This is a genomic window from Acinetobacter sp. Marseille-Q1618 (genome assembly GCF_902809855.1).
In the GTDB taxonomy this organism is placed as follows: domain Bacteria; phylum Pseudomonadota; class Gammaproteobacteria; order Pseudomonadales; family Moraxellaceae; genus Acinetobacter.
In genome coordinates this window covers 403,701-865,073 of record NZ_CADDWJ010000002.1, presented here as the reverse complement: position 1 = coordinate 865,073, position 461,373 = coordinate 403,701, and the positions used below count along the sequence as shown (strand labels likewise).

The window sequence follows — 461,373 nt, the reverse complement described above, 5'->3', positions numbered from 1 at the left end:
ATAGAGAATAAATTTTCAATCCAGCCTAAGTTTTTCACAGTATTTATAAATGAAATGATCCCACTCATTAGTCCTGATAAAAATAAAGGTAAAATCCAAGCTGCATATTTGCCTGGAAGTTTAGGAATATTGCCAATAATCATAGGTTTGTTCTGGTTCATCATGTTATCTTTTTAGTGAGTAAGAACATTATACAATAATTGAAAGTATTTAACTTTTGAATACTTTTAAGCATTTATTATATTTTAAACAAAAGCTTTACTTGATCTTTTGATATTTCCGTACAAATGGTTTTACCTAAAGACTCGGAAATTTGCTATATTTGCTGTTTTTCTGCGACATTTATTTCTCGATAGATTATGAATACGGCAATACAAGCAGCTCTTGATCATGCAGTGCAATCCCTAAAAGCTGAAGGGACCCTTCCATCTGACTGGAACAATACCAGCGTGTTAACGCGAACCAAAGACCGAAGCCATGGTGACTTTGCGTCAAATATTGCCATGATGGGTGCAAAAGTTGCAGGTATGAAGCCACGTGATCTTGCAGAAAAAATCTTGGCAAATTTACCCGAAGTTGCTGACATCAGTAAAGCTGAAATCGCAGGGCCTGGATTTATTAATTTCTTTTTAAATGCAGATCAGCGTTTTGCCGTGTTAGATCGTATCGAAGCGCAAAAAGCAGATTATGGTAAAACCCAAGCCAATGCCGCTAAAAAAGTTCAAGTTGAATTTGTTTCTGCAAATCCAACTTCAAGTCTGCATGTGGGTCATGGTCGTGGGGCTGCGTATGGGATGACTGTTGCAAACTTGCTTGAAGCCACAGGTGCTACAGTTGACCGTGAATACTATGTCAATGATGCTGGTCGTCAAATGGACATTTTGGCAACTTCAACGTATTTACGTTATTTAGAACTGACTGGACAAACTTTAGTTTTCCCTAAAAATGCTTATCAAGGCGATTATGTAAAAGAAATCGCACAAAGCATTATCGACAAAGATGGCGATGCTCATGTACGCGCTGTTGCAGACATTTATAAAGATGTCCCTGAAGATGTGCAATACGCCGAAGAACTTGATGCTGAAGGCAACAAAGTCGTACTTTCAGGCGATAAAGAAAAACATATTGATGGTTTAATTCACAACTCTCAAAACCATTTAGGCACAGCATATCGTGTTTTCCATCAAGCGGCTTTGCATGCCATTTTAGATGATATCCAAGATGATCTTGGTGAGTTTGGTGTGACTTTTGATCAATGGTTCAGTGAAGCGACATTAACTGAAAAAATTGATGAAGCCTTACAAACTTTAGATCAACGTGGCTTTCTTTATGAAAAAGATGGCAATATTTGGTTTAAATCAACTGAATTTGGTGATGAAAAAGACCGTGTAGTGAAACGCCGTAATGGTCAAACCACGTATTTTGCTTCTGACATTGCATATCATTTAAATAAATTACAACGTGGTTATACCGATATCATTGATATCTGGGGTTCAGACCATCATGGCTATATTGCACGTGTCAAAGCAGCGATTGATGCAATGGGTTATGACTCTAAAAAACTAACAGTGCTTTTAGTCCAGTTTGTAAGCTTATGGCGTGGCGGTCAGATGGTGCAAATGTCATCTCGTTCAGGTCAGTTTGTGACTCTGCGTGATCTGCGTAAAGAAGTCGGTAACGATGCTGCTCGTTTCTACTATGTAATGCGTAAATCTGAACAGCACATCGACTTCGATTTAGACCTTGCTGTATCACAAAGTAAGGACAATGCAGTGTATTACATCCAATATGCACATGCGCGTATTTGTCGTATGCTTGAAAAAGCCGCAGCAACTGGTATCAATTTTGATACAGTAAATGCACGTCAGTTTGCTGCAAAATTAGAACTTGATGCAGAAACAGAAATTTTAGCAAAACTCGCAGCTTATCCAGAAATTGTGGTACGTGCTGCGAATAATTATGAACCACATCAAGTGGGGAATTATTTAAAAGAGTTGGCTGCTTTATTCCATGGTTGGTACAACGAACATAAAGTACTGAGTGACGATGCTGAATTAACCCAAGCACGTTTATTACTCTCTAAAAATGTTCAACAAGTAGTACGCAATGGCTTAGAGTTGCTTGGTGTTTCTGCACCAGAGGCAATGTAATAAGGTATACACTTTAAATACTGTAAAAATCTATTGAGTATTGCCCACCGTGACGGTACTCAAAGACGTTGTCATATATAACGTTGTTTATTAGTAAGAGGAATTCCACGTGTTTGGAAAAACGCAACGCGGCGTGTCTGAACGACCAAACAAACCCCAAAAACCATTGATTCCAAAATGGTTAGGGATGCTTGTTGTCATTTTAATCATCCTCAGTTTTGCTGTAGCTTTGCTACTTTGGAAACCATGGGCTCCCGTAACAACACGTAGCAATGAAGTCACTTCGGATCATTATCAAGAAGATACCAATAAAGACTACCGTTTTTACGACCTCTTACCAAATCAACAAGTGACACCCATTCCTGAACAAGCTGTACCTGAAACACAAACCCAATCTCAACCTGTGATTGTGGAAGCTCCAGCGACACCACGTGATGAAGAAGTTGATGTGGGTTTAGATGTATCTGAACAAGTCGCTGCGCCTGTACAACCTGAATATATTTTACAAGTACGCAGTTATCCTGACCCTGACAGTGCCGATGCACGTCGTGCTGAAATTATTTTAAATGGTCTATCTGCAGATGTAGTGAAAACTACGGAAGGTGGACAAACATGGTATCGTGTAATTTCTGGCCCTTATGATTCACAAAATGCAGCCGTGATTGCACAACAAACATTACAACACAGTGGTATTGATTCAATCGTAGTGAAGCGTTAATTATTATTTTTTAATCCTCCCCCATCCCTCCTTTTTCAAAGGAGGGATGAGTAGCACTGCTAAGCAAGATTACTAAAAATTACTTTAGTTACTGAAAGTTCCCCTCTTTTTCAAAGATGAGCAGCAATGCTGCGCAAGAGGGGAGATTTTTAGGAATCTATCCAATTATTTGGCTTAACTAATCAGCATGAGTCTAAAACAGGCTGCTTTTTATGTTTAAGCAACTTTGCCTTTATGTAAAAGTTGTCGTAACCACTGCGGTTGTTTAAATAAAATATAATTACCCAATAAAATAAAAATCACACCCAAATATGAGCCCAAATGCCATTGGTAGTTTTCCCAAATGGTTGAAATAACTAAAGCTACCAAGGGAAATAACAATGTGCTATATGCGGCCTGCCCTGCCCCAATACGCTTAATCAAGATAAAATATGCACTAAAACCAACGATTGACCCCACGACTGCCAAATAAATCAATGCACCCAAAGCATGTGTACTCATCATGGTTGGTAAAAATGAATCTGCACGAACATAGCCAATGATTGCCATCAATGCTGCGCCATACAGCATGCCATAAGCATTGGTGGTAAATACATCTAGCTTTTTCTTTTGATGACGAATACTGATCATATTTCCCAAAGAAAAACCATACGTTCCAAGCATACATAAACCAATCGCAAATAAAGTTTGCCATTGCACTTGAGTACTCACCACATCATGCCAAAACAACGCCACAATACCAAAAAAGCCCAAACTGGCTGCAGGCAGAAAATAAGCGGAGATCTTTTGTGAAAAGAAGATTCGGCTATTAATGGCATTAAATAAAACCGCCATGGAAAATATCACCGACTCCAAACCACTGTTGATATATGCAATCGCGGTATAGAAACAGATGAAGTTAAACCCAAAAATACACAGTCCTTGTAACGCACAAAATACATGGTCTTGAATATCGAGCTTTTTTAAACGCCCTGTACACAGTAAAAATAAAAACAACAATCCTGCTGCAATCACAAAACGCCAAAACACTGCAATGACAGGACTAAATAAACCATGCTGTGCCGTAATGGCAATCCATGTGGTTCCCCAAATTAATACAACCGCCAAATAAAGTACGCCATTCACGCTATATGCTCTGTCAAACTTAATGAGCTCAGTATGTAAATTTTTCTAAATTTTAGCGTCCATATTCTTGGGCTGACTTATATATTCTTGCGCTTTTTTATCAAAAATATTTTGTCTGAAATATATTCATGGTTACACTCAAGTCAAAACCTTTCTCTTTGTTCAGTCAAATGAAATATAAAACCATTGAGCAACTACAACAGCATAAAACCCAACTCTTAGATACTGTGACGCTCGGTTCAGGTATGCAAATAGCCGCTTGGAGCAATCGCCATGACACGGTAAGCGTATGTAGTAATCATCACACCTTGAGTTTATATGTGCGTGGTGGTTATGAAAGCTATCGCAAAACCCAGTCGGGTTGGAAAAATGGTGGTGCGCCTGATCGTTTTTGCTTGATGCCAAAAGGACAAGAGTCGGTTTGGGATATTCGAGGCGATTTAGATTTCGTACATTTATATTATACCGACCAACATCTGCGTAATATTGCGCTAAACGTGTGGGACAAAGAGCCTTCTCAGATCCAATTGAATGAACAAAACTTTGCCCAAGACCCGATGATTAGTACGGCTTATCGACATTTTTTATTGGGCTGTGACTGGCAAGAAAGCAGCAATCAACTACAACTGAGCAGTGCTGCAAATCTTTTACTCAACCATTTATTACAACATTATAGTAATGTGCAATGGGCATTACCGCGTATTACAGGCGGCATTGCACCGCACCAACTAAAACGTTTGAAAGATTGGATTGAACAATCGCTGCATTTACCCTTAACCATTGCTGATCTCGCTAAGCAAGTTGAACTGAGTGAATATCATTTTGCACATATGTTCAAACAATCCATGCACATTTCACCGCACCAGTACGTTTTACAACAACGTTTAAAACGTGCGCATGACTTGGTGTTACATAGCTCGCAAGACTTGATTGAGATTGCTTTAAGCTGTGGATTTAGTTCAGCAAGCCATTTTAGCGCACGATTTAAGCAATATTTTGGTTATGCCCCATCTCATTTACGCAAATAAAAACCAGTCTAAACGACTGGTTTTGACAGTATAAGATGACAGCTAAACTTTTTTCTCTTCGATGTTGAGCGCACTGATCGCCAATACCGCTTGGGTACGATTTTGCACGCCCAATTTACGGAAAATTGCAGTAACATGCGCTTTAATCGTTGCCTCAGACACTTCTAACTCATAAGCAATTTGTTTGTTGAGCAAACCTTCTGCCACCATCATCAACACACGGAACTGTTGTGGAGTAAGAGATTGAATACGTTCTGCCAAAGCAGCTTCATCGGCTGCACGAGGGTCAAAATTCATATTGGCAGGTAAGTTTGGTGGCAACCAAATATCACCTTCTAACACCTGACGAATCGCTTCACCAATATGACTTGGATGCGCTGATTTTGGAATATAGCCCATTGCACCATGTGCAATTGCACGTTGGATAATCGAGGCTTCTTCATGTGCCGAAACCACGATAATCGGCAATGATGGATATTGCGCACGCACATGAACCAATGCAGAAAACCCAGATGCACCCGGTAAATTTAAATCTAACAGAACTAAATCAGGTTCAGGACCATTCTCTAAACGCTCATAAAATTCATTCACTGCTGCAGTTTCATGAATTTGAGCTTGGGGTAAACTATAACGCACCGCTTGAATTAAGGCATGGCGAAACAGTGGATGATCATCAACGATTAAAATATTCATAAGCGAAGTGAGAGCTCTCTAGCACAGTCTTTCATTTTAACCGTACTATTGCTGTTAAAGATAATTAAATATAACGAATTTTTAATAATTTTGTCGCTTTAAATATAAAATCCCTACACATTTTATGTTATTTATCATTTTATATTTCATTATCATTTTTAAATATAAATTTTAGCTGGATCAGCGAATTACTTATTCCCATTAAAACTATACAAATATATCAATCGCTTAAAAATAAAAATGCCAATAAAATTTTTATTTTTCACTTATATCTAAAAATCTGATAATTAATCTGTTTTTGCTTATTTTACAGAATATATTGAATATTGATTAATAAATGTCATTACGAAATTCAAATTTTAGGTTAATGACATGTCATTTATTCAACACAAGCCTTTAAATATTGTTGCTGTGTCAGGCGGTTTAAATCATCCATCAAAAACAGAAGCATTAGTACAAGCGATTTTAGATGAATTGGGCGAAGCAACCCCGATCAATGTACATTTCATTAAATTTAGCGAAATTGGACAGTTGTTAGGCGGTGCAATTTACCGTAATCAATTGCCACAACGTGTGCAAGATGACTTAGCCGCGGTAGAAGCGGCAGATGCTTTGATTGTGGGTACGCCTGTTTATCGTGCGTCATTTACAGGATTATTCAAACATTTCTTTGACTTTGTTGAACAGACGGCATTGGTCGATGTCCCTGTTTTACTCGCAGCTTCAGGTGGCTCAGACCGTCATGCTTTAGTGCTTGAACATCAATTACGTCCTTTATTTAGCTTTTTCCAAGCACAAACTTTACCGATCGGCGTATATGCGACAGATCGTGATTTTACGCCTGAATACACCATTCAGAGTGAATTGTTACGTGACCGTATCACGCTGGCTGTTGCACGTGCGCTACCAATTTTGGAATGGGCACCTGCCAAAGGTCAACGTGCTGATGTGATCAAAGAAAAGTCACAACAAGCTTCGCAGAACTTAGGTATTAACAAACAAATCGAGCAAGAGGAAGTTTTACCGTCTGCTGCAGTACCAAGCCTAGATGCAGCAGAAGCACGTATACATCATAAAAAGCCGAAAACACACGTGGCTTAATCATTTATCATTCTGAGGATCTGCTTATGTCACAACATGATAAAAACATTACATTTGCCTATTGGGTACCCAATGTCAGTGGCGGTTTGGTGGTCAGTGAAATTGAACAACGTACAGATTGGAGTTATGACTACAATGTACGCCTTGCTCAAGCCGCTGAAAAAAATGGCTTTGAATATGCCCTAACCCAAATTCGTTTTACTGCGGGATATAATGCAGAAAATCAGCATGAGTCCGTCAGTTTTAGTCATGGTATTTTAGCGAAAACTGAAAAACTAAAAGTCATTGCTGCCATCTTGCCTGGTCCTTGGAAACCTGCACTGGCTGCAAAACAGCTTGCAACCATTGATCATTTAACCCATGGACGTATTGCAATCAATGTGGTCAGTGGTTGGTTTAGAGGTGAGTTTGATGCCATAGGTGAGGAATGGCCTGAACACGATCAACGCTATGCACGTTCTGAAGAGTTTATACGCAGTTTAAAAGGCATTTGGACACAAGATAATTTTAGTTTTAATGGGAAATATTACCAGTTTAAAGGCTACACATTAAGTCCTAAGCCTGTACAAAAACCGCATATTGAAATCTTCCAAGGCGGTAGTTCTCGTGCAGCACGTGACATGGCATCTCGTGTCTCAGATTGGTATTTTACCAATGGCAACACCCCTGCTGAGCTGAAAAAGCAAATTGATGATATCCGTGAAAAAGCCAAAGCCAATAATCATCAAGTGAAGATTGGAGTAAATGCTTTTATTATCGCACGAGATACCGAAGAAGAAGCGCAAGCAGTGCTGCAAGAAATTATTGACAAAGCCAATATCGAAGCCGTCAATGCTTTTGGTGATGCCACACGTGAAGCAGGTGCAGCCACAGCCGAAGGTGAAGGCAACTGGGCGAAATCAACTTTTGAGGATTTAGTACAGTACAACGATGGTTTTAAAACCAACCTGATAGGAACACCGCAACAAATCGCTGAACGTATTATTGAACTTAAACATGTCGGTGTCGATTTAGTACTTTCAGGTTTTCTACACTTTATCGAAGAAGTTGAATATTTTGGTGAAAAGGTTCTACCTTTAGTTCGTAAATTAGAGGAGGCAGAAAATAATCAAATCAACGCAAAATCAGCTTAATTTTGATGTTAAAACAACAATAAATAATCAAAAAGTTGTGGAACTTTTCCCTCTTGACTCGGCTTGAGGGATTTTTTTATTTCCAACGCAGAAGTGTTTACGCTCCTACAATTATAAACTCTTGTGTTTATTCACACTAGAAAGCCACTTCTATAGTAAGTGTGTCTTTATATGTACCTACAACTGAAGGATTGCTTCCATCATCGATAATTTTAGCAGTATACGCATAGCCTTGAGCAGCAGAACCATCATACTTACCTGGGTTTAATGTGGCATCTGCACTAGACCAACGTTCAGTGCCTAAATGCCCCCAGCGATCAGTTGTAGTATTCTTATAAATTTCATAAGGTAAATAACCACTGCCTGTTGTGTTTAGCATACGTCTGGTTTGATCAAAGTTTTGTCCATCACTCAACCCAACACTATAAGGCGTTTCTGCTGAACAAGTGATCTGTACTGTACCTGTCACAGGGTCAAACTTTGAAACTAGGGGAGCCTTACCAAAATTAATATTTTGTGCATTAATATTACAGTCTTTTTCTACGATTAATTGAAGTGGAACGTTAGAATCTTCACCCGTACCCCATCGCACCAATCCTGCAAGAGGCAACCATAAAGTACCAGGACTATGATAGGTCCAAAGGTTAACACCACCAATCCCAATAGCACCAATGTGGTAATACCACTTCATTTTTAAGACACCTTTATAAACTCCAGGTTTCAAATTCGTTGTTTCATTAACAGTGATTTTAAAAGGAATACTATTATCAGGTCCCCCAAATATAGAAAGCCAATCCCATTCGCTGAGATCTTTTTCAAAATCATTGCTTAAAATAGTATTTTGAGAATCTCTAATGATAATCTTTGCCTGATTTATTCCGTTCTCATGAATCAAAGCTGCAGGAATATCCATAACTTTATATTTTATATATTGTGTTGAAAGGAGATTCGCTATAATCTCGCAGGATAATCCTCCTGACATGATTTGTTCTCCTATAGAAGGGACTTGAAAAGAGCTCACAGGTCCCAAAAGTGCGCCAGATGTATAAGTTGAACAGCCTAGTGCAAATACTTGTTGTGCAGGTAAACCTAAGAATCCCACAGCCAACAAAGAAAGTAATTTATTCTTCATCCCTCATCTCCTACCTACACACAACATCTGAAATGGTAATGATCTGTTCTTGATCTAACTCTGCGGCAAACTGGGCTGTACAGGACTGCCCATACCCCAAATCTACTTTTAAAATATTTTGTTTTTCCAATTCTTCAATATAAACAATACTGTCTAGACCCACATAGGTAGGTTGACGACCTTCTTGATAAACCACAGCGCCTGCAGGTAAGGGCTCACCATTTTCACGCTTTAAGTAAATACTACCTGCTTGTACTTTTTTAACTGGGAAATCAACCACGATTCCTGTACCTAACTTGGCAGCTGTACGATGCTCTACCACAGGCGTTGCATAGTTTGAAGAAAGATTGAGTGGGTCGATAGAATATTTAGCACTGTAATAAGGCGTGACATTTGGAACAAATAAATATCCCTTTTTATTGGTTTCACCAATCAAGTTATTTTCATAACGAATCGGGATATTGGCATGTCCATTGGTACTGATAAGAGAAAATGATTCTCCAAGTCGATTGGCTGCAAAAACAGTGTTCTTCATCCAAATCAAAGAACCTGCTAAACCATACCATTGATCATAATCATCATCTCCAGAAATACCCGCTTGAAGGTTAAAATAACGGTTACGATAATTGACTTGAGCCTGATTATAACCATCTGAGCCTTCGTTATAACGATGTGTTAGGTTGACACCAAAACCACCTTCTGTAGGCATCTGATAATTATAATTTACATAAGCAGAGTTACGCCCATCTTGCTGATATTGATAGCCTGTATTTAAATAACTTCGTGTTTGTCCCCAAGGTATGGTCAGTTGAACACCTGCATTCCAAGTATCTTGCTTTAAATCTCGATTGGCAGATAAAGACAAAGTTGCACCTTTTAACTCACTTGGCAACACAGGCGCCCACGATAAACTTAATAACTCTGAGTCATCAAAACCATCACGTTTAATGCCAAAATAACCAATACCAAACGCACCAGATTTTTTGGTGGAAAAGTGCATATTGGCAACAGTACTTTCTTGTGCATTAATCGAAATCAAACCATCTGTATAATAGTTGGCAACTGTTTTAAAGTTTTCACTTTGTTTGGAATGCAATGCATTAAAACCAAAATGAGGTTGTTGATATTGATAACCAACCGTCCACTGATGCCCACTGACATCACGTTCTAAATTTTGCTGATTGGCGTTGGCTTGACTATATGAATAAGAGGTATTCAAAATACCAAAATTGTAAAGTTTGAACACTTGTCCAAACCCCATATTCCATACATCGTTATTCCCTTCAGCATGTGCTTCTGCGGTCAACCAAGGAGTGATCCCATAACGCCCATCAAAACTTGCAATAAGATCACCATAATCAAAGTTTTTTATGCCGTAATTTTCACGCAATTTCCCTGCTGAAATAGAATAATCAAAAAGTTTAGGTTGAAGTAAATCACCTGAAACATAAAAAGGAACCGTGGTTGAAACTTGTCGTCCAACCGCATCCGTCGTCACGACAACCGCCTCACCACGACCATTAATAAAGGGGACACTGTTTAAAACATATGGTCCCGGCTGAATATGATCGGTTGAACTTTTTAAACCATTAATAAATAAATCCACTGTACTGGGTAAGGCTGATTCACCTGTAAACTGTGGTAAAGGATAAGTAATTAAATCTGGACGAATACTATAATTTCGCCTCAACTGAATTCCACCAAGACGTACAGATTGCGTCCAACTGTTTTTCCTTGCAGAATAAATATCACCTATTTCTAGGGTTGCAATATTATCTTCGCTGTCAAATTGCCAATGTGTATCGTAACGAATGTAATCATTTTCGGTCTTTTGATTGAGCGAATTTTTAAAGGATCTAAAGTTACCTGTATTTTTTAAAGAACCGTAGCGACTAAAAAAACGCTGCTCAGTAAAAATATGATATGACGTTGATTGATCATGTGGTTTCTGCACATAAATATCATAGTTATTTAACAGCCCCATTCCACTTTGTGCCGTTGTACGCTTATACCAATAGTCTTTACCTAATTGTTGCTCAGGTAACCAATTTGATGGGAACTCCAATAAAATTTGTTGCTGACTTGCGTTATAAGCGGTTTTGATTTCTGGTTGCTGATCAAGTTGCACCCATTCATCAGGCTGAGAATTAATCCCAAGATGAAGTAAATCTTCACTTTTCAGCGCTTGCTGCGTATGAAAATGCTCAGGATTAATATCCAAGTCATGCAATACCATCTTTTGTAAATAGTAATGATCATCAACCGCGATGATAGTGACAACTTTTTGAGTTGAATAGGAGTTAATCACCAAATCCAAGTATAACTTGATCGGTGGAATTTCTTGGATGGTTTGAACTGCATCTGGAATTTCTGAAAAAGTTTCAGCATGCAAATGAAAACTTGGTGCACAAAAAATAATGATGATACATTGGGCAAGCGTACTTCGCTTAAAACTCACATAATCTTTCATTTGGCAAACACCTATTGTTTTTCAATAGTCACCGTCTCTTTCTTTGAACCCACTACAGCTTCTAAGACATTATTTTTTAAAAGTTGATTTTTTAGATCAGCATTTAAATTAAAATAAATTTTGCTATTAGGCAGAACATAGCCATAGGCATTATTTGCTGCCTGTGCTTTAAAAGACTGACCTGCGCTTTTAAACTCAGTAATTCTTGCGACCATCGCCCCAGAATTACTCACTTCAAGAACTTCCTTAGCCTCATGCTGCGCCAAATTCCATTTTAAAATAGGTTTTGCCAATGGATTTCTTGCATTTTGCTTGTGAGTTTCTTGATTTGAACCACTCCCCATCCCTTGACCATAGGTAAATAATGGAATGGAGTAGCGCATTTTAAAATTCACACTACTGGCTTTATTTTGGTCATCCGTTGCGACAGGAAGCTCATCTACAATGACGCGATAAGCATTTTCTTTCAGTTCAGGCGTCGCCACTGCCTGCGTCAAACGAATCATTTGCTTCGTCCCTGCAGGAATTTTTACGATTGGGGGACTTGGGATAATTTCTTGTTGGGTTGAGAATTGTTCTTTGTGTTGATCTTGACTCCACTTAAATACTCTGACTTGAACCGTTGCAGGACTATCTCCGACATTTTCTAACCATACAGCGACTGCTTTTTGATTATTTTCAATTACAGGATAAATCGGCCAAATGAGAAAATTTGCTTGGCTGTATGCCACAGCAGGACTCAACATCGCAGCAACAGCGACAACGTGTGTCGATAATCGGTGAATAGAAGAGTTTTGTTTAAAAAAGTTTTTCATAAATCTCACCATGTAATCGTAATTAAAACGTCATCGGTATATTGACCAGGCATTTTGTTTACTGCGCCTTGACTCAAATCGACCACACCATAAATCTGGAAGTCGAGTAATAAATTTTGTGCTGTGCTTTGCTTGGTTAAAGTATTGGTAGTTGTGGTACCTATGGGTTGGCTTAAATTGGCATCTTGGTACAACATATAATCCAGATAGTGCTCTGCAGAAACATGCTTAAGTCGCCGATTTTGTGTATTGCTATTTATACTTTTGCCATTTCCAAAAGTGATATTGACAGGTGTGTTCGGCGTACACTCGATTTTCCATGTTTCCTGTGTATTACTTATATTTGCTGTAACTGCGCTTTCTTGAGAGGTTGAGGCATGTATCCCAAAATTCAGTCCTATGGGTGACTGTTGAAAAACACAACCTGCCTCAATTTCAGCACTGACTTCAATCGTGGCTGATGTTTCAGCAACACATGCGACTGAATAAACTAATAAAAAAATAGGCGTTGTTATTTTTAATAGCTGTTTAAACATAGACATCTACCCTACTATTAAAAATTAGTCGTTAAAAATTAACAGTAATCGTGATTTGATCGCTATATTCACCCTTCGAAAGCAACTGTAAATTTACAGCTTCTGCATAAATACGAAAGACATATTCAGCACCTCCTAAAAACTCGAGCGATGCTTCGGGTGTAAGGACTCTTCCAGCTTTATTATTTTCATAAATCTGATATGCAATATATTCTCCAGCCCCATTTGCCATTGCACGTTGATATTCAGCAGCAAACTGAGGAGGAACTTGAGTTGCATTTAATCCTGCATTAAAAGCGACTTTTACCAGACTCCCTTCAGGACATAAAATAGAGATCGCATTATTGGATTCATTACTTAAAATTGCTGATGCATGGGTGAAACCTGAACCTTGTTCACCAAAATCCAACTGCCCCAGTTGAGAAATATCCTCACCTTGCAAAGTGCTGTTTTGGTTAATCAGGCAGGCAGGTTCTAGAGTAATTTCACTGGTTAAGTTCACACTTCCAGAACCTGCATACACAAGATTGGTATGTAAAAAAACACATCCACTCAAGCAGAGGGTTTTGAGTACCGTGCTTTTAAACATGCCAAACTCCTCACCATTCTTTGATTAGAAAGAAACAGTTACAAGCAAAGTATCTTTATAATCCCCTTCTGAAACAGTAGTCGCATTTGCTGGTACTGCACCAAACATTGGGACTTTTACTGGTGTATTATTAGCGCCTACAGGGAATGGTACATTTTGATCAATGACGTAGAGTTGAGTACGTCCCGCATCTTGATAAACATTATAGTTAACGGTATCTGCCGCATTTGATAATGTGCGATTACTACGTTCACCACCATTTACGCTCACGTTAAATTGTCCAACACTCTCATCACATATAACGGTTAAGTCGCCACCATCACCTGCAGAGGCAAGTTCAGCCGTCAGTACGTTAGACCAAGTTGATGATGTTTGACCAAAATCTAGTACACCAAATTTGTTCATTGCGCCTTCAACTTCAGAGTTTTCTACAACACAACCTGCAGAAACTTTTAATTTTACATCTACTTGCCCTGTAATCGCTGCCATCGCAGGCGCTGCAAGTAATGAAGAAGCGATGAATAATCCAGAAGCCAAAATATGAGTTTTTTTCATAAAATCACCTGTAGTTAGGTAAAAAATGTGTTATCTGTATAGTATTATTTTGTGGTTGTGTGACGTATTTCAATATGATTAACATTAGATAACATTTTATTCATATAAAATATGTATAAAAAATAATCTACAATATTTTATATCTTTATGTTTTCAAGTAATTAAAATGTAAATAAATATTATTTATTAATAATATATAAATTTATGATATAAAAATAGTCTAAGTTTAACAAAAAAATTAGAATAATATTTTAAAAACCAATTGTTATATAAATTTTCACATAATTATGCTGTTAATTTAAAATTGATAGGATTCTAATAATCCCCAAGTCATTAACGCTAGTTCCTCTTTAAACTGACTAGGCTGGGACTTGGTTTGTCCAAGCAACCATGTTTTCGCATAATGTTCGGTTACACCCAAAATAAGAGAAGGAATCAACTCTCTAGGCACATGTTGCACATCTTGTATATTTTGAGGAATAGAAAACCAATTAATCAGTCGTTTTCTATACATACTTTTTCTTTTTTTAAACCTTTCAGCATGTTCACTATGCATAATATCCAATTCGCGTGTCAGCATAATTTCAGCGAAATGGGGATGATCCTCAATCCAATCAATATAGCTAAAAATAACGGCAATCACACTTTCCTTAGAGTTTTGAGATTGAATCAGTTGTTGCTCTCTCAGATGATTGAGATCATCAATCGCAGCAAAAAATAATGCAGCCAAAATGCCTTCTTTGTTTTTAAAATGATGATAAATCGAACCAATACTCATATTAGATTGTTGTTTGATCATTTCAATCGTGGTGCTATCTGCACCAAATTGAGTAAAACATTTCAGTGCATCATAAAGTATCGCTCTTTTGACCTCGTGTTTTTTACTGGGAAATATTCGCTCTAATAAAGCTTGTTCTTTCATTTATTCCTCATCTTTCATGCTCAGAGACTATTTTTACTTGAAATAAATGGCACTTTTCACGCACATTTGATTATAACAATATATTATTTTTCTTTTTAAACTTGAATTTTTTGTAGGTCAATTTAAAAGACATTTGTTCATTTTTATGAGACTATCTTTATTATCTAATAAAATAATTCTATGCAAAAATGAAAATTTAAAAAAATTATGATGTTATATAAATTTTTGTAAACGTATGAAATTCCGACTAGTTTTGTCTGATTTTAAAATATTAAAATTTAAACAAGATATTACATCAGTACAAAAACAAACATTGGCTGTTGTGTAAGTTACATCCTGTATTTTTCTTAGTAATTTATTTAAATAGTTGTGTGATTTTTACAAAAAATTAAATCAATGATACACGTATCTAAAACTGGTGTGATCTTGAGCTATGTTCCACCTCTAAAATTATAAAATATGCTATAAAAAAATACCGCTAGAAATGCTCTAACGGTATTCAACACAGATTTAAACTTTAAAATTATGGATGTGCTTGTACTTCTTTTATTAATTGGTCTACCACATTTGGATCAGCCAAAGTCGAAGTATCGCCTAAACTGTCTAGCTCATTGGCTGCAATTTTACGCAGAATACGACGCATGATCTTGCCTGAACGAGTTTTAGGCAGTGCAGGTGCCCAATAGATCGCATCAGGTGTTGCCACAGGTCCTAAAACTTTACGTACCCAATCCACCAGCTCTTTACGCAACTCATCAGTTTCGGTCGCATCAGCTTGTAAAGTTACATACGCAGCAATACCCTGACCTTTAATATCATGCGGTATACCAACCACAGCCGACTCCGCAACCAACGCATGCGCAACCAACGCACTTTCTATTTCTGCTGTACCCAAGCGATGCCCAGATACATTCAGTACATCATCTACTCGTCCTGTGATCCAGTAATAACCATCTTTGTCACGGCGTGCGCCATCACCTGTAAAGTAATTTCCCGGATAAGTAGAAAAATATGCTTCAATAAAACGCTCAGGATCCCCCCAAATGGTCCGCATTTGCCCCGGCCAAGAATCTTTAATAATTAAATTCCCTTCCGCTTCGCCGTCAAGCTCAACACCATCAGCATCCACCAAAGCAGGTTGGACACCAAAGAATGGACGTGTCGCAGAACCCGGTTTGAGTGCAGTTGCACCCGGTAAAGGTGAAATGAGAATACCCCCTGTTTCCGTTTGCCACCATGTATCCACAATCGGACAGCGGCTTTCTCCCACCACCGTATAGTACCAATTCCATGCTTCTGGATTGATCGGCTCTCCTACCGAACCCAGTAAACGTAAGCTACTCCGATCACTTTCACGAATATATGCATCCCCCTCACGCATCATTGCGCGAATGGCTGTTGGTGCAGTATATAAAATAGTGACATGATGTTTATCGACAATATGCCCTGTACGTGCCCATGTTGGATATTGTGGTACACCTTCAGAAATTAAAGTAGTTGTCCCATTAGAAAGCGGTCCATACAGCACATAGGAATGTCCTGTAATCCATCCCACATCAGCAGTACACCAAAACACATCATCTTGTTTGATATCGAAAATTTCACGGAAGGTACAATTTACATAAGTCAGATAACCACCCGTAGTGTGTAATACACCTTTGGGTTTACCTGTTGAGCCTGATGTATACAGAATAAATAACGGATCTTCAGCATTCATCGGTTCAGGTGGACAGTCATCGGTCACTGTCATGATTTCCATGTGATACCACAAATCACGCCCTTCTTTCATCTCGATTGGCTCACCTGTGCGATATACCGTCAACACCGTTTCAACCGATTCCGTTCCTTTTAAATTCAAAGCGGCATTCACATTTTCTTTGATCGGAATAGGCTTACCACCACGCAGTCCTGAGTCCGCAGTAATAATTAATTTTGCCTGACTGTCTTCAATTCGACTTGCCAATGAATCTGGTGAAAAACCACCAAATACCACGCAATGCACTGCCCCAATCCGTGTACATGCCAACATTGCAATGGTCGTTTCAGGTACCATTGGCATATACAACACGACACGATCACCTTTTTTAACTCCATGTTTTTTTAAGACATTGGCAAAACGACACACTTCATCGTGCAATTCTTCAAAAGAAATAATTTTATGTCGTGAAGGATGGTCGCCCTCCCAAATAATAGCGGGTTTCAGTGGGTGTTCTTTTAAATGACGATCCAAGCAGTTTGCACTGACATTGAGCTGTCCATCCGCAAACCATTCAATTTTAAAATTATCTTGATCATAACTGGTGTTTTTGACTTTGGTAAATGGTTTGATCCAATCCAGTTTTTTTGCAGCTTCTGCCCAAAACGTATCAGGATCATCAATAGACTGTTGATAACGTTCAAAATACTGCTGTTCATTGGTTCTTGCTGTTTTTACAAATTGTTCTGGTACAGGATAGATCTCTTTCATATTCTACTTCCTTCCTTGATATTGTCATCCCATCACGGGATGTATGCCTACGTTATTGGTTTTATTTGCTGCATGTTTTCAGTATTACGATAGTATATTTTGCATAGCAATTGTGCTTTGGTCGTAGATGGGGTGTCCACTTTAATCATCGGAAATTGCTGCGTCATTTGCAAAAACATCCGAATTTTCAATATCTCTGGTACTTTTTTGATCTTATAATTTAGCGCTATTCGTGTGTACCCGCGAATTGTTATGTTTTTTTACTCAACTGTGCTTTGAAGACGTTTTATTATGCCCTCTCAAAATTCTGCACCATTTTTTTCTCGACAGCAAAATGCGCCTGTAGATCGCCCCTTTTCTGTAAATGGTCGCTTTAATCGCTTAAGTTATATTGCATGGTATGGCTTATTGCATTTTATTTTTATGACAATGCTGTTGCTGCTCAGCTTAATTTTGGGAATTTTTAACGTTAATAGTTTGGCATTCAATGCAAATCATTTCAATGCCTTAACCAGTTTAGCTGGGCTAGGATATTGGGCTATATTGCTCCTATACATCTATTTCAATTTTGTGATCATCATTCGTCGATTACATGATCGAAATCATTCAGGTTGGTTGTGTTTGTTGTTATTTTTACCTGTGGTGAATTTCTTTTTTGCGCTGTATTTACTGTTTGTATCAGGTGATCCAAATGATAATCGCTATGGACATCCACGTCCTTCATCTGGGATTGAAAAACTGATTGCTTGGCTGCTGATTTTAGTCAGTCTCTTGAGTATTTTAGCGATAGGCAGTGCCATTTCTTATTTTATTGGCACGGGTGAACTTGAGAACCCGAGTGAAATCATTCAACAAGGCACAGCGTATTTTTAACGAAACACAACAGTTATTCGACTGATTGTCAAAACTCCCCTTGTTACAGTTTATTTTGTCAAAATTTAAGACAGAATAATTTAACCTTCTTATTGGATTTTATAGTGGCTGAAGAATCAACCAAGTTAAGTGAAGTCGCCCAAGACACTACGCAACTGCTACATGATGCAGGTGAAAAAACTGCTGCAACGGTCATTAAACATACCGCAAAATATAATGATGCCTATACCACCATCGACAAGATTATGGATGGTTTTTGGGAGCGTGTGCCTTATTTCTGCATTGCGTTTGTGGTACTGATTATTTTCTGGTTACTTTCAAAAGTATTTAAATTTTTTGTGCGCAAAACTTTAGAAAATCGCTCTTATACTCGACAAAATTTAGTATTGGTACTGAATCGGGTCGGTAGTACCTTTATCATTTTCTTTGGTTTTCTGATCGCCATGGTGATTGCCATTCCTGGTTTTACCCCCGGTCAATTAATGAGTGCTTTGGGAATTGGTTCAGTTGCGATTGGTTTTGCCTTCAAAGACATTTTCCAAAACATGTTGTCAGGTATTTTGATCTTACTAGGTGAACCTTTTAAAATTGGCGATACCATCGTGGTCAATAACATGGAAGGGACGGTTGAAGATATTCAGATTCGTGCGACTTTTTTACAATCTCCCGATGGTCGCCGTATCGTGATTCCAAATGCAACGGTTTATACCAGTGCTGTTATTGTGAATACCGCCTATGCACGTCGTCGCTGTGAATTTGTGGTCGGCATCGGCTATGAAGATAATGTTCAAGAAGCCAAAGACATTATCCTGAAAATTTTGGATCATGACCAAACCATTCTTAGCCAGCCTGTATTTAGTGTCAATGTCACGGCTTTGGCAGATTTTTCAGTAAATCTAAAAGTACAATGGTGGGTGAATACCACTGAAACCACGACCTCTGCATCCGTAAGCAAAGTACAAGAGGAAGTGGTTCGCTCTTTTGCAGAGCATAATATTTCAATTCCTTATCCTGTTCAGGAAGTCAAAGTCTATCGTGGTGAAACGGATCAAGATGATGATTCAGGTCGTGCCAAACAAACGCCCTAACACATAAGCAATCACAGTTTCAGTACGGAGAATACGGCTGCCTAAGCTCACAGCTTGGCAGCCATTTTTAATCAGTAAATCAATCTCATATGGAATAAAACCACCCTCAGGTCCAATGATGATCGTGCATGCATGATCAATTGCACTAGGCATTTTTTCTGTGACATAAGGATGCGCCACAAAAGCAGGTTTTTCCTGAGTTATTAAAGTTGGTAGAATATCTTCGACAAAAGGTTTAAAGCGTTTATGCAGTTCAATTTGCGGTGCTGTGGTATCGCCTGCTTGCTCTAGACCTAAAGTTACATAATGCTCAAGTTGTTGTAAAAATGGCGTTTGCCAATAACTTTTGTCCACCCGATAACTATGTAGGAGAATGATTTTTTCTACACCTAAGGTCACAGCATCCATGATCAAACGGCGCAAAACTTTGGGTCTAGGCATTGCCACAATCAAAGTTACAGGTAATTTAGCAGGAACACTTTGCTGTTCAATCGGTTTAATTTTAATAGTGTTTTCTGAAATATTTACAATCTCAGTTAAATAACGTTTCCCTTCACAAATACCAACTTTTAAAGTATCTCCAACCTGAACCCCAACATGTGTATGTAAATGCTCAAGTTGTCTTTTTGAGGTGATCGTCCATGTTTCAGACTGCGTTTGTCGTGGGTCTAATAAGACGATATTCATAAATAGGTATCGATCACTGCAATATGCTTGTGCAAAGAACCTTTATTTTGATTCAACACACGATCTGCATGCTGAGTGAGTTGTTGTGCAAACGCTGGCTCATCGACACAACGCAAAAGTACAGCTACTACATCTTCAACAGACGCTGCAACTTTGACCGCATCTGCCTGTAAAAACTCATCAACAATGACTTGAAAATTAAAATAATTTTCGCCTATCACAGTCGGCACATGTAGCGCCATCGGCTCTAAAATATTATGCCCTCCACCCGGCTCATTCAAAGAACCACCGACAAAACAGGCTTGACTTAAAGCATACCATTGCCATAACTCACCCATACTGTCTGCCAAATACACTTGCGTATTGGTTTGAATCTTCTCATGTAAACTACGACGTTGTGTGACTAAATCCAAACTTTGTGCAACTGCAAAAACTTCATCAAAACGTTCAGGATGACGAGGCACGACCACACACACTAATTCAGGTCGTTGTTGTAAATATGGCTTTAAAGCTGTAAGTATTTTTTGTTCTTCAGGTGCATGGGTACTGGCGAGGGTGATCATTTTACGTGAATTTAAATTCCACTCTTGCTGTAACTGCTGTGCTTTTTCAATAAAAATATCAGGTGCTGAAATATCAAATTTAATACTGCCGACGACATTGGCAACATTCTCAGATAAACCTAAGGCAATAAAACGCTGTACCGTTGCTGCATCTTGTGCCAATACACGATCTAACTTTTGCAGCATTGGACGGATCAAACTCGGGACTTTGCCATAGCCTTTGGCTGATTTCTCAGAAAGTCGAGCGTTGACGAGTAAACATGGCACAGCAAATTGTTTGGCTTGATCAATCAAATTTGGCCAAAGTTCTGTTTCTACTAAAATTAATAATTTCGGTTGATATTTTTGATAAAAATCAACGATTAGATATTTTTGATCTGCAGGTAAATAGACAGCCTGAAATAATGATTCAAAAGGTGGTTTTAAAAATAAGGATTTAGCACGTGCCTGACCTGTTTTGGTGGTATTGGTGACCAAAACAGCATGTCCTTGTTTTAAATAATGCTCAATCAAGGGTTGTGCTGCGTTGGTTTCGCCCACTGATACGCAATGAAACCAGATTGCTTGGGTATTTTTTACTGTTTGAAAAGGACCAAAACGCTCAAGATATTCCTGTTGGTATGCTGCCAAATCTGTTGCACGTTTTTTGATGCGCCATTGATACAAAGGTTTGACGATCGCAAGCGCTGTGTTATACCAAAAAGGAGTAGCCAAGCAAAATTTCTCACATAAAGATCAAGGGGCAAATATAACAGAGCATTATTCAATTGTTAATCTATTCACCTAAGTTGATACAATATAGATCATTTTTAACTCAATCAGTTTAGAGATTAAGCCACCATTTTCTGTTGTATATAATAATCCAACAAGGCAAAAAAAGTGGTCATATTGGGAATCTCAGATACTGCAATTTTAAAAAAATTACCTCGCACAGCTTTTTTCCGTATATAGAAAAAGCCATTCTCAATGCCGAAATCTTCTATTTCACTATAGGTTAACATCTTATTTTTATAGGCAACGCCTGAGGCTGAAACTTTTAACGCACCAAAAGTTAGACTACTTTTTTCCTGTAGGGATTTTTCAATTTGCGGTTGTAAATTTTTCAACTCGATTTGGATCAAACGTTCTCTCAAGTCCTCCACATCTTTAATATTACTGTTGGCTTTGACCTGTTGATGACCATTTTTCACAGTAATATAAGTATGCTGACCTGTAGGAATACCTTGTATATTCACTTGTACAAATTTATAAAAATATTCAGTTCGTGCATTTAATGGTACAGAAATACTGCCAAATAAACTCTCTTTACGCAGTTCATGGGGTGACAAAATAATTTTTTCTTTAAAACCCCACAGCCAAACCAATATAAGACTCAACATACTCACTCCCACAACCAGTGTTTCTGATGACCCTAAAAAAGCGATGAACAACAATATACTCGTTGCCATAATTCTTAAAATAAAGGTTTGTCTATATTTTACAGTGATTCGATTTCGCATTATTTTCCCCAAGTTTTAATCATTTCTCTAAATTTTTACAACATTATTAATCTAGTTGTTGCAATAGTCAGCAAATAAAAATTTTATATGAGTTAAATATTTATATCGTTTTTTTGGTTAAACAATAGAGCTTTTTAGAATAATAAAATCAATTACAGACTTTCTTTTAAAGCTTCATTCATCCAAGTCTGTACGGCGGGTACATTTAAAATCGTTTGCATATAGTGTTGACTACTTTCACTAACAGGTAAGCCATAACTTTTAAAACGCATGACTACGGGTGCATAAAAAGCATCTGCAATGCTAAATTCATTGCCACATAAAAAACCATTTTCATTTGGACGTTGTGACCACATCTCATCAATACGTTTGATCTCTGCTTGTAAATCTACATTTGCATGAAAAAGTTGTTGCCCAAGCCCACTTAAATCTTGCGCAATATTCATTGGGCAAAAGTTACGTAAGGTCATAAAACCACTATGCATTTCCGCACAAATCGCACGTGCATAAGCACGCATTTTAAAATCATCCACCCACAAATGCCGTTCAGGAAATCGTTCTGCTAAATATTCACAAATCGCCAACGTGTCCCAAATGATCAAATCCTCATGCTTTAAGACAGGAACTTTACCTACAGGTGTGATTTTCGCTAAGGTTTGTTTGAAATTTTGTTCAGGTAAAAAATCATCATAAGGAACAACATGTTCAGTAAATGGGATTTTAAAATGTTTGAGTACCAACCACGCTCGCATCGACCAAGTCGAGTAGTTTTTATTTCCAATATATAAATCCATCTTATTTTCCTATATTTTATTTTTGATATTTTTAGATAAATAAAAAGAGCAACATCATGCTGCTCTGTTTAAATTTGCATTGCAAGTGCTTATTTAGAACAAGAATGAAACACCAAATCCTGCATTATAACTACGATCTTGACCGTCTAAATCCACTCCGATGCTACCATCAAGTTGAGTACGATCATTCAACGTATAAATCAGACCTGAAGCCAAACCATATTGGTAATCTTCGCTCTCACCTTTACGGTAAATAAACTCAGAAAAACCTGATAAATTTCCTGCAATTTTATAACCAATTGTTGGAATCGCAGTCACAGACCAGTCACTATCTTGTACAGCATAGTTCATGGTAATACCTGTAGTGACTAAGTCGTTATATTTATAGTCGAGTGAAGTACCTACACTATAAATATCATCTTCGTTGCTAAAACCGTCATTGCCTGTTGCGATGATCGCTTGCGCTAAGACAGCCATAGACAGTTTGTCATCGTCTAAATCAATCGCTTTCTTTAAACCGATGCTGACATCACCCAAACCATCATCATCAATTTTTTCACCTTTATACTTAGTTTGTGTCCATGCAGGTCCTGCCCAACCCAATTGGAGCTCTAAACCTGATGCCAAACCTGTACGCAGTAACATATCGCCATTTAAGGTTACCGTTTTTGCCTTTGCGCCATCTATCGTAGTTTCTGTATAGCTTGCAGTCGGTAAGCCCTGTTCCCAAGCCACTTGGCCGACTGGGGTGATGCCTGTGCTAAAACCAGCACCAGGACGGTCAAATGAAAACTCTGCAGCAAAGCTACTCATGCTCACACTTGCTGCAAGCATCATGATGATTTTATTAGGTATTGTCATACTGTTACTCAGTTAAGCTAATTCTTTAGACATTTTGGCGCCGTGGCTACGCAATAACTCTAAAGTTTCTTTCTCTTCAGGTAAAGCCTGTGACCAATCAATTTGATCAAAATCTTGATCAAAAAATAAATCACAAATCGAAGTAAGAATCGTTTTTCCCTCTTCATCTTTGCTATTTACATCAACTTTGAGTTCTAGCAAGCGTTTCACCGCAGGAACACATGCAGCACTTGCAGCATCCCAAAGTGGACCATAACACTCTTCTGCGTCCCAAAGATGAAAATTAGCTTTCGCTTGAATGAGTTGCTCTAAAATATCTAAATGAACTTGTAACTGTGCTTGTTTTTGCTCTGCGCTTAATGGTTGACCTGCTTCATAAGCCTCGCATACAACTTCCCACCATTGAAATAAACCATCTGACCAAACGGATACTGCTGGCCCTTTCTCAGGTTCAATAAAATTAGGGTCTAAACCCTCTGCCAAGAGTCGCTTTACTTGTTCAAGGTCTAATGCTTCTATAGCCTGTAAAAAGTTTTGTTGTGGCGCAGTCAGCATATGCTTATCTCATTTTGGGTTTCAATATATGACTATTATGCCGAAAAATAAAAAGGATAGTTCAAGTAATTATTAGCCTGCTGATTTTGTAAAATTTTATGCCATTTTTTGTTGCTTTATGACCAAAACTTTTAATTCAGCCATAAAAAAAGCCCCTTTCGGGGCTTCTTCACTAAGCTTCACCAGCTTCTAAATCAGAATCACTAAATTCAAGTTTTCCACCACGAGGGTTCTCTTTTTTCTCAAGCACATGTTCAATGCTACGTTTAATACGATCAATCGCACCATGTAATGCAAGATCAATATTTTTAGCTTTATGTGTAACAACAACAGGTTTTAAGCCAGCAGCTTTCGCTTCGATCATGCAACGAATATCGTCATCACCGCCTTTGTCCCCATTTTCATCACTGATATGAACCGAAAATTGTGTAATACGCTCACTATGACGTTGAAATTCTTGATTTAACTCGTCGCGCACATATGTAATTAAACGATCACTATTTTGAATATTTTTATCTGTACGGATTTCAATGTTCATAAATATCAACCTCTTCTAACAATTTTATATTTTCAATAAATTTAAAAAATCATTTATGTGTATGTGCAAAACTTTCTTATGTTGGCACGTTGGGTTCTTGCTGATCTTTCAGCTTTGAGTACATCTTCATTTGAATTTTGGTCGCAACCTCCATCATGAATGATGAACACTTTGGAGAAATTTCCGTGTCCTTATATCTTCAATATCGGGCTATATTGAAAAATATGCAAGGGGATTTTGAAAATATTTATGAAAACAATATGAAAAATGACAAGTTGTTACTTTATTTTCTAATTTAATGATTTAATTATCTTTTTTACTTTATAGTTTTACACTTCTCACACATTTAAAAATCGTTTAAAAAACATACTTGCGCAGTTTAACAGGTATTAATATCCGAGTAATATTCTCCTTTTTTAGGGCTTTTTAAAAGCTCGAAAATTACATAATAATTCACTTTTTCGAGCATTTCGGCTTTATTTTTGCTTAAGAATCTGTATCCTTGTTACGCTTTCTTGGGGGAAGATATTTTCATGAAATTTACACACTTTGCTGCGCTATGCGCACTGGCTTCAACTGCAACTTTGGCTCAGGCTAATCCTATTGTATGGCAAGATTTCAGCTTAACTGGTCTTTATGGTGAAAACTATGAAGTAGGTACTGGAGATCGTACAACGGTTACGGCTGAATACGCAGCAAAATTGAAATATGCTGATGTATTTTTCTTCGTAGATCACCAACTCGATGGCGATGATGAACAAAATACCTATTTTGAATTATCACCTCGTTTAAGTTTGGGTGAAGTAACAGGTCAAAAAATGTCTTTTGGTCCAGTCAAAGATGTACTCATCGCAACGACTTGGGAACATAACGCAGGCTACGACCTTAACCAAGAATTCAACAACTTCTTATATGGTGTTGGTTTTGACCTTGCTATTCCTTATACACAGTTTGCTAGCATTAACTTCTATAAAGCTGACAATGACAAACAAGATGATGATTATCAAATGACCATCACCTATGGCGTGCCATTTAAATTAGGTTCAGAAGACTTCATTGTTGATGGCTTCCTAGACTGGTCAACTGCTGAAGATGATCATGCCAGCGAACTCAACTGGACAACGCAGTGGAAATGGAATGCAGGTAAACACATTTCACCTAAAACCAAACTTTATGTTGGTATCGAACATTCTGTTTGGAATAACAAATACGGTATCAAAGGCGTTGACCAAAATGACGTAAGTGCCTTAGTGAAATATCATTTCTAATTCACACAATATTCTGATTTAAAAGCAAGATTTCGATCTTGCTTTTTTATTTTCAAAAGCGTAAAAATCTTTGAATCCCTTATTTTTTTATTGTTCTCATTTGCTATGAATTTTCAAATTCGCCCAGCCCAAGCACACGATTTAATTCATATTATGCAAATTTATAATCAAGAAATCGCGACAGGCTTAGCGACATGGAACAGTCAAGAGAAAAGTCTAGAGGATTATCAAAACTGGTGGAATGAATTACAAAGCCAAAATTTTCCTATTTTTGTTGCGGAAGAAATTTCAACTCAACGTATTGCAGGCTATTCAGATTATGCCAGTTTTCGAGCAATTCACGGCTATAAACAAACAGTTGAGCATTCAGTTTATATTGACCCACAATTTGCACGACAAGGTTTAGGCAAACTGTTATTAAAAAAGCTAATCGAACATGCGCAGCAAAACCATATTCACGTCATGATCGCAGCAATCGACCATAAAAATGTCGCGTCTATTCAACTGCATCAAACTTTAGGCTTTCAACAAACAGGTTATATGCCGCAAGTTGGACAAAAATTTGGACAATGGCGTGATTTAGTTTTAATGCAACTCGTATTAGATACTGAAATGATTTGATTTTTTAAATTCAGCAAAGCATGAAAATAAAAAAAATCACTTTCAGCAATTGCTGAATTATTTTTTAGAGAATTGTCTTATATAAAATATAAGCTACTGATTTTTATTAAATAACATTTATGGCATGTTTCTTGACTATCTAAACGTACAACGATAAGGAATCCATCGTTGTTTTTTGATATTCATGGAGATGACAATGAAAAAATGTATCTTACTCTGCCTAGGATTAACTGCATTTTCCAATACTTATGCTGAAATAGACCTGAGTAAATTTAAAGCACGTTTAGGGGTGACGCTGATTGAGCCAAAAGACCACCCAGGCAATTTATACGATGGTACAGCCACCAGTATTTCGCGAAGTTATGCGTTAACTGCATCTAATTTGTATTTTGTCACCCCCAATGTCGCTGTAGATCTCTTGGTTGGAACTGCACCAAAGCATCGTATCTATGGCAATGGTGAAAAAATTGGTTATACCCGTTATTTACCACCAACCTTGAGCGTGCAATATAACTTCAATCCAGATGGAAAATTCAATCCTTATGTCGGTGCTGGGGTCAATTATACCTATTACTTCAATGAAAAATTGATCAGCAATGACAAGCTCAATATCAGTAATTCTTTTGGCTATGCCGCAACGCTGGGTATGGATTATAACATCAATAAAAATATAAGCTTAGGTACAGAAATTCGCTATATTGATGTCAATTCTGATATTGAAATTAATGGTACTAAGGTCGGTAGTGGCGATGTTAATCCAATGCTCTATACACTGACACTCGGTTATAAATTTTAAAATTTTTAGGCTGTAACTTTCCCCACAATGAAGTCTAAGGGCTTCATTGTCTTTTCAAATTTTGACAGTATAAGCTCAGATATTTTGCTATAAATAATCAATTTAAAATTTTTAATGTTGAATAAAAATGCAAAAAATCATTATTTTTTCGAGTGCTATATTCTCTTTTTCTGTCCTGCAAAATGCACATGCTGAATCTTCCTCTTTTCAACAAGACTTACAGCAAGGATGCCAAGCAGTAAAGACTGAAGCAGCATTAGGCAAAAAATTATATGACCAAAAAAATTATAAAAAAGCCTTAGAACATTTTCAAACCCAAGCAGCGTGGACATCTTTTTGTCTGAGTAATGCAGATGAAACCTCTGTTAAATTTTCTGAAAATAATGTGATTACGGCACAAAATAATGTGGCACTGACGTATGCCAAATTAGGAAAACCCATGTGGGCAAGAACATGGCTAATGATCAACAAAAATGCAAAGTCCAATCAGTTTAATTTAAAAAATCTTGTGAAACCTAAAATTTCAAATGATTTATCAGGGGAATATGTCAGTTATGCAGGTTTTGGTGAATGGGATCATATTACAGTTGAACGTGGCAAAAAAGGCTACAACGTAAGCTATTCGGGCGTATATATGGGGTTAAGAAGTCTTATTTATGGCCCAAATATGGGTGAGTTTGATACGACTTTTGCTTTAAATCAAAAACGTGCGATCTATAAATATGAAGATTGTACAATTCAGCTTGATTTTAAAGCAGATAAAAATTTAGGGAATTATATTGAAGTTAAACAGGTTGATGGTGAGTCAGGTTGTGGTTTTGGACATAATGTTTATGCAGGTGGTACATACTATAAAGTGGAGAAATAAATTTAAATCCATTGCCCTATAAGTGAATCCCCAGAAAATATGCTTTAATTGCAACATAATAATTTAAAATTGCAGGGGGATACACATGGCAAAGTTTTTAAATACCAGTGCGACCAATTTCTTCTTAGAAGAATTGATTAAAAATGCAAAAGAACGCTTAATTTTAATCAGTCCATATTTACGTTTAAATGATCGAATTAAAGAACTTTTAGAAGATAAAAATCGTTTAAAAATTGATATTCGTATCGTTTATGGCAAAAGTGATTTACATCCTGATGAAATAAAGTGGATGCAACAACTTGATTATATTCGAGTTAGTTTTTGCAAAAATCTTCATGCGAAATGCTATTTAAATGAAGATAGTTGTATTATTTCTAGTCTAAACTTATATGAATTTAGCCAAGTAAATAACAATGAAATGGGTATTCTTATTAAAAAAGACGATGATATTGATGTATACAAAGATGCTTATGAAGAAGCACAGCGTATTATTCGAATCAGTGATGAAGTCCGCATTTCATTGGATGAAGTGAAAACAGAAAAAGTTGAAGAGTCGCCAAACTCAAATACTCCAAGTGAAAATATAGGTAAATTAACCTCTTCCAAACTTGCAGCAAAACATAAAATTAAAACCAATGAGCTTTTAGATAAATTTGTTGAACTTGGTTTTCTGACATTGAATGAAAATGGTAAACACTATTTAACAGATCAAGGTAAAAATATTGGTGGAGAATTTAGATCAAGCCAATATGGTGGCTATTTTTTATGGTCTGAAAACATGGATATTTAGAAAAAGCCCTTTCGGGCTTTTTCAATTTTAAACGGCTAAATCCGCTAAATTACCTTTCTGTTCTAACCAATGCTTACGATCCGCAGAACGTTTTTTCGCAAGGAGTTTATCCAACAAGCCTGCAGTAAACTGACTATCATCCAAATCTAACTGCACCAAACGGCGAGTATTTGGATCCATCGTAGTTTCACGAAGTTGGCTCGCATTCATCTCACCCAAACCTTTAAATCGCGTGATTTGTGGGTTTTTAGATTTTACTTTCTTTAAGATCGTTTCTAACTCATCCTCATCAAGTGCATAATGCACATCTTTGGCATCATCAATACGGAACAATGGTGGCATGGCGACAAACAAATGCCCTTCTTCCACCAAACTTGGAAAATGTCTAACAAATAAGGCACATAACAAAGTCGCAATATGTAAGCCATCCGAGTCAGCATCGGCAAGGATACAAATTTTGCCATAACGCAATTCTGATAAATCATCACTGCCTGGGTCTACACCGATGGCAATCGCAATATCATGCACTTCCTGAGAAGCCAAAACTTCATCCGAAGATACTTCCCATGTATTTAAAATCTTGCCTCGAATCGGCATGATCGCTTGGAAATTTTTATCACGTGCTTGTTTGGCTGAACCACCCGCAGAGTCACCTTCCACAATAAACAATTCAGACTCTTCTAAAGTATGCCCGACACAATCCGCCAATTTCCCTGGTAAAGCAGGCCCTGAAACGATTTTTTTACGTTCAACTTTTTTCGCTGCTTTTAAACGACGACCTGCTTTGGCAATCGCCATTTCAGCCAGTTGTGTTGCTGTTTCTGAGTTTTGATTGAGCCATAAAGTAAAGGCATCTTTGGCAATATTTAATACAATATTCGATGCTTCACGGCTCGACAGACGTTCTTTAGTTTGCCCTGAAAATTGCGGTTCTTGCAATTTCAACGACAGAATATAATTGACACCATCCCACACATCTTCAGCAGACAGCTTCATATTACGGGGTAATAAATTACGCAATTCACAAAACTCACGTAATGCTTCAGTGACACCTGAACGCAAGCCATTCACATGCGTACCGCCTTGTGCAGTAGGAATCAAGTTTACATAGCTTTCTTGAATTTGCTCGCCACCATCTACATTCCAACAAATTGCAAACTCAGCACTGGCACGTTCTGCTTCACCATTGGCGACAAAAGCAGGATTTGGCAAAATCTCACGGTCTTGGACTTCATCCATCAAATAGTCGACTAAACCATTTTCAAATTGCCATTGAATTTTTTCATCATTGATTTGGTCAACATAATTGATTTCTAAACCAGCAGCTAATACAGCTTTGGCTTTTAAATTATGTTTTAAAGCTTTCAGTGCAAATTTCGGTGAATCAAAATATTTTGCTTCAGGCCAAAAACGAACAATTGTACCTGATGCACGTTTAGGCGCTTTGCCTTCTAAAACTTCAAGTGCCGCGACAGGTTCACCATGTTCGAACGCCATTTTATAGAGATTGCCCTGACGTTGAACTTCTACTTCGACACGATCAGATAGAGCATTTACAACTGAAATACCCACCCCATGTAAACCGCCTGAAAATTGGTAATTATCGGTACTAAATTTACCGCCTGCATGCAGTTTGGTGAGGATAATTTCAATTCCGCTTTGTCCATATTCTGGATGAATATCAACTGGCATCCCGCGTCCATTGTCTTCTACGGACAATGATCCATCTTTATAAACGGTAACCGTAATTTTATTGGCGTGCCCTGCAAGTGCTTCGTCCACAGCATTATCAATAACTTCTTGTGCCAAATGGTTTGGACGTGTGGTATCGGTATACATTCCCGGACGGCGGCGTACAGGATCTAAACCCGATAAAACTTCAAGAGATTGGGCTGTATATTGCGTCACGTTGCAAGTTTCCCTTTTTCAAATTCAATAAAATAGTATAGGGCGTACAGTATCGTATTTTTACTAAAAAAACAGCCTTGATTGTTATCTTCGTTGCTTAATACGACAGTCAGTGACGTAATAACAGTCCAACTAAGCCTATATTTTCTAGAATTAACTTTGATAAAAACCAGACAAAAACTCGATCAGCATCGGGATTTTTTCTGCAAAATCCTCCATGGCATGGTTGCCTTGCATTTCTGTAATCACAAAAGCATTTGGTCTATAAAAAGCTTGTGCTTCACGATAATCTAAAACTTCATCACCTTGTTGTAATAACACTAAAAAATTTTCAGAATGTTGTAATTTTTTTATCGCCGTCTGCTCTAAGAAATTAAGCTGTGTATTATCTAAAGTCCATTTTTCATTGACTTGATAAGGTAACTGCTCTATTCCAAATAATTTTCTAAATAATACCCAAGGCTGTACAGCAGGATTGATCAATACCGCAGGAATATTAAATTTTTCAGCGAGTTGTGTTGCATAAAAACCACCTAAACTGCTCCCGACCAAAGCAACGTCATCCAGCTCCTCAATCATTTTAGAGACAAAATTTGTCACTTGATTGGGAGGGTAATTTAAATCTGGTAAATGCACCTGACATTGACTAAGGTATTGACTATATTCATAAAGCTGTTGCCCCTTTATAGAAAGGGGGCTACTTTGGAAACCGTGTAAATAGATAATATTCATCTAAAACCATTTGCAAATCTAAAAAAGCTCATATAATTTCTAATGTGACATGAGTCACAAAATGTTATAAATTATGTAACGCTGTTTTTATTGTCCGACAAAAAAACGTTGCGTTATAACTTGAAACAGTATCCTAGATAGGTTTCAAGATGATTAATAGAATGACATCATAAGGATATAAGCCTTGATCTCACGCATGCTTTTTATGGGTTTGATCGTATGGAGGATAACAAAATATGGCAAGTTTAACACCACTACACGAAACATATTGTAAATGGGATCGCTCTCCTCCGAGCCAAGCGGATGTATTAGAAGGTTTGGCGCAATTGGTAAGCACCCCTGTAAATGGCGTTGTACAAGATTTGATTCAATCCTTGCAACGTGAAGTTTTACTGAGTGTTTTTGGTTTAAGCAAGCAAAAGGCAAAGCGTTTTCAAGCACGCCCTTATGTTGAGAAAATCTATCAATTTGGTTTTAATTCATTACAAAATTATGGTCATTATTTTTTAGCGCCTAGTTTGCGTAAGGTCATTGAACATTTTCCAAAATTACATAATAAACCTTTAACGCCAACACTCACTTTTTTAGTCAGTGCCTTAAATGGTGTCTTAGGTGACTATCTACTTGCAACCCACAACCCCTTAGCCTTATCTACTGTGTTATATGACCATTATGGTGCGGTGCAACAAGGTGACTTAGCAGGTCGTATGGTGATTTTTACGCATGGTTTATGCATGAATCATTTAGACTGGAGTAGTCGTGGGAATGGCGGAATTGGTGAAAAATTACTTGCTCAACGCGACAATAACACCATGCTGTATGTGCACTACAATACAGGTCGCCGTATTTCTGCCAATGGTCGTTCTTTAGCCAACATGCTTGAGGATTTGGTTAAAAATAATCCACGTATTACCAGTATTGATCTGATCGGACACAGTATGGGCGGCTTAGTTTCTCGTAGTGCATTGTTCTATGGTAAACAAAACATGCACCAATGGATTCATATGGTTGAAAACTTGGTCTGTTTAGGTTCGCCACATCATGGTGCGGTCTTGGAACGTTTTGGTTTTGCATTACAAGATAAAATTGGACATTTCCCCTTAGTCAAACTAGTCAGTCATGTGGTCAATATTCGCAGTAATGGGATTTTAGATTTGCGTTTTGGTAGTGTCCGTGATGATGATTGGGAGCATAATCACGCACGAATCGGCTTGATGGATGACAACCGTAAACCTGCACCGTTACCTTCTTATATCAATACTTTTTTAATCGCAGGTACGCTTGAGTTTGAAAATCGTAAGAATCGTACCTTAAAAGTGATTGGCGATTATTTAGTCAGTGTCAAAAGTGCGCTAGGCGAACATCCAAACCCAAAATTTCAATTGAAATTGCCTGAATCCCACAAAGCTGTCTTCTATGGTCTAAATCATTTTGAATTGCAGTATCATCCGCATGTGGCTGAACAAATTGCCAAATGGTTCTATCCACATCATGATGAGATTGCAGAAGAACAGATTCGTAAATATTTAATTAAATTGGAAAGTTTACAAGGAATCGTGGAAACTTAAGCCAAATTCATAACAGCACAATATCAATAAAAAATGCCAACATTGACGTTGGCATTTTTTATTTTACGCAGGATATTTTCTAAACAATTGCCACAAACTGATCAGTGCCAACACACTAAAAAATGTCAGCGACCATACAGGTAAAGATTGTCCTAAAAATGTCCAATCTATCAAGGCACATTCACCAGAACCTTTCAGGACATTTTCAAACACTGCTTTAAGCGGTAATGTTTCTACCCAATAGTCCAAGCCAGGACCACAGCTAGGGACTTGGTCAGGTGGCAAATTTTGCAACCATACATGACGTCCTGCGATGGCAACTGACCAGCCGATTGCAGCCAAGCCTAAAAAAGCATAAATACGCTTGAGAACATTACTTTTAGGGTTATGTAAAAATGCGATGAGGGAAATTAAGCCCAAACCAATCAAACCAATCCGTTGGAATACACATAAAGGACATGGCTCTAAACCTTGTACATGCTCTAAATACAAAGCAAATGCCATTCCGATCACACTTGCTAAAAATAAAAAACCACTCACGAAGCGATAACGATGCCATTGCATGGCTGTTCCTCTAATTTTTTGATTTCATTCACATCATCTAAACTTGGCTAGATAATCATCAAAACTCAAATCAGTTTCTTGCTCAAGTTGCTGTTGTTGTTGCAATGATGATGTCGCAAGCTCTTCAAAATACGCTAAAGTTTCAGGACTTAATACATGTTGTTGGTAATTTTCTACATGCTGATGTGCCATAGCACTACCAAAACTCCATGTACCCCCATGTCGTAAGGTATCCTCAATCACTTGTGCAGACAAGGTCGCATCTACATTTTGCACACGTTCCTGCATGACCTTTAAAGCATCGGAATACAATGTAGTTGCATAAGTTTGATTGAGCATATCCGCTAAAGCGAACATTTCTTGAAGATGATGCTCTGCCCATTGTGCTAATGGATAATCTTGCCCACCTTCTTGGATGGTTGCATTTGGCGCACGTCCACGATTGACCACTTCATTTTGATTATGTTCAAGCAGGTCTTGCTCTTCTTCCCAAAGCTCAGGACTATCTTTCAGTAGACAATAGAGCGCCAATACTTCCAAGAAACCTGCTGTGGTTTCATTAATCCCGATTGCTACATAAGGGTTTACATCTACCGCACGTAATTCAACATAACCAATACCACGATTTGCCAAAGCTTCAGAAGGTGTTTCCCCTGCTTGAGGAACTTGTTTTGGACGAACCAAGCTATAGTATTCATTTTCAATCTGAAGCACATGGTCATTGATCTGAATCGGCTTACCATCTTCATCATTTAAACCCAAATGGCTAAATTGTGCATACGGGGTATGTACTGCTTTTTGCAACTCAGCAACATAACATTCAAGATTGTTATAATGAATACCCAGTTGTTTTTGTGCAGAATTTTGATAACCAAAACGCCCCATACGCAAGGCAGTCGCATACGGCGTAAACAAGGTGCCTTTGATCAATGGCAATAAATGATGCTCACGCCCAGTCATAAAACATTTACAAACAGATGGACTTGCACCGACCAAATACGTGACCAATGGCGTAAGACGAATAAAGTTACGAATTAAACCCAAATAACGATGACTACGATAATCCTGTAAGTTGAGAGCTTTTAATTTTTCATCTGTTTCATGTTGTTGTAATTGTTCAAATAAATGATCTGGAAATGACACATTATAATGCACACCCGAAATGGTTTGCATACGGCGACCATATCGAATCCCTAAACCATGACGATATAAAGTTTTAAACTGACCAATATTTGATGAACCATATTGTGCCAAACGAATATTTTCTTCTTGTTCATCCAACATGCAAGGCATCGACAAAGGCCATAATTTTTCGCCATTTTCTAAATGACGATGCACCACCGCATGAATATCTGCCAAATAATTTAACGCTTCAGGAATACTCGCTTTCGGTGGCGTGATAAATTCCATCAATGCTTCTGAATAATCAGTCGTAATATGTGGATGCGTCAACGCAGAACCCAAAGCTTTGGGATGATCTGCCTGAGATAAGAAGCCATTGCTTTGCATACGCAAACTTTCACGCTCAATGCCACGTAACATGCCTTGAAATAATTCAGCATTTACCCAAGTTGGCAGAATGGCTTGAGAATTGGCTTCAGATTGACTCATCATTTACTCGCTTATCTTAAAAACGTTTTTAAAATAAAATATTTTTGATGGCGGCAAGTATAACGTGAATTATCGATATACATGCATACTCAAAGTATTTTTAGAAGGAATATTCATTTTTCGGCAATTTTTTATCACAAACTTAGACTTTTAGACATGTGAAATTTGTGATTTGATGAAAGAATTATTGTTAAGAATATGAATCTTTATGAAATATCAAGAAATACTCGATTTTTGGTTTAACCCAGAAACACAACCGTTTTGGTTTGCAAAAAGTGATGACTTTGATCAACAACTTCGAACACGTTTTACAGATATTTTACAACAAGCCAAACAAGCTGAACTTTATACTTGGCGTAAAAATGCTGAAGGACGTTTGGCTGAAATCATTGTTCTTGATCAGTTTTCTCGAAATATTTACCGTGATCAAGCGGCTGCTTTTGCTCAGGATGCACAAGCTTTAACCCTTGCACAAGAAGCGATTCGTTTAGGTTTAGACCAAGATTTACGTCCTGAACAACGCTCATTTTTATATATGCCGTATATGCACAGCGAGTCTAAACTGATTCATGTACAAGCTCTTCAACTTTTTGAAGATTTGGCAAATCCTGTTAATCTTGATTTTGAACAAAAACATAAAGTCATCATTGACCGTTTTGGACGTTATCCGCACCGCAATGCGATCTTAGGGCGAGAATCTACTGCGCAAGAAATTGAGTTTTTAAAACAACCCAATAGTGGTTTTTAAGATAGAGCCATTGCTTAATCGGACACACCAAGATGGAGGGAAATACTTCCATCTTGACTTTGATCTGCTGTATTTAAATTAATAATTTGAAAGCTATCATCATGATTCGTCTTGGTATTGAGCAATGTAAATGTATCTAAAATGCCAGCCAAATGCCCCAATTCAAAATCAATATTTTTCATTTTATTCTGTTCAGTTTCTCTGTTATTTAAAATGATTATACCTCAAATGGATTTAACAAAAATCTGCTTGAAATACATCATTTATCTACCCATTTCAGGCAATATAGAAGACCAAGATTTATTGAGCCATACAAAGGAGCGAAACATGAAAAAGACGCTCATCGGTTTAACGATGGTGGCAATATTAACAATGACAGGTTGTGCCTCTACCCCATCAAAACCGCGTACATTTGATCAACTTGGGCAGTTTTCAACATTACCCCTAAATGCAAATACCTTTAGAATCGGATTTGAAACACGTAACATGAGCTATGGGACTGCTGAAGAAATTACTCTACTTAAAGCAGCGCAAACTACAGTACAAAACGGGTTTCAATTTTTTAAAGTGGTTGATGATCCAAGTAATCGAACACAGCAACCACCACGTAAAGCCGTAGTTTATCCAACACCAAACTATTATCCATATGGTTATCGACGTCATGGTGCTTTCTTTGACCCATTTTATGATATGCCACAAGTCGTCACACTCGATCCAACACAAGTTGCATACACCATTGAATGTTATAAAGACAAAAAATCAGCACCGAATGATGCTTTTGATGCGCGTCTGATTTTACAATCCTTAGGGCAAAAATATGGTGTTAGTCCGACGGGACAAGTATTACAACCACAACCGACTGATGTATCATCAAACAAATAATAATTTTCAGGGTGTTGCATGCGCCAAACCGAAGAAGTGAATGTACCGAGTCTGAATCGCAGTAAACGCTTTGCCACGATTGCTTTAGTTGTAGCAGTCGTGATTTGGATTGCGCTAATTATTTCAGCCAAACTCTTACCTGAATATGTTTGGTTCATTCACATCTTGATGTTGGGTGCAGAAGCAGGCGTCGTTGGTGGCTTAGCGGATTGGTATGCCATTACCGTACTGTTTCGTAATCCTTTTGGCAAAATTCCCATTCCAAAATTTTTACGTGACCACACTGAAATTATCCCTCGCAATAAAGCCCGTATTGCTGAATCAATGGGTAAATTTGTACAGGAAAATTTTCTTTCTCCACAAATTGTGGAAAAAAGTCTACAAAAAACCGATCTCACTTTAGCTGTTGGACAATGGCTTGCTCATCCTAAAAATAACAGCCAAGTCACCGATGTGATTCAACAAACCGTACCGAAAATTTTTGATTTTGTGGGACAGCAGCAGATTGGGAAATTTATTCAAAATAACAGTGTGCAATGGGTAAAAAATACCCGTATCAATCACTTAGCCAGTGAAATGTTACGTGCTGTTTTAGAAAATGATTTCCATCAAGATGTGCTACAACGCGGTTTAGACATGGCACATGAGTGGATGATCAATCATCCTGAACAAACGGAAGATTTAACGCGTCGTTTATTTAAGGAACTGGGGGTTTGGAAACTGGCTAAAGGTGCGAGTTGGATTGGGATTGATGTTCAGCAAAGAACGATTGATTCATTATTAGAAAAAGTTGAAGCCATTTTGGCTGACCCTGAACATCCATTTCGTAAAAAACTTGAAGAAGTAGCCCATGATTTAATGTTGCAATTGGCTGACAATCAAAGTGCTGTCAGTATCCGCTTAAATGAAACTAAAAATGCGTTATTAGACAGTGAATCTGTACTCAATTTCATCACAGGTGCAGTTGTGATTTTATGTGATGCGATCAAAGCTGACTTGACCAAAGAAGACTCTGGCATTGCGATGAATTTACGTGTTGCTATTCAACAAGTTGGTGAAAATTTAATTGAAAATCAGTCTGTCCGCCAGTTATTAAATGAGCGTATGAGTGAAATGGCGATTAATTTAAGTGATCAATACAGTGAAAAAGTAATCAAGTTTATCAGTGAGCGTATCCATGAATGGGACTCTCGCGAAATGATTGATAAGATCGAAAGTGAAGTCGGTGGTGACTTGCACATGATTCGAGTCAATGGCGTTGTAGTTGGTGCATTCATTGGTCTGACTTTGGGTGTGATTCGAGCGGTGATTGATTATTTGATTTGAGCTTTGAATAGTGCTAATTAATTTTTGTGGAACATTGTTTATTTTATAAATGTGGAATGTGAATATTGATTTAAAAAGCTATTCTAGTGGTTTAGGTCTAGAACAAACTTGAATAAGATATTGATGATTATGAGAAAATTTTAATGAATTCTAATAAAATCATTTCGCATAAGGCGTATGATGTTAATTTTAGAACACTTTAATAATAAGGAAAATCTGTATGACTGTTGGTGCAGGGGGGGGCAGTTTTTTTTTACTACTATTTTTATTGATACCTATAGTCTGGCTTTTTTCTATCCTAATAATTAACTCTAAGCGTCTTATTTTTAATTTAATTTTCACTTTAAATCTATTTTTATATGTTCCATCTGTAGCAATAATTGATAGTGTTTTTAATTATTTAAACGAAATTTTATTTCAGAAAGAACTACATGATTTTGAAATGGCAAATATTGTATTTATTTTGACTGGAATAATTCTATCTCTAATTTTAATTAGAGTAGTCAAAATAATATTTAAAAATCAATTACAACAAAATCATATGAAATATATTTATATTTTTGCATTTTATCCTACTGCTTTTTTTATCCTATTTCGTTGGATTTCCTTGGGATATCTGACTTGGTAAATAATAAAAACCCTCTATTTAACATAATGGGCATTATGTTAAGTCTCTTTTAAAAAATTATTTTTCAATAGTTTATAGTTAATTATGTCAGTCAGTGCTCCCTAAAACACCCCACCGATACATCTTGAACGCTTTTTAAACAAATTTGTCACTTTTTGCCTATGATTTTGGTTAAAAAACAGTAAAAATCATAATTACATATAAAAAATAAGTATTTCAGCGAAAATTTTATCCCCATTTTCTGCGGACAACTATTACGATAAATCTTATTTAGTCTTGTACGCTTTGGCGCACAATGATTTAGGGTTTTGCCGAATAGGCAGATTCTGAATAATTTCCTATCATAAATCTATAGCGAGCAGGATGCTCCAAACAATAAAAAAACGCAACAACAAGGAATGTTAAAGGTACGACAGGAGTTATACCTCAAGCATCAAATACGAAAACCTCGACAGGATGTCGAGGTTTTTTTATTCTTGGTCATAGAACCATTTATTCAAGAACCAAAAAATATAACTATTTAGCTCGCAAAAATGACCTGATACACTCACTGAAATACATTAGAAATTCACAGCATCATGATCAAAATCCATTCCAAACTCCCTGCCCAAGGTGTCACGATTTTCAGTACCATGAGTGCAATGGCACAACGCTTAAATGCCCTCAACTTATCTCAAGGCTTTCCAGACTTTGCAGCACCCCCTGAACTCCTGCAAGCCCTGAGTCAAGCGACGTTAGAAGGCAACAATCAATACGCTGCAGGTGATGGTTTACTGGCATTAAGGGAACAAGTTGCACAACAATTTTTAAAAAGAGATCAACTTCAACTCGATCCAATGACTGAAATCACCATCACACCTGGAGCAACCATTGGAATATTTTCAGCGATTCAAGCCATCGTCCACGCAGGCGATGAAGTGATTATTTTCGATCCAAGTTATGACAGCTATGCGCCAAGTGTTCAGCTTGTAGAGGCTAAAGTAATTCATATCCCTTTAACAACACCTGATTTTTCAGTAGATTGGGATCAAGTCAAAGCTGCGATTACGAATAAAACTCGCATGATTATTGTTAATACACCACATAATCCAACAGGAGCGATTTGGTCAAAACAAGATTGGTTAAATTTAATCGAATTAATTCAAGATAAAAATATTGTGGTGCTGTCCGATGAAGTGTATGAACACTTGGTCTTTGATGGACAACAACACTATTCTGCACTGTCATTTCCTGAACTGAGAGAACGTAGTTTTGTGATCGGCTCTTTTGGTAAGACTTTTCATGTCACAGGTTGGAAAACAGGTTATTGCGTGGCTGCGCCTGAGCTGATGAAAGTCTTTCGTCAAGTCTATCAATTTGCCAATTTCTGTGGCGTGACACCGATACAAATCGCTCTTGCCAACTTTATGCAACAACATCCTGAACATATTGAAAATTTAGCCAGTTTTTATCAGCAAAAACGAGATTTCTTTCATCTCGGTTTAGCGCAATCTCGTTTTAAATTTACGCCCTCACAAGGCACATATTTTCAAAATGTAGATTATGCTGAGATTCGCCCTGATTTAAATGATGTTGAAATGTGTAAGTTTTTAGCGGAACAGCATAAAATTGTCGCCATTCCTGTATCGGTTTTTTATCAACAAGCACCTGAAAATCTACGCTTAATTCGGTTTTGTTTTGCCAAAAAACAAGAAACGCTGACTCATGCTTGTGAGATTCTAAATCAGGTTTAAAAAATATCTCAAATTTTAAATTTGTAGCCTTAGTTACTTAAAAGCTAAGGCTTTTTTCTATAATTATGATATTTTGAAGAATAAAACAATTTCAATGGATTGGACAAAATAGTAAAAATGTCAGCAAAAGATAATTTATTGCATCATCAAAAGTTTTGGAAAGGATTTTTAATCTTCTTAGTGCCGTTGATTGCGACCAATATTCTACAAAACCTTTCAGGCACGATTAATACGATCTTTGTCGGACAGATGATGGGTGTGAATGCGATTGCTGCAATTTCAGTATTTTTTCCGATTTTGTTTTTCTTATTGGCTTTTGTGATTGGGCTTTCCGCAGGTGCAACTGTTTTAGTGGGACAGGCGTGGGGAGCAAAAAACCTTGAAAAAGTCAAAATGGTGGTGGGTTCGACGCTGTTTATGACCCTCATCGGTGGTTGTATTATTGCTTTACTGGGTGTGGTTTTCGCCAAACAAATTTTATTACTTTTGGGCATTGATCCCGATGTGATGCATTTATCTTTGCCTTATGTGCAATGGATGCTTGCAGGTAGCCCGCTGCTGTTTATTTATATTATTTATACTTCGATTTTACGTGGTGTAGGTGACAGCACCACCCCTTTGATTGCATCAAGCATGACGATTCTTATTGGGGTGATCGTCACGCCCATTTTAATTGCAGGTTATTTTGGTTTTCCTAAGCTTGGTATTATTGCACCTGCCATCGCTACCAGTATTGGTTATTTAGCAGTTTTAGGATTTTTAGCTTTTTATTTAAATTATAGAGATCATGCTTTAAAGCCTGACATGGCATTGCTACGCCATATTAGATATCATCCTGAACTCACCAAAATTATTTTACGTTTGGGAATTCCAACAGGCATCCAAATGGTCACCACTTCTGCCGCAGGTTTAGTGATCATTGGACTTGTAAATCATTATGGTTCACATGCCACAGCTGCCTATGGCGCAGTCAATCAAGTGTTAAATTATATTCAGTTTCCAGCCTTGTCGATTTCAATCGCGGCTTCGATCTTTGCTGCACAAGCCATTGGTGCAGGTAAATCAGAACTCTTGGCAAAGGTCACTCGTACCTCACTCAGCATGAATATTGTGATCACAGGCAGTTTGGTGATTTTAGGTTATTTATTTTCTAAATATTTAATGGCGATGTTTATTACAGATCCAACTGTGATTGAGCTTGGGCAAAATTTATTGTTCATTGTACTATGGTCGATTATTTTCTTTGGCGCAGGTTCTATTTTTGCTTCGATCATGCGTGCCAGTGGGACTGTCACTGTCCCTATGATTTTAAATGTTTCAGCCATTTTAGTGATCGAAGTGCCTGCGGCTTATTTATTTAGTGAGTGGTGGGGCTTGAAAGGTATTTGGTATGCCTATGCGCTGGCTTTTGTATCTTTATGTTTGATGCAAGCAGCTTATTATCAATTTTTCTGGAAGAAAAAAACCATTAAGGTCTTGATCTAATGACTAAAAAACCAAGTAAAAATGAAAGCCTGAGAGGTATTTTCACTTAATACATAATTTTTATAAGGATTTAATTTAATCATATTTTTCATTGGCTTTTTACCTTGTTATAAACATTTTTATAGATTAAATAAAACAAGGTAAAGTTCATGACGAAAAGACAAATTAAACTCGGTGCATTTATTCCCACCACTTCCCAACATGCAGCAGGCTGGCGTCATTCTGAATCTCGCCCACAAGACCATCTCAGTGTCGACTATGCCATTGAACTCGCAAAAACTGCAGAAAAGGGCTTATTTGATGCCTATTTTTTAGCAGATGGTCTGTCGGTTAATTGGAGTCACGGCGCATCAAAAAATAAAAATACTTTAGGTTTAAGTGATAAATCCGTAGGTTTTGAACCCATTACCCTATTTGCTGCAATTTCGGCAGTGACCCAGCATATTGGCTTTATTGCGACTGCATCAACAACCTATGAAGAGCCTTATCTTTTAGCACGTAAATTTGCCTCTTTAGACCATATTTCAAAAGGTCGGGCTGCATGGAATGTCGTCACTACTTCTTCCGCAGATACTGCACGAAATTTTAATTTTACTGCACACCCTGATGCGAAAACACGTTATGCACGCGCAGATGAATTTATTGAAGTCACACAAAAACTGTGGGACTCATGGGAAGATGATGCCTTTGTCCATGATAAAAATTCTGGAAAATTTTTTGAATCAAACAAACTTCATGAACCTTTACATCAAGGACAGTTTTTTAATGTTCAAGGTGCCTTAAATATACCTCGCCCACCACAAGGCTATCCTGTGATTGTGCAAGCTGGACAATCAGAAGATGGGCGAGAATTGGCGGCAAAATATGCTGAAGTGATTTTTACTGCACAGCAAGATTTAAATGATGCACAGGCATTTTATCGTGATGTGAAATCACGCTTAGCCAAATATTCACGTCATCCTGACGATGTAAAAATCATGCCAGGTGTCTCTATTTTTGTTGCACCAACCCAACAACAAGCCATTGAAAAATATCAACAACTGAATGCGTTGCTGCATCCTGAAGTTGGGTTAGGTTTATTAACAGGTTTATCGGGAGGTATTGATTTATCACAGTATGATTTGGATGCGCCATTTCCGAAACTGAAAGATTTAGAAATTAATTTTTCTAGTCGCCAGCAAATGATGATCGAAATTGCAGAAAAAAATCAGTTTAGTATCCGTCAGCTTTATGAACACATTGCCTCGGCACGTGGTCATTGGACTTTGATTGGGACACCTACACAAGTCGTTGATCAGTTACAACAGTGGTTTGAAAATGAAGCAGCTGATGGTTTTAATATTTTACCCCCTACAACACCAGCAGGATTAAATGATTTTGTAGATTTAATCGTTCCTGAATTACAAGCACGTGGCTTATTTAGAACAGCTTATGAAGGCAAAACCTTAAGAGAAAATTTAGGTTTAACTCGCCCTGAAAATCAGCATGTTTTACGAAAAAACTCTCAACAAGCCTCTTAGATTCAACACAAAAAAATAAGATATAAAAAAAGCCCCTGTAGGGTAACGCTGATCAGTTAAGTCATCTTGGATACACATCTAGAAACTCTTAACTGACAGACATTTACCTTTCATGGGCTTTTTTAAGAGAGATCACCAAGTTAATCCATAATGTTCTAATTCATGCGGTTTAACAATCACTTTTTGATCTTTAAAATCTTGTAAAATATCATTTTTTATTGCAGTCAAACGATAGTCTTCGCGCTTGCGTGGGCGTTCCAGCTCAACAGGTACAATACGTTTAATCCGACCGGGATTTGGCTGCATCACCACAATACGATCCCCCAAAAGTACCGCTTCTTCAACATCATGCGTCACCAAAATCGTGGTAACTTTTTCAGAAGACAAGATGTGTTGTAACTCTTGTTGTAAGTTTGCCCGAGTCAATGCATCCAGCGCACCAAAAGGCTCATCTAATAACAAAATTTGTGGACGATTAACCAAGCTTCGTGCAATTGCTACACGTTGGCTCATGCCACCTGAAAGTTGGCTTGGATATGCGTGTTTAAAAGCACTGAGTTTGACTAGATCTAGATGGTAATCAATCAGTTCTTGCTTCTCTGCTTTGGACAATGGGCTTTTTTCCAATGCTAAAGCAATATTTTGTTCGACATTGAGCCACGGGAACAAACGATGATCTTGAAAAACAATACCTCGATCTAAACTTGTGCCTTGGATTGGTTGCTGATTAATGTGAATTGAGCCTTCAAAATCAGCATCCAAACCCACCAACAAACGCAGTAAAGTGGATTTACCACAACCACTGTTTCCAACAATACTGATAAATTCACCTGAAGCAATGTCTAAATTGATCTGATCTAAGACATGCAAAGGCTGAGTTTGCGAAGCAAAATATTTATTTAAGTTTTGAATACTCACTTGCCCATGAGTATGGATTTTTTCATTCATTTTATAACCTATTTTCAATTATTTATGTGAACCTTGACGCCAACGCAAATTGTAATTTTCAAAATAATGTGCAGCTTTTGAGAAAGCTAAACCAACCAAGGCAATAATCGCCATGCCATATAAAACAATTTCCATCTTAAATAGGTTTTGCCCATCTAAAATAGGATTCACCACGCCTGGGGCAGCAACGAAGAAATATTCTGCGCCAATGGTTGCAACCCATGAAAAAACTAAAGCAATATTCAGCCCTGCAAAGATACTTGGTGCAGCAGAGGGTAAAATGACTTTGAAAAATGTTCCCCATGCGCCAAGCTGAAAGATTTTGGCAACTTCTTTATTTTTTTCAGACACATTTTTTACCCCATCATAGGTATTAAAAAACACAGGATAAAACACCACCAAAGCGATAAAGATAATTTTCGACAACTCGCCATTGCCAAACCACATGATCATTAAAGGAATCCATGCAAATACAGCAACATGTTTAATTGCATTTAATGTCGGTGATAAAAAACGATCAGCCCATAGATTGAGTCCTAATAACAATCCCAAAGCAGCACCGATCACACCGCCCGCAACAAAACCTGTGATATTACGTGCCAGACTATAGGCAATATTTTCAAATAACTCCTTAGACTGCCAACTTTCCATAAACACGTTCCAAACATCACGGGGTGGTGGTAAAAGTGCATGATCTACCCAATGTCTTTCACTGACCACTGTCCACAACAGCAAAAGTACAAGCGGAATCGCCCAACCTCTCAAATCTAATTTTTTCATGTCTATTCCTGTTATTTTTGTGTATTCCAAGCGCCAAATCTTTTTTGAATCAGCCGAATAATCACATCAAAGAAGAAACCAACAACACCGATCACAATCACAATGGCCATCACCACATCTAATTGGAAAATTTGTCTGCCATAGACCATGAGGTAACCAATCCCTTCACTGGATGCTAACAATTCCACAGCGACCAAAGCTCCCCAAGCACTGGCAAGTGATAAGCGCAAGCCACCGATAAAACTCATAAATGCACCAGGCAAAACCAAATTTTTAAATCTTGACCAAGTACTTAATTGGTAGACGTTCGCAACCTCTGTTAAAGCTGTCGGAATATTACGCACACCCTTAAAGATATTAATGGTCATCGGTACCAATGCTGATTTTGCAATTAATATAATTTTCAGTGCTTCATCAATTCCCACCAATAAAATCAGTAAAGGAATCCAGCCCACGACAGGAACAAGATTGATCACTTTAAAAGTTGGCCAAACATAGGCTTCCACACGACGAGAAAGTCCCATGGATAAACCTAAAACGATGGCAAGGCTAATGCCAATACTGAAACCATAAGCAATTCGTGTCAGGCTGACGCTCAGATTGCTCCACAACTCACCACTAGCATATAAATCTTTCAATGCTACCCAGACCAAATCAGGTGCGGGTAATAACAAGGGATTTACCCAATTTTTTTCGACAGAAACATGCCAAAGAAACAGTAAAATAAGTGGAAAAATCACACCAATACATCCTGTCAATCGCACATGATTTTTAATAAATTGACTTATCGCAGTAGCTTTGATGGACTGACTGAATGTTTTGGTTTCTGAAGTCTGTTCAACAATAATTTCCTGTGCCATCTCTAAATCTCCTCTCAGTTAAGATCAGGACTTATTTGCCACTGGCATTTAATGGCTTCCAAAAACCTTGTAAATTCAGTGTCTTTAAAGCGTTATTGACATATTTTGGTTCAATCCATTGATCCACATCGATATTGCCCCGAATTAACTTTAAGTCTTGCCCTGCTTTCAGTTTTTGTTTGATCAAACTGACGTTATAGGCATCAAAAATTGGCGCACTATGTCGTTTTAAATCCACACCTGCATAGGCTTTATTAAAGTTGGCATAAGGCAAACCTGATTTTGACCAAATTTTAAATAACTCGTTCTTATTGGCTGGGTTACTTTCCCAAGCGGCCTGTTTTACCAATACATTGACGACACGTTGTACGACTTCTGGATATTTTTGCTCAAATTTTGAATTGACCAAGACATAACCTGAAAGTTGGTTCGCAGTCGGTTCTTGTTTAGTACTGTAAATAATTTTTGCGATTCCACGATCAACCACAGGAAATAAAGTTTGGTTACTCCAAATCGCATCTAAGTCGCCGCTCGCTAAAGCAGCATAGCCGACTGCGCCATCAGTATTTACAAAACGGAAGTCTTTTTCAGATAAACCTTGTCTTTTTAGCGTACTAATAATCGATAGATGTAAATTTGTCCCTTTGAAAAAACCAATTCGTTTACCTTTTAAATCTGCAAATGACTTTGCGGTTGAACTGGTCGGAACAGCCAAGTAAGCATTATCATTGGTTCCAGCAATTGCGACTAAACGTGTATCTAAACGGCTAGATTTACCAATCAAGGCAGGTAAATCACCGATCCATGTGATATCAACCAATCCGTTGGCAAATGACTCATTAATTGCAGGCCCTGCACCTTTAAAGTTGTTCCATTGAATCTTAATACCATCTTTTTGGAATTCTTTTTCAATCAAACCCAATGTTTGCGTGGTTGAATAATAATTACTATAGCCGACAGGTCGATTACCTGTTCCCACATAAGGCGTTGAAAAACGAATAATTGTTGGTTTTGCTTCTGCTGCAATGACTTGTACAGTTGAAAATAAACTGGCTGTGCTGACTAAGCTTGTCAGCAAAAATTTTGACCATGAAGACATAAATATTTCCTCTTTAAATTTTAAAAATTGCGTTAAAAGCCGTATTGGAACTGTGCAACCAGTTCGTTATATTTCTGATGAATAATCTCGTTGTTGACGTGATTAAAATTGAGCTGAAATTTAGTGGTTTCAGCAAAGAAAGCATTTAAACCTAAGCTATGGATATCAATTTTTTGATTGTCTTTGCTTGTATCTCGGTCAATGCTGTCGTAACGATAGAAACTTTGATAAGACTTAGGCCACCAGTCGTCATAGCGTCCTTGATTACGGAAACCTTTGACAAATTGTTCACCAAAATTCCAAAATAATGTGCCAGTATGTGACTCACTTTTGCGGTTGTAGACCGTATCTGTCGCTTGTACAAAAGTATCGTCTTCACCTTGCACATATTCATAAGTCACACCGAAAGGATGGTGGTTATAGTAAATATCGAAACCTTTACGTAGCACATCACCTTTGCCTGCAAATGAGGCTTGTGCACCATTTAAATCAAATAAATTGCTCTTGCCTTGATACCAAGACAAACCAAAACTGAGCTCACGTAGCCATGAGTTGTATTCCGCAGGTAAGGTATAGCGCACACGTCCGATAAAATTTTTGTCATCATTGTCATCTGACTTGTTAGCACCATTGCCATTAACCAAACCAAAGGCATAACTGAGCATCGGAGAACGGTAGTTATAGCCATAATCTACGGTTGGGAAAGCATCACCACGAACAATTAAGCCTACTTCTCGTAACGCCAAACCATAGCCATAACCAGGTAAGCTAAATAAAGCATTGTTAATGGTTGGTTTTAAATCTTCAGTCGCTTGTACTTCTTGACCAAATGGCAACAATTGTTGACCTAAGGTGACCGATAGTCGCCCTTTATCTAAACTTAAAGTTGGCAATACGTTATAAATCAACTGGGCATCAAGTAAGTTTAAATAACTGTTATTGGTGCCTGATTGCGGTGAAGTACCAAAACGTAAATTAAAATCAAGGTTCCGCCCCTGATCATAGTCTTTATACAAATTGCCATTAAAACCAATTTGTACTGCGCCAAGATCAAAAGAAGAATGGCGATCATTCACTGCGGTATTGGTATTAGTACCATTTGGAATGCTGCGTTGTGCTTCATCAATATAAGAAGCTTTGGCTTGTACCACACCATTAATCAATAATTGGCGAGTAGACAACGCTGTTTTGGTATCTCGCTCACGTTGAACTTGATATTTGTAATTCTCCAAGTCACTTTGCATACCTTGAAATTCAGCTTGGGTGACATAGCTTTCATCAGGATTATTTTCATTACTCTCTGCGTTTAAATCCTGATCTTGCACCGATGCAGTATCATTTGAGCTGGTGTCTATTTCATGTGAACTTTGCTGTGCTTTGAGTCTTGAAAGCTCACCTTTGACCAGTTTTAAAGACTGCTCCAACGCAGAAATCTGTTGCTGTAATTGATTAACATCTGTATCTGCATGACTGAGTGAAATACTTGCACTCAGCAAACTCACGGTAGCAAATACGTATTTAAAATTTTGCTTCATAAAACATCTACACCTACAGCTTAGCAAGTGAGACATCAGTTGATTTAATCAGCACAATCACTTGACTGCCGATTTGTAAATCAAGCTGTTCCACAGAACGCGTGGTAATTACCGAGGTAAAAATACCAGAAGCGGTAACTACATCGACTTCAGATACAACATCTCCACGGATGATGTCCTGAATAGTGCCTTTTAACTGATTTCGAACATTGATAGATTGAATCGTCATTATTAATCTCTGTGTGTATTTTTAAAATAATATGTAATATTTTTTTCACATTAAAAAATAATATAAAACGATTTAAATATCTTTTTTACTAAAATAAAAAACAATCAATTAAATATCATTTAAAACTCGTTTAAAATACTCAATATCTTTAACAATAATGTTTTCATACTGCCATTCAATAACATTTAAATTCACCAATTTTTTAACCTCCTTATTTACTGTTTGTCTTGATGAAGATAATAAATCTGCCAAATCGTGCTGAGATATCTTTAGTAATATTTCTATCCCTTGTGCATGATGGATGCCATATTGCTTCGACAAACTCAGCAAAGTTTTACAAATTTTTTGATGTAAATTAGCAATATGCAAAAATTTCACCTCTTCAATAAGATGATGCATCCGAAAGGCAACAATATCTAGCAAGTCTTCATTTAACTTATTGTTATCATTTAATTCTTGATGAAAAATATGCTTTGGAATGATCAATACACGAACTTGATTAAAGGCATAATAATCATAATCAATGACATGACCCTTTAAACAAGGTAATAGATTAATCAGGTTTTTTTCTGAGAAGAAATTAAAAGCATGAAAACGTCCAGACGTACTTAAATACCCAATGTGAATAATCCCATCGAGCAATATATATAATGCATCCGAACATGTACCTTTATTTAAGATTAGTTCATTTTTATTAAACTTTTTAATTATTGATTGATTTAAAATATATTCAATTCTATCCAAAGATAAACTTTTAAATATATTCTTTAAGACATAATGATTTGATGTGTAATTTAAATCATAATATTGCATAATAAATCCATCTAATATTTTTAAATAAATATTAGATGGATAATATCGTTAGAGCTAATGATTTATTCTGCAAAACTTTTAAGCTTTTATGCATAGTTTTATCGAAAAACCAATTTTCTTATGAAACTTTTTCATATATACCTGTTTCAGTCTGACGATAGTCTTTGATATCAAATTTTTCTTCTTTGTGTTGAGTCAAACTCGGACGACCATCCACCCCTACTGGAATATCACCTTCTAAAGTAACACGGCGCACGATACGGCGCTGATCACCATAGTCATTGATGGCACGGTGTTGTGTTGCACGATTATCCCAAATCGCGACATCACCAGCTTCCCAACGCCAACGCACAATATTTTCTTGCTTTACGATGTGACTTTGGAATAAATCAAACAGTTTTTTGGAATCGGTGCTGTTAAATCCAACAAAACGCTTAAAGAAATGTCCAAGTAATAAAGTTTTTTCGCCCGTTTCTGGATGAACACGCACCAATGGATGCTCAGTTTCATATTCGGTAGATTTGAAGAAATTACGATACTTCGCCAAAGTTTCTTTATTGATGGTCAGATCAGTATTGGCATAATCAAAATCATTGCTATGCACTGTACGTAATTTATCTGCCAAAGCCTTAAGTGGTTCAGGTAAACTGTCATAAGCAGAAGTGGTGTTTGCCCAAGCCGTATCCCCACCTGCTGCTGGGGCAACGATACTGCGTAAGATTGAAGCTTTAGGATAAGCATCCAAGAAGGTAATATCCGTATGCCATGAATCTGCACGTACGCCATGAGAAGAATCAAGTTCTAAAATATGTTTAGAGCCATTTTTCACAGGAACAGTTGGATGATTTAAGGGTGTTCCTAAACGTGCTGCAAATGCTTCTTGCTCCACATCATCCAAATGATGCTGAGCCTTAAAGAAAATGGCTTTGTATTGTAATAATGCTTGATTGATTTCATAGATCACCTGCTCATCAAGCTTTGATGACAGCTCTACACCTTCAATTTCTGCACCAATGCGCCCTGTAATTGGTTTTACCTGAATATGTTTATAGCTATAGCTCATGTTTATTTCCTCAATATTGTTATTTGTAAATATCTGAATCAAAGCATTTCTGCTGATGGAGCTATATTGTCAAATTCACTTATTCCAATCTGTCAAATAAGTGACATTTTTATTCTCTATTTTAGATAAGAAAGAAACTTAAAATGCTTTAGCCAATAAAAATATATAACTATTCAATAAAAAATAGCCTTCATTTACTTTCTTCCTTGCATGGTTTAAGACAAAGAAAAATAAATAAAAAACTATCAATTCAATTTATTATAAGAAAATATCCACAATAAATTTTTAACCTGTAGGTCATCTAAGTAATTCAATTTAAAAGTATTAAGCAATAAAAAACCGCCATAAATGACGGTTTTATTGTGTATTGTATAAAACAATTATTTTGGTTCAAAACGCTTGGTTAATTTGGTCAAACCTGTTGCCAATTTTTGATAACCTGCAGGTAATAAACGTTGTGCCAAATCAACAATCACCGCATCACCACCAATCAATAAACGACGTTTGTCTGCAAGGACTGCATCCAAAATTTCTTGTGCCGCTTCTACCGCAGGTTTACGTAATAGTTTATTAAATGCTTTTGCAGATTTATCAGGATTCATACCCAAAGATTTTAAGCTGTCATTCATGCGTGCATCGTTTGCGATGTTAGTACGAATACCACCTGGGTGTACACAAAGTGCGCTAACACCACAATTTTCAATATCAAGTTCTTGACGTAATGATTCAGTAAAACCACGTACCGCAAATTTAGTCGCATTATAGCCAGACTGCGTTGGTTGCGCAGTTAAACCAAAGATACTTGAGGTATTGATGATGTGACCATCACCTGTTTTCTTAATATATGGTAAAAATTCTTTGGTGCCGTAAACCACGCCCCAGAAGTTAATGCCAACGATCCATTCAAGCTCTTCATAACTTTCACCTTCTACTGTTGCACCGAGTGCTACACCAGCGTTATTGAAAATCATATTTACAGAGCCATGATTTTGAACAGTTTCTTCTGCCCAAGCTTTCATTTCTTCTTGTTTTGCAACGTTTACTTTTTTAGACGTTACACGTACATCATAAGGTTTTACCAATTCTACAGTTTCAGCCAAACCTTTTTCATTTACATCACTAATCGATAAATGACAGCCTTGTTTTGCCAATAAAATTGCCAATTGCTGCCCCATACCTGAGCCTGCACCCGTAATCGCTGCGACTTTATTTTTAAAATTTTTCATTGAGTTTCCTTGTTTGAATTCTTTACGTATGCATTTTATATACATACACTCACTGCTACACTATAATTTTGACAATGACTATTGTCAATATAATATGTTAAGCTTTTCAATGTTGATGAGTTGCTCAGAAGTATGACGTAAATTTCAACTATTTTTATTGATCAAATATTGCTATTTGCACACTTAATTTGGCACAAATTCATATGACTAAAGACTTTTTAAATGATCCCAACCCACAACAGCAACAACAAAATGCATCTAAAAAATTGGTGAAAGAAAGACAATTTAAAGGCATGTCCCTGTCTGAGCGAAAGTTGGCTCGTCGTGAAAAACTGATTGAGGCAGGAATTGAAGCCTACGGTACACAAGGCTTTTTCTCTGTGACTGTGAAAGATGTTTGTAATGAAGCAAAACTCACTGAACGTTATTTTTATGAATCTTTTAAGAAAAGCGAGGAACTATTCCAAACCATATTTTTACAGCTGATTGATCAGCTACAACAAACTGTGATGCAAGGCGTGATGCAAGCATCTCCTGATCCTAAAAAAATGATTCATTCAGGTTTATTTGCATTATTTTCGATGCTAAAAGCGGATCCTCGCATGGCACGGATTATTTATGTAGATGCGATGTTGGTGCAAGAACTCCATAATCAAGCGACAATTCACGAAACTATGGGACGTTTTGATCGCATGATTCATGCTTTTGTCATGCTTATGATGCCGCGGATTAACTACAGTGAACAGGAAATTTCTTTGGTGTCGACAGGGCTAAATGGGTATGTGACACAAATTGCAGTCCGCTGGGTAATGGGTGGATTTAAACTTTCAGTAGAACAAGTGGTTTTTGCTTGTGAAGCAGTTTTTTTATCGTTATTAGATTCTTTTTCTGAAAAACAAAGTGCTTAAATATACCGAAATTTGTATGTACTGTTATTTTTTAATCAAATCGTAAAAATAAAAGATCATGCTTATTTCATTGATTGTTCATATAACTTCACAAGTTTTGTCACAAAGTTTTGCAAAAAATAGCCGATATCTTTTTTTTGCAATGATACTGTCATAATTAATCTTTGTAATAAGCCTGTCATAAATAATAAAACGGTACACCGTTCATACATAGGATATTGCGTTGTGAAAGATGACTATATTTTAATCGTCGATGACGAACTTCCGATTCGAGAGATGATCCATACATCATTAGATATGGCTGGCTTTCAATGCTTACAAGCTGAAGATGCCAAACAAGCGCATCAAATGATCGTAGACCAACGACCGGCACTGATCCTATTGGATTGGATGATGCCAGGTGGTGTAAGTGGCGTAGACTTATGTCGTCGCTTAAAACGTGATGAAAATCTTGCAGAAATTCCTGTGATTATGCTCACTGCACGCGGTGAAGAAGATCATAAAGTACAAGGCTTAGATGCTGGTGCTGATGATTATATGACCAAACCATTTTCAACCCGTGAATTGGTTTCTCGTATTAAAGCTGTTTTACGCCGTGCCAATGCACTGAGCGGTGAAAAATCAATTGATGCCAATGGCTTAATTTTAGATCCTGTTAGCCAACGGGTGAGTTTTGGCGATAGCATTTTAGAAATGGGGCCAACTGAATACCGTCTTTTGGCATTCTTTATGACGCACCCAGAACGTGCTTATACACGTGCTCAGCTACTTGACCAAGTTTGGGGTGGTAATGTGTATATTGAAGACCGTACCATTGATGTGCATATTCGCCGTTTGCGTAAAGTGTTAGAACCGTACGGTGCTGACCGTTATGTACAAACTGTTCGTGGTACAGGTTATCGTTTTTCTACACGTGCAGATGTTGCCTTAGGTTAGTTAGGTCAATTTTTTTATGTATGAACCCTATCCCGTCCCTGATCTTGCTCGTGACCATAAAAAGTTTCGCTACAGCAGTTTGTGGACATTTGCCAAACAAGATTTACGCCTACTTGCATTTCTTCTAGTCATCGGATGTTTTATAGGTTTTGGGATTGGGTATTTTTGGATCTGCATTTCACTGGCATTTGCGATCTTTTTTATCTTCCAACTGCGTTCTTTGTATTTGGTCAATGAATGGATTTCCAATCGCCCATACGATGTTCCCCCAAATTTAAGTGGAATATGGGGTGCATTACTGTTCAATGTCTATCGGGCGCAGCGTCAAGAACGTGTTGTACAAGCAGAAATGGTCGGTTTAATTGACCGAGCACAATCCTCCTTGGTGGCATTAGCAGAAGCTGTTGTTTTAACTGATGAATTACATCAAATTGAATGGTGGAATCCTGCTGCCGAAAAATTACTTGGCATCCAAATGTCAGATCGTGGTCGCAATATTTTAACCATTCTTCGTCAGCCGAGTTTTATTGAGTATTTTAATAATATTGATCAGTCACCCGATGGTATTAAAATAAAATCAACGGTTTATGATGAGCATTATGTACAAATCAAACTGACGCGTTTTGGTAGCGAAAGCCGTTTATTGGTCGCTTACGATGTCACACGTGTGCATAATTTAGAACAAATGCGTAAAGATTTTGTGGATAATATTTCACACGAATTACGCACACCGCTGACAGTGTTAAGTGGTTATATCGAAACATTTACCGACCAAGAAGACTTAAATCCTCGTTGGAAACGTGCGTTTGATCAGATGCACTCGCAAACTCGACGTATGAATGCGCTCGTCAATGATTTGTTACTCTTGTCACGACTTGAGGGCAATAAACAAATTGCCAAAAATCAAATTATTGAAATGCCAAGTCTAATGAATCAATTGTTTGACGATGCCCAAGCTTATAATGTGGATTATGGGCATACTTTAAATTTGGATATCGATAGCCATTGTGATCTCATCGGCTCAGACACTGAACTTGCCAGTGCTTTTAGTAACTTAATTACCAATGCGATTAAATATACGCCTAAAGGTGGTTCAGTGACTATGGGTTGGCATGATGATGGTCAACATGGCTATTTTACAGTACAAGACACAGGTATTGGCATTGACCCAAAACATTTACCACGTTTAACTGAGCGTTTTTATCGTGTCGACAGCGCACGCAGTCGTCAAACAGGCGGTACAGGTTTAGGCTTGGCGATTGTGAAGCATGTATTGATGCAGCATAATGCTTATTTAGAAATTGATTCTATTGAAAATCAAGGTTCTACCTTTAGAGTGGTATTTCCCAAAGAACGTTTATATAAACCTGAATAATTTTTGTGTTTGATTTTAAATCTTAAAATAAAAGGTGAAGAATATGACTTCCTTCACCTTTACTCAAACATACTGTTTGTTAAATGCTTATAAGGTATGCCCTAAAGCCTCGCCCATGACTACAACTGAGTTCGCTTTAAATTGCGCATCCCAATTCATTTTATCTTGTTCAAATAAAACGATCGCAGTTGAACCCAAATAAAAACGTCCTAATTCATCACCTTTTTCAAGTTTTAAGTCATGGTGGTTGAGTTCTAAGCGACCCGATGGTTTCACTTTACCTGTTGCGACAGTTTCGATCCCTGCCACAATCATTGCACCCACTAAAACGACTGCCATACGACCGAGTTCAGTATCAAATAGACAAACCATACGTTCATTACGGGCAAATAAACCCGGTACATTTTCTGCAGTAGTTTGATTTACAGAAAATAGTTCACCTGGAATATACAGGGTTTCAGTCAAAGTACCTGCAAAAGGCATATGCACACGGTGATAATCACGTGGTGACAAGTAAACTGTGGCAAATTGACCATTTTTAAATGGTGCTGCAAGCTGTGGATCACCAATCAATTTTTCAACTGAAAAACTTTGACCTTTGGCTTGAAATACATCACCTTCTTTTACTTGACCTAATTGTGAAATTGCCCCATCCGCAGGTGATACGATGCTATTTGTATCTGCATCAATTTCTCGTACCCCTTGTTTTAAAGCACGAGTAAAAAAATCATTAAACGATTTATATTTTAACGCATCGGTTTGCTGTGCAATCGACATATCAATACCATATTGTGCTTTAAAGGCTTGAATAACGACATTTTTAACCAATGGATTTTCACTGGCAGCAAGTTTGCCTACCACACGGCTAAGTTGTTGCTGTGGTACTAAATTTTGAGCACGAATAAAAAGTTGTTTTTTTAAGTTTGAGGTCAGACTCACGAAGGTGATTCTCCACTAATAATAGGACTGTCGAGGCGGTTGCCCCATTCGCTCCACGCACCATCATAAGCTTGAATGTTCCAACCGAGTAATCGACCTAAGATATATGCCAATCCTGAACGATGATGTGATTGACAATACACCACCACAGGTTGATCCAAATGAAAGCCCAATTGTTCTAAACGTTGTTGCGTGCGTTCTAAAGGATGCAATTTTAAATGATTTTGACGATTAATTGCAGTACTCCATTCAAAATGTAAGGCATTTGGAATATGACCGCCACGTCTTGCGGCTAAACGCTGTCCTGTATATTCTTCTGTGGTACGGCAATCCCAAACTTGTATCGCATTTTGTTGTACTTTTTCTAACAATTCATTATATTTTATTCTATATTTTTCAATATTTTGAAGATTTATTTCAACTAAGTTCTTCACTTTTTTAAATTCTTCGACTTCCGATGAAGTAGGTAATCCTGCGCCCAACCATGCATGTATCCCACCATTAAGCAAACTGACATTTTCAAAGCCCAAACAGTGTAAATTCCAGATCAAACGCCCTGCCCATGCCCCACCTTCATCATCATAAACCACCACATGATGCTCAGGAGAGATGTTTAAGTATTCAATGAATGCCTTCAAACCTTGCTCATCAGGTAATAAACCTGATGCTTGTTCTTCTTGTTGAACCAAAAGCTGTGGTTTTAAATGTAAAGCATGCGGTAAATGTAATTGTTCATAGACTGAACTTCGACTCAAATCAACAATGCGTAATTGTTCATGTCCTAGATAAGGAACTAATTGTTCAGCTTCGATCAACAAATCAAAATTAAAAGGTGAGGCAGTCATAAGCTTTTTTGAATTTTAACAGGTCTATAAGAATGATCTTAGCATAGTCTTTTTTACAGTTTTGCTGATTTTCTGCTTTTCTTTAGCAAAAAATCAGCTATAGATTTTCTACTCAACGCTTGGTTCTTGAATTTCAAAAACTTGGCGTAAATATGCAAGGAAAGTGTCATTGTCTGTCATGGTTTTTCCAGGACTATCTGAAATTTTTGCCACCGACTGACCATTACACTCGACTAATTTTAAAACAATATTCAGCGGCGTTTGTCCCATGTCATTGGTTAAGTTGGTACCGATACCAAAACTAACTTGAAAACGGTCTTTAAAATATTGATACAGCGCCCAAGCACGTTCTAAATCTAAACCATCACTAAATGTCAGCATCTTGGTTTTGGTATCAATTTTGAGTTTACGATAGTGCTGATAAGCTTTATCTCCCCATTCAAATGGATCACCACTATCATGACGCAAGCCATCAAATAACTTCGCAAAATATAAATCAAAATCACGTAAAAAAGCATCCATTCCCACCACATCGGTGAGTGCGATGCCTAAATCACCACGATATTCTTGCACCCAAGTTTCAAGTGCTGATTTTTGGAAATCTCTTAGTCGGACATCTAAGGCTTGAAACGCTTGTAAAAACTCATGTGCCATTGTGCCGATCGGGAAAATTTTTAATTCTTTTGCGATCAATACGTTACTGGTACCACGAAACACATTTGGTACAGCATCATGGAAAGTTTGGATGACATGGCGTTGCCACGCTAAACTGTAGCGACGACGTGTACCAAAATCTGATACCAAAAATGGTGGATCATTTGGTTGCATTTCTGCTTCATATTTCTTCATCAACGCAACTTTAGCTTGTAAACGGCGCTCACCTTCTGCCAAAACTGCGTCAGAACGAATACGATGGAAATACAGTTCATTCACAATTGCCAATACAAAAATTTCAAACATCATCGCTTGTACCATTGGACCTTCCACCCAAATGTCCAAACGACCTTGTTCATCGATTCCTGCTTTAATAAAACGGCGTTTTAATTGGAATAATTCTAAATAATCAACAAAATCACTTTTGATAAAACGCAAGCTGCGTAAATATTGTAATTCATCTTCTTTAAAGTTCAGCTGACAAAGATAATCTAGCTGTTCATTCAGATCATCTAAAATATCCGTCAATGGATACACGGTATCTTGCAAATTTCGGCAACGGAAATGATATACGCTGTGTGTTTGTGGGAATTTATGAAGTACCACTTGCAACATTGTAAACTTGTACAAATCCGTATCAAGCAATGACTGAATGATGGGTTGCATATTTGATCCAATTAATCTGTATGCTCTCACTATAAAAACTAAATCTAAACTTGCAAATCAAAAAATAGATTATTGACTGTTTTTTTTACAAAAATCTGACGACTTCGCTGACAAGTTTCATCCAAGTTTATTTTTAAATTATTAACATTTTATTATAATTAAATATTATTTAATAAATTAAAATTAATATTTATTGAAATAAAAAAGTTTTTTAATTAACATTTAATACGATATAAATGTATTTTAAAAAATACTAAAAAATACTTTTTATATTTCAAAATACAATGGGAAAGTTTAGGAAGTCTATTATGGCAAAACTTAATTTAGATGCATTAAATGAAATTGATGGTGTAGTTGCAGCAGCTTTAGTTGATAGTTCAAGTGGTTTAGCACTTGCTGCGATTGGATCAGGTTTAGATTTAGAACTTGCAGCGGCAGGAAATACAGAAGTTATTCGTGCAAAACGTAAAGTGGCAAATGCATTAAAACTAAATGATAAAATTGAAGATGTATTAATTACTTTAGGTAAGCAATATCATTTATTACGTCCATTAGATCGTAATGATGAGTTATTCTTATATTTGGTTTTAGATCGTCAAAAATCAAACTTAGCTATGGCTCGCCATGAGTTACGTGCATTTGAAAAAGAACTTGATTTTTCATAATGTTATGAATACTGCCAGCACTTCACAATGCTGGCAGTATTTTTTATGTCTGCTATTAATTCAAACTATTTCCACCTTATTATTCATTTTTGCCCGCAGTATTGTTTTTCAATTTAGTGGCATATTCAACACCATGCGCTTGTAAATATTCACGAATCAATTGTCGCACCACTTGTGAGGGTGTAATATCTTGTTGATTACATAATTCTTCAAAAGCCTTTTTCTTGACTGGGTCAATTAAAATTGTTAATCGTGCAGTTTTATTTTCCACAACAGTTCCTTATTGGAGTTTATTATCATGGAATTATAATTAAACTATTATAAAAATTCATCAAAAATTATTAGTTTTGAGTAAATAGTAAACACAATATACTCTACTACATAATATAATTACAATATATTAAATAAACTAAACTATACAGACCATTTTAGTTGAAATTTTATTACACTTATTTTAAATAATGCATTATTAAATCAGCTTTTATATTTATCAAAACCACTTTATTGGTTTTTAATTTTACTTTTCTCTGTATTATTCACATTTTTATAAGCCTGATCATTTTATATCTCGTATCATATGATCAACCGATAGCAAATACCATCTTCTTCCTAAATCAAACCATGTAATTTAAGTCAGCATCGTAAGATCATTTAAAGTACATGCTCAGCATATCCATACATAAGTTTGCTAGAATTCGAATATTTAGAAAATATCAAATGGTTATGTTATGCGTGCGTTGTTACAACGGGTTTTAGAGGCAAAAGTTGTCGTTGAAGGTGAAGTAACAGGTCAAATTGAAAAAGGAATGTTAGTTTTTTTAGGTCTTGGCAAAGAAGATAACCTTGAAAAAGGTAAAAAGCTGATCGATAAAATTTTAAAATATCGTTTTTTTGATGATGAACAAGGCAAAATGGGCTGGAATGTCAGCCAAGCAGGTGGCGAAATTTTATTGGTTTCTCAATTTACCTTAATGGCACAAACTCAAAAAGGTTTACGTCCCGATTTTGGCCCTGCCATGCCGCCTGCGGAAGCTCAAGCACTCTATGAACAATTGGTTGAATATGCTCGCTCTCAATTTAATCATGTGCAAACAGGTATTTTTGCGGCAGATATGAAGGTGCATTTGGTTAATGACGGTCCTGTGACCTTTAGTTTAGAGGTGGAATAAGCTGTTTATTCACTCAGCATTATTCTTGTTAAAGCTTCTACGGGTAGTAATGTCTAGCTAAGAACCACTCCTTAGAACAATGTAAAAATAATTTAATTTAACGAGTAGTTTTGCGCTTAGAAAACTTAAATTATCGCATCCTTTGCTCGCTCATAAAAACTGATGTTGAAGATCAACATCAGTTTTAATTTTTTTAAAATGAGCGACCTGTCTTTTCTTTTAAGAATTGTCGTGCTGAAGCAATCTTTTCTTTTACAGGTTTTGGTACTTTTGGTGGAATCAATTTCGCAACTTGGTTAAACCATACCAACAAGCTGAAATCACCTTCCATTTTGATGCTACCGTTTTGCATACCTGTCATAAATGCACTTGGATCACCTTTAACTAAGGTTTTGACACCTTGTTCGCTATCAGCAAATTGCAAAATAAAATCTGCTTTCTCTGCATCACCTGAAACTGATTCGATTTGACCGTTATTGACAATAATTTGACGAGCCACGCCTAGATCAGTACCAATTTGGATACGGAATTGACGATCATGGGTCAATTCAATAAATTTCGGACTAGTACGTGCCAGTTGTTTCATACGCAATGCTAAGCCCAGTACCAATAGATCTAAAGGATCAGTACTTGCATCAACAATAGGTAACTTTACAACGGGTATTGAAGAAAGTTTCATGACATTTTAGCCTGTTGTTTTAATATAAAAAATTTACTCATCATCCTAGCATAACTTGGTATTTGTAATACAAGGTTGCTAACAAAACGATACGCAGAAAAAGGTATATCATTCGATATACCTTGAAAATGTCTTTTTTGGTTATTTTATTGAACGCTTAAGTCAGTTATTCGTATGAAATATCATTTTTTATTCATCTTCATAAACAGGTGTATGTTCAATATATTGGCGATTTTGGAGTGCCTTTTGTGCCATTTTATCAGCACGCAATAGCAAAACAATCAACCCACTCATTGACACAATAATTGCCGTTAAATAACTATAAGGAACCGATAAATCAAAAAAATTCTGTACGTTAAACCGTATCGTCTCTAATATGCCCCAGAAAGCCATCCCAGCTAACATAAATCCTAACCAATGACGATAAGGAGAGAAGAACACAGCAGTCAACGCTACGGCAATCAGACTAAATCCAATCAATGTTGCCCATGTCGCTGTTAGCATAAAAACCTCCGTCAAAATGAAGTCCTCACCTTTGAAAAAGGGAGCACACCACAATTTTCATCAAGCCAATATTTTTTCTTTACAATCTTACTAACGCTTATGTTGTGCATTATGGCGATTTTTTTTAAGAATAAAATACCTGTTTTTAGGTAAAGCGACACACTTTGTCGTTATATTCTTTTGTCATTACATTTTTTTATTTTTAAATTTTAGTAGTTTCTAATCCGCATCAGTCTTTGCTTGTCATTACAAAAAAATACACTGCCATTTTTATACAAAAACAACTTTTTTCGATCTCTTTAATCTATAAAGCGAATACCTACCTTCTTCACTTCGAAAAGATAAAAAATATTATTTATCAAGCAAAAAAGAGCAACACAAAGCCACTCTTTTTCATCTAACTGACATCTTTTAATGTTGAATTTCAAGCACGATTTAAGTCTTTATCATGCACCCCTAAAAGATACAAAACACCATCTAAACCGACACTCGAAATCGCCTGATTGGCATTTTGGCGCACTAGGGGTTTCGCACGGAACGCCACACCTAGACCTGCAATAGACAGCATCGGTAAATCATTTGCACCATCGCCTACAGCAATTGCTTGTTCTAATGAAATACCCATTTTTTCAGCAAGTTCGGTCAGTAATAATGCCTTACGTGCACCATCCACAATATGACCTTTGACTTCACCTGTTACTACACCATTTTCGACATCGAGAACATTGGCATGAACTTCATCAATGCCTAATCTTGCTTGTAAATATTCAGCAAAATATTGGAAACCACCTGATAAAATTGCAGTTTTATAACCCAGTGATTTTAAGGTTCTGATCAAACGCTCAGCGCCCTCTGTTACCGTTAAGCGTTCTGCAATTTTAGGTAAAACTGCTGCATCTAAACCTTTGAGTAATGCTACACGAGCACGGAAACTTTGTTGAAAATCAAGCTCACCTTGCATGGCGCGCTCAGTAATTTCAGCCACTTGGTCACCCACACCTGCCTCAATCGCCAGTTCATCAATGACTTCTTGTTCGATTAGGGTTGAGTCCATATCAAAACAAACCAGACGGCGATTACGACGGTAAGCATTGTCCTCTTGCACTGCAACATCAATACTTGACTCAGCAGACAAACGCAGACAGGCAGCACGCATGGCTTGTGCATCTAACATTTGCCCGCTTAAACCAAACTGGACACATGAACGTTTTGGTTCATTTTCCAGTCCATTTCGGTCTGGTCGACCTGAAAGTCGGGTTACTGTTTCAATGTTAAAACCCTGGCTGGACACAATATTTGTTACTGCTTGTAAATGTGCAGCCGTCAGCTCAGGTGCTAAAGCCGTTACAATATAACGGGTTCTACCTCCTTCGCCGACCCATTGATCATATTCCGCACCTGTGATCGGTTTAAAACGAACGGTTAATCCGATATCGTGTGCTAAAATAAGGATATCTTTCATGGCTAATGCCGTGGCGGTTTGGTCATCTGACGAAACCACAATCCCTAAAGTCAATTGGTTATGAATGACTGCCTGCCCTACATCTAATATTTGCAAAGAATGTACGGACAACACTTGCATTAATCGAGTAAACTGATTGGGTTGGTCAGGTCCTAAAAATGATATAAGAATGATTTCTCGCATGAATTGACTCGGGTCTGAGCTACAACTATTGTTAGAATCATAATCGAAATCGAATATTTTTTCTTTGGAAGTTTACGTTGAATGCGCCAAGACAAGGGCTATTTGCTAGCCTACTGATTATAAGTTTTGCTTTACATACCTTTTTGTTGGTAATTGCAACAACTCATCAACTCAATGAGAACCGTGCAAGCCAAGGTCAACTCATGACCAGTCAATTGGTTGCGGACAGCCTTTCTGAACTTGAACCAGCCAATACAGTGTCACTGGCATTGCTAGCAAATCGCTATGCGACCAATCCAAGTGTGGCATCTATTCGTATTTTAGATGCTCAAAAACAAGTACTTGCAACAGGTGGCTTAGCCAAAACTCGTCAAGGCGAAGTTTTTGTTCGTGATGCACTGCAAAATGAGAAAAAAGTCGGTAGTATCGAAATTACCCTTATTAAACCAAGTATTGGTGAAATTTTAAGAACCCAATGGTTGGCAATTTTAGTTTCATTCATCATTCATGCTCTGGTTTGGTTAGCATATCGTGCCATTGCCCGCCCAACACGTAGTGAATTACTTGCACGTTTAAATAAAGAAGCACGATTAAAACATGAAATTCAACAACTCATGGAAGCTTTAGAAGCGGAAAAAGCGGATAAAACTTTGGCAATCGCACAAATCAAACAACAAGCCAATAAGCCAAAACCATTAAAAGTTGAGCGACCAGTTGAATTTGACCAAGAACAAGCAGCGCTTGCGTTAAATATTCAGTATTACGATCCAAAACAATTGATGAATACAGTCAGTCAATCTGTGTCTGTGCCGTATTTTAATTTATGCCAAATTTTCTTAAATAAAAGCATCGAACTCTCAGCACAACACTTCAAGCTGAACTCTAAAGATTTTATTGTTCATCAAGAATTTAATCAACAAGGTGCATTGGTGACCATTGCAGCAGACAAACCGAATGCTGCGCATTGTATTTTAATGATTGGCTCAGTTTTTCAACTGTTATCAGATGTTTTGTATAAGCGTTATCGTGAAGACAAACGTTTTGTACTACAGACTCGCTGTGCAGTGACCACTGAAGTAGAAGCCATGCAACTTGACGCGATGCAAGCTGCTGATCGTTTAACCCATCATTTGATTGCTAAAGAAATGGCGTTGTATTTGAGTAATGATTTACTCAAGCAAATTGGTGAAAATTATCAGTTGGTGTCGATGCCAAACCCAACCAATGTTCTGACTCGACATGCCTTTATGATCAATGGCATGAATGCAGAATCTGCTGAACTTGCACAAAATCTACGTACTGAAATTTTAAAAGGTAAAAAGAAAAATACAGCATCTAATGATGATAATCGTGTTTCAGTTTCATAAATCCGTGTAAGTCCAAACTTAAAAAGCACTTTTAAATAAAAGTGCTTTTTTTATAGATATATATTTTTGCGATGTTAAATGGTGAAATTTTGCTAAACATCTGTTGAACAATTAAGCGAAATTGCCATAAAAATACAAGTGCGTGGTTTCCATTTAGCTGTAGCCTTGTGTATAACTATGTTTCTCAAAGGAATATGATAAGCATAGGCAAACGACCATAAAACACGGTAGACTATGCCCAATGAATTAAATGAAAATGTCACATAGACAGAACAAAAAGGTGAAGCTTGATGCCGCTCAATACTGTTGAAGAGCTTGTAGCAGATATCCGTGCAGGAAAAATGGTTATCCTGATGGATGATGAAGATCGTGAAAATGAAGGCGATCTGGTCATTGCTGCAACCCATGTACGCCCTGAAGACATCAACTTTATGATTACCCACGCACGTGGGCTGGTTTGTCTAACTTTAAGTCGTGATCGTTGTAAGCAATTAGATCTACCTTTAATGGTGGATAGCAATGGCGCACAACACGGTACCAATTTTACCTTGTCGATTGAAGCAGCTGATGGTATTACCACAGGAATTTCTGCTGCAGAACGTGCGCATACCATTCAAACGGCTGTTGCTGCTCATGCAAAACCAGCAGACATTGTTCAACCAGGTCATATTTTCCCATTGATGGCACAACCAGGCGGTGTACTGCATCGTGCAGGACATACTGAAGCAGGTTGTGATTTAGCACGTTTGGCAGGACTTGAACCAGCCTCTGTAATTTGTGAAATTATCAATGAAGATGGTACGATGGCTCGTCGTCCTGATCTTGAAGTATTTGCCGAAAAACATGGCATCAAAATAGGTACGATTGCGGATCTAATTCATTATCGTATGACCAATGAACAAACCGTTGAGCATTTAGACCAACAAGAGATTGAAACAGAGTACGGTACTTTCAATTTGCATCGTTATCGTGAAATTGGGAATCCAGACATTCATCTTGCTTTGGTTAAAGGTGAACCGAAAGACGGTGTAACTACTGTGCGTGTACATGGTTTCAATCCTGCACGTGACTTATTGAAACTCAATAAAAAAGATGGTGAAGCTGCGTGGAATTTAGACAAAGCACTGAAAACCATTGCCAAAAGTGAGCGTGGCGTTTTGGTGTGGATCGGTCAACGTCATTTGTCTGACTTAGGTCCTGCGCTAGAAGCATTAAGTAAACCAAAACCGACCAAATCCAATGCTGCTCTTTCACAACAATATCAAACTATTGGTGTGGGCGCACAAATTTTACGTGATCTCGGTGTTGAGAAAATGAAACTCCTCAGCTCGCCATTACGTTTTAATGCATTATCAGGTTTTAACTTAGAAGTGGTAGAATACGTTACCGCTGATCAAGCCTAAAACCCTGCTTGTTTAGAATATTTATCTGTTAAATCATCGAGGTTGCTATGGCGATTCGCCGAATTGAAGGTTTATTACATCTCGCAAGCGAAGACCGTTATGCGATTTTAGTTGGTCGTTTTAACAGCTTTGTTGTTGAACATTTATTAGAAGGTGCAATTGATACATTGCATCGTCATGGTGTTAGCGACGATAATATCACTGTCGTTCATGCACCTGGCGCATGGGAGCTTCCTGTGGTTGCTAAAAAACTCGCTGCTTCTGGTAAATTCGATGCAGTCATTGCACTTGGCGCAGTGATTCGTGGTAGTACACCACACTTTGACTTTGTTGCAGGTGAATGTGCCAAAGGTTTAGGTGTGGTTGGTTTAGATACGGGCTTACCTGTGATCAACGGTGTATTGACTACGGACAGTATTGAACAAGCGATTGAACGCTCTGGTACAAAAGCAGGGAATAAAGGCGGTGAAGCTGCCCTTACTGCAATTGAAATGGTTAACCTGTTAAAGGCAATTTAAAGCATGTCGCAAACACTCCAAGCTACTTATGCAGCAAAACGTAAAGCACGTCGTTTTGCTGTACAAGGGATTTATGAATGGCAAATGAGCCACAACCCTGTGCATGAAATTGAAGCACGTACGCGTGCCGATAATGCCATGCATAAAGTGGATCTCGGCTATTATCATGAGTTACTGACTCAAGTGATTGCCAACCATGAAGCATTGGATGCTCTACTTATTCCTGTTCTTGATCGTGAGATCGAAGCACTCGATGGTGTTGAACTTGCAACTTTGCGTTTAGGCGCGTACGAACTCAAAGACCATCTTGAAGTTCCATATCGTGTGGTTTTAGATGAAGCAATTGAGCTTGCAAAACACTTTGGCGGTGCTGACAGCCATAAATACATCAATGGTGTATTAGACCGTTTAGCAAATAGCCTGCGTGAAGCAGAAAAGCAACAAGCGAAATAACTTGCGGCGATGGCTGAATTTTCAATTATCGACACCTATTTTAAACGTCAATCTGCTGATGTAGATCTAGGTGTCGGTGATGATTCAGCCCTGCTCAGTCCTCCCCCCAATCATCAGTTGGTGATTTGTACAGATACACTGGTTGCAGGTCGACATTTCCCTTTAGAAACTTCCCCTTATGCGATTGGTTGGAAGTCAGTTGCTGTTAATTTGTCTGATATTGCAGCAATGGGCGCTAAACCACAGAGTATTTTACTTGCGTTAAGTCTACCCCAAATTAATCATGACTGGCTCAAAGGCTTTAGTCAGGGTCTATATGATTGTTGCGATCAATTTGGTGTAGCTTTAATCGGTGGTGATACCACACAAAGCCCACATTTGACCCTTAGTGTTACGGCACTCGGCTGGATTGAAACTGGTCAAGCCATTGCTCGCTCAGGTGCAAAAGTTAACGACCTGATTGTGGTGAGTGGCACTGTGGGTGATGCAGCATTTGCTTTAGCGCATTTAGGTCATCCGTTACAACAGCGTTTGGATTATCCAACACCACGCTGTGAGCTTGGACAGACATTAAAAGGCTTAGCCTCAAGCATGATTGATGTATCAGATGGTTTAGCCCAAGACTTAGGACATATTTTAAAAGCATCGGCTGTTGGTGCGGTCATCAATCTTGATCAACTGCCAATCAGCGAACCACTTCGCCATTTAACTTTAGAAAAACAATGGCAATATGCACTTTCAGGTGGCGATGACTACGAGTTATGCTTTACAATAAGCCAGCAAAATTACCAAAAACTTTTGCAATTACAACCCAATGTTCAAACTACAATCATCGGGAAAATTAACACACAACACGGACTAACTTTTGAAAAAGATGGCTTAGATCATCCTCTTCACATTCATGGGTATCAACACTTTGCATAAACCTCCGATTATCTTTAACCAGATGACATGGTCTGAACGCTTCATTGTGTTCTGTGGTGTTGGTTTTGGCTCAGGTTTAGCACCTAAAGCCCCTGGAACATTCGGCTCAGCATTTGCATTATTATTTATTCCACTTTGGCTCGCACTTGGCTTTTATGCTTCTGTAGCGGCAATTCTTGTCATGTCATTGATTGGCATTTGGATTTGTGGAAAAACTGCTGAAATTATTCATGTACACGATGATGGGCGTATTGTTTGGGATGAATTTGCAGGTCAATCTATTACCTTTCTTCCACTGATTTATTTAGGACAAATGAATTGGCTGTGGGCATTGATTGGTTTTGCATTATTCCGTTTATTTGATGTGTGGAAACCTTGGCCGATTCGTGTCATTGATCGACGAGTAGATGGCGGCTTTGGCATCATGTTTGATGATATCATTGCAGGCTTATGGGCTGCGTTGTGTATTTTGATTTACTTTTATTTTAAATGATTTAAATTCATATCAGGTGTTATATGTCTACGACTGTAATCATTCTTGCTGCAGGTAAAGGAACCCGAATGCGTTCTCGCTTACCCAAAGTATTACAACCTTTAGCAGGACATCCATTACTTGGCCATGTGATTGAAACAGCAAAACAATTACAAGCAAAAAATATAATTACAATTTTTGGACACGGCGGTGATTTAGTCCAAGATGCATTTACTACAGAAAATATCCAATGGGTTGAGCAAACTGAACAACTCGGCACAGGACATGCGGTCAAAGTTACTTTACCTGTACTTCCACAACAAGGCATGTCTTTAATTTTGTCAGGTGATGTACCTTGCGTTCAACAAAGTACCCTACAAAAATTAATCGATGCCTCAAATACGACAGGCATTGGTTTGGCAACTTTAACCTTAGACGACGCTACAGGTTATGGGCGTATCGTGCGTAAAGATGGAAAAATCCAAGCCATCGTTGAACATAAAGATGCCACTGAAGAACAACGTCAAATCAAAGAAATTAACACAGGGATTTACTGTGTTAGCAATGCAAAACTACATGAATGGTTACCAAAACTCAGCAATGATAATGCACAAGGTGAATATTACCTAACTGATATCGTTGCAATGGCTTTGGCAGATGGTTTAGAGATTGCTTCGATACAACCTGAATTGGCTTTTGAGGTTGAAGGGGTGAATGATCGCGTACAACTGGCTGCGTTAGAACGTGAATTTCAAAACTATCAAGCCAAGCAATTGATGCAACAAGGTGTGCATTTGATTGATCCTGCACGTTTTGATTTGCGTGGCAAATTGACGGTAGGCAATGACGTTCGTATTGATATCAATGTCATTATCGAAGGTGACTGTGCGTTTGGTGACAATGTAGAAATTGGTGCAGGTTGTATTATTAAAAATACTAAGATTGCGGCAGGCACAAAAGTTCAACCTTATAGCGTTTTTGATAATGCCATTGTTGGTGAAAATGTACAAATTGGACCATTCGCACGTTTACGCCCAGGTGCAAAACTAAGCAATGACGTCCATATTGGCAACTTTGTCGAAGTTAAAAATACCTCAATCGGTTTTGCATCAAAAGCCAATCATTTTGCTTACTTAGGCGATGCTGAAATCGGTGCAGAATCGAATATTGGTGCAGGAACCATTACTTGTAATTATGATGGTGCCAACAAACATAAAACCATTATCGGTGACAATGCCTTTGTAGGCACCAACAACTCATTGGTTGCTCCCGTGAAAATTGGCAATGGCGCAACCACTGGTGCAGGTTCAGTCATTACCCATGATGTTGCAGATAATGCGCTTGCATTTGAACGTGCGAAACAAGTATCTAAAGAAAATTATCAACGTCCCCAAAAGGTCAATAAATAAGAGGATATAACTATGTGTGGTATTGTTGGTGGCGTTGCTGAACGTAGCATTACAAATATTTTAATCGAAGGCTTAAAGCGTCTAGAATATCGTGGTTATGACTCAGCTGGTGTCGCACTGGTTGATCGTGGTCAGATTTTACGTGAACGTCGTGTAGGTAAAGTTGCAAACCTTGAGCAAGCCGTGACTGAAGCAGATATTATCGGTTCACTTGGGATTGCACATACACGTTGGGCGACACATGGTAAACCGACTGAAAATAATGCACATCCGCATATTTCAGGTGATGTTGCCGTGGTTCACAATGGTATTATTGAAAATTATCAAGAACTTAAAGAACAACTACAAGCTTTAGGTTATGTATTTACTTCACAGACTGATACGGAAGTGGTTGCTCATTTAGTCCATGAAGCTTTAAAAACCACACCAGATCTATTAAAAGCCGTAGAAAGTATTGTACCGCAGCTTAAAGGTGCCTATGCACTTGGCATTGTACACACTGCACACCCTGATGAACTAATTACAGTCCGTGAAGGCTCTCCTCTTGTGATCGGGGTGGGAATTGGTGAAAACTTTATCAGTTCTGACCAATTGGCTCTTCTTCCAATTACCAATCGCTTTATGTACCTTGAAGAAGGTGATATTGCACGCTTAACACGTGACAGTATTGAAGTTTTTGTGAATGGTCAATTGGTTGAACGCCCTGTCAAAGAGCTTGATGCAGCCGTCAGCAATGCCTCTAAAGGTGAATATAAGCACTACATGCTCAAAGAAATCTATGAGCAACCTGAAGCGATTCAACAAACCATTTCTCAAGCACTGAATGGCAATGCTTTACGTGATGATTTCTTAAAAAGTGCGGAAGCAGATTTTAATACCATTCAACAAGTCCAAATCATTGCGTGTGGTACCAGTTACCACGCAGGCATGATCGCTAAATATTGGTTTGAACAACTGATTGATTTGCCTTGCCAAGTTGAAATTGCCAGTGAGTTCCGTTATCGCTCCCCTGTGATCGTAGGCAATACACTTTATGTCTGTATTTCACAATCTGGTGAAACTGCGGATACTTTGGCAGCATTACGTGATACCCAAAAACGTGCGGCTGCTAAAAACTTAACAATCAGCACCATGACTATTTGTAACGTTGCAACATCGTCTATGGTACGTGAAACAGATCATCATTTATTGACTCTTGCGGGTCCTGAGATTGGCGTTGCCTCAACCAAAGCATTTACCACTCAACTTGCTGCATTGATGTTATTAATTTTAAAAGTAGGACAAATTAAACAAACGCTTTCTGCTGAGAATCTGGCTGAAATTACTACTGCTTTATGGCATACACCAAAAGTAATTTTAGATACCTTACAAGGTGATAAGGCTATTTTACGTTTGTCTGAACTGTTCAAAGAAAAACAGCATTGTTTATTCTTAGGTCGTGGCACAGAGTTTCCGATCGCACTTGAAGGCGCTTTAAAACTGAAAGAAATTTCATATATTCATGCAGAAGGTTATGCGGCTGGTGAGCTTAAGCATGGACCATTAGCGCTAGTTGATAATGATATGCCGGTTGTTATTCTTGCACCGAATGATGACATGTTGGATAAGTTAAAATCGAATATGGAAGAAGTTCAAGCACGTGGTGGTGAGCTCTTCGTTTTTGCTGATGAAAATAGCGGTATCTCAGAAAAAGACCGCCAACATGTGGTACATATTCCAACCACAAATAACTGGTTAGCACCAATTGTGTATAGTATTCCTGTACAACTCTTGTCTTACCATGTTGCAGTACTACGTGGTACAGATGTAGACCAACCACGTAACTTGGCAAAATCAGTAACTGTGGAATAATTGAGAAATACTGAAAAATTACTCTGATACAGGCTGGGCGTACACCAGCCTTTTCTTTATCAAATGAGAGAAAATATGAGCCAACTTACTTGCTTCAAAGCCTATGATATTCGTGGCAAACTTGGTACAGAACTCAATAATGATATTGCTTATAAAATTGGTCGTGCCTATGGACAAATATATCAACCTAAAACCGTTGTGGTAGGTTGTGATGTCCGATTAACCAGTGAGGAACTTAAACAAGCCACTATTCGTGGCTTAAATGATGCTGGTGTGAATGTGCTTGATTTGGGTATGACAGGTACAGAAGAGGTTTACTTCGGTGCTTTTCATTTAGATGTACAAGGTGGCATTGAAGTCACTGCCAGCCATAACCCAATGGATTATAATGGCATGAAATTGGTTCGTGAAAATGCACGCCCAATCAGTGCAGATACAGGCTTAAAAGACATTCAAGCCTTAGTCGAAACAGCACAATTTCTAGAAGTGACCAAAAAAGGCTCAACGCAAAAATATAATATATTGCCTGAATTTATCGAACACTTAATGACATACATTGATCCAAGCAAAATTCGTCCATTAAAGTTGGTGATGAATGCTGGGAATGGTGCTGCGGGTCATGTGGTTGATGCCATTGAAGATAAATTTAAACAGCTCAATATTCCTGTTGAATTCATCAAAATCCATAACAACCCAGATGGTACTTTCCCTAACGGGATTCCTAACCCGATCTTGATCGAAAATCGTGATAGTACGCGTGATGCCGTACTTGAACACCAAGCCGATATGGGAATTGCGTGGGATGGCGACTTTGACCGTTGCTTCTTATTTGATGAAAAAGGTCAATTTATCGAAGGTTATTACATCGTTGGTCTACTTGCTCAAGCATTTTTACTCAAGCAGTCTGGTGAGAAAATTGTGCATGATCCACGTTTAGTGTGGAATACTTTTGATATTGTTGAAAAATATCAAGGCACAGCGATTCAATCTAAATCTGGACATGCCTTTATTAAAGATGTGATGCGTGAACATAATGCTGTTTATGGCGGTGAAATGAGCGCCCACCATTATTTCCGTGATTTTGCCTATTGTGATAGTGGCATGATTCCTTGGCTATTGGCAATTTCAGTCGTTTCTGAAACTGGACAGTCTTTATCAACTCTCGTTGAAGATATGATTGAAAAATTCCCATGCAGTGGTGAAATTAATTTTAAAGTTGCAGATACACAGCAAACCATTCAAAAAATCTTTGATCATTTTGCAGATCAAAAACCTGCTATTGATCAAACTGATGGTGTGAGTTTGGACTTTGGTGCATGGCGTTTGAATGTACGTGCTTCAAATACTGAGCCATTATTACGTTTAAACATCGAGAGCCGTAAGGATAAAGATCCTAAACCCATGCAAGATTATGTCGATGAGTTAATACATTTAATTAAAGGCTAAAACCTATACAATATATTGAGTTTTAACAATCTGATCTCTTTTTAACGTGAATTCGGGATAAGAAAGCTGTAAAAGAATAGGCATTTAAGTCACAATTTAATCACGACAAAAAAAATGAATGATCTCAAATGCCTATCGATACACAGCTTACAACACTTTTTGTTTAATTGATGATTTTTTAATGATATTAGCAACGAGATTGAACAATATATGCTTTCTTATGGGCGAAGTAAAATTCGTGCATCAGAAGTAATCACTTTATTGTTGTAGTTTCATTTAACAGGTAGTCGAAACTTCAAGACTTTTTATCTTTATTGGACAAAACCTTTTCTTTGCTCTTATTTCCCAAATCTACCTAGCTACAGTCGATTCATCAAATTAAAAGCCAAATATATAATGTATTTTTTTGCGCTCATTGAAAGCTTAAAAGTGCGGTCATCGGGAATAGCTTTCATTGATTCAACTAAACTTGCTGTATACCACAATAAACGTATTCAGCAACATCGTGTATTTGCAGACAGTGCAAGTCGAGGAAAAACTTCAGTAGATTGGTTTTATGGCTTTAAAATTCATTTAATTTGCGATCATATTGGTCGTTTAGTTTCTTATTGTATAACAACAGGTAATGTTGATGATCGAAAGGTATTACCTGAGTGAATAGAACATTCAAAACTCAAAGGTAAGTTGTTTGGGGATCGTGGCTATATTGGTAAGAATTGGAAAGCTCGCCTTGCAGAAGTAGGTGTTCAACTGATTACACGTGTAAAAAGAAATATGAAACCACAATTTTTAGACCCATTTGATCATGCCGTATTAAAAAACGTGGAATTATTGAAGCCCCTTTCAATTTGATGAAAAGTCAATTTGATCTTGAACATACTCGTCACAGATCAAAAATAGGATTACTGACTACAATATTTTCGGCTATCACTCTATATACTTTGGTACTCGTGAATGGATATAATTCAGGAATTCAACAGATTTTAAAACCTATTGAATTAAAATCTGCTTAAGCCAAATTCAAGTTTTTTAATTGCTCAAATGGAAGTAGAATTAAGCGAGATCAGAAATTATTTTAATTTCAGACTAACTGGATAATTAATATAATAATTAGGTTTCATTGGCTTAATTTTTGAATAATCAAAATTATAAATAGCCTTTACATCCTTATTCGTATGAATATTTTTTATATAAACACCTTTATATTTTCGAGTGGAATTATCCAACATATACATTGTAATATCCTTTTCAACTGTTAAGTTATTTATAATAAACTTAAAATTTTCTTGATTTAAAGCAAAATTTGGTGAAAAGTGACTCCCTTTGATATTTAAATCATCAATTATAATACGACCTTTAGTACTTTTAGACTCTTTCGTTTTATCATATAAAAAAATTACAGCACTTGATTCACTATCTAATAATTTGGTTTTACCAATAAAATTAACATCGATAAACCGTCCCATTTTGCTTACATTCACTTGAATAGGAGATCTTACTCTAACTGTTGTTAATGAATCAATTATACAATTTTTTAAAGTTGATGGAGTTGATTTTTGATATTCTTCTGGCTCTATATCAATAGCTGCTGACGGTGCAACACTATTATATTTTAAAGATACATCAGTTATTAGTGGTTTTATTATCTTAACATTTTCACCGGCAGATAATGTAATACCATTTCGTCTAACACGCTCTATTGTAGCAGAGATAATATCAACATTTTTAGGATGAGAAGTATTTTTACTTCCCCATTCTCTACCAATATATATGCCATCACCTGTCATATCTTGGATAATAGGATTTATGATTTTTATATTCTTAATACCATCATATAATGCTATCCCATACCCCCACTCATGTGTACTACCTGAAGTATATGTATGCTTCACTCGATCACCGACTAGTTTTGCATTTAAAACTTGTACATTAAATACATTCCTAGCAACTAAAACATTATAATTTGTATAATTATTATCTATAACTTTAAGTTTTGCATTTGGAGAAAACTTTAAAATAGAATCCGATCGCAGTATTAATGCTGTCTTTTCATTTTGAACTGAATCAAATTGTTGATCACGCCCCCCTACAAAAAACTCACCATCAATAATAAAAGGTTTTTTCTTTAAAGTCGCATAATCATAACCTTTTTGCAAATTAATAGCTTGTGAAGAAACACTATAAGGTGATGCAAACCATGATGCTTTATAGCTTTCTGGCGTATCCATTACCCAATTACCAATCACAGTTACACCATTGTCAGGTTCTTTATTATTTGATTGAAATGTAAAATTTTGCTGATATTTTTTCACATAGACTTTTTGAGAAGGTGCCGGCTTAATCATTTTTAAATTTTGAACATCCTCTACAGTAATAACTGCAAAATCATCTATATTTTTATTGTAGTCCATTAGCACCCCCATCTTTCTAAATCATCTAATCTTTAAATGAAAATTTTATATTACTATCTTAAGAGGATAATATATAAAATTATTGAGTTTGATAAATACTACCTAATAATCTTGCACTATTTTTATCAGAAATTTTGAATGCAACATTTCCAGCAACTGTGGTATTTGCATCGACATCTTTTAAGACTATACTCCCAGCCCCAATCACAGCACCATCCCCTATATTAATTTTACTACTAATAACAACATTCGGACCAATCCATACACAATTACCTATTTTTGCAGCTTCACTACTTATTGAGCCAATAGTTGTAAATTGAGATACATTACAATTATTACCTATAATAACCTTTGGGTGTACAATAAGCGGTCCACCATGACCAATATAAAATCCATATCCAACTTTCACACTTTTAGGATTCATATGAATTTGAAATTTACGATTTTTCAAAAAACATATTGGATAAGCTAATGTACTTATTAATTTATTGGGTGATTGCGATAGGCGAAACCAAAACATAAAAATAAAACCGCGATTTGTTAAAAAGTTAATTAGAAAACTTCTTAGATTTATGACAGCACTATGTCTATAAAGATCACTTTTTATTAATTCAATTGTTTTCATTAATTTTATATCCTTCAGGATTTTGCTTTTGCCAATTCCAACTGTCTGTAAGCATATCTTCAAGTGTGTATTGTGGCTTCCAACCTAACTCTGCAACTGCACGCGCATTGTCTGCAAAAGAAGTTGCAACATCCCCTTCACGACGTGGTGCAAATTCAAATGCAACAGCCACACCATTGACTTGTTCAAAAGTATTTTTCACTTCTAGTACAGACGAACCATTACCTGTACCAATATTCCATGCACGGCAACCTACAGCCTCTAAGCGATTATTCAAAGCACATAAATGTGCATTCGCCAAATCCACTACATGAATATAATCCCGTACACCTGTACCATCGACTGTATCGTAATCTTGACCGAAAATAGACAATTTTTCACGACGACCTACAGCCACTTGTGTTACATAAGGCATTAAATTGTTTGGAATACCTTGTGGATCTTCGCCGATACGACCACTCTTATGTGCACCCACTGGATTAAAATATCGCAACAAAGCAATTGACCAACGTGCATCTGCAATCGCTAATTTTTGCAACATTTGCTCAACGATGAGTTTGGTATACCCATAATTATTACTTGGCATACCGGTAGGCATATCTTCATTGAGTGGTGAAATATTGGCTTCATCATAAACCGTTGCAGATGAACTAAAGACTAAATTAAAAACGTTGGCACGCTGCATCGCTTGTACCAAGCTAATTGAACCTGCAATATTATTATCAAAATAAACCAATGGAATTTGCTGGCTTTCACCTACTGCCTTTAAACCCGCAAAGTGAATCACAGCATCAATCTGATGTGCCGCAAAAGCTTGATCTAAGGCATTCGCATCACGAATATCACCCTTAACAAAAGTTAAACTTTTTGCCGTAAGTGCTTGAACGCGTACCAATGCTTCTTCTGAACTATTGGATAAATTATCAAATACCACAACGGAATGGCCCGCATTGAGTAATTCCACACATGTATGTGAACCGATATACCCTGCACCGCCTGTCACTAAAATATTTGCCATAATGAAAACTCTATTATTTTTGAAGAAGAATTTTAATCAAGCCCTGTGTTGATGCATCTAAGGCAGATAAATCATGCTGTTGCTGATTTAAAATTGGCAGTAATTGATTGGCAATTTCCTTACCTTTTTCCACACCCCACTGATCAAATGGATTAATATTCCACATCACAGACTGAACAAAAACTTTATGTTCATATAACGCAATCAGCATCCCTAAACTATAAGGACTTAATTCTTTCATGAGTAGCGTAGTACTCGGCTGATTGCCTTCATATTGTTTGTATTTTGGTAAATCCGACAGCTCTTCTTGATTAAGTGCCTGATTCCCAAAAGCCAATAAACGAGATTGCGCTAAACAATTAGAAAGTGCCAAATGATGCTGTTCAACCAATGCATCCGCATTTTCCGCATAGGTAAATTGATTAGCATTGTAACGATTGACAGGAGCAATAAAATCACAACTGACCGAGTGCGTTCCCTGATGTAATAACTGATAAAATGCATGCTGTGCATTTGGACCCACTTCACCCCAAAGAATTGGACAAGTGTCGTATTCCACTTTTTCATTATTGCGCTGAATGGATTTACCATTCGATTCCATTTCTAATTGTTGTAGATAAGCAGCAAAATATTTTAAGCGCCCATCATAAGGAAGTACGGCATGCGTTTGAATATTTAAAAAATTATTATTCCACACACCTAGCATAGCCATAAGCACAGGTAAATTTTCTGAAAAATCAGCCTGCTGAAAGTGCTCATCCATCGCATAAGCACCTGCCAACAATTGCTTAAATCCACTTACTCCAATGGTCAAAGCAATCGGCAAACCAATACAAGACCAGAGTGAATAGCGACCACCGACCCAATCCCAAAGTAAAAATTGATTGTCAGGCGCAATGCCCCACGCTGACATTTTCTCAGGTTTGGTCGACACACCAATGAAATGATTTTTTAAAATCCCTTCACATTGTCCCAAAGCTTTCTCAAGCCACTGACGTACTGTTTGGGCATTCGACAATGTGTCAATCGTACCAAAAGACTTTGATGAAATAATAAAGAGTGTGGTTTCAGGACGTAACTGATGTAATAGTTCTGAAAGCTGGCTACCATCCATCGTAGACACAAAATGCACATTTAAAGGCTTTGCAGTATGCACTTTATAGTCTGAAAGCGCATGTGTCACCATAAGGGGACCTAAATCTGAACCACCAACCCCGATATTGACCACATCTTGAATGACTTCACCTGTCACACCACGATATTGCCCTGCATGGATTTTTTCAACCAAAGCATACATTCGCTCTAGTTGTTCATGTACCGCTTTCACAACATGATGATGATTTTGTATCGGCTGACGTAACGCCCAATGCATCGCTGCACGTTGTTCCGTATAGTTAATCTGTTCTTCGGAGAATAAACGTTCGATCCATTGACCTAAATCTTTAGATTTCGCAAATTGAATCAGCGTCTGAAGTACAGCTTGATCAATACGATGTTTACTAAAATCAAAGGTGAGATCTTGACATTGTACGGAATACTGTTCAAAACGATTCTTTTCACTTGCAAATAACTCATTCAAGTGAATATTTTTTTGTAACGCAGCCAATAGCTTTAATTGCTGTCCAACATCTGCTTGCAAAGGAAATTGCTCAATATTACTCATGAACGACCCACTCCTTGATATGCAAAACCTTGAGCTTTGACATATACGGGATCGTAAATATTACGACCATCTAAAATTAAAGGATGCCGCATTTTCTGCTTAAGTTGTGCATAATCTGGACTCCAGTATTGCGCCCATGCTGTCATCAAACAAAGTGCATCCGCATTTTCAACGGCTTGATATTGATCACGACATAAAATTAAATCAGCGCGAGTTCCATATATATTTTCAATTTCTTTTAAGGCTTGGGGGTCATGTAATTGCACAGTAACACCTTGCGCCCATAAAGCTTGTAGCATCACATGAATCGGTGCATTTTGAATACTTGAAGTATTTTCTTTAAAAGAAGCACCCCAAATCGCCACAGTTTTACCTTTTAAATGACTATGATAATAATTCCATAACTTTCTAAATAAAACTTCTTTTTGCTGCTCATTAATATTCCACACTTGTTCTAACAAATGACTACGTACACCTGTATCAGACACCGTATTGGATAAAGTCAAAATATCATGTGAAAAGTTTTCACCACCAAAGCCTGTACCTGGGGATAAATAAGTTGCACCAATCCGACTATCAGCAGCTAAACCCTGACGCACATTACTAATATCTATACCTAATTTTTCTGAAACAGCAGCCAAATCATTCATAAAACTAATGCGTGTCGCCAACATACCCGAGATGCTTAGTTTGGTAAATTCTGCATCTAAAATTGGCATAAACAAGAATTGATGTTTAGCTTGAAAAATTGGACGTAGTAATTCGCTCATCAATTGTTGTGTTTCAATTTGATCTACGCCGACAATGACCTGTTTAAGTGCGGTAAAGCTTTGGACTGCATTGCCTTCTTGAATCACATCAGGTAAATACGCCCAATGGTCATTCAATAAAATGTTTTTTAATTGTTGAGTGCCCTGCAAGCCAAATGTTGAACCATTAATCATCAACTTAGGATGAATTAGTGCTGAAAGATGGATCTTTTTTGCAATTTCTAAAGCAATATCTACTTCTGTAGGAGTAAATGAAAATAAATAAACATCTTGATCTAGACTAAGTTGGTCAAACGCAAGTATTCTTAAAAAACCAAGTTGAACTTGGCATTCGATCAATTGATTGACTTGCTCATCCTGATAATTCAGTGTTTTTTGTGAGTTTAAGCACCACGAAACTTGATGTCCAAATTCCGCCATCAAACCTGCCAGTACGCCTGCTTGTAAAGTCGTACCAAAAACACTAATTTTCATTGCTCACCTGAGTTTTTAAATATTTATAGCTTTAATTCTTGAATCAGCTGTTTAAATTCAGCACCTAACTTTGGATGTTCCACACCATAATGTAAAACTGCTTTTAAATAGCCAATTTTGCTACCGCAGTCAAAAGTTTGACCTTTCATACGATAGGCTTCAACGGTTGCTGTATTTTGTAATGCAGCAATTGCATCTGTCAGCTGAATTTCATTACCTGCACCTTTTGGTGTATTTTCTAAAAGCTGCATAATCTCAGCAGGCAAAACATAACGACCTACAACAGATAAATTTGAAGGTGCAGTGCCTACCGCAGGTTTCTCAACAATCCCTTGCATTACAATGCTTTCACCTTCATTGGGTGATTGAGCAACATCTACAATTCCGTATTGATCTACTAAATGATCGGGCACTGCTTCAACCATAATTTGCGCAGCATGAGAGGCTTCAAAACGTTGAATCATTAAAGATAAATCATTTTTATCGTCTGTATCTTTTACCAATACATCAGGTAGCAATACCGCAAAAGCTTCATTTCCAACAATATTTTTAGCACACAGTACTGCATGCCCTAAACCTAGCGGTTGAGGTTGCCGTACACTCACCACACTGACATTTTTAGGTAAGATATCTGTAATTTCTTTAAGTAAATCATATTTTTTTTTGTTTTCTAAAGTGGTTTCTAACTCAAAATTACGGTCAAAATAATTTTCAATAGACGCTTTTGATGAATGTGTTACCAAAATAATTTGTTCGATCCCAGCAGCAACTGCCTCTTTGACCACATATTCTATGGCTGGACGATCAACTACTGTCACCATTTCTTTAGGAATAGATTTGCTTGCAGGTAAAAAACGCGTACCTAAACCTGCCACAGGAAGAATTGCTTTTTTGATCATAACTTAATTTACTGACACTTGAACTTATTGGTGAGAATGCGGTTTTGAATTTGAAGAACTATTACTACCAGAAAAACGTTCAGCACCCACTTGCTGATCAGGTGCATTAATTCCCTCTTTCTTCAGCATAACTTCTACTGTTTTAAACATAATTTTAAAATCCAATAATGTTGACTGCCTCTCTACATACTCAACATCTAGATCAAACTTTTCTTCCCAAGATAAGTTATTTCGCCCACTCACTTGTGCCAATCCAGTCATTCCAGGTTTTACTTCATGGCGACGCATTTGATGTGGTGTATAGTGATCTAAAAACTCTTTCATTTGTGGGCGCGGACCAACAATACTCATATCACCTTTTAAAACATTAATGAGCTGCGGCATCTCATCCAAACTCGTTGAGCGTAGTTTCTGTCCAAAAGGCGTAATGCGTTGATCATCAGGTAAGGGATTACCATCTTTATCAAATGCATCTTTCATGGAGCGGAATTTAATCATTTTAAATAATTTCCCATTTCTACCTGGACGTTCTTGATAGAAAAAGATAGGAGAACCTAAGTTCTGACGAACTTTATTTGCAACCAATAAAAAAATAGGTGACAAAATGATTAATGCCATCAAAGAAATAATAATATCAATTAGTCTTTTCATTTGGTTCCTTTAAACCCATAATCTCTATAAGTTTGGAATTTACTTTATCTGCATCAAATTTTTCTTGAGCTATTTTATAACTCTCTAAACCCATTATATTTACCTGATCAGGGTTTTCTATAAAATAACACATTTTTTCTGCTAATGCTTCCGCATCCCATCTCGGAATAAGAAAACCGTTGACACCATCTAATACAGTTTCACGACAACCAGGTACGTCTGTTGTAATGACTGGGCGACCTATTGCCATTGCTTCTTGCGTACTACGTGGTACTCCTTCTCTATATGATGGCAACACAAATACACTAGAGTCTGTTATCCATTGATTTACATTTGTTACATAACCAGGATATTCAAATAGTTTTTCTTTAATGAAGTGATCTAATTGTTCTTGTTTTAAGGCACCCATATTTTCATGATCAATTGAACCTAAAATAGTAAAATGAGCTTTAGGATATTTTTGCTTTACAATTCGAATTGCTTGAATAAGTTCAAATACCCCTTTTTCTTTCAACAATCGACCAATGAATAAAAATCGAATCGGGTCATTTTTTGCAACAACATACTGATAGTCTTTTAGATTCAGACCTATTCCACCTAAAATATGTACTTGTGGAACTTCTATTCTATATTTTTGAATTAGGTCCTTCTGGTCATCTGGATTTAGAAAAATCATTTTATCCAAATGGGAAACTGAGATTTTATAAAGTAAAATTTGTATGTTTTTAATAATTTTAGTTTTGGTTGTTTGTCCCTCAGGTTGGTCTGTAAATGTATACCCCAAACCTTCAAGCATCCCTATACTTATTGGTATTTTTGCAGCTTTTGCAGCTAATGCACCATAAATCACAGGTTTTGCAAAGTATGAAAAAACCACATCAGGTTGTAACTCTTTGAGTATACGCTTGAGTTGCAAAAATGAGGCAATATCAGCAAAAGGATTTAAACCGCCACGACTAAGTTGATAAGTAATCGGTGTTGCACCTAAAGCTTTAATTTTCTCTAAGCATTGATCTGTATATTCGGATGTTAAAGCATAAACTGTGTGTCCTTGTGCAACTAAAGTTTTAATTAAATCTGCTCTAAATCCATAAAAACTTGAACCTGTCGTACCAACGAATGCAATTTTTTTATTATTTTTCATAAACTTCAATCCATTGGTTTAAAATTTTATCTAATGCATAAGTAGATTTAACATAATCTAATGCCTTTGTATTATTTATAATTAACTCTTCTGTATCTTTATTTAACGCTCCAACAATGGCTTTTCTTAATTCTTCAGAATTTTCCGGTGGAACCAAAATTCCGTATCCCCCCATAACCTCTTTCACTCCACCACAATCTGTTGCAATAACAAAACAATTACAAGCCATCGCTTCAGCTACAACTAAGCCAAAGCCTTCAAATTTAGAAGATAAAACGAAAATATCTGCAGCTGACATTAAAGTCGGAATATCATCACGGCGACCTAATAATTTAACATGATTAAACAACTGAAGTTTTTCAATTAAATTTTCTACTATTGGACGAAGTTCACCATCTCCAGCAATAACTAAATAAGGTATTTCTTTAATATTGTTATTATTTATTAATAATTGAAATGCCTTCAATAAGTTAGGATAATCTTTCGCCTCGTGAAATCGCCCTACAGCTAAAATCAAAGGATGCTCTATTTCAATATTTAATTCGTGATATAAAGATTGTTTTGCATATTCATCATACTTAAATCGATTTAAATCAATCCCATTATAAATAGTTTGCATTTGTCCTTGTGGAACAGCACCTAATTGCTCAAAACTCTTAACAGCAGATGTACTTACATTTGTTGTAAGGTCTGCTAGATGATGTGTAAATTTATAAGCCAGCATTCTTAACTTCCCTCCCTCATTATTACTATGAGCTGTACAAATTAGCTTTGGAACAGAGAAAAATTTTCGTGAAATACGTGCAAAAATATTTGCATGTACCATATGTGCATGCACAACATCAGGCTGAAATACTTGAATAAGCTTTTTATAATTTTTGTATGCTTTTTTAATATTTTTTATTGATTCAAACTCTAAATAAACTAGATCAATTGCCTTATTTTGTGGAATTACGACTACCTCTCCTTTTAAATAGGCAATTTTTACTTGATGTCCACATTTAAGCATCTGATCAGCGAGATCAACAACTACTTTTTCAGCACCACCACCACCAAGACCTGTAATCAGATATAAAATTTTCATAAACTAAAGAAATCTCTACAATATTCTAAAAACTCTTCTTTTGCTTCCAACTCATGTATAACCAATAAATCATTATAAGAGCCATTTAAAAATAAGAATAAAAAAACTATTAAAACAATAGAAACCATTAAATAATCTTGTAACCTAGCACGACTTATTAATAAAAATAAAACAAAAGGAATAATAGTATTAAATAAACGACCAGAAATAGGGGTTAAAAAATAGGCTGTTAAAAACATCACCAATCCAATTAAGGAAAACTCATATAACTTTTTATTTTTTTTCTCACCAAATAAATATAAATATATAGCTAAAACAAAGAAAAGTAAAAAAGCGCCTCCGCCTCGACTTACCTCCATGTTTTGTTGATATTCATCCCCCTGCCTTAAACCAAAAAACTGTGCTAATAAAATTGAAAATATTGATACTGTAGCCATTAAAATAAAATTTAGGGATAATTTAACTTTAAAATCAATTTTCGAAAAAAATATGAAGTTAAGAATAAAAAATATAAAAAATATAAAAAATATAGAGTGAATAAAAGCTAAGAAAAACAAAACTGCTGCTATAATTTTATCATTTTTCACTAGAAGAAATGAAATTATAAATATACCTGTAGCCATTCCTTGTCTTAATACAACAAGCTCACTTTGCAACATATATGGAATAAGTATTGATAAAATCAAGCCTAAAAAAAACATTAATATATTTTTTGAATAATAAGCCAAACCAATGAAAAAAGAAAACACTAAAAAAAAAGAAAAAATATGTGGTATTATCTCCACATCAAAATACAATGATAGCTTATCATTTATTAATAAAAAAATTGGCTCATTAAAATATAACGATATACCCTCATACTTATCTTTAATAATACTGGCCATATTTGCATAGATAAGATAATTATCTCTATCTCTAAACCAATCATTTGGCATTAATGTAATAAAAGGAATATACAATATGCCAACCAGTGAAATAATCAGAAAATTAATCACTTGAAGATAGGTAAACTTCCAATTATTATCAATCTTCAATTACTTTACTCCAATGCTGGATAATATTTTTAATATTAAAACCATCACTTTTTTCAAATGAAGCCTGAATAAAGCTTTCAAAATAATCTGTATGGACTAAACTTACAATGCTTTCTGTAAGTGACCTAATATCTTCTTTCTTAGTCAAAAAACCATTTTTACTATTTACAATAACTTCAGCAGGTCCAGTATCACAATCAAATGCTACAATTGGCAAGCCATAGCTTTGCGCTTCCAACAAGACCATTGGCAATCCTTCAAACCGAGAACTCATACAGAAAAAAGAAGCTTTTCTATAAAACTGATCCATATTCTTTTGTTGTCCAACAAAATCAATAGATTGATCTACCTTGTAGTCAATCGCCATCTGTTTAAGCATTTCTTCATCTTCACCAGTGCCCACAATCGTAATTTTCCAACCCACTAACGTATCAGCAATCTTGGCCCAAGCAGGAATAAGCAGATCAAAACCTTTTTGATAAGTCAGCCGTCCTACACATAAAATATTTTTATACTCTAATGATGGTACATTATCTTGTAGTGAGAAGGGGCTAGGATTAGCGATCGCAATGACTTTATTCGTAGACGTCAACCCAAAATTTTCATCCCAAAAGCTCTTATCACGCTCTGTTAATGTAACGATTTTATCACACCACTTCGATGCCATCCAACGTCCTAAATCGCGAAACTTAGAACCTAAATTTACTTTTAAATTAAAATGTTCCCAACAGATATGCTTTATGTTCAGCCCTAACAATGCAGGAACAGTAAAAACACAAGAAATACTATCTACAACAATTAAGGTATCTATTTTATTATTGATACAAAATTGGCGTATTTTTGAAACTGCTGAAAAAAAATTTTTCCGCATTGAAATTTGCTGTGGAAATAGTGAGGTAACGTTAATTTTACTATCTAAAACAAAGAAAGATTGATCGCCATCCCATAAGCTCAGAATAGAAACCTCATAATTAGCTTTCGCTAGTTCGTTTGCAATTAAAGTGGTGACTCTTTCTGTACCGCCTGAATGATTTATACTACCAATTAAAAAAGCTATGCTAGACATTTAATTTAACTCTTTAAAATAATTCAAAAGGGATACAATACTTTGAGAATAATACCTTTAAATTTTCATCTAAACTTTCAGAGTCATTATAATCTAAAATATAACTAGGAATATTAATTAAAGCATTCGCCAAAAGTGAACTTGTAGAGTTCTTAGAAATTAAGGATATAATAGGATACTTCACTATATATTCCTCCAACATCCCATCAAATTCTAAAACCTCAAATCCATTACTTTCATAATCAAACATATGTTCCGCAGGATGTTTTTTTATTAATAAAGAATAACCTTTATCTTCTACTTTACTTTTTATTGAAGTTAAAGATTTTTTTAAATCAATTTCACTAACTTTATTTAGCTCTAAAAAAGGTTGTGAACAATACAAAACCACATTTTCCTTTTTCAAAAACCTCTCTTCATCAGGTATTCTTTTTAAAACATTCACAAACGCATTCTTAAAATCAATATTGACTATATAGTCTTCTTTATTAAAAAAGTTTAATTTTTTAATTCTGCCAAAAAAAAATATTTCAAAAAAAATACTAAGAAAAAACTTAACAAAATAATTTCTATAATAGACAAAATTTTTTTCAATTTTATTTATTTTAATTAAATGTTTTTTAGTTGAGTATGTTGATATTCCTTCATCAATAAAATAAATATTTCTTATATTATATAGTTTTTTTAATACTGCTTTAAAAGCATATGCATTAATAAAAACAAAATCAAATTTCATTTTTTTATTATTCAATAGAATACTATCTATATCACTAATTTCAAAAAAGGTAACACCCTGCTTTCTACAAAAATCTAAATATCTTTCTGGTACATTCCTAGACTTTAAAAAACCTGAAAGCCCAACGTAAGCCGATCCATATGAATCTCTATTAGCCATATAAATAGTCATGAAATTCATTAAATGTAAAGGACTTATAATTGAAAAACCTAAAAGTATTATTTTTTCTTTATTACATATTTCCATAACATCACAACCATTAAAAGATTTGATAAGATTAGCGCATAAGGAATATATTCTATAGAATACTGTCCTAAAACAATCATTAGAACCACATAGAATATTGAACTTATAAAAGTAACGCTAGCAATTAACTTATTTTTAGCATGAAAAAACAAATAATTAACTAGCATTAGATAAGGTAAATTCGCACCATAACCTAACAAATACATTACCACGTAATACTTTGATTCTACATACTTTTCACCCAAAAACCATACATAAAAACTTTCGGGTAACACAAAACCAATTAAGGCAGGAATTATACACAATGGCATACAAAGAAGTGTGTATTTCTTGATAGTTTGTATAGATAATTTTTTTTCTTTTAAATTTTGATAATAATATGGCACTATTGCTTTATTTAGAGCCATTAATACAATAGGTAGCACAGCAGCCACTTGCACTCCCGCCGAGAAAATTCCCAACTCAGCTTTCGAGTAGTGTTCATAAATAAACAAACGATCCAACTGTCCTTTTATAAAAAAGCTCGATTGATGCAAAATCAGCGGCACACCAAAAGAAAACAAATACAAAACACTGAGTTTTAGTCGGTTTACTGTCAGTTTATTTTCAGTAGAAAATAAATTTCCTAGCACAACGCTAGCAATAAAGAATGTTAATGCATTTGCAACAACAATTGCTAAAATTCGATAGGCAACTAAGTCTTCACTAAATAGCTCTAAAGCAGCCACCGTAAAAACAACATTAGTAAGGGAAAGTATGATTTGGATTGTTATATATTTGAAAGGTTGTTTTTGGCACTGACGCAAGGCCAACTGTACATTAACAAAAGACTGAAACATGGTTGCGAGTACAATATATGCCATAATTTCAGCTTGGAAAAACCAACAGCCTAAAAGTAGTATTGCTGAAATCACAACATTGTATAAATAACCTGCTGTAACTACAGTATTTAAAGCTTTTTCACCATAAAAGTAAAAATAACGAGTAACCGCCCCTTCCTGACTTAGCCCAATAAAAATTCCAAATAAAGCCAACCAAGTAAGATAATAAGATAACTCACCAAAGCCTTCAGGTCCCAATTTTCGGGTTAAATAAGGCAACATGAGAAAAGGGAGACTTTTTGCAAAAAGCTCCCCCGCTAAATAAATAAAACTGTCTTTTAAAATACGCATTATTATTTAAATAAATCTAAACGTGTCGCAGTATTTTTTTCTACATCTTGCACTAAAGTTTTACCTAAAATTTCATCATAAGACTTAGGGGCTAAGCCAAAGCCAGGACGGACACTACGAATGCTAGATTCATCAACAACTTCCCCAGCTTTCATATCTTTTACAAAATAAAGAGAACGTCGGAACTGTGCATTGCCTTGCTCACTTGATTTACGACCATAATCTACTTTACCTAGCGCTTGCCATGCTGTTTTTGAACCTGTGCATAGTTGCTTCAGCTCACCAGGCTCCAGTGAAAAACTATCATCTGGTCCACCACCATTACGATCCAAAGTAAAATGCTTTTCTATTACACAAGCACCTAACACGACAGAAGCAATGGCAGTTGTATTATCTAAAGTATGGTCAGATAGACCAACTGGCACATCAAAACGCTTTGCCATATCTTGCAATGTCAACAAATTATAATCTTCTGCAGGAGCAGGATAACCACTCACACAATGTAAAACGACAAGTTCTTTACAACCACCATCATAAGCAGCTTGAATTGCTTCTGAAATTTCTGCCTCATCAGCCATACCCGTTGAAATAATCATAGGTTTGCCTGTCGATGCAACATATTTAATCAAAGGCAAATCAATTGCTTCAAAAGATGCAATTTTATAAGCAGGCGCATTTAAATCCTCTAATAAGTCCACTGCTGTACGATCAAAAGGTGAACTAAACATCGTAATATCTAATTTACGTGCATAATCAAATAAAGGTTTGTGCCATTCCCAAGGCATATGTGCTTTTTCATAAAGCTCAAATAATGATTGCCCATCCCAGAGACCGCCTCGAATCATGAACTCTTCATTACGACTGTCTAAAGTAATAGTGTCTGCTTTATATGTTTGTAGTTTGATCGCATCTGCACCACAAAGTTTGGCTTGTTCAATAATTTTTAGAGCAGTCTCTAAACTACCATTGTGGTTTGCAGATAGCTCAGCAATGATATATGGAGGAAAATCAACTCCAATATCTCGTCCATTAATCTGAATTTTTTTATTCATCTTTATCTCTCTAACCATTCTGATTTCAATAGCCCGAATTGAAAAATATCAAACTCTCCACGACTATCTTTAAAATGTTGTCTAAGCAAACCTTCTTGTTTAAATCCCAACTTCAAATGAAAAGAAACTGATCTTTCATTAAAAGCTAGAACCTGCCCAAATATTTTCTGAACACCCAAAATATCAAATGCATATTGAATTGCTGTTTGTCCCAATATCATACCCACACCCTTCCTAGCATTAGGTTTAATATAAAACCCCCATTCGCAAAAGTGTTTATCAAGATGAAATGAAACAAATCCCATTGGCTCATTATTATAATAAAAAATGAAACCTAATTGCTGTTGAGATGTACTTAAGTCATTATACCATTTTATATGCTGATCTAAACTTATTTCTTGTGAAGAATACATCCATTTTCTAACACTTACATCATTTCGCCAACTCAATAGCATTTCTAAATCATTTAATTCTATTTTTTTAAGTTCAGCTTTCATCTATATAACAACTCTATAGCAGATAAAATTCTATTTGCACCCTGACCATCAATCAACTGAAGACAACGCTGACTCATTTCTCGTAATCGCATACTTGATAATTCCTGTATCTTTAAAATCAATCCTTCTTCTAAATTTTCACTTTTAAGCATTTTTGCAACACCCAATTGATCAAGGTCATTTGCTAATTGAATTTGATTTTGTGCAATACATATTAAAACTGTAGGTAAACCTAAACAACATCGCTCCCATGAGGTACTTCCAGCAGCACCAATTGCTATATCTGCATTTAGCATGAATTCATGAATATTACTTACTCCTACATGAATATTTATTTTGTTTTTCATATTTTTTGTCATTTTTTGTATGCTTTCAATCCAAGGGGAAGTAGTACCCAAAATTACGTCAAAAATCACATCTTTTTTATTATAGTCATTTTCCAAAATCTGAAGTATTTTTGAAGTCAAATTATCTTTATCCACCCCACCTAAGTTAATTAAAATTTTTTTAATATCATTTGGATTTCTTATTTTAGTTGCTAGTTTATGAAAACATGTAAACTCTGGACGTAAGGGTACAAACTTTACACCTATTAACAACTGACATGTTTCATTAACCAAGCCATCATAATCTTTATCTTTACGAGATAGCCCACTATCTATTAATAATTCAACATGATGTTTTCTATCTGCCAAATCATCAATTGCTATCATTTTATGCGAAACAGAACGTATAATATTTTCCCAAGATTGGGATAAAGCATAATGATCCACTATTACAATATTATTGTCTCTATCGCTTCCCTGAATAAATCTTAGACATTGTTTTGCATCATATTCTTGCGTACTTTGCAACCAACTTGAATGATAAAATTCATTATTTTGAAAATTTATTTCGGGTTCAATTACATCTACATCATAACCACTTCTTTTTATAAATTGAATCAAATTTCCATCCAAATTTTTACAGAGAAATCTACATGATTCACCTTTATTTTTCAATAGGTTAGCAAGAGTCAAACATCTCATTACATGCCCACTTCCTATACTGATCGAAGCATCACATCTAAAAAAAAAATTCATTTTTAACCCTAATATTAAATTTTAAGCTATATTAACATTTTCTAGTTTAATTAAAGATTTCAAATACAAATGAATGACATTACTTTAAAACCTTTATCTGCCTCAGATTTAGAACTGGTAAGAAATTGGCGAAACTCATCAGATGTTTCCAAGTATATGTATACTGATACTTATATTACTGAAGAAAATCAAAAAAAATGGTTCAATAAGGTTAAAGATGATCCTACTTCTAAATACTGGATTATTGAGTATCAAGAAAAGCCCTTAGGTTTGGCAAGTATTTCAGAAATCAATAGAAACTTAAGTAGTTGTTTTTGGGCTTTTTACTTAGGTGATACATCTGTACGCGGAGCTGGAATTGGTTCAAAAGTTGAGTTTAATATTATTGAGTATGTGTTTAATGAACTTAATTTAAATAAATTAAGATGTGAAGTTTTCTCTTTTAATGGAAAAGTCATTGCAATGCATGAAAAATTTGGCTTTGTTAAAGAGGCTTTTTTTAGAGAACATTGTATTAAAAATGGAGAAAAAATTGATGTTGTTGGGCTAGGACTCATCAAAAGTGATTGGGAAAAATGTAAACAGCAATTAAAAGAGAAAATTTATGGATAACCTATTAAATTATCAATACCGTGAAGATTTCCATTTTACTCAAGAGCATGTAATCCTTTTTTCCGAGGCTTCTGGAGACACAAACCCTATTCATTTAGATGATAAATATGCATCTAATACTATTTTTAAACAAAAAATTATTCATGGTTTTCTAGGTGGTAGTATTTTTTCTAAAATTTTAGGAACTAACTTTCCAGGCGAAGGCACTATTTATTTAAAACAAACTCTTTCATTTAAAAGACCAATGTATATCAACACAACTTATACAGCAATAGTAGATGTACTTGAAATTGATGAAAATAAAAGTCGTGCAAAAATATCTACCAATATTTTAGACACTAATGGAAATATAGTCATTACAGGCGAAGCTCTTGTGCAACACACAATTTTTAAAAAGAATAAGGTATAACCTTATTCTTTTAACAACGCCTGACCAATTAACTCTGCCCTTTTCCAGTCTTCTAGAGTATCAATATCTTGTACTCTAAATCTAGGAAGCTCAATGATCATTGATTTATTAGAGAATACAGTAGATTTACTCAGCCAAGCCTCTGCTGTTCCCCAATAAAACTGTCCAGCATCATGCCAAGCTTCTTGTAAATCTTGCGAACGTGTATTGAAATACTCAGGTGAAAACATTTCAACACGATCATTTTCCGTCAACTTTATTGCACGTTGAATTGGAAAAGGAAAAGTCGTAGCACTAAATACATAATCAACTTTTTCAGACTGAATAAGATTCAAGCCACTCAACAAGTCTTGCTGGATAACAAATGGAGCTGTAGCGTATAAACAACATACATAATCTGGGCAAACTTGCTTTTCTTCTTCAAAAAACTTTACAGCATGCTGCATAACATCAGCAGTAGTTGCAAAGTCATCTGATAACTCATCTGGCCTTAAAAATGGAACTTTCGCACCGTACTCCTGCGCGACTTGTGCAATTTCAGCATCATCAGTAGACACCCATACCTCATCGAAACAATTACTTTCTAATGCGGCTTCTATAGACCAAGCAATCATTGGTTTCCCATGAAATAGCTTAATATTTTTACGAGGAATGCGCTTACTTCCGCCTCGCGCAGGAATAACAGCGAGTTGCATTTTAGACCAATACCTCTTTCAAAGTTTGGTAAATATAATCAATTTGCTCTTGAGTTAAATCTGGATACATTGGCAAACTAATTGCTGAAGCATAATATGATTCTGCTTCAGGGAAATCACCCTGCTTAAATCCAAGGCTTTCATAATATGGCTGAGTATGCACAGGAATATAATGTACATTTACACCAATGCCTTTCTCACGTAATTGCTCAAATACTTCTTTACGTGTTTTACTTATTTCATTAAGCTTCAATCGTATTACATATAAATGTAATCCTGAATATGTTTCAGGCAATTGATATGGCAAAATAACAGGTAAATCTTTCAAAATTTGATTATATATTTTTGCTATCTCATGACGCTTAGCAACAAATTGTTCTAAGCGATGCATCTGAGAAACACCCAATGCAGCCTGCAGTTCAGTCATACGGTAGTTAAAACCAAGATCAACTTGCTGATAATACCAAGGACCTTCAGGTGCTTTACTCATTAATTCTTGATTACGTGTTACACCATGGCTTCTAAATAAATCCATTTTTTGAGCAAGTTCAGCATTATTTGTTAATGCCATACCGCCTTCTGCTGTAGTAATAATTTTTACAGGATGAAAACTAAAAATAGTAATATCAGAATATTGTCCTGCACCTACATAAGACTCCTGGTATTTACCACCAATCGCATGTGATGCATCTTCAATTATTTTAAAACCATATTCTTGTGAAAGTGCATAAATTTCTGCCATATCACAAGGTTGACCACATAAGTGCACTGGTACAACAATTTTAGGTAATTTATTGTCTTTTTGTGCTTGTTCTAATTTCAGCTTTAAAGCAGTTACAGATATGTTATATGTTTGAGGATCAATATCCACAAAATCAACATCAGCATTACAATATAATGCACAGTTTGATGAAGCCACAAAAGTAATAGGAGATGTCCACAGGATATCTCCCTTACCCAATCCCAACGCCAAACAAGCAATATGTAAAGCAGACGTTGCACTATTAACCGCTAAAGCATGTTTTGCCCCAACTAATTGTGCCACTGACTTTTCAAATGTAGGCACTTGAGGACCTTGTGTTAAAAAGTCAGATTGTAAGACATCGACCACAGCATCTATATCTGCCTGACTAATATTTTGTTTGCCGTATGGGATAAACATTTTTAGATATTTCCTATTTTTTCAGCGTTTGCAACTAACCATTTTTGAAGATCATCTGAACTCATCCAATCTACATTGTTATCGCTTGAATAATGGAAACCTTCTGGTACTTTTTTACCATCTTTAATACGTTCTGCTGACTCAGCCCAATCATTAATTACTGGTAAAATTTTATAATGTTCAGGATATTCAAATGTATAGTATGAATCTTCCACACTAATCATTTGTTCATGAAGTTTTTCACCTGGACGAATACCTACAACTTCTTGCGTAGCCTCTGGTGCAACAGTTGATGCTAGATCTGTTACTTTCATAGACGGGATTTTTTTCACATAAATCTCACCACCGACCATATCATCAAAAGCATGCCAAACCAACTCAACACCCTGCTCTAAAGAAATCATAAAACGTGTCATGCGATCATCAGTAATTGGTAATACACCTTTATCTTTAATAGACATAAAGAATGGAATTACTGAGCCACGAGATCCCATTACATTTCCGTAACGAACAACTGAGAATTTCGTACCATGTTCGCCAGAATAAGCATTACCTGCAACAAAAAGCTTATCTGATGCAAGCTTAGTTGCACCATATAAATTAATTGGACTACTTGCTTTATCAGTTGAAAGTGCAACAACACCTTTTACTTTTTTATCAATACATGCATCAATCAAATTCATAGCACCATTGATATTTGTTTTGATGCATTCAAAAGGATTATATTCAGCAGTTGGTACAATTTTTGTTGCCGCAGCATGTACAACATAATCCACGCCATCTAAAGCACGATATAGACGTTCTTTATCACGTACATCGCCAATAAAAAAACGAACACGTGGATCATCTTTAAATTTTTTAGCCATTTCCCATTGTTTCATCTCATCACGAGAAAAAATTATAATTTTTTTAGGATTATATTTTTCCAATGTCATAGGTACAAATGTATTACCAAAAGATCCTGTACCACCTGTTACTAATATTGTTGAGCCTTCTAGCATTTTTTCCTCTAGCTTTGTTTCAAATTAAAAAAGTTATATAAATTAAAGCCTAATATTAGACTCATCTTTCTGCAATATATATTTCAAATCATACAACACATGCTTTTCTTTTCCTAAAGCATGAAATTCTTGAATTGGCATTGCCTTAAATTGCTCATGTGCAACTGCGATCACAATAGCATCATAACTTGAAGCATCTAAAGCCTGAATTGGGGCAAGACCATATTCATGCTCAGCCTCTGCTACATCTACCCATGGATCATAAATATCGATATCTAGATCATATTCTTTTAGCGCTTTGACCATATCTACAATTTTGGTATTACGAATATCTGGGCAATTTTCTTTAAAACTTAAACCCATCACTAAAATTTTAGAATCAACCACTTGAATACGTTGCTTCACCATTTCTTTAATTAATTGAGTCGCAACATATTCACCCATACGATCATTTAAACGTCGGGCAGCAAGTATGATTTCTGGATGTAAGCCTATAGATTGCGCTTTATGTGTTAAGTAATAAGGATCGACACCAATACAATGCCCCCCTACTAGGCCTGGTCGAAATGGTAAAAAGTTCCATTTTGTACCTGCAGCTTTTAGGACGTCCTCAGTATCAATTCCCATTTTATTAAAAATAAGAGCCAACTCATTAATTAAAGCAATATTTACATCACGTTGTGTATTCTCTATCACTTTAGCAGCTTCTGCCACTTTTATATTTGGTGCTTGATAAGTGCCCGCTTTAATAATCAGGTTATAAACCTGATCTACATAATCAGCAATTTCAGACGTAGACCCTGAAGTAATTTTTAAAATATTAGTGACATGACGGTTTTTATCACCAGGATTAATGCGCTCTGGACTATAACCGACAAAAAAGTCTATATTAAATTTAAGCCCTGATTCTTTTTCTAATACAGGGATACATATCTCTTCTGTAGCACCAGGATAAACTGTAGACTCATAGACAATAACATCTCCTTTTTTCAACACTTTACCAATAGTCATTGAAGCTTTAATTAAAGGAGTTAAATCTGGTTGTTTAAAATCATCAATCGGTGTTGGAACTGTTACGATATAAAAATTAGCACTATTTAAATCTTCTAAATCAGAACTATAGGTTAAAAACTCTGCTTTTTTTAATTCCTCAGGACTAACTTCTAAAGTATGGTCTTGCCCACTTTTCAACTCGTCAATTCGCTTCTGATAAATATCAAATCCAACAACAGCTACTTTTTTACCAAATTCAACTGCTAAAGGCAAACCGACATAGCCTAATCCAATAATTGCTATTTGAAGTTGTTCAAGTTGAATCATGCTTTAAAGTCCAATACTGATATATTCAGTTCGTTATAATATATAAAACAATACTGTATTCTAAATGAAAACCTTATAAACTTTAACCCAAGTTACATGTTTTTAACTAAAAACCTTAAGATTTATGTATTAATTATATTTATCATAATTAAGTCTAGTAGGAATTTAAGCTGTAATAGAATACAATTCATTCCATAAGGTAATTCTAAGTTACAATTTAATACAATTAAGGGTTTTGAATGTGAAGTATCCTCGCACCTCACTATTTTTAGCAGTTTCGTTTTTATTTACTGGTTGCGCAATGACTTCTGGTCTGCAGACTTATGATGTGCCAGAACAAGGACAATATCAAACGGATCAAGGTGCAGAACTGAATGTTGTTCAACTTACGCAACAAACCTTACCAAGTACTTTAACGAATAGCGATATTCAATCCCAAAATTTATATTCCTTATTTCAGAATCAAAATAAAGCTTATCGTTTAAGTGCAGGGGATATCTTATCTATTCAGCTTTGGGCATATCCAGAAATTACCCCACCCGTTACACAGATGACCAATGATACTTCTGTACTCGCCAATGGTTATCGTATTGATCAAAATGGGTATATTCAGGCACCTCTCATTGGTACTTACCGCGCTGAAGGTAAAACCTTATCGCAAATCAATAAAGAAATGCGTGGATTATTTGCTAAATATCTTAAAACACCTGATGTGGTTGTGCGTGTTTTATCTTATGAAGGAAAGCGTTATTTTGTGAATGGTCAAGTCATGAAAAGTGGGCAATATACTTTAAATGATCAACCCATCAGTATTTATACAGCGCTAGGTCAAGCAGGTGGTATTAATTCACAAACAGGTGACAATACCAATATCCAACTGATCCGTAATGGTCAAACTTATAATCTAAATACCATTGCGCTGGAAAAACAAGGCCTATCTTTACATAACCTGCTCATTCAGCCGAATGACACTTTATTTGTAAATACTAAACAAGATCAAAAACTTTATGTTCTTGGTGAATCAAGCCGCACCCAAGCCATTAACTTACGAGATCAAGGCATGACCTTGAGTGATGTACTAGGTGAAAGTGGCGGGATTAATCCAAACTCTGCCAGTGCGGCGCGAATTTATGTAATGCGTACCGACCTTAATACTAAAGGTTCTACAGTCTATCAACTTGACTTAAGTAGTTTTGGTAATTTTGCTTTAGCAAATCAGTTTGCGATGCAAAAAAATGATATTGTTTATGTCGATGCGACAGGTTTAACACGCTGGCAACGTGTAATCAATCAAATTATTCCTTTCTCTAATGCTTTATATAATATTGATCGGTTAGGACAATAATGCAAATTCAAAATATTCTTGTCGTATGTGTGGGTAATATTTGCAGAAGTCCAATGGCAGAGTATTTTTTAAAAAATGCTCGCCCTGACTTACATGTTGAGTCAGCAGGTTTGTCTGCAATGGTAGGACACCAAGCTGATGATAAAGCTATTGCGTGTATGGACAATAAAAATATAGACATGCGTGCGCATATCGCCAAACAAATCAACGCTGAACTGATTAAAAAGTCTGATTTGATCTTAGTCATGAGTCATAATCAACAAAAACATATTGAACAAACTTGGCCATTTGCAAAAGGTAAAGTTTTTATGCTCGGGCACTGGCAGAACATTAATGTGCCTGATCCTTATAAGCATGATCAAGCATTTTTCATTGAGACATGCGATAATATTCAACGTTATGTCATTGATTGGCAATCACATCTTTAAATTTTAATTAGTTGTAGTCATATGAACCAAAATTCAAAAACGAATGATGATACGATCGACTTAAAAGAGCTATTTTTTTCCTTAATTGCTCAATGGAAAGTGATTGCCCTTTGTGTCATTTTAAGCTTGATTTGTGCCTTGCTCTATTTACGGATCACACCAAACACTTACTCTACTGATGCTATGGTTCAAGTAGAGGAAAGTAAAGGCGCTGGTGCTGCTGCGCTGCTAGGTGATTTATCCTCTGTGGTTGAGCAAAAATCTCCAGCTCAAGCAGAGATTGAAATCCTAAAGTCCCGCATGGTCTTGGGGACTGTCATTCAAGATTTAAATCTTAATATTAAAATCCAAGATGATGAGGATGGTAAATTACATCGTCTTTTAACCAAAGATGATATTTTATTAGATTATCGAAAAGATGGTGTTTTTTATCAAAAAAATCAGTCTAATTTTTTAATTAAAGAGTTTAATATTCCTACCGCTTTTCAAAATAAAGCGCTTACTTTAGATTTAACAATACCGAATCAATTTAAACTCATTGACATAAAAAATGAGCAAGTTGTTTTTACAGGTAAATTGAATCAAGCCAATCAAAATATAGATCGTTATGGAACTTGGTCAGTTTTTATTGAGAGCAAAGCACCATTTAAACAAACCTTTACTCTAGTTAAACAGTCTTTACCTGCTGCTGTTAGCTCTTTAAATGCTGATTATTCTGTAGCAGAAAAAGGCAAACTTACTGGCGTTATTGGTCTCGCTTATCAAGGACAAGATAAACAACATATTACTGAAGTCCTCAACAGTATTCTTCATGTTTATCATGCACAAAATATTGAGCGTAAGACGTTAGAATCTAAACAAACTTTAAAATTTTTAGACAAGCAATTACCTGAGCTTAAAAAACAGCTTGAAGAGTCTGAAATTAAGTTCAATAAATTCCGTGAGCAGTTCAATACCATTGATGTTACGCAAGAGTCAGAGCTCATGCTCAAACAAAATGTTGAACTTGAAAAAACCCGCATCGAACTCAAACAAAAACAAGCTGAACTTTCTGCTAAATATACCTCTAGCCACCCACTTATGGCTGAAATTAATGCACAGTTAGCGACCATTGATAAAAAAGCCAATGAGTTAAATCAAGCCTTAAAACGTTTACCTGAAACTCAACGTTTGTATTTACAATTGTATCGTGATGTTAAAGTAAATAGCGAACTCTACACTTCACTGCTTAATAATTACCAACAATTAAAGATTGCGGAAGCAGGTGAAATTGGTAATGTCCGTATTATTGATACGGCAGCTGAACCTATTGAACCAATTAAACCACGAAAATTGATTATTTTGATTCTCTCGATTTTTGTTGGTGGTTTTGTTGGTGTACTCATCGCCTTATTGCGTAACTTGATGCATACAGGTATTAAGGACTCAACTCAAATTGAAAATGAGTTGGACCTCCCAGTATATGCGACAGTACCTCGTTCACCTATTCAAGAAAGTCGTATTCAAATTCTTAAGAAAAAGAAATCTATTCCTATTCTTGCGGTAAAAAATAATAATGATATTGCGATTGAAAGTTTACGTAGTATTCGTACGACCATTCACTTCTCATTGGCAAATGCCAAAAATAATATTATTGCGATCTCAGGTCCTGCACCAGAAGTAGGTAAGTCGTTTATCTCTGCAAACCTTGCTACGATTTTTGCACAAAGTAATAAACGTGTGTTATTGATTGATGCCGATATTCGTCGTGGTTATTTACATAAATATTTCAATCGTGAAACCACACCAGGTTTAACTGAACTTTTAAGTAATCAAAGCTCTGTTGAACAAACGATTTTTAAAACTGAAGTAGCGAATTTGGACTTTATCGCACGTGGTAAAAATCAAAGCAATCCCTCTGAGATGTTGGCTTCAGCACAGTTTAAACAATTGTTAGAGCAACTTTCTCAGCAATATGATCATATTATTTTGGATACGCCACCTGTACTAGCTGTCACTGATGGTATTATTATTTCACAATATGCTGGTGTAAACCTCGTCGTTGCACGCTATGCCAAGACACAAATCAAAGAGCTTGAGTTAACAGTCAACCGTTTTGAACAAGCAGGGACTAAAGTCAACGGTATTATCCTCAATGATATTAACCGTGCATCAGGTGGTTATAGTTATGGTTATAATTATGCGTATAATTATACTGCCCATAAAGATGACTAAGCTTTTTTAGTATATAAATCCAGATCAAATGATCTGGTTTTTTTTTTCTCAATCCCTGTATATTTTTCGTTGATTTCATTGAATATGTATATCGTTTCAACCAAAGAAGTTATATGCTTTCACAATTCAAGCTATAATTTAGCCATTCGCTCTTTGCAAGATAAAAATTTTAGGAAATATCATGAGTAAAGCCTTACCCATCGCTGTTGCTGTAATTTTAGGCGGTGCTGCACTTGTTCCTGTTTACTATGCAACTCAACATCCTGCTGACGTAAATTCAAGTTCTATTTCAAAAACAGCAAAACCTGTCGAAAAAATTAGCTATGCTTTAGGCTATGAAGTCGCAAGCCAAACACCACCTGAAGTTGATGTAGATACATTTATTACAGGGATTCGTGATGCACATGCCAAAAAAGAGCGCATATTTACAGATGAAGAATTACAAGCGGCTTATATGGAATTTCAAAAAGAAATGCAAAAAAAGCAACTTGCTGATAGCCAAGCAGCTGTATCTAAAAATGATAATTTCTTAACTGAAAATGCGAAAAAAGCAGACATTAAAACCACAGCTTCAGGTCTTCAATATAAAATAATTAAAGAAGGCACTGGTAAAGCCCCTACAGCAACATCTGTGGTTACTGTACATTACAAAGGTCAGTTATTAGACGGCAAAGTATTTGATAGTTCATACGATCGTGGTGAACCAATCGAATTCCCACTCAACCAAGTGATTCCTGGTTGGACTGAAGGTTTGCAACTCATGAAAGAAGGTGGAAAAGCAACTTTATATATTCCATCTAAATTGGCTTATGGTGAACAAGGCGTGCCTGGTACCATTCCTCCTAACAGTACCTTAATTTTTGATGTTGAATTAATTAAAGTAAAATAATGAATAAAGGAGAGCATCTGCTCTCCTTTTTGGATTTTGACGATGAAAAAAAAGATTTTATGCCTGAGTGTAATGATGACGGTTGCGACAAGTCAGGCAGCAACCATTCACAATAAAAGCCCACAAAAAGATCAGCTTGGTTATAGTTATGGCTATGTCATGGGTAAAAATAATGCCGAAACCTTAAAAGACATCGACCTAGATGCATTTATTCAAGGATTAAAACAAGGTGCAGCAGGACAAAAAGCCAGCTTAACTGACGAAGAAATGGCAAAAGCATTAACACAATACAAACAACGCAATGAAGCCAAGCAACTGATAGAATTTCAAAAAACTGCCCAAGAAAATGCCAAATTAGGTGAAACTTTTTTAGCTGAAAATGCAAAAAAATCTGGTGTAATCATGACCAAATCTGGCTTACAGTATCAAGTTTTACAAGCGGGTCAAGGCAATAAGCCACGTGCAACATCGAAAGTTTCAGTTAACTATGAAGGTCGTTTACTGGATGGCACCGTGTTTGATAGCTCTATCGCCCGTGGACAAGCAGTTGATTTTCAAGTCAGCCAAGTGATTGCTGGATGGACTGAAGGTTTACAACTCATGCAAGAAGGTGCCAAATATCGCTTCTTTATTCCAGCAAAACTCGCTTATGGTGAAATTGGCGCAGGTGATGCGATTGGCCCAAACAGTACTTTAATTTTTGATGTCGAATTATTAAAAGTTTTGCCTTAATAAAAATAAAACCATTCAAAATAAAAAACATCGCAATTTAGCGATGTTTTTTATGGACTATCACTGTATTTAATGCTTTAAATGACGTGGTCTAAAACCACTTGCCAATAAGCCAATGCCATAAGCCAAAACACCTGCAACACACAAACCCACCACTTTAAGAATACGAAGCCATTGAGCCAATGACTCATCGTACCAAGTCAACGCATACCAAAGTACAGCAATCATACTGATATTCGCAATCAGGAACTGTATAAACAACTTTTTCCAATGTGCGCCAAAGCGAAAAATATTACGTTTATGTAAATAAAAATACAGCATGCCGGCATTGACCAAGGCAGAACCAGATGATGCAATCGCAAGCGCCATATGTTCTGCTTGCCAGTCAATCAGCTTAAAAATTCCGATAAAGACCACGTTCAAAATGGCATTGGCTGCAACCGCCATTAAACCGACACGTACAGGAGTTTTGGTATCTTGGATTGCATAAAAACCAGGGGCAAAAACTTTGATCAACATAAATGCCAACACCCCAGCACTCATACATTGCAAAGCCATTGCGGTCATTTGTGTATCACGTGCATCAAAAGCACCATGTTGAAAAAGTGCTTCGATAATAGGCGTAGATAACATAAATAATGCAATACTTGCAGGCACACCGACCAGTACAATTACACGTGCCGCCCAGTCCAACATTTTTTTAAATTTTTCTTGATCTTGTTCTGCCTTACTTGCAGACAAGGACGGTAAAATCACCGTACCAATCGCGACACCAATTAACCCCAAAGGCAATTCCGTCATACGTTCAGCACTATATAACCAAGACACTGAACCATCCTGCATGAACGATGCCCAAATCGTATTTAGCAATAAATTAATCTGGGTCACCGATACACCAAACAATGCAGGCAACATTAATTTTAAAATGCGTTCTACACCTTCATGTTTAAAATCAACTTTTGGCGGAATCAGTAACTTTTTACGCCATAACTCAGGAATTTGAATCGCAAGTTGTAAAATACCCGCTGCAACCACCGCCCAACCCAGTGCCATAATCGGCTCAGCCATATGAGGTGCAAGCCACCATGCACCTGCAATCATTGCCACATTTAATAGCACAGGTGAAAATGCAGGAGATGCAAAGGAACCATAACTATTTAAAATACTGCTGGCAAAAGCCGTCAGCGACATAAACATTAGATAGGGAATGGTTAAACGGAACATATCAACCGCTAAATCAAATTTAGCTGGATCGTTATGGAAACCGGGCGCATAAACATACAAAATCACTGGCGCAGCGATCATACAAAATAAAGTCAGCAAGGACATCACTGTCAACAAACAGCCAAACACCCGACTAATCAAAATCTGCACTTCAGCATGTAATTTTGTGGTTTTATATTCAGTTAAAATCGGAATAAACGCTTGCGAAAAAGCCCCTTCAGCAAATAGCCGCCGAAAGAAGTTGGGAATACGAAATGCAACAACAAAAGTATCGAAGTCTTTACCTGCACCAAAGACATTTAACAACACCATATCTCGTACCAGTCCTAAGACCCGTGACAACATGGTCATCGAACTGACAATAAAGGTGGATCGCCACAGCGCCATTGCATTCACCCAGTTAAAATAAAGTCGCTATTGTAAATAAACTCAAAACAAATATCGTTGTAAAATCATAAATGACTTATTGTTTTTGCTTATGGAGTCGTGTTCTAAAATCGTCCCATCGAAAATGTGGGCCTGGATCGGTTTTCCGATGTGGCGCAATATCAGAATGCCCAGCGAGATGTTGGCTAGTTTTGGGATAGGCTTTTTGTAATGTTGCAACCACTTGAGCAAGCACATCATATTGCACGTGTTCAAACTCTCGATCATCACTGCCCTCTAACTCAATCCCGATCGAATAATCATTACATTCCACCTTACCTAAATAACTTGAACGTCCTGCATGCCAAGCCCGATCTTTAAAATTGACAAATTGCAATACTTCACCTGTTCTTAAAATTAGTAAATGTGTCGAAACCTGCATGCCTTCTATAGTTTTAAAATAAGGATGCGCTGACCAATCTAGTTGATTTTGAAAAAATTGTTCAATATATCCTCCACCAAACTGTGAAGGCGGCAAACTAATATTATGAATGACGATCAGTTGAATTTCTGTATTTTCAGGACGTTGGTTAAAATTTGGAGAAGCGACTTGTCGAGCACCCAAGAGCTGCCCATCTACAACTTGAAACTGTGGTGCTACCTGCATAATTTTTTCCTATAACATCATTCAAGTATGGGTTTGAATTGTGTGGGATAGTTTACTCCGATCAAACTTAAAATAAAAACTTCTCCAAACATTCAGGGACAATGTTAATATATCGCTCAATTTTAAGAGCGAATATATAGGGAATTTATGAGTATACCTCAGTCTTTGCTTGAACAATCTATTCTTATCAATATACAACAAGCACTACAAGAAGATGTGGGTGATGCCGATATCACTGCCCTATTAACCCCTGAAGATGAGCAAGCAACCGCAACCATCATCACACGTGAAGATATGATTTTGGCAGGTCAACCGTGGGTGAATGCTTTAATTCAAGCTTATGATCCAAGCGTACAAATTACATGGCTTAAACAGGATGGTGACTTGGTCAAAGCCAATGAAACCATTTACAAACTTGCAGGTTCAGCCCGTAGCTTACTCACTGTAGAACGCCCAGCTTTAAACTTTGTACAAACCTTGTCGGCTGTGGCGACCAAAACAGCAGACTATGTCAAACAGCTGGAAGGTTTAAATACCAAACTGCTCGATACCCGTAAGACCTTACCGGGTTTACGCATCGCACAAAAATATGCTGTGGCTGTGGGTGGTGGTCAAAACCATCGTTTAGGTTTGTTTGATGCCTTTTTAATTAAAGAAAATCACATCATGGCAGCAGGTGGAATCGCACAAGCCATTGCCAAAGCACATCAAATCGCACCGAATAAACCTGTCGAAGTTGAAGTTGAAACGTGGGATGAGCTCAATCAAGCCATCGAAGCCAAAGCAGACATTGTCATGTTAGATAATTTCAGTCAACAACAAATGATTGATGCGGTTAAGCATGTTGCAGGGCGTTGTAAATTAGAAGCATCAGGCAATATTACCATTGAAAATTTACGTGAAGTGGCAAGCACAGGCGTAGATTATATTTCGATGGGTGTGCTAACTAAAGATGTCAAAGCCGTTGATTTGTCTATGCGTTTTAATGCATAAAACCTTTTTAAAGTATGATTAATTTCTCTTTGGAACTAGATGTAACCAAGGAGAAATAATCATTGCATTTTGATTACAATTTAATCCATTTAATACTTTGAAAGCCTAATCCATCGGCTTATAATTGCGATCCTGCTAAACTCAAACTTCTCTCTGCAAATGAAGACTTTAAGACAACAAGTACTTTTTTTACTTGTGGCTTTTGTATCCGTATTGGCTTTTTTTCTGTATCAAGAAAATATTCAACATTTCTTGAACTTGCCTGAGGCTTATCGAAAGTTACGTCTATTTAAATATGGTTTTTCAGTACTCTTAAATTATGCTTTGATTAGTTTGATCTATGTAGTTTTAAGACGTACTTTTGCCACGATTTTAGTCAGTCAAGTGCTGATTTTTGTTTTAACTTTGATCAATATCAAAAAAGAACAATACCTGTCTGCAAGTTTGATTCCGAGTGATTTTTTACTACTAAAAGAAACCTTAATTGCATCTCCAATGCTCTTAAAGCTGGCTTTTTTTGCAGGACTGATCATCTGTATCGCACTAATGTGGTGGCTATATAAAAAAGAACGTGCAGAAAAAAATACATTACTTTGGGTAAATGCAGTTTTATCTTTGTCGATTTTAGGTTTTTTTGTCACAGCCAATTTTCAAAATAATTTTAGTGAAATCTGTTCAGGTGAAAATAAACCAAGTCTATGTAAATACAATATTTATTTACCAAACACGCATAGTGATTGGGTCGGCGATCATATGAATATTCGCCAACTTGGTTTTAGTGCATTTTTCTTTTCTAAAACTGTAGATGGCATTAAAGCCAAAGTCTCCAATACTGCAAATATTCCTGAAACAAAAATTCAAGCGATATTAGCACCATCAGCAGTAGAGCTAACACCTGAAAATAATAAAATTTCTGATGAAAAACTATTGCCTAATATCATTTTTGTCATGAGTGAATCGCATTGGGATGCAACCAAACTTGATCAATCAATTCCTAGAAACATCACCCCAACCATTAAAACAAATCAGGTCAGTCAGTTATTGTCGCCAAGTTTTGGTGGCGGTACTGCCAATGTCGAATTTGAAGTATTGACCAGTTTAAACACCCATTTAAATCAAAATCAGTTGGCATACGTAGCGAAATTAAAACGTCCAACCTATTCATTGGCGATGTATCTAAATAGTTTGGGTTATAACACCACTGCTATGCATAACAATGGTAAATATTTTTACAATCGCAGCAGCGTTTACCAAAACTTAGGTTTTAACCAATTTACCTCGATTGAAAATATGGTTAGCGCTGCACAGCGTGCAAAATATATCAACCAAGCAGGTTGGGCGAATGACGAGTTGATTTACAACAGTATTCAACAACAACTCAAACAGCAGGATCAACCACAATTTATTTATGCCATCAGTGTCGAAAATCATCCGATGTATAATGATGACCGTTTTGGCGCAAATAATTTTAAAATTACCAAGTCTGGTATTAGTGATCGATCAAAACGTGCTTTAAATACCTATTTATCAGGTATGCAACGTGCTGATCAACACTTAAAAGCCTTACTTGATTCTGCCAAACAGTTAGAACGTCCAACCCTTGTGATTTTCTTTGGCGATCATTTACCTAACTTACAAAACGTCTATGATGAGTATGGCTTTTGGGGCTCTGAACAAGCCAAAACTGAAAAAAATGATGTCCGTTTTTATGAAACACCTTTGGCGATTTGGAGCAATTTCCCACTAGATAAAAAGCAATGGACTGAACCGTTTATTTCAGCGCATTTTCTTGCACCACGCGTATTACAAGCAGCTCATGTGCCACTGTCACCATACTATCAATTTATTCAAAAAGTGAATACGTGTTATGCAGCAATCCATAAAACAGGCAATCACACCACTAAAAATTGTGATGGACATGCAGCACAGTTATTAAATGATTATAAAACTCTCAATCTTGATGTTTTAGATGGGAAAAACTTGAGTTATCAGATGATGCGTCCGAGTTTAGAAAAACATACAGCAGCATTATAAAAATATTTTGCGATTAAGCTTCAGAATTCTTAGTTGGATTTTCAGAAGCTTTTTGCTGTTGTTGTTTTGATACTTTGATTTGTTGAGAAGAATGTTGCTGTCCAGATATTTGTTCAAAGTCTTGCTCAGAACGCGGCGCTGTAGCCAGTAAAACAAATGTCGCCACCATCAATGCAATAATTAATAAATTCATAGTCCCTCACCTTGTCATTTCTAAAGGCAACTAGTCTAAAAATAAAGCATGCTGATTTTTTTGAGAAAAAGTTACATCAACCGTATTTTTATGAGGGGAAATGTAAATCTTAAACATTTTTAACTCACTCAACAAAAATAAGGTGCCGTAGCACCTTATTGAATTATATAGATTTTAAAGATGAATCCCCATATATGGGTCTGAAATCGAATCCTTATTATTTTCAATACGACCTGCAAAACGACGACTAAAAGATGGATCATTCTGCATGCTCACAGTGAAATCATACCAACCGCCAAATTCAGTCATGTCTAAAACTAAAGATTGCTCAGTTGCATTGGTTTCAATTTCCCATGTTTTATTCACTAAATACGCATTGGCTTTCACGATGAGTTTGGCAGTTTTAGCGGCATCATTACGCACTTTTAAAGTAAGTTTATAACTGCACTCTTCTACACAAATACGAATTTCAGGTAGGCTTTCTTGCTGATGTTTTTCAGTTAAATCACCCGTAAAACTACGATGAAAACCATTTGGCCCCAACACCCATAAATCATATTTATCGTTTAATCTCGTCCATACATCATCCAGTTGTTTGCCTGCCTCGACCATATAACGCTTTGGAATCGCACTTAGGTTTAAACGATCATAAACATGAAATACAGCAGCTTGTGTGCCTGTATTTGAAAACATCAATTTAACGTTTTGTGTTGCTGCATCAACTTTGGCACTGGTATGTAAAATATAAGGCAATGCTTTAGATGGACGTACTCCTATTTCTTGTTCAGGGAAAATCACCGAATTTGGTCGAGCCACCTGTGGTAAAACTGCTTGTGCCTGACGAATTGCATCTGCTTGATCTTTGGTTTTTTGACCCGCTAAGGTAGGTAGAGCCGATGTATTTGGTGTTTTAAAATTAAATGCCGTGGTCAAATCACCGCAAACCGCACGACGATAGGGACTAATATTCGGTTCATTGATTCCAAAACGTTGTTCTAAGAAACGAATCACGGAAGTATGGTCAAACACTTGAGAGTTGACCCATCCACCACGACTCCAAGGCGAAATCACATACATAGGTACTCGAACCCCAGGCCCATACACACGACCATCGGGTTGAGGTTGAGATTTAGATCCAGCCACTGCAACATGATCAAAATATTCAAACGCCAATTGGCTATTGCTTAATGTGGTTTTACCCTGAAGATTACCCTTTTCATCACGAGATGGTGCACTTGGCGATGGAATATGATCAAAGAATCCATCATTTTCATCAAAATTCACCAAAAGTACGGTTTGGCTCCATACTTCTGGATTGGCAGTCAATGCATTTAATAATTCTTGAATATACCACGCCCCTTGTACTGGGCTTGATGGTCCAGGATGTTCACTATAAGTTGCGGGTGCAACGATCCAACTCACTTGTGGTAATTTCTTTTGTGCAATATCGTCTTTTAAGGCTTGTAAAAAACCACCATCTGGCATGGTATTAGCAATGCCTTTATATAACGGCTGAGTCACATCAATTTTTTCATCATAAGCTGGGCTTTTCACATCATCATGACTCACAGGTTGACCTGATAACTCATTCGCACGACGGTATTGTTTAAAACCTGCCAACGGGTTGTCGGTAAAATTATCCGGCATAGCTTGATAAACTTTCCATGTCACACCCGCTTGTTGTAAACGTTCAGGATAGGTCATCCAATCATAGCCAACTGTAGATGCGCCAATTGCATCAAACTCATTCACGACACTTGCAACATTTGCACCTGTTGGGCCATTTGTTCCTGTCCAAATGAATTTTCGATTCGGGTTAGTACCTGCATGCATTGCGCAGTGATAGGCATCACAAATGGTAAACGCATTGGCAAGCGCAAATTGATATTCTAATTCGACTTGTTTGTAATATCCCATCGATTGTGGTTGCTTATGTTCCACCCAATTGCCCATACGTCCTGCATCCCACGCATCTTGACCATCTTTCCAAGAATGTGGCGTTCCACTGACACGTTGTGCATTACCTAATTTACTATCTAAGTGATAAGGCAGAATTTTATTTTTGTTTTTATCGTATTGTTCCCAAACTTTACGCCCATTTGACAATGGAATGGTAAAACGGTCACCAAACCCACGAACACCTTTTAGTGTACCGAAATAATTATCAAAAGAACGATTTTCTTGAGTCAAAATCACCACATGTTTAACATCTTGAATTGTGCCTGTTTCAACTTTGGCATCAATCGCTAAAGCTTTTTGAATACTGGCAGGGAAGCTTGCAAGTGCAGCAGCACCAAACATAGTTTTGGTGGAATTAATTAAAAAATCACGACGATTCATCTGAGTTACCTTAGTTATTTTTATGGTGCACAGTGTGCTTTACAGGTGGATGGTTTTGGTGGCTGAGGTGTTGTCGAATGATCGTCATTATCATCATTACATGCACTGAGTAACATGCTCATACTTGTAATTAACACGAGAAAGATATTTCGCATTTGTCTATCCATGAATTAAAGATAGGCATAGTCAATAGGACAGCAATGACAATAGGGTGAAACTTTAATGTCAGTTTTATGAAGTTGTTTTTTCATTCCGCAAATAAAAAACGCATCCGAAGATGCGTTCATTTTCAAGCGAATGAAATTACCAACCTAATGCTTCTTGTTGTTTTTTCACGAGTTCTGCAATACCTTTTTCCGCCATTTCGAGCATGGCATTTGATTGTGCACGGGTGAAGGGTTTTTCTTCAGCAGTCCCTTGAATTTCAATAAACTCACCTGCTTGGGTCATCACCACATTTAAGTCTGTTTGGCAATTCGAGTCTTCTTCGTAGCAAAGATCAAGTAGGACTTCGTCCTTATAAACCCCAACAGATATTGCCGCAACCAAACCTTTTAAAGGATCTTGTTTAATTTTTTTCTTTTCAAGCAATACGTTCATGGCATCAATCAAAGCCACTGCTGCGCCTGTAATTGATGCTGTACGTGTGCCACCATCGGCTTGGATCACATCACAGTCGATGGTAATGGTATTTTCGCCCAGTTTTTTAAGGTCAACCATCGCACGTAAGCTACGACCAATCAAACGTTGGATTTCTTGCGTACGTCCAGATTGTTTACCACGTGCAGCTTCACGGTCACTACGGGTATGAGTCGAGCGTGGTAGCATGCCGTATTCTGCAGTTACCCAACCTTGTCCTTGTCCTTTAAGGAAACGTGGTACTGAGTTGTCAATACTCGCAGTACACAGCACTTTTGTATGACCAAATTCAACCAATACAGAACCTTCTGCATAACGTGTGTAGTTACGGGTGATTTTGACATCACGTAATTGGTCTAATGCACGTTGGTCAAGACGCATAGTAAATCCTTCGTTTACTGAAAAATAATGCGACATAGTATAGCAGATGATAAGGAGATGGTTTTGTTACAAGATGGTGTTTTTGGCATGGGGAAATAAAAATACAGTTTATCTAAAATTTCTCAGACAAAGATACAGTATAAAACTTATGCCTTAGGTAACATGTGATAAAGATTAATAATTAAATTTCGCATAAGCGCCATTATGTTAATTTTAGAATTTCTAATATGTAAGAGTATAATGATATGCAAACTATAAAGGTCTGCGGATTAACATATAATTGGACTACTTATAAAACTTTAAACTTCAAAGAAATACATGGATTAAATTTTGATAATGATGAAATTGAAGTTCTAGAAATTTAAAGTCCAGATTGTGATTTTCATATTGTTATTCGTATAGATACACATAAATATCTAAGATTATCAGAAAACTATAATTGGCTTAAAAAAATCCTAAGATGTCCGAAACATCACTCTATTTATATTCGTTATTTGATGAGCATGCTCATTCTCGGAACGTATTTTTCTAAAAAATATCATATCGCTCAAGTTGGAATAAGATTGTATCTTGCTCGACATAGGGTTCGTCAAATTGGTGAGGGAGAAATCGAAAATAAACATGTTGAAAAACTTATACAATTTATCAATAGTGACCGCTTTAAACCATACATAACAAATTCTAGTGGAACAGCTATTTTAAGAGAAGCATCTGAAAATGAAGTAATTGAAATACCCTCCATTTAACATAATACACCTTATGCGAAATAATTTTAATTTTTTATAAATCCTAGCCTTATGGCGCATTTAAAAAGTCCAAATCTACTAATCTGAGTTTTTTTATGGATTATTCATGTTCCACGCGTACTTGTAACTTAAATCTTCAAAGCATTTTTAAGATAGTTAAACTAAGCAAATATCCCTTCACTTTTTGCACTGACTGCATGATTTTAGAACGCATGTCATCTAGCAAAGAGCACTTGGCTAAACGCACCCAAACACTTCAGTACTGTTGAAAGAAATTTGCTTCATTATAATAGTTGATACCATATTCTATACATAGAGTCGGAATCTTTGGTGCGAGCTATGCATAGCAATTAACAGGCATATCTGGGAACAAATGATGCCCAATTTGATGGATTAAATGACCACTTAAAATATGCAACCACTCATATTCCATTAAAAAGACGATTACTCATTATTATATGGACAATAACAATGACGAGAATATTTCTACTGGCATTCCTCATTGGGCTTTTGAGCGCTTGTCATAAGCCTTCATCAGCCGATCAGTTAAAGATGCAAGAATTACAAGCGATGTCGTTTAGTGAGGAGACCTTGGCGCAATTTTCTTGGCAATTGGTCGAGGCAACAGATGCGAATGGTCAACGTATAAATGCGTTATTTTTGACTTCAAAACCAGACCAATCCATCACACTAAAATTTGCAAATAAGACGCTGTATATTGATCATTTGTTTTGTAATATAAATTCGATTGGTATTCATTTTAAGGACAATCATTTATATGTTGGACAACCGATTATTGCCACAATGATGGGTTGTCCTGATGATATCACCTTACGTGAAACTACGATGATAGATATTCTGGTGAATGATCCTACATTGTATCTTCAATCTCGTAAGAGACAGGTACAACTCATTATCGAAACACCAAAAAAAGATAAACTGATTTTTAACGGTGTTCAGATCGAAAAGTAATCTAAATCTGTGCAGTATACTGATGAAAATCATACGGTAAAGTTCAATATCAGGAAACCCAACGGAATGTTAGGTTTCTTTGTTTCGTTTAGACAAATGTTAAAGCTATTAAAGCATTAGGTGACATTCTAAATTGGGTTCTGACGCATGTATGTGAAATAAATAGCATAAATTTAAATCAATCAATATATTGAGACCCTATAAAAAGCCCAGTTTAGTTAAACTAGGCTTTTTCCTATCTTTTTCACGTTCCACGCATATTTGTAACTTAAATTTTCAAAGTATTCTTAAGCGAAACTAAGCAAAAATACCCTTCACCTTCGCAAAAGACTGTGTAATTTTAGTCGTCATATTATTTGGCAAAGAACACTTGGCTAAACGCATCCAAACACTCCAAAACTGCTGAAAGAAATTTGCTTCATTATAGTGAATACCATATTCAGCACATAAAGCCTTGATCTTCGGTGCAACTTCCACATAACGGTTGGCAGGCATATCAGGGAATAAATGATGCTCAATTTGATGACTCAAATTCCCACTTAAAATATGTAACCACTCTGCCCCGCTAAAATTACTTGAACCACGAATCTGACGTAAATACCACTCGGCACGTGTTTCATTTTCAGTATTATCAGACTCAAATGTTTCTGCATCTTCAGTAAAATGCCCATTAAAAATCACTGCTGATGCCCATAAACTGCGGATGATATTTGCGACTACATTTCCTGCAAAAACTGGAATTGCATTTGGTCCCGCAATTACAGGAAAAAACACATAATCTTTTAAAATTTGACGGCGAGCTTTTTTGCGAAATTTTGCAGCATCCGCCCACACTTGCTTCCAAGTCTTGGTCTTATAAACCAAAACATCTTCCAAATGCAGATTTTGCACCCCCACATACCACTCAAAAAACACCATGAGTTGAATCGCTAAAGGAATATTAAATAAAAAGCGTGGTTCCCATTTTTGCGACTCACTCACACGCAGTAAACCATAACCCACATCATGATCCATACCGACAATATTGGTATAGGTGTGATGCACATAATTATGCGTATATTTCCAGTCATCCCCTGTCGCCATGGTGTCCCAGTCATAATTTGCACCATTCAAACTTGGATCATTGAGCCAATCAAACTGACCATGCATCACGTTATGACCAAGCTCCATATTTTCCACGATTTTGGAAATACCCAATAAGCCTGTGCCAATTACCCACACAGGGGGTAACCAACCTGCAAACATCAACATGCCACGTGAAGCAATTTCACTATAACGGACAAAATTACGGATTTTATAAATATATTGCGCATCTTGTTCACCTAAACTATCCATCACTTCACGGCGAATCTCATCGACACGTTGACCAAACTCAATGATTTGTTCAGGGTTTAAGTGTTTAGATTTAGAGGAATTTTCAAAATTTACGGACATATTCATTGTTTTTCTCCCGATTTTTTAAATACTGCGATAAATTGATTAAAGGTTAATGACCACTGGACTCAGTGCTTGGCTAATACACAACTTGATTTGGGTATTGGCAGCATGGTCGATTTCACCTGTGAGCATATTTTTCGTTGAACCACTGACTTTGGTACAGGTACAGGTATTACACATCCCCATGCGGCAACCATGTGTAGGTTTTAAGCCTGCTTGTTCAGCACTTTCAAGTAGATTGGTTTTGGCTAAAAATTGTTGTTGTGAGCGCAAGAAAGTCACGGATTGTTCGGCTAAGCTTTCATCTGCAAGCACTTGAAAATATTCTTGTTTGAGCTGATTTTGTATTTTTAAATCAGTATAAATCTGCTGAAGACTTTGCATCATACTGTTTGCACCACAAGCATAGGTTTGACGCTGTTTAAAATCAGCAACGTATTGTTCAAGCAGTTCAACATTTAAATGTTGTTGGGTTTTTAAGGTATTAAAATGTTGATAGCTGAGCTGGGGATATTGTGTCGCCAGTTGTTGTAATTCTGAATGAAATGCCTCATCTCGACTAAAATACAACATCGAAATTTCACACTTTGACTGCTTTAAAGCGACCTGTAAGAGTGAATAAATTGCGCTAATACCACTGCCTGAAGCAATCAATAATAATGCGGTATGATCTTGGCTTAGCGTGAATTCACCTTGTGCTTGTGAAATTTCTACAATGCTGCCAAATGCAAGCTCAGAAAGCGCTTTGGACACTTTTCCTTGACGTTTCACTGCCAAAATAATGTCACCATTGGCTAAAATTTTGACGATGGAATAATGACGTTGCTGACGTACACCTTCAATCACCACTGTGACTAAAACACTTTGCCCTGCTTGTAATTGTTGATATTTAAAATTACGGTTTGGACGTAGCTCAATTTGATAAAAATCAGGACTAAGTGCCCGAGTTTTGACGATGGAAGCTTTGACTTTTTTCCACGCCCAAAGCGGATTGATCTTTGCTGCGATAAAATCAACGAAATCTTCACGCACCCATTCAGGTTGATATGACATCGCTTGCATTGCTATTGGTTTACTCATGTTGCGTTCCTCTTTATGCTGGCTATTTATTGAGTGAACATACGTTCTTTTAGTGAACAGTCGTAAACTATACTTATTTTTAAATTCAGTCAACACCTGTTCACTGACATTCGTCGTTTAATTTGTAGCTTTATTTGCTAAACTCTTGTCATCGCAAAAATGAAGGTGAAACAATGTCAATTCGGGATGAACGCAAACAGCAAAGTCGTCAGGCTTTACTTGATGCTGCGCTTAGCTTAAGCACATCAGGTCGTTCATTTGCGAGTATCAGCTTGCGTGAAGTAGCACGTGAAGTGGGTTTAGTGCCTACAGCGTTTTATCGACATTTCCAAGACATGGAAGAACTAGGCAAAGAGTTGGTCGACCAAGTGGCGTTGTATTTAAAAAATGTTTTGCATCAACTTGCCCAAGGTTTGGCTTTGCCTGAAGCTAAAACCCAAACCACGATGGATTTATTTTTTGAAGCGGTTGAACAACATCCGCAACAGTGGATTTTTATGATTGCAGAACGTTGGGGCGGTTCAGAGGCTGTACGACATGCGATTGAGCGAGAAATTCATTATCTCAATGATGACCTCAGCAGCAATTTAAAAAAATTAGAAATTTTTGAACATTTCCAAAACGAAGATGACCTACATGTTTTCACCAGTTTACTGATCAACTCTTCTTTTACATGGGCAATGTCATGGCTCAGCTTAAGTCGACAATATTCTGGAATTGAGTTGGAATTACAAAAAATGGTGTTTAAGAAGCAGTCTGTGACTCAAATCCGCTTTATTTTTAGAGGTATTTTAAATTGGGAAAGCGCTAAAAGGAGCTAATGCGAAGCTTCAATTTCCCAATCATAAAAATAAACCCGCTTGTTGCGGGTTTATTGGTTTTTTAAACCCTTATTTACGTTCTTTATTGATTAAGTATTCAACCACTTGCACGACTTTTTGGTCTTCACCTTGTACCACATATTTACCATTCACTACGACTGCTGGGACACCGCTAAGCTGATATTGCTGCGCCAGTTTGTTCGCTTGTGATACTTTGGCAGTGATCGCAAATGAATTATAAGTGCTGTTAAATTTCGCTTCAGGAATACCATATTTGGTAAAGAACTTAGCAAATTGATCTTTTTGTAGAATTTGCTGACCCGTACCATTGGCATGGAATAATGGTAAATGGGTACGTTTACGCACGCCAAGTGCTTCAGAAACAAAGTATGCACGAGCGCCTTGTTCCCAAAGTGGATTCATAGAAGCAGGTGTACGCACAAAGTTTACATCTTTAGGAATTTTTTTCAGCCATGCTTGCATATATGGTTCTAATTTAAAGCAGTGTGGGCAACCGTACCAAAAGAATTCACGCACTTCGATTTTGCCAGGCACATCGACTTTGCCAGGATTTTGCACCACGGTATAATCTTTTCCAGCAACAAAATCGGCCGCCATAGCATTTACAGAAAATGCCATCAGCATGGTCGTCATACTACTTAAAATTAACTTTTTCATTTCAGTTTTTGTCCTCTAATATCATTTTGTCTAGCTTATGCAGTAACTATAAAACAAATATGGGAAAATCGTTTTCCTTCTGTGAACTTTTTTACACGATTCATCGCTTTTTTCAGAATTATGGGTACACTAGCATAGTTAAACTTAATTTTTTATTAAAACAAATGACCCAGAGGTGGCTCCCATGTCGCAACTCAATGTTGATCCACAAGAAATTGCAAAATTCGAAGCACTTGCAGCCTTATGGTGGGATCAGCACGCAGAGTTCCGCCCATTACACCAAATTAATCCACTGCGTTTAAACTGGATTGATGAACATGCGGGCGGTTTAACAGGTAAAAAAATTCTTGATGTCGGCTGTGGCGGTGGTATTTTGGCTGAAAGCATGGCACGTCGTGGTGCAGATGTACTTGGTATCGATATGGGCGCTGCGCCTTTGAATGTCGCTCGTTTACACGCAGAACAAGAAAATGTACAGAATATCGAATATCGCCAAATCCCTGTAGAACAACTCGCTGAAGAACAAGCAGGTCAATATGACATCGTGACTTGTATGGAAATGTTGGAGCATGTGCCTGATCCAGCATCGATCATTCAAGCATGTCAAAAACTGGTCAAACCGAATGGTCATGTGTTCTTCTCGACCATTAACCGTAATCCAAAATCTTATTTATTTGCCATTGTTGGTGCAGAGTATGTTTTACGTTTACTTAAACGTGGCACACATGATTATCATAAATTCATTAAGCCTTCTGAGCTTGCACATGACATCCGTGATGCAGGTTTACAACTCAAAGATATGACAGGTTTACACTACAACCCATTGACCAAACATTATTGGTTAGCACCAAATGTGGATGTCAACTATATGGTGTATACGATCAATGAGTCTGCTCAATGAAAGCAGTACTGTTTGACCTAGATGGAACTTTGATTGATACCGCAGCCGATTTTATTCGCATTATTCAAAATATGTGTTATGAAAAAGGCTGTGAGATTGCTGATGCTGCCTTGATCCGCACGCAAGTGTCTGAAGGCGCACGAGCAATGGTGAAACTGGTTTATCCTGAACTAGAAGTGGATGACCCTGTATTTTTAGCTCATCGTCAACGCTTTTTAGATATTTATGGCGCAGATATTGCAGTAGATACTGACTTATTTGCAGGCATGTATCCGTTGTTAGAGGATTTGGAGCAACATCAAATTCCGTGGGGTATTGTCACCAATAAACCGCGTTGGCTCAGTGAAACATTGCTAAAAGCTTTAAATTTAACTGAGCGTTGTGCAGTGTTGGTATGTCCTGAAGATGTCAAACATACCAAACCTGATCCAGAGCCGATGTATTTAGCTGCAAAGCACTTGAAGATTGATGCGAAACAGATTATTTATGTAGGTGATCATCCACGAGATATTGATGCAGGTCGTAATGCCCAGATGTACACCATTTTAGCGGCTTATGGGTATTTACCTTTGCAACATAAAGACGATTTAAATGCATGGCACGCTGATGATATTGTCAATAATGTCACTGAGCTACATCATGCCATCAATACCTTAGTAGGTATCGAACGGAATGCAAAAATATAATGACAGCATAACAACTATAGGAGGTCTCCCATGAAATATTCTGAATATCAACCTCGCCCAGATTTACTCAAGGATAAAATTATTCTGATTACGGGTGCGGGAGACGGTATTGGACGTGCCGCAGCACTGAGTTATGCCCTACATGGGGCAACCGTGGTTTTACATGGTCGCACGCTCAACAAACTCGAAGTGATTTATGATGAAATCGAATCTTTAGGCGCGCCACAACCTGCAATTTTACCTTTACAGCTCTCGACCGCATCACCTCGAGATTATGAACTGCTGGTACAGACCTTAGAGCAACAGTTTGGTCGTTTAGATGGTATTTTGCATAATGCTGGTATTTTAGGCGAACGTGTACAACTGGCGCATTATCCAGAAGAAGTTTGGGATGATGTGATGGCTGTGAATTTACGTGCGCCTTTTATTTTGACCCAAGAATTAATGCCGCTTTTAGAAAAATCTGAAAATGCCTCTGTCGTTTTTGCAAGTTCTGGTGTGGGACGTGAAGCACGTGCTGAATGGGGTGCTTATTCTGTCTCAAAAATTGCCATTGAGGCTGTCAGCCAAATTTTTGCAAAAGAACGCACTTATCCAAATATTCGTTTTAATTGTATTAATCCAGGTGGCACACGGACAGCAATGCGTGCCAAAGCCTACCCAGCAGAAGATCCGAAAACTTTACCAACACCTGAAAACATCATGCCGGCTTATTTATATTTGATGGGTGAAGACAGTATTCATATGAATGGTCAAAGTATTGATGCACAAGATTAAAAGCCAATTCTTTTAAATCATCCGAACACTCGCTATTTTAGAAATGGTGGGTGTTTTTATTTAAAATCTATTTTCCCAATCATAAATATAAAATTATTCGGTTTTTCAAATTAATCAAATGTTCTTATCATCAATCATCTTTTAAATATTTAGAGATGAGGTCATCTTATGGCAGATCAAAAACGTAAAGTAGAATTAATCCAACGTATCGAACAATTTCAGCTTCCTTGTCATCTCATTTTGGCTTTGGATGATGCTGAGCAAGCCGCGCTGGTGATTGAAGCAGTACAATGTTTAGAAGATATGTCAGCACAATGGTATTAAAAATATGTTATCTAACATTTGAAGCCTAAAATCTATTTTGTTTGATCTGTTATAGATACACTCGACATATTTTTTTAAAACTTGTCGACTAAAAACAGGATTGAACATAGGCGTAAGCCGTCTTTTTATTATATGATGCTCGGAAATAATCTTATTTGTTCTTATTATCTCTGTATTTTTAAAGGAATAGTCAATTTTTCTTCACAGTTTCTCTTCAATTTTCTTGTAGAGTAATCAGAGTAAAAATAACGATATTCAAGAGGGCTTATCATGAAAAAGATGTTGACTGCATTAGCAATTTCTTTCAGTGTTTTGGCTACAACAACGACAATGACGCATGCAGGTCCACATCGTGATGGTTATGAACAACGTGGTCAAGGTCATAAAAAAGGATTTCGTGATTTTCAACAGGATGAAGACCAAGTCAGAGAACAACGTCGTGAACGTGAAGAACGAGGTGTTCGTCGTTTACAACAGCATAAATGGCAAACAGGTTATGTGATGCCGCAGCATTATCGTGGTAATAGTTATAAAGTCGATTATAAAGACAATAACCTTCCAAAGCCTTCTCGTAATCAACAATGGTATAAGGTTAACAATGATTATATTTTAGTCGATTCTGAGAATAATAATATTGTCGGTATTCGTGGTATGTAGTTGTTATTTTTACTCTTTTGCTCAAGTCTATGCTTGGGCTTTTTTGTTTTTTGAGAGTCCTAAATAACACACCCAAAATTATTTTGGATGGATTAACTTAAGATCTACGCAAGCACAATCATACTCTTCATCAAATCTTCATACATTTCACAATTCAACTAAATCTCCCTCACCATTTATCTCCAATTTTTTCGTACTTTTATTTCATCGAAATAAATCTAAATGAAATGGAGTATCTCATGAACAAAGTATTTACCAGCATCGCTTTATCGATCAGTGCCTTGATTGCGACCTCAGCAATTGCTGCACCCCATGACCATCAAAACAATTATCGCTATGCCCAGCAAGCAAAATGGGATCAAAAACATGATCACCGTTGGAATCAAAACAACCACCATGATCGCTATGAGCGTAATCAACGCGTAAATCCAAGTCGTGAATGGCGCTCAGGGCAGTATTTACCAAGCCAGTTCAGCTCATCACGTTATCAAGTAAATTATAAAAACTATCGCCATTTGTCTAAACCAGGCAAATATCAACAATGGTACAAAGTGAATGGTGATTATGTATTAGTGAATGAGCGCAATAACCGTATTATTCGTATTATTGGCTAATCTGCGTATTATCAAAATTACATCAAGTAAAGCCCAATTATTTGGGCTTTGTTACACATAGAGAGTCTTAAAAGTCACAGATCACAAAACTGTCAAACTTATCCGCTAATTTAAAATACTCTCCCAACACCTTATGTTTTTCCCAAAGAACATAAGGTGTTTTTTTATCAGGCTATGCCGAGCCTGCATTTTTTGTTTAGAATTGTCGATTGAACATGACACATTGAGATAGGCAACATGCAACCTGAACATTCTGAAATCACTCACGGCACAACACCACAATATGTGCATTGGTTTCGCCATTCAGCGCCCTATATCAATGCTCATCGTGGTAAAACTTTTGTGCTGATGTTTGGTGGTGAAGCAGTTCAACATGAAAATTTCCAACATATTATTCATGATATTGCCCTTCTGCACTCACTCGGAATTCGTTTAATTTTAGTGCATGGCGCACGCCCACAAATCACACAAAATTTACAAGAAAAAGGTATTCAAAGCCCGATTCATCTCAATCGCCGTGTAACCACACGTGAATCGTTAGCCTCTGTAATGAATGCAGTTGGTTCTATTCGCTTGCAAATCGAAGCATTGTTGTCGATGGGATTGGCTAACTCACCCATGTTTGGCGCACGGATCGATGTAGTCTCTGGTAATTTTGTCACCGCAAAACCCTATGGCATTCGTGATGGGGTGGATTTTCAACTTACAGGCGAAGTGCGTAGCATCGACACGGAAGCAATTCAACGTCATTTAGCAAACCATAATATCGTGGTTCTAGGTCCAACAGGTTATTCCACCACAGGCGAAGTTTTTAATTTATTGGCAGAAGAAGTTGCCACCAAAACAGCCATTCATTTAAAAGCAGATAAACTGATTTTCTTGGGCAACCAGCAAGGTTTGTTGGATGAACAGGGACAATTATTACGTGAAATCACGCCACACCAGCTTGATCAACATATTTTGAAATACCAAAATTCAAATGATGAAATTGCTTTGCATTTACAAAATGCCAAAGAAGCCTCGCTTAAAGGCGTTCATCGTGTGCATTTGCTGTCTTATGCTTATGATGGCGCATTGATTGAAGAACTATTTACTCGTGATGGACATGGCACCATGATCACCGATGCGCATTATGAAGAAGTGCGTATGGCAAATATTGCTGATGTAGGTGGTTTGATCAACTTGCTACGACCACTCGAAGAAGAAGGAATTTTGGTCTATCGTTCCCGTGAACGTTTAGAGAACGAAATCGGACAGTTTGCTGTGATTGAGCGAGATGGAACAATTTTGGCTTGTGCTGCACTGTATCCAATTCCATCGTCAGCAAATGAAATAAAATCTGCTGAAATCGCTTGTGTTGCAGTCCATCCAAGCTATCGCAAATCTAATCGTGGAAGTCAAATTCTGCATTTCTTAGAAGAAAAAGCCAAACAAATGCAAATTCAGCAGTTATTTGTGTTAACCACACGCACAGCACATTGGTTTTTAGAGCATGGCTTTGCTGCTGCCAATGTTGATGAATTACCTGAAGCACGCCAAGCTTTATATAATTATCAACGTAATTCAATGGTGTTTAATAAACGGATTTAAGCCTAAAACATTGGGTTTTTATCTTCATTTTTGCTAAGGATATTCATTTAAGACTATAAAATGGCTGATTTTATCCTTAGCAAATCTGCGAATGTGTATATATTTTTATTTCATAAAATTATTTAAATTATTATTTTCAATAACTTATAAAAATAATTTAAATTTTAAATTTGTTTTTTATTTGCATAATTTTAGATAACTTTTCCATTTTTATTTTTATCTTTTTTTTTCATGTCTAATCATCGAAATCTTATTTTTTTGAAAATACGATTTTCTCTAAGCTGATGCTCATTCACTTTTTTACGATTTAAAGTTTTAGGAGCATCTCGTTCATGGCGCATATTTTTCAACCTTCTTGGAAAAAAATCACCATTCTCGGTAGTAGTCTTGCTGCGATCATGATGCTCTCTGCATGTTCAAAACAACAGGAAACCACGACTTTAAATATTGGTTATCAAAAATATGGTTTGTTACCGATCATCAAAGCACGTGGTGACTTAGACAAGGCCTTGAAAGAAAAAGGCGTTAATGTGAAATGGGTCGAATTCCCTGCGGGCCCACAACTGCTTGAAGGTTTAAATGTCGGTAGCGTGTCTTTTGGTGAAGCAGGTGAAGCGCCACCAATCTTTGCACAAGCGGCAAACTCAAACTTGGTTTATATCGCCAATCAACCTGCTGCACCCAAAGCAGAAGCGTTGATCGTTCCAAAAGATTCAGCGATTAAAACTGTACAAGACTTAAAAGGCAAAAGAGTTGTTTTAAATAAAGGCTCTAACGTGCATTACTTACTGTTAAAAGTTTTAGAAGCCAATAACTTAAAACTTGAAGACATTGAAGTGGTGTACCTACCTCCTGCCGATGCACGTGCTGCTTTTGAAAAAGGTGCAGTCGATGCTTGGGTAATCTGGGATCCATTCTTTGCAGCAGCAGAACAACAACTCGGTGCGCAAGTTTTGGCAACGGGAGAAAATCTTGTCAGCAACCATCAATTCTATCTCGCAGACCGTAAGTTTGCCGAGCAGCATCCTGAGATTTTAAAAGCTGTGGTCAATGAATTAAATACCACCACGCAATGGGTTTCTCAGCATCAAGTCGATGCAGCCAAGCTCTTAGAAAAACCAACAGGTTTACCCCTAGATGTGTTGAATACTTCGATTTCTCGTATGGGTTTTGGCGTGAAACCAATTTCCAATGACGTTGCAAAAGAACAACAGTTTGTCGCGGATGCTTTTTATCAACAAAAACTCATTCCAAACAAAATCAATATCCAAGCTGCCATTTTGGCAAATTAAATTCATGTGAAATAACATTTATAGAGGATACACCCATGACCCAACATCAAAAAAATACACACGCAACATCATGGTTAAACGCTTCAGGTCATGGCATGACCGCCATGTTACTTGCCTGTGCGATGTTGGGTTCAACAGCCGTTTGGGCAGTTGATCCAAGCGTGCAACAATTACGCATCGGTTTTCAAAAAAGCTCGATTAATTTTGCCGTTGCCAAACAGCAAAAACTGTATGAAAAAGAATTTCCAAATGCCAAAATTTCTTGGAATGAATTTCCCGCAGGCCCACAGATTTTAGAAGCTTTGGCAGTAGGTTCAATCGATGTGGGCGTAACAGGTGACACACCACCTGTTTATGCACAAGCTGCCAATAAACCTTTGTATTATATCGCCTATGAAGCAGCAAAGCCTTTGGCTTCAGCCATTTTAGTGCCTAAGGATTCAAAACTCACCCAGTTAAGTGATTTAAAGGGCAAACGTATAGGCTTACAAAAAGGCTCTAGTGCGCATTATTTACTGGTACAAGCCGTTCGCAAAGCTGGCTTGCAATGGACAGATATTCAACCGATCTGGCTGACACCAGCTGATGCACGTGCAGCATTCCAAAAAGGTGCAATTGATGCTTGGGCGATCTGGGATCCCTATTTTGCTTCTGCGCAACTAGAAGACCAAGCCAAAGTTCTGGTTTCAGGTAAAGGTTTAAGTCCAAATTATACCTTTTATTTGGCATCTACCTCTTTTGTTAAACAACATCCTCAGGCAGTAAAAGGCATTATTCAACAAATCAATACTGCCGATAAATGGGTACAAGCAAATCGAAGTGCAACAGCACAATTGATCGGACAAAGCACAGGTTTAAAACCAAATGTAAGTCAGGTTTTTATTGACCGCCGCCCACGACCTTCTGCTGCTGCACCTTTGACAGCCAAAGTCATTGCAGATCAGCAACAGTTAGCGAACCGCTTTGCTGAACTCAAGATTATTCCCAAACCGATCAACATTAAGCTAGCCGTTTGGACTGGCAAATAATTTAAAAGGATTCAAGTCATGAAAATTTTTTGGTTTATTCCAACGCACGGTGATAGTCGTTATTTAGGTACAAGTAAAGGTGCGCGCCAAGTTGACCATGCTTATATGAAGCAAATCGCTGTTGCAGTCGATAATCTCGGTTATGAAGGTGTTCTTATTCCTACAGGCCGTTCTTGTGAAGACCCTTGGATTACAGCAGCGAGTTTGATTGATGCGACAAAAAATTTAAAATTCTTGGTGGCGCTACGTCCAGGTGTGACCACACCCGCCCTTGCAGCACGCATGGCGGCAACTTTTGATCGTTTATCGAATGGGCGTATTCGACTTAACCTTGTCACAGGTGGTGATGAACAAGAACTTAAAGGCGATGGTTTATATGAAGACCACGCTACTCGCTACAAAACTGCTGCCGAATATACCACCATTTGGCGTGAAATTTTAAAACGCTCCCATACTGGTGAAGCATTTACCTTTCATGGTGAACAGTTAAGTGTAGATGATGCAAAATTGCTTTATCCGCCAATACAAAAACCGTATCCACCATTATGGTTTGGTGGTTCTTCTGAGGATGCCATTGAACTTGCAGCAGAACAAGTTGACACCTATCTCACTTGGGGTGAGCCACCTGCTGCAGTCAAAGAAAAAATTGCGGCTGTCAAAGCTAAGGCAGATGCTAAAGGTCGCACGCTCAACTACGGTATTCGTTTACATGTCATCGTACGTGAAACCAATGAACAAGCATGGCAAGCTGCTGAAGAGCTCATTCAATATGTCGATGATGCCACCATTGCTGCTGCACAGAAAAAATTCAAAGAAATGGATTCAGTGGGTCAGCGCCGTATGGCTGAGCTGCATAATGGTGACCGCACAAAACTTGAAGTATCGCCTAACCTATGGGCAGGTGTCGGCTTAGTGCGTGGTGGTGCAGGAACGGCTTTGGTGGGTGATCCACAAACTGTTGCCGATCGTATCCAAGAATATGCTGATCTGGGTATCAGTACCTTTATTTTCTCAGGTTATCCGCATTTGGAAGAATCCATTCGTTTTGCTGAGTTGGTTTTCCCATTGTTGCCATTAGAAACACGTGAAAAACTTGCTCAACCGAATTTAACAGGTCCTTTTGGTGAAATCGTGGCAAATAACTATGTTCCCGAAGAAACTAAACATAAAAAACCTGAAAAGGAGCTTGCATGACTGCCTTAACTCAAAATAAGCGCAATGCAGTTTCACGTGGAACACAACAATTCGGGCAGCGTTTGCTGCCTTGGATTGTGCCAATTCTACTGATTATTGTTTGGCAAGTTGCTTCAAAAACAGGACTGCTCGAAAGCCGTGTGCTACCAGCACCCAGTGCGGTGGTGAGCGCATTTTGGACGCTACTGGTAAGTGGCGAGCTTTGGCAACATGTCAAAGTCAGTGCTGGTCGTGCATTACTCGGTTTGTTAGTAGGTGGTGGTTTGGGCTTATTGCTTGGGCTACTCAATGGATCATCTAAAGTCGCTTCAAATCTACTGGATACTACTCTACAAATGATCCGAAATATTCCTGCCTTAGCATTGATTCCTTTAGTGATTCTTTGGTTCGGAATTGATGAATCAGCCAAATTATTTTTGGTGGCTGTAGGGGTGTTTTTCCCGATTTATATTAATACTTATCATGGCATCCGTTCCGTTGATCCACAGCTGATCGAAATGGGTAAAAGTTATGGTCTGACACGTTGGCAACTGTATAAAGATATTATCTTACCTGGTGCTATGCCCTCTATTTTGGTCGGACTTCGCTTCGCCTTAGGTTTAGTTTGGGTTCTTCTGATCGTTGCTGAAACCATTTCCGCACAGTCAGGCATTGGTTATATGACCATGAATGCACGAGAGTTTTTACAAACAGATATCGTTTTAGTCGGCATATTACTCTATGCGCTACTAGGAAAATTAGCCGATGTATTGGCGCAATTATTAGAACGTTATTTATTACGTTGGCATTCAGGTTATCAAAAATAAGGAACAAGATCATGACGGATTTAAGTATCAGCCAATATGTAAATGATTTAAATATCACAGAACAGACCCAACCAAGCCCAGCGAAAACAGGTGCAGAAATTCAGATCGAACAACTGCACAAATTTTATGATGAAGTTAAAGTCTTACAAGACCTTGATCTCAATATCGAAGCTGGGGAGTTTGTGGCTATTGTAGGGCGTAGTGGCTGTGGTAAAAGTACATTATTACGACTCATTGCAGATTTAGAACAGCCAAGTTATGGCGAAATCAAGTTTAAATCTTTGCAAAATTTTCGTGAAGGCATTACCTCTGATGATATTCGTGTGATGTTCCAAGACCCTCGCCTTTTACCGTGGAAAAATATTTTAGATAATGTGCAACTCGGATTAGACAAAACACAGCATGACAAAGCCGAACAGCTCTTAGAAAAAGTCGGCTTAAAAGAAAAAGCCAAACTTTGGCCTTCACAACTTTCAGGTGGACAGCGTCAACGTAGTGCCTTAGCACGTGCTTTGTCCCATACACCTCGTGTTCTATTGTTGGATGAACCTTTGGGCGCACTAGATGCACTCACCCGCTTAGACATGCAAAATCTCATTGAAAAATTATGGCTTGAACAAGGTTTTACCACAATCTTAGTCACGCATGATGTCAGTGAAGCAGTTCAACTCGCTGACCGCATCATTTTGCTAGATCAGGGACATATTGCACAACAATTCAAGGTGGATTTACCGCGCCCTCGTCAAAAAGGTGCTCAATTTGCTGAACTTGAGCAACAAATCTTACAGGCTGTATTGTCGACTTAATTACAAAGCAACAACTTAAATTGAGCATCAAGTTGTTGCTTGTCTATGCTTAAAATTTGTTAAATTCTCTTAATAGTGTTAAATGCTTCAAAAAAATTAAAATTAAAATAATCTTAAAAAAATACAATTGCTTGATTAAATCGTGCAATAATTTAGTTTTACTTTCCTGAATATAAATTTAAAAAATGTACTTATATTATTACATAATAAAACTTTATAATAAAAACCAAGAATATTTAAAAATAGTCGACCAGACCTGTGCACAAATCAGACATTTTACCGTACAATTTAGACGTTATTTTTTTGACTCAGTGATGCGATGGAACAAAAAAAGAGTGCGCAAAAAAGACAGCAGTTACTCAATGCAGCATTAGACGTATTTTCAATCTACGGATTTAATGGTGCAAGTCTTGAGGAAATTGCTCAGCTTGCCGAAATGCACAAATCCAATATTTTCTATTATTATGAAAATAAAGAAGCCTTGTATGTTGAAGTTTTGACAACTGTCATGCAAAAGTGGCTTGCACCTTTACAAATGTTAGAAGCAGATTTAGAACCTGTTGAAGCATTAAGTCATTATTTGATGACGAAAATTGAAATTTCTCGTACACAGCCAAAAGCCTCTAAACTTTTTGCCTTAGAGATTATTCAAGGTGCGCCTCATATTTTACCGATTTTGAAAGGTCCACTGAAAAAATTATTTAAGCGTAAAGCAAAAGTAATTTCGACTTGGCAAGAGCAAGGTAAAATCTCCGATCAAATTGATCCTGAACTGCTGATTATTAATATTTGGGGTTTAACTCAAAATTATGCAGATTTTGCTACGCAAATGGAGATGGTGACAGGTAAGACTTTAAGAAATAAAAGTATGTGTCAACGAGCGATTGAACACACAATTCATATGATTTTATATGGTGTTATTCCACGCTAATTTTAGACTGCAAGCGAAACTTTGTTTTGGCATACGACCATAGAATGCTATGGTCGCCAGAATCTTTATATTTTAAATACTTTGATATAAGCCTAATAGTTTTTGTGCACCTAACAATAGATTGTCTTCCCAATCTAAATGTGCGGTTTCATTGGCACCATCCGTAATATATTTCACAGAAATCAAACGAACGCCTAATTTTTTACAAACTTTTGCCAAAGCATAGCCTTCCATATCGACTAAGTTACAAGCTACTTTAGGTAAATTAACCTCAAAATTATCACCTGTACCACAAATACCTTTAGGTAAATCTTGAAAATAAGGTTCTAACTGAATCGCACTCGGAAAATGTTCATCCATTGGCGTTACGCCGACTTCAAAACCTAAAGGCGAAACATCCATATCCCGTTGCACAAAGGTCGTGACTTCTACCAATTCATGCGCATTAAATACTGAACTGCCTGCTGTGCCTAAGTTAAGCAGAGTTTTACACTGGGTTTGTTGAATAATTTCAAATGCTTTAAATGCTGCATTCACTTTACCAATACCGCTATAGTGCACAGCAATATTTTCCTGTTCAAATAAGCCCTTCGACTCACTCGCCAATGCCATGACTAAGGCTAAATCTTGTTTCATACTTTTACATCAATACTTTATCAGTGGAATAAAAAACTTACATATAAAAAAGCCAACTTTAAATAAAGCTGGCTTTTTCTTGTTTATCCGTTATTTTAGTCAAATAAACGATCAAAGAATGATTTTTTCTTAGGCGATGATTTATTGTCATCACCATCCATTGTGGTTTGTAACTCTTTCAATAACTCACGTTGACGTGCTGTTAAATTCACAGGTGTTTCAACCACGATACGACACAGTAAATCGCCTTGCATATTATGGCGAACTGGTTTCACCCCTTTACCACGTAAGCGGAACATTTTACCTGTTTGTGTGCCTTCAGGAATTTTCAAACTGACACGACCTTCTAAAGTCGGAATTTCAATTTCTTTACCTAAAGCGGCATCTGCAATGCTTACAGGCACATCCATATACAAGTCTGCACCGTCACGTTGGAAGATTTCATGCTCACGCACCACAACTTCAACGTATAAATCGCCTGCTTGACCATCACGAATCGCTTCACCTTTACCTGTTAAGCGAACGCGATCGCCATTGTCCACACCCGCTGGAATGGTAACTTCAAGCGTTTGCTGACGGTCTTTGACACCTGAGCCATGACATGAATTACATGGATTCTTAATGATTTTACCTTGTCCACGACAAGTGCTACAGGTTTGCTGTACAGAGAAGAAACCTTGTTGCATACGGACTTGACCCGTACCATGACACGTTTTACAGGTTTCAACATCATTTGGATTTTTAGAACCTTTACCATCACAAACTTCACATGGTGCAGGTGCGGTAAAAGTAATGGTTTTTTTCACCCCTTTTACTGCTTCTTCTAAAGTAAGCTCCATCACATAGCGTAAGTCCGAGCCTCGGCGTTGACGTTGTTGGCTACGACCACCGCCACCAAAAGCGCCACCGAAAATATCACCGAACTGACTAAAAATATCTTCTGCGCTAAAACCGCCACCGAAGCCACCGCCACCCATGCCGCCTTCAAAGGCTTGATGCCCCATACGGTCATACATGCTGCGTTTTTCACTGTCAGATAACACTTCATAGGCTTCAGCAGCTTCTTTAAACTTTTCTTCTGCTTCAGCGTTGTCTGGGTTACGGTCTGGATGATATTTCATCGCCAACTTACGGTAGGCTTTTTTAATTTCATCATCACTAGCGGTTTTAGAAACGCTTAAAACCTCATAATAATCACGTTTAGCCATGATTGGCGATGCTCCACAAAATTTGATAAATCTTTACTGCCAAGTAGAATGGGGACGACCATCCACTTTTACAAGCGTACTGAAAGAAAAAATTAGAATGCGGCTTTACTTTTTAAGTATTTACTAAAACCTTTGAGCCATGCATTGAGTAGATATAACCATGAAATAAGACTAAAAATGACCCCAATAACGGTACATGCTTTTACCCAAAGCATAGAATCCCAATAAAAGAAAATCAAAGGAATAAACCACAACGCAGCAAATGCAGCCAAGATCAAAAAAATCACCACACTACGCATGACCCATAGGGCTTGTGCATGAATCCATACTTCAGCATGTTCAGCCATAGCAACTTTTCGGGCTAAAAAATACGAGAAAATAGCGCTAATGATGGTAAATAATGCGAGAAACATAAAGACGTAAGAAATCGTCATATAACGACGATGTTGTTTGAGATTGTCTTGCCCCATAGGTGATTTTTATACCTCAATCCATCACATTATTTTTACATGTCTAGTGTGGAAACGTCTAATGCGACTTACTGTAAAAGATTAGGTGCTACTATATTGAATTTTTCAAAATTTCGCACCTAAATTTCACACATTTCTAAGAAGATTTTGCGTGTTTTTGGACTTTAAACCATGCAGCATAAAGCGCTGGTAGAAAAAATAATGTTAAAAGTGTCGCAATTATTAAACCACCCATAATCGCCACTGCCATTGGCCCAAAGAAAATACTTCGAGATAATGGAATCATTGCCAAAACCGCAGCCAGTGCCGTGAGGATAATCGGTCTAAAACGACGCACTGTGGCATCCAAAATTGCATTCCACTGATCTTGTCCTGAACGGATATCCTGTTCGATCTGATCAATCAAAATCAGCGAATTACGCATGATCATGCCTGACAAGGCAATGGTACCGAGCATCGCCACAAAACCAAACGGTTTATTTAATAACAGTAAGAATAGCACCACGCCAATTAAACCCAATGGCGCAGTTAAAAATACGATGAATGAACGTGCCATACTCTTGAGCTGAATCATCAGCAAAGTAAACACCACCGCCAAGAATAATGGCATTCCCGCATTCACCGAGTTTTGTCCTTTGGCAGACTCTTCCACCGTACCCCCGACTTCAACCAAATAACCATTCGGTAACTCGGCACGCAGTTGATCCATTTTTTCAGAAAGTTCATTCACCACCGTTGCAGGTTGTAATTTCGTACGAATATCCGCACGTACCGTAATGGTTGGTAAACGATTGCGATGCCAAATCAGACCATCTTCAAATTTATATTGAATATTGGCAATTTGTGATAACGGTACAGAACCGCCATTCGTCGTAGGTACTGCTAAATTTGCCAATGCACCAACTTCAATGCGTTCTGCTTGATCTCCCCGTAAGCGAATATCAATCAATTCTCGTTTTTCACGATATTGATGAATGGCTACACCACTGATTGAGCTATTTAAGAAATTAGCAATATCAACAGTGCTCACACCCATTTGACGGGCACGATCTTGGTCGATCTGTAAAGAAATAATTTTACTTGGTTCACCCCAATCTAAATGTACGTTGGTGGTATTTGGGTTTTGCCCAACAATAGCTGATACTTGGTGTGCAAGTTGACGTACTGTATTTAAATCCTCACCTGAAACACGATATTGGATCGGATAACCTACGGGCGGGCCATTTTCCAATAAAGACACACGGGTACGCACTTGAGGTAATAATTGACGAATTTGCGTATCTAAAGACTTACGAATCTCATCTCGATCATCCAATGAAGATGCCAAAACCACAAACTGTGCAAAACTCGCTTGTGGTAACTGTTGGTCTAAAGGTAAATAAAAGCGTGGCGAACCTGTACCCACATATGCCACGTAATTATCAATACCCTTTTGTTTCGCTAAGAATGCCTCAACTTTCTTCACCGCTTGTTCAGTTGCCAGCAAAGAAGCACCTTCTTCCAATTTTAAATCCACCAAAATTTCAGCACGATTGGATGGCGGAAAGAATTGTTGTGGCACGAGTTTAAACATCATCACAGACAAAACAAATACAGCGGTTGTAATGGCGATCACGGTTTTACGATAGGTCACACACCAATTCACTAGCTTTCTAAAACTTTGATAAAACTTGGTTTGGTAAGGATCATAATGCTCACCCACATGATGCACGATTGCTTGTGGCTCAGGCTGTTTGCGCCAACGTGCCCATAAACGTTGATACCACGGTGCTTTTTGTGCTTCCTTAGTAAAATCAGGTAAAAGTTTATCACCCAAATACGGCACAAATACCACTGCCGCCACCCAAGACACAATCAAAGCAATGGTCACGACTTGGAAAATCGAACGGGTGTATTCCCCTGTACTGGATGCTGCGGTTGCAATCGGTAAAAAGCCTGCCGCAGTAATCAACGTGCCTGTCAGCATTGGAAATGCGGTACTTGTCCAAGCATAGCCTGCGGCTTTGATCCTGCTATAGCCTTGTTCCATTTTGATTGCCATCATTTCAACCGCAATAATAGCATCATCGACCAACAAACCTAAGGCGAGAATCAACGCTCCTAAGGAGATTTTATGCAGTCCAACATCAAACAGATTCATGCCTGCAAAAGTCATGGCAAGAACTAATGGAATGGAGAATGCCACCACCAAACCTGTACGGAAACCCAGTGAAAAGAAACTCACCAGCAATACGATAATGACTGCTTCAGCCAAGACTTTGATAAATTCTTGAATACTGCGCTGTACCGCCACAGGTTGATCCGATACTTTTTGCAGTTGCATGCCGAGCGGTAAAGTTTTTTGTAAATGCTTAAACTCCGCTTCAAGATTTTTCCCTAAGGCAATGATGTCACCGCCTTTGCGCATAGATACTGAGATGCCAATACCATTTTCGCCATTAAAGCGCATACGAGGTTGGGCAGGTTCACTAAACCCACGATAAACCTCTGCCACATCTGCCAATTGAATGGTTTTATTACCCACCAAAAGTGGCATTTGTTTGAGATCATCAACGGATTTTAAAGCACCACCAACACGCACTTGGATACGGTCTGAACCTGTTTCAAAAAAGCCTGCACTCGCCATGCTATTTTGTTTTTGTAAAGCATCTTGAATGGCAGTGATAGGAATACCCAGTTGTGCAGCTTTGGTATTGGACAGTTCAATCCAGATTTTTTGATCTTGTAAGCCGACAAGTTCAACTTTGCCTACATCTTTGACCCGTTGTAGTTGTAGCTGCAAACGGTCCGCATATTCTTTTAAAGTGGCATAGTCAAAATCTTTACCTGTTAAAACGTAAATATTACCGAAGGTGTCACCAAATTCATCATTAAAAAATGGACCTTGTACACCATTCGGCAGTTGATGTTGGATATCACCTACTTTTTTTCGGACTTGATACCAAGCGTCAGGAATTTGATTGGACTTTAAAGAATCTTTGGCAACAAAAGTCACCATCGACTCTCCTGGACGAGAGTAAGCAGCAATACGGTCATATAGTCCCGTACTCATCAATTGTTTTTCGATCCGATCGGTAACTTGCAAAGACACTTCTTCTGCAGTTGCCCCCGGCCAATAGGTTTGTACCACCATCACTTTAAAGGTAAATGGGGGGTCTTCACTTTGAGAAAGTTTAGAATAAGAAAATATGCCGACAATCCCGAGTAGGATCATAAAATAAAGAACTAAGCCTTTATTTCTGAGCGCCCATTCAGACAGGTTAAACTTCATGCTTTGGCTCATTACTTCGCTCCTGCTTGAAGATTAACCGCACGATTTTCACGATCGACTGGTTTTATTTTTTGTTTTTCACGCAGTAAATGCACACCGCCAATCACCACCCAATCATTTGCATTCAAACCTGTTAAAATTGGTACGCTGTCCCGCCCATATGCACCGAGTTGCACAGCTACTTTACGAATGGTTTGGTTGTTATTGACCACCCAAACATAAGGCTGATCATTATTTGCTGAAACACTGGATAACGGCACACTCAGGACATTACCTACATTTTGATTAAAAAATACCCGCGCACTTTGCCCAAGTTGAATCATCGATTGTGCTTCTTTAAGTGCTACTTTGACACTGAAAGTACGAGATTGATCTGCCGCAGGTGATATTTCACGGACATAGGCTGCAAATTTATCTTGCGGTTTTGACCATAAGGTCACCCATGCATCTTGTCCAACTTTGATTTGCCCAATCGCTTGCTCAGGAACCCCAATCACCACATCACGCTCACCATCAATCGCCAATTGATAAGCTGCCTGCCCTGCTGCAACGACTTGACCCACTTCAATATTACGCTGGGTAATCACCCCATTTTTATTGGCAAGTAATTGGTTATATTGGGTTTGATTTGCAGCCACTTGATAGTTGGCTTGTGCTTGTTTCAATGTTGATGCAGCAGCGTCATATTGATTTTTGACTGCATCATATTGTGAACGACTGACTGCATTGCTTGGTAGAAGTTGTTGAAAACGTTTAAATTCATCGCCTGCGATTTTGACTGAAGATTGTGCATTTTCCAGTTGAGCTTTGGCTGAGTTAAGCTGTAATTGCGCATCTTTCACATCCAGTCTAGCCAAAGTCTGCCCGACTTTGACCCGATCTCCAACATCGACATAACGTTCTGTAATTTGTCCACCTACCCGAAAAGCCAATGCGGTACTCTGGCGTGCTTGCACATCACCCGCATAACTTTTTTGCTCTTCATGCGAGGTGATCGGTTGAGTCACCATAACAAAAGGGACTTGTTCTGCTTCGGGTTCAGGCTTTTGACATCCCACCAAAACTACACTACAGATCACTATCATACTGATAATGCTTGACTTTAAAATACTCATACGCAAGGCTCTTATTGAAACGTTTTTTTTCGGGCAGAATAGAGATGAGGCAAATGAATGTTTTATCTATCTCGTGATTGGTCACATAGCGATGAACGTTCAATTACACACATAAAGTGTTCACTTTTTAATTAATATACCGCAAGGTACATTAATTAAAAATAACAACAAAAGTAAATGACCTATTTGACTTTTTTTTGGAAAATTTAGTGCAAGCACATGTTGGTCGTCCAAAGGACTTAGAAAAGCGAAAACTGATTTTAGAAGCAGCTAAGGCTTTGTTTTTATTACATGGTTATCATGGTTCAAGCATGAACCAAATCGCCAAAGCTGCAGGTGTGACTAAATTAACGGTTTATAATCATTTTCAAGACAAAGAAAATTTATTTACCTGTGCCATTGAAGAAACCTGCGAACAATCCATTAATGCCCGACCATTAGGTCTAAACGCACACAGTGATTTTAAAGCCTGTTTTTATCAAGCCTGTGAATTGGCAATGAATATTATCTATTTACCTGAAGCGATTAAACTCGATCATTTATTGTTAGAACTGGCTGCCGAAAAAAATCCGCTGGCACTACAATTTTATAATGTCTCGCACCAACGCATGTGCAGTGTTTGGCAAGACTTTTTTCAACAAGCCACTACGTTTAAATTTATTCGCGCTGATGTTATCGAGAAACAAACTGATCTCATCTTGTCTTTGTTATTGGGAGTGCGTCATCATGAAGTTTTACTCGGTATTCGCCCTTCGCCTGATCAACATGAAAAACAGCTGATCATTCAAGACAGTATCGATTTATTCCTTTTACGCTATAGCTTTGTGTAAATGTATTGTATTTCTAAATAATACTTCTGGTTTTTTTACGGCATACTGTTTTTAACGATATAAATTGTTGTTGAAATAGCCGACCGCTTTTCTACTTTTGTAGGGGTGTCGTTGGAATGTCAGCATAGCGCGTTATAGTCATAAGGATAAGAACTGGAGAATAGCAATGATTCAACAAATTAATGCTCCACTGCGTGAGGATGTACGTTTACTCGGTAATCTTTTAGGGGAAACTTTAAAAGAACAAGCAGGACAAGATTTGTTTAATCAAATTGAACAAATTCGTGCCTTAGCCAAAGGCGCACGTGATGGTCAAATTGAAGCAGAAAAACAACTCGAACAATTGTTTCTTCATCTCAAAGATGATGAGATTTTGCCACTGACCCGTGCATTTTCACATTTCTTAAACTTTTCTAATATTGCTGAACAGTACCATGTGGTGCGTAGTCGTCGCCAAAGTGAATTTGATGAAAATGCGCCTTCACCCAATGTTCTGGTGCCTTTATTTGAACAATTTAAAAATAAAAATATCAGCGCAGCACAACTCTACCAACAAGTTTGTGAACTCAGTATTGAATTGGTGCTTACCGCACATCCAACAGAAGTCAGTCGCCGTACGCTGATTCAAAAATATGATGGCATTAATAACTGTTTATCCAAGTTTGACCAACAAAAACTTACGCCTAAACAACGTGCAGAAGTTCTAGCAGACTTAAAACAATTGATTTGTTCTGCATGGCAAACCGATGAAATCCGTCAACATCGTCCAACGCCTGTCGATGAGGCAAAATGGGGTTTCACTACGATTGAACAGACTTTATGGAATGCTGTACCAAAATTCATCCGTGAATTGGATGATTTAGTTCAAGAAAATTGTGACAAAGCTTTGCCTTTGGATATTTCGCCAATTCGCTTTGCTTCGTGGATGGGCGGTGACCGTGACGGCAATCCAAACGTGACACATAACATTACCCAAGAAGTGTTGTGGCTCTCTCGTTGGAAAGCAACCGATTTATATGTTCGAGACATCGAAGACTTACGTTGGGAGTTGTCCATAGCAGCATGTTCAGATGAACTTAAACACGCTTTAGGTGGTGAACATCCTGAACCTTATCGTGAGTATTTACGTGCAACACGCACACGCTTAAAAGCAACGCGTCAATGGCTCGCCAATAAACTGCAAGGGCAACACTCAGATGTAGACCGCAGTTTGATCATTCGTCATAAAGATGAATTATTACAACCACTTCTGCTTTGCTATCGTTCATTGATCGACAGTAATTTACCTGAAATTGCCAATGGTAAATTGCTCGATTTTATTTATCGGGTCAATTGTTTCGGGATTGAGTTACTCAAATTGGATATTCGCCAAGAATCAGGTCGTCATCGTCAAGCCATTTCAGCGATTACTGAATATTTAGGTTTGGGTAATTTTGAAACGTGGACAGAACAAGCACGCCAAAATTTCTTATTGCAAGAGTTACAAAGCAAACGTCCGTTGCTACCAAAGCATTTAAATGAACCTACCGATAGTTTGATTGAACATCCCGATGTGCAAGAAGTTTTTGCCACCATGCGGACTTTGGCAGAACAACCGAAAGAAAGTTTAGGTGCTTACATCATTTCTATGGCGGAATATCCAAGTGATGTGTTGGCAGTGCTGTTATTACAAAAAGAAGCAGGTATTGAACATCCATTACGGGTTGTACCGTTATTTGAAACACTCAAAGACTTGGATGGTGCAGCCAAAACCATGAATACTTTGTTCAATATGCATTGGTACAAACAGCATATTCAAGGCAAACATGAAGTGATGATTGGCTACTCTGACTCTGCCAAAGATGCAGGCTTTATGTCAGCCAATTGGGCACAGTATCGAGCACAAGAAGAACTCACCGCAGTTGCGCAGCAGCATAGTGTACAACTAACGCTGTTTCATGGACGTGGGGGTTCGATCAGTCGTGGTGGCGCACCAACCCAGCAAGCATTATTCTCACAACCGCCAGGTTCTATTTCGGGTGCAATCCGTGTCACAGAACAAGGCGAAATGATCCGCTTTAAGTTCGGTTTAGAAGAAATTGCTTTGCAAAATCTAGAAATCTATGCGGCTGCAACACTTGAAGCAACCCTACTTCCGCCACCTGTTCCAAAACCAGAATGGCGTGAATTGATGCATAGCATGACCGATTTGTCGGTGCAGGTATATCGTCAAACAGTACGGGAAAATCCACATTTTGTGAAATACTTACGTACGGTCACGCCTGAGCTTGAGTTGCAAATGCTTCCGCTCGGTTCACGCCCTGCTAAACGTAAAGTCACTGGTGGTATCGAATCTCTACGTGCCATTCCTTGGGTATTTGCTTGGACACAAATTCGTTTAATGTTGCCCGCATGGCTCGGAACGGGGGCTGCGATTAACCAAGTCATTGATCAAGGGCAAAAAGCACAGTTAGATGAAATGTTAGCAGAATGGCCATATTTCCAAACCTTGATTGATATGCTAGAAATGGTGCTCTCCAAAGCAGATCAAAATATTGCCTTATACTATGAATCACATCTAACCGATGATGAAGACCTAAAAGTTTTAGGTGCAGAGCTACGTCAACGCTTACATGATGCCGTACAAACATTGTTGGCACTCAAAGGGGAGTCAGAACTTTTAAGCTCAAATGATGTCTTAGATCAAGCCATGAAAGTACGTAAACCATATTTATTACCGCTGCATTTACTACAAGCAGAGTTAATGAAACGCCGTCGTACCTATTTGGCAGAAAAACACGCAGAACATACCCCTGTTGATCATGCGCTCATGGTGAGTATTGCAGGGATTGCAGCGGGTTTACGTAATACAGGCTAATTTTTTCAATACCCATTTTTAAGGAGGTGTTCGCATCTCCTTTTTTATTCAAAAATAAATGCAATTGCAAAATACACTATTTTCATGAGTAAAAATAAATGACTTAGTTAATATATTGATTTTGTTTATTTACAAAATACCAATTTTTTACCAATTGGTATAAATAAAAATAAAGCTGAATAATAGCAAACCCTTAATTTTACTTAATAGATGAAACTTCAATAAAAGAAAGCGTATGATATGCACAATTTGATTTTTGAGCGCTCATTTTATGTCCAATTGGTTTCCCAAATGGCGTCCTTATACTGGCAGCATTGATGCTCGTCCTGTCGGCACCAATGAATATCTCCCTCCTGCCCAAAGTGTTGTCTTAGGCATTCAACATGCGTTTGCCATGTTTGGTGCCACTGTTCTTGCCCCCTTTTTAATGGGTTTTGATCCAAATCTTGCGATTTTAATGTCAGGGATTTGTACGATTCTGTTTTTTATCATTACAGGTGGTCGCGTTCCAAGTTATTTAGGTTCGAGCTTTGCATTTATCGGTGTGGTGATTGCCGCAACAGGTTATGCCGCTTCTGGTACAGGTGCGCCGAATATCAATATCGCGAATGCTGCGGGCGGAATCATGGCATGCGGAATTTTATATGCCATTTTCGGTTTTATTGTGATGGCAACAGGTACCAAATGGATTGAGAAACTCATGCCACCTGTAGTCACAGGTGCGGTAGTGATGATCATCGGTCTCAACCTTGCCCCCGTAACGGTGAAAGGCGTTGCAGGCAATAACTTTAATATGTGGATGGCGTTGGTGACTGTACTATGTATGGGTTCAATCGCCGTATTTACCAAAGGTTTATTGCAACGTTTATTGCTTTTGGTGGGTTTATTATCTGCATATTTGATCTATTTTATCGTTGCTAATGTCATGGGCAATGGTACACCGATTAACTTCACACCGATTCAACAAGCAGCTTGGTTTGGTACACCAACTTTCCATGCACCTGTTTTTGATGTCAATGCGATGCTCATCATTGCGCCAATTGCGTTAATTTTAGTGGCTGAGAACTTAGGTCATATCAAAGCCGTGAGTGCCATGACTGGTGAAAATCTTGATCCGCATATTGGTAAGGCCTTTGTTGCGGATGGAATCGCAACCACACTTTCTGGTGGTGTCGGTGCGCCAGGTATGACGACCTATGGTGAAAATATTGGTGTGATGGCTGTTACCCGTGTTTACTCCACCATTATCTTTGTGATTGCAGGTGTTTTTGCGATTTTCTTAGGTTTTTCGCCTAAGTTTGGAGCGATTATTCATACCATTCCTACTGCGATCTTAACAGGTGCATCCATTGTAGTATTTGGTTTGATTACCATTGCTGGGGCGAAGATTTGGATCGAAAACAAAGTTGATTTTTCTAAAAATAAAAACTTAATGGTGGCTGCGGTTACGATTATTTTAGGTACGGGTGACTTCGCCTTACAGTTCGGTGATTTCAACTTAGGTGGTATCGGTACTGCAACGTTTGCTGCGTTGATTTTAAATTGGTTCTTTAGTTTAAACGATCCATCAGAATAATAAATTTAAGATATTTGAAGCAGTTGAAAGACTGCTTTTTATTTTAATAATCAATGATTAGCAGCATATATACAGTCTATTTGTTATAGTAAGCAGTAAAATGTTCTAAAAATACTTATTCAAAACTACTCCACCTCAAAAAGCTTCATGAATATCAATTTTCTATATACTTATCCCTATTTATCACTCTTAAATCTTATTCTTAAACCATTTAAAAGCGCATAATTATTCTCATTTAAGAATAAAAATTCATTTTTATAAAATATTTTTGGATAAAAACGCAACAACAAAGACGAAACTGTGAGATTATGGCAATATATACCTTTCAAATTTTAAGCTTATTTTGAAATCATGCAGCTGTTACGTCTAAATGCTCTCGCACCGAATTTTCAATTGCCTCAAACCGCAGTGACGATTGGCAATTTTGATGGTGTCCATTTGGGACATCAAGCAATGGTTTCTCAGCTCCAAGAAGTTGCTCAAACCAAACAATTAAAAACTTTAGTGATGATTTTTGAGCCACAGCCTTTAGAATTTTTTAAAGGTTATGAAGCACCTCCACGCATTACCTCGCTCAGAGAAAAAGTAGAATATCTCACAGCACTGGGCGTGGACTATATTGCTATTGCCAAGTTTGATGATCATTTTCGTAATTTAAGTGCTGAAGAATTTGCAGATTTATTAAAAAATAAACTTAATGCTCAAAGTCTTGTGTTAGGCGATGATTTTCATTTTGGTAAAAATCGTCAAGGCAATAGCGACTTTTTAAAACAATATGGCTTTGAAGTTACCAATTTAAATACCGTTGAATTTGATGGTGAACGTGTCAGTTCAACACGTATTCGCCAAGTCTTACAAGCAGGTGATTTAGCACTGGCGGCCAAACTGCTCGGACGCCCATATAGCATGATTGGTCGTGTACAATATGGCGATCAGATTGGACGTACACTGAATTTCCCAACCATTAATGTCCGTGTAGGTCGACATCGACCTTGTTTAAGTGGCATATATAGTGTTGAAGTGATTTGTGAAAGTACATCACTGACTGAAAAAGTTAAAGCTGAAAATCCTGCCAAAACAGGTATTTTAGGTTATCAAACCGATGCATTATTTGGTGCCGGGCATGTGGGGACACGACCAGCAATCCAACAAGAACATCCCGAATGGCGATTAGAAGTTCATTTTCCTGATGTTTCTGCTAATCTGTATGGCTTGTTAATGCGGGTGACTTTTTTGCACTATTTACATGGTGAAAAGAATTATTCGTCACTTGAAGCACTTCAAGCAGGGATTGATAATGATGTGGTGGAACTCCTTGAGTTTCGGCAAAACACCCCCAAGTTCCCCTTTTAAACTCAACTTTTTATGTAAAACGCGTCAGCCAAATACGGCTGATAGAATTGGATGACAACTTGCATGAGCGATAAGCAAACTCCTGAAAATGCTGTGGATTATAAAGCCACGCTAAACCTCCCAGGTACTGAATTTGCGATGAAAGCAAATCTCGCAGTACGTGAAGCAAAATGGTTAGAAGAGTGGTATGCGGACAACATTTATCAGCAGATTCGTGCATCGCGTATTGGCAAGAAAAAATATGTCCTTCATGACGGCCCTCCATATGCCAATGGTCAGATCCATTTAGGACATGCGGTCAATAAGGTCCTCAAAGACATCATTATCAAAAGTCGTGTGATGGATGGCTTTGATGCACCTTATGTTCCGGGTTGGGACTGTCATGGTCTACCGATTGAACTGAAAGTAGAAGAAAAAGTCGGCAAAGTGGGCGTGAAAGTCGATGCCTCTACATTCCGTAAAGCATGCCGTGAATATGCCAATACACAAATCGAATTACAGAAAAAAGATTTTGTGCGTATGGGTGTGTTTGGTGATTGGGACAATCCATATCTCACCATGAACTTCCAACAAGAAGCCGATATCGTGCGTTCACTGGGTGAAATTGCCAAAGCAGGTCATATCGAACCAGGACTTAAACCAGTGAACTGGTGTTTAGACTGTGGTTCTGCACTGGCAGAAGCTGAAGTCGACTATAAAGACAAAAAGTCCGATGCGATTGATGTTGGTTTTGGTGTGGTCGATCTTGCGGATTTATCAGCAAAAGTCGGTGCTACGGTATCAAATCCTACAGATATCGTGATCTGGACGACGACTCCTTGGACGCTTCCTGCTAACCAAGCTGTTGCACTCCATGCTGAAATTGAATATCAATTGGTTGAAGTTCAAACTGAACGTGGTACACAAAATCTGATCTTAGCTAAAGATTTGGTGGCGTCAGCTTGTGAACGTTATAAACTTGAAAATCCAAAAGTTTTAGCAGACTTTGTCGGTGCTAAACTTGAAGGTTTAAAATTACAACATCCACTAATTACTGATCGTCAAGTACCTGTAATTTTAGGTGAGCACGTCATTGCAACCAGTGGTACAGGTGCGGTACATACTGCACCCGGTCATGGTGTAGACGACTACAAAGTAGGTTTACAGTACAATTTAAAAGTGGACAATCCTGTAGGTGGAAATGGTGTGTATTTATCCACTGCACCGATTTTTGCAGGTGAGCACATTTATAAAGCCAACCCTCAAATCATTGAAAATTTAGGCGCTTCAGGCAAACTTTGGGCGCATGTACCAATCGTACACAGCTATCCACATTGCTGGCGTCATAAAACACCGATTATCTTCCGTGCCACACCGCAGTGGTTCATTAGCATGGATGCCAAAGGTTTACGTCAAGATGCGTTGAATGCAATTGAAAATGACATCAGCTTTGTACCAGATTGGGGTAAAAACCGTATTGAAGCGATGATCGAAGGTCGTCCAGACTGGTGTATTTCGCGTCAGCGTACTTGGGGTGTGCCAATTCCATTCTTCGTACATAAAGACACCAACGAATTACATCCTCGCACACCAGAGTTGATCGAAGAAGTTGCAAAACTGATCGAAAAAGAAGGGATTGATGGTTGGTATAACCGTGATGCAAGCGACTTCATCGGTGCAGATGCAGAGCAATACAATGCAGTACGTGACACCTTAGACGTTTGGTTCGACTCTGGTACAACCCATTATGCAGTGCTTCGCCAACGTGAAGAACTCACTGACCCAGCAGATTTGTACCTTGAAGGTTCAGACCAACATCGTGGTTGGTTCCAATCTTCATTGTTGACCTCGATTGCCATCAATAAACGTGCGCCATATAAAGGCTTGCTTACTCACGGTTTTGTCGTGGATGAGAAAGGTCGTAAGATGTCTAAATCGATTGGGAATATCATTACCCCTCAAGACATCATCAAAGATATGGGTGCAGACGGGTTACGTTTCTGGATTGCATCTGCCGACTACCGTTATGAAATGACAGCAGGTAAAGAGATCTTCAGTCGTGCGTCTGATGGTTACCGTCGTATCCGTAATACTTTACGTTTCTTGCTTGCGAATTTAAATGGTTTCAAACCATCGACAGATGCACTTCCTGTTGATCAATTGATCGCACTTGATCAATACATCTTGCAGCGTGCAACAGATGTACAAAAAACCATTCAGCAAGCCTATGAAGATATGAATTTCCATATCGTGACCAATGCATTGACGAACTTCTGTATCAATGACTTGGGTGGTTTCTATTTAGACATCATCAAAGATCGTCAGTACACCACCAAAGCAGACTCTCAAGCACGTCGTTCTGCACAAACTGCACTGTATCATTTGGTACAAGCATTTGTACGTTGGATGTCACCAATCTTAAGCTTTACTGCACAAGAAGCGTGGCCACTGATTCCTGAACAGTCTGAAAAATATGTCTTTACGGCTGAATGGTATAACATCCCTGTCGCATCGACTGCAAACTTAATCTCTGAAACTGATTGGCAAACGTTGATCACTGTTAAATCAGCAGTGAATAAGCAAATCGAAGCGGCACGAAATGCCAAACTGATCGGTTCTAACTTGTCTGCCAAAGTTGAGCTTTGGGCAAATCCTGAACTGAAAACAGTATTAGACCAACTGGGTGATGAACTGCGTTTTGTTTTGATTACTTCTCAAGTGGCTGTCAATAACTTTGATGAAGCACAAGGTGAAGCGAGTGATCTAGAAGGTTTACGTGTCAAAGTTTCTGCAGCTGAAGGTGAAAAATGTGCACGTTGTTGGCATGTTCTTCCTGATGTAAATACACACTCAGAACATCCAGGCCTTTGTTCTCGTTGTATTATTAACCTTCCTACAGGTCAAGGCGAAGAGAGAAAATATGCCTAATCCACAAAATAAAAAGGGCTTATTCCAGTTTTATCCGCATAACGTGATGTGGCTTGGACTTTCTGTGCTTGCCATCATCATTGACCAGTGGACTAAGCATATTGCAAGTACACATCTGACCTATGCAGATCCTGTACCTGTGTTGTCCTTTTTAAATTGGACATTGCTGCATAACTATGGTGCAGCCTTTAGCTTTTTGTCCGATGCAGGTGGATGGCAACACTATTTATTTACAGGTCTTGCAGGCATCGTTTCAATTATCTTTATTTTTTGGCTGTTACGCATGCCAAAAACAGTGGTGATTTTACCGATGGCGATTGCACTGATCTTAGGTGGTGCAATTGGTAATCTAATTGATCGAGTCAGCTTAGGTTATGTAGTTGACTTTATTCATGTATTTTACCAAAATCATCACTTCCCTGCATTTAACATTGCAGACAGTGCGATTACGCTAGGCACTATTTTATTGTTAATTGATACCTTCTTTTTAGAAAAGCAGCGTATTCAACGTGCGGAAAATGCAAAATGAATGAAGAAATAATTAATCCCAATGAAGAAACCCGTATTGCGGATGGATCAAAGGTAGACCTGCATTTTTCAGTTGCCATTGAAAGTGGTGTGGAAATTGACAACACGCGTAGCCGTGAGGCACCTGTCAGTTTAGTCATCGGAGATGGTAGTTTACTGCCTGGTTTTGAAAAAGCTTTATTTGGTTTGCGTGCAGGTGATCGCCGTACAGTGAGTCTTCCGCCAGAAGATGCTTTCGGTCCGTGGAACCCTGAAAATGTTCAAAAATTCGATACAGTGAAATTTGAACAACGTCCTGTTGAAGGTCACATGATCGAGTTTGAAGACAAAGCCAAACAAAGTTTATTTGGTGTGGTTAAAACGGTGGGTGATGACATCACTGAAGTTGACTTTAACCATCCGTTGGCAGGTAAAAACATTACTTTTGAAGTGGAAATTTTCAAAGTTACCCCTGCGGGTCAGCAAGGCGTAAAATTGATGTAATGCTTCATCATATCTAATCCTAAAATACATTGAAAAAGCTCCTGAGGGAGCTTTTTATTTTTCTACACTCAAATATAAAAATAATGGAAAATATACAAAAGCCCTCTATGCAAATAGCTGACATCGCTTTAATTTAATAGAACATAAAAAACAAAGGCTTAATTATGAAAATCTATATCGTTGTTGGCAGTGTACGTGAAGGACGCACAGCAATTAAAATTGCACGCTGGGCTGAGAAAACAATTAAAAATTTTGATTACAGTACGGTTCAAACTGAAATTGTGGATTTAAAAGAATGGGATTTACCACTTTTTGCAGGTGCGCATCCGCCACTTTCAGGTATTTATGACCAACCCAAACAACAAGAATGGGCAGATAAAATTGCACAAGCCAATGCCTTTATTTTCATTAGCCCTGAATACAATCATGGCTATAGCCCTGCATTAAAGAATGCGTTGGATTATATTGGCAAAGAATGGCGTGCTAAACCTGCGGCATATGTGAGTTATGGTTCAACCAATGGTTCACGTTCAATCGATCAAATTCGTCAAGTATGTACACAATTAGGAATGATCGATAGCAACGCAATCATCGAAATTCGCGATATTTCCAAGCGTTGTCAAGCAGAAGAGTTTGAAAGCAACGAATTTGATGAAAAAGCCTTAAAAACCAGCTTTGATAAATTAATTCAATATAGCAATGTCTAATTGTACGTCAAAGCGTACAAAAAATGCGGTTATTGACGCATTTTCAAGATAGGGAAATTATCCTATTCTACATACATAGGGAACAGGAAGTTTCCAGAACATAAAACAAAAATAATCAAGTTCTCGCATCAGGACGTGAGGTAAGACAGGAGTTATACCTAAACAACCGATACAAAACAGCTCAATCAGGATGATTGGGCTGTTTTTTATTGCTTCTTACATTCTTTTGCAAAACTTAAGTTATTCAACATTGACTCTTATTACAACGCTACCTAACATCATTTATAAATATTTTTCATATTGGTCGTATTTTGTTGATTCCTCGTTATTTTCCGAAAATGTTTAAAAGTTTATTAGGATCTTATTCAAGTACTTTAAAAGTTGCATTAGTGATTAGTACTATCGTGATAACAGGTTGTTCCACCCTTGGTGGCGGTTCTATTGAGAAACGGTCAGCCAAATTAGCGCAAGGTATTCAAAAAGCGTATTCGGTAGAAAGTAATACTGCAGCACGTATTGCACCCATGATTGTACAAAATGCAGAACAATATCGTGTAGACCCTTTACTTTTAGCTGCAATGATTCGCCAAGAATCGAGCTATCGCAGTTATGTTATTTCACCTGCAGGTGCGGTTGGACTAACCCAAATCATTCCACGCTATTGGCAACAGAGCTGCCAAGGTGATTTATTGGATGAAAATACCAATATTCATTGTGGTACCTATATTTTAGCCAAATATAACCAATCCGCAGGCAGTTGGAAAAAAGCATTAGCTTATTATAACGTTGGCCCAACAGGCTATCAGTCCAGTTGGAAAATGAAACGACAAGGCAAAAAATATGCAAGAGAAGTAAAAAAACATCGTAGCCATCTAAAAGATGCATTATAAAGTGCAATAAAAAACCTTGGCTAAATAAACTGTCCCAGATTTGAGGTTTAGCTTATTAACCAAGGTTTTAAAATGAATTATGTTAATTCGTGGAAATAGCAGCAGCTTTCACTTCTATTTTACTTTCTGCTTTTTTGATACGGATAAATGAAATCGCAATTGCACCAATAATCCCAGGGATGGCAACCGCAATAAAGTTCCATTTATGAGGTAACTCTAAACCAAGCAAATAACCAATTAAAATTGGTCCTACAATCGCACCAGTACGTCCAATCGCTGATGCCCAACCAATCCCTGTAGAACGCACTGCAACAGGATAATATTGCGCAACATAGCTATATAATAAGATACTGCAACCAATAGAGGATGCACCTGCCAAGCTTACCAATAGATAAATAATAGGTTGAGGTGAATTAAAACCCAGCCCAACCAACGAGAAGATCCCCACGATCAACATGCTAATCAGTACAGGTTTAAAATCAAATCGATCTGCTAAAATTCCCCCGCCAACAGTTCCGATCACTGCACCAATATTCAATGCCATTAAGAACATTAAGCTACTACCGAGTGAATATCCTGCTGCCATCATTAATTTTGGTAACCAACTGCCTAAAGCATAAAGCATCAGTAAGCACATGAAAAAAGCTAACCAGAACAATAATGTACCAACAGCACGGTTTTCAGTAAATAAAGCTTTTACAGAAGCATTTTGGGTTTGATCATCCGTTGATAAAACCAATTGTGTATCAGCTGTTACTTGTGCTGTAGGTTCAACTTGCTTTAAAAAATGACGTGCTTGATCCATTTTCTGAGCTTTTACTAAAAAGGTTAAAGACTCTGGTAAAAACTTCCAAAATAAAGGTACAAAAAGTAAAGGAATACCAGCAATATAGAACATGATTTGCCAGCCATAGTCTGCTGCAAACCATGAACCACACAATGCCGCCATAATGCCACCTACGGCATAACCACTAAACATGGTGGTAACTAAAGTACTTTTTAAACGTTGCGGTGCATATTCTGCAGTTAAAGCCACTAAGTTTGGTAATACTCCACCAATTCCTAAACCAGCGATAAAACGTAAAATTGCAAATTCAGTCGGATTTGAAGCAAAACCACCAATAAAAGTAAAAAAGCTAAATAATGAAACGCAAATTAAAATAACTTTTTTACGTCCAATTTTATCTGCAAGCATCCCAAATGACATTGCACCAAACATCATACCTGCGAGTGCTGTACTTGCCAGCATACCTGCTTGCACTGCAGTCATGCCCCACTCTTTCATCAATAAAGGTAAAACCACCCCATTGATTGCTAAATCATATCCATCAAATAAGACGATGAATAAACACCAAAGAATAATATTGACGTGGAAGGGCTTAAACTTCGCACGATCTACTACAGCATTTACATTCATTGTTTGCGCTGTCATTTTACTCACCTCCAATTGTGAGACTTATATTTCAACATACAATGAATGGCTGTTCATTTTTTGTCTAAAACCTTATCAGCATAAATATATACCTTAAGAGTATAGAAATTAATTTTTGGTATAAAATGCCACCTATTATTGATATAAAATATCAATAGGCTATAGGTTTTGTTAAAAAAGAGTAATTTTATAAATAAACAAAGTTATAAATAACAATTACTTAAATAATTTTATCTAGTTTATTAGACTTTAGTTAGCTTGCAAAATAAAAAATACAAAAATAATTGGTCGATCTTTAGTCTAATACTCGACAATTTTCTACTGATTTATGTGAATTGATCAAGTAAATAGATATAAATTTTAAACTTTCTAATTTTATCTTTCTCTTTTGCATAAAAAAATCCCCCTGCGCTATAAGCATCAGAGGGATTTGAATAATGAGCTGGCGATGACTTACTCTCACATGGGTAACCCCACACTACCATCAGCGCTAAGAGGTTTCACTTCTGAGTTCGGGAAGGGATCAGGTGGTTCACTCTTGCTATTGTCGCCAGCACAACTGTTTATGGATACTTGCTTAGTCTTACTTGTTTGCTAAGGTTTTTTCCAAAAGAGTTATTAACAGAATTTAATTTGAGCGAAATTGTATGTTCAAGCGTTATCTGAATCAAGTATTTTTAGATCATTTGATCTTTAATGAATCAATTAAGCTTTATACAACAACTGTTTGGGTGTTGTATAGTCAAGCCTCACGATCAATTAGTATTGGTCAGCTTCATACGTCGCCGTACTTCCACATCCAACCTATCAACGTCCTAGTCTTGAACGGATCTTTAGAGGACATAAAGTCCTAGGGAAATCTTATCTTGAGGTAGGCTTCCCGCTTAGATGCTTTCAGCGGTTATCCCTTCCGAACATAGCTACCCGGCGATGCGACTGGCGTCACAACCGGTACACCAGAGGTTCGTCCACTCTGGTCCTCTCGTACTAGGAGCAGATCCTCTCAAATTTCCAGCGCCCACGGTAGATAGGGACCGAACTGTCTCACGACGTTCTAAACCCAGCTCGCGTACCTCTTTAAATGGCGAACAGCCATACCCTTGGGACCTGCTTCAGCCCCAGGATGAGATGAGCCGACATCGAGGTGCCAAACACCGCCGTCGATATGAACTCTTGGGCGGTATCAGCCTGTTATCCCCAGAGTACCTTTTATCCGTTGAGCGATGGCCCTTCCATACAGAACCACCGGATCACTAAGACCTACTTTCGTACCTGCTCGACTTGTGGGTCTCGCAGTTAAGCGCGCTTTTGCCTTTATACTCTACGCGTGATTTCCGACCACGCTGAGCGCACCTTCGTACTCCTCCGTTACTCTTTAGGAGGAGACCGCCCCAGTCAAACTACCCACCAGACATGGTCCTCGCTCCAGATTATGGAGCAGAGTTAGAACCTCAATATTACCAGGGTGGTATTTCAAGATTGGCTCCACCGAAACTAGCGTCTCGGTTTCAAAGCCTCCCACCTATCCTACACAAGTAAGATCAAAGTTCAATGTCAAGCTGCAGTAAAGGTTCACGGGGTCTTTCCGTCTAGCCGCGGGTACACCGCATCTTCACGGCGATTTCGATTTCACTGAGCCTCTGCTGGAGACAGCGCCCCCATCATTATGCCATTCGTGCAGGTCGGAACTTACCCGACAAGGAATTTCGCTACCTTAGGACCGTTATAGTTACGGCCGCCGTTTACTGGGGCTTCGATCAAGAGCTTCGCTTACGCTAACCCCATCAATTAACCTTCCAGCACCGGGCAGGCATCACACCCTATACGTCCACTTTCGTGTTTGCAGAGTGCTATGTTTTTAATAAACAGTTGCAGGGGCCTAGTTTCTGTGGCTGCCAACAGCTCATCCCGCGAGGGGAATCACCACCGGCAGCGTACCTTCTCCCGAAGTTACGGTACCATTTTGCCTAGTTCCTTCAGCAGAGTTCTCTCAAGCGCTTTGGTCTACTCGACCTGACCACCTGTGTCGGTTTCGGGTACGATTCCTGTGTAACTGAAGCTTAGAGACTTTTCTTGGAAGTATGGTATCAGCCACTTTACTGTACAAGTACAGCTTGATATCAGTTCTCAGCATAGAGTACCCCGGATTTGCCTAAGATACATGCCTACAACCTTTCACCTGGACAACCAACGCCAGGCTGACTTAACCTTCTCCGTCCTCTCATCGCATTACACAGAAGTATTGGAATATTAACCAATTTCCCATCGACTACGCCTCTCGGCCTCGCCTTAGGGGTCGACTCACCCAGCCCCGATTAACGTTGGACTGGAACCCTTGGTCTTTCAGCGAACGGGTTTTTCACCCGTTTTGTCGTTACTCACGTCAGCATTCGCACTTCTGATACCTCCAGCAGACTTCTCAATCCACCTTCATCGGCTTACAGAACGCTCCCCTACCACGTATACATTGTATACATCCGCAGCTTCGGCATATAGTTTTAGCCCCGTTACATCTTCCGCGCAGGCCGACTCGACTAGTGAGCTATTACGCTTTCTTTAAAGGGTGGCTGCTTCTAAGCCAACCTCCTAGCTGTCTATGCCTTCCCACATCGTTTCCCACTTAACTATAATTTTGGGGCCTTAGCTGGCGGTCTGGATTGTTTTCCTCTTGACTACGGACGTTAGCACCCGCAGTCTGTCTCCCGGATAGTACTCATTGGTATTCGGAGTTTGCATCGGTTTGGTAAGTCGGGATGACCCCCTAGCCGAAACAGTGCTCTACCCCCAATGGTATTCGTCCGAGGCGCTACCTAAATAGCTTTCGGGGAGAACCAGCTATCACCGAGTTTGATTAGCCTTTCACCCCTATCCACAAGTCATCCCCTGGCTTTTCAACGACAGTGGGTTCGGTCCTCCAGTTAGTGTTACCCAACCTTCAACCTGCTCATGGATAGATCACCCGGTTTCGGGTCTATACCCAGCAACTATGCGCCCTATTAAGACTCGATTTCTCTACGGCTCCCCTATTCGGTTAACCTTGCTACTGAATATAAGTCGCTGACCCATTATACAAAAGGTACGCAGTCACCAAACAAGTTGGCTCCCACTGCTTGTATGCATGCGGTTTCAGGATCTATTTCACTCCCCTCACAGGGGTTCTTTTCGCCTTTCCCTCACGGTACTGGTTCACTATCGGTCAGTCAGGAGTATTTAGCCTTGGAGGATGGTCCCCCCATATTCAGACAAGGTTTCACGTGCCTCGCCCTACTCGTCATCATTATATGTGCCCTTTCGTGTACGGGACTATCACCCTCTACGGTCGCACTTCCCAGAGCATTCCGCTAAAACACATATAACTTAATGGGCTGATCCCCGTTCGCTCGCCGCTACTGAGGGAATCTCAATTGATTTCTTTTCCTAAGGGTACTGAGATGTTTCACTTCCCCTCGTTCGCCTCATATGACTATGTATTCATCATATGATACCTACCTTATGGTAAGTGGGTTTCCCCATTCAGAAATCTCCGGATCACAGGATATTTGCCGCCTCCCCGAAGCTTATCGCAGGCTATTACGTCTTTCATCGCCTCTGACTGCCAAGGCATCCACCACATGCACTTAATTACTTGACTATACAACCCCAAACAGTCGTTAACCCCTACAAGTAGGATTAAGACAATTAAGTAAATAATAAATTATTTATTTAATTTACAGTTCGAAGTACTGTGTATCTAAACACTGTACAGCTTCAATTAGATTCATATACCAAAACGCTTGATTCAGTTTTATCGCTAGTTACTCATTTCATTTAACTTTCACAATTGCTTGCTAAGTTAACTAAAACGAGTATGAACAATTTATTTCAACTCAAATATATTCTGTTAATGATTAACTACCGCCTCGTCAGCAAGTAGTAAACTGTGATAAATCACAGAAATTAATCAATTCAATTTTCATCAAATTCATTAATTTCTATAATCTATTATTTAGCCCGTACTCTTTAAAGTACATGGTGGAGACTAGGAGAGTCGAACTCCTGACCTCCTGCGTGCAAAGCAGGCGCTCTACCAACTAAGCTAAGTCCCCAGTTAAGATCTTAATGTATTCTGCTTTTCTGCACTCTTATCAGTAGTGGTGGGTCTGACAAGACTTGAACTTGTGACCCCACGCTTATCAAGCGTGTGCTCTAACCAACTGAGCTACAGACCCTCAGATACATCAATGAAGAACAACTTGTTGTGGATTCTTACCAATCGTCAATCTTTCGTTAAGGAGGTGATCCAGCCGCAGGTTCCCCTACGGCTACCTTGTTACGACTTCACCCCAGTCGTCGACCACACCGTGGTAAGCGTCCTCCTTGCGGTTAGACTACCTACTTCTGGTGCAATAAACTCCCATGGTGTGACGGGCGGTGTGTACAAGGCCCGGGAACGTATTCACCGCGGCATTCTGATCCGCGATTACTAGCGATTCCGACTTCATGGAGTCGAGTTGCAGACTCCAATCCGGACTACGATCGGCTTTTTGAGATTAGCATCCTATCGCTAGGTAGCAACCCTTTGTACCGACCATTGTAGCACGTGTGTAGCCCTGGTCGTAAGGGCCATGATGACTTGACGTCGTCCCCGCCTTCCTCCAGTTTGTCACTGGCAGTATCCTTAAAGTTCCCATCCGAAATGCTGGCAAGTAAGGAAAAGGGTTGCGCTCGTTGCGGGACTTAACCCAACATCTCACGACACGAGCTGACGACAGCCATGCAGCACCTGTATGTAGATTCCCGAAGGCACCAATCCATCTCTGGAAAGTTTCTACTATGTCAAGACCAGGTAAGGTTCTTCGCGTTGCATCGAATTAAACCACATGCTCCACCGCTTGTGCGGGCCCCCGTCAATTCATTTGAGTTTTAGTCTTGCGACCGTACTCCCCAGGCGGTCTACTTATCGCGTTAGCTGCGCCACTAAAGCCTCAAAGGCCCCAACGGCTAGTAGACATCGTTTACGGCATGGACTACCAGGGTATCTAATCCTGTTTGCTCCCCATGCTTTCGTACCTCAGCGTCAGTATTAGGCCAGATGGCTGCCTTCGCCATCGGTATTCCTCCAGATCTCTACGCATTTCACCGCTACACCTGGAATTCTACCATCCTCTCCCATACTCTAGCTTCCCAGTATCGAATGCAATTCCCAAGTTAAGCTCGGGGATTTCACATCCGACTTAAAAAGCCGCCTACGTACGCTTTACGCCCAGTAAATCCGATTAACGCTCGCACCCTCTGTATTACCGCGGCTGCTGGCACAGAGTTAGCCGGTGCTTATTCTGCGAGTAACGTCCACTCATCTTGGGTATTAACCAAAAGAGCCTCCTCCTCGCTTAAAGTGCTTTACAACCATAAGGCCTTCTTCACACACGCGGCATGGCTGGATCAGGGTTCCCCCCATTGTCCAATATTCCCCACTGCTGCCTCCCGTAGGAGTCTGGGCCGTGTCTCAGTCCCAGTGTGGCGGATCATCCTCTCAGACCCGCTACAGATCGTCGCCTTGGTAGGCCTTTACCCCACCAACTAGCTAATCCGACTTAGGCTCATCTATTAGCGCAAGGTCACAAGTGATCCCCTGCTTTCCCCCGTAGGGCGTATGCGGTATTAGCATCCCTTTCGGAATGTTGTCCCCCACTAATAGGCAGATTCCTAAGTATTACTCACCCGTCCGCCGCTAGGTCAGTTACCGAAGCAACTCACCCCGCTCGACTTGCATGTGTTAAGCCTGCCGCCAGCGTTCAATCTGAGCCATGATCAAACTCTTCAGTTAAAATCATTTGTGCCTTTATTAAAGAATAAGACACCAATTCTGGCTCATCAATTACTGACAAATTCTCTCAAATAAACTTCGAGTAATTTAAACCAATCAATCAATGATAATTATTTCGATTAATCAATCAGTAAAAATCCACACAAGTTGTTCTTCATATTCTCTTAATGATCTTCTCAATGCTTCGTCAGCATCAAGCTAGGTCGGCTATATTACTCTCTTAAATCAGAAAGTCAACTGATAATGAAAACTATTTTTAATCCTCCCTGCTAAAACCCAACTCAACTATTTCATGCTAAGCTACTGTTTTATCAGAAGTTTTAATCTTCATCACCGCCGATGGATGTGCATTCTACAGTATTTCTAAGCAGGTGCAACCCCTTTTTTAAAGCTTTTTGCTCATGTGGGCATTATTTCGACTAAAACACTCAAAAAAAGGTTTTTTTATCTATTTTTTAAGCATTTTTATAAAAAAATCCCGCACAAATGCGAGATTTTTTATTGTTGAACTCATTTTCAGAAAACTTAGAAACCCATTTTTCCTGATATTTTGTATTTCACAGACATTTCTTCTTCTAAATGCTGTAAAACTGCATTGACATGTTCAAAGGGTTTGAAACATGCTTGACGAATAATCACTGCAAAATCGCCCGCGCTCAGTTTATTTAAACTATGTAGCTGGTTTTTCACCTGTGCTTCATTCACTTCAAGATGAAGTTGCTCGCAAACATTTTCTAATAATGTCAAACGCTGTGCATAACTTAAGAAATCAAAATGCATTTTAAAGTCAAAACGGCGTAAAGCAGCTTGGTCTAATTCTTCAAAGCGATTTGTCGTTGCTACAACAATGCCATTAAAGCTTTCCATCTGTACCAAGAACTCGTTGACTTGAGAAATTTCCCAAGATTTTGTTGCTTGTCGTCGATCTTGTAACAAACCATCGACTTCATCTAGCAATAAAACTGCTTGTTGTTCCTCTGCATCACTAAAGGCTTTTGCTAAGTTTTGTTCGGTTTGTCCAACCCAAGGTGAAATCAAATCTGAACCACGTTTTACCAGAAGCGGTTGATCCAAGTATTCCGCCAACCAACGTGCAAATGCGGTTTTTCCCGTACCTGATGCACCATATAAGCACAAACGACCAAAACCATGTTGCTGTATCCCTTTCACAATCTGTTGGAGATCAGCTTTGGTATTGATGTAATTTAGATCGTAAAATTTAGGCAAAGCATTGCTGTCTTGCAATTTTACCGCCTGAAATCCTTGTGCTTTCAGCGTATTGGAAATAAGTTTGCGCATACTACCTTGTACCACCAACGTTTCATTTTGGATTTTTGCCATTTTTGCTACTTTATAGCTACGATTTAGAATCGCAGGCGAAAGTTGCTCAACATTGGCAAATGCTTCTTGATACAGGGGTTCAACGTCATCAGTAGTACATTGTTTGGCAATAAATTGCAGTCGTTGTTTTTTCGGAGGCACTTTGATTTCAAGTACCAGATCAAAACGACGTATAAATGCAGGATCAAGTTGATCGGAATTTGAAACCCAAATCGTTGGTGTACGATTCTGCTCTAAGATACGGTTGACCCAAGCTTTACGACTTTGCGCCGTGCTTTTCATGCCCATGCCATTTTCAGTGTCATTAAAAACATCTTCGATTTCATCAAACATCAATAAAGCCGACTGACTGTCAAAAATACACTGTGCCGCACGATAGGCACATAAACGTCCTGTCGCAGAAATGGCATCCCCGTCTTCATCTTCATAAGAAATTTCAAACAGTTGTACAGCAAGTTGCTTAGCGATCACTTTGCATAACTGGGTTTTTCCTGTACCAGAACTGCCGTATAGGAAAATATTAACCCCTTTTTGTTTGTTATTTTTGACTTGTTTTAAGTAGGCTAATAACAAACTTAAATCTTTTTCAAGATGAGGATAATCCTGTAATGTCAACTCAGCAGCATCACTTTTATTGATCGTACCAGCAAATAAATCCATCACATCATTGGCTTGAACCAATAATTTATCCACCAGTTGGTTAGAAACCAGACTTAGTTTGCCACGTAAATAATTACGATAATGCTGTTGTACGCTAATCAAACCACTTCGATGCAGACGTCCTTGTACAGACAAAGCTTGGCGAATGTCATCATAAGGCACTTTCAACACCACAGTCATAGCACGCAAAGTTTTAGATGCCGTTAACTCACCAATGGTATCGGCAATATCATCAAGTAATTGTTCACTATTCAACAACACCACAAAAGCCAATATCAAACACTCAACATCGTTCAAATCTAGCAATTGCTGTAAAAGTTTTAAGTTAAATTGCAATTCAGCACTGAGCTGAAATGGTTTTGTTAAATGTTGTTGCTCAATATTTTGATAGAGTTGATTTAACTCTTGATGTGCCAATAGCTCATTAAACTGGTCTGTGCATAAGCCTTATGAAAAACCTAACTGTTTTGCAATCCATTGATGACTAAAACAATTATCACAAATAAACTCTTTTGCACCACCCAATTCCACTAAAAAACGCAAAGCCCACAGCTTCGCCAGTGGATGAGTTTCAGCAAAATTCTCCACCTCACCTTGTTGCATATCTTCTGCAAAAGGTTGATTAATATATGTATTCATATGTTCACTAACAATTTTCAAATGTGAGTACATTGCAGTTTTTCTAGACAATACAATGTACTGAAGACATTTATACTCTTTCAAAGTTTTTAAGTTTTTCGCGCAATTTAGCGCATTTAGTTTTATATGGTTTTATCGCAAACCAGCATAGATTACTTGAATAAACAACATGATTTCTCTCCCGAATACTCCAAATAGACACATGCTTTTGGATCAATAAAAAGGCGGGTTAAATCAAGATATTATGGTCATCCTGCAACCAGTAAAGTGGAGATCGCGATCTTGTCAAAGGCAACGTTACAAGATCAATAACAGTCAGTGTGCAATTAAAATTGGAATCATTATTGATTTTAAGCCACCATGGCTTAATTTTGGGCGTTATATTAATTGCTCATTTTTCAAACCGCAAGTCATTTTCTGTATAAAAAACAAAAATCCTGACAAGCAGGATTTTTGTAAAGTTAAATCTATTTAGTTTGAGTTTTAGCTACATCTACAAACTGTTGTGTACTGTATGCTTCAGTTGGCAATTTATTAATTTTCTTTTGTCCCACTTGCCCTGCCAAGCCTTGCGTGTATTTCAAAAAGGCTTCTGCATAATCCAAACCTACATTGGAACGGCGATCTCCTGTGATACTGCTTAAAGTGGTATAACCATCTTTACCATTTGCCAAGAAATCAATCGTCACGATTTTATAGGTTTTATTTGAATCTAAAGCATCATATTTACCGTCTTTATTGCGGACTTGGAGCTGGGTTAAACGCTGACCTTTATTTTTGCTAAAATCAACATTCCAACGTAAACCGCCTGTATATGGATAACTGCCTGTATTATTAGCAATTACACTGTCGATCGCATCTTCTAAGGTTGCTTTCACTTCTGCACCTGTCAGATGCAGTTCAACCAAAGTATTTTTAAAAGGTAAAACACTGTAAATCTTACCAACTGTGACATTGCCTTGTGCAACATCCTCTCGTACACCACCACCATTTTGAATGGAAATATCTGCACCAAAGAATGCCTTACCTTGTTGCAAGAAAGCTTCAGCAATGATCTGTTGAATATCACCGCCATGTTGATCGACATGGATATTTTTATTACATACATCACCCAAAGTCGAACGTCCCACATCACGTTGAGTACCCGGCACACGACGTGAACAAAGATTATCTGTCGCTTGTCCAACCACTTCTTCTGCAAACTTTTGTTTTTGGGTTTGATACGGTTTCAGCACAGTTAAAGTTTTTGGATCAGGCTGAATAAAATTAAATGGCACTTGATCTGCTTTAATTTGATTTAAAATCATATCTTTTTCAGCCGCACTGATGTTTGGAATCTCATTGCGATTATAGACTTTTTGCTGTGCTGGACTTTTACCTGTATTAAATTGCATTAAGTCCGCATTATATTTTTTAATGTCTGCGGTACGTTTAATATCATCACCTAGAAGTAGATGTGGTGTCCCTGTACAACTGGCAATTTTACCCTCTTTGTCAAATTTCACATTTAACTCACCGACAATATTGCTGTATTCCCAAGCTTGCGCAACACAAACTGCGTCACCATTTTTATTTTTGAGTTGGGTTGGATAAGCGCCCTCAGGACTTAAACTATATTTTTCTAAACTTTTTGGTCCAAGTAAGGTATGTGAATCTCCACCTACAATCACATCCACATCGGTCAAAGCAGTCGCTAATTTTTGGTCGAGGTCATAACCAACATGCGTTTGTAAAATAATATTTTTAATGCCTTGTGCTTTTAACTGATCAATTTCTTTTTGTGCAGTCACAATCTCATCTGCGAAAGTCGTGTCTGAATTTGGCTGTGATGAATTTTTAGTTTTCCCTGCAATGGTCAAACCAATCACCGCAAATTTCACTCCATCTTTCTCAAAAACTTGTGATTTTTGAATACGATTAGTTTTGTATAATGGTGAAGATGCGCCAAAACTGACATTGGCAGATAAAATTTTAGTTTTTTCCTTACAACTTCCTTGGTCTAAAAAATCTATAAATTTTTTCAAGCCAAAATCGGTCGAATCGAACTCGTGATTACCTAACGTAAAGGTATCAAAACATAGCGTATTCATGGCATCAGCATCTGCTTTACCATTAGTTAAGTTGTAATATAAATCGCCTGTAATCGCATCGCCTGCATGCATTTTAAAGACATTTTTCTTTTCAGCAGAAAGTTGATTAATCATCGCAGTGACACGCGCAAAACCGCCTTTGCCTGCATTAAAATCCTCATCCCCTTTACCTACATTGGCTTTTAAAGCAAAACCATCCTTGTCTTCATCTAAATGTGAATGGTGATCATTGATATGTAAGATATTTAATTCTAAGCTTTTATTTTCAACAGGTGGTTGAACAACTACAACATCTTTGTCGTCATTACATGCGGTAAAAATCACACATAATGGTAAAATTCCCCATACTTTTTTCTTATATAAATGTTGCATAATTCACTCTAGACTATTTAATATTTGGATTTAGTGTGCAGCGCAAATATTTAGCTTTTATGAATGTAATTTGAACATTTATTTAAATTTTGAATTTCAAATAAAATTTTTTAATTAAATTAAGTTTTTGTATTTTAAAAATTAATTACAATTAATTGTTTTAAAGCCAATACAATTTAGATTTTTTTAAAAGGACGATTTTATTTTCATCTAAATTTTTAAGCTGAACTTCATACTACCACTTAGCGCATATTATTTGATCACTGTCGTACTCTATGTTAAAACACATAAAAATGTGTGAATTCAGATGGATAAAACGCTAAGGAAATAAAAATGAAAAATAAATTATTTTTGATATGTAGTTTAGGTATATTCATATCGCCTTTGGCACAAGCAAAGCAAAATGTTTGTGTTTTTGACTTACTCGGAAAAGCTGGCGAATCCTATAAAATTATGGAAGAGTGGGCATTGGCTGCTAAAAGTTGGGGTGCGGATGTCAATCTGATTGCCTATAAATCAGAAGAACAAGCAGATAGTGATTTTAAGACCAATAAATGTGATGCTGTAGCAATGACGACTATGCGCTCACGTGAATATAATAAATTTGGCGGTTCATTAGATGCTGTTGGCAGTGTGCCAACCTATGCAATTGCAGAAAAAGCCATTACTTATGCATTAGATAAACGCAATGCTAGACGATTAGTTTCAGTTAAAAATGGGGTGAAATATGAACTTGTAGGGATTAGTCCTTTAGGTATGGCTTATATTTTTGTCCGTGATCGTAAAATTGACTCATTTGAAAAAGCCAAAGGCATTAAGTTTGCCTATTTACATTATGATATTGCTCAAAAAGCTGCTGTAGAGCGAGTAGGTGCGGTTGGCGTTCCTTCAGATATTTCTAATTTCGTTAAAAGATTTAACTCTGGGGAAGTTGATTCAGTTCCATCTCCAGCATACGCTTTTAAACCACTCGAAATTCATCGAGGACTAGGCAGTAAAGGTGCAATGTTTACTTATCCCGTTATGCATGTCACCGCTGATATTATTATTAAACCTGATCAATTTCCGCTAGGTTTTGGCGAAAAATCACGTGCTTGGTCTTTAAAAAGACTTCCTCAAACATTTAAATTAATTCAACGTTTAGAGGCAGAAATTCCAGCCAAATATAAGCTTAATATCTCCAAAGAAGATGAAGTTAAATATCAAAAATTACTCAGAGAAGTCCGCATCGATTTAACTCAACGCGGTGTTTATGATGCAACCATGATGTCGGTATTGAAAAGAGCACGTTGTACAATTGACCGTACCAATTTTGAATGTTCATTGGCGGGTGAATAATTTTATACTTAAAACATTTAAAATGTAGACATAATCGTAAAATCAGTCATAAAAGTCCCTACTTTTTTGACTGATTTTACAGACATATCCTGTAAGCCAAAAAAACTTTTTATGTCATCAAAAATAAACTGTTACGTTCATTTTATTTTTGACTTACGCCTTTTAAAATAAATTTTTATAAAATAATCATTTTTATAAAATAATTTATAAGAATGAAATCATAATCTTAAATATATTTTTAAATCGTTTAATACATTTTTGCTAACGTAAAAATAAAATAATGCAATGGTTCAAAATATACAAAAAAATGGAGTAAAAGCTCTATTTTTTTTAAATAAAGTTGATTAAGATTGCGGTTAAAAGAAACTCCAATTATGGATGTATAATTGACAAGGACCAAAATATGAAAAAAATAGCTTTAGCTGCGGCGACAATCTTAGGTTTAAGTACAACAGCTGCAAATGCTGCGATTAATGTTTGTGTATTTGATTTATTAGGTAAATCTGGTGAATCTTTCCAAATGGCACAAGAATGGGCATTAGCTGCAAAAGGTTGGGGTGCTGATGTTACTTTAATTCCAAAACAAGACGAAGCTGTTGCAGATAACGATTTTAAAGCAGGCAAATGTGACGGCGTATTCATGACAGCAATGCGTGCTCGTCAATATAACAAATTTGTGGGTTCTATCGACTCTTTAGGTGGCGTACCAAGTAATGCGATCGCACAAAAAGCAATTACTTTTGCTTTAGATGCACGTAATGCAAGCAAAATGGTGTCTAACCTTGGCGGTAAAAAATACGAAGTTGCAGGTGTTGCACCTTTAGGTTCTGCATTTATTTTTGTGCGCGACAAAAATATCAACTCAATTGAAAAAGCGGCTGGTAAAAAATTCGCAGTTTTAGGCTATGACCAAGCACAGAAAGTGATTGTTCAACGTGTAGGTGCGCAAGCCGTTATTTCAGATATTTCTAACTTTGCTGCGAAATTTAACAACGGTCAAGTGGATATGATTGGTGCGCCAGCATATGCATACAAGCCATTGGAATTAAACAAAGGTTTGGGTTCAAATGGTGCGGTATTCAACTTCCCTGTAATGCAAATTACAGCTGACTTCTTGATTCGCCCAGAAAAATTCCCTGCTGGTTTTGGTCAAAAATCGCGTGATTATTTTGTGAAGAACTTGCCAAAAAGCTTTGCAATGATCAATCGTTTAGAAGCATCAATTCCTGCGAAATACAAAGTAAACTTAACTGCAGACGACAAATTAAAATATCAAAAAATGATGCGTGATGGTCGTTTAGAGTTAACTAAAATGGGCGTATATGATGCTGGTATGATGTCTGTACTTAAAAAAGCACGTTGTTCTGTCGACAAAGCGAATTTTGAATGTAGCTTAGCTGGCGAATAATGTTGATTTAAAAGGAAAAACCCAGAATAAATTCTGGGTTTTTTTCTATTTTCAATTTGTCATTTAAGTCATTGTTATATAAATCATTAACACTTAATCTTATACGGTCTGCCTGAGCAAGAAAAAATTCTTTACGCAGTGCATATTAAAAAAATAATTTGATCATGGAATGGAAAAATAAAATGAAATACTCCAAGACCCTGTTAGTCGCTGCAGGTTTATGTGCAGCTGTCTCTACCGTACAAGCCAAACAAGTCATGTGTGTATTTGACCTAGTAGGTAAAAATGGTGATGTTTTTAATCTGATGAAAGATTATCAACTCGCTGCAAAATCTTGGGGCGCTGATATAGAGCTCAAAGTCAATCAAAATGAAGCAGTGATTGCAGAAGACTTTAAAGCTGGAAAATGCGATGGGATCAGCGTTACAGGTATGCGTGGTCGTCAGTTCAATAATTTTACAGGCTCTTTAGATGCAATTGGAGCTATTCCTGATCTAAATCTTGCAGTAAAGGTTATGCAAGGTTTGACCTCACCGAATTTTGCAAAGCATATGACCAATGGACAATATGAAGTTGTCGGTGTCATTCCTGTAGGTGATGCCTTCTTAATGGTGAATGACCGCAATATTAATACGGTTGCTAAAGCTGCTGGTAAAAAAATAGCAGTACTCGACTATGACCAAGCACAAAAAATCATGGTGCAACAAATCGGTGCGCAAGCAGTGAGCGCAGATGTCACTAACTTTGGTGCAAAATTCAATAACGGACAAGTGGATATTATTGGTGCGCCTGCTGCGGTATTTAAACCTTTAGAATTGCATAAGGGCTTAGGTAGCAAAGGAGCTATTGTAAATTATCCAATTTTACAAGTCACAGGTAACTTGATTATCCGTAAAGATAAGTTTCCAGAAGGATTTGGACAAAAATCACGAGATTGGGTGAAAGGACAACTGCCACGCGCTTTTACGATTCTTGGAAAAATGAAAGCTGACATTCCTGCAAAATATTGGATGCAAGTCCCTGCGGGGGACAAACCTGGCTATCAAAAGCTGATGCGTGAATCTCGTATCAGTTTGACCAAGCAAGGTGTTTATAATAAACAAATGATGAAATTATTATGGCAATTCCGCTGTAAAAATGACCCTAAAAACTTTGAATGTGCTTTACAAGATGAAAACTACAAGTAATTTGAGTTAATACCCAACAAAATTACTCAGAATTCACTTTAAAGTTCACAGACTGACCATATATTGAGTATACTATATATGGTCTTTTTATTTGAAAGACACTATTCAAACTCGTTTGAGGAATATCCCCCATGAATGCCCAAGCTCTTGAACTAACTGATAATGCAGCGAATAAAGTTCGTCAACTTCGTGATAGTGAAGGTAATCAAGAACTTATGTTACGTGTATATGTAACAGGTGGTGGCTGCTCAGGATTTTCTTATGGTTTTAATTTCGCAGAAAGCATGAATGACGACGATGCTGAATTTAGCAATGGTGATGTCAAAGTATTGGTAGACTCACTTAGTTATCAATATTTAGTAGGTTCAAAAGTCGACTATATCGAAGGTTTGGAAGGTTCACGTTTTATTGTTGATAATCCAAATGCAACAACGACTTGTGGTTGTGGTTCTTCATTCTCGATTTAATTGACAAAAAATTTTTATAATGCCCTCAAATCTGGGGGCATTTTTATTTTAAAAGCAATCTTTTAAACAATCGTATCTAAAATATATTGGCTTAATGCTTTGGCATTTTGCACAGGAATCCAATGAGTTGCATCCATAATAATTTCTTTATAAGGTGCATCTACATAATTTTTATTCAATTCCACACTTTTATAACCTATTGCCACATCATGTTTCCCCCAAATAAATAGGGTAGGCACTGTCACAGGTTTCAACAATGTTTTATTGGAACTAAAAGGTAGACCACGATACCAATTTAATGCAAAGGTTAATCTTTTTTCGTCAACAATTTGTTTTTGAAAATCATCTAATTGCTGCTGAGTCATTCCTGAGTTTTTGAGTAACCCTAATCCTATTTTTGGAAATTTCTCAAATAAAATCTCAGGAATTTTAGGCAGTTGGAATAAACCCATATAATAGGATTTAAACAACTGATTACTTTTCAGCATCGCTTGCATAAACGCTGCTTTATGCGGTACTGAAACGGCAATGAGATGCTTTATTTTTTCAGGATAACGTTGCGCAACATCCCATGCCACCACTGCGCCCCAGTCATGTCCAACCAAATAAACAGGTTGTTGAATGAGATCAAGCAAAGTCTTTACGTCTTCAACTAAGGCTGAACCACGATAATCGCGACGTTTTGTCGGTTGTGCCGCCAAACTATAACCACGTTGATTCACGGCTAAAGTTCGATAGCCATGATGATTCAATATTTCTGAAGTTTCATGCCAACTTTTATTGGTTTCAGGAAAACCGTGTAATAACACGAATATTTGCCCATCCAATGGTCCTGTATCAATCACATCAAAACTTAGATCGTCTCGTTGAAATGATGTGATACGTTGTTTTGAAATATCCATTTTTACTTCTTATTTGCAGATAAATATTATTTTTAACACACCTACCGCTAAGCAAAGGTCAAAATTGTTCAACAACATTGACCTTAAGAATGAGATTTAAAAATCATACTGCTGTGATCGTACCTAAAATACGATAGCCATGTGCACCTGTGACAGCAGGTAGATTACCACTAAGCTGCTGATCAAAACGCATTGCCAACCAAGCAAAAGCTGCCGCTTCCACCCAAGTCGGTGCTAAACCTAAGGCAGATGTGGTTTGTACTGACCAATTATGTTTACGCAAACGCCAACGCAATTGTTCTAATAAATGCGAGTTATATGCCCCACCACCACAAACATAGACTTCACCTGTGTCTAATGGTGAGCGATAAATGGCTTTTTTGATCGCACGTGTGGTCAGTTTCATTAAGGTTGCTTGAATATTTTCAGGTGTATCTTCCAACTCATCATATTCAATATCATTACGCCAATCCAAAATTTGTTCATCTAACCACTCTAAATTAAAGTCTTCTCGCCCTGTGCTTTTCGGTGGTTCTTTTGAAAAATACTCATGCGCTTGTAAACGGTCTAATAAAGTACGAATCGGTTGCCCATAGGCTGCCCAATTGCCATTTTCATCATAAGGCTGACCTGTATAACGATGGCACCAAGCATCCATCAAGATATTGGCAGGTCCTGTATCGAAGCCATAAACACCTTCTGGATTGCCTGCAGGCAATAAGCTGACATTGGCAATACCCCCCAAGTTTAAGATCACACGGTGAATGGTTGGATGTTGAAACAACGCTTGATGAAAGGCTGGAACTAATGGTGCGCCTTGTCCGCCTGCTGCCATATCACGGCGGCGAAAATCTGAAATCACAGGAATCTGCGTAATTTCAGTAATAATATTTGGATCACCGATTTGTAAAGTAAAACCATGTTCAGGACGATGACGAATGGTTTGCCCATGTGAACCAATGGCTTTGATGGCTTTTTTATCTAAGTTATTTTCTTGTATGAGTTGGTTAATAGCATTTCCAATCATGGTTGCAAGCGCAACATCTGCTTTACCCATTCGATCAATTTCATTATCACTCGGTAAAGTCAATGCCATTAATTCATCACGTAAATCAGGATCAAATGGCACAGTCAAAGTGGCATGAATCTGTAGAGGATCGAATGAAGCGGCAACAAAATCGACGCCGTCCATGCTGGTTCCAGTCATTACGCCAATATAGATTGTTGTCATGAGATATTCTTCGCCTGCATTTTGCTGAAAAAATGTTAGTATATCGCACAAATGAGATAACTGATGTATTGGATTTTGTGATGTCTAATTTCCTTCCTGCGGAAGAACAACTCGCCCTCATCCAACGAGGCACCCATGAAATTATTTCTGAAGAGGATCTATTAAAGAAACTTAAAGAAAATCGCCCTTTAAAAATTAAAGCAGGCTTTGACCCGACAGCACCAGACTTGCATTTTGGTCATACTGTATTGATCAATAAATTAAAAGTATTCCAAGATCTAGGTCATGAAGTTACTTTCTTGATCGGTGACTATACCGCAATGATCGGCGATCCATCAGGTAAAAGTGCAACTCGTCCACCACTTTCTCGTGAGCAAGTTGAAGCCAACGCAAAAACTTATCAAGAACAAGTCTTTAAAATTCTTGATCCAAATAAAACCAAAGTGCGTTTTAACTCTGAATGGTTTAATCAACGTACTGCAGCAGATTTGATTCAATTGGCATCTCAACAAACTGTTGCCCGAATGTTAGAACGTGATGACTTCACTAAGCGTTATAACAATCAACAGCCGATTGCAATTCATGAGTTTTTATATCCATTGGTTCAAGGTTATGACTCTATTGCACTTGAAGCTGACGTAGAAATGGGCGGTACTGACCAAACCTTTAACTTACTTATGGGACGCACCTTACAAGGTCGTTATGGTCAAGAATCTCAAGTGTGCATCACAGTGCCTATTCTTGAAGGTTTAGATGGCGTGAATAAAATGTCTAAATCTTTAGGTAACTATATTGGTGTGTTTGATGCACCAGGTGCGATGTACCAAAAAGTATTGTCGATGCCAGACAGCTTGATTGAACGTTATTTTGAATTATTAAGCTTTAAGTCTTTAGACGAGATCGCAGTATTATTAAAAGAAATGGCAGAAGGTCGTAACCCGCAAGATATTAAGAAAATTCTTGCGCTTGAGTTAGTTGAACGTTTTCACGGAAGCGAAGCTGCTGAACATGCACATAAAGGTGCGGGTAATTTAATTACTGAAGGCGAGTTACCTGAAGGTACACCTGAAATCACCATTTCTCGTGCTGAGTTTGGCGGTGAGGTTTCTATTATTTCTATCCTTCGTGCAGCAGGTTTGACCAAAAATTCTGCACAATCGAAAGATGCTGTTTCACGTGGAGCCGTTAAAGTAGATTGGGAAGTGGTAGATGCGAGTTATATGGTCAAAGAAAATGTGACTTTGATTATCCAAGCCAGCAAAAAAGCCATTGCAAAAGTCACATTTGTTGATTAATTCAGTTTGAGTATTGATTTAAATACTTAAAATAAAATCCCCAATAAAAATATTGGGGATTTTATTTTAAATGTCAGAACTATACAAATATTAAAATATTTTAAAATACAATTTTATTCACCTGTTAGTGAGCATTCGAAATTGGTACGATCCACTGTACAACGTGCTCTTTTCAATACTGACATCATATCTGCATCATACACACCACGCTTAGTCAGTTCGATCCGCCCATCACGTAACAGCTTTTGATACGTGATTTGATCTTCTTTAGAAATAGAGAGTTTATATTTAGCAGGAATATCTGCTTCCATTCGTTGAATTTTCTTAAACATTTTTGGCAATTGTTGGACTGACCATGCACGTGATTTTTCCCCAAAACCCAGTGGAAATTGGTCAGGCTTGATAATTAAATCTGCAGTCACATTCACCACAGGAAAAGTGAACATTGCGCCTTTATCACCCAAACCTTTATAAATTTCCAAAGGTCTAAACGCATAAACAGGTGCTGCAATTGCATCCACTTGTCCGTCATTAAACTTTTTCACAAAATTAGAAATATCTGAAGGAACACCTACGGAGCCGACTTGTTGAACAGCCATTTTTTGGGCATCATCATAATGTAAATAAGCAAATTTTTTGCCTTTGGCTTTTTGAAGTGTATTCACAGCACGATCACGAACAAAAATATACGCAATTCCTAAAGGGCTAATCCCTACAAGTTCGTATTTCACACCATTTTGGCTAGACACCAAACGCTTAGCATTACGTTTATCTAAAGCATAAATGATAGCTTTATTGGCAATCTCATTTGATGGAACTCCCCCAAGCGCATCAATTGATCCACCAAATTTATTATATTTTCGTGAACGCATAGAGGTCATTGCCACAGCATCACACTTATCAGTTCTGAAATCTTTATCTGCTTGGTCTTCTGATCTATAGGCAATCAGATTAACATTTGCCCCCCACCCTTTTGCAGCCAATGCCCATTCTTCCATGAGTTTATAAGACTCGCCTGCTTTTCCAAGTAAATCAAACACACACACGTTTTGTTTGGCTTGCGCTAAACTTGGTAGCGCCAACATGCAGGTTAAAAGTGTCGCTGAGTACAAAGTTTTTATTTTAAACACAGACGATTTCTCCTTTTTAAATTTTCATCCCGTTTTAACCAAGACTTGTATCACAAAAAAATTAATTTATGTATATTTATCTAAGTTTTTAGACGAAAGCAGTAAAATCCTTGCTACTTTTCTCACTAAATATCCAGTAAAAGTTTTATTGCTTTGGTACAAGCTGATTTATCCATTAAAATAGCACATCTATTTACCAGTATAGTTTTTATTCATGATTCAGTTAGAACAACTTTCATTACGCCGTGGCGGACGTGTTTTATTCCAAAAAGCATCGATGCAACTTCATCCAGGTTGGAAAATTGGTTTAACTGGGGTCAATGGTGCAGGTAAATCAACACTCTTTTCTGCATTATTAGGTGGAATAGAATCTGACAGTGGTCGTCTTACACGTCCAAATGTGTGGACAGTGGCGCACATGGCTCAAGAAATCAAAGCCTTAGATATGAAAGCGATTGATTTTGTACTGTCTGGTGATGAGGAATACTGGCAAATTCAACATAAACTCAATGATCCTAAAGATTTGAGTGATACTGATTTAGCTCATTTATATAGTCGTTTTGATGAAATTCATGGCTATTCTGCCCCATCCAAAGCATCACAACTGATGGCTGGTTTAGGCTTTTTTGAGCATCAATCTGAACTTTTGGTATCGAGTTTTTCAGGTGGATGGCGTATGCGCCTCAATCTGGCACGTACCTTGATGAGCCGTTCAGATTTACTCTTGCTTGATGAACCGACTAACCATTTGGATTTAGATGCTATTTTATGGTTAGAAGATTGGTTAAAAGCCTATGAAGGTACTTTGATTTTAATTTCACATGACCGCGATTTTTTAGATGCGATTACTGACCATATTTTGCATATTGAAAATCAAGAATTAACCTTATATACAGGTAATTATTCAACTTTTGAAATTACACGTGCAGAACGCTTAGCACAACAACAACAAGCATTTGAAAAACAAGAAGAAGCCAAAGCACATTTACAAAAATTTATTGATCGTTTTAAAGCCAAAGCCACCAAAGCCCGTCAAGCACAAAGCCGAATTAAACAACTTGAGCGTATGCAAGAACTTGCACCTGCGCATGTAGATACACCATTTACCTTTAGTTTCCGTGAGCCAAGTAAAATGAGCTCACCTTTATTGACATTAGAACATGCCGATATTGGCTATGGCGACAAACTCATTGTGACCAATGTTAATTTACAAATTACTCCAAGCAGTCGCATTGGTTTATTGGGAATGAATGGTGCTGGTAAATCAACTTTAATTAAATCTCTAGTTGGTGATTTGGCTTTAATCCAAGGGATCCGCAAGCCTTCAGAATTATTGAATATTGGCTATTTTGCACAGCATCAAATGGATGCACTCGATGGTAACGCTAGCCCAATGCTGCAATTGGCACGTATTGCTGATCCTAAAATTAGTGAAGCAACTTTACGTTCATTCTTAGGGAGTTTTGGTTTTAGCGGTGAACGCATGGATACACCAAGTGAAAGTTTTTCAGGCGGTGAACGTGCGCGTTTAGCTTTGGCACTGATTGTTTGGTTAAGACCCAATGTGCTGATCCTAGATGAGCCAACTAACCATTTAGACTTAGACATGCGTCATGCTTTAACGATGGCATTGCAAGATTTTGAAGGTGCTGTGGTTCTAGTGTCACACGAACGTCAATTGATCGCATCTGTCTGTGATGAACTCATCTTAGTCCACAATGGTCAAAGCAAAGAATTTGATGGTGACTTGCAAGATTATGCAGTTTGGTTACGTCAAGCACGTGCTGAAATGATGAAAAATGGTCAGCAAGCTGCTGCTCCTTTGCAATCACAAGTTGAAGTAAAGCCCCAAGTTTCCAAAGTCGATAAAGAGGCTCAACGCAAATTAGCAGCTCAACGCCGTGAACAAACCCGCCCTATTCGTAAAAATATCGAGAAAATAGAAGCTCAAATCGGTAAAATTCAGCCACGTTTAGCAGAAATTGAAACATCTCTTGCAGATACAGCACTGTATGATGCCAGTCGTAAAGATGATTTACTTAAACTGATGAATGAACAGACTGAGCTAAAAAATAAACTTGAGCAATCAGAAGAACAAATGCTTGAACTAATGATGGAACTCGAAGAACTAGAAAGCTCTTTTGATGACTAATCTTTTATAAATAGTTATTTATCTAGAGAAAGTATTTTTGAACTGCTTTCTCTTTTTATTTTCCAAGTATTAGGATTTACTCTAAAAAATAATTTATTTTCTATGTATTTCAATACTATAAATCTTGTTGAAATTATAAAAACCCAATACATAACTTTTAGTTATGTTTTAATTTTAAATCCGTGGAACATATTTAAAATACCAATATAGAAAATATTTCGTTTATTGATAAAACATATTAATAAAAACCACTTATCCTTTCCTTCAATTTAAATTTATTAATTTTATCCACAAGCAACCATCACATATTTTTAAATTCAAAATATTACTACTTAAAACTTACAATTACCCGATATACTTACAGAAGAAAAAGTTCATTTTTTTAGATTTTTGCTTAATGATTTTGTTCATTTTTGGCTATTTTAACTAGATATTTTAAAGTTATCCACAGTTTATTTCAGATTTTTTGATTATTTTTAAATCAATTTACTATTGTTTTTAAGTCTTATTTTCAACAAAAAAGCACCTTAAAAATTCCATTTAAGGTGCTGTTTTGACTATGCTCAATATCATGATCTGGCACTATTTTCCATTTCACAAAATCTTAATTCAGTAATTTTCCAATCTTCTTGAAATATCCATTTTTCTTGAATAACTGTACTTTCATCTTCTAAATGAATTTGTACCAAACATGCAGTTTGATCACGATTAAACTCATAATCTTCACTTTGAACATTGGGTTTTTGCGGTTTCCACACGCCATTTTTGACAGCATGTGCAATCTTCTCATAGCGGGTAAAATTACTTTCTACACGCCCTTCTTGCTCATAAATCACCTTAAAATGCTCATCTTCATACTGAGTCAAGACTTCATAATTACCTGTAAAAAAGGCATTTACCCAAATATCACGGGTATGTTCCAACTGATTATCCATAATTCTAGCCTCTTGATTTATATACTATTATCTAAAAAACAATAGTGACATAAAAATAAGTCATTTTTATAAAAAAATCATGAATATACAAAGATTCTAAAGATAGATACAAAAGATAAAAAAATCCCTTTGAATATTAATATTCAAAGGGATATAAAACTTCAATACAAAGAAATTAATTAAGCATCAATATCTGCATTTAAAGCATTTTCTTCAATAAATGCACGGCGAGGTTCAACATCATCCCCCATTAAACATGCAAACATACGATCTGCTTCGATTGCATCATCCACAGTCACTTGCAGCATATTACGGTTTTCAGGATCCATAGTGGTCTCCCAAAGCTGTTCCGCATTCATTTCACCCAAACCTTTATAGCGTTGGATCATCATGCCACGGCGTGAATCAGAAAGAATATGTTGCCAAACTTGGTGGAAGTTGGATACATTAATTTTGCGCTCACCTTTTTGTAAATAAGCACCATCTTCAAGCAAGGTAAACCAACTTTTCGAGTTTTTCAGCAAACGAATATATTCACCTGAACCTAATAAACCAGCATCAAGTAAATAATGATGTGGCAAATTATGCACATAAATAGTCATACGTGGGAAATAAACCGTTGAGCGAATACCTTCTGGATCTTCACGATCAAAACTTTCAAGGCTAAATTCTGGACGTAAACTTGGTTGTGCAGTTTCAATCGCTACACGTAATTTTTCCGCCCATTCTTTCACATAATTTTGATCGTTATTTTGATCAAGCTTAAATGCATCCAAGCCCAATAAACCATCCAATAAAGTTGCAGGATAACGTACGGTCAAACGCTGCAAACTCTTTTGAGAAGTTTGATAATCTGCAATCACATTTGCCAACGCTTCACCACGAATTGCAGGGGCGTCTGCACTGATATGTAACTCTAATTCATCAATCGCATTTGAAATGAGGAAAGTTTCCAATGCCTCATTGTCTTTGATGTACTGTTCCTGTTTACCTTTTTTCAACTTGTATAATGGTGGTTGTGCAATATAAATATGACCACGCTCTACAAGCTCAGGCATTTGACGGAAGAAGAAGGTCAATAATAACGTACGAATATGTGAACCATCCACGTCCGCATCGGTCATGATAATGATTTTGTGATAACGCAATTTATCAGGATTGTATTCTTCACGCCCAATACCACAACCTAATGCTGTGATCAAAGTACCGACTTCTTGCGAAGAAATCATCTTGTCAAAACGTGCGCGTTCTACGTTAAGGATTTTACCTTTCAACGGCAAAATCGCTTGCATCTTACGGTTACGACCTTGTTTTGCAGAACCGCCCGCAGAGTCACCCTCGACTAAGTAAAGTTCAGATAATGCTGGATCTTTCTCTTGGCAATCTGCCAATTTACCCGGTAAGCCTGCAATATCTAAAGCACTTTTACGACGTGTCATTTCACGTGCTTTACGCGCTGCATCACGGGCACGCGCTGCATCAATGATTTTACCTGCAATCGATTTAGCAGCTTGTGGATTTTCCAATAAATATTCAGAGAATGATTTATTCATCGCCTGCTCAACTGCAGGTTTTACTTCACTCGATACCAACTTTTCTTTGGTTTGAGATGAGAATTTTGGATCAGGCACTTTCACAGATACAATTGCAGTCAAGCCTTCACGTGCATCATCACCTGTGACCGCAACTTTTTCTTTCTTAAGAATATTTTCACTTTCAAGATATTGGTTCAAACCACGTGTTAATGCCGCACGGAAACCAGCTAAATGCGTACCACCATCTTTTTGTGGAATATTATTGGTAAAACAACGCACATTTTCTTGATAGCTGTCATTCCACTGCAAAGCCACTTCAACAGTAATCCCCGACTCTGGAATTTGTGATGTGAAATGAAAAATATCATTGAGATGGGTTTTACCTTGGTTAATATATTTTACAAACTCAGATAAACCACCTTCAAAATCAAAAATATGCTCAGCATGGATACGCTCATCACGTAAAATGATACGCACACCCGCATTTAAGAATGAAAGTTCACGCAAACGGCGCGCTAAAATATCAACATTAAAAATCGTTTGGCTGAATGTTTCCGCACTTGGCCAAAAACGTACAGTGGTTCCTGTCAGTTCTGTATCACCAATAATTTTTAATGGATAAACGGGATCACCATGTTTATATTCTTGTTGGTGAATATGTCCTGCACGTTGAATGGTCAGTTCTAATTTGCTCGATAAAGCATTGACTACTGAAACACCAACACCATGCAAACCGCCCGACACTTTATAACTGTTATCATCAAACTTACCGCCTGCATGCAGAATGGTTAAAATCACTTCTGCCGCAGATACCCCCTCTTCAGGGTGAATATCTGTTGGAATACCACGTCCATTGTCTGACACACTGACAGATTCATCTTCATGAATGGTTACGACAATTTCATCACAGTGACCTGCTAAAGCTTCATCAATGGCGTTATCAACGACTTCAAACACCATATGGTGCAAGCCTGAACCATCATCTGTATCACCAATATACATTCCGGGACGCTTACGAACTGCGTCTAGACCACGTAATACTTTGATACTAGAGGAATCATAAGCCTTTTCAGTGGTTGGATCTGTTTGAGAAGCGATTTGATCTTCTGAACTCATGGTTTCTCCCTAGTGAAAAATAGGTCTAAATGAATTAGCGTAAAATAAAAAATCATGGCACAACACGTTGAACTTGACCGTTATCAACATTGAATAATTGGTAGGAAATAGACAAATCATGTAAATGTTTTTTTACTGAATCTTGATCCAAAGTCGTCAAAAAAACCTGACTTCCAAGTTGGCTTAATCGTTCAATTAAACGCTGTTGTGCAGTTAAATCTAATTCTGCTGTCACATCATCTAATAATACCACAGTTTCCTTATTACAGGCATGTAACATGGCAATTTGTGACAGTTTTAATGCCATGATGAGTAACTTCTTTTGTCCTCTAGACAACACTACATCTGCATCCCCTGTTGGGGTTTTTAAACGCAAGTCTGCCCGATGCGGACCATACTCGGTATAGCGCCGCTCTACATCTTTTTGATGGTATTGAATCAAGTCCTGAGCCAAACCATGTTCCACATGGAACCCTGCGCTATATTCCATTTCTATACATAAGTTTGGCAATAGCATTGCCAAATCTTCAGCCAAATAGGTTTTCCATTGTTCAACGATTTCTATGCGCTGTGAATGTAAAATTTCACCGTATTCGCTCAGCATTTTATTCCATGGTTCTAGATCACTTAAACTCAGGTTACGCTGTGTTTTTAGTAAACTATTTCGCTGTTTTAAAGCTCGTGAATAATATTGCCACGCATGATAAAAATCAGGTTCCACGTGAAACATAAGCCAATCGAGCAATTGCCGTCTAGGTTTTGCCCCATGATCAATAATATCGGTACTTAAAGGATCGATAAGTTGCAAAGGTAGAATTTTAGCCAACTGTCCTTGGGTGGCGACCGAGTCACCATTGACCTTAATCACTTGTTCACCACTGAGTAGTTTTTGCATCCCGATCTTTTCAGTTGTAGATTGTGCAAAAACCAAAGCATCAGCAGTTTCATTTTGAATGTAATGTTTTGGCATATGCGTTCGGAACGAGCGCCCTGTCGCCAGTAAATGAATCGCCTCTAAAACAGAAGTTTTACCTGAACCATTTTTGCCATAAAAGACATTAAACGGCTGCAACTCATGGAGTGCAACCGTTTTTAGATTTCGAACACGCTGTATATTAAGCCGTATAATGTGCATGATATTAAACGTTGTACGTTATTAGACACGCATTGGCATGACAACATAAGTTTGGTTGTCTTGGGTTGGATCTTGTACCAATACGGACTGGTTTGCTTCCGTCATGGTCATCGACACATCATCACCATCTAAAACACCCAATACCTCTAAAATATATTGCGCATTAAAGGACATTTCCATCGGTGTGTTGTTGTATTGGATCGCCAAATCTTCAACTGCTTCATCTTGCTCTGGGTTATTGGCACGTAATTGCAAAGAATCCGCATTGAAATTTAAGAATACACCACGTAATTTTTCATTACTTAGAATCGCCACACGCTGTAAAGATTGTTTAAATACATCATGTGCAATCAACACATTTTTGTCACCACCACGTGGAATCACACGGCGATAATCTGGAAATTTTCCATCAATGAGTTTGGTGGTGAAACGTACTGTGATATCACCTTGCTCTTTGTCACGGCTTGGTGCTTGAATCGTCACATTTAACAATTCACGACCAATCAATAACGTCAATTGATCATCTTCAATACTGAGTAAACGTTGTAATTCAGCAACTGCCTTACGTGGCACAATTGCTTGTACCAATTGCGTTGCAGTAGATTCAGCCAATGTTTCACACATTGCCAAACGATGACCATCTGTAGTCACTGCACGTAATTGATTTTGATCAATTTCAAGTAAAGTACCCGTTAAATAAAAACGTACATCTTGTACTGCCATTGCAAAAGCAGTTTTTTCAAATAAACGCTTTAACTCTCGTTCAGTCACTTGAACTTGCGTACCTTGACTATTTTCTGTGGTCAATAATGGATAATCTTCAGCAGGTAAAGTCCCTAAGACAAAGCGACTATTGCCAGATTTTAGGATACAACGCTGATCTTCAGTGATTTGTAAATCAATTAGTGCTGCTGTAGGCAAAGATTTACAAATATCCATAAGCTTACGTGCAGGCACAGTGGTTTGTCCTGCTTGAATACAAGCCCCTTCAGCAAGGGTGGTACTTGCAACCAACTCCACTTCCAAGTCTGAACCAGTAATCGTCAAAGCTTGCTCAGTTGCTTGGATTTTAACGTTTGAAAGAATGTTTAAAGTATGGCGGCGTTCAACTGCGCCAACCACATTCGATAAAACATTGAGTAAGCTCTCTTTCGCGATTTTCAAACGCACGGTGGAATTCCTCTAAACTCTAAAATTGAAGATGGGTAAATAATAATATAGTTTTTAGCCCTGTACTATGCGGTAGATTATACCGCATTGCAAGAACAGAGTTTGATCAAAAATTAACTTTGAAGTAAGCGCATGAGGTTTTTATAATCCTCATTAAAAATCGGGTCTTCATTACACAAGCTTTGCACTTTTTCACACGCATGCATCACCGTGCTATGGTCACGCCCACCAAATGCCATGCCGATCTCAGGAAAGCTATCTCCTGTCAGTTCACGTGCCAAGCCCATTGCCAACTGACGAGGACGTGCATAGATTCGTGTGCGTTTTGGTCCTACCAATTCTTTGAGTGGAATACGGAAATATTCACTGACCACACGCTGAATATTTTCAGTGCTGATGGTGCGCGCACGAATAGCGAGTACATCTTTTAACGATTCACGTACCACATCCAAATCAATCGCTGAACCTTTAAAACGTGAAATTGCTACAACTTTGTTTAAAGCACCTTCCAACTCTCGCACGTTAGCAACCACTTGTTGAGCGATAAATAAAGCACAATTTCTTGGTAAATCAATGCCATTGCTTTCGGCTTTTTTCAGTAAAATTTCGATACGAGTTTCAATGTCTGGTGGTTCAACCCCAACCGATAAGCCCCAAGAAAAACGAGAAACTAAACGAGGATCTAGCTCTGTAAGTTCTTTAGGATAACGATCCGAAGTCAAAATAATTTGTTTTGATTCATCTAATAAAGCATTGAAAGTATAGAAAAACTCTACCAAACTCGCTTCTTTACCTGCCAATAAGTGAATATCATCCACCAAAAGCAAATCTAAGGAACGACAATTTTTCTTAAATTCTTCAACTTTGCCTTTTTGTAACGAACTGACAAAATCTTGGACAAAACTTTCAGCAGTCATGTACATGACACGCGCATTCGGTTTTGCTTGCAATAATGCATTGCCAACTGCTTGCATCAAATGGGTTTTACCTAGACCTGTAGGCCCATATAAAAATAATGGATTATGTTGTGATTCACCGAGTTGCGTAAGCACTTTACGACAGGTTTCTGCCGCCATTTGGTTAGATCGCCCTTCCACAAACAATGCAAAAGTAAACAATGGGTTTAATAATTTCTTTTTCGCACTTTTCGTTGCAACAAGTTCTGACTCTTTGTCTTTTTTAGATTTAGTACTTGTATTTACGACAGGTGTACTCTCTAACGCAGCAGTTGTCGTGGCAGGCTGCTCAGCTGCCGACAAAATAGCACCCGGACGGGAATCGACCAAAATTTCAACTTTACGAATACGCCCTTCAGAAAGTTGCTCCGCCAGAATGGTGATCAGTTCCAGATGATGCTCTTGGATATAGCGTGTCCAATAAGGATTGGGTGCATATAGCTTTAACGTATCGTCTGTCTCATCTGCAACCAAAGGACGAATCCACATGGCAAAGACATTATCAGAGAGCTCTTGTCGCAAGCGATTTAAGCAGTCTGTCCAAAGCATGTGAAACTCCTTTATTTAAATTTAAAAAAGATGACCCAGCGATATGGGGGTCGCCATTCTAACCAAGTTATCCACATCTGTCATGACTAATTCAAAGCAAATCGTTTAAAAAAAAGACTTTCCGCAAATAAATTTAAATTTAAACGTCTTGTGGATAAGTTTTACCACAAGCTGTGGATAAAATAAACCTTAAACTTATCCACAATCTATCAATACTTAAAAACCAAAGTTATTCACAATGTAAGTTTATATTTTTAAAAATTAAAAATGAGTTTTCCTCAAGAAAATAGCGTACTAATAATAATAAATTTAAATTTATAAATTTGAATTTATTTATAAGGTCGACTCAAGATGTGGATAACCGCAATTTATGAATTTAAATTCAAAACTACAAGGTTATAAATTTAAAAACAAGCCTTCATATGGATAAAGTTGTGGATATGATTGTTTATAATTTTTATTACATTATAAAATAATAACTTAAATTGTGAATACTTATTTAGTGAAAATTTAATATATTTTTTTCTTAAATCTAGAGGTCGCCAAAAATATAAAAAAATGCAGAGAAAAGCCTATATTCATTGACAGAACAAACAATGCACAATACAATCGCGAACCTTTAGAGAAAGATCAACATTGGAGTTTCAACATGAAACGTACATTCCAACCATCTGAATTAAAGCGCAAACGCGTTCATGGTTTCCGTGCTCGTATGGCTACTAAAGCTGGTCGTCAAGTATTAGCTCGCCGTCGTGCAAAAGGTCGTCATAGCTTAACTGTTTAATTTTATAAACAGTCAAGTTATACGATTTGGGTGTTATGTCACTTTATAGTTTCAGTCCAGCGGTGAGAATCCACTGTGCTGCAGATTACAAAAGTGTATTTGATGGTGCGCTTTTTAAAGTGCATCAACCCCATTTCTTATTTTTAGCAAAAGTAACCGAACAGCCTAAAAGCCGTTTGGGTATCGTTGTTGCTAAGAAAAAAGTGCGCCGTGCACATGAAAGAAATCGAATAAAACGTTTGGCGCGTGAAAGTTTTCGCCTAAATCAGCAAAATATTGACTTATTAGATATTGTTGTTATGCCTAAAGTTGGTATAGAAGCAATCCCTAATGCTGAATTACATCAGCAGTTACAGTTTGCATGGCAGAAATTGCAACGTCTTGTTAAAAAGCACCATAAAATAGCAATTTCTTCTCCTCAAAATTAGAGAAAGCCAATGGTTCGTATATTGCATTGGTTGATACGTTTCTATCAAATTGCGATTAGTCCTCTCATTGGACCTCGTTGTCGTTATATTCCAACTTGTTCTCAATATTCGTTAGAAGCGATCCATATTCATGGTGCCTTTAAAGGGAGTTGGCTTGCGACGAAACGCATTTGCCGCTGTCACCCTTGGGGAGGATTTGGTTATGATCCTGTGCCTAAAAAAGCAATTCGTTTTATTTCATTTCAGCAAATAGATTCTCAAACGTTTCATGTTGCTGTACCCTTGCGTGAACGTTTTACGAACCAACATCACTCTAACCACTTGGGGTAATAGATATGCAACAATGGGCCAGGTTTGCAATTCTCGGGGCCATGTTTGTCGTCGCATATTTGCTCATTTTGGCTTGGCAAAAAGATTATGGTCATGCAGATACTACCAAAACGCAGCCTGCGGCTGTGGTAGCGCATGATGTTTCTGCCGATTTGCCAAATGGTCAAACGACTGCGGCTTCTAGCGATGTTCCGCAAGCAAATATTGCTGCTGCACAACAACCGACAACTGCACCAGCAACCGCAAATCAACAACTGATTTCAGTACAAACTGACCTTTATCATCTTTGGATTAGCCCTAAAGGTGGTGATATTGTGCGTATTGAATTACTCAATCATGATCAAAGCAAAAACAGCGATGAGCCGTTTGTCATGCTTGAAAGTGATAGCAAACGTACCTATGTCGCACAATCAGGCTTAATTGGCTTAAATGGTCCAGACAGTAGTCGTGCTGGTCGTCCAAATTATGAGTTTGAAAAGACTGCATATACTTTAGCAGACTTAAAAGATGTTAAAGATAAAGATGGTAAAACTGCGAAAGTTTTAACGGTACCAATGGTTTTCAAGACTGCTGATGGTGTGGAAATCATTAAAAGCTTTAACTTTAAGCAAGGTAATTACCCAATTGAAGTGAGCTATCAGGTAGTCAACCGCAGCGCACAAAATTGGCAAGGTCAAATGTTTGGTCAACTCAAACGTGACAACTCAGAAGACCCAGGTAAGTCTGACCAAGGTATTTTCACTTTAGGTACATTCTTAGGTGGTGCTTGGGGAACGCCTGACGAACATTATAACAAGCTTAAATTTGCCAACTTCACTGAAGAAAAGCTTGATCAACAAGCCAAAGGCGGTTGGGTGGCGATGGTTCAGCACTATTTTGTGAGTGCTTGGATTCCAGGTCATTTTGGCGGTCAAGAATACACTGCAAAATTAGAGTCACGTAAATCAGCAGATGGTATGAATATCATCGGGTTTACCTCTCCAACTATTAATGTTCCTGCTGGTAAAGCGATGAGCATTGATGCAACCTTCTATGCAGGACCAAAAATTCAGTCTGAATTGAAGGACTTAGCCGTAGGTTTGAACCAAACTGTAGATTATGGTTGGTTGTGGCCGATTGCGAAACTCTTGTTCATGGGCTTACAAATGTTCCATAACGTTGTAGGCAACTGGGGTTGGTCAATTATTTTACTCACCATTTTAGTAAAATTGATTCTTTGGCCGTTGTCGTCTAAGAGCTATCGCTCTATGGCGAAAATGCGTGTGATCGCACCTGAAATGCAACGCATGAAAGAAGAATTTGGTGAAGACCGTATGCGTTTCTCGCAAGAAATGATGGCGCTTTACAAACGTGAACAAGTCAACCCACTTTCTGGTTGTTTACCGCTATTGCTACAAATGCCAATTTTCTTAGCATTGTATTGGGTATTGATGGAGTCTGTAGAACTTCGCCATGCACCGTGGATGCTCTGGATTCAAGATTTGTCAGCGATGGATCCTTGGTTCATCTTGCCATTGATCATGGGCGTGACGATGTTTGTTCAACAAAGTTTGAACCCACAACCTGCTGATCCAATGCAAGCCAAAGTATTTAAGATCATGCCGATCATGTTTACAGTATTTATGCTGTTCTTCCCTGCTGGTCTTGTGCTTTACTGGATTGTGAACAACTCGATCACGATTTTACAACAATGGTTTATCAACAAATCTGTTGAAAAAGATCGTTTAAAACGAGAAGCAGCTTAAGTTTAAAAAATTAAGCAATAGCTGATTAAATCCGCTTAAGATGGTAATCTTAGGCGGATTTTTTTATTGATTAGATAATAGAGACTTTACATGACGAATGTAGTATCCCAAAGCACCATTGCAGCAATCGCAACGCCTCCTGGACGTGGTGGTGTGGGGGTCATTCGTCTGTCTGGTCCGAAAGCATATGCCATTGCTGAAGCATTAACAGGCAAAACTTTGCCGAAAGCACGTTTTGCAGGTTTTCGTCAGTTTATGGACGAAAAAAATGAAGTCATGGATGAAGGCTTGGTGATTTGCTTCCCAAATCCGCACTCATTTACAGGTGAGGATGTTGTTGAGTTACAAGGACATGGTGGGCCAGTCATTCAAAATGCCTTGCTTGCTCGTTTGTTGGAACTTGGTGCAACGGCTGCTAAAGCAGGCGAATTTTCCATGCGTGCCTTTGAAAATGGCAAAATGGATTTGGTACAAGCCGAAGCGATTGCCGATTTGATTGATGCAACGTCACAAGCCGCTGCGCGCTCTGCGGTGCGTTCTTTGCAAGGTGCATTTTCTAACAAAGTGAATGCTGTTTTACAAAACTTGATTCATTTACGTTTGCATGTGGAAGCGGCAATTGATTTTCCTGAAGAGGAAATCGACTTTTTGGCAGATGGCAAAATTTTAGCATTGCTTGAAGGGGTGCAGGCATCGGTGACAGAAGTCCAAACTTCTGCACGTCAGGGGCAACTCTTGCGTGAAGGTTTACAAGTGGTCATCGCTGGTAAGCCGAATGCAGGTAAATCCTCTTTATTGAATGCTTTGGCGGGTATTGAGCGTGCTATTGTGACCGACATTGCAGGGACAACCCGTGATGTTTTACATGAAAAAATTACTTTAAATGGTTTACCGATCACTTTAACCGATACCGCAGGTTTACGTGAAACTGGCGATGTCGTGGAAAAAGAAGGTATTCGTCGTGCTATCAAAGAGATCGAGCAAGCAGATTTATTGCTTTTGGTCTATGACTTGAGTCAAGGAGAAAATCCTTTGGCTTTGGCACAGGAATATTTTGCTGATCATTTAGAACCGAAACGTTTGATGTTGATTGGAAATAAATGTGATTTGACCAATCAAACTGCTGAATTGAGCGATTTTGAAGGTTTTCGTCATATCACAGTATCTGCCAAACAAGAAACAGGCGTTCAAGCGCTCATAGATGCGATTACAGCACATGCAGGCTTTCAACCTGAAGAAGATGCCTTTATCGCACGAACTCGTCATTTGGACGCAATGAAGCGCACTCAGCAGTATTTGGCAGAGGCACATGAGCAACTTGTGGTGTATCAGGCTGGAGAGTTGGTCGCTGAGTCTTTGCGTTTGGCGCAAAATGCTTTGGGTGAGATCACAGGTGACTTTAGTGCAGATGATTTGTTAGGTGTGATTTTTGGATCGTTTTGTATCGGGAAATGATGTTTTAAAAACATAAATCATAATTATTTTGAATAAAAAGTATTAAATTTTAATAGCTTAATGCTTTTTATTTTAATAGTAATTCATTAATGTAACAATTAGACTTAAAGAAGATAAATTGTAATTAATTGTAAGCTTTTAAGTTAATAACAGCACTATTAATTCGTACTAAATTTATTCATTTTTGAATAAAATGTTCAGTAAAGTGAACAACTTATATAGAATTTTCTATATTTTTTTAGTAATTAAGTCAAAAACTTGGATAAATAAGAGTATTTATTTTAGTTTGAAATATAAACATTCAAATTTGAATAACAATATTATTAAAAGTGTTTGAATTGATGATAGTGCTCGACAACATTTAACGCACTTGTTCTTAAGATGGCTTGTCGCTCCGTAAATTTTACCGTAAAGTTGCAGAAAGTTCATTGAGTTGTATAAATGCAAAAGCAATCAATGAGTATAAAGAGCCAAGTAAATTCGACCTTACTTGACCCTCTTTATGGAACTAGTGGCTTTGGGAATCTTCGACCTTTCCTATTGCCAATCCTTTTAAACCGCCGTGACAGGCACAAACCTAAAGGAACTTTAGAAATGTATAACAGCTTAAAAACAAGTTTTATATGACTAATTAAAATTAGTCTATAGGTAGAACTATAGTGAACCTTTGGTTTAAAGTAAACATCTTGTTTACTTACAAATACGCTTCCTTGTGTCTTACTGAACGTATTGAATAGTGCTGTAAACTCTATCCCACTGATAAAACTTAGTTTAAAAACTTAAACATTCTAATTTTTCTATTTTTGTGTCTAGGCATTTCCATAATTGGAGAATGTTTAGATGACGATATCTAAAACTAAGCAAAACACAAATTCACTTTTGATTTGTCAAAAACAAGTGCAACAAAGAACCGGGCTGAATACTTCAGAAATAAAAATCCTGATGGCACATGATTTATTTCCAAAAAGTATCAAGATTTCTAAACGATTACTTTGGATCGAGGAAGAAATTCATCAATGGATTAGCATGTTGACGTTTCCGTTAGTGGAACTTAATTTCGATTTATCTAGCCGATTAAATCTATTATGTCGACAGTTTAATCAGGCTTCTGATTGTGCAAGTTTAGCAAGCCGTAATTTGATTTATTATGGAAAAGTAGTCAAACCGCACTTGAGAAAACAAATCCAAGACATCAAAGATCAGCTACAACCAAAATTGATCTAATCTTATAGGAAGCTGACTGAATGTCAGCTTTCTTTATCAAAACTTAGTTTTATGTAAGCTCATTTTACAGCGACAAATGATTACTTTAAGCTGATGAACGAATATTTAGAGATGAGTATCAAACATGAAAAAATCTTCTTTTCTTTTTTCTGTCATCGTTATGGCATTAACTGCAAATGTTTGGGCAAGTAGTGATGATCAACGCATTATTGATGCTGCACAAAAGCATCCGATCACAATTGCCGAAGCATTACAAACTGCTGATGAAACTGCAGTCATGTTAACTGGAACAATTCAGCGCCAAGTCAAAGACGAACATTATGAGTTAAAAGATGCTACGGGGAGTATTACCGTTGAAATTGATAAAAAACTCGCATCTGCAGCACAACTTAAACAAGGGACTGTGGTGAAAGTCTTAGGTGAAGTAGACACACATCGTTATAAACCAACAGATATTGATGTGGTCAAAGTTGAATTTGTAAAATAACAAGGTAGGCATTTCGCCTACCTATTTGTTTAAAATGTTTTTATTTTTAAATGTGAAATTAATAAATAAATACAGAGTAAGCCGACACTTACACAAAAGGAAAGTACGCCTGTAGTGAACCCAAAATGATCAGACACATATCCAGCGCCAATGATTGGCACAATCGTTCCTAAGTACGCTAAAAATAAATATGTGGACACCACCGCAGCACGATTTTCCACTTTGGTCATGTGGTGAATCAAAGCAAAAGCACCCAATAAACTCATGCCATGCCCCATTCCCACAAAAATGACACTGACAAAAAATAATACACTCCAATGCATAAGCATACAGACAGCTAAAACCACATAACTGATGATGAGCATGCTCAAACCAAGATTTAATGCTTTATGCATCGGCATAGATTTCACGATAAATTGTGCAGCAGCAGACACCAATAAAATACTGGCAATGGTTGCGCCACTCATCATTGGACCATGCCAAGGAATCACATCTTTAATAAACGAAGGCGCAAGCGAGGCAAATAAGCTAAAAGAACCAAAGGCACAAAATGCGCTAAAACTGGTGATATAAAATAGTTTTTTAAACTGTGGCTCTGGTAATTCCAGATGCGGTGCCATGTTAAATTTTTGTTTTGCCGTATTTACTGTTTTTAAACTAAATAAACTGATTAAGCTGAGTATTGCAGCAACGATCACAGGCAAATAAGGCGTGACTAAGGGATATTTGGAAAATTGGGCAATTGTGCCACCAATAAATGGACCTAAACCAAAACCTAAGACTGTAATAATTGAGCTCAGTTGTGCCGCAGAGGCTTTATGTGAGTCAGGGATGGTATAGATCAAACCCAACATTGCCGAGGTGCTAATCAACCCAGATGCAATCCCAATGATAAAACGACCTAAACCTAAGATATAGGCATGAGCGGCAAAAACAGAAATACTTAAACCCAAAATGGCAAAAAATAGACCGATTTGTAAGGTGCGAATATAACCAAAACTATTACTGCTACGTCCTAGAAAAAGTAAAGTGGTTAAACAACCAAACATATATGCCACAAAAATATAGGTAATATGGCTGGGTAGCAGTTGCCATAATTGCTGATAGATCGGGTAAAGTGGGCTAGCTAAAGCTGTCCCAATTGTTCCAATACACAAAGCTAGGCTAACCATTAAAAATGGTCGCCATGATTGTTGATTCATAAATAAAAGACTTTTTATGAGAGGAAAAAATGCCAATCCGAACTGAAAACAGTGATTGGCATGGAAGAAATTGAGTATGTGAAATAGATTAAAACTTAATCAATTTAAGGTCAATATCCAACATCGTATTATTCAAAAATTTCAGTGAAATTAGCCATAACGTTTCAGTAATTTTAGAAACTCTTGTAATTCTTGCTCGTTGACAGCTTCCGTATCAGTTAAGACATGATGGCGTAAATGATTTTCGATAAGCTCATTCATCAAACCATTGACTGCTCCTTTGATAGCGGCAACTTGCTGTAACACATCAATACAGGATAATTCTGGTTGATTCAAAGCATCTTCTACGGCATGAATTTGTCCCTTTAGTCTTTTGACCCTATTTAAAACTTTTTTGTCATGTTGTAAGTGACTCATGGGCATTTCTCATAAAAATATACTCCCTTATAGTATATTTAAAAACTTGATCATATACTAAGGGGGAGTATATTTGAGTGTTTCATGATGCAATTTAAACCCATTCAGCGCCAACATTCCCATCAGTTTGATCAAGGAAATCCTTTAGCACAAAAGAAAATTTTAATTGCAACCTTACTCACGGGTGCAATGATGATTTTTGAGATCGTTGGCGGTTGGATTTTTAACTCTATGGCACTGTTAGCTGATGGTTGGCATATGAGTTCGCATATGTTAGCGCTTGGTTTGGCGTATATGGCATATCGAGCAGCGCGACATTATGCCCAAGATACACGCTTTAGTTTTGGAACATGGAAAATTGAAATTTTGGCAGGCTATAGCAGCGCAATATTGCTGATGGTTGTTGCTTTATTTATGGCTTTTCAATCCGTTGAACGATTATTTCACCCTGTCCAGATCCATTATAATGAAGCGATACCGATTGCTATTTTAGGTTTAGTGATCAATTTAGTTTGCGCTTGGTTATTACATGATGATGCTGACCATCACCATCACCATCACCATCACCATCACCATTCACATGAATCAGATCACCATCATGAGCATGATTTAAATCAAAAAGCGGCATTTCTACATGTGGTCGCAGATGCGGTGACTTCTGTTCTTGCAATTGTGGCTTTATGTGCAGGTAAATATTTTGGATGGGATTTTTTAGATGCTGTTTTAGGGATCGTGGGGGCAATTTTAGTTGGAAAATGGTCTTTGGGACTGATTCAAGAAACAGGCAAAACTTTGTTGGATGCTGAAATGGATCATCCTGTTGTGGATGAAGTTCGTGACGTGATTGCGAGTTTAAATGTATCCGTCAATATTACCGATTTGCATGTTTGGAAAGTTGCACGTGGTAAATTTTCTGTAATTTTGGTCTTAGAAAGTCGTGATAAGGCTTTAACTGCGGATCAAGTTCGACACGCTTTATCTGTTCATGAGGAATTGGTACATATCACGGTAGAAATCAATCAAGCTGCGAGTTTTAGTTTTGTTCCACGTGAAACCAAAAGAATGCTTTAATTTCAACTGAACTTCAACACAAATAGATTTTGGGTATGTTTAAATCTGTGCTGTGAATGTAGGTTTTGGTTAGGTATTTATGTTTAAAAAAAGTATGATGTTGGGGCTAAGTTTATTACTTAGCCAATTTAGTTTTGCAGATGTTGATGCAGTCAAAGCCAAGCTTGAAAAAAACTATCCCAATGTAAAAATAGGAAATATACAAACCACTGAAATGCAAGGTTTGTATAGTGGTACGTTGGATCAGCAAATCGTCTATATCAATGAAGATGCACAACATTTGTTGGTGGGCAGTATGATTCGCTTAAAGGATCAACATAACCTTACCAAAGATTTGGCTTTAAAAGATCAGCAGGTTGATTTTAAAAAATTACCTTTAAATGATGCCATTAAAACAGTAAGGGGGAATGGTAAGCGTCAGCTTGCGATCTTTTCTGACCCAAATTGCCCATATTGCAAGAGTCTTGAAAAGAATTTAACCCAGCTCAACAATGTGACGATTTATACTTTTATATATCCTATTAAAAATCAGTCAATTATTCCATCTAAGAAAGTTTGGTGTTCCAGTAACCCAGCCTTTGCGTGGAAAAACTTACTTCAAAATAGTATATCACCGAGTGCTGCTGCAAACTGTGAAACTCCCATTGAGCGTAACTTAGCCCTGGGGAAAAAATTAGGTCTACAGGGAACGCCTGCAATTATTTTTTCTAATGGAACAAAAGTCATGGGCGCTTATCCTGCCAAAGAAATTGAAAAAATCTGGTCAGAATTGGGTTTATAACATACAAAAAAGCATCTCAGATGAGATGCTTTAAATGAATTTGCGTAAATCAGTACTAGGCTTTTTTACTCACCATATTGTAGATAAACAATACAATGATTGCCCCGATGACGGATGCAATAAAGCCTGCGGATGAACCCTCAGGATAAAGTCCAAGCATACGTCCACCATAAGTTGCAACCAATGAACCCACGATACCGAGTAATGTTGTAACAATAAAACCAGCTTTATCATTGCCAGGATGAATGGCACGTGCGATTAAGCCAGCTAAAAAACCAATAATGATTGCCCCGATCAGTGACATCATAATCTCTCTCCTTGTTTTTTGGTTTTATCTAAAGTGAAGGAATCAACTGTATGTATTTTATAATTAAATATTCCATCACAGAGTTAAAGGCAGACTTTGCTACAAGTTGTTGCATTTTTGTTTACTTATCCACGAATAATGAGCAATAAAAAAGCGACCGAAGTCGCTTAAATCAGTGTTAATTTTGAGATGACTTATAAACCAATTTCACCAATAAATGGAATATGGCGATATTTTTGATCATAGTCCAAGCCATAACCCACGATGAATTTATCTTCGACTTCAAAACCTAAAAATTTCACATCGAGTTCAATTTCACGGCGTGAAGGTTTACTAATTAAAGTGCACAGTTCAATTGAGTTCGGTTGACGCGTTTGTAGAATTTCAAGCACTTTGCTCAAGGTATTACCTGAGTCGATAATGTCCTCAACGACCAGTACGTCTTTATTTCGAATTTCACCATCTAAATCTTTTAAGATTTTCACATCACGGCTCGAGGTTGTCCCACCGCCATAACTTGAAACGGTCATGAAGTCGAGTTCATGTTCTTTGCTAATCGCACGACATAAATCCGCCATGAAGATGACTGAACCACGTAATAAGCCGATCAAAACCAATTCTTTGTCACTATTGGCATAATGTGCATCAATTTTTTTACCAAGTTCTTGAACTTTCGCTTGAATTTCTTCAGTCGAAATCATCACTTTCATTTCAATGGTCATGGGAAATACCTAAAGCATCAATATCGCAAAATAAAAAAGGCGTTGACGAGCAACACCTAAAAGATGCGTTAATTTTAAAACATATCAGACCAAGATGCATCTTTTTTGACGATTTGATATGTAAAACGGTAGATTTTGTTAATGTGCATCACGTTTGAGTAGTAATGCACACGCCACAAAAAATACCCCAATCAGCACGATTTTCTTTTTGGAACGAGGCGCTTTGTGAGTTTGCTGCTGTGAATTAGTGGGTTTGTTCATAGGCTTTATTCCCATAAATATAAGTCGCTTGAATATTGCGGTCATCTCCCAGAGTCAATAAGGCAAATAACGCATCTTCAATACTTTTAGCACGTTCTTGGCGAAGTTTTTGTAAAGCTGTAGCGTGTAAATTTAACACTACAAAGTCAGCTTCTTTACCTACATTAAAATTACCCAATTTGTCCTCTAGATCAAGTGCCTTAGCACCGCCTAAGGTTGCATGATAGAGTGACTCAAATGCAGACAGTTTATCACCTTGTAACTGTTGTACCTTATAAGCCTCATTCAAAGTTTGTAATTGGCAGAAAGATGTGCCCGCACCAATGTCCGTACCTAAACCAACTTTGACATTTTTTTCCCATGTTTTTTGTAATGGAAATAAACCACTACCGAGGAACAGATTTGAGGTTGGGCAAAATGCGATTGCAGAATTAGTGGCGTGCATACAATCCCATTCATGTTCTTCTAAATGCACACAATGCGCAAAAACCGACTTCTGCCCTGTCAAACCATAATGATGATACACATCCAAATAGCCGTTTTGCTCTGGAAATAAATCTTTGACCCATGCGATTTCATTTTTATTTTCACTTAAATGGGTATGCACATAAACATCAGGATATTCAGCTTTGAGCTGCCCTGCACGTGCTAACTGTTCAGGCGTTGAGGTTGGCGCAAAGCGCGGTGTGATGGCATATAGATTGCGCCCTTTGCCATGCCATTTTTCAATCAAAGCTTTGGAGTCAGTATAAGCACTTTCTGCTGTATCCGTCAGAGCCTCAGGTGCATGACGATCCATCATGACTTTGCCTGCGATGAGACGCATTTGGTGACGTTCTGCTGCTTCAAATAATGCGTCAACGGACTGTGGATGCACTGTACAAAACACCAGTGCTGTCGTGGTGCCATTTTTAAGTAATTCATTGACAAAAAAATGCGCAATTTGATCAGCATATGATTTATCTTGAAATTGAATCTCGGTTGGGAAGGTATAAGTGTTTAACCACTCTAATAATTGTTCACCATATGCACCTACCATTTCTGTTTGTGGGAAATGAATATGCGTATCAATAAATCCTGGAACAATCAATTGATTTGGATAATGTTCAACTCGTTGGTTTTCAGTCAGTTGAGCCTGCCCTTCTGTCCAAGAACCAAACCAACTAATTTTACCTTGTTGAATTAAAAGTAAACCATCTTCTACATATCGCACTTGGTCGTGAATGTCACGTGCTTGGGCAACTGTATTCTGAATATCAAGGAAGCGACCACGAATCGCTGTCGTTGTAACTACAGAAGACATTTTGAACCTGCATTTTGAATTTTTTCGATTGATTGTAGCTGATTTAACTACATGCTTCTGTATTTTGTGTAAACGTTTAAGAAGCTATTTTTTAAAGTCTGATTTTTAGGGTTTTAGATTTCCAATAAAATATATAAATCTTTTCGAAGAAAAAGTATTAAATCTTTCAAAATAATGAAATAAGAGATACAAATAGAACCCTGTATAATGTGTATATATTGAAAATTTACAGTGATGATTTTACTAAAACTTTTATCTAATCCTTATTAAAATTATGCAATTATTGGACATTTACGAAACAAAATTATATCAAGAGCTAAAGCAAATCGTTTTTGCTGAACAGGCTTTAATGCAAAGATTGATCTATTTAAAGCAGATTCATGTTGAAGCATATTTAAGTGCAGGTGTGATTCGGAATCTGGTCTGGTCGAGTTTACATCAGCAACAATATCAAATTAAAAACACCGAAATAGATGTAATTTTCTTCGATGAGAATGAACAGAATCAAAACATCACACAAGAAATTTATGGAAAATTAACACAAAAATTTCCTGAAAATGATTGGGATGTAGTTAATCAAGCTTTGGTACATACATGGTATACAACCGAAAAAAATCAAGCGATTTCAGCTTATTTGTCCTTATATGAGGCTTTAAGTACTTGGCCAGAAACAGCAACTGCGATTGCAGTACGTTTAATTGAACATGATGATATGGAGATCATTGCACCCTTTGGACTAAGTGATTTATTTGAATTAAAACTACGTTGGAATGATCGTTTGGTGAGTCATGATGTGTTTATACAAAGGCTGAGTTCAAAAAGATTTTTACAGAGATGGGAAAAACTCAAAATTATAGATTAAACATAGGCAAAGCTATTTTGTAGACTAATGATTAGAATGGATGTTTTTAAATCCTTCACAACCCTCCTCTTTTACAAAAGGAGGGTGTTTTTATCACGGAAAATTAAGGATTCAGTGTTTGCTTTTTATTATGTCGAATCGACAACCACGCTGTGATCGCCAATACAATGACAATAAATCCAAGTGAAATCCAAATCGGCATATGGAACACATCCAACATTAACATTTTAAAACCGATAAACACTAAAATAATGCCTAAACCATACGGGAGATAATGCATCTTAGACGCTGAACCTGCCAATAAAAAGAACATAGCACGTAAGCCTAAAATCGCCATTAAGTTTGCTGTAAGTACAATAAAAGGATCATTGGTCACTGCAAAAATTGCTGGAATAGAATCCACCGCAAAGATCACATCCGATGCTTCAACAAGGATTAAAACTAAAAATAGTGGTGTTGCCCATAACAGACCATTTTGACGTACAAAGAATTTTGCCCCTTCTAGCTGCGGCGTGATACGCATATGCTTGCGTAACCATTTGAGCATCGCCATATCTTCGATATTGTTATCTTCTTCATCTTGTCCTTTGAGGAATTTAAAGCCTGTATAAACAAGGAACGCACCGAAAATATATAAAATCCAAGAGAATTCTTGAACGAACCAAGCCCCAATAAAAATGAAAATAGTACGTAAAATAATCGCACCGAGTACGCCATAGAGTAAAATTTTACGTTGTAACGCAGGAGGGATCGCAAATGCAGCAAAAATCATCAGCCACACAAAAACATTATCTATCGCAAGTGATTTTTCCAGTAAATAACCTGCAAAATATTCCATAGTTTTGGCATTGGCGATACTCATACCTACAGTCTGTTGTAGATAAAGCCATAAACCAGCACCAAATAAGGTCGCTACACTGACCCAAGCAATACTCCAGTATGCAGCAGTTTTGAGTTGAACTTCTTGCCCTTCTTTTTGCCTGAAACCAAGAAAGTCGATGAGAAGCATGACTGCAACAATCGCAAAAAATGCGAGATACAGCCAAGGATTGCCGATGGATTCCATAAAATTCTCCAAATCTGGCAATCAATCAGGCATAAAAAAAGACCATGACCAGTTGCCAGATGATTAAACATCTGAATCAACATGATCAAGGTCTTGCCTACATCACCGCATCTTGTACTGCACTGTGGTGATGTTCAGTTACCGGCTTTTTTACTTCTACAAATAAAAATGCGTAATGACGATAAGCTGATGGGAGGCTACTCCCCTTGTTCAACGAATAGGTTTAAAGAAATAATTTTTTGATCAATTATTTCTTAATATTTGCAAAGAATCTCACATTTATTTTGCTTTTGCAAATAGTTTGGCTAAACTTTCTTCGGATTAAAATCGTGTCGTTGTACTAAAAATAAGGCAAAAAGTGTACCGAATACCGCCAATACACCACCGATGACGCCAATATGATTTAAGCCATAATGCGTCGTGACTATGCCACCAAGTAACGCACCGCCCCCGATACCGACATTGTACAGTCCTGAATAAATAGCCATGGCAACATCTGTTGCATCAGAGGCGAGGTTTAGAGTTTTAGCTTGTTGCGCTAGACTAAAACAGATAATTGCCATTCCCCAAAATAAACTCAGAATACTAAAACTGATGAAATCTGTCGAAAGTGGCATCAACAAGAACATAGACAGTGCTAATACTGCACTACTTAACGGAATCGGTAATTTGGGATAGCTTTGGGCAAACTTTCCAAATAAATAAGAGCCTAAAAAGCCCGCAGCACCATAAATCAACAATAATGTCGTGGTTTGTGCTGAACTAAAGTGGGCAATATTGAGCGCAAAAGGTTCAATATAGCTATAAGCTGTGAACTGTGCAGTAATCACAATAATGGTTAATGCAAATACCATCATCAAAGCTGGGCGTTTGAAGAACACTTTTAAACTACTCAATGAACCTGAGTTGATACTTGGTAGTTTGGGTAAAGTCTTGGCTAAAATAAGGCAGACAATTGCAGCACCTATCGCGATTAAGGCAAAGGTGTTGCGCCATCCGTAAGCTTCACCAATCATTCTGCCAAAAGGAATACCTAAAACCATTGCTAAGGCTGTACCTGTGGCAAGAAGTCCTAATGCTTGAAACTCTTTGCCTTTAGGGGCAACACGCACCGCTAAAGATGCAGTGATTGACCAAAATAAAGCATGTGCAAAGGCGATCCCAATCCGACTTGCTAACAGAATTTCAAAACTCCAAGCAAAATAAGACACCGTATGACTGAGAATAAATACCAAAAATAATGCGATTAATAAAAATCGTCGTTCAAAATTTTTGGTCAATAGCATGATCGGCAAGGAAATCGGTGCAACTACCCATGCATAGATGGTAATCATGATGCCTACATCGGTCGCAGGCATCGCAAAGCTTTTGCCAATATCGCTGAGCAAAGCCACTGGAATAAATTCTGTGGTATTAAAAATAAAAGCAGCGAAAGCGAGACTAATTACACTAATCCATTGCTGTGTTTCGTTGGACGTAGAGGCTGGAACTGGGGTTTGGGGAGAACTTGACATAGTCAATGAGTAAAAAGATATATGCTAAATTTTAGGCTGATTTGGCAAACTTGTTAAGTAAATAAAATGTATAGATTCTAGATCGGACAAATTTATAACGTGTTATTCATCATAATTTGGTGAGGTTTTAAAATTTAAATTCTAAAATACAATTTAAATATCAATAAATTATCTTGATTTAATTTGTTTGATATTCAGCATATTTTTAATTATTTGATGAGAATGATTTTGTCACAAAAAATGAGTTACTCAATAGGCTAATTTATTCCTGCAACACAGGTAAAGACATTCATTTGTATGGTAGGAACACGATAAAATTGATCTAAAAAATCATTTCATACATTATCTTAGAATTGATGATGATATTTGTATTCACTTTGCATTTTTTACTGATGATTTGAAATTGATAAAAAAAATAACAGAAATTGTGTAAAATCTGTGGCATGTTGCAAAATAATTGTTTTTTATAAAGAGTAATAAAAATGTTAGAAATCAAACATAAAGATGATGGTAAAAAAGGCGAATTTTATATTGGTGAAGAAGGTCATCATTTGGCTGAAATGGCCTATACATGGGCGGGTGAAGATAAGTTGATTATTGACCATACCACTGTAGAAGATGAGCTGCGTGGTGAAGGTGTGGGACGTAAGTTATTGAATAATTTAGTTGAATTTGCACGTAAAAAGAAGATTGCTGTCATTCCGCTTTGTCCTTTTGCAAAATCTGTTTTTGATAAAGATGCTTCTATTCGTGATGTGTTATTCTCATAATTTAGCGTATTTTTAGTCGAATTTTATGTTATGTAGACTTTGCTAAATTAAACTTTAATTCAAGCATTGATGAGGTAAGCACATGCAATTTCAACATATTGATAACTCGAATAAAGGTGAGTTCTTTTTAGACAATGAGCAAGGTCAACGCATTGCTGAAATCAGCTATGTGTGGCGTGGTGAAGATAAAATTATTGCTGATCATACTTGGGTAGATGATTCTTTACGTGGACAAGGGATAGCACGTCAATTGTTAGATACTTTGGTTGATTTTGCACGTGAAAAACAGCTTAAAATTGTGCCTACTTGTTCTTATGTAGATGTGATGTTTAAACGTGAGCCAAGCTTTGCCGATGTGATCGCATAAAATATTGATCAATAATGATGAGTTTCAATGTGGATGAAGCTCATATTGTTTTTTCGTACCATAACTTGATTTAAATTGCGCTAAAGTTAGTGCCAAGAAATAACAACTCAGCATCACCGCAAGCAGCAGATAACTATTTAAAAATATAAATAATGCACCAAGTCCGATTAAACATATTATTTTAAAAAGCCAAGTATCTAGAAAATAATGACTGCATATGCCCAATACAAAAGACATACTTGCAATATTGATAAAATCATTTAGTCCGAGTTTGTTTAAAAAAAGCACTAGACCTAAATAAAAAATTTGTAAGATGAGGCTTAGAATTAAATTTTTAGTCATTATTATCTCTAAAAATTATTCAAATTAAAAAAAAGCCCCTAACTATTGAGTTAATTAAGGGCAAAACCGAAGTATGAAGTATTGTGTTAATTATTGCCTATTTTATAAATTTTGTTGAGTCATCAAAATCTATAATTTATGTGAGAAAAGAATTACAAATGTTTAATTTTTAAGCGATAATAATGTTAAATTTATCACATTAAAAGAACTTCTGATGATCCGATTATGTTATGCCAGTGTACGTGTAGAAAATGAAAATGATTTATTACTTGATTTGAGTGACATCTTAGTGACCGCACGCGAGTTTAATGCACAGCATGGCATTGTGGGAGTGTTGTATTATGCAGAAGGTTCATTTTTTCAATGTTTAGAAGGAGAAAATGATCAAGTTTTAGCATTATTTGAATCTATTCAACGAGATAATCGTCATACTCATGTGCATCAATTTAAAATAACCTCAATTGCTGAACTGAATTTTAAGCAATGGTCAATGAAATATGTAAATCCTAATACCCAAATTTCGGATTATTTTAAAAATATCGGCTTAAATAAGTTTGAACCTAATTTATTAAGTGCTGAACAAATCGGTGGATTTTTAGAAATTTTATTAAATACTGCGAATGTCGAAAAACCAACAAAAAATCATGTTGGTTATCAAAATCGTGGCTATCAACATTATTTTTGATGGTATTTTAACAATCCAAAATAGGAAAAATATGCTTAAAAAAATTGGTGTATTGGGAATAGGGATCTTATTTTCAAATCTAAGTTTTGCAGTAAATTGCGAAATAATTGAAAAGTTAGCCTCCAAAACAGAAGCACATCTGATACCGCGTTGGGGAATGTCTGTCATCAGCCCACACAGGGTATATTTTCATTCAGCACCGAATGACGCTTGTAAAATGAAAGATGTATTTATTATAAAAAATGATCATGTAACTGCATATACAGTCTATAATGATGGTCGACAAGATTGGGTTTCGGTGATGTATTTCAGCCAGCGTTTAGGAGATACAGTACAAGGTTGGGCAAAATTTAACGCTTTTAAGAAGACAGGCACAATGTCACCTGAACAATAAAAAATAAACCCACATTATGTGATGTGGGTTTATTTAAATCTTATATCGCTTATTTTGCTTTTAATGCCGTAAGCAATTTTTGATGCAAACCGCCAAAACCGCCATTTGACATAATTACTACAGCATCGCCCTCACCTGCTTCTGCCACGACAGTTTGGATAATCTCATCTAAGGTACGTGCAATAACGGCTTTATTTGGCGCAGCCTCAATCACAGGCTGTAAATCCCAATCCAAACCTTCAGGCTGATACCAAATCACTTCATCTGCCAAACGTGCAGAATGCGCCAAGCCATCTTTGTGTGACCCCATGCGCATGGTGTTTGAACGTGGTTCAATGATCGCCCAAAGTTTACGCTCGCCTAAGCGTTTACGTGCGCCTTCAAGCGTGGTATCAATCGCCGTTGGATGATGGGCAAAGTCATCATAAACTTCGATGCCATTGATAGTATCCAAAAGCTCCATTCGGCGTTTTACACCCCCAAAATTCGACAATGCTTCGCATGATTGTTCAATTGAAACACCCACATGTTCAGCAGCAGCAATGGTCGCTAGCGCATTGGCAACACTGTGCTGCCCTGTCATGCTCCATTGAACGATGCCTTTTACAACACCATGTTGCAGTACTTTAAAATGCGAACCATCTGCAGAGAGCTGTTCTGCATAGACTTCAGCATTGTCATTTGCTTCAAGTGACGTACGCACTACAGGTGTCCAGCAGCCCATTTCTAAAACTTCATCAATATTGCTTTCCGTAATTGGGGCAATGATGCGCCCTTCACTTGGAATGGTACGCACTAAATGATGGAATTGTTTTTGGATCGCAGCCAAGTCATCGAAAATGTCAGCATGGTCAAATTCAAGGTTATTTAAAATCGCTGTTTTAGGATGGTAATGCACGAACTTAGAACGCTTGTCGAAGAATGCAGAATCGTATTCATCCGCTTCAACACAGAAATATTTACCACCACCTAAGCGTGCGCTTTCACTAAAACCTAAAGGTACACCACCGATCAAGAAACCAGGATTTAAGCCTGCTTGATCAAGTACCCATGCCAGCATGGTCGTGGTTGTCGTTTTACCATGAGTTCCTGCAACACCTAATACATGTTTGCCTTGTAAAACGTGATCTGCAAGGAATTGTGGGCCTGAAATATATGGTAAGCCTTCATTGAGCATATATTCTACCGCATCAATGCCACGTTTCATGGCATTACCTACGATCACAAGATCAGGATGAGGTTGTAAATGGCTACGATCATAGCCTTGCATTAGAGTAATGCCTGCATTTTCTAATTGGGTCGACATGGGTGGATAAACGTTCTGATCTGAACCTGTCACCTTATGTCCTAGATCACGTGCCAATAATGCCAATGAACCCATAAAGGTGCCACAAATACCCAAGATATGCAGATGCATTCGTTCTAACTCCACTGCTTTTTGACACATCACGTTGTTGTTGTGCTGTTGTCGTGATTAATTCGATTTGAAAGCAACGATAGCAAGGGTTTAGGGAAAATGATAGTTTTTCTTGTTGTGTTTTAATGATCTATTCTTCCTTATCCCAATCCAAAAAGTATCCGATTGAATTTGGTCGCCAAAAAACAATATTTGCACTCAATGCTGTTAAGTATTCTTTATATCCTACAACACCTGTTAGTTCTAATTCATCAGTGGTATTTAATGGATGAGTAAAATTAAGAATTAATTCAGCGGTATGAAAAATTCGAAAAAAATCTCCTTGAATGAGAATAGTTTTACGATCTTTTTCCCAATTTATTTTATGTGCTTCGATTTCATCCTGACCTGAGGTTTGAATAAATTCTAATTTTTGCTTGTTTTGATATAAAGCATCCAGATATGAATAGATTTTAGTAAATGAATATTCTATTTTTTCTATATTTATATCAAAATGATAAAATGCTATAGGTTTAATAATGATTTGATCAATAAAAGAATTTTTATGCTTTAAATGAAGTGTAATCGTTTGTTGTTTAAACAGGGCAAGATATAAGTAAAATGCAAATAACATGTAATTATATGGCGATGCTGCTACATCTAGTGCATCTATTTTTCTCCAGTCAACATACATTTGCTCTTTAGAACGGATGGCAAATTCATCCAGCTCGAATGAATTTGAGGTATTTTGAAAGTGATCATGATGAAAGTAAATTGATTGTGCATATTCAGTATTTCCTTCAATTAAACTTTTCTTGAATAAGGCTTGAATTTCTGAATATTGAGGAGTTTCGTGTGAAAAATCTAATTGAGAATTTATAAGATCAAGCTCTACTTTCATAAGTCTATTTCCAGTAAAAATTTATAAATAATAACTTTCTTTTTTGTTCATATTTTTGTGTAATTTAGCATCATTATAATGTGTTTAAAATAACATGCTGCTCCCCCTTGTACTCCTCATCCTTGCCAACTGTTTTATGACGCTTGCATGGTACGGACATTTAAAATTTTTACCGCATGATGCACCTCTTTGGCAGGCGATTTTATTCAGTTGGGTGATTGCGTTGTTTGAATATAGTTTGATGATTCCCGCAACCAAACTTTTAGCGCAACAAGGTTTTGCTGTTGGACAAATGAAAATCACGCAGGAAGTAGTGACTTTATTGGTCTTTGTCCCTTTTATGATTTTTCTATTTAAGCAACCGTTTAAGTTAGATTATTTATGGGCAGGGTTATGTTTATTGGGCTGTGTTTATTTTGTTTTTAGAAATCAATAAAGGCATACATTTCGATAATTTTCATATTCTCCTAAAAAATAATGAAAATATCGCCCTACTACGTCCGTTAAATTTTATTGAGATGAAAAATCAGTCTATAATATGGGGCTCTTATTAAAGCTTGGCTCTCTCGTCGAGATTTATCTCTACTTTTTTAATCTCTGGAAAATTTGCAATGAATGCGGCCGCAGCACAAGACGCTCAACCTCTAGTTGGAATTATCATGGGTTCTCAGTCAGATTGGGCAACCTTAGAAAACACTGCCAATATGCTCAAGCAACTTGGTGTTCCTTTTGAAGCGGAAGTTGTTTCTGCACACCGTACCCCAGATCGCTTGTTCGAATATGCCGAAACTGCACGTGAACGTGGCATTCAAGTGATTATTGCAGGTGCAGGTGGTGCAGCGCATTTACCAGGTATGTGTGCGGCAAAAACGGATCTTCCTGTACTGGGTGTTCCTGTAAAATCGTCTATTTTAAATGGCGTAGATTCATTGCTTTCGATCGTGCAAATGCCTGCGGGAATTGCAGTCGGAACATTGGCAATTGGTCCTGCGGGTGCTACCAATGCAGCGATTATGGCAGCGCAAATCTTGGGTTTAACACGTCCAGAAATTGCAAAAAATGTTGCAGATTTTCGTGCTGCGCAAACTGAAAAAGTAGCAAGCAAAAACATTCCAGGTCAAATCTAAAGCCAAGCTGAAAACGGGACACAGATTATGAATAAAACCATCGGTATTTTTGGTGGTGGTCAATTGGGTCGTATGATGGCGCAAGCTGCCCTACCGCTCAACATTCAATGCACTTTCTTTGAAGCCAATACAAACTGTCCTTCTGCGGCATTAGGTCAAGTATTTTCAAGTAAAGCGGCAAATGGCTTGCAAGATTTTATTGCCAGCGCGGATGTTTTTAGCCTTGAGTTTGAAAATACGCCGTTGATTGATGTGGATGTATTGACCAAACAAAAAGATTTACATCCGCCACGCCAAGCATTGGCGATTGCACAGCATCGTTTGTCAGAAAAAGCACTCTTTGATGAATTAGAAATTCCAGTTGCACCCTATAAAGCGGTGACTTCGCTGGATGAGTTGAACAATGCTGTAGCGGAGCTTGGTTTACCAATCGTGCTCAAAACCTCACGTGGTGGATATGATGGTAAAGGTCAGTTTGTATTGCGTACAGCAGATCAAATCGAGCAAGCTTGGGCAGAACTCGGTCCTGCTGGTGAACTCATTGCGGAAAGTTTTGTAACCTTCTCACGTGAAGTTTCAATTATTGCGGTACGTGGTATTGAGGGTGATGTAAAAACTTGGCCTTTGGCGGAAAATCATCATCACAACGGTATTCTTTCCCATTCGATTGTTCCTGCGCCAAACAGTACAGATTTACAACCTGTGGCACAAGATTACATTACTCGCCTGCTCAATCATTTAAATTATGTCGGCGTGTTGACGCTTGAGCTGTTTGTGACAGATAAAGGCTTATATGCCAATGAGATGGCACCACGTGTGCACAACTCTGGACATTGGTCGATTGAAGGTGCAATCTGCTCACAGTTTGAAAATCACATTCGTGCAGTTGCAGGTTTACCACTTGGTTCAACTGAAGTGGTTCGCCCAACGGTAATGATCAATATCATTGGACAATATCCAAAGTCTGAAGATGTTTTGGCGTTAAATGGTGCACATTTACATCTTTATAATAAGACTGAGCGTGAAGGTCGTAAAATTGGTCACATCACTTTGATGCCAAATGACAGTGCTGAACTAACGACTTTATGCCGTCAATTGGCGAAGATCTTGCCTAATCCTTTGGCTTTAAGCGAAGATATGAGCATTTAAATCTAAATTTGCATGTAAAAAAAGCGATCAATAGTTTGGTCGCTTTTTTATTTTTTTAATTTCAGTATGATGCTCAGCTTTCATTTTCATCCTCATAGAATAGTTTGGCTATAACCCTGTATTTTCAAAAATAAGCACATCAATCACTTTAAATTCAAATATATGTTTTAAATTTAAAACAAAAATTTCATGTTTGAATTTAAAACTGAAAGGATGAATTTAAAAGCTATGAATTTAAAAGCGTTGTTTTAAATTCATAACTTTTTCTCCTTGGATTTATAGAGATAATTTTTAATTTAAAATAAATATTATGTAAATAAATCACTTAAAAGATATTGTTCAACCTTTAAATTTAAAAAATGTGGATAAGTTTTATTGCTATTTTAAAATTTAAAAGTCTAATTCTATTTTTGAATTTAAATTTTGAGAGGGTTTGTTTGTGGATAACTTGTTTTAAATTTAAAAATAAAATATGAATTTAAAACTGAAAAATGAATTCAAAATTTACGTTTTGTTTCTGTCATTTTATCCACAGAATGGTATGTTAATAACATAATTTTAATGAACAAAGATTTTGTGGATCGTATGCGTAGCTTATCTTTTTTATGTGGTACGGCTTTTTTAGCCATGACACAGGCAAATGCCGAACTGGTGATTAATGGTCAGCCAGCACCTGTTAGCTCAACAACTGTCATTTCAAATACAACTTCAGATTATTCACCAGCGCGTGATTTTCAGGGCTGCCTAGCCAATTTGCGTTCAAGAGCTATTGCTTCTGGAGTCAGTGGCACGACTTATGATCGTTATACACAAAACTTAACGCCTGATTATTCAGTGATCGCTAAACTCAACTATCAACCTGAATTTTCTACTCCGATTTGGGATTATCTTTCAGGTTTGGTGGACGAAGAACGAGTACAAAAAGGGCGTGAGATGTTAGTGCAACATCGTGATACTTTAAACCGAGTTGCAGCAGCTTATGGTGTACCTGCTGAAACAGTAGTGGCGGTTTGGGGGGTAGAGAGTAATTTTGGTGATATTTCTGGTAAATATCCATTATTACAGGCTTTGGGTACGTTAAGCTGTGAAGGGCGTCGCCAAGATTATTTCCGAGGTGAGTTTTTTGCCACCATGCGTATTTTACAACGTGGTGATTTACGTGAAGAGCAACTCAAAGGTTCATGGGCAGGGGCGTTTGGTCATACGCAGTTTATGCCATCTACTTATGAAGAATTAGCTGTAGATTTTGATGGTGATGGTCGCCGCGACTTGGTTTCCAGCACGGCTGATGCTTTAGCTTCAACCGCAAATTTCCTGAAAAAACGCGGTTGGCAAACAGGTATGCCGTGGGGCTTTGAAGTGCGAATTCCTGACAGTGCTTCAGTGGGTGGTGAAAGTCGTCGTAATAAAAAATCTTTAAGTTCTTGGGAAAGTCGTGGTTTTACCCGTGTGGATGGTTCGCCGATTATTCAAGGAAATTTATCAAGTACATCACAGGCAGGTTTGATGATGCCTGCAGGCGCAAGTGGTCCAGCATTCTTGGTATTTAAAAACTTTGATGCAATTTATGGGTATAACGCAGCAGAAAGTTATGCTTTGGCGATTGCACATTTGTCTGATCGTTTACAAGGTAAAGGTGCTTTCCAAACAGCGTGGCCAACGGATGATGCAGGAACTTCTCGTGCGGAACGCCGTGAAATCCAAAATTATTTGTTGAAAAAAGGTTACGACATTGGTGAAGCGGATGGTTTGATTGGAGATAAAACTCGTCAAGCGATTCGCCAAGAACAAGCACGTTTGGGCTTGAATCAATCGGGTCGGGCAGGGCAACAGATTTTAAAAGAATTTCGTAATGAAGCTGCAAAAAGTATGATGCAATAGCGTGTATGTTCTTTAAATTTTAAAAAACAAAAGTCTGCATGTGCAGACTTTTGTATATTTTGGGATTTATGTATTTAAAAATTACTCAATATCAGTTTGATCAATCTTCACAGCTTCTAATAAATCTAAAATCACTGCTGTCACATCTTGTGTATGATCCCGATCATTAAAAATTTCATATGCCGTAATGGTTACATCGGTATCACTTGGTAGTTGTTTTTGTTCTTCTTCAATTAAGTGCTGAATTGGCAATAACGTTTGTTTGATTTCGATATGTAAAATATCCTCAAACTCGATATTTTCATCTTCGAGTTCGATTTGTTGCTCATTGAAATAAGGCAATAAAATAGAATGGAGATACGGTTGAAGTTCAGTAATATCAAAAATCTCAATATCACGTGTTTGTTCAATCGTGCTGATATGATCATTTACTTCAAGAATAATATGATAATAACTCACAGGAATCTCCTTTAAATATCTATTGTCACAATAGCATGATTTGCACAAAATAAAATTAATACTTATTTACAATATGGATTTAAAATCAACATCAAACGATTTGTTAACGTGAGTTTAACATTGCTAAATCCGCAGCGGTTAATCTAAAGTTTTGCAAATCTTGTTCTTTCATCATTGGATACATGAGTGCTTTGGGATCAGTGTTATGTAATAGCCCAAGCGCATGACCGAGTTCATGTGCGATGGTTACTCTCAAGTCTGCATCAGATTGAAATTCATAAATATTAATACTTTTGCCATTAAATACGCCTTTATCAAACTGGCGAGGTTGAAAGCGTGCATTAAACTGATCGACTGAATGATTAAATTGTTGGTTATTTGAATTTAAAATATCGACCTGTTGGTTAAGTCGCTCAACTTTTTGATTATGCGAAGCAAGCCTTTGACTTAAATTAAATTTTTCTGTTTCTAATTGATCTTTTAATTGTTGCAACTGGGCTTGTACTGAAGGGTGTATAGCTTGATTAGATTGGTTAATGCTCTCTACAAACTGATTGTATTGGTTGACTTTGGTTTCATAATTAACTTTATAGATGTCTATTTCACGATTGGACTGATCTAATTCAGCACGTAATTTTTCTATATTGCTTCTTTCACTATTTTGATATTGTTGCGTATTTTCTAAAATATTTAATTCTTGTTGGCGAGCTGTAGACTCGGCTTGACGCTCATCATAAATTAAATTGATCGTTAATTTTGCATTAGGATCATAGACAAATAAGCTTTTCATCGTGCCTTGATGCCAAATATCTGCGGCTTGTTGTGCCAAAAGTTCTAAATGTTGTTGGCTGATCTGAAAACGTGGATCAACATCACCGATGCGGTAACGTAAGCGCGTATCAAGAGGATGAGAAATACGGTCAATCGCAGAATTATGATTCAGCTGAGGGTGTAAATAGCGTTGTATAGAAAAATAAACAGTAAAAACAATGATGGAAACAATTAACCAGAAGCGCATTTTTTATATTTGAAAGTTGCAATATGAATAATTTAACTTAAATTACGAAATGCGCAAGTCTATGTTTTAAAATTATGCATTAAAAAGTAATTGAATATCAAAGAATAATAAAATAAACGCAAGCATGCTGAGTAGGTAGTTTAAATATTTAGACTTTTCTAGATAATCTGTTGCTGTGTAAAGATGTAAAAACTCTTTTGGGTGCAACAAGATATAGCTGATCTTTTGTTTGTATGTAGCATTAAACGATTGTTTTTGATTTTGTTTTATCAAAGTAGATTGGATAATCAAGGCATTGAGCCACCACAGGATCAATACAATAAAACTGGTAAAAGCAAAAGCCCAGAAGTAACGAATAAATGGATTTATCTCATAAAATATTTTTTCAGTATAAACATGATTTAATAATACAATACTTATCAAAAGCATGATTCTGTAAAAAATATCTCGAATAAAAACCAAGTCTTGCCTATGTTCTATCCCTTGTTTTAGCGCAGATTTTTTGAAAATCCAAGATACATAGTATGCAAAAGTATGACACAGTAATTCTAAACAAAGATAAAGCGCAACAGTTAGGGTGACAACTTTGAGCATTATTGGTCTTCAAATAGCGGTTCATACAAAGTAGGAATTGCTAAAATAGTCAGTAAAATACCTGAACAAACAAATGCGAGATCACTGAAAATGGCAGCAAAACTGCTCATATAGATCCAATGCATATAAGGTAGAAAATAGAGTAGAAAAGCTGGAAAAAAGGTATATAAATAGGCTTTTCTTGCCCAGTTTTTTCGAAAAAATAAACCAATGGTGATGACTAATACGATAATGAATGCACCACAAATAATGAATGTTTCTAAAGTCTGTGGTTCGGTATATAAAGTTTTGTCTAGTAATGCAAGTTCAGGTTGCGGGCTGAATATATCTACCAATGCAGAAATCAGTGGCAAAATAAATTGAGCAATGATCAAACTATAAAATACAGGTAAAGAGATAGCAGGGGATTTGTGCATTCTTGTCATTCTCATTTTATGATTCTGATCAATATAAAATAAATTGTGGCATAAAAAAACCGCTCAATTGCTTGAGCGGTTTATTTAGACATTCAATAACGAATTATTTTTTGTCATCTTTTACTTCAGTAAACTCAGCATCTACAACGCCATCGTCCGCTTTTTGCTGTTGTTGACCAGCATCACCACCGAACTGATTAGGATCGAAACCTTGCGCTCCGCCCTGACCTTGTGCAGCTTCATAAGCACGTTGTGTGATCGGCATGATGATGTTTTGTAAAGCTTCAGTTTTCGCTTTGATTGCATCAACATCATTTTCTTTCGCAGTCGCTTCTAACTCAGAAACAGCAGCATCGATTGCAGATTTTTCATCAGCAGTCACTTGCTCACCAAGATCTTTTACTGCTTTTTGAGCAGAAGATACGAGTGCATCCGCTTCGTTACGTGCTTTTGCAAGCTCTTCGAACTTACGATCTTCTTCAGCATTTGCTTCAGCATCTTTGATCATCGCTTCAATTTCAGCATCACTCAAACCAGAGTTTGCTTTAATTTGAATCGATTGCTCTTTACCAGTGCTCTTATCTTTTGCAGATACTTTCAAGATACCATCAGCGTTAATGTCAAATGATACTTCGATTTGTGGCACACCACGTGGCGCAGGTGGAATGTCGCCTAATTGGAAGTTACCCAACAATTTGTTTTGTTGAGCCATTTTACGTTCACCTTGGTAAACTGAAATGTCTACAGCAGGTTGGTTGTCCGCAGCAGTTGAGAACACTTGAGATTTCTTCGCAGGAATCGTGGTGTTTTTCTCAATGATCGGTGTTAATACGCCGCCCATGGTTTCAATACCAAGTGTCAACGGTGTTACGTCAAGTAAAAGCACGTCAGTTTTGTCACCTGAAAGTACCGCACCTTGAATCGCCGCACCAATTGCTACCGCTTCGTCAGGGTTCACGTCTTTACGTGGCTCTTTACCGAAGAACTCTTGTACTTTTTGTTGTACAAGTGGCATACGTGACTGACCACCTACCAAGATCACATCAGAGATGTCACTTGTTGACAGACCAGCGTCTTTAAGTGCAACTTTACATGGCTCAATAGTACGCGCTACTAAGTCAGCAACTAAACCTTCAAGTTTCGCACGTGTTACATTGATCACTAAGTGTTTAGGACCAGTTGCATCAGCCGTGATGTATGGAAGGTTGATTTCAGTTGAGTTCGATGAAGAAAGCTCAATTTTTGCTTTTTCAGCAGCTTCTTTTAAACGCTGTAACGCTAAAGGATCTTGTTTCAAGTTGAAGTTTTGTTCTTTTTTGAACTCTTCAACCAAGTAATCGATTAATGCATTATCAAAGTCTTCACCACCAAGGAATGTATCACCGTTAGTAGACAATACTTCAATTTGTTGGTCGCCATCTAAGTCAGCAATTTCAATGATTGATACGTCAAAAGTACCACCACCTAAGTCATATACTGCAACTTTACGATCGCCTTCTTTTTTATCCATACCGAACGCAAGTGCCGCAGCAGTTGGTTCGTTGATAATACGTTTAACGTCTAAACCAGCGATTTTACCCGCATCTTTGGTTGCTTGACGTTGTGCATCGTTAAAGTATGCAGGTACTGTAATAACCGCTTCTGTTACTGTTTCACCCAAATAATCTTCAGCAGTTTTTTTCATTTTTTTCAAAATTTCTGCTGAAACTTGTTGTGGTGCAAGTTTTTTGTCGTTGACTTCAACCCAAGCATCACCATTGTCAGCTTTTACAATTTTGAAAGGTACAAGACCGATGTCTTTTTGTACTGCTTGGTCTTCGTATTTACGACCGATCAAACGTTTGATTGCATACAATGTATTTTTAGGGTTAGTCACTGCTTGACGTTTTGCAGATTGACCGACCAACGTTTCGCCATCTTTATACGCAACGATAGATGGTGTTGTACGTGCGCCTTCAGCGTTTTCGATAACTTTAACTTTATCGCCTTCAAGTACAGCAACACATGAGTTTGTTGTACCTAAGTCAATACCGATAATTTTAGCCATTAATGTGTTCCTCTAAATTCTTTTTACAAATATGTTTATGCTTGTTATCCGATATGAGAGCCATTCAAAAATTTTCAAGTTATTTTTCAGAAAATATTTTTAAAAAGCTCAAATATTTTTGACCTTATTGACCTACCATAACCATTGCAGGGCGGAGCAAACGACCATTTAAGGTGTAGCCTTTTTGCAATACATTACCAATTTCATTGGCTTTGGCATTTGGATCTATACCCACTGCTTGATGTAAATCTGCGTTGAAACCTTGAGTGGTATCTGCTTCAACCACACCAAATTTTTCTAGTGTTGTTAGAAGTGACTTAAGTGTAAGTTTTACACCTTCAACCACAGCATTGTCTTCACCTGCTGCTTGAATAGCACGTTCAAGGTTATCCACCGACTCTAATAACTCTTTTGCAAACTTTTCAAGTACGGTGTCTTTATGCTTTTCTGACTCACGCTGAATACGTTCTACGCTTTTTTGCGCTTCATACACCGCATTGGCAGTACGTGCTTTTTCAAGCTTTAAGTTTTCTTCTAAATTGGTGATTTGCGCTTGTAAATCTTCAACTGAAACTTCAGCTTGCTCGTTTTCAGCTTGAGTTTGCTGTTCCGCTTGCTCTTGTTGAAGATCTTGAGCGTCTTGGTTTTGCTCAGTCGCCATTGATTTACTCCGTTTAAATGGGTTTTTAAACATGTACAGTCCTTTTCGGCATCAGTGTTCACTGTGTTCAGTTGAACTGCCATGAGTGTTTAATTTCTTAATACTCAAGAAGTGTGGGCATCAACAAAAAATTCAAGCGATTAGCGTGATTATTTGCTGTTATTTCGCATTTTTTTACAATTTCATAAAATATTTTAAGAAATTATTGTATGAGAAGCCTTTTATTGGGAGTTAAATTGAATCTAAGTCAAATTTTTAAATAAAAAATAAATGATAAAAATCAAACAAAACTATAGAAATATGAGTGAGGATGTACTATTTGGCATTTATATATAAAAGCAATAATTCCATTAAAATAAAATCTTTTTATTTCTGTTAGCAAAGCAGTATCCTTTGTGGTGTAGTTAATCCTGTAATTGTTTAGAAAATACTTTTTCGATGCGTATCCAACCCTCTTGGATACGCTTTTTTTTGCCTAAATTAGAAATTTTACAATGTAAGGTAAATCGTGTTTTGTATTGCGATATTTAACTGAAAATCGTTAAATCATCGCTAATTTCATATGAAAACTGCAATAATTTTGATTATAAAACAGCAGATTATTTAGTTTCATTTCACTGTATTTAAGCCTATTTAAAAATTAATAAAACATCTACAACCTGTTACTGGATCAGCTTAAAAGTCTAACCAAGAACACACGCAAAGCAGGGAAATATCGGGAATCATAAGCAGCACAAAGAATCAGACTCTTTGTGAAGTTTATAGTGTTTTAGAAAGGAAGTATTTTTAATGAAAAATTTAGGTTTAATTTCACTATTATTGGTAGGCGTATCTTTCGCTGCCGTTGGATGTACCTCAACAGAATCAACTAGTGCACCTGAAACAGCTGCAACCCAACAAGCACCACAAACAGATAGTTTTGCGCAAGCTGCAAGTGTAGATCATTCATCTCAAACAGGTGTAGCAGTACAAGCTGATCCGACATTACAACAATCCGCACCTGCGCAAGTCAATCCAGAAGCAGATGTCGTAGAACAATCTGCGGTACAATAATATCGCTAAAGACCCTATAAACAACAGTTTGGATGCCGTTGTTGTTTATAGAATCTAAATAAAAAAACCTGAGTTCGCTCAGGTTTTTAGTTTGTGAAAATAGCTATACATCTATTTTTATTTTAATCTTTTTCGTTTTCACCACGACGACGATCACGTTTTTTATCATTGTCTCTGCGTTGTTCATGACGCTCCCAATTACGGCTTTTAGACTCCCAAGGCTTCATACGATTTTCAAAAATAGTGCCTTGCTGTTGACGTTGCTGCCAAGTGTGTCTTTGGATTTGCTGTAAACGATTCTGTTCACGTTCTCTACGTTGACGATCTAAATGCTCTTGTTTTGTGCGATGTTGCCAATCACGCTGGCGACGATCACGATCAGCTTGTTGTTGACGGCGTTGTTGTTCTAGTCGTGCTTGTTGTAAGCGATATGCACGTTCTCTTTCCCAGCGATCACGGTCGTTATTACGTTCATAACGGCGATCATAACCACTATAGCCACCATAACCTCCACTATAGTAACCGCCTTGACGATATACGCCATCTTCAGGAAAAGCGACACAACCAACAGCCAATATTGCAGTTGTTATAGATACAATCATCGTCTTCATTATCATGACTGTCTCCTTGATTGGATAAATACGAATAGCATAAAAATTTAGATTTCAAGCGGAAAAGCGAATGACAAACGCTATAAAGTCAGATTAGCGTATCTAAGTTTTATATTTGTATATACATTGCTAGACTTATATACGAATATAGTCAGCTGAAGTCTGATCGTGTAGAAAATATGAAGAATCAAGTAAACAGAAGGACGAACTATGGTCGCTTTTAACAACAACATCCAAGAATTAATAGAAAAGGCACAAGGTCCTGCAGCACGTTCTTTGGATCGTTTACCGAAATTTGCACAAGAGTCATTGGCAAAACTATTAGGTTATCCTTATCAATACCCACAATTAGATAGTTTTACCAAATGCATGATGGCTGCCCAAATCAAGCAAGGAAAAATAGGTTTCATTGGTGCAGATGTTGAATATTCACGTAAACAATTTGAAATGCAAATGCAATCTATCTTGAATAGACCGACTTCAGTTCAATTTGTAGAAGATATTCGTTTGCCTTTACAAAGCGGCAGTATTTATGCTCGCCATTATCATCCTGCACCAAGTAAAAAATTACCTATGCTAGTTTTTTATCATGGTGGTGGCTTTGTAGTGGGTAGTGTAGATACCCATGACGAAGTGTGTCGACTCATTGCAACACACGCCAAAGTACAAGTGCTTAGTATTGAATATCCATTAGCGCCTGAAGTAGGACCTTATGATCTCATCCAATCATGTGAAGATGCACTGGCATGGGTTTATCAAAATCGACGTCAATTTAAAATTTTAAAAAATCGCATTGCTATCGCAGGAGATAGTGCTGGTGGGAATATCTGTGCAGTCTTGGCACAACGCACCGTTAATAAAACCTACGCACCTGAAGTCCAATTTTTAATTTATCCTGTAGTTGATTTTAAAAGTCGTCATCCTTCATTTTTTGCGTATAAAGACGGTTTAGTTTTGACAAATTCTGACATTGATCATGTCACTGAATATTATGCGACAAAATTTAATGTACCTTTGGATGCAACTATCATTTCACCGACTTATGGAAACTTAAAGAAATTAGCACCTGCATATATTATTACGGCAGGGCATGACGTATTGCATGATGAAGGTAAGATTTATGCTTACAAACTACGTCAAAATAATGTGAAAGTTCATTATCATGATTATGAAGATCAAACCCATGGTTTCATTAACTTAACGCCGATTTCTCGTAAGGCAAAAAGAAATGTGATTGATATGAGTAAGGATTTCAGAAAGTTTTGGGATAAATATAAATAATGAGTTAAATGCTGCTGGTGAGTTTTGGTTTCACGTGAAACCAAAGCTCACTTTACTAATAAGTGTTGCTTTATCGCTTCTGGAAAAATAAGTTCAAAGTTTGGTGCATAAAAGCCTTTTAAAAAGCGTGCTTTTGAAAAATCTGGGAAAATATCTTGGGTATTCTTCCAATGTGCTTGAGAAATAAGCCCTAAAGTTCCACAAAACTGAGGTTGAAAATCATATTGAACATGATCATGGTATTGTCGAATATTCAACAATGTATCAGGTATAAATTTTGAAGAAATTGCACGAGAGAAATTATTTTTAGAAAATTTAAGATGTAAGGAAAGCTCTTGGTCTTGATGAGAAATATAACAAAATAATTGATGATTATGACGGCGCCATTCAAATTGAGCCAGTTCTTTGGGAATACCCCAATGATGACGACCTTCATCTACAGATATTTGGTTAGAAACATAAATTTTAGGAATAGTAGATAAGTGATTTATATTTTTAAGCGGATGATCCAAAATCAATAACTCATCATAAGGGCCAACAGGAGAGTTATGATAACGAACTAATATCACTTGCACTAAACGACCAAAAGTTGTCGGTAAAATTCCCATTTTTGAATATTTGTGGGTAAATTGAGGACTAATCCAATAATTAAGAATAAAGCCTTCGCCATTTAAATGCCAAGGTAGTGAAGTGTGCTTTACATTTTCCATGTCAATCATCCCTTACTATTCTATTAATAAATGTTAATTTTTTATTTATAAATACTACACTAATATAAGTTTCTATGAATGAAAAGCCTAAATCTAAATCAGGAAAATATGTAATGAAAAAACTCAGTCTATCTTTTTTGCTTCTAGCAGCATCTAGTCAGCTTTTTGCAAATACGCAAATGCAAATTAAAACGAATCAGGGTGATATTGAAATTGAGCTATATGATCAACAAGCACCAATTTCCGTAAAAAATTTTAAAAATTATGTTAATAGTCAATTTTATAATGGAACGATTTTTCACCGTGTGATTCCAGGCTTCATGATTCAAGGCGGTGGCTTTAATAGCAATATGCAAGAAAAGCCAACACAAGCGGCTATTAAAAATGAAGCAAGTAATGGCTTAAAAAATGCTAGAGGTACATTGGCGATGGCAAGAACCAATGATCCAAACTCAGCAACCAGTCAGTTTTTTATTAATGTTGCTAATAATGACTTCTTAAATAAAGCCACAGGAAATCCTGGTTATGCAGTATTTGGAAAAGTTACTCAAGGAATGAATATTGTAGATAAAATCGTGAATGTTCCGACGCAAAATGTTGGTCCATACCAAAATGTACCGACACAAGCGGTAAAAATTATTAGTATTCAAACAAAAGTAAATACTGCAAAAAAATAAATCTAAAAATAAAGCAGAAATATTTTATTAATATTTCTGCTTTATAATTAAAAACTTATGTTTAAAATAGTATGAAATTGCATCATATTGGTGCATAAAAAAAAGACACTCAATAAAACAATCAGTTAAAAGCACTTGCATAGGTAAGAAATTGCCCTATAATGAGCTCATCCCAACGCGATACAGCAAACGAACTTAGCTTAACGGGTTAAGTTGTTAAATGTTTATTGCGTTTTATTTATCACTGACGAGGTGATAAATAATTCATTAAGAGAATATGAAGAACAACTTGTGTGGATTTTTACTGATTGATTAATCGAAATAATTATCATTGATTGATTGGTTTAAATTACTCGAAGTTTATTTGAGAGAATTTGTCAGTAATTGATGAGCCAGAATTGGTGTCTTATTCTTTAATAAAGGCACAAATGATTTTAACTGAAGAGTTTGATCATGGCTCAGATTGAACGCTGGCGGCAGGCTTAACACATGCAAGTCGAGCGGGGTGAGTTGCTTCGGTAACTGACCTAGCGGCGGACGGGTGAGTAATACTTAGGAATCTGCCTATTAGTGGGGGACAACATTCCGAAAGGGATGCTAATACCGCATACGCCCTACGGGGGAAAGCAGGGGATCACTTGTGACCTTGCGCTAATAGATGAGCCTAAGTCGGATTAGCTAGTTGGTGGGGTAAAGGCCTACCAAGGCGACGATCTGTAGCGGGTCTGAGAGGATGATCCGCCACACTGGGACTGAGACACGGCCCAGACTCCTACGGGAGGCAGCAGTGGGGAATATTGGACAATGGGGGGAACCCTGATCCAGCCATGCCGCGTGTGTGAAGAAGGCCTTATGGTTGTAAAGCACTTTAAGCGAGGAGGAGGCTCTTTTGGTTAATACCCAAGATGAGTGGACGTTACTCGCAGAATAAGCACCGGCTAACTCTGTGCCAGCAGCCGCGGTAATACAGAGGGTGCGAGCGTTAATCGGATTTACTGGGCGTAAAGCGTACGTAGGCGGCTTTTTAAGTCGGATGTGAAATCCCCGAGCTTAACTTGGGAATTGCATTCGATACTGGGAAGCTAGAGTATGGGAGAGGATGGTAGAATTCCAGGTGTAGCGGTGAAATGCGTAGAGATCTGGAGGAATACCGATGGCGAAGGCAGCCATCTGGCCTAATACTGACGCTGAGGTACGAAAGCATGGGGAGCAAACAGGATTAGATACCCTGGTAGTCCATGCCGTAAACGATGTCTACTAGCCGTTGGGGCCTTTGAGGCTTTAGTGGCGCAGCTAACGCGATAAGTAGACCGCCTGGGGAGTACGGTCGCAAGACTAAAACTCAAATGAATTGACGGGGGCCCGCACAAGCGGTGGAGCATGTGGTTTAATTCGATGCAACGCGAAGAACCTTACCTGGTCTTGACATAGTAGAAACTTTCCAGAGATGGATTGGTGCCTTCGGGAATCTACATACAGGTGCTGCATGGCTGTCGTCAGCTCGTGTCGTGAGATGTTGGGTTAAGTCCCGCAACGAGCGCAACCCTTTTCCTTACTTGCCAGCATTTCGGATGGGAACTTTAAGGATACTGCCAGTGACAAACTGGAGGAAGGCGGGGACGACGTCAAGTCATCATGGCCCTTACGACCAGGGCTACACACGTGCTACAATGGTCGGTACAAAGGGTTGCTACCTAGCGATAGGATGCTAATCTCAAAAAGCCGATCGTAGTCCGGATTGGAGTCTGCAACTCGACTCCATGAAGTCGGAATCGCTAGTAATCGCGGATCAGAATGCCGCGGTGAATACGTTCCCGGGCCTTGTACACACCGCCCGTCACACCATGGGAGTTTATTGCACCAGAAGTAGGTAGTCTAACCGCAAGGAGGACGCTTACCACGGTGTGGTCGACGACTGGGGTGAAGTCGTAACAAGGTAGCCGTAGGGGAACCTGCGGCTGGATCACCTCCTTAACGAAAGATTGACGATTGGTAAGAATCCACAACAAGTTGTTCTTCATTGATGTATCTGAGGGTCTGTAGCTCAGTTGGTTAGAGCACACGCTTGATAAGCGTGGGGTCACAAGTTCAAGTCTTGTCAGACCCACCACTACTGATAAGAGTGCAGAAAAGCAGAATACATTAAGATCTTAACTGGGGACTTAGCTTAGTTGGTAGAGCGCCTGCTTTGCACGCAGGAGGTCAGGAGTTCGACTCTCCTAGTCTCCACCATGTACTTTAAAGAGTACGGGCTAAATAATAGATTATAGAAATTAATGAATTTGATGAAAATTGAATTGATTAATTTCTGTGATTTATCACAGTTTACTACTTGCTGACGAGGCGGTAGTTAATCATTAACAGAATATATTTGAGTTGAAATAAATTGTTCATACTCGTTTTAGTTAACTTAGCAAGCAATTGTGAAAGTTAAATGAAATGAGTAACTAGCGATAAAACTGAATCAAGCGTTTTGGTATATGAATCTAATTGAAGCTGTACAGTGTTTAGATACACAGTACTTCGAACTGTAAATTAAATAAATAATTTATTATTTACTTAATTGTCTTAATCCTACTTGTAGGGGTTAACGACTGTTTGGGGTTGTATAGTCAAGTAATTAAGTGCATGTGGTGGATGCCTTGGCAGTCAGAGGCGATGAAAGACGTAATAGCCTGCGATAAGCTTCGGGGAGGCGGCAAATATCCTGTGATCCGGAGATTTCTGAATGGGGAAACCCACTTACCATAAGGTAGGTATCATATGATGAATACATAGTCATATGAGGCGAACGAGGGGAAGTGAAACATCTCAGTACCCTTAGGAAAAGAAATCAATTGAGATTCCCTCAGTAGCGGCGAGCGAACGGGGATCAGCCCATTAAGTTATATGTGTTTTAGCGGAATGCTCTGGGAAGTGCGACCGTAGAGGGTGATAGTCCCGTACACGAAAGGGCACATATAATGATGACGAGTAGGGCGAGGCACGTGAAACCTTGTCTGAATATGGGGGGACCATCCTCCAAGGCTAAATACTCCTGACTGACCGATAGTGAACCAGTACCGTGAGGGAAAGGCGAAAAGAACCCCTGTGAGGGGAGTGAAATAGATCCTGAAACCGCATGCATACAAGCAGTGGGAGCCAACTTGTTTGGTGACTGCGTACCTTTTGTATAATGGGTCAGCGACTTATATTCAGTAGCAAGGTTAACCGAATAGGGGAGCCGTAGAGAAATCGAGTCTTAATAGGGCGCATAGTTGCTGGGTATAGACCCGAAACCGGGTGATCTATCCATGAGCAGGTTGAAGGTTGGGTAACACTAACTGGAGGACCGAACCCACTGTCGTTGAAAAGCCAGGGGATGACTTGTGGATAGGGGTGAAAGGCTAATCAAACTCGGTGATAGCTGGTTCTCCCCGAAAGCTATTTAGGTAGCGCCTCGGACGAATACCATTGGGGGTAGAGCACTGTTTCGGCTAGGGGGTCATCCCGACTTACCAAACCGATGCAAACTCCGAATACCAATGAGTACTATCCGGGAGACAGACTGCGGGTGCTAACGTCCGTAGTCAAGAGGAAAACAATCCAGACCGCCAGCTAAGGCCCCAAAATTATAGTTAAGTGGGAAACGATGTGGGAAGGCATAGACAGCTAGGAGGTTGGCTTAGAAGCAGCCACCCTTTAAAGAAAGCGTAATAGCTCACTAGTCGAGTCGGCCTGCGCGGAAGATGTAACGGGGCTAAAACTATATGCCGAAGCTGCGGATGTATACAATGTATACGTGGTAGGGGAGCGTTCTGTAAGCCGATGAAGGTGGATTGAGAAGTCTGCTGGAGGTATCAGAAGTGCGAATGCTGACGTGAGTAACGACAAAACGGGTGAAAAACCCGTTCGCTGAAAGACCAAGGGTTCCAGTCCAACGTTAATCGGGGCTGGGTGAGTCGACCCCTAAGGCGAGGCCGAGAGGCGTAGTCGATGGGAAATTGGTTAATATTCCAATACTTCTGTGTAATGCGATGAGAGGACGGAGAAGGTTAAGTCAGCCTGGCGTTGGTTGTCCAGGTGAAAGGTTGTAGGCATGTATCTTAGGCAAATCCGGGGTACTCTATGCTGAGAACTGATATCAAGCTGTACTTGTACAGTAAAGTGGCTGATACCATACTTCCAAGAAAAGTCTCTAAGCTTCAGTTACACAGGAATCGTACCCGAAACCGACACAGGTGGTCAGGTCGAGTAGACCAAAGCGCTTGAGAGAACTCTGCTGAAGGAACTAGGCAAAATGGTACCGTAACTTCGGGAGAAGGTACGCTGCCGGTGGTGATTCCCCTCGCGGGATGAGCTGTTGGCAGCCACAGAAACTAGGCCCCTGCAACTGTTTATTAAAAACATAGCACTCTGCAAACACGAAAGTGGACGTATAGGGTGTGATGCCTGCCCGGTGCTGGAAGGTTAATTGATGGGGTTAGCGTAAGCGAAGCTCTTGATCGAAGCCCCAGTAAACGGCGGCCGTAACTATAACGGTCCTAAGGTAGCGAAATTCCTTGTCGGGTAAGTTCCGACCTGCACGAATGGCATAATGATGGGGGCGCTGTCTCCAGCAGAGGCTCAGTGAAATCGAAATCGCCGTGAAGATGCGGTGTACCCGCGGCTAGACGGAAAGACCCCGTGAACCTTTACTGCAGCTTGACATTGAACTTTGATCTTACTTGTGTAGGATAGGTGGGAGGCTTTGAAACCGAGACGCTAGTTTCGGTGGAGCCAATCTTGAAATACCACCCTGGTAATATTGAGGTTCTAACTCTGCTCCATAATCTGGAGCGAGGACCATGTCTGGTGGGTAGTTTGACTGGGGCGGTCTCCTCCTAAAGAGTAACGGAGGAGTACGAAGGTGCGCTCAGCGTGGTCGGAAATCACGCGTAGAGTATAAAGGCAAAAGCGCGCTTAACTGCGAGACCCACAAGTCGAGCAGGTACGAAAGTAGGTCTTAGTGATCCGGTGGTTCTGTATGGAAGGGCCATCGCTCAACGGATAAAAGGTACTCTGGGGATAACAGGCTGATACCGCCCAAGAGTTCATATCGACGGCGGTGTTTGGCACCTCGATGTCGGCTCATCTCATCCTGGGGCTGAAGCAGGTCCCAAGGGTATGGCTGTTCGCCATTTAAAGAGGTACGCGAGCTGGGTTTAGAACGTCGTGAGACAGTTCGGTCCCTATCTACCGTGGGCGCTGGAAATTTGAGAGGATCTGCTCCTAGTACGAGAGGACCAGAGTGGACGAACCTCTGGTGTACCGGTTGTGACGCCAGTCGCATCGCCGGGTAGCTATGTTCGGAAGGGATAACCGCTGAAAGCATCTAAGCGGGAAGCCTACCTCAAGATAAGATTTCCCTAGGACTTTATGTCCTCTAAAGATCCGTTCAAGACTAGGACGTTGATAGGTTGGATGTGGAAGTACGGCGACGTATGAAGCTGACCAATACTAATTGATCGTGAGGCTTGACTATACAACACCCAAACAGTTGTTGTATAAAGCTTAATTGATTCATTAAAGATCAAATGATCTAAAAATACTTGATTCAGATAACGCTTGAACATACAATTTCGCTCAAATTAAATTCTGTTAATAACTCTTTTGGAAAAAACCTTAGCAAACAAGTAAGACTAAGCAAGTATCCATAAACAGTTGTGCTGGCGACAATAGCAAGAGTGAACCACCTGATCCCTTCCCGAACTCAGAAGTGAAACCTCTTAGCGCTGATGGTAGTGTGGGGTTACCCATGTGAGAGTAAGTCATCGCCAGCTCATTATTCAAATCCCTCTGATGCTTATAGCGCAGGGGGATTTTTTTATGCAAAAGAGAAAGATAAAATTAGAAAAATAGAGTAAAAAGTTAGAGAAAATAATAGATAAATATTATAGAAATAAATCAAATATGAAGTTAGTTAAGAATAAAAATAGAAAATCTCTAACTGATTTTAACTAATCTATATATTCAAAATTAAATATTAAAATCATTTATTTATGTATTTTATATGTCTATAAAATTTTATTATCCCTATGTCTAATTGTCCATAAAAATAGGCTTATGTATATTTCGCCAACTTTGAATTTTACTAAAAAATTCATGTGAAATTTTGGACAAGTACTCATGGGAGATGAGAACGATGACAATGGAAAACGTAGATATTAATTCTGTAGTCGATAAGGCGAAATTCACCTCGTTTCACTTCAATGTAGTGGCTTGGTGCTTATTGATTATTTTATTTGATGGCTATGATTTAGCAATTAATGGGGTGGTGTTACCTCTTTTAATGCAAGATTGGGGATTATCTGCAGTACAAGCAGGTATGCTGGCAAGTACAGCACTTGCAGGTATGATGTTTGGTGCGATGTTTTTTGGCTCTTTGGCTGATAAAATCGGTCGTAAAAAAGTCATTATGATTTGTATTGTGTTATTTAGTGGTCTTACTTTTGCGGGTGGTTTTGCTTCTAATCCGACTGAATTTGCAATTTTACGCTTTTTAGCAGGTTTAGGAATTGGTGGGGTAATGCCGAACCTCGTTGCGCTAACTTCTGAATATGCCCCGATGAAAATGCGTAGCACATTAGTTACTACTATGTTTAGTGGCTATGCTGTGGGTGGGGTCATGGCTGCATTATTGGGTGCATGGTTTACTCCAAGTTTTGGTTGGCAAATCATGTTTTTTATTGCAGGCATTCCTTTATTTTTATTGCCTGTGATTTGGAAATTTTTACCTGAATCTTTGGCATTTATAGTGAAAGAAAATAAACAGGAAAAAGCCAGAACTATTGTACGTCGTTTGGCTCCAAACTTAACCTTAACAGAAAATACAACTTTTACTTTACCTAAAGTTGAAGTACCTGAAGCGGCAAATGTGGTGAGTTTGTTCCGTCGTGGGCGAGCAACAAATACGCTTTTATTTTGGTTAGCATTTTTCACATGTTTATTAACCATGTATGCATTAAGTAGTTGGTTGCCGAAATTAATGATGGCAGCAGGTTATTCAATGGATAACAGCCTCATGTTTATGATGGTCATGAATGTTGGTGCGGTTGTAGGCATTGTGGGTGGTGGCGTTTTAGCAGATCGTTTTCATTTAAAACCTGTTTTAATGTGTTTAGGTATTGTAGGCGCGATTGTAATGAGCTTAATGGGCTTCCAATCAAATCAATTCCTGTTATACATTTTAGTATTTTTGGCAGGTGCAGCGTCGATTGGCTCACAAATGTTGCTATATAGTTATGTTGCGCAATATTATCCACTTGCGATTCGCTCAACAGGGATTGGCTGGTCTTCAGCGATTGGTCGTATGGGCGCAATTGTTGGACCAATTTTAATTGGTGGTTTGTTGGGAATGAACCTACCTGCGCATTTTAATTTTATTGCAGTTGGATTACCTGTGTTAATTACAGCTATCGCTGTGGCTTTAATTATGAATGATGATGAATCTGAAAAAATAGGTGCAAGTTCAGGTGTTGCTGCAAAAGCTTAATTGAGCTGACCTTTAGAGCCTCCATATATTGGAGGCTTTTTAATTTTTAGATTTGGTTTTAGAGAATTTAAAAAATAGTTTTTTATTTATAAGATGTTTTATAGATTGAATTTTTACAGAATCTTAGAGTTGCAACAAAATTTTAATGTTGATCTGAGTTTAACAAATACATAATATAAAAAATCTTATCATTGAGTTGCCATAATGGAATTAAATTCATTTTCCCAAATCCCTGAAGATGATGAAGAATTACATCTTCCTGAACTTGTTTATTGGTCATCTTTAGGTGATTTGGAGCAAGTCAAAAAGTGTCTTGCTGGTGGTGCAGATGCAAATACCACAGATGAAGAAGGTTATAGCGCATTGCAAGCTGCTGCTGAAAATGATCATTTAGATGTTGTAAAACTCTTAATTGAGCAAGGTGCAGATCTCCACTATAAATCACAATATACTGCTTTGGCGCTTGCAGAAATGGCTGAAAATCAAGAGATAGTTGCGTATTTAAAAACTCTATTATGATAAAAAAGATAAAAAGAAACCCCATCATCCTGACGGGGTTGCTTTGTATTGGTTAGTTAGATTTGACTCCTGTCTAATCTCACGTTCCTGATGCTCAGACCGATTATTGTTGTTTTGTGTCTGGGAAACTTCCTGTTCCCTATGTCTATAGAATAGGCAATTTTTAAAAACTTCACTAGACGATATTTCCTGTAATTTATGTAGGTTATTTCCTACAAAGTGTCATAAAAAAGCAGACCATAAGATCTGCTTTTATTTTGCTTTAGTATATGAAACGCTTAGAAATGTGCATCTAAACCGATATATGGACCTTTGAACTCAAACTTCATATCTCGTTTATCTATGTCATCTAGTTCAATATTCATAACACGATAACCAACTTTTGCGCCCAAATCTAATAACATGCTTTGTACGAAGTTATATTGTACTTCTGCTTGAGCATCTGTGATTTTGACATCATTGACATTGGTATAAGTCGCTTCAGCTTTTGCGCTTAAGCCTGTAAATGGTAGCTTTCCACCAACTTCTGCATAAATAATAGGTGAATATTCATCTACATCCACAGATGTACCAAATTGTTTTACATCACCATTTAAACGGGTCGCACCCACACCAATATCTGCTTTGATGATATTGTCCAAAATTTCATAATATAAAATGAGATCTGTATGATCTAAATTTATATCTGTTTTGCTTAATTCATTACGATCTGTCTCTGTGTCTAGATTTGTATATTTCACTTTGACATTTGGAAGAATTGGAACAGGGTGTTCAAAAGCAGCAGAAACTTGCACAGTACCTTTACGATCTAAATCTTGGTCTGCTAAATTTTTTTCATCAATATTTGCTTTGCCATCCACATTCCAATAGCTGATATCACCTTTTAAGCCGATAAAGTCGGCTTGGGCAAATGAGCTTAATCCTAATATAGCAACAAAAATAGGTAATTGTTTTAACTTCATATGATCCTCTGGCTGAAAATATGTATTTTGGGGCAGATTGTTACTTAAATACATTTCATAGTTGTGCGAACTGAGGGCATGATATAGAGGTTTAAATGATTTTGCATTATCAGAATAAATGAAAGGGGATAAATGATGGCAGTGTTGGAATTTCCATTATATGTAGCGGGTAAAGCCACAAAAACACAGCAGTGGCTTGAAGTTGAAAATAAGTTTACAGGTGAAGTTTATGCCAAAGTTGCCTTGGCAGATGCAAAAACCTTAGAGAAAGCGATCAGCTCAGCAGTTAAGGCTGAACAGGAAATGGCAGCATTAAAACCATTTCAAAAGCAAAAAATACTCTTGCATTGTGTGAAGCGTTTTAATGAACTTCGAGAAGAATTAACCACACTTTTGATTATTGAAGGTGGAAAACCGAAAAATGCAGCAGCAGCAGAAGTTGAGCGTTTAATTAATACCTTCCAGATTGCAGCAGATGCAGTGACACAGTTGGATGATGGTCGTTTGATGTCCTTGGCGGTGACACCTGCGGCAGCGGCATATCGAAGTATGATTCAGCATGTACCGATTGGTGCAGTATCATTGATCAGTCCTTTTAATTTTCCATTAAATTTAACCGCACATAAAATCGCACCTGCGATTGCCGCAGGTTGTCCATTTGTATTGAAACCTGCGAGCTTAACGCCTATTTCTGCTTTAAAAATTGCTGAAGTTTTGGCAGAAACGGATTTACCTAAAGCGGCTTTTTCAGTTTTGCCATGTCCACGTGAACATGCTGATGTGTTAGTGACAGATGATCGTTTTAAATTATTAAGTTTCACAGGCTCAGATGTGGTCGGTTGGGACATGAAAGCACGTGCAGGACGTAAAAAAGTCACTTTAGAATTGGGTGGCAATGCTGCGGTGTTGATCGAGCCTGATACCGAAATTACCGATGCATTGGTCGATCGTTTGATCGGTGGGGCGTATGGACATGCAGGGCAAGTGTGTATCAGTGTGCAACGTATTTTGGCACATGCTGATATTTATGCAGAGCTGAAAAAGAAGTTGCTTGCGAAATTGAAAAAAATTCGAGCAGCCGATCCAACTTTAGATACGACTTTGGTTGGGCCGATGATCAAAGAGTCAGAAGCACAACGTCTGAAAAAATGGGTCGATAAAGCTGAGAAAAAAGGCGCAAAAATTCTCTGTGGCGGTAGTTTAAACGGTGTGTTATTTGAACCGACTTTACTGGAAAATGTCGATGAATCTTTAGACATTTATCAAAATGAAGCCTTTGGCCCTGTAGCGATTTTAGAAAAATATAAAGATTTTGAGAAAGGCATTGCCATCATCAATAAGAGTCGTTTTGGCTTACAGGCAGGTGTCTATACACAAAACCTGAATAAAATGTTATATGCATGGGATCATTTGCATGTTGGCGGTGTGATTATCAACGATATTCCAACTTTCCGTGTCGATAATATGCCTTATGGCGGTGTGAAGGATTCTGGTTTAGGACGAGAAGGCATTCAGTCTGCGATTCGTGATATGCAAGAAGAACGGTTATTGGTGATTAAGCAATAAAATTCATTTGAGATAAAGAAATCATTATTTCTTTATCTCTTTCGGTGTATGAAAAGAATGAAAAAATTAATTTTAAAAGCTTTCACGTTACTTTGTTTGTTGAGCTTTTCAACATGGCTGTGGGCATTTCAACCGCAAAAACTGGTACAAGATGCACGCTCTCAGATTTGGAAAACGCTGTATTACGATCCTGCCTATACCCAATTGAAATATCCAATGGGAGATGTCCCCATAATCAAAGGCGTTTGCACTGATGTGGTCATTCGTGCGTTACGCCACCAAGGCATTGATTTACAGCAACGTATTCATGAGGACATGAAAGCTAATTTCTCCAAGTATCCAAAAAAATGGGGTTTAAAAGCTACCGATAAAAATATTGATCATCGCCGAGTGCCGAACATCATGACGTATTTTCAACGTCAAGGTTATGCAGTCCAAGACCAAAATTATCGGGCAGGGGATATTGTCACATGGGACTTGGGCAAAGGTCTGGTGCATATCGGGATAGTGTCTGATAAAACCACACTCATCTCCAAAACGCCATTAATTATTCATAATATTGGGCAAGGCACTCGAGAAAATGATATTTTGCATGAATATAAAATTACAGGGCATTATCGCATTCCGAACCATGTAAAGTGAAACCGATGCATTGCCATGGACGAGGATAAAAAAGGAGGAAAAGGGATAAAAAAATAATCAATTAATAAAAAAAGTTCATTATCAAGTTAAATTTTGTGTAGAAATTACAGTAAAAGGCAAGGAAAACAGGTATTGTTGCGCCATTAAACAACATTTTTTAAGATTTACTTTAAGCAAGGAATCGCGACAAAGTGTTGGTTTGAGATAACAACAAAGTGCTCACAAGGTGCTGTTTTATTCAAACAACAAAGAATTTAGGAATTGGACTCTTTTTTGCAAGCACACGATAAAGACAATATGCGGCAATGGAGAGCCCACGAATTTTAGGTATTTTTTATGTCAGATCATCGTGAAAGCTGGTCAGCACGATCAGGCTTTATCTTAGCGGCTATTGGTTCAGCCGTAGGTTTGGGGAATATTTGGCGATTCCCTTATGTTGCTTATGAAAATGGTGGTGGTGCGTTTTTAGTGCCTTACTTGGTTGCAATTTTTGCAGCAGGTTTACCACTTTTGTTTTTAGACTATGCAGTAGGTCATAAATACCGCAAAGCACCACCGACCGCATATAAAAAATTAATGAATACTGAATCACTGGGTTGGTGGCAAGTGATGGTGACTTTGGTCATTGGGATTTATTATGCCAGTGTCTTGTCATGGGCAGGCAGTTATATGTTCTACTCCATTGGTCAACAATGGGGAGCAGATACTGAAGGCTTTTTCTTTAAAAGCTATTTACAAAATGGCGATGGCTTAGCGTTTGGTTTTGTACCTACTTTATTTTTTGGTTTAGTGATTGTCTGGGCAGTGGTAATGTTCATTCTCTATGGCGGTGTGCGTCGTGGGGTTGAACTTGCCAATAAAATCTTTATGCCTTTACTGGTGATTTTATTCTCGATTTTGGTAATTCAAGCAATACGCTTACCAGGTGCAGCAGAAGGTTTAAATGCATTCTTTACGCCTAACTGGGAAGCAATGACAAACTATAAAGTATGGTTAGCTGCCTTTGGTCATATTTTCTTTTCTTTGTCTGTGGGCTTTGGGATCATGCTCACCTATGCATCGTATTTAAATAAAAAAGCCAATATGACAGGTTCAGGCGTTGTGGTGGCATTAGCTAACTCATCATTTGAAATCTTGGCGGGAATTGGGGTATTTGCAGCGCTTGGATTCATGGCGCAAAGCTCAGGTGTTCCTGTAAAAGACGTAGTATCTGGCGGGATCGGTTTAGCCTTTATTGCCTTCCCGAAAATCATTTCGAGTATGGGTGCAGGTGGTGATTTATTTGGTTTCTTATTCTTTGCTTCATTGGTTGTAGCAGGGATCACCTCTATGGTGAGTATTTTACAAGTACCGATTGCTGCATTCCAAGATAAGTTTGGTTGGTCTAAAAATAAAGCCGTCAGTATCATTGGTGGTGGTTCAGCGATAATTTCAACAATTATATTCTCAACACACAGTGCGATTACTTTCGTAGACATCATTGACTACTTTGCCAATAACATTGGTATTGTGGGCGGTGGTTTGTTGTCGATCATCTTGGTGTCTTGGTTCCGTCGTCCATTGATGAAACAGCTTCAAGAGCATGTAAACCGTTACTCAAGTATTAAACTGGGTACAGGTTGGAACTTCTTACTGACTGTCATCACACCATTATCTTTATTAGTAGCATTATTGCTCACGATTAAAGCAGTCATTACTGAAGGTTATGGCGGTTATCCTGCATCAACTTTATGGTTGATTGGTGGTGCGGTATTGGTATTCTTTGTTCTGGGTTCAATACTATTTAGCATGATGAAAGACAAAGTATCAGAGGAGAAATAAGATGAATACTTCTGCAATTATGATGATGATTTTGTCGATTGTGTTGTTGTGGGGTGGTTTGATTCTCGCAACCATTCATCTGGTTAAAAATCCTGATGAAGCTGAAGATTAAATTATTGATTAAATAAATATAAAAAATGCCCAATCATGTGATTGGGCATTTTTTATGATGTTTTCAAAATAAAATTTTAAGTCAGTAACTCATTGTGCAATTTTTTGGATTTTACAATAATAAAAACCATCACCAAAACCAGTTTCAGGTAATAGTTGACGACCATGAATTTGACTTAAACCCCATTTTGCTTCAATTTTAATTTCTTGAGCATCGGTATGTTCGGCAAAGAAATTCACCATTTGCTGTTCATTTTCAGCCTTTAAAATCGAGCAAGTGATATACAGCAAAGTGCCTCCAACTTTGAGTTGCTGCCACATCTGATTTAAAATTTGTTTTTGCAAATCGACAGTTTGTTGGATGTCACTTGACTGGCGTAGTAAACGGATATCGGGATTGCGGCGCATCACCCCAATCGCTGAACATGGTGCATCCAACACGATACAGTCCACCGCTTCGGGTGCAGTCCATGTGGTAGCATCCGCAGTTAAAATTTCCACTTCACTGATAGTGTTAAGTTGTAAACGCTCTAAATTTTCTGACACACGGACTAAACGTTTGGTATCATGATCAAGAGCAATCAGTTTTTTGGGTTGGAATTTTTCCAAAATGTGTGCAATTTTTCCACCGGGTGCAGCGCAAGCATCGACCACGATTTTACCATCTAAGTTGGGAAGCAATGTTGCACAGAGTTGCGCATGCTCATCCTGAACAGAAAAGCCACCTTCTGCAAAACCAGGTAAATGAGTGATGTTGGTATTTTGCTCAAGTACAATACCAACATTGGATAAATCACAGGCATGTGCGTTGATCCCAGCCTCATCCAAAATATCTAGATACTCATCACGACTGACTTGACGTTCATTGATGCGTAGCGTGAGTGATGCAGTTTGTTTTAAGTTATGACACAGCTCATCTGCATACTCAGACCAATCTTTCTTTAAACGTTTAAATAACCAACTTGGCAAGCCATGTGCTTGATCCAGCGCAGTTTGGAATTCTGAGGTTTCACGTGAAACACGACGTAGAATCGCATTTACCACGCCGCCCATAGCTTCATAACCTAATTGCTTCGTTGCAGTCACGGTTTCAGAAATCGCTGCATGCGCAGGAATACGTGTACAGAGCAACTGATATAAACCGAGATACAAGCACGTTTCGATCGAAGCATTATTTAATGGTTTATTCAGTAAAGGTAAAGTAATGGCTTTCAGTGCATACCATTGACGTAGAGTTCCTAATACTAACTCATGAAATAAAGCACGATCACGTTCAGCTACATTTTCCAAATTTTGATGAAGAAAGCTATTTAAAGACTTGCCATCTTGCACAGAAAGTAAAGTACGAACCACTTGCGCACGTAAATTCACTGTTGGTTTTGCAGTGGGATGTTTTTGGCTCATGCGAAGATTTGTCCTACAGTTAATTTTTGAGTTTGGTTAATTTGTACGGCATTTAGCGCTTTACCACCTGGCCATTGTAAGTTTGTGATGCAGATGGCTTTCTGATCGCCACATGCCACATGTACGCCATTTTTGTCTAATGCAATGATTTCACCAGCTTGTTTATTGCTCGCATCCAAAGGTGAAAGAACAGAATTCCATACCCGTAAGTTATGATTTTCATCGATTGGGGTAAATGCCACAGGCCAAGGATTAAAGGCACGAATATTACGATCAATCTCCACCGCTGCAAGCGACCAGTCGATGTGTGCTTCAGCTTTAGACAGTTTAGTGGCATAGACTGTTAGGGCCTCATCTTGTACTTCTCGCTCTGCTAAATATTTTTGTAAACTTTGCTCAGAAGCCAGTACCGTACAAATTGCTTCCGCTCCTTGTAGTGCCAATTTGTCATACAAAGTCGCAGAAGTATCAGTCGCTTCAATTGGGCAAATGGTTTTGAACATCATATCGCCCGTGTCTAAGCCCGCTGCCATTTTCATGATGGTGACACCTGTTTCATTGTCACCCGTAGCAATAGCACGTTGGATTGGTGCTGCACCTCGCCAACGTGGTAAGAGTGAGCCATGAATATTTAAGCAGCCATATTTTGGTGTATCTAAAACGGCTTGTGGGAGGATCAAGCCATAAGCTGCAACTACCATCACATCTGCATCTAAATTTGCCAAAGCGTGCTGAGCGGCTAAACCCTCTTCAGTCGATGCTTTAAAATTTAAAGGTTGATAAACAGGTAGATCGTGTTCTAAAGCCAATTGTTTAACTGCAGACGCTGTCAGTTTTTGTCCACGACCTGCTTTACGGTCTGGTTGAGTATAAACTGCCACAATTTCATGATTTGTTTTTAACAGTGCTGCAAGCGCATGTGCTGCAAATTCAGGTGTTCCTGCAAATATGATTTTCAAAGCTTAGACTCATAGACAAAATTTGCATAATTATAGCAAAGCTAGATCAAATCAGACTTTTTTCAGCGATTTTAGTTCGAATTAGAAAGTTAAAAGATAATAAAAAACAAGTTATGTTAATTTTAATAAAATCAAATTCTAACTTTATAATAATTAAAATATTTATTTATTACAATAAGTTAATTTTTCTGCATAAAAACAACTAAACTTTTAATTATTCTTAACTATATGAATAATAGTTATTTTTATAAAATTATGGTTAAATAATAAACTGGCAAGAAGCGGTTTGGAATAACATCATAAAAATATAAAAAAGTGCAAACAAAGTCACATAATTATATTGCTTTTTGATGTGGTTCGTTATTTAATTGTAATTAATTTTGTGTGATTTATAGACGCTTTTGTAAGAGTTCTAAAGTAGGCTCTCAGCGTCACCCTAGAGGAATATCTAATGAATAAGATTTATAAAGTGATTTGGAATGCAACCTTGGGTACTTGGGTGGCGGTTTCTGAGCTTGCAAAAGGCAAAACCAAGTCTTCTAAAGTGACTAAAATCGTTGGTGCTGCAACGGTAAGTTTAATGGTGACCTTTAGTGCAGATGTTTCTGCGGCGTGGGTTGCTGGTACAAATGGTACAGGTGGAACGGCAACAGGTTCTGCATCTGGAACAGGCATTGCAATCGGTAGTGGAACAGCAGTAGCAGATAGAGCAAATGCTTCAGGTGACTATTCTATTGCAATGGGGGCAGGGAGTAATTCAGCAGGTTCACGGTCAACTGCAATAGGTAAAAATACATACGCTGCAAGTAGTGGCTCTATTGCAATTGGTGGGGGACAAAACGATGCAATGGCTGTAGGTGATACAGGTGGCAGAACACCAGGTTCAAGAACCTTAAATATTACAACAAATACAACTTCAAGATTAACAGGTACTACTGGGGGTTCAACTGGTACTTTTAATTTTGATTTTCAAAATGTGAGTGGTGCTATGATAGGTACCATTACAACTTCTAGTGGAAAAGTCATTAATCTTACAGGGAATGCTGCTCAAGCAGCTTATCAAAGTTTAATGACAGGTGCTGCTGGAACAGGTGGTACACAAGGAATTGCATTAGGATCTTCTGCATTATCTTTGCAAGGACAATCGGTTGCGATTGGCGCTGACTCACAAGCACTTGGTGACCAGTCTACAGCATTAGGTGCGAATACTCGTGCTCATGGTGATGCCTCGGTAGCAATTGGTGGGGATGACATTACAGGTATTACAAACGATGTGAATATGAAGGGTCAGTTCACAGCTTTGACTGGTAATAATTTATCAGGTGCTTACGTTTCCACAGAAAGTTCAGGTGGTGGTGCTGTTGCTATTGGTGCAACAGCAACAGCGAAAGGGAACTTTTCAACAGCCATTGGTATGACTGCTAATGCAAATGGTGCTGGTGGTGTGGCGATTGGGGCAACATCTAAAGCAGTTGGTGATGGTTCTATGGCAATGGGGCTAAATGCTCAAGCAAATGGAAAACAATCTCAGGCTTTAGGAACAGGAGCAACAACAAGCCTTGCTGCTGAAAATGGTACAGCTTTAGGTACGAAAGCTAATTCATCAAGCTTAGATACCGTAGCGATTGGTGTCGGCTCTGTTGCTGGATTGGATGATACTACGGGAGCTGAAGCTGTTGCGATTGGTAGTCGAGCAAAAGCACAAGCAACTGGGTCGATTGCTTTAGGTGGTGATGCAACAATTTCTACTGCAGGTACAAATTCTGTTGCGATTGGTAATAATATTCAAATTAGCAATGCAAACAGTGTGGTACTTGGTGCAGACTCTGTTGATAAAGCAAAACACCAATGGTTTAATCAGACTGTTAATGGAGTTACGTATAATTTTGCTGGTACCTCGGTGGGTGTTGTGAGTATTGGTAGTACAGGTAAAGAGCGTCAAATTGTTAACGTTGCGCCTGGGGAAGTTTCAGCAAGCAGTACAGATGCAATTAATGGTTCGCAGTTGTACCAAACAAATACGGCATTAGAACAAACAACAAAAAAACTTGCAGATGCTTTTGGTGCGCCAGTTGATCCAACGACAGGTAAATTAATAACTCCTGTATATACGGTGAATGGGAAAACGTATAATGATGTTAAATCCACAGTTGCTGCATTAGATGCAGGTTGGAATTTATCAAGTTCTAATGGAACAACATCTACAACACCAAATCTTGCAAGTAAAGCTATCAAAGCAGGTGATAGTGTTGATATTGGTTTAACTTCTACTGAAAATAATTTAGATGTATCAACAGCACAAGTTACTGATGCAAATGGTAAAACAAAAACAACTATTGATTTTGCTTTAAAGAAACAACTAGACCTTGGTGCAGCGGGTAGTGTTACAACAGGTAATACTGTTATTAACAATACGGGTGTAACTACACCGAAAGTGACGATTGGCGATGCGACCAACAGCACAGTATTGACCAGCACAACGAATGGTTTAGATGTAGGTGGTGATAAGATCACCAATGTAGCAAAAGGTGACTTAACAGCGACATCGACAGATGCGGTGAATGGTAGCCAATTATTTGCTACTAACGAAAATGTTGCGACCAATACCACTAACATCACCAAAAATGCGGGTGACATCACCAACTTGCAAAACCAAACATGGAAATTGCAAGCGAATGGAGATACTGCTTCAGCAGTTAAAGCCAGTGATACAGTTCAATTCAAAGATGGCGACAACATTAAGATTACACGTAGTGGTAATGACCTCACTGTAGCCACTGCGAAAGAAGTTAACTTTGATAAAGTGACAGTGGATGGCACTGTAATTGATGGCGGAAAAATCACAGGTCTCAGTGCAGGTACAGTATCCAAAACTTCAACTGATGCGATTAATGGTAGTCAGTTAAATGCGCAAGGCGAAGGTGTTAAAAACATCATCGGTGGTACAACTGCATATAATCCGACGACAGGTACATTGACCAATACAAATATCGGCGGTACAGGCCAAAGCACGATTGATGATGCGATTAAGAACATCAATACGGCAGCGAATGCTGGCTTTAATGTGACAGGTTCGGGCACTGACCAAGCTAACGTTGGACCGAATGGCAAACTGGATGTAAAAGGTACCAATGGCAACATTACTGTAAAACAAACAGGTGCGGATGACGATGCAAAACTAGAAATTGCATTGGCAGACAAACTTGATCTTGGTGCAGTGGGTAGTGTTACAACAGGTAATACTGTTATTAACAATACGGGTGTAACTACACCGAAAGTGACGATTGGCGATGCGACCAACAGCACAGTATTGACCAGCACAACGAATGGTTTAGATGTAGGTGGTGATAAGATCACCAATGTAGCAAAAGGTGACTTAACAGCGACATCGACAGATGCGGTGAATGGTAGCCAATTATTTGCTACTAACGAAAATGTTGCGACCAATACCACTAACATCACCAAAAATGCGGGTGACATCACCAACTTGCAAAACCAAACATGGAAATTGCAAGCGAATGGAGATACTGCTTCAGCAGTTAAAGCCAGTGATACAGTTCAATTCAAAGATGGCGACAACATTAAGATTACACGTAGTGGTAATGACCTCACTGTAGCCACTGCGAAAGAAGTTAACTTTGATAAAGTGACAGTGGATGGCACTGTAATTGATGGCGGAAAAATCACAGGTCTCAGTGCAGGTACAGTATCCAAAACTTCAACTGATGCGATTAATGGTAGTCAGTTAAATGCGCAAGGCGAAGGTGTTAAAAACATCATCGGTGGTACAACTGCATATAATCCGACGACAGGTACATTGACCAATACAAATATCGGCGGTACAGGCCAAAGCACGATTGATGATGCGATTAAGAACATCAATACGGCAGCGAATGCTGGCTTTAATGTGACAGGTTCGGGCACTGACCAAGCTAACGTTGGACCGAATGGCAAACTGGATGTAAAAGGTACCAATGGCAACATTACTGTAAAACAAACAGGTGCGGATGACGATGCAAAACTAGAAATTGCATTGGCAGACAAACTTGATCTTGGTGCAGCGGGTAGTGTTACAACAGGTAATACTGTTATTAACAATACGGGTGTAACTACACCGAAAGTGACGATTGGCGATGCGACCAACAGCACAGTATTGACCAGCACAACGAATGGTTTAGATGTAGGTGGTGATAAGATCACCAATGTAGCAAAAGGTGACTTAACAGCGACATCGACAGATGCGGTGAATGGTAGCCAATTATTTGCTACTAACGAAAATGTTGCGACCAATACCACTAACATCACCAAAAATGCGGGTGACATCACCAACTTGCAAAACCAAACATGGAAATTGCAAGCGAATGGAGATACTGCTTCAGCAGTTAAAGCCAGTGATACAGTTCAATTCAAAGATGGCGACAACATTAAGATTACACGTAGTGGTAATGACCTCACTGTAGCCACTGCGAAAGAAGTTAACTTTGATAAAGTGACAGTGGATGGCACTGTAATTGATGGCGGAAAAATCACAGGTCTCAGTGCAGGTACAGTATCCAAAACTTCAACTGATGCGATTAATGGTAGTCAGTTAAATGCGCAAGGCGAAGGTGTTAAAAACATCATCGGTGGTACAACTGCATATAATCCGACGACAGGTACATTGACCAATACAAATATCGGCGGTACAGGCCAAAGCACGATTGATGATGCGATTAAGAACATCAATACGGCAGCGAATGCTGGCTTTAATGTGACAGGTTCGGGCACTGACCAAGCTAACGTTGGACCGAATGGCAAACTGGATGTAAAAGGTACCAATGGCAACATTACTGTAAAACAAACAGGTGCGGATGACGATGCAAAACTAGAAATTGCATTGGCAGACAAACTTGATCTTGGTGCAGTGGGTAGTGTTACAACAGGTAATACTGTTATTAACAATACGGGTGTAACTACACCGAAAGTGACGATTGGCGATGCGACCAACAGCACAGTATTGACCAGCACAACGAATGGTTTAGATGTAGGTGGTGATAAGATCACCAATGTAGCAAAAGGTGACTTAACAGCGACATCGACAGATGCGGTGAATGGTAGCCAATTATTTGCTACTAACGAAAATGTTGCGACCAATACCACTAACATCACCAAAAATGCGGGTGACATCACCAACTTGCAAAACCAAACATGGAAATTGCAAGCGAATGGAGATACTGCTTCAGCAGTTAAAGCCAGTGATACAGTTCAATTCAAAGATGGCGACAACATTAAGATTACACGTAGTGGTAATGACCTCACTGTAGCCACTGCGAAAGAAGTTAACTTTGATAAAGTGACAGTGGATGGCACTGTAATTGATGGCGGAAAAATCACAGGTCTCAGTGCAGGTACAGTATCCAAAACTTCAACTGATGCGATTAATGGTAGTCAGTTAAATGCGCAAGGCGAAGGTGTTAAAAACATCATCGGTGGTACAACTGCATATAATCCGACGACAGGTACATTGACCAATACAAATATCGGCGGTACAGGCCAAAGCACGATTGATGATGCGATTAAGAACATCAATACGGCAGCGAATGCTGGCTTTAATGTGACAGGTTCGGGCACTGACCAAGCTAACGTTGGACCGAATGGCAAACTGGATGTAAAAGGTACCAATGGCAACATTACTGTAAAACAAACAGGTGCGGATGACGATGCAAAACTAGAAATTGCATTGGCAGACAAACTTGATCTTGGTGCAGTGGGTAGTGTTACAACAGGTAATACTGTTATTAACAATACGGGTGTAACTACACCGAAAGTGACGATTGGCGATGCGACCAACAGCACAGTATTGACCAGCACAACGAATGGTTTAGATGTAGGTGGTGATAAGATCACCAATGTAGCAAAAGGTGACTTAACAGCGACATCGACAGATGCGGTGAATGGTAGCCAATTATTTGCTACTAACGAAAATGTTGCGACCAATACCACTAACATCACCAAAAATGCGGGTGACATCACCAACTTGCAAAACCAAACATGGAAATTGCAAGCGAATGGAGATACTGCTTCAGCAGTTAAAGCCAGTGATACAGTTCAATTCAAAGATGGCGACAACATTAAGATTACACGTAGTGGTAATGACCTCACTGTAGCCACTGCGAAAGAAGTTAACTTTGATAAAGTGACAGTGGATGGCACTGTAATTGATGGCGGAAAAATCACAGGTCTCAGTGCAGGTACAGTATCCAAAACTTCAACTGATGCGATTAATGGTAGTCAGTTAAATGCGCAAGGCGAAGGTGTTAAAAACATCATCGGTGGTACAACTGCATATAATCCGACGACAGGTACATTGACCAATACAAATATCGGCGGTACAGGCCAAAGCACGATTGATGATGCGATTAAGAACATCAATACGGCAGCGAATGCTGGCTTTAATGTGACAGGTTCGGGCACTGACCAAGCTAACGTTGGACCGAATGGCAAACTGGATGTAAAAGGTACCAATGGCAACATTACTGTAAAACAAACAGGTGCGGATGACGATGCAAAACTAGAAATTGCATTGGCAGACAAACTTGATCTTGGTGCAGTGGGTAGTGTTACAACAGGTAATACTGTTATTAACAATACGGGTGTAACTACACCGAAAGTGACGATTGGCGATGCGACCAACAGCACAGTATTGACCAGCACAACGAATGGTTTAGATGTAGGTGGTGATAAGATCACCAATGTAGCAAAAGGTGACTTAACAGCGACATCGACAGATGCGGTGAATGGTAGCCAATTATTTGCTACTAACGAAAATGTTGCGACCAATACCACTAACATCACCAAAAATGCGGGTGACATCACCAACTTGCAAAACCAAACATGGAAATTGCAAGCGAATGGAGATACTGCTTCAGCAGTTAAAGCCAGTGATACAGTTCAATTCAAAGATGGCGACAACATTAAGATTACACGTAGTGGTAATGACCTCACTGTAGCCACTGCGAAAGAAGTTAACTTTGATAAAGTGACAGTGGATGGCACTGTAATTGATGGCGGAAAAATCACAGGTCTCAGTGCAGGTACAGTATCCAAAACTTCAACTGATGCGATTAATGGTAGTCAGTTAAATGCGCAAGGCGAAGGTGTTAAAAACATCATCGGTGGTACAACTGCATATAATCCGACGACAGGTACATTGACCAATACAAATATCGGCGGTACAGGCCAAAGCACGATTGATGATGCGATTAAGAACATCAATACGGCAGCGAATGCTGGCTTTAATGTGACAGGTTCGGGCACTGACCAAGCTAACGTTGGACCGAATGGCAAACTGGATGTAAAAGGTACCAATGGCAACATTACTGTAAAACAAACAGGTGCGGATGACGATGCAAAACTAGAAATTGCATTGGCAGACAAACTTGATCTTGGTGCAGCGGGTAGTGTTACAACAGGTAATACTGTTATTAACAATACGGGTGTAACTACACCGAAAGTGACGATTGGCGATGCGACCAACAGCACAGTATTGACCAGCACAACGAATGGTTTAGATGTAGGTGGTGATAAGATCACCAATGTAGCAAAAGGTGACTTAACAGCGACATCGACAGATGCGGTGAATGGTAGCCAATTATTTGCTACTAACGAAAATGTTGCGACCAATACCACTAACATCACCAAAAATGCGGGTGACATCACCAACTTGCAAAACCAAACATGGAAATTGCAAGCGAATGGAGATACTGCTTCAGCAGTTAAAGCCAGTGATACAGTTCAATTCAAAGATGGCGACAACATTAAGATTACACGTAGTGGTAATGACCTCACTGTAGCCACTGCGAAAGAAGTTAACTTTGATAAAGTGACAGTGGATGGCACTGTAATTGATGGCGGAAAAATCACAGGTCTCAGTGCAGGTACAGTATCCAAAACTTCAACTGATGCGATTAATGGTAGTCAGTTAAATGCGCAAGGCGAAGGTGTTAAAAACATCATCGGTGGTACAACTGCATATAATCCGACGACAGGTACATTGACCAATACAAATATCGGCGGTACAGGCCAAAGCACGATTGATGATGCGATTAAGAACATCAATACGGCAGCGAATGCTGGCTTTAATGTGACAGGTTCGGGCACTGACCAAGCTAACGTTGGACCGAATGGCAAACTGGATGTAAAAGGTACCAATGGCAACATTACTGTAAAACAAACAGGTGCGGATGACGATGCAAAACTAGAAATTGCATTGGCAGACAAACTTGATCTTGGTGCAGCGGGTAGTGTTACAACAGGTAATACTGTTATTAACAATACGGGTGTAACTACACCGAAAGTGACGATTGGCGATGCGACCAACAGCACAGTATTGACCAGCACAACGAATGGTTTAGATGTAGGTGGTGATAAGATCACCAATGTAGCAAAAGGTGACTTAACAGCGACATCGACAGATGCGGTGAATGGTAGCCAATTATTTGCTACTAACGAAAATGTTGCGACCAATACCACTAACATCACCAAAAATGCGGGTGACATCACCAACTTGCAAAACCAAACATGGAAATTGCAAGCGAATGGAGATACTGCTTCAGCAGTTAAAGCCAGTGATACAGTTCAATTCAAAGATGGCGACAACATTAAGATTACACGTAGTGGTAATGACCTCACTGTAGCCACTGCGAAAGAAGTTAACTTTGATAAAGTGACAGTGGATGGCACTGTAATTGATGGCGGAAAAATCACAGGTCTCAGTGCAGGTACAGTATCCAAAACTTCAACTGATGCGATTAATGGTAGTCAGTTAAATGCGCAAGGCGAAGGTGTTAAAAACATCATCGGTGGTACAACTGCATATAATCCGACGACAGGTACATTGACCAATACAAATATCGGCGGTACAGGCCAAAGCACGATTGATGATGCGATTAAGAACATCAATACGGCAGCGAATGCTGGCTTTAATGTGACAGGTTCGGGCACTGACCAAGCTAACGTTGGACCGAATGGCAAACTGGATGTAAAAGGTACCAATGGCAACATTACTGTAAAACAAACAGGTGCGGATGACGATGCAAAACTAGAAATTGCATTGGCAGACAAACTTGATCTTGGTGCAGCGGGTAGTGTTACAACAGGTAATACTGTTATTAACAATACGGGTGTAACTACACCGAAAGTGACGATTGGCGATGCGACCAACAGCACAGTATTGACCAGCACAACGAATGGTTTAGATGTAGGTGGTGATAAGATCACCAATGTAGCAAAAGGTGACTTAACAGCGACATCGACAGATGCGGTGAATGGTAGCCAATTATTTGCTACTAACGAAAATGTTGCGACCAATACCACTAACATCACCAAAAATGCGGGTGACATCACCAACTTGCAAAACCAAACATGGAAATTGCAAGCGAATGGAGATACTGCTTCAGCAGTTAAAGCCAGTGATACAGTTCAATTCAAAGATGGCGACAACATTAAGATTACACGTAGTGGTAATGACCTCACTGTAGCCACTGCGAAAGAAGTTAACTTTGATAAAGTGACAGTGGATGGCACTGTAATTGATGGCGGAAAAATCACAGGTCTCAGTGCAGGTACAGTATCCAAAACTTCAACTGATGCGATTAATGGTAGTCAGTTAAATGCGCAAGGCGAAGGTGTTAAAAACATCATCGGTGGTACAACTGCATATAATCCGACGACAGGTACATTGACCAATACAAATATCGGCGGTACAGGCCAAAGCACGATTGATGATGCGATTAAGAACATCAATACGGCAGCGAATGCTGGCTTTAATGTGACAGGTTCGGGCACTGACCAAGCTAACGTTGGACCGAATGGCAAACTGGATGTAAAAGGTACCAATGGCAACATTACTGTAAAACAAACAGGTGCGGATGACGATGCAAAACTAGAAATTGCATTGGCAGACAAACTTGATCTTGGTGCAGTGGGTAGTGTTACAACAGGTAATACTGTTATTAACAATACGGGTGTAACTACACCGAAAGTGACGATTGGCGATGCGACCAACAGCACAGTATTGACCAGCACAACGAATGGTTTAGATGTAGGTGGTGATAAGATCACCAATGTAGCAAAAGGTGACTTAACAGCGACATCGACAGATGCGGTGAATGGTAGCCAATTATTTGCTACTAACGAAAATGTTGCGACCAATACCACTAACATCACCAAAAATGCGGGTGACATCACCAACTTGCAAAACCAAACATGGAAATTGCAAGCGAATGGAGATACTGCTTCAGCAGTTAAAGCCAGTGATACAGTTCAATTCAAAGATGGCGACAACATTAAGATTACACGTAGTGGTAATGACCTCACTGTAGCCACTGCGAAAGAAGTTAACTTTGATAAAGTGACAGTGGATGGCACTGTAATTGATGGCGGAAAAATCACAGGTCTCAGTGCAGGTACAGTATCCAAAACTTCAACTGATGCGATTAATGGTAGTCAGTTAAATGCGCAAGGCGAAGGTGTTAAAAACATCATCGGTGGTACAACTGCATATAATCCGACGACAGGTACATTGACCAATACAAATATCGGCGGTACAGGCCAAAGCACGATTGATGATGCGATTAAGAACATCAATACGGCAGCGAATGCTGGCTTTAATGTGACAGGTTCGGGCACTGACCAAGCTAACGTTGGACCGAATGGCAAACTGGATGTAAAAGGTACCAATGGCAACATTACTGTAAAACAAACAGGTGCGGATGACGATGCAAAACTAGAAATTGCATTGGCAGACAAACTTGATCTTGGTGCAGTGGGTAGTGTTACAACAGGTAATACTGTTATTAACAATACGGGTGTAACTACACCGAAAGTGACGATTGGCGATGCGACCAACAGCACAGTATTGACCAGCACAACGAATGGTTTAGATGTAGGTGGTGATAAGATCACCAATGTAGCAAAAGGTGACTTAACAGCGACATCGACAGATGCGGTGAATGGTAGCCAATTATTTGCTACTAACGAAAATGTTGCGACCAATACCACTAACATCACCAAAAATGCGGGTGACATCACCAACTTGCAAAACCAAACATGGAAATTGCAAGCGAATGGAGATACTGCTTCAGCAGTTAAAGCCAGTGATACAGTTCAATTCAAAGATGGCGACAACATTAAGATTACACGTAGTGGTAATGACCTCACTGTAGCCACTGCGAAAGAAGTTAACTTTGATAAAGTGACAGTGGATGGCACTGTAATTGATGGCGGAAAAATCACAGGTCTCAGTGCAGGTACAGTATCCAAAACTTCAACTGATGCGATTAATGGTAGTCAGTTAAATGCGCAAGGCGAAGGTGTTAAAAACATCATCGGTGGTACAACTGCATATAATCCGACGACAGGTACATTGACCAATACAAATATCGGCGGTACAGGCCAAAGCACGATTGATGATGCGATTAAGAACATCAATACGGCAGCGAATGCTGGCTTTAATGTGACAGGTTCGGGCACTGACCAAGCTAACGTTGGACCGAATGGCAAACTGGATGTAAAAGGTACCAATGGCAACATTACTGTAAAACAAACAGGTGCGGATGACGATGCAAAACTAGAAATTGCATTGGCAGACAAACTTGATCTTGGTGCAGTGGGTAGTGTTACAACAGGTAATACTGTTATTAACAATACGGGTGTAACTACACCGAAAGTGACGATTGGCGATGCGACCAACAGCACAGTATTGACCAGCACAACGAATGGTTTAGATGTAGGTGGTGATAAGATCACCAATGTAGCAAAAGGTGACTTAACAGCGACATCGACAGATGCGGTGAATGGTAGCCAATTATTTGCTACTAACGAAAATGTTGCGACCAATACCACTAACATCACCAAAAATGCGGGTGACATCACCAACTTGCAAAACCAAACATGGAAATTGCAAGCGAATGGAGATACTGCTTCAGCAGTTAAAGCCAGTGATACAGTTCAATTCAAAGATGGCGACAACATTAAGATTACACGTAGTGGTAATGACCTCACTGTAGCCACTGCGAAAGAAGTTAAATTTGATAAAGTCACTGTAGGCAATGTTGTAACCGATGCGACGACGAATAAGATCAGTGGCTTAGCTGATGGTACGGTTGCAAAAGGCTCAACTGAAGCGATCACAGGTAACCAGTTAAATACAGCACAAGACAGCATCAAAAATATCATTGGTGGTGGTGTAACCAACAAAGCAGGCAACATCACGGGTCCATTCACAACCAATGGTGGCAGCTACAATACGATTGCAGAAGCGATAGAAGACCAAGCGAAGAAATCGAAAACAACAGTAAGCGAAGGCGACAACATTACTGTGACTTCGACAACCAATGCAGATGGTTCAACCGACTACAACGTAGCTACCAAGAAAGATGTGAAATTTGACAAAGTGACGGTCGGTAATGTTGTTACAGATAGCAAAACCAATACCATTACGGGTGTTGAAGCAGGCTCAATTGGTGCAGGTTCGAAAGATGTTGTGAATGGTAGCCAGATTCATGATTTGGTTGGTAAAGATGCATATGTAGACAACAAAGGCAACGTAACCAACACTGTTCAAAACATTGGTGGAACAGGTGCGACCAACATTGATGATGCGATCAAAAATGTAAATACCACTGCGAAAGCTGCGAAGACTGAAGTTAAACAAGGTGATAACATCACTGTTTCAGAAGCAAAAGGTAAAGATGGACAATCGATCTATACCGTTGCAACAGCGAAAGACGTTAACTTTGATAAAGTCACTGTAGGCAATGTTGTAACCGATGCGACGACGAATAAGATCAGTGGCTTAGCTGATGGTACGGTTGCAAAAGGCTCAACTGAAGCGATCACAGGTAACCAGTTAAATACAGCACAAGACAGCATCAAAAATATCATTGGTGGTGGTGTAACCAACAAAGCAGGCAACATCACGGGTCCATTCACAACCAATGGTGGCAGCTACAATACGATTGCAGAAGCGATAGAAGACCAAGCGAAGAAATCGAAAACAACAGTAAGCGAAGGCGACAACATTACTGTGACTTCGACAACCAATGCAGATGGTTCAACCGACTACAACGTAGCTACCAAGAAAGATGTGAAATTTGACAAAGTGACGGTCGGTAATGTTGTTACAGACAGCAAAACCAATACCATTACGGGTGTTGAAGCAGGCTCAATTGGTGCAGGTTCGAAAGATGTTGTGAATGGTAGCCAGATTCATGATTTGGTTGGTAAAGATGCGTATGTAGACAACAAAGGCAACGTGACCAACACTGTTCAAAACATTGGTGGAACAGGTGCGACCAACATTGATGATGCGATCAAAAATGTAAATACCACTGCGAAAGCTGCGAAGACTGAAGTTAAACAAGGTGACAACATCACTGTTTCAGAAGTAAAAGGTAAAGATGGACAATCGATCTATACCGTTGCAACAGCGAAAGACGTTAACTTTGATAAAGTCACTGTAGGCAATGTTGTAACCGATGCGACGACGAACAAGATCAGTGGCTTAGCTGATGGTACGGTTGCAAAAGGCTCAACTGAAGCGATCACAGGTAACCAGTTAAATACAGCACAAGACAGCACCAAAAATATTATTGGTGGTGGTGTAACCAACAATGCAGGCAACATCACAGGTCCATTCACAACCAATGGTGGCAGCTACAATACGATTGCAGAAGCGATAGCAGACCAAGCGAAGAAATCGAAAACAACAGTAAGCGAAGGCGACAACATTACTGTGACTTCGACAACCAATGCAGATGGTTCAACCGACTACAACGTAGCTACCAAGAAAGATGTGAAATTTGACAAGGTAACGGTTGGTAATGTTGTTACAGACAGCAAAACCAATACCATTACGGGTGTTGAAGCAGGCTCAATTGGTGCCGGTTCGAAAGATGTTGTGAATGGTAGTCAGATTCATGATCTGGTCGGTAAAGATGCGTATGTAGACAACAAAGGTAACGTGACCAACATTGTTCAAAACATTGGTGGAACAGGTGCGACCAACATCGATGATGCGATTAAGAATGTAAATACTGCTGCGAACAAAGCCAAAACAACTGTAACAGCAGGTGATAATATTACCGTGACAAGCGGTACGAACGCTGATGGCTCAACGAACTATGCGGTTGCTACTGCGAAAAATGTAAACTTTGATCAAGTGAAGGTCGGAAACGTTTCAATATCAAATAAAGGTATTGATGCTGGAAACACTCAGATCAAGAATGTTGCAGCTGGTACAGCTGATACTGATGCTGTGAATGTGAACCAATTAAATAAAGTCTTAAATCAAAAAATTGAAAATGATGTGACGAATATTATTGGTACCACAGATGGCAAGCCAAGTCAGTTGTTTGAAACATATAATGTATCAGGACAAAATACGACAGATCGTCGTAATATTGCTGAAACAGTAACTAATATTAATACTAAAGGTGCTAAGTATTTCCATACCAATGCAGTGGATGAACAAGTTGAAGGTGGTGTAATTGGTCAAACCAATGACTCAAGTGCTGCAGGTAAAAACTCTACCGCAATTGGTGTAAATGCTATTATTGCTGATGGAGCAACAAGTACTGTCGCTGTTGGTCATAATACCCAAGCTTCTGCTCAAGCTACAGATTCGGTAGTTTTAGGCTCTGGTTCTAAAGTCGGTGGAATATCAACGATTGCAATTGGTCATGGTGCACAAGCGCTAGGCAATCAGTCTATTAGTATTGGTACTGGCAATATTGTCAAAGGAAACAACTCTGGTGCATTGGGTGACCCAAGCACAGTTGATGGTAATAATAGTTACTCTGTAGGTAATAATAATACTGTTAAGACAGACAATACTTTTGTACTGGGTAATGATGTAACACAAACTGTTGAAGGATCAGTAGTTCTTGGTAACAAGTCTGCTGCAACTACAGGGGCAAATGTTGCAGGTTATGCATTGGCTCAGGCAACAGCTGATGATCGCGATGCAATTAAGAAAACCACAAGTACAACAGGTGCTGTCGCAGTTGGTGATGCAAGTAAAGGCATTTACCGTCAAATCACTGGTGTTGCAGCGGGTACAGCGAATTCAGATGCTGTAAACGTTGCACAGTTGAAAGCTGTAGATCATCAAGTGACAACTACACAACAGAGCTTAGTAAACAGTTTAGGTGGTGGTGCTAAAGTTGACCAACAAAATGGTACGATTACAGGACCAACTTATAATGTTGGTGGCGGTACTCAAAGCAATGTTGGTGATGCATTAGATGCGCTTAATAAGGCTGTTACTAATGTAGATACGACTGCTAATGCAGGCTGGACAGTGAAAGCAGGTGATCAATCACAAACCATTAAACCAAAAGCATCTGTTGAGTTTGTGGGGGATAATAATGTCACTGTGAAGCAAACCAATGACAAAGACGGTAATGCGAAGCTAGCTGTTCAATTGAACAAGAAATTGGACATTGAACAATTAAAAGCTGGTGATACGATTATTAATACTGGCGGTGTATCTATTGGTCAAGCCGTTCAACTTGGTGGTACTGGGCTTGTGATTAAAAATGGTCCAAGTGTAACAACAGCAGGTATTAATGCAGGTAATAAAGTCATTACGAATGTTGCTGCAGGTCAAAAAGACAATGATGCTGTGAACAAAGGTCAATTAGACAATGCAATTACCAACATTAACAATAAAGTTGACCAAGCCAATAACAATGCTGTGCAGTATGATAAAAATACTGATGGTACTGTAAATAAAGGCAGTGTCACTTTAGGTGGTGGTGATAAAGGCACGACATTAACCAATGTTGCTGATGGTAAAGTTGCACAAGGTTCTAAAGATGCTGTAAATGGCGGTCAATTGTGGAATGTTGAACAGAAAGTTAATCAAAACACGACTGATATTAGTAATATCAAAAATGAGATTAACAATGGCTCACTTGGTTTAGTACAACAAACAGGTGGCTCAAAAGCAGACATCACTGTAGGTAAGAACACAGGTGGTACAACGGTTAACATGGCTGGTAAAGATGGCGATCGTGTGATCACTGGTGTGAAAGATGGTGCGATTAATGCAACTTCAAAAGATGCGATTAATGGTTCACAGCTTCATGCACAAAAAGTCGAAACAAACCAAAAAGTTGTTGAATACTTAGGTGGTGGTGCAGCAATTGACAATATTACAGGCAGCTTTACACAAGCACCTTCTTATACGGTTGGTGACAGCAAGTATAACAATGTAGGTGGTGCAATTGATGCTCTAAATAAAGCAGATCAAGAGCTAGGTAACAAAATCAATCAGGTAAGTAATAATTTAGAACAAGCGTTCTATTCAACGAACCAACGTATTGATGATGTTGAAAAACGTGCAAATGCGGGTATTGCAGCAGCAATGTCATTAGAAAATGCACCGTATATTCCTGGTAAATATACCTATGCGGCAGGTGCTGCTTACCATGGTGGACAAAGCGCTGTAGGTGTGACCTTACGTAAAACTGCTGATAATGGTCGCTGGTCATTAACTGGTGGTATTGCAGCAGGTACTGAAGGTGATCCAAGTGTTCGTATCGGTATCAGCGGTGTAATTGACTAATTTCACTAGACGAGGAAGTTCTTCGGATCTTCCTCTATTTTCCCTATACTCAGAGAGATAAATAAATGAAAACATTAAACACAATTTTGATGTTCAGTGTGCTTAGTGGTCTAGTGACAAACCTGACTTATGCAGCTGAAATTGATCCACAAAACACACCAGAAGAAATCACTTTTCCTGAAGTGAAAGACAGTTATTTAAAACAAGTACATCGTTATGAATATGATGAAGTCGCTCGTTTAGATAAAGGATTAACTAAGGATCAAATCCGTTTTATTTTAGGTAATCCTCAATTTAATGAAGGCTTATTCTTTGTAAAAACATGGAATTATGTTTTAGATATTCGTCAGCCAAATAGCAATCAATATAAGCGTTGCCAATTACGTATAGATTTTAATAAAGATAAATTATCTGAAAATTTATATTGGAAAGGTGAAGAATGTCAGGGTTTGATGGTTTATGGTGCAAATAACCAAGTGCCACCACAAACAGTTTATCCTGTTGATAAACAGCGTAAAAATGCTAATGTATTATTTGCATTTGACCGTCATGATCCACAAGCGATTGATCAAGGTTATAGTTCAGTATACAGCATTGCTGAACAAATCAAGGCAGACAATCCACAACGTGTAGAAGTTTCGGGTTATGCAGACCGTTTAGGTAAATATGCTTATAATCAACAACTATCTGCCAATCGTGCAAATACTGTTGCTCAACTGTTGGTACAACAAGGGGTAAACCCAGACATTATTTCTTTACAAGGAAATGGTTCAACCACGATTTACCAACAATGCCAAGTAGGTGCAAAAACAGCAGGCTTAATTCAGTGCTTAGCACCGAATCGCCGTGTAAATGTGCAGTGGTAATTTGATAAGACAAAGTGATAAGGAGGAGAAAGATGCGATTAATGGTGGTTTTGGGTTTAATGTTCATGAGTTCAGTCAGTTTTGCTGAATTAACACAATCTCCCTCCTTATCCTCTTTGTTGTCTTCAACTTCTTGGGGATTAATTCGATCTGATACAACATGTATTGAGCATTATAAGTTTTCAGATGATGGTGCAGTGGAAATCAAGGGCAATCAAGAAGTGATTACAGGGCGTTATAGTGTACTCACTTCTGAAAAAACTTTTGAATTACCAGCTGTTGCGATTCAGTTTGAAACAGATAATCAAAAAGCAGATTGTTCAGGTAGTACTGAGAATCAAGCAGGAACGTCGACATTAAATTTTTTAAAGAAACAATCAAATGAAAAAATTTACTTTTGTGTAGATTCATTGGGAAAAAATTGTCCCGTTTATCTGCGTCCTGAAAAACCGTAATTTGCTATGCAGTTATCAAAGTTCTTCATGAACTTTGATAACTAATAATTATAAAAAAATTAAAAATTATTCATGAAAGTTTGGTATTTAATTTATCTGTATAGCGTTATATTAACTTTAAACTCATATTTTCTTAAATCATTCAAGATGAAAATACATCATTGTCCTGAAATGCTGGATCTGCTCATGGGTTCATGACAGAGCTGTAGTATAATGCTCCAAATTTCAACAGATTTAAGCTCACATATTTATATTATTTAGCCAGAGTAAGTTTAGATACTCTACTCAAGCATAAACTTCATTGGAAATAGAACATGCCTGATTATCGTTCAAAAACATCAACACACGGAAGAAACATGGCGGGTGCACGTGGCTTATGGCGTGCGACTGGGATGAAAGATGAAGATTTTGGTAAACCAATTATTGCGGTGGTGAACTCATTTACTCAATTTGTACCAGGTCATGTACATTTAAAAGATTTAGGTCAACTTGTTGCACGCCAAATCGAAGCATCAGGTGGGGTTGCAAAAGAATTCAACACCATTGCTGTGGATGATGGTATTGCGATGGGGCATGATGGGATGCTGTATTCATTGCCATCACGTGATTTAATTGCCGATTCTGTTGAGTACATGGTGAGTGCACACTGCGCCGATGCGATGGTTTGTATTTCGAACTGTGACAAAATCACACCGGGCATGTTAATGGCAGCGATGCGTTTAAACATTCCAGTGGTGTTTGTGTCTGGTGGTCCAATGGAAGCGGGTAAAGTTAAAATCCGTGGTAATGATAAAGCCATTGACCTGATTGATGCGATGATTGTTGCTGCAGACGATAATTATACTGATGAAGAAGTTGCAGAGTACGAACGCTCAGCATGTCCAACGTGTGGCTCATGTTCGGGAATGTTTACTGCAAACTCAATGAACTGCTTAACTGAAGCTTTAGGTTTATCCCTTCCTGGCAATGGTTCAACTTTGGCAACACATGCCAACCGTAAAAAACTATTTGAACGTGCAGGTTCATTGATTGTTGAATTGGCAAAACGTCATTATGAACAAGATGACTATAGTGTTTTACCACGTGAAATGGTGACCAAAGCATCGTATGAAAATGCCATGACTTTGGACATTGCGATGGGCGGTTCTACCAATACTGTATTGCACTTGCTCGCTGCTGCAAACGAAGCAGGCGTTGACTTTACTATGGATGACATTGACCGCTTATCTCGTAAAGTTCCTGTATTGTGTAAAGTTGCACCTGCAAAAAATGATGTGCATATGGAAGATGTACATCGTGCAGGTGGGATCATGTCGATCTTAGGTGAGCTTGATCGTGCTGGTTTACTTGATACTTCTGTGGGTACAGTGCATGAAAAATCGCTAAAAGATGCTTTAGACAAATGGGATATCATCCGTACTGAAAATGAAGAGGTGTATAATTTCTTCCGTTCAGCACCAGGTGGTGTACCGACTCAAACAGCATTCTCACAAGATCGCTATTATTCAAAATTAGATGGTGACCGTGAAAATGGTGTGATCCGTAATGCAGAACATGCTTTCTCTAAAGACGGTGGTTTAGCAGTACTTTATGGCAACATTGCACTGGATGGTTGTATCGTTAAAACGGCTGGTGTTGATGATTCAATCTTAAAATTTAACGGTACAGCACGTGTATTTGAAAGCCAAGATTCAGCAGTAGATGCGATTTTAGGTAATGAAATCAAAGCAGGTGATGTGGTTGTGATTCGTTACGAAGGTCCACGTGGCGGTCCTGGTATGCAAGAAATGTTGTATCCAACCAGTTACTTAAAATCCAAAGGTTTAGGTAAAGAATGTGCCTTGCTTACCGATGGTCGTTTCTCAGGTGGTTCATCAGGTCTTTCAATTGGTCATGTTTCACCGGAAGCGGCTGAAGGTGGTGCGATTGGTTTGGTTGAAGATGGCGATTTGATCGAAATTGATATTCCAAATCGTAGCATCAACCTAGCTGTGGATGAAGTGACAATGGCAGCACGCCGTGAAGCACAAGAAGCCAAAGGCTGGCATCCTGTTGAAGAACGTCCACGTAAAATTTCAAAAGCGTTAAAAGCGTATGCAATGCATACCACCAGTGCTGCAAAAGGCGCAGTACGTGAAATTTAAGTCATTTTTATAACATCGAAAAGCACTCAAAACATGAGTGCTTTTTTATTGGTAAATGCAAGCACTTATACGACTCATTTTAAGCGATATATTGCGGTCTGGTTTCAGACGCAAATATTTTCTCATAGGAAGCAGGTTTTAGAACATACGTGAAGAACTGTATTACACTGTTTTAATTCTATACAATAAAAGCAAAAGACTTTGTTGAAAATTAAATGTCGAAAATTAAAGACAGCCATCGCTAAGGAATAACAATGAGTAAAGACAACCTCCGAGAACATTCAGCCGCTGTTTATGAAGGGATTGAAAATGCACCAGCACGTTCGATGATGCGTGCTACAGGCTTTAAAGATGAAGATTTTACCCGACCATTTATTGGAATTGCTTCAACTTGGGCAAATGTCACACCTTGTAATATGCATATTGATGGCTTAGCACGAGAAGTTGAAAAAGGTGTCAATGCAGCTCAAGGCAAAGGCATTATTTTTAATACCATTACCATTTCTGATGGCATTTCCAATGGTACAGAAGGCATGAAATATTCATTGCTCAGCCGTGAAATTATTGCCGATTCGATTGAGGCAGTAGTGGGTTGTCAGGCATATGATGGTGTGATTGCCATTGGGGGCTGCGATAAAAATATGCCAGGTTGTATTATGGGCTTGGCACGTTTAAATCGTCCGGGATTGTTTATCTATGGAGGAACGATTAAACCGGGTGCAGGACATACTGATATGATTTCGGTGTTTGAAGCGGTTGGACAGCATGCCAAAGGTGAAATCAATGCGATTCAGGTCAAGCAAATTGAAGAAGTTGCATTACCAGGTCCGGGTTCATGTGGTGGAATGTATACTGCAAACTCCATGGCTTCGGCAATTGAAGCTTTGGGCATGAGTTTGCCGGGGTCTTCAGCACAAGAAGCTGTATCCGAAGATAAAAAAATAGACTGCCAACGAGCAGGCGAAGCAGTGATGAATTTGTTGCGTTTGGATATTAAACCACGTGACATTATGACCAAAGCTGCCTTTGAAAATGCCATTAAAGTTCTGATCGCTTTGGGCGGTTCAACCAATGGCGTGTTGCATTTATTGGCAATGGCGCATACTGCAGGTGTTGAATTGTCATTAGATGATTTTACCCGAATTGGTCAGGACATTCCTGTGGTCGCAGACGTCCGTCCATCTGGGAAATATTTAATGTCTGAATTGATTGCGATTGGTGGCATTCAACCTTTGATGAAACGCATGCTCAATGCAGGTATGTTAGATGGTTCATGTTTAACCGTGACAGGTAAAACTTTGGCTGAAAATCTGGCAGATGTTGAGGATTATCCTGAAGGTCAGCAAATTATTTTACCGTTTGATGCACCGATTAAAAAAGACTCTCATCTGGTTGTGCTAAAAGGGAATTTGTCACCTACAGGTGCAGTTGCAAAAATTACAGGAAAAGAAGGGCTGTATTTTGAAGGAGCTGCCCGTGTGTTTGAAGGTGAAATCGGCGCAATGCGTGGCATTTTAGATGGGCAAGTACAAGAAGGCGAAGTGGTGGTGATTCGTGGTGAAGGTCCGAAAGGTGGGCCGGGTATGCCTGAAATGTTAAAGCCAACCTCTGCGATTATTGGTAAAGGTTTAGGAAAATCTGTGGCGCTGATTACCGATGGACGTTTTTCAGGGGGTAGCCATGGTTTTGTGATTGGACATGTGACGCCTGAAGCCTATGAAGGTGGCCCGATTGGTTTGGTTAAAAATGGCGATAAAATCTCGATTAATGCTGAAACACGTGAGATGACTTTACATATTTCGGATGAAGAACTGACAGCACGCAAAGCGGCATGGGTCAAGCCAAAAGCCAATTATCAATATGGTGCTTTGGCGAAGTTTGCTAAATTAACCACAGGTGCAGAGAAAGGTGCAGTGACCGATTTGAACCTAGAGCTTTAAGCAAACGGGCATTGAACATTTGAGCTTGAATTGTTATAAATTTCGCAGCAGGCTTATTTCATTTTAAAAAGCATCTCATTGTAATGAGTGTTATTCTTGTATGCGTTTCAAGCAGACACATTGAAACGCATATGGTTTTTATTTTCTGAGGCTATTCTCATGTCACTGTTACGCCGTTGGTTTGATCCGATCCGATCGAGTTGGTTTTATGAAAAACCGACCCGTCAAGAGGTGTTACCTACGGAACAAGGGCTACGCATTTATTTGCGTTTAGATGATGTATATAGCTATTTGGCTGTGCAACAGTTAACGCAATTGGATGATATTTTAAGTGATGCACTGAAACCCCTGAAAATTATTATTTCAGATACTACAGCAGAACCGCCGAATGGCATGAGCATCGAAGAATGGCGAAATTACAGCTTAAATGATGCCAAGATTTTAGCCAATCAGCACCGCTTTAGTTATGATGAAGAAAAACCAGAACAACCTACACAAGAAGCCTTACAACAAGCCGAAACCATTCTTAGAAATACACCCTTAACAGGTCAAAACTTTCTATATTTGCTTGAAGACGTGTTTCACATGCTATGGCAACAACAGTACGGTAAATTACGCATGTTGTTTGTGATGGCAAGTAAACAGCAAAAACCACAAAATTTTCCAGAAAGAATTTTTGATCACACGCCTGTTTTAGAAAGTTATTTTGAATTTGGTGGGCGTAAATATCATGCGGTAGATGATCTATTACGTTTAACACGTCGTTTAAAACAACAAAAGCTATTGATTGATAATCCTATTTTCCTGATTAATCACATTGAATGGCGTGAACACCTCATGAGTGATGCAGAGGAACTTACAGAAATTCAAGCCATGCATCCTGAGCTAAATTTGTATATTGCGCTCGAAGATCCCATCAGTTGGTTATTATTGGCTTATATCAAAGAAGAATTAGCAGATTACTATAATATTCAGTTGCATGTTTTCCCCTTAAGTTATCATGGGCGTGACTTTTTTGATTGGAGTTTGGCAACGCGTTTGTCCAAGCGGACTGAGGTTAAATTTACACCATTTTGTCGTCCAACCGCAGATGGTATTTTAAAAATGGCACAGCTTTTTTATAGCGTTGTGGAAGAACACCGTATTGAAGCGATGTATACGATTTTGGAAGCGGTATGGACGAAGGGCAAAGACTTGTCTTTTAAAGAGCATTTGCAACACATCCAGCAAGAGCTCGGCATTGAAGACTTAGCGGAGTTGGACGTGATGGCGTTATTACAAGAAAATGATCAACGCTGTGCAGAGAAGCATCAACCCGATTTTCCTGTATTAGAATTAGAAATTGAAGGGAAGCGTTACGTATTTAATAGTTTATATCGCGTTTGGATGATTGAAAGTATTTTCAGTAATGTGTTAGAACAGAAGTACAAAAGTGATAATGATGCAGAGCTAAAAGATGCAGAACACCTCAGCGATGAAAAAACAAAAATGTGAATCACTTGAACAAGCCCGAGTGCATATTGATGAAATTGATCAGGCTTTAATTGAAATGATAGCGGTACGTCAGTTCTATGTTGATCAAGCCACACGCTTTAAACGTACTGCCGAAGATGTGCAATCCCCTGAACGTGTGCAACAGGTGATTAATAAAGTTCGTGAAAAAGCCAGTGAACTACACACCGATCCAGATTTAGTTGAAAAAATTTATCGTGAAATGATTCAGCATTTTATTCAACGTGAGTTAAAAGAAATTCGACCTTAAAACACAAGCTTGCCTCAGAAAAATACCTGATGTTAGGTGTGAAAAATCGAGGGTAAAAGAGAAAGAAGTACAATAGGAAACAATAAGTGACTTTCACGTCAAGAAATCAATGCAATTAAACGAGCGATTGAAATTGAAAATTCAATCGTAAAAAGAGCAGGTGAAAAAGTTCAACCTGCTCAAATTTTTCGTTTTCATTGCGGTTGTAATTGTTTTTCAATCAATGCCTTATAGCAGCTTCTATAAAAGTTTATCAATATATTGATCTAAATTTATACCATTCTTTGAAAATAACATAATATAAGTGGTTTTTTGACGGAGTCTTACATCTAAAGTTTGTATTTAGGGACTAGCCTTCGGCTCGACCTACTTTTGTTTCGACAAAATGAGCAGTGAAACTGCGCAAGGAAACCATCTTGCGAAGCTTTGCTTCTCACCGCAAAACTCGACAAATACCGCAAATTGATTGACGTATTGCAAAAACATGATCAATCATTGGTAGTCCTGCCTCAGACAATTGCGAATGACGTTTTCGAGTCTCAATTTATGATTGGAAGCAGAAAAAATCATTCTAAAGATATATTATAAAACTTTTATTGATTGGTATTAGATAGCAGCTTTTGCTTGCCTCAACTTTTGCTTGAGGCTGACTTCTAAAAAATGTGATTTTTCATCAAATAAATTTTCTATAGCATGGCTTGAAATATTGAAAGAGACATGCAAATGATTGGATTTGTTATTGCTGTATTTGCGATTGCAGGCATGATCAAAGGGACTATTGGGTTGGGACTGCCTGCGGTTTCTATGGGACTGTTGACTTTAGTGATTAGCCCATTTCAAGCAGCGACTTTATTGATTATTCCTTCATTGGTAACCAATATTTGGCAGCTTTTTGCTGAAGGTCATGTATGGCGTTTGATCTGTCGTTTTTATCCTTTACTTTTGGGCATTATTTTAGGTTCAATTTGGAGTATTTTTCCAACTTTAGGACACAGTAATAGCCATTTTCACAGTGAAGCTTTATTGGGAGCAATGCTAGCACTATATGGCATATATGGTTTATTTTCCAAAAATATGCCCAATCTTGCACCGTATGAAAAATGGTTATCTCCACTGGTTGGATATTTAGGTGGAGCTTTAACCGTTGCAACAGGCGTGGTGGTGATTCCTGTTGTGCCTTATTTACAATCACTCCAATTGAAACGTGATGATTTGGTGCAGTCTTTAGGACTCGCTTTTACAGTATCTACATTTTGCTTGGCTGCATTTTTATATTTTAATCCAGTTGATGATCATACCCAGATCAATTATCAACTTTCATTTATCGCTTTGATTCCAGCTTTAATTGGTATGTGGTTTGGGACAAAGATCCGTTACCGAATTCCTGAGCAAAAATTTCGTAAGGTTTTCTTTTGTGGTTTAGTGGTTTTTGGACTCTATGCGGTATTGCATCAGTTGGGCGTGATTTAAAAAGATCAGACTAATCCATGAGAAACTTATTTTTTTGTGAGATCAGGAATTGGGCAAAGTGCTGATACGCAGTTGGAAGTGCATCAAACTGTTGCGCTGCCAAAAGTAATTTACGATTTGCCCAAGCACCTGTCAGTTGTATTTGGTGAAATTTATATAATTTATTTAAATGTTGCGCGGCACGTTTTGGCATGATCGCAATACCGACACCATCGGCAACCACTTGGGCAATGGCAGCAAAATTAGGCAAGCGTAAGCGGTATTGCATGGCACAATTCAGCAATTTGGCTTGTGTTTCAATGGATTGTTGTAATGAATGATGTTGCATTAAACCCACAAAAGGATAGTTTAAAACCTCTGATAAATTTAACGTTTTTTCTTGAGTGAGGATGTGTTGCTGAGGACAAATTAAAACCAAAGGGTCATTGCAAAAAGCGAGCGTATTTAAGCTGTTCGAATCAAAAAAGCTCGAAATCAGCCCCAATTGCGCTGTTCCTTTTTCAATTGCCTGAATAATATCACGGCTTTCTGCTTCTTTGAGTTCAATTTGAATATGTGGGTTTTCAACCAAATATTGCGGTAAAAGTATCGGTAAATATTCACTTTGTGCAGAAGAATTACACCATAAAGTCACCTGAGAGGCTAAGCCTTGTGCAAAGGGTGACATCGCTTGTTGAAGCTGTTGTTCTTGTTGAATCAGTTGTTGTGCCTGTTCAGTAAACACTTGTCCTGCAACAGTTAATTTCACACCCATAGCATGACGAGTAAAAAGTGGCGTGTTAAATTGTTGTTCGAGTTTTTTAATACGTTCGCTGGTGGCTTGTAATGAAATCGCAGAACGTTCAGCGCCTTTGGTCAGACTGCCCGTATCCACAATATTCAAAAATAAATGTAAGTCAAAAAAGTCGAGACGCATAAGCAAGATAAAAAATTGAGCCTTGAATATATTAAACTGAATCTTATCCAAATAGGGCAGCGTGATTACAACTCAACAGCAATAAAAGAATTCTTGTGATATTTAAACAAAGAACATCGAAATGCTCTTTGTCGTAGATGAGGGAGTGAATAGCAGTTTTTAAAAGATTTAAAGATGCTTATTCAGCTGCATCGTCAATAACAGGTGCATCAATCGCTGTAGTATCCGTTGTGTCCTCTATTGTAGGTGCTTCTGTACTCGTTGCATCATTTGCTGCTGCAACCGCTTCGTCTGCCGCAGCAACAGCCGCATCAACTGCGTCATCTGCCCAAGCGCTTGACATAATGCTGGTAAGGAAAAGTGTGAATGCAATTTTTTTAAAATTCATGGAGAATTCCTAGATATTTATTTTGATTGTGAAGTTTTCATTTTGTCTATAATTTAAACTTCGACAAAAATATAGAAGAACCCATATAAATTTACAAGCAGGTTCGAGCTAAAAACATACATATTTGAAGGCTATTTATTTTTATGGAGTATTCAAATATTTTTGCTGGATTTTGAATAACCTGACTTAGCCTAATCGCAGAGTTTTGTTATAGTAGATAAAATTTTAAACATCGATTTAGGAAGATCAACATGTCAGCTACTCCACGCATTGGTATTTTGGGTGCAGGCGGTCGTATGGGTCGTACATTGATCCAAGCCGTACAACTTGCAGGTTATCAATTAGCAGCAGCGGTTGAACGCCCAGAAAGTTCATTAATTGGTGCAGATGCAGGTGAGCTTGCTGGCATTGGAGCAGTGGGTGTCAAGGTGGTTGGCAGCTTAGAAGAAGTACTTAAAGACGTGGATGTAGTCATTGATTTTACTGCACCTGGGGCAACTGAAAATAACTTAAAACTCTGCCGTGAAGCAGGCGTCGCGATGGTGATTGGTACTACGGGTTTTTCAGATGAGCAAAAACAAATTTTAAATGAATCTGCGACTAAAATACCTGTGGTTTATGCGGCAAACTATTCTGTAGGTGTCAATGTTTCGATTAAATTGTTAGAGCTTGCTGCAAAAGTATTTGGTGACACGGTTGATATTGAAATCATTGAAGCACATCACCGTCATAAAGTTGATGCACCATCAGGTACAGCCTTGATGATGGGTGAAGCAGTTGCGGATACTTTAGGTCGTGACTTGAAAAAAGTAGCAGTCTATGGGCGTGAAGGGCATACAGGCCCACGTGATCGTGAAACCATTGGTTTTGAAACCATTCGTGGGGGGGATATCGTGGGTGAGCATACCGTGATGTTTATCGGTGAAGGTGAGCGTGTTGAAGTAACACACAAAGCAACCAGTCGTATGAACTTTGCTTCAGGTGCGGTTCGTGCTGCTGCTTGGGTTGTGGGTAAAGATGCAAAAAAATACGATATGAAAGATGTTTTGGGCTTAAATGATCTTCAAGCTTAATGCACAATCCGTTATGATCTAAAACAAGCAAATTAATTTGAATAAAAAAATGAAAAAAACAGTGATGTTTCTTGCAGGTGTAGTCAGTGCTATGAGCCTGACTGCACAAGCAGCTTTGCCAAATAATGCAAAACTGACGCTCGACAAAAACAATATCAGAGTATGGACATTTAAAGACCCTAAAAATACGGTCATGTCTTATAAAGCTGAAACGACTTTTGATGTTCCGATTGAGCGAGCAGTGGCATTGGTCTTAGATGTGAATAATGCCCCGAAATGGGTACCAAATGTCGCCAAAGCTGAAGTACTCTCTCGTGATGATCAGAAAGGAGAGTTTACTTTATATATGGTTTTAGATTTTCCATTTCCTTTAAAAGACCGAGATATGGTGGTCAAAGGTAAAATATCTAAAGACAGCAATGGCATTATTAGCATTAAAAATAAAGCAATTACACAAGGCAAAGCTGTCGATGCTAACTTTGTGCGCTTAAAAAATTATGAGGGTGATTGGACTTTCCAAAAAATTTCAGCCAATAAAGTCAAAGTCAGTACCACAGGATTTGCTGACCCTGAAGGTTCTATTCCGCAAAGTGTGACCAATATGTTGGTTGAACAACAGCCTTATCAAATGTTGCAAAAAATGAAAGCGGAGCTTGCAAAAAATAAATCACTGCCTGCTTTACCTGAAGTTTTGAAATAATTTTTAAGTCAAAATAGATAAAAAATCCCATAATATGTTTAATATGATGGGATTTTTGATGCAAATTAGCACAGTTGTTCATTTGCTGTTTGCTTTGACATTTTCATTTGCACAAAGACTAAAAGTAAAGCCAAAGCAGTTAAAACTGCACCTGTAATCGAGACGGCTGCATAGCTCATTCCCATACTCAAGACAGCACCACCTGCAGCTGCACCAACAGCATTGCCCAAATTAAATGCGCCAATATTGACTGATGACGCCAGCCCAGGTGCTTCATGTGCAACGGACATGACTCGCATTTGTAGTGGTGGTACAACGGCAAACGCTGCTGCACCCCAGACAATCAGTGCCAAGGCTGCACCAATTTTAGTTTGTGCAAGGATTGGAAATAACAGCATGGATGCCATTAACAACAGTAAAAAGCCTATCAGGGTTTTGGTCAGTGATAGATCGGCAAACTTACCACCTAAATGATTCCCGATAGAAAAACCTATACCAATCAGTACCAACATCAAGGTAATAAAGCTAGGGCTGGCATGGGTGATGCTCTGTAATGTAGGGGCAATGTAGGTATATAAAGTAAACATTGCGCCTGCGCTCATCACTGTAGTAAGCAAGGCGAGCACCACAGGTTTACGAGTTAATATTTTTAGTTCAGCTTTAACATTTGGACGTTGTCCAACAGCGCCTTCAGGTAAGGCTTTCCAGAGAGCCAACATGGTGATGACACCGAGTAGTGCAATGGCTGCAAATGCCATGCGCCAGCCAATATTTTGTCCAACCCATGTTGCAAGTGGTACACCACCGATATTGGCAATGGTTAAGCCCATAAACATCATGGCAACAGCACTGGCTTGTTTATCTTTTGCGACTACACTGGTCGCAACAATAGAACCAATCCCAAAGAAAACACCATGATTTAAACTGGTGAGTATTCTTGCACCCATTAAGCCCCAATAACTCGGTGCGATTGCCGCCAAGATATTACCAACAGTAAAAATACTCATGGCAAGGATCAAGGCTTTTCGTCGTGAAAAGTGCCCAAACCATAAGGTCATGATCGGTGCACCAATCATGACACCCAACGCATATGCAGTGATCAACATTCCTGCAGTAGGAATGGAAATATTCAAATTTTCTGCAATTTGGGGCAAAAAGCCCATTGGAGAAAACTCAGTGGTTCCTATTGCAAAAGCACCAATGGCTAAAGCGAGGAGAGGAAGGTTAATTTTCATTTTAAATTAGTCCCAAAGTGGTGCTAAACCTTCAGGATCAACTTCACGACCATTACGTTCTAAGTGTGCAATCATTTGCATTTCTTCCGCAGACAATTGGATATCCTGCGCTTTAAGATTGGCAATTAAATTTTCACGTTTGGTTGATGATGGAATCACAGAGAAACCTTTTTGTATCGCCCAAGCCAAAGCGATTTGTGCTGTAGATGCTTGATGATGATTGGCTATTTCAAGCAAAACAGGATCATTGAGGACTTTGCCGTATGCCAAAGTCATATAAGAAGTCGCATCAATCTGCTGTGCTTGTAAAAATTCAACAAGTTTCTGATTTTGTAAATATGGACTCAGTTCAATTTGGTTGGTGGCAATATTTTCTACTCCAACCGCAGCAATCGCTTGTTGAGTAAGCTCAATATTAAAGTTTGAAATACCGATATGTTTGGTCAAACCTTGCTGTTTTGCCGCTAATAGATTGTGCAGCATTTCACTGACAGAAATGCCTGTACTTGGTGCAGGCCAATGGATGAGCGTTAAATCAACTGCATCAGTTCTGAGTTTTTGCAAACTGTCTTTTAGACTGGGAATTAATTTATCTGCTGCATAATGATCTGTCCAAATCTTGGTGGTGATGAACACCTCATTGCGGTTGACTTGACTTTCAGCGATCGCTTGTCCAACTTCTGCTTCATTGCCGTAGATTTGTGCGGTATCGACAGCTCGATAGCCAACATCCAACGCATTTTTTACAGAATCAATCACAGTTTGACCTGTTAAACGGAATGTGCCTACACCGAATTGGGGAACGATTTTGCGCATAAGAATTTCACTTTGTATTTAAATTTGCTGTATTGTGCAAGAATTATTGTTGTGGAAAAATATAATATTCTGCAAAATATTATTGATTTTTATTCAATAATAAATTGTGATGAGTGGATATGAAATCAACATTAGATGAGTTACAAGCATTTATTCATATCGTCGATAGTGGTTCTATTGTGGGTGCGGCTGAGCATTTACAGCAAACGACCTCGGGTGTGAGTCGTACTTTACAACGTCTTGAAAATAAACTGAATGTAACCTTGTTAGAGCGTACGACACGTAAGTTGAAACTCACGCAAGAAGGGCAGTTATTTTTAGATAAAGCTCGAAAAATTGTGCATGATTTGAATGAAGCAGAAGAAGCCTTGCTCAAGTCTGACAATGATACATCGGGTTTGATTCGAGTGGATTCGGCAACCCCTTTTGTGTTGCATGTGATTGCGCCACTAATTCCTGAATTTATCACGCTATATCCAAATATTCAGATTGAACTGAACAGTAATGATCAAATTATTGATTTATTGGAACACAAAACCGATGTTGCAATTCGCTTTGGGGAACTTAGTGATTCGAGTTTGCATGCACGTTTGCTATGTAAAAGCCGTTTGTATATCGTGGCAAGCCCTGAATATTTAGAAAAAAATGGTTATCCTGAAAAGCCACAAGATATTTTAAAGCATTGTTTAATTGGTTTTAGCAAAGTTGCCCATTTGAATACATGGCCAATCTATGTGGATGGTGAAAAGTTGACTGTTCAACCTAAAATTAAAGCATCCAATGGAGAAACAGTACGCTCAATGGCATTACAAGGTCTAGGGATTACCTGTTTATCTGCTTTTTTAATACATCAAGATATTCAACAAAAACGTTTAATTCCTTTATTTGAAGATCAAATCCAGATCTATAATCAGAGCATCCATGCCGTGTATTATCAGCAAGAACATTTGCCGAAACGTGTCCGTTTATTTATTGAGTTTTTAGCGCAAAAGCTGTCAAAGTATCGATAGTTTTTTGTGAGGGTAAATTTAAACTCAATAAGTTTTGTGCTGTACCTTGTTTCTGATCGATCAGTTGAACATTAAAATGTTGAGCTGATTTTTGCTGACATTCAAAATTTAAGTTTTGCTGTTTCGGTATGTTAATGCGCATGTTGACATCACTGCTAACACGATAAGTATAGACTCTGCTCGCAGCCGTATGTTGTAAAGTCGGTTGCAAATGATCGAGTTGATATTCACCCAAATGTTGTGTTTTTAAAAAACCTTCGATCAGCGATTTACAGATAAAATGTTGTTGTTGCGCTGCTTGATTCACTGTTTGTGGTTGGCAAGCACTCAGTAAAAATACAGTTGCTAATAACACGGTTATTCTCATTTTTTCTCTCCTTTTCTGATGATTTCGCTGCAAAGAAAAGATAAATCTGTTAGTTTAATAGGTACAGATACAAGAAATATTAAAAAATAGGCACAGATATGACGTTTCAATATCAAAGCTTGGCGCAGCAAATTGCTCAAAAAATTTATCAAGGTGAATTGGTTGCAGAACAACGACTAAGCTCACTCCGCCAATTTTCCAAACAGCAAAACATTAGTTTGAATACTGCCAAAAGTTGCTATGAACTTTTAGAAGCGCAGGGTTTGATTTATGCCAAAGAAAAGTCTGGATATTTTGTAAAAATCCAACAAAAAATACAGAAAGTTGCCTTACCTAATCATCCAGATTTTCAGTCACAGCCACGAAAAGTCTCTAATTTGGAACTGCAAATGCAGATTCATGAAGCTGCGATTAATAATGATTTGATCCACTTAGGCTCAGTACAACTTTCACCCAATTTAGTGCCTGTTGAAGCTTTGCGTCGTTCTATTCAGCGTGCGTTAAAACATACCAAGCCTGAAGACTTTTTATATAGTGATCGGCAAGGCAATGTGCAGTTGCGAGAAGCGTTTTCAGCACATTGGGCAGAAGATGGTTTTTATATTGCCAAGGACGATATTTATATCAGCAATGGTTGTATGCCAGCTTTGTCGGTGATTATTCAAAATATTAGTCAAGTGGGAGATAGCATCATTTTACCCACACCAAATTTTAATGGTCAGTTGCAATTGTTGGCTTTACTGAAAAGAAAAATTATTGAAATTCCAGCCAATACTGAAGGTTTTGATTTGGCGCGTTTGGAACAAGCCATGCAAAATTCAGGTGCGAAAGTTTGTTTGCTGACTGCAAATTTTCAAAATCCTTTGGGTTTTTGTTTGAATAATGCAGACAAGGAAAAGATCGCACAATTGGCAGCAAAATATCAGTGTTATGTGATCGAAGATGATATTTATGCAGAATGTAGTTTTGATGTGCAGCGACCTTTGCCGATTAAATATTGGGATCAAGCTGGCTATGTGATTTATTGTGGTTCAGTTTCAAAATCCTTGTCAGCATCTTATCGGGTAGGGTGGTTTTGCATTCCACAAAGTTTAAAACATTTGCATGCAGCTTTGATGACTCAAAATGTTGCAGTGAATACACCTTTACAATTGGGCTTGGTTGATTTGATTTATAGTCGTGCATATCGGCAGCATTTAACAGAATTACGTCCAAAATTGATGTTACAAGTCGAACAATATCGTCAATTTTTGATTGAAGCTTTTTATGATGTCGATATGCGCTTGAGTCATCCGCAAGGGGGCTATGCGTTATGGTTACAATTTCCTGAACAGATTGATGGCTTGGCAATGTATTACTTTGCACAGCAACACAGTATCAATATTGTGCCGGGTTTGGTATTTGGTGAAGAAGGGCGTTATAACAACTGTATTCGTTTAAATGCAGGGCATGAATTATCGCAAGAAATTCGGAATGCAATCATGCTGTTGGCGGATTGGGTGAGAGCGCAATTGTCTGAAAATAAAGTGGCTTAGGATTCATACATTTTTTAATCCCTTTCAACCACCCTTTTTCAAAGGCAGGAGCCTTGCAAATCATATATATCAGATACACAAGATTCCCCCTCTTTGAAAAGAGGGGGTAGGGGAGACTATTAAAAATCCGCCTTCAACACAATCCGATAACGCGCTTGTCCTGAATGTAAACGCTCAATCGCATCATTAATTTTTGACATCGGATACAACTCAATCTGTGGTGCAATATTCTTACGTGCAGCGAACTGTAAAAGCTGCCGCAAGGCAAATGGTGAACCTGTTGGAGAACCAGTTACAGATTTTGCCCCACTGATCAGTGTTCCCGCAGGAATTGGCATCGGCTCAAGAACCATACCGAGCATGTGAATCGTGCCATTTGGTGCAAGCGTATTTAAATAGGCTTTCCAATCTAAACTCACATTTACGGTACATAGCAATAAATCAAATTTACCATGTTGTGATTTTAGTGTATTGGCATCACGACTATTCACCACATGGTCTGCGCCCATCGCTTTTAGTTCTTCAGTCTTATCCAAACTTGAGGTAAATGCAGTGATTTCACAGCCCCATGCTTTGAGTAATTTGATCGCCATATGACCTAAACCACCGATTCCAATCACACCCACATGGTGTATGGCTTGGACTTGATGTTTTAAAATGGGATCAAAAACAGTGATACCGCCACAGAGTAAGGGGCCTGCAGTTTCAGGATCTAAGTCTTCAGGAAGAGGAATAATCCATTGCCAACCTGCACGTACTTTGTCAGCGAAACCACCTGCATGTCCTACAATGGTCGCTGTTTTTCCACCTGTGCAAAGCACTTGTTGTCCACTGACACAAGGATCACAGTGTTGACAGCTTTCCGCCGTCCAGCCGATACCGACACGTTGCCCAACTTTTAAGCCTTTGGCTTCTGCGCCGAGTTGCGTGATTGTTCCAATAATCTCATGACCACCTACGACAGGATAAACTGCATTGCCCCATTCATTATTAATCACTGAAACATCAGAATGGCACAGTCCACAATACTCAACTTTAACTTCAACCTGATGCGCCTGTAACTCGCCTGCATCAAATGCATAGGGAGTAAGAGCTGCGCCTGCTTCTAGGGCAGCATAGCTATGAATAGTATTTTCTGACATGAATCCGTCCTTATTTTTAAGTATCAATATTTAGCGAAATGTACAGTGATTTTCATGATCATTGATCATCCCCACCGCTTGCATAAAGGCATAAATAGTGGTTGGCCCTACAAATTTAAAACCATTTTTCTTTAATAGTTTTGAAAGTTTTAAACTCACTTCTGTCTGCGCAGGTGCAAGTTTATAGTCAGGTACATCATTGACTTGCACGGTTTGATCAACAAAATCCCATAGCCAATTGACCATGTCGATACCTTGCGATTGCATATTTTGCCATGCGATAGCATTGTCTCGAATAGCAGTCAGCTTACCAATATGCCGAATCAGTCCAGCATCTTTACATTTTTCAGCCAAATCATTATCTGTAAATTCAGCAATGTCCTGAATGGAATGATTAAAAAAATGTTCACGATAACATTCACGTTTTTTTAAGACCGTAATCCATGATAAACCCGCTTGTTGACCTTCTAAACAAAGCATTTCAAATAAATGTTGTTCATCTCGATTGGGTTTCCCCCATTCATGGTCATGGTAGGCGATATAAATTGGGTCATCGGAGCACCAACCACAACGTTTATTTGTCATTTTAAAATGCTCCTGAAGCTATTTTCTAAAGTTTAAATTCGATCCATTGGTCATTTTTATTGTCCCAATACCATAACTCTGCTTGAGTTAAATCAGTGAATTTTACCCAAATATCTTTGCCTGTTTTGTCGGCAAAGCCTGTACTGATCAGTAAAGCTTCGTCACTAATTTCCATGATCCAGCCTTGATAGACTTGCCCATTTAAAGCAATTTTTTGCTGATTGCCTGATTCTGCAAACTCAACTAAACGCTCAATCAACGCTTCTGACATGAAATTTTCCTAAACTTTTTTCTGAATAATTAACGTAAATATGGATAAGGATTTACCGCACCACGACCTTTTCCATTCAGGTACAAACCATAGTGCAAATGTGGTGCAGTATGACGTGCATTTCCTGTATTCCCAACATAACCGATTAAAGCACCTTTGCGAATATAGTCGCCTTCTTTTAAGCCACGTTTATGTGCATTTAAGTGTGCATAATAATGCCAAGCACCACTTGGGCCAATTAGCCAAATCACTGTGCCCCCCAAGTTGTTACTTTTTAAACTGGCAATCACACCTTCAGTCGTACTATATACCTTTGTTCCACGTGGAGCTAAAATATCGATACCTTCATGGGTACGTCCTGAGCTACGTGATGCACCCCAAGTATCTGTAAGATTTTTGGCTCTAACGCCTTCCACAGGAACAGGTAGGCGGTTTGGCATGGGCATAGATTTTAATTTTAAAATAATATTTTGTGGCAATGGCGTTGGTTTTTTAGGCGCTGTGGTACAAGCATTAAGTACCAGTGCAAAACACAGAATCAAGCAATATCGAAAATAAATAGCCACGAGAAATCCTTACAATGAATTTTTCAAGTTTAAACGCATAGATTAAAAATGAAGATTTGAAGCGAATACCCGTGTCTGACTATGTCATATCTCTAGCACAGAGATCAATTTTTTCATGGCTGTGGGAATACCCAATTGTGTAGCTTTTTGTGGTGTGAGCCATTCACCGCCTAATTCAGCTAGAAGATGCTCTTTTTGATCAGTATCTACATGCACAATATGGGCGGTTAAAATCCATGTAAAATGGGTGAAATGGTGCGTGATTTGAGCAGTTTTTGGGATTGGATTGAGTTTGAATTCTTGGCACTTTTGTCTAAATACCATGTCATTTTCAAAAATAGGCAAGCTCCACAACCCTCCCCACAACCCTGTATTGGGACGTTGCTGCCATAGCCATTCTCCAGCATTCTCAAGCAATAACACTGTACCTGTTTTTATTGGAACTGGCTTTTTGGGTTTTTTATAAGGTAATTCAGTTTCTAAACCTTGCTGATGTGCTTGGCAATGTTGCTGCATCGGACAGTATAAACACAGTGGTTTTTTAGGAGTACAAATGGTTGCGCCCAAATCCATAATGGCTTGAGTATAGTCATGATTACGTTCAGTTGGACATAAACTTTCTGCAAGTTGCCACATTGCTCGTTCATGCACAGGTTTTGATAAATCATCTTCGATGGCAAAAAAACGTGCCAAAACCCGCTTCACATTCCCATCCATGATCACGCCATATTGACGTAGGCCCAAAGACATCAGCGCACCACCTGTGGAACGTCCGATCCCTGAAAGCTGCATCCATTCTTCTAAAGTTGCTGGAAAATGTCCTTGCTGACTGACCACAGCCGCTGCTTTGTGCAGGTTGCGGGCACGTGCATAATAACCTAAACCCGCCCAGTACGGTGCAACCTCATCCCAAGAGGCTTTGCCTAAATCATCTACCGTTGGAAAGCGTTGAATAAAGCGATCAAAATATTGTAAAACCGTCTTAACTTGGGTTTGTTGCAACATAATTTCAGACACCCACACCTTATAGGGATCATCTGCGACTTGCCAAGGTAAATCATGACGACCATGTTGATCAAACCAAGTCAGGAGAGCATCTGAAAATGAAAATTGCGACATACTAGCTTCGATTTTAAAAGAGGGGATTAGTATACCCAATCTTGCCAACTTTCACGTGAGGGAATGTAAGAATAAAAAAGACGCCGTAGCGTCTTTCATACTTTATGGTAAAGAACAGTATTATTTTTCAGAAAGCACACCCCAACGTTTATCTAAAATCAACGCTTGATCTTTATAACGTGGAATAATGTGAATATGAAAATGTTCAGTATGCTCATCACCAAAGACATCACCATCATTAAATGCGATATGGAAACCTTCAGGTTGATGGCGAATTTTGAGTTCATTTCGAGCCAGTTCTAATAGTGATGATAAGCTTTTGCGCTCTTTATTAGAAACATCAAAAAAAGAAGTGACATGACGTAGAGGAATGACAACTGAATGTCCTTTAGACAGAGGATCAAGCTCAGGTAAAATTACACCGAAATCATTTTTATCAATGATATCGTATTCGTCAAAATTACAATATGGGCAGTTAAGTTCAGTCATGTGAGTATCCTCTTAAAATCATCTGATCTCTTTATCTCTATAGAGTTAATGTCCGAGTTGACGTTCTAATAATGCATACATGGCAGCTAAGCTTTGTTGTTCTGCTTCGGGGTTATATCCCAAATCAACATCATATTCTTTAGCTCTTTGATCTGCCAAGACATTACTAAAACCATGTTTAGCATCTTTAAAAACAATCACTTCATGTTTGATCTGTGCAGCGGTCATTTCTTGTTTAAAACTTTCAATTGCGTCTAAAGACAACATGCTGTCTTTTTCACCATGCAAAATAAGTAATTCTGCTTGAATATTTTCAGCATCATTTTCCACACGAGGAGAAACGTTGGCAGCATGAAAAGTTGCAACTGCTCTTAATGGTGCACCTGTACGCGCAAGGTCTAAAACGACTTTGCCGCCATAACAAAAGCCAATCGCTGCTAAACGATTTTCATCCACTTCAGCTTGTGTCGCTAATGTTGCTAAAGCGGCTTGCGCACGATCAACGATAGTATTAGCATTTTGAAATGTTTGCGTCATCCATTCATTTGCTTGAGGAACGTTCGTGGTGGTTTTTTTATCACCATACATATCAATAGCAAATGCAGCATAACCGTGTTCTGCAAGCTCACGTGCACGTTGCTCTGTATATGCATTACGTCCCCACCATTCAGGGGCAACGATCACACCTGCGACTGGTGCATCAGAAACAGGACTTGCAAAATAACCAATCAATGTTGTTCCGTCTTTGGCTTGATAAGAAATTTCACGTGTTGTAATCGCCATTGTCATGCCATAAATCCTTATATAATTATGAGAATGCTTTGATTAAAGCATAGTTTTTTTATTTTAAAATGACTTTAGCCACAATAATTTGCATAGAAATGTGAGAAATTATTATTCTTAATACTCAGCAGTATAGATAGATTTTATTGCTGGAATAATCACATGATCGTGATTCGTATCAAAGAGTTTCAGCGTTGCAAAAAATGTAAATAAAAAATTTTATAAAAAGCCTGCAAATTAGCAATAAAAAAAGAAGGAATATTCCTTCTTTTTCTACAATATTACATAGAATAATCTAGGCTCGTCCACGTGAGATAAATCCCACGATTGCCAAAATAACAGCAACAACAAGTAAGATCACTGCGAAGTCTTTTGAGAGTCCTGCAACACCACCGAAACCTAAAAGACTTGCGATAAGTGCGATGACTGCAAAGATGATAGCCCAACGAAACATATTATTTTCTCCATGTTTTTATATTGTTCGGTTATCAGTATAGGAATATACAAATTGTTGGAATAGCTGCATTTTGTTGCAGAGGTATAAAATGTTATTAGTTTAAGTAAATGATTTGTAATTTAAAAATGTAAAATAATTCTCATTTAAAAATGTTATGATTCATCTGAAAATCACAGTTTAACGATAAATATGCCTGATCAATTACGTCCTGAATTTTGGAAAAAATATACATTAAGCGAGCTGAATCCTAGTGAATGGGAAGCATTATGTGATGGCTGCGGTTTATGTTGTTTGATCAAATTAGAAGATGATGAAACCAATGAAGTGGCGTATACCAAAGTGGCGTGTAAGCTACTCGATTGTCAGACTGCACAATGTTCCGACTATCCCAATCGTATGCAGCATGTTCCTGATTGTATTCAACTTACCCCTGAAAAATTAGAACACATTTATTGGTTGCCTTCGAGTTGTGCTTATCAACGTTTGAAAGAAGGTAAAAAACTACCTGCTTGGCATTATTTAAATACAGGTTCAAGACAGAACATTATAAAAGCGAAAAAATCTGCGGCTGGGCGTTGTATCTCAGAAACTGAAGTGGATGAGGAAGAAATTGATGAATATATTGTACGTTGGGTAAGATAGTTATTGATAATGATTATTAAACTCAATTAAAATAAAAGCATTATACCGATGAGTTTTGCAGATGTTCAGCTTATATGATCAGAAAAAAATTCTAAGAATTGGTTTACTTTTTAGTCTTATTTTTACTGCAAATGTAGCGCTGTATGCTCAGCCAAACTTACAGCCATTGGGTGAAAATATTGCAGATCAAGGTTCAGCATATTATCAATTTAAAATTAAAAAGTTTTATTCTACAGATCAAAAAACAACCTATAAAGTCTGGCTTGGTATTCCTAAACAGCTGACCTCGAAAGCATATGCTGCCATTTTTATGTTAGATGGTAATACTGTTATGGCACGTTTAAATGATGATATTTTGAAAGATTTATCACATGATCATGCACCTGTTTTGGTGGCGATAGGTTATGACACCCATTTACCTTTTGAAACGAAAGCGAGAGCATTGGATTATACGCCTGCACATAGAACAGGAAAGATACAGCCCGATCCACGGAATCCTGAACGTTTGACAGGTGGCAGTACACAGTTTCGTGAGCTAATTTTAAAACAAATAAAACCTTGGGTGAGTCAACAAATTCAAATAGATTCTCAACGGACAGCATTGTGGGGTCATTCATATGGTGGTTTATTTGTTCTAGATAGTTTTATACAGGACGCTGCCTTTAGTCATTATTTTGCAGCCAGTCCTTCACTGTCTTGGGCAGAGCAACGTATCTTAAAAAGCTTAGAACAAACACCTAGTCATATACTAAAAAATAAAAAATTAGTGATCATGGAAGGCGATATTTCAACAGAAATAGGGCAAAAGCAAAGTCAGAATTTTGATGTCAATATGATTGAAAATAACCGCCAACTAACTCGAATGTTGGATAGGAAAAAAGCCCAAACGAAATTAATACTTTATCCAAATCTTAGTCATGGAGAAGTTTTTCAAGCATCCTTGATGGATGTGTTATATAACCGTTTATTTTAAAATAAAGTATTTATAATCAAAATAAGTCATCTACTTTTTGTATTTGGGTAAAATATGCACCGATAAAATATGTATGATTTTATAATTTAAAACAGAAGATCATATAAGTTACCATCATCATTTTTTGTAGCCCAATTTGAATTTTATCGACAATCTATTAATCCATAGTAGACTATAGACAGTGCTTATTTTGTAAAAACAACTATGTCAGACACCCATATTCCTTTACCTGAACGCCTTCGTCCTCGTGATTTGTCTGAAATTATTGGACAAGATCATTTATTGGGAGAACAAGCACCTTTACGCCAAATGATTGATCAGGGACACTTGCCTTCAATTATTTTTTGGGGACCGCCAGGTGTTGGGAAAACTACGATTGCATTGTTGTTGGCGCAAGCGGTAGATCGACCTTTTGTCAGTTTATCTGCATTAAATACTGGAGTGAAAGAGCTGCGTGATGTGATTGCACAAAGTGGTGATTTACTTACTCCTGTGGTTTTTATTGATGAGATTCATCGTTTTAATAAATCTCAGCAGGATGCATTACTGAATGCAGTTGAAAAAGGCAAAATTACTTTAATTGGTGCAACGACTGAAAATCCCTCTTTTGAGGTAAATAGCGCACTGCTGTCACGCTGCCAAGTCTATACCTTAAATGCGTTAAGCGATGAAGCGATTCAAACTTTAATCAAAAATGCGCTTCAACAAGATCAATTTTTAAAAGACCGTTATATTCAAATCGAAGAATATGATGCTTTGATTCAGTTTGCAGCAGGCGATGCACGTAAGGCACTCAATTTAATCGATTTAGTGGCAAGTACCTTTGAGCCTGAAGTTGAAAATTTTGTTAATAATGCTGTTGTGGTGAAAGTTGCGCAGCAAAATATTGCCCGTTATGACAAATCAGGTGAGCAACATTATGATTTAGTTTCGGCTTTTATTAAGTCGATCCGGGGCAGTGATCCTGATGCAACACTGTACTGGATGGCTCGTATGCTTAAAGGTGGTGAAGACCCCGTATTTATTGCACGTCGTATGCTAATAGCTGCATCTGAAGATATTGGAAATTCAAACCCAAATGCATTATTGCTTGCTGGTGAATGTTTTCGTTCAGTACAAGCTGTGGGCATGCCAGAATGTCGAATTATTTTGGGGCAATGTGCAGTTTATTTAGCGACCAGTGCCAAGAGTAATAGTACTTATTTAGCGATTAATAAAGCACTTGAACTCGCTGAAAAAACGTCAAACTTAGCTGTGCCTTTACATTTAAGAAATGCACCAACCAAGCTGATGAAAGAACAAGGTTATGGCGTAGATTATCTGTATCCGCATAATTATCCTGAGCATTTTGTGTTACAAGACTATATGCCGCCTGAGCTAAAAGGTACAAAATTATATGAATCTGCACGTAATAAGCGTGAAGTCGAAGGTGAGCGTTTACAACAAAGACGTTGGCAGCAAAATCAGCAACAACAGTGATGGTTTTTGGAATTTGATGAGTTAAATTTGATAATTTCCCATTAAATTATTATAAAAAATTCTAACTTATGGAAAGTTCGGTAAAATAAGATGGTTTTTGTGGTAGGTATATTTTAGAAGACATCGCAACTTTGATCGGCATACACAAAAAAGAATATTTAATCTCTTGTGCTGTTCGGAATAAAAGATGATAGTAACTAGTATTTAAATTATAAAAAAGATGTTTTTATAATTTAAATTTGTTTGTTTAGCTTATTGATGGTTTGTATTTTGAGTAAATATGATATTTAAGCAATTGATTAAATAAAACTTTGGATAAGTAATGTCTAAAATAAAAATTACACAAATCAACCTAGAACCTTTTGAATATTTAGAATATTTCACTATTCCTCATGCTATTTTAACTGCACAAAAATTTCAGCTTCCGATTTATCAAGGCGAAGTTGAAGGCTTGTCTCATTCGATTGATTCAATGGTTGTAACTTCAGATTTGCAAGGAATTTGTCATTTTGAACATCAACATTCAGAGCTTTTAGGTGTAGTTTTAGCTGAAATTTTGCCCTCAATGTATGACATTTATTTCCCTGATTTAAAGATTCAAAAATCATGGGCATTTTTATGTGGTGATTTATATGCCAATCTTGAAAAACGAGGGAGCAGTGGTAATCCAATACAAGTCTGGCAGGATTTTTCGAAACATTTTCAACATGTGATTGGAATCGCAGGGAATCATGATGATTTTGGGCAAGATTTAGATCAGCTTCAAAAGATTGAAAATATACATTTTTTAGAGAGCGACATTATCCAATTAGATGGGATCAAAATCGCTGGATTAAGTGGCGTCATTGGACGTATAGATAAAAATTTTCGACGTTCAGAGTCTGATTATTTAAAAATATTGGAAAGATTTCTAAAACAAAAGCCTGATATTACTTTAACCCATTTATCCCCATATTTTGAAGAATATAATTTTTTAGGTGAAGTTCAGCTTACAAATTTATTGGAAAAATACAGTGAAAATTTATTATTTTGTGGGCATTCGCACTGGGAGACATCACAGGCGATTACTTTAAAAAATGCAACACAGGTTTTAAATGTTGATACTAAGGTATTTATTTTAATCAATAAAAATAGGAACTATCAAAAATGAATGAAAAAACAAATTTGTATTTAACGATTTACCAAGATATTCAAGACGCTTGTGCAGAACTCAAACAAGAGATATTAGGGCAACATTTACAAATAATTGGGCTGGGCTTAGTTGAGGATTTATGCGGTTATTTTGTGGTGGGGATGACGCTCGAAGAATTTAGTCAATTTGATCAAGAACTGATTTGGTTTATTTCTGAATGGAGTATAGGGGCTAGTCCAAATAATCATGTCCATCAACAAATTCAAAGATTATATGAACAATTGGGTGAGGAATATACGGAAGAACAGTATATTGAGCTTCGACAACATTACCAAAATACAATTATGCAAGTATTACAAGATTTAAGAAAAGAAGGAAAACTACAAAATCAGCAAGGCGATGAAATGATTTTTATCCTTCAATATGCAGATGCTTTTGATGAAGATTTTGAAGATGTTAGTTTTGAACAAATCAATTTAAAAGAATATGTACCGTTATTTGCAAATCGATTTAAACGAGAATCTCGTGAAAATTTATATGATTATTTATTGGAAAAATTCAGAACAATCAAAAATTGAAACATAAAAAACCGAGCATTCAAACTCGGTTTTTTTGAAGAATTAGAATCTAAAAATTAGATATCCGAAAGGTCTACACCGATACGTGCAGCAACTTCTTCATAAGCTTCAACCACACCACCTAAACCTTGACGGAAACGGTCTTTGTCGAGTTTTTTCTTGGTGTCTTTATCCCATAAACGGCAACCGTCTGGAGAGAATTCATCGCCAAGTACGATGCGGTCATGGAACACACCAAATTCAAGTTTAAAGTCAACAAGTAGCATGTTGCCTTGTGCAAACAAATCTTTAAGCACGACATTCACTTTTTGAGTGAGTTCTTTCATTTGTGCCAATTGCTCAGCAGTCGCCCAACCTAAAGCAATCGCTTGAGATTCGTTCACCATTGGATCGCCTAAACCATCATCTTTGAAGAACAATTCAAAAGTTGGTGGAACAAGCTCTAAACCTTCTTCAACACCTAAACGGCGACATAATGAACCCGCTGCATAGTTACGTATTACGCATTCTACAGGGATCATTTTTAATTTTTTAACCAAAACTTCAGTTGGTGAAAGCAATTTTTCAAAATGCGTTTCAATACCAGCTGCAGCCAATTTTTCCATGATAAAGGCGTTAAAACGGTTATTCACCTTACCTTTACGATCTAGTTGCTCTATTTTTTCACCGTTGAATGCCGACGCATCATCACGGAAAACTAGAATTAGATGATCTGCGCTATCTGTTTCATAAACGGATTTCGCTTTACCAGTATAGAGCAAGGTTTGTTTTAACATGGGGGAACCTTTTGCAAAAAAAAATTGCCTAGAACGACTAGGCTGGCCAGTTTTGATATATCTGGGTCAATACTTCAGCAGCTTTCTCTTTGTCTGCAAAAGTATTGTTTGCATTAAACAAAGCAATGGTATTGCTTGAACCCACTGAGTTAAGTTTTAAAACATAGGTGGTATTGTCAAGTTTGAATGTCACCTCAGTCACATTTTTACTTTCACCCACAACGTTGTAATTTAAACTACTCAATGTGGCTAATGCATACTGCCAAATTATAGCAGAATCTCCATCAACTTTGAGCAATGGATTGCCATTTCCATCGGTTAAAAGTTGTGGGCGACCTGCGCTTGCAGATGCATTATTATTACTTTGTTGAACAGAATTTGCTTGCGTAGACTCTGGACGAGGTACGTCATAGCGGTTGCCACGCTTATTTTCAAATTTAGGTGCATGTTGAATCGCAAGCGGGTCAACCACAGGAGCAGGATATAATGGCGTTGCTGGTCTAACAGTTGCGCCTTCAGGATATTTAAGCTGCTCTACATCAGTTGTATTTTTATAATCCAAAGAACCATTTTTGATTCCAAGTGAACTACAACCCGCTAAGCTCAAAGCTGAAAGGGCAAGGGTTAAACCAAAACGTAATCGCATAATACTAAGCTCTTATTAAATGACACCCGCTGCTTTGAGTTCTTCACGCAGAGGAGTGCGGTATTGTTCTGCAAGCGGAGTTAATGGTAGGCGGATACCTGTACCAATTAATCCCATTTCATGTAATGCCCATTTCACTGGAATTGGGTTCGATTCACAAAATAGAATATTGTTTAATTTTGCAACTTGTGTATCTTTTGCTTTTGCTTCGTCCATCTGACCTGCAATTGCAGCAGCACACAATTCGCTCATGATTTTTGGTGCAACATTGGCTGTAACAGAGATATTACCTTTTGCACCTACTGCAATAAGGTCACATGCTGTTGCGTCATCACCTGAATACACCACCATGTCTTTGCCTTGTAGACCATCAATCAGTTCTTTACCACGAGGGACATCACCAGTTGCGTCTTTAATCGCCACAATATGCGGAATATCCGCTAAACGAATCACAGTTTCATTTTGCATATCTACACCTGTACGACCTGGTACATTATACAAAATAATAGGTAAATCAACAGCTTCAGCTACAGCTTTGTAATGTTGATATAAGCCTTCTTGTGTGGGTTTATTATAATAAGGCGTCACTAACAGGGCTGCATCTGCACCGAGTTGTTTTGCTTCTTTGGTGAGCTCAATCGCTTCGTGTGTTGAGTTTGCACCAGTACCGGCAATAATGGGGATACGTTTATTGGCAACACGGATAATTTCTTTAATTACTTCTGTGTGTTCTGCCATGCTAAGAGTAGAGGCTTCGCCAGTTGTACCAACTGCCACAATACTATTAGTGCCTTGTTCTATGTGCCACTCAACGAGCTTCTCGAGACCCTTCCAATCTACGCTGCCATCTTCTAACATTGGGGTGACGATTGCGACAATTGAGCCTTGAATCTGTGCTTGCTGAGTCATTTTGAAAAAATATCCTATGTGTCCACCCGCATATACTGATTTAAAAATAAGATCGGGATGGTTGCAGTATTTTGATTTGAGCAAAATACAATCATGCTTTGAGATTGAGTAATGCTTATGCAAATTATGACTGATTCAGCGATTGAGAACAATATGCTTTAGTCAAAGCAATGAAAAACTTTATAAAAAGCAACAAATACAACACATGTGAGTTTGTCATTGTTGCATGTTTAAAATGATGCCGTTTTTTATCATTTATACATATTATAAAAAACTAAAAAATTCAATTTGAAAACGACATGAGGAGTAAATGTTGTGATTGAGGTTGTATTTTAAGATGAAATACTGATTGTATAAGATGATTTTTGACTTAAACCTGCTTTTAAAAAGATTATAACTACGTCTAATGCAGACTGTGAGTGATCGTTTTCAGCTATAGATTATGTATAGGTGGGTTATTACCACATGAGAATCTATTAAAAATTATGCAGTAATTCTTGAGTGAAATAGTTGGTTTTTTAATCAAGTTATTGTTTTTATGACTATATAAGTTTTTAAATAAAGCAGACTATTTAAAATTTTTAGTTTGTTGCTACTGCATTTTCTAACACTTATTGCTAGTTATTGCATCTGTGCTTGTAGGGGATGATGCGATCTTCATGATCCAGCAGCATCTATACAAGGATTTTCAAAGATGGATATATCGGTTAGGCAACAGGATAAAAAACATTCGACAGTTACGGTACTGATTTGTTTTTTAATTGCAGTAATTGAGGGTTTAGATATTCAGGCAGCAGGGATTGCGGCAGCAGGGATTCGTGAGCATTTTGGCTTAGACAGCTCTCAGTTGGGCGTGTTTTTTAGTGCAGGCATTTTGGGACTATTGCCCGGTGCTTTAATGGGTGGTCGTTTTGCTGATCGGATTGGTCGCAAAAAAGTCCTGATCTGGTCAACGGCTGTATTTGCGATTTTTACTTTATGTACGGTATGGGTGAATAGCTTTCAAAGTTTATTGGTCGTGCGCTTTTTAGCGGGTGCAGGCTTAGGTGCTGCAATGCCGATTTTGATCACTTTAGCATCAGAAGCGGTTTCACCTGCAAATCGTGGTCGAGCAGTGGGTTTGATGTATTGTGGTATGCCCGTGGGTGCAGCGATTTTGTCTTTGGTGGCAAGTACCAGTTTTGGTGCTGAATGGAAAAATATTTTTTATTTGGGTGGTTTGTTGCCTATCATTGTTATTCCAATCATGGTTTTATTTTTACCAGAGTCTAAGGAATATTTAAAAGCACAAGAAAAAGTAGGTACAACTGCCACAGAACCACAAGCATCCTTTAAAGATTTATTTAATACACAAAACCTAGCACGTACGGTGCTGATCTGGGTGAGTTACTTCTTTACCTTGATGGTGGTTTACATCATGTTGAGTTGGTTACCTTCACTATTTACTGAACTAGGTTTCACTCGTAAAGAAGGCGCAACGGCACAGTTTTATTTCATGGTAAGTGCAACTGTTGGTACAGTGATTTTAGGGATGTTAACGGATCGTTGGAAAAAAGCCTATGTCATTATTTTAATGTATGGGGGTATTTTAGCCGGTTTATTTGCACTCAATATGGCAAGTTCACTCACACAAATGTACTTGGCTTCTGCATTGGTGGGTGCTTTCGTGATCGGTTGTCAAGGCGTGTTATATGCTTTTGGAAGTATCGTCTATCCAACTGAAGTACGTGGGACGGGTGTGGGTATGGCTTCGGCAGTTGGGCGTATTGGTGCGATGTTAGGGCCAACCATAGCAGGTCAGTTACTCGCAGCAGGCTTTGGTGCAGCAGGGGTAATTTCAGCAGCGATTCCATGCATTGTGATTTCAGCAATTTTTATGTTGATTTTAATTCGTCGTTTACAAACTGCTTAATTAAAATGATGCTTTGATCTGAATAAAACTCGCAGTCATGCGAGTTTTTTTTATTGATCAATGTTGTCGGATATACTTCTAAAATTTCCCTCTTTTAAAAAAGGTGAGGAACATGTTCCGTAAGGGGAAGGATTTAAAAATATCAGTTATTTGCTGAGCACAGCCCTATTTTATTGAAAATTTAAATGAATTTGCATAGGCAATGTCTTTGGTGTTCACTAAATACAGAATGTTATATGCTCATTTTCAAGAATAAGCTTATTTTACAGCTTGGTTTAAATTGCTTAAAAATGTGGTGGGATTGCAATACACGCTCATTTTGACGATATGTTAAAGTGGCATGAAACAGGATTTTTAAGATAACGATGATGCAAAAAAATTCAGTACTGATTGTGGTTGATGTACAAAATGGGTTCACTACGGGTGGAAACCTTGCTGTTGCCAATGCTGAACAAATTATTCCTTTGATTAATCAACTTATTTTAAAGTTTAAGAATGTGGTTTTGACACAAGATTGGCATCCTCATAATCATATTTCTTTTGCTGAAAATCATGTCAATAAAAAAGCCTATGACACCATCCAAGTGGATTATGGCACACAAGTTTTATGGCCAAGTCATTGTGTACAAGGCACACAGGATGCAGATTTTCATCCTGATTTAGATATTACGACTGCCCAATTGATTATCCGCAAAGGTGTTGACTCTCAGATTGATAGTTATTCTGCTTTTATGGAAGCAGATGGTAAAACAACAACAGGTTTGGCAGGTTATTTAAAAGAGCGTGGTATTGAGACGGTTTATATCGTGGGTATTGCAACTGATTTTTGTGTGGCATGGTCGGCAATAGATGCTGCAAAATTAGGTTTTGACACTTATGTAATTTCGGATGCAACCAAAGCGATTGATTTACATGGCTCATTGCAACATGCATGGCAAGAGATGTTGGCGAATGGGGTAAAGCGGACAGTAGCTTCACATATTTTACAGACTAAACAAGATTAAAACTGAAAAATTATTAATTCCATTTTTACGATAAAGTGCGATGATGCGTTGTTGCTGACGGCGTTCAATATTTTTTTATTGAATCTGTTGGCTTGGCAGTTGAAAAGACCATGAATTAGGGATGATTTTGATGACAGCATTTTTGCGCTTTACCCAATTTATTCAAAAAACTTTTGCCTTATGGGTGGTGCTTTTTGCAGGTATTGCGATGTTGGCACCTGACGCTTTTGTTTGGTTAAAAGCCTATATCACATGGATGCTTGGCATCATCATGTTTGGTATGGGCATGACCATGACTGTCAATGATTTCAAAGGGGTATTACAAAGTCCCAAAGCAGTCGGCATCGGTGTGTTGGCTCAGTTTATCGTGATGCCGAGTTTGGCTTATATCTTATGTAAACTTTTTCAGTTACCTGCTGAAATTGCCATTGGGGTGATTTTAGTTGGATGTTGTCCAGGTGGTACGGCTTCTAATGTGATTACCTACATGGCAAAAGGCAATACGGCTTTGTCTGTGGCATGTACCTCAGTATCGACTTTGCTTGCACCTGTATTAACACCTGCAATCTTTTATCTATTGGCAAGTCAATGGTTACAGATCGATGCTGCATCCATGTTTATATCTATTTTACAAGTGGTGTTAGTTCCGATCATTTTAGGGCTTATTACACGTTCATTATTAAAACAAAAAGTAGAGCAATATATCCAAGTGATGCCTTTGATTTCTGTGGTAGCGATTGTGGCAATCGTGGCAGCAATTATTGCGGGCAGTAAAGCTGCGATTTTAGAATCTGGGGCTTTGATTTTAGCGGTAGTGATTTTACATAATGGTTTGGGATATTTGCTCGGTTTTTGGGCAAGTCGCTTCTTTCAACTGCCTTATGCAGACAGTAAAGCCGTTGCAATCGAAGTAGGAATGCAAAATTCTGGTTTAGGTGTTGCACTGGCTGCAGTACATTTTGCTGCATCACCCGTTACGGCTGTGCCAAGTGCGATTTTTAGTTTATGGCACAATATTTCAGGTCCAGCTTTGGCAAGCTATTGGGCTGCCAAAGCCGATAAAACACTATCAATAAAAAATTAGTTAGAGCCTGAACACTGTGATTTTAAGCGTGAATTTTAAAGTAAAAAACTGATCCTTACTCGAAAAACATATTAAATATCAATGTTTACCCCAAGCTGAAAACCTCGACCTGGTAAGGGCGCAATGTATTTTAACATTGAGTTTTGTGGTCGGGCTTCTTCATTTAGTAAGTTGCTCCCATTTAAGAAAAAGTTAACATTGGCATTTTGTAGTTTGACTTTTTTACTTAATGAAAGATCCATTAAATTGTAAGCAGGTAACGGCTCTTCAGGGTTGATATTTTTACCCAAATATTGCGCTTTTGCATAATAAATGTTGGATAATCTTGCGGACCAATCGGCATGGTTCCACTCTAGATTTGCGCCATAACGGTTGGTGGGCATATTGGAAAAATAGAGACCATCATTGTTTGAGTGTTCCGCAGATTTGTCGATATGGTTTTTAACCAAATCTGCAAAGGCATTCATTTTTAATTTTCCAAACTTTTCTAAATCCCAAACATAGCTTGCATCAATCTCAAAGCCATTGATTTGTGTATTATTTTCTGTCCAATATTTTAAAGGAATACGATTACCAGAAGTAGTAATCCCTGAATTAGTTAAGTATTTAAAATCATCAAATTTGGTTTGATAAATTGTCCCTGTTAGCTGTGCTTGAGCAATATGAAAAATAGTTGATAATTCTATGTTTTTTGCACGTTCTTTGTTAAGGTTTTGATTACCTTCTTCTTGTAACATTTCTGAATAATGAATGTTACTGGCATATAATTCATTAATATCAGGTGCACGCTCTGAGTCACTATATTTTAGAACAACATCTAAATATTCAGTCGGACGTAAGCTTAAACTTGCAAAATAGCTATTTAAATCAAAATCATGATCTTGTAGCTGAGTGTTTTTAGCATTACGTGAAAGTTTAAACTTGTCTGCATTGACTTGATGATCTACGGTTTCAAAACGATAACCTGCATTGATTCCCCAACGATCAAAATTTAAATCCTGCATTAAAAAAATCGCTGTTCGATCCGTTTGAACATCTGGTAAATAACGTTGTGAACCTGAGCCTATGATATCACGTTGATTAAAGTTAAAACCTAGCGTTCCTTTAAGATGCTGCGAGGCAGAATGATGCAACAATAACTCTGCGGCATTGCTCTCAAACTTATAGGTATTCACTTTAGATGCACCTAAAAACTCACTTGAACTGTAATTTTGTTTAGATGCACTGAACTGCACATCATCTAAAATCGAAAAATTTACAGGTAAATTTGCCATAAGTGTATATTTATTTTGTTCATTTTCAACACTGACGGGTTTGGTTTTATAAACATTTTGAAAAGTCAAATTATCTAATGAAAAGCCCGGTACGCCATAATCTACGGTTTTTCGGTCAAAACTTATGCCGATTGCACCGCCATTGTCTAAGAAATACGTTGTACCAATGGCTAAATTGTCATTATTTAAATGACTATTCCCAAGCTTTTTATCATAATTTGGGGTGACATCTTTACTGATTTTATCTTCTACAAACTCTGCTGTGTTGGGTTTGTAATCTGGATTAGGGGTATTGTGGTAAGTTTTTCCTCGCTTATTAGTGGTAGCTTCATGTGTATATTTAAACTGTTCTAAGCCATCATAATTATCCCAAAAAATGGAAGGGTCTTGTTCTATTTGTGCTAAAACATAATTATTCATATAAGGTTGATGCGATTTATTATAATTTTTTTCCACTCGCGCTTCTTTTTGACAGCTGTCTGCTAAAGAACTGTTAATCCCACCTGTTGGATAAAAAATTCCTGTTTCACAAATACCGGCTTTACTTCGCCCCGGAATCTTATAAGAAGACATTTCTTGACGAGAAAATTGAATATTGGTACTTAAATTTTTCTGATTATTAAAATTAAGCTTAATGCCTTTTACATCAGGCATATTAAAGCCCTTTTTATAAGCGAGTTGTAAATTATGATCTTTTTCTTCTAATTTTTGAGACAGAATACCTGTATCAATATCGACACTTCCACCCAAAGCATGTCCACCATAACGTACGGCATTTGAAGATTTATGAATGGTGATTTTTTCTGTGAAAAGGGGACTGAAAGGTGTGCTGATATTGCCACTAAAACTATTCATACCATTGAGCTGTTGTCCATTTTCATAAATACCAACTCGGTTACCACTCAAACTTCGAATGACAGGATTTCCTGCATTTGGACCAAAAGCGCTGCTTTGCACACCTGAAACGTGTTGGAGGGCATCGCCAATCGTTGTGGCAGATTGGATATGTTGTTGTCCCACTTCAGCCGTGTTTGCTGATAATTTTTTTTGAGTTGCACTTAAAACGACAGGTTCTAACGTCGTGACCTGATTTTCATTGGCAAATACAGTAGGAATAGACATGATCAGCGCAATACACAGGCTTAGCTTTTTGCGGTTCATATATTTTATTACTCAATTAAATGTAATGTTATAACATTTCATATGTTATGTGTATAAATGTGAATTTTCAATGAAAAATTCTTGATATAATTTTCCAAATCCGATTTTATTTTGAAATTATAGATATTAATTAAAAATAATTTATTGACTTATATGTTTAAAATTTATAAAAAGCTGCTGTATTTTTATTGAGTGTTTGTAGAAAGTTGTTGAATAAACTGCTGTTCGGTCATCACCTCAAAACCATGTTGTTGTAACAAAGCGGTCGTGACACCCATACCTTGAATTTTTTCTCCCGTAAATGAGCCATCATAAATAAAATCTGAACCACAAGAAGGGCTATTTGATTTTAAAATAACATGGCTAACTTGGTGATGTTGTGCCAATGCCAAAGTACACTGAGCGCCGCATATAAATTCTGCACTGACATCTTGCCCGAGCGAAGTGATGACTTGAGCCTTTCCAGCCAAAACATCAAAACCGTTACCACCTCGAATTTCTGCGGCTAAACGTGGTGTGGATAAACCGCCTGAAACCTCAGGACAAATACAAACAGCATGTCGTTGTTCGATTAGTTGTTTTAAGGCGAGATGCAAACAGTTTTTTGCATCATAACGGACATTTTCACCCACTAGACAGGCACTGATTAAGTATTTCATAGAGTATTTATTATATTTCACTTAAAAATAAAAGTTAATAATAGAGATCGCAATACTATTCATTTTATTGCAAAAAATATTGGTTATATTTTAATGAGAAATATTTAAAAGAAACAACTATATTATTTCTAAAAACAGTTTTTAGAAATAATAAAATCTAGATATTTTAATAAATCTGATCAGAAACTATTAATAGTTTTTAATTTATACGTTTTAATTTATTTAAAAACCTTACTTTTAGTTATAAAATATTCATTAGGTGTAATTAATAAACATATGTTTTTTATGATCTTTATCACATTTTTTATAATAAGTGAATATTGGTTTTATAAAGTCTAATAAATATTTAAACTTTGGGTTTTATTTTAATCAATTTATGATTTAATCGGTGAGATTTTACTGAATTTATTTTTAAATTGATAATTATGATATTGATTTGGATGTGAGTGCTTGTCAGCTAAACTGTTTGCAACATTGCGCTGTAATCAGAAAAGTATTTTTATTTTTAGATGAGTATGCAATATGACATCGAAAAATTTTGATTAAGTATTACAGAGAATCCAATATTATTTCTAGGTACAGTTTACACATGTGTAAAGCGAAATATTTCACATTTTCTCTTAAAAAAATGAGTATTTATATTGGGCTAAGTCTGAGTTTAAACAGTATCGTTTATGCAGAAACTCAGTCGGGTTATTTCAAAGATATTCAACAAAATATTGGCAATCTAATTCGTCCTAAAACCGATGAATCTTTTAGTAAGGTGCAATTCAGTCAGTTGTCTAATTTCCAAGTTCAGCCTGATCCGCTTTATCAGCAATTACCTGTAGTTGGTGTAAGTTCTGATGCTGAGAATGTTGGTTTAAATAGCTCTTATTATTTAACTGAAGTGCATAGCCGCTTAAGTTTACAAGAAGCAGTACAGATTGCAGTGAAACGTAATCCTACTATTTCTCAGGTATTGGCAAATTTAGCGGCACAAAATGCCAATATTGATGTAGCGAAAGCACAGTATTATCCGCAGTTAAAAGCAGGTTTAAATACAGGTGACTTTACTTCGAGTGATCGGGGGCGTCAGTTATATACCATTGAAGCCAACCAGTTACTTTATGATTTTGGTAAAGTAAAATCGAGCGTTGATACACAGAAAAATAAATTAGAAGCTGAACAAGCCAATGTTTTGTTAAATATTGATGAGATTGCAACGCAAACCGCACGTTCGATTATCGCTGTATTACGCTATCGGGTATTGTTGAATATTGCACAAGATCAGGTTAAAGGTGTAAGCCGTTTACATGAAATTGCTCGTTTGCGTTCGGATGCAGGAATTAGTAGCTATGCCGATCCTGTGCAAGCACAAAGTTATGTCGAATATGCAAAAACCTATTTATTAACACAGCAAAATAAATTGCGCCAAGAAGAACAAAAATTAAAAACTTTATTAGGTTTTGATGTCAGTCGTACAGATTTTATTATTCATGATGAATTTTTAAAGAAATCAGATCTTTATAATGCTCCACAGTTAAATACTATTCCTAGTATGATTGCAGCACAAGCTGAAATTGAAATTGCCAAAAGTCAGAAAAAACAAACAGAACTCAGTCGTTATCCAACGGTTTCATTAACTGCCTCTTTAAATCAGGCATTGAATGGTAAAAATCCAAGCACAGGAAAACAAGACGATACCGATAGTTCGATTGGTATCTCGATGACGAGTAATTTTTATCAAGGAGGAGCTGTCAGCTCTCAGATTCGTTCTGCTGCTTATGCAGAGCAAGCTGCTCGTTCTAAGCTGAATGCAACTTATTTAAATATTATGGATTCTAGCCAAATTGCGCGTGAAAATATTGAAAATATGGACAAGCAAATTTGGGTGTTAATTGACCGTGAACGTTCAACAGCAAAAACTCGTGAGCTATATGAAGAACAATACAAATTGGGCAAACGTTCGATTTTAGATTTGTTGAGTTCTGAACAGTCTTTCCATAGTTCTCGGGCTGAACGTGAATCTGCTCGCTACGATATTTATGACACACTTGCAATGTATATCAATGTGATGGGTAAGAGTCGAGATATTTACCAACTTAATAATACGAAAATTCAAGGGTTTGAAGTACAGCAATGAACCAGACACTCAATTATCAACCTTGGCTACAAGCCCTATTAACGGTTGCCCAACATTATCGTATTCAGCCCTCAGAAGAGCAGATACGCCTACAATTGGATTGGAATAAGTATCAGAATATTGATGATTTATTGCAAATCGTCACCAAACAATTGGGTTTAAATTATCGCCGTGCTGATTTTTCAAAAGATGTACTGAATCCTTGGCGTTTACCTGTGGTCATTGAGTTTAAAGATGGTCAAGTCGCTGTGATTGAAAAGGTCGATCAGCGAGGTAATGCTAGTTTACAACTTAGTGGTGATCAAGGTTTATCTCAGACATTTACGTTAAAAGCACTACAGGAAAATGCGAAACAGATTTTTATTTTTCGCCCTGAAAGTTCCATTCCTGATGCTCGTGTAGATGAGTACATTAAACCTTATGAGCAAAGTTGGTTTTGGAACATCGTATTAAAAGATTGGAAGCGTTATACCGATATTATGGTGGCTTCCATGGTCGCAAATATTTTGGCGTTAGCGACTATTGTCTTTTCGATGCAAGTATATGACCGTGTAGTGCCTTCGCAGTCGATTCCAACTTTATGGGTATTGGCAGGTGGTGTACTGATTGCGGCTATTTTCGAATTTACCTTGCGTGTTGCACGCGTGTATTTATCGGACATTATTGGTAAACGTGCTGATTTAAAAATTTCAGATCGGGTTTTTGGGCATGCCTTACGTATTCGGAATAAAGATCGTTCTAAATCTACGGGTTCTTTTATTTCACAGATTCGTGAATTAGAAGGTGTGCGTGAGTTGGTGACTTCGACCACCATCAGTGCAATGGCAGATTTACCTTTCTTCTTCTTGTTCCTTGCAATTTTTTGGATTATCGGCGGTAACCTATTTTGGGTTATGTTATTTGTCGTTCCTCTCATGATTATTCCAGGTTTTATGGCGCAGAAAAAGCTTGCACAACTTGCACAAGAAGGTATGCGTGAAGGTGCTATTCGAAATGCAATTTTAGTTGAAGCGGTACAAGGGATTGAAGATATTAAATTATTACGTGCCGAAGCAAGATTTCAAAATCAGTGGAATCACATGAATGAAGTGTCTGCTGACATTAGTATGCGTCAACGTAAAATCACAGGTTGGCTCAATGCGTGGACGCAGAAAATTCAAGGTTTAGCCTATGCGATTGTAGTATTGGTTGGCTGTTTTGCGGTGATGAAAGGGGATATGACCACTGGTGCATTGGTGGCATGTTCAATTTTATCATCACGTATGCTTGCCCCGATTGCACAAATTACAGGGGTGTTAGGACGTTGGCAGCAAGCCAAAGTGGCAAAACAGGGTTTGGATGAACTCATGAAAAAACCTGTTGATCGACCTGATCGTGCGCAACTGATTCATCGTAAAGTGATTTTAGGTGATTATGAGTTTAAAGGGGTTATGTTTAAATATACTGAAGATGATGCTCGTCCATTTTTGGTGATTCCTCAGCTCAAAATCAATGCAGGTGAGAAAATTGCGATTTTAGGTCGTAATGGTGCAGGGAAATCAACTTTATTGCAGCTGTTAGCGGGTATGCAAATTCCTGAGCAAGGCAAAATCAGCCTTGATGGGATAGATCAATCGTTGATTGATCCTGATGATATTCGCCGTGATATGACGTTGTTGAATCAAAATGCGAAACTTTTTTACGGTACGATTCGTGAAAACTTAACTTTGGGCGCACCATTAGCCACTGATCAAGACATCCTAAATGCTTTAAAAATTACCAATGCACTCGACATTGTAGAACAGAAAAAAGAAGGTTTAGATCATATTGTCCTAGAAGGTGGAACAGGCTTTTCAGGTGGCCAACGCCAGTCTTTGCTATTAACCCGTTCTATTTTACGTAATCCAAATATTTTATTGCTTGATGAGCCTACAGCAGCATTGGATGATGTGTCTGAACGTAGTTTGATTGAACATTTAAAACAATGGGCAGCACATCGTACTTTGATTGTGGCGACCCATCGTCCTGCTGTATTGCAGTTGGTCGATCGTATTATTGTGATTCATGATGGAAAAATTGTGAAAGATGGACCTCGTGATGAAATTTTGAATCTTCGTCAAAATAATGCAGGAGGAACTTCAGCATGAGTTCACCACAATTGCCTGAAAAATCAGAACAAGAAACCCTTAATCCGTTAAAACGATCAAGTAATCCCTCAGCTTTGAGATTTTCAGAACCACCTTTGCCAAAAGTAAGTTTTGTGATTTGGATTGTGGCGATAGGCTTGGCTGCTTTTATTGTTTGGGCATGTATGTTTAAACTCGAAGAAGTTTCAACAGGTACAGGTAAAGTAATCCCCTCATCGAAAGAGCAAACTATTCAATCTTTGGATGGTGGTGTAGTAACCAAGCTTGAAGTCAAAGAAGGTGATATTGTTGAAAAAGGGCAAATTCTTGCCCAAATTGACCCCACCCGTTTTGAATCACAAGTTGGCGAAAGTCTAAGTAAATTACGTGCGATGCAGGCAACGGCAGCACGTTTAGAAGCTGAAGTGAACGGCACACGTCTTAGTTTTCCAAAAGAAGTGCGTGATATTCCAAACTTAGTCAGTGAAGAAACAGCACTCTATACCTCTAGACGTTCAAATTTAGAGGAGTCGATTGCAGGCTTAGGTCATGCTTTGTCTTTGGTAAAAAATGAATTACAGATGACAGAACCTTTGGTTGCAAAAGGTGCAGCATCAGAAGTGGAAGTATTGCGCTTAAAACGTGATATTAATAATTTTGAAAATCAAATCAATGACAAGCGTAATGATTATTACGTGAAAGCTCGTGAAGAGCTTGCTAAAGCTAATGCTGATATTAAGTCATTACAGCAAGTGGTGACAGGACGTAATGACTCGGTGAAACGTTCAGTGTTCTATGCACCTGTGCGTGGTGTGGTGAAAGAGCTTGCTATTACCACCATCGGTGGAGTCATTCCACAAAATGGTAAACTCATGACCTTAGTTCCTTTAGATGAAAAATTACTGATTGAAGCTCGTATTTCACCACGTGATATCGCCTTTATCCATCCTGGACAAGCAGCACTCGTGAAAATCACAGCTTATGATTATTCAATTTATGGTGGGTTAGATGGAAAAGTGGTGGTAATTTCTCCTGATACGATTCGTGATGAAGTCAAACAAGATCAATTTTATTATAGAGTGTATATTCGTACTGATGCAGATAAATTGGTCAATAAAGCAAGACAAAATTTTGCTATTACACCAGGTATGGTGGCAACCGTTGATATTCGTACAGGTCAAAAAACGATTATGGAATATTTGTTAAAACCATTTAATAAAGCCCAAGAAGCGCTTAGAGAAAGATAAATAGAGTATTTTATTGGAATTAAAAGCCAGTATTTAATACTGGCTTTTTTTGATTTATTCAATATATGGCTTAAATAGAAAATGCAATTTAAATTATATTCATTATAATTAAAGAATCACACAATAGTAAATATGATTGTTTTAATTTTATTTTTGTAAATTTGTGATTTGTTTCATGTATTTATTTTAGGAGAATAAATGTAAAAATTGCAAAAATAATATTTAGTATTATTTTTAAGAGTTTTTAATTAATCTAATAGTATTGATTTTATAAGGGTTTATGTGGTGTTAATATATTGATAATAAAAAGATTAATTAATAATAATGTTTGTTTTTAAGTTTTTAATATATAAAGTTTTTTTAAAAAAAATTAATATTAATTTTTTTTTAATTGTTTATTAATTTTTATTAAATCAGTATTTTTTTTGTGTGATTTTAAAATAAAAATATTGTGCTAGTATTTTAAATAATTTTTTTAATCAGTGCTTGGCTGATAACGGTGATTATAAAATGATGAATATATCAATGGTATCTAAACATACATGGAATTCAATTGATGTTGTAAATCCAAGTTTTTCTATAAATGAGTCTTCTGTAATTGTATTAAAATATCGTAAAGAAGAAATACAGAATATCGAAAAAAATGGTAATCATTTAATTGTTACTTTAAAAAACGGTGAAGTAATTCAAATTGAAAACTTCTTTGTTTTAGATAATAGTTTAGTTCTAGAAAATAATAATGAGTTACTTTGGGTACAATTTAATGATTTAAATCATGTTGCATTAGATACTATTAATTATGTTGGTCTTGAGCACATTGAACCTTTGCTATACGAGGATGCAACAGGAGTGTTGCCTTTTGCAGCAGGTGTGGCTGGTGCAATTGCTACAGGAGCATGGATTACAAACAACTTTTTAGATCATGAGAAAAATTATAACAATCAAGATACGACTGCTCCAGATGCACCCAAAGATGTGGTGATCAGTGCAGACGGCACAACGGTGACAGGAAAAGCTGAAGTAGGCGCTATAGTTGAGATCAAAGACAAAGATGGAAATGTTCTAGGTTTAGGCACAGCCGATCAAGATGGTAACTTTACTGTCGAATTAGATCACCCCCTCACCAATGGTGAAAAGGTAGATGTTACAGCTAAAGACCCCTCAGGTAATGTATCGGATAAAACAGAAGTTACAGCACCTGACACGACAGCCCCAGATGCACCAACAGATGTGGTGATCAGCGAAGATGGTTCAAGTGTGGTAGGTAAAGCAGAAGCGGGCGCTACAGTTGAAATTAAAGACAAAGATGGGAATGTTCTAGGCTCAGCTATAGCCGATCAAGATGGTAATTTTACTGTCGAATTAGATAATCCCCTCACCAATGGTGAAAAGGTAGATGTTACAGCTAAAGACCCCTCAGGTAATGTATCGGATAAAATAGAAGTTACAGCACCTGATGTGAATGGTTCAACCGGTGAAACTGGCGCTACCGGTGAAACGGGATCAACCGGTGAAACTGGCGCTACAGGCGAGACGGGATCAACTGGTGAAACAGGATCTACCGGTGAAACTGGCGCTACAGGCGAGACGGGATCAACTGGTGAAACAGGATCTACCGGTGAAACGGGATCTACCGGCGAGACTGGATCAACTGGTGAAACGGGATCTACCGGCGAGACTGGATCAACTGGTGAAACGGGATCAACTGGTGAAACTGGCGCTACAGGCGAGACTGGATCAACTGGTGAAACAGGATCAACTGGTGAAACTGGCGCTACCGGCGAGACTGGCGCTACAGGCGAAACGGGATCTACTGGTGAAACTGGCGCTATAGGCGAGACGGGATCTACTGGTGAAACTGGATCAACTGGTGAAACTGGATCAACTGGTGAAACTGGATCAACTGGTGAAACGGGATCAACTGGTGAAACTGGAGCTACTGGTGAAACTGGATCTACTGGTGAAACTGGAGCTACTGGTGAAACTGGATCAACTGGTGAAACTGGATCTACTGGTGAAACGGGATCAACTGGTGAAACTGGAGCTACTGGTGAAACTGGATCAACCGGCGAAACTGGCGCTACCGGCGAAACGGGATCTACCGGTGAAACAGGATCAACCGGCGAAACGGGATCAACCGGCGAAACGGGATCAACTGGTGAAACGGGATCAACTGGTGAAACTGGATCTACTGGTGAAACTGGATCAACTGGTGAAACGGGATCAACTGGTGAAACTGGAGCTACTGGTGAAACTGGATCAACTGGTGAAACTGGATCTACTGGTGAAACGGGATCAACTGGTGAAACTGGAGCTACTGGTGAAACTGGATCAACTGGTGAAACTGGAGCTACTGGTGAAACTGGATCTACTGGTGAAACGGGATCAACTGGTGAAACTGGAGCTACTGGTGAAACTGGATCTACTGGTGAAACTGGAGCTACCGGCGAAACGGGATCTACCGGTGAAACAGGATCTACAGGTGAAACTGGATCTACAGGCGAAACGGGATCAACTGGCGAGACTGGAGCTACTGGTGAAACTGGATCTACAGGTGAAACTGGATCTACAGGTGAAACTGGATCTACAGGCGAGACTGGATCTACTGGTGAAACTGGATCAACTGGTGAAACTGGATCTACTGGTGAAACGGGATCAACTGGTGAAACAGGATCAACCGGCGAAACGGGATCAACCGGCGAAACGGGATCAACTGGTGAAACTGGATCAACTGGTGAAACTGGATCTACTGGTGAAACTGGAGCTACTGGTGAAACTGGATCAACCGGCGAAACTGGCGCTACCGGCGAAACGGGATTTACCGGTGAAACAGGATCTACAGGTGAAACTGGATCTACAGGCGAAACGGGATCTACAGGCGAAACTGGATCTACCGGTGAAACCGGATTTACTGGTGAAACTGGATCTACTGGCGAGACTGGATCTACTGGTGAAACAGGATCTACAGGTGAAACGGGATCTACAGGCGAAACTGGATCTACTGGTGAAACTGGAGCTACTGGTGAAACGGGATCAACTGGTGAAACTGGAGCTACTGGCGAAACTGGATCTACTGGTGAGACTGGATCTACAGGTGAAACCGGATCTACTGGTGAAACGGGATCAACTGGCGAGACTGGATCTACTGGTGAAACAGGATCTACAGGTGAAACGGGATCTACAGGCGAAACTGGATCTACTGGTGAAACTGGATCAACCGGCGAAACTGGCGCTACCGGTGAAACTGGAGCTACTGGTGAAACGGGATCAACTGGTGAAACTGGAGCTACTGGCGAAACTGGATCTACTGGTGAGACTGGATCTACAGGTGAAACTGGATCTACCGGTGAAACAGGATCTACCGGTGAAACGGGATCAACAAGTGATGTAATTGATCATATAGCTTTGGCACAAGGCGAAGACAGCAACACTGATGGTAAAATCAATAAAGAAGAACTTGGCACAGATCAAAGTGTCAAAGTTGATATTGCTTTAGGTACAGATGCCAAAGTGGGGGATGTGATCACCGTCAATGGCAAAGATCACAGCTTAACGCAAGCAGAACTTGATGCAGGCAAACTCAGCGTTGATGTCGTTGTAAAAGAAGGCAAAAACACGATTCAAGTCAGCCACACCGATGCAGAAGGTAATGTTAATGAAAGCAGCTTAACTGTCACGGTAGATACGATTGCAGCAAATGTTGTTGCAGATGTGAGCTTGGCACAAGGCGAAGACAGCAACACTGATGGCAAGATCAATAAAGAAGAACTTGGCACAGATCAAAGTGTCAAAGTTGATATTGCTTTAGGTACAGATGCCAAAGTGGGGGATGTGATCACCGTCAATGGCAAAGATCACAGCTTAACGCAAGCAGAACTTGATGCAGGCAAACTCAGCGTTGATGTCGTTGTACAAGAAGGCAAAAACACGATTCAAGTCAGCCACACCGATGCAGAAGGTAATGTTAATCAAAGCAGCTTAACTGTCACGGTAGATACGATTGCAGCAAATGTTGTTGCAGATGTGAGCTTGGCACAAGGCGAAGACAGCAACACTGATGGCAAGATCAATAAAGAAGAACTTGGCACAGATCAAAGTGTCAAAGTTGATATTGCTTTAGGTACAGATGCCAAAGTGGGGGATGTGATCACCGTCAATGGCAAAGATCACAACTTAACGCAAACAGAACTTGATGCAGGCAAACTCAGCGTTGATGTCGTTGTACAAGAAGGCAAAAACACGGTTCAAGTCAGCCACACCGATGCAGAAGGTAATGTTAATGAAAGCAGCTTAACTGTCACGGTAGATACGATTGCAGCAAATGTTGTTGCAGATGTGAGCTTGGCACAAGGCGAAGACAGCAACACTGATGGCAAGATCAATAAAGAAGAACTTGGCACAGATCAAAGTGTCAAAGTTGATATTGCTTTAGGTACAGATGCCAAAGTGGGGGATGTGATCACCGTCAATGGCAAAGATCATAGCTTAACGCAAGCAGAACTTGATGCAGGCAAACTCAGCGTTGATGTCGTTGTAAAAGAAGGCGAAAACACGATTCAAGTCAGCCACACCGATGCAGAAGGTAATGTTAATCAAAGCAGCTTAACTGTCACGGTAGATACGATTGCAGCAAATGTTGTTGCAGATGTGAGCTTGGCACAAGGCGAAGACAGCAACACTGATGGCAAGATCAATAAAGAAGAACTTGGCACAGATCAAAGTGTCAAAGTTGATATTGCTTTAGGTACAGATGCCAAAGAGGGGGATGTGATCACCGTCAATGGCAAAGATCATAGCTTAACACAAGCAGAACTTGATGCAGGCAAACTCAGCGTTGATGTCGTTGTAAAAGAAGGCGAAAACACGATTCAAGTCAGCCACACCGATGCAGAAGGTAATGTTAATCAAAGCAGCTTAACTGTCACGGTAGATACGATTGCAGCAAATGTTGTTGCAGATGTGAGCTTGGCACAAGGCGAAGACAGCAACACTGATGGCAAGATCAATAAAGAAGAACTTGGCACAGATCAAAGTGTCAAAGTTGATATTGCTTTAGGTACAGATGCCAAAGAGGGGGATGTGATCACCGTCAATGGCAAAGATCACAACTTAACGCAAACAGAACTTGATGCAGGCAAACTCAGCGTTGATGTCGTTGTACAAGAAGGCAAAAACACGGTTCAAGTCAGCCACACTGATGCAGAAGGTAATGTTAATGAAAGCAGCTTAACTGTCACGGTAGATACGATTGCAGCAAATGTTGTTGCAGATGTGAGCTTGGCACAAGGCGAAGACAGCAACACTGATGGCAAGATCAACAAAGAAGAACTTGGCACAGATCAAAGTGTCAAAGTTGATATTGCTTTAGGTACAGATGCCAAAGAGGGTGATGTGATCACCGTCAATGGCAAAGATCACAGCTTAACGCAAACAGAACTTGATGCAGGCAAACTCAGCGTTGATGTCGTTGTACAAGAAGGCAAAAACACGGTTCAAGTCAGCCACACTGATGCAGAAGGTAATGTTAATGAAAGCAGCTTAACTGTCACGGTAGATACGATTGCAGCAAATGTTGTTGCAGATGTGAGCTTGGCACAAGGCGAAGACAGCAACACTGATGGCAAGATCAACAAAGAAGAACTTGGCACAGATCAAAGTGTCAAAGTTGATATTGCTTTAGGTACAGATGCCAAAGAGGGTGATGTGATCACCGTCAATGGCAAAGATCACAGCTTAACGCAAACAGAACTTGATGCAGGCAAACTCAGCGTTGATGTCGTTGTAAAAGAAGGCAAAAACACGGTTCAAGTCAGCCACACCGATGCAGAAGGTAATGTTAATGAAAGCAGCTTAACGGTGAGAGTCGATAGCATTGCACCAACATTAACGATCAGTGCAAATCCAACAACAGTGACGGAAGGTGGAGTAACAGAAATTACCTTTAATTTCAATGAAAATGTGAATGGTTTTGAAGAGGCTGATGTTATTGTCGTTGGTGGTAAATTATCTAACTTTATCAAAGTTGATGAGAACACTTGGACTGCTACATTTACCCAAGAAGGCTCTGAGGCTCCAAGTATTGAGATTGCTGGTTCTAGTTATTCAGACCTTGTAGGGAATGCAGGGACAGCAAGTCAATTGGATGCTAACCATGGTTTTGGTCTATCACGTCCAATCAAACTCATTGCTGTATTGGATAATGTGGAATCTGTAGGTCAAAACCCTGAATATGACAGTAGTTCTGCCAATAATGAAATGATCGTCAGTGGCGGTATCAGTAATGATAAATCACCAACATTTATTGGAACAGGTGAATTTGGTACAAAGATTACTGTGGTTATTCAAAATGCTTCTGGTGTTCTCCATAGTATTGAAGTGCCTGTGAATGCGGATGGAACATGGGTACTTGATTTAGCAAAAGCACCTGCAATTGAGTTAGCAGATGGTTCATTTGAAATTGTGGTCAATGGTCAAACTTTTGAAATTGAAATTGATACACAAATTACATCACCAACATTTGAATTAGATAGTGATACATTTGCGACTATTGGTTCTAATAGCGTTGGTACTAACAATGATGGTATTACGTCAAATCCGCAGGTGAATGTTAAAGATGTTGATCTAGATGCAACATGGTCTTATTCAACCAATGCTGGAAAAGATTGGACGTTAGGTACAGGCACGAGCTTTAATTTAAAAGATGGCACGTATGCACTGGGTTCAATTATTGTTAAAGTTGAAGATGTCGCTGGTAATACCAGTGAAACCAGTAATACGCAAGCCATTACAATTGATACCTCTACACCACGTCAATTGACAGAAAATTTAGTCGATACAGGTATTTCAAATAAAGACCGCTATACCAACGATGCAACAATCAGCGTGTCAGGTATAGAATCAGGTACTCAACAATTCTACTCTTTAGATGCTGGTGTGACATGGACTGCATTTACAGGTGGTCATTTTGAATTGACAGATGTTTCGAAAACATTTGCCAAAGATGATGTACAAATTATGCAAGTCGATGCTGCAGGCAATAGCAGTATTCATAAACTTGAAGCAATGACTATTGATTTGACACCACCAGATGCACCTACAGCAGTTTTAGGTGCGGGTAAAGACAATAATCAGCTCATAGTCAGTGGCTTAGAGTCAGAGTTGAGTTCTTGGGAATACTCACTTGATGGTGGACGTACTTGGATTTTAGGTGATGCTCGAAATGTCATTCCTTTAGCTGATGGTTTATATAACAAAGAAGATATTGTCTTACGTCAAACTGACAAAGCGGGTAATGTGAGTGAGGAGCGATCAATTGGTACTGGTTCATTTGAAGTAGATACTGTTGCACCTACTGCGCCAGTAATTATCAATGCTCAAGATAATAATGAAATACAGCTGATTAACTTGAGTAATGGTGCATTTACCAATGACACAACACCGATTATAAATGGGTCAGCTGTTGATGCAAAAGAAGTCATTCTCTCAATTAATGGTGAAGAATACATTGTCGCTGTGACAAATGGTCAATGGTCATTTGAAATACCGAATGATAAAGCTTTAACAGATGGACAGTATATTATTAATGCAATTGCTGTCGATGCGGCAGGTAATCAATCACTCCAATCAAATGATTTTGTACTCAATGTAGATACTCAAGTGCCTACAGCACCAACGATTAATACCGTTGCGGGTGATAATAAAGTTTCATCTGCTGAGGCTGTTGATGGTGAGGCCGTGACAGGTACTGCTGAGCCGTATTCAACAGTGACTGTAAAATGGGGTAATACAGAAAAGATTGTAACAACAGATGCTTCTGGTCAATGGAATGCTTTGTTTACGCAAAGTGAAATACCATCATTCCCATCTTCAGGTTCAACATCAACGAGTATTACTGCATTTACAACAGACCGTGCTGGAAATAAATCAGGCAGTACCACTCATAATGTCGATTTAGTGAGAGGGGAGTCCATCGCAATAGCTCCAGTCACTGGTGACGATATTATTAATATTGCTGAAAAAGCTTCAAACGCAGTGTCCATTCATGGGACATTTGCTGATAAGTCTTTCTTAGATAATTATTCATATCTTTATATTAAAGATAGTTTGGGTCAGAAAATTAAGCTCGGTGGAGTTGTTGATTATTTACATGTAACAAATAATACAAATTGGTCAGTTGATTTACCAAATTCATTTATTTCTACTTTGGAGCACGGCAAAACTTACACCATAGAAGTTTATGATGAATTAATTTCGGGAAGTCCATTAACGACTCGAACATTTACCGCAGATTTAATCGCTCCAAATCAACCGACTGATATTGTGGTTATTGACAACATTAATGAGTTGGGTGAGCTTGATGTAGGCAAACCATTAAGCTCACAATATACCAATGACAACTTACCAAGTATTTCTGGCAAAGGTCACGAAGTTGGTAACATCATAAGTATTCAAGATGCGCAAGGTAATCTGATCGCGACAACTGTTGTGAAGGCGGATGGTACATGGAGTGTAGATTTGACTACACCTTTGGCTGATGGCGCATATAACTTGAAAGTTGTTGAAACCGATAAAGCTGGTAACCCATCGACTGCAGCAACAGTTGATTTGGTTATCGATACTGTTGCACCAGTGGTGAAACTGGATCTGATTGCAGGAAATGATGTACTAGATGCAGTAGAAGCACGTTCAGATTTGACTATTTCGGGTACAGTTTCAGTCGAAGATCCAATGCCAACATTGGTTCTAACGTTTAATGGTCAAGATTATCCAGTTGATCCTGCGAACATTGGTACAGATGGCAAATGGACATTGACCATTCCACAAGCGGACTTAAATGGTTTAGGCTCAGATAAATATCCAATTGAAGTGAATGCTACAGATGCTGCGGGTAATCTCACAACAGTCGGGAAAGACTTAATCGTTGATTTATCACAGACAGCAGAATTAAAAGAAGCCGATTATAAAGTTGAATTGGTGGATTTATTGGATAGTAATGGCGATCCAGTCAAAGATATCAATGGAAATATTATCCAACAATTAGTGACAACTTATCCAACCGTGCAAGGTCAGTTAGCGATTGGTGCAGGTACAGAAGTCAAGTTACTTGAACCAACCAATTCAACAACGAAGTTCGCTGGTGAAGATTTAGTGTGGACGGTGTCTGCAGATGGTCAAACATTAACAGGAACAGTTGTAGGTGAGTCGCAAGCAACCTTAGAAGTAAAAATAGATCGTATGACAGGTGTTTACACAGTCACGATGACCAAAGGAGCAGACCATTTTATTGAAAATCTTGAAACGATTGAGATTCCTTTTGAGTTAACCCATGCGAATGGCACAAGTAATGGTAAGTTAAATGTCGTCATTCATGATGACGTACCTGTGGTGTCTGCACCAATGACAGTTGATTTAACTGAAGTGGAGGTAGTGCAAGGTCAATTGGTTGAAAGTTTTGGTATAGATGGTGGGCATTTACAAGCAGTAACGATTGAAGGGAATACCTATGTCTTTAATGCTGCAACGAATACTGTTCAGCAATATGGTAATGCAGAGAATATCTATGCTTATAGTTATTCACAGAGCACAAAACTTCTTACTGTAACAACAGTGCATGGCAATACAGTGACGGTAGACATGCAAACAGGTGCGTATGAAGTTGCTGCAAATGGTATAACCGTAACACCTGAGCAAAACGAAAAACCAGTTGCAAGTTTAGGCAATAAAGGTGGCTTGCTTGGTACTGCTAATCTCAATGTTGCAGGTCTAATCGATTTAAGTAGTAGTCAGCTTTATACCGTGAATGATGTTAATAACAACATTACCAAAGTCGTGATTAATAAGGCTGCATTACTGAATTTAGACTTGGGTTTACATTATGAATATTCTAAAGCTTTAGCAGCAGAGTTTGGGTTTGAGATCAAAACCATCGCAGCGGTACTGATTACGCCAGCGCAAATTACCATTACTTCTAAAAATGGTGTGATGGATCTAGATCGTTTAAATGAGTTCTTGGGAACAGTGAAACTTGTTTCTGGATTAGGACAAATTTTAGATGTTAAGTTACTTGCTGGTGAAGGTATCACTGCAACAGATCAAAATGGTTTACAAGGTTCTGATACCACTGTAAATGTTGCAGATGTAGGTGTACTTGCTGGTTTGGGTGAGTTAGTAAAATTACAAACTTCAGGCATTCTACAAGAAGGTACATCAGCAGATAATGTAATTTCTGGAGATCAAAGTGAGTTATCAAAAGATGACCGTTTATATGGTTATGCAGGCAATGACACTTTATATGGTTTAACTGGCAATGATTTATTACGTGGAGGAGCAGGTACTGATCGACTTGAAGGTGGAATCGGTCGAGATATCTTAATTGGCGGTCGAGGTAATGACATACTCGTGGGGGATGATCTTGCTAATCCTACTCAGCAATTCAGTGACGTATTTAAGTGGGAAGCGGATGACCATATCCCTGAGCAAGGTCAGGTGGGTATTAGTAAAGATACAGTACTTGATTTTAATACATCTGCGATTCGTTCAGGTGGTGATATTTTAGATCTATCTGGTTTACTCAAAGGCGAAGGGCGTATTGGTTCAAGCATAGGTAACTTAACTAACTATTTACACTTTATGTTAGTTTCAAATGCAGATGGAACTGTCAGTACAGAAATTCATATCAGTACAGCAGGGAACTATATCGGTGGCTATAATGATTCGTTGGTTGGTCAAACAGACCAAGTTATTGTGTTAGAAGGTGTAGACCTTATTTCTAAATTTGCCAATGATCAACAGATTATTAGTCATTTATTAAATACAGGTAAACTGATTGTAGATTCTGCTGAGTTTGATGCAAGTGCATTAACAGATCAGAACATTAACATTTCGGCAGAAGTTGTAGATGGTGATGGTGATGTGGTGCATACAGGGGAATCTTCGATTGAGACCTCAAATATTCCAGACCAAACTTTTGATCCGAATAATGTAGCACCTGTGACTCAAGCAAAGGTTGGTAGTTTACTGGGCTTAATTAATTTGGATGCTTTGGGATTGATCAATTTAAGTAATCAATACCTGACAGCTTATGATGAGAACAGCAACTTAGAAAAAGTTGAAGTGAAATATCAGCCGATCTTGACCGTTAGCTTAACACCTTTAGAACTACATGCTTCTGAAACACTTGCAGCAGAACTTGGACTGAAAGTTGTATTGAAAAATGATGACGGTGTTTTAGGTTTAATTGCACCAAGTTCAACTTTAACCATTACCGCAATTGACGGTGGTAAAATTGATAACCTTGCAGTGAATGAATTATTAAGCAGTATTTATCTGACAGCACAAGGTGGTACATTGCTGACAGGTAGTCTGCTGAATCTTGATGTTATTAATAGCATTCAAATCACTGCAACGGATATACAAGGTGCTTCAAATTCGAGTGATGTTGCACAATTGTTAGGCTTAAATCTTTTCGATGCACAGTCATTTAATAGTGCTGCGAAAAATATTATTGAAGGTGATCAACAAGCAAATACGCTTGACCATTCACTTTCAACAGAAAGTTTGCGTATCTATGGGATGGATGGCAATGACATCATTAAATCAGGTTCAGGTGATGACTTGATCCGAGGAGGAAATGGCGATGATGTCATTGAGGCAGGTGCAGGTGATGATCTTATTCTTGCTGGTGCGGGTAATGATCAAATTTTAGGTGGTGAGGGGCATGATCTTCTGATTTTTGAATTATTGGAAAGTCTTGATGCTACAGGTGGTAATGGTAAAGATACATGGGCAGATTTCCATGTTGGTGATGTGAAAACTGATGTTGATGCAGATATGATCAATATCAGTGCCTTATTATCAGGTAGTAGTACTGATTTGAAAGATTACATTAGTGTGAAAGATGATGGTAAGGGCAATACGATTCTCTCTATTGACCGTGATGGTTCAGCGACAGATATGACTTATAACCCAACAGAACTTCTTGTTTTACAAGGTGTCACGAAAACTGATGAGTTATTAGATCAATTGATTAATAACGGTCAATTATTTTAATTCATAACTAAAAAGAAAAGAGGATCAAAAGATCCTCTTTTTCTATTTTATAAAGGATTGATCAGGGAAGAAGTATGCCAACCATTTGCCTCAATATGATCGTTAAGAATGAAAGTCATATTATTGCTAAAACATTAGAAAATATTTGCCAGCATATAGCGCTTGATTATTGGGTGATTTCAGACACAGGATCAACAGATAATACCATTGAAATTATTGAGCATTTTTTTAAACAAAAAAATATTCAAGGTGAAATTCAGCATCAAGCTTGGGTGAATTTTGGTCATAATCGAGATGCAGCTTTGCAGGCATGTGTCGGTAAAAGTGATTATATTTTATTTTTTGATGCAGACGACCATTTTATAGGTAATTTTAAATTACCTGCTTTGCAAAAAGACAGCTATTTTTTCAAGATGACCAATGAAGGGGGGAGTACAAAATATCTCCGAAAACTCATTATTAAAAACAATGGTCAGTTTTTTTGGAAAGGCGTGTTACATGAGTTTTTATCGAGTAAAGCTGATTATTCTACAGGCACGGTGGAAGGAGATTATGCAGTTGTTTCAGGTCGTAAAGGCAATAGAAGTTTAGATCCCAATAAATACTTAAAAGATGCTCAACTACTTGAACAAGCAATCATAGATCAAGTAGATCCTGATTTAGAGGCACGTTATAGCTTTTATTGTGCACAGTCTTATCAGGATGCAGGTCAAACCGAAACGGCAATAGAATGGTATCAAAAACGTACGGAACTGGGCGATTGGAAAGAAGAAGTCTATGTCAGTTTTATGCGTTTAGGTTCTTTATTTGAAGCAAAAAAACAGACCATGCAAGCATTATATTATTGGCAATGTGGTGTTTCAGTGGTTCCTGAGCGAGCTGAATGTTGGTATCACCTTGCACGCCGTAATAATTGGGATAAAAATTATGATTTGGCGCTGTGCTATGCCGAACGTGCACAAAAATTAGCTTTACCAACAGGAAATAAATTGTTTTTAAATCAGGATATTTATAAGTTCTGGTGTCATTACGAGTTGTGTATTAATGCATTTCAATTGGGTTATAAAGAACAAGCTTATACGGCCTTTAAAGCACTCGTCCAAAATGCCTCACAAGGCTTGGTTCAGCGTGTGATTCATCAACTCGATCATTATCAAGATTTGATTAAAAAAGACCACTACCTAGAGGTCAAAAACTTGATTCAGAATTTACAAAAATTGGAGTTTATGGAGCAAGCCGATACGATTTTAAATATACAGAAATCATAGACGATTTTAGTTTTTCGCTATTTACTTTATGGGTGAAATAAACATGGTTTTAAATGCTTTATTAAATAAATTACGAGAAAATTTTTTATATATGCAATATGTTGAACGTGTTGAAATATATAAAAATAGTAGTGTATATTGATATCAAAACCGAAAATTTATTTTTTGCATTGGATGTCAATGAACACCATGAAATATTTTTAGTGTGCCGAAATGTAGAAACACAGAAATTTTTATCCCAATATTTTCATTGTTTTATCGACTTTAAATTAAAAATTTATGCTGAAAACACGCTATTCGTGCATTTTTTAAATATTGCACAAGAGCAAGATCAAGTTATTGAAAAAGTTATAGAAAAAATTATACAACAATTGCTCGACTATACGAAAAATCAAAGCTATTTACTCAATACACTGAGTGAACAAGTAATACAGTTAAATCAACAGCTTAAAGCCACAAAAATCAATGATATTTATTTAGATATGGCAAATACTTTAAGTGATAAGTTTTTAACGATTCGAGAAACATTAATACAGATTAAAGAAAAACAACTCAGCTTAGCACGTTTTGGGGATGGCGAAATTCGTTGTATGGTGACCACAGGCGGATGTATTTTTCAAAAGCATGATTGGAAATTAATGCAGGAATTAAGAGATATTAGTCGCGATGATATGGGCTTGATGGTGTGTTACCCGAGTTTATTAATTGAAGATTCATTTTGGAATAAGTTTTGGCTCGAGTTTTGGGCAAAATGTAAATTTTATTTAAAACGGCCACAGTTAGGTGATGCCATGATCACACGACCTGAAGCATTTTACTTTTATGGTAATGAGATTGTGGATTTATGGAAAGCGATTTGGGAAGGTAAAAAAGTCTGTTTTATTACAGGAAAAAACTCCCGTTTAAATGCAACGCATACTATTTTTTCTAATATCGCATGCGCTAGCTATATTTATTCTAAAAATCAAGATGCCTACGCAGAGATTGATCATGTGATGCAACAATGTATGGAGCAAAAACAGGTCGATTTATTTTTAATTGCTCTAGGACCAACAGGAACAGCGTTAGCGGCAAGATTACATCATCGTGGTTTTAGGGCTTTAGACATTGGGCATTTGAACAATAGCTATGATACAGTATTTTTAAATCAACCCCGTCCAGAGCAAATCTAGGTCGGTTGATCAAAGGTTTAATATGTTATGTTCGATATTTGAGAAGAGTTAATTAAAATTTAAAAAACTAATTTTTGTGAAAATAGGGGCAAGATAACAATTCACGATCAATCTATCATCATGATTCAAAATGTTGAAAATGCATTCATACATCCTCAAAAAATAGAATTTTAAGGCTTATATGATCAGATGCAATGGTTACTAACAAGTTATAGTGAGGCTGATCCATTTTATATTATGACACAAGAAACTCCTGAACAACTTATACATCTTAGAAAGCAGACTACTCAAATATTAATGGAATCGACTCGTAACCTTACTCCAGATTTTTTTAAATTTGCCAAACATAAAAATAGACTCACCTTTTTATAATTGAAACGATAATACATGCATTTATTTACTATTTAATACTGACTTTCATGACACGTACTGCTAGGATTTGTACACGATTTAGCTTAGCTTTTATTTCATGAATCTCATTGATTTTATTTTGCATGTTGACCAACATTTATTTGAATTTATAACAAATTACGGTTATTGGGTTTACGGAATTTTATTCCTGATTATTTTTGTTGAAACAGGCTTAGTGGTCATGCCATTTTTGCCGGGTGACAGCTTACTTTTTGCCGCAGGTGCGCTAGCTGCTTCAACAGGTGCGATGGATCCTGTGTTATTGGTTATTTTATTGTTTATTGCAGCGGTACTGGGCGATACTTTAAATTATCATATTGGAAAATATATCGGGCCGCGTGTTTTTGAAATTGACTCTCGATTTATTAACAAAGAACATTTAATCAAAACTTCACAATTTTTTGAAAAACATGGTGGAAAAACCATTATTTTTGCACGTTTTATTCCTTTTGCGCGTACCTTTGCACCATTTGTTGCAGGTGCAGGCAGTATGAATTATAAATACTTCCTGACTTATAATGTGGTGGGTGCGATTTGTTGGGTGGGTTCATTTATTACTTTGGGCTATTTATTTGGCGCACATCCATTGGTCAAAGATAACTTCACACATTTGGTATTTGGTATCATTTTCCTAAGTATTTTACCGGGCTTGATCGGTTTTATTCGCCATAAATTTTTCAATAAAGAAAAAGCTTAGAAAAATCGAACCACGACAGGCAACATACATAAAATTAGAAATAGTGCCGATCCTTTATATAAACGGTCGGCACTTACACCCTTTAAATTTCCTGCCAAAACTGTACGTCCCCAATAGATCCAAAATAACGCACACGGGATTAAGCACAAGCTAAATATGCCGATCACTATAAAATAATGTAAATATGAATCCCAAGTTTCTATAGGGAAAATACCTGCTGCAAATAGTATGGTTTTTGGGTTTTTTAATGTTGAAATAAATAATTGCGAAGGGCTTAAAGTTTTATGCAATTGGCTATGATTTTGTAAATGTGATGCTTTCCATAAATGAAATGCTAACCATAAAACATAGGCCATACTGGCGATATGTAGAATATCAATCAATAAAGGCCAAATCGGTAAACTTAAATGAATGAGCAATGCCCAAATACTGATGCCATACACATAACCAAAAAGTTGTGCAGGAACCAAAGCGAATGTTTTAAAGACACCTTGATGATGTGCTGAGCTGGCTAATAATGCATTAGTTGGTCCGGGAATCAGAAGCACAGCCAACATTGCTGCAATAAATAGCCAATTTTCAATCATATAGTGTTTTGAATCAGTTAATCAGGCGCACACCTTAAACGAAAATATAAAACCATGACAAGTGATGAGTGGCTATTTTATCTCATTTGAATGCGATTAATTTGAATTTTTTAAATATAAATAATTGTTTTTATTTAAATTAGTTTTGTAATATTTTGCTAAACATTAAAGTGGATGTGGAGTCAAATTTGGCTTCACATCCAGCATATTCTACTTTTTCACTTCTTGACGTTTAGGGACATAAGGGCAGTTTTTAAATTGGGCAGCCTGAGAAATAGCATCTTGCTGACCATATAAATTGGCAAGTTCAGTATTTTTGGTATTGGAGGATTGCCCCATATTTACCGAAATACTTGGACCAAAGCCCCACCCGAAACCGCCACTGCCCCAGCCACCACCGAGCCCAACACCAACGCCCACACCAGTACGTTTCGCAGGTTGTACGCCATTGTTGATGTATTGTTGAATACGTTGAAACTCCGATGCCAGTTGCGCACAATTCATAGCCTGATATTGGGTTGGCGAAACATAATTCGGTTTTACCGTAGTCGCACATGCGGTTAAAAGCGGTAAACCTAGAATTAAGGCAGCCCATTTGAAACCGTTTAAAAGAGTTAGCTTCATGTTACATCTCGATCTTATTTTTGCTCAATCTCATTGAACAATGATTGATATGCCTGCGTCAATTTATGATCTGTAGCAAAATAGATGAGCGGTAAGTTTTTATGATGTGACTCTTTCATGATCACTGATGGCGGCAACATATTTTCTAATACTGGCAAATTTTCATCTTTCAATTGTTGGACGACTTCACGGGGTAATTTCGCTTGTGCTTGGAATTGATTGACAATAATTCCTTCGATTTCTAAATGATCATTATGATCATCTTGGGTTTCGATGACATTTTCAATCAAGGTTTGCAAGGCACGTTTAGAAAATACATCGCAATCAAATGGAATCAGTACACGATCTGCACTGATCAACGCCGATAAAGTAAAGAAATTAAATGCAGGTGGTGTATCAATATAAATACGTTCATATTGCCCAGCAAGAGTTTGAATCGAATCACGTAATTTATAGATTTTATGTTTGGCTTCTAAAGCATGCTCTAAACTGCCTAAAGTCGGGCTAGCAGGCAACACATCTAAATTGGCAAAAGGCGAGTGATGAATATACTGATCGAAGCCTTTATTTTTAGACTTTAAAATAGAGCCTAGCGCATTGCCCAATAAGCCTTTTTGTTGGTTATTTCCTAAAACATCTTGGAAAAAATTTTCAATATTAGGCTCAAGTGCTGTTTTGTCCGCAGAATAGGTCGCATCATCACCCAAAAGATATTGGCTAGAATTGGCTTGTGGGTCTAAGTCAATCACTAAGGTTTTTAAACCTGCATGTGCGCTCATCGCTGCCAAATTTACGGTAATACTCGACTTACCTACGCCACCTTTTTGGTTAAATACCACTCGTGTCAGCATAATTTCCCTCAAATGCATTATTTTTTGACTTGTATGCAGTTTAACCTAGACTCCATACAAGTAGGAAATAAATGTTTAACAATTAACCAAAAACGGGTTTAATCAAGATAAGCGAAAAAATGGCAATAAAAACGATTGCACCAATCACTAAACCTGCGCGGCGCTGTGCTAATAAAATTTGATCATCCTTTTTATAGGCTTTGATTTGAGAAGAAAGCAGCACTAAAAATAAAAGAATTTTGGCATAGAACCACGGTTCTACTTGGAATTGATTGATGATCAATAATGCTACACCCGTAAGAACCAACACAGTATAAGATAGATGCTGTACAGCAACAAAAGCCACACGACCTTTAGGGTTTGGTTGTTGGTTTTGTGTGCCTACAAATAAAGTGAATGCTCTTAATGCAAAAACCAACAATGCCAATACTGCACTGACTATATGTACAGTTTGCATAAGTAAAAGTGTATCCATAACTTATTTTATACCTTTGGTGCGTGGGCACATTCTGGACTTGCAGGTGCTTGATCTTGCCATTCTGTTGGCAAATAAGCATGGATGGCTAAAGCATGAATTTTACCTGGACTGAGTAAATCTTTAGCTTCAGCATAAACTTTTTGATGGCGTTGTACTAAACGCAGTCCAGCAAATACCTCACTCACAATAATCACTTTAAAATGAGATTCTTTTCCTGGAAAATATCCACCATGTCCTGCGGACTCATTGATCACTTCTAAATGGGTTGGATTTAAAGCTTTTAATTGTTCAATTAACTGCTGTTCAAGACTCATCTTACAGTTCCTCGAGTATTTAATTTGAACTGAGTATAGCGGATTATATTTTTTGTCCCTAATCTCCTTTGAAAACCAAAGAAAAGCATTTTTATTTTGAGTAATGAACAGTAGGCAGAGGAGTGATTTAGCAAAAAATTAAGTCATCTGTGTTAATTTTATGCAAATAAGCGGTTTTATAACAAAAAATTGTTGACCCTAATTTATCTTAATGTATTATAAGCCCCATGCGGGAATAGCTCAGTTGGTAGAGCATAACCTTGCCAAGGTTGGGGTCGGGAGTTCGAGTCTCCTTTCCCGCTCAAAATTTTTTCATTCGGTTTTTTATTTAAAAAATTGGACAGACTCCGCGGGAATAGCTCAGTTGGTAGAGCATAACCTTGCCAAGGTTGGGGTCGGGAGTTCGAGTCTCCTTTCCCGCTCCAAAAATTTTTTCATTCGGTTTTTTATTTAAAAAATTGGACAGACTCCGCGGGAATAGCTCAGTTGGTAGAGCATAACCTTGCCAAGGTTGGGGTCGGGAGTTCGAGTCTCCTTTCCCGCTCCAGATTCAAAAAGCCCTCATCGAAAGATGGGGGTTTTTATTGTTGGTTTTATTTATATTTTTCTAGCTGGTTCAAATTGTTTACTAGAGCCTAATTATAAATTTTATTAGCCGTCCCTATGTTCGGTGACCAAAATGTGACCATTGTTTACCATGCTCTGTATAAAGTACTTTAAATGATCTCAAATTTCACTCAATCACTTGTACTTTTTAGATCATCTAAAGCTAAAAAACTGGGTCTATAAAATAGAATTATATTCCCAGTTTTAACTTATTTTTAGAATTTGTGACTAATCACTTTTCTAAAGTGACCATCGGTGACCAAAATTTTTCCCTAAAAAAGCTCATTTTGAGATATTCATCTAGGTTCTAAATAAAGCAATTCAAATTTTATAGATAAATTTTAACGATCGTTCAAATTTAATGTCTGCTTTTGTGACCAATCACGATTTCAAAGTGACCATCGGTGACCAAGATACTCTTTATTTATTTGATTAGTAAAATTTTTTTCAAAAACAAATAAATCACCTACTTGAATGTCTAAATATTCACAAATACGGTCAATCGTTTCTAAGTCGATGCGAGTTAAGTCACCGTTGTATAGCTTACGCAAAGTCATTTTATTAATGCTTGTCCTTCGAATCAGATCAGCAACTCTTATTTTTCTTTCAGCTATTAATATTTGGTAAGGCTCTACAATAACAGAATAGTCATGTTGGTTTAGAGTCTTGATAAAACGGAAGATCTATTTATGTTCTTTTTATAGTTTTAATCACCATCCTCAAGCGGTGGTACCCAACTCAGTAACTGCGCGATTTGATGTTGATATTCAGCAAAATCAAAAACCACATGCCCCATGTTTGTAAAAGTTTCAATCATGGGATCATTGGGATTAAGTAAAATAATTTTAGGAAAATCAGCATGTAACTGGTTTTGATCAAGCTGATCTACGTCAGGATAATATAAACCATAACCAAACCAATGTCTTACCGTATTTTCTAAGACAAATTGATTTTCAGTTGGGTGCTCAGCCATCAGTATTGTTTCATGAGGATTAGGTGCTTGTAGCAAACGTTGAATTAGCGTTTGAACATCGTCTGTTGCAAGACTAATTTGGTGTTGTTGAATTTCAGTCCCGCCTGTCGCAAGTGGAATGCTATTAAAAATTTTCATAAGGCTATCTACTTATTATTCATGCTAAATCAAAATACTCAGGCACAGTTTATTTGTATTTAAAAAATAAAAACTTATATCAAACCTGCAAATAGTGTTGCTTCATCTTGCTTAAACTTTTCAATGGCGTGATGTAACTGTACAAATTGTTGCTCATCTAATTTTAAATATTGTTGAGAGGTTGAAGGATATTTTTCCCAAATATTGGGTAGATTGATCAATTGATCTGTTTGTTTAAATGCTAGACGTGCCACCACAGCATAATCCAAAGGCAACTCTAGATAACATTCATCTGCTTTCCATAACAATTCAATGTTTTCAATTCTAAAAATAGGTAATTGTTCTAAAAAAGGCATAAAACTGAACGGAAAATGAATATTTTTTGGTGCATTGAGAAAAAGTGGCGCAATTTGATCAACATGATATTTTGCAAAACCACAACCAATTTCCGTCATCATAAATTGCAAATGTGCATGTTGTACAGCATATTTTTTGAAGTTTTCAATATAATTTTCAATGGCATTGAGATCTAAAACTTGACCATTTTCAGCAATGGTTGGAATGCCATAAGACTGCCCTTGACGGCCTTCACCTTGACCTAGTACAGCACCAAAATGATGTAAAGCAGTCTGTGTATAACCTGAATAATGCTTGCCTAATTCATGGCACCCAAACACTAAAATTTGATGATCTGAAAAATGATAATCTTTAATTTCATGAAAATATTGATAATACATAAGCACCTAAATTTTTTAAATAGAATAAAGCTTATTGGTCAGTGTTGAAGATTTTTTGGCATAAAAGCCGATTTAGGTTTACATCAAAAATAGGAGATAAAACCTATTAAAAAGTTTGAAATTTCTATTAAACCCTAGCATGTAAAAATACAAATAAAAGTGGGGGATTTATAGAAAGCGACATTATTTGTCGTTAAAAGATGTACGTATCTTGTTTGTAAATGCCTAATATCCTAAATTAATTATTGAGAAAAAGATTGAATAAAACAGCATGCTTTAAATGTATGCTTGAGTGAGAAAAATAATGAGTCAAAAATTAGGTGATGATTTTAATTTAATAGGTGCATGGATTTTAGATGCTGAGTTAAATGAAACAGCAAGTATTTATATGATGCCTATTTTGCAGCAAAAGATAGATGTTGCTGCTGCATTATTTGCTTTAAATTATCCATTTAAACAATTGGTTTTGACGGATTTAAATACGCTATCTCTTCCATCATCAAGTATCCAACAATTATTGTTTTGGGTTATACAACCCAAAAATGTAATACCTGAACAGTTTAAACAAAATCTTGTCCAGATTTGTCGATATGTACATATAGAAATATCTTGTTGTTTTGAACTTATGAATACTCATGTGAATGTTCAGGTTTTAAAATCATCTACCGTAATCCAAAAATCACTGAAGAAAGATCAAGTAGCTCCTTACTTGAGCGCATATTTTGGAAAACATTTTAGTGTTGATAATGCTCAGATCGGATTTATCTGCGCAGAACAGCAACTTGTTGTCAATGAACCCCAAACGAATTTTGCACGATTGGCACGGCAGCTCAAAGGCAAAGTGATATTACAGGCATTAAATTTATCCTAATCAGGCTCTAGGAGGTAGAGTGGTTATTAAAGAAGACCTATATATTGATAACTTACATTATATTCTTTAATTTAATCATTACAGTTTTTCCTTTTATCTAAATCGACCTGCACGTGCAAAACTCAATATAAACTATCGTAAAAATCCAGAACTGGTACTGTTTCGTGATGATCCGATTTATGAAGATTTAGATTTAAAACTCCCAGCATTAAAAATTTTAAGACACATCAGTCAACGGATAGAAAAAATCATTTATAAATATAAAATTCAATATTGGACATTTCATGCAACGTCTACCAAAAAAGCACATGTATATGAAAGACTTTTGGAGCGTTGGATTGCAGAGCGTGCATTGCCATTTCGCTATGATCGTTTAGGCAATGAATTTTTTGTTTATGTTGAAAAATAATTTTTTATTCAACTCTAGCTCAGCAGAATGGTATGCGTCTAGCTTTTAAAAATGCTAGAATATGGCGCTTATATTCGTTTGCCAGCATAGTTGTAGACCCATGACGACCAATACCCAAATTACTGAAGATCGTATCCTCATCTTGGATTTCGGTTCTCAATATAGCCAGTTGATTGCACGCCGTGTTCGTGAAGCTGGTGTATATTCTGAAATGTATGCTTTTGATATGTCTGAAGAAGACATTCGTGCATTTAATCCTAACGGGATTATCTTATCAGGTGGTCCTGAAAGTGTGCATGAAGAAGGCAGTCCACGTGCGCCAGAATGCGTATTTACATTGGGTGTTCCTGTATTGGGTATTTGCTATGGATTGCAAACCATGTCAGAGCAACTTGGTGGTAAAGTTGAACCGGGCACAGTGCATGAGTTTGGTTATGCGGCTGTTGATGTATTGATTCGTGATCAATTGCTTGGCGATTTAAATGATGCTGATTTTGGAAGTGATAGTCATAAACTAAATGTTTGGATGAGTCACGGTGACAAAGTTTCTGCGATTCCAGCAGGCTTCCAAGTGACTGCAAGTACACCAAGTTGTCCATTTGCTGCTGTAAGTGATGAACAACGCCGTTTCTATGGTGTGCAATTTCACCCAGAAGTGACACACACTGCAAAAGGTGCAGAGTTATTGTCTAACTTTGTCCATGGTATTTGTGGTTGCCGTAATTTATGGAACTCTGAAAATATTATCGACTTACGTGTAGAGCAATTACGTGAACAAATCGGTGATCAAAAAGTTCTTTTAGGTCTTTCTGGTGGTGTTGATTCTTCTGTTGTTGCTGCACTTTTACATAAAGCGATTGGTGATCAATTGACCTGTGTATTTGTTGACAATGGTTTACTTCGTTTGAACGAAGGTCAGCAAGTGATGGATATGTTTGCCAAAAATATGGGCATCCGTGTGATTCGTGCTGATGCTGAAAATCGTTTCTTGTCTGCACTTGCTGGTGAAGTTGATCCAGAGAAAAAGCGTAAAATTATCGGTCGTGAATTCATCGAAGTATTTGCTGAAGAAGCCCGTAAGCTTGATGGGGTAAACTTCCTTGCTCAAGGGACGATTTATCCTGATGTGATCGAATCTGCTGCAACAAAAAATGGTAAAGCACACGTCATTAAATCACACCATAACGTGGGTGGTTTACCTGAAGATTTGGCTTTTGAATTGGTTGAGCCAATCCGTGATTTGTTTAAAGATGAAGTACGTCGTTTAGGGACGACTTTAGGCTTGCCACATGAAATGCTTTATCGTCATCCATTCCCAGGTCCTGGTTTGGGTGTGCGTATTTTGGGTGAAGTGAAAAAAGAATATGCTGACATTTTACGTTTAGCTGATGACATCTTTATGCAAGAGCTTCGTGCGAGTGGTTGGTATGATAAAACTGCGCAAGCGTTTGCTGTGTTCCAACCTGTGAAATCTGTGGGTGTAGTTGGTGATGGTCGTCGTTATGCGTGGGTGATTGCGCTTCGTGCGGTTGAAACTGTTGACTTTATGACTGCACGTTTTGCACATCTTCCTTATGAGTTGGTTGATAAAATCTCAACACGTATCATGAATGAGATCAAAGACGTTTCTCGTGTGGTGTATGACGTTTCTTCTAAACCACCAGCGACGATTGAGTGGGAGTAAAATCAGGGTTTCAAAATACACCGCATTTTGCTGATTTTATGCTGAAAGCTATGCTTGAAGTCATTTATAGATTTCAATACATGAAAATTCTATAAATAGTTGTAGTGGTTATGATTGAAAACCTTGAGTAAATAGTCTGAATATTCAATAGAAAAAGAGCACTTAGGTGCTCTTTTTGATTTATACTTTTATAAAATTAGTAATTTATTTTATAAAAATGACTTTTCCTACCTATGATCAATTGATGTTGCCCTTAATGAAATTGCTTTCGGAACAAAAGCAAGCAATGAAGTTAAGCGATGTTGCTAAAATTTTAGCTGAACGGTCAGGCTTGGATGCTAATGATTTAAATAAAATGTTATCCAGTGGAACAAAAACCGTTTTTTATGATCGAGTAGGTTGGGCTAAAACATATTTAGTGAAAGCAGGGTTGATAAGTCAACCTAAGCGCGGTTTTTGTGAGTTAAGTGATATTGGTCGGAACATAGATTTGTCAAACATGGCAAATATAACGATCGAATATTTAATGCAATTTGATAGCTTTGCAAATTATAAGTTGGGAATATCTAAAGAAAGTCAGAAATATCAAAGAGAGTCGAATGATGATTTAACTGCTATTCAAAAAATAGAAGAAACTCGAACTCCTGATGAAATTATTATAGAAACAACAGATTTATTAAAAGAATCACTCAAAAAAGATTTACTAAAATTAATTAAAGAAAATAGTCCAGCTTTTTTTGAAAGACTGGTTGTCGATCTTCTTGTTGCTATGGGCTATGGTGGTTCTCATCATGATGCTGCTCAAGCAATTGGTAAAACTAACGATGGCGGAATTGACGGTGTTATTAGTGAAGACCGTTTAGGATTGGATAAAATTTATATTCAAGCCAAGCGTTGGGAAAATACGGTGAGTCGTCCTGAAATCCAACAATTTAAAGGTGCTTTGGCAGATCAAGTTGCTAAAAAAGGTGTATTTATCACTACTTCAAATTTCAGTAAAGAGGCTCGTGAATCAGCTAAAAAATCAGGAATTGTTTTAATTGATGGGGATAAGTTAACCTCACTAATGATTGAGTTTGGTTTAGGAGTCCAAGTGCAACAAAGTATTCATATTTATAAAATAGATCAAGATCGTTTTGATGAAAATATTTTTTAAATATGCTTGATCTTTAAGGGTAAAAAGAGCGCATTAAAAAGCAGCAATATGCCATTGTGGATACCTTGTATTTTTGCTGTTTATGTTTTGATTTAAAATAAATATTTTTCTATGGATCAGCGTATAACGCATTAATACGGTCACACTCTTTACATTCTAACATCATCCCAATTTTTTCTTTTCGTCCTTCTTCCGTCATGACCCACGGGCGATTTTGCCAAGGTGGCGTATGCCGAACATGTTGCGTATGACCGCATGCAAGATCAGCCACCCAATGATCTTCAATATCCAAATAAAAACCAACAATCGCTTGTTGCATCCTATTCTCCAAAACATTCAGCACAATATCATCTAAGGTTTACTAAAAATCAGGGAAATGCAAGAAAAATCTCCGCTATACTAAAACCAATTTGAAAATTGAAAAAGAGCATCAATATGCGTGTACTTGTAGTGATGGACCCGATTGAAAATGTAAATCTCAAAAAAGATTCAACCATGGCCATGTTATGGGCAGCATCACGACGTGGGCATGAATTAGGTTACGCCCTACAACAAGATTTATATATCGATCAAGGTAAAGCATTTGGCTTAATTTCGCCTTTAAAAGTATTTGAAGATTATGATCATTACTATGAGTTGGGCGAAAAACAAAAAGAATCCATCGCAGCATACGATGTGGTGTTGATGCGTAAAGACCCACCTTTTGACATGAACTTTGTTTATAGCACGTATATCTTGGAGCAAGCAGAGCGAGAAGGCGCGTGGATTATTAACAAACCACAAAGTCTACGTGACTGTAATGAAAAGCTTTTTGCAACGCAATTTCCTGAGTTACAAGTGCCGACTTTGGTGACTTCACAACAAAGCTTAATCCGTGAGTTTTTACAAGAACATGGCGATGTGATCGTAAAACCATTGGATGGTATGGGCGGAATGGGGATTTTCCGTTTGTATCAAGATGGGGTAAATATTGGTTCAACCATTGAAATTTTAACTGAAAATGGCACACAACCGATTATGGCACAACGTTATATCCCTGAGATTGTCGATGGTGATAAACGTATTCTTATGATCAATGGTGAGCCTGTTCCTTACTGCTTAGCGCGTATTCCACAAAATGGTGAAGTGCGTGGCAACTTAGCCGCAGGCGGTTTAGGCGAAGCTCGTCCACTTACTGAAAATGACAAGGCGATTGCAGCCAAAGTTGGACCATTTTTAAAAGAAAAAGGTTTGGTTTTTGTCGGTCTAGATGTGATTGGTCAATATGTCACTGAAATTAATGTGACCAGTCCAACGTGTATCCGTGAGATTGATACACAATTTGGTACGTCTATTGCGGATGATTTATTCGCTGTGCTAGAAGCAGGTCGCGGATAGTTTTTAATCTAAGCATGTCCAAAACACCAACAATTTTGTTGGTGTTTTTTATTTGAAAAATAAAATATATTTAAAACAGTTTAGCTTTCTATTTAAATACAGGATTGTTGTATTTAAATATATAAATCGTACAAAAATCAGCATTTTCTGATAGATTAATAACAAAACTAGTTTAAACTTTCAAATCAGTAGAAAAAAACAATGATGCCAAAGGTGAAAAAAAGTAAATAAACTTTTCCCTCTCATTGTTTGTGATTACAATTGTCTGCTTAAGACTCGTTTATTTTTATTTTCGGTATTGAAGAATTAGATTGTGACCAGACCTCAACAAAGTGCTCCTAAACACGTCATGATGATGGCGGCAGGTACAGGTGGGCATGTATTTCCAGCATTGGCAGTAGCAAAAGAATTGCAACAACAAGGCTGCCAAGTGTCTTGGTTAGCGACCCCGACAGGGATGGAAAACCGTTTATTAAAACAACATGATATTCCTTTATATCAAATTGATATTCAAGGTGTTCGCGGTAATGGCGTGATTCGTAAAATTGCCGCACCTTTCAAAATCTTAAGGGCGACTTTAAGCGCAATGCGCTATATGAAACAACTTAAAGTTGATGCAGTTGCAGGCTTTGGTGGTTATGTTGCAGGCCCAGGCGGGTTGGCTGCTCGTGTATTGGGTATTCCTGTGATTATTCATGAGCAAAACGCTGTGGCAGGTTTTACCAATACACAGTTATCACGTGTAGCCAAAAAAGTTTGTCAGGCATTTCCAGATACTTTTCCTGCCAGTGAAAAAGTAGTGACGACAGGCAATCCTGTACGTGCAGAAATTACCGCCATTTATAATCCGACCTATCGTTATAAAGAGCGTGAAAATTCAAATGAACCATTACATATTTTAATTGTGGGAGGGTCTTTAGGCGCACAAGCGTTAAATGAATGTGTTCCTCAAGCCTTAAAACGGTTAAATGTTCCATTAAAAATTTTCCACCAGTGTGGTCAAAACAAGCAAGAAGCTACGCAACAGTTTTATGCCAACTCACCTGCAAATTTACAGGTGGAAGTACAGCCTTTTATTGAGGATATGGCACACGCTTATAGCAATGCTGATTTAATCATTTGTCGTGCAGGTGCATTGACTGTGACTGAGGTGGCGACAGCAGGCGTGGCAGCAGTATTTGTACCCTTACCAAGTGCTGTGGATGATCATCAAACTGCCAATGCCAGATTTTTGGAAAAAACAGGTGCTGCAAAAATTTGCCCACAAGCCAGCATGACACCTGATTCTTTAAAGGATTTACTCACGCCATTAATGAACCGTCAAATATTGATGGAAATGGCCGTGAAAGCCCGTCAACAAGCACAACCAGATGCAACACAACGTGTGGTTGGTTTAATTCAAGATTTGTAAGTTAGAGTTGATTATGTCTCCAACAAGCCCTGCTGATAAAGCAAAAAACCTGATTAAAGTTCCTGAAATGCGCCGTATTAAACATATCCACTTTGTGGGAATCGGTGGTGCAGGGATGTGCGGTATCGCAGAAGTGTTGAAAAACCAAGGCTATAAAGTTTCTGGTTCAGACATTAAAGCTTCAAAAACCACTGCGCAGCTTGAAGAAAATGGCATTAAAGTTTATATCGGACATGCTGCTGAAAATATTCAAGATGCAAACGTATTGGTGGTTTCAACTGCAATCGACCATGAAAATTTAGAAATCAAAGCTGCAATTGAAAACCGTATTCCTGTCGTTCGTCGTGCAGAAATGCTCGGTGAACTCATGCGTTATCGTCACGGTATTGCAGTTGCAGGGACACATGGTAAAACTACAACCACAAGCCTTGTCACCTGTATGCTGGCAGAAGAAAACATGGATCCAACCTATGTGATCGGTGGTTTATTGAATCGTACAGGCGTGAATGCTGCTCTAGGTGCAAGTCGTTATATCGTGGCGGAAGCGGATGAGTCCGATGCATCATTTCTCTATCTAGAGCCAATGGCTGCGATTGTGACCAATATTGATGCAGACCATATGGACACTTATGGCGGTAGTTTCGACAACTTAAAAGATACTTTCGTAAAATTTTTACAAAAACTACCATTTTACGGTTTGGCTGTAGTCTGCGGTGATGATGAAGATATTCGTGAAATTATGCCACGTATTGGTCGTCCTGTTTTAACCTATGGTTTTAATGAAGACAATGATATTCGTGCAGTAGAGATTGAACAAACAGGCATGCAGTCACATTTTACTGTGCTACGTAAAGATCGTGAGCCTTTGCGTTTAACGATCAATTTGCCAGGTCTGCATAATATTTTAAATGCTTTGGCTGCGATTGGTATTGCAACTGATGAAGGTGTTTCAGATGCTGCGATTGCACGTGCTTTAGAGAGCTTCAGTGGTGTCGGTCGTCGTTTCCAAGTGCAAGGTGAATATGCACTAGGTGAAGGCAATGTAAAATTGGTGGATGATTATGGTCACCATCCAAAAGAAGTTGAAGCAACAATTAAAGCGGCTCGTGCCAGCCATCCTGATCGTCGTTTGGTGATGATGTTCCAGCCGCATCGTTTCAGTCGTACCCGTGACTGTTTTGATGATTTTGTCGATGTGTTGTCGCAAGTGGATCAATTGCTTTTACTAGAAGTATATTCAGCAGGTGAAAAGCCGATTGTAGGCGCAGATAGTCGTTCCTTGGCACGTAGTATTCGTTTACGTGGCGAAGTTGAGCCGATCTTGATTGATCCTGTCGAAGGCAATTTGCAGAATGTCATACAAAAAGTGTTACAAGCAAATGACTTGTTATTAACACAAGGTGCGGGTAACGTGGGTGCAATTTCGGTAGAATTGGCTCAGAACCAACTTTATTTAAAATAATTTACAATGTTGGGTTTGATTGTTTGACATAAAAGCAGTGAAACCCAGTATTTTAATTTAAATTGACTAACATATAAGTTTAAGGATTTAAACGTGTCAAATGCTTCTAAATTCGGCAAAGTAGCGGTGTTGCTTGGTGGTAAATCTGCTGAGCGTGAGGTGTCATTAGATAGTGGTAAAGCTGTATTAGAAGCATTATTACGTTCAGGGGTAAATGCTGAAGGCTTTGACCCGCAAGAACGTAGTGTGACGGAACTGGTAAACTATGATCGTGCCTTTATTGTGTTGCATGGTCGTGGTGGTGAAGATGGTCAGATTCAAGGTGTTTTGGAATGGTTAAATATTCCTTATACAGGGACTGGCGTTCAAGGTTCTGCGATTGGCATGGACAAAGTCAAAACCAAACAAATTTGGCAAGGTTCTGAATTACCGACTGCACCTTATCGTATTATCAATAAAGATTCAGACTTAAAAGAAGTCGTTGAAAGTCTAGGTTTACCTTTAATTATCAAACCTGTGCATGAAGGTTCAAGTGTTGGTATGAGTAAGGTTGAAAAAGCCGAAGACCTTGCTACAGCCATAGAAAAAGCGACTGTGCATGATGCAGTAGTGATGGCTGAAAAGTGGATTACAGGACGAGAATACACTATTGCCTTCTTAAACGGGCAGGCTTTACCTGTGATTCGTCTGCAACCGCCTGCTGATGTTGCTTTCTATGACTATGAAGCAAAATACAATCGTAACGATGTGGAATATGGTATTCCGTGTGGTTTGAGTGAAACTGAAGAAAAACAACTACAAGAACTTTGTTCACGTGCTTTCCAAGCTGTTGGTGCAAGTGGTTGGGGACGTATTGATGCAATGTTAGATGAACAAGGCAATTTCTGGTTGCTTGAAGTCAATACTGTGCCGGGAATGACCAGCCATTCATTGGTGCCAAAAGCTGCAAATGCTGTAGGTTATAGTTTTGATCAACTCTGCGTAGCGATTTTAGAACAAACTTTGGGCGATACACACTAATTTATGGCTCAATTACCTGCTTCCATGCGCCGTAAACGCGCGGCGATTACATCAATCCATGATAAGCCACCGACTCGCAAAGAAAAGTTAATCAATGCGGGTGGTTGGCTACTAATGCTTGTTGCTGTCTTGGTATTGATTGTGGGTTTTTTTGGCTTATATAAACTGGTCACAGATGCCAAAGTGGCGACTTTGCAAGTGGTAGGAACAAATTCAGCACTAGAAAATCAAGTTTTGTCCCAGCATTTAGCGCCTGTGGTGAAGGATAATTACTTCACTTCTGACTTAGAAAAAATTCGAGATCGAACTTTGGAAGTATCATGGGTGGATCGAGTTGTTGTATCACGTGCATGGCCAAATGGTATCCGTGTTCGAGTGATGCCTCGTCATGCGATTGCACGTTGGGGTACAGGGCGTTTGCTGAGCGACAGTGGTGATGTGTATAGCGAAGTACAAATACGAAATCATAACAATTTACCACTTTTACATGGCCCACTGAGCCAATCTAAAGTGATGATGCGTCGTTATAATGAAATTAATCAACTTTTTCATCCTGCCAATCTTCGGTTAAAAGAACTTTATTTAACAGAACGAATGACATGGTTTATGCAGTTTGATTCAGGTCTGCGAATTATTGTTGATCAAGACCAAACCATGAGTAAGTTACAACGTTTAAGTCATTTGGCACAAACAGATTTAAAACAGGTTTGGCCAAATATTTCAGCGATTGATTTACGCTATAGAAATGGTCTTGCGATTCAATGGAAAGGTTCCAAAGCACCACAAATTTTAAATGGTGAATTTGTTGTAACCAACAATGACCTAAACGTTGCAGATGCAAGTGGAGTACAGCCATAATAGATGGCTTTATAAGAGGCGCTAAGCCAAAGATAAACAATGAAGATAATGGTAGTGAAGTGATGAGTGAAGCTGTTCCCTCAGTTGTTGCGATAGACATTGGGACACATAAAGTTTCAGTTCTAATAGGTAAAGTACATGCCCCTGATAATATTCAGGTTATTGGCATGGCAAGTGCACGCAATAAAGGCATGAATAAAGGCAAAATAGTCAGCCTAGATAAAGTAATTACTGCCATTAAACAAGCAGTGCAAGAAGCAGAAGATATGGCAGAATGTCGTGTGCATTCAGCATGGGTATCTATCCCAAGTACAGAATTACAAAGCTATTATGCGATAGGTCGTACCCCAATTGCCAATCCAGATCGAATTATTACCACCTCTGAAGTTGTTCGTGCCTTAGAGTTAGCCAAAGCCAGTCATATGACGGCAGACCATTATTTGGCAACAGCTGTACCGCTTGGCTTTGAGTTAGATGACTCAACAGAGTGGGTGCAAAATCCGATTAATCTCACGGCACACAGCATGACAGCACATTATCAATTGATGATGATGCCAATTGCGACCATGCAAAATTTAGACCGTGCGATGAAAGGCGCAAATATTTCTGTAGAAAAAATGGTGGTGTCTTGTTTGGCAACGTCTGAAGGCAGTTTGCTGAAAGATGAAAAAGAGTATGGCGTATGCTTGCTGGATATTGGTGCAGGAACAACCAACATTGCGGTTTATATTGAAGGGCATTTGGTGCTTGCACATACCATACAACGTGGTGGTGAAAATGTCACACGAGATATTGCAGCTGTATTACAAACCACTACAGAAGAAGCAGAGCGAATTAAGTTACTCTATGGGTGTGTAGATATTCATCAGGTGAAGCCTGAACACATGATTCAGTTTGAAGCGATTGATGGACCACAGACGATTAGTCGAATTGAGCTTGCTGAGATTATCATCGCGCGTTATGAAGAAATTTTAAGCTTGGTTCGTCATGAGTTAGAACAACGTGGTGCATTACAAAGTTTATATCACGGTGTGGTACTGACTGGGGATGTATGTCAAATTGAAGGTATGGTAACGTTAGCACGTAGAATGTTGGGAGTTTCTGCCCATTTAGGCAATCCAACAGTGAATGTTTATGCTGATGACCAACATCTATCTGCTTTACGTCGCTCTATGTATGCCACTGCATCGGGCTTATTGTTATTTAGTCAAGGTGACATGCAAGATGCTGTAGAAGAACCAGAAGTCAATAAACAACGCTCGATGTGGGAGCGTATAGCCAATGGTTGGACTGCAATGAATAACAAATTGAAAGGTATTTTTTAGGTGTGGTTTTTTGGGAATATTGTTAAAAAGTTGTAAGCGTATCGTCCTATACTTGACAAGTTTAACAATGCGCATCATCCTAAAAACAAATTTTTTTATTGAAGATCAAGGCAGTATACGGGCTTAAGTGACTGCCACACATTAAGTAGGAAATCTAAAGGTCATGGCCTCATTCGAATTTTTAGAAGATGAACAAACCGATAGTAACGGTCAAGCCCGTTTTACTGTTTTTGGTGTAGGTGGTGGCGGTGGTAATGCCGTGCAACACATGGTGCAATCGGACATTAAAGGCGTAAAATTTGTTTGTGCAAATACAGATAAACAAGCTTTAGACCGTATGAATGCACCTTTTAAAATCCAACTTGGTGAACAAAGCACACGTGGTTTGGGTGCTGGTGCAAATCCAGATGTAGGTCAAATTGCTGCTGAAGAAAGTCGAGAGTTGATCCGTCAGCACCTTGAAGGTGCGGATATGGTCTTTGTGACTGCGGGTATGGGCGGTGGTACAGGTACAGGTGCTGCACCTGTTGTTGCTGAAATTGCACAAGAAATGGGTATTTTGACTGTTGGTGTGGTCACAACGCCATTTAACTTTGAAGGTCGTCGTCGCCAACGTTCAGCAGAAAAAGGCATTGAAGCTTTAGAGCAACATGTAGACTCTTTAATTATTATTCCAAACCAACGCTTACTCAGTGTTTATGGTGACATCTCTATGCAAGATGCCTATCGTAAAGCTGATGACGTTTTGCTCAATGCGGTACGTAGTATTTTTGATCTAGTGGTTCGTCCAGGTCACATTAACCTTGACTTTGCCGATTTGAAAACTGCGATGAGTACACGTGGTTATGCAATGATGGGTGAAGGTAAGAGCAGTGGTCCAGATCGTGCTGAAGAAGCTGCACGTTTGGCAATTCGTAGCCCATTACTAGACAATGTAAATATCATGAATGCCAAAGGCGTCTTGATTAATATCACTGGTGGTGCGGATGTTACTTTGCGTGAAACAGAAATCATCACGGATGTTGTCAACCAAATCGTAGACCTTGACGAAGGTGAAGTATTCTTTGGTACAGTGTTTGATCCAGACGCACGTGATGAGATTCGTGTGACGGTGATTGCAACAGGTTTAACACGCAATGCCAATGAAGCAGAAGTAAAACGTCGTACACCTGTAAATGTTGCTGCAAATGTTCAACAATCTACTCAAAATCCTGTAGATGAAGATGATATTCCAGCGATCAGCAAGCGTCAAAATAATGATGTTCCTGCTGCAAGCTCGAGTGCATCACCTCGTTCTACGCCAATGAGTATTCAGGATTATTTGAAGAATCAACAACGTAAGTAATTGATTATTTAGATAAAGAATAAGTATTATCGAAAAAGGTAGTCATTTTCACTGCCTTTTTTGTTTTTTATCAATGGCTAAATGTGCTAACGTATAGCGGATTTGAGAATGAAGACCGAATTAGCATGTTGAAACAACGGACCCTGAAACGTGTCGTGAAAGCGAGTGGCATCGGACTGCATAGTGGACAAAAAGTCATAATTAACTTTTTGCCACATGTTGCTGATGGGGGTATTGTGTTTCGTCGTATTGATCTAAATCCACCTGTAGAAATTCGTGCCGATGCAATGTTGGTACAAGAAGCTTTTATGTGCTCAAACTTAGTGGAAAATGATGCCAAAGTCGGCACGATTGAGCATGTAACCAGTGCAATTGCAGGTTTAGGTATTGATAATTTAATTATTGAAGTGTCTGCTTCTGAAATTCCAATCATGGATGGTAGTGCAGGTCCATTTATTTACCTGCTCATGCAAGGCGGTCTAGTTGAACAGGATGCACCGAAGAAGTTCATTCGTCTGCTTAAACCAGTTTCAGCTTTCATTGATGATAAAAAAGCGATCTTTTCACCGCATGACGGTTTCCAAATCAACTTTGAAATTGATTTTGATCATCCAGCCTTTGCCAAAGAGTTCCAGTCAGCGACCATTGATTTTTCTACAGAAACATTTGTTTATGAAGTCAGTGGTGCACGAACTTTCGGCTTTATGAAAGATTTGGATTATCTGAAATCTCATAATCTTGCTTTAGGCGCGAGTTTGGATAATGCCGTAGGCTTAGATGATACAGGTGTCGTAAATGAAGAAGGCTTACGCTTTGCCGATGAGTTTGTGCGCCATAAAATTTTAGATGCAGTGGGTGACTTATATTTGCTCGGACATCAAATTATTGCCAAATTTGATGGTTATAAATCAGGGCATGCTTTAAATAATCAGCTTTTACGCAATGTTAAAAATGATCCAAGCAGCTATGAAATTGTAACATTTGATGACATGAAGTCTTGTCCTATTCAATATGTCCAAGTCTTATAAGTCATTGCTTTCAGGAAGTAATGTTATAAGATAACATTTAAAAATGTGACTTGGTTGACTTTTTGTAAATGCAATATTTGGTTTTTTATTTTCTTGTTTACTTTTTATTGCTTGCCAAACGCAATAAAGCTTGGCTAAGCTTAGCATCGTCTACAAAACTCGCAGCGTGTTGTAACATTTCCTGCGTTGCTGGGTCGAGAGATTGAACAGGTTTATAAGAAGTTTGAGTTTGCTTTGTTTTATCACGCAGTCGAATTTGTAGCTTTTGTAAATCTTTAAATTCCTCTAATTGTGACAATTGAGAAATATATTGTTTTTGAAGGTAGCCGAGTTGACTAATCATGGCTTGATTTTCACCGGTAATCGTCAAAATACCATATTGATAACAGACGACCTGCCATACTTCGGGTTGAGGTAATAAGGGTTGAATTAATTTAGTAAGTCTTTGCCATTCGGCAACTTGCTTTTTAAGAAACGATAAGTTTCCTGTTTTTATGTGTTGTCTTGTTTGATAAAAGAGATTTTTAGGTTCAGACATACATTGTTCCTACATAGTTATGTCTTATCTTAAGCCCTCGTTTCAGTAGATATCAAGGACGAGATCACTCAAGGAACTTGACTAAGAACAGTTAAAAGAGGTTTTTATGCATTCGCGACGTATTTTATTGGCATTTTCTTTGGCAGCTTCTGCTGCATCGGTTGCATTCGCAGATTTAGTTCAATTAGATGCTTCTCATACTTCAGCTCCAGATCGTTTAGAGCAACTTTCAAAAACATTATCTCAACCGACAACGGTATCTCAAGGTTCTTATACTCATCCAGATGATATGGACATTCCAGGAAGTTTGACTTTCCAACCACATCTGCGTAGTCAAGACAAACCAATTGAGCTCAACAATGCCACAATTGCTAAAAAATACGGTTCAGCATCGGTCTCTTCTGCAAACACTACATCTACAGCATCTCGCTATTCAGCAGGTTCTCCATATTCATGGTTAGTGGCACATCCATTACCTGACATGAAACGTGTAAGTTCCGACTTTGGTGGTCGTACTATGGGTGGTCGTGCTGAGCATCATTCAGGTTTAGATCTTTCTGCGCCAAGTGGTACACCAATCTATGCAACAGGTTCTGGCATCGTGACCAAATCAGGTTGGGGTACAGGTTATGGTCAATATGTAGAAATTAACCATGGTAATGGCTATATCACACGCTATGCGCATGCATCACGTCTAATTGCACGTGTCGGCGATCAAGTGCAAGCAGGTGAACATATTGCCAATGTTGGCTGTACAGGCCGTTGTACAGGTCCTCATTTGCATTATGAAGTTGTAAAAGATGGCCAACGTAAAAATCCATCAACTTATTTAGCAATGTTGCCATAATAAATATTTAGCGAATTCAATTTATTGGCATCAACAATAACGCTTGTATGATGTTCATCGCTAACAGTTGATTTGAATACACTATCATTAAATAAAATTTTAAATGTATAAAAAACCGCCATTATTGGCGGTTTTTTGTTGCTTTGTGTAAGCTTTGGTCAATGTGTATTTAGTTACTAAATAATACGACATGCCTACATTCATCTGTAACGATAACTTAACACCCTTAAAACATGATACATATAAGATATAGAAAATTAGTCTAAGGAGTAGGTGAAACATGGCGTATTATGGTGATACTGATGCTCAGGAAACACAAGAATGGCAAGATGCCTTTGATTCTGTGTTACAGCATATGGGAACTGATCGTGCTGCTTTTTTGCTCGAAAAACTATACCAACAAGCAATTGCAAAGCATGTGTCTATTCAGAGACTAAATACTCCCTACTTAAATACGATTCCTGTTGAAGAACAACCTGCTATGCCGGGCGATGCAGACATGGAACGCCGTATCCGTGCACTCATCCGTTGGAATGCTTTAGCGATGGTGCTACGTGCCAATAAAACAGGGGACGACTTAGGCGGTCACTTAGCAAGTTTTGCATCTTCAGCAACATTGTATGATGTAGGTTTTAACCATTTCTTCCGTGCCAATAGTGATCACTTCGGTGGCGACATGATCTATTATCAAGGTCACTGTGCACCGGGGATTTATGCGCGTTCTTATTTAGAAGGGCGTTTGACTGAAGATCAACTGAATAATTTCCGTCGTGAAGTCGGTGGTCAAGGTCTTTCAAGCTATCCACATCCTTATTTAATGCCTGATTACTGGCAGTTCCCAACCGTGTCGATGGGTCTAGGTCCGATCATGTCGATCTATCAAGCGCACATTCAAAAATATTTGATGAATCGTGGTTTGATCAAAGAAGAAGATCGTAAAGTCTGGGCATATCTTGGCGATGGTGAGATGGATGAGCCAGAGAGCTTGGGGGCGATTTCTCTAGCAGGGCGTGAAAAACTAGACAATTTGATCTGGGTGATTAACTGTAACTTACAGCGTTTAGATGGCCCTGTTCGTGGTAATGGTAAAATTATCCAAGAACTAGAATCATTATTTCGTGGTGCAGGTTGGCGAGTCATTAAAGTGGTTTGGGGACGTCATTGGGACCCACTACTAGATAAAGATACTTCTGGCGCATTAAAAGCACGTATGGATGAAGCGCTAGATGGTGATTATCAGCGTTATCAGGTGAAAGGTGGTGCATATACCCGTGAGCATTTCTTTGGTAAATATCCTGAAGCTGAAGAATTAGTTAAAACCTTGAGTGATGAAGATATTGATAATCTCAATCGTGGTGGACACGATCCATACAAGGTTTATGCTGCATATGCTGCTGCCATGACCAGTAATGGTCAACCAACTGTAATTTTGGCGAAAACAGTTAAAGGTTATGGTTTATCTGATGAAATTGAAGCGGTGAATAAAACCCACCAAATCAAAAAAATGCATTTGGAATCATTAAAATATTTCCGTAATCGCTTTAATCTTCCATTCAAAGATGAAGATCTGGAAGAATTACCTTTCTATCGTCCAGGTGAAAATTCTCCTGAATTGAAATATATGAAAGCACGCCGTGAAGCACTTGGTGGCTATTTACCTGCACGTCGTAAAGAAAGTGAAGCTTTGCAAATTCCAGAGCTTTCTGTCTTTGATAGCGTCTTAAAAGGCAGTGGTGGCAAAGAGCAATCCACTACGATGGTTATGGTGCGTTTGATTGCAGCTTTATTGAAAGAAAATGCGATTAAAGACCGTGTTGTGCCAATTGTTCCAGATGAAGCGCGTACTTTTGGTTTAGAAGGGATGTTCCGTCAACTGGGCATTTATGCGGCGCATGGGCAAAACTATACGCCAGAAGACCAAGAGCAACTCATGAATTATCGTGAAGCAAAAGATGGTCATATGCTTCAAGAAGGGATCAACGAAGCTGGTGCAATGAGTGCGTGGTCTGCATTAGGGACAAGTTATTCAACCAATAACTTACCAATGATTCCAATGTATATGTATTACTCGATGTTTGGTTTCCAACGTATTGGTGATATTGCATGGGCGGCAGGTGATTCGCAGGCACAAGGTTTCTTGTTTGGTGCAACTGCAGGTCGTACCACATTAAATGGTGAAGGTTTACAACACCAAGATGGTCATTCACATGTCTTGGCAAATACCATTCCTAACTGTGTGGCGTATGATCCTTGTTTTGGCTATGAGTTGGCGGTAATCATTCATGATGGTTTACAACGTATGTATGTAAATCAGGAGCGTGTGTTCTATTATTTAACTCTGATGAATGAAAATTATGATCAGCCTGCCTTGCCACAAGAAGCCATTGAGGGCATTAAAAAAGGTCTGTATTTATTTGAAAAAGATGACAAAGCAACCGTTCAGTTGATTGGTTCAGGCGTGATCTTGCGTGAAGTGATTAAAGCTGCACAAATCTTAAAAGATGAATATCAAATTCATGCCAATATTTGGAGTGCGACAAGTTTTAATGAGCTTGCACGTGATGGTATGGCGGTTGAGGAATATAACCGTTTACACCCACTGGAAGATGGTAAAGAGTCTTGGGTATCAAAACAACTTCGTGGTACAGATGGTATCGTGGTTGCGGCAACGGATCATATCCGCGCTTATAGTGAACAAATCCGTGCATATTTACCAGACAGCCGTCCTTATGTAACTTTGGGTACAGATGGTTATGGTCGTTCAGATACGCGTGGTAATTTGCGTAGTTTCTTTGGTGTAGATGCGGCACACATTGTGGTTGCAACTTTGAAAAAACTAGCAGATGAAGGCGAAGTTGATGCACGTTTAGTTAAAGATGCGATTTCTACCTTTGAACTTGATGTTGATCGTCCCGTTGCATGGTTGCCACAAGCTCATCCATCCGTACAAGATGTTGCGGCTTATACTGAATCAAGCGAGGAGAATAAATAATGCAAATTAAAACTCCTGATATTGGTGTAGAAAAAGCCACTGTCGCTGAAATTTTGGTTAAAGTGGGTGACACGATCGCAATCGATGACAGCATCGTGTTGCTTGAGTCAGATAAAGCCTCTGTCGAAGTACCTAGCACTTCGGTGGGTGTAGTGAAAAGTATTGCTGTATCTGAAGGTGATGAGGTTGCTGAAGGTGCGGTATTGATTGAAGTTGAAGCAGATGCTGCACAAGCTGAAACTAGTGAATCAGAACCTGCCCAAAGTGAAGAAAAAGCACAAGCAGAATCAACCCAAGAACACGTTAGCACTGAACAGCCAAAAGCTGAGAATACAAATGCAGCAGCAACATCCTCAGAAATAGTTGAAGTGAAAGTACCTGACATTGGTGTGGAAAAAGCACTGGTCGGTGAAGTTTTAGTGAAAGCGGGCGATGAAATTGCTGTTGACGATAGTATCGTGGTGGTTGAGTCCGACAAAGCAACAGTTGAAGTCCCAAGCACAGTTGCTGGTACGATTGAAAATATTGTTGTGAAAGAAGGCGACAGTGTTAAAGAAGGTGTGGTCTTAATTACTGTAAAAACTACTTCTGTGGCTCAAGAAAAATCTTCAAGCACTGAAAATAAACAAACTGCTCCAACAGCGTCAACAGCTACTGAATCACCTAAAGCTGAGTCTAAACCTGTTCAATCTGGCTCAGTCGAAATTGCTGTACCTGATTTGGGTGTAGACAAAGCCTCTGTTTCTGAAATCTTGGTTAGTGTTGGCGATCGTGTTGAGAAAGATCAAAGTTTGGTTGTGGTTGAATCAGACAAAGCATCGGTTGAAGTACCAAGCACAGTTTCAGGTACGATTAAAGCGATTCATGTTAGTGATAACCAAGAAGTCAAACAAGGTATGCCTTTGGTGACGATTGATGGGATTGCTGATGTGCAGCCTTCAGAAGTTGCCAAAGAAAAAGCCACGAATGCACCGCAAGCTGCTGAAACCAAAACACAGCCTAAAACTGAAAAAATAGCAGTTGAAGAACCAAAAGCGCATGTGGCAAATACTTCAGATAAACTCAGCAAAGAACAACAAGCTGAAAATGCCAAAGTCTATGCAGGACCAGCAGTACGGAAACTTGCACGTGAGCTTGGCGTATTACTTGCGCAAGTTGAATCTTCTGGACCTCATGATCGTGTCATGAAAGAAGACGTCTTTGCTTATGTGAAGCAGCGACTGACTGCATCACAAGCTGCGCCGCAAGCAACTGTTGCACAGGCGGCTTCGGGTTTGCCTGCCTTACCTGACTTTAGTGCATTCGGTGGTAGTGAAGTTGCAACAATGACCCGTTTGCAGCAAGTGTCTGTACCTCAGTTGTCATTAAATAACTTTATTCCACAAGTGACGCAGTTTGATTTGGCGGATATTACCGAGCTTGAAGCTTGGCGTGGTGAATTGAAAGCTAAATTTAAACAAGACGGCATTAGCCTCACGATTTTAGCATTTATTGCTAAAGCGGTAGCGTTCTTACTCAAAGAAGAGCCTTATTTTGCAAGTCATTTAGCAGATGATCAAAAGTCTGTAGTACTGCGTAATGAGATTCACATGGGTATTGCAGTAGCGACACCAGATGGTTTAACAGTTCCTGTATTACGCAATCCTGACCAAAAGTCGATTAAACAAATCGCGATTGAATTGGGTGAGCTGAGTCAAAAAGCCCGTGACAAAAAACTTTCTCCGAAAGACTTACAAGGTGCGAATTTTACCATTACTAGTTTAGGTTCTATTGGTGGTACTGCATTTACACCACTCGTGAACTGGCCGCAAGTGGCGATTTTGGGTATTTCTCCTGCAACCATGCAACCTGTATGGAATGGTGAAGGTTTTGATCCAAAACTGATGTTGCCATTGTCATTGTCCTATGATCATCGTGTGATCAATGGTGCAGACGCAGCGCGTTTTACCAATAAACTCACCAAACTTTTAGCAGATATCCGTAATATTTTGCTCTAAGTTAAGGTCATCAAGATCAATCGAAACCTCGCTACGGCGGGGTTTTTTATGTATTAAACTTTAATCAAATATGTTTATCAAAAAGCTTCAGATGAATTTCATTGAAAATAAACATGAAGCCCATTAAGATAGACGCACACTTCATTGGGGAGTAGCCGCTATTCACAATCAACTTGATCTGTGAATAGGTGATGGTCAACATAATTGTTCAACAGAACATGGTCATCATAGCAAAGAACCAATTTGCTTATTTTAAGCATTTCTTTTGTTGGCAAGACCTTTGATTTATCACTCCGCATTGAATAGGCGACTATTCATATAGGCTAGCAGGAGGGGTAAGTCATTGGTAAATATTGCTAGCCAGAGAAAATGACATGTTACATGCCTTCTTGATCTCACTTGTGGTGGTTGCCCTATCTGAAATGGGTGATAAAACCCAACTTCTTGCTTTATTACTTGCTGCAAAATTTCGAAAACCTGTCCCTATTCTGATTGCTATTTTTTTGGCAACCGTTGTCAATCATGGTGTTTCAGCTTTACTTGGACAATGGATTACTACAGTTTTAAGTCCTACCGTTCTATTATGGATTGTATCCCTCGGTTTTATTGCAATGGCTGGGTGGATGTTGATCCCAGATGAATTAGATGACGAGTCCGAAAGTATTAATAAATGGCAAAAGTATGGGGTGTTTGGTGCAACTTTTGTCTTATTTTTTCTTGCGGAAATTGGTGATAAAACTCAAATCGCCACAGTTGCTCTCGCTGCTCGTTTTGACAGTATTGGCTGGGTCACTTTAGGTACAACACTCGGCATCATGTTGGTGAATGCACCTGCGGTATTTATTGGTAATAAATTAGCAGAAAAATTACCGATTTCACTGATTCATAAAATTGGCGCACTGATTTTCTTGATCATTGGTGTAGCTGCTTTAGTACAACATTACTTTTTCTAAGCTTCATTTTGAAAGTGCATTTGCCTGTTTTATGGGGGAGATGCGCTTTACTTGGCATATAAGTGAAATTTTCGATAAGTTATATTGGGTTTTAATTGTAATTTGGTTTGAATCCTTATAGATTATAAGGAATAAAAAGTATGTTTTTCACATTCTTTCATTGGATTTTTTTATCTATAATTTTGTACAGGAAATTTCGATATAAAAATGTCGTGTGTTTTGTAGAGAAATGAAAGAAGCGATATAGATGAATATTTTGTAGGGGTTGGGGTATGGCTTTAGATCGCACCACATCGCAGGTACTGTTCGATAATGGTACACATAAATGTATTAGTTTTACGAGTTTAGTTAAAGGTGAAGGTGTACAAGCCAATCAGTTTTTAATTCTTGATCATGACCGAGCGGCAGTATTAGACCCGGGTGGCGACTTAACCTATGTGCCATTGACCATGGAGTTAAACAAATATACACGTTTACAAAATCTTGATTATGTCATGGCATCACATCAAGACCCTGACATTATTACCTCTATGCCACGTTGGTTAGTATATACCGATGCCAAGGTTGTTGCCTCAAAGTTATGGGCACGCTTTTTACCCCATTTAAACTCTGCGTTTATGAGTGATCGCATGAAAGGTGGATGGTTGGAGCGTTTGATTGAACTTCCTGATCAAGGTGCAGCGATTACTTTAGGTGACAGTAAAATTATTGCTGTACCTGCGCACTTTTTACACTCTGTTGGGAATTTCCAATTTTACGATCCTATTGCGAAAATTTTATTCTCAGGGGATATGGGTGCTTCAATGGTGAAAGATGCTGCTCGCCCAATCAGTAGCTTTGCAGAGCATATTCCAACCATGAAAGGCTTTCATCAGCGTTATATGTGTTCAAATCGTGTGATTCGCCTTTGGGTGAAAATGGTACGACAAATGGATGTGGAAATGATCGTGCCGCAACATGGAACACCTTTTGTTGGCAAAGAGATGATTAATGAGTTTTTAGACTGGATTGAAAACTTACAATGCGGAATCGATTTAATGGATGAAATGGTGTTTACGTGCCCACAATAAATGAACAAAAAAATTAGAAAAAAAGATTGAGTTGAATAAAAAATATTTTTAAGATTTGAGTCGCCAAAATCTACTTTAAACCTCTTTCACTGCGTCAAAGTGAAAGAGGTTTTTTTGACCACGAGAATTTTAAAAATATGTTGTCTCAAATCCCTGCACAAGATGCGTGCTTAAGCTGTGGAGCATGCTGCGCCTTTTTTAGAGTGTCTTTTTATTGGGCAGAAGGCGAAATCATGCCGAACGATGTAGTTGAAGAATTAACCCCAGTTTATTCATGCATGAAAGGAACCAATCAGAAAAATCCACGTTGTGTGATGTTGTCAGGTGAGATCGGACAGCAAGTAAGTTGCACGATGTATGAACAGCGCAGCTCAAGTTGTAAAGAGGTTCAAGCAGGCGATGCACAGTGCAATAAAGCCCGTACTGCTCATGGCCTGATCCCATTCATTGAAATTGAGCCTGTACTGCCAAGTAATGATGAAGATTTTGATCAAGTTTGCTAAAGCACTACTTGAAGTGTGAACTGGTATAAACTTTTATATTACATAAGGTTGTAACAAATATTTAAAACCATATTTTTTATATGTGATTATTCGTTATACTGAAATTGCGTAAAAAATAAAGCTAACGCAAGATAATGAATAAAAGGATTAAAAAATATGTCAAAGACGACATCATATGTATTGTTTGATAATGGGGTACATAAATGTATTGTATTCACCAGTTTGGTAAAAGGTGAAGGCATACAAGCCAATCAATTTTTGATCATTAATGGGGCGGAAGGTGCAATTATTGACCCAGGTGGGGATTTGACCTATACCCCTTTAACGATAGAGTTATTTAAATACATTCGTTTGGAAAATATTAAATATGTATTTGGGTCACACCAAGACCCCGATATTATTACATCTATGCCACGTTGGTTGATGCATACCAAAGCGCAAATTGTTGCATCAAAACTATGGGCAAGATTTTTACCTCATCTTAACTCTGCCTTTACCTCAAACAAAATGGAAGGAGAATGGTTTGACCGTTTGATTGAGTTACCTGATGAAGGAATGAGTTTAAGATTGGGAAATAGTGAGTTATATAGTATTCCTGCACATTTCTTGCATTCTGTAGGAAATTTTCAATTTTATGATCCTATTTCTAAGGTGCTGTTTTCAGGAGATTTGGGGGCATCCATCGTAGGGAATCCTGAAGAGCCTGTTAAAAATATGCAAGCACATCTCACCAGTATGCGAGGATTTCATCAACGCTATATGTGCTCCAATAAAATTTTACGTTATTGGGTCGATATGGTGAAAGATATGGATATTGAGATGATCGTTCCGCAACATGGCGCACCTTTTGTAGGACGTGAAGCCATTGATCAGTTTTTAGATTGGCTATGGGATTTGCCTTGTGGTGTAGATTTGATGGAGAAACGAGTATTTCGTTGTCCAGAACCTGCACTGATGTATGGATAGTCAGTTTTAAGGTTCATCAATATTTTTATATTGAAATAAAACCAATATAACAATGCCTTGTATTGGTTTTATCCCCAATTAAACTGCTTTATTTAGAATAAAAATGAAATTTAAACTGAAATTTGTATATAATGGCTCACGGAAATTACCAGCGAGACTGTTATGTTGACCATCGTTCAAGAAGCCCTTACCTTCGATGATGTCTTATTACTCCCTGCCTATTCTACTGTCCTTCCAAAAGATGTCTCCCTAAAGACACGCCTTACCCGCGGCATTCAACTGAATATTCCTTTAGTTTCAGCAGCAATGGATACTGTGACTGAGTCACGTATGGCGATTGCAATGGCACAAAATGGTGGTATCGGTATTTTACATAAAAATATGGATATTGCTGCGCAAGCTGCTGAAGTACGCCGTGTGAAAAAATTTGAAGCAGGCATGGTGAAAGACCCTATTACTGTGACACCAGAAACCACAGTACGTGAATTGATTGCAATTACTCAAGCAAACAATATTAGTGGTGTACCAGTTGTCAAAGACGGTAAAGTGGTCGGGATCGTAACAGGACGTGATACACGTTTCGAAACCAACCTTGAACAGCCTGTAAGTAATATCATGACAGGTCAAGATCGTCTTGTGACGGTTCGTGAAAATGAATCTAAAGAACACATTCAAGCGCTCTTACAACAACATCGTATTGAAAAAGTGATCGTTGTCGGTGAAAGCAATGAATTAAAAGGCTTAATTACGGTAACTGACTTCCGTAAAGCTGAGCTTTATCCAAACAGTTGTAAAGATGATTTAGGTCGTTTACGTGTAGGTGCTGCTGTAGGCACAGGAATTGAAACACCAAGCCGTGTAGAAGCATTGGTTGATGCTGGTGTTGATGCCATTGTTGTAGATACTGCACATGGTCATTCAGCAGGTGTGATTGAGCGTGTACGTTGGGTTAAGGCCAATTATCCTCAAGTCCAAGTGATTGGCGGTAATATTGCAACAGGTGATGCTGCATTGGCATTGTTAGATGCAGGTGCAGATGCGGTGAAAGTAGGGATCGGACCAGGTTCAATCTGTACCACGCGTATTGTTGCAGGTATCGGTATGCCACAAATTTCTGCGATTGACAGTGTGGCTAATGCACTTAAAGAACAAATTCCTTTAATTGCAGATGGTGGTATTCGTTTCTCAGGCGACATGGCAAAAGCGATTGGCGCAGGTGCAAGTACCATCATGGTTGGCTCATTGATGGCAGGTACCGAAGAAGCACCTGGCGAAGTTGAATTTTTCCAAGGACGTTACTACAAAGCGTATCGTGGTATGGGTTCATTGGGTGCAATGGCGGGTGCAACAGGTTCTGCGGATCGTTATTTCCAAGACTCTAAAGCCGGCGCTGAAAAACTGGTACCAGAAGGCATCGAAGGTCGTGTACCGTACAAAGGACCTATGGGTAATATCGTACACCAAATGATGGGCGGTTTACGTTCATCTATGGGTTATACAGGTTCTGCAACTATTGATGATCTTCGCCAAAATGCGAAATTTGTAAAAATTACTGCAGCAGGTATGCAAGAGTCACATGTGCATGATGTTACGATTACGAAAGAAGCGCCGAACTATCGTGTAGGTTAATTCTTTCGTTGTAATTTTGCATTTAAAAACCGTCATTTCATGACGGTTTTTTTATTTTGGTGTAAAGTAATGTGATTGAAAACTAACTGTTAAACAACACGATAAATAAGTGGGTAAAAAATGAGTTATTTTGGTACAGATGGGATTCGTGGAAAATTTGGTGAACTCCCAATTACCCCAGAATTTGCATTAAAACTAGGTTTTGCGGCAGGTAAAGTATTAAAGCAATTAAGCCCAAAAACTAAGCCAATTGTGGTTTTAGGTAAAGATACGCGCCTTTCAGGTTATATTTTAGAAGCAGCCTTGCAAGCGGGTTTAAACGCGGCAGGGGTGTATGTACATTTACTTGGTCCTTTGCCAACACCAGCAATTGCGCATTTAACCCGAGCATTACACGCCAATTTAGGCATTGTCATTTCAGCATCGCATAATCCATATTTTGATAATGGGATTAAATTTTTCTCAGATGAAGGTAAAAAATTGCCCGATGCGATTCAAGAAGCGATTAATCAAGAATTAGAAAATGATATCGTCATTGAAGACAATGCAAATCTAGGTAAGAGTGTGCGTGTCAAAGATGCCAATGGTCGTTATATCGAATTTTGTAAATCGACATTCCCCTACCATTTTAACTTACGTCATTTAAAAATTGTGGTGGATTGTGCACATGGTGCAGCCTATAGCGTAGGTCCTGCGGTATTTCGTGAATTAGGTGCAAAAGTCATCGCACTTTATAACGAGCCAACAGGTTTAAACATCAATGAAAATTGTGGTTCAACCCATCCTGAAAATCTACAAAAAGCTGTTGTCGCGCATCAAGCGGATTTAGGGATCGCTTTTGATGGTGATGCTGACCGTGTTGTATTGGTTGATCGTCACGGTAATTTGGTAGATGGCGATGCGATTTTATATATCTTGGCAACCCAAGCATCGACAAAACCTGCTGGTATCGTGGGTACGGTGATGAGCAATATGGCATTAGAACTTGCACTTGAACAAGCGCAGGTTCCATTTGTGCGTGCCAAAGTTGGTGACCGTTATGTATTACAGGCCCTTGAAGATAATAATTGGGTAATCGGTGGTGAGCCTTCAGGTCATATTTTGACTTTAGATAAAAGTACAACGGGTGATGCAATCATTGCAGCTTTGCAAGTGTTGACGGTGATGGTTGAACAAGATAAAGCGCTTGATGAGTTAATCACTGACTTTAAACTTTTACCGAATGTTTTGGTGAATGTACGTTTAGAAGAAATGTACGATCCATTTGCAGTGCCTGCGTTGGTGGCGGAGTTTGATAAGGCAGAAGCGCAACTCAAAGGTCGTGGGCGAATTTTGATTCGTAAATCGGGTACAGAGCCCGTGATTCGTGTTATGGTTGAAGGTAATAATCAACAAGAAGTGGCTGATCTTGCAAACTATTTGGCCGATCAAGTTCGTCAAAATGCCAACGCTTAATCCGTAAGGGGAAGGTTCATGAGTGATGTAATTAAAGATTTAAGTGAGCTACGTCTGACTTATGAAAAAGGTGAACTACATGAAGATCAGGTGGATCTTAATCCACATGAGCAGTTCTTAAATTGGTTCAATCTGGCTTTAACAACGAAATTACATGAACCTTATACCATGTCTTTGGCGACCGCAGATGCGCAGGGTCGCCCACATGTACGCACCGTGTTATTACGTGGTGCAACTGAAACAGGCTATGATTTTTATACCAATTATGACAGCCAAAAAGGTTTGGATTTAGCGGTTAATCCTTATGCTGAAATTTTATTTTATTGGTCAGAGCTAGAGCGTCAAGTACGTATTTCAGGACATGTCACGAAAATTTCTGTAGACGAGTCAACGGATTATTATCATAAGCGCCCACGTGATAGTCAAATTGCTGCACATATCAGCACCCCGCAAAGTGGGGTGATTGAAAGCCGTGAATTGCTACAACAACGTTTTCAGGAATTACATGATCGTGTTGAGCAGCAAACAGAGTTGAGCAAGCCAGAGTTTTGGGGGGGGTATCGTTTAGAACCTCATTATTATGAATTTTGGCAAGGTCGTCCAAATCGCTTACATGATCGTTTGACCTATGAAAAAATTGATTCAGCTTGGCAAATACAACGTTTGATGCCTTAGAAATATGATTAAAATAAATGTCTTATTAAACTCTGTGCGTTGATAAAAAGAGATCTGTTATGATCTCTTTTTATTTTTGGTTTTTTAATCTTTTAAATAGACAATGTTTTGAGTTTCATAAATTTTTTGTCCTGAATAAGGATTATCGACCAACTTAAGTGTGACACGTGCTTTACGTCCATTTAATTCATATTCTTGATACTCATCTTCAGCGACATTTTTCATCATGTTTTCATAAGCTGAATAGTATTGGCTACAATATTTGCGGTCACCACAAAAAGTAGAAAGTTGGATATTATCAACCTGAGCAATGTCCATAGACAAATAGCAGCTATCACCACCGCAAACGAATGATTTTAAATAGACTTCTTCAGTCAATGTAGCAGGTAAAGCATGTGCATATTGCAGGCTGCATAGTCCTAATGCAAAAAGAATTTTTTTCATAGTGTCCCCGTCATAAAAAGTCTGATTGATTATTGCGAATAAATTTTTTGATACTTTACTCTAAATATCTGAATTATTTAGTATCTAAAGGAAAAATAACCAGTATATTTCGCTATTTGGTTGTCTGTAAAAATCCTGTGCTTGCTGAATGAAAATAGAACTCTTTATAATCTTGTGTAATTGAAATGATATGTGAATGTAGTGAATAAAATTATAATTCGACAACGCCCCTTACTAAGCTCTCCTCGTGTTTTTTCGCAACTACCTAATTTTGCAGCTGAAATTTTAGCAAGACGAGGGGTACAGTCAGAGCAAGAGTTAGATTTAAAACTTAAATACTTACTTGCACCGACATTGAAAGGTTTGCAACGGGCGATAGAGATCATTGATCAATGTATTGATGAAAATAAAAAAATTGTGATCGTGGGCGATTATGATGCCGATGGTGCAACCAGTACCACTTTAATGATGCTGGCACTGACTGAAATGGGTGCGGATGTGCATTATCTGGTACCTGATCGTTTTAAATATGGTTATGGCTTAACGCCTGCAATTGCTGATTTAGCATTTGTAAGCTATACCCCAGATCTGTTAATTACTGTAGATAATGGCATTTCTAGTCATGCCGGCGTAGATCAAGCACAACAACATGGTATGCAGGTGATTATTACCGATCACCATTTAACCACCAAAGCAACGCCTGAAGCAGAAGCTGTCGTCAATCCAAATCAGTTAGGTTGTGAATTTCCAAGCAAAGCTTTGGCGGGTGTAGGGGTTGCATTCTATTTACTTGCAAATTTAAGTAGTTATCGTGCTCAACAAGGTAAGTCGACTGCGAAAATGACACAGTATTTAGACTTAGTCGCATTGGGAACCTATGCAGATGTCGCAAGTCTAGATTATAACAACCGTATTTTGGTTGATGCAGGTTTAAAACGCATTCAACAAAATCAATGTCGAGTCGGCATCAGTGCATTACTTGATATTGCAGGACGTAATCCTGCCGAATTAAAAGCCTCAGATTTAGGTTTTGTGCTTGGCCCTCGTATTAATGCAGCAGGGCGCATGGATACTATGGACATCGGAATAGAGTGTTTATTGGCAACCGATGTACAAAAAGCCTATGCCTTAGCACGCCAACTCAATGATTTAAACTTAGAACGTCGTCAGGTTGAGTCGCAAATGAAGCACGATGCTTTAGTTGAGATGGAAAAATTACAATTTGATCAGAACAATTTACCCGCAGCTTTGGTCATGTTTGATGAGAATTGGCATCAAGGCGTTATTGGAATTGTAGCTGGACGTTTAAAAGAACAATTTCATCGACCAAGTATCGTCTTTGCAGCGGATAAAGATGGTATTCATATCAAAGGTTCTGCACGTTCAATTGAAGGTGTGCATATTCGAGACAGCATTGAAAAAGTAGCTGAGCAGTATCCACATTTGGTGAGTTTTTTCGGTGGACATGCAGCAGCAGCAGGTTTAACCCTAAAAAAGGAAAATTTTGAGGAATTTAAACAAGTTTTTAATCAATTGATTGCTGAATCTGATGATGAATTATTTCAGGCAACACTATGGACGGATGGCGAGTTGCCTATGGATGCTATTCAGTTGCAAACAGTTGATATTATTGAGAATTTAGGGCCTTGGGGGCAAAAATTTCCAACGCCTGTGTTTGAAGGACACTTTAAAGTTTTAGAATATCGTTGGCTCAAGGAAGCACATTTAAAACTCAAATTGGCACTGGAAAATGGGCAATCTGTAGATGCAATTGCTTTTAATGTTGCAGATCAGTTTGAGTTTGATCCAAGCAAAGAACATGTCCATCTTGTTTATGAACTGGATAAAAATCAATTTAATGGCAATGTCAGTGTGCAATTAAGAATGTTGCATCTACGACAATAAATATTGAGTTTAAATCAAAAAACCGCTCAAAGATGAGCGGTTTTTATTTCTAAGTTCGGTTGAGCTTAGAAACGATAGCCTGCACGTACGCCATAAGTATTGTAGTCATCACCGAAACCGACACGACCTTCAACACTCACGTTTTGATTTAAGAATTTCTTCGCAGAAATACCAAACTCATCACGCTCAGTGAGATCATTGTTGTAGTAGTCTGCACCAACACTTAAAGTTTTGTCTAAATACAAATCACCACGTACTTTATATTCATCTAAGTCACCAAATGCGCCATATGCTTCAAAGTTCGCATCATATTGACCGACTTGAGTGACATATTTTGCACGCACAGTTGGGTCTACACCATCGTCACCATGTTTAGCATCATAACCTGTTAAACCTAGTGCAAGTAATAAACCTGGTGCAGGTAAATAACCAACTTCAGCACCATAAGTTGTAACTTTTGAATCAATGTTCGTATTATCTACTTCAAGTTCATCACGACCAACACGACCACTTACATAAAAGTCACTGCCTGGCACGAAGTATTCAACGCCTGCACCGTATTGTGAGTCTTTTACGCCATCATTGTCTGCATAATTCACATGTGCTTTTACGTTACTTGCACGATCAAGGAATGCTGCTTCATTTAATGGTGAGTTACGTGTTTGTACTGGGTTGAAATAATAAGTTCCATCTACACCAAATTGATGTGTTGCATCAAAATCATCCCAATCAGTATAAGTATAAGAACCACCAACTTCTGCTTGATAAGCATTTGCAGTGCCTGAAACTGCGATCGCTGATAATGCGATTGCTGAAGCAATTGCTAATTTTTTCATGGATTCTTCTCCCCGCTGAAAATGTGATTTCATTGTGCCTTACATTTTTTGTTACATCTTCAGTCTAGGGAAAATTAAAATATCGTCAATCACCCTAAAGTAATAGAACTGTAATATTAGTAATGTTGTGTAATTTTTATTAATTAAGTAATTGATTTATAGTATTTAAAAACTATGTTTTGTTTTATTAAAATTATGTAGAGAGTATGTAGAAACTTAAAAATTGCTTTATAAATAAACAAAAAATGTAACAAAAAAGCATTTTAGGAATGACAAGCTTGTCTATTTTTTAAAAATCTGACCTTAGAAATGATAGCTTGCACTGACATTGAGTAGTTTCAGATTTTTATTGCAATTAAGCTCTATGGTTTTGAATTAAATGCGTTGACTACCATTAAAAATAAAGTGAAGTAGTCAAAAACTTTCACCAATAAAAGCACTTACTCAAGTCTATAGGCTCTGTGATAGAATGCCTTCGAATAAATTGTGATACATAGGATAAGGCTCGTGGAAATAAATCCATTTCTAAACCAATTAAAAGACTTAAGTGACCGTGGTCTAACACTACGGGGGTATCTTTGACTACGATCTAAAGAAAGAGCGTTTAGAAGAGGTTCTCCGTGAGTTAGAAGACCCTGCGATTTGGAATGATCAAAACCGTGCACAAGCAATGGCAAAAGAAAAAGGCGAACTCGAAAACGTCATTAACGTTTTGGAAGGTTTAGCAAATCAGCTTGAAGATGCCAAAGCAATGCTTGATTTGGCGGTTGAAGCAGATGATGAAAGTTTGCTTGTCGATGTTCAATCAGAGCTTGATTCGGCTGAAGAAGAATTAGCAAAACTTGAATTCCGCCGTATGTTCAGCAACCCAATGGATCCAAACCCATGTTATGTGGAAATTCAAGCGGGTTCTGGCGGTACAGAGGCACAAGATTGGGCATCTATGTTACTGCGCATGTATATGCGTTGGATCGAACGTCATGGTTTCAAAGCAGAATTGATGGAAGAGTCGGACGGCGATGTGGCAGGAATCAAGTCTGCAACCATTCGTGTTGAAGGTGAATATGCCTATGGTTGGTTGCGTACTGAGTCAGGTGTACATCGTTTAGTGCGTAAATCACCTTTTGACTCAGGTAACCGTCGTCATACGTCATTCTCAGCAGTGTTCGTGTCACCTGAAGTAGACGACAATATTGAAATTGATATTAATCCAGCCGATGTACGTACCGATACTTACCGTGCATCTGGTGCAGGTGGTCAGCACATTAACAAAACTGACTCTGCGGTACGTTTAACCCATGCGCCAACGGGGATTGTGGTCGCATGTCAGAACCAACGTTCACAACATGCTAACCGTGATCATGCATGGAAACAGTTGCGTGCAAAACTGTATGAATTGGAAATGAGTAAGCGTAATGAAGCAGCGCAAGCACTTGAAGACTCTAAGTCTGATATTGGTTGGGGCAGTCAGATTCGCTCATACGTACTCGATGATTCACGTATTAAGGACTTACGCACAGGTGTAGAAAACTCCAACACAGGTGCAGTACTTGATGGTGATTTAGATAAATTTATTGAAGCAAGCTTGAAACAAGGGCTTTAATTTAAAAATTTAATCAAAGCAAAGTCTTGATCATTTTTTACAATATATCTAAAAAAATCGATATTAAAATCGTAAAAATACGATATATTGCTTTTGAAGATGCTGAATCAAGCTTTGCTTTGAATTGAATATGTCTGATGAGTTGTAGGTATGGATATTGATTTAATTTCTAAAGCATTGGCAAATCCGACTCGCCGACAAATATTGCAATGGTTGAAAGCACCACAAAAATATTTGTCGGAAGAGCAGTGCGGAGGCTTTGCGCGTGGTGTATGTGCAGGAAATATTGAAAAACTTGGTAATGTTTCCCAATCAACCATGTCAAATCATTTATCTGTCTTGCAACAAGCAGGCTTAATTCAAGCGGAAAAATATGGGCAATGGTCTTATTTTTCTCGCAATGAAGCTTTAATTCAGCAATATATTGAATATCTAACTCACTCACTTTAACTTCTTACTGAAAGGAAAGTGAGTCATGAGGCAATTATGGCTGAACTTAATTCTCCCCTTGTTCTAGGCGATTTACATCTCAAAAACCGTGTCATCATGGCACCACTAACCCGTAGTCGTGCAACCGATGATCGAGTTCCAACTGCGATGATGGTTGAATATTACGCACAACGTGCCAGTGCAGGCTTAATCATTTCCGAAGCAACTGTGATTTCTGAACAAGCCAATGGTTATTTAAATACGCCAGGATTGTTTACTGATGCTCAAGTAGAAGGCTGGAAACAGGTTACTCAAGCAGTACATGGCCAAGGTGGTTTGATTGTTGCACAGCTTTGGCATGTCGGTCGTGTATCTCATCCTGATTTACTTAATGGTGAAATACCTGTGTCTGCAAGTGCTGTACAACAAGCTGGACAAGTGAGTTTATTGCGTCCAAAACGTGATTATGTGCTGCCACGCCCTTTAGACGTTTCCGAAATTAAAGCCATTGTTGAGCAATTTAAACAAGCAGCAATCAAAGCCAAGGCGGCGGGATTTGATGGTGTAGAATTACACGCTGCCAATGGTTATTTGATTGATCAATTCCTACAAAGTTCAACCAATAAACGTCAAGATGAATATGGTGGCTGTGTTGAAAATCGTGCCCGATTATTACTTGAAGTTATGGATGCTTTGATTGAGGTATGGGGTGCTGGTCGTGTGGGTGTACATTTAGCACCACGTGGTGATGAACATGACATGGGCGATGCTGATCCACGTGAAACATTTGGCTATGTGATGCAGCAATTAGGACAACGTAAAATTGCTTTCTTTTTCACACGTGAATATTTGGCTGATGACAGTATCAGTGATTATTTGAAACAGCGTTCTGGTGGCGTGCCATATATTGCGAATATGAAATTGAGCCGAGCAGACGCGATTGAATTACTTGCTTCAGGCAAAGCTGATGCCGTATCTTTTGGTAGGGCCTATATTGCTAATCCTGATCTGTACGCGCGATTAGTTAAAAATGCACCTTTAAATGAACTGGTATTCGAAAATATGATCGGTACACAAGTTGCTGAAGGATATATAGATTATCCATTTTTAAATACAGATTCTATTGCTGGATGAGTAGATTCATTTAGTTTAAGAGGATATTTTAGGATGGAATTGCTGAAAAGTAGTTCCATCAAATAATTGCACCTGATTACGTCCAGATTGCTTTGCATGATATAAAGCTTGATCAGCAAAATAAATGGCTTGATCAATACTGAGGTCAGATGTGCTTATACCAATGCCAAAACTTGCCGTAATATAAATCTTTTTATCATCATTGAGTTTTAAAGGTTGATTCTCAATAATTTTTCGACATTTTTCAGCAATCTCAAATGCTTGATTTACTGTGATTTGTGGTAATAATAAAATAAATTCTTCACCTCCATACCGTGCAACAATATCAGTTTTACGCACAGACTGTGATAAAGTTTTTGCAATATGAATCAGTGCAGCATCTCCTACATGATGCCCATGAGAATCATTAATTGTTTTAAAATGATCCAGATCTAATAAAATAATAATATAAGACTGTTGGTTTTGTTGTAACTCACTCACTTTGTTATTAAAAAAACGGCGATTATATAACTCGGTTAATGGGTCAATTTGACTGATTTTTTCAAATAAAGATTCACGATAACGCCATTGAAATAAAAGTAATTCAAAAAATAATAAACCTGCAACCAATATAGGAATGATAAAATAAACCATACTATAAACCCAAAAATCATTATGATAAACAAAGCTATTTAATAATTTTTGGCTAAAAATTGGTGCATAAGGAATTGAGTTTTGAGTGGTAAAGTAAATCAATGAAGAAAATGAAGATATAGAAATAAATAGATTTAAATAAACAATTTTTTGGTTAAATAAAATCAAACCCACGCCAGTTACACAAACACTGGTAAAAACTGTGGCAGGACTATAAATCCCAACCAAATAACCATCTAAAACTAAAATCAGAATAAATGTTGTTACGATTAGATAGCTAAACCAATGGTTTACCCATTTTTTATTATAGTTTTTAATACTAACAAATGTTAAGAGCAATAAGCAGGCAATAGAAAAAAGGTTGATACTGAGTTGGCTTTTAATTAAAGCAATGTTGACCCACTGCCATAATGAAGGTGTCATTATGATATAGACTTTCCACATAATCCATAAAATATGAATCAGGATTGCGAGCACTAATACCAAAATACATTTTTCAATATTGCTCCAATTCATAATAATGTTGGATTGTATATGGCTGAATATTCGTTTAGCTAAATTACTCATATAAATTATTTTGAAACCATAACGTAAACTTTGATATATTGATTTTAGTATTAAGCTTTAATCTCAATTGATTTATATAACCATTTTATTTAAATCTATGTGTCATTAAAATAACATCAGGTACTGATGCACCCATCTTAACAACACAATAGATAAACCGATAAAATTTTATTAACATGTTTAAATAAATATTTCAATGATTATCTTTAATCTTAATTTGATAAAATTCAAATTAGAATAAATATATCCAATATTATTTATTTTTAATCCTAAAATTTTATTTACTAGAAAGATTAAGATACCTAAATTATAAACTAAAAAACCATAATTTTAATAAGTGTTTTTATGTATAAATTATTTTTTATGAAAAATATAGTTAAATTTTGAAGTGAGATGTCTAAACAGTCAATTATAAATAACTGACTGTTATAATTTAAATGTAATATTAAAATAATATAACTATAATAAAATATTATTTTATGAATTAATCCCGATCAAGTTGATGCGCAAATTCAGCAATATCTGCCAAGGCTTTTTTAGCTTCATCAAACCACGGACTAAACATTTGGAAATTATGCCACCTGTATAGAGTTTATAGCTAACATCTACATCTGCTTTTTTGGCTTTTTTCTCAAAACGAATAGCATCATCCATTAAGATTTCTTTTGAACCTACTTGTACCAACGTTGGTGGTAAACCCTCAAGATCATCAAAAATTGGTGAAATTTCAGGTATCGATGCGTTGATTTCTTTAGGTACATAATAGTTAATACCTGCCTCAAGCGCTTCTACAGACAGTAAAGCATCATGTTTTTGGTTATAACGTAAAGACTCACTGGTCAAGGTTAAATCTAAAAAAGGTGACATTAAAATCAAACCACTTGGCATGCGTTTCGGGTCTTCTTTTTTTAATTTCAGTGCCAAAGCCAAAGCCAAGTTTGCACCACAAGAATCACCTGACACAATAATATCTTTGGGTTTTACGCCTTGGTCAATCAGCATTTGATAAATATCATAAATAGCATCACTTGCTTCTGGATAAGGGTGTTCAGGCGCTAAAGGATAATCGACATGTAATACTTGCATTTGTGTACGAACAGCGATTTCAGACAAAAAAGCACGATGAGTTTTTAATGAACCTACAAAAAAAGCACCACCATGAATATGCAAAATCATTTGTGTGGTCTGATCTTGGGGTTTGATTTCTTCTGCATGAATTCCTGCAATGCGTAATGCGCGAAACTCAACATTTTTAGGTTGAGGGAAAACACGTGTAAGTTGCTCAATTGCAAAACGTAATGCAGTAGGTGGAAGGTTTAAACGACTTGGCATTTTAAAGCTAGTTTTTAAAATAGCTTCAGTAACGAATTGTTTCATTAATGGGTGAATCTTCATGCTTTTTCCATTTTGTTTGCTTTTTACTATTTTTATAGGTTGATTAATCAACATTATTTACAAGGCTACACCAAATAGTCACATTGAAAAATTGCATATTTGTTGCAACTTTTGAATACTATCATATGTCAATTGTGACTAGGGAAATCAAAAAAATGAAAAAAATTGCACTAATGGTCGGATTGCTTGCTGCAACAGCATTCGCCAATGCAGCAGACCCACTTAATGGTACAGTATGGAAAACCATTGATGATGAAACCAAGCAAGCAAAAGCTGTGGTGAAATTTACTGAGCAAAAGAATGGTACGCTTTCAGCAACCATTCAAAGTGTTTTAACACCAGGTGAAGAAAATGCTTGTAGTAAATGTGAGGGGAAATATCATAATAAATCGTTGAAAGGTGTCACGATTGTTTATGGTTTAAAGAATGTCAATGGTAAATATGAAGGCGGTACGATTCTAGACCCGAAAAATGGCAAAACCTATAAACTGAAAGGTGAACTTGCAGGCAATAAACTCAACCTGCGTGGTTATATGGGCGTTGCAGCTTTAGGTCGTAATCAAACTTGGATTCGTGCTAACTAATCAAAGTAAGCGTAAATCAATGATTTTTAAAAAGCCTGATTTATAATTGGGCTTTTTATTATCTATTACAAAATCAGTATTTAAATTTGATATAAACTAAAACAGCCATAATCCGTACGTACTGCAACTAGCTCTCCAATAAATTGTAGATGTGCAGAGCGAACGAGATGCTGTACTCTAAAGCTTCCTATAAGCTTTTCTTCAATCAAATCAATAATGTGAATTTCATGTCTTTGTAGAATAGCCAGTCGAGATTGATTTTGATTGAGACAAAATCCATTAATTTGATTTATATAGGGCGCTAAAGATGCTTCAAAAAACGCTTCCTTTTTCGTTGTTAAATTGATTTTGCGTAAAGACCATGTACCATATTTTTCCCAAAACAAAATGCTTTGATTGTTTTGGATAAATTGCATGTCATTTAGCATCTCAAAATCAAGCGTCAAATTTTCTAAGCATTTTCCAGATTGTGCGGCTATGATTTTGATTTTGCTCACTTCATCATGTAGTGCAAGCAATCTTCCATCAGCAGACAATTGTCCACAACATACCATATTGCCATTGACGATATTTAAGGCGTGCTGATCCTGTTGTAAAACATTATGTTGAGTATCACAAATATAAAAATTTTTAGCGTCTGCAAAAGCAATGTGATTTGATGCAACGCTCAGAAAGCTAAAAGGCTGATCTTGATTTTGACTAAGTTGTTTGAATGTCGCATATCTGAGTGAATAAGCAAAAATTTCATGGTCTAAATTAAATAAAATTTCTTGCGTAGCTGCCTCATAATACATCTTCCAGACCAATGCTTTGGGAAGAGAAATTTCATTGAGAATACGTCCCTTATGATCAATCTGTAGAACAGCACCTTGTAATTCTTGTTCTGTTCTGCTGTCTTTTTCATCTTTATAAATAAAAATGCCATTTTCTGTAGCTACAAAAGCTTGTGCACCTGTATAAACTTTACTGACATGTAAATGTAAAAGTGCTTCTCCAAATTGGACTTCTGAATTGCTCAACACATAACCTTTTTTTAGAAATTGCCATTCTTTCTTAAATAAATTTTCTTGAGCCTCATTTACGCTGCTAAATTCTTTGTGTGTCGTTTTTAATTTTTCGGCTGTGCCTGTTTCACTGATGAGGGTTTTATTTTCAACACAAAGGTTTAAAATTTTTTGATTTGAATAATCAATTAGTTGTCGTGTATTTGTCATTCTTTTTCCTTTTTATTTTCATAGATAGAGAATATTCTCAGTGAAAATATTCTCTTATTTAATTTTAGAATGATTTTGTTTTTAGAGCGATTTTAAGGCTTTGATCTTTTCCTCATCAAAACCTACAACATATGTACCATCTTTTTCAATAATAGGACGTTTGATCATGCTGGTGTGAGTGACTAAAGCCTGAATTAGATTATCTTGGTTAGAAAGAGCATCTTGTTGTTCTTGTTCAGATAATTTCTTCCAAGTAGTCCCTTTTTTATTAAGTACAATGTCTTGACCCAAATGATCTAACCAAATTTTTACTGTTTCAGCAGTAATGCCTTGTTTTTTATAATCATGAAACTCGAAGGGCAAAGCCAACTCACCTAATAGATCAAAGGATTTTTTCATTGAGTTACAGTTTTTGATCCCATAAATTTTTAGCATAGCCTACATTCTCATCTTCAATTTTAAATACACGCTATTTTAGCCTAGCAAAAAAGACAGCAAGATTGAACTGCTATAAAATTTACAAAATGAAAATAAACACTGTCATAAAAATGAAAGATTGATTGTTTATATTGAGCAGTATAGAAAAAAGAAAGCTGAATAAAGATTCACAACGAAAAAACTTGAGAATAATAAAGAAATGGTTTAAAAAAGAGAAAACCCGCATCTAATCATCCTGACTATGCGGGTCTCAATACAACGTCCAATGTCAAATCCATTAAAAATATAAACTTGCGTGAATATTTTCTTTTCGTCCTACGGCGTCCTATCCCTTTGTTGTCATCCTGACCATGTCCCTGTGCCGTAAGACAATAATGCGCTTATTGGTAAAAATAAAAAATACGATAACACGACATCTCATGTACGATATTTACATATATTAAGTGAACAATTGTTCACTTAATATATCAAGATTTTCTTTAATTTAAAGTTTGTAGTCAATAATCACAGGTGCATGGTCACTAAACCATGTGTCTTTATAGACCCAAGCATTGACAGTACGTGCTTTCCAGTCTGGTGAGCAAGCATGATAGTCGATGCGCCAACCGACATTTTTAGCGCGTGCTTGTCCGCGGTTTGACCACCAAGAATAAAGTTCCGCTTCTTTGCGTACTTCACGGAAAGTATCAACATAACCCAATTCATCATAAATATGGTCAAGCCAAGCACGTTCATGCGGTAAACAACCTGAAGATTTTTGGTTGCCTGACCAGTTTTTAATATCAATGCGTTTATGCACGATGTTGTAGTCACCACAAACGATGACTGATTTATTTTCATCACGCCATTGTTTTAAAATGGCTTTATATTGTTCTAAGAAATGATCTTTACGGGCTTGTGCTTCTTCACCTGAAGAGCCAGAAGGTAAATATAATGAACAAATATGTGCGGTTTGCCCTAAACCAAGATCAAATTCAGCACTGATAAATCGCCCTTGAGAATCTGCCAACTCAAAACCTAAACCATCTGTAATGGAAACAAAAGGTAAGCGGCTATAGATCGCAGTACCGGCATAACCAGCACGTTCTGCAGGGAATAAATGGGTGTACCAACCTTCAGGACGAAATTTTTCAGTCCATTGTGCATGCGTAATGCGACTTTCTTGCATACAGATCACATCTGCATCGGATTGCTCCATCCAGTCCAGTAGACCCTTGGTAACGGAAGAACGCAGACCATTTACGTTAATTGAGACAACTCTTAAAATTTTTTGATCACTTGGATAGCTACTCTTTGGTATCATGCGCAAGTCTTACCTCTATTACAGAATTTTGGAGCACCTCATGTCAACGCCAGCTCAGTTTAACCCACAAGCTTTTATCGAACTCGCATTATCACGTGGTGTGCTTAAATTTGGTGAGTTTACTTTAAAATCAGGTCGTGTGAGCCCTTATTTTTTTAATGCAGGTTTGCTCAATGACGGTGAAGCATTATCGCTGTTAGCGCAAGGTTATGCAGATAAACTCACACAATGTAACAATGTTGAGGTGATTTTTGGACCTGCCTATAAGGGCATTCCATTTGTTGCAGCAACGGCGGTGGCATTGTCACAAAATCATGCGATCAGTGTCCCTTGGGGCTTTAACCGTAAAGAAGCCAAAGATCATGGTGAAGGTGGCGTCTTGGTTGGTGCTGCGGTTGAGGGTAAAAAAGTTTGGATCATTGATGATGTAATCACCGCGGGTACTGCGATCCGTGAAGTTGTCACTATTTTGAAAAATGCGGGTGCGACAATTGCTGGCGTTTTGGTGGCTTTAGACCGTGAAGAAAAGGGTCAAGGTCAACTTTCTGCAATTCAAGAAGTACAAAAAGAACTTGAAATTCCGGTACATGCTTTAATTACCATGACAGATTTAATGGACTATCTAGATAATAAAGGTGAAAAAGAAGCTTTGGCAAAAATGCAAGCTTACCGTGTTAAATACGGAATTTAATAGCTCAAAAAAATGATTGAGAGTAAGGAGTATTTGCTCCTTATTTTTATCAATTGGTTTGCTTCAGGTGAGTGAGCACATGTTGTTTTTAGTTTTGATTGTCATTGTGATTGTACTGGGCTTTTTTATGGTACAGCAATTGGATCAACATCGTTGGCAGCGTTATCAGTTTGAGCGCGATATGTTTTTTCGTGACCATCCATTGTTAATGCAAGACTTAGAAAATTTTCACTATGTATTGAAACTAAGCCATACGATACAGCGTAAAATCATAACTGAGCTGATGCTAAAAGCAAGCGCACAACCTGTGTATAAAAAAGTTCGTTTACAACGTTTGCCTGAAATGGGACAAGAAAAATATCACATTGATGTTTTATTGCATGACATCAAAGTTGCAGAATTAGACCGAATTTATGCTCAAAAGTTTGGAGAAAGTTTGATTAAAACGGATTTTGAGATTGGTCGTCCGATTGAAGTGTTATCGGAGATTTTAGTGATACAAAAAACTAGCAATGAACTCGTGTGTCAAATGCGTTTGAGTCTCCCGCAAAATCCTAGAGATATTGCACGATTACTTTTGCTGGATCAAAAACGCATGCAAAAAAATTAAAATAGACCGGATTATGTTTTAACAATAGACTGAATGGAAAGAGCGTTTTTAATAAACATTTCAAGCATTTTCTTCTGTAAAAATTGCGTTACTGTATAAGCTTTAAAAGAAAATTTACAACAAAAACAATTCTCCTATTGTCCTATTACTGGTATTCAGCGTATTAATTGTAGTCTAGGTCAAGCATTTAAAATTGACTACAATGTAACGTATCGGCATCGCCATGAAGATTTTGCGCAACAGTAATTTAGGATAAAAATATGACCAATACCAATTATACCGAACTTTCAAATTCAGACGATTGCGAAAAATATGTGAATAAATTTATTCAAGACTTCGAAATTCGTTCTGCTGAAATAGGCAAAGGCACAGTCATTAAACGTGCATTACCGAGTCGTCAAAAGCGCATGATCGGTGCATGGTGCTTTTTAGATCATGCAGGCCCTGTTAGTTTTCCTCAAGGGGATGGGCTAGATGTTGGACCGCATCCACACACTGGTTTACAGACATTTACGTGGATGATAGAAGGCACCATGATGCATACCGACAGTCTTGGGTCTAAGCAGTTGATTCGTCCAAAACAAGTAAACTTAATGACAGCAGGTTACGGAATTTCGCATACAGAAGTTGCACCTGAGTCAGAAACCAAAATGCATGCTGCACAACTTTGGATTGCTTTGCCTGATGATAAACTGAATATGGCACCACAGTTTGATCACTATCCAGAATTACCTGTCGTGACTCAGGATGGGGTAGAGTTTACAGTTTTAGTCGGTGAATATTTAAATACCACCTCACCTGTACAAGTGCATACTGAATTGTTAGGTGTTGATCTATTTGCAAAAGATTCAACAGCGCTTCGTATTCCACTAAATCCTAAATTTGAATATGGCTTTTTAGCACTTGAAGGTACAGCAACCATCAATGGGCATGAATTAACAGATGAGAATCTGGTGGTGCTAGAACCTGGTTTAAATGAGTTAAGTATTGAAATACATGCGGGTAGTCGTATTTTAATGTTGGGGGGTGAACCTTTCGAATCACCGATCTTACTTTGGTGGAATTTGGTTGGGCGAACTCAAGAAGAGCTAAAAATTGCACGAGAACAATGGATCAATCAAGATCCACGTTTTGGCTCTATTCCTGATTATGAAGGTCCACGTTTAGAAGCGCCGGCATTCCCAGATAAAATGCGTCCTTCAAAATAAGTTTTAAATGTTTCAAAATAAACTCAGCATCATGCTTTTCAATGGGCTGAGTTTAAAATCAAAATCTTCAAAATATTTTTAAATAGATCAGGAATATAAAAATGGCAATTATTGCAAATGCAAAAGTAAAAACTTTTCCTGAAGCATGGTCAGGTGAAGTAACAAGTGGTAAACATCAACTTATTACAGATAAGCCAGAATCTTTTGGTGGACAAGACAAAGGTTTGGCACCTTATGATTTTGTTTGTTCAGGTTTGATTTCATGCACGATGATTACTTTACGCATGTACGCACAGCACAAGGGTTTAGAGCTAGGTGCTTTTAGTGTTGAAGCGGATTTCAATGCCAATAAAGAAGGTAAAGAATGGATTGAGCGTCGTTTGTCTTTTGAGCAAGAACTTTCTGATGAGTTAAAGCAAAAAGTTCTAGATATTTGCCAAAAAACCCCTGTGACTAAAACCTTATTACGCAGTGTTGAGATCAATACCTCGATTCTTTAAATCTATCGTGGGTTGACTGAGATACAAAAAGACATCTTGTATCCCAACACGATGTCTTTTTGTAATGTGAATCCGTGATAGTCAGAGTATAAAAAATATAGGCAATAACAATGATTACACTACACCATTTGGAACAATCACGTTCGATTCGTATTCTTTGGGCACTTGAGGAACTTGGTCTTGATTATCAAATCCAATATTACAAACGACTGCCAACTTTTGCAGCACCACCAGAGCTCAAAAAGATTCATCCTTTAGGTAAAGCACCAATTTTGACAGATGCTGATTTGGTGATTGCTGAGTCCGCTGTAATTTTAGAGTATTTACAAGAAAATTATGATATTGAAAATAAATTTCAACCATCTGATTCAGCAGACAGGCTGCAATACAACTACTGGATGCATTATGCAGAAGGCTCTTTAATGCCATTATTGGTATTTAGCTTGGTGATGAATAATGTGCCAAAACATGTGCCATTTTTGATTCGACCTATGGCAAAACAAATTGTCAAAGGGGTGAAAAGTGGATTTATTCAGCCTCGATTAACTGATCATATTGCATTTTTAGAGAATTATTTAAAGCATCATGATTATTTTGCAGGTGAATTTTCTTTTGCTGATATTCAAATGAGTTTTCCACTTATGGCTTTACAGGAACGAGTCAAAGGTAAATATCCACAGCTTCAAAAATATCTCACCCGCATACAGCAACGTCCTGCTTATCAGAAAGCTAAATTAAAAAATGATGCGTTAAAATGAATCTGATATTTTTACCTGGCGCTTCGGGCAGCGTAGAGTTTTGGCAAGCGGTGATGCAGGCTTTACCAAACTATTTACAAAAATCAGTACTTGCTTATCCGAGTTTTGGTGGCTATCCCGATCATGCAGAAGTGCAAAGCTTTGAAGATTTACAGGCACATGTACTAAAACACATTCAACAGCCTAGTGTTGTGGTTGCCCAATCTATGGGTGGGATTTTTGCTGTGCAAGCCGCTTTACAAAAACCTGATTTGATTCAGGTTTTGGTATTGGTGGCAACCTCAGGAGGAATTGATTTAAGCCAGTTTGATGTAGCCGATTGGCGAGAGGATTATCAGCTGAGTTTTACTGTACCAGATTGGTTTGTAGCACATCGTTCAGATTTGAGTGAGCAACTTAAGCATATTCAATGCCCTGTATTATTGCTTTGGGGAGACAGTGATCCGATTAGCCCTATTACTGTAGGTCAATATTTACAACAAAAAATGTCAAATGCTGAATTAGTTGTGCTTGAAAATGGACAGCATGATTTGGCAAGTGTTCATGCAGATCAAGTTTCCACACTGATTTTAGATTTTATTGAAAAGATTAAATAGAAAATGCCCAATACTTATTGGGCATTTTGCTTTAACGCAATCGCAAAAATATATTGGCTTAAGCCAAGCAATCTTGTTTAGACACTAAATCTGGGCAACCTAATGGATTAAGTGCACATTTTAAGTCTTCGATTTGTTCTTGGGTTACATAACCTTTGGATTTTAAATATTCTGCCACACGGTCATCACGTAGGCTTAAGAAAGCAGCATCATACACTTCAAGGTCTACAAAAAGTGCAGCCGTTTCTAGGCTATTGAAACGATCAAGGAAAATATCATCGCCATACATCAGAAAGACATGATCATAAGCTGCATGTGTATCAACATTTAAACGCTGTGCCAAAGTCGTTGGTGAAGTTTTTACAAAAAGCAAATCAGACAACTCATCGAACTGCGTAAGATCAAGCACATCTTCGCCAGTTTTGACTTTACCTAACCATGCTTTAAACACCAATACTGCACCACCACGTAACAACATACTCCAAATTTGGTGGCGAGTTTCTTCATCTAAAGATTTACATTCATCTTTTAGCTCTTGAATCAGCAATTCTTCTTGTTGTGCAATTTTGTCAAATAAACCTAAACCTTGAGGTTGATAAGCAACAGGAGAAAATACATCAAATTTTAGATCTTCGAACACTTTGAGTGCCAAAGGTACGGCAGCTTGATAAAGTGCATTTAAGGCATGTAACTGTGCATCATCGAGTTTGCTATGTGGGAAAACTGCTGTCCAGTCAATTTCAGGCAATATCGCATTAACACCATATTGACGGTGGAATTGTTGGGTTTGGTGAATACCGTGAGGAACTGCTTCTGAAATATTCATGGAAAACTCCTATTTATAAAATTTTGTGTTTGCATCATTCCTAATGCAAATTTATCTAACCAATATTTAGGATTTATGATTTATCTAAGATGCAATAGGAATAAGACTAAAGTATAATGCTGTGATTATATTAGAATATAATTATTTAAAATCATTTATTTAGGTTATTGTAACCAAGTGTACAAGTGTATAGTAATAAATTTGATTGAATTTGCCATAGAAAACCTGTTTGTGAAATTTTTGGTCAATAGATTTTGCCTAAATCATCAATTTTTTGATCACTTTTGCCTAAATGCAATAAAAGTGCGGTCATTTCACTTAAAAAAAGCGCTTAAAAATTTATTTTTAAGCGCTGTAAATGTATCAAAACATATCTTAGCGATGATTCTTACTATATTTGGAGATTTTCAAGCCTGATAACCAAGAACGTAATGATGCAGGTTTAAGGGGCTTTTTCAGTAGTACAATATTTAAGTCTTTTAAATGTTGTGGTAACTCAGGATCGGAGTCTGCTGTAATCAATGCCACAGGAACATTTTCCTGACGATTTTGAACAATAAAATCTAAGCCCATTTTATTGTTGTTTAGATGTTGATCGACCAACCAGACTTGGATATTTTCTTGTTGAATAAGTTCTAAGGCCTGTTCTGGTTCGGTCGCCTTAAACACTTGATAACCCCATTTGGTAAGTAAGGTGTTCATTCCTTCTAAAATGGTTTCATCATTGTCCAAACATAAAACTTTATAGGCTTTGGTACGCAACGGTACAGCTTGTACAGGTGTGGCAACCACTTTCGGTGCTTCTACAATCGGCACTTCGATCATAAAGCAAGAGCCTTTGCCGAGTTTGGAAAATACCGACACAGGGTAGTCTAATAAACTGGTCATGCGTTGCACAATCGCCAAACCAAGTCCTAAACCTTGTTCACCCCAAGGTGAGGTATGTCCACAACGTTCAAATTCTTGGAAGAGTTTATTGAGCTGTTCTTCGGCAATGCCGGGTCCAGTGTCCCACACGCCAATACGAATATGCTGTGGATGTGATGCTGAACGCAATACACCCACAATAACACGACCACTAGCAGTATAACGCAGTGCATTACTCACAAAGTTTTGAATAATACGACGAATCCATTGCGGGTCAGTATCAATCCAAAATTGAGCATCGTGTACTACTAATTTGATATTGCGCTGTGCAGCGATGGATTTGAACTGAAGTTCTAGGTCACTAAGTAAATCATGCAATGGATAGATTTGGCGTTTCGGTTGGATTGTTCCGCCTTCTAAACGGGCAATGTCTAAAAGTGCCGATAACATGCTTTCTGCACCATATAAGGCACGGTCAAGTTGTTGTAGGGTTTTACGGTCTTCATCGCTTTGCACGCTTTGTTCAAGGGCTGTACTAAATAAACGTGCAGCATGCATCGGTTGTAATAAGTCATGACTCGCTGCAGCAATGAAGCGACTTTTTGACATATTGGCTTTATCCGCTTGTTCACGAGCCAACTGTTGTTCTGCAAGCGCATTTGCCAATTGTTGCGTACGGTCAGAAACACGAGCCTCAAGCACCGCTTCATTTTCACGGAATGCAGTAATGTCGGCAAATGTGGTGACGAAACCACCGCCTTCAATTGGATTGCCTCGCATCTGGATAACCCGACCATCTTTACGAATCCGTTCGAACTCATGTGCGCTACCGACTTTCATCCAATGAATCCGTTTACGGACATGTTCTTCGATTGAGCCTGGACCACATTCACCACGTTCAGCGTTATAACGAATCAAGTCAGCAATTGGGCAGCCGACGTAAACCAAATCTTTTGGATAATCAAAGAGTTTTAGATATTGATTATTCCAAGCCACCAAACACATATTTTCATCCACCACACTCACGCCTTGAGTCATGTGGTCGATCATGGTCATGATCAAGTTTTGGTTAAAACGTTGCCATTGTGACGCTTGATCCAGAATGTTTGCGACTTGTCCAAGTGCTAAACCGTTATTGACCATCGCTGTGGTGAGCAGAGTACGAGCAGATGCTGCGCCAATGGTTCCAGCTAAATATTGTTCAGTAAAGCGCCACCACATGCCATTGGCACTGCTATTTTCATTCAATACCACATTATTCATGATACAAAATTGACGAAAAGCATGGATGGTGGGGCCTTCACCTGTAATACGTTTGGCTAAGGCAATCAAATCGCCTACTTTTAATCGAGCCACATCATGATTTAAATAACTGATGTCAGTCGAGGTATTTTGTGCAGGTAAGGGCTTGGTTTCATAATAGAAGAAACTTTCTGCCTGAATTTGCTCTGCAACGGATGGACGATAAATCCGAGAAATCCAAATATATAGGGTAATGTTCAGACCTAATGCCCATATCACGCCATGTGTCAGTGGGGCAAATGATTCAAAGCCAAACAATGCTTCAGGACGCAACCATTGAATATCGAATGGTCCATACATTAAAAGCTGCTGGGCGAACTGACTATATTCTGTAGGTAAACTACGTAATACCGTTGGTAAAAGCAGGGTATATGTCCATAAAATAAAGCCAACTACCAAGCCTGCATACACACCTTGTCGACTACCACCACGCCAGTACAAACCACCGATCAAAGCAGGTGAAAATTGTGCAACCGCACTAAAGGCAAGTAAACCAAAAGTGGATAATTGATCAATATCATTAAAAAAGTGGAAGAATAAAAAGCCTAAAAACATGACCGCAAGAATACAAATACGGCGTGTAAATTTTAAAACTTGAGGCAAGCGTTTGTCATGACGTGAAAGTAGATTCAAACGCCAAAGCGCAGGCATGATTAAGTCATTACTCAGCATGATTGACAGCGCAACCGAAGACACCAGTAACATCCCAGTAGATGCAGAAAAGCCCCCTAAAAATGCCAATAATGTCAGCCAATCCTGTCCATAACTTAAAGGCAGTGAAAGCACAGCAACATCGGGAATACTTAAATAAGCAGGTGCCGCATGTAACGCCCAACTAGCAATCGGAATAATCGCAATAATGGTTAAAATTAAATAGGTTGCAAACCAACGTCGTGCACCACGAATATGTTTTTCATCACGTAATTCAACCACAGCAACGTGGAATTGACGAGGTAAACAAATAATCGCCAAAGCTGCAAGTAAGGTCTGAATCCAGAACGTTTCAGGTACGCCAAATAACTGCACTTCATGAAAAGTTTTCGTTACGTCTTTGGAAATTTGTATTAAATTGGCTGGATTTTCAAAGATAAAAAAGAAAGCCACACAGAGTAAAGCAAACAGTTTGACGAAAGATTCAAATGCCACGGCAAGCATCAAACCGCCATGTTGCTCAGTATTGGCGATTTGTCGAGTACCAAACATCATGGCTAAAATAGCAAGTACAGCCGTTAAGCCGAGTACACCATTGGTGGTGGTAGAAATGACTTGAGTATTATGTTCAAGCATGACCGAAGCACTGAGGGCAATGGCACGTAACTGTAGCGCTAAATACGGAATAATGGCGATGACAGCAAGAATAGTGACCAAAGATGCCAGCGTACCGCTTTTACCATAACGTGCCGCAACAAAGTCAGCAATCGAGGAAATCGCATGATGCTGACGTACTCGACCTAAACGTCGCCAAATGTCATAGCCTAAGCCGACAAAAAGTAGTGGGCCTAAATAGATCGGCAGGAAGATAATGCCTTCACGAACGGCTGCACCTGTTGCACCATAAAATGTCCAAGAAGAACAATACACGCCTAATGTTAGACTAAAGAGAAGCATTCGCCCTCTTGTACTCAAACGACTCGCATGTTTTTCGCCAAAGAATGCACAGGCAAATAAAATTATGATGTAAAGGGCAAGAACCCCAATAATCAACCAACTATTCATAGCGACTACAGTTTAAAAATCTGTCCCTATGATAGCGCATCCATGAACAGCCACGCCTATTTCGCTCAAAATTTAACGACCAAAGTCTAAGTTACCTTTTGCCATAAGATTGTTAATTTTAGCTCATCAAAATAATGATTAAAAATTGCAATCAGTGGACTGGTGGCAAATCAAGGAGCAAGATTATGGATGAGAGACAGGTAGACGCGATTCTACAAAATCCAAAATTCAAAGAAATGGTGGCTAAGAAGAGAAATTTAAGCTGGACGTTAACTGCAATTATGTTGTTTGTTTATGTTGGTTTTATGCTTTTAGTTGGCTATAACAAAGAGTTTTTATTAACACCTGTGTCACCGGGTAGCGTGACCACTTGGGGTATTCCTTTAGGCTTAGGCATTATTGTTTTATCTTTCCTTTTGTGTGGTGTGTATTCGTACATTGCCAATAACAAGCTTGATCAATTGAATGAAGAAGCGATGCGTGAAGTAGAAGCAATTGCCCACGAAAAAGGACTACACTAAGATGAAGAAATGGAATTCTTTCAAAGCTAAAGCTGCGCTTGCATCAACTGCGTTGCTTTCTACACTTGCTCAGGCTGGTCCAGACTTAGGCGCAGCAGAACAACAAGCAACCAACTGGCATGCAATCATCATGTTTGCCATTTTTGTAGGTTTGACTTTATTTATTACCAAATGGGCAGCAAGACAAACCACGAACACTGCTGATTTCTATACCGCAGGGGGTGGAATCTCAGGTTTCCAAAATGGTTTAGCGATCGCAGGTGACTATATGTCAGCAGCATCGTTCCTCGGTATTTCTGCAATGGTGTTTAGCTCAGGCTTTGATGGTCTGCTTTATTCACTTGGCTTCATGGTTGGTTGGCCGATCGTATTGTTCTTGGTGGCTGAACGTCTACGTAACTTAGGTAAGTACAACTTGTCAGATGTGGTGTCATTCCGTCTGGAAGAAAAACCTGTACGTACGCTTGCTGCGATTAGTTCATTGGTGGTTGTGGCATTCTATCTAATTGCACAAATGGTTGGTGCAGGTCAGTTGATCAAACTTCTCTTTGGCTTGAACTATAACATTGCAGTGGTGATCGTCGGTCTTCTGATGATGGCTTATGTTATCTTTGGCGGTATGTTAGCGACCACTTGGGTACAGATCATTAAAGCAGTAATGTTATTGTCTGGTGCGACTTTCATGGCATTTATGGTGATGAAAGCAGTTGGCTTCAGTTTCGCTGAAATGTTTAACCAGTCGATCCAAGTATTCTCTAAAGTACATGACGTGAGCTTTGAAAAAGCAGCTGAAATCATGGGACCAGGAAGTTTAGCGAAAAACCCACTAGATGCTTTATCGCTTGGTTTAGCATTGATGTTCGGTACTGCAGGTTTACCACATATTTTGATGCGTTTCTTTACAGTGAAAGATGCCAAAGAAGCACGTAAATCAGTGGTGGTTGCAACAGGTTTCATTGGTTATTTCTACTTACTTACATTCATCATTGGTTTTGGTGCGATCCTTTTCGTTTCAAACAATCCTCAATTCATTGATGTTGCAAAAATGGCAGTCACTGGCAAGTTAGAGCTTGTTGGTGGTAACAACATGGCAGCGGTTCACTTGTCTGATGCAGTAGGCGGTGACTTGTTCATGGGCTTCATTTCAGCAGTAGCATTCGCAACAATTCTTGCGGTAGTGGCTGGTTTGACATTATCTGGTGCATCTGCAATTTCTCATGACTTGTATGCAAACGTATTGAAAAAAGGTCAAACTACACCTGAATCTGAACTTCGTATGTCTAAAATTGCAACTTTAGGTCTTGCGATCTTTGCAATGATCTTAGGTATTTTGTTCGAAAAACAAAACGTTGCATTCATGGTCGGTTTAGCATTCTCTGTAGCAGCATGTGCAAACTTCCCAGTGCTTGTACTTTCAATGTTCTGGAAAGGTTTAACAACTCGCGGTGCAGTAATTGGTGGTGTTGTTGGTCTCGTAACTGCAGTGACTTTAATTATCTTATCTAAAGCAGTTTGGGTGGATACATTAGGAATCTCTGATACACCGATCAACTCATTTAATGGTCCAGCAATCTTTGCAATGCCATTAGCATTCATCTGCTGTTGGTTATTCTCAGTTACTGATAACTCACCACGTGCGCAAGCAGAACGCAAAGCATTTGATGCACAGTTCGTACGCTCACAAACAGGTATCGGTATCTCTGGCGCATCTGATCACTAAGATCAAACCGAATGAAAATAAAAAGTCCCGTAAGGGGCTTTTTTTATTACTTATGTATGTCCCATCCTAAATAAAGTTGACACTTTTCATTGTTAAATTATGGAGAGTGTTATGACTACACCACTTAAACGAACACAGCGAGATTATAGTCTTGCCTTTAAATTGTCAGTTGTTGACCAAGTTGAAAAAGGCGAATTGACCTATAAGCAAGCACAGGATAAATATGGTATTCAAGGTTGCTCTACCGTTTTGGTTTGGCTTCGTAAGCATGGTAATTTAGATTGGAGTAAAGGAACACCTCCTTACCATTTAGGTCAAACTACTATGTCTGATACACCACTTACGCCAGAGCAACGGATTAAGGAGCTTGAACAACAACTACGTGATACTCAACAGAAAGCTGAATTCTTTGAAGCGGTTGTTGATGTCTTAAAAAGAGATTACGGAGTTAGTATTGTAAAAAAGCCACGAAGCAAGCCATCAAGGAAAAGAAAGAGTTAGGCATAAGTATTGTGCAATGTTGCCGTTATCTTGGCATAACTCGACAAGCCTATTACCAACAATGCCAACGAGATGTCTTGTGAGGTCTAAACAAGATCAAATCATCTTAGAGCAAGTCAAAATGCAAAGGATGTACCATCCCCGTATGGGTACAAGAAAGTTGCAATATCTATTGAATCAGACCAGCCTTACTCACATTGGTCGTGATTATTTATTTGATTTACTTCGGCTTAATCACTTATTGGTAAAACCTAAACGAGCTTATCACAAGACAACTCATAGCCATCATCGCTTTCGTTGTCATCCTAACCGTTTAAAGGCAGGGAATGATCAAGTGATCGTAAAGAGACCTGAACAGTTATGGGTTGCAGACATCACTTATTTACCAACTAAAACAGGTGAAGCATATTTAAGTTTATTCACAGATGCATGTTCAAGAAAAATAGTGGGCTATCATGTTCATAATGATCTAAAAACTGATTCAGTGATACAGGCATATAAGAAAGCCTTGAAGCAACGTAAATCACAAGATGTTGTACTGACTCACCACTCGGATAGGGGGATTCAATATTGTGCTGAGAAATATCAATTCATGCATAAAAAGCATGGAGTGCAGTGTTCAATGACAGATGGATATGACTGTTACCAGAATGCTTTAGCTGAACGAATCAATGGTATTTTAAAAAATGAATATTTACTGCACAAACCTACTGATATTGAAGAAGCAATCAAAATGGTTGCTGAGTCTGTGGACATTTACAATACAAAGCGACCTCACTTTGCCTTAGAATATAAAACGCCCAATGAGGTTCATCAGGCGTTTTATAGTTGAAATAAGTGTCAACTTATTTCAGGACTAGACATTATCTTTATTCAAAATAAATCATATTCATCTCCTTAGAGAAGGAAACAAAAGTTATTCTTCTTTTCAATATGCGCTATACAATAAAATTTCTGTAAGATACACAGCAACATCTTAAAACAACAAAGATCAAAGATAAGGAATATACATGCAAGCTTTATTTCACTTTTGGAAAGGCTTCAAACTTTTGCCTTCTGCATGGTTGCTGTTGGTGCAGCTTAGTATTCTGATCTTGTATTTATTTACCAGTAGCAGTCGTAGCTATCAAATTTTTATGTGGGCACTCGGTGTGTTGGCATTGTTAATTATTGCCAAAGTGATTCGACAAACACCTGTTTATAGTTTTATTGGGCTATTTTTTGTGGGTGCAGCATTTATCTTTTCGATTCTCATGTTGATCGGATTGCGTTCAGTTCCGATGCAAATCACTGCGCATATTTTTGAAGCTTTGGCTTATTTCTGTGCGGCATATGGCTTAGTCCGTTATATGTTTGAAGACCGTTATTTAACCAAAGATGAGCTGTTTGCAGCAGGTGCGGTATTTACCTTGATTGCATGGGGCTTTGCATTTTTATATAGCATTTGTCAGTTGGCAGTTCCGCAAAGTTTTCAAAATCCAAATAATGTTAGTGAATATCAAACTTGGCTGGACTTACTGTTTTTAAGTTTTAGTTTACAGTCAGCAACAGGGTTGTCGGATGTTATTCCTATTGCACCCGCAGCACGGATCATCGCAATGCTACAAATGTTTTGTGGGGTAATGTACTTGGCATTGATCGTTTCTCGGCTGATCGCTTTACATTATGTCGGTCATAAAAATGAATAATTTCAATTAAATAATTTTTACAGTAAGTAAACTGCATCGCTTTTTTATTTGATTTATCATCTATTTGGACTTTTCTGAAGCTGAGTCCATTCTTTTTTCACATCATGTGAATGCCTTTCTTGACCCATAGGGTCTATTCATTAATTAAAAAAATGTGAGGAAAACATGCCCTCCAAAAAGTCATCTTGGTTTGACAATGTCAACCCAAATGTATTTTTCAGTAGTGTTGGAATTATTGTTGTATTTTTAGCATTTGTGATTTTTACCCCAAATGCTTTTGACCTGATGACCAAGCAAATGAATCAGTGGATTACAGATTCATTTAGCTGGTTTTATGTGCTTGCCGTGGCAATTTTCCTGATGGTTTTAGTGTTCATTGCCTTTTCTGATATGGGTAAAATCAAACTCGGCCCTGATCATAGTCAGCCTGACTATAGCAATGGTTCTTGGTTTGCCATGTTGTTTACCGCAGGTATGGGTATCGGTTTAATGTTCTTCGGGGTTGCTGAACCCATTATGCATTATGTCGATCCACCTACAGGCGATCCGCAAACAGTTCAAGCTGCACAACAAGCAATGCGAATTACCTTTTTTCATTGGGGCTTACATGCGTGGGCAATCTATGCTTTGGTTGGTTTAACCTTGGCTTATTTTGCTTTTCGTCATAATCTCCCTTTAAAAGTTCGCTCTGGTTTATATCCCTTAATTGGTAAAAAAATCCATGGGCCAATGGGAGATGCAGTAGACACCTTTGCCACCATTGGAACGGTATTTGGGGTTGCAACTACTTTAGGTTTTGGTGTAACACAAATTAACTCAGGTTTGAGTTATTTATTTGGTTGGGAAAATCAGATCAGTACGCAAATTATGCTGATTATTTTTGTCAGTATCTTAGCGTCATTATCGGTAGGCTTAGGTTTAGATAAAGGGATCAAACGCCTATCTGAATTAAACTTAGTGCTTGCTTTAACTTTATTAGGCTTTGTGTTCTTAGCCAGTTCCAGTATTTATATTCTACAAACTACCATTCAAAATGCTGGGCAATACATCTCTAATTTATTTTCCATGACTTTTAATCTTTATGCCTATCAACCAAGCGGCTGGATTGGTGGTTGGACGATTATGTATTGGGCATGGTGGATTTCATGGTCACCATTTGTGGGGATGTTTATTGCACGTGTGTCACGTGGACGAACCATCCGAGAGTTTATTGTCGGCGTACTACTCATTCCTACAGGTTTTACTTTGATTTGGATGGGGTTCATGGGGAATGCGGCTTTATTTAGTATTCTAGAACAAGGGCATACTAGTTTAATTTCAGCCGTACAAAAAGACTCCTCTGTGGCGTTATTTGAGTTTTTAAGTCATTTACCTTTTGCCAGTATTTCCAGCTTTATTGCAACGATTTTAGTGGTTCTATTCTTTGTAACTTCTGCGGACTCAGGGGCTTTGGTAACAGATTATCTCACAGCAAAATCGGATAATTCTCCAGTGTGGCAACGTCTATTTTGGACAGTGCTTATGGCGGTATTGTCGATTATTTTATTGGTCGTCGGTGGGTTAGGTGCATTGCAATCAGCCACCATGATGAGTGCTTTGCCATTTACCTTGATTATGATGTTGCTGTGTTGGGGCTTACTCAAAGCCTTGCGTTTAGATGTCACCAAAATGAATGCCTTACAAGTCGCACGAATTACCCCGAGAGCGGTACAAAATCCGCGTAGTTGGCAACAACGTTTGGGTTTAATCATGCACTATCCGCATACACGTGATGAAGTGAATGATTATATTCAACATCAAGTACGACAAGCTTTTGAAAATATTCAACGTGAATTTAAACGCCGACATTTACAGGTAAATATTCAAGAAGTCGAGGATGGTTTGGTACTGCGTGTTGACCATCAAAGTGAGTTGAATTTTATTTATAAGGTGCTGACGCATCAAACTGAAGCTGCGAGTTTTATGTTAGACGAACAACATCAGGATATTGAGGAGTTTTATCAGGCTGAAGTGTTTTTACGTGAAGGTGGTCAGGGTTATGATGTGATGGATTGGACGCAAGAAGATCTATTACAAGATATTATTGACCAATACGAACGTCACTTACATTTTTTAAATGTGATTCGTAATTGATTGATTTTTTAATCTATTCGCCCAATCTGTGAATAGATAGTATGATTGAAAATACAGCGCGTAACATGCGCTGTATTTTCAATATCATTGGACATTTAAATTATAAACGTGTTAGAAAGCATACTTTTTAGAACACCCCTTAAAAAAACATTAGTAAAATAGCAGCTTATGCTTTTACTCATTATTTAGCAGCATTGGCTTTGTTTTGTAAGTTTTGCATCTCAGTCAGTAGTGCTTGCTGCATCTCAGTTGCTTTTTTCTGTAATGCATTGATTTCATTCATATCAGGTGGGTTTTTCAAACCTGCTTCAGAAAGCTCTACACCAAGATTATTGGCTTGTTTCATTTTGCTACGAACAGCGTCAACTTCAGAACTTTTTAAAGTGAGAGCATCTAATTCTTTATTGAAGTTTTCAGTGTAACTTTTCATTTTTTCAACAATACCTTCTAATGCGGCTTTGTCATTTTTTTGAGCAGCTTGCGTGACTTCATTTTGAAACTCTAAGGCTTCTTTGGCTTTGTTAGTAGAAAGTGTTTGGATTTGAGTTAAATCGCTTTTGATGTCAGCCGCTACATCTTTACTCAGTGAAACAGCAGCTTGTGTTGCAACAGGTTGATTATCTGTGCTTGTGGTAGCCGCTTCATTTGGTTTTTTATCACATGCAGTTAAAGCAACTGAAGCCATACATAAAGAAGCTAATAATAATTTTTTCATTTTTCACCCTTTCATTTAAATTTATAATGAATCTGATGTAACTTTTTTCAAATTCAAAAAATAAAGCACTAATCATGTACTGATTAGAAATACTTGCTAAATCTTGAGTTGGTTAAAATTTTATTTCTATAGCTATTATGTAGATAAGTATATGAATCCTGCAACAAAACAGCATAATTTGTGGCATTCTGCTTCCAATCTAAACATTGTTGTAATTTTCTTTATATCTCAAGTAATTGAGTTGGTGTTTGCCCTGTATAACGTTTAAAAAATTCAATAAAACTGGAACTTTGCTTATAACCTAGCTCTAAGCTAATCTTTTTAATCGAATTGCCACGATGCAATTGGGTAATGGCATAAATGATTTTACTGCGATTACGCCATTCAGAAATTGACATGGAAAGCTCACGCTGGCTCAACCTTAAAATATGTCGTTCACTGAGTTCAAATTCTGCCAAAACTTGCTGTAAGGTTTCAGCGAAGCGTAACGGATTTGCCAATTGTTTTAAGATCGGTTCTAAAACGGCATGATGACTTTGCGGTAAATATTGATCATAACATGGTGCAAAAGTCAGTTGATCCAATAATACTTGCAATAAATGCTGCTGATAATTTGCCGAATAATTTTTACTTTTTTGATGTGTCAAAATCTCATGTACTGTTTGTCTGAGAAAAGGTTGCACAGTTAAAGTTTGACAGCGTTTTGAAAATTGCTGGCATAGGATTGGATGAAGCCGAATACAAATATAATGTGTAACTTGTTGATCCAAAGCAATAGAACAATGCTCAGTTTGTGGGGGAATCCAAATGCCATAACTTGGCGGTGATAAGTAGCGTTGTTGATCGATAGAAAATTCCAGTAAACCATTTAAACTAAAATTAAAATCTCCCCACAAACAACTATGGGGAGTCACGACATCATCTTTTTGATAATGAAATTCTTCAATTTCAATCCACTGACTGAGTTGAAACATATTTTTAAGCAAATTTTTAAGCAAATGCATATTTTCTAAATCAAATCATCACTTATGAGTTTTCACAGGTGATTTTAGGGTTATTTAGTCCACGTGACCATGTGAAAATTGAAAGCAAAGCCAACACAATAAAACCAAGAACGCTATACAGTAAAATATTGGCATTAAAATGATCGACAATATAACCACCAAAAAGTGAACCGACGGCGATCATCACTTGGAAAAAACCAACAAATAAGGGCATACCTTTTTCGACCGCTTGTGGGGCATGTACAAACATCCAAATATTTGCAGTTGTTGGAAATGCACCAAATGAGAAGCCCCAAAGTGCAGTAAAAATAATTGCGCCGACTTTATAAATTGCAAAAATCGGAAAACAGAAATAGACCACAGCAAAACATAGACTGACAAATGCAAAGGTATAACGCACATTGATATTGCCACTATAACCCGCAAAAGCATTACCAAAAACGCCAGCAACACCATACAGCAAGAGTAAATAACTAATGGTGGTACCATCAAAACCTGCAACATTTTTAAAAAATGGCGCAAGATAACTATAAGAAGAAAAGTGAGCTAAACCTACCAATAAAATAATAATCAAACCTTTACGTGCTTTACTTTCTCTTAATAACGCAGGAAGGTCACGAAAATGAATCGCAGAACTCGGTTTAAGCGTTGGTAAAAACAAAATCTCTAAAAATAAAACCACTGCGCCAACCACAGCCGTCAATAAAAATGCTGTTCGCCAACCGAAAAACTCACTGAGCCATGTTCCTATAGGAACACCTAGAACCGCAGCAAAAGTAACACCTGCCATTACCACAGCCGTTGCTTTGGCGATGGGTAACTGTGAAGGCGCTAATTTTCCACTGAGTGCAATTGCTGTTGCCCAAAAGCCACCGATTGCGATGCCTAATATAAAACGGCTGGCTAATAGCAATTCAAAACTAGAGGAAATTGCGGTAATTAAATTGGCTAGTACCATGACGGCAGTCAGCCCAATTAATAAATAGCGCCGATCCAAAGTCTTTACAGAAACAGGCACCAATGGTGCAGCTAAAGCTGCCATGATGCCAGGTAGAGTAATCACCAAACCTGCTGTACCCACTGAGATATTCAGATCAGTCGCAATCGCATTCAAAACACCAATAGGTAAGAACTCACTGGTCACCAAAGCAAAAGCAGTCACTGCAACAGTGACTAAAGCCAACCAACTGCCGTGGTTTTCACTGGGGGGAGAATCCTGTGTATTTTTTTGAGAAGCACTGGTAATCGTGGACATGGATGTAACTCCTATAGGGATTTTTCTTTAAATAATTAAATAATGATCGTTACAGAAATAAAAAATATTTGATTGAAATGCCCATGTCAATTAATTTAATAATGATTGTTATAAAAAAATATGTGAAGTTTATGACAGAACAGAAAATCACAGCAGTTGAAAATGTTGCACCGATAACCAAGCGTAAACGGGGACGTCCAAAATGCTTTGATGAACAACAGGCCTTACAGCAAGCGATGTTACTTTTTTGGGAATATGGCTATGAAGCAACCTCAATGAGTGATTTAACGCAGACATTGAATTTATCCGCACCGAGCTTATACAGCAGTTTTGGCGATAAATCACAATTATTTCAACGTTGTTTGGAATACTACTTACAACATGAGGCATGCCCGATTGAGCCGATTTTTCAAAGTGCCAAAACAGCAAAAATCGCTATAGAGCTTTATCTTTATGAAAATATAAAACGTTTGGTGCAAGAACATAAACCGACAGGTTGCATGTTGGTAGTGGCTGCGATGAATTGTTCAGAGCAAAATCACTCTCTGCAACAGGATTTATTGTCCAAACGTCAACAAGTAAAGCAACGGATTTATCAGCGTTTGGCGCAAGGTGTCCAAGAAGGCGATCTTTCTGCGCAGGTAAATGTGCAAGAAATGACGGATTTTTATAGCACTGTGATTCAGGGCTTAACTTTACAAGCCAGAGATGGCGTAGACAAAGTTCAGCTCAATCAAGTAGTGAAACATGCGATGCAAGCATGGTGTCTTTTTGAAAAATAAGCCGAATCTTTATTCAATGTCTAAAAAGATCTCGTTATATGGGTGTCTAAACTCAGATATATATGTCTGAAATACGATATTTAAAAGTTTTTGGACTTGCTTAGAATAGAACAGATCTTCTCTAAATGTAATCTAAATCATGAATGAAAAAACGAGCACAGTGTGGTGGGCATTTCTACTGCCTATTCTTGCGGTATTAATCTGGTCAATGAATATTGCAGTTACACGTTATGTCGCTGATTTTATTACACCTGTGAGTATTAGTTTTTATCGTTGGTTGGTGGCTTTTATCGTTTTAACGCCATTTATAGCCAAAAAAACTTGGCAAAATCGGCACTTAATCCGCCAACATTTTTGGCAATTTGCGATCCTGAGTGCTTTTGGTATGGTGCTGTACCAAGGTTTAGCCTATTCCGCAGCGCATCATACCACCGCAACCAATATGGGAATTATTAATGCTTTTATTCCTGTATTTACCATTTTTGTGTCTATGCTGATTTTGCGTGAGATTCCAAATCGCTTTGCAGTGATCGGCAGTATTTTGTCATTCGTTGGGCTTGTGTATGTGATGGCACAGGGTGATTTTGCCAGTTTGCTCGGTTTAGGTGGGCATTCAGGCGATTTCGTGATGATTTTAGCGGTGTTTTTCTATGCTTTTTATGGCGTTTTTCTAAAAAAATGGCAGCTTCAAGTCCCACTTTTGATTAGCCTATATATTCAAATCGGTTTTGCACTGTTGTATCACGTGCCATTTATTTTATGGTATGGCTTGCAAAGTATTGATAGCCATAATGTGGCAAGCGTGTTGTATGCGGGACTTTTCCCATCGTTAATAGCGCCCTTTGTTTGGATGCTGGCGGTACAGTATTTAGGACCAAATCGCACCAGTATTTTTATGAATTTAATGCCCGTGTTTACTGCCATCATTGCATTTTTCTGGCTCAAAGAAGCGTGGACGATTTATCATAGTATCGGTGGGGTCATTATTTTATTAGGCATTGTGTTGGCACAGAAGAAAGTAAACACAGTGCGAGCTATAAAAGTCGTGAATTAAACATGGAAAAGTATAAAAATCACAAATATTTTTATACTTTTTTTATATAACATGAGCGCTAATATATATTAATATGGAATTAAGGAATAACTGATATTATATTTTTTTATAAAATTTGAAGTAAATAGAGTAAGTTATTTTTATTGAAACCCAAATATTTTAGTCGGATTTAAAGGTGCTCTAAGTCTTGTAAAATAAACATGAAATTTGTATTCAACCGAAATTTATAGCATAATAAACCCATAGACAACATGGCACGAAAGTTCATTTATGTTGTTTAAACAGATTTTGAATACCCTCTGGATGTGATACACATCCTTTTTCATGCTCAGCCGACCCTATATGGCTGAGCTTTTTTTTGTCTAAATTTTGATGAATATGCTTGGTTATTTAAATGAAAAATAAATCAAAAGCTTTAGTCTAAGTTTGACCAAAGCATGTTCATTTTTAGCTATTTTAGTTTTCAACTAAGCGCGAATGACTTCGCCTGTCACAGCATCCAAAATTCGACTTGGTTGCTGACTCAGCCCCAAATCACCATTTAAGTAATTAAGTTGTGAGGCAAAATAACGACTTACATCTTGTAAGGAACGGGCAGGTTCTAAACCTGCAGGATTGGCGCTGGTCGAGACAATAAAGCCATCAAAAGCATTACATAAAGCAATACATAAAGGATGAGTGGTAACACGCACCGCAACTTTGGCATGATCGCCTTTAATCCATTGTGGAATGCTTTTATCGGCAGGCAACAACCAAGTGGTAGCTCTTTCTGTTTGTGTGCGATGTGTCCAAGTATGAATCACTTGTTCGCGCATTTTTAAGTCTAAGTTTTCTAATAAATGTTCTACTTGGGAAATTTGCCCCGCAAGTAAGATGACACCTTTTTCGATAGGACGTTGTTTTAAACGTAAAATCTCTAAAAATGCCTGTTCATTCATTGGATCGCAACCTAAGCCCCATACTGCCTCTGTCGGATAGGCAAGTACTTTGCCTTGACGCAGAATTTGTGCAGCTTCAGCAACTGAGGTTGTAAGCATGGATATTTACCTTGTCAGTGATTAAAAGGTTATTGTGAACCTTAATGACTCGCTCGGCAACGTAAGTACAAACCAGATTGCTGAATACATAAGCCTAAAAGTTCTAACTCCATCAGATAACCTGTTAATACTGCAATCTCTAAACCTAATTTTTGATGAAGAATATCAATCTCTTGTCCAACCCAGTCGAGTTGTTGATAGAGTTGAAAAAGATGTTCAGGCAGTTCTGGTAATTTTTCTATTTGTTGCGTTTTCTCTGTATTTTTACATAGCCATTGGGTAGGTAAGGCTAAATCCTCGATAATTTGTTCAGGATGATCGACTAAAATAGCACCCTCACGGATCAGTTGATGACAACCTTGGTGATATTCACTATAAATATGTCCTGGGATCGCAAAGATGATTTTACCTTGTTCTGCAGCCGCTTGTGCGGTGATTAAAGAACCACTTTCTAAAGCTGCTTCAGCCACCAAAACTCCTAAACTCAAGCCACTTACAATACGATTCCGCCTTGGAAAATTAGACTTTAACGGTGGTGTGTTGGGTAAATATAAGGAAATAATCGTCCCTGCATTTTCTAAAATTTGCGTATGTAACTGACGATTTTGTGTCGGATAAATTTGGTCTAAGCCTGTACCGACCACAGCTATTGTGCGTAAGTTTTTTAGTGCGCCCGTATGTGCTGCGGCATCAATCCCTTCTGCCAAACCACTGGTAATAAAAAAGCCTTTTTCACTCAGATAATAAGCAAAATCATAAGCGACTTGCTTGCCATGTGGACTAGGTTTACGACTGCCAACAATGGCAACTTGTGGTTGGCTTAAATTTTGCCAAGCGCCTTGTCCAAATAAAATTGGGGGATGATCAGCATAAGGGAGCAGTTGTTGAGGATAGTGATTGTCATTTTCTAAGAGTATAAAATCACTATGTTGTTTTAATTTTTCCAGACAATGCTGAAAAGCCACTTGTCCAGCATCAGTTAAGAAATCTTGAGCACGTTGAACATGGTTTTTATGGATCGTGACATCTGACCAACGTGCTAAATTTTCAGGTAAAACAGCTTTAGCAACTGAACCAAAGTAGTTTTCTAAACTTTTAAATGCAAGATTTGAATGTTGAACTAAATACCATAATTTGATGGTGTCTAATTGCACATCAGATATAAAGTTCAACATGCGTGTATCACATTTTTAAGTTGTTTTTGGGATTTATTCCGCAATTGCAGGTGTTTGAATTGCCGCACCGACTTTAATAGGTAATGCACTATCAAGCACATAGGCATAACTAAAACGATCAAAGGTTTTGAAAATCATCAACGTGCCTACATTTTGATTTGGTAATTTAACCAACTCTTTGGTTTTTGGATCACGTACAGTTTCACCTTGTTGGTAAATACTAAACACCTGACCTGCTTTTGCTCCGTCAACATTTCCGCGATCAACCGTTACGACACCATGTACAGCTGCTGTACCAATCGAACCTTGTACACGGACAACTTTACCGCCTGCAAGGACTTCGTTCTGTGCAGTTGGGTAGAAAATTGCGGGTAAACCATAGTCATATACAGGCAGAACATAGTCACCACTACGCACTTCAGCATTGTAGCTGTCTGTGAGTTCTAAAGTAGTCACGTCATTTTCACCAGCAATTGCAACCGCAGAAGCGACTTCACTGAGCTCTTGACCTGCATTATATTTTTTGCCATTTGCATCGACAAACATATAAGGCTCAGCTTGACGATAGACACCGTAACGCTGACCAACCACTAGACCATTACCACGTGCATACACAGTCTGACCTGCGCCCGTAATCACACGATTATCCGCTGCACCGATAATATATGGCACACCTGTTAGTGATTCTGGTGACACAATAATGCTGTGTTCTAACCAAGGTTTAATATCTGCACTTGAAATGATTGGAATAGTATTACCAATAGCTTCAACACGTACTTGTGGGCGCAATGACGTACCGCCTTGATGACGACGAATAATACCATCACAGCCATCGCCTTCATCTACCCCAATTAAAGGTCGACCGTTTAAGCTACAAAGCAATAATTTATCACCTGGATAAATCCAATGTGGGTTTTTAACATGGCGGTTACTTGCCCAGATTTCTGGCCAACGCCATGGTTTACTGAGGAAGCGTCCTGCAATATCCCACAAAGTATCACCACGCTTTACCACATAAACATGCGGTGCATTGGCTTTGAGTGACGGCGGATTCTGATTTGGACTTGGTGCAGCATGTGCAACGTCCACTACAGCGATTCCTGCACTTAGGCAGAGTGCTACAGCCAGAACCTGCTTTTTAAACCCCGTGGCATGAATGTTGATGCCATTGAAAAACTTTATCATTATCATAATTCCTGAAATTATGCGTATAAATACGTTATAATTGCATCTTACACACTTTTATTTAATGAAGCATATTCTTCATTTAGTTTTTTAGATCAATGGCATAGCAAGTGAGGATAAGTATGGCCTTATTACCTATTTTAAGTTTTCCTGATCCCCGTTTGCGCACCATTGCAAAACCAGTCAATGAAGTAACGGATCAAATCCGTCAGCTTGCAGCGGATATGTTTGAAACCATGTATGCAGCGCCCGGCATTGGTTTGGCTGCAACACAAGTCGATCATCACATTCAGCTCATCGTTATGGATTTGTCTGAAGATCATGATCAACCAATGGTATTCATTAACCCCAAAGTTACTCCGCTAACAGAAGAAACTCTTCCTTATGAGGAAGGCTGCTTATCTGTGCCTCAAATATACGATAAAGTTGAACGTCCGTCACGTGTCAAAATCCAAGCGCTCAATTTAGAAGGTGAAACTTTTGAAATTGAAGCAGATGGTTTGCTCGCAGTGTGTATCCAACATGAAATCGATCATTTAAATGGTAAATTATTTGTCGATTATTTGTCACCATTAAAACGTCAACGTGCGCGTGAAAAAGTTGAAAAAGTTGTTCGTCAGCGTGAAAAACAGAAAGTTCCTGCAAAACGTTGAGATCAGCTAGGATATTTTGTGGAAGAACAGCCCAATTTTGATTGGGTTTTGTTATACTGTAACAATGAAAATGTTGGGTTAAACATCTTGAAATGTTGTTAAGAAATGGGTTATTGCTAAGTAGCTTAGCAGTATTATTACAGATAGCTGTTTTTTTACAGCCTTTGCTACCGAAGCAATATCAAATTGCACCGGTCTGTGAAACCATTTCCCAAGTTTTAATACAAACCGATTTTTATAAAAAACATCAACATTCCACCCATCATCAACATCTCTCTCATGCACATGCTTTGCATGAAATGAGTGCTCAGCAAGCCAGTCTTGGACATGATCATCATGATCCAAATCATCAATGTCAGTATTGTACGGTGTATGGCAACTTAGTTTTACCTCCAGAACTTGAGGTGAAGCAGGTTTTGGATCGTATTCAAGTTCGCTTGATCGCCTTTCAACAGACATTTAGTCATGTTTGGTTTGTTTTACAGCGTTTATTTCTGATTCCTCAAGGGCGAGCCCCACCACTTTTTACTTAAATTCAGCATTTTTTCTGGGTCTTGATTGACTCCAGTCTAGCTTTATTCAAAATTTAAGTGAGATAGAAAATGGCTCAGCCAAAGTTTTTTTTACAGCCATTGACGGCTGCGATTTGTATTGCGTGTTATTCAGGGAATGTACAGGCAGAGCAAGAAATACAACAGTTGGCTCCTGTGGTCATGACAGCACAAAAAGCCAATGATGCCAATGGTTTGATTGTCCGTGCAGACCCTAAACAACCGATTCAACCTGTCCCTGCAACCGATGGTGCAGACTATTTACAAAGTATTCCTGGCTTTAGTTCCATTAAAAACGGTGGAACCAATGGTGATGTCACGTTTAGAGGCATGTTTGGTTCACGTATCAAAGTATTGACGGATGGCACAGAAAATTTAGGTGCATGTCCAGCACGTATGGATGCGCCAACCTCTTATATTCAACCAGAAAGTTTTGATCGTATTACGGTGACCAAAGGGCCGCAAACCGTTCAATATGCCAATACGGGTTCAGCAGCAACGGTGATTTTTGAGCGTCAAAAACCAAAATTGTTTGAAGATAAAAAATATACAGGTCAAACCAGCGCTTTGGTTGGTTCATATGGACGTATTGATCAAAATGTCGAAGCCATTGTCGGTGATGAACAAAAATATATGCGCTTAAATGCAGGGCGTTCTGAGTCAAATAGTTATCAGGATGGCGATGGTCATACCGTACCTTCAGCTTGGGAACGTTGGAATGCTGATCTTGCATTAGGTTGGACACCTGATGCGGATACATGGGTGGAGCTGACAGGTGGTAAATCTGATGGTGAAGCACTGTATGCAGGGCGTGATATGGATGGTTCGAAGTTTGCCCGTGAAAGTTTAGGTTTAAGATTTGAGAAAAAGAATCTGACCGATGTGATTAAAAAAGTCGAAGGACAAGTTAACTACAGTTATAACGATCATGTGATGGATAATTTTAGATTGCGGACACCAACACCTAAGATGGTGATGAGTAATCACACTCATAAAATGGTTGCAAATAATTCTGAAATGGAAGTAACACGACGTACATTGAATTCTCGTTTAGCCATGACAATGGACTTAAATGGTATTGAGTTACTTACAGGTGTAGATTCACAACGCAATAAACATGGTGGAGATATGGTTTCTCCAAACATGAATATGCCATTTGCGCATGACAAACGTTTCCAATCTTATGGTGGCTTTGCTGAGTTGACTTATCCACTCAATCCACAAAATAAAATTGTGACTGGTGCAAGAGTGGATGCAGTTAAAATTGATGATTTAAAAACCCATCAAGATCGCAGTGAAACATTACCAAGTGGCTTTATTCGCTTAGAAAATAAAAACCTCAATCATGACTTAAAAAGTTATATTGGTTTAGGTTATGTCGAAAGAGTGCCAGATTATTGGGAGCTAAGAACGGACTATCAAGTTGAGCAAAACGCATCATTTAATCATTTAAAAAATGAAAAAACAGTCCAGTTAGATTTAGGTACTCAGTTTAAACATGAGCAATGGAATGCATGGGCTTCTGCATATGTAGGCTTAATCCAAGATTATATCTTAATGAATTACGTTGAGAAAAAATCTGGCATGGGCGGTATGCATATGGGGCATGATATGGGAGGAATGGGACATTCCACTATGCATGGTGCCGAAGATAAAAAGCAAATGACCACATTATCAGCGAATGTCGACGCAACCATTGTAGGCGCAGAAGCAGGTATTGGCTATGATTTTACAGATGCAATCCAGTCAGATGTGAGTCTTGCCTATGCATGGGGTGAAAACACCAGTGACAATACAGCTTTGCCACAAATCGCACCCTTGGAAGGGCGTTTTAACTTACGCTATGTTCAAGACAAATATACGTTAGGACTACTTTGGCGTGTGGTTGCCAAGCAAGATCGTATCAGTCTCAATCAAGGCAATATCGTGGGTTATGATATGGGTGAGAGTAAAAGCTTTAATACACTGGCTTTGAACGCATCTTATAACTTAGCTAAAGATATTAACCTTGCAGTCGGTGTGGATAATGTCTTAGACAAGACTTATACAGAACATTTAAACAAAGCTGGCAGTTCAGGTTTTGGCTTTGCCAGCAATGAACAATTCAACAATATTGGACGTAACTATTGGGCAAGAATGAGTATTAAATTCTAATCTCAACTATTTAAGTCTTAAGTTAATTCAATAGACAGAAGCCATTGTATTTATACAATGGCTTCTTTAATGATGAGCATTTCAATACTGAAAGTTTTAAAGAATACTACTGATGCATACTGGCTAATTGTTTGCCCGAGTTTTGATAAAGCTCAAGACTATATTCTTGTTCTGATCGTCCATGTTTCTGTAAATATTGACTTAATTTATCACTATATTTAGCGCCATTATAAAGTAAAGTATTTTTAGTCATTAAATAAAAGGGATACCATGCGATCGTTCGTGGTTTTAAGCCTAAATTCTTCATTTTACGTTGACCAATAAAAAATTGTGTAATATCTAAATGATTTTTATAAGCTTTCTTTTGCATAAACGCATTAAAGTATTTGTAATGTCGTTCAAACGGCTCTTTCGACAAACTTTTTGCTAAAGCTCTACTGCTTTCATCAGTTTTGGGGTGTGCATAATCCATCCATTTTAACAGCTTCCATGCCTCTGATTCTTTCTCAACTAACCATTGCTCATCGATACCCATAAGCCAACCTGTGTATTTCCAAAAATGCATCACTGCTTCAGATTCAGCTTTACTTGGAAAAATCCCAATAGCACGCACACCCAGCAAAAGCACAGCGCTAAAGGCAATATTGGTCATGGCTTGGTCATATTGGTTAATTGGCACTCCCCAAAAAGATCTGTCCCAATCTTTTGATTTATTGAGTTGGTAACGAACCAGAGCATGAATAAAACGCACGTAAACCGTTGAAGTAAAACCAAGATTAAAACGATCAAAGCTATTTTCCTGAGTAATATCTAACCACCACTTATAGGTTTCAGCTAAGCGTTTACCTGCATACTTGCTGAGCGCACCTGTCATGATCAAGGGTTGGTTAAAGCCTGGATATTGATAGCCCGTCATTAAAGCCACATCACGCAGAATGAATGTTCCATTTGAACCTAAACGATGGGTAAATCGAATAGCAGTTTCGAGTTTATTTTTATCTAACCAAGAGGGTGTTTGTTCAATATGATGAAAAAATTGAGTAAGTACAGGAACTTCATGTGGGAGTCGATCTAAACCCTGATACAAGGCAGTCTCAAATAGTTTACGATTTTGTCTAGGATTGCTCATTACCCATTGCATGACCTCATCCATAGCCACATCACCTGTTTGCAAGGCGGTATTTAAACGCAAATATTCTGCATAAGTCGGTTGGAGTTTTTGCTTGGTTAAATAACTAAAAAGTTTAGATTCAAGATTAGTTTGAGCCATTTTCTCGAAGGATGCTAAACGTTTAGGGAGCGTTAAACTTTCCATTGTAAAGTTATTCCAGCTAATGTTTAATCAAACTCTAATATGAATAATTATTCGCATTCAATTCGTATTTTATAGTGCTATAAAATGCTTTAAAAATGAGTCAGAAAAATGAGAAAAAAACCTCAACAGCAAAGAGCAATTCAGATTGTGAATGATATTTTGGAAGCGACGCAGCTTTGCATTGCTGAGCAGGGGATATTACAAGTGAGCACCCCGAAAATTTCAGAAAAATCAGGGGTAAGTGTTGGCTCTATCTATCAATATTTTGAAAATAAAGAACAAATTATTGAGGAATTGTTGCGTAGAAAAAGTGAAAATTTAGGTTTGGCACTCAAACAACTGGCAACTCAAAAAGAACAAATATCATTAGAGGAGCTTATTCCGCTCAGCATTCAGTTTGGTTTTGACATGATGAAAGCGGATGGCGGTTTTTTTATAGAAGTATTAAAACACTGGCATGGTTATATCAATTCAGAGGCTGCACAGATTGTAGAGCAGCATTTTTTAGAAGTAGGGATTTATGTGTTTAATCAATTTTTTCAACACTGGAGCTTTGAAATGTTGAAAAATAAATCTTTTGTTATTATTAATAGCACGTTATTTACCATGATGCGTTATGCCAGTAATGATAATTTTCTTATTTCAGAACAACAACTTAAAAAAGAATTAACTTTAATGATTTTGGCTTATTTAGAGGTTGGAAATATAAATAAAAATGCGTGAAAAATAAATTTATTATTAAAAATAATAGCTTAGTGTGATTTTGGTTTAAAATTTAGACATGCGAATAATTAATTTTATAAAAAGTGTTGCAAGCTTAATTTTTTCCCCTATAATGCACATCCATTGGCGGTGATGAAGATTAAAACTTCTGATAAAACAGTGGCTTAGCATGAAATGGTTGAGTTGGGTTTTAGTAGGAAGGATTAAAAATAGTTTTCATTATCAGTTGACTTTCTGGTTTAAGAGAGTAATATAGCCGACCTAGCTTGATGCTGACGAAGCATTGAGAAGATCATTAAGAGAATATGAAGAACAACTTGTGTGGATTTTTACTGATTGATTAATCGAAATATTATCATTGATTGATTGGTTTAAATTACTCGAAGTTTATTTGAGAGAATTTGTCAGTAATTGATGAGCCAGAATTGGTGTCTTATTCTATAATAAAGGCACAAATGATTTTAACTGAAGAGTTTGATCATGGCTCAGATTGAACGCTGGCGGCAGGCTTAACACATGCAAGTCGAGCGGGGGAGGTTGCTTCGGTAACTGACCTAGCGGCGGACGGGTGAGTAATACTTAGGAATCTGCCTATTAGTGGGGGACAACATTCCGAAAGGGATGCTAATACCGCATACGCCCTACGGGGGAAAGCAGGGGATCACTTGTGACCTTGCGCTAATAGATGAGCCTAAGTCGGATTAGCTAGTTGGTGGGGTAAAGGCCTACCAAGGCGACGATCTGTAGCGGGTCTGAGAGGATGATCCGCCACACTGGGACTGAGACACGGCCCAGACTCCTACGGGAGGCAGCAGTGGGGAATATTGGACAATGGGGGGAACCCTGATCCAGCCATGCCGCGTGTGTGAAGAAGGCCTTATGGTTGTAAAGCACTTTAAGCGAGGAGGAGGCTCTTTTGGTTAATACCCAAGATGAGTGGACGTTACTCGCAGAATAAGCACCGGCTAACTCTGTGCCAGCAGCCGCGGTAATACAGAGGGTGCGAGCGTTAATCGGATTTACTGGGCGTAAAGCGTACGTAGGCGGCTTTTTAAGTCGGATGTGAAATCCCCGAGCTTAACTTGGGAATTGCATTCGATACTGGGAAGCTAGAGTATGGGAGAGGATGGTAGAATTCCAGGTGTAGCGGTGAAATGCGTAGAGATCTGGAGGAATACCGATGGCGAAGGCAGCCATCTGGCCTAATACTGACGCTGAGGTACGAAAGCATGGGGAGCAAACAGGATTAGATACCCTGGTAGTCCATGCCGTAAACGATGTCTACTAGCCGTTGGGGCCTTTGAGGCTTTAGTGGCGCAGCTAACGCGATAAGTAGACCGCCTGGGGAGTACGGTCGCAAGACTAAAACTCAAATGAATTGACGGGGGCCCGCACAAGCGGTGGAGCATGTGGTTTAATTCGATGCAACGCGAAGAACCTTACCTGGTCTTGACATAGTAGAAACTTTCCAGAGATGGATTGGTGCCTTCGGGAATCTACATACAGGTGCTGCATGGCTGTCGTCAGCTCGTGTCGTGAGATGTTGGGTTAAGTCCCGCAACGAGCGCAACCCTTTTCCTTACTTGCCAGCATTTCGGATGGGAACTTTAAGGATACTGCCAGTGACAAACTGGAGGAAGGCGGGGACGACGTCAAGTCATCATGGCCCTTACGACCAGGGCTACACACGTGCTACAATGGTCGGTACAAAGGGTTGCTACCTAGCGATAGGATGCTAATCTCAAAAAGCCGATCGTAGTCCGGATTGGAGTCTGCAACTCGACTCCATGAAGTCGGAATCGCTAGTAATCGCGGATCAGAATGCCGCGGTGAATACGTTCCCGGGCCTTGTACACACCGCCCGTCACACCATGGGAGTTTATTGCACCAGAAGTAGGTAGTCTAACCGCAAGGAGGACGCTTACCACGGTGTGGTCGACGACTGGGGTGAAGTCGTAACAAGGTAGCCGTAGGGGAACCTGCGGCTGGATCACCTCCTTAACGAAAGATTGACGATTGGTAAGAATCCACAACAAGTTGTTCTTCATTGATGTATCTGAGGGTCTGTAGCTCAGTTGGTTAGAGCACACGCTTGATAAGCGTGGGGTCACAAGTTCAAGTCTTGTCAGACCCACCACTACTGATAAGAGTGCAGAAAAGCAGAATACATTAAGATCTTAACTGGGGACTTAGCTTAGTTGGTAGAGCGCCTGCTTTGCACGCAGGAGGTCAGGAGTTCGACTCTCCTAGTCTCCACCATGTACTTTAAAGAGTACGGGCTAAATAATAGATTATAGAAATTAATGAATTTGATGAAAATTGAATTGATTAATTTCTGTGATTTATCACAGTTTACTACTTGCTGACGAGGCGGTAGTTAATCATTAACAGAATATATTTGAGTTGAAATAAATTGTTCATACTCGTTTTAGTTAACTTAGCAAGCAATTGTGAAAGTTAAATGAAATGAGTAACTAGCGATAAAACTGAATCAAGCGTTTTGGTATATGAATCTAATTGAAGCTGTACAGTGTTTAGATACACAGTACTTCGAACTGTAAATTAAATAAATAATTTATTATTTACTTAATTGTCTTAATCCTACTTGTAGGGGTTAACGACTGTTTGGGGTTGTATAGTCAAGTAATTAAGTGCATGTGGTGGATGCCTTGGCAGTCAGAGGCGATGAAAGACGTAATAGCCTGCGATAAGCTTCGGGGAGGCGGCAAATATCCTGTGATCCGGAGATTTCTGAATGGGGAAACCCACTTACCATAAGGTAGGTATCATATGATGAATACATAGTCATATGAGGCGAACGAGGGGAAGTGAAACATCTCAGTACCCTTAGGAAAAGAAATCAATTGAGATTCCCTCAGTAGCGGCGAGCGAACGGGGATCAGCCCATTAAGTTATATGTGTTTTAGCGGAATGCTCTGGGAAGTGCGACCGTAGAGGGTGATAGTCCCGTACACGAAAGGGCACATATAATGATGACGAGTAGGGCGAGGCACGTGAAACCTTGTCTGAATATGGGGGGACCATCCTCCAAGGCTAAATACTCCTGACTGACCGATAGTGAACCAGTACCGTGAGGGAAAGGCGAAAAGAACCCCTGTGAGGGGAGTGAAATAGATCCTGAAACCGCATGCATACAAGCAGTGGGAGCCAACTTGTTTGGTGACTGCGTACCTTTTGTATAATGGGTCAGCGACTTATATTCAGTAGCAAGGTTAACCGAATAGGGGAGCCGTAGAGAAATCGAGTCTTAATAGGGCGCATAGTTGCTGGGTATAGACCCGAAACCGGGTGATCTATCCATGAGCAGGTTGAAGGTTGGGTAACACTAACTGGAGGACCGAACCCACTGTCGTTGAAAAGCCAGGGGATGACTTGTGGATAGGGGTGAAAGGCTAATCAAACTCGGTGATAGCTGGTTCTCCCCGAAAGCTATTTAGGTAGCGCCTCGGACGAATACCATTGGGGGTAGAGCACTGTTTCGGCTAGGGGGTCATCCCGACTTACCAAACCGATGCAAACTCCGAATACCAATGAGTACTATCCGGGAGACAGACTGCGGGTGCTAACGTCCGTAGTCAAGAGGAAAACAATCCAGACCGCCAGCTAAGGCCCCAAAATTATAGTTAAGTGGGAAACGATGTGGGAAGGCATAGACAGCTAGGAGGTTGGCTTAGAAGCAGCCACCCTTTAAAGAAAGCGTAATAGCTCACTAGTCGAGTCGGCCTGCGCGGAAGATGTAACGGGGCTAAAACTATATGCCGAAGCTGCGGATGTATACAATGTATACGTGGTAGGGGAGCGTTCTGTAAGCCGATGAAGGTGGATTGAGAAGTCTGCTGGAGGTATCAGAAGTGCGAATGCTGACGTGAGTAACGACAAAACGGGTGAAAAACCCGTTCGCTGAAAGACCAAGGGTTCCAGTCCAACGTTAATCGGGGCTGGGTGAGTCGACCCCTAAGGCGAGGCCGAGAGGCGTAGTCGATGGGAAATTGGTTAATATTCCAATACTTCTGTGTAATGCGATGAGAGGACGGAGAAGGTTAAGTCAGCCTGGCGTTGGTTGTCCAGGTGAAAGGTTGTAGGCATGTATCTTAGGCAAATCCGGGGTACTCTATGCTGAGAACTGATATCAAGCTGTACTTGTACAGTAAAGTGGCTGATACCATACTTCCAAGAAAAGTCTCTAAGCTTCAGTTACACAGGAATCGTACCCGAAACCGACACAGGTGGTCAGGTCGAGTAGACCAAAGCGCTTGAGAGAACTCTGCTGAAGGAACTAGGCAAAATGGTACCGTAACTTCGGGAGAAGGTACGCTGCCGGTGGTGATTCCCCTCGCGGGATGAGCTGTTGGCAGCCACAGAAACTAGGCCCCTGCAACTGTTTATTAAAAACATAGCACTCTGCAAACACGAAAGTGGACGTATAGGGTGTGATGCCTGCCCGGTGCTGGAAGGTTAATTGATGGGGTTAGCGTAAGCGAAGCTCTTGATCGAAGCCCCAGTAAACGGCGGCCGTAACTATAACGGTCCTAAGGTAGCGAAATTCCTTGTCGGGTAAGTTCCGACCTGCACGAATGGCATAATGATGGGGGCGCTGTCTCCAGCAGAGGCTCAGTGAAATCGAAATCGCCGTGAAGATGCGGTGTACCCGCGGCTAGACGGAAAGACCCCGTGAACCTTTACTGCAGCTTGACATTGAACTTTGATCTTACTTGTGTAGGATAGGTGGGAGGCTTTGAAACCGAGACGCTAGTTTCGGTGGAGCCAATCTTGAAATACCACCCTGGTAATATTGAGGTTCTAACTCTGCTCCATAATCTGGAGCGAGGACCATGTCTGGTGGGTAGTTTGACTGGGGCGGTCTCCTCCTAAAGAGTAACGGAGGAGTACGAAGGTGCGCTCAGCGTGGTCGGAAATCACGCGTAGAGTATAAAGGCAAAAGCGCGCTTAACTGCGAGACCCACAAGTCGAGCAGGTACGAAAGTAGGTCTTAGTGATCCGGTGGTTCTGTATGGAAGGGCCATCGCTCAACGGATAAAAGGTACTCTGGGGATAACAGGCTGATACCGCCCAAGAGTTCATATCGACGGCGGTGTTTGGCACCTCGATGTCGGCTCATCTCATCCTGGGGCTGAAGCAGGTCCCAAGGGTATGGCTGTTCGCCATTTAAAGAGGTACGCGAGCTGGGTTTAGAACGTCGTGAGACAGTTCGGTCCCTATCTACCGTGGGCGCTGGAAATTTGAGAGGATCTGCTCCTAGTACGAGAGGACCAGAGTGGACGAACCTCTGGTGTACCGGTTGTGACGCCAGTCGCATCGCCGGGTAGCTATGTTCGGAAGGGATAACCGCTGAAAGCATCTAAGCGGGAAGCCTACCTCAAGATAAGATTTCCCTAGGACTTTATGTCCTCTAAAGATCCGTTCAAGACTAGGACGTTGATAGGTTGGATGTGGAAGTACGGCGACGTATGAAGCTGACCAATACTAATTGATCGTGAGGCTTGACTATACAACACCCAAACAGTTGTTGTATAAAGCTTAATTGATTCATTAAAGATCAAATGATCTAAAAATACTTGATTCAGATAACGCTTGAACATACAATTTCGCTCAAATTAAATTCTGTTAATAACTCTTTTGGAAAAAACCTTAGCAAACAAGTAAGACTAAGCAAGTATCCATAAACAGTTGTGCTGGCGACAATAGCAAGAGTGAACCACCTGATCCCTTCCCGAACTCAGAAGTGAAACCTCTTAGCGCTGATGGTAGTGTGGGGTTACCCATGTGAGAGTAAGTCATCGCCAGCTCATTATTCAAATCCCTCTGATGCTTATAGCGCAGGGGGATTTTTTTATGCAAAAGAGAAAGATAAAATTAGAAAAATAGAGTAAAAAGTTAGAGAAAATAATAGAGGAATATCGATGATATTAATGAAAGAAAGGATTTCTAATGACTATTAGAAAAGTTGTACCTGTTGTTTTACGTCAACGTCACAATGACGTGCAGATTTTAGTATTTCGTCATCCTTTGTCTGGTATTCAAATAGTTAAAGGAACTGTAGAGGAAAATGAAAGTTTAGAAGCTGCTGCATTACGTGAATTATTTGAAGAATCTGGGATTCAAAAAGCAAGCATCCAACATTATTTAGGTTTACATATTCCAAAGGAAATAGGACCACATTGGTCTGTATTTTTGTGTGAGGTACATGAAAGTCTACAAGAGGAATGGACACATTATTGTTTAGATGATGGCGGTTTAGCCTTTCAATTCTTTTGGCATCCAATGTCTGAGCCGCTTTCTATAGAATGGCATCCTTTATTTCAAGAGTTGTTCAACTTTATCCAAGAAAAACTTAAAAACTAAGTCAAAGCTGTTATTAAAATTACCCGAAATTGTCATTTTTCTAGCGTTTAATAGTTGCATTTATTGATCTAAGAATAAGTGACCATTCACATGATGAAAAAATTAAGTTTAACACTATTAATGGGTAGTATTTTTACTTTAACTGCCTGTAATGACGATGATGACGATTTTATTTTTGAGTCTAATGTAAAAGTTCCCACTTTAGTTTCTTTTGCACAATTGGATGTCGAGACGTATGCGGCAGGTCCAAATTCTGGTGCAACTGTAAAAGGTGCGAATGGGATTTTCCCACCCTTTAGAGGTCAACCTGTGCAAGGTTTTTCAGGGGCTTTAAAAAATGCCGATGGTACTTATATGGTCATGGCAGACAATGGCTTTGGCGCACAAGATAACTCAGCAGACTTTTTATTACGTATTTATCAAATTAAGCCTGATTTTAGAACAAAAACAACGGGTTCAGCCAAAGTTCAGGTCATGAGTTTTGTTCAATTACGTGACCCGAATAAATTGATTACCTTTGATATTGTGAATAAAAATACGCCTGAGCGTTTATTGACAGGACAAGATTTTGATCCTGAATCAATTCAACGTGCTGCGGATGGAAGTTATTGGATTGGGGAAGAATTTGGTCCATATTTACTTCATTTTGATAAAGATGGGGTGTTATTAGATGTGCCAATTTCTTTGCCAAATCCACTACAAGCAGGTAAAGAGTTACGTTCGCCACAAAATCAGTTGAATAAAGCCAATATCAATTATGTTGAACCATTGGTTCAACAAAGTGGTGGTTTTGAAGGGATGGCGTTGTCAAAAGATGGCAAATATTTGTATCCTTTACTTGAAAAACCACTTAAAAATTCAACAAAACGACAGTTAATTATTTCTCAGTTTGATTTAGAGAAAAAAGCCTATACGGGTCAGTATTATTTATTTGATTTAAATGATAAAGCTACAGCGATTGGTGATTTTCAAATGTTTGATCATCAATCAGGTATTATCATTGAGCGTGATGATTCTGAAAATAAATTAGAGGGTTATAAGAAGCTCATTCATGTGAAGTTAGGTGAGTCTGGAAAAGCCATTCAACGTGAAGAATTGGTGGATTTGATGAAAATTGACAATCCAAATGCACTTTATGGGCATGCGCGTGAAGGTGATATTGGAACAGGTTCAACCTTTGCATTTCCATTCTTTACCATTGAAGATGTGATTATCGAAAATAAAAATACTTTAACTGTATTGAATGATAATAACTTCCCTAGTTCTTCTGGACGCAATGCAAATAAGGCAGACAATAACGAGATTATTCAAATTAAATTACCAAAGAATTTGTATTAATTTTCATGTAACTTGAAGTTTCATTCTTGCGACTTCAAGTTTTATCATCCTCGGAAAGGCGTATAATCACTCAGACATAAGGAGTCATTATGTCTGAACCTGCTGCTTCTACACCCTATATAGTGTATGGAACGAAGTCTTTTACTGCGATTTTATTGTCTTTATTTTTAGCAGGTTTTGCGATTTTTTCATCGTTGTATTGTGTACAACCGATGATGCCTTTTTTGGCAAAATTCTTTGCAATCTCACCCACACACAGTAGTTTTCCATTGTCTTTTTCTACTATTTCTTTGGCAATTGGTTTGTTATTTACAGGCTTGATTTCAGACCGTTATGGTCGTAAAAAAATCATGGTAATTTCTCTGTTTTTAACGGCAAGTGTATTGTTGTTAAGTTCTTTATTGCCCTATTGGCATGTATTTTTAGTGACACGTATGGTGATTGGGCTTGCTGTCAGTGGTGTGGCTTCAGCTGCTATGACCTATATAGGGGAAGAAATTGCGCAAAAAGATGTCGGTTTTGCGATGGGTTTATATATTTCAGGTACAGCCATTGGTGGAATGGGTGGGCGTTTGATCGCTGGTGTATTGCTCGACTATATTTCTTGGCAAACGGCAACAATGATCATTGGCTTGCTTAATTTATTGATTACCATCATTTTTTATATCGCTTTGCCTGCTTCAAGACATTTTAAAGCCTACCCAATTCAATTTTCACGATTTATTGAATCTTTTAAGAAAAATCTATCTGATCGCAAATTACGCTTATTGTTTATTGAAGGTTTTATTCTCATGGGCTGTTTTGTGACAGTGTTTAATTACATGAGTTATCACTTATTAGAAAAGCCATTTGAATTGTCACAAACATGGATAGGGCTTATTTCAATTGTCTATTTATCAGGGATTTATAGTTCACCTCGTGCAGCCAGTTGGAGTGCTAGATTTGGTCGAGATAAAGTTTTAGTAATGATGTTTATGACAATGATTCTTGGTTTGTGGATTATGCTCATTCCATCAATTATTACAATTTTAATAGGATTATTAATTTTCACTTTTTCTTTCTTTGCAGCACATTCTACTTCAAGTAGTTGGGTGTCGGTACAGTCTTTGCAATATCGTGCAGTTGGCTCGTCTTTATATTTATTTTGTTATTACTTAGGCTCAAGTGTTTTAGGGAGTGCCAATGGCATCATTTGGGAAAATTATGGATGGTTTGGGCTGAGCCTGACCATCACTTGTGTATTATTGATTGGATTATGGATTGCAATAAAATTAAAGCATATGCAAAAACCGATCAATTAATGTTTTAGATTATTTTGAATAAACGCAATACTACTCACGCGGAGTTGTTCTAATGCTTCAGCTTCAACAGGATAATGTCCACCTTTAGGTAACATGACTACCTGATAGGGCACATTCAAACGCTCAAGTACAGGTTGGCTAAATGCCAATGGTGTCCAATGATCTTCCGCGGGTTGCGTGAGTAAGACAGGACATTGGGTGAAACTGGATAAGTCATATTTGGGTTGATAATTCATATAACTGTTTAAAAATTTGATCGACATGGCATTGCCAGCAGAAGTATTGTCATTGAGCATGATTTTTAATGCTTGCTGATCGTTGGTCAAAGCATACATTTTTGAAACCAATGACATCGGCAGAGGAACACTCTTTACCACAGGTGTCATAGCACCAATTTTCATGCCCGGCAAAAGTAGAGGACTTAAAGCACTAAAACGCATTGTGCCTTTTTTTACTGCCAAACGTTGTTGGTCTAAAAATGTCATACCAATGATGCCTTTAATATTTTTATTTTGCATCGCCACATGCATCGTGAGCATGCCGCCTGCAGATAAACCATATAGAAAAATTGGGCGTTGATCTTTTTGTGCTTCTGCATCCACAAAATCACTAACCAATTGAATCCAATCTTCATAACGGATAGCGCTTTTCGAGGGATATTGCGTGAGCCCATAGCCGGGTAAATCCAGTGCCATGGTTTCGTAACCTGCTTGTGCCAAAGGATGACCTAAAACCAGACTAAGTTGACGCCCATTGGTTCCAACACCATGTAATAAAATGACTTTTGCAGGTGCATGCGGTTGAGGGTAGTAATCAACATGGACATTATTTTTACGCCATTGCCAAAAATATTCTTGCGGCTGATTGGTTTCATTCAGTTGATAAGATTCAGGCAAATGTTGTTGTAATTTTTTCCATGCATCTTGATTTTTATAAAGTTTTTCTTTAGGTGGCGTTGCACCAACCCATGTTTGAAAAAAAACCAAAAAGGACAGTAAGATACGTTTGAAAAACATGACGCAATTCTCGTTTTTATTTTATTGAGAGTAGTCGGAATAGTATTGAAAATAAATGTGCAAAAAGTATGATTTGTTCACTTTAAAATGATAGATTCTGCAAACTTTATTGATTATTTATTGATTTTAAATAACTTAAAAAATCCGCCTTTTGTCGGAAAAATTGCAAAAGCAAAACTAAAATAGCCCTTACAGCTTAAATTTGTAAATTTCTTGCATTGTATAAATTATAAACAAACAACCTGAATCAAATTCATGGTAAAATGCTCGGCTTTCATCTTTGATCAGATTTTATCTGATATCAGATCTTCCTTCTGCCAGCCGAGAATTGCTAGCCATGTCTACTGCTTATACCATGCAGACTGCGCCTAAGGCGTTGTTTGATTACGACAAATATTGGGCATCATGTTTTGATCCTGCACCATTTTTGCCGATGTCACGTGAAGAAATGGATTTACTCGGTTGGGACAGTTGTGACTTTATTTTAGTGTGTGGCGATGCCTATATTGACCATCCTTCTTTCTGTTCAGGGATTATTGGGCGTACTTTAGAAGCACAAGGTTTTCGTGTCGGTATTATTGCCCAACCAGATTGGACATCTGCTGAAGCATTTAAGGTTTTAGGTAAACCGAATATCGCATGGGGTGTCACCGCAGGCAACATGGATTCGATGATCAACCGTTATACGGCTGACCGTAAGATTCGTTCAGATGATGCCTATTCTCCAGACAATCAACCCAATAAACGCCCTGATCGTGCAGCAACCGTATATTGCCAACGTTGTCGTGAAGCTTTTCCTGATGTGCCCGTATTGTTAGGTGGAATCGAAGCATCTTTACGCCGTATTGCTCACTATGATTATTGGTCAGACAAAGTGCGTCGTTCTGTATTGATGGACTCTAAAGCCGATTTGTTGATGTACGGAAATGGTGAGCGTTCAATCGTTGAAGTGATGCATCGTTTGGCAAAAGGCGAAAAAATCCACGAAATTACCGATGTTCGTGGTACGGCATTTATTGTTAATAAAAATAATCGTGCCTCTAAAGCCAAGTTTGTTGAAATTGCATCGAATGATGTAGACACTATTGGGCGTGTCGATCCAATTATTAATCCTTATGTGATGACTGAGGATTTGGATGGTTGTGAAATTGAAAAAGACAAAGGTAATTCTTTAACCCAGTATCAAAACTTTCAAAAAGAAATTGTTGCCAATCCGATTGTACGTGAAGGTGATAATTTAGATGCAGATACGCAAATTGTTCAGTTACAACCTGCATCAAAAGCCATTAAACATAAATTACCACCACGTGAACTGGCAGTAATTCGTTTGCCTGCATTTGAACAAGTGGCAAATGATCCTGTCTTGTATGCACATGCCAATCGTATTCTTCACCTCGAAACCAATCCAGGCAATGCCCGTGCTTTGGTACAAAAGCATGGTGAACGTGATGTATGGTTGAATGCACCACCCATTCCATTAACCACCGAAGAAATGGACTATGTGTTCGACTTGCCTTATGCACGTTTGCCACATCCAGCGTATGGTGATGCACGTTTTCCAGCCTTTGACATGATTAAATTCTCTGTGAATATCATGCGTGGCTGTTTTGGTGGGTGTACCTTCTGTTCAATTACAGAACATGAAGGGCGTATCATCCAAAACCGTTCGGAAGAATCGATTTTGCGTGAAGTGGAAAAAATCCGTGATACCGCACCGGGCTTTACAGGAATTATCTCGGACTTAGGTGGACCAACGGCAAATATGTACCGTTTACACTGTAAAGATCCTGAAATTGAAAAGAACTGTCGTAAACCTTCGTGTGTATTTCCGGGGGTATGCCAAAACTTACATACCGATCATGCGCCACTAACCCAACTTTATCGTAAAGCACGTGCGCTTAAAGGCATCAAAAAAATTCTGATTGGTTCTGGTTTGCGTTATGATTTGGCCGTTTTAAACCCTGAATATGTCAAAGAATTGGTGACGCATCATGTGGGTGGTTATTTAAAAATTGCGCCTGAGCATACCGAGAAAGGGCCATTGTCGAAGATGATGAAACCGGGCATCGGTACTTATGATCGCTTTAAACAAATGTTTGATCGTTTTAGTAAGGAAGCAGGTAAGGAACAGTATCTAATTCCATATTTCATCGCAGCGCATCCGGGAACTACCGATTATGACATGATGAATTTGGCAATTTGGCTTAAGAAAAATGGTTTCCGTGCCGATCAGGTACAGACTTTCTATCCATCGCCAATGGCAACAGCAACCACGATGTATTACACAGCTAAGAACCCGCTTGCGAAAGTAGCACGTTATACTGAAGATGTAGACATCGTGAAAGGTGAAAAGCGTCGTCGTCTGCATAAAGCATTCTTACGTTATCATGATCCAAACAACTGGCCATTACTGCGTGATGCCTTAAAAGAAATGGGTCGTCAGGATTTAATCGGAAACTCGAAGCAGCATCTGATTCCGACTTATCAACCGAAAGCAACAGAAGGGCAATATCAATCTGCACGTAAGAAAAATTCTACCGTTGCAGGAGATTCTCAGAAGCGTACGGGTCAGTCAGGTAATCGTGGGCAAGCGCAAAATCAATCTCAAAATCAGCCTCCAAAGAAAGGACAAGTTTTGACACAACATACAGGTTTGCCACCACGTGAAACAGGTGATAAAAAGCCGTTTGGTGGTAATGTTAAAGGAAAGTCTAAGCCGAAGAATAGAGCGTAGCTTTTAAAGGCAACTTTGAAATAAAAGAGGATACATAGGTGTCCTTTTTTATTAAACTTCCTTTGATAAAACTTATAAATAATATGGTAAATTTCAGCTTCTAAAAATTGGATAATAATTCTGTGAAAAAAACAATATTTTTATTTATTACTATATCATCTTCAATTTCCTTGACTGGATGTTTACAAATGTTTCCACCAACTGTTGCAGATATGGGACAAGGAGTTTATAACCTAAATGCCCAAAGTAATGCTTTTGGCTCTCGAAGTGAATTACGAGCAAAATTGGAACGAAAAGCACAAGAAGTATGTAAGGGCAAAGGTTTTGAAGAAGTTAATCAAGTAAATGGGACGAAATATGATACTATTTTTAATAGTGGCATATTCGTTCCTGTTAGTACTAAATCTAGTTCATTAATTATAAGGTGTAAGGACTAGAATTTAAATCCTCTCTACTTTTATTCGTTCCAGTGCATTTAATTCTGTAGGACTTGCTTGGAGCCTATTCCTTTCTTGAATCGTAAAGAACATGCTTTTTCATCTATGAGCATGGCTATACCTATTTTGGGGTATAAAAAACGCTGATTTTGGATTTATACCCCCACACATCTCCCGATTGCAATAGATTGCCTGTCATTGCGTAGGTAACAAAAAAGACCTAAACCCTTACAGTTTAAGCCTTTCAGTACCCCGTTGGATGCTACGGGAAGCTAATTTGGCGGTGAAAGAGGGATTCGAACCCTCGATACGCTATAAACGTATACACACTTTCCAGGCGTGCTCCTTCAGCCACTCGGACACTTCACCAAGGCGAGCGATAATAACCAAAAAAATCCATTCTGCCAAGTTGAAACAATTGATTTAAAGCAAAAGTTTTTTGGCAGTGCTATGATTGCGAAAAAATAGTGTCTACTTTTAGAAGACGTTTTATGCAAAGTACTGCGAAAAAAGCGGCATTACCTGCCATTACCCTAGCTGCACTTGGTGTTGTCTTTGGGGACATCGGAACCAGTCCCTTATATGCTCTAAGACAATGCTTTTTGACAGCACATCTTGCGATTTCAGAAGCCTCAGTTTTAGGAATATTATCACTGATCTTTTGGTGCATGATGCTCACCATTAGCTTTAAATATGTCACCATTATTATGCGTGCAGACAACAATGGCGAAGGTGGGATCATGTCCTTATTGGCATTGAACTTACGTTCCAACCGCATTGCTGATAATAAAAAAATCTACCTCATTGCTCTAGGCTTTATCGGTGCATCCCTATTTTTTGGTGATGGCATTATTACGCCTGCCATTTCGGTCTTGTCTGCGATCGAAGGTTTAAGTATTGCCACACCTGTTTTTAATAAGTGGTTAATGCCGCTTGCGATAGGGATTTTGACAGGCTTATTTCTGGTGCAGCGACATGGCACGGGTACAATGGGAAAATTCTTCGGTCCCATCACGCTCACGTGGTTTATGTCAATTGGGATTATTGGGATTTGGAGTATCAGCCAAACCCCATTTGTTCTGACCATGATGAGTCCACATTGGGCATTAAATTTTATTTTCCATCAGCCTTATGTGGCTTTTTTAACCATGGGAGCAGTCATTCTCACCATGACAGGTGGCGAAGCATTGTATGCCGACATGGGGCATTTTGGTCGATTGCCGATTAAATTAGCGTGGTTTACGGTTGTTCTCCCTTCATTGCTGTTGAATTATGCTGGGCAAGGTGCATTATTGTTAAGAAACCCAGCAGCAATTGAAAACCCATTTTATTTATTGATTCCTGAATGGGCGCTGTACCCTATGATTGGTTTGGCGACAGCTGCAGCAGTTATTGCCTCTCAAGCTGTGATTACTGGGGTTTTTTCAATGGTAAATCAGGCGATTCAACTGCGTTATTTACCTCGTTTGACTGTGCATCACACCTCAGATGTGGAACAAGGACAGATTTATTTGCCTTTTATTAATTGGGTATTATTTATTTCTGTACTTATTCTGATTTTACTGTTTGAAAATAGTGCCAATCTTGCCAGTGCGTACGGTGTCGCAGTTACCATGACCATGTTGTGCGGTACAATTTTAATCTCGGTATTAGCATATGGTTTATGGCGTTGGCCGTTATGGAAAGTGCTTTTATTCGCTGTACCGTTTCTATTGATTGATCTGGTTTTTGTAGCATCCACTTCTTTAAAAATAGCATCAGGTGGATGGGTACCAATTTTAATCGGTGCGATTGTTTATACTATTTTAATGACATGGAAAGATGGTCGAGAAATTGTATACAGCAAATTAGAAAAAGATGCTTTGCCTTTAAGTTTGTTTATTAAAAGTGTCAGCTTGAGTAATGAAACCATTTATGTCCCTGGACAAGCGATTTTCTTAACGGGAAATACCAATATCGTGCCGCATGCGATGTTACATAATATAAAGCATAACAAAGTCTTACATGAGCGTAATATTATGGTAACGGTCATTACGCGTGATGTGCCCTATGTCACCAATCAAGAACGCATCCGGGTTGAAGTTTTAGATGATCGTTTTCAACAAGTTTTTGTTTATTATGGATTTAAAGATCAGCCGAATATTCCAGTAGCTTTGGAACAGGCTTATGGTCAATTACGAATTCCGTATGACATGATGCAGATCAGTTTCTTTATTTCTCGTGATCGTCTGATTCATACCATTGGTGATGGTATGGCGCCGTGGCGTGAAAAATTGTTTATTTCAATGCAGCGTAATACGAGTCCTGTGAGTGACTTTTACCAAATTCCACCGAACCGTGTGGTAGAAATGGGCAGTCAAATTGAGATTTAAATATTACTGTGTATTTGAAAATAAATAGATAAAAAGCCAAGGTATTCACCTTGGCTTTTTTCTACAAGATTATGATCAATTTATTGTTAATTGATCGCAGGATCTTGGGAAGGCATGTCTTGTACATTTGCAGCAGGATCAGCTATTGGCGGCTGAGCTTCTGGTGCCGCTTGCGCAGGAACATCTTGCGGTACTAATGCTTCTGGCACTGCTTGAGCAGGAACATCTTGTGGCGCTAATGCTTCTGGTGCTGCTTGAGTAGGAACATCCTGTGGTGCTAATGCTTCTGGTGCAGCCGTGATTTGATTTTCAGGCGTTAAAAATCTGACTTTAGATAAGCTTTCGATGGTTTCGCCTGCTTGTACAGGTGGTTCAGCAAATGCATTTACACTTGCCATAGAAAGACCTGTTAAAAAGCTTAAACTCAATAATTTTAAACGCATATTCATTTCCTCTTTGTATGTGAAATACAATTTAGTACGACATTTTGTGTCGTTTAATCATGGATTTGACCTCTGCAAAGTGTCATACTTCAAAAGCTGATTTCAACCAAAGATACTGAACAATACAGATTTTCTAGAGGAAGTCTTTTAGAAAGACAACAAAACATTACTCTGCAAGAATATGTAATTTGAGTAATTGTAGAAGATTTATTCAATTGAAAACTAAGCACATTTCTTTCTTAAAATTAGCCTGATAAGCTGATTTATACTCATGTGATCGTGTCATGGCTCGTAAAAAACGTCGTAATCGTAGTACAAGTTTAGGAAAAGATTTTTTGAATAATTCAGTGGTAAAAGTTGTTTTAGGTTTAGTTGCTACAGGTAGTTTTGCAATTGCATTTGGTCAAGAAAAAATAACTCAATTTATTCCTTTTGTGGGTTCAAACTCATCTGAATGTTTAAAACAGTTTTATCGTGATGAACCACCATTTTTAGTCAAAGACAGTTTACAGAAAAATAGTTATCCCTTGTGTTTTAATGGGTTCAACGTGATGTATTCAGGGGTTTCAAAAACACCTTTATGGACAGCAGAGTATTTATCACCAGAACGTTTAAGTCAAAAAATCAAACGTGAAGATAACTTTCACGAGGAAACGCGTGTCAGTCAAAGCCATCGTGCTTTACTTTCAGATTATAAAGCTTCGGGTTATGATCGAGGACATATGTCACCAAACGCAGATATGCCAGACAAAGCCTCACAATATGACAGCTTTTCACTGGCAAACATGGTACCGCAAGCACCAAAAAATAATCAGCAAGTATGGCGTGAGTTAGAAGAAGCTACTCGTGCCATCGTCACCAAGCAGAAAAAAGATGTATATGTGGTGACAGGTCCGGTATTTTCAGGCAAAAAATTAAAAACCATTGGCAATGGTGTGATTGTTCCTACTGCAGTATATAAAGCAATATATTTACCCAAAGAAGGTATTATTGGAGCGTACTATGCACCGAATGACAATAGTTTGAAGGTCAACGTGATGAGCGTGTGTGCCTTAGAAGAACAATTAGGTATTAATCTATTTCCTCAATTGACTGAGGAACAAAAGCGTAATACGTATAAGTTGCCACTGACTGCAAATCAGGTCAAAGCCAACAGCAAAATTGAATATTCTCATTGGGATGCTGAAAGTCAATGTGCGCCAAATGTATCGAGTGATCAACTCCAAGCATTACAGAAAAAATTCCAACCTCAGAAAAACTCAACATCCTCTGTCGATTTACCTCAGGTTGATCAACAAACCCAAGATGCTTTAGTGAAACAATTGGTTGAGGCATTGCTACAATATTTATTACAAATTTTGAAGTAATTTCACTCGAACATATAAGAAAAGTTTTATACTTTTCTAATGATAACAGCGTAAAAATATGAGAATAAACAATGTTTAAAGCATTTGAAAATGGTACAGAGTCGCATTCGATTCATGATTTAACCTTAGAAAATCAAGAAGATCGGGTGAATATCTATGGCAATTTACAAATTACAAAGGATCAGCAAGGTTTAGCGGCTGCTAAAGCTTTACAAGCTTATTTAAATGATATTGTGAAAACCTTAGAACAAACTTCGGATTTGCCAGAAAAACTTACTACACAAGCAGAAGGTGAAATTGAAAATCCATTTTTATAAGGTTGATTATTTAAGTTTAAGTATGATGATCTAAAAATTAAAAAACCTGCATCAGCAGGTTTTTTAATCAGGACTTAATAACTCGACACGCGTATTATTTCTGTCCTTCTCCACCTACGACTTTATAGATGACCGCACCAATCGCTGCCCCGATAATTGGAGCAACCCAGAACAACCATAGTTGACCTAATGCTGCTGTTTCAGCAAAAAGCGCCACTGCAGTACTACGTGCTGGGTTCACCGAAGTATTGGTTACTGGAATACTGATTAAATGAATGAGCGTAAGTGCTAAACCAATCGCAATGGGTGCAAAGCCCGCAGGCGCACGCTTGTCTGTAGAGCCCATAATCACGATTAAGAAAAATGCAGTCAGTACAATTTCAATGATTAAAGCAGAAACCATTGAATATTTACCTGGAGATAGCTCACCAAAACCGTTGGTCGCAAAACCACCAACACCCGTAAAACCAGCTTGACCTTGGACAATCATATAGAGAATGAATGCAGCTAAAGCACCACCCACCACTTGTGAAATGATATAAGGCACTAAGTCTTTTGCATCAAAACGACCACCTACACACAAACCTACACTGACCGCAGGATTGAAATGTCCACCTGAAATATGTCCAAATGCATATGCACCTGTCAGTACTGTTAAACCAAATGCAAGTGCTACACCTGCAAAGCCGATACCGAGTTCTGGATATGCAGCAGCTAACACAGCACTACCACATCCCCCAAAAACTAACCAAAATGTTCCGAGAAATTCCGCTAAATATTTATTCATGACCTGTACCTGTTGTTTTTTAAATAATATTAAATATTATAAACTGTGATTTATATCACAATTTAATGGTTAAAATGCATTTTATTTACATTTTTTAATTGGCTATTACGCCATTGCCGTGGCGTTAAACCTGACCAAAGTTTAAAGGCCCGTTGAAAAGCACTTTGTTCTGAATAACTTAAAAGTATTGCAATTTCATGTAAGCTCAGATGTGGATCTTGCAAATATTGTGTGGCAAGTAACTGACGAACTTGCTGTACTCGTTCTTGATAGGTGGTTTGCTGTTGCTGTAAATGTCGCTGCAATTGACGCACAGACATTTGTAGCTGTGTTGCAATCGTTTCAATTTGATAATTATTTTTTTGCAATCCCCTTAAAATACTGTGTTGTAAACGTTCATCAATTTGCGTGCTGTTGGGAAGTTTATCTAAGAGTTCTTGCGCCTGTTGCTTCATGATCTGCTGTAGGGTGGAATCTGGATTTTTACATGGTGCAGAAAGAAATTTTAAAGAAAATAACAGTTCAACTTTCGCTTGTGAAAACTTGATCGGTGCATTAAAAAAATCTTGATAAATTCGAATATTTTTAGGTGCTGGCTGAATAAAATTCACGCCTTCGATCTGGATATATTCTCGCTGAATATACAGTCTTAAAAACTGTACTAAAATCGCCAATGCAATTTCATCGGTGATTTGGGTGGTCAGATCTACGGGCAAAACTTCCCAACGGATGGACAATAATTCGCCTTGGACATCCACTTTTAACGGACCGCCATCATAAATTAAACGATGAAAATCATAATAACGCGCGATCGCTTCACCAAAGGTATCGCAAGATTGCGTAATGTAGGCAATGACACCTAAGTGTTTAGGCTGAATGTACTCAGCAATTTCTAAGCCAAGCGCAGGAGATTGGACTTGTGCATTGATTTCATCTAATAGCTCACGCCAAATCTGAAATTCAAAACGCTCAAGATTTTGCACACTTTGCAGCTTGTCTGAAATTTCCAAGTTTTTGGCTTGTGTATAGACACAAAGGAGCTGTCCTAAGCCACCATACACGGTTCCCGTATAATCTTTGAGTTGTTGCATCGTTGTTGTTTTTCAAATCGTATAAATTTATCGCAATATTTAAGCATGGGCTTGGCGTATTGAACAAGACCGTACACTAAGCGGACAACAAAAAAGTAAAAATATGTCGTAATTTATCAATTATGCCATTTTTTAGGTCAATATCTTTGTGCAGAACTCCCTTATATTAAGTAGAAAGTTTGAGGAATAATTCACATGATAAAAGGTTTTATTGCGGGCATTATTTTTGCCAATGCTTTTGAATGGGTAGCACACAAATATATTTTGCATGGTACGCATCGTGCAGGACAAGCACGCTTTAGCCCAGTACCTAAAAGTATGCAGTCACATTGGGAACATCATCGTGAAGTTCGTAAAACTGAATTTCATGATCATGGCTATGTTGAAGGAGTGAAAAATTGGCGAACAAGAAATGAAATCATGTCCTTAGCTGTTGTTGCAGGTGCAGCAAGCTTAATTTTTTATCCTATTTCCAAAGGTATGGTGGTTGCATCATTATATAGCGCTTGTAACTATTATTATATTCATCGTCGTGCGCATCTAGCACCAGAATGGGCAAAAAAGAAAATTCCTTGGCACTATGACCATCATATGAATTCGAATCAAGATGCCAACTGGTGTGTGACGAAGCCTTGGTTTGATTACCTTTTAGGTACACGTGTAGTGTCTTCGGCAGATTTAAAAGAGCAAAATCCTTTAGGTATTATTTTACCGAACAGCACAGCAAACTGGTTGTCGCATCATGTTGAAAAAGTTTTTCCTGTCAAATGGGCTCGACCAAAACAGCCACATCAGATCAGTGAAAATATTAAACTGTCATAAATTCAATAAATCAGATGATTGTCGTGAATTGTCATAAAAATAAGTTTTTTTTGTCAATATTCTAGTTAATAATCAGTGTAAATTTCATCTTACCGAATAGATTTGAATACATAGTGCTGTAGTTTTACTTTTATCGGTTTTACAGGGAGTCGACAAGACTCCCTTTTTTTATTTATTAAAATATAAAAGTCTCTTAAGGTGTAACGATTGCCATCATACAGAATAAATGATGGTGTAAATAACAAAAACAAACTTTTTGATGATGCTTAAAAACAAAAAGAGCATTCATTGAACACTCTTTTGTTATGCTACTGATTACAGATCAAAGGCGCATTTCAATACCTTGTTCTGCAAGATATTTTTTCGCTTCAGGAATGCTATATTGACCAAAGTGGAAAATAGAGGCTGCTAAAACTGCATCAGCACCGCCTTTTAAAATACCATCCGCTAAATGTTGTAAATTACCCACGCCACCAGAAGCAATCGTTGGAATGGTGACACGGTCATTGATATTGCGCATTAACTCAAGGTCATAACCTGCTTTGGTACCATCGGCATCCATTGAGGTAACTAATAACTCACCTGCACCAAAGTCCGCCATTTTCACAGCCCACTCTATTGCATCAATACCTGTAGGTTTACGCCCCCCATGCGTGAAAATTTCCCATTTATTGTCACCTGTTTTTTTCGCATCAATTGCAACCACGATGCATTGCGCACCGAAACGTTGAGATGCTTCTTGTACAAATTCAGGATTAAATACGGCTGCTGAGTTGATACTGACTTTGTCTGCACCTGCATTTAAGAGAAGGCGAATATCTTCGACCTTACGCACACCACCACCGACAGTGAGGGGAACAAATACGGTTTCTGCCATACGCTCCACAGTACGATAAGTCGTATCACGACCATTTGAAGTTGCAGTAATGTCTAAAAAGGTAATTTCGTCAGCACCTTGTTCATTATAACGACGGGCTACTTCAACGGGATCGCCTGCATCACGAATATCAAGGAATTGGACACCTTTCACCACACGCCCATTATCTACGTCTAGGCAAGGAATAATACGTTTAGCAAGCATAATTTTTTCCAAAAATAACAGCCGATTATGAAACTCAGTGACCGAGGTGCTACACCTTCACAGTCAGAGAGGGTATTCTATCAAACTTATGTAAGTTTTTTCGCAGGTTTTATATGTCGGTTTATACCACTTTGAGTTTAAAGGAAGTTCAGGCTTTTGCAGCACCTTATGGATTGGAGGTGATTGAACTGAATCCGATTCAAGGCGGTATTCAAAATACCAACTATTTTATTGTGTGTGCGGATGGGACTCAATTTGTTTTAACCCTATTTGAAAATATGGATGCCGAAGCAGCAGGTGAACTAGTGCCTGTGCTTGAACATCTAGGGCAACACGATTTGCCTGTTCCAGTGCCATTGAAGCATTCAGGGCAATCCATTCATATTTTAAAAGATAAACCTGCCCAAATCGCACCGAGAATGCAGGGTGAGCATCCGATTCCTGCGAATTTGGCACAAGCAGAACAGATTGCTATTGCCCAAGCAAAAATCCATGTGGCTTTACAAGACTTTCCTTTAGAACGCAGCAGTGTGCGTGATCATGATTATTGGTACCAAGTTGCACGACAAATTCGTCCGACGTTGGAGATTGCGGATCAAACGATTTTAAATAATCTTTTAGGTTTATACGATGCTTTGACGGCGATGTATCCAAATCGTCCAAAAGGCTTTATTCATTCAGATTTGTTCCGTGACAATACTTTATTTGAAGGTGATCAGTTAAATGGCATTTTGGATTTTTATGAGCTGAATCATGACGAGTTTTTGTTTGATATTGCAATTACACTTAATGATTTCTGTACCGAATATCCCGATGTGACCTTGAATGAAGAGAAAGCCATTGCATTTCTTAATGCCTATGAAACAGTGCGCCCATTAACTCCAGATGAAAAATCCTGTTTAGAGTTATATTTGGCGATGGCAGCAGGACGTTTTTGGATGATGCGTTTACAAGTGGCACAAATGAATGCAGCAGAAGGGCGTACAGGTGATGATATTTTGCAGAAAAATCCTGCCGAGATGCGTAATATGTTGATTGAACGCTTAAAATTTGTGACCGCTTGATATTAATTCACGTTGCAATAACCCAACATTAGGAAAGTCAAAATGCGTGATCAAGGACGTTTAGTCGAATGGTTTGATGACAAAGGCTACGGATTTATTCAACCCAATGATGAAAGCAAAGGGCGAGTATTTCTACACATCAAAGATTTTGCTCAAAAAGGTCCACGACCAATTTTAGGCTGTGCGTTAGAATACACTGTTCAAGTCGATGCAGATGGGCGTTATAAAGCGATACAAGTCAGTTACTTAAAAGCTTCACAAACCCAAAAAAACAGCAGACAGACACCACGACCTCCATCCAACGCAACGCAAAAAATACAGCCGATGCAGATAGTTTGTATCGCCTATATTTTGATACTCGCAGGGTTGAGCATATTTGGTCTTTTAAATGGAATGGTAATTTTATTCATTAGTATCATAAATGTGATGAGTTATTGGTTCTATGCACAAGACAAAGAAGCCGCACAACTTGGCAAAAGTCGAGTACCTGAAAATACTTTACATATTCTCGCTTTCTTAGGTGGCTGGCCTGCAGCTTGGTTGGCACAGCAACGCTTACGACATAAAACACAAAAACAACCGTTTAGAAAGATATATTTCTGTACGATATGTTTGAATATTTTATTGATTTTGTGGCTCATTTCACCTTTGAATGTTTTTAAAATTTAAAGATGAGCCGTGATTTTTACTGAGGATATAACAATGAATAATTACGTAGACCCCAACAACAGTAAATCGCTGACGTTGATTTTATATATTCTGTATATCGTTGGGATTTTTTCAGCAGGTATTTTGGCGCTGATTGCGTTGATTATTAATTATGTCAAATTAGATTCGGTACGTGGTACGATTTATGAAAGTCATTTTAAATGGCAAATTCGTACCTTTTGGTGGTACTTAATTTGGACAATCTTGGCATTTGTACCTTTCCTATTTTTATTTTTTACAGGGGATAATGTTAATGCCTTTGCAGGCGTTGCTTTAGGGGCAAGCATTTTCTGTGGTGCAGTGCTGTTTTTCTCTTGGATTTGGATCGTATATCGTGCGATTCGTGGCATTGTTGCTTTGAATGACGATCGTGCTTTACCGATTTAATGTATTTGAAAAATAATATTGTTTTGAAAAGTAAGCTATTTCTACTCTTAATTTAGTACAGCCGCATATTATATTGAAAAATTTAGATTAATTTGTGCAGGCGATATTTTTCTTTTGAAAGATCAAAAGAAACAAAAATCTTTTGTTGAGTGAGAGGTTCATCCCTGAAGTCTCCACTCAACGGTGGCGACATCCATGTCGCCCACGACAGTAAATTCAGTGATGATTTTTTGTAAGTGTAAAAATAACTGATAACTTTATTTTTGGTGTGATCTGAGCCAATAATATAGAAGATAGAAGCATGATTATAGAACACGTTCATTTGCAGATTAAGCCTGAGCAAAGTCAGGCATTTGAAGCTGCATTTAAACAAGCTAAGCAATGTATTTATCCGATGTCTGGTTTAAATGCAGTGCAATTGATTAAAAATATTCAGGATGAACAGCGTTATATTTTATTGGTATTTTGGGACAAGCTTGAAGACCACACTGAGGGCTTTCGCAAGTCGGCTGAATATCAACAATGGAAAGCATTACTGCATCCATTTTATGATCCGATGCCAACGGTTGAATATTATCAGCCGTGTATGTTCTTGAAGAAGAAAGAGTCGCCTCAATGATTTATGAAGATTGATTATTATCAAGTTTAGATTTTTTGAAAAACTTAGGTCGCCACTCACTCACAATTACCCCAAAAACCACCAGCAACCCGCCTAATAAAGCCAATACAGGCAGTCGTTCACCTGCTATACGACCAAACAATGCTGCCCACACAGGTTCACCAGCATAAATAATCGCAGCTTGTGAGGGATCAACCATCCGCTGCGCCCAATTCATCACCAATTGAATGCCTGCACTGGCACACCCTAATGCACATAACACCGCAAACAATTGCCAATGAAATGCTGGAAGTTGTTGTTCACCAACGAAGGGGGCGATGCTAAAACATAGTAGGGAAGCGAAAATTAATTGCAGCACAGTCACACGGTGGAGGTTGACTTGACCTGCAAAATAACCAATTAAAATGATTTCAAAAGCAATAGCAATTGAACTGAGCAGGGTAATGATTTGCCCAAAATGCAGTTGAATGGCACCAAAACCATTTCCTGTTAAAAAGACTAAACCAAAAAATGCTAAGAGTGCACCTAACCATGTCATCACATGAGGTGTTTTTTTGAAAATTAGCCACACTAAAATAGGTACTAAAGGGACATATAGTGCAGTTAAAAATGCTGATTCACTGCTACTGATCGTTTTTAAACCTATGGTCTGCAAACCATAACCCAATGCAATCACGGCACCAATACAAAAACCTGCAAATACATCTTTAGGACTAAAATCTTTTAAATATTTCCATGACACGACTATTACTGCAATGGCTGCTGCTGCAAAACGCAATGCAACAAATAGAATTGGACTACTAAAATTTAAGCCATATTGCACAGTAATAAAACTACCACCCCAAATGACAGTAATCAAAATTAAAGCCAGTTGAGGGGTTTTGTTGGAAAGGAGAGAGCTAAACATAGTAAAGTGAAGAACTTAATAAGGCGGTAGTCTAACACGCTATTTTTCATAATAAGATAAACTGGATAGTAAAAAAGAATAATCAAAGTCTTAAAAAATCAGTATAATCTCTCACAAATAATATGACGTATTAAAAAAACAAATTGAGGTATAAATAAATGGAAGCGTTTGCTTGGTATTTCCAGTATTTTTCGATTTTTGGTGTAGGCATTCATGTACTGATTGCCGTATTTTTTGCTATACATGCACTACGTAATGGTCAGCCGTTTTTTTGGTTGTGGATTTTGTTCATTTTTCCATTTTTAGGCAGTGTAGTATATTTTATTGCAGTTTATTTACCACAATCACGCATGCCTTACCAAGCCAATGCAATTGGTAAAAAAGCAATCCATATTTTACAGCCAAACCGTGAACTGAACAAAGCAAAGGAACGTTATGAAAATATCCCGAGTGTTGAAAATGCTGTCCGTTATGCAGAATATCTGATCAGTATGGATCAGGCGAATGAAGCCATTGTAATTTTGAAACAGAAATTTAATTCTTTGGTGGAAAATGATCCAGCATTTTTACAGCAATTGGCTACAGCTTATTTACAAGATTTTCAAATAGAGCAAGCACTTGAGTTAACAAATAGAATTAAGCAAATTGATCCGAATTATAAAGTTGAACAAATTGCACTTATTCGTGCTTTGAGTTTCCATCAATTAAATCAAGAAGCAGCAGCAAAACAAGAGTTTTTAGTTGCAACACGTTCACAGGATATTGAGCATTTAGCTGAATATGCACTTTGGGCGATTCAGACCAATCAAGTAGAATTGGCACAACAAATTCGTGCAGATATGCAAAAAAAGTGGACAATTGGAACAAAATACTCTCGCCAATTGCATAAACCGATTTTTAAACAAGTCGATAAGGCATTGAAGGATATGGGTAAAAAAGCAGCCTAATTGCCAATAAAAAAGAGGTCATCTAGACCTCTTTTTCGTCATCAACAATTATAAGGCTTGTTCATCCAGTAACAGCTGAGCTTCACGCAGGTTTAAAGTACCTTCATAAATGGCACGACCCGTGATCGCACCTAAAATTCCTGGTTGACCTTTAAGATTACGCACGTCGTCAAGATTGGTCACACCACCAGAAGCAATCACAGGTAAACCCGAGTAAGTTGCAAGATTTACTGTTTGTTCAACATTTACACCTTGCATCATGCCATCACGTGCGATGTCAGTATAAACAATGCTTGAAACACCAGCGTCTGCAAAACGTTTTGCTAAATCAGTGGCTTTAACATCCGTCACATTTGCCCAACCATCCGTTGCCACCATACCATTCATGGCATCAATTCCGACAATGATATGACCTGCAAATTTCTTACACGCTTCTTCAACAAACTCAGGCTCTTTTACTGCTTTTGTGCCAATAATCACAAAAGTCACACCTGCATCCAAATAATGCTCAATAGTTTCCAAAGAACGGATACCACCACCAATTTGAATCGGCAATTCAGGTTGAGCTTTTGCAATCGCTTCCACCACAGGTTTATGAATCGGTGTACCTGCGAAAGCACCATTTAAATCAACCAAATGCAAACGACGTGCGCCTTCATTTACCCAATGTTGTGCAGTTGCCACTGGATCATCAGAAAATACCGTATCGTCTTCCATACGCCCTTGTTTTAAACGGACACATTTACCATCTTTCAGGTCAATTGCAGGGATGATCAGCATGCTTTCGCTCCTTGCCTAATCTCATCAAAATTTATTGTGGCTCATCTTAGCAAAGTCTTGATCATTTTCTAAGTGATAGTTTTAGCTTTTATTTGAATGAGTTTTTAATTTTAACACCGTTTTTGCAATGGATTCGGGCAGTAGATCTAAATGACGCAATTCATCAAAAATTAACACAGGTGCATAAGCATCGGCTGCGGCATACTGCATTTGTGCTTGGGTTAGGTTTTTTCGAGCCCAATTTGAGGTGCTGATAGTTTTACTCTTCGGAAAATTAACTTTAAATAATAATGCCATTGCGTTTTTAATTCCGACAGGATTGCTAAAACCGAAGCGAGAAAAGCATTTGGAGAGTTCAATGATATTATTGAGTTCAATGTCTTTTTTACGAAATAAATGAGCATCATTTTTAAGACCAAAACCAACTTTGATCTGATCATGACTTTCAAAAATAGGTTTTAAGAAATTTAAAATTTCATCTGAAACCTGAAATAAATAAGCTTTTTCAAAAGTTGCCAGTTGAACCAAATGTGGACCTGTTTGTACATCAGTCTTATTAAAAGTTGGTTTAGACTCGCTATCAAAACCTAAAATTGGGGCAATTTTTAATTCATTTTCAATCGCATCGCATTGTTGCAATGTTTTGATGAGTAGAATATTTTCAATGCTAAGATTTTGAAAATAAGGAAAAGTCTGAATTTGTTCTTTGCTTGGTAAAAGCGTTACTGATTCGTCCACAATGATATTCATTTAAGCGTGATATACTCTTATAGCAAATTTTGATTCACTATTGAATGCTAAAACGGTGAGACGAGGAGAATACAATGAATAATAAGGATGATGATCTCAGCGCATTTATTGATGGCGCAAAACGAGTTAAACAGTTGATTAAAGATCAGAATATTAAACAAGCTGATATTGTTAATGCCTTAAAAGTATCTAAGGGTACGGTGAGTAATTGGTTGCAAGGTTCAACCACACCTAATGCACAAAGTTTGATTGAATTGGCTAAGTTTTTAGGCGTGACTGAGCGTTGGATTTTGGAAGGCAAAGAGCAAAAATCAAATTCATCATCCGCATCAACAGCGACACCGAACGCTTCAGGCACAGATCTAAAACATGCTTCAGTGGAGCAATTGATGAATGAGTTAAAATCTCGATATGCAGAACTGAATTTAAAAGCTGAAATAAAAATCAATGTAGAGCCAATAGATGGTGGATTTGTGACCCAAACTGAGCATTCTAAATAAGCCCAGATAAGGGCTTATTTTTTCATTCAAAGAGGGTTTATAAAGATAAACTCAGTATACCTAAAAGTGCATTACTAAAAAGAACCAGTATGATGACAAGTAACAGAATAAAAATTACGGCTAAAACAGATTCCCATGTTTGAGTTGCTCGTGGTATACCATATTTATTATCACCCTCAGTTCCCGGCATACATACTAAAAATATAAAAAATAACAGATTTACAAATGGAATAAGCTCAAGGAATGCAAGCCAAGCTGTGAGATTTATATCGTGTAAGCGTTTGATACTAAATAGTAAGATAAAGGTAAAGAAAATAATATTGGGTATAATAAACACAGCTTGTACTATAAATGAATTTGCATTTCTGAATATTGCATCAATAGTATTCGGCATGAAGCTGATGAAAATAAGTCCCATTAATAAATTAGTGATTAAAAGTAAGCAATTCCAACCTAAAAATGTTAAACGATTAAAACGACCTTGTAGACTAAGAACAGGTGGTTGTATGGCATTTTGCGACATGAATTGACCTAATTATAAAAATAAAATTACTAAGGATTTTTATATCAATTGATTAAAATTAAGCCATTATTTCATAAGTGTATAAATAAAAAAATCAAGCCAAGTGTATTGGCTTGATTTGGATATTGGACTAAATAGAAAATAAATCTTGAAATTTTATTCTGAATATTCAGAAGACTGTTGCATTTGTTCCATCTGCATTTGCAGCATTTGCGCATTTTTTACATAGCTTTGATAAGCAGGAATAGCAACCGCAACACTTAAAATCAGACTAAGCGGAATCATCACCACATAAATCCAACCTAAAACTTTTTCCCAACCACGGGTTATACGAGGCGCACCATAAGTATTCACGCCTTCATCGCCTTTTGCACAGGAAATATAAATCCAAAAAAACAGCCCAACCAATGGAATTAAAAATACCAATGAAAGCCAACCTGTTTTATTCAAATCATGCAAACGGCGTATTGCAAAAATATAAGTGAAATAAATCAGAATGATATAAATGATAATGATTGGTATAAAAAAGCCGAGAGATGGACTTGTGCCAGATGACATGCTCGCCATTATATTCGGTACGATGAATGCAGCAAGCACACCACAAAACATCAAGAAGAATCCAAGTAACATATTCCATGCAAGATAGGATAAACGCCCAAAGCGTCCATTTGCACTCAGACCAGAGTCGCTAGATTGAATATTATTATTCATTTTATTTACTCAAAGAAATGGATAGAAAATCTATTTATTAAAATTTAAACATATGTTGTATTTTAAATTTGATTGAATAATAAACAAAAAAGACAGAAAATCAAATTAAGTTTTAAGTTTTATTGCTGAATGATCGCAACTGAGTCACATCGGATGGACTCAGTTGCACGTAGAAAAATAGTTTAAATGTCCCATTCCACAAAGTTTTTTAACAATTGTAGACCTGCGGTGTGACTTTTTTCAGGATGGAATTGCGTGGCAAACAAATTTTCTTTATGAATTGCTGTGCAAAATTGCAAACCATAATCACAAGTTGCAGCAACCAAACTTTGATCTTTAGGTTCAACATAATAACTATGCACAAAATAAAAACGTGCATCTTGTTCAATGTCTTTCCACATCGGATGGCTTGGATCGGCTTGATGCACTTGATTCCAACCCATATGCGGTACTTTTATACTGTCAATGTTTGGAAAATGTTTCACCGTACCTTCAAAAATACCGAGTGCCTCAGTGCCACCATTTTCTTCAGAAGACTCAAGTAAAGCTTGCATGCCGACACAAATCGCTAAAACAGGTTTATTAAAAGCAGCCTGACGTACTACCTCATCAATCCCTGCTTCACGCATACCCTGCATACAGTCACGCATGGCACCCACACCAGGAAATACGATTTTATCCGCTTGCGCAATCAATTTAGGATCATTGGTTACATCAACTGTTGCACCGACATGTTCAAGTGCTTTGGCTGCTGAGTGAAGATTTCCCATGCCATAGTCAAGAAGGGCAATACGGGTCATTACAATGTTCCTTTCGTAGACGCAACTTTATCTTCAGCGCGTGGGTCAACTTCACATGCCATACGTAGCGCACGTGCAAATGCTTTAAACACACTTTCAATTTGGTGGTGGCTATTTTTACCCTTTAAATTGTCAATGTGTAGCGTCATGAGCGCATGATTGACAAAGCCTTGGAAAAACTCTGAGAATAAATCCACATCAAATGTTCCAATGCGTGCACGTGTAAATGGGATATCCATCCACAATCCTGGACGACCAGACAAATCTACAACAACACGACTTAAAGATTCATCAAGTGGTGCATAAAAATGACCATAGCGTTTTAAGCCTTTCTTGTCGCCCAACGCTTGTGCAAAAGCCTGACCTAAAGTGATTCCGCAGTCTTCTACGGTGTGGTGATCATCGATTTCTAAGTCACCATCACAATGAATATCAATGTCAAATAGTCCATGACGCTTGATTTGATCAATCATATGGTCTAAAAATGGAACACCTGTATTGAGCGTGCCTTGACCTGTACCATCAAGATTCACTCGAACTCGAATTTTGGTTTCGTTGGTGTTTCTTACCACTTCACTGATACGTTGTGCCATAGACACGTTCCTCAAAAAACGTCAAAAATTAAAAGTTTGATGTAAAAGATGTTTCGCTGTGACGAAAGTGACAGCATATTAGATTGCTCAGGAGGGTTAATCAATGCCTATAAACGTACATACTAAAACTTCGTTAGATTCTGAAGAAGTTCGTGATCAAATTGAGCGACTTTACGATACCAGTCCAGAATTTGCCGATGGTAAAGATGCGATTGAACAACTAGAGCAAAATCTCACTCAGTATACCCTACTTTACGTTGCAGAATTTAACACAAAAATTATTGGTGCAATTTGGGTAACGGGTCAAGGTGAAAGTAAGACTTTAGAAAATATTGTCGTACATCCAGCAAACCGTGGACGCGGTGTAGCAGAACGACTTGTCACAGAAGTATGTCGTATGGAAGAAGAAAAAGGCGTGAAAAAATTTGAGCCAGGCTGTGGTGCAATTCACCGTTGTTTAGCACATTTAGACAAGCTCTAAATTCTGTGCTCACCCTCAAAGCAGCCTTGTGGCTGCTTTTTATTATTTTAATCCTAAAAAATAGTCACATTGCTGTAAAAATAGACTATTGAAATATTTTATGCATTCAATGCTTGACGACAATTACTTTAAATTGTTTAATACGCCCCATCGGCGTGATAGCTCAGTCGGTAGAGCAACGGATTGAAAATCCGTGTGTCCCCAGTTCGATCCTGGGTCTCGCCACCATATTTTAAAAACCGTATTTTACGATTTCAATCTCTGATCCCATCAGAGATTTTTTTTGGGTAAAATTTACCCGAATGAATAAAAAATTAATGATTTATATTGACTAATTTATTCAGATACGGCTTAATACACCCCATCGGCGTGATAGCTCAGTCGGTAGAGCAACGGATTGAAAATCCGTGTGTCCCCAGTTCGATCCTGGGTCTCGCCACCATATTTAAAAAGCCCCAAATATTAATTTGGGGCTTTTTTTATCTTATATTTAATTTTTGATCAGCTTTTTAGTGTTCAAGTTTTCAATGAATGAGACACCAAAGAGCCTATACAATCGAGTTTATTGTCAGACAAAATGGTTTGTATCCAGTGTAATAATCGGTATATTGGTAAATAAACGAGAGCTGCGTTGCATAATTTTAAAAAATGAAAGATTTATTTTCGACAGGAAGTCAGCTTTATCAACAGGCTAGACCAAGTTATCCACAAGAAGTATTACAAGAAATACTTAAACATGTCACTATCAAAAATTTTGCTTGGGATGTGGGGGCAGGGTCAGGGCAATTTACTCAATTATTAGCCCCTTACTTTGACCATATCGTTGCAACAGACATTAGTGCTAATCAGTTACAACTTGCCCCTTATTTTGAAAATGTCAGTTATCAAGTACAGACAGCAGAAGAAACAGCATTTACAGATAAAAGCTTTGACTTAATTACGGTTGCGCAAGCAATTCATTGGTTTAATTTTGAAGCTTTTTATCAAGAAGTTTATCGAACATTAAAACCGAATGGTGTCTTTGCTGTGATCGGTTATGGCATGATTCACGTGGAACACGCTGCAATCAACCAGTTGATCCAAAGCTTGTATTTTGAAACACTTAAAAGCTATTGGGATGCTGAACGTCATTATATTGATGAGAAATATACGACTATCCCTTTTCCTTTTGAGGAGATCTCTGTAGAGCCCTTAAAAATGCAATATGAATGGACTGCCGCACAGTTATTAAAATATCTATCAACGTGGTCAGCAGTGAAGCATTATCAAGATAAAAATCAAAGGAGTCCTTTGGTTGAGCTGGCAGAAAGTTTGAGTGAGCAACAGACAGCGTTAAAGATCGAATTTCCAATTTTATTACGTTTAGGTCATCTACAAACAAAGGCATCTAAAAAGAATAAGAAAATTTTAGGCATTCTCTAAAAACGCTAATCTTGGATCAGACGTTTCCCTAAACAAATCACTTCAAGCTCTTCATAGCCGAGTTGTTCATAGAAACTTTGTACATCAATATTTTCTTTATGAATCAAAAGTTGTAATTTCGGGCAACCAATCGCAATCAAGCGTTTTTCGAGTTGTTGTAACAGTGCTGTGGCAACGCCGTTGCGTTGATAATGTGGATGTACTGCCAAATAGTTTACCCAGCCACGATGCCCATCATAGCCACCCATAACCGTGGCAATAAGCTGTTCATCTTTTACTGCCAATAAAAATAAACCATCTTTTTGAGCAATCTTACGAAAAATATCAATTTCAGGATTATTCCATGGGCGGGTTAAATCACACTCTTCCCAAAGCGTAATAATATCTTCTAAATCAGTGTCGATGTATTGTCGAATGATAAACATAATGCTGTTGTTTCTCTTATTTTCATTGTGTTTATCAAAGATTAATATAATTTTTAGGCTTTGATAAGTTTATTTTAAAGTCATCAAAATAAAAAACGCCCGTTAGGGCGTTTCTTCTTTCTATATAAGATTTAAAATCTTATGCAGATTTTTTAGCTGTATCTTGTGCAGCCAACATGTGACCATTTTCTTCAAAGTTAGAGTGCCAAGAAAGTGCTTCACGAAGAATGTGTGGTGTATGACCGCCTTTTTCACATGCACGATCAAAGTAGTCATTCAATGCATCACGGTACATTGGGTGAGCACAGTTGTCGATGATTGCACGTGCACGCTCACGTGGCGCTAGACCACGTAAGTCTGCAAGACCTTGTTCAGTCACAAGGATATCAACGTCATGTTCAGCATGGTCAATGTGTGAAGCAAATGGAACAACAGAAGAAATATCGCCACCTTTGGCAATAGATTTAGTTACGAAGATTGCAAGGTGAGCATTACGTGCGAAGTCACCTGAACCACCGATACCATTCATCATTTTGGTACCGCAAACATGCGTTGAGTTGACATTACCATAAATATCAAACTCAAGTGCAGTATTGATACCGATAATCCCTAAACGACGCACCAATTCAGGATGGTTTGAGATTTCTTGTGGACGTAATACAAGTTTATCTTTGTATTGTTCAAGGTTATTAAATACTTTTTCGCCATATTTAGCAGAAAGAGTAATTGAAGAACCTGATGCAAATTTCATTTTGCCTGCGTCGATCAATTCGAAAGTACAGTCTTGGAGTACTTCTGAATACATCACTAAGTCTTCAAAGTTAGAGTCTTTTAGACCTGTTAATACCGCGTTAGCAATAGAACCGATCCCAGCTTGTAAAGGACCAAGATCTTTCGGTAAACGACCTGCTTCAACTTCATTTTCAAAGAATGCGATCAAGTGATTTGCAATGCCTTGCGTTTCATCATCAGGTTGTGTCACTGTTGATGGAGAATCATGCAATTCACTGTTAATTACGATACCCACAATTTTAGCTGGGTCGATGTTGATCGCAGGCGTACCGATACGTTGGTCAACATGTGTCAATGGAATTGGTTGACGTGTTGGACGATAACTTGGGATATAAATATCGTGTAAGCCTTCAAATGCAGGGCTTAAGTTTGTATTGATTTCAACAATGACTTTTTCAGCAAAAATTGCAAAGCTTGCAGAGTTACCTACAGATGTCGTTGGGATGATGCCGCCATCTTCAGTGATTGCAACAGCTTCGATCACAGCAACATCAGGTTTGCTGAGTTGCAGATTACGCATTTGTTCAACTGTTTCAGACAAATGCTGGTCGATAAACATGACTTCGCCTTTGTTGATCGCTTTACGTAATGTGTTATCAACTTGGAATGGCAAACGACGTGCAAGTACACCTGCTTCAGTCAATTGTTTGTCAAGATCATTACCCAGGCTTGCACCAGTAATCAATGTGATTTTCAATGGATTAGCTTGTGCTTGTTTCACTAAAGCCAAAGGAACCGCTTTCGCCTCACCTGCACGAGTAAAACCACTCATGCCCACAGTCATGCCATCTTGGATAAAGGTAGCAGCTTGTTCTGCGCTCATCACTTTGTTGTGTAGTGATGCTAAACGAATACGATCTAAAGACATGGTTTACGCTCAATTCTTGTTCAAAACTAGACGGATTGTACCGCCCAAAAACTAAATTGTGCATGCCTCTAATGCTAAGGTCTAATTTTTTCACTAAATGTAGGTATAAAATTCTGTGATGATTTTTAAGCTATTATTTCATAAGGAAATAATAGCTGCTGTTTGTAAAATAAACAAAGTTGAATGTTTGATTATTGAGCAATAGTTAAAAACGATCACTCAAACTTTGTTTAATTTTTTGAATCGGATTGGAATTTAGATTTTCTTCAGAATCAGGCGTTGTAAGCGGAAGAGAAATAATGGCCTGTAAACCGCCTTCAGAACGATTGTGAATATTCAGCTCACCTTGGTGAATATCGACAATTCGTTTCACAATCGCCAGTCCCAAGCCACTGCCTTGAACGGTTCGAGCCGCATTGCCACGCACGAAAGGTTGCATCAAGTCTTGAATCTGATCTTCTGGAATCCCTTCACCATGATCTGAAACACTGATTTTAATATGTTCATCTTCAATATACGCTGCCAGTTCGATCGGCTCTGCGCCGTAACGTTTCGAGTTGTTGATGAGGTTGCCAATCAGACGTTTTAACGATAATGAGCGCGCAGAAATGATCGGAATTTCATGCGGAGTAAAACGAATATCTAAGGGTTTAAACTGAATGACTAATTCTTGAAGCAAGCTGTTAATGTCAGTATCTTGCAACTCCTCATCTGAACCATCTCGCATATACGAAATAAATTGATTCAAAATGGCATCCATATCATCGACATCGTAAATCAAACCTTCTTTTAAAAAGTCATCATCGGGCATCATTTCCGCACTGAGTCGAATACGGGTTAGCGGTGTGCGTAAATCATGTGAGATACCCGCAAGCATAATCTGACGATCTCGTTCGGTTTGTTCAAGCGTATAAATCATATGATTAAATGCTTGGTTTACCTCACGAATTTCCTGTGGGCCATGATTGGTTTCTAAATACGGTGCTTTGCCCACCTTACTATAAGTGTTGGCAGCATTTTGCAGACGAAGTAGGGGGCGATTTAATTGGCGAACCAAAGTTAAAATAATTGCCGCAGCAATGAGTGGAACACCTAATAACCAACCTAAAATCAGCTCAGGACTATAATTGGCATAGGTTTTTAAAGGCTCACGCACCCAGTTACCATTCATTTCAGGAGTTTGTACCCAAATACGTGGACTCGGTTTGAATTGGAAATAAACAGTTACATCTTTAATGTTTAGCTCTTGGGCAAGCTGATGTTCAATGCGATTGGTAAAGAAATCAGCAATAATTTTGTCTTTGACATTGGGGTATTCTTTGGGATCGGTAACATATTCCACACCGACACGCTGTTTCAGCCATTCATCAGTATCGAGTTGTACTTCATCATGATAAATTTGCAAGCGTGGGTTATTTACCATTTCCAACTCAACCGCAAGAAAACGTGCATGTTGTTGAATTTCAGGTAAATACAAAGTCTTCCAAAAGAACCACAAAGACATAAATAAACTAAACAACACCACAAAAACCACCAAGACCGTGGTACGCATTGCTGCGGAACGAGGTTTGATTTTGTCAAGGAAACGCTCCCAAGGCGTACGTTTCTTCTCTTGGTAGGCAGAAAACTCAGAAAAGGCTTGTGGATCGATCGGGTCTAATTTCACAGTGGCGTTCCAATGCTGTGCAATATCTTGATTGATTTCAGTTTAATGGACGTGACATATATATCAACATTAAATATGTTTGTTTGTCTAAATCAGTTATGAATTGAGTAGCTCTGAGTCGATATATTGCAATGATTTAAGAGAATGTTGAATGATATTAAGTACTTTGATAAATATAAATAAGAGCAATTGCTATTTTTAAATTTAAAAACTATAAACAAAAAATACTGGCAACCCTTAATATTGAAAGGATTACCAGCATTTTGATTCATGCAGATGAATCAGCGTGAATTATTCCGCACCGTCTGGAACAAAGACATAACCGACACCCCAAACTGTTTGAATGTAGCGTGCACGTGCAGGATTTTCCTCAATCAAACGGCGTAGACGAGAAACTTGAACATCAATTGAACGTTCCATTGCCCCCCATTCACGACCACGAGCAAGATTCATCAGTTTGTCACGTGTGAGTGGTTCACGTGGATGCTGTACCAATGCCTTCAGTACGGCAAACTCACCAGTAGTTAATGTCACCACTTGACCTTCACGGGTCAAGGTACGAGTAGAAAGATCGAGTGACCAAGGACCAAATGATACCACCTCAACATTTTGGCTTGGTGCACCTGGCACTTCACGGACTTGGCGACGCAGTACTGCACGAATACGTGCCAATAACTCATTTGGATTAAATGGTTTTGGTAAATAATCATCCGCACCTGCTTCTAAGCCAGCAATACGATCAGAATCGCTACCACGTGCTGTAAGCATAATGATTGGTGTGTCAATGTTAGATTGGCGTAAACGACGACAGATACTTAAACCATCTTCTACAGGAAGCATAAAATCTAAAACGATCAGTGAAAATAACTCACGTTGTAATAGACGATCCATTTGAGTGGCATCGTGGGCTGTTTTCACCACAAAACCTTTATCTTCCAAAAAGCGCTGCAAAAGGGTACGTAAACGCACATCATCATCGACAACTAAAATGCGTTCGACTCGGTCAGTTTCGCCTTGTACGACATCTGTATTTTCAGCAGGTACTACCAAACTCATGATGCACTCCCTTAATCTTGTAAATTATAAATATTCGTATCTCAGTATAATGCCTAAGTTCTTGTTAAGACTATGTATCAATTTGCTCAAAATTACAATTTAAAGCCTGATTTGAAACCAAATAACAACATCTATGAAGCATTGACGTTTCATTTGTTGATCAGTGAAAAGTAACGAATAAGCAAATGAAACTTCAAAACTTTAAATAATTGGTTTCAACATGTTATACCTTAAAATAAAAGTAGGGATTGAAAGACATATATTTTACATGTGTATTGTTACAAAGCATTTTAAAAGCAGCCAATATCCGCTAAAAGTCAGATATCTTTCACCTTTATACAACCTAAAAGCTTACTGAGTTTTAGTTTAAATGGTGATGAAATGCTGATTTTTCAAGGATGAATTGTGTGAGTAAGTCGACTAAAAACAGCTAAAAAATAACTTTTATCATTTTTTTCATTAGAAATTTGCAAAACAATTGTGGATTTTATGGTCTTGGTCTTTATAATCACTAACTTTTAGTCCTTATCCTTGTGGAATTAAACACGATGACTGACGTAGTTCAGCAGTTGGCAAGCGAGCTTGCCGTACGTCCAAACCAAGTAGAAGCTGCCATTCAACTGATTGATGAAGGTGCCAGTGTTCCATTTATCGCACGTTACCGTAAAGAAGTGACGCAAGGCTTAGACGACACGCAGTTACGTCAGCTCGACACTCGCCTAACGTATTTACGTGATTTATATGAACGCCGTGACAAGGTAATTGAATCACTCAAAGAACAAGATAAACTTTCTGATGACTTACTTGCACGTGTGAACGCTGCAGAAACAAAAAATGCATTAGAAGAAATTTATGCACCGTACCGTCCAAAACGTACCAGCAAATCATTTAAAGCCAAAGAAGCAGGCTTAGGTCCGATTGCTGAAAAAATTCTCAGTGAAAATGTTGACCCTACAGAAGCACTTGCTGGCTTTAGTCATGACGATTATGCAGATGTGGAGAGCCAACTGGATGCGATTCAACACATTATCATTGATGAATGGGCGCAAAATATTCCACTTACCACTGAACTCAAAGCAACATTTGCAAAAACTGCTGTATTAAAAAGTTTGGTTGCAAGTGATGAGAAAAAAGAAGTGGGTAAAAAATTCCGCGATTACTTCGATTTCTCAGAAAATTTAAACAAAGTTCCTTCACATCGTTTATTGGCGATGTTACGTGGTCGTCAAGAAAACGTACTAGGTTTAAAAGTCGATGGTCAAGATGATGCGCCATTGGCACGTATCGAAACAGAATATAATCTTGAAACTGTACAACCACAGTCTCGCCAAGATTTCTTAAAACAAACTGCAAAATTATTCTGGCTTGGTAAAGTGCGTCCAACCATTGAACATTCATTGTTAACAGAAAAACGCCTTGCTGCCGAAGCGGAAGCAATGGACGTATTTGCAGAAAACTTACGCCATTTGTTGCTTTCTGCGCCTGCAGGTTCACGTACAACGCTTGGGGTCGATCCTGGTATTCGTACAGGTGTCAAACTGGCTGTGGTGAATGAATCAGGTGATGTTGTAGCACATAGTGTCATCTATCCATTCGCACCGAAAGAAGACAAAGAAGGCTCTATCGCAGAACTTGCACGTCTTTGCCGTGAGTTTAATGTTGATTTGATCGCAATTGGTAATGGTACTGCAAGCCGTGAAACGGAAGCTGTAATTGCTGAAATGATGGCTGCAAATACAGACTTGAAATTAACTCGTGTAACAGTTTCTGAAGCAGGTGCATCAGTATATTCAGCGTCTGAATTGGCATCAAATGAATTGCCTGAGCTAGATGTCTCGATTCGTGGTGCTGTGTCGATTGCACGTCGTTTACAAGACCCATTAGCAGAACTTGTAAAAATTGACCCAAAATCTATTGGTGTAGGTCAGTATCAACACGATGTTAACCAAACAGGTTTGGCAAAAACGCTTGAAGCAGTGGTCGAAGACTGTGTGAACTCAGTGGGTGTGGATGTCAATACAGCATCTGCGGCAATCTTGGGTTATATTGCAGGTTTAAACAAAGCCATTGCGCAGCAAATCGTAGAATTCCGTAAGGAAAATGGTCGTTTTGACAACCGTCAAGCATTGAAAAATGTACCTCGTTTAGGTGAGCGTACTTTTGAACAAGCGGCAGGTTTCTTGCGCATCCAAGACGGTTCTGAGCCACTGGACGCATCGGCTGTGCATCCTGAGTCTTATGGTTTGGTCAATAAAATCGCTGAAGCAAAAGCAACAACAGTGAAAGATATTATTGGCAATACTGAAATTATTCGCCAAGTCAAAGCAGAAGATTTTGCGGATGATAAATTTGGTTTACCGACCATTCAAGATGTTTTGAGTGAGCTTGAAAAACCGGGTCGTGATCCGCGTCCTGAGTTCCGTACAGCAAAATTCCGTGAAGACATCACAGAGGTTGCACAACTTGCAGAAGGTATGCAACTTGAAGGTGTGATTACCAATGTCACCAACTTTGGTGCATTCGTAGATGTGGGTGTGCATCAGGACGGCTTAGTGCATATCTCTGAACTTGCCAATGAATTTGTTTCTGATCCGCATAAAGTGGTACGTCCGGGACAAATCGTACAAGTGCGTGTATTAACGGTAGATGCTGAGCGTAATCGTGTGAACTTATCGATGCGCCCTGAAGGTTCAGAAGCTCCTGCAAAAGTACCTCGTCAAAAACGTGAGTTTAACAATGCGAATGGTGAACAACGTGGCGAGCGTAAACTGCAAGGCAAACGCCCACAGGGTGATCGTCCGCATCATCGTCATGATCATAAAGACAAACCACGTCAAGACAAGAAGCCACAAGCTGCAAAACCACAAGAGAATAAAATCGGTGGTTTAGGTGCATTGTTGTTACAAGCAGGGATTAAAGGTTCAAAATAATCTTTGATCTTGTGAAATAAGAAACCGCCGCAAGGCGGTTTTTTATTGTTTAATCGAAAAATAGTTTTACTATAGCTATGCAAAAAAATAATAAATATTTTGTGGTTTAAAAATAGATCAAAATTTAAAAAATAAGGGGTAATTATGAGAGCGAATCAACAATTTTCTGAGCATCCATTTTCATGGAGAGGTCGATTTTCTAGATTATCGTATCTGGCTTGGATGGGGGGCATGACAATCATTGCGATATGTACTTTTGCTTTTGACTTCTTTCGTTTATTCAAAAACTCTTCTCAAATCAACTTAAGTGTGCTCTCTATGGATGGTTTGTTTGGGAGTTTTACATTGGCATTTCTACCAAGCATTATTTTCTTAGTTTTGTCTTTGTATCCTGCCTTTGTCTTTGTCATTCGGCGTTTACATGATTTAAATCAGTCAGGATGGTGGTCAATTTTAATCTTTGTACCCGTATTAAGTTTCATATTGTATTTATACTTGATGTTTTTTAAAGGTGATGAAAAAAGAAATAGCTATGGTCATCCTCGAGAAACATATTTATGGGAAGGTTTTTTGGGTGGAATTGTGGGATTAATTCTGATCGCTTTTATGATGATTTCGGTTGTTGCTGTATTTCTTCCGATGGGGCAAGCTGAAAACACCCATTTACTTAAGCTAGTGCTTAGTTTTTAATTTTATTGAATTATAAATCAATGTGTTGATTTTATTTGCTTGTGATGTGGAAAGCCTATTTAAAATAGGCTTTCCACATTTATTTTGTTTGTCTGGTGCCTGACATTTACCAATGTTCGCCCGGAAACAAACGTGCATATGCTTTTTGGATGAGATTTAATTTTTCCTGTTTGCCCACAGACGCACTTGAACTTGGAAATAAATTAAAGCCAATCGACATCAGTTTATTATTGATATCAGGTGCAATCGAATAAGTGATTGATGCTAAACGTCCAAGATTGGTTGCCACTTTTTTCGGGCGCTTCACAATTGCATACGCAATTAGATCAGCAGCCTGTTCAGGCGACAATGTTGGCACATATTTATAAATCTTGGTCGGTGCGATCATGGGTGTACGCACAAGTGGCATATACACAGAGGTAATCGCAATCTTATGTGAATGTACCTCGGCAGACAGACAACGACTAAACGCATCCAATGCTGCTTTAGATGCAACATAAGCTGAGAAACGAGTCGCATTTGCCAACACACCAATCGAACTGATATTGATAATTTGACCATCTCTACGATGCATCATTTGTGGCAAAATATTTAAAACCAAACGCACTGCACCAAAATAGTTGAGTTGCATGGTGCGCTCGAAATCATGAAAGCGATCTACAGACTCATGTACCGCACGACGAATAGAGCGTCCTGCGTTATTAATTAAAATATCAATGTGATCAACTGAGGCAATAATCTGTTTAGAAACAACATCAATGGCATCCATATCATTCAAGTCACATGGGAAAATGTCTGCTTTTCCACCTTTTGCCTGAATCTCTGCTTGTACTTCTTTTAAGGTTTCTTCGGTACGAGAAACCAATAAAACATGTGCACCAGCATCTGCAAGCTTATGAGCAATAGTTAAGCCAATGCCACTTGATGCGCCTGTGATTAAAACGACTTTATCCTGCACTTTTTGTTGGAAAAGCTGTTCTAGTTTTTTGTTCATATTTATTTTCCCTGTAAATAAAATATGCCATGAAACTGTGGGGTATGAATCATCATGTAAATGAGAATCTACAAGCGGCAATTTTAACGGAAAATAATAGAAACGCTATAAATAAATATATGAATATAAAGTAATTTTTAGAGTAAAAGCTCTATTTTATAAATTTTATGAATAGAATGATCAAGATACATGGATTCCTGCTAAAAAGCAAAAAAGACCTTCGAAAAGGTCTTTTGTTCGTTTAAATATTAAACTTTTGCCAATGCTTGTTCTAAATCTGCAATCAAGTCATCAATATGTTCGATCCCAATGGATAAACGTACCATGTCGATGCTCACGCCTGCAGCTTTTAACTCATCTTCATTAAGCTGGCGATGAGTCGTTGTTGCTGGATGGCAAGCCAAACTTTTCGCATCCCCGATATTCACCAAGCGCGTGAAAAGCTGTAGAGCATCGATAAAGCGAGTTCCGCCTTCACGACCATCTTGCACACCAAACGATAAAATTGCCGATGGTTTACCTTTGACATATTTCTGTGCCAAAGCGTGTTGTGGATGATCTTTTAAGCCAGCGTAATTCACCCATTTCACTTTTGGATGCGCTTGTAAGTATTCAGCGACTTTTTGTGCATTTTCAGTATGGCGTTCCATGCGCAGATTTAAAGTTTCTAAACCTTGCAGAATCAAGAAAACACTTAAAGGACTGATTGCAGCACCTGTATTACGCAAAGGTACTACCCGTGCACGCGCGATATAAGCAGCCTCACCCAAAGCTTCAACATAGTTCACCCCATGATAACTTGGGTCAGGTGTATTTAGTACTTTGAAACGTTCAGGATATTTACCCCAAGGGAATTTACCGCTGTCTACAATTGCACCGCCAATCGAGTTACCATGACCGCCAATATATTTGGTCAATGAATGCACCACAATGTCTGCCCCATATTCAAAAGGTTTCAGCAGCGCAGGCGTTGCAACAGTATTGTCTACGATGACAGGTACGCCATATTCATGTGCAATTTTAGAAATGGCTTCAAGATCAATAATATTACCCAGTGGATTACCAATAGATTCCACAAAAACCAGTTTGGTTTTGTCATCAATCAAATCACGTAAAGCTTCAGGATTTTGATAATCAAAGAAGCGGACTTCGATGCCCTGTTTAGGTAAAGTGTGGGCAAATAAGTTATATGAACCACCATAAAGCGTTGAAACAGAAGCGATATTGTCACCTGCTTCAGCAATGGTTTGGATGGCATAGGTAATCGCAGCCATACCTGAAGCTAAAGCCAATGCGCCGATTCCACCTTCAAGTGCTGCAATACGTTGCTCTAGTACAGCAGTGGTTGGGTTCATGATGCGAGTATAAATATTCCCCTGAACTTTTAAATCAAATAAATCAGCACCATGCTGAGTGTCATCAAAAGCATAAGAGGTGGTTTGGTAAATGGGTACAGCCACTGCTTTTGTGGTCGGTTCAGGGCTATAGCCTGCATGAATGGCGAGCGTTTCATCCTTATACGTCATAGTTACGTCATCTTCGTGAGTTAAATATGCTTCAGTTTAGCATTTATGAATATGAAATAAAGCGCAAAAATCATGAATATTTATCATAAAAAATCATATAGATGATTGTTTCTCAATAAAAAGTGAATGGTTTTCAGTGGCTATTGTGTTGTTTGAAATTTAGACAGAGTAATTGTTGTAACATTCTCTACAAGATGTGATACATCTCTTATGTTTTCGGGACTTTCATCGTATAATGCAGGCGATTATTTTTTCGCTCATTGAGCAAGGAAATTATGCCTCAGTTTTAATTTGAAAATGAGGTCTTATTTCCACAATTTGATTTTCTATTGAGGAGTCCTACGTGGCCCAATATATTTACACGATGAACCGTGTGTCGAAGATGGTTCCGCCGAAACGCGAAATCTTAAAAGACATCTCTTTATCATTCTTTCCAGGTGCGAAAATTGGTGTACTTGGTTTAAACGGTGCAGGTAAGTCTACCTTGCTTCGTATTATGGCGGGCGTAGACAAAGATTTCTCAGGTGAAGCGCGTGCGCAACCGGGCATCAAAATTGGCTACTTAGAACAAGAGCCACCACTTGATCCAAATAAAGACGTTCGTGGAAATGTGGAAGATGGTTTACGTGAGCCATTGGATGCCTTAGCACGTTTGGACGAAGTATTTGCTGAATATGCAGCAGAAGATGCAGACTTTGATGCGCTTGCAAAAGAGCAAGAAAAGCTTGAAGCAATCATCCATTCTTGGGATGCACATAATATTGTCAACCAAATGGATCAAGCTGCTGCGGCACTTAACCTTCCTGCATGGGATGCTGATGTATCTAAGTTGTCAGGGGGAGAGCGTCGTCGTGTTGCACTTTGCCGTTTGTTGCTTTCGAAGCCAGACATGTTACTTCTTGACGAACCAACCAACCATTTGGATGCAGAGTCTGTATCGTGGTTAGAGCGTTTCTTGAAAGATTTTTCTGGTACGATCGTGGCAATTACACATGACCGTTATTTCTTGGATAATGTTGCAGAGTGGATTTTAGAGCTTGACCGTGGACATGGTATTCCTTATCAAGGTAACTATTCTTCTTGGTTAGAGCAAAAAAATGCGCGTTTAGAGCAAGAGCAGAAGCAAGAAGAATCTTTTGCTAAAGCATTAAAGAAAGAGCTTGAATGGGTTCGTTCAAATGCCAAAGGTCAGCAAAAGAAAAATAAAGCACGTATGGAGCGTTTTGAAGAGTTAAACTCTAAAGAATTCCAACAACGTAATGAAACATCTGAAATCTATATTCCACCTGGTCCACGTTTAGGTAATAAAGTTGTAGAAGTTGAAGGCATTAGTAAGTCATTTGGTGACAAACTTCTGTATAAAGATTTAAGCTTCACTGTACCACCTGCTGCGATTGTGGGTATCGTAGGTCCTAACGGTGCGGGTAAAACCACATTATTCCGTATGATGACAGGTGAACAACAACCTGATACAGGTACAGTAACTCTGGGTGACTCTGTTAAAGTAGCGTATGTGGGTCAGATCCGTGACACATTAGACGACAACAAAACCGTTTGGGAAGAAGTGTCTGGTGGTTTAGACATCTTAAAAATTGGTGATTACGAAATCGCATCTCGTGCGTATATCGGTCGCTTTAACTTTAAAGGTCAAGATCAGCAAAAACGTGTAGGTGGTTTGTCGGGTGGTGAGCGTAACCGTTTACAACTTGCGAAGATCCTACAGATGGGTGCAAACGTGATCTTACTGGATGAGCCATCAAACGACTTGGATATTGAAACTTTACGTGCACTTGAGGATGCAATCCTTGTATTCCCAGGCACGGTAATGGTGGTATCCCATGACCGTTGGTTCTTAGACCGTATTGCAACGCATATTTTGTCATTTGAAAATGAAACACCAGAATTCTTCACAGGTAACTATACTGAGTTTGAAGAATATCGCCGTAAACGTGATGGTGATGATTTAGCAACCAAACGCCAAAAATATCGTAAAATTGGTAGCTAATTTTTAATTTTAAGCGACTGATTTAAAAATAAACCAGCTTTCGAGCTGGTTTTTTATTGCTTAGTGTTTTTTATGAGTAATGTGATTGAAGCTGGTTGAGCGCATCTAAAGCTTCACTATGCCCTTGATTTGCCGCTAGATTTAACCACATTTCTGCTTTAGTTTCATTGGGATCTAGCCCTAATTGTCCATTTAAATACAACATACCGAGTTTAAATTGGGCTGTGCTATATCCTTGCAAAGCGGCATTTAAAAAATACCAAATCGCATTGCGTTGGTTGGTTTCATCTGATTCAGTCAGGGTAGTTGGGTATTTTGAAAAGGTATTTAAAGCCAAATGTTCAAAATATTTTGCTCGTTGATAACTCATCAATGCTTCTGACAGGCGATAACCATGTAGCATAAAGTGTGTTGCAAAATAAGAAACAATAGATTTTTTTATAGAATGACGCAGTTGTTTAAAATCCATTTTATTATGCCTGCAAGACAATAAGGTGATTGAGAAAGAAAAAGCAAAAACCCACCATTTCTACTTTTTCTGAGAATTTTAACAAGCTCAAAACCTCGCTTATTCATCCAAACATTTTTATTGGCTTAGACTTCAACTTTTTTTCATACTGACCAAAATATGAGGTTGAAGTCTAAAGCTGTTCTATTATGAAAATGCCAGTTGGTTATATGCTTTTTTCAATTCTTCCTTTGCAAAAGGGTGACCTTGATGAGCAGCTTGTTCAAGCCATTTTTCAGCATGAATATAACTGCGGTCTAAACCTAATTGACCATTTAGGTAATTTAAGCCCATTTGATACTGTGCTTCTTGGTCGCCACGTAGTGCTGCACGCAACGATGCCCACATTGCATTACGTGTATTTTGAATATCTTCTGCGCTATGCGCAGTCTGAACAGATAAGGTATCGTTTACCATATTTGATTCAACTGTTGAACGCTGAGAAGATTTTCCTAAAAAGCGTTTAAAAATATGCACTAACATATAAACCTCCTTGCTAATCCATTAACAAAGTTGTGAGATTGCCAACCTACAAATGAAGCTGGGATATTACTAATGTAACGCTTTTTAAAACTTTTTCAAATAATAAATTGTAATTTGTCAATATTTAAATGTATAAGTTTTTATATAAAAGGATATTTACAATGTAACATTGAAAAACTGAATAAAACGATCCATTAATATATTGAACGGTTAAAAAATCATTTTGAAGAAGTTATTGCGTTGACCGAAAAATAAAAATATTTGTTCAGCAAAGTACAATGAAATTCTCTATTTTTTAAGATGATTTGGCTGAAAAATCTATGGCGTTTATAAAAAGAAAATACGGTAAAAGTGCAATAAAGTAGAATTACTCACGTCTATGTTGCTTGCAAGTGAAAATGCATTGCGCTTTATTTATGGCGTAGAGGCGTTACAATCAATTAAGCTTTAAAAACTTTAATTGGCTATTTTTGGCGATTTTAATCAAAACAAGGAGCTGGAATGAGCGAACATCATGGACATGATCATAGTCATGCCGTCGTGACAGAGGAAAATGCCAAAAAACTTACTTTTGCACTGATTTTAACTACCACATTTTTAGTGATTGAGGTGATTGCAGGGTTTGTGACACAAAGCTTGGCATTGCTTTCTGATGCAGCGCATATGTTTACCGATGCTGCAGCATTAGCAATTGCATTGGTTGCGATAAAAATAGGTAAATTACCTGCAGATGATAAGCGCACTTTTGGCTATCAGCGTTTTGAAATTTTAGCTGCGCTTTTTAATGCTTCTATGTTGTTTATGGTGGCAATTTATATTGTATATGAAGCATTTAAGCGTTTTAGCCAACCTCCTGAAATTCAAAGCCTTGGAATGTTACTGGTTGCAGTCATTGGGCTTGTCATTAATTTAATTTCTATGAAAATTTTAATGTCGAGTGCTAAGGATAGTCTAAACATCAAAGGTGCATATCTTGAGGTTTTAAGTGATGCCTTGGGTTCGGTGGGGGTGATTATTGGTGCGGCAATTATTTATTTTACAGGTTGGGTATGGGTTGATACTTTAATTGCTGTGCTGATTGGTTTTTGGGTATTGCCACGAGCTTGGATGTTATTAAAACAAAGTATCAATATCTTACTAGAAGGTGTGCCTGAGGAAATTGATATTGAAAAATTACGTCAGGATTTATTGGCTTTAGATGGGGTAGAGAGTATTCACCAACTGAAAGTATGGGCTATTACTTCTAAGAATGTGCATTTAACGGTACATTTATTTGCACCGACAGCAGACCGTAACCTACTTTATCAACAAGCTTTAGAAATGCTAAGCCATACACATGGTATTAAGGAAATGACTCTGCAGATCGAAGATGATGTTTGCATGGCACATTCACATAAGCATTCAACGATAGAACAACATTCACATGATGATGAATCACACTCGCACTCACATTAAGTGAGTATGAGTGTGTCGTAATTAAATCTTAAAAATTTAGAATTATTGAATATGCCACTCATGATTACATTCACGGCATTTCCAGTGTTTATTGGCATTCATAAAAGATTGCATCGAGATTTTAAAATCTGGAAGATCACGCCAGAATAAAACTCCAGCAACAGCACAAATAAGAAAAGCGACGACGGTTGCAATTTGTAAGGTTTGACCTGCACCATCGCTAAACAGCCACAACACCACGCTAATGACCACTAAAAGTAATAAAATAAATAATGCAGGAATCAAAATGACTAAGCTTTTTGGGACAACAGGGCGTACAGCCGCAGTATCACCATTGGCAACAGGAAGAATTTTAGCACTTTGACATTTTGGGCAACGGTATTGCATCATAACTCCACAGATATTTTCTAATGTTGATTTTAGCGGATAGATGAGAAAATAAGAAATTTTAGTCAATAAAAAAGCCACTGAATGTGTCAGTGGCTTTTTCGAATTTGGCGTTCCTACGGGGATTCGAACCCCGGTTACCGCCGTGAAAGGGCGATGTCCTAGGCCTCTAGACGATAGGAACTTATGAGGCAACACAGTAAGATGGTTAAGACCTTGTCTCTGTGTGAGCGCTATATTATGGATATAACGCTGCCTCGTCAACTAAAAAATCAATTAAGCTTGATCAACTGCATCATTTTTCGGCAATTTTAAGCTTTCATTGAGTTTTTCCCATACTTTTACTTCTTTTTTACTTGGCCCGCCTACGACTTCAAGTGCATGACGTAAACGTGCAAAGGTTAAATCAGGTCCAATGGTGACCATAGATTGCATCACGGGTGTTGAAGACGTAGAACCAGCAATTGCAATAAAGAAAGTTGGCATAAAGTCACGTAGTTTGATACCCATTTGATTTGCCAAATCCATTAAAGTCTGGCTGACAGTATCATTGTTCCAAGTAAACATACTTTCTAAGCGCCAAATTGCAAATTGTAAGCTTTGACGAACTTGTTCCTCAGTTAATTTCTTGCTTTCAAACTGCTCTTTGCTAATCGTTGGAAATTGGTTGAAATAAAAACCAGCCCAATTCACTGCTTCAGACAGTAAATTGATACGAGGTTGAATCGCTGCTGCAATTTCTTCTAAGGTTTGACGATCAGACTTCCAAGCCAATAGGGTATTCAATAATTCAGCAGGGGTTAAACCTTTGATCCATTGACCATTTAACCAATTCAGTTTTTCTACATCAAAGATCGGGCCACCCAAAGATACCCGTTGAATATCAAAGTTCTCGATCATTTCAGCCAAAGTGAACTTTTCACGTTCATCAGGCATTGACCAACCCATACGACCTAAATAGTTTAACAATGCTTCAGGCAGTACGCCGATGTCTTTGTAATAATTGATCGAAGTTGGGTTTTTACGTTTAGACAGTTTTGATTTATCTGGGTTACGTAACAATGGCATATGGCAAAGTACAGGCATGTCCCAACCAAAATATTGATACAATAATTGGTGTTTTGGCGCAGATGGAATCCACTCTTCACCACGGATAACATGGGTAATTTGCATTAAATGGTCATCAACCACGTTAGCTAGGTGATAGGTAGGCAATCCATCAGTTTTTAGTAAAATTTGCATATCAACTTGCGCCCACGGGATTTCAACTTCACCACGTAGCATATCGTTAAATTTACAAATACCATCTTCAGGCACTTTCATACGGATCACATGCGCTTCACCCGCAGCCAAGCGACGTTGCACTTCTTCTTCTGAAAGTAATAAACCACGACCATCGTAACGTGGTGTTTCACCACGTGCTTGTTGTTCTGCACGCATTTGATCTAATTCTTCTGCTGTCGCAAAACAGTAAAAAGCGTGACCTTTTTCAACCAAGTCCAACGCATATTTTTTATAAATATCCATGCGTTCAGACTGACGATATGGGGCATGAGGACCGCCCACATCAGGACCTTCAGACCAGTTTAAGCCTAACCAACGTAGTGAATCTAAGATCATTTTTTCAGATTCAGGAGTTGAGCGTAGTTGATCTGTATCTTCGATACGCAAAATAAATTCACCGCCATTTTGCTTGGCAAAACATAGGTTAAATAAAGCGATATACGCTGTTCCTACATGAGGGAAACCTGTAGGAGAAGGTGCAATACGAGTACGAACGGTCATAGTCAACTATTATTCAGAATGTAAATTGGGAACTATTATAACGAAAAAGCCCAATCGCTTAAGGGTTAATTCACCAATAAACAATCGGGCAGGCTCATTCTCAGGGGGATAAGTATATTGAGCCGTTAAAAGTTTTAAAAATTAAGAGCTATGTGGTTGGAAAATGGCTTGCACCAAGCGAGAAAAACGTTGATGTTGTTCCGCTAAAAAATTCTGTGACGCCGTACTTTTTAATGAGGTAAAGACTTTAAGATCATCTGGATTCGATAACACTTTATTGCCTTCACGTTTTTGCTGATTTAAGGCTTTTTCAATAGGAGAAAGTTTTTCAGTCATCACTTGTGATGGCGCAACTGTTGCTTGGCTTTTAGTAATCGCAGCAGCTTGTGTAACTTGCATACCAAGACCTAAAGTTAAACTTAATGTAAATAATTTAATCATCTGTAAATTCATTGTATTCCCCCCCACCAAGGACATTATTTTTAGTTTAAGAATTCCTCTCACCGCCATATTTTAACCATAAATAGTCACAATATGTACAATAGCGTCACATATTTTTACAAAAATGACATTTTTTGTCGCTTTAAATCAAAAATACGATGTATTTGTAAGAGCAGCGTATTATTAGCAAACAAATGTGTAGTTATTGTGAAGGAGTATACATTTTTCTCTAAATTTAAAATACTTGTTTTTGAATAAAGTTATACAAGAAAAAGATATCTAAAATACAGCTATTGATTTGATATATTGTTATAACCATATGATTGTAAAATAAAAAACTAAACAATAAAGTAAGCTCAATCTAAAAACCAATCCTGTGAAATTAAAATGAAAAAAATGATATTGGCAAGTGTATTCAGCTTAGTTGGGTTAACTAGTTTAAGTGCTTATGCTGCAAAAGATTTTTTAAACGTATCCTATGATCCAACACGAGAGTTTTATCAAGAATATAATAAAAGTTTTGGTACTTTTTGGAAGCAGCACACAGGACAAACTATCGAATTTAAACAATCTCATGGCGGTTCTGGCAAGCAAGCGCGTTCAGTGATTGATGGTTTACAAGCAGATGTCGTGACCTTGGCTTTGGCAAATGATATTGATGAAATTGTCAAAGCAGGTTTGATTGAAAAAGATTGGCAAAAAGAATTTCCAAATAATTCAGCACCATATACATCTACAGTGGTTTTCTTAGTGCGTAAAGGAAATCCTAAAAATATTAAAGATTGGAATGACTTAACTAAGCCGGGCGTTGAAATTATTACCCCAAATCCTAAAACAGGGGGTGCACCACGCTGGATTTATTTATCCGCATGGGGATATGCACTGAAACAGCCGGGTGGAAATGATGCCAAAGCACGTGAATTGGTCAAAAAACTCTATAAAAATGTCAAAGTCTTAGACTCAGGCGCACGAGGTTCGCTAACGACTTTTGCCGAGCGTGGCATTGGTGATGTATTGCTATCTTGGGAAAATGAAGCGATTTTGGCAACTTCTGGACCTGATAAAGATAAATATCAAATTGTTTATCCTTCTATTTCTATTTTGGCAGAGCCTTCAGTAGCAATCGTAGATAAAAATGTGGATAAAGATGGGAATCGTAATTTAGCCAAAGGTTATTTAAATTATTTATATTCTCCGCAAGGGCAAGAGTTGGCTGCAAAATATCATTTCCGTCCTCGTAATGCTCAAGTAGCAGCTAAATATGCATCTAAATTTCCAAAAATTAAATTATTTACCATCAATGATGTTTTTGGCGGTTGGGCAAAAGCGCAACAAACTCATTTTGTGAATGGGGCGATTTACGATCAAATTTCATCTGAAAAATAAGATGATTTGATAGTTCAAAAAAGACAAAAAGAGAATTTTTTTAATTCTCTTTTTTGTATAAGTAATGCTAAAAAATCTATAAAATATAAATAAGTATATTGTTTTAATATTTTTATAAATAGAAACAATTGATTAACACAGAATTGATTTATAAAAATACAATTTGAGCAAAAATTATTAAATTGCGGTTTATCTGCTTATTTCATATATTTAGCACAATTCAAGATTTTAGTGCTGAAATGTCATGAAAGTTCAATTTAAAACATGGCTACACGTTGCATTGCTCGCAACTGGTGTGGCAGTAACCTCTAATGCTACCCATGCTGCGGACCGTCAATTTTTAAACGTATCTTATGATGCTACACGTGAATTTTACGATGAATTCAATAAATCATTTGGTACATATTGGAAAAGCCGTACAGGGCATACTGTAAATTTTAAACAATCCCATGGTGGTTCTGGCAAGCAAGCGCGTTCAGTTGTAGATGGCTTAAAAGGCGATGTGGTGACTCTTGCTTTGGCAAATGACATTGAAGAAATCGTAAAATCAGGTCAAATTGATAAAGGTTGGCAAAAAGAATTTCCACATAACTCAGCGCCTTATACCTCAACGATCGTGTTTATGGTGCGCAAAGGCAATCCAAAACACATTAAAGATTGGACTGATTTGACCAAGCCGGGTGTGCAAATCATCACACCAAATCCGAAAACAGGCGGATTGCCGCGTTGGATTTATTTGTCTGCGTGGGGTTATGCGCTGAAACAACCGGGTGGTAACGATGCTAAAGCACGTGAATTCGTGTCTAAAATGTACCATAACGTGAAAGTCATGGATCCTGCAGCACGTGCTTCGATGACGACATTTGCTGAACGTGGTATCGGCGATGTATTGCTGACTTGGGAAAATGAAGCCATGATCAGTAAAAAAACTTTAGGTAATAAATTCGATATTATCTATCCATCTATGTCTATTTTGACTGAGCCTTCGGTTGCGATTGTGGACAAAACTGTGGCGAAAAATGGCAATAAATGGTTAGCAACAGGTTATATTAACTATTTATATTCTCCAATTGGTCAGGAAATGGCGGCAAAACATTTCTACCGTCCACGTAATGAGAAAGTTTTAGCGAAATATGCAAAACAATTCCCGAAATTAAAAACATTTACCATTGATGAAGTCTTTGGTGGTTGGCCTAAAGCGCAACAAACTCACTTCGTAAATGGTGGTGTGTTTGATCAAATTTATAATGATAAGCGTTAAGCAAAAATTATAAAGATTTTATTGAAAACCTCCATTTGTGGAGGTTTTTTTATTGTTTTATAAGGGAAATAGCAATATTAATTTCTATACGACTCATAAAATCAAAGCATTCAATGATAATTTGCTTAAACAGTGTACAGTAATGCGCTAAATAAGCTGATAAAACGGTTTTCCCCATCGAAAGTAATATTTTCCTACAAAAAGACGTTTGGAGCTTTGACAAAACAAGGTAATAATGTGCAGTTACATTTTCTGACTGAATTGAACCTGAACTTATGTCCCATATTTCTGTATTACTACATGAAACTGTTGATGCACTCCTTGCTGACCGAAATACAGGAATCTATATTGATGGGACTTTTGGACGTGGTGGTCATACCCGATTATTATTGTCTAAGTTAGATGAAAATTCACAAGTTTTTGCTTTTGATAAAGACCCACAAGCTTTGGCTGTGGGTGCTGAACTTGAACAACAAGATCCGAGATTTAAAATCATTCACGCAAGCTTTGCTGACTTACAACAAGAACTACAACAACGTGGCATTGATCAGGTCGATGGTGTTATGGCAGATTTGGGCGTGTCTTCACCGCAACTTGATCAGGCAGAACGTGGTTTTAGCTTTATGAAAGATGGACCTTTGGATATGCGGATGGATAATTCACAAGGTCAAACTGCGGCTGAATGGTTGGTCGATGTGGATGAAGAACATTTAGCTAATGTCATTTTTCAGTATGGTGAAGAGCGTTATAGTCGTCGTATTGCCAAAGCGATTAAACAGGCGGGATATATTGAAACTACAGCACAGTTGGCTGAAATCGTGAAAGTTGCTCACCCGAAATGGGAAAAAAATAAACATGCTGCAACACGTACTTTCCAAGCGATTCGGATTGAAATCAATAAAGAGCTGGATGATGTGCATGCTTTCTTACCTCAAGCAGTTGAGGTATTAAAAGCGCATGGACGTTTAGCGGTGATTAGTTTTCATTCTTTAGAAGATCGAATTATTAAACAGTTTATACAAAAAGAATCGACCTTAGCAGAGGATAATGGTTGGGGCTTACCTCAAAAAGTGCAAGATACTCGTCGTTTGAAAAAAATTGATCGTGTGCGTGCAAGTGAAGCTGAAGTGAAGGAAAATCCACGTTCACGCAGTGCTTGGCTTCGTGTCGCAGAACGCTTAGAACAGAAAGGCGCAGAATGAAAGAAGAAATTGTAGAAGAGCGAAACAACCGACTGGCCGTAAAAAAAGCAATATTTTATGCTGCGTTGTTGTTGTTGGTATTAGGCAGTGCATTTATGGTGGTGCTGCAAGTTTTTGCTTATCGGCATGATTTCCGAGAACTAAATGGTTATATGCGTGAAAGAGAAACCATTAATGCAGAATGGGGGCGTTTGTTAATTGAGCAACAAACCTTTGGTGCAACCGCACAGATTGGTACACGTGCTGTGACGCAACTTCGTATGTATTCACCACCCGCAGCGCAAACCGTGGTGATTTCATTACCGTCTGAAACTGAGCAAAAGAAATAGGCAAGCTGTATGGTAGATAAGCAAAATAAAGCAACGCGTCAGCCGAGAAAAAAACAGCAGTCTGTTTCCGCAAAACCTTCTATTGCTGTAGATATGTGGCGTTATTACCTAATGTGGGGCGTGGTGTTATTGTGCTTCATTATGTTGGTGGGGCGTGCTTTTTATGTGCAAGTGATCAATAAAGACTTTTTGCAAAACAAAGCCAATGCCAATATTTTGCGCACTGAAAAACTCAAAGCCATGCGTGGCGTGATCAGTGATCGTCATGGTGTCCCTTTGGCAATCAGTACCCCCATCATGAAAGTAGTGATTGATCCACGTGAGTATTTTGAAACCAAAGCCCAGTTTGAAAAAATCACAGAAGAATTAAAGAAAACACCTGAAAGTCGTAAATTAAAACGTCAATTGCCAGATGAAAATTTAAATTTAGATGAATTGGCAGATGCTGTTGGTATTGATCGTGCAGATTTAAAGAAAAAACTGGCTGAGCGTCCACGTTCACGTTATTTGGTATTGAAAAAAGAAGTACCTCCACCGCAAGCAGATATTATTACCAAGCGTAAATTTGCGGGTGTTTATTCTGAGAAAATGTATAAACGTTATTATCCACAGCCACAACCCAATGCACAGATTATTGGCTTGACCAATAGTGAAGGCACAGGGATTGAAGGCTTGGAAATGCAGCTTAATACCCGTTTGGCAGGTGAAGATGGCGAGCAAAAAATTTCTCGTGACAAACATGGTAATCGTATTGCTACACCAGAAGTTATTAAAGAAGTAACACCGGGTGAAAATGTGACGCTGAGTATCGACTCGCGTTTGCAATATATTATGTACCGTGAGTTGACTGCAGTCGGTGTTGCCAATAATGCACGTTCTGCATCTGCAATCGCTGTAGATGTCAAAACAGGTGAAATTTTGGCAATGGGGAGTTGGCCTTCCTACAATCCAAATGATAAAAATGGCTTAAAAAACAAAGATGCCATGCGTAACCGTGGTGCAATTGACATGTTTGAACCGGGTTCAACCATGAAACCATTTACAGTTGCTGCAGGCTTAGAAAGTGGTAAATACACACCAAATTCGATCATTAATACCAGCCCAGGAACAATGCGTTTAGGTTCACATACCATTCGTGATACGCATAACTATGGCTCATTAACAGTGACTGGTGTGATTATCAAATCCTCGAACGTGGGTTCTGCGAAAATTGCACTTTCTTTACCGAAAGAAGCCCTACCAAGTTTCTTTAGAAAAGTCGGTTTTGGTCAACGCTCTGCGGTGAAATTTCCTGGTGAAAGTAGTGGTTTGGTATTACCACCGAATAAGTTGAATTCATCGCAAATTGGTACGATGGCGTACGGTTATGGTCTCAATGCCACGATTTTACAGTTGGCACAAGGCTATGCGATGTTGGCAAATCATGGGGTAGAATATCCACTTAGTTTGTATAAACTTGAAGATCAGCCGAAAGGAAAACAAGTATTAGAGCCAAAAATCGCAGATGATGTCTTACTGATGCTCGAGCAAGTGACGATGCCGGGTGGTACAGCGCGTCAAGCCAATATTCCGGGTTATCGTGTTGGGGGTAAAACAGGGACAGCACATAAACTACGCCCTGACCATAAAGGTTATTCAAATACCGAATATCGTGCGTTGTTTGCAGGTGTTGCCCCAATTAGCGACCCACGTTTAGCGATTATTGTCGTAGTAGAAAATCCACGTGGACAATATTATGGTGGTTTGGTTGCCGCTCCTGTCTTTGCAAAAATTATGCAAGAATCTTTACGTTTAATGAACGTGCCGCTTGATAAACCTCTCGATTCTGTAAATCCATCCAAATAGGTGAATGATGACGATCCATTTTCAAGACATTTATCCCGTCGACAATCCCCAAACTTGGATGGCAGCGCCATTTCAAGGCTTTTGTTTAGATAGTCGAGCAGTCACTACAGGGCAAATTTTTATTGCCCTGAATAGCTTTTCACAACCTGAAAAAATTTTGCAATTTGCCCAGTCTGCGCTAGAAAAAGGGGCTTTGGCTGTGATCAGTGAATCTGATTTAGCTTTGGAAAAGAGTTGGACATGTCCTGATGTGCGTCATCTCATGGGACAGTGGCAGAAACAATATTTAGCGGCAACACAACCAGTAGCAGCTGCACGTGTACTGGCTGTGACAGGCACCAATGGTAAAACAACCATTTCACGTTTGGTTGCAGAGTTGTTAATGCTCAAAGGTCGTAAATGTGCCGTGATGGGAACAACAGGTAACGGCATTTTGCCGAATCTTGAAGCATCTTCGCATACCACTTTGGATGCGTTGCATTTACAAAATTTGTTGCATGAGTTTGCGCAAAATGGTGCTGAGTTTGCATCAATTGAAGCCAGTTCGCATGGATTAGAGCAAGGGCGTTTGAATGGTGCAGGTATTGAAATCGCTGCATACAGTAATTTGAGTCGTGATCATTTGGATTATCACGGTACGCTTGAGGCGTATGCCGAAGCTAAATCTCAGCTATTTAAATTTCCAAGTTTAAAAGTGGCGATCATCAATGTAGATGATGCACATGCCGATATCATGCTTAATGCTGCAAGTAGCAATCAATCGCATCCTAAAGTATTAACCTATTCCACCTCAAAAGCTGCGGATTATCAAGTTTTTGGTATTCAGTACAGTTTGGAAGGCGCAAGCTTCCATTTAAAAACTGAAAAAGGCGAATATACCGTTAATAGTCCTTTGCTGGGGCATTTTAATATTGAAAATCTACTTGCCAGTTTGATCATGGTTGAGCAGGCAGGTTATGACTTGGCAGAGTTAATCGCACTTGTACCGAAGTTAAAGGGTGCGCCGGGACGTATGCAGGTGATTCGTGATGAAGATCGCTTGTTTGTGGTGGACTATGCACATACACCAGATGCATTAACCCAAGTGTTAAAAACTTTAAAACGCCATGTTGAAAATCAACTATGGGCGGTGTTTGGTTGCGGTGGTGATCGTGATCGGGGGAAACGTCCGCTGATGACTAAAGCTGCCTTAGAGCAAGCAGATCCTGTATTGATGACTTCGGATAATCCACGAACTGAAGATCCTGCACAAATCTTTGCAGACATGAAACGTGATGTAAATTTTGAAGAACATCATGTCAAAGAAATTCATGATCGCCGAGAAGCGATTAAATATGCGGTCAAACATGCACAATCTGGCGATATTGTGGTGATTGCAGGAAAAGGTCATGAAAACTATCAAGAAATTGATGGGGTGCGCCATTGGTTTGATGATGTCGTAGAAGTGCAATCAGCCATCGATGCACAACATCATAAACCTCATTCAGCATACCCAGCGCAGTAGGAAGAACAGATGCACACCTCAACAACCAGTACTGTGCCATTGGAACCATGGTCAGCAGCACAACTTGCTGAAGCAACACAGGGTTATTGGTATTTAGATAAAGCACCGCAAAGTGACATTAAACGTATCTTGACGGATTCACGTCATGCTGAATTGGGTGATGCCTTTTTAGCACTGAAAGGTGAGCGTTTTGACGCACATGATTTTTTGGCACAGGTGGCTAAAAATGGTTGCCAAGTTGCTATCGTGAGCCATCCGATTGATGTAGATATATGCCAACTTGTGGTTGCGGATACACGATTAGCTTTAGGGCACTTAGGGGCTTATCGTCGTGCGCAAAACTCACAGCTTAAAGTGATTGCACTGACAGGTAGTAGTGGTAAAACCACAACCAAAGAAATGCTAGGTAGTATTTTAGCGCGTTTAGCACCGACCTTGATCACGCGTGGCAATCTCAACAATGATTTGGGCGTGCCGATGATGTTGCTTGAACTTCGTGCTGAGCATCAATATGCGGTGATGGAGTTAGGTGCAAGTCATCAAGGTGAAATTGATTACACATCCAACTTGGTTCAACCGCATGTTGCAGGCATTTTAAATATCGGCACAGCGCATTTGGGTGAGTTTGGTGGGCGTGAGGGTATTTGTCGTGCCAAATCTGAAATTTATGCACATATTGCTCCAAATGGCACTTCAATTGTGCCTGCCCAAGACGATTTTAGCGATAGTATTCGCCAAGCTGTAAGGACTGAACAGGTATTAAGTTTTGGTCAGGGGGGGGATGTATTCGCAGCAGATATTCAATTACATGCCCAATCTGCAACTTTTACGCTTAATACGCCTCAAGGTTCAAAAGCTGTAAATTTACCTTTTGCAGGTGAGCACAATGTGCATAATGCCGAGGCAGCAACTGCTTTTGCATTGGCAATCGGTGTGGCTTTGGATGATATTGTCATCGGGCTTGAGCAAGCGCAAGGTGCAAAAGGTCGTTTGAATTTTATTCAAAAAGACAATTATTTGTTTATTGATGATACCTATAATGCCAACCCAACTTCGATGCGTGCTGCTGCTGAGGTTTTAGCACAGCAACAAGGCATCAAAGTGATGGTGATGGGAGATATAGGTGAATTAGGTCAAACAGCGGCACAACAACACTATATGTTAGGTCGAGATCTGGTTTCAGTTAAAGGAATTAACTTTGTGGTTGCTGTGGGTGAGTTTGCTCCTGCAGTGCAAGAGGGGGCAAGAAGCACCCAATATGGTAAAAAAATGCAAGCCTTTCTTACACAAGCGCAAGCATTACCACTTTTAATGAGTTTAATTGAGACACATCAACCGCAGTCCATGAGTTTCCTATTTAAAGGTTCTCGTTATACCCATATGGAAACGTTGATGGCTGAATTGATGGAGAAAATTTAATGCTGTTTTGGTTATTTCAACATTTGGCAGGCTATGAAAATGCCTTTCAAGTGGTTCGGTATTTGTCTTTACGTGCCTTGCTTAGTGTCTTAACTGCATTGGCAATTGGTTGGGCTTTGGGGCCCATGATGATTCGTAAATTACAAGCCTTAAAATATGGTCAAGCAGTCAGTTCATTTGCACCAGAAAACCATGCCAAGAAAATGGGTACACCTACAATGGGTGGGATTTTAATTCTACTTTCCATTGGTATCAGTACTTTGCTTTGGGCAGATTTATCCAATCCTTATGTGTGGATTGTACTGGGGGTGATGGTGATCTTTGGTGCAGTCGGTTGGGCGGATGACTGGATCAAAGTCCGCTATAAAGATAATGCTGGCTTACCTGCCAAGAAGAAATTCTTTTGGACATCTGTCGGCTCATTGGGTGCAGGTATTGCGTTATATGTGATTGCAACACAACAAGGAAATCCTGAATATACAGCCAATATGTTAGATTTGTTGATTCCATTTTTTAAAAATCTCAGCATTCCATTATCCGCAATTCCTTTGGGTATAGGCTTTATCATTTTCACTTATTTGGTGATTAATGGTGGTTCAAATGCAGTGAATTTAACTGATGGTTTGGATGGTCTAGCGATCATGCCAATCGTTCTGGTTGCAGCAGGTCTGGGCGTGTTTGCTTATTTGGCGGGTGATGTTCGCTTTGCAAACTATCTACACATTCCCTATGTGAAATATACTTCAGAGCTGGTAATTATCTGTTCTGCCATGATCGGTGCGGGTTTGGCTTTCCTTTGGTATAACGCACATCCTGCACAAGTCTTTATGGGCGATGTCGGAGCATTATCATTGGGTGCGATGCTCGGTACGATTGCGGTGATGGTACGTCAAGAAATCGTATTTGCCATCATGGGCGGTGTATTTGTGGTTGAAGCCATTTCTGTATTCTTGCAAATCGGTTCACTGCGTATGCGTAATAAGCGTGTATTTCTCATGGCACCTTTACATCACCATTATGAGAAAAAAGGTTGGCGTGAAACCCAAGTGGTAATTCGTTTCTGGATTATCACAATTATGCTGGTAGTTTTGGGTCTAATGACTTTAAAATTACGTTAAGTAAAAAGTTGTTGAAAGAAGTCGACAGTTGTCGGCTTTTTTTATGACTTTGAAAATGAGTTTGGAGAAGGTTTTGAAACAAATCAGGAATGTGTTGATGTGCCCCGTGTGTCGTGAAGCACTCAGCTTAACTGAACGCACATGGCAATGTATCAACAATCATAGCTACGATGTTGCCAAACAAGGTTATGTCAACTTACATGTCGTACAGCACAAGCATAGTAAAAATCCGGGCGATACATCTGAGTCAGTACAAGCACGTCGTACATTTCTGAGTGGTGGATTTTATGCGCCATTACAGCAAGCTGTTGTAAATAAGATTCGTGGTTTACGCATTGAAAATCTACTGGATATTGGTTGTGGTGAAGGTTATTACACCGATGCCATGCAGCAAGAAGTCATGCAATGTGTGGGTGTGGATATTGCAAAAAATGCGGTGCAAGTTGCAGCAAAGTTAAATAAAGACGTCACTTGGGTGGTGGGAACAGGTGCAACTTTAGCTGTATTAGATCAGTCAATTGACTTATGTACGAGCTTATTTAGCCCAATTCCTCAAGATGAAATTTTGCGTGTATTAAAGCCAGAAGGTTATTTGATGGTGGTTACACCTGCACCGAATCATCTTTATGCCATGCGTGAAGCTTTATTTGATGAGGTCAATGCCCATGATCCACATAAGTTTGTGGAGCAGTTACAAACGCATTTTACATTGATTGAACAACCGATTATTGAGTCCACTTTTGAGCTTGATCAAGCCCAATTAAAAAACCTCATTGCGATGACTCCCTACGCATACAAAGCCAAACCTGAAAAACGACAAGCCCTTGAACAGCTTGAAAAAATCAATTTAACTGCGAGTTTTCAGATTTATCTATTTAAAAAGAACTGATTTTTAAATTCTTTTAAAAGCATTGGCTTTGAAATGAAAATAATAAGGTGCTTAAGTCCTCAAGATCTATAAAATATCTGCTTAAATTCTTAAGCACCTAAAAATAATAACAAGATACATCACATGGATTGAGTTCTATGCAGTGCATTGTGCATAAGGTGTATGATGTAAATTGTTGATTGAATCAGAAATCAATTTAAAAACCAAAGCAATAAAATAAGCTATAGAAGAAATTTACTTTTGATCAATATTGGCAATCACCATCTGAGCAGAAATATTTCCATTTTCGGCAGCTTTCCTATACCAATAGATTGCTTTGTCTACATCACGAGGGACTCCGTTTCCATACGCGTATAGCATACCGATATAGAGCTGTGCTTTAGCATAATTTTGTTCAGAAGCTTTTAAGTACCATTCCATTGCTTTTTGGTAGTTCTCCCTGACAGAATAAGATAGTCCCACATCATATTGGGCTTCAGGATCTCCTTGTAAAGCCGCCTTGGTTTCCCATTTTAATGCTTCATCTAGGTCCTGTGCGATTCCAAGTCGTCCCGATGCATAGGCGATTGCTAAATCTTTTTGTGCACGAACATTTCCCTTTTCAGCACACTCTTTTGTTAGTTTTAAATCAAGTTTGATTAAGCCATCGATAATCGCTGCTGTTCTATTTTCATCGTTTTGTGGGCATTGTTCTGCAAATACATTTTGTGCATTTAGAGATAAGTACATTATTAGAATAGTTTGAATCATCAGTTTCATTTATAAGATCTTCTTTTGTGTGAAAAGGGCTATATTATCATCGTTTAATATTATGGTATTTTGCACAATATTTATGAATTATTTATTAGAGAGCATTTGATTCATTTTGATAAATGGTTATTAGTCAAATATCTTGGTGAATTTTACTAAAAAACAGAAATTTTGCTAAAATTCTTTTATAAATATGCCTGAGCTTTTCTATGTCCAACCTCCCTTGTCCCTGTGGTTCATCTCTATACAGTGAATGTTGCCAACCTCTCCATCTAGGTCAGAAAAAAGCGGAAACTGCAGCACAACTCATGCGTTCACGTTATAGTGCATTTGCCAAACATGAAATTGATTATATTGTTAAAACCACTGCGCTTGGACAACAACACGCTTTAGATGTGCAAGCCATTGCAGATTGGAGTAAAGCCAATCAATGGCTGAAATTAGAAGTCGTACAAGCACAAGAAAAACTTGATAAAAATCATGCGCAAGTTGAATTTAAAGCACATTATGCAAATGCAAAAAATGCGGATCAATCTGTCCAAACTCATCACGAAGTTTCGCATTTTGTAAAACATGAAAATACATGGTATTTCCTTGATCCGACCACAAACCAGCAGATCACCATGAAACAAGCCTGTATTTGTGGTTCGGGTAAAAAATTTAAGCAATGTTGTGCACAATATCTGTAAACTTTTCATGCATTTTGACTTAGAATAGCGCGCATCTTTTACCCTCAGTGGATGAAGGGCAATGTTACTCACCGTTATTTACATTATCGCAATTACGGCAGAAGCCATGACTGGAGCATTATCCGCAGGACGGCGGAGTATGGACTGGTTTGGTGTGGTCTTGATTGCCTGTGTGACTGCGCTCGGTGGTGGCTCGGTCCGCGATGTATTACTTGGACATTATCCCTTAACTTGGGTAAAACATCCTGAATATTTAGTTTTGACTTGTTGTGCTGCATTTGTCACGATTATTATTGCCAAATGGATGAAGCACTTACATTCGATTTTCCTTTTGTTGGATGCTTTGGGGTTGATTGGTTTTACTATTATTGGTTGCCAAATCGCTATGCAAATGGGACAAGGTTTTGTCGTTTCTGCGGTTGCAGGTGTGTTGACTGGGGTATCAGGCGGTATTCTGCGTGATATTCTATGTAATGATGTACCTTTAGTTTTCCGCCGTGAACTGTATGCTTCAATTTCTTTTGTTGCCGTGATTTTCTATTGGTTCTGTATCAATGTTGGTTTATCACTGGAATTAACTGTCATTTCCACTTTAGTTTTTGGCTTTTCTTTACGTTGTATTGCGATTTATTTTGGTTTAGAAATGCCGAAATTTATCTATAAAGATGACGATGAACAATCCGCATCATCTAAAGATGAAACTTGATTTAGAATTTGAAAACGCTTAATTTTTAAATGAATAAAAACGAGATTCTGATATTTGAGAATGTCAGAGTCTGATCAAGAATGAATACAATTATAAATCACTGTTGTGAAAGCAGCATCTCCACTTTCACCTGATAGAGCTGTCATAGAGCACGATTATGGATTTAGTTTCACGCGTACAACGCTTACCCATTGGAAAATTTCACTATACTTTGCTGTGGGTGATTGGACTCGGTTGGATGTTCGATGCCATGGATACAGGATTGATTTCCTTTATCTTGACCAAAATGGCAGAAGAATGGCAAATGACGCCTTCAGAAAAAGGCTGGGTGGTGTCGATTGGTTTTGTCGGGATGGCAATTGGCGCGGTATTTTCAGGTGGATTGGCTGATCGGATTGGACGTCGAACGGTATTTGCGATTACTTTAGTGACCTATAGCATCGCGACTGCTTTATGTGCTTTTGCACCAAATTTAACGTGGTTACTCATTTTCCGCTTTATTGTTGGTTTAGGGCTTGGTGGTCAGTTGCCTGTGGCAGTGACTTTGGTCAGTGAATATATTCCTGCGCACGTTCGTGGTCGTTTTATTGTTTTACTGGAAAGTTTTTGGGGCTTAGGTTGGTTGGTTGCTGCCTTAATTTCCTATTTTGTGATTCCTGATTATGGTTGGCATATTGCATTTTTGATTGGTGGTTTGCCTGCAATTTATGTATTTATGATTTTGAAAAAAGTTCCTGAATCTGTCCCGTATCTGATTAATCGTGGACGTATCGAAGAAGCGCATGCTTTGGTTCAGAAATTGGAACGTCAGTGTGGCGTGGAAGTCATTGAAACCATTGAAGTCAAACCAGTAGCAGAAAAACAAAACATTTCATTTTCACAACTTTGGTCAAATCCTTTTGCCAAACGGACTTTGATGTTGTGGCTCATTTGGTTCGGGATCGTATTTTCCTACTATGGTATTTTTACGTGGTTACCAAGTTTACTGGTGAAACAAGGTTATAGCATTGTTCAGTCATTTGAATATGTACTCGGCATGATTTTGGCTCAATTGCCAGGTTATGTTGCTGCGGCATGGTTGGTAGAAAAGTTAGGACGTAAAGCAACGTTAGCTGGTTTTATTGGCATGTGTGCGGTATCGGCTTATTTCTTTGGGCAGGCAACTTCGGTCAGTATGATTATGTTCTGGGGTTGTTTAATGTCATTCTTTAATTTGGGGGCGTGGGGCGTTTTATATACTTACACACCTGAACAATATCCGACCAATATTCGTGCTTTTGGTTCGGGTTGGGCATCTGCGATCGGGCGTATGGGCGGGATTGTTGCGCCATTGGTGGTGACGCATATGATGGTTGCAAGTAATGGTTTTAGCGCAGTCTTTATGATGTTTACTGCTGTGCTTGTGGGCGTGGCCTTAGTGATCTTGATTTTGGGTGAAGAAACTAAAGGGAAGACTTTGGAAGAGATCGGACTTTAATTTTTAGCTTAAATATTTAATTGTGGATATGAGTTCATTTATAAAGGTTTGATGGAATTTTAAAGGATTTGATCTCATGCATTATTCACACGGGCAATTAAACTATCCAATTTATGCTTATGCCCAATCTTATGCAGATGGATATTTTGAAGATTTTCATCAACATGATCGTATTCAGTTGTTACATACATTATCAGGTGTGATCCATGTTCAAACTGAAGAAGGAATTTGGGTTATTCCGCCTTCAAAAGGGATTTGGATTCCTGAGTATAAGCAGCATTCGATTACAATTTATGGCACGGTAGAAGCAAGAGGTGTATTTGTTGAACCTCTTGCACGAGCTGATTTTAATTCACAATGCTGCGTGGTTGCGATTTCAAAATTATTGTCAGAGTTAATTAATCAAGCAACCATCATTCAAGATCAAATCTTACCTCATACAAGAAATGAACGTCTTTTGGCTTTGATTTTGGATGAATTAAGATTTTTGGAACAGATCCCCTTTCAATTACCTGAAGCCAAGTCAGTGCTTCTCAAAGATATTTGTGCACATATTAAAAAAGATTTATCTGCAACGCATTCTTTAGAGCAAATTGCAAAGCAATATTTTGTAAGTAAAAAAACAGTTTCCAGATTATTTCAAAAAGAAATGAACATGAATTTTACGGTATGGTTACGGCAAGCAAAACTGTTAAAAGCATTGACTGAACTTGAAATGAAAAAGCCAATATTAAATATTGCCTTAGATTTAGGGTATGAGAGTTCGAGTGCTTTTTCCTATATGTTTAAAAGAGAAATGGGGTTAACACCGAGTGAATATTTAAAACAAAAATTAGATTAAGTTGTCCTTTTTTATGTGTTGATTGTCTTTTAATCGAAAGAAAGACAAAAAATGGTATTGCATGATGATCTTGAGCATAATGTCGAGATTAGATCATGTTAAATCATCCACAAAATAAATATCGTCCATTTGAGTTTCGGGCATTTCCAGAAAGAACATGGCCCAATAAAAAAATCACACAAGCACCAATTTGGTGTTCTACAGACTTAAGGGATGGTAATCAAGCTTTAGCAAATCCAATGGATCATGATCGAAAATTAAAATTTTTCCAATTGTTGTTGAAGTGCGGATTTAAACAGATCGAGGTCGCATTTCCTGCTGCATCTGATACAGATTTTAATTTTGTTCGCTATTTGATTGAGTATCACCAGATTCCAGAAGATGTCAGTATCCAAGTAATGACACAGGCAAGAGAGGATTTGATTGAGCAAACTTTTCAGTCATTAATAGGAGTAAAGCAGGCCATTGTGCATGTCTATAATGCCACGGCTGAGGTTTTTCGACGTGTGGTTTTTCAAAAGAGCAAACAAGAGGTGATTGATCTTGCAGTTGCTTCGACAAAACAGATAAAAGCCTTGTGTGAACAGTATCCTGAAACAAAGTGGACGTATCAATATTCGCCTGAAACATTTTGTTTTACTGAAATTGAATTTGTGTTGGAAATATGTGAAGCCGTTGCAGATATCTGGCAGCCCGATCAAGATCATCCGATGATCATTAATTTGCCTACAACGGTAGAAGTCAGTACACCAAATATTTTTGCAGATCAAATTGAATATTTTTGTCAGAATTTTTCCAAAAGAGCGCAAGTATGTATTAGTGTTCATCCTCATAATGATCGGGGTACAGGTGTTGCAACGGCTGAATTAGCTCTGCTTGCAGGTGCTGATCGGATTGAAGGATGTTTGTTTGGCAATGGTGAACGAACAGGGAATGTAGATTTGGTGAATATTGCTTTAAATATGTATTCACAAGGACTTGCACCACAGTTGGATTTTTCAAATATTCAAAAAATTGCAGATATTGTTAAAATGTGTAATGAACTGCCAATTCATCCAAGGCATCCTTATGTCGGTGAGTTAGTATTCACAGCTTTTTCAGGTAGCCATCAAGATGCAATAAAGAAAGGTTTTCAAGCTCGAGAAACACAAGAGCATACATTTTGGGAGGTGCCTTATTTGCCCATTGACCCTGTAGATCTGGGGTGTAATTATGAAGCGGTCATTCGTGTAAACAGTCAGTCAGGAAAGAGTGGTGCAGCGTGGATTTTACAGCAGAATCATGGCGTAGATTTACCTCGAAATTTACAAAAAGATTTCAGTCAAGTCATACAGAAGATAACTGATCGTGAAAACCGAGAGCTATCGCATGCTGAAATTTGGAAGATATTTTTAAAAAAATATGTTGTGATGCCTGTTAAAAAAGAAATAAAACTCACAAACTATCAATCTAATAAGCATAATGATGTGTATGATATGAAGATATCATTAGAGCTAAAAAATGAGTCATTTTCGTTGATAGGAACGGGTAATGGATTACTCTCAGCAACCGTAGATGCACTTAATAAAAGATGGTCATATAACATTACTATCGCAGAGTATATTGAACATACATTAGGTGAACACAGTGGTAGTCGTTCGATTGGCTATATTCGTTGTATTGATCAAAATAGTGCGAGTTTTTGGGGCGTAGCGATTGATACAGATATTGCGACAGCTTCTATTCAAGCATTGCTCAATGCCTTCTCACAGTTTTATCATGCTGATTAGATAAAAGTTTTAACTTTGCAATAGTTTAGTATTGATATTCATAAATAGATATTATTTAAGAGTCCAATCTCAATAAGTTGGACGCTTAAATAGCATATGTCGCATTCAAACATTATGAAAGTGAGAATGATGTTTGGTTTCTTTAAAATAACTAGTTGCTCATTTTTCTAAAACTGGATAATTTTACAACGCTAGATTTGGCAAAAGACGCAAATTGTCGCAGAGTTACAAGACAGCCCCTTGTGTCATTTGTGCATGCGACTTAGCATAAGAACATAGAGATATAAATTTTTAGAACGTATTTATTTAGGAAAAAAGGTTGTTATGACAAGCCTTGCGCATCATGCGACAGAAAACCGTTCAGTAGCAGAATTTACCGAACAAGCTTACCTCAACTATGCTATGTACGTGATTATGGATCGGGCATTGCCGCATATCAGTGATGGTTTAAAACCTGTACAGCGCCGTATCGTCTATGCGATGAGCGAGTTGGGTTTAAAAAATAGTGGTAAACCCAAAAAATCTGCCCGTACGGTCGGTGATGTACTTGGTAAATATCATCCGCATGGTGACTCAGCCTGTTATGAGGCAATGGTGCTGATGGCACAACCTTTTAGCTATCGTTATCCGTTTATTGAAGGGCAAGGCAACTGGGGTTCACCCGATGATCCTAAATCATTTGCAGCAATGCGTTATACCGAAGCCAAGTTATCCCAATACAGTGAAGTACTATTGTCCGAACTTGGGCAAGGAACTTGTGACTGGCAAGACAACTTTGATGGCTCATTAAAAGAACCTGTGCATTTGCCTGCGCGTGTACCGAATATTTTACTCAATGGTACGACAGGCATTGCAGTGGGAATGGCAACGGATATTCCACCGCATAATTTACGTGAAGTGGTAAAAGGGACGATCGCCCTTATTCGTAATCCAAACTTAACAGATGAAAAAGTTGCCGAATATATTCCTGCACCCGATTTACCTACCAAAGCAGAAATTATTACGCCACCAGAAGAATTATTAAAACTACAAATCACAGGTCGTGGTAGTTATCGTACACGGGCGATTTATACGATTGAAAAAAATGAAATTGTGATCACTGAATTGCCTTATCAAGTGTCAGGCTCAAAAGTCATCACGCAAATTGCAGATCAGATGCAAGCCAAAAAATTGCCCTTAGTCAGTGACTTACGTGATGAGTCTGATCACCAAAATCCGACACGGTTAGTGATTGTACTACGTTCAAATCGTATTGATGCTGAAGCAGTGATGAGCCATTTATTCGCAACGACAGACTTAGAGTCGAGCTATCGTGTCAATATGAACATGATCGGTGCGGATGGTCGCCCACAAGTGAAGTCAATCCGTAAAATTTTATTAGAATGGATTGAGATTCGTAAACATACTGTCACACGTCGTCTGCAATATCATCTCAATAAAATTGAAAAGCGTCTGCATATTTTGGCAGGTTTGATTATTGCTTATCTGAATATTGATGAAGTGATTCGTATTATTCGTGAGGAAGAGCAGCCGAAGCCTGTATTGATGCAGCATTTTCATATTGATGAAATACAAGCCGAAGCTATTTTGGAACTCAAGTTACGCCATTTGGCAAAACTTGAAGAAATGGAAATGCGTCGTGAGCAAGAGGAACTTGAAGCACGTGCAGCGGTGATTCGGGAACAATTGGAAAATCCAGAATCATTGAAAAACTTGATTATTTCTGAACTAAAAGACGATGCGAAGAAGTTTGGCGATGATCGTCGTTCGCCAATCGTACAACGTGCTGAAGCGCATGCGATCAAAGAGCAAGACTTGATGCCTGCTGATCCTGTTACCGTTGTTTTGTCCGAAGCAGGTTGGATTCGTTCTGCCAAAGGGCATGAGGTGGATGCTGAAAACTTGAATTTCCGAGCAGGTGATCAGTATTTAAGTCATGCACAAGGCAAGTCTAATCAAAAAGTCTATATTTTAGATGAAACAGGGCGTAGTTATGCACTTGCGATTAATAGCTTGCCATCGGCACGTGGTTTGGGTGAGCCGTTAAGCTCGAAACTTTCACCAGCCAATGGTGTAGGTTTTATTCAAGTCTTGGTTGAAGACGATGAGGCTGAAATCATTGTGGCAAGTAGCGTAGGTTATGGTTTTAAATCGCAAGCCAAGCAACTCGATACCAATGCCAAAGCAGGTAAATCTTTCCTGACGGTTGCAGTAGGAGCGAAAGCTTTAAATGTACAAGTGGTGCAGCAACATACGCATTTAGCGATATTGAGCAGTGCAGGACGTTTGTTATTGCTAGATTTGTCAGAATTACCAACTTTAAATAAAGGTAAAGGTAATAAATTGATACAACTTGAAGCAAAAGAACAAATATTATCCATGACAACTTTTAGTTTAAATGAGACGATTCAACTGCTTGCAGGGCAGCAACAATTGAAGCTCAAAGGCGATGATTTGCAAAAGTATATTGGCAAGCGTGCGTCGAAGGGGCAACTCTTACCACGTGGATATCAAAAAGCAAATAGACTGTTGATTCATAGATAAAACTAGCATCCATTGTCAAAAATACGTTATATATATGCTGTGTATTCGTGAAAATGGATGCGATATTAAGCACAACAAGCCAAAAAACTATGCTTAATATAGAGAAAAACAGCTTAAAACTAAGGATTACTGATTGGAGAATATGGCATTATGGAAAAGATTTGGTACGCAGAATATCAAAAAACAGGCATTCCTGAGACTGTAGAATTGCCACAGGAAAATACATCGCTTATTGATATTTTTGAGCGTAATTTCCAAAAATTTGGTTCACGTGATGCATTTATCTTTATGGATAAAACGTTGTCATTTAGTGAATTAGAACTTGCTAGCCGTAAATTTGCCACATATCTTCAAAGTTTAGGCTTGGCAAAAGGCAGTCGTGTTGCAGTGATGATGCCGAACGTACTGCAATATCCTGTTGTTGCTTTGGGTGTGTTTAGAGCAGGTTTGGTTCTCGTGAACGTCAATCCGCTTTATACAGCACGTGAGCTTGAACATCAGTTAAATGATTCGGGTACAGAAGCTTTGGTGATTATTGAAAACTTTGCTTCTGTTTATCAAACGATCATGGGTAAAACCCCAGTGAAGCATGTCATCGTTGCATCCGTTGGTGACATGTTAGGGACATTGAAAGGAACATTGGTGAACTTTGTTTTACGTTCAGTGCGTAAACAAATTCCTGCTTGGAACATTCCGGGGCATATTAAATTTAATGCTGCAATGTCAAAAGTCAGTGCCAATAACTATAAACGTCCAACCATGACTTTGAGCGATACTGCGGTATTACAATATACGGGTGGTACGACAGGTGTGTCGAAAGGTGCAGAGTTGACTCATCGCAACCTTGTTGCAAACTTAATGCAATGTGATGGCATTTTCCAAAGTAAATTTGGTAAAGGCGATGGCGCAAAAGATGATCGTATTTTCTGTGCTTTACCGCTTTATCATATTTTTGCATTTATGGTTTGTGCACTTTACGGTATGTACAAAGGTCAAGCAAATATCTTGATTCCAAACCCACGTGATCTTCCTGCTGTAATGAAAGAATTACGTAAATATCAGCCTGGTTTCTTCCCTGCGGTGAATACATTGTTTAATGCTTTGGTGCATAACGAAGAATTCCGTCAGCTTGATTTTAGTAAACTGAAAATGGCAATGGGCGGTGGTATGGCAGTTCTGCCTTCAACTGCTGAAGAATGGAAAAAAGTTACAGGTACTGTGATCATCGAAGGATATGGTCTATCTGAAACATCTCCAGTTGCAACCGCAAACCCACCTGCATCGGATGAATTCAGTGGCACGATTGGTATTCCATTACCATTGACTGATGTTGCAATTTTAGATGACGATGGCAATCACTTGGCACAAGGTGAGCAAGGCGAAATCTCGATTCGTGGTCCACAAGTGATGAAAGGCTATTGGAATCGTCCTGATGAAACCGAAAAAGTCATGACTGCGGATGGTTATTTCCGTACAGGCGATATCGGGATCATGAATGAACGTGGTTTCTTTAAAATCGTAGACCGTAAAAAAGATATGATCTTGGTGTCAGGTTTTAACGTTTATCCATCTGAAATCGAAGAAGTTATTGCGAAACATCCAAAAGTGCTTGAAGTGGCTGCAATTGGTGTTGCAGATGAAAAATCAGGTGAAGTGCCAAAACTATTTGTGGTGAAAAAAGATCCATCTTTAACCACTGAAGAAGTTTTAGCATACGCAAAAGAAAACTTAACAGGCTACAAACGCCCACGTTATGTTGAGTTTATGGATGAGCTACCAAAATCAAACGTAGGTAAAATCTTGCGTAAAGATTTACGTAAGTAATTGATTGAAAATATAGAAAAGCGCCATTCATTAGTGAATGGCGCTTTTTTTTCATTGTTTTTGTTTTTATATTGTATTTTATAGTTTAGTTCGATTGCTGACTTTTTAAATACCATTGATCAATATAAGGACGCCCATAACCAATAAGCGCAGTAAAGGTCAACATCGTCCCAAGCTGGCGACCAATTGCTGAAGATGGAAAACCTGAATAACTCAAATAAATATCAATCAAGCAATATCCAATGATAATCACAAACCACAGATATACATTCATTTTCTTGATACCAACGGCATAAAATGCGATCAGCAGCATCAGAAACGTACCGAGTGTGGATTGCCAATTAAAATTTGCACAAATCACACAGAGTAAAAATGCTGTAATAGGCAGTACAATTTTTAAAACACGATCAACCTGCTGCAATTGTTGACGTTGCTGCTCTAATACTGTGAGCAGATTTTGCTGATCCGAAGGCTGCATGCTTTCTCCATTACACAATTTTTGCAAAACGCTATACTTATCGAAAATTATAACAACATTGGCGTGTTATCATATTCAACTTGCAAATTTCATGAGAATAAATTCATGTCTGGGATAAATGGCATCATCTATTTAATTTTAACCGCCTGTTTATTGCCTTATGTATTTACCATTATTGCCAAGGCTGCAGGTGGTTTTAAAGCTAGAGATAATCAAAATCCACGTGAATTTTTAGCAAAAACAACAGGCTTGGCCGCACGTGCCAATGCAGCACAGCAGAATAGCTTTGAAAGCTTACCTTTATTTATTGCAGCAATTTTGATGGCAGAATACATGGTAGTACCGCAAGGTTTTATCATGATGATGGGAACTGCCTATATTGTCTTAAGAATAATTTATGGTCTGTGTTATCTGCTAAATCTGGCAACGTTACGCACAATCATTTGGTTTATGTCGATGGCATGTCCGATATTTTTATTGATTACGATTATTCGGATGCTTTAAAAACAAAATTTCCAATCTATAGCGTATTCAATTACATGATGCAAATTGTATAATCGTCAGCAGTTCGCTAAATAAAGCGTTATAATCGACCAGATTTTAAAATTGGTTTTCACTAAAAAGAGTATCCTATGAGCTATAGCAATATCCCTGCGGGTAAAGATGCACCAAATGACATCTATGTGATCATTGAAATTCCTGCAAATGCATCTCCAATCAAATATGAAGTAGATAAAGATTCTGATGCGTTATTTGTAGACCGTTTCATGGGTACTGCAATGTTCTATCCAGCAAACTACGGTTATGTACCAAATACATTGTCTGAAGATGGCGACCCATTAGACGTATTAGTAGTCACACCACATCCTTTGGTACATGGTTCAGTTATTCGTTGCCGCCCAGTGGGTAAATTGAACATGGAAGATGATGGTGGTATCGATGCGAAACTGGTTGCAGTACCGCACGAAAAATTAACACCGCTTTATAAAGATGTTCAAGAATATACCGATCTTCCACCATTATTGATCAACCAAATTGAACACTTCTTCCAACACTACAAAGATTTAGAGCCAGGTAAATGGGTTAAATTGACAGGTTGGGAAGGTTCTGAAGTGGCTAAAGCTGAAGTATTGAAATCAATCGAAGCTGCTAAAAAATAATTTGAATTGATTTCAAATTCAAATTCGATTGGGTGGTCAAATGATCACCCAATTTTTATGGAAAATAAAAACTAAAAGTATCTTATAAAAATTAAGGATTAATCCCTTCGGGATTGCGATACCAACTTTCAATAAACAATGCCGCAGCAATACTATCCGCAGCCAGTTTTTTTGCTCGACCTTGAGCTTGATAATGCTCAAGTTCATCTCGTGCTTCACGTGTTGTCAAACGCTCATCTACCATTAAGGTTTCAATATTGGTTTGATGACGTAAACGACGAGCAAATTTACGTGCACGTGTTGAAAGTTCAGACTCCGTATCATCCATATTTAAAGGTAAACCGACCAAAAACAGATTGGGTTGATGTTGTTTGACGATTTTGAGCAGTTCATCCCAATTCGGAATTCCATCCTTCATGGCAAATAAACTTAAAGGCGTCGCACTTTCAATCAATGATGAGCCAACTGCCATCCCCATTTTTTGCGTACCAAAATCAAAAGCTAAAATAAGTTGGGGTTGGGATAAATCAGGCATGTCCAATCTCAGAAGATAACCAAGTACGATCAATGCCTATTTTACGATAAGCCGCATCCCAGCGCTCGCCATAAGGTAAATTAAAAATTAAATCCATGTCTGAGTCACAAATCAGCCAGTCGCCACGCGCAATTTCATTTTCTAACTGGTTTTTTTCCCAACTGGCATATCCTAACGCAATTTGATAACGTCCAACCCCTTCATTATGTGCAATTGCATCTAGAATATCTTTACTGGTGGTGATGCAAATATTTTCGCCAACGGCAATAGAGGAGTGCCAAGTTGGTTGTCCAGTATGTAAGACAAAACCTGCTTCGGGGCGTAAAGGTCCACCTTGTAATACTTCATGTGGGTGAACGTGGTCTGCTTCAATTTCTAAATCGCTGAGTAACTCTTTAATTTGTAAGCCTGTAGGTCGATTGACAATGATTCCTTGTGCGCCGTCATCGTCATGTCGTGCAATATAAATCACCGTATGTGAAAAAAAATCATCCGTCATATCGGGTGGTGCAATTAGACAACGATGTTTTAAATATTGTTTAGTCACCGAAAGGCTGCTCCTTGTTCTTTAAAATATTAAAAAATTCTGAAATCATTTTAAAATACCATAACTTATTTATGCTATATTGGGGTAATTTTTCTAAAATAAATGAACAATCATATAAAAACTTGAAATAATTTACATGAGATAAAATATATTTTGCTGAATAATTAACCAAACAAAAGTATTTTTTACGCTGTAGCACTTCATTATATTCTGTACTTTAGCTTAATAAAAAGCCAATAAATATCTTTACTTAGAATAAATACTCTATTTTTTATTTAACTTTTTTAAATGAATAAGAAATGTAGATATTGAGTATGTAGGGTTTGTTTATTGAAACGAATTGTATAAATTTGTATTATTCACGTACTACAATTCTAAAATCTAACTTTTATGAAACGTTTTAATAACAAATTACTATTCATTTTATTGGCGACATCCGTAAATTCTCAAGCAGGGGTTTTTGGAAGTTATGACGATGAGGGGATGGCATTTAGAAGTAGTTTAAATGCAACAATGCCAACTTCATTTGCTGCAACACTTGATAAAAAAATGGATTCTAAAGATGCAATTTTGTATCACTTAGAAAAAGCACGTGTTTTGCAGGTCAATCAACAATACGAAGAAAGCAGTCAATTGTATAAAAAAGCTTTTGAGTTACTCGATAAGCAAAATAATCGAGCAAAGGTTAGTGCTTCACGTTTAGGTTTTAAAGCCTTGTCGATGTTAAGTAATGATTCAATCGTGCCTTATGATGTGCCTCCTTATGAACAAGTTTTGGCACATATTTCTCAAGCAAAAAACTATATTTATTTAAAAGATGCAGAGGCAGCAGGCGTTGAAATGCGTATTGCGCAGCGGATTCAACGTGAAATTGAAATTAATCACGAAAAAGAATTAGAAAAAAAATCTGAAAAAGAAAAAGCCAAGCAAGAAAATGCACAAGCGATGAATAATTTAGATGAAGCATTTTCTGGTTTAGATCCAATAGCAGGACGCATTAAAAACACCTATCAAAATGCCTATGCTTTTTACATGGCGGCAAACTTGTGGGAAGCATTGGGTGAATATAACGATGCATTGGTGGATTATAAAAAAGCTTATGAATTACAAGCTGACAGTAATATTGCAAAAGACGTACAGCGTTTAGATCGCATGGTAGCAAAGAGCAAAGATACTGTGCCTGTTGTGGTGTTTATTGAACAAGGCATTGTCCCAAAGAAAATTGAAAATAAATTAGTGATTCCTGTTCCAAATGGCATTGTTAATATCGCTTTTGCTACCTATGAGCCGAGTACCTATACCGTACCGCAGAGCTTACGTGTCCGTTTAGGCGAGCGTGAAGCACAGCAAAGTTTTGTACTGAATGATATTGGTGCGTTGGCTGTAAAAGAATTAAAAGAACGCACCACTGGTACTGTATCAAGTCAAATTATTCGTGCCACTACGAAGTTTGTTGCACAGCAACAATTAGGACAACATTTGGGGGCTTTGGGGCAGCTTGCAGGTAACTTAATGAACGTTGCCACAGAACGTGCAGATTTAAGAACATGGTCAACTTTGCCAAGTAATACGCAAATTGCACGTTTTGAAGTAAAACCAGGAAGTCATAATTTACAAATTTCAGGCAATGGCGCTATGAGTGACACCATTAAAGTAGATGCGAGTCCAAACCAGACTGTTTTTGTGTATGTCAATGATGTTAATAATAAAATTTCAACCAGTGTTAGTGCAATCAATCATTAATTAAAAAACCGAGAAACCTATGAAAACAGCTTTAAAACTGATCTTTGCGGGTGTGCTTGCTACAACTTTTGTGGGATGTACTGCACCGAATTCATTGTCTACCCAAACTGCGGCGGATGGTAGTTATAGTGTAAAAACGATTAGTAATAACCCCGTGTTAAGTACCAAAGTTGGTGTGGATCGTATCAATATGACTTATGTGGGTGACTTGAAAAAAGTATCACTTGCAATTAAAGACCGCTGGTTTGTCAGTCGCTCTTTTGAATATAAAATTGTTTGGGTAGATGCACAAGGCATGGAAATTAACCCAGAAGGTTCACGTTGGAAACCGATCCAATTGACAGGTCGTGAAGTAAAAACTGTGCAATCCGTTGCACCAAATCCATCGGCTGTCGATGTTGTTGTTTATTTGAAGAATGATTAATTAGGATAAAATTCATGAAAATTAAATTTATTGTTGCATCACTTTTTGCTGCGTCAGTGTTAACAGGTTGTGCAAGTACCAATGTTAGTTATGGCGATGCGCAAGCTGTTGAATCATTAACCAAAGATTTTGGTTCTACGGATTTACAAATGATTGCGGACAAAATGGTCGACGATATGTTGACTTTCCCTGTAGTCGTTCAGTTGACGCAAAACCGTCGTCCAGTGATGTTTGTGGATCGTATTCGCAACAAAACCCAAGAGCATATTGATACGGAATCGATCACTGATACCATTCAAAATAAATTGATCAATTCAGGTAAATTCCGTTTTGTTGATATGACTGCAGCAAATGCAATGGCTGAGCAATTGAACTACCAAAAAAATAGTGGTTTGGTGAATCAATCGACATCTGTGAAAGCAGGTGGTCATATTGGTGCTGAATATATGCTCAATGGTAATTTATCAAGCATTGTGAAAAATGCAGGTGGTAAGAGTGATGTATATTATAAATTCACTTTAAAACTTCAAAATATTCAAACAGGTATTGTTGAGTGGACCAGCGAAAAAGAAATTCGTAAGTCAGCTAAACGCTCTACTTTTGGTTTGTAATTGATAAGGTTGCAACTGCTTTGTAAAGCAGTTGCACGAGATAATCATAATGATGAAAAAAATTGTATTTTCAGCGTTGCTGGCTGTAGGTGTATGCTCATCGGCATTTGCTGCATTAAAAGAAGTGGTGAAAGAAGCATCAGGGAGTGGTGCAACACAGCATCAAGCGATTTCTGAAGCACTTTTGGTGGCAGTGCAGTCAGTGAATGGTGCAACAGTTTCGCCACGTGCAGACCTTGAAGAAACTGTGAATATGTCTATGAATGGTAATAATTGGAGCTATTCAGGTAAGGTTTCGCCTGTGTTTAGTGTGGACAGTGTTGGCTCTGGTTCAGTGACGAAGTTCCAAGTACTGAGTGTAAGTGGTTCAAAAAATAACTATCGAGCACGTGTTCGTGCGCATGTGGTTCAATATCAATCGACGGTGCAAGATCAACATTTAAGACGTATTGCAGTGCTGCCATTTCAGTTTTATGAAAAAAATAATCGCTCAGCTCAAGCGGATTCAGCAGGTGAGTTTAGCGAAGAATTGGCAGATGCGTTGGGTAATCATTTAGCGCAATCAGGTCAATTAAGTTTGTTAGATCGTCATTATATTGATGAAATGCAATATGAAAATGCATTTTTACAATGGGATGGCGCACCACATGAGATGGCACGTATTGGGCAAAAAGTTGGTGCGGACTATTTATTGGTTGGGCGTATCAATGATTTGTCTGCGGCAAGTTCACAGCAAATGTATGGTTTAAATCAAGGTGCTGAACAAGTACGCTTAACTTGGCGTGTGATTGAAGCAAATACCAGTAAAGTGATGGCATCAGGAACCTTTAACCGTGCGTTACCCAAAAACTCGGTACAAAATCTGTTAAATAATAATTTAGATAACAGCAGTGCAGAAACCTTGGCTCAAAATTTAAGTCAGGAAATTTTAGTGGGTTTAAAACTACAACCAAATGTTAACTATGGTTCGCAAGGTTCAAGCTTTACTCCAACCTATGACATGACACCAGGTTCAAGTGAAAAACCAATTAAGTGGTAAGTTTTGATTATTTACAATAAAAAACCAGTGATGCTTCACTGGTTTTTTATTTTCTAACATAAATTTAAATTAAGCATGTTGGAATTTAAGTTGACGCAATTGTTTGGCATGTTGCAAAGTTGTTTCACTGATTTCTACACCACCTGTCATACGTGCTAATTCTAAAATGCGCTGCTCTTCTTCAAGTTCGATGATGGTGCTACTTGCAGGATCAGTTTGTAATTTTTTCACCAATAAATGTTGGTCTGATTGGGCTGCAACTTGAGCTTGATGAGTAATACATAAAATTTGTACATGCTGCCCTAGACTTGCCAATAAACGCCCTACAATTTCCGCAGTACCACCACTAATACCGACATCGATTTCATCAAAAACCAAAACTTCAGACTCTGTTTTCTCAGCATTCATCACTTGCATAATCAAAGCAATACGTGACAATTCACCCCCCGAAGCCACACGTGCCAGTGGCTGTGCAGGAATACCTTTGTTGGCAGTAAAGAGGAGTTGAATAAAGCTTAGTCCTTCGCCTGAAACTTGTTCTAATGGATCAAAACGAAATTCAAAATGTGCTTCAGGTAGTGCCAGTTGTTTCACTTGTTCCGTGAGTTGTTTGGCAAGTGGAATCGCTGCTTCTCTACGAATTTGGTCTAAATGTTGTGCTTTATTTAAAAAGTCTTGGTGAGAAATCTCAACCTGTTCAGCCAAAGTTTCAGGGTCTTCAAGTTGATGGAGCTGTTGAAATTCTTGTTGCCAATCTTCATATTGTTGTTTCAACTCATCAGGTTGCGTGCGATATTTTCTTGCTAAACGATGGAAAATTTCTAATTGTGAGTTGAGTTGTTCCATGCGCTCAGGATCAAAACTTTGTCGATCAATAAATTGACGTAAGTTGGATGTCGCATCCTCTAATTCACTTTGCGCATTTAACATTGAATTATAAATTTCAGAAAGCTGCTCACTACGACCAGAATGAGATTCGATGCGACGTAAAATAGAAGACAATTCTTGGGTGATATTTTGTTCAGATTCGTCTAACACATTTAGGCTATAGCTACAGTCTTGCATGATATGCTCATGATGGCTCAAGCGGTCAAATTCTTGTTCGATCTCTTTGTAATCTGTGGCAATGACATCTTCAAGTTCTTCAAGCTGCAACTCTAAAGTTTCAATACGTTGTAAGCGAGTCACTTGTGCATCTAAAGCTGCTTGATGATTTTTGATATTTTTTTGCCATGTGCTATAAGCATCACGTACATCTTGGGCAGGACGATGAAAATCACTATAACGATCAAGCCAGTGTTTAGGATAAGGTGGTTCTAAAAGTTGTTGCTGACTGTGCTGACTATACAATTGAACCAATAAACGCCCGATCTCTTTCAACTCAGATAAACTACTTGGACGGCCATTAATCCATGCTTTACTGCGGCCTGTGGCAAAAATCACACGCCTTAAATGAATTTCACCTGATTCATCATCTAGCTCATGGGTTTTTAGCCATAAATCTTCAGGGCTATTTTCCTGATAGCTAAACACTGCAGTCACATCTGCCTTTTCAGCGCCATAACGCACATAGTTAGTATCAGTTCGTTCGCCGAGACATGCTGATAATGCATCTAAAAGTAATGACTTTCCTGCGCCTGTTTCACCTGTTAAAACATTAAAACCTTGTTCAATATCAATTGCAAGGTTATCTGCCAAAGCAAAATTAAGTAGATTTAAATGTGTCAGCATACACGCATCCAAGCTGCGAAAAGTTCAGCTCTAAGATAGTCAAGTTTTGTTTTTGTCACAAGTCTGTATAGGTTTTAAATCATGACGAATTTTGAGTATTCTAGCGCAAATCCCATGAAAAAATAGTGATTTTCTCGATAATTTAATTTTTAAAGAAATGTCTGTTTGAAGCGAAATTATTTTGCTGAAACAAGAGATTGATTAGTTTGAGCAGTACAATTAAACTAGATCGAACATCATAATTTTAATGCGCATTATCTGGAGAATACGCATGCCTACTCAGTTTGATCATGTATCAGTGATAAAAAAATCAAACGTTTATTTTGGTGGTTTATGTATTAGCCACACAGTACAGTTTGAAGATGGGACGAAAAAAACACTTGGCGTAATTTTACCGACTGAAGAAGCGCTGACTTTTGAAACGCATGTGCCTGAACGTATGGAAATTATTTCTGGTGAATGTCGTGTAAAGATTGCAGATAATGCAGAAAGTGAGTTATTCCGTGCAGGGCAGTCTTTTTATGTGCCTGGCAATAGCCGTTTCAAAATTGAAACAGATGATGTCCTCGATTATGTCTGTCATTTAGAAGGCTAAGCAAAGTTGATTCAATCGAAGATAAGCAAGGCATTTTAAGCTTAAATCGGTTAAACTAAGCACATCATGAAATCCTGTAAAGTTGGCTTTGCAGGATTTTTCTTTTCTATTCTCGGTTTTAATGATTTAGAGGTCGTTCATGGCGAAGCCCGAATATTATTATGGCGTGCATTCAGTTGAGTCATTATTGGAGTTGGAACCAGAACGTGTTTTAACCCTTTTTACCCTAAAAGGACGTGATGATCAGCGTTTGCAACATATTTTGCAAATGGCGGAACCTTTTGGCATTAGTATTCAAAAAGCCAGTCGAGATACTTTGGAGAAATTGGCAGGTTTACCATTTCATCAAGGTGTGGTGGCTGCAGTACGTCCACATCCAAGCTTAAATGAAAAAGACTTGGATCAGCTTTTGCAAAGTACTCCGCAACCGTTGTTATTGGCACTTGATCAAGTCACTGATCCACATAACTTAGGTGCATGTATCCGTACAGCAGCAGCAATGGGGGTTGCTGCGGTGATTGTGCCACGTGATCGTTCAGCAAGTTTGACCCCAACTGCACGTAAAGTTGCAGCGGGCGGGGCTGAAAAAGTGAAATTTATCCAAGTGACCAATTTGGCGCGTACTTTAGGGCAAATCAAACAAGACTTTAATGTGCGTGTGGTGGGGACAATGTTGGATGAAAAGGCAATGCCAATTCAGCAATTTGATTTTACTGGTACGCCTGTCTGTGTAGTGATGGGGGCTGAAGATACAGGCTTGCGTCCAATTACCCAATCACAATGTGATCAAACTGTATTTATTCCAATGGCTGGAAATCTACAAAGTTTGAATGTTAGTGTGGCTACAGGTATGGCTCTGTACGAAGCGTGTCGTCAACGTCAAGTTGACTAAGCGATATATCCTAATTATTGTTAAAACTCGAGAAAGATCATGATGACCTCCCGTACGCAAGGCTATGTTTTTGTAGCAATCACCATGTGTATTTGGGGAGGTTTTACAATTACATCAAGGCTGAATGCGCTATGGCATATCAGTCCTTGGGATATTACAGCATTACGCTTTAGTTTGGCATTTTGTATATTGATGCCGATTCTTATTTATAAAAAAGATACGGCTTTTTTATGGAAAAAAGAGCCTTTTATTTTGGCTATGTTAGGTGGCGTGACTTATTGCTTAACATCTTATAGCGCTTTTCACTATGTGCCTGCTGCGCATGCTGCCATTTTTCTGAACGGTTGTTTGCCTTTGTGTACAGCGTTGGCGGCGTATTTTCTCTTTAAACAGCCTTTTGATCGGCATACGTGGATCAGTTTAACGATTATGCTGACTGCAATTGCAAGCATGAGCTATTTGATGTATCAGGAAACAGGTGTTGCTTTTAGTTTTGGCGATGCTTTGTTTTTCTTGAGTGCCGTGTGGTGGGGCATATTTACCGTTCTGTTAAAACAATGGAAGTTATCTGCGTGGCATAGCATGGCAGGTGTTGCGATTTGGTCGGCACTGGTCTATGTACCGATTTATTTATTTTTTTTACCCAAGCATTTAGATCAAGCGACATTGCCACATTTGGCTATACAAACCATTTTTCATGGTGTTTTTGTGGTGATCGTGGCGACACTGGCTTATGTAGAAGCAATTAAGCGATTAGGTGCATTTCAGACAGGAAGTATTGTGACTTTAGCACCTTTTATTGCAGCAATTATTGCAGTGCCACTCTTGGATGAGCCTTTAAGTTTGGCAATTGTTTGTGGTTTGATTGGTATGGGAATTGGGGCGTTGCAACCTTGGCGTTGGTTAGGACGTAAAGACAGTTTGCAAGCGCAATTGGATCAGCAGAAGAATAAACAATAAGTGTTGATTAGAAAACTCATAAATTAAAAGCTTATGAATTTTCAATCATTTAAGCATAAAAAGCTACTCAGCCATTTTGAGATATTTTTCATGTAAGGGCTTTAAATGTGCATATAAATGGTCAAGACGTCCATCATTCAGCGCAATGTCATCAGCAAGTTTTTGTTTTTCAGAGCGTGGCATTTGTGCAGCAATGATATTTTTAATTTGCGCTACATTTTGTCCATCACGTTGTGATGCTCTGAAAATTTGTAACTCTTCAGTAGCATCAATCAAGAGTGTATGTTGAGTAAGTTCATGTTGGTTGGTTTCAAATAAAAGTGGAGAAACTAAAATTACATAAGGGCTTGTAGCAGCTTGGAGTTGTTGAATAATTGATATACGAATAGCAGGGTGGGTTATCGCTTCTAATGTATGGCGAGCCGTTGAATCTTTGAAAATATGCTCTCGTAATGCACGACGATCAAGTTCACCATTGTCTAAAAGTACCCATTCACCAAAACTTTCTGCAATTTGTGCTAATGCTGGTTGACCTTTTGCTACAATTTCTCGAGCCACAATATCTGCATCAATAACTTGAATACCTTGTGTTTCAAACCATTGTGTTGCTGCAGTTTTACCACTGCCAATTCCACCCGTTAAACCCAGCACGAACTTCATTTTTCTACCTTTTTACTGACCTAAATAGACTTTCATGATTTGCTCACCCCATAAAAAAGCAATCCAGCCAGCAATCGCAATATAAGGACCGAATGCAAAAGGCTGATTCTCTTTACGGACTTTGAGTAAAATAATTCCAATAATTGCACCAACCAAAGAAGATAAAAGCACAATGAGGGGTAATAGAAGAGGCCCCATCCATGCTCCTAGTGCAGCGAGTAATTTAAAATCACCATAGCCCATGCCTTCTTTGCCCGTGATGAGTTTAAATAGATAATAGACTATCCATAAACATAAAAAGCCTATGATATAGCCCCAAATTGCAGCATTTGCTGAAGTATAAATAGCAAAGCTATTCACACCTAAACCCAGTGCGGCAAGAGGTAGAGTAAAGCGATCAGGTAATAATTGCGTATCAAAGTCAATAAAAGTTAAAGCAATAAGTGTCCAAGTTAGAATTAAACCAAACAACATCGCAAGTGTAGGGCCGTAAACAGCCACAACCAAGAGTGAACAACAAGCTGTTAATACTTCAATAAATGGATAGCGAATACTGATTGGGTTTTGGCAAGTACCACATTTTCCTTTGAGAAATAACCAGCTCACTACAGGGATATTTTGGTACCAATGAATCGGTGATTTACATTTGGGACAAGTAGACGCAGGTGTACTTAATGTGAGCTTTTGATGGTCAATGATGGCTTGTTCAGGATGGAGCAGAAGTTGACATTCTTGTTGCCATTCTTGCTCCATCATTTTTGGTGTACGATAAATCACAACATTTAAAAAACTACCAATGCATAAACTAAGTACGCCAACAACAAAATAAAGAGCACTTGGTGTTGTGATGAAATAATTCAAAATATCAGTCATTAGACTACTGAACCCATTTGGAAAATCGGAAGGTACATTGCGATCACGAGACCACCGACAAGCACCCCCAATACCGCCATAATTAAGGGTTCCATCATGGAGGTTAAACCGTCAACGGCATTATCAACTTCATTTTCAAAATGCGTTGCGACCTTATCTAACATCGCATCTAAAGAACCTGATTCCTCACCAATTGCCACCATTTGAATCGCCATTGAGGGGAATTTATTGGTAAGACGCATGGCAAATTGTAATTGCTGACCTGTAGCCACATCATCACGAATTTTCATGACGGCTTCTTCATAAACAACATTATTGGTCGCACCTGCCGTAGACTCTAAGGCATCAATCAAGGGAACACCTGCTGCAAAAGTGGTTGCAAGTGTACGACTATAGCGTGCAATAATGGCTTTATAGACCAAGTCACCAAAAATAGGGGCTTTCAATGCCGCTTTATCTAAGAAATCACGGAATTTTTTACTGCGTTTTTTGGTTTCTAAAAAGGCTGTAATAGCTATGCCAATTCCTAGAATAAGGATAAACCAATATTCTTGCATCCACTTAGACATATTAACCACCATCTGGGTAAACGCAGGAAGGTCAGCGCCAAATGATGAGAATAGATCTTGGAAAACAGGTACAACTTTAACCATCAAAATGATAGTAACTACAAT

The 461,373-nt window shown here is 38.2% G+C and carries 398 protein-coding genes, 13 tRNA genes, 9 rRNA genes, 5 pseudogenes and 1 riboswitch (2 of these 426 running past the window's edge); of the genes and pseudogenes, 234 read left to right on the top strand and 191 right to left on the bottom strand.

Annotated features, from left to right (window positions below; translation table 11 throughout):
- Window positions 1–161, bottom strand: partial view of a DUF2798 domain-containing protein gene (locus tag HUS24_RS11250; protein ID WP_173912551.1) — the 5' portion only. Its footprint begins 124 nt before the window's first position; only the first 161 of its 285 coding nucleotides appear in the window; its start codon is at window positions 159–161; its stop codon lies off the left edge, out of view.
- Window positions 162–359: 198 nt separating this feature from the next.
- On the opposite strand from HUS24_RS11250, the gene argS reads away from it, so the two are divergent.
- Both argS and HUS24_RS11240 read left to right on the top strand, forming a co-directional pair.
- Window positions 360–2,150 carry an arginine--tRNA ligase gene (gene argS / locus HUS24_RS11245; RefSeq protein ID WP_173912099.1) on the top strand — a complete coding sequence of 597 codons (1,791 nt, stop codon included), beginning with the start codon at window positions 360–362 and terminating at the stop codon, window positions 2,148–2,150.
- Between the two features lie 109 nt (window positions 2,151–2,259).
- Complete coding sequence (locus tag HUS24_RS11240; protein ID WP_173912098.1) at window positions 2,260–2,868, top strand: SPOR domain-containing protein; 609 nt, start codon at window positions 2,260–2,262, stop codon at window positions 2,866–2,868.
- A gap of 216 nt (window positions 2,869–3,084) precedes the next feature.
- Here the strand turns inward: HUS24_RS11240 and HUS24_RS11235 are convergent, their stop codons facing one another.
- Window positions 3,085–3,993 carry a DMT family transporter gene (locus tag HUS24_RS11235; protein WP_173912097.1) on the bottom strand — a complete coding sequence of 303 codons (909 nt, stop codon included), beginning with the start codon at window positions 3,991–3,993 and terminating at the stop codon, window positions 3,085–3,087.
- A gap of 170 nt (window positions 3,994–4,163) precedes the next feature.
- Between HUS24_RS11235 and HUS24_RS11230 the strand changes: the two genes are divergently transcribed.
- Window positions 4,164–5,021 carry a helix-turn-helix domain-containing protein gene (locus HUS24_RS11230; protein WP_173912096.1) on the top strand — a complete coding sequence of 286 codons (858 nt, stop codon included), beginning with the start codon at window positions 4,164–4,166 and terminating at the stop codon, window positions 5,019–5,021.
- Between the two features lie 42 nt (window positions 5,022–5,063).
- Here the strand turns inward: HUS24_RS11230 and HUS24_RS11225 are convergent, their stop codons facing one another.
- Window positions 5,064–5,714, bottom strand: coding sequence for a response regulator transcription factor (locus tag HUS24_RS11225; RefSeq protein WP_173912095.1), 651 nt, complete (start codon window positions 5,712–5,714; stop codon window positions 5,064–5,066).
- A gap of 372 nt (window positions 5,715–6,086) precedes the next feature.
- Between HUS24_RS11225 and msuE the strand changes: the two genes are divergently transcribed.
- Together msuE and sfnG are read left to right on the top strand one after the other, a co-directional pair.
- Window positions 6,087–6,815: an FMN reductase gene (msuE, locus tag HUS24_RS11220; RefSeq protein ID WP_173912094.1), complete on the top strand. Its 729-nt coding sequence runs from the start codon at window positions 6,087–6,089 to the stop codon at window positions 6,813–6,815.
- A gap of 26 nt (window positions 6,816–6,841) precedes the next feature.
- Window positions 6,842–7,948, top strand: a complete 1,107-nt coding sequence (sfnG, locus tag HUS24_RS11215) for a dimethylsulfone monooxygenase SfnG (protein WP_173912093.1) — start codon at window positions 6,842–6,844, stop codon at window positions 7,946–7,948.
- Window positions 7,949–8,084: 136 nt separating this feature from the next.
- Here the strand turns inward: sfnG and HUS24_RS11210 are convergent, their stop codons facing one another.
- From HUS24_RS11210 to acs, 8 genes are all read right to left on the bottom strand, one after another.
- Window positions 8,085–9,080 (bottom strand): spore coat U domain-containing protein, encoded by a 996-nt coding sequence (locus HUS24_RS11210; RefSeq protein WP_173912092.1) that lies wholly within the window; start codon window positions 9,078–9,080, stop codon window positions 8,085–8,087.
- A gap of 10 nt (window positions 9,081–9,090) precedes the next feature.
- Window positions 9,091–11,550 carry a fimbria/pilus outer membrane usher protein gene (locus tag HUS24_RS11205; protein ID WP_173912091.1) on the bottom strand — a complete coding sequence of 820 codons (2,460 nt, stop codon included), beginning with the start codon at window positions 11,548–11,550 and terminating at the stop codon, window positions 9,091–9,093.
- An 11-nt stretch (window positions 11,551–11,561) separates the two neighbouring features.
- Window positions 11,562–12,365, bottom strand: coding sequence for a molecular chaperone (locus tag HUS24_RS11200; RefSeq protein WP_173912090.1), 804 nt, complete (start codon window positions 12,363–12,365; stop codon window positions 11,562–11,564).
- A 5-nt stretch (window positions 12,366–12,370) separates the two neighbouring features.
- On the bottom strand, window positions 12,371–12,901 hold the full coding sequence (locus HUS24_RS11195; RefSeq protein ID WP_173912089.1) for a spore coat U domain-containing protein: 531 nt from the start codon (window positions 12,899–12,901) through the stop codon (window positions 12,371–12,373).
- Between the two features lie 31 nt (window positions 12,902–12,932).
- A complete protein-coding gene (locus HUS24_RS11190; RefSeq protein ID WP_173912088.1) occupies window positions 12,933–13,490 on the bottom strand; it encodes a spore coat protein U domain-containing protein in 558 nt (185 codons plus the stop codon).
- A 24-nt stretch (window positions 13,491–13,514) separates the two neighbouring features.
- A complete protein-coding gene (locus tag HUS24_RS11185) occupies window positions 13,515–14,045 on the bottom strand; it encodes a spore coat U domain-containing protein (protein ID WP_173912087.1) in 531 nt (176 codons plus the stop codon).
- Between the two features lie 298 nt (window positions 14,046–14,343).
- Window positions 14,344–14,967 carry a TetR/AcrR family transcriptional regulator gene (locus HUS24_RS11180; protein ID WP_173912086.1) on the bottom strand — a complete coding sequence of 208 codons (624 nt, stop codon included), beginning with the start codon at window positions 14,965–14,967 and terminating at the stop codon, window positions 14,344–14,346.
- A gap of 523 nt (window positions 14,968–15,490) precedes the next feature.
- Window positions 15,491–17,434 carry an acetate--CoA ligase gene (gene acs, locus HUS24_RS11175; RefSeq protein WP_173912085.1) on the bottom strand — a complete coding sequence of 648 codons (1,944 nt, stop codon included), beginning with the start codon at window positions 17,432–17,434 and terminating at the stop codon, window positions 15,491–15,493.
- 291 nt (window positions 17,435–17,725) lie between these two features.
- Between acs and HUS24_RS11170 the strand changes: the two genes are divergently transcribed.
- Window positions 17,726–18,307 (top strand): DUF805 domain-containing protein, encoded by a 582-nt coding sequence (locus tag HUS24_RS11170; protein ID WP_173912084.1) that lies wholly within the window; start codon window positions 17,726–17,728, stop codon window positions 18,305–18,307.
- Between the two features lie 104 nt (window positions 18,308–18,411).
- Window positions 18,412–19,395 (top strand): mechanosensitive ion channel family protein, encoded by a 984-nt coding sequence (locus tag HUS24_RS11165; protein ID WP_173912083.1) that lies wholly within the window; start codon window positions 18,412–18,414, stop codon window positions 19,393–19,395.
- On the opposite strand, the gene HUS24_RS11160 is transcribed toward HUS24_RS11165, so the two are convergent.
- From HUS24_RS11160 to HUS24_RS11130, 7 genes are all read right to left on the bottom strand, one after another.
- Window positions 19,369–20,082: a 16S rRNA (uracil(1498)-N(3))-methyltransferase gene (locus HUS24_RS11160; protein ID WP_173912082.1), complete on the bottom strand. Its 714-nt coding sequence runs from the start codon at window positions 20,080–20,082 to the stop codon at window positions 19,369–19,371. The two genes, HUS24_RS11165 and HUS24_RS11160, sit on opposite strands and share 27 nt — an antisense overlap.
- Complete coding sequence (locus HUS24_RS11155) at window positions 20,079–21,359, bottom strand: 3-deoxy-D-manno-octulosonic acid transferase (protein ID WP_173912081.1); 1,281 nt, start codon at window positions 21,357–21,359, stop codon at window positions 20,079–20,081. The genes HUS24_RS11160 and HUS24_RS11155 overlap by 4 nt, the downstream gene beginning before the upstream one ends.
- 116 nt (window positions 21,360–21,475) lie before the next feature.
- On the bottom strand, window positions 21,476–22,144 hold the full coding sequence (locus HUS24_RS11150) for a DUF6585 family protein (RefSeq protein ID WP_368033914.1): 669 nt from the start codon (window positions 22,142–22,144) through the stop codon (window positions 21,476–21,478).
- Window positions 22,145–22,296: 152 nt separating this feature from the next.
- Window positions 22,297–22,938 carry a glutathione S-transferase family protein gene (locus tag HUS24_RS11145; protein ID WP_173912079.1) on the bottom strand — a complete coding sequence of 214 codons (642 nt, stop codon included), beginning with the start codon at window positions 22,936–22,938 and terminating at the stop codon, window positions 22,297–22,299.
- A 93-nt stretch (window positions 22,939–23,031) separates the two neighbouring features.
- Complete coding sequence (locus HUS24_RS11140; RefSeq protein WP_173912078.1) at window positions 23,032–23,799, bottom strand: transporter; 768 nt, start codon at window positions 23,797–23,799, stop codon at window positions 23,032–23,034.
- Window positions 23,800–23,811: 12 nt separating this feature from the next.
- Window positions 23,812–24,354: an ankyrin repeat domain-containing protein gene (locus tag HUS24_RS11135; RefSeq protein WP_173912077.1), complete on the bottom strand. Its 543-nt coding sequence runs from the start codon at window positions 24,352–24,354 to the stop codon at window positions 23,812–23,814.
- Window positions 24,355–24,526: 172 nt separating this feature from the next.
- Window positions 24,527–24,892: an HPF/RaiA family ribosome-associated protein gene (locus tag HUS24_RS11130; protein WP_173912076.1), complete on the bottom strand. Its 366-nt coding sequence runs from the start codon at window positions 24,890–24,892 to the stop codon at window positions 24,527–24,529.
- A gap of 533 nt (window positions 24,893–25,425) precedes the next feature.
- Here HUS24_RS11130 and HUS24_RS11125 point away from each other — a divergent pair.
- The 5 genes from HUS24_RS11125 to HUS24_RS11105 all read left to right on the top strand — a co-directional run bounded on the left by HUS24_RS11125 (window position 25,426) and on the right by HUS24_RS11105 (window position 29,235).
- On the top strand, window positions 25,426–26,160 hold the full coding sequence (locus tag HUS24_RS11125) for an outer membrane protein OmpK (protein ID WP_173912075.1): 735 nt from the start codon (window positions 25,426–25,428) through the stop codon (window positions 26,158–26,160).
- 105 nt (window positions 26,161–26,265) lie between these two features.
- Window positions 26,266–26,781: a GNAT family N-acetyltransferase gene (locus HUS24_RS11120; protein WP_173912074.1), complete on the top strand. Its 516-nt coding sequence runs from the start codon at window positions 26,266–26,268 to the stop codon at window positions 26,779–26,781.
- Window positions 26,782–26,977: 196 nt separating this feature from the next.
- Entirely contained in the window at window positions 26,978–27,577 is a 600-nt protein-coding gene (locus HUS24_RS11115; protein WP_173912073.1) for an OmpW family protein, read from the top strand.
- Between the two features lie 127 nt (window positions 27,578–27,704).
- Complete coding sequence (locus HUS24_RS11110; protein WP_173912072.1) at window positions 27,705–28,445, top strand: hypothetical protein; 741 nt, start codon at window positions 27,705–27,707, stop codon at window positions 28,443–28,445.
- Between the two features lie 85 nt (window positions 28,446–28,530).
- Window positions 28,531–29,235 carry a phospholipase D family protein gene (locus tag HUS24_RS11105; RefSeq protein WP_065993859.1) on the top strand — a complete coding sequence of 235 codons (705 nt, stop codon included), beginning with the start codon at window positions 28,531–28,533 and terminating at the stop codon, window positions 29,233–29,235.
- 27 nt (window positions 29,236–29,262) lie between these two features.
- Here HUS24_RS11105 and parE read toward each other — a convergent pair whose 3' ends face one another.
- Together parE and HUS24_RS11095 are read right to left on the bottom strand one after the other, a co-directional pair.
- Complete coding sequence (gene parE / locus HUS24_RS11100; protein WP_173912071.1) at window positions 29,263–31,143, bottom strand: DNA topoisomerase IV subunit B; 1,881 nt, start codon at window positions 31,141–31,143, stop codon at window positions 29,263–29,265.
- Window positions 31,144–31,296: 153 nt separating this feature from the next.
- Window positions 31,297–31,875 (bottom strand): YqiA/YcfP family alpha/beta fold hydrolase, encoded by a 579-nt coding sequence (locus HUS24_RS11095; RefSeq protein WP_173912070.1) that lies wholly within the window; start codon window positions 31,873–31,875, stop codon window positions 31,297–31,299.
- A 236-nt stretch (window positions 31,876–32,111) separates the two neighbouring features.
- On the opposite strand from HUS24_RS11095, the gene HUS24_RS11090 reads away from it, so the two are divergent.
- Window positions 32,112–33,443: an alpha/beta hydrolase gene (locus HUS24_RS11090; RefSeq protein ID WP_173912069.1), complete on the top strand. Its 1,332-nt coding sequence runs from the start codon at window positions 32,112–32,114 to the stop codon at window positions 33,441–33,443.
- 63 nt (window positions 33,444–33,506) lie between these two features.
- On the opposite strand, the gene HUS24_RS11085 is transcribed toward HUS24_RS11090, so the two are convergent.
- On the bottom strand, window positions 33,507–34,007 hold the full coding sequence (locus HUS24_RS11085) for a disulfide bond formation protein B (protein WP_173912068.1): 501 nt from the start codon (window positions 34,005–34,007) through the stop codon (window positions 33,507–33,509).
- 33 nt (window positions 34,008–34,040) lie between these two features.
- Entirely contained in the window at window positions 34,041–35,618 is a 1,578-nt protein-coding gene (gene gshA, locus HUS24_RS11080) for a glutamate--cysteine ligase (RefSeq protein WP_173912550.1), read from the bottom strand.
- Between the two features lie 208 nt (window positions 35,619–35,826).
- On the opposite strand from gshA, the gene HUS24_RS11075 reads away from it, so the two are divergent.
- Window positions 35,827–36,366: a DUF924 family protein gene (locus HUS24_RS11075; RefSeq protein WP_173912067.1), complete on the top strand. Its 540-nt coding sequence runs from the start codon at window positions 35,827–35,829 to the stop codon at window positions 36,364–36,366.
- A gap of 14 nt (window positions 36,367–36,380) precedes the next feature.
- On the opposite strand, the gene HUS24_RS11070 is transcribed toward HUS24_RS11075, so the two are convergent.
- The gene (locus tag HUS24_RS11070) at window positions 36,381–36,548 is read right to left on the bottom strand and encodes a hypothetical protein (protein ID WP_173912066.1); all 168 of its coding nucleotides are present in this window, start codon (window positions 36,546–36,548) and stop codon (window positions 36,381–36,383) included.
- A 145-nt stretch (window positions 36,549–36,693) separates the two neighbouring features.
- Here HUS24_RS11070 and HUS24_RS11065 point away from each other — a divergent pair, with 145 nt between their 5' ends.
- The 6 genes from HUS24_RS11065 to HUS24_RS11040 all read left to right on the top strand — a co-directional run bounded on the left by HUS24_RS11065 (window position 36,694) and on the right by HUS24_RS11040 (window position 43,940).
- The gene (locus HUS24_RS11065; RefSeq protein ID WP_173912065.1) at window positions 36,694–37,248 is read left to right on the top strand and encodes a hypothetical protein; all 555 of its coding nucleotides are present in this window, start codon (window positions 36,694–36,696) and stop codon (window positions 37,246–37,248) included.
- 18 nt (window positions 37,249–37,266) lie between these two features.
- A complete protein-coding gene (locus HUS24_RS11060) occupies window positions 37,267–38,574 on the top strand; it encodes a DUF445 domain-containing protein (protein WP_173912064.1) in 1,308 nt (435 codons plus the stop codon).
- Window positions 38,575–38,794: 220 nt separating this feature from the next.
- Complete coding sequence (locus HUS24_RS11055; protein WP_173912063.1) at window positions 38,795–39,202, top strand: hypothetical protein; 408 nt, start codon at window positions 38,795–38,797, stop codon at window positions 39,200–39,202.
- Window positions 39,203–39,780: 578 nt separating this feature from the next.
- Complete coding sequence (locus HUS24_RS11050) at window positions 39,781–40,935, top strand: methionine aminotransferase (protein WP_173912062.1); 1,155 nt, start codon at window positions 39,781–39,783, stop codon at window positions 40,933–40,935.
- A 117-nt stretch (window positions 40,936–41,052) separates the two neighbouring features.
- Window positions 41,053–42,420 carry an MATE family efflux transporter gene (locus HUS24_RS11045; RefSeq protein WP_173912061.1) on the top strand — a complete coding sequence of 456 codons (1,368 nt, stop codon included), beginning with the start codon at window positions 41,053–41,055 and terminating at the stop codon, window positions 42,418–42,420.
- A 149-nt stretch (window positions 42,421–42,569) separates the two neighbouring features.
- Window positions 42,570–43,940 (top strand): LLM class flavin-dependent oxidoreductase, encoded by a 1,371-nt coding sequence (locus tag HUS24_RS11040; RefSeq protein WP_173912060.1) that lies wholly within the window; start codon window positions 42,570–42,572, stop codon window positions 43,938–43,940.
- A gap of 132 nt (window positions 43,941–44,072) precedes the next feature.
- Here HUS24_RS11040 and HUS24_RS11035 read toward each other — a convergent pair whose 3' ends face one another.
- From HUS24_RS11035 to HUS24_RS10995, 9 genes are all read right to left on the bottom strand, one after another.
- On the bottom strand, window positions 44,073–44,888 hold the full coding sequence (locus tag HUS24_RS11035; RefSeq protein WP_173912059.1) for an ABC transporter ATP-binding protein: 816 nt from the start codon (window positions 44,886–44,888) through the stop codon (window positions 44,073–44,075).
- Window positions 44,889–44,906: 18 nt separating this feature from the next.
- Complete coding sequence (locus HUS24_RS11030; RefSeq protein WP_173912058.1) at window positions 44,907–45,668, bottom strand: ABC transporter permease; 762 nt, start codon at window positions 45,666–45,668, stop codon at window positions 44,907–44,909.
- Between the two features lie 11 nt (window positions 45,669–45,679).
- Window positions 45,680–46,528 carry an ABC transporter permease gene (locus HUS24_RS11025; RefSeq protein ID WP_173912057.1) on the bottom strand — a complete coding sequence of 283 codons (849 nt, stop codon included), beginning with the start codon at window positions 46,526–46,528 and terminating at the stop codon, window positions 45,680–45,682.
- Window positions 46,529–46,559: 31 nt separating this feature from the next.
- On the bottom strand, window positions 46,560–47,627 hold the full coding sequence (locus HUS24_RS11020) for an ABC transporter substrate-binding protein (RefSeq protein WP_173912056.1): 1,068 nt from the start codon (window positions 47,625–47,627) through the stop codon (window positions 46,560–46,562).
- Window positions 47,628–47,659: 32 nt separating this feature from the next.
- Window positions 47,660–49,162 (bottom strand): hypothetical protein, encoded by a 1,503-nt coding sequence (locus HUS24_RS11015; RefSeq protein WP_173912055.1) that lies wholly within the window; start codon window positions 49,160–49,162, stop codon window positions 47,660–47,662.
- 13 nt (window positions 49,163–49,175) lie between these two features.
- The gene (locus HUS24_RS11010; protein ID WP_173912054.1) at window positions 49,176–49,391 is read right to left on the bottom strand and encodes a molybdopterin-binding protein; all 216 of its coding nucleotides are present in this window, start codon (window positions 49,389–49,391) and stop codon (window positions 49,176–49,178) included.
- A gap of 108 nt (window positions 49,392–49,499) precedes the next feature.
- Window positions 49,500–50,204, bottom strand: coding sequence for a Crp/Fnr family transcriptional regulator (locus tag HUS24_RS11005; RefSeq protein ID WP_173912053.1), 705 nt, complete (start codon window positions 50,202–50,204; stop codon window positions 49,500–49,502).
- 118 nt (window positions 50,205–50,322) lie between these two features.
- Window positions 50,323–51,267 (bottom strand): TauD/TfdA family dioxygenase, encoded by a 945-nt coding sequence (locus HUS24_RS11000; protein ID WP_173912052.1) that lies wholly within the window; start codon window positions 51,265–51,267, stop codon window positions 50,323–50,325.
- 380 nt (window positions 51,268–51,647) lie between these two features.
- Window positions 51,648–52,493, bottom strand: a complete 846-nt coding sequence (locus HUS24_RS10995; RefSeq protein ID WP_173912051.1) for an SDR family oxidoreductase — start codon at window positions 52,491–52,493, stop codon at window positions 51,648–51,650.
- Between the two features lie 293 nt (window positions 52,494–52,786).
- Between HUS24_RS10995 and HUS24_RS10990 the strand changes: the two genes are divergently transcribed.
- The 3 genes from HUS24_RS10990 (at window position 52,787) to phoR (ending at window position 55,712) form a co-directional block, all read left to right on the top strand.
- Window positions 52,787–53,401: a TetR/AcrR family transcriptional regulator gene (locus tag HUS24_RS10990; protein WP_254433866.1), complete on the top strand. Its 615-nt coding sequence runs from the start codon at window positions 52,787–52,789 to the stop codon at window positions 53,399–53,401.
- A 225-nt stretch (window positions 53,402–53,626) separates the two neighbouring features.
- On the top strand, window positions 53,627–54,337 hold the full coding sequence (gene phoB / locus HUS24_RS10985) for a phosphate regulon transcriptional regulator PhoB (RefSeq protein WP_065994486.1): 711 nt from the start codon (window positions 53,627–53,629) through the stop codon (window positions 54,335–54,337).
- Between the two features lie 16 nt (window positions 54,338–54,353).
- Window positions 54,354–55,712, top strand: coding sequence for a phosphate regulon sensor histidine kinase PhoR (gene phoR / locus HUS24_RS10980; RefSeq protein ID WP_173912049.1), 1,359 nt, complete (start codon window positions 54,354–54,356; stop codon window positions 55,710–55,712).
- Window positions 55,713–55,799: 87 nt separating this feature from the next.
- On the opposite strand, the gene asd is transcribed toward phoR, so the two are convergent.
- From asd to pncB, 3 genes are all read right to left on the bottom strand, one after another.
- Window positions 55,800–56,651, bottom strand: coding sequence for an archaetidylserine decarboxylase (gene asd / locus HUS24_RS10975; protein ID WP_173912048.1), 852 nt, complete (start codon window positions 56,649–56,651; stop codon window positions 55,800–55,802).
- Window positions 56,648–57,496: a sulfurtransferase gene (locus tag HUS24_RS10970; RefSeq protein ID WP_173912047.1), complete on the bottom strand. Its 849-nt coding sequence runs from the start codon at window positions 57,494–57,496 to the stop codon at window positions 56,648–56,650. The genes asd and HUS24_RS10970 overlap by 4 nt, the downstream gene beginning before the upstream one ends.
- Before the next feature lie 108 nt (window positions 57,497–57,604).
- Entirely contained in the window at window positions 57,605–58,816 is a 1,212-nt protein-coding gene (gene pncB / locus HUS24_RS10965) for a nicotinate phosphoribosyltransferase (protein ID WP_173912046.1), read from the bottom strand.
- 308 nt (window positions 58,817–59,124) lie between these two features.
- On the opposite strand from pncB, the gene HUS24_RS10960 reads away from it, so the two are divergent.
- The gene (locus HUS24_RS10960; protein ID WP_065994491.1) at window positions 59,125–59,481 is read left to right on the top strand and encodes a hypothetical protein; all 357 of its coding nucleotides are present in this window, start codon (window positions 59,125–59,127) and stop codon (window positions 59,479–59,481) included.
- A 79-nt stretch (window positions 59,482–59,560) separates the two neighbouring features.
- Here the strand turns inward: HUS24_RS10960 and HUS24_RS10955 are convergent, their stop codons facing one another.
- Entirely contained in the window at window positions 59,561–59,752 is a 192-nt protein-coding gene (locus HUS24_RS10955) for a ribbon-helix-helix domain-containing protein (RefSeq protein WP_173912045.1), read from the bottom strand.
- 457 nt (window positions 59,753–60,209) lie between these two features.
- Here HUS24_RS10955 and dtd point away from each other — a divergent pair, with 457 nt between their 5' ends.
- Entirely contained in the window at window positions 60,210–60,650 is a 441-nt protein-coding gene (gene dtd, locus HUS24_RS10950; protein ID WP_173912044.1) for a D-aminoacyl-tRNA deacylase, read from the top strand.
- A 193-nt stretch (window positions 60,651–60,843) separates the two neighbouring features.
- On the opposite strand, the gene HUS24_RS10945 is transcribed toward dtd, so the two are convergent.
- The 3 genes from HUS24_RS10945 to serB form a co-directional block, all read right to left on the bottom strand.
- A complete protein-coding gene (locus HUS24_RS10945) occupies window positions 60,844–61,329 on the bottom strand; it encodes an SCP-2 sterol transfer family protein (RefSeq protein WP_173912043.1) in 486 nt (161 codons plus the stop codon).
- Between the two features lie 189 nt (window positions 61,330–61,518).
- Window positions 61,519–61,833, bottom strand: a complete 315-nt coding sequence (aciT, locus tag HUS24_RS10940) for an AciT family ciprofloxacin tolerance protein (RefSeq protein WP_173912042.1) — start codon at window positions 61,831–61,833, stop codon at window positions 61,519–61,521.
- A 424-nt stretch (window positions 61,834–62,257) separates the two neighbouring features.
- The gene (gene serB, locus HUS24_RS10935; RefSeq protein WP_173912041.1) at window positions 62,258–63,478 is read right to left on the bottom strand and encodes a phosphoserine phosphatase SerB; all 1,221 of its coding nucleotides are present in this window, start codon (window positions 63,476–63,478) and stop codon (window positions 62,258–62,260) included.
- A 77-nt stretch (window positions 63,479–63,555) separates the two neighbouring features.
- On the opposite strand from serB, the gene HUS24_RS10930 reads away from it, so the two are divergent.
- The 10 genes and pseudogenes from HUS24_RS10930 (at window position 63,556) to HUS24_RS10885 (ending at window position 74,334) form a co-directional block, all read left to right on the top strand.
- Window positions 63,556–64,845: a hypothetical protein gene (locus HUS24_RS10930; RefSeq protein WP_173912040.1), complete on the top strand. Its 1,290-nt coding sequence runs from the start codon at window positions 63,556–63,558 to the stop codon at window positions 64,843–64,845.
- A 290-nt stretch (window positions 64,846–65,135) separates the two neighbouring features.
- The gene (gene ribBA / locus HUS24_RS10925) at window positions 65,136–66,248 is read left to right on the top strand and encodes a bifunctional 3,4-dihydroxy-2-butanone-4-phosphate synthase/GTP cyclohydrolase II (protein ID WP_173912039.1); all 1,113 of its coding nucleotides are present in this window, start codon (window positions 65,136–65,138) and stop codon (window positions 66,246–66,248) included.
- 47 nt (window positions 66,249–66,295) lie between these two features.
- Window positions 66,296–66,766 carry a 6,7-dimethyl-8-ribityllumazine synthase gene (ribE, locus tag HUS24_RS10920; RefSeq protein ID WP_004718750.1) on the top strand — a complete coding sequence of 157 codons (471 nt, stop codon included), beginning with the start codon at window positions 66,296–66,298 and terminating at the stop codon, window positions 66,764–66,766.
- 3 nt (window positions 66,767–66,769) lie between these two features.
- Window positions 66,770–67,219, top strand: a complete 450-nt coding sequence (nusB, locus tag HUS24_RS10915) for a transcription antitermination factor NusB (RefSeq protein ID WP_065994499.1) — start codon at window positions 66,770–66,772, stop codon at window positions 67,217–67,219.
- 9 nt (window positions 67,220–67,228) lie between these two features.
- Entirely contained in the window at window positions 67,229–68,143 is a 915-nt protein-coding gene (thiL, locus tag HUS24_RS10910; protein WP_173912038.1) for a thiamine-phosphate kinase, read from the top strand.
- Window positions 68,121–68,636 (top strand): phosphatidylglycerophosphatase A, encoded by a 516-nt coding sequence (locus HUS24_RS10905; protein WP_173912037.1) that lies wholly within the window; start codon window positions 68,121–68,123, stop codon window positions 68,634–68,636. Before thiL ends, HUS24_RS10905 begins: the two co-directional genes overlap by 23 nt.
- Before the next feature lie 23 nt (window positions 68,637–68,659).
- A complete protein-coding gene (glmU, locus tag HUS24_RS10900; RefSeq protein ID WP_173912036.1) occupies window positions 68,660–70,024 on the top strand; it encodes a bifunctional UDP-N-acetylglucosamine diphosphorylase/glucosamine-1-phosphate N-acetyltransferase GlmU in 1,365 nt (454 codons plus the stop codon).
- Window positions 70,025–70,036: 12 nt separating this feature from the next.
- Window positions 70,037–71,875 (top strand): glutamine--fructose-6-phosphate transaminase (isomerizing), encoded by a 1,839-nt coding sequence (gene glmS / locus HUS24_RS10895; RefSeq protein ID WP_173912035.1) that lies wholly within the window; start codon window positions 70,037–70,039, stop codon window positions 71,873–71,875.
- A 75-nt stretch (window positions 71,876–71,950) separates the two neighbouring features.
- Window positions 71,951–73,321 (top strand): phosphomannomutase CpsG, encoded by a 1,371-nt coding sequence (locus HUS24_RS10890; protein WP_173912034.1) that lies wholly within the window; start codon window positions 71,951–71,953, stop codon window positions 73,319–73,321.
- 128 nt (window positions 73,322–73,449) lie between these two features.
- Window positions 73,450–74,334: pseudogene (locus tag HUS24_RS10885) on the top strand (IS982 family transposase).
- A gap of 57 nt (window positions 74,335–74,391) precedes the next feature.
- On the opposite strand, the gene HUS24_RS10880 reads toward HUS24_RS10885, so the two are convergent.
- The 16 genes from HUS24_RS10880 to pseG form a co-directional block, all read right to left on the bottom strand.
- The gene (locus tag HUS24_RS10880; protein ID WP_173912033.1) at window positions 74,392–75,732 is read right to left on the bottom strand and encodes a hypothetical protein; all 1,341 of its coding nucleotides are present in this window, start codon (window positions 75,730–75,732) and stop codon (window positions 74,392–74,394) included.
- A gap of 79 nt (window positions 75,733–75,811) precedes the next feature.
- The gene (locus tag HUS24_RS17135) at window positions 75,812–76,357 is read right to left on the bottom strand and encodes a serine O-acetyltransferase (RefSeq protein WP_173912032.1); all 546 of its coding nucleotides are present in this window, start codon (window positions 76,355–76,357) and stop codon (window positions 75,812–75,814) included.
- On the bottom strand, window positions 76,344–77,375 hold the full coding sequence (gene galE, locus HUS24_RS10870; RefSeq protein WP_173912031.1) for a UDP-glucose 4-epimerase GalE: 1,032 nt from the start codon (window positions 77,373–77,375) through the stop codon (window positions 76,344–76,346). The genes HUS24_RS17135 and galE overlap by 14 nt, the downstream gene beginning before the upstream one ends.
- A 13-nt stretch (window positions 77,376–77,388) precedes the next feature.
- Window positions 77,389–79,038: a glucose-6-phosphate isomerase gene (pgi, locus tag HUS24_RS10865; RefSeq protein ID WP_173912030.1), complete on the bottom strand. Its 1,650-nt coding sequence runs from the start codon at window positions 79,036–79,038 to the stop codon at window positions 77,389–77,391.
- Complete coding sequence (locus tag HUS24_RS10860; RefSeq protein ID WP_173912029.1) at window positions 79,035–80,282, bottom strand: nucleotide sugar dehydrogenase; 1,248 nt, start codon at window positions 80,280–80,282, stop codon at window positions 79,035–79,037. The genes pgi and HUS24_RS10860 overlap by 4 nt, the downstream gene beginning before the upstream one ends.
- A gap of 23 nt (window positions 80,283–80,305) precedes the next feature.
- Window positions 80,306–81,181 (bottom strand): UTP--glucose-1-phosphate uridylyltransferase GalU, encoded by an 876-nt coding sequence (gene galU, locus HUS24_RS10855; protein ID WP_173912028.1) that lies wholly within the window; start codon window positions 81,179–81,181, stop codon window positions 80,306–80,308.
- Between the two features lie 24 nt (window positions 81,182–81,205).
- Window positions 81,206–81,832 (bottom strand): sugar transferase, encoded by a 627-nt coding sequence (locus HUS24_RS10850; protein ID WP_173912027.1) that lies wholly within the window; start codon window positions 81,830–81,832, stop codon window positions 81,206–81,208.
- A complete protein-coding gene (locus HUS24_RS10845) occupies window positions 81,816–82,976 on the bottom strand; it encodes a glycosyltransferase family 4 protein (protein WP_173912026.1) in 1,161 nt (386 codons plus the stop codon). Before HUS24_RS10845 ends, HUS24_RS10850 begins: the two co-directional genes overlap by 17 nt.
- Window positions 82,966–84,060 carry a glycosyltransferase gene (locus tag HUS24_RS10840; RefSeq protein ID WP_173912025.1) on the bottom strand — a complete coding sequence of 365 codons (1,095 nt, stop codon included), beginning with the start codon at window positions 84,058–84,060 and terminating at the stop codon, window positions 82,966–82,968. The genes HUS24_RS10845 and HUS24_RS10840 overlap by 11 nt, the downstream gene beginning before the upstream one ends.
- Complete coding sequence (locus tag HUS24_RS10835) at window positions 84,057–85,094, bottom strand: EpsG family protein (RefSeq protein ID WP_173912024.1); 1,038 nt, start codon at window positions 85,092–85,094, stop codon at window positions 84,057–84,059. The genes HUS24_RS10840 and HUS24_RS10835 overlap by 4 nt, the downstream gene beginning before the upstream one ends.
- On the bottom strand, window positions 85,084–86,160 hold the full coding sequence (locus HUS24_RS10830; RefSeq protein WP_173912023.1) for a glycosyltransferase family 4 protein: 1,077 nt from the start codon (window positions 86,158–86,160) through the stop codon (window positions 85,084–85,086). Before HUS24_RS10830 ends, HUS24_RS10835 begins: the two co-directional genes overlap by 11 nt.
- A gap of 13 nt (window positions 86,161–86,173) precedes the next feature.
- Window positions 86,174–87,055, bottom strand: coding sequence for a polysialyltransferase family glycosyltransferase (locus tag HUS24_RS10825; RefSeq protein ID WP_173912022.1), 882 nt, complete (start codon window positions 87,053–87,055; stop codon window positions 86,174–86,176).
- Window positions 87,056–87,114: 59 nt separating this feature from the next.
- Window positions 87,115–88,314: an oligosaccharide flippase family protein gene (locus HUS24_RS10820; RefSeq protein ID WP_173912021.1), complete on the bottom strand. Its 1,200-nt coding sequence runs from the start codon at window positions 88,312–88,314 to the stop codon at window positions 87,115–87,117.
- Window positions 88,315–88,316: 2 nt separating this feature from the next.
- Entirely contained in the window at window positions 88,317–89,366 is a 1,050-nt protein-coding gene (gene pseI / locus HUS24_RS10815; protein ID WP_173912020.1) for a pseudaminic acid synthase, read from the bottom strand.
- A gap of 2 nt (window positions 89,367–89,368) precedes the next feature.
- Window positions 89,369–89,863 carry a UDP-4-amino-4,6-dideoxy-N-acetyl-beta-L-altrosamine N-acetyltransferase gene (gene pseH / locus HUS24_RS10810; protein ID WP_173912019.1) on the bottom strand — a complete coding sequence of 165 codons (495 nt, stop codon included), beginning with the start codon at window positions 89,861–89,863 and terminating at the stop codon, window positions 89,369–89,371.
- A complete protein-coding gene (pseG, locus tag HUS24_RS10805) occupies window positions 89,860–90,945 on the bottom strand; it encodes a UDP-2,4-diacetamido-2,4,6-trideoxy-beta-L-altropyranose hydrolase (RefSeq protein WP_173912018.1) in 1,086 nt (361 codons plus the stop codon). The genes pseH (HUS24_RS10810) and pseG overlap by 4 nt, the downstream gene beginning before the upstream one ends.
- A gap of 69 nt (window positions 90,946–91,014) precedes the next feature.
- Here pseG and pseH (HUS24_RS10800) point away from each other — a divergent pair, with 69 nt between their 5' ends.
- Complete coding sequence (pseH, locus tag HUS24_RS10800; RefSeq protein WP_173912017.1) at window positions 91,015–91,557, top strand: UDP-4-amino-4,6-dideoxy-N-acetyl-beta-L-altrosamine N-acetyltransferase; 543 nt, start codon at window positions 91,015–91,017, stop codon at window positions 91,555–91,557.
- Window positions 91,550–91,966 (top strand): MaoC family dehydratase, encoded by a 417-nt coding sequence (locus HUS24_RS10795; RefSeq protein ID WP_173912016.1) that lies wholly within the window; start codon window positions 91,550–91,552, stop codon window positions 91,964–91,966. Before pseH (HUS24_RS10800) ends, HUS24_RS10795 begins: the two co-directional genes overlap by 8 nt.
- Window positions 91,967–91,968: 2 nt before the next feature.
- Here the strand turns inward: HUS24_RS10795 and pseF are convergent, their stop codons facing one another.
- Genes pseF through tviB form a run of 4 tightly spaced genes read right to left on the bottom strand, consistent with a single transcriptional unit; the run spans window position 91,969 to window position 96,144 of the window.
- Window positions 91,969–92,661: a pseudaminic acid cytidylyltransferase gene (gene pseF / locus HUS24_RS10790; RefSeq protein ID WP_173912015.1), complete on the bottom strand. Its 693-nt coding sequence runs from the start codon at window positions 92,659–92,661 to the stop codon at window positions 91,969–91,971.
- Window position 92,662: 1 nt separating this feature from the next.
- On the bottom strand, window positions 92,663–93,823 hold the full coding sequence (gene pseC, locus HUS24_RS10785) for a UDP-4-amino-4,6-dideoxy-N-acetyl-beta-L-altrosamine transaminase (protein WP_173912014.1): 1,161 nt from the start codon (window positions 93,821–93,823) through the stop codon (window positions 92,663–92,665).
- A 2-nt stretch (window positions 93,824–93,825) separates the two neighbouring features.
- Window positions 93,826–94,824, bottom strand: a complete 999-nt coding sequence (gene pseB, locus HUS24_RS10780; RefSeq protein ID WP_173912013.1) for a UDP-N-acetylglucosamine 4,6-dehydratase (inverting) — start codon at window positions 94,822–94,824, stop codon at window positions 93,826–93,828.
- 42 nt (window positions 94,825–94,866) lie between these two features.
- Window positions 94,867–96,144, bottom strand: a complete 1,278-nt coding sequence (tviB, locus tag HUS24_RS10775) for a Vi polysaccharide biosynthesis UDP-N-acetylglucosamine C-6 dehydrogenase TviB (RefSeq protein WP_173912012.1) — start codon at window positions 96,142–96,144, stop codon at window positions 94,867–94,869.
- Window positions 96,145–96,385: 241 nt separating this feature from the next.
- Here tviB and HUS24_RS10770 point away from each other — a divergent pair, with 241 nt between their 5' ends.
- From HUS24_RS10770 to HUS24_RS10750, 5 genes are all read left to right on the top strand, one after another.
- Window positions 96,386–97,489, top strand: a complete 1,104-nt coding sequence (locus HUS24_RS10770; RefSeq protein ID WP_173912011.1) for a polysaccharide biosynthesis/export family protein — start codon at window positions 96,386–96,388, stop codon at window positions 97,487–97,489.
- A complete protein-coding gene (locus HUS24_RS10765; protein WP_173912010.1) occupies window positions 97,489–97,917 on the top strand; it encodes a low molecular weight protein-tyrosine-phosphatase in 429 nt (142 codons plus the stop codon). The genes HUS24_RS10770 and HUS24_RS10765 overlap by 1 nt, the downstream gene beginning before the upstream one ends.
- Window positions 97,918–97,938: 21 nt before the next feature.
- Window positions 97,939–100,131, top strand: a complete 2,193-nt coding sequence (locus HUS24_RS10760; RefSeq protein ID WP_173912009.1) for a polysaccharide biosynthesis tyrosine autokinase — start codon at window positions 97,939–97,941, stop codon at window positions 100,129–100,131.
- Window positions 100,132–100,312: 181 nt separating this feature from the next.
- On the top strand, window positions 100,313–101,020 hold the full coding sequence (locus tag HUS24_RS10755; protein ID WP_171532099.1) for an FKBP-type peptidyl-prolyl cis-trans isomerase: 708 nt from the start codon (window positions 100,313–100,315) through the stop codon (window positions 101,018–101,020).
- Window positions 101,021–101,062: 42 nt separating this feature from the next.
- Window positions 101,063–101,752 (top strand): FKBP-type peptidyl-prolyl cis-trans isomerase, encoded by a 690-nt coding sequence (locus tag HUS24_RS10750; protein WP_173912008.1) that lies wholly within the window; start codon window positions 101,063–101,065, stop codon window positions 101,750–101,752.
- A gap of 69 nt (window positions 101,753–101,821) precedes the next feature.
- Here the strand turns inward: HUS24_RS10750 and murJ are convergent, their stop codons facing one another.
- Both murJ and ampD read right to left on the bottom strand, forming a co-directional pair.
- Complete coding sequence (murJ, locus tag HUS24_RS10745; RefSeq protein ID WP_173912007.1) at window positions 101,822–103,372, bottom strand: murein biosynthesis integral membrane protein MurJ; 1,551 nt, start codon at window positions 103,370–103,372, stop codon at window positions 101,822–101,824.
- A gap of 67 nt (window positions 103,373–103,439) precedes the next feature.
- Window positions 103,440–104,009, bottom strand: coding sequence for a 1,6-anhydro-N-acetylmuramyl-L-alanine amidase AmpD (ampD, locus tag HUS24_RS10740; RefSeq protein WP_173912006.1), 570 nt, complete (start codon window positions 104,007–104,009; stop codon window positions 103,440–103,442).
- 147 nt (window positions 104,010–104,156) lie between these two features.
- On the opposite strand from ampD, the gene nadC reads away from it, so the two are divergent.
- Entirely contained in the window at window positions 104,157–105,002 is an 846-nt protein-coding gene (nadC, locus tag HUS24_RS10735) for a carboxylating nicotinate-nucleotide diphosphorylase (RefSeq protein ID WP_173912005.1), read from the top strand.
- A gap of 159 nt (window positions 105,003–105,161) precedes the next feature.
- Window positions 105,162–107,036 (top strand): LTA synthase family protein, encoded by a 1,875-nt coding sequence (locus tag HUS24_RS10730; RefSeq protein ID WP_173912004.1) that lies wholly within the window; start codon window positions 105,162–105,164, stop codon window positions 107,034–107,036.
- Between the two features lie 13 nt (window positions 107,037–107,049).
- Here the strand turns inward: HUS24_RS10730 and HUS24_RS10725 are convergent, their stop codons facing one another.
- The 4 genes from HUS24_RS10725 to rph all read right to left on the bottom strand — a co-directional run bounded on the left by HUS24_RS10725 (window position 107,050) and on the right by rph (window position 110,589).
- Window positions 107,050–107,229 carry a hypothetical protein gene (locus HUS24_RS10725; protein WP_173912003.1) on the bottom strand — a complete coding sequence of 60 codons (180 nt, stop codon included), beginning with the start codon at window positions 107,227–107,229 and terminating at the stop codon, window positions 107,050–107,052.
- A gap of 174 nt (window positions 107,230–107,403) precedes the next feature.
- Complete coding sequence (locus HUS24_RS10720; RefSeq protein ID WP_173912002.1) at window positions 107,404–109,569, bottom strand: phosphocholine-specific phospholipase C; 2,166 nt, start codon at window positions 109,567–109,569, stop codon at window positions 107,404–107,406.
- A gap of 20 nt (window positions 109,570–109,589) precedes the next feature.
- The gene (locus HUS24_RS17130; RefSeq protein ID WP_302476103.1) at window positions 109,590–109,724 is read right to left on the bottom strand and encodes a hypothetical protein; all 135 of its coding nucleotides are present in this window, start codon (window positions 109,722–109,724) and stop codon (window positions 109,590–109,592) included.
- Window positions 109,725–109,872: 148 nt separating this feature from the next.
- Entirely contained in the window at window positions 109,873–110,589 is a 717-nt protein-coding gene (gene rph / locus HUS24_RS10715; protein ID WP_173912001.1) for a ribonuclease PH, read from the bottom strand.
- A 503-nt stretch (window positions 110,590–111,092) separates the two neighbouring features.
- On the opposite strand from rph, the gene HUS24_RS10710 reads away from it, so the two are divergent.
- A complete protein-coding gene (locus HUS24_RS10710) occupies window positions 111,093–111,335 on the top strand; it encodes a hypothetical protein (protein ID WP_173912000.1) in 243 nt (80 codons plus the stop codon).
- Window positions 111,336–111,471: 136 nt separating this feature from the next.
- Here the strand turns inward: HUS24_RS10710 and HUS24_RS17045 are convergent.
- Window positions 111,472–111,759, bottom strand: a pseudogene (locus HUS24_RS17045) (acyl-CoA desaturase); the annotation flags it as partial.
- 47 nt (window positions 111,760–111,806) lie between these two features.
- Between HUS24_RS17045 and HUS24_RS10705 the strand changes: the two are divergent.
- Window positions 111,807–112,307 carry an META domain-containing protein gene (locus HUS24_RS10705; RefSeq protein WP_173911999.1) on the top strand — a complete coding sequence of 167 codons (501 nt, stop codon included), beginning with the start codon at window positions 111,807–111,809 and terminating at the stop codon, window positions 112,305–112,307.
- 297 nt (window positions 112,308–112,604) lie between these two features.
- Here HUS24_RS10705 and HUS24_RS10700 read toward each other — a convergent pair whose 3' ends face one another.
- Window positions 112,605–113,741 (bottom strand): acyl-CoA desaturase, encoded by a 1,137-nt coding sequence (locus HUS24_RS10700; protein WP_173912549.1) that lies wholly within the window; start codon window positions 113,739–113,741, stop codon window positions 112,605–112,607.
- Between the two features lie 45 nt (window positions 113,742–113,786).
- Window positions 113,787–114,806, bottom strand: coding sequence for a flavin reductase family protein (locus HUS24_RS10695; RefSeq protein WP_173912548.1), 1,020 nt, complete (start codon window positions 114,804–114,806; stop codon window positions 113,787–113,789).
- A gap of 191 nt (window positions 114,807–114,997) precedes the next feature.
- Here HUS24_RS10695 and HUS24_RS10690 point away from each other — a divergent pair, with 191 nt between their 5' ends.
- Window positions 114,998–115,645, top strand: coding sequence for a TetR family transcriptional regulator (locus HUS24_RS10690; RefSeq protein WP_173911998.1), 648 nt, complete (start codon window positions 114,998–115,000; stop codon window positions 115,643–115,645).
- Between the two features lie 69 nt (window positions 115,646–115,714).
- Here the strand turns inward: HUS24_RS10690 and HUS24_RS10685 are convergent, their stop codons facing one another.
- Window positions 115,715–116,323 (bottom strand): thiol:disulfide interchange protein DsbA/DsbL, encoded by a 609-nt coding sequence (locus HUS24_RS10685; RefSeq protein WP_173911997.1) that lies wholly within the window; start codon window positions 116,321–116,323, stop codon window positions 115,715–115,717.
- 184 nt (window positions 116,324–116,507) lie between these two features.
- Here HUS24_RS10685 and ubiG point away from each other — a divergent pair, with 184 nt between their 5' ends.
- From ubiG to HUS24_RS10620, 13 genes are all read left to right on the top strand, one after another.
- The gene (ubiG, locus tag HUS24_RS10680; protein ID WP_173911996.1) at window positions 116,508–117,224 is read left to right on the top strand and encodes a bifunctional 2-polyprenyl-6-hydroxyphenol methylase/3-demethylubiquinol 3-O-methyltransferase UbiG; all 717 of its coding nucleotides are present in this window, start codon (window positions 116,508–116,510) and stop codon (window positions 117,222–117,224) included.
- Window positions 117,221–117,910, top strand: a complete 690-nt coding sequence (locus HUS24_RS10675; RefSeq protein WP_173911995.1) for an HAD family hydrolase — start codon at window positions 117,221–117,223, stop codon at window positions 117,908–117,910. The genes ubiG and HUS24_RS10675 overlap by 4 nt, the downstream gene beginning before the upstream one ends.
- Window positions 117,911–117,940: 30 nt before the next feature.
- Window positions 117,941–118,687 carry a YciK family oxidoreductase gene (locus HUS24_RS10670; protein ID WP_173911994.1) on the top strand — a complete coding sequence of 249 codons (747 nt, stop codon included), beginning with the start codon at window positions 117,941–117,943 and terminating at the stop codon, window positions 118,685–118,687.
- 168 nt (window positions 118,688–118,855) lie between these two features.
- A complete protein-coding gene (locus HUS24_RS10665) occupies window positions 118,856–119,011 on the top strand; it encodes a hypothetical protein (RefSeq protein WP_173911993.1) in 156 nt (51 codons plus the stop codon).
- A 270-nt stretch (window positions 119,012–119,281) separates the two neighbouring features.
- Window positions 119,282–119,668, top strand: coding sequence for an RcnB family protein (locus HUS24_RS10660; RefSeq protein ID WP_173911992.1), 387 nt, complete (start codon window positions 119,282–119,284; stop codon window positions 119,666–119,668).
- 239 nt (window positions 119,669–119,907) lie between these two features.
- Window positions 119,908–120,282 carry an RcnB family protein gene (locus HUS24_RS10655; RefSeq protein WP_173911991.1) on the top strand — a complete coding sequence of 125 codons (375 nt, stop codon included), beginning with the start codon at window positions 119,908–119,910 and terminating at the stop codon, window positions 120,280–120,282.
- A 237-nt stretch (window positions 120,283–120,519) separates the two neighbouring features.
- Window positions 120,520–121,872 carry an amino-acid N-acetyltransferase gene (gene argA, locus HUS24_RS10650; protein ID WP_173911990.1) on the top strand — a complete coding sequence of 451 codons (1,353 nt, stop codon included), beginning with the start codon at window positions 120,520–120,522 and terminating at the stop codon, window positions 121,870–121,872.
- 332 nt (window positions 121,873–122,204) lie between these two features.
- Entirely contained in the window at window positions 122,205–123,164 is a 960-nt protein-coding gene (locus tag HUS24_RS10645) for a sulfonate ABC transporter substrate-binding protein (protein WP_173911989.1), read from the top strand.
- Window positions 123,165–123,259: 95 nt separating this feature from the next.
- Complete coding sequence (locus HUS24_RS10640) at window positions 123,260–124,192, top strand: sulfonate ABC transporter substrate-binding protein (protein WP_173912547.1); 933 nt, start codon at window positions 123,260–123,262, stop codon at window positions 124,190–124,192.
- A gap of 18 nt (window positions 124,193–124,210) precedes the next feature.
- Window positions 124,211–125,386, top strand: coding sequence for an FMNH2-dependent alkanesulfonate monooxygenase (ssuD, locus tag HUS24_RS10635; RefSeq protein WP_173911988.1), 1,176 nt, complete (start codon window positions 124,211–124,213; stop codon window positions 125,384–125,386).
- Window positions 125,383–126,192, top strand: coding sequence for an aliphatic sulfonate ABC transporter permease SsuC (ssuC, locus tag HUS24_RS10630; RefSeq protein WP_173911987.1), 810 nt, complete (start codon window positions 125,383–125,385; stop codon window positions 126,190–126,192). Before ssuD ends, ssuC begins: the two co-directional genes overlap by 4 nt.
- A gap of 11 nt (window positions 126,193–126,203) precedes the next feature.
- On the top strand, window positions 126,204–126,998 hold the full coding sequence (locus HUS24_RS10625) for an ATP-binding cassette domain-containing protein (protein ID WP_173911986.1): 795 nt from the start codon (window positions 126,204–126,206) through the stop codon (window positions 126,996–126,998).
- 319 nt (window positions 126,999–127,317) lie between these two features.
- Complete coding sequence (locus HUS24_RS10620; RefSeq protein ID WP_065994550.1) at window positions 127,318–127,929, top strand: TetR/AcrR family transcriptional regulator; 612 nt, start codon at window positions 127,318–127,320, stop codon at window positions 127,927–127,929.
- 72 nt (window positions 127,930–128,001) lie between these two features.
- On the opposite strand, the gene HUS24_RS10615 is transcribed toward HUS24_RS10620, so the two are convergent.
- The 5 genes from HUS24_RS10615 to HUS24_RS10595 form a co-directional block, all read right to left on the bottom strand.
- A complete protein-coding gene (locus HUS24_RS10615; RefSeq protein ID WP_173911985.1) occupies window positions 128,002–128,565 on the bottom strand; it encodes a 5'-nucleosidase in 564 nt (187 codons plus the stop codon).
- 95 nt (window positions 128,566–128,660) lie between these two features.
- Window positions 128,661–129,773: a molecular chaperone DnaJ gene (gene dnaJ, locus HUS24_RS10610; RefSeq protein ID WP_173911984.1), complete on the bottom strand. Its 1,113-nt coding sequence runs from the start codon at window positions 129,771–129,773 to the stop codon at window positions 128,661–128,663.
- A gap of 92 nt (window positions 129,774–129,865) precedes the next feature.
- Window positions 129,866–130,243: a hypothetical protein gene (locus HUS24_RS10605; RefSeq protein ID WP_173911983.1), complete on the bottom strand. Its 378-nt coding sequence runs from the start codon at window positions 130,241–130,243 to the stop codon at window positions 129,866–129,868.
- Window positions 130,244–130,379: 136 nt separating this feature from the next.
- Window positions 130,380–133,514: an efflux RND transporter permease subunit gene (locus HUS24_RS10600; RefSeq protein WP_173912546.1), complete on the bottom strand. Its 3,135-nt coding sequence runs from the start codon at window positions 133,512–133,514 to the stop codon at window positions 130,380–130,382.
- Between the two features lie 11 nt (window positions 133,515–133,525).
- Window positions 133,526–134,629, bottom strand: a complete 1,104-nt coding sequence (locus HUS24_RS10595; protein ID WP_173911982.1) for an efflux RND transporter periplasmic adaptor subunit — start codon at window positions 134,627–134,629, stop codon at window positions 133,526–133,528.
- A gap of 209 nt (window positions 134,630–134,838) precedes the next feature.
- On the opposite strand from HUS24_RS10595, the gene HUS24_RS10590 reads away from it, so the two are divergent.
- The 9 genes from HUS24_RS10590 to HUS24_RS10550 all read left to right on the top strand — a co-directional run bounded on the left by HUS24_RS10590 (window position 134,839) and on the right by HUS24_RS10550 (window position 146,760).
- A complete protein-coding gene (locus tag HUS24_RS10590; protein ID WP_173911981.1) occupies window positions 134,839–135,459 on the top strand; it encodes a TetR/AcrR family transcriptional regulator in 621 nt (206 codons plus the stop codon).
- Window positions 135,460–135,625: 166 nt separating this feature from the next.
- Complete coding sequence (gene ppc / locus HUS24_RS10585; RefSeq protein ID WP_173911980.1) at window positions 135,626–138,316, top strand: phosphoenolpyruvate carboxylase; 2,691 nt, start codon at window positions 135,626–135,628, stop codon at window positions 138,314–138,316.
- Between the two features lie 271 nt (window positions 138,317–138,587).
- The gene (locus tag HUS24_RS10580; RefSeq protein WP_173911979.1) at window positions 138,588–139,892 is read left to right on the top strand and encodes a solute carrier family 23 protein; all 1,305 of its coding nucleotides are present in this window, start codon (window positions 138,588–138,590) and stop codon (window positions 139,890–139,892) included.
- A gap of 351 nt (window positions 139,893–140,243) precedes the next feature.
- A complete protein-coding gene (gene ribF, locus HUS24_RS10575; RefSeq protein WP_173911978.1) occupies window positions 140,244–141,245 on the top strand; it encodes a riboflavin biosynthesis protein RibF in 1,002 nt (333 codons plus the stop codon).
- A gap of 63 nt (window positions 141,246–141,308) precedes the next feature.
- Entirely contained in the window at window positions 141,309–144,152 is a 2,844-nt protein-coding gene (gene ileS / locus HUS24_RS10570; RefSeq protein WP_173911977.1) for an isoleucine--tRNA ligase, read from the top strand.
- Window positions 144,145–144,681: a signal peptidase II gene (gene lspA / locus HUS24_RS10565; RefSeq protein ID WP_173911976.1), complete on the top strand. Its 537-nt coding sequence runs from the start codon at window positions 144,145–144,147 to the stop codon at window positions 144,679–144,681. The genes ileS and lspA overlap by 8 nt, the downstream gene beginning before the upstream one ends.
- Window positions 144,678–145,163: a peptidylprolyl isomerase gene (locus HUS24_RS10560; RefSeq protein ID WP_173911975.1), complete on the top strand. Its 486-nt coding sequence runs from the start codon at window positions 144,678–144,680 to the stop codon at window positions 145,161–145,163. Before lspA ends, HUS24_RS10560 begins: the two co-directional genes overlap by 4 nt.
- Before the next feature lie 164 nt (window positions 145,164–145,327).
- Window positions 145,328–145,870: an NADPH-dependent FMN reductase gene (locus tag HUS24_RS10555; protein ID WP_173911974.1), complete on the top strand. Its 543-nt coding sequence runs from the start codon at window positions 145,328–145,330 to the stop codon at window positions 145,868–145,870.
- A gap of 338 nt (window positions 145,871–146,208) precedes the next feature.
- Complete coding sequence (locus HUS24_RS10550; RefSeq protein ID WP_173912545.1) at window positions 146,209–146,760, top strand: lytic transglycosylase domain-containing protein; 552 nt, start codon at window positions 146,209–146,211, stop codon at window positions 146,758–146,760.
- Between the two features lie 82 nt (window positions 146,761–146,842).
- Here the strand turns inward: HUS24_RS10550 and HUS24_RS10545 are convergent, their stop codons facing one another.
- The 9 genes from HUS24_RS10545 to HUS24_RS10510 form a co-directional block, all read right to left on the bottom strand.
- On the bottom strand, window positions 146,843–148,192 hold the full coding sequence (locus HUS24_RS10545) for an MFS transporter (protein ID WP_173911973.1): 1,350 nt from the start codon (window positions 148,190–148,192) through the stop codon (window positions 146,843–146,845).
- Between the two features lie 440 nt (window positions 148,193–148,632).
- Window positions 148,633–148,747 (bottom strand): 5S ribosomal RNA (gene rrf / locus HUS24_RS10540).
- A gap of 183 nt (window positions 148,748–148,930) precedes the next feature.
- A 23S ribosomal RNA gene (locus HUS24_RS10535) occupies window positions 148,931–151,823 on the bottom strand.
- Window positions 151,824–152,201: 378 nt separating this feature from the next.
- Window positions 152,202–152,277, bottom strand: a tRNA-Ala gene (locus HUS24_RS10530).
- Between the two features lie 46 nt (window positions 152,278–152,323).
- A tRNA-Ile gene (locus HUS24_RS10525) sits at window positions 152,324–152,400 on the bottom strand.
- A gap of 59 nt (window positions 152,401–152,459) precedes the next feature.
- Window positions 152,460–153,998, bottom strand: a 16S ribosomal RNA gene (locus HUS24_RS10520).
- A gap of 525 nt (window positions 153,999–154,523) precedes the next feature.
- Window positions 154,524–156,416, bottom strand: a complete 1,893-nt coding sequence (locus tag HUS24_RS10515; RefSeq protein ID WP_254433850.1) for an AAA family ATPase — start codon at window positions 156,414–156,416, stop codon at window positions 154,524–154,526.
- Between the two features lie 30 nt (window positions 156,417–156,446).
- Window positions 156,447–156,638, bottom strand: a complete 192-nt coding sequence (locus tag HUS24_RS17040) for a hypothetical protein (RefSeq protein WP_254433849.1) — start codon at window positions 156,636–156,638, stop codon at window positions 156,447–156,449.
- Window positions 156,639–157,105: 467 nt separating this feature from the next.
- A complete protein-coding gene (locus tag HUS24_RS10510; protein WP_173911972.1) occupies window positions 157,106–159,100 on the bottom strand; it encodes a 5'-nucleotidase C-terminal domain-containing protein in 1,995 nt (664 codons plus the stop codon).
- 333 nt (window positions 159,101–159,433) lie between these two features.
- Between HUS24_RS10510 and HUS24_RS10505 the strand changes: the two genes are divergently transcribed.
- From HUS24_RS10505 to erpA, 4 genes are all read left to right on the top strand, one after another.
- The gene (locus HUS24_RS10505) at window positions 159,434–160,438 is read left to right on the top strand and encodes a putative solute-binding protein (RefSeq protein WP_173911971.1); all 1,005 of its coding nucleotides are present in this window, start codon (window positions 159,434–159,436) and stop codon (window positions 160,436–160,438) included.
- A gap of 403 nt (window positions 160,439–160,841) precedes the next feature.
- Window positions 160,842–161,846: a putative solute-binding protein gene (locus HUS24_RS10500; RefSeq protein WP_173911970.1), complete on the top strand. Its 1,005-nt coding sequence runs from the start codon at window positions 160,842–160,844 to the stop codon at window positions 161,844–161,846.
- 182 nt (window positions 161,847–162,028) lie between these two features.
- Window positions 162,029–163,033, top strand: a complete 1,005-nt coding sequence (locus HUS24_RS10495) for a putative solute-binding protein (protein ID WP_173911969.1) — start codon at window positions 162,029–162,031, stop codon at window positions 163,031–163,033.
- A 131-nt stretch (window positions 163,034–163,164) separates the two neighbouring features.
- Window positions 163,165–163,500, top strand: coding sequence for an iron-sulfur cluster insertion protein ErpA (gene erpA / locus HUS24_RS10490; protein ID WP_065995218.1), 336 nt, complete (start codon window positions 163,165–163,167; stop codon window positions 163,498–163,500).
- A gap of 62 nt (window positions 163,501–163,562) precedes the next feature.
- Here the strand turns inward: erpA and HUS24_RS10485 are convergent, their stop codons facing one another.
- Entirely contained in the window at window positions 163,563–164,402 is an 840-nt protein-coding gene (locus HUS24_RS10485; protein WP_173911968.1) for an alpha/beta fold hydrolase, read from the bottom strand.
- Window positions 164,403–164,505: 103 nt separating this feature from the next.
- Window positions 164,506–165,633: an anhydro-N-acetylmuramic acid kinase gene (locus tag HUS24_RS10480; protein WP_173911967.1), complete on the bottom strand. Its 1,128-nt coding sequence runs from the start codon at window positions 165,631–165,633 to the stop codon at window positions 164,506–164,508.
- A gap of 80 nt (window positions 165,634–165,713) precedes the next feature.
- On the opposite strand from HUS24_RS10480, the gene tyrS reads away from it, so the two are divergent.
- A complete protein-coding gene (gene tyrS / locus HUS24_RS10475) occupies window positions 165,714–166,928 on the top strand; it encodes a tyrosine--tRNA ligase (RefSeq protein ID WP_173911966.1) in 1,215 nt (404 codons plus the stop codon).
- Window positions 166,929–167,041: 113 nt separating this feature from the next.
- Here tyrS and HUS24_RS10470 read toward each other — a convergent pair whose 3' ends face one another.
- Window positions 167,042–168,013 carry a putative solute-binding protein gene (locus HUS24_RS10470; protein WP_173912544.1) on the bottom strand — a complete coding sequence of 324 codons (972 nt, stop codon included), beginning with the start codon at window positions 168,011–168,013 and terminating at the stop codon, window positions 167,042–167,044.
- Window positions 168,014–168,272: 259 nt separating this feature from the next.
- On the opposite strand from HUS24_RS10470, the gene HUS24_RS10465 reads away from it, so the two are divergent.
- The gene (locus tag HUS24_RS10465; RefSeq protein ID WP_173911965.1) at window positions 168,273–170,210 is read left to right on the top strand and encodes an ATP-binding cassette domain-containing protein; all 1,938 of its coding nucleotides are present in this window, start codon (window positions 168,273–168,275) and stop codon (window positions 170,208–170,210) included.
- Between the two features lie 569 nt (window positions 170,211–170,779).
- On the opposite strand, the gene HUS24_RS10460 is transcribed toward HUS24_RS10465, so the two are convergent.
- The 5 genes from HUS24_RS10460 to dnaA form a co-directional block, all read right to left on the bottom strand.
- Complete coding sequence (locus HUS24_RS10460) at window positions 170,780–171,145, bottom strand: hypothetical protein (protein WP_173911964.1); 366 nt, start codon at window positions 171,143–171,145, stop codon at window positions 170,780–170,782.
- Between the two features lie 179 nt (window positions 171,146–171,324).
- Window positions 171,325–173,796 (bottom strand): DNA topoisomerase (ATP-hydrolyzing) subunit B, encoded by a 2,472-nt coding sequence (gyrB, locus tag HUS24_RS10455; protein WP_173911963.1) that lies wholly within the window; start codon window positions 173,794–173,796, stop codon window positions 171,325–171,327.
- A gap of 52 nt (window positions 173,797–173,848) precedes the next feature.
- Window positions 173,849–174,931 carry a DNA replication/repair protein RecF gene (recF, locus tag HUS24_RS10450; protein WP_173911962.1) on the bottom strand — a complete coding sequence of 361 codons (1,083 nt, stop codon included), beginning with the start codon at window positions 174,929–174,931 and terminating at the stop codon, window positions 173,849–173,851.
- Window positions 174,932–174,952: 21 nt separating this feature from the next.
- Window positions 174,953–176,101, bottom strand: a complete 1,149-nt coding sequence (dnaN, locus tag HUS24_RS10445; protein WP_173911961.1) for a DNA polymerase III subunit beta — start codon at window positions 176,099–176,101, stop codon at window positions 174,953–174,955.
- Between the two features lie 113 nt (window positions 176,102–176,214).
- Window positions 176,215–177,606 (bottom strand): chromosomal replication initiator protein DnaA, encoded by a 1,392-nt coding sequence (gene dnaA / locus HUS24_RS10440; protein ID WP_173911960.1) that lies wholly within the window; start codon window positions 177,604–177,606, stop codon window positions 176,215–176,217.
- A 649-nt stretch (window positions 177,607–178,255) separates the two neighbouring features.
- On the opposite strand from dnaA, the gene rpmH reads away from it, so the two are divergent.
- The 7 genes from rpmH to HUS24_RS10405 all read left to right on the top strand — a co-directional run bounded on the left by rpmH (window position 178,256) and on the right by HUS24_RS10405 (window position 184,059).
- Window positions 178,256–178,390 (top strand): 50S ribosomal protein L34, encoded by a 135-nt coding sequence (gene rpmH / locus HUS24_RS10435; protein WP_000831329.1) that lies wholly within the window; start codon window positions 178,256–178,258, stop codon window positions 178,388–178,390.
- Between the two features lie 35 nt (window positions 178,391–178,425).
- Entirely contained in the window at window positions 178,426–178,818 is a 393-nt protein-coding gene (gene rnpA, locus HUS24_RS10430; RefSeq protein ID WP_173911959.1) for a ribonuclease P protein component, read from the top strand.
- A 9-nt stretch (window positions 178,819–178,827) separates the two neighbouring features.
- The gene (gene yidD / locus HUS24_RS10425; protein ID WP_173911958.1) at window positions 178,828–179,148 is read left to right on the top strand and encodes a membrane protein insertion efficiency factor YidD; all 321 of its coding nucleotides are present in this window, start codon (window positions 178,828–178,830) and stop codon (window positions 179,146–179,148) included.
- 5 nt (window positions 179,149–179,153) lie between these two features.
- Entirely contained in the window at window positions 179,154–180,893 is a 1,740-nt protein-coding gene (yidC, locus tag HUS24_RS10420; protein WP_173911957.1) for a membrane protein insertase YidC, read from the top strand.
- A gap of 90 nt (window positions 180,894–180,983) precedes the next feature.
- Complete coding sequence (gene mnmE, locus HUS24_RS10415; RefSeq protein ID WP_173911956.1) at window positions 180,984–182,348, top strand: tRNA uridine-5-carboxymethylaminomethyl(34) synthesis GTPase MnmE; 1,365 nt, start codon at window positions 180,984–180,986, stop codon at window positions 182,346–182,348.
- A gap of 840 nt (window positions 182,349–183,188) precedes the next feature.
- On the top strand, window positions 183,189–183,572 hold the full coding sequence (locus HUS24_RS10410) for an AlpA family transcriptional regulator (RefSeq protein WP_173911955.1): 384 nt from the start codon (window positions 183,189–183,191) through the stop codon (window positions 183,570–183,572).
- A gap of 124 nt (window positions 183,573–183,696) precedes the next feature.
- Window positions 183,697–184,059 (top strand): NirD/YgiW/YdeI family stress tolerance protein, encoded by a 363-nt coding sequence (locus HUS24_RS10405; protein ID WP_173911954.1) that lies wholly within the window; start codon window positions 183,697–183,699, stop codon window positions 184,057–184,059.
- Between the two features lie 29 nt (window positions 184,060–184,088).
- Here the strand turns inward: HUS24_RS10405 and HUS24_RS10400 are convergent, their stop codons facing one another.
- Window positions 184,089–185,261 carry an MFS transporter gene (locus HUS24_RS10400; RefSeq protein ID WP_173911953.1) on the bottom strand — a complete coding sequence of 391 codons (1,173 nt, stop codon included), beginning with the start codon at window positions 185,259–185,261 and terminating at the stop codon, window positions 184,089–184,091.
- 150 nt (window positions 185,262–185,411) lie between these two features.
- Entirely contained in the window at window positions 185,412–185,678 is a 267-nt protein-coding gene (locus tag HUS24_RS10395) for a metal/formaldehyde-sensitive transcriptional repressor (protein ID WP_173911952.1), read from the bottom strand.
- An 87-nt stretch (window positions 185,679–185,765) separates the two neighbouring features.
- On the opposite strand from HUS24_RS10395, the gene dmeF reads away from it, so the two are divergent.
- Together dmeF and HUS24_RS10385 are read left to right on the top strand one after the other, a co-directional pair.
- Entirely contained in the window at window positions 185,766–186,749 is a 984-nt protein-coding gene (dmeF, locus tag HUS24_RS10390; protein ID WP_173912543.1) for a CDF family Co(II)/Ni(II) efflux transporter DmeF, read from the top strand.
- Between the two features lie 79 nt (window positions 186,750–186,828).
- Window positions 186,829–187,530: a DsbC family protein gene (locus tag HUS24_RS10385; protein WP_173911951.1), complete on the top strand. Its 702-nt coding sequence runs from the start codon at window positions 186,829–186,831 to the stop codon at window positions 187,528–187,530.
- 55 nt (window positions 187,531–187,585) lie between these two features.
- On the opposite strand, the gene HUS24_RS10380 is transcribed toward HUS24_RS10385, so the two are convergent.
- From HUS24_RS10380 to guaD, 4 genes are all read right to left on the bottom strand, one after another.
- Window positions 187,586–187,837, bottom strand: a complete 252-nt coding sequence (locus HUS24_RS10380) for a GlsB/YeaQ/YmgE family stress response membrane protein (protein WP_173911950.1) — start codon at window positions 187,835–187,837, stop codon at window positions 187,586–187,588.
- A 194-nt stretch (window positions 187,838–188,031) separates the two neighbouring features.
- The gene (hpt, locus tag HUS24_RS10375) at window positions 188,032–188,559 is read right to left on the bottom strand and encodes a hypoxanthine phosphoribosyltransferase (RefSeq protein WP_173911949.1); all 528 of its coding nucleotides are present in this window, start codon (window positions 188,557–188,559) and stop codon (window positions 188,032–188,034) included.
- 138 nt (window positions 188,560–188,697) lie between these two features.
- A complete protein-coding gene (locus HUS24_RS17125) occupies window positions 188,698–188,820 on the bottom strand; it encodes a hypothetical protein (protein WP_302476102.1) in 123 nt (40 codons plus the stop codon).
- On the bottom strand, window positions 188,804–190,123 hold the full coding sequence (gene guaD / locus HUS24_RS10370; RefSeq protein WP_173911948.1) for a guanine deaminase: 1,320 nt from the start codon (window positions 190,121–190,123) through the stop codon (window positions 188,804–188,806). The genes HUS24_RS17125 and guaD overlap by 17 nt, the downstream gene beginning before the upstream one ends.
- Window positions 190,124–190,472: 349 nt before the next feature.
- On the opposite strand from guaD, the gene HUS24_RS10365 reads away from it, so the two are divergent.
- Window positions 190,473–190,985, top strand: coding sequence for a nucleotidyltransferase family protein (locus HUS24_RS10365; protein ID WP_254433848.1), 513 nt, complete (start codon window positions 190,473–190,475; stop codon window positions 190,983–190,985).
- 103 nt (window positions 190,986–191,088) lie between these two features.
- On the opposite strand, the gene HUS24_RS10360 is transcribed toward HUS24_RS10365, so the two are convergent.
- Both HUS24_RS10360 and HUS24_RS10355 read right to left on the bottom strand, forming a co-directional pair.
- A complete protein-coding gene (locus HUS24_RS10360; protein ID WP_173911946.1) occupies window positions 191,089–192,051 on the bottom strand; it encodes a TerC family protein in 963 nt (320 codons plus the stop codon).
- Window positions 192,052–192,356: 305 nt separating this feature from the next.
- Window positions 192,357–193,565, bottom strand: coding sequence for a sugar transporter (locus HUS24_RS10355; protein ID WP_173911945.1), 1,209 nt, complete (start codon window positions 193,563–193,565; stop codon window positions 192,357–192,359).
- A 482-nt stretch (window positions 193,566–194,047) separates the two neighbouring features.
- On the opposite strand from HUS24_RS10355, the gene HUS24_RS10350 reads away from it, so the two are divergent.
- Together HUS24_RS10350 and HUS24_RS10345 are read left to right on the top strand one after the other, a co-directional pair.
- A complete protein-coding gene (locus HUS24_RS10350) occupies window positions 194,048–194,335 on the top strand; it encodes a GNAT family N-acetyltransferase (protein WP_171531836.1) in 288 nt (95 codons plus the stop codon).
- Window positions 194,336–194,417: 82 nt separating this feature from the next.
- Entirely contained in the window at window positions 194,418–194,702 is a 285-nt protein-coding gene (locus HUS24_RS10345; protein WP_173911944.1) for a GNAT family N-acetyltransferase, read from the top strand.
- Between the two features lie 24 nt (window positions 194,703–194,726).
- Here the strand turns inward: HUS24_RS10345 and HUS24_RS10340 are convergent, their stop codons facing one another.
- The gene (locus HUS24_RS10340) at window positions 194,727–195,044 is read right to left on the bottom strand and encodes a hypothetical protein (RefSeq protein ID WP_173911943.1); all 318 of its coding nucleotides are present in this window, start codon (window positions 195,042–195,044) and stop codon (window positions 194,727–194,729) included.
- Window positions 195,045–195,258: 214 nt separating this feature from the next.
- Between HUS24_RS10340 and HUS24_RS10335 the strand changes: the two genes are divergently transcribed.
- Together HUS24_RS10335 and HUS24_RS10330 are read left to right on the top strand one after the other, a co-directional pair.
- Window positions 195,259–195,729 carry a BLUF domain-containing protein gene (locus tag HUS24_RS10335; protein ID WP_254433847.1) on the top strand — a complete coding sequence of 157 codons (471 nt, stop codon included), beginning with the start codon at window positions 195,259–195,261 and terminating at the stop codon, window positions 195,727–195,729.
- Between the two features lie 31 nt (window positions 195,730–195,760).
- A complete protein-coding gene (locus tag HUS24_RS10330; RefSeq protein ID WP_173911942.1) occupies window positions 195,761–196,123 on the top strand; it encodes a hypothetical protein in 363 nt (120 codons plus the stop codon).
- Between the two features lie 49 nt (window positions 196,124–196,172).
- Here HUS24_RS10330 and mpl read toward each other — a convergent pair whose 3' ends face one another.
- Together mpl and HUS24_RS10320 are read right to left on the bottom strand one after the other, a co-directional pair.
- The gene (gene mpl, locus HUS24_RS10325) at window positions 196,173–197,540 is read right to left on the bottom strand and encodes a UDP-N-acetylmuramate:L-alanyl-gamma-D-glutamyl-meso-diaminopimelate ligase (RefSeq protein WP_173911941.1); all 1,368 of its coding nucleotides are present in this window, start codon (window positions 197,538–197,540) and stop codon (window positions 196,173–196,175) included.
- Window positions 197,541–197,670: 130 nt separating this feature from the next.
- Entirely contained in the window at window positions 197,671–198,420 is a 750-nt protein-coding gene (locus tag HUS24_RS10320; RefSeq protein WP_173911940.1) for a hypothetical protein, read from the bottom strand.
- A gap of 94 nt (window positions 198,421–198,514) precedes the next feature.
- Here HUS24_RS10320 and HUS24_RS10315 point away from each other — a divergent pair, with 94 nt between their 5' ends.
- The 4 genes from HUS24_RS10315 (at window position 198,515) to HUS24_RS10300 (ending at window position 202,577) form a co-directional block, all read left to right on the top strand.
- Complete coding sequence (locus tag HUS24_RS10315) at window positions 198,515–198,856, top strand: DMT family protein (protein ID WP_173911939.1); 342 nt, start codon at window positions 198,515–198,517, stop codon at window positions 198,854–198,856.
- Between the two features lie 175 nt (window positions 198,857–199,031).
- Entirely contained in the window at window positions 199,032–199,547 is a 516-nt protein-coding gene (gene purE / locus HUS24_RS10310) for a 5-(carboxyamino)imidazole ribonucleotide mutase (protein WP_173911938.1), read from the top strand.
- A 27-nt stretch (window positions 199,548–199,574) separates the two neighbouring features.
- On the top strand, window positions 199,575–200,696 hold the full coding sequence (locus tag HUS24_RS10305) for a 5-(carboxyamino)imidazole ribonucleotide synthase (RefSeq protein ID WP_173911937.1): 1,122 nt from the start codon (window positions 199,575–199,577) through the stop codon (window positions 200,694–200,696).
- A gap of 585 nt (window positions 200,697–201,281) precedes the next feature.
- Window positions 201,282–202,577 carry a lytic murein transglycosylase gene (locus HUS24_RS10300; RefSeq protein ID WP_173912541.1) on the top strand — a complete coding sequence of 432 codons (1,296 nt, stop codon included), beginning with the start codon at window positions 201,282–201,284 and terminating at the stop codon, window positions 202,575–202,577.
- An 81-nt stretch (window positions 202,578–202,658) separates the two neighbouring features.
- On the opposite strand, the gene HUS24_RS10295 is transcribed toward HUS24_RS10300, so the two are convergent.
- The 6 genes from HUS24_RS10295 to grpE all read right to left on the bottom strand — a co-directional run bounded on the left by HUS24_RS10295 (window position 202,659) and on the right by grpE (window position 207,772).
- The gene (locus tag HUS24_RS10295) at window positions 202,659–203,036 is read right to left on the bottom strand and encodes a hypothetical protein (protein ID WP_065995184.1); all 378 of its coding nucleotides are present in this window, start codon (window positions 203,034–203,036) and stop codon (window positions 202,659–202,661) included.
- Between the two features lie 103 nt (window positions 203,037–203,139).
- Window positions 203,140–204,054, bottom strand: a complete 915-nt coding sequence (locus HUS24_RS10290; RefSeq protein WP_173911936.1) for a matrixin family metalloprotease — start codon at window positions 204,052–204,054, stop codon at window positions 203,140–203,142.
- 72 nt (window positions 204,055–204,126) lie between these two features.
- The gene (locus tag HUS24_RS10285; RefSeq protein ID WP_173911935.1) at window positions 204,127–204,648 is read right to left on the bottom strand and encodes a hypothetical protein; all 522 of its coding nucleotides are present in this window, start codon (window positions 204,646–204,648) and stop codon (window positions 204,127–204,129) included.
- Complete coding sequence (locus HUS24_RS10280) at window positions 204,648–205,064, bottom strand: hypothetical protein (RefSeq protein WP_173911934.1); 417 nt, start codon at window positions 205,062–205,064, stop codon at window positions 204,648–204,650. The genes HUS24_RS10285 and HUS24_RS10280 overlap by 1 nt, the downstream gene beginning before the upstream one ends.
- A 103-nt stretch (window positions 205,065–205,167) precedes the next feature.
- On the bottom strand, window positions 205,168–207,111 hold the full coding sequence (gene dnaK / locus HUS24_RS10275) for a molecular chaperone DnaK (RefSeq protein WP_173911933.1): 1,944 nt from the start codon (window positions 207,109–207,111) through the stop codon (window positions 205,168–205,170).
- Window positions 207,112–207,235: 124 nt separating this feature from the next.
- Window positions 207,236–207,772, bottom strand: a complete 537-nt coding sequence (grpE, locus tag HUS24_RS10270) for a nucleotide exchange factor GrpE (RefSeq protein ID WP_065995180.1) — start codon at window positions 207,770–207,772, stop codon at window positions 207,236–207,238.
- 789 nt (window positions 207,773–208,561) lie between these two features.
- Here grpE and HUS24_RS10265 point away from each other — a divergent pair.
- A complete protein-coding gene (locus HUS24_RS10265) occupies window positions 208,562–208,825 on the top strand; it encodes a molybdenum ABC transporter substrate-binding protein (RefSeq protein WP_173911932.1) in 264 nt (87 codons plus the stop codon).
- 122 nt (window positions 208,826–208,947) lie between these two features.
- Here HUS24_RS10265 and HUS24_RS10260 read toward each other — a convergent pair whose 3' ends face one another.
- Complete coding sequence (locus tag HUS24_RS10260; protein WP_173911931.1) at window positions 208,948–209,442, bottom strand: hypothetical protein; 495 nt, start codon at window positions 209,440–209,442, stop codon at window positions 208,948–208,950.
- A gap of 204 nt (window positions 209,443–209,646) precedes the next feature.
- On the opposite strand from HUS24_RS10260, the gene HUS24_RS10255 reads away from it, so the two are divergent.
- Window positions 209,647–210,717, top strand: a complete 1,071-nt coding sequence (locus HUS24_RS10255; protein ID WP_173911930.1) for an alpha/beta hydrolase — start codon at window positions 209,647–209,649, stop codon at window positions 210,715–210,717.
- 47 nt (window positions 210,718–210,764) lie between these two features.
- On the opposite strand, the gene HUS24_RS10250 is transcribed toward HUS24_RS10255, so the two are convergent.
- Window positions 210,765–211,427 (bottom strand): acetoacetate decarboxylase family protein, encoded by a 663-nt coding sequence (locus HUS24_RS10250; RefSeq protein ID WP_254433846.1) that lies wholly within the window; start codon window positions 211,425–211,427, stop codon window positions 210,765–210,767.
- Between the two features lie 113 nt (window positions 211,428–211,540).
- Here HUS24_RS10250 and HUS24_RS10245 point away from each other — a divergent pair, with 113 nt between their 5' ends.
- The 8 genes from HUS24_RS10245 to HUS24_RS10210 all read left to right on the top strand — a co-directional run bounded on the left by HUS24_RS10245 (window position 211,541) and on the right by HUS24_RS10210 (window position 220,136).
- On the top strand, window positions 211,541–212,104 hold the full coding sequence (locus tag HUS24_RS10245) for a peptidylprolyl isomerase (protein ID WP_173911928.1): 564 nt from the start codon (window positions 211,541–211,543) through the stop codon (window positions 212,102–212,104).
- 435 nt (window positions 212,105–212,539) lie between these two features.
- Window positions 212,540–214,078, top strand: a 16S ribosomal RNA gene (locus HUS24_RS10240).
- Between the two features lie 59 nt (window positions 214,079–214,137).
- Window positions 214,138–214,214 (top strand) — tRNA-Ile (locus HUS24_RS10235).
- 46 nt (window positions 214,215–214,260) lie between these two features.
- A tRNA-Ala gene (locus HUS24_RS10230) sits at window positions 214,261–214,336 on the top strand.
- A 378-nt stretch (window positions 214,337–214,714) separates the two neighbouring features.
- A 23S ribosomal RNA gene (locus HUS24_RS10225) occupies window positions 214,715–217,607 on the top strand.
- 183 nt (window positions 217,608–217,790) lie between these two features.
- Window positions 217,791–217,905, top strand: a 5S ribosomal RNA gene (gene rrf, locus HUS24_RS10220).
- A 362-nt stretch (window positions 217,906–218,267) separates the two neighbouring features.
- Entirely contained in the window at window positions 218,268–219,617 is a 1,350-nt protein-coding gene (locus HUS24_RS10215) for an aromatic acid/H+ symport family MFS transporter (protein WP_173911927.1), read from the top strand.
- 204 nt (window positions 219,618–219,821) lie between these two features.
- Window positions 219,822–220,136, top strand: coding sequence for an ankyrin repeat domain-containing protein (locus HUS24_RS10210; protein ID WP_173911926.1), 315 nt, complete (start codon window positions 219,822–219,824; stop codon window positions 220,134–220,136).
- A 278-nt stretch (window positions 220,137–220,414) separates the two neighbouring features.
- Here HUS24_RS10210 and HUS24_RS10205 read toward each other — a convergent pair whose 3' ends face one another.
- Window positions 220,415–221,098: a TIGR04219 family outer membrane beta-barrel protein gene (locus HUS24_RS10205; RefSeq protein ID WP_173911925.1), complete on the bottom strand. Its 684-nt coding sequence runs from the start codon at window positions 221,096–221,098 to the stop codon at window positions 220,415–220,417.
- A gap of 132 nt (window positions 221,099–221,230) precedes the next feature.
- Here HUS24_RS10205 and HUS24_RS10200 point away from each other — a divergent pair, with 132 nt between their 5' ends.
- The 4 genes from HUS24_RS10200 to HUS24_RS10185 all read left to right on the top strand — a co-directional run bounded on the left by HUS24_RS10200 (window position 221,231) and on the right by HUS24_RS10185 (window position 225,239).
- Window positions 221,231–222,664 carry an aldehyde dehydrogenase family protein gene (locus HUS24_RS10200; protein ID WP_173911924.1) on the top strand — a complete coding sequence of 478 codons (1,434 nt, stop codon included), beginning with the start codon at window positions 221,231–221,233 and terminating at the stop codon, window positions 222,662–222,664.
- 48 nt (window positions 222,665–222,712) lie between these two features.
- Window positions 222,713–223,306 (top strand): DUF1287 domain-containing protein, encoded by a 594-nt coding sequence (locus HUS24_RS10195; protein WP_173911923.1) that lies wholly within the window; start codon window positions 222,713–222,715, stop codon window positions 223,304–223,306.
- Between the two features lie 336 nt (window positions 223,307–223,642).
- The gene (locus tag HUS24_RS10190) at window positions 223,643–225,127 is read left to right on the top strand and encodes a sodium-dependent transporter (RefSeq protein ID WP_173911922.1); all 1,485 of its coding nucleotides are present in this window, start codon (window positions 223,643–223,645) and stop codon (window positions 225,125–225,127) included.
- Window position 225,128: 1 nt separating this feature from the next.
- On the top strand, window positions 225,129–225,239 hold the full coding sequence (locus HUS24_RS10185; protein ID WP_173911921.1) for a methionine/alanine import family NSS transporter small subunit: 111 nt from the start codon (window positions 225,129–225,131) through the stop codon (window positions 225,237–225,239).
- Window positions 225,240–225,328: 89 nt separating this feature from the next.
- On the opposite strand, the gene rsmB is transcribed toward HUS24_RS10185, so the two are convergent.
- Both rsmB and fmt read right to left on the bottom strand, forming a co-directional pair.
- Complete coding sequence (rsmB, locus tag HUS24_RS10180; protein WP_173911920.1) at window positions 225,329–226,642, bottom strand: 16S rRNA (cytosine(967)-C(5))-methyltransferase RsmB; 1,314 nt, start codon at window positions 226,640–226,642, stop codon at window positions 225,329–225,331.
- The gene (fmt, locus tag HUS24_RS10175; protein ID WP_173911919.1) at window positions 226,639–227,601 is read right to left on the bottom strand and encodes a methionyl-tRNA formyltransferase; all 963 of its coding nucleotides are present in this window, start codon (window positions 227,599–227,601) and stop codon (window positions 226,639–226,641) included. Before fmt ends, rsmB begins: the two co-directional genes overlap by 4 nt.
- 451 nt (window positions 227,602–228,052) lie before the next feature.
- On the opposite strand from fmt, the gene HUS24_RS10170 reads away from it, so the two are divergent.
- From HUS24_RS10170 to HUS24_RS10135, 8 genes are all read left to right on the top strand, one after another.
- Entirely contained in the window at window positions 228,053–244,210 is a 16,158-nt protein-coding gene (locus HUS24_RS10170; RefSeq protein ID WP_173911918.1) for an ESPR-type extended signal peptide-containing protein, read from the top strand.
- A 65-nt stretch (window positions 244,211–244,275) separates the two neighbouring features.
- Window positions 244,276–245,076 carry an OmpA family protein gene (locus HUS24_RS10165; RefSeq protein ID WP_173911917.1) on the top strand — a complete coding sequence of 267 codons (801 nt, stop codon included), beginning with the start codon at window positions 244,276–244,278 and terminating at the stop codon, window positions 245,074–245,076.
- A 32-nt stretch (window positions 245,077–245,108) separates the two neighbouring features.
- The gene (locus HUS24_RS10160; RefSeq protein ID WP_173911916.1) at window positions 245,109–245,531 is read left to right on the top strand and encodes a hypothetical protein; all 423 of its coding nucleotides are present in this window, start codon (window positions 245,109–245,111) and stop codon (window positions 245,529–245,531) included.
- Between the two features lie 314 nt (window positions 245,532–245,845).
- Window positions 245,846–247,675 carry a dihydroxy-acid dehydratase gene (gene ilvD, locus HUS24_RS10155; protein WP_173911915.1) on the top strand — a complete coding sequence of 610 codons (1,830 nt, stop codon included), beginning with the start codon at window positions 245,846–245,848 and terminating at the stop codon, window positions 247,673–247,675.
- Between the two features lie 254 nt (window positions 247,676–247,929).
- A complete protein-coding gene (gene ilvD / locus HUS24_RS10150; protein ID WP_173911914.1) occupies window positions 247,930–249,615 on the top strand; it encodes a dihydroxy-acid dehydratase in 1,686 nt (561 codons plus the stop codon).
- Window positions 249,616–249,774: 159 nt separating this feature from the next.
- Window positions 249,775–251,109: a hypothetical protein gene (locus HUS24_RS10145; protein WP_173911913.1), complete on the top strand. Its 1,335-nt coding sequence runs from the start codon at window positions 249,775–249,777 to the stop codon at window positions 251,107–251,109.
- A complete protein-coding gene (locus HUS24_RS10140) occupies window positions 251,090–251,377 on the top strand; it encodes a chorismate mutase (protein ID WP_173911912.1) in 288 nt (95 codons plus the stop codon). Before HUS24_RS10145 ends, HUS24_RS10140 begins: the two co-directional genes overlap by 20 nt.
- Window positions 251,378–252,100: 723 nt before the next feature.
- A complete protein-coding gene (locus HUS24_RS10135; protein ID WP_173912540.1) occupies window positions 252,101–252,847 on the top strand; it encodes a sulfite exporter TauE/SafE family protein in 747 nt (248 codons plus the stop codon).
- Window positions 252,848–252,857: 10 nt separating this feature from the next.
- On the opposite strand, the gene HUS24_RS10130 is transcribed toward HUS24_RS10135, so the two are convergent.
- Both HUS24_RS10130 and HUS24_RS10125 read right to left on the bottom strand, forming a co-directional pair.
- A complete protein-coding gene (locus tag HUS24_RS10130) occupies window positions 252,858–253,763 on the bottom strand; it encodes a LysR family transcriptional regulator (protein ID WP_173911911.1) in 906 nt (301 codons plus the stop codon).
- Window positions 253,764–253,941: 178 nt separating this feature from the next.
- Window positions 253,942–254,151 carry a hypothetical protein gene (locus HUS24_RS10125; RefSeq protein WP_173911910.1) on the bottom strand — a complete coding sequence of 70 codons (210 nt, stop codon included), beginning with the start codon at window positions 254,149–254,151 and terminating at the stop codon, window positions 253,942–253,944.
- Between the two features lie 251 nt (window positions 254,152–254,402).
- Between HUS24_RS10125 and dapB the strand changes: the two genes are divergently transcribed.
- Window positions 254,403–255,224, top strand: a complete 822-nt coding sequence (gene dapB, locus HUS24_RS10120) for a 4-hydroxy-tetrahydrodipicolinate reductase (RefSeq protein ID WP_173911909.1) — start codon at window positions 254,403–254,405, stop codon at window positions 255,222–255,224.
- 49 nt (window positions 255,225–255,273) lie between these two features.
- Window positions 255,274–255,924: an START domain-containing protein gene (locus tag HUS24_RS10115; protein ID WP_173911908.1), complete on the top strand. Its 651-nt coding sequence runs from the start codon at window positions 255,274–255,276 to the stop codon at window positions 255,922–255,924.
- A 65-nt stretch (window positions 255,925–255,989) separates the two neighbouring features.
- Here the strand turns inward: HUS24_RS10115 and HUS24_RS10110 are convergent, their stop codons facing one another.
- Window positions 255,990–257,159 (bottom strand): MFS transporter, encoded by a 1,170-nt coding sequence (locus HUS24_RS10110; RefSeq protein WP_173911907.1) that lies wholly within the window; start codon window positions 257,157–257,159, stop codon window positions 255,990–255,992.
- 6 nt (window positions 257,160–257,165) lie between these two features.
- Window positions 257,166–257,975, bottom strand: coding sequence for a 2,5-didehydrogluconate reductase DkgB (gene dkgB, locus HUS24_RS10105; RefSeq protein ID WP_173911906.1), 810 nt, complete (start codon window positions 257,973–257,975; stop codon window positions 257,166–257,168).
- A gap of 119 nt (window positions 257,976–258,094) precedes the next feature.
- On the opposite strand from dkgB, the gene HUS24_RS10100 reads away from it, so the two are divergent.
- A complete protein-coding gene (locus tag HUS24_RS10100; protein WP_173911905.1) occupies window positions 258,095–258,985 on the top strand; it encodes a LysR family transcriptional regulator in 891 nt (296 codons plus the stop codon).
- Here HUS24_RS10100 and HUS24_RS10095 read toward each other — a convergent pair.
- A complete protein-coding gene (locus tag HUS24_RS10095; RefSeq protein WP_173911904.1) occupies window positions 258,945–259,352 on the bottom strand; it encodes a hypothetical protein in 408 nt (135 codons plus the stop codon). The two genes, HUS24_RS10100 and HUS24_RS10095, sit on opposite strands and share 41 nt — an antisense overlap.
- Window positions 259,353–259,450: 98 nt before the next feature.
- Here HUS24_RS10095 and HUS24_RS10090 point away from each other — a divergent pair, with 98 nt between their 5' ends.
- Window positions 259,451–260,887 carry a PLP-dependent aminotransferase family protein gene (locus tag HUS24_RS10090; RefSeq protein WP_173911903.1) on the top strand — a complete coding sequence of 479 codons (1,437 nt, stop codon included), beginning with the start codon at window positions 259,451–259,453 and terminating at the stop codon, window positions 260,885–260,887.
- Window positions 260,888–261,006: 119 nt separating this feature from the next.
- Here the strand turns inward: HUS24_RS10090 and HUS24_RS10085 are convergent, their stop codons facing one another.
- From HUS24_RS10085 to HUS24_RS10050, 8 genes are all read right to left on the bottom strand, one after another.
- The gene (locus HUS24_RS10085; protein ID WP_173911902.1) at window positions 261,007–262,029 is read right to left on the bottom strand and encodes an NAD(P)-dependent alcohol dehydrogenase; all 1,023 of its coding nucleotides are present in this window, start codon (window positions 262,027–262,029) and stop codon (window positions 261,007–261,009) included.
- A 30-nt stretch (window positions 262,030–262,059) separates the two neighbouring features.
- A complete protein-coding gene (locus tag HUS24_RS10080; RefSeq protein WP_173911901.1) occupies window positions 262,060–262,614 on the bottom strand; it encodes a DNA-3-methyladenine glycosylase I in 555 nt (184 codons plus the stop codon).
- Between the two features lie 25 nt (window positions 262,615–262,639).
- Window positions 262,640–262,885 (bottom strand): hypothetical protein, encoded by a 246-nt coding sequence (locus HUS24_RS10075; RefSeq protein WP_173911900.1) that lies wholly within the window; start codon window positions 262,883–262,885, stop codon window positions 262,640–262,642.
- Between the two features lie 29 nt (window positions 262,886–262,914).
- Window positions 262,915–263,451, bottom strand: coding sequence for a M23 family metallopeptidase (locus tag HUS24_RS10070; protein ID WP_173911899.1), 537 nt, complete (start codon window positions 263,449–263,451; stop codon window positions 262,915–262,917).
- A gap of 84 nt (window positions 263,452–263,535) precedes the next feature.
- A complete protein-coding gene (gene mutY, locus HUS24_RS10065) occupies window positions 263,536–264,570 on the bottom strand; it encodes an A/G-specific adenine glycosylase (protein WP_173911898.1) in 1,035 nt (344 codons plus the stop codon).
- Between the two features lie 120 nt (window positions 264,571–264,690).
- Window positions 264,691–265,059: an HIT family protein gene (locus tag HUS24_RS10060; RefSeq protein ID WP_173911897.1), complete on the bottom strand. Its 369-nt coding sequence runs from the start codon at window positions 265,057–265,059 to the stop codon at window positions 264,691–264,693.
- Between the two features lie 45 nt (window positions 265,060–265,104).
- Window positions 265,105–265,848, bottom strand: coding sequence for a dienelactone hydrolase family protein (locus HUS24_RS10055; protein ID WP_173911896.1), 744 nt, complete (start codon window positions 265,846–265,848; stop codon window positions 265,105–265,107).
- Between the two features lie 289 nt (window positions 265,849–266,137).
- Window positions 266,138–266,296, bottom strand: coding sequence for a DUF1328 domain-containing protein (locus HUS24_RS10050; RefSeq protein WP_121974221.1), 159 nt, complete (start codon window positions 266,294–266,296; stop codon window positions 266,138–266,140).
- A gap of 192 nt (window positions 266,297–266,488) precedes the next feature.
- Here HUS24_RS10050 and HUS24_RS10045 point away from each other — a divergent pair, with 192 nt between their 5' ends.
- The 5 genes from HUS24_RS10045 to HUS24_RS10025 all read left to right on the top strand — a co-directional run bounded on the left by HUS24_RS10045 (window position 266,489) and on the right by HUS24_RS10025 (window position 271,103).
- Window positions 266,489–266,941 (top strand): YcgN family cysteine cluster protein, encoded by a 453-nt coding sequence (locus tag HUS24_RS10045; protein WP_173911895.1) that lies wholly within the window; start codon window positions 266,489–266,491, stop codon window positions 266,939–266,941.
- 61 nt (window positions 266,942–267,002) lie between these two features.
- Window positions 267,003–267,914 (top strand): alpha/beta hydrolase, encoded by a 912-nt coding sequence (locus tag HUS24_RS10040; RefSeq protein WP_173911894.1) that lies wholly within the window; start codon window positions 267,003–267,005, stop codon window positions 267,912–267,914.
- Between the two features lie 204 nt (window positions 267,915–268,118).
- Complete coding sequence (locus HUS24_RS10035) at window positions 268,119–269,393, top strand: replication-associated recombination protein A (protein WP_173911893.1); 1,275 nt, start codon at window positions 268,119–268,121, stop codon at window positions 269,391–269,393.
- 322 nt (window positions 269,394–269,715) lie between these two features.
- Window positions 269,716–270,543: a metallophosphoesterase gene (locus HUS24_RS10030; RefSeq protein WP_173911892.1), complete on the top strand. Its 828-nt coding sequence runs from the start codon at window positions 269,716–269,718 to the stop codon at window positions 270,541–270,543.
- A complete protein-coding gene (locus HUS24_RS10025; protein WP_173911891.1) occupies window positions 270,540–271,103 on the top strand; it encodes a DUF4303 domain-containing protein in 564 nt (187 codons plus the stop codon). The genes HUS24_RS10030 and HUS24_RS10025 overlap by 4 nt, the downstream gene beginning before the upstream one ends.
- A 56-nt stretch (window positions 271,104–271,159) precedes the next feature.
- Here HUS24_RS10025 and purC read toward each other — a convergent pair whose 3' ends face one another.
- Genes purC through dapA form a run of 3 tightly spaced genes read right to left on the bottom strand, consistent with a single transcriptional unit; the run spans window position 271,160 to window position 273,434 of the window.
- Window positions 271,160–271,879, bottom strand: coding sequence for a phosphoribosylaminoimidazolesuccinocarboxamide synthase (purC, locus tag HUS24_RS10020; RefSeq protein WP_173911890.1), 720 nt, complete (start codon window positions 271,877–271,879; stop codon window positions 271,160–271,162).
- A 37-nt stretch (window positions 271,880–271,916) separates the two neighbouring features.
- Window positions 271,917–272,525, bottom strand: a complete 609-nt coding sequence (locus HUS24_RS10015; RefSeq protein WP_173911889.1) for a lipoprotein-34 precursor (NlpB) — start codon at window positions 272,523–272,525, stop codon at window positions 271,917–271,919.
- A gap of 15 nt (window positions 272,526–272,540) precedes the next feature.
- On the bottom strand, window positions 272,541–273,434 hold the full coding sequence (dapA, locus tag HUS24_RS10010; RefSeq protein ID WP_173911888.1) for a 4-hydroxy-tetrahydrodipicolinate synthase: 894 nt from the start codon (window positions 273,432–273,434) through the stop codon (window positions 272,541–272,543).
- A gap of 694 nt (window positions 273,435–274,128) precedes the next feature.
- On the opposite strand from dapA, the gene mhpT reads away from it, so the two are divergent.
- The 3 genes from mhpT (at window position 274,129) to HUS24_RS09995 (ending at window position 277,434) form a co-directional block, all read left to right on the top strand.
- A complete protein-coding gene (gene mhpT / locus HUS24_RS10005; protein ID WP_173911887.1) occupies window positions 274,129–275,346 on the top strand; it encodes a 3-(3-hydroxy-phenyl)propionate transporter MhpT in 1,218 nt (405 codons plus the stop codon).
- Between the two features lie 368 nt (window positions 275,347–275,714).
- Window positions 275,715–276,350 carry a bifunctional nicotinamidase/pyrazinamidase gene (gene pncA / locus HUS24_RS10000; RefSeq protein WP_173912539.1) on the top strand — a complete coding sequence of 212 codons (636 nt, stop codon included), beginning with the start codon at window positions 275,715–275,717 and terminating at the stop codon, window positions 276,348–276,350.
- Window positions 276,351–276,480: 130 nt separating this feature from the next.
- Window positions 276,481–277,434, top strand: a complete 954-nt coding sequence (locus HUS24_RS09995) for a bile acid:sodium symporter family protein (protein WP_173911886.1) — start codon at window positions 276,481–276,483, stop codon at window positions 277,432–277,434.
- Window positions 277,435–277,505: 71 nt separating this feature from the next.
- Here HUS24_RS09995 and HUS24_RS09990 read toward each other — a convergent pair whose 3' ends face one another.
- Together HUS24_RS09990 and HUS24_RS09985 are read right to left on the bottom strand one after the other, a co-directional pair.
- Window positions 277,506–279,830, bottom strand: a complete 2,325-nt coding sequence (locus HUS24_RS09990; RefSeq protein ID WP_254433845.1) for a TonB-dependent receptor — start codon at window positions 279,828–279,830, stop codon at window positions 277,506–277,508.
- Between the two features lie 224 nt (window positions 279,831–280,054).
- Complete coding sequence (locus HUS24_RS09985) at window positions 280,055–280,528, bottom strand: DUF523 domain-containing protein (RefSeq protein WP_173911884.1); 474 nt, start codon at window positions 280,526–280,528, stop codon at window positions 280,055–280,057.
- 628 nt (window positions 280,529–281,156) lie between these two features.
- Here HUS24_RS09985 and HUS24_RS09980 point away from each other — a divergent pair.
- The 4 genes and pseudogenes from HUS24_RS09980 to HUS24_RS17160 all read left to right on the top strand — a co-directional run.
- Window positions 281,157–282,653, top strand: coding sequence for a TolC family protein (locus HUS24_RS09980; protein WP_254433844.1), 1,497 nt, complete (start codon window positions 281,157–281,159; stop codon window positions 282,651–282,653).
- Window positions 282,650–284,779 (top strand): type I secretion system permease/ATPase, encoded by a 2,130-nt coding sequence (locus tag HUS24_RS09975; protein ID WP_173911882.1) that lies wholly within the window; start codon window positions 282,650–282,652, stop codon window positions 284,777–284,779. Before HUS24_RS09980 ends, HUS24_RS09975 begins: the two co-directional genes overlap by 4 nt.
- Window positions 284,776–286,005, top strand: a complete 1,230-nt coding sequence (locus HUS24_RS09970; RefSeq protein WP_173911881.1) for an HlyD family type I secretion periplasmic adaptor subunit — start codon at window positions 284,776–284,778, stop codon at window positions 286,003–286,005. Before HUS24_RS09975 ends, HUS24_RS09970 begins: the two co-directional genes overlap by 4 nt.
- Before the next feature lie 510 nt (window positions 286,006–286,515).
- A pseudogene (locus HUS24_RS17160) lies at window positions 286,516–287,451 on the top strand (Ig-like domain-containing protein); the annotation flags it as partial.
- Here HUS24_RS17160 and HUS24_RS17155 read toward each other — a convergent pair.
- Window positions 287,343–289,397: a DUF4573 domain-containing protein gene (locus tag HUS24_RS17155; protein ID WP_173912538.1), complete on the bottom strand. Its 2,055-nt coding sequence runs from the start codon at window positions 289,395–289,397 to the stop codon at window positions 287,343–287,345. The pseudogene HUS24_RS17160 and the gene HUS24_RS17155 overlap by 109 nt on opposite strands.
- Before the next feature lie 2,863 nt (window positions 289,398–292,260).
- Here HUS24_RS17155 and HUS24_RS17150 point away from each other — a divergent pair.
- The 4 genes from HUS24_RS17150 to HUS24_RS09925 all read left to right on the top strand — a co-directional run bounded on the left by HUS24_RS17150 (window position 292,261) and on the right by HUS24_RS09925 (window position 301,601).
- Window positions 292,261–298,053 carry an Ig-like domain-containing protein gene (locus HUS24_RS17150; protein WP_368033937.1) on the top strand — a complete coding sequence of 1,931 codons (5,793 nt, stop codon included), beginning with the start codon at window positions 292,261–292,263 and terminating at the stop codon, window positions 298,051–298,053.
- 74 nt (window positions 298,054–298,127) lie between these two features.
- Window positions 298,128–299,321 carry a glycosyltransferase gene (locus HUS24_RS09935; RefSeq protein ID WP_173911880.1) on the top strand — a complete coding sequence of 398 codons (1,194 nt, stop codon included), beginning with the start codon at window positions 298,128–298,130 and terminating at the stop codon, window positions 299,319–299,321.
- Between the two features lie 131 nt (window positions 299,322–299,452).
- On the top strand, window positions 299,453–300,493 hold the full coding sequence (locus tag HUS24_RS09930; RefSeq protein WP_173911879.1) for a GT-D fold domain-containing glycosyltransferase: 1,041 nt from the start codon (window positions 299,453–299,455) through the stop codon (window positions 300,491–300,493).
- 469 nt (window positions 300,494–300,962) lie between these two features.
- Window positions 300,963–301,601: a DedA family protein gene (locus HUS24_RS09925; protein WP_173911878.1), complete on the top strand. Its 639-nt coding sequence runs from the start codon at window positions 300,963–300,965 to the stop codon at window positions 301,599–301,601.
- Here the strand turns inward: HUS24_RS09925 and HUS24_RS09920 are convergent.
- The 5 genes from HUS24_RS09920 to HUS24_RS09900 all read right to left on the bottom strand — a co-directional run bounded on the left by HUS24_RS09920 (window position 301,598) and on the right by HUS24_RS09900 (window position 304,455).
- A complete protein-coding gene (locus HUS24_RS09920; protein ID WP_173911877.1) occupies window positions 301,598–302,188 on the bottom strand; it encodes a LysE family translocator in 591 nt (196 codons plus the stop codon). The genes HUS24_RS09925 and HUS24_RS09920 overlap by 4 nt on opposite strands.
- A gap of 210 nt (window positions 302,189–302,398) precedes the next feature.
- Window positions 302,399–302,812: a hypothetical protein gene (locus HUS24_RS09915; RefSeq protein WP_173911876.1), complete on the bottom strand. Its 414-nt coding sequence runs from the start codon at window positions 302,810–302,812 to the stop codon at window positions 302,399–302,401.
- A 14-nt stretch (window positions 302,813–302,826) separates the two neighbouring features.
- Window positions 302,827–303,663 (bottom strand): ParA family protein, encoded by an 837-nt coding sequence (locus HUS24_RS09910; RefSeq protein WP_173911875.1) that lies wholly within the window; start codon window positions 303,661–303,663, stop codon window positions 302,827–302,829.
- An 82-nt stretch (window positions 303,664–303,745) separates the two neighbouring features.
- Window positions 303,746–304,138 (bottom strand): SirB2 family protein, encoded by a 393-nt coding sequence (locus HUS24_RS09905; RefSeq protein WP_173911874.1) that lies wholly within the window; start codon window positions 304,136–304,138, stop codon window positions 303,746–303,748.
- Window positions 304,139–304,146: 8 nt separating this feature from the next.
- A complete protein-coding gene (locus tag HUS24_RS09900) occupies window positions 304,147–304,455 on the bottom strand; it encodes a BolA family transcriptional regulator (protein WP_173911873.1) in 309 nt (102 codons plus the stop codon).
- Window positions 304,456–304,684: 229 nt separating this feature from the next.
- Here HUS24_RS09900 and HUS24_RS09895 point away from each other — a divergent pair.
- The 3 genes from HUS24_RS09895 to HUS24_RS09885 all read left to right on the top strand — a co-directional run bounded on the left by HUS24_RS09895 (window position 304,685) and on the right by HUS24_RS09885 (window position 305,002).
- A tRNA-Gly gene (locus HUS24_RS09895) sits at window positions 304,685–304,757 on the top strand.
- 47 nt (window positions 304,758–304,804) lie between these two features.
- Window positions 304,805–304,880: transfer RNA gene (locus HUS24_RS09890), tRNA-Gly, on the top strand.
- A gap of 46 nt (window positions 304,881–304,926) precedes the next feature.
- Window positions 304,927–305,002: transfer RNA gene (locus tag HUS24_RS09885), tRNA-Gly, on the top strand.
- A 448-nt stretch (window positions 305,003–305,450) separates the two neighbouring features.
- Here the strand turns inward: HUS24_RS09885 and HUS24_RS09880 are convergent.
- From HUS24_RS09880 to HUS24_RS09870, 3 genes are all read right to left on the bottom strand, one after another.
- Window positions 305,451–305,699 (bottom strand): helix-turn-helix transcriptional regulator, encoded by a 249-nt coding sequence (locus HUS24_RS09880; protein WP_173912536.1) that lies wholly within the window; start codon window positions 305,697–305,699, stop codon window positions 305,451–305,453.
- 68 nt (window positions 305,700–305,767) lie between these two features.
- Window positions 305,768–306,172: a hypothetical protein gene (locus HUS24_RS09875; RefSeq protein ID WP_173911872.1), complete on the bottom strand. Its 405-nt coding sequence runs from the start codon at window positions 306,170–306,172 to the stop codon at window positions 305,768–305,770.
- 74 nt (window positions 306,173–306,246) lie between these two features.
- The gene (locus tag HUS24_RS09870; RefSeq protein WP_173911871.1) at window positions 306,247–306,909 is read right to left on the bottom strand and encodes a hypothetical protein; all 663 of its coding nucleotides are present in this window, start codon (window positions 306,907–306,909) and stop codon (window positions 306,247–306,249) included.
- A gap of 304 nt (window positions 306,910–307,213) precedes the next feature.
- Between HUS24_RS09870 and HUS24_RS09865 the strand changes: the two genes are divergently transcribed.
- The 3 genes from HUS24_RS09865 (at window position 307,214) to HUS24_RS09855 (ending at window position 311,029) form a co-directional block, all read left to right on the top strand.
- Entirely contained in the window at window positions 307,214–307,780 is a 567-nt protein-coding gene (locus HUS24_RS09865) for a hypothetical protein (RefSeq protein ID WP_173911870.1), read from the top strand.
- A 509-nt stretch (window positions 307,781–308,289) separates the two neighbouring features.
- A complete protein-coding gene (gene guaA / locus HUS24_RS09860) occupies window positions 308,290–309,873 on the top strand; it encodes a glutamine-hydrolyzing GMP synthase (RefSeq protein WP_173911869.1) in 1,584 nt (527 codons plus the stop codon).
- Window positions 309,874–310,090: 217 nt separating this feature from the next.
- A complete protein-coding gene (locus HUS24_RS09855; protein WP_173912535.1) occupies window positions 310,091–311,029 on the top strand; it encodes a restriction endonuclease in 939 nt (312 codons plus the stop codon).
- A gap of 109 nt (window positions 311,030–311,138) precedes the next feature.
- On the opposite strand, the gene HUS24_RS09850 is transcribed toward HUS24_RS09855, so the two are convergent.
- Window positions 311,139–311,348, bottom strand: a complete 210-nt coding sequence (locus HUS24_RS09850; protein WP_173911868.1) for a DUF3565 domain-containing protein — start codon at window positions 311,346–311,348, stop codon at window positions 311,139–311,141.
- Window positions 311,349–311,464: 116 nt separating this feature from the next.
- Between HUS24_RS09850 and gshB the strand changes: the two genes are divergently transcribed.
- The 8 genes from gshB to lpxC all read left to right on the top strand — a co-directional run bounded on the left by gshB (window position 311,465) and on the right by lpxC (window position 320,855).
- Window positions 311,465–312,406, top strand: coding sequence for a glutathione synthase (gene gshB / locus HUS24_RS09845; RefSeq protein WP_173911867.1), 942 nt, complete (start codon window positions 311,465–311,467; stop codon window positions 312,404–312,406).
- A 313-nt stretch (window positions 312,407–312,719) separates the two neighbouring features.
- Complete coding sequence (murG, locus tag HUS24_RS09840) at window positions 312,720–313,817, top strand: undecaprenyldiphospho-muramoylpentapeptide beta-N-acetylglucosaminyltransferase (protein ID WP_173911866.1); 1,098 nt, start codon at window positions 312,720–312,722, stop codon at window positions 313,815–313,817.
- Between the two features lie 13 nt (window positions 313,818–313,830).
- Complete coding sequence (gene murC, locus HUS24_RS09835) at window positions 313,831–315,279, top strand: UDP-N-acetylmuramate--L-alanine ligase (protein ID WP_173911865.1); 1,449 nt, start codon at window positions 313,831–313,833, stop codon at window positions 315,277–315,279.
- A 93-nt stretch (window positions 315,280–315,372) separates the two neighbouring features.
- Window positions 315,373–316,299 (top strand): D-alanine--D-alanine ligase, encoded by a 927-nt coding sequence (locus tag HUS24_RS09830; protein ID WP_173911864.1) that lies wholly within the window; start codon window positions 315,373–315,375, stop codon window positions 316,297–316,299.
- A 3-nt stretch (window positions 316,300–316,302) separates the two neighbouring features.
- Window positions 316,303–317,157, top strand: coding sequence for a cell division protein FtsQ/DivIB (locus HUS24_RS09825; protein ID WP_173911863.1), 855 nt, complete (start codon window positions 316,303–316,305; stop codon window positions 317,155–317,157).
- A 62-nt stretch (window positions 317,158–317,219) separates the two neighbouring features.
- The gene (ftsA, locus tag HUS24_RS09820) at window positions 317,220–318,482 is read left to right on the top strand and encodes a cell division protein FtsA (RefSeq protein ID WP_065993097.1); all 1,263 of its coding nucleotides are present in this window, start codon (window positions 317,220–317,222) and stop codon (window positions 318,480–318,482) included.
- 163 nt (window positions 318,483–318,645) lie between these two features.
- Window positions 318,646–319,827 (top strand): cell division protein FtsZ, encoded by a 1,182-nt coding sequence (ftsZ, locus tag HUS24_RS09815; protein ID WP_173911862.1) that lies wholly within the window; start codon window positions 318,646–318,648, stop codon window positions 319,825–319,827.
- Window positions 319,828–319,952: 125 nt separating this feature from the next.
- Window positions 319,953–320,855, top strand: coding sequence for a UDP-3-O-acyl-N-acetylglucosamine deacetylase (gene lpxC / locus HUS24_RS09810; RefSeq protein WP_173911861.1), 903 nt, complete (start codon window positions 319,953–319,955; stop codon window positions 320,853–320,855).
- A 97-nt stretch (window positions 320,856–320,952) separates the two neighbouring features.
- Here lpxC and HUS24_RS09805 read toward each other — a convergent pair whose 3' ends face one another.
- On the bottom strand, window positions 320,953–321,393 hold the full coding sequence (locus HUS24_RS09805) for a DUF721 domain-containing protein (RefSeq protein ID WP_173911860.1): 441 nt from the start codon (window positions 321,391–321,393) through the stop codon (window positions 320,953–320,955).
- Window positions 321,394–321,499: 106 nt separating this feature from the next.
- On the opposite strand from HUS24_RS09805, the gene HUS24_RS09800 reads away from it, so the two are divergent.
- The 10 genes from HUS24_RS09800 to pdxH all read left to right on the top strand — a co-directional run bounded on the left by HUS24_RS09800 (window position 321,500) and on the right by pdxH (window position 334,480).
- A complete protein-coding gene (locus HUS24_RS09800) occupies window positions 321,500–322,240 on the top strand; it encodes a M23 family metallopeptidase (protein WP_173911859.1) in 741 nt (246 codons plus the stop codon).
- A gap of 280 nt (window positions 322,241–322,520) precedes the next feature.
- On the top strand, window positions 322,521–325,232 hold the full coding sequence (gene aceE, locus HUS24_RS09795) for a pyruvate dehydrogenase (acetyl-transferring), homodimeric type (RefSeq protein ID WP_173911858.1): 2,712 nt from the start codon (window positions 322,521–322,523) through the stop codon (window positions 325,230–325,232).
- Window positions 325,232–327,229 carry a 2-oxo acid dehydrogenase subunit E2 gene (locus HUS24_RS09790; protein WP_173911857.1) on the top strand — a complete coding sequence of 666 codons (1,998 nt, stop codon included), beginning with the start codon at window positions 325,232–325,234 and terminating at the stop codon, window positions 327,227–327,229. The genes aceE and HUS24_RS09790 overlap by 1 nt, the downstream gene beginning before the upstream one ends.
- A gap of 134 nt (window positions 327,230–327,363) precedes the next feature.
- A riboswitch (yybP-ykoY riboswitch) is annotated at window positions 327,364–327,514 on the top strand.
- Window positions 327,515–327,603: 89 nt separating this feature from the next.
- Entirely contained in the window at window positions 327,604–328,182 is a 579-nt protein-coding gene (locus tag HUS24_RS09785; RefSeq protein WP_173911856.1) for a TMEM165/GDT1 family protein, read from the top strand.
- 272 nt (window positions 328,183–328,454) lie between these two features.
- Window positions 328,455–329,252: an MBL fold metallo-hydrolase gene (locus HUS24_RS09780; RefSeq protein ID WP_173911855.1), complete on the top strand. Its 798-nt coding sequence runs from the start codon at window positions 328,455–328,457 to the stop codon at window positions 329,250–329,252.
- Window positions 329,253–329,389: 137 nt separating this feature from the next.
- Window positions 329,390–329,755 (top strand): YkgJ family cysteine cluster protein, encoded by a 366-nt coding sequence (locus tag HUS24_RS09775; protein WP_173911854.1) that lies wholly within the window; start codon window positions 329,390–329,392, stop codon window positions 329,753–329,755.
- Between the two features lie 156 nt (window positions 329,756–329,911).
- Window positions 329,912–330,721: an MBL fold metallo-hydrolase gene (locus HUS24_RS09770; RefSeq protein WP_173911853.1), complete on the top strand. Its 810-nt coding sequence runs from the start codon at window positions 329,912–329,914 to the stop codon at window positions 330,719–330,721.
- Window positions 330,722–330,883: 162 nt separating this feature from the next.
- A complete protein-coding gene (gene guaB / locus HUS24_RS09765) occupies window positions 330,884–332,350 on the top strand; it encodes an IMP dehydrogenase (protein ID WP_173911852.1) in 1,467 nt (488 codons plus the stop codon).
- A 120-nt stretch (window positions 332,351–332,470) separates the two neighbouring features.
- On the top strand, window positions 332,471–333,805 hold the full coding sequence (glmM, locus tag HUS24_RS09760; RefSeq protein ID WP_173911851.1) for a phosphoglucosamine mutase: 1,335 nt from the start codon (window positions 332,471–332,473) through the stop codon (window positions 333,803–333,805).
- A gap of 18 nt (window positions 333,806–333,823) precedes the next feature.
- Window positions 333,824–334,480 carry a pyridoxamine 5'-phosphate oxidase gene (gene pdxH, locus HUS24_RS09755; RefSeq protein WP_173911850.1) on the top strand — a complete coding sequence of 219 codons (657 nt, stop codon included), beginning with the start codon at window positions 333,824–333,826 and terminating at the stop codon, window positions 334,478–334,480.
- Window positions 334,481–334,564: 84 nt separating this feature from the next.
- Here the strand turns inward: pdxH and HUS24_RS09750 are convergent, their stop codons facing one another.
- A complete protein-coding gene (locus HUS24_RS09750; RefSeq protein ID WP_173911849.1) occupies window positions 334,565–334,924 on the bottom strand; it encodes a hypothetical protein in 360 nt (119 codons plus the stop codon).
- 201 nt (window positions 334,925–335,125) lie between these two features.
- Here HUS24_RS09750 and recJ point away from each other — a divergent pair, with 201 nt between their 5' ends.
- Window positions 335,126–336,829, top strand: a complete 1,704-nt coding sequence (recJ, locus tag HUS24_RS09745) for a single-stranded-DNA-specific exonuclease RecJ (RefSeq protein WP_173911848.1) — start codon at window positions 335,126–335,128, stop codon at window positions 336,827–336,829.
- Window positions 336,830–336,894: 65 nt separating this feature from the next.
- Here recJ and HUS24_RS09740 read toward each other — a convergent pair whose 3' ends face one another.
- On the bottom strand, window positions 336,895–337,665 hold the full coding sequence (locus tag HUS24_RS09740; RefSeq protein WP_173911847.1) for a putative porin: 771 nt from the start codon (window positions 337,663–337,665) through the stop codon (window positions 336,895–336,897).
- Window positions 337,666–338,172: 507 nt separating this feature from the next.
- Here HUS24_RS09740 and prfB point away from each other — a divergent pair.
- The 3 genes from prfB to HUS24_RS09725 all read left to right on the top strand — a co-directional run bounded on the left by prfB (window position 338,173) and on the right by HUS24_RS09725 (window position 340,831).
- A protein-coding gene (gene prfB, locus HUS24_RS09735) for a peptide chain release factor 2 (protein WP_173911846.1) occupies window positions 338,173–339,268 on the top strand; the annotation gives its coding sequence in 2 pieces (ribosomal slippage) (window positions 338,173–338,244 and window positions 338,246–339,268; 1,095 coding nt in all).
- Window positions 339,269–339,418: 150 nt separating this feature from the next.
- The gene (locus HUS24_RS09730; RefSeq protein ID WP_173911845.1) at window positions 339,419–339,718 is read left to right on the top strand and encodes a helix-turn-helix transcriptional regulator; all 300 of its coding nucleotides are present in this window, start codon (window positions 339,419–339,421) and stop codon (window positions 339,716–339,718) included.
- A gap of 36 nt (window positions 339,719–339,754) precedes the next feature.
- The gene (locus HUS24_RS09725; protein ID WP_173911844.1) at window positions 339,755–340,831 is read left to right on the top strand and encodes an alkene reductase; all 1,077 of its coding nucleotides are present in this window, start codon (window positions 339,755–339,757) and stop codon (window positions 340,829–340,831) included.
- A gap of 15 nt (window positions 340,832–340,846) precedes the next feature.
- On the opposite strand, the gene HUS24_RS09720 is transcribed toward HUS24_RS09725, so the two are convergent.
- Entirely contained in the window at window positions 340,847–341,887 is a 1,041-nt protein-coding gene (locus HUS24_RS09720; RefSeq protein WP_254433843.1) for a GGDEF domain-containing protein, read from the bottom strand.
- 628 nt (window positions 341,888–342,515) lie between these two features.
- A pseudogene (locus HUS24_RS09715) lies at window positions 342,516–343,426 on the bottom strand (alpha/beta hydrolase).
- A 155-nt stretch (window positions 343,427–343,581) separates the two neighbouring features.
- Between HUS24_RS09715 and HUS24_RS09710 the strand changes: the two are divergent.
- Window positions 343,582–344,010: a DUF2147 domain-containing protein gene (locus HUS24_RS09710; protein WP_173911842.1), complete on the top strand. Its 429-nt coding sequence runs from the start codon at window positions 343,582–343,584 to the stop codon at window positions 344,008–344,010.
- 80 nt (window positions 344,011–344,090) lie between these two features.
- Here the strand turns inward: HUS24_RS09710 and HUS24_RS09705 are convergent, their stop codons facing one another.
- The 3 genes from HUS24_RS09705 to HUS24_RS09695 all read right to left on the bottom strand — a co-directional run bounded on the left by HUS24_RS09705 (window position 344,091) and on the right by HUS24_RS09695 (window position 346,965).
- Window positions 344,091–345,224, bottom strand: a complete 1,134-nt coding sequence (locus HUS24_RS09705) for a hypothetical protein (RefSeq protein WP_173911841.1) — start codon at window positions 345,222–345,224, stop codon at window positions 344,091–344,093.
- 81 nt (window positions 345,225–345,305) lie between these two features.
- On the bottom strand, window positions 345,306–345,659 hold the full coding sequence (locus HUS24_RS09700; protein ID WP_173911840.1) for a Spx/MgsR family RNA polymerase-binding regulatory protein: 354 nt from the start codon (window positions 345,657–345,659) through the stop codon (window positions 345,306–345,308).
- Window positions 345,660–346,146: 487 nt separating this feature from the next.
- A complete protein-coding gene (locus HUS24_RS09695) occupies window positions 346,147–346,965 on the bottom strand; it encodes an exodeoxyribonuclease III (RefSeq protein ID WP_173911839.1) in 819 nt (272 codons plus the stop codon).
- 40 nt (window positions 346,966–347,005) lie between these two features.
- Here HUS24_RS09695 and pyrE point away from each other — a divergent pair, with 40 nt between their 5' ends.
- The 6 genes from pyrE to HUS24_RS09665 all read left to right on the top strand — a co-directional run bounded on the left by pyrE (window position 347,006) and on the right by HUS24_RS09665 (window position 351,328).
- Complete coding sequence (gene pyrE / locus HUS24_RS09690) at window positions 347,006–347,656, top strand: orotate phosphoribosyltransferase (RefSeq protein ID WP_173911838.1); 651 nt, start codon at window positions 347,006–347,008, stop codon at window positions 347,654–347,656.
- A 79-nt stretch (window positions 347,657–347,735) separates the two neighbouring features.
- Window positions 347,736–348,266, top strand: a complete 531-nt coding sequence (locus HUS24_RS09685) for a hypothetical protein (protein WP_173911837.1) — start codon at window positions 347,736–347,738, stop codon at window positions 348,264–348,266.
- Between the two features lie 260 nt (window positions 348,267–348,526).
- Window positions 348,527–349,474, top strand: coding sequence for a pirin family protein (locus tag HUS24_RS09680; RefSeq protein WP_173911836.1), 948 nt, complete (start codon window positions 348,527–348,529; stop codon window positions 349,472–349,474).
- 101 nt (window positions 349,475–349,575) lie between these two features.
- A complete protein-coding gene (locus tag HUS24_RS09675; protein WP_173911835.1) occupies window positions 349,576–349,974 on the top strand; it encodes an OsmC family protein in 399 nt (132 codons plus the stop codon).
- A 110-nt stretch (window positions 349,975–350,084) separates the two neighbouring features.
- Window positions 350,085–350,732, top strand: a complete 648-nt coding sequence (locus tag HUS24_RS09670; RefSeq protein ID WP_173911834.1) for a glutathione S-transferase family protein — start codon at window positions 350,085–350,087, stop codon at window positions 350,730–350,732.
- Complete coding sequence (locus tag HUS24_RS09665; protein ID WP_173911833.1) at window positions 350,729–351,328, top strand: alpha/beta fold hydrolase; 600 nt, start codon at window positions 350,729–350,731, stop codon at window positions 351,326–351,328. The genes HUS24_RS09670 and HUS24_RS09665 overlap by 4 nt, the downstream gene beginning before the upstream one ends.
- Before the next feature lie 58 nt (window positions 351,329–351,386).
- Here the strand turns inward: HUS24_RS09665 and HUS24_RS09660 are convergent, their stop codons facing one another.
- Both HUS24_RS09660 and HUS24_RS09655 read right to left on the bottom strand, forming a co-directional pair.
- On the bottom strand, window positions 351,387–352,154 hold the full coding sequence (locus tag HUS24_RS09660) for a hypothetical protein (RefSeq protein ID WP_173911832.1): 768 nt from the start codon (window positions 352,152–352,154) through the stop codon (window positions 351,387–351,389).
- A 375-nt stretch (window positions 352,155–352,529) separates the two neighbouring features.
- Window positions 352,530–356,039: a PAS domain-containing hybrid sensor histidine kinase/response regulator gene (locus HUS24_RS09655; RefSeq protein WP_173911831.1), complete on the bottom strand. Its 3,510-nt coding sequence runs from the start codon at window positions 356,037–356,039 to the stop codon at window positions 352,530–352,532.
- Between the two features lie 185 nt (window positions 356,040–356,224).
- Between HUS24_RS09655 and HUS24_RS09650 the strand changes: the two genes are divergently transcribed.
- From HUS24_RS09650 to HUS24_RS09630, 5 genes and pseudogenes are all read left to right on the top strand, one after another.
- Window positions 356,225–356,560: a DUF485 domain-containing protein gene (locus HUS24_RS09650; RefSeq protein ID WP_173911830.1), complete on the top strand. Its 336-nt coding sequence runs from the start codon at window positions 356,225–356,227 to the stop codon at window positions 356,558–356,560.
- A gap of 1 nt (window position 356,561) precedes the next feature.
- A complete protein-coding gene (locus tag HUS24_RS09645; RefSeq protein WP_173911829.1) occupies window positions 356,562–358,280 on the top strand; it encodes a cation acetate symporter in 1,719 nt (572 codons plus the stop codon).
- Between the two features lie 111 nt (window positions 358,281–358,391).
- A pseudogene (locus tag HUS24_RS09640) lies at window positions 358,392–359,613 on the top strand (IS3 family transposase).
- 178 nt (window positions 359,614–359,791) lie between these two features.
- The gene (locus HUS24_RS09635) at window positions 359,792–360,469 is read left to right on the top strand and encodes an ion channel (RefSeq protein ID WP_173911828.1); all 678 of its coding nucleotides are present in this window, start codon (window positions 359,792–359,794) and stop codon (window positions 360,467–360,469) included.
- 165 nt (window positions 360,470–360,634) lie between these two features.
- Window positions 360,635–362,602 carry a choline BCCT transporter BetT gene (locus HUS24_RS09630; protein WP_173911827.1) on the top strand — a complete coding sequence of 656 codons (1,968 nt, stop codon included), beginning with the start codon at window positions 360,635–360,637 and terminating at the stop codon, window positions 362,600–362,602.
- 181 nt (window positions 362,603–362,783) lie between these two features.
- Here the strand turns inward: HUS24_RS09630 and HUS24_RS09625 are convergent, their stop codons facing one another.
- The 3 genes from HUS24_RS09625 to HUS24_RS09615 all read right to left on the bottom strand — a co-directional run bounded on the left by HUS24_RS09625 (window position 362,784) and on the right by HUS24_RS09615 (window position 365,576).
- Window positions 362,784–363,317 carry a hypothetical protein gene (locus HUS24_RS09625; RefSeq protein WP_173911826.1) on the bottom strand — a complete coding sequence of 178 codons (534 nt, stop codon included), beginning with the start codon at window positions 363,315–363,317 and terminating at the stop codon, window positions 362,784–362,786.
- 221 nt (window positions 363,318–363,538) lie between these two features.
- A complete protein-coding gene (locus HUS24_RS09620) occupies window positions 363,539–364,291 on the bottom strand; it encodes an AraC family transcriptional regulator (RefSeq protein WP_173911825.1) in 753 nt (250 codons plus the stop codon).
- A 52-nt stretch (window positions 364,292–364,343) separates the two neighbouring features.
- Window positions 364,344–365,576, bottom strand: coding sequence for an MFS transporter (locus HUS24_RS09615; RefSeq protein WP_173911824.1), 1,233 nt, complete (start codon window positions 365,574–365,576; stop codon window positions 364,344–364,346).
- Between the two features lie 131 nt (window positions 365,577–365,707).
- On the opposite strand from HUS24_RS09615, the gene HUS24_RS09610 reads away from it, so the two are divergent.
- Together HUS24_RS09610 and HUS24_RS09605 are read left to right on the top strand one after the other, a co-directional pair.
- Window positions 365,708–366,358: a TetR/AcrR family transcriptional regulator gene (locus tag HUS24_RS09610; RefSeq protein ID WP_254433842.1), complete on the top strand. Its 651-nt coding sequence runs from the start codon at window positions 365,708–365,710 to the stop codon at window positions 366,356–366,358.
- A 139-nt stretch (window positions 366,359–366,497) separates the two neighbouring features.
- Window positions 366,498–367,412, top strand: a complete 915-nt coding sequence (locus HUS24_RS09605) for a DMT family transporter (protein WP_173911823.1) — start codon at window positions 366,498–366,500, stop codon at window positions 367,410–367,412.
- 467 nt (window positions 367,413–367,879) lie between these two features.
- Here the strand turns inward: HUS24_RS09605 and HUS24_RS09600 are convergent, their stop codons facing one another.
- From HUS24_RS09600 to HUS24_RS09590, 3 genes are read right to left on the bottom strand one after another with little or no spacing between them, the layout of a single operon-like run.
- Window positions 367,880–368,449 carry an L-threonylcarbamoyladenylate synthase gene (locus HUS24_RS09600; protein ID WP_173911822.1) on the bottom strand — a complete coding sequence of 190 codons (570 nt, stop codon included), beginning with the start codon at window positions 368,447–368,449 and terminating at the stop codon, window positions 367,880–367,882.
- A gap of 41 nt (window positions 368,450–368,490) precedes the next feature.
- Entirely contained in the window at window positions 368,491–369,624 is a 1,134-nt protein-coding gene (gene dprA / locus HUS24_RS09595) for a DNA-processing protein DprA (RefSeq protein WP_173911821.1), read from the bottom strand.
- Window positions 369,625–369,657: 33 nt separating this feature from the next.
- Window positions 369,658–370,809 carry a LysM peptidoglycan-binding domain-containing protein gene (locus HUS24_RS09590; RefSeq protein WP_173911820.1) on the bottom strand — a complete coding sequence of 384 codons (1,152 nt, stop codon included), beginning with the start codon at window positions 370,807–370,809 and terminating at the stop codon, window positions 369,658–369,660.
- A gap of 122 nt (window positions 370,810–370,931) precedes the next feature.
- On the opposite strand from HUS24_RS09590, the gene def reads away from it, so the two are divergent.
- From def to HUS24_RS09575, 3 genes are all read left to right on the top strand, one after another.
- On the top strand, window positions 370,932–371,462 hold the full coding sequence (gene def / locus HUS24_RS09585; protein WP_173911819.1) for a peptide deformylase: 531 nt from the start codon (window positions 370,932–370,934) through the stop codon (window positions 371,460–371,462).
- Window positions 371,463–371,554: 92 nt separating this feature from the next.
- The gene (locus HUS24_RS09580) at window positions 371,555–371,995 is read left to right on the top strand and encodes a DUF2946 family protein (RefSeq protein WP_173911818.1); all 441 of its coding nucleotides are present in this window, start codon (window positions 371,555–371,557) and stop codon (window positions 371,993–371,995) included.
- A gap of 69 nt (window positions 371,996–372,064) precedes the next feature.
- The gene (locus tag HUS24_RS09575) at window positions 372,065–374,167 is read left to right on the top strand and encodes a TonB-dependent copper receptor (protein WP_173911817.1); all 2,103 of its coding nucleotides are present in this window, start codon (window positions 372,065–372,067) and stop codon (window positions 374,165–374,167) included.
- 106 nt (window positions 374,168–374,273) lie between these two features.
- On the opposite strand, the gene HUS24_RS09570 is transcribed toward HUS24_RS09575, so the two are convergent.
- Window positions 374,274–375,482 carry an oxygenase MpaB family protein gene (locus HUS24_RS09570; RefSeq protein ID WP_173911816.1) on the bottom strand — a complete coding sequence of 403 codons (1,209 nt, stop codon included), beginning with the start codon at window positions 375,480–375,482 and terminating at the stop codon, window positions 374,274–374,276.
- A gap of 108 nt (window positions 375,483–375,590) precedes the next feature.
- Here HUS24_RS09570 and HUS24_RS09565 point away from each other — a divergent pair, with 108 nt between their 5' ends.
- The 9 genes from HUS24_RS09565 to HUS24_RS09525 all read left to right on the top strand — a co-directional run bounded on the left by HUS24_RS09565 (window position 375,591) and on the right by HUS24_RS09525 (window position 385,228).
- Window positions 375,591–376,205 (top strand): TetR/AcrR family transcriptional regulator, encoded by a 615-nt coding sequence (locus HUS24_RS09565; RefSeq protein ID WP_173911815.1) that lies wholly within the window; start codon window positions 375,591–375,593, stop codon window positions 376,203–376,205.
- 462 nt (window positions 376,206–376,667) lie between these two features.
- Window positions 376,668–378,206, top strand: a 16S ribosomal RNA gene (locus tag HUS24_RS09560).
- 59 nt (window positions 378,207–378,265) lie between these two features.
- Window positions 378,266–378,342: transfer RNA gene (locus tag HUS24_RS09555), tRNA-Ile, on the top strand.
- Window positions 378,343–378,388: 46 nt separating this feature from the next.
- Window positions 378,389–378,464, top strand: a tRNA-Ala gene (locus tag HUS24_RS09550).
- A gap of 378 nt (window positions 378,465–378,842) precedes the next feature.
- A 23S ribosomal RNA gene (locus HUS24_RS09545) occupies window positions 378,843–381,735 on the top strand.
- A 183-nt stretch (window positions 381,736–381,918) separates the two neighbouring features.
- A 5S ribosomal RNA gene (gene rrf, locus HUS24_RS09540) occupies window positions 381,919–382,033 on the top strand.
- Between the two features lie 142 nt (window positions 382,034–382,175).
- Window positions 382,176–382,589, top strand: coding sequence for an NUDIX domain-containing protein (locus HUS24_RS09535; protein ID WP_173911814.1), 414 nt, complete (start codon window positions 382,176–382,178; stop codon window positions 382,587–382,589).
- 90 nt (window positions 382,590–382,679) lie between these two features.
- Window positions 382,680–383,927: an esterase-like activity of phytase family protein gene (locus HUS24_RS09530; protein ID WP_254433841.1), complete on the top strand. Its 1,248-nt coding sequence runs from the start codon at window positions 382,680–382,682 to the stop codon at window positions 383,925–383,927.
- A gap of 89 nt (window positions 383,928–384,016) precedes the next feature.
- The gene (locus HUS24_RS09525; RefSeq protein ID WP_173911813.1) at window positions 384,017–385,228 is read left to right on the top strand and encodes an MFS transporter; all 1,212 of its coding nucleotides are present in this window, start codon (window positions 384,017–384,019) and stop codon (window positions 385,226–385,228) included.
- On the opposite strand, the gene HUS24_RS09520 is transcribed toward HUS24_RS09525, so the two are convergent.
- Window positions 385,225–386,244, bottom strand: a complete 1,020-nt coding sequence (locus tag HUS24_RS09520) for an alpha/beta hydrolase (protein ID WP_173911812.1) — start codon at window positions 386,242–386,244, stop codon at window positions 385,225–385,227. The two genes, HUS24_RS09525 and HUS24_RS09520, sit on opposite strands and share 4 nt — an antisense overlap.
- A gap of 337 nt (window positions 386,245–386,581) precedes the next feature.
- On the opposite strand from HUS24_RS09520, the gene HUS24_RS09515 reads away from it, so the two are divergent.
- Together HUS24_RS09515 and HUS24_RS09510 are read left to right on the top strand one after the other, a co-directional pair.
- On the top strand, window positions 386,582–388,978 hold the full coding sequence (locus HUS24_RS09515; protein WP_173911811.1) for a YgiQ family radical SAM protein: 2,397 nt from the start codon (window positions 386,582–386,584) through the stop codon (window positions 388,976–388,978).
- Between the two features lie 122 nt (window positions 388,979–389,100).
- On the top strand, window positions 389,101–389,415 hold the full coding sequence (locus HUS24_RS09510; protein WP_173911810.1) for a hypothetical protein: 315 nt from the start codon (window positions 389,101–389,103) through the stop codon (window positions 389,413–389,415).
- Between the two features lie 278 nt (window positions 389,416–389,693).
- On the opposite strand, the gene HUS24_RS09505 is transcribed toward HUS24_RS09510, so the two are convergent.
- Window positions 389,694–389,784, bottom strand: a tRNA-Ser gene (locus HUS24_RS09505).
- Between the two features lie 122 nt (window positions 389,785–389,906).
- Between HUS24_RS09505 and HUS24_RS09500 the strand changes: the two genes are divergently transcribed.
- Window positions 389,907–391,787 (top strand): potassium transporter Kup, encoded by a 1,881-nt coding sequence (locus HUS24_RS09500; RefSeq protein WP_173911809.1) that lies wholly within the window; start codon window positions 389,907–389,909, stop codon window positions 391,785–391,787.
- Window positions 391,788–391,873: 86 nt separating this feature from the next.
- Here the strand turns inward: HUS24_RS09500 and HUS24_RS09495 are convergent, their stop codons facing one another.
- Window positions 391,874–392,230 (bottom strand): hypothetical protein, encoded by a 357-nt coding sequence (locus HUS24_RS09495; RefSeq protein ID WP_173911808.1) that lies wholly within the window; start codon window positions 392,228–392,230, stop codon window positions 391,874–391,876.
- A gap of 284 nt (window positions 392,231–392,514) precedes the next feature.
- Here HUS24_RS09495 and HUS24_RS09490 point away from each other — a divergent pair, with 284 nt between their 5' ends.
- Window positions 392,515–393,597 (top strand): DNA/RNA non-specific endonuclease, encoded by a 1,083-nt coding sequence (locus tag HUS24_RS09490; protein WP_173911807.1) that lies wholly within the window; start codon window positions 392,515–392,517, stop codon window positions 393,595–393,597.
- 71 nt (window positions 393,598–393,668) lie between these two features.
- Entirely contained in the window at window positions 393,669–393,914 is a 246-nt protein-coding gene (locus HUS24_RS09485) for a hypothetical protein (RefSeq protein ID WP_173911806.1), read from the top strand.
- Window positions 393,915–394,008: 94 nt separating this feature from the next.
- Here HUS24_RS09485 and aqpZ read toward each other — a convergent pair whose 3' ends face one another.
- Together aqpZ and HUS24_RS09475 are read right to left on the bottom strand one after the other, a co-directional pair.
- Window positions 394,009–394,731, bottom strand: coding sequence for an aquaporin Z (gene aqpZ, locus HUS24_RS09480; protein WP_302476107.1), 723 nt, complete (start codon window positions 394,729–394,731; stop codon window positions 394,009–394,011).
- 32 nt (window positions 394,732–394,763) lie between these two features.
- Window positions 394,764–395,792 (bottom strand): AraC family transcriptional regulator, encoded by a 1,029-nt coding sequence (locus HUS24_RS09475; protein WP_173911804.1) that lies wholly within the window; start codon window positions 395,790–395,792, stop codon window positions 394,764–394,766.
- Between the two features lie 195 nt (window positions 395,793–395,987).
- Between HUS24_RS09475 and HUS24_RS09470 the strand changes: the two genes are divergently transcribed.
- Entirely contained in the window at window positions 395,988–396,614 is a 627-nt protein-coding gene (locus HUS24_RS09470; RefSeq protein WP_173911803.1) for a sterol desaturase family protein, read from the top strand.
- A gap of 322 nt (window positions 396,615–396,936) precedes the next feature.
- On the opposite strand, the gene hisF is transcribed toward HUS24_RS09470, so the two are convergent.
- A complete protein-coding gene (hisF, locus tag HUS24_RS09465) occupies window positions 396,937–397,698 on the bottom strand; it encodes an imidazole glycerol phosphate synthase subunit HisF (protein ID WP_302476106.1) in 762 nt (253 codons plus the stop codon).
- Window positions 397,699–397,808: 110 nt separating this feature from the next.
- On the opposite strand from hisF, the gene HUS24_RS09460 reads away from it, so the two are divergent.
- From HUS24_RS09460 to HUS24_RS09445, 4 genes are all read left to right on the top strand, one after another.
- A complete protein-coding gene (locus HUS24_RS09460) occupies window positions 397,809–398,759 on the top strand; it encodes a homoserine kinase (RefSeq protein WP_173911801.1) in 951 nt (316 codons plus the stop codon).
- A 42-nt stretch (window positions 398,760–398,801) separates the two neighbouring features.
- Complete coding sequence (locus HUS24_RS09455) at window positions 398,802–399,428, top strand: DUF1294 domain-containing protein (protein WP_173911800.1); 627 nt, start codon at window positions 398,802–398,804, stop codon at window positions 399,426–399,428.
- Between the two features lie 33 nt (window positions 399,429–399,461).
- Window positions 399,462–399,854 carry a hypothetical protein gene (locus tag HUS24_RS09450; protein ID WP_173911799.1) on the top strand — a complete coding sequence of 131 codons (393 nt, stop codon included), beginning with the start codon at window positions 399,462–399,464 and terminating at the stop codon, window positions 399,852–399,854.
- 301 nt (window positions 399,855–400,155) lie between these two features.
- Window positions 400,156–400,473: an antibiotic biosynthesis monooxygenase gene (locus HUS24_RS09445; protein WP_173911798.1), complete on the top strand. Its 318-nt coding sequence runs from the start codon at window positions 400,156–400,158 to the stop codon at window positions 400,471–400,473.
- 1 nt (window position 400,474) lies between these two features.
- Here the strand turns inward: HUS24_RS09445 and HUS24_RS09440 are convergent, their stop codons facing one another.
- A complete protein-coding gene (locus HUS24_RS09440) occupies window positions 400,475–401,380 on the bottom strand; it encodes a DMT family transporter (protein ID WP_173911797.1) in 906 nt (301 codons plus the stop codon).
- 158 nt (window positions 401,381–401,538) lie between these two features.
- On the opposite strand from HUS24_RS09440, the gene HUS24_RS09435 reads away from it, so the two are divergent.
- Window positions 401,539–402,327: a hypothetical protein gene (locus HUS24_RS09435; RefSeq protein ID WP_173911796.1), complete on the top strand. Its 789-nt coding sequence runs from the start codon at window positions 401,539–401,541 to the stop codon at window positions 402,325–402,327.
- Window positions 402,328–402,375: 48 nt separating this feature from the next.
- Here HUS24_RS09435 and hisA read toward each other — a convergent pair whose 3' ends face one another.
- Both hisA and HUS24_RS09425 read right to left on the bottom strand, forming a co-directional pair.
- A complete protein-coding gene (gene hisA, locus HUS24_RS09430; RefSeq protein WP_173911795.1) occupies window positions 402,376–403,107 on the bottom strand; it encodes a 1-(5-phosphoribosyl)-5-[(5-phosphoribosylamino)methylideneamino]imidazole-4-carboxamide isomerase in 732 nt (243 codons plus the stop codon).
- Between the two features lie 81 nt (window positions 403,108–403,188).
- Window positions 403,189–403,857 carry a 3'-5' exonuclease gene (locus HUS24_RS09425; RefSeq protein ID WP_173911794.1) on the bottom strand — a complete coding sequence of 223 codons (669 nt, stop codon included), beginning with the start codon at window positions 403,855–403,857 and terminating at the stop codon, window positions 403,189–403,191.
- Window positions 403,858–403,931: 74 nt separating this feature from the next.
- On the opposite strand from HUS24_RS09425, the gene HUS24_RS09420 reads away from it, so the two are divergent.
- Window positions 403,932–404,357 carry a helix-turn-helix domain-containing protein gene (locus tag HUS24_RS09420; RefSeq protein WP_173911793.1) on the top strand — a complete coding sequence of 142 codons (426 nt, stop codon included), beginning with the start codon at window positions 403,932–403,934 and terminating at the stop codon, window positions 404,355–404,357.
- 37 nt (window positions 404,358–404,394) lie between these two features.
- Here HUS24_RS09420 and HUS24_RS09415 read toward each other — a convergent pair whose 3' ends face one another.
- From HUS24_RS09415 to hisB, 4 genes are all read right to left on the bottom strand, one after another.
- Window positions 404,395–404,880, bottom strand: coding sequence for a DUF805 domain-containing protein (locus HUS24_RS09415; RefSeq protein WP_173911792.1), 486 nt, complete (start codon window positions 404,878–404,880; stop codon window positions 404,395–404,397).
- 156 nt (window positions 404,881–405,036) lie between these two features.
- The gene (locus tag HUS24_RS09410; protein WP_173911791.1) at window positions 405,037–405,591 is read right to left on the bottom strand and encodes a DUF805 domain-containing protein; all 555 of its coding nucleotides are present in this window, start codon (window positions 405,589–405,591) and stop codon (window positions 405,037–405,039) included.
- A 182-nt stretch (window positions 405,592–405,773) separates the two neighbouring features.
- Complete coding sequence (hisH, locus tag HUS24_RS09405) at window positions 405,774–406,391, bottom strand: imidazole glycerol phosphate synthase subunit HisH (protein ID WP_173911790.1); 618 nt, start codon at window positions 406,389–406,391, stop codon at window positions 405,774–405,776.
- Window positions 406,391–406,984, bottom strand: coding sequence for an imidazoleglycerol-phosphate dehydratase HisB (gene hisB / locus HUS24_RS09400; protein ID WP_173911789.1), 594 nt, complete (start codon window positions 406,982–406,984; stop codon window positions 406,391–406,393). The genes hisH and hisB overlap by 1 nt, the downstream gene beginning before the upstream one ends.
- 103 nt (window positions 406,985–407,087) lie before the next feature.
- On the opposite strand from hisB, the gene HUS24_RS09395 reads away from it, so the two are divergent.
- The 4 genes from HUS24_RS09395 (at window position 407,088) to HUS24_RS09380 (ending at window position 408,887) form a co-directional block, all read left to right on the top strand.
- Complete coding sequence (locus HUS24_RS09395) at window positions 407,088–407,465, top strand: GNAT family N-acetyltransferase (protein WP_173911788.1); 378 nt, start codon at window positions 407,088–407,090, stop codon at window positions 407,463–407,465.
- A 152-nt stretch (window positions 407,466–407,617) separates the two neighbouring features.
- Window positions 407,618–407,693: transfer RNA gene (locus HUS24_RS09390), tRNA-Phe, on the top strand.
- 138 nt (window positions 407,694–407,831) lie between these two features.
- A tRNA-Phe gene (locus HUS24_RS09385) sits at window positions 407,832–407,907 on the top strand.
- Window positions 407,908–408,113: 206 nt separating this feature from the next.
- A complete protein-coding gene (locus tag HUS24_RS09380) occupies window positions 408,114–408,887 on the top strand; it encodes a class I SAM-dependent methyltransferase (protein WP_173911787.1) in 774 nt (257 codons plus the stop codon).
- A 5-nt stretch (window positions 408,888–408,892) separates the two neighbouring features.
- Here the strand turns inward: HUS24_RS09380 and HUS24_RS09375 are convergent, their stop codons facing one another.
- From HUS24_RS09375 to ompR, 4 genes are all read right to left on the bottom strand, one after another.
- Complete coding sequence (locus HUS24_RS09375; RefSeq protein ID WP_173911786.1) at window positions 408,893–409,312, bottom strand: GNAT family acetyltransferase; 420 nt, start codon at window positions 409,310–409,312, stop codon at window positions 408,893–408,895.
- A 139-nt stretch (window positions 409,313–409,451) separates the two neighbouring features.
- Window positions 409,452–410,972, bottom strand: a complete 1,521-nt coding sequence (locus HUS24_RS09370; protein WP_173911785.1) for an acetyl-CoA hydrolase/transferase family protein — start codon at window positions 410,970–410,972, stop codon at window positions 409,452–409,454.
- Window positions 410,973–411,177: 205 nt separating this feature from the next.
- Window positions 411,178–412,638 (bottom strand): ATP-binding protein, encoded by a 1,461-nt coding sequence (locus HUS24_RS09365; protein WP_173911784.1) that lies wholly within the window; start codon window positions 412,636–412,638, stop codon window positions 411,178–411,180.
- A gap of 291 nt (window positions 412,639–412,929) precedes the next feature.
- Window positions 412,930–413,694 carry a two-component system response regulator OmpR gene (gene ompR / locus HUS24_RS09360; protein WP_065993826.1) on the bottom strand — a complete coding sequence of 255 codons (765 nt, stop codon included), beginning with the start codon at window positions 413,692–413,694 and terminating at the stop codon, window positions 412,930–412,932.
- Between the two features lie 548 nt (window positions 413,695–414,242).
- On the opposite strand from ompR, the gene HUS24_RS09355 reads away from it, so the two are divergent.
- Window positions 414,243–416,624: a Tex family protein gene (locus tag HUS24_RS09355; RefSeq protein WP_173911783.1), complete on the top strand. Its 2,382-nt coding sequence runs from the start codon at window positions 414,243–414,245 to the stop codon at window positions 416,622–416,624.
- 144 nt (window positions 416,625–416,768) lie between these two features.
- Entirely contained in the window at window positions 416,769–417,314 is a 546-nt protein-coding gene (locus HUS24_RS09350) for a DUF805 domain-containing protein (protein WP_173911782.1), read from the top strand.
- Window positions 417,315–417,420: 106 nt separating this feature from the next.
- Here the strand turns inward: HUS24_RS09350 and HUS24_RS09345 are convergent, their stop codons facing one another.
- Both HUS24_RS09345 and HUS24_RS09340 read right to left on the bottom strand, forming a co-directional pair.
- Window positions 417,421–418,308: an SDR family NAD(P)-dependent oxidoreductase gene (locus tag HUS24_RS09345; protein WP_173911781.1), complete on the bottom strand. Its 888-nt coding sequence runs from the start codon at window positions 418,306–418,308 to the stop codon at window positions 417,421–417,423.
- Window positions 418,309–418,556: 248 nt separating this feature from the next.
- Window positions 418,557–419,834: an O-acetylhomoserine aminocarboxypropyltransferase/cysteine synthase family protein gene (locus tag HUS24_RS09340; RefSeq protein ID WP_065993822.1), complete on the bottom strand. Its 1,278-nt coding sequence runs from the start codon at window positions 419,832–419,834 to the stop codon at window positions 418,557–418,559.
- Window positions 419,835–420,177: 343 nt separating this feature from the next.
- Here HUS24_RS09340 and ettA point away from each other — a divergent pair, with 343 nt between their 5' ends.
- On the top strand, window positions 420,178–421,839 hold the full coding sequence (gene ettA / locus HUS24_RS09335) for an energy-dependent translational throttle protein EttA (protein ID WP_065993821.1): 1,662 nt from the start codon (window positions 420,178–420,180) through the stop codon (window positions 421,837–421,839).
- A gap of 70 nt (window positions 421,840–421,909) precedes the next feature.
- On the opposite strand, the gene HUS24_RS09330 is transcribed toward ettA, so the two are convergent.
- Together HUS24_RS09330 and HUS24_RS09325 are read right to left on the bottom strand one after the other, a co-directional pair.
- The gene (locus tag HUS24_RS09330; RefSeq protein WP_254433840.1) at window positions 421,910–422,308 is read right to left on the bottom strand and encodes a tetratricopeptide repeat protein; all 399 of its coding nucleotides are present in this window, start codon (window positions 422,306–422,308) and stop codon (window positions 421,910–421,912) included.
- Between the two features lie 186 nt (window positions 422,309–422,494).
- Window positions 422,495–422,830 (bottom strand): SEL1-like repeat protein, encoded by a 336-nt coding sequence (locus tag HUS24_RS09325; protein ID WP_173911780.1) that lies wholly within the window; start codon window positions 422,828–422,830, stop codon window positions 422,495–422,497.
- A 501-nt stretch (window positions 422,831–423,331) separates the two neighbouring features.
- On the opposite strand from HUS24_RS09325, the gene HUS24_RS09320 reads away from it, so the two are divergent.
- Entirely contained in the window at window positions 423,332–424,285 is a 954-nt protein-coding gene (locus HUS24_RS09320; protein WP_173911779.1) for a cation diffusion facilitator family transporter, read from the top strand.
- Window positions 424,286–424,327: 42 nt separating this feature from the next.
- Here HUS24_RS09320 and HUS24_RS09315 read toward each other — a convergent pair whose 3' ends face one another.
- The 4 genes from HUS24_RS09315 to HUS24_RS09300 form a co-directional block, all read right to left on the bottom strand.
- Entirely contained in the window at window positions 424,328–424,672 is a 345-nt protein-coding gene (locus HUS24_RS09315) for a hypothetical protein (protein ID WP_173911778.1), read from the bottom strand.
- A gap of 108 nt (window positions 424,673–424,780) precedes the next feature.
- Window positions 424,781–424,856 (bottom strand) — tRNA-Glu (locus HUS24_RS09310).
- A gap of 92 nt (window positions 424,857–424,948) precedes the next feature.
- Window positions 424,949–426,457 (bottom strand): glutamate--tRNA ligase, encoded by a 1,509-nt coding sequence (gene gltX, locus HUS24_RS09305; RefSeq protein ID WP_173911777.1) that lies wholly within the window; start codon window positions 426,455–426,457, stop codon window positions 424,949–424,951.
- Between the two features lie 141 nt (window positions 426,458–426,598).
- Window positions 426,599–426,910: a DUF4179 domain-containing protein gene (locus HUS24_RS09300; RefSeq protein ID WP_171530971.1), complete on the bottom strand. Its 312-nt coding sequence runs from the start codon at window positions 426,908–426,910 to the stop codon at window positions 426,599–426,601.
- Window positions 426,911–427,285: 375 nt separating this feature from the next.
- Here HUS24_RS09300 and HUS24_RS09295 point away from each other — a divergent pair, with 375 nt between their 5' ends.
- The 9 genes from HUS24_RS09295 to HUS24_RS09255 all read left to right on the top strand — a co-directional run bounded on the left by HUS24_RS09295 (window position 427,286) and on the right by HUS24_RS09255 (window position 437,851).
- Window positions 427,286–428,284 (top strand): sulfate ABC transporter substrate-binding protein, encoded by a 999-nt coding sequence (locus tag HUS24_RS09295; RefSeq protein ID WP_173911776.1) that lies wholly within the window; start codon window positions 427,286–427,288, stop codon window positions 428,282–428,284.
- 244 nt (window positions 428,285–428,528) lie between these two features.
- A complete protein-coding gene (locus HUS24_RS09290; protein ID WP_173911775.1) occupies window positions 428,529–429,545 on the top strand; it encodes a sulfate ABC transporter substrate-binding protein in 1,017 nt (338 codons plus the stop codon).
- A gap of 275 nt (window positions 429,546–429,820) precedes the next feature.
- A complete protein-coding gene (gene rsmH / locus HUS24_RS09285; protein WP_173911774.1) occupies window positions 429,821–430,747 on the top strand; it encodes a 16S rRNA (cytosine(1402)-N(4))-methyltransferase RsmH in 927 nt (308 codons plus the stop codon).
- The gene (locus tag HUS24_RS09280) at window positions 430,744–431,076 is read left to right on the top strand and encodes a cell division protein FtsL (protein WP_173911773.1); all 333 of its coding nucleotides are present in this window, start codon (window positions 430,744–430,746) and stop codon (window positions 431,074–431,076) included. The genes rsmH and HUS24_RS09280 overlap by 4 nt, the downstream gene beginning before the upstream one ends.
- Window positions 431,077–431,085: 9 nt before the next feature.
- Window positions 431,086–432,921, top strand: a complete 1,836-nt coding sequence (ftsI, locus tag HUS24_RS09275; protein ID WP_173911772.1) for a penicillin-binding protein PBP3 — start codon at window positions 431,086–431,088, stop codon at window positions 432,919–432,921.
- 7 nt (window positions 432,922–432,928) lie between these two features.
- A complete protein-coding gene (locus HUS24_RS09270; protein ID WP_173912531.1) occupies window positions 432,929–434,425 on the top strand; it encodes a UDP-N-acetylmuramoyl-L-alanyl-D-glutamate--2,6-diaminopimelate ligase in 1,497 nt (498 codons plus the stop codon).
- 9 nt (window positions 434,426–434,434) lie between these two features.
- Entirely contained in the window at window positions 434,435–435,844 is a 1,410-nt protein-coding gene (gene murF / locus HUS24_RS09265) for a UDP-N-acetylmuramoyl-tripeptide--D-alanyl-D-alanine ligase (RefSeq protein ID WP_173911771.1), read from the top strand.
- On the top strand, window positions 435,844–436,962 hold the full coding sequence (gene mraY / locus HUS24_RS09260) for a phospho-N-acetylmuramoyl-pentapeptide-transferase (protein WP_173911770.1): 1,119 nt from the start codon (window positions 435,844–435,846) through the stop codon (window positions 436,960–436,962). The genes murF and mraY overlap by 1 nt, the downstream gene beginning before the upstream one ends.
- 97 nt (window positions 436,963–437,059) lie before the next feature.
- Window positions 437,060–437,851 (top strand): putative RNA methyltransferase, encoded by a 792-nt coding sequence (locus HUS24_RS09255; protein WP_173912530.1) that lies wholly within the window; start codon window positions 437,060–437,062, stop codon window positions 437,849–437,851.
- A gap of 234 nt (window positions 437,852–438,085) precedes the next feature.
- Here the strand turns inward: HUS24_RS09255 and HUS24_RS09250 are convergent, their stop codons facing one another.
- Window positions 438,086–438,610, bottom strand: a complete 525-nt coding sequence (locus HUS24_RS09250) for a tetratricopeptide repeat protein (protein WP_173911769.1) — start codon at window positions 438,608–438,610, stop codon at window positions 438,086–438,088.
- Between the two features lie 200 nt (window positions 438,611–438,810).
- On the opposite strand from HUS24_RS09250, the gene HUS24_RS09245 reads away from it, so the two are divergent.
- The 7 genes from HUS24_RS09245 to HUS24_RS09215 all read left to right on the top strand — a co-directional run bounded on the left by HUS24_RS09245 (window position 438,811) and on the right by HUS24_RS09215 (window position 448,451).
- Complete coding sequence (locus HUS24_RS09245) at window positions 438,811–439,290, top strand: YchJ family protein (protein WP_173911768.1); 480 nt, start codon at window positions 438,811–438,813, stop codon at window positions 439,288–439,290.
- 61 nt (window positions 439,291–439,351) lie between these two features.
- A complete protein-coding gene (locus tag HUS24_RS09240) occupies window positions 439,352–439,996 on the top strand; it encodes a trimeric intracellular cation channel family protein (protein WP_173911767.1) in 645 nt (214 codons plus the stop codon).
- A 157-nt stretch (window positions 439,997–440,153) separates the two neighbouring features.
- Complete coding sequence (locus tag HUS24_RS09235; protein WP_173911766.1) at window positions 440,154–441,473, top strand: MFS transporter; 1,320 nt, start codon at window positions 440,154–440,156, stop codon at window positions 441,471–441,473.
- Window positions 441,474–441,549: 76 nt separating this feature from the next.
- Window positions 441,550–442,314 (top strand): helix-turn-helix transcriptional regulator, encoded by a 765-nt coding sequence (locus HUS24_RS09230; RefSeq protein WP_173911765.1) that lies wholly within the window; start codon window positions 441,550–441,552, stop codon window positions 442,312–442,314.
- Between the two features lie 95 nt (window positions 442,315–442,409).
- Window positions 442,410–444,083 (top strand): 2-isopropylmalate synthase, encoded by a 1,674-nt coding sequence (leuA, locus tag HUS24_RS09225; protein WP_173911764.1) that lies wholly within the window; start codon window positions 442,410–442,412, stop codon window positions 444,081–444,083.
- 324 nt (window positions 444,084–444,407) lie between these two features.
- Window positions 444,408–446,627 carry a DNA topoisomerase IV subunit A gene (gene parC / locus HUS24_RS09220; RefSeq protein ID WP_173911763.1) on the top strand — a complete coding sequence of 740 codons (2,220 nt, stop codon included), beginning with the start codon at window positions 444,408–444,410 and terminating at the stop codon, window positions 446,625–446,627.
- Between the two features lie 150 nt (window positions 446,628–446,777).
- Complete coding sequence (locus tag HUS24_RS09215) at window positions 446,778–448,451, top strand: AMP-binding protein (protein WP_173911762.1); 1,674 nt, start codon at window positions 446,778–446,780, stop codon at window positions 448,449–448,451.
- An 85-nt stretch (window positions 448,452–448,536) separates the two neighbouring features.
- On the opposite strand, the gene HUS24_RS09210 is transcribed toward HUS24_RS09215, so the two are convergent.
- A complete protein-coding gene (locus tag HUS24_RS09210) occupies window positions 448,537–448,929 on the bottom strand; it encodes a hypothetical protein (protein ID WP_173911761.1) in 393 nt (130 codons plus the stop codon).
- 105 nt (window positions 448,930–449,034) lie between these two features.
- On the opposite strand from HUS24_RS09210, the gene HUS24_RS09205 reads away from it, so the two are divergent.
- The gene (locus tag HUS24_RS09205; protein ID WP_173911760.1) at window positions 449,035–449,433 is read left to right on the top strand and encodes an MAPEG family protein; all 399 of its coding nucleotides are present in this window, start codon (window positions 449,035–449,037) and stop codon (window positions 449,431–449,433) included.
- Between the two features lie 128 nt (window positions 449,434–449,561).
- Entirely contained in the window at window positions 449,562–450,089 is a 528-nt protein-coding gene (gene ppa, locus HUS24_RS09200) for an inorganic diphosphatase (protein ID WP_065993797.1), read from the top strand.
- Window positions 450,090–450,180: 91 nt separating this feature from the next.
- Here the strand turns inward: ppa and ruvX are convergent, their stop codons facing one another.
- Together ruvX and HUS24_RS09190 are read right to left on the bottom strand one after the other, a co-directional pair.
- Complete coding sequence (ruvX, locus tag HUS24_RS09195) at window positions 450,181–450,624, bottom strand: Holliday junction resolvase RuvX (protein WP_173911759.1); 444 nt, start codon at window positions 450,622–450,624, stop codon at window positions 450,181–450,183.
- Window positions 450,617–451,171, bottom strand: coding sequence for a YqgE/AlgH family protein (locus HUS24_RS09190; RefSeq protein ID WP_173911758.1), 555 nt, complete (start codon window positions 451,169–451,171; stop codon window positions 450,617–450,619). The genes ruvX and HUS24_RS09190 overlap by 8 nt, the downstream gene beginning before the upstream one ends.
- Window positions 451,172–451,561: 390 nt before the next feature.
- Between HUS24_RS09190 and HUS24_RS09185 the strand changes: the two genes are divergently transcribed.
- From HUS24_RS09185 to HUS24_RS09170, 4 genes are read left to right on the top strand one after another with little or no spacing between them, the layout of a single operon-like run.
- Window positions 451,562–452,914, top strand: a complete 1,353-nt coding sequence (locus HUS24_RS09185; RefSeq protein WP_173911757.1) for a COG3014 family protein — start codon at window positions 451,562–451,564, stop codon at window positions 452,912–452,914.
- A 19-nt stretch (window positions 452,915–452,933) separates the two neighbouring features.
- The gene (locus HUS24_RS09180; RefSeq protein WP_065993793.1) at window positions 452,934–453,338 is read left to right on the top strand and encodes a YcfL family protein; all 405 of its coding nucleotides are present in this window, start codon (window positions 452,934–452,936) and stop codon (window positions 453,336–453,338) included.
- A 14-nt stretch (window positions 453,339–453,352) separates the two neighbouring features.
- The gene (gene lpoB, locus HUS24_RS09175; RefSeq protein WP_173911756.1) at window positions 453,353–453,949 is read left to right on the top strand and encodes a penicillin-binding protein activator LpoB; all 597 of its coding nucleotides are present in this window, start codon (window positions 453,353–453,355) and stop codon (window positions 453,947–453,949) included.
- 49 nt (window positions 453,950–453,998) lie between these two features.
- Window positions 453,999–454,988, top strand: coding sequence for a CsgG/HfaB family protein (locus tag HUS24_RS09170; RefSeq protein WP_254433839.1), 990 nt, complete (start codon window positions 453,999–454,001; stop codon window positions 454,986–454,988).
- A gap of 69 nt (window positions 454,989–455,057) precedes the next feature.
- Here HUS24_RS09170 and recN read toward each other — a convergent pair whose 3' ends face one another.
- The gene (gene recN / locus HUS24_RS09165) at window positions 455,058–456,719 is read right to left on the bottom strand and encodes a DNA repair protein RecN (RefSeq protein WP_173911755.1); all 1,662 of its coding nucleotides are present in this window, start codon (window positions 456,717–456,719) and stop codon (window positions 455,058–455,060) included.
- A gap of 271 nt (window positions 456,720–456,990) precedes the next feature.
- Between recN and HUS24_RS09160 the strand changes: the two genes are divergently transcribed.
- The 3 genes from HUS24_RS09160 to HUS24_RS09150 all read left to right on the top strand — a co-directional run bounded on the left by HUS24_RS09160 (window position 456,991) and on the right by HUS24_RS09150 (window position 459,166).
- Window positions 456,991–457,314: a pyrimidine/purine nucleoside phosphorylase gene (locus tag HUS24_RS09160; RefSeq protein ID WP_065993789.1), complete on the top strand. Its 324-nt coding sequence runs from the start codon at window positions 456,991–456,993 to the stop codon at window positions 457,312–457,314.
- 139 nt (window positions 457,315–457,453) lie between these two features.
- Window positions 457,454–458,206, top strand: coding sequence for a 23S rRNA (guanosine(2251)-2'-O)-methyltransferase RlmB (gene rlmB, locus HUS24_RS09155; RefSeq protein WP_173911754.1), 753 nt, complete (start codon window positions 457,454–457,456; stop codon window positions 458,204–458,206).
- A gap of 39 nt (window positions 458,207–458,245) precedes the next feature.
- Window positions 458,246–459,166 (top strand): DMT family transporter, encoded by a 921-nt coding sequence (locus HUS24_RS09150; protein WP_173911753.1) that lies wholly within the window; start codon window positions 458,246–458,248, stop codon window positions 459,164–459,166.
- A gap of 63 nt (window positions 459,167–459,229) precedes the next feature.
- On the opposite strand, the gene coaE is transcribed toward HUS24_RS09150, so the two are convergent.
- The 3 genes in view from coaE to HUS24_RS09135 are tightly spaced (at most 12 nt apart) and all read right to left on the bottom strand, a layout consistent with a single transcriptional unit that may run on beyond the window.
- Window positions 459,230–459,826, bottom strand: a complete 597-nt coding sequence (coaE, locus tag HUS24_RS09145) for a dephospho-CoA kinase (RefSeq protein ID WP_173911752.1) — start codon at window positions 459,824–459,826, stop codon at window positions 459,230–459,232.
- A 12-nt stretch (window positions 459,827–459,838) separates the two neighbouring features.
- Entirely contained in the window at window positions 459,839–460,699 is an 861-nt protein-coding gene (locus HUS24_RS09140; RefSeq protein WP_173911751.1) for an A24 family peptidase, read from the bottom strand.
- Window positions 460,699–461,373 carry the 3' portion of a type II secretion system F family protein gene (locus HUS24_RS09135; RefSeq protein ID WP_173911750.1) on the bottom strand. The gene runs 552 nt beyond the window's last position, so the window shows 675 of its 1,227 coding nt (coding positions 553–1,227); its start codon lies off the right edge, out of view; it ends in the stop codon at window positions 460,699–460,701. The genes HUS24_RS09140 and HUS24_RS09135 overlap by 1 nt, the downstream gene beginning before the upstream one ends.

Coding starts and splice junctions, on each gene's coding strand:
- argS (WP_173912099.1), top strand. CDS start 360: ATGAATACGGCAATACAAGCAGCTCTTGATCATGCAGTGCAATCCCTA.
- HUS24_RS11230 (WP_173912096.1), top strand. CDS start 4,164: ATGAAATATAAAACCATTGAGCAACTACAACAGCATAAAACCCAACTC.
- HUS24_RS11225 (WP_173912095.1), bottom strand. CDS start 5,714: ATGAATATTTTAATCGTTGATGATCATCCACTGTTTCGCCATGCCTTA.
- msuE (WP_173912094.1), top strand. CDS start 6,087: ATGTCATTTATTCAACACAAGCCTTTAAATATTGTTGCTGTGTCAGGC.
- sfnG (WP_173912093.1), top strand. CDS start 6,842: ATGTCACAACATGATAAAAACATTACATTTGCCTATTGGGTACCCAAT.
- HUS24_RS11210 (WP_173912092.1), bottom strand. CDS start 9,080: ATGAAGAATAAATTACTTTCTTTGTTGGCTGTGGGATTCTTAGGTTTA.
- HUS24_RS11205 (WP_173912091.1), bottom strand. CDS start 11,550: ATGAAAGATTATGTGAGTTTTAAGCGAAGTACGCTTGCCCAATGTATC.
- HUS24_RS11200 (WP_173912090.1), bottom strand. CDS start 12,365: ATGAAAAACTTTTTTAAACAAAACTCTTCTATTCACCGATTATCGACA.
- HUS24_RS11195 (WP_173912089.1), bottom strand. CDS start 12,901: ATGTTTAAACAGCTATTAAAAATAACAACGCCTATTTTTTTATTAGTT.
- HUS24_RS11190 (WP_173912088.1), bottom strand. CDS start 13,490: ATGTTTAAAAGCACGGTACTCAAAACCCTCTGCTTGAGTGGATGTGTT.
- HUS24_RS11185 (WP_173912087.1), bottom strand. CDS start 14,045: ATGAAAAAAACTCATATTTTGGCTTCTGGATTATTCATCGCTTCTTCA.
- HUS24_RS11180 (WP_173912086.1), bottom strand. CDS start 14,967: ATGAAAGAACAAGCTTTATTAGAGCGAATATTTCCCAGTAAAAAACAC.
- acs (WP_173912085.1), bottom strand. CDS start 17,434: ATGAAAGAGATCTATCCTGTACCAGAACAATTTGTAAAAACAGCAAGA.
- HUS24_RS11170 (WP_173912084.1), top strand. CDS start 17,726: ATGCCCTCTCAAAATTCTGCACCATTTTTTTCTCGACAGCAAAATGCG.
- HUS24_RS11160 (WP_173912082.1), bottom strand. CDS start 20,082: ATGAATATCGTCTTATTAGACCCACGACAAACGCAGTCTGAAACATGG.
- HUS24_RS11150 (WP_368033914.1), bottom strand. CDS start 22,144: ATGCGAAATCGAATCACTGTAAAATATAGACAAACCTTTATTTTAAGA.
- HUS24_RS11145 (WP_173912079.1), bottom strand. CDS start 22,938: ATGGATTTATATATTGGAAATAAAAACTACTCGACTTGGTCGATGCGA.
- HUS24_RS11140 (WP_173912078.1), bottom strand. CDS start 23,799: ATGACAATACCTAATAAAATCATCATGATGCTTGCAGCAAGTGTGAGC.
- HUS24_RS11135 (WP_173912077.1), bottom strand. CDS start 24,354: ATGCTGACTGCGCCACAACAAAACTTTTTACAGGCTATAGAAGCATTA.
- HUS24_RS11130 (WP_173912076.1), bottom strand. CDS start 24,892: ATGAACATTGAAATCCGTACAGATAAAAATATTCAAAATAGTGATCGT.
- HUS24_RS11125 (WP_173912075.1), top strand. CDS start 25,426: ATGAAATTTACACACTTTGCTGCGCTATGCGCACTGGCTTCAACTGCA.
- HUS24_RS11120 (WP_173912074.1), top strand. CDS start 26,266: ATGAATTTTCAAATTCGCCCAGCCCAAGCACACGATTTAATTCATATT.
- HUS24_RS11115 (WP_173912073.1), top strand. CDS start 26,978: ATGAAAAAATGTATCTTACTCTGCCTAGGATTAACTGCATTTTCCAAT.
- HUS24_RS11110 (WP_173912072.1), top strand. CDS start 27,705: ATGCAAAAAATCATTATTTTTTCGAGTGCTATATTCTCTTTTTCTGTC.
- HUS24_RS11105 (WP_065993859.1), top strand. CDS start 28,531: ATGGCAAAGTTTTTAAATACCAGTGCGACCAATTTCTTCTTAGAAGAA.
- HUS24_RS11095 (WP_173912070.1), bottom strand. CDS start 31,875: ATGAATATTATCTATTTACACGGTTTCCAAAGTAGCCCCCTTTCTATA.
- HUS24_RS11090 (WP_173912069.1), top strand. CDS start 32,112: ATGGCAAGTTTAACACCACTACACGAAACATATTGTAAATGGGATCGC.
- HUS24_RS11085 (WP_173912068.1), bottom strand. CDS start 34,007: ATGCAATGGCATCGTTATCGCTTCGTGAGTGGTTTTTTATTTTTAGCA.
- gshA (WP_173912550.1), bottom strand. CDS start 35,618: ATGAGTCAATCTGAAGCCAATTCTCAAGCCATTCTGCCAACTTGGGTA.
- HUS24_RS11075 (WP_173912067.1), top strand. CDS start 35,827: ATGAAATATCAAGAAATACTCGATTTTTGGTTTAACCCAGAAACACAA.
- HUS24_RS11070 (WP_173912066.1), bottom strand. CDS start 36,548: ATGAAAAATATTGATTTTGAATTGGGGCATTTGGCTGGCATTTTAGAT.
- HUS24_RS11065 (WP_173912065.1), top strand. CDS start 36,694: ATGAAAAAGACGCTCATCGGTTTAACGATGGTGGCAATATTAACAATG.
- HUS24_RS11060 (WP_173912064.1), top strand. CDS start 37,267: ATGCGCCAAACCGAAGAAGTGAATGTACCGAGTCTGAATCGCAGTAAA.
- HUS24_RS11055 (WP_173912063.1), top strand. CDS start 38,795: ATGACTGTTGGTGCAGGGGGGGGCAGTTTTTTTTTACTACTATTTTTA.
- HUS24_RS11050 (WP_173912062.1), top strand. CDS start 39,781: ATGATCAAAATCCATTCCAAACTCCCTGCCCAAGGTGTCACGATTTTC.
- HUS24_RS11045 (WP_173912061.1), top strand. CDS start 41,053: ATGTCAGCAAAAGATAATTTATTGCATCATCAAAAGTTTTGGAAAGGA.
- HUS24_RS11040 (WP_173912060.1), top strand. CDS start 42,570: ATGACGAAAAGACAAATTAAACTCGGTGCATTTATTCCCACCACTTCC.
- HUS24_RS11035 (WP_173912059.1), bottom strand. CDS start 44,888: ATGAATGAAAAAATCCATACTCATGGGCAAGTGAGTATTCAAAACTTA.
- HUS24_RS11030 (WP_173912058.1), bottom strand. CDS start 45,668: ATGAAAAAATTAGATTTGAGAGGTTGGGCGATTCCGCTTGTACTTTTG.
- HUS24_RS11025 (WP_173912057.1), bottom strand. CDS start 46,528: ATGGCACAGGAAATTATTGTTGAACAGACTTCAGAAACCAAAACATTC.
- HUS24_RS11020 (WP_173912056.1), bottom strand. CDS start 47,627: ATGTCTTCATGGTCAAAATTTTTGCTGACAAGCTTAGTCAGCACAGCC.
- HUS24_RS11015 (WP_173912055.1), bottom strand. CDS start 49,162: ATGAAGCAAAATTTTAAATACGTATTTGCTACCGTGAGTTTGCTGAGT.
- HUS24_RS11010 (WP_173912054.1), bottom strand. CDS start 49,391: ATGACGATTCAATCTATCAATGTTCGAAATCAGTTAAAAGGCACTATT.
- HUS24_RS11005 (WP_173912053.1), bottom strand. CDS start 50,204: ATGCAATATTATGATTTAAATTACACATCAAATCATTATGTCTTAAAG.
- HUS24_RS11000 (WP_173912052.1), bottom strand. CDS start 51,267: ATGAGCTATAGCTATAAACATATTCAGGTAAAACCAATTACAGGGCGC.
- HUS24_RS10995 (WP_173912051.1), bottom strand. CDS start 52,493: ATGAAAAATTTTAAAAATAAAGTCGCAGCGATTACGGGTGCAGGCTCA.
- HUS24_RS10990 (WP_254433866.1), top strand. CDS start 52,787: ATGTCCCTGTCTGAGCGAAAGTTGGCTCGTCGTGAAAAACTGATTGAG.
- phoR (WP_173912049.1), top strand. CDS start 54,354: ATGTATGAACCCTATCCCGTCCCTGATCTTGCTCGTGACCATAAAAAG.
- HUS24_RS10970 (WP_173912047.1), bottom strand. CDS start 57,496: ATGACTGCCTCACCTTTTAATTTTGATTTGTTGATCGAAGCTGAACAA.
- pncB (WP_173912046.1), bottom strand. CDS start 58,816: ATGCAACCCATCATTCAGTCATTGCTTGATACGGATTTGTACAAGTTT.
- HUS24_RS10960 (WP_065994491.1), top strand. CDS start 59,125: ATGGCAAAACTTAATTTAGATGCATTAAATGAAATTGATGGTGTAGTT.
- dtd (WP_173912044.1), top strand. CDS start 60,210: ATGCGTGCGTTGTTACAACGGGTTTTAGAGGCAAAAGTTGTCGTTGAA.
- HUS24_RS10945 (WP_173912043.1), bottom strand. CDS start 61,329: ATGAAACTTTCTTCAATACCCGTTGTAAAGTTACCTATTGTTGATGCA.
- aciT (WP_173912042.1), bottom strand. CDS start 61,833: ATGCTAACAGCGACATGGGCAACATTGATTGGATTTAGTCTGATTGCC.
- serB (WP_173912041.1), bottom strand. CDS start 63,478: ATGCGAGAAATCATTCTTATATCATTTTTAGGACCTGACCAACCCAAT.
- ribBA (WP_173912039.1), top strand. CDS start 65,136: ATGCCGCTCAATACTGTTGAAGAGCTTGTAGCAGATATCCGTGCAGGA.
- ribE (WP_004718750.1), top strand. CDS start 66,296: ATGGCGATTCGCCGAATTGAAGGTTTATTACATCTCGCAAGCGAAGAC.
- nusB (WP_065994499.1), top strand. CDS start 66,770: ATGTCGCAAACACTCCAAGCTACTTATGCAGCAAAACGTAAAGCACGT.
- thiL (WP_173912038.1), top strand. CDS start 67,229: ATGGCTGAATTTTCAATTATCGACACCTATTTTAAACGTCAATCTGCT.
- HUS24_RS10905 (WP_173912037.1), top strand. CDS start 68,121: ATGGGTATCAACACTTTGCATAAACCTCCGATTATCTTTAACCAGATG.
- glmU (WP_173912036.1), top strand. CDS start 68,660: ATGTCTACGACTGTAATCATTCTTGCTGCAGGTAAAGGAACCCGAATG.
- glmS (WP_173912035.1), top strand. CDS start 70,037: ATGTGTGGTATTGTTGGTGGCGTTGCTGAACGTAGCATTACAAATATT.
- HUS24_RS10890 (WP_173912034.1), top strand. CDS start 71,951: ATGAGCCAACTTACTTGCTTCAAAGCCTATGATATTCGTGGCAAACTT.
- HUS24_RS10880 (WP_173912033.1), bottom strand. CDS start 75,732: ATGGACTACAATAAAAATATAGATGATTTTGCAGTTATTACTGTAGAG.
- HUS24_RS17135 (WP_173912032.1), bottom strand. CDS start 76,357: ATGAAAACAATTGAATTAATAAAAAGTGATCTTTATAGACATAGTGCT.
- galE (WP_173912031.1), bottom strand. CDS start 77,375: ATGGCAAATATTTTAGTGACAGGCGGTGCAGGGTATATCGGTTCACAT.
- pgi (WP_173912030.1), bottom strand. CDS start 79,038: ATGAGTAATATTGAGCAATTTCCTTTGCAAGCAGATGTTGGACAGCAA.
- HUS24_RS10860 (WP_173912029.1), bottom strand. CDS start 80,282: ATGAAAATTAGTGTTTTTGGTACGACTTTACAAGCAGGCGTACTGGCA.
- galU (WP_173912028.1), bottom strand. CDS start 81,181: ATGATCAAAAAAGCAATTCTTCCTGTGGCAGGTTTAGGTACGCGTTTT.
- HUS24_RS10850 (WP_173912027.1), bottom strand. CDS start 81,832: ATGAAAAGACTAATTGATATTATTATTTCTTTGATGGCATTAATCATT.
- HUS24_RS10845 (WP_173912026.1), bottom strand. CDS start 82,976: ATGAAAAATAATAAAAAAATTGCATTCGTTGGTACGACAGGTTCAAGT.
- HUS24_RS10840 (WP_173912025.1), bottom strand. CDS start 84,060: ATGAAAATTTTATATCTGATTACAGGTCTTGGTGGTGGTGGTGCTGAA.
- HUS24_RS10830 (WP_173912023.1), bottom strand. CDS start 86,160: ATGTCTAGCATAGCTTTTTTAATTGGTAGTATAAATCATTCAGGCGGT.
- HUS24_RS10825 (WP_173912022.1), bottom strand. CDS start 87,055: ATGGCTAATAGAGATTCATATGGATCGGCTTACGTTGGGCTTTCAGGT.
- HUS24_RS10820 (WP_173912021.1), bottom strand. CDS start 88,314: ATGCGTATTTTAAAAGACAGTTTTATTTATTTAGCGGGGGAGCTTTTT.
- pseI (WP_173912020.1), bottom strand. CDS start 89,366: ATGAATAAAAAAATTCAGATTAATGGACGAGATATTGGAGTTGATTTT.
- pseH (WP_173912019.1), bottom strand. CDS start 89,863: ATGAAAGCTGAACTTAAAAAAATAGAATTAAATGATTTAGAAATGCTA.
- pseG (WP_173912018.1), bottom strand. CDS start 90,945: ATGAATTTTTTTTTTAGATGTGATGCTTCGATCAGTATAGGAAGTGGG.
- pseH (WP_173912017.1), top strand. CDS start 91,015: ATGAATGACATTACTTTAAAACCTTTATCTGCCTCAGATTTAGAACTG.
- HUS24_RS10795 (WP_173912016.1), top strand. CDS start 91,550: ATGGATAACCTATTAAATTATCAATACCGTGAAGATTTCCATTTTACT.
- pseF (WP_173912015.1), bottom strand. CDS start 92,661: ATGCAACTCGCTGTTATTCCTGCGCGAGGCGGAAGTAAGCGCATTCCT.
- pseC (WP_173912014.1), bottom strand. CDS start 93,823: ATGTTTATCCCATACGGCAAACAAAATATTAGTCAGGCAGATATAGAT.
- pseB (WP_173912013.1), bottom strand. CDS start 94,824: ATGCTAGAAGGCTCAACAATATTAGTAACAGGTGGTACAGGATCTTTT.
- tviB (WP_173912012.1), bottom strand. CDS start 96,144: ATGATTCAACTTGAACAACTTCAAATAGCAATTATTGGATTAGGCTAT.
- HUS24_RS10765 (WP_173912010.1), top strand. CDS start 97,489: ATGCAAATTCAAAATATTCTTGTCGTATGTGTGGGTAATATTTGCAGA.
- HUS24_RS10760 (WP_173912009.1), top strand. CDS start 97,939: ATGAACCAAAATTCAAAAACGAATGATGATACGATCGACTTAAAAGAG.
- HUS24_RS10755 (WP_171532099.1), top strand. CDS start 100,313: ATGAGTAAAGCCTTACCCATCGCTGTTGCTGTAATTTTAGGCGGTGCT.
- HUS24_RS10750 (WP_173912008.1), top strand. CDS start 101,063: ATGAAAAAAAAGATTTTATGCCTGAGTGTAATGATGACGGTTGCGACA.
- ampD (WP_173912006.1), bottom strand. CDS start 104,009: ATGCAGGTAGCACCACAGTTTCAAGTTGTAGATGGGCAGCTCTTGGGT.
- nadC (WP_173912005.1), top strand. CDS start 104,157: ATGAGTATACCTCAGTCTTTGCTTGAACAATCTATTCTTATCAATATA.
- HUS24_RS10730 (WP_173912004.1), top strand. CDS start 105,162: ATGAAGACTTTAAGACAACAAGTACTTTTTTTACTTGTGGCTTTTGTA.
- HUS24_RS10725 (WP_173912003.1), bottom strand. CDS start 107,229: ATGAATTTATTAATTATTGCATTGATGGTGGCGACATTTGTTTTACTG.
- HUS24_RS10720 (WP_173912002.1), bottom strand. CDS start 109,569: ATGAATCGTCGTGATTTTTTAATTAATTCCACCAAAACTATGTTTGGT.
- HUS24_RS17130 (WP_302476103.1), bottom strand. CDS start 109,724: ATGCGAAATATCTTTCTCGTGTTAATTACAAGTATGAGCATGTTACTC.
- rph (WP_173912001.1), bottom strand. CDS start 110,589: ATGCGTCTTGACCAACGTGCATTAGACCAATTACGTGATGTCAAAATC.
- HUS24_RS10710 (WP_173912000.1), top strand. CDS start 111,093: ATGCTCATTCTCGGAACGTATTTTTCTAAAAAATATCATATCGCTCAA.
- HUS24_RS10705 (WP_173911999.1), top strand. CDS start 111,807: ATGACGAGAATATTTCTACTGGCATTCCTCATTGGGCTTTTGAGCGCT.
- HUS24_RS10700 (WP_173912549.1), bottom strand. CDS start 113,741: ATGTCCGTAAATTTTGAAAATTCCTCTAAATCTAAACACTTAAACCCT.
- HUS24_RS10695 (WP_173912548.1), bottom strand. CDS start 114,806: ATGCAAGCGATGTCATATCAACCTGAATGGGTGCGTGAAGATTTCGTT.
- HUS24_RS10690 (WP_173911998.1), top strand. CDS start 114,998: ATGTCAATTCGGGATGAACGCAAACAGCAAAGTCGTCAGGCTTTACTT.
- HUS24_RS10685 (WP_173911997.1), bottom strand. CDS start 116,323: ATGAAAAAGTTAATTTTAAGTAGTATGACGACCATGCTGATGGCATTT.
- ubiG (WP_173911996.1), top strand. CDS start 116,508: ATGTCGCAACTCAATGTTGATCCACAAGAAATTGCAAAATTCGAAGCA.
- HUS24_RS10675 (WP_173911995.1), top strand. CDS start 117,221: ATGAAAGCAGTACTGTTTGACCTAGATGGAACTTTGATTGATACCGCA.
- HUS24_RS10670 (WP_173911994.1), top strand. CDS start 117,941: ATGAAATATTCTGAATATCAACCTCGCCCAGATTTACTCAAGGATAAA.
- HUS24_RS10665 (WP_173911993.1), top strand. CDS start 118,856: ATGGCAGATCAAAAACGTAAAGTAGAATTAATCCAACGTATCGAACAA.
- HUS24_RS10660 (WP_173911992.1), top strand. CDS start 119,282: ATGAAAAAGATGTTGACTGCATTAGCAATTTCTTTCAGTGTTTTGGCT.
- HUS24_RS10655 (WP_173911991.1), top strand. CDS start 119,908: ATGAACAAAGTATTTACCAGCATCGCTTTATCGATCAGTGCCTTGATT.
- argA (WP_173911990.1), top strand. CDS start 120,520: ATGCAACCTGAACATTCTGAAATCACTCACGGCACAACACCACAATAT.
- HUS24_RS10645 (WP_173911989.1), top strand. CDS start 122,205: ATGGCGCATATTTTTCAACCTTCTTGGAAAAAAATCACCATTCTCGGT.
- HUS24_RS10640 (WP_173912547.1), top strand. CDS start 123,260: ATGACCGCCATGTTACTTGCCTGTGCGATGTTGGGTTCAACAGCCGTT.
- ssuD (WP_173911988.1), top strand. CDS start 124,211: ATGAAAATTTTTTGGTTTATTCCAACGCACGGTGATAGTCGTTATTTA.
- ssuC (WP_173911987.1), top strand. CDS start 125,383: ATGACTGCCTTAACTCAAAATAAGCGCAATGCAGTTTCACGTGGAACA.
- HUS24_RS10625 (WP_173911986.1), top strand. CDS start 126,204: ATGACGGATTTAAGTATCAGCCAATATGTAAATGATTTAAATATCACA.
- HUS24_RS10620 (WP_065994550.1), top strand. CDS start 127,318: ATGGAACAAAAAAAGAGTGCGCAAAAAAGACAGCAGTTACTCAATGCA.
- HUS24_RS10615 (WP_173911985.1), bottom strand. CDS start 128,565: ATGAAACAAGATTTAGCCTTAGTCATGGCATTGGCGAGTGAGTCGAAG.
- dnaJ (WP_173911984.1), bottom strand. CDS start 129,773: ATGGCTAAACGTGATTATTATGAGGTTTTAAGCGTTTCTAAAACCGCT.
- HUS24_RS10605 (WP_173911983.1), bottom strand. CDS start 130,243: ATGGGGCAAGACAATCTCAAACAACATCGTCGTTATATGACGATTTCT.
- HUS24_RS10600 (WP_173912546.1), bottom strand. CDS start 133,514: ATGAAGTTTAACCTGTCTGAATGGGCGCTCAGAAATAAAGGCTTAGTT.
- HUS24_RS10595 (WP_173911982.1), bottom strand. CDS start 134,629: ATGAGTATTTTAAAGTCAAGCATTATCAGTATGATAGTGATCTGTAGT.
- ppc (WP_173911980.1), top strand. CDS start 135,626: ATGATTCAACAAATTAATGCTCCACTGCGTGAGGATGTACGTTTACTC.
- HUS24_RS10580 (WP_173911979.1), top strand. CDS start 138,588: ATGTCCAATTGGTTTCCCAAATGGCGTCCTTATACTGGCAGCATTGAT.
- ribF (WP_173911978.1), top strand. CDS start 140,244: ATGCAGCTGTTACGTCTAAATGCTCTCGCACCGAATTTTCAATTGCCT.
- ileS (WP_173911977.1), top strand. CDS start 141,309: ATGAGCGATAAGCAAACTCCTGAAAATGCTGTGGATTATAAAGCCACG.
- lspA (WP_173911976.1), top strand. CDS start 144,145: ATGCCTAATCCACAAAATAAAAAGGGCTTATTCCAGTTTTATCCGCAT.
- HUS24_RS10560 (WP_173911975.1), top strand. CDS start 144,678: ATGAATGAAGAAATAATTAATCCCAATGAAGAAACCCGTATTGCGGAT.
- HUS24_RS10555 (WP_173911974.1), top strand. CDS start 145,328: ATGAAAATCTATATCGTTGTTGGCAGTGTACGTGAAGGACGCACAGCA.
- HUS24_RS10550 (WP_173912545.1), top strand. CDS start 146,209: ATGTTTAAAAGTTTATTAGGATCTTATTCAAGTACTTTAAAAGTTGCA.
- HUS24_RS10545 (WP_173911973.1), bottom strand. CDS start 148,192: ATGACAGCGCAAACAATGAATGTAAATGCTGTAGTAGATCGTGCGAAG.
- HUS24_RS17040 (WP_254433849.1), bottom strand. CDS start 156,638: ATGAATACATATATTAATCAACCTTTTGCAGAAGATATGCAACAAGGT.
- HUS24_RS10510 (WP_173911972.1), bottom strand. CDS start 159,100: ATGCAACATTTATATAAGAAAAAAGTATGGGGAATTTTACCATTATGT.
- HUS24_RS10505 (WP_173911971.1), top strand. CDS start 159,434: ATGAAAAATAAATTATTTTTGATATGTAGTTTAGGTATATTCATATCG.
- HUS24_RS10500 (WP_173911970.1), top strand. CDS start 160,842: ATGAAAAAAATAGCTTTAGCTGCGGCGACAATCTTAGGTTTAAGTACA.
- HUS24_RS10495 (WP_173911969.1), top strand. CDS start 162,029: ATGAAATACTCCAAGACCCTGTTAGTCGCTGCAGGTTTATGTGCAGCT.
- erpA (WP_065995218.1), top strand. CDS start 163,165: ATGAATGCCCAAGCTCTTGAACTAACTGATAATGCAGCGAATAAAGTT.
- HUS24_RS10485 (WP_173911968.1), bottom strand. CDS start 164,402: ATGGATATTTCAAAACAACGTATCACATCATTTCAACGAGACGATCTA.
- HUS24_RS10480 (WP_173911967.1), bottom strand. CDS start 165,633: ATGACAACAATCTATATTGGCGTAATGACTGGAACCAGCATGGACGGC.
- tyrS (WP_173911966.1), top strand. CDS start 165,714: ATGTCTAATTTCCTTCCTGCGGAAGAACAACTCGCCCTCATCCAACGA.
- HUS24_RS10470 (WP_173912544.1), bottom strand. CDS start 168,013: ATGTTGGCGCTACCAAGTTTAGCGCAAGCCAAACAAAACGTGTGTGTG.
- HUS24_RS10465 (WP_173911965.1), top strand. CDS start 168,273: ATGATTCAGTTAGAACAACTTTCATTACGCCGTGGCGGACGTGTTTTA.
- HUS24_RS10460 (WP_173911964.1), bottom strand. CDS start 171,145: ATGGATAATCAGTTGGAACATACCCGTGATATTTGGGTAAATGCCTTT.
- gyrB (WP_173911963.1), bottom strand. CDS start 173,796: ATGAGTTCAGAAGATCAAATCGCTTCTCAAACAGATCCAACCACTGAA.
- recF (WP_173911962.1), bottom strand. CDS start 174,931: ATGCACATTATACGGCTTAATATACAGCGTGTTCGAAATCTAAAAACG.
- dnaA (WP_173911960.1), bottom strand. CDS start 177,606: ATGCTTTGGACAGACTGCTTAAATCGCTTGCGACAAGAGCTCTCTGAT.
- rpmH (WP_000831329.1), top strand. CDS start 178,256: ATGAAACGTACATTCCAACCATCTGAATTAAAGCGCAAACGCGTTCAT.
- rnpA (WP_173911959.1), top strand. CDS start 178,426: ATGTCACTTTATAGTTTCAGTCCAGCGGTGAGAATCCACTGTGCTGCA.
- yidD (WP_173911958.1), top strand. CDS start 178,828: ATGGTTCGTATATTGCATTGGTTGATACGTTTCTATCAAATTGCGATT.
- yidC (WP_173911957.1), top strand. CDS start 179,154: ATGCAACAATGGGCCAGGTTTGCAATTCTCGGGGCCATGTTTGTCGTC.
- mnmE (WP_173911956.1), top strand. CDS start 180,984: ATGACGAATGTAGTATCCCAAAGCACCATTGCAGCAATCGCAACGCCT.
- HUS24_RS10410 (WP_173911955.1), top strand. CDS start 183,189: ATGACGATATCTAAAACTAAGCAAAACACAAATTCACTTTTGATTTGT.
- HUS24_RS10405 (WP_173911954.1), top strand. CDS start 183,697: ATGAAAAAATCTTCTTTTCTTTTTTCTGTCATCGTTATGGCATTAACT.
- HUS24_RS10400 (WP_173911953.1), bottom strand. CDS start 185,261: ATGAATCAACAATCATGGCGACCATTTTTAATGGTTAGCCTAGCTTTG.
- HUS24_RS10395 (WP_173911952.1), bottom strand. CDS start 185,678: ATGAGTCACTTACAACATGACAAAAAAGTTTTAAATAGGGTCAAAAGA.
- dmeF (WP_173912543.1), top strand. CDS start 185,766: ATGCAATTTAAACCCATTCAGCGCCAACATTCCCATCAGTTTGATCAA.
- HUS24_RS10385 (WP_173911951.1), top strand. CDS start 186,829: ATGTTTAAAAAAAGTATGATGTTGGGGCTAAGTTTATTACTTAGCCAA.
- HUS24_RS10380 (WP_173911950.1), bottom strand. CDS start 187,837: ATGATGTCACTGATCGGGGCAATCATTATTGGTTTTTTAGCTGGCTTA.
- hpt (WP_173911949.1), bottom strand. CDS start 188,559: ATGACCATTGAAATGAAAGTGATGATTTCGACTGAAGAAATTCAAGCG.
- HUS24_RS17125 (WP_302476102.1), bottom strand. CDS start 188,820: ATGAACAAACCCACTAATTCACAGCAGCAAACTCACAAAGCGCCTCGT.
- guaD (WP_173911948.1), bottom strand. CDS start 190,123: ATGTCTTCTGTAGTTACAACGACAGCGATTCGTGGTCGCTTCCTTGAT.
- HUS24_RS10365 (WP_254433848.1), top strand. CDS start 190,473: ATGCAAAGATTGATCTATTTAAAGCAGATTCATGTTGAAGCATATTTA.
- HUS24_RS10360 (WP_173911946.1), bottom strand. CDS start 192,051: ATGGAATCCATCGGCAATCCTTGGCTGTATCTCGCATTTTTTGCGATT.
- HUS24_RS10355 (WP_173911945.1), bottom strand. CDS start 193,565: ATGTCAAGTTCTCCCCAAACCCCAGTTCCAGCCTCTACGTCCAACGAA.
- HUS24_RS10350 (WP_171531836.1), top strand. CDS start 194,048: ATGTTAGAAATCAAACATAAAGATGATGGTAAAAAAGGCGAATTTTAT.
- HUS24_RS10345 (WP_173911944.1), top strand. CDS start 194,418: ATGCAATTTCAACATATTGATAACTCGAATAAAGGTGAGTTCTTTTTA.
- HUS24_RS10340 (WP_173911943.1), bottom strand. CDS start 195,044: ATGACTAAAAATTTAATTCTAAGCCTCATCTTACAAATTTTTTATTTA.
- HUS24_RS10335 (WP_254433847.1), top strand. CDS start 195,259: ATGATCCGATTATGTTATGCCAGTGTACGTGTAGAAAATGAAAATGAT.
- HUS24_RS10330 (WP_173911942.1), top strand. CDS start 195,761: ATGCTTAAAAAAATTGGTGTATTGGGAATAGGGATCTTATTTTCAAAT.
- mpl (WP_173911941.1), bottom strand. CDS start 197,540: ATGCATCTGCATATCTTGGGTATTTGTGGCACCTTTATGGGTTCATTG.
- HUS24_RS10320 (WP_173911940.1), bottom strand. CDS start 198,420: ATGAAAGTAGAGCTTGATCTTATAAATTCTCAATTAGATTTTTCACAC.
- HUS24_RS10315 (WP_173911939.1), top strand. CDS start 198,515: ATGCTGCTCCCCCTTGTACTCCTCATCCTTGCCAACTGTTTTATGACG.
- purE (WP_173911938.1), top strand. CDS start 199,032: ATGAATGCGGCCGCAGCACAAGACGCTCAACCTCTAGTTGGAATTATC.
- HUS24_RS10305 (WP_173911937.1), top strand. CDS start 199,575: ATGAATAAAACCATCGGTATTTTTGGTGGTGGTCAATTGGGTCGTATG.
- HUS24_RS10300 (WP_173912541.1), top strand. CDS start 201,282: ATGCGTAGCTTATCTTTTTTATGTGGTACGGCTTTTTTAGCCATGACA.
- HUS24_RS10290 (WP_173911936.1), bottom strand. CDS start 204,054: ATGCGCTTCTGGTTAATTGTTTCCATCATTGTTTTTACTGTTTATTTT.
- HUS24_RS10285 (WP_173911935.1), bottom strand. CDS start 204,648: ATGCTCAAAGTTGTCACCCTAACTGTTGCGCTTTATCTTTGTTTAGAA.
- HUS24_RS10280 (WP_173911934.1), bottom strand. CDS start 205,064: ATGCACAAATCCCCTGCTATCTCTTTACCTGTATTTTATAGTTTGATC.
- dnaK (WP_173911933.1), bottom strand. CDS start 207,111: ATGGCTAAAATTATCGGTATTGACTTAGGTACAACAAACTCATGTGTT.
- grpE (WP_065995180.1), bottom strand. CDS start 207,772: ATGGCGACTGAGCAAAACCAAGACGCTCAAGATCTTCAACAAGAGCAA.
- HUS24_RS10265 (WP_173911932.1), top strand. CDS start 208,562: ATGAAAAATTTAGGTTTAATTTCACTATTATTGGTAGGCGTATCTTTC.
- HUS24_RS10260 (WP_173911931.1), bottom strand. CDS start 209,442: ATGATAATGAAGACGATGATTGTATCTATAACAACTGCAATATTGGCT.
- HUS24_RS10255 (WP_173911930.1), top strand. CDS start 209,647: ATGGTCGCTTTTAACAACAACATCCAAGAATTAATAGAAAAGGCACAA.
- HUS24_RS10250 (WP_254433846.1), bottom strand. CDS start 211,427: ATGGAAAATGTAAAGCACACTTCACTACCTTGGCATTTAAATGGCGAA.
- HUS24_RS10245 (WP_173911928.1), top strand. CDS start 211,541: ATGAAAAAACTCAGTCTATCTTTTTTGCTTCTAGCAGCATCTAGTCAG.
- HUS24_RS10215 (WP_173911927.1), top strand. CDS start 218,268: ATGACAATGGAAAACGTAGATATTAATTCTGTAGTCGATAAGGCGAAA.
- HUS24_RS10210 (WP_173911926.1), top strand. CDS start 219,822: ATGGAATTAAATTCATTTTCCCAAATCCCTGAAGATGATGAAGAATTA.
- HUS24_RS10205 (WP_173911925.1), bottom strand. CDS start 221,098: ATGAAGTTAAAACAATTACCTATTTTTGTTGCTATATTAGGATTAAGC.
- HUS24_RS10200 (WP_173911924.1), top strand. CDS start 221,231: ATGATGGCAGTGTTGGAATTTCCATTATATGTAGCGGGTAAAGCCACA.
- HUS24_RS10195 (WP_173911923.1), top strand. CDS start 222,713: ATGAAAAGAATGAAAAAATTAATTTTAAAAGCTTTCACGTTACTTTGT.
- HUS24_RS10190 (WP_173911922.1), top strand. CDS start 223,643: ATGTCAGATCATCGTGAAAGCTGGTCAGCACGATCAGGCTTTATCTTA.
- HUS24_RS10185 (WP_173911921.1), top strand. CDS start 225,129: ATGAATACTTCTGCAATTATGATGATGATTTTGTCGATTGTGTTGTTG.
- rsmB (WP_173911920.1), bottom strand. CDS start 226,642: ATGAGCCAAAAACATCCCACTGCAAAACCAACAGTGAATTTACGTGCG.
- HUS24_RS10170 (WP_173911918.1), top strand. CDS start 228,053: ATGAATAAGATTTATAAAGTGATTTGGAATGCAACCTTGGGTACTTGG.
- HUS24_RS10165 (WP_173911917.1), top strand. CDS start 244,276: ATGAAAACATTAAACACAATTTTGATGTTCAGTGTGCTTAGTGGTCTA.
- HUS24_RS10160 (WP_173911916.1), top strand. CDS start 245,109: ATGCGATTAATGGTGGTTTTGGGTTTAATGTTCATGAGTTCAGTCAGT.
- ilvD (WP_173911915.1), top strand. CDS start 245,846: ATGCCTGATTATCGTTCAAAAACATCAACACACGGAAGAAACATGGCG.
- ilvD (WP_173911914.1), top strand. CDS start 247,930: ATGAGTAAAGACAACCTCCGAGAACATTCAGCCGCTGTTTATGAAGGG.
- HUS24_RS10145 (WP_173911913.1), top strand. CDS start 249,775: ATGTCACTGTTACGCCGTTGGTTTGATCCGATCCGATCGAGTTGGTTT.
- HUS24_RS10140 (WP_173911912.1), top strand. CDS start 251,090: ATGAAAAAACAAAAATGTGAATCACTTGAACAAGCCCGAGTGCATATT.
- HUS24_RS10135 (WP_173912540.1), top strand. CDS start 252,101: ATGATTGGATTTGTTATTGCTGTATTTGCGATTGCAGGCATGATCAAA.
- HUS24_RS10130 (WP_173911911.1), bottom strand. CDS start 253,763: ATGCGTCTCGACTTTTTTGACTTACATTTATTTTTGAATATTGTGGAT.
- HUS24_RS10125 (WP_173911910.1), bottom strand. CDS start 254,151: ATGAATTTTAAAAAAATTGCATTCACACTTTTCCTTACCAGCATTATG.
- dapB (WP_173911909.1), top strand. CDS start 254,403: ATGTCAGCTACTCCACGCATTGGTATTTTGGGTGCAGGCGGTCGTATG.
- HUS24_RS10115 (WP_173911908.1), top strand. CDS start 255,274: ATGAAAAAAACAGTGATGTTTCTTGCAGGTGTAGTCAGTGCTATGAGC.
- HUS24_RS10110 (WP_173911907.1), bottom strand. CDS start 257,159: ATGAAAATTAACCTTCCTCTCCTCGCTTTAGCCATTGGTGCTTTTGCA.
- dkgB (WP_173911906.1), bottom strand. CDS start 257,975: ATGCGCAAAATCGTTCCCCAATTCGGTGTAGGCACATTCCGTTTAACA.
- HUS24_RS10100 (WP_173911905.1), top strand. CDS start 258,095: ATGAAATCAACATTAGATGAGTTACAAGCATTTATTCATATCGTCGAT.
- HUS24_RS10095 (WP_173911904.1), bottom strand. CDS start 259,352: ATGAGAATAACCGTGTTATTAGCAACTGTATTTTTACTGAGTGCTTGC.
- HUS24_RS10090 (WP_173911903.1), top strand. CDS start 259,451: ATGACGTTTCAATATCAAAGCTTGGCGCAGCAAATTGCTCAAAAAATT.
- HUS24_RS10085 (WP_173911902.1), bottom strand. CDS start 262,029: ATGTCAGAAAATACTATTCATAGCTATGCTGCCCTAGAAGCAGGCGCA.
- HUS24_RS10080 (WP_173911901.1), bottom strand. CDS start 262,614: ATGACAAATAAACGTTGTGGTTGGTGCTCCGATGACCCAATTTATATC.
- HUS24_RS10075 (WP_173911900.1), bottom strand. CDS start 262,885: ATGTCAGAAGCGTTGATTGAGCGTTTAGTTGAGTTTGCAGAATCAGGC.
- mutY (WP_173911898.1), bottom strand. CDS start 264,570: ATGTCGCAATTTTCATTTTCAGATGCTCTCCTGACTTGGTTTGATCAA.
- HUS24_RS10060 (WP_173911897.1), bottom strand. CDS start 265,059: ATGACTGAACTTAACTGCCCATATTGTAATTTTGACGAATACGATATC.
- HUS24_RS10055 (WP_173911896.1), bottom strand. CDS start 265,848: ATGACAATGGCGATTACAACACGTGAAATTTCTTATCAAGCCAAAGAC.
- HUS24_RS10050 (WP_121974221.1), bottom strand. CDS start 266,296: ATGTTTCGTTGGGCTATCATCTTTGCAGTCATCGCACTTATCGCAAGT.
- HUS24_RS10045 (WP_173911895.1), top strand. CDS start 266,489: ATGCCTGATCAATTACGTCCTGAATTTTGGAAAAAATATACATTAAGC.
- HUS24_RS10040 (WP_173911894.1), top strand. CDS start 267,003: ATGTTCAGCTTATATGATCAGAAAAAAATTCTAAGAATTGGTTTACTT.
- HUS24_RS10035 (WP_173911893.1), top strand. CDS start 268,119: ATGTCAGACACCCATATTCCTTTACCTGAACGCCTTCGTCCTCGTGAT.
- HUS24_RS10030 (WP_173911892.1), top strand. CDS start 269,716: ATGTCTAAAATAAAAATTACACAAATCAACCTAGAACCTTTTGAATAT.
- HUS24_RS10025 (WP_173911891.1), top strand. CDS start 270,540: ATGAATGAAAAAACAAATTTGTATTTAACGATTTACCAAGATATTCAA.
- purC (WP_173911890.1), bottom strand. CDS start 271,879: ATGTTAAAACAAACCTTGCTCTATACTGGTAAAGCGAAATCCGTTTAT.
- HUS24_RS10015 (WP_173911889.1), bottom strand. CDS start 272,525: ATGCGATTACGTTTTGGTTTAACCCTTGCCCTTTCAGCTTTGAGCTTA.
- dapA (WP_173911888.1), bottom strand. CDS start 273,434: ATGACTCAGCAAGCACAGATTCAAGGCTCAATTGTCGCAATCGTCACC.
- mhpT (WP_173911887.1), top strand. CDS start 274,129: ATGGATATATCGGTTAGGCAACAGGATAAAAAACATTCGACAGTTACG.
- pncA (WP_173912539.1), top strand. CDS start 275,715: ATGCAAAAAAATTCAGTACTGATTGTGGTTGATGTACAAAATGGGTTC.
- HUS24_RS09995 (WP_173911886.1), top strand. CDS start 276,481: ATGACAGCATTTTTGCGCTTTACCCAATTTATTCAAAAAACTTTTGCC.
- HUS24_RS09990 (WP_254433845.1), bottom strand. CDS start 279,830: ATGTCTATTCCTACTGTATTTGCCAATGAAAATCAGGTCACGACGTTA.
- HUS24_RS09985 (WP_173911884.1), bottom strand. CDS start 280,528: ATGAAATACTTAATCAGTGCCTGTCTAGTGGGTGAAAATGTCCGTTAT.
- HUS24_RS09980 (WP_254433844.1), top strand. CDS start 281,157: ATGAGTATTTATATTGGGCTAAGTCTGAGTTTAAACAGTATCGTTTAT.
- HUS24_RS09975 (WP_173911882.1), top strand. CDS start 282,650: ATGAACCAGACACTCAATTATCAACCTTGGCTACAAGCCCTATTAACG.
- HUS24_RS09970 (WP_173911881.1), top strand. CDS start 284,776: ATGAGTTCACCACAATTGCCTGAAAAATCAGAACAAGAAACCCTTAAT.
- HUS24_RS17150 (WP_368033937.1), top strand. CDS start 292,261: ATGATCGTCAGTGGCGGTATCAGTAATGATAAATCACCAACATTTATT.
- HUS24_RS09935 (WP_173911880.1), top strand. CDS start 298,128: ATGCCAACCATTTGCCTCAATATGATCGTTAAGAATGAAAGTCATATT.
- HUS24_RS09925 (WP_173911878.1), top strand. CDS start 300,963: ATGAATCTCATTGATTTTATTTTGCATGTTGACCAACATTTATTTGAA.
- HUS24_RS09920 (WP_173911877.1), bottom strand. CDS start 302,188: ATGATTGAAAATTGGCTATTTATTGCAGCAATGTTGGCTGTGCTTCTG.
- HUS24_RS09915 (WP_173911876.1), bottom strand. CDS start 302,812: ATGAAGCTAACTCTTTTAAACGGTTTCAAATGGGCTGCCTTAATTCTA.
- HUS24_RS09910 (WP_173911875.1), bottom strand. CDS start 303,663: ATGCTGACACGAGTGGTATTTAACCAAAAAGGTGGCGTAGGTAAGTCG.
- HUS24_RS09905 (WP_173911874.1), bottom strand. CDS start 304,138: ATGGATACACTTTTACTTATGCAAACTGTACATATAGTCAGTGCAGTA.
- HUS24_RS09900 (WP_173911873.1), bottom strand. CDS start 304,455: ATGAGTCTTGAACAGCAGTTAATTGAACAATTAAAAGCTTTAAATCCA.
- HUS24_RS09875 (WP_173911872.1), bottom strand. CDS start 306,172: ATGAAAATTTTTAATAGCATTCCACTTGCGACAGGCGGGACTGAAATT.
- HUS24_RS09870 (WP_173911871.1), bottom strand. CDS start 306,909: ATGTATTATCAATATTTTCATGAAATTAAAGATTATCATTTTTCAGAT.
- HUS24_RS09865 (WP_173911870.1), top strand. CDS start 307,214: ATGAGTCAAAAATTAGGTGATGATTTTAATTTAATAGGTGCATGGATT.
- guaA (WP_173911869.1), top strand. CDS start 308,290: ATGACGACCAATACCCAAATTACTGAAGATCGTATCCTCATCTTGGAT.
- HUS24_RS09855 (WP_173912535.1), top strand. CDS start 310,091: ATGACTTTTCCTACCTATGATCAATTGATGTTGCCCTTAATGAAATTG.
- HUS24_RS09850 (WP_173911868.1), bottom strand. CDS start 311,348: ATGCAACAAGCGATTGTTGGTTTTTATTTGGATATTGAAGATCATTGG.
- gshB (WP_173911867.1), top strand. CDS start 311,465: ATGCGTGTACTTGTAGTGATGGACCCGATTGAAAATGTAAATCTCAAA.
- murC (WP_173911865.1), top strand. CDS start 313,831: ATGTCTCCAACAAGCCCTGCTGATAAAGCAAAAAACCTGATTAAAGTT.
- HUS24_RS09825 (WP_173911863.1), top strand. CDS start 316,303: ATGGCTCAATTACCTGCTTCCATGCGCCGTAAACGCGCGGCGATTACA.
- ftsA (WP_065993097.1), top strand. CDS start 317,220: ATGAGTGAAGCTGTTCCCTCAGTTGTTGCGATAGACATTGGGACACAT.
- ftsZ (WP_173911862.1), top strand. CDS start 318,646: ATGGCCTCATTCGAATTTTTAGAAGATGAACAAACCGATAGTAACGGT.
- lpxC (WP_173911861.1), top strand. CDS start 319,953: ATGTTGAAACAACGGACCCTGAAACGTGTCGTGAAAGCGAGTGGCATC.
- HUS24_RS09805 (WP_173911860.1), bottom strand. CDS start 321,393: ATGTCTGAACCTAAAAATCTCTTTTATCAAACAAGACAACACATAAAA.
- HUS24_RS09800 (WP_173911859.1), top strand. CDS start 321,500: ATGCATTCGCGACGTATTTTATTGGCATTTTCTTTGGCAGCTTCTGCT.
- aceE (WP_173911858.1), top strand. CDS start 322,521: ATGGCGTATTATGGTGATACTGATGCTCAGGAAACACAAGAATGGCAA.
- HUS24_RS09790 (WP_173911857.1), top strand. CDS start 325,232: ATGCAAATTAAAACTCCTGATATTGGTGTAGAAAAAGCCACTGTCGCT.
- HUS24_RS09785 (WP_173911856.1), top strand. CDS start 327,604: ATGTTACATGCCTTCTTGATCTCACTTGTGGTGGTTGCCCTATCTGAA.
- HUS24_RS09780 (WP_173911855.1), top strand. CDS start 328,455: ATGGCTTTAGATCGCACCACATCGCAGGTACTGTTCGATAATGGTACA.
- HUS24_RS09775 (WP_173911854.1), top strand. CDS start 329,390: ATGTTGTCTCAAATCCCTGCACAAGATGCGTGCTTAAGCTGTGGAGCA.
- HUS24_RS09770 (WP_173911853.1), top strand. CDS start 329,912: ATGTCAAAGACGACATCATATGTATTGTTTGATAATGGGGTACATAAA.
- guaB (WP_173911852.1), top strand. CDS start 330,884: ATGTTGACCATCGTTCAAGAAGCCCTTACCTTCGATGATGTCTTATTA.
- glmM (WP_173911851.1), top strand. CDS start 332,471: ATGAGTTATTTTGGTACAGATGGGATTCGTGGAAAATTTGGTGAACTC.
- pdxH (WP_173911850.1), top strand. CDS start 333,824: ATGAGTGATGTAATTAAAGATTTAAGTGAGCTACGTCTGACTTATGAA.
- HUS24_RS09750 (WP_173911849.1), bottom strand. CDS start 334,924: ATGAAAAAAATTCTTTTTGCATTAGGACTATGCAGCCTGCAATATGCA.
- HUS24_RS09740 (WP_173911847.1), bottom strand. CDS start 337,665: ATGAAAAAATTAGCAATTGCTTCAGCAATCGCATTATCAGCGATCGCA.
- HUS24_RS09730 (WP_173911845.1), top strand. CDS start 339,419: ATGGATATTGATTTAATTTCTAAAGCATTGGCAAATCCGACTCGCCGA.
- HUS24_RS09725 (WP_173911844.1), top strand. CDS start 339,755: ATGGCTGAACTTAATTCTCCCCTTGTTCTAGGCGATTTACATCTCAAA.
- HUS24_RS09720 (WP_254433843.1), bottom strand. CDS start 341,887: ATGACACCTTCATTATGGCAGTGGGTCAACATTGCTTTAATTAAAAGC.
- HUS24_RS09710 (WP_173911842.1), top strand. CDS start 343,582: ATGAAAAAAATTGCACTAATGGTCGGATTGCTTGCTGCAACAGCATTC.
- HUS24_RS09705 (WP_173911841.1), bottom strand. CDS start 345,224: ATGACAAATACACGACAACTAATTGATTATTCAAATCAAAAAATTTTA.
- HUS24_RS09700 (WP_173911840.1), bottom strand. CDS start 345,659: ATGCTAAAAATTTATGGGATCAAAAACTGTAACTCAATGAAAAAATCC.
- HUS24_RS09695 (WP_173911839.1), bottom strand. CDS start 346,965: ATGATACCAAAGAGTAGCTATCCAAGTGATCAAAAAATTTTAAGAGTT.
- pyrE (WP_173911838.1), top strand. CDS start 347,006: ATGTCAACGCCAGCTCAGTTTAACCCACAAGCTTTTATCGAACTCGCA.
- HUS24_RS09685 (WP_173911837.1), top strand. CDS start 347,736: ATGTTGTTTTTAGTTTTGATTGTCATTGTGATTGTACTGGGCTTTTTT.
- HUS24_RS09680 (WP_173911836.1), top strand. CDS start 348,527: ATGACCAATACCAATTATACCGAACTTTCAAATTCAGACGATTGCGAA.
- HUS24_RS09675 (WP_173911835.1), top strand. CDS start 349,576: ATGGCAATTATTGCAAATGCAAAAGTAAAAACTTTTCCTGAAGCATGG.
- HUS24_RS09670 (WP_173911834.1), top strand. CDS start 350,085: ATGATTACACTACACCATTTGGAACAATCACGTTCGATTCGTATTCTT.
- HUS24_RS09665 (WP_173911833.1), top strand. CDS start 350,729: ATGAATCTGATATTTTTACCTGGCGCTTCGGGCAGCGTAGAGTTTTGG.
- HUS24_RS09660 (WP_173911832.1), bottom strand. CDS start 352,154: ATGAATATTTCAGAAGCAGTTCCTCACGGTATTCACCAAACCCAACAA.
- HUS24_RS09655 (WP_173911831.1), bottom strand. CDS start 356,039: ATGAATAGTTGGTTGATTATTGGGGTTCTTGCCCTTTACATCATAATT.
- HUS24_RS09650 (WP_173911830.1), top strand. CDS start 356,225: ATGGATGAGAGACAGGTAGACGCGATTCTACAAAATCCAAAATTCAAA.
- HUS24_RS09645 (WP_173911829.1), top strand. CDS start 356,562: ATGAAGAAATGGAATTCTTTCAAAGCTAAAGCTGCGCTTGCATCAACT.
- HUS24_RS09635 (WP_173911828.1), top strand. CDS start 359,792: ATGCAAGCTTTATTTCACTTTTGGAAAGGCTTCAAACTTTTGCCTTCT.
- HUS24_RS09630 (WP_173911827.1), top strand. CDS start 360,635: ATGCCCTCCAAAAAGTCATCTTGGTTTGACAATGTCAACCCAAATGTA.
- HUS24_RS09625 (WP_173911826.1), bottom strand. CDS start 363,317: ATGAAAAAATTATTATTAGCTTCTTTATGTATGGCTTCAGTTGCTTTA.
- HUS24_RS09620 (WP_173911825.1), bottom strand. CDS start 364,291: ATGTTTCAACTCAGTCAGTGGATTGAAATTGAAGAATTTCATTATCAA.
- HUS24_RS09615 (WP_173911824.1), bottom strand. CDS start 365,576: ATGTCCACGATTACCAGTGCTTCTCAAAAAAATACACAGGATTCTCCC.
- HUS24_RS09610 (WP_254433842.1), top strand. CDS start 365,708: ATGACAGAACAGAAAATCACAGCAGTTGAAAATGTTGCACCGATAACC.
- HUS24_RS09605 (WP_173911823.1), top strand. CDS start 366,498: ATGAATGAAAAAACGAGCACAGTGTGGTGGGCATTTCTACTGCCTATT.
- HUS24_RS09600 (WP_173911822.1), bottom strand. CDS start 368,449: ATGCTTACAACCTCAGTTGCTGAAGCTGCACAAATTCTGCGTCAAGGC.
- dprA (WP_173911821.1), bottom strand. CDS start 369,624: ATGTTGAACTTTATATCTGATGTGCAATTAGACACCATCAAATTATGG.
- HUS24_RS09590 (WP_173911820.1), bottom strand. CDS start 370,809: ATGATAAAGTTTTTCAATGGCATCAACATTCATGCCACGGGGTTTAAA.
- def (WP_173911819.1), top strand. CDS start 370,932: ATGGCCTTATTACCTATTTTAAGTTTTCCTGATCCCCGTTTGCGCACC.
- HUS24_RS09580 (WP_173911818.1), top strand. CDS start 371,555: ATGTTGTTAAGAAATGGGTTATTGCTAAGTAGCTTAGCAGTATTATTA.
- HUS24_RS09575 (WP_173911817.1), top strand. CDS start 372,065: ATGGCTCAGCCAAAGTTTTTTTTACAGCCATTGACGGCTGCGATTTGT.
- HUS24_RS09570 (WP_173911816.1), bottom strand. CDS start 375,482: ATGGAAAGTTTAACGCTCCCTAAACGTTTAGCATCCTTCGAGAAAATG.
- HUS24_RS09565 (WP_173911815.1), top strand. CDS start 375,591: ATGAGAAAAAAACCTCAACAGCAAAGAGCAATTCAGATTGTGAATGAT.
- HUS24_RS09535 (WP_173911814.1), top strand. CDS start 382,176: ATGACTATTAGAAAAGTTGTACCTGTTGTTTTACGTCAACGTCACAAT.
- HUS24_RS09530 (WP_254433841.1), top strand. CDS start 382,680: ATGATGAAAAAATTAAGTTTAACACTATTAATGGGTAGTATTTTTACT.
- HUS24_RS09525 (WP_173911813.1), top strand. CDS start 384,017: ATGTCTGAACCTGCTGCTTCTACACCCTATATAGTGTATGGAACGAAG.
- HUS24_RS09520 (WP_173911812.1), bottom strand. CDS start 386,244: ATGTTTTTCAAACGTATCTTACTGTCCTTTTTGGTTTTTTTTCAAACA.
- HUS24_RS09515 (WP_173911811.1), top strand. CDS start 386,582: ATGTCTACTGCTTATACCATGCAGACTGCGCCTAAGGCGTTGTTTGAT.
- HUS24_RS09500 (WP_173911809.1), top strand. CDS start 389,907: ATGCAAAGTACTGCGAAAAAAGCGGCATTACCTGCCATTACCCTAGCT.
- HUS24_RS09495 (WP_173911808.1), bottom strand. CDS start 392,230: ATGCGTTTAAAATTATTGAGTTTAAGCTTTTTAACAGGTCTTTCTATG.
- HUS24_RS09490 (WP_173911807.1), top strand. CDS start 392,515: ATGGCTCGTAAAAAACGTCGTAATCGTAGTACAAGTTTAGGAAAAGAT.
- HUS24_RS09485 (WP_173911806.1), top strand. CDS start 393,669: ATGTTTAAAGCATTTGAAAATGGTACAGAGTCGCATTCGATTCATGAT.
- HUS24_RS09475 (WP_173911804.1), bottom strand. CDS start 395,792: ATGCAACAACTCAAAGATTATACGGGAACCGTGTATGGTGGCTTAGGA.
- HUS24_RS09470 (WP_173911803.1), top strand. CDS start 395,988: ATGATAAAAGGTTTTATTGCGGGCATTATTTTTGCCAATGCTTTTGAA.
- HUS24_RS09460 (WP_173911801.1), top strand. CDS start 397,809: ATGTCGGTTTATACCACTTTGAGTTTAAAGGAAGTTCAGGCTTTTGCA.
- HUS24_RS09455 (WP_173911800.1), top strand. CDS start 398,802: ATGCGTGATCAAGGACGTTTAGTCGAATGGTTTGATGACAAAGGCTAC.
- HUS24_RS09450 (WP_173911799.1), top strand. CDS start 399,462: ATGAATAATTACGTAGACCCCAACAACAGTAAATCGCTGACGTTGATT.
- HUS24_RS09445 (WP_173911798.1), top strand. CDS start 400,156: ATGATTATAGAACACGTTCATTTGCAGATTAAGCCTGAGCAAAGTCAG.
- HUS24_RS09440 (WP_173911797.1), bottom strand. CDS start 401,380: ATGTTTAGCTCTCTCCTTTCCAACAAAACCCCTCAACTGGCTTTAATT.
- HUS24_RS09435 (WP_173911796.1), top strand. CDS start 401,539: ATGGAAGCGTTTGCTTGGTATTTCCAGTATTTTTCGATTTTTGGTGTA.
- hisA (WP_173911795.1), bottom strand. CDS start 403,107: ATGCTGATCATCCCTGCAATTGACCTGAAAGATGGTAAATGTGTCCGT.
- HUS24_RS09425 (WP_173911794.1), bottom strand. CDS start 403,857: ATGAATATCATTGTGGACGAATCAGTAACGCTTTTACCAAGCAAAGAA.
- HUS24_RS09420 (WP_173911793.1), top strand. CDS start 403,932: ATGAATAATAAGGATGATGATCTCAGCGCATTTATTGATGGCGCAAAA.
- HUS24_RS09415 (WP_173911792.1), bottom strand. CDS start 404,880: ATGTCGCAAAATGCCATACAACCACCTGTTCTTAGTCTACAAGGTCGT.
- HUS24_RS09410 (WP_173911791.1), bottom strand. CDS start 405,591: ATGAATAATAATATTCAATCTAGCGACTCTGGTCTGAGTGCAAATGGA.
- hisH (WP_173911790.1), bottom strand. CDS start 406,391: ATGACCCGTATTGCCCTTCTTGACTATGGCATGGGAAATCTTCACTCA.
- hisB (WP_173911789.1), bottom strand. CDS start 406,984: ATGGCACAACGTATCAGTGAAGTGGTAAGAAACACCAACGAAACCAAA.
- HUS24_RS09395 (WP_173911788.1), top strand. CDS start 407,088: ATGCCTATAAACGTACATACTAAAACTTCGTTAGATTCTGAAGAAGTT.
- HUS24_RS09380 (WP_173911787.1), top strand. CDS start 408,114: ATGAAAGATTTATTTTCGACAGGAAGTCAGCTTTATCAACAGGCTAGA.
- HUS24_RS09375 (WP_173911786.1), bottom strand. CDS start 409,312: ATGTTTATCATTCGACAATACATCGACACTGATTTAGAAGATATTATT.
- HUS24_RS09370 (WP_173911785.1), bottom strand. CDS start 410,972: ATGTCTTTAGATCGTATTCGTTTAGCATCACTACACAACAAAGTGATG.
- ompR (WP_065993826.1), bottom strand. CDS start 413,694: ATGAGTTTGGTAGTACCTGCTGAAAATACAGATGTCGTACAAGGCGAA.
- HUS24_RS09355 (WP_173911783.1), top strand. CDS start 414,243: ATGACTGACGTAGTTCAGCAGTTGGCAAGCGAGCTTGCCGTACGTCCA.
- HUS24_RS09350 (WP_173911782.1), top strand. CDS start 416,769: ATGAGAGCGAATCAACAATTTTCTGAGCATCCATTTTCATGGAGAGGT.
- HUS24_RS09345 (WP_173911781.1), bottom strand. CDS start 418,308: ATGAACAAAAAACTAGAACAGCTTTTCCAACAAAAAGTGCAGGATAAA.
- HUS24_RS09340 (WP_065993822.1), bottom strand. CDS start 419,834: ATGACGTATAAGGATGAAACGCTCGCCATTCATGCAGGCTATAGCCCT.
- HUS24_RS09330 (WP_254433840.1), bottom strand. CDS start 422,308: ATGGATTTTAAACAACTGCGTCATTCTATAAAAAAATCTATTGTTTCT.
- HUS24_RS09325 (WP_173911780.1), bottom strand. CDS start 422,830: ATGTTAGTGCATATTTTTAAACGCTTTTTAGGAAAATCTTCTCAGCGT.
- HUS24_RS09320 (WP_173911779.1), top strand. CDS start 423,332: ATGAGCGAACATCATGGACATGATCATAGTCATGCCGTCGTGACAGAG.
- HUS24_RS09315 (WP_173911778.1), bottom strand. CDS start 424,672: ATGCAATACCGTTGCCCAAAATGTCAAAGTGCTAAAATTCTTCCTGTT.
- gltX (WP_173911777.1), bottom strand. CDS start 426,457: ATGACCGTTCGTACTCGTATTGCACCTTCTCCTACAGGTTTCCCTCAT.
- HUS24_RS09300 (WP_171530971.1), bottom strand. CDS start 426,910: ATGAATTTACAGATGATTAAATTATTTACATTAAGTTTAACTTTAGGT.
- HUS24_RS09295 (WP_173911776.1), top strand. CDS start 427,286: ATGAAAAAAATGATATTGGCAAGTGTATTCAGCTTAGTTGGGTTAACT.
- HUS24_RS09290 (WP_173911775.1), top strand. CDS start 428,529: ATGAAAGTTCAATTTAAAACATGGCTACACGTTGCATTGCTCGCAACT.
- rsmH (WP_173911774.1), top strand. CDS start 429,821: ATGTCCCATATTTCTGTATTACTACATGAAACTGTTGATGCACTCCTT.
- HUS24_RS09280 (WP_173911773.1), top strand. CDS start 430,744: ATGAAAGAAGAAATTGTAGAAGAGCGAAACAACCGACTGGCCGTAAAA.
- ftsI (WP_173911772.1), top strand. CDS start 431,086: ATGGTAGATAAGCAAAATAAAGCAACGCGTCAGCCGAGAAAAAAACAG.
- HUS24_RS09270 (WP_173912531.1), top strand. CDS start 432,929: ATGACGATCCATTTTCAAGACATTTATCCCGTCGACAATCCCCAAACT.
- murF (WP_173911771.1), top strand. CDS start 434,435: ATGCACACCTCAACAACCAGTACTGTGCCATTGGAACCATGGTCAGCA.
- mraY (WP_173911770.1), top strand. CDS start 435,844: ATGCTGTTTTGGTTATTTCAACATTTGGCAGGCTATGAAAATGCCTTT.
- HUS24_RS09255 (WP_173912530.1), top strand. CDS start 437,060: ATGTGCCCCGTGTGTCGTGAAGCACTCAGCTTAACTGAACGCACATGG.
- HUS24_RS09250 (WP_173911769.1), bottom strand. CDS start 438,610: ATGAAACTGATGATTCAAACTATTCTAATAATGTACTTATCTCTAAAT.
- HUS24_RS09245 (WP_173911768.1), top strand. CDS start 438,811: ATGTCCAACCTCCCTTGTCCCTGTGGTTCATCTCTATACAGTGAATGT.
- HUS24_RS09240 (WP_173911767.1), top strand. CDS start 439,352: ATGTTACTCACCGTTATTTACATTATCGCAATTACGGCAGAAGCCATG.
- HUS24_RS09235 (WP_173911766.1), top strand. CDS start 440,154: ATGGATTTAGTTTCACGCGTACAACGCTTACCCATTGGAAAATTTCAC.
- HUS24_RS09230 (WP_173911765.1), top strand. CDS start 441,550: ATGCATTATTCACACGGGCAATTAAACTATCCAATTTATGCTTATGCC.
- leuA (WP_173911764.1), top strand. CDS start 442,410: ATGTTAAATCATCCACAAAATAAATATCGTCCATTTGAGTTTCGGGCA.
- parC (WP_173911763.1), top strand. CDS start 444,408: ATGACAAGCCTTGCGCATCATGCGACAGAAAACCGTTCAGTAGCAGAA.
- HUS24_RS09215 (WP_173911762.1), top strand. CDS start 446,778: ATGGAAAAGATTTGGTACGCAGAATATCAAAAAACAGGCATTCCTGAG.
- HUS24_RS09210 (WP_173911761.1), bottom strand. CDS start 448,929: ATGCAGCCTTCGGATCAGCAAAATCTGCTCACAGTATTAGAGCAGCAA.
- HUS24_RS09205 (WP_173911760.1), top strand. CDS start 449,035: ATGTCTGGGATAAATGGCATCATCTATTTAATTTTAACCGCCTGTTTA.
- ppa (WP_065993797.1), top strand. CDS start 449,562: ATGAGCTATAGCAATATCCCTGCGGGTAAAGATGCACCAAATGACATC.
- ruvX (WP_173911759.1), bottom strand. CDS start 450,624: ATGCCTGATTTATCCCAACCCCAACTTATTTTAGCTTTTGATTTTGGT.
- HUS24_RS09185 (WP_173911757.1), top strand. CDS start 451,562: ATGAAACGTTTTAATAACAAATTACTATTCATTTTATTGGCGACATCC.
- HUS24_RS09180 (WP_065993793.1), top strand. CDS start 452,934: ATGAAAACAGCTTTAAAACTGATCTTTGCGGGTGTGCTTGCTACAACT.
- lpoB (WP_173911756.1), top strand. CDS start 453,353: ATGAAAATTAAATTTATTGTTGCATCACTTTTTGCTGCGTCAGTGTTA.
- HUS24_RS09170 (WP_254433839.1), top strand. CDS start 453,999: ATGATGAAAAAAATTGTATTTTCAGCGTTGCTGGCTGTAGGTGTATGC.
- recN (WP_173911755.1), bottom strand. CDS start 456,719: ATGCTGACACATTTAAATCTACTTAATTTTGCTTTGGCAGATAACCTT.
- HUS24_RS09160 (WP_065993789.1), top strand. CDS start 456,991: ATGCCTACTCAGTTTGATCATGTATCAGTGATAAAAAAATCAAACGTT.
- rlmB (WP_173911754.1), top strand. CDS start 457,454: ATGGCGAAGCCCGAATATTATTATGGCGTGCATTCAGTTGAGTCATTA.
- HUS24_RS09150 (WP_173911753.1), top strand. CDS start 458,246: ATGATGACCTCCCGTACGCAAGGCTATGTTTTTGTAGCAATCACCATG.
- coaE (WP_173911752.1), bottom strand. CDS start 459,826: ATGAAGTTCGTGCTGGGTTTAACGGGTGGAATTGGCAGTGGTAAAACT.
- HUS24_RS09140 (WP_173911751.1), bottom strand. CDS start 460,699: ATGACTGATATTTTGAATTATTTCATCACAACACCAAGTGCTCTTTAT.